Annotated in this window: 397 protein-coding genes, 3 tRNA genes, 3 pseudogenes and 1 riboswitch (1 of these 404 cut by a window edge); of the genes and pseudogenes, 196 read left to right on the top strand and 207 right to left on the bottom strand. The window is 68.0% G+C overall.

What is annotated here, in order from left to right; genetic code table 11:
* Positions 1-657 precede the first annotated feature (657 nt).
* Together ACIG5A_RS06930 and ACIG5A_RS06925 are read left to right on the top strand one after the other, a co-directional pair.
* Positions 658-2,040: a bifunctional lysylphosphatidylglycerol flippase/synthetase MprF gene (locus ACIG5A_RS06930; RefSeq protein WP_397238571.1), complete on the top strand. Its 1,383-nt coding sequence runs from the start codon at positions 658-660 to the stop codon at positions 2,038-2,040.
* 161 nt (positions 2,041-2,201) lie between these two features.
* Positions 2,202-2,432: a hypothetical protein gene (locus ACIG5A_RS06925; protein WP_397238569.1), complete on the top strand. Its 231-nt coding sequence runs from the start codon at positions 2,202-2,204 to the stop codon at positions 2,430-2,432.
* Positions 2,433-2,451: 19 nt separating this feature from the next.
* On the opposite strand, the gene ACIG5A_RS06920 is transcribed toward ACIG5A_RS06925, so the two are convergent.
* A complete protein-coding gene (locus tag ACIG5A_RS06920; RefSeq protein WP_397238567.1) occupies positions 2,452-4,752 on the bottom strand; it encodes an MMPL family transporter in 2,301 nt (766 codons plus the stop codon).
* Positions 4,753-4,921: 169 nt separating this feature from the next.
* Positions 4,922-5,401 carry a MarR family winged helix-turn-helix transcriptional regulator gene (locus ACIG5A_RS06915; protein ID WP_397238565.1) on the bottom strand — a complete coding sequence of 160 codons (480 nt, stop codon included), beginning with the start codon at positions 5,399-5,401 and terminating at the stop codon, positions 4,922-4,924.
* Positions 5,402-5,489: 88 nt separating this feature from the next.
* On the opposite strand from ACIG5A_RS06915, the gene ACIG5A_RS06910 reads away from it, so the two are divergent.
* The 4 genes from ACIG5A_RS06910 (at position 5,490) to ACIG5A_RS06895 (ending at position 10,327) form a co-directional block, all read left to right on the top strand.
* Positions 5,490-5,819: a rhodanese-like domain-containing protein gene (locus ACIG5A_RS06910; protein WP_397238563.1), complete on the top strand. Its 330-nt coding sequence runs from the start codon at positions 5,490-5,492 to the stop codon at positions 5,817-5,819.
* A 96-nt stretch (positions 5,820-5,915) separates the two neighbouring features.
* Complete coding sequence (locus ACIG5A_RS06905) at positions 5,916-8,201, top strand: molybdopterin guanine dinucleotide-containing S/N-oxide reductase (RefSeq protein ID WP_397238561.1); 2,286 nt, start codon at positions 5,916-5,918, stop codon at positions 8,199-8,201.
* A gap of 219 nt (positions 8,202-8,420) precedes the next feature.
* Positions 8,421-9,425: a fatty acid desaturase family protein gene (locus tag ACIG5A_RS06900; protein ID WP_397238559.1), complete on the top strand. Its 1,005-nt coding sequence runs from the start codon at positions 8,421-8,423 to the stop codon at positions 9,423-9,425.
* Positions 9,422-10,327 (top strand): DMT family transporter, encoded by a 906-nt coding sequence (locus tag ACIG5A_RS06895; protein ID WP_397238557.1) that lies wholly within the window; start codon positions 9,422-9,424, stop codon positions 10,325-10,327. Before ACIG5A_RS06900 ends, ACIG5A_RS06895 begins: the two co-directional genes overlap by 4 nt.
* Positions 10,328-10,388: 61 nt before the next feature.
* On the opposite strand, the gene ACIG5A_RS06890 is transcribed toward ACIG5A_RS06895, so the two are convergent.
* Positions 10,389-11,621, bottom strand: a complete 1,233-nt coding sequence (locus tag ACIG5A_RS06890; protein WP_397238555.1) for a thioredoxin family protein — start codon at positions 11,619-11,621, stop codon at positions 10,389-10,391.
* A gap of 277 nt (positions 11,622-11,898) precedes the next feature.
* Between ACIG5A_RS06890 and ACIG5A_RS06885 the strand changes: the two genes are divergently transcribed.
* The gene (locus ACIG5A_RS06885; protein WP_397238553.1) at positions 11,899-12,375 is read left to right on the top strand and encodes a nitroreductase family deazaflavin-dependent oxidoreductase; all 477 of its coding nucleotides are present in this window, start codon (positions 11,899-11,901) and stop codon (positions 12,373-12,375) included.
* Positions 12,376-12,394: 19 nt separating this feature from the next.
* On the opposite strand, the gene ACIG5A_RS06880 is transcribed toward ACIG5A_RS06885, so the two are convergent.
* The gene (locus ACIG5A_RS06880) at positions 12,395-12,775 is read right to left on the bottom strand and encodes a hypothetical protein (protein WP_397238551.1); all 381 of its coding nucleotides are present in this window, start codon (positions 12,773-12,775) and stop codon (positions 12,395-12,397) included.
* Positions 12,776-12,873: 98 nt separating this feature from the next.
* Positions 12,874-14,196 carry a family 1 glycosylhydrolase gene (locus ACIG5A_RS06875; RefSeq protein WP_397238549.1) on the bottom strand — a complete coding sequence of 441 codons (1,323 nt, stop codon included), beginning with the start codon at positions 14,194-14,196 and terminating at the stop codon, positions 12,874-12,876.
* Positions 14,197-14,498: 302 nt separating this feature from the next.
* Between ACIG5A_RS06875 and ACIG5A_RS06870 the strand changes: the two genes are divergently transcribed.
* The 3 genes from ACIG5A_RS06870 (at position 14,499) to helR (ending at position 18,190) form a co-directional block, all read left to right on the top strand.
* Positions 14,499-14,891: a nuclear transport factor 2 family protein gene (locus ACIG5A_RS06870; RefSeq protein ID WP_397238547.1), complete on the top strand. Its 393-nt coding sequence runs from the start codon at positions 14,499-14,501 to the stop codon at positions 14,889-14,891.
* 1 nt (position 14,892) lies between these two features.
* The gene (locus tag ACIG5A_RS06865; protein WP_397238545.1) at positions 14,893-15,642 is read left to right on the top strand and encodes a class I SAM-dependent methyltransferase; all 750 of its coding nucleotides are present in this window, start codon (positions 14,893-14,895) and stop codon (positions 15,640-15,642) included.
* Between the two features lie 337 nt (positions 15,643-15,979).
* Positions 15,980-18,190, top strand: coding sequence for an RNA polymerase recycling motor ATPase HelR (helR, locus tag ACIG5A_RS06860; RefSeq protein WP_397238543.1), 2,211 nt, complete (start codon positions 15,980-15,982; stop codon positions 18,188-18,190).
* 49 nt (positions 18,191-18,239) lie between these two features.
* On the opposite strand, the gene ACIG5A_RS06855 is transcribed toward helR, so the two are convergent.
* From ACIG5A_RS06855 to ACIG5A_RS06845, 3 genes are all read right to left on the bottom strand, one after another.
* Positions 18,240-20,153, bottom strand: a complete 1,914-nt coding sequence (locus ACIG5A_RS06855) for a M61 family metallopeptidase (RefSeq protein ID WP_397238845.1) — start codon at positions 20,151-20,153, stop codon at positions 18,240-18,242.
* Between the two features lie 235 nt (positions 20,154-20,388).
* A complete protein-coding gene (locus ACIG5A_RS06850) occupies positions 20,389-20,928 on the bottom strand; it encodes a DinB family protein (protein ID WP_397238540.1) in 540 nt (179 codons plus the stop codon).
* 12 nt (positions 20,929-20,940) lie between these two features.
* A complete protein-coding gene (locus ACIG5A_RS06845; protein WP_397238538.1) occupies positions 20,941-22,137 on the bottom strand; it encodes a site-specific integrase in 1,197 nt (398 codons plus the stop codon).
* 97 nt (positions 22,138-22,234) lie between these two features.
* Here ACIG5A_RS06845 and proS point away from each other — a divergent pair, with 97 nt between their 5' ends.
* On the top strand, positions 22,235-23,674 hold the full coding sequence (gene proS, locus ACIG5A_RS06840; RefSeq protein ID WP_397238536.1) for a proline--tRNA ligase: 1,440 nt from the start codon (positions 22,235-22,237) through the stop codon (positions 23,672-23,674).
* 173 nt (positions 23,675-23,847) lie between these two features.
* Complete coding sequence (locus ACIG5A_RS06835) at positions 23,848-24,927, top strand: fused (3R)-hydroxyacyl-ACP dehydratase subunits HadA/HadB (RefSeq protein WP_397238534.1); 1,080 nt, start codon at positions 23,848-23,850, stop codon at positions 24,925-24,927.
* A 62-nt stretch (positions 24,928-24,989) separates the two neighbouring features.
* Here the strand turns inward: ACIG5A_RS06835 and ACIG5A_RS06830 are convergent, their stop codons facing one another.
* Both ACIG5A_RS06830 and ACIG5A_RS06825 read right to left on the bottom strand, forming a co-directional pair.
* Entirely contained in the window at positions 24,990-26,528 is a 1,539-nt protein-coding gene (locus ACIG5A_RS06830) for a M28 family metallopeptidase (protein ID WP_397238532.1), read from the bottom strand.
* Positions 26,529-26,593: 65 nt separating this feature from the next.
* Positions 26,594-27,064 (bottom strand): MarR family winged helix-turn-helix transcriptional regulator, encoded by a 471-nt coding sequence (locus ACIG5A_RS06825; protein ID WP_397238530.1) that lies wholly within the window; start codon positions 27,062-27,064, stop codon positions 26,594-26,596.
* Positions 27,065-27,140: 76 nt separating this feature from the next.
* Here ACIG5A_RS06825 and wrbA point away from each other — a divergent pair, with 76 nt between their 5' ends.
* The 3 genes from wrbA to ACIG5A_RS06810 all read left to right on the top strand — a co-directional run bounded on the left by wrbA (position 27,141) and on the right by ACIG5A_RS06810 (position 30,833).
* On the top strand, positions 27,141-27,764 hold the full coding sequence (wrbA, locus tag ACIG5A_RS06820) for an NAD(P)H:quinone oxidoreductase (protein WP_397238528.1): 624 nt from the start codon (positions 27,141-27,143) through the stop codon (positions 27,762-27,764).
* Entirely contained in the window at positions 27,761-29,131 is a 1,371-nt protein-coding gene (locus ACIG5A_RS06815) for an MFS transporter (RefSeq protein WP_397238526.1), read from the top strand. The genes wrbA and ACIG5A_RS06815 overlap by 4 nt, the downstream gene beginning before the upstream one ends.
* Before the next feature lie 166 nt (positions 29,132-29,297).
* Positions 29,298-30,833 (top strand): FAD-dependent monooxygenase, encoded by a 1,536-nt coding sequence (locus tag ACIG5A_RS06810; protein WP_397238524.1) that lies wholly within the window; start codon positions 29,298-29,300, stop codon positions 30,831-30,833.
* Between the two features lie 65 nt (positions 30,834-30,898).
* On the opposite strand, the gene ACIG5A_RS06805 is transcribed toward ACIG5A_RS06810, so the two are convergent.
* Positions 30,899-31,501, bottom strand: coding sequence for a nuclear transport factor 2 family protein (locus tag ACIG5A_RS06805; protein WP_397238522.1), 603 nt, complete (start codon positions 31,499-31,501; stop codon positions 30,899-30,901).
* Positions 31,502-31,861: 360 nt separating this feature from the next.
* On the opposite strand from ACIG5A_RS06805, the gene ACIG5A_RS06800 reads away from it, so the two are divergent.
* The gene (locus ACIG5A_RS06800) at positions 31,862-32,581 is read left to right on the top strand and encodes a dienelactone hydrolase family protein (RefSeq protein WP_397238520.1); all 720 of its coding nucleotides are present in this window, start codon (positions 31,862-31,864) and stop codon (positions 32,579-32,581) included.
* Positions 32,582-32,776: 195 nt separating this feature from the next.
* Here ACIG5A_RS06800 and ACIG5A_RS06795 read toward each other — a convergent pair whose 3' ends face one another.
* Genes ACIG5A_RS06795 through ACIG5A_RS06785 form a run of 3 tightly spaced genes read right to left on the bottom strand, consistent with a single transcriptional unit; the run spans position 32,777 to position 35,567 of the window.
* Positions 32,777-34,270, bottom strand: a complete 1,494-nt coding sequence (locus ACIG5A_RS06795) for a carboxylesterase/lipase family protein (protein WP_397238518.1) — start codon at positions 34,268-34,270, stop codon at positions 32,777-32,779.
* A gap of 4 nt (positions 34,271-34,274) precedes the next feature.
* Positions 34,275-34,625 carry a hypothetical protein gene (locus ACIG5A_RS06790; protein WP_397238516.1) on the bottom strand — a complete coding sequence of 117 codons (351 nt, stop codon included), beginning with the start codon at positions 34,623-34,625 and terminating at the stop codon, positions 34,275-34,277.
* A gap of 33 nt (positions 34,626-34,658) precedes the next feature.
* Positions 34,659-35,567, bottom strand: coding sequence for a LysR family transcriptional regulator (locus tag ACIG5A_RS06785; protein WP_397238514.1), 909 nt, complete (start codon positions 35,565-35,567; stop codon positions 34,659-34,661).
* Positions 35,568-35,633: 66 nt separating this feature from the next.
* On the opposite strand from ACIG5A_RS06785, the gene mqo reads away from it, so the two are divergent.
* The 5 genes from mqo (at position 35,634) to ACIG5A_RS06760 (ending at position 39,711) form a co-directional block, all read left to right on the top strand.
* Positions 35,634-37,049, top strand: coding sequence for a malate dehydrogenase (quinone) (gene mqo / locus ACIG5A_RS06780; protein ID WP_397238512.1), 1,416 nt, complete (start codon positions 35,634-35,636; stop codon positions 37,047-37,049).
* A gap of 56 nt (positions 37,050-37,105) precedes the next feature.
* The gene (locus ACIG5A_RS06775) at positions 37,106-37,438 is read left to right on the top strand and encodes an ArsR/SmtB family transcription factor (RefSeq protein WP_397238510.1); all 333 of its coding nucleotides are present in this window, start codon (positions 37,106-37,108) and stop codon (positions 37,436-37,438) included.
* A gap of 120 nt (positions 37,439-37,558) precedes the next feature.
* Positions 37,559-38,437 carry a TIGR03620 family F420-dependent LLM class oxidoreductase gene (locus ACIG5A_RS06770; RefSeq protein ID WP_397238508.1) on the top strand — a complete coding sequence of 293 codons (879 nt, stop codon included), beginning with the start codon at positions 37,559-37,561 and terminating at the stop codon, positions 38,435-38,437.
* A 203-nt stretch (positions 38,438-38,640) separates the two neighbouring features.
* A complete protein-coding gene (locus ACIG5A_RS06765) occupies positions 38,641-39,228 on the top strand; it encodes a ferredoxin (RefSeq protein WP_397238506.1) in 588 nt (195 codons plus the stop codon).
* A 45-nt stretch (positions 39,229-39,273) separates the two neighbouring features.
* On the top strand, positions 39,274-39,711 hold the full coding sequence (locus ACIG5A_RS06760; protein WP_397238504.1) for a VOC family protein: 438 nt from the start codon (positions 39,274-39,276) through the stop codon (positions 39,709-39,711).
* A gap of 50 nt (positions 39,712-39,761) precedes the next feature.
* On the opposite strand, the gene ACIG5A_RS06755 is transcribed toward ACIG5A_RS06760, so the two are convergent.
* From ACIG5A_RS06755 to ACIG5A_RS06730, 6 genes are all read right to left on the bottom strand, one after another.
* Positions 39,762-40,112 (bottom strand): hypothetical protein, encoded by a 351-nt coding sequence (locus ACIG5A_RS06755; protein ID WP_397238502.1) that lies wholly within the window; start codon positions 40,110-40,112, stop codon positions 39,762-39,764.
* Between the two features lie 53 nt (positions 40,113-40,165).
* On the bottom strand, positions 40,166-40,966 hold the full coding sequence (locus ACIG5A_RS06750; protein WP_397238500.1) for a MerR family transcriptional regulator: 801 nt from the start codon (positions 40,964-40,966) through the stop codon (positions 40,166-40,168).
* 12 nt (positions 40,967-40,978) lie between these two features.
* A complete protein-coding gene (locus ACIG5A_RS06745) occupies positions 40,979-41,842 on the bottom strand; it encodes an alpha/beta fold hydrolase (protein WP_397238497.1) in 864 nt (287 codons plus the stop codon).
* Positions 41,843-41,887: 45 nt separating this feature from the next.
* Positions 41,888-42,424, bottom strand: coding sequence for a DinB family protein (locus tag ACIG5A_RS06740; RefSeq protein WP_397238495.1), 537 nt, complete (start codon positions 42,422-42,424; stop codon positions 41,888-41,890).
* 79 nt (positions 42,425-42,503) lie between these two features.
* Positions 42,504-43,175: an aquaporin gene (locus ACIG5A_RS06735; protein WP_397238493.1), complete on the bottom strand. Its 672-nt coding sequence runs from the start codon at positions 43,173-43,175 to the stop codon at positions 42,504-42,506.
* The gene (locus ACIG5A_RS06730) at positions 43,172-43,510 is read right to left on the bottom strand and encodes an ArsR/SmtB family transcription factor (protein WP_397238843.1); all 339 of its coding nucleotides are present in this window, start codon (positions 43,508-43,510) and stop codon (positions 43,172-43,174) included. The genes ACIG5A_RS06735 and ACIG5A_RS06730 overlap by 4 nt, the downstream gene beginning before the upstream one ends.
* Positions 43,511-43,650: 140 nt before the next feature.
* Between ACIG5A_RS06730 and arsM the strand changes: the two genes are divergently transcribed.
* The gene (arsM, locus tag ACIG5A_RS06725; protein ID WP_397238491.1) at positions 43,651-44,463 is read left to right on the top strand and encodes an arsenite methyltransferase; all 813 of its coding nucleotides are present in this window, start codon (positions 43,651-43,653) and stop codon (positions 44,461-44,463) included.
* Between the two features lie 88 nt (positions 44,464-44,551).
* Here the strand turns inward: arsM and ACIG5A_RS06720 are convergent, their stop codons facing one another.
* Positions 44,552-45,385 carry a helix-turn-helix transcriptional regulator gene (locus tag ACIG5A_RS06720; RefSeq protein WP_397238489.1) on the bottom strand — a complete coding sequence of 278 codons (834 nt, stop codon included), beginning with the start codon at positions 45,383-45,385 and terminating at the stop codon, positions 44,552-44,554.
* Positions 45,386-45,497: 112 nt separating this feature from the next.
* On the opposite strand from ACIG5A_RS06720, the gene ACIG5A_RS06715 reads away from it, so the two are divergent.
* Together ACIG5A_RS06715 and ACIG5A_RS06710 are read left to right on the top strand one after the other, a co-directional pair.
* Positions 45,498-46,721 carry a CynX/NimT family MFS transporter gene (locus ACIG5A_RS06715; RefSeq protein WP_397238487.1) on the top strand — a complete coding sequence of 408 codons (1,224 nt, stop codon included), beginning with the start codon at positions 45,498-45,500 and terminating at the stop codon, positions 46,719-46,721.
* Between the two features lie 485 nt (positions 46,722-47,206).
* Entirely contained in the window at positions 47,207-48,136 is a 930-nt protein-coding gene (locus ACIG5A_RS06710) for a hypothetical protein (RefSeq protein WP_397238485.1), read from the top strand.
* A 99-nt stretch (positions 48,137-48,235) separates the two neighbouring features.
* Here ACIG5A_RS06710 and ACIG5A_RS06705 read toward each other — a convergent pair whose 3' ends face one another.
* The 8 genes from ACIG5A_RS06705 to ACIG5A_RS06670 all read right to left on the bottom strand — a co-directional run bounded on the left by ACIG5A_RS06705 (position 48,236) and on the right by ACIG5A_RS06670 (position 52,760).
* Positions 48,236-48,649: a hypothetical protein gene (locus ACIG5A_RS06705; protein WP_397238483.1), complete on the bottom strand. Its 414-nt coding sequence runs from the start codon at positions 48,647-48,649 to the stop codon at positions 48,236-48,238.
* Positions 48,646-48,963, bottom strand: coding sequence for a hypothetical protein (locus tag ACIG5A_RS06700; RefSeq protein WP_397238481.1), 318 nt, complete (start codon positions 48,961-48,963; stop codon positions 48,646-48,648). The genes ACIG5A_RS06705 and ACIG5A_RS06700 overlap by 4 nt, the downstream gene beginning before the upstream one ends.
* A 38-nt stretch (positions 48,964-49,001) precedes the next feature.
* A complete protein-coding gene (locus ACIG5A_RS06695) occupies positions 49,002-49,259 on the bottom strand; it encodes a hypothetical protein (protein ID WP_397238479.1) in 258 nt (85 codons plus the stop codon).
* Between the two features lie 138 nt (positions 49,260-49,397).
* Entirely contained in the window at positions 49,398-49,682 is a 285-nt protein-coding gene (locus tag ACIG5A_RS06690; protein ID WP_397238477.1) for a hypothetical protein, read from the bottom strand.
* A 21-nt stretch (positions 49,683-49,703) separates the two neighbouring features.
* Entirely contained in the window at positions 49,704-50,132 is a 429-nt protein-coding gene (locus ACIG5A_RS06685) for a hypothetical protein (RefSeq protein ID WP_397238475.1), read from the bottom strand.
* 722 nt (positions 50,133-50,854) lie between these two features.
* Positions 50,855-51,997, bottom strand: coding sequence for a hypothetical protein (locus tag ACIG5A_RS06680; RefSeq protein WP_397238473.1), 1,143 nt, complete (start codon positions 51,995-51,997; stop codon positions 50,855-50,857).
* Positions 51,994-52,533 carry an RNA polymerase sigma factor gene (locus ACIG5A_RS06675; protein WP_397238471.1) on the bottom strand — a complete coding sequence of 180 codons (540 nt, stop codon included), beginning with the start codon at positions 52,531-52,533 and terminating at the stop codon, positions 51,994-51,996. Before ACIG5A_RS06675 ends, ACIG5A_RS06680 begins: the two co-directional genes overlap by 4 nt.
* Positions 52,533-52,760 carry a hypothetical protein gene (locus ACIG5A_RS06670; protein ID WP_397238469.1) on the bottom strand — a complete coding sequence of 76 codons (228 nt, stop codon included), beginning with the start codon at positions 52,758-52,760 and terminating at the stop codon, positions 52,533-52,535. Before ACIG5A_RS06670 ends, ACIG5A_RS06675 begins: the two co-directional genes overlap by 1 nt.
* A gap of 56 nt (positions 52,761-52,816) precedes the next feature.
* Between ACIG5A_RS06670 and ACIG5A_RS06665 the strand changes: the two genes are divergently transcribed.
* The gene (locus tag ACIG5A_RS06665; RefSeq protein WP_397238467.1) at positions 52,817-53,083 is read left to right on the top strand and encodes a hypothetical protein; all 267 of its coding nucleotides are present in this window, start codon (positions 52,817-52,819) and stop codon (positions 53,081-53,083) included.
* Here ACIG5A_RS06665 and ACIG5A_RS06660 read toward each other — a convergent pair.
* The gene (locus ACIG5A_RS06660) at positions 53,080-54,771 is read right to left on the bottom strand and encodes a hypothetical protein (RefSeq protein ID WP_397238465.1); all 1,692 of its coding nucleotides are present in this window, start codon (positions 54,769-54,771) and stop codon (positions 53,080-53,082) included. The genes ACIG5A_RS06665 and ACIG5A_RS06660 overlap by 4 nt on opposite strands.
* A 52-nt stretch (positions 54,772-54,823) precedes the next feature.
* Complete coding sequence (locus ACIG5A_RS06655; protein WP_397238463.1) at positions 54,824-55,798, bottom strand: helix-turn-helix transcriptional regulator; 975 nt, start codon at positions 55,796-55,798, stop codon at positions 54,824-54,826.
* A 62-nt stretch (positions 55,799-55,860) separates the two neighbouring features.
* On the opposite strand from ACIG5A_RS06655, the gene ACIG5A_RS06650 reads away from it, so the two are divergent.
* Both ACIG5A_RS06650 and ACIG5A_RS06645 read left to right on the top strand, forming a co-directional pair.
* The gene (locus tag ACIG5A_RS06650) at positions 55,861-56,214 is read left to right on the top strand and encodes a YybH family protein (protein ID WP_397238461.1); all 354 of its coding nucleotides are present in this window, start codon (positions 55,861-55,863) and stop codon (positions 56,212-56,214) included.
* Positions 56,214-56,741 carry a DUF488 domain-containing protein gene (locus tag ACIG5A_RS06645; protein ID WP_397238459.1) on the top strand — a complete coding sequence of 176 codons (528 nt, stop codon included), beginning with the start codon at positions 56,214-56,216 and terminating at the stop codon, positions 56,739-56,741. The genes ACIG5A_RS06650 and ACIG5A_RS06645 overlap by 1 nt, the downstream gene beginning before the upstream one ends.
* Before the next feature lie 384 nt (positions 56,742-57,125).
* On the opposite strand, the gene ACIG5A_RS06640 is transcribed toward ACIG5A_RS06645, so the two are convergent.
* Positions 57,126-57,713 (bottom strand): dihydrofolate reductase family protein, encoded by a 588-nt coding sequence (locus ACIG5A_RS06640; RefSeq protein WP_397238457.1) that lies wholly within the window; start codon positions 57,711-57,713, stop codon positions 57,126-57,128.
* Positions 57,710-58,528: a metalloregulator ArsR/SmtB family transcription factor gene (locus ACIG5A_RS06635; protein WP_397238455.1), complete on the bottom strand. Its 819-nt coding sequence runs from the start codon at positions 58,526-58,528 to the stop codon at positions 57,710-57,712. Before ACIG5A_RS06635 ends, ACIG5A_RS06640 begins: the two co-directional genes overlap by 4 nt.
* Positions 58,529-58,662: 134 nt before the next feature.
* Between ACIG5A_RS06635 and ACIG5A_RS06630 the strand changes: the two genes are divergently transcribed.
* The gene (locus ACIG5A_RS06630; protein ID WP_397238453.1) at positions 58,663-59,697 is read left to right on the top strand and encodes a fused (3R)-hydroxyacyl-ACP dehydratase subunits HadA/HadB; all 1,035 of its coding nucleotides are present in this window, start codon (positions 58,663-58,665) and stop codon (positions 59,695-59,697) included.
* Positions 59,698-59,751: 54 nt separating this feature from the next.
* Here ACIG5A_RS06630 and ACIG5A_RS06625 read toward each other — a convergent pair whose 3' ends face one another.
* On the bottom strand, positions 59,752-60,039 hold the full coding sequence (locus ACIG5A_RS06625; protein WP_397238451.1) for a hypothetical protein: 288 nt from the start codon (positions 60,037-60,039) through the stop codon (positions 59,752-59,754).
* 108 nt (positions 60,040-60,147) lie between these two features.
* Between ACIG5A_RS06625 and ACIG5A_RS06620 the strand changes: the two genes are divergently transcribed.
* The 4 genes from ACIG5A_RS06620 (at position 60,148) to ACIG5A_RS06605 (ending at position 63,816) form a co-directional block, all read left to right on the top strand.
* Positions 60,148-60,768 (top strand): 1,4-alpha-glucan branching protein, encoded by a 621-nt coding sequence (locus ACIG5A_RS06620; RefSeq protein ID WP_397238449.1) that lies wholly within the window; start codon positions 60,148-60,150, stop codon positions 60,766-60,768.
* Positions 60,769-61,033: 265 nt separating this feature from the next.
* On the top strand, positions 61,034-61,639 hold the full coding sequence (locus ACIG5A_RS06615; protein ID WP_397238447.1) for an HdeD family acid-resistance protein: 606 nt from the start codon (positions 61,034-61,036) through the stop codon (positions 61,637-61,639).
* 121 nt (positions 61,640-61,760) lie between these two features.
* Entirely contained in the window at positions 61,761-62,522 is a 762-nt protein-coding gene (locus tag ACIG5A_RS06610; RefSeq protein ID WP_397238445.1) for a hypothetical protein, read from the top strand.
* A 100-nt stretch (positions 62,523-62,622) separates the two neighbouring features.
* On the top strand, positions 62,623-63,816 hold the full coding sequence (locus ACIG5A_RS06605) for a DUF418 domain-containing protein (RefSeq protein WP_397238443.1): 1,194 nt from the start codon (positions 62,623-62,625) through the stop codon (positions 63,814-63,816).
* On the opposite strand, the gene ACIG5A_RS06600 is transcribed toward ACIG5A_RS06605, so the two are convergent.
* Entirely contained in the window at positions 63,817-64,803 is a 987-nt protein-coding gene (locus tag ACIG5A_RS06600) for a hypothetical protein (protein ID WP_397238440.1), read from the bottom strand.
* 90 nt (positions 64,804-64,893) lie between these two features.
* Positions 64,894-65,721 carry an alpha/beta fold hydrolase gene (locus tag ACIG5A_RS06595; RefSeq protein WP_397238438.1) on the bottom strand — a complete coding sequence of 276 codons (828 nt, stop codon included), beginning with the start codon at positions 65,719-65,721 and terminating at the stop codon, positions 64,894-64,896.
* 146 nt (positions 65,722-65,867) lie between these two features.
* Between ACIG5A_RS06595 and ACIG5A_RS06590 the strand changes: the two genes are divergently transcribed.
* Complete coding sequence (locus ACIG5A_RS06590; protein WP_397238436.1) at positions 65,868-66,698, top strand: alpha/beta fold hydrolase; 831 nt, start codon at positions 65,868-65,870, stop codon at positions 66,696-66,698.
* Positions 66,699-66,745: 47 nt separating this feature from the next.
* Here ACIG5A_RS06590 and ACIG5A_RS06585 read toward each other — a convergent pair whose 3' ends face one another.
* Positions 66,746-68,524 (bottom strand): hypothetical protein, encoded by a 1,779-nt coding sequence (locus ACIG5A_RS06585; RefSeq protein WP_397238434.1) that lies wholly within the window; start codon positions 68,522-68,524, stop codon positions 66,746-66,748.
* A gap of 279 nt (positions 68,525-68,803) precedes the next feature.
* Between ACIG5A_RS06585 and ACIG5A_RS06580 the strand changes: the two genes are divergently transcribed.
* The 4 genes from ACIG5A_RS06580 to ACIG5A_RS06565 all read left to right on the top strand — a co-directional run bounded on the left by ACIG5A_RS06580 (position 68,804) and on the right by ACIG5A_RS06565 (position 73,154).
* On the top strand, positions 68,804-70,273 hold the full coding sequence (locus ACIG5A_RS06580; protein ID WP_397238432.1) for a prolyl oligopeptidase family serine peptidase: 1,470 nt from the start codon (positions 68,804-68,806) through the stop codon (positions 70,271-70,273).
* Between the two features lie 174 nt (positions 70,274-70,447).
* Positions 70,448-71,206: an SDR family NAD(P)-dependent oxidoreductase gene (locus ACIG5A_RS06575; protein ID WP_397238430.1), complete on the top strand. Its 759-nt coding sequence runs from the start codon at positions 70,448-70,450 to the stop codon at positions 71,204-71,206.
* 224 nt (positions 71,207-71,430) lie between these two features.
* Positions 71,431-72,672 carry an alpha/beta hydrolase gene (locus ACIG5A_RS06570; RefSeq protein WP_397238428.1) on the top strand — a complete coding sequence of 414 codons (1,242 nt, stop codon included), beginning with the start codon at positions 71,431-71,433 and terminating at the stop codon, positions 72,670-72,672.
* A 56-nt stretch (positions 72,673-72,728) separates the two neighbouring features.
* Entirely contained in the window at positions 72,729-73,154 is a 426-nt protein-coding gene (locus ACIG5A_RS06565; protein WP_397238426.1) for a nuclear transport factor 2 family protein, read from the top strand.
* On the opposite strand, the gene ACIG5A_RS06560 is transcribed toward ACIG5A_RS06565, so the two are convergent.
* Positions 73,151-74,023: an NAD(P)-dependent oxidoreductase gene (locus ACIG5A_RS06560; RefSeq protein WP_397238424.1), complete on the bottom strand. Its 873-nt coding sequence runs from the start codon at positions 74,021-74,023 to the stop codon at positions 73,151-73,153. The two genes, ACIG5A_RS06565 and ACIG5A_RS06560, sit on opposite strands and share 4 nt — an antisense overlap.
* A 109-nt stretch (positions 74,024-74,132) precedes the next feature.
* A complete protein-coding gene (locus tag ACIG5A_RS06555) occupies positions 74,133-74,807 on the bottom strand; it encodes a TetR/AcrR family transcriptional regulator (protein WP_397238422.1) in 675 nt (224 codons plus the stop codon).
* Positions 74,808-74,849: 42 nt separating this feature from the next.
* On the opposite strand from ACIG5A_RS06555, the gene ACIG5A_RS06550 reads away from it, so the two are divergent.
* The 3 genes from ACIG5A_RS06550 to ACIG5A_RS06540 all read left to right on the top strand — a co-directional run bounded on the left by ACIG5A_RS06550 (position 74,850) and on the right by ACIG5A_RS06540 (position 79,021).
* Positions 74,850-75,737 carry an alpha/beta fold hydrolase gene (locus ACIG5A_RS06550; protein WP_397238420.1) on the top strand — a complete coding sequence of 296 codons (888 nt, stop codon included), beginning with the start codon at positions 74,850-74,852 and terminating at the stop codon, positions 75,735-75,737.
* Between the two features lie 71 nt (positions 75,738-75,808).
* The gene (locus tag ACIG5A_RS06545) at positions 75,809-78,061 is read left to right on the top strand and encodes a hypothetical protein (RefSeq protein WP_397238418.1); all 2,253 of its coding nucleotides are present in this window, start codon (positions 75,809-75,811) and stop codon (positions 78,059-78,061) included.
* Positions 78,062-78,271: 210 nt separating this feature from the next.
* Positions 78,272-79,021 (top strand): SDR family NAD(P)-dependent oxidoreductase, encoded by a 750-nt coding sequence (locus ACIG5A_RS06540; protein WP_397238415.1) that lies wholly within the window; start codon positions 78,272-78,274, stop codon positions 79,019-79,021.
* A 228-nt stretch (positions 79,022-79,249) separates the two neighbouring features.
* On the opposite strand, the gene nuoN is transcribed toward ACIG5A_RS06540, so the two are convergent.
* The 15 genes and pseudogenes from nuoN to ACIG5A_RS06465 all read right to left on the bottom strand — a co-directional run bounded on the left by nuoN (position 79,250) and on the right by ACIG5A_RS06465 (position 95,580).
* Positions 79,250-80,854: an NADH-quinone oxidoreductase subunit NuoN gene (gene nuoN, locus ACIG5A_RS06535; protein WP_397238413.1), complete on the bottom strand. Its 1,605-nt coding sequence runs from the start codon at positions 80,852-80,854 to the stop codon at positions 79,250-79,252.
* Positions 80,851-82,473 (bottom strand): NADH-quinone oxidoreductase subunit M, encoded by a 1,623-nt coding sequence (locus ACIG5A_RS06530; RefSeq protein ID WP_397238411.1) that lies wholly within the window; start codon positions 82,471-82,473, stop codon positions 80,851-80,853. The genes nuoN and ACIG5A_RS06530 overlap by 4 nt, the downstream gene beginning before the upstream one ends.
* Positions 82,470-84,341 (bottom strand): NADH-quinone oxidoreductase subunit L, encoded by a 1,872-nt coding sequence (gene nuoL, locus ACIG5A_RS06525; protein ID WP_397238841.1) that lies wholly within the window; start codon positions 84,339-84,341, stop codon positions 82,470-82,472. Before nuoL ends, ACIG5A_RS06530 begins: the two co-directional genes overlap by 4 nt.
* Before the next feature lie 16 nt (positions 84,342-84,357).
* On the bottom strand, positions 84,358-84,657 hold the full coding sequence (gene nuoK, locus ACIG5A_RS06520; RefSeq protein ID WP_218468988.1) for an NADH-quinone oxidoreductase subunit NuoK: 300 nt from the start codon (positions 84,655-84,657) through the stop codon (positions 84,358-84,360).
* The gene (locus ACIG5A_RS06515) at positions 84,654-85,463 is read right to left on the bottom strand and encodes an NADH-quinone oxidoreductase subunit J (protein WP_397238409.1); all 810 of its coding nucleotides are present in this window, start codon (positions 85,461-85,463) and stop codon (positions 84,654-84,656) included. The genes nuoK and ACIG5A_RS06515 overlap by 4 nt, the downstream gene beginning before the upstream one ends.
* Positions 85,460-85,936, bottom strand: coding sequence for an NADH-quinone oxidoreductase subunit NuoI (gene nuoI, locus ACIG5A_RS06510; RefSeq protein WP_397238839.1), 477 nt, complete (start codon positions 85,934-85,936; stop codon positions 85,460-85,462). The genes ACIG5A_RS06515 and nuoI overlap by 4 nt, the downstream gene beginning before the upstream one ends.
* Before the next feature lie 3 nt (positions 85,937-85,939).
* Positions 85,940-87,220: pseudogene (gene nuoH, locus ACIG5A_RS06505) on the bottom strand (NADH-quinone oxidoreductase subunit NuoH); the annotation flags it as partial.
* Positions 87,213-89,696, bottom strand: coding sequence for an NADH-quinone oxidoreductase subunit G (locus tag ACIG5A_RS06500; protein WP_397238837.1), 2,484 nt, complete (start codon positions 89,694-89,696; stop codon positions 87,213-87,215). The pseudogene nuoH and the gene ACIG5A_RS06500, both read right to left, overlap by 8 nt.
* A gap of 23 nt (positions 89,697-89,719) precedes the next feature.
* Complete coding sequence (gene nuoF / locus ACIG5A_RS06495) at positions 89,720-91,033, bottom strand: NADH-quinone oxidoreductase subunit NuoF (RefSeq protein WP_397238835.1); 1,314 nt, start codon at positions 91,031-91,033, stop codon at positions 89,720-89,722.
* A gap of 2 nt (positions 91,034-91,035) precedes the next feature.
* On the bottom strand, positions 91,036-91,794 hold the full coding sequence (gene nuoE / locus ACIG5A_RS06490; protein WP_397238407.1) for an NADH-quinone oxidoreductase subunit NuoE: 759 nt from the start codon (positions 91,792-91,794) through the stop codon (positions 91,036-91,038).
* Positions 91,791-93,080: an NADH dehydrogenase (quinone) subunit D gene (gene nuoD, locus ACIG5A_RS06485; protein WP_397238405.1), complete on the bottom strand. Its 1,290-nt coding sequence runs from the start codon at positions 93,078-93,080 to the stop codon at positions 91,791-91,793. The genes nuoE and nuoD overlap by 4 nt, the downstream gene beginning before the upstream one ends.
* Complete coding sequence (locus ACIG5A_RS06480) at positions 93,080-93,934, bottom strand: NADH-quinone oxidoreductase subunit C (RefSeq protein WP_397238403.1); 855 nt, start codon at positions 93,932-93,934, stop codon at positions 93,080-93,082. The genes nuoD and ACIG5A_RS06480 overlap by 1 nt, the downstream gene beginning before the upstream one ends.
* Positions 93,931-94,485, bottom strand: coding sequence for a NuoB/complex I 20 kDa subunit family protein (locus tag ACIG5A_RS06475; protein WP_397238401.1), 555 nt, complete (start codon positions 94,483-94,485; stop codon positions 93,931-93,933). The genes ACIG5A_RS06480 and ACIG5A_RS06475 overlap by 4 nt, the downstream gene beginning before the upstream one ends.
* Before the next feature lie 115 nt (positions 94,486-94,600).
* A complete protein-coding gene (locus tag ACIG5A_RS06470) occupies positions 94,601-94,981 on the bottom strand; it encodes an NADH-quinone oxidoreductase subunit A (RefSeq protein WP_397238398.1) in 381 nt (126 codons plus the stop codon).
* 263 nt (positions 94,982-95,244) lie between these two features.
* Positions 95,245-95,580: a hypothetical protein gene (locus ACIG5A_RS06465; RefSeq protein ID WP_397238833.1), complete on the bottom strand. Its 336-nt coding sequence runs from the start codon at positions 95,578-95,580 to the stop codon at positions 95,245-95,247.
* Between the two features lie 216 nt (positions 95,581-95,796).
* On the opposite strand from ACIG5A_RS06465, the gene ACIG5A_RS06460 reads away from it, so the two are divergent.
* The 6 genes from ACIG5A_RS06460 (at position 95,797) to ACIG5A_RS06435 (ending at position 102,051) form a co-directional block, all read left to right on the top strand.
* Positions 95,797-97,335: a hypothetical protein gene (locus ACIG5A_RS06460; protein ID WP_397238396.1), complete on the top strand. Its 1,539-nt coding sequence runs from the start codon at positions 95,797-95,799 to the stop codon at positions 97,333-97,335.
* 1 nt (position 97,336) lies between these two features.
* Positions 97,337-97,780, top strand: a complete 444-nt coding sequence (locus tag ACIG5A_RS06455; protein ID WP_397238394.1) for a hypothetical protein — start codon at positions 97,337-97,339, stop codon at positions 97,778-97,780.
* On the top strand, positions 97,780-99,117 hold the full coding sequence (locus ACIG5A_RS06450) for an FHA domain-containing protein (protein ID WP_397238392.1): 1,338 nt from the start codon (positions 97,780-97,782) through the stop codon (positions 99,115-99,117). The genes ACIG5A_RS06455 and ACIG5A_RS06450 overlap by 1 nt, the downstream gene beginning before the upstream one ends.
* 178 nt (positions 99,118-99,295) lie before the next feature.
* Positions 99,296-100,789: a methionine--tRNA ligase gene (locus tag ACIG5A_RS06445; protein ID WP_397238390.1), complete on the top strand. Its 1,494-nt coding sequence runs from the start codon at positions 99,296-99,298 to the stop codon at positions 100,787-100,789.
* 85 nt (positions 100,790-100,874) lie between these two features.
* On the top strand, positions 100,875-101,735 hold the full coding sequence (locus ACIG5A_RS06440; RefSeq protein ID WP_397238387.1) for a haloalkane dehalogenase: 861 nt from the start codon (positions 100,875-100,877) through the stop codon (positions 101,733-101,735).
* 37 nt (positions 101,736-101,772) lie between these two features.
* Positions 101,773-102,051 (top strand): hypothetical protein, encoded by a 279-nt coding sequence (locus ACIG5A_RS06435; RefSeq protein ID WP_397238385.1) that lies wholly within the window; start codon positions 101,773-101,775, stop codon positions 102,049-102,051.
* Positions 102,052-102,225: 174 nt separating this feature from the next.
* Here the strand turns inward: ACIG5A_RS06435 and ACIG5A_RS06430 are convergent, their stop codons facing one another.
* The 3 genes from ACIG5A_RS06430 to ACIG5A_RS06420 all read right to left on the bottom strand — a co-directional run bounded on the left by ACIG5A_RS06430 (position 102,226) and on the right by ACIG5A_RS06420 (position 105,175).
* Entirely contained in the window at positions 102,226-102,972 is a 747-nt protein-coding gene (locus ACIG5A_RS06430; RefSeq protein ID WP_397238383.1) for a phosphotransferase family protein, read from the bottom strand.
* A 354-nt stretch (positions 102,973-103,326) separates the two neighbouring features.
* Positions 103,327-104,193 carry a LysR family transcriptional regulator gene (locus ACIG5A_RS06425; RefSeq protein ID WP_397238381.1) on the bottom strand — a complete coding sequence of 289 codons (867 nt, stop codon included), beginning with the start codon at positions 104,191-104,193 and terminating at the stop codon, positions 103,327-103,329.
* A 58-nt stretch (positions 104,194-104,251) separates the two neighbouring features.
* A complete protein-coding gene (locus tag ACIG5A_RS06420) occupies positions 104,252-105,175 on the bottom strand; it encodes a hypothetical protein (protein WP_397238379.1) in 924 nt (307 codons plus the stop codon).
* A gap of 309 nt (positions 105,176-105,484) precedes the next feature.
* On the opposite strand from ACIG5A_RS06420, the gene ACIG5A_RS06415 reads away from it, so the two are divergent.
* The 6 genes from ACIG5A_RS06415 to ACIG5A_RS06390 all read left to right on the top strand — a co-directional run bounded on the left by ACIG5A_RS06415 (position 105,485) and on the right by ACIG5A_RS06390 (position 111,552).
* Complete coding sequence (locus ACIG5A_RS06415; protein ID WP_397238377.1) at positions 105,485-106,927, top strand: form I ribulose bisphosphate carboxylase large subunit; 1,443 nt, start codon at positions 105,485-105,487, stop codon at positions 106,925-106,927.
* Between the two features lie 11 nt (positions 106,928-106,938).
* Positions 106,939-107,361: a ribulose bisphosphate carboxylase small subunit gene (locus ACIG5A_RS06410; protein ID WP_397238375.1), complete on the top strand. Its 423-nt coding sequence runs from the start codon at positions 106,939-106,941 to the stop codon at positions 107,359-107,361.
* Positions 107,351-108,343: an AAA family ATPase gene (locus tag ACIG5A_RS06405; protein WP_397238373.1), complete on the top strand. Its 993-nt coding sequence runs from the start codon at positions 107,351-107,353 to the stop codon at positions 108,341-108,343. Before ACIG5A_RS06410 ends, ACIG5A_RS06405 begins: the two co-directional genes overlap by 11 nt.
* A 15-nt stretch (positions 108,344-108,358) precedes the next feature.
* A complete protein-coding gene (locus tag ACIG5A_RS06400) occupies positions 108,359-109,429 on the top strand; it encodes a class 1 fructose-bisphosphatase (RefSeq protein ID WP_397238371.1) in 1,071 nt (356 codons plus the stop codon).
* Positions 109,430-109,439: 10 nt separating this feature from the next.
* Positions 109,440-110,318 carry a phosphoribulokinase gene (locus tag ACIG5A_RS06395; RefSeq protein ID WP_397238369.1) on the top strand — a complete coding sequence of 293 codons (879 nt, stop codon included), beginning with the start codon at positions 109,440-109,442 and terminating at the stop codon, positions 110,316-110,318.
* 64 nt (positions 110,319-110,382) lie between these two features.
* Complete coding sequence (locus ACIG5A_RS06390; RefSeq protein ID WP_397238367.1) at positions 110,383-111,552, top strand: thiolase family protein; 1,170 nt, start codon at positions 110,383-110,385, stop codon at positions 111,550-111,552.
* A 233-nt stretch (positions 111,553-111,785) separates the two neighbouring features.
* Here ACIG5A_RS06390 and ACIG5A_RS06385 read toward each other — a convergent pair whose 3' ends face one another.
* Both ACIG5A_RS06385 and ACIG5A_RS06380 read right to left on the bottom strand, forming a co-directional pair.
* Entirely contained in the window at positions 111,786-112,583 is a 798-nt protein-coding gene (locus ACIG5A_RS06385) for an ABC transporter permease (RefSeq protein WP_397238365.1), read from the bottom strand.
* A complete protein-coding gene (locus ACIG5A_RS06380; RefSeq protein WP_397238363.1) occupies positions 112,583-113,545 on the bottom strand; it encodes an ATP-binding cassette domain-containing protein in 963 nt (320 codons plus the stop codon). Before ACIG5A_RS06380 ends, ACIG5A_RS06385 begins: the two co-directional genes overlap by 1 nt.
* Positions 113,546-113,626: 81 nt before the next feature.
* Here ACIG5A_RS06380 and ACIG5A_RS06375 point away from each other — a divergent pair, with 81 nt between their 5' ends.
* Positions 113,627-114,376, top strand: a complete 750-nt coding sequence (locus ACIG5A_RS06375; RefSeq protein ID WP_397238361.1) for a TetR/AcrR family transcriptional regulator — start codon at positions 113,627-113,629, stop codon at positions 114,374-114,376.
* A 19-nt stretch (positions 114,377-114,395) separates the two neighbouring features.
* On the opposite strand, the gene ACIG5A_RS06370 is transcribed toward ACIG5A_RS06375, so the two are convergent.
* Genes ACIG5A_RS06370 through ACIG5A_RS06360 form a run of 3 tightly spaced genes read right to left on the bottom strand, consistent with a single transcriptional unit; the run spans position 114,396 to position 116,851 of the window.
* Complete coding sequence (locus ACIG5A_RS06370; protein ID WP_397238359.1) at positions 114,396-115,508, bottom strand: winged helix DNA-binding domain-containing protein; 1,113 nt, start codon at positions 115,506-115,508, stop codon at positions 114,396-114,398.
* 18 nt (positions 115,509-115,526) lie between these two features.
* Positions 115,527-116,477, bottom strand: coding sequence for a M56 family metallopeptidase (locus tag ACIG5A_RS06365; RefSeq protein ID WP_397238356.1), 951 nt, complete (start codon positions 116,475-116,477; stop codon positions 115,527-115,529).
* Positions 116,474-116,851 (bottom strand): BlaI/MecI/CopY family transcriptional regulator, encoded by a 378-nt coding sequence (locus tag ACIG5A_RS06360; RefSeq protein ID WP_397238354.1) that lies wholly within the window; start codon positions 116,849-116,851, stop codon positions 116,474-116,476. Before ACIG5A_RS06360 ends, ACIG5A_RS06365 begins: the two co-directional genes overlap by 4 nt.
* A 123-nt stretch (positions 116,852-116,974) precedes the next feature.
* Between ACIG5A_RS06360 and dinB the strand changes: the two genes are divergently transcribed.
* Entirely contained in the window at positions 116,975-118,210 is a 1,236-nt protein-coding gene (dinB, locus tag ACIG5A_RS06355) for a DNA polymerase IV (RefSeq protein WP_397238352.1), read from the top strand.
* Here dinB and ACIG5A_RS06350 read toward each other — a convergent pair whose 3' ends face one another.
* A complete protein-coding gene (locus ACIG5A_RS06350) occupies positions 118,211-119,086 on the bottom strand; it encodes a family 16 glycosylhydrolase (RefSeq protein ID WP_397238350.1) in 876 nt (291 codons plus the stop codon).
* A gap of 93 nt (positions 119,087-119,179) precedes the next feature.
* Complete coding sequence (locus tag ACIG5A_RS06345) at positions 119,180-119,983, bottom strand: MBL fold metallo-hydrolase (RefSeq protein WP_397238347.1); 804 nt, start codon at positions 119,981-119,983, stop codon at positions 119,180-119,182.
* 274 nt (positions 119,984-120,257) lie between these two features.
* On the opposite strand from ACIG5A_RS06345, the gene ACIG5A_RS06340 reads away from it, so the two are divergent.
* Positions 120,258-120,635, top strand: coding sequence for a PLD nuclease N-terminal domain-containing protein (locus ACIG5A_RS06340; RefSeq protein ID WP_397238345.1), 378 nt, complete (start codon positions 120,258-120,260; stop codon positions 120,633-120,635).
* Positions 120,636-120,648: 13 nt separating this feature from the next.
* On the opposite strand, the gene ACIG5A_RS06335 is transcribed toward ACIG5A_RS06340, so the two are convergent.
* The 4 genes from ACIG5A_RS06335 to ACIG5A_RS06320 all read right to left on the bottom strand — a co-directional run bounded on the left by ACIG5A_RS06335 (position 120,649) and on the right by ACIG5A_RS06320 (position 124,235).
* A complete protein-coding gene (locus ACIG5A_RS06335) occupies positions 120,649-122,208 on the bottom strand; it encodes an alpha/beta hydrolase (protein ID WP_397238343.1) in 1,560 nt (519 codons plus the stop codon).
* Positions 122,209-122,309: 101 nt separating this feature from the next.
* Positions 122,310-123,530: an RNA polymerase sigma factor gene (locus ACIG5A_RS06330; protein WP_397238341.1), complete on the bottom strand. Its 1,221-nt coding sequence runs from the start codon at positions 123,528-123,530 to the stop codon at positions 122,310-122,312.
* Positions 123,527-123,865, bottom strand: coding sequence for a YciI family protein (locus ACIG5A_RS06325; protein WP_397238339.1), 339 nt, complete (start codon positions 123,863-123,865; stop codon positions 123,527-123,529). Before ACIG5A_RS06325 ends, ACIG5A_RS06330 begins: the two co-directional genes overlap by 4 nt.
* 7 nt (positions 123,866-123,872) lie before the next feature.
* On the bottom strand, positions 123,873-124,235 hold the full coding sequence (locus ACIG5A_RS06320; protein ID WP_397238337.1) for a YciI family protein: 363 nt from the start codon (positions 124,233-124,235) through the stop codon (positions 123,873-123,875).
* On the opposite strand from ACIG5A_RS06320, the gene ACIG5A_RS06315 reads away from it, so the two are divergent.
* Complete coding sequence (locus ACIG5A_RS06315) at positions 124,216-125,316, top strand: LLM class flavin-dependent oxidoreductase (protein ID WP_397238335.1); 1,101 nt, start codon at positions 124,216-124,218, stop codon at positions 125,314-125,316. The two genes, ACIG5A_RS06320 and ACIG5A_RS06315, sit on opposite strands and share 20 nt — an antisense overlap.
* Here ACIG5A_RS06315 and ACIG5A_RS06310 read toward each other — a convergent pair whose 3' ends face one another.
* A complete protein-coding gene (locus ACIG5A_RS06310; protein ID WP_397238330.1) occupies positions 125,317-125,898 on the bottom strand; it encodes a Uma2 family endonuclease in 582 nt (193 codons plus the stop codon).
* A gap of 164 nt (positions 125,899-126,062) precedes the next feature.
* The gene (locus ACIG5A_RS06305; RefSeq protein WP_397238328.1) at positions 126,063-127,478 is read right to left on the bottom strand and encodes an MFS transporter; all 1,416 of its coding nucleotides are present in this window, start codon (positions 127,476-127,478) and stop codon (positions 126,063-126,065) included.
* 124 nt (positions 127,479-127,602) lie between these two features.
* Between ACIG5A_RS06305 and ACIG5A_RS06300 the strand changes: the two genes are divergently transcribed.
* The 3 genes from ACIG5A_RS06300 to ACIG5A_RS06290 are packed head-to-tail and all read left to right on the top strand — an operon-like array spanning position 127,603 to position 128,995.
* Complete coding sequence (locus tag ACIG5A_RS06300) at positions 127,603-128,073, top strand: winged helix-turn-helix transcriptional regulator (RefSeq protein WP_397238326.1); 471 nt, start codon at positions 127,603-127,605, stop codon at positions 128,071-128,073.
* 9 nt (positions 128,074-128,082) lie between these two features.
* Positions 128,083-128,466, top strand: a complete 384-nt coding sequence (locus tag ACIG5A_RS06295; protein ID WP_397238324.1) for an NUDIX domain-containing protein — start codon at positions 128,083-128,085, stop codon at positions 128,464-128,466.
* Positions 128,467-128,497: 31 nt separating this feature from the next.
* Positions 128,498-128,995 carry a sensor domain-containing protein gene (locus tag ACIG5A_RS06290; RefSeq protein ID WP_397238322.1) on the top strand — a complete coding sequence of 166 codons (498 nt, stop codon included), beginning with the start codon at positions 128,498-128,500 and terminating at the stop codon, positions 128,993-128,995.
* A gap of 17 nt (positions 128,996-129,012) precedes the next feature.
* Here the strand turns inward: ACIG5A_RS06290 and ACIG5A_RS06285 are convergent, their stop codons facing one another.
* The 4 genes from ACIG5A_RS06285 to ACIG5A_RS06270 are packed head-to-tail and all read right to left on the bottom strand — an operon-like array spanning position 129,013 to position 132,660.
* The gene (locus tag ACIG5A_RS06285) at positions 129,013-129,627 is read right to left on the bottom strand and encodes a GTP-binding protein (protein ID WP_397238320.1); all 615 of its coding nucleotides are present in this window, start codon (positions 129,625-129,627) and stop codon (positions 129,013-129,015) included.
* On the bottom strand, positions 129,608-129,985 hold the full coding sequence (locus tag ACIG5A_RS06280) for a DUF742 domain-containing protein (RefSeq protein ID WP_397238318.1): 378 nt from the start codon (positions 129,983-129,985) through the stop codon (positions 129,608-129,610). The genes ACIG5A_RS06285 and ACIG5A_RS06280 overlap by 20 nt, the downstream gene beginning before the upstream one ends.
* A 9-nt stretch (positions 129,986-129,994) precedes the next feature.
* The gene (locus tag ACIG5A_RS06275) at positions 129,995-130,396 is read right to left on the bottom strand and encodes a roadblock/LC7 domain-containing protein (RefSeq protein WP_397238316.1); all 402 of its coding nucleotides are present in this window, start codon (positions 130,394-130,396) and stop codon (positions 129,995-129,997) included.
* Complete coding sequence (locus ACIG5A_RS06270) at positions 130,393-132,660, bottom strand: nitrate- and nitrite sensing domain-containing protein (RefSeq protein ID WP_397238314.1); 2,268 nt, start codon at positions 132,658-132,660, stop codon at positions 130,393-130,395. Before ACIG5A_RS06270 ends, ACIG5A_RS06275 begins: the two co-directional genes overlap by 4 nt.
* A gap of 383 nt (positions 132,661-133,043) precedes the next feature.
* Between ACIG5A_RS06270 and ACIG5A_RS06265 the strand changes: the two genes are divergently transcribed.
* Positions 133,044-134,597: a succinic semialdehyde dehydrogenase gene (locus ACIG5A_RS06265; RefSeq protein WP_397238312.1), complete on the top strand. Its 1,554-nt coding sequence runs from the start codon at positions 133,044-133,046 to the stop codon at positions 134,595-134,597.
* Positions 134,598-134,737: 140 nt separating this feature from the next.
* Here ACIG5A_RS06265 and ACIG5A_RS06260 read toward each other — a convergent pair whose 3' ends face one another.
* From ACIG5A_RS06260 to ACIG5A_RS06235, 6 genes are all read right to left on the bottom strand, one after another.
* Positions 134,738-135,142 carry a DUF779 domain-containing protein gene (locus ACIG5A_RS06260; protein WP_397238310.1) on the bottom strand — a complete coding sequence of 135 codons (405 nt, stop codon included), beginning with the start codon at positions 135,140-135,142 and terminating at the stop codon, positions 134,738-134,740.
* Positions 135,142-136,659 carry an aldehyde dehydrogenase family protein gene (locus ACIG5A_RS06255; RefSeq protein ID WP_397238308.1) on the bottom strand — a complete coding sequence of 506 codons (1,518 nt, stop codon included), beginning with the start codon at positions 136,657-136,659 and terminating at the stop codon, positions 135,142-135,144. The genes ACIG5A_RS06260 and ACIG5A_RS06255 overlap by 1 nt, the downstream gene beginning before the upstream one ends.
* 91 nt (positions 136,660-136,750) lie before the next feature.
* Positions 136,751-137,968, bottom strand: a complete 1,218-nt coding sequence (locus ACIG5A_RS06250) for a transcriptional regulator (RefSeq protein ID WP_397238306.1) — start codon at positions 137,966-137,968, stop codon at positions 136,751-136,753.
* 150 nt (positions 137,969-138,118) lie between these two features.
* The gene (locus ACIG5A_RS06245; protein WP_397238304.1) at positions 138,119-138,481 is read right to left on the bottom strand and encodes a hypothetical protein; all 363 of its coding nucleotides are present in this window, start codon (positions 138,479-138,481) and stop codon (positions 138,119-138,121) included.
* Between the two features lie 57 nt (positions 138,482-138,538).
* Positions 138,539-139,690, bottom strand: coding sequence for an alkaline phosphatase family protein (locus ACIG5A_RS06240; RefSeq protein WP_397238302.1), 1,152 nt, complete (start codon positions 139,688-139,690; stop codon positions 138,539-138,541).
* A gap of 26 nt (positions 139,691-139,716) precedes the next feature.
* On the bottom strand, positions 139,717-140,028 hold the full coding sequence (locus ACIG5A_RS06235) for a nuclear transport factor 2 family protein (RefSeq protein WP_397238300.1): 312 nt from the start codon (positions 140,026-140,028) through the stop codon (positions 139,717-139,719).
* Between the two features lie 146 nt (positions 140,029-140,174).
* Between ACIG5A_RS06235 and ACIG5A_RS06230 the strand changes: the two genes are divergently transcribed.
* On the top strand, positions 140,175-141,059 hold the full coding sequence (locus ACIG5A_RS06230) for an LLM class F420-dependent oxidoreductase (RefSeq protein ID WP_397238298.1): 885 nt from the start codon (positions 140,175-140,177) through the stop codon (positions 141,057-141,059).
* 18 nt (positions 141,060-141,077) lie between these two features.
* Here the strand turns inward: ACIG5A_RS06230 and ACIG5A_RS06225 are convergent, their stop codons facing one another.
* Both ACIG5A_RS06225 and ACIG5A_RS06220 read right to left on the bottom strand, forming a co-directional pair.
* Entirely contained in the window at positions 141,078-141,485 is a 408-nt protein-coding gene (locus ACIG5A_RS06225) for a hypothetical protein (protein WP_397238296.1), read from the bottom strand.
* Between the two features lie 74 nt (positions 141,486-141,559).
* Positions 141,560-141,847 carry a hypothetical protein gene (locus ACIG5A_RS06220; RefSeq protein ID WP_397238294.1) on the bottom strand — a complete coding sequence of 96 codons (288 nt, stop codon included), beginning with the start codon at positions 141,845-141,847 and terminating at the stop codon, positions 141,560-141,562.
* A gap of 78 nt (positions 141,848-141,925) precedes the next feature.
* Between ACIG5A_RS06220 and ACIG5A_RS06215 the strand changes: the two genes are divergently transcribed.
* Positions 141,926-144,199, top strand: coding sequence for an ATP-binding cassette domain-containing protein (locus ACIG5A_RS06215; protein WP_397238292.1), 2,274 nt, complete (start codon positions 141,926-141,928; stop codon positions 144,197-144,199).
* Between the two features lie 81 nt (positions 144,200-144,280).
* On the opposite strand, the gene acpP is transcribed toward ACIG5A_RS06215, so the two are convergent.
* Positions 144,281-144,523: an acyl carrier protein gene (gene acpP / locus ACIG5A_RS06210; RefSeq protein WP_397238290.1), complete on the bottom strand. Its 243-nt coding sequence runs from the start codon at positions 144,521-144,523 to the stop codon at positions 144,281-144,283.
* Positions 144,524-144,759: 236 nt separating this feature from the next.
* On the opposite strand from acpP, the gene ACIG5A_RS06205 reads away from it, so the two are divergent.
* On the top strand, positions 144,760-145,098 hold the full coding sequence (locus ACIG5A_RS06205) for a hypothetical protein (protein ID WP_397238288.1): 339 nt from the start codon (positions 144,760-144,762) through the stop codon (positions 145,096-145,098).
* Here the strand turns inward: ACIG5A_RS06205 and ACIG5A_RS06200 are convergent.
* A complete protein-coding gene (locus ACIG5A_RS06200; RefSeq protein WP_397238286.1) occupies positions 145,095-146,006 on the bottom strand; it encodes a TIGR03619 family F420-dependent LLM class oxidoreductase in 912 nt (303 codons plus the stop codon). The genes ACIG5A_RS06205 and ACIG5A_RS06200 overlap by 4 nt on opposite strands.
* A gap of 152 nt (positions 146,007-146,158) precedes the next feature.
* On the opposite strand from ACIG5A_RS06200, the gene ACIG5A_RS06195 reads away from it, so the two are divergent.
* The gene (locus tag ACIG5A_RS06195; protein ID WP_397238284.1) at positions 146,159-146,671 is read left to right on the top strand and encodes a DUF664 domain-containing protein; all 513 of its coding nucleotides are present in this window, start codon (positions 146,159-146,161) and stop codon (positions 146,669-146,671) included.
* Positions 146,672-146,681: 10 nt separating this feature from the next.
* Here the strand turns inward: ACIG5A_RS06195 and ACIG5A_RS06190 are convergent, their stop codons facing one another.
* On the bottom strand, positions 146,682-147,299 hold the full coding sequence (locus ACIG5A_RS06190; RefSeq protein ID WP_397238282.1) for an HAD family hydrolase: 618 nt from the start codon (positions 147,297-147,299) through the stop codon (positions 146,682-146,684).
* Between the two features lie 71 nt (positions 147,300-147,370).
* Here ACIG5A_RS06190 and ACIG5A_RS06185 point away from each other — a divergent pair, with 71 nt between their 5' ends.
* Both ACIG5A_RS06185 and ACIG5A_RS06180 read left to right on the top strand, forming a co-directional pair.
* Positions 147,371-147,850 (top strand): RrF2 family transcriptional regulator, encoded by a 480-nt coding sequence (locus tag ACIG5A_RS06185; protein WP_397238280.1) that lies wholly within the window; start codon positions 147,371-147,373, stop codon positions 147,848-147,850.
* 132 nt (positions 147,851-147,982) lie between these two features.
* Entirely contained in the window at positions 147,983-149,128 is a 1,146-nt protein-coding gene (locus ACIG5A_RS06180) for an MFS transporter (protein WP_397238278.1), read from the top strand.
* A gap of 14 nt (positions 149,129-149,142) precedes the next feature.
* Here the strand turns inward: ACIG5A_RS06180 and ACIG5A_RS06175 are convergent, their stop codons facing one another.
* From ACIG5A_RS06175 to ACIG5A_RS06165, 3 genes are all read right to left on the bottom strand, one after another.
* Positions 149,143-149,484, bottom strand: coding sequence for a hypothetical protein (locus ACIG5A_RS06175; RefSeq protein ID WP_397238276.1), 342 nt, complete (start codon positions 149,482-149,484; stop codon positions 149,143-149,145).
* A 310-nt stretch (positions 149,485-149,794) separates the two neighbouring features.
* The gene (locus ACIG5A_RS06170) at positions 149,795-151,354 is read right to left on the bottom strand and encodes an alpha/beta hydrolase (RefSeq protein WP_397238274.1); all 1,560 of its coding nucleotides are present in this window, start codon (positions 151,352-151,354) and stop codon (positions 149,795-149,797) included.
* Between the two features lie 66 nt (positions 151,355-151,420).
* On the bottom strand, positions 151,421-155,845 hold the full coding sequence (locus ACIG5A_RS06165; protein ID WP_397238272.1) for a hypothetical protein: 4,425 nt from the start codon (positions 155,843-155,845) through the stop codon (positions 151,421-151,423).
* A 195-nt stretch (positions 155,846-156,040) separates the two neighbouring features.
* Between ACIG5A_RS06165 and ACIG5A_RS06160 the strand changes: the two genes are divergently transcribed.
* The gene (locus ACIG5A_RS06160; RefSeq protein WP_397238270.1) at positions 156,041-157,408 is read left to right on the top strand and encodes a phenylacetate--CoA ligase family protein; all 1,368 of its coding nucleotides are present in this window, start codon (positions 156,041-156,043) and stop codon (positions 157,406-157,408) included.
* On the opposite strand, the gene ACIG5A_RS06155 is transcribed toward ACIG5A_RS06160, so the two are convergent.
* Both ACIG5A_RS06155 and ACIG5A_RS06150 read right to left on the bottom strand, forming a co-directional pair.
* On the bottom strand, positions 157,405-158,436 hold the full coding sequence (locus tag ACIG5A_RS06155) for a crotonase/enoyl-CoA hydratase family protein (RefSeq protein ID WP_397238268.1): 1,032 nt from the start codon (positions 158,434-158,436) through the stop codon (positions 157,405-157,407). The two genes, ACIG5A_RS06160 and ACIG5A_RS06155, sit on opposite strands and share 4 nt — an antisense overlap.
* Positions 158,437-158,623: 187 nt before the next feature.
* Complete coding sequence (locus ACIG5A_RS06150; protein ID WP_397238266.1) at positions 158,624-160,009, bottom strand: amino acid permease; 1,386 nt, start codon at positions 160,007-160,009, stop codon at positions 158,624-158,626.
* A 166-nt stretch (positions 160,010-160,175) separates the two neighbouring features.
* On the opposite strand from ACIG5A_RS06150, the gene ACIG5A_RS06145 reads away from it, so the two are divergent.
* A complete protein-coding gene (locus ACIG5A_RS06145; RefSeq protein ID WP_397238831.1) occupies positions 160,176-163,508 on the top strand; it encodes a carboxyl transferase domain-containing protein in 3,333 nt (1,110 codons plus the stop codon).
* 278 nt (positions 163,509-163,786) lie between these two features.
* Complete coding sequence (locus tag ACIG5A_RS06140; RefSeq protein ID WP_397238264.1) at positions 163,787-164,173, top strand: hypothetical protein; 387 nt, start codon at positions 163,787-163,789, stop codon at positions 164,171-164,173.
* A gap of 47 nt (positions 164,174-164,220) precedes the next feature.
* Here the strand turns inward: ACIG5A_RS06140 and ACIG5A_RS06135 are convergent.
* The 3 genes from ACIG5A_RS06135 to ACIG5A_RS06125 form a co-directional block, all read right to left on the bottom strand.
* Positions 164,221-164,293 (bottom strand) — tRNA-Lys (locus tag ACIG5A_RS06135).
* Between the two features lie 48 nt (positions 164,294-164,341).
* Positions 164,342-164,417, bottom strand: a tRNA-Glu gene (locus ACIG5A_RS06130).
* Positions 164,418-164,692: 275 nt separating this feature from the next.
* On the bottom strand, positions 164,693-165,922 hold the full coding sequence (locus ACIG5A_RS06125) for a serine hydrolase domain-containing protein (protein ID WP_397238262.1): 1,230 nt from the start codon (positions 165,920-165,922) through the stop codon (positions 164,693-164,695).
* Between the two features lie 198 nt (positions 165,923-166,120).
* On the opposite strand from ACIG5A_RS06125, the gene ACIG5A_RS06120 reads away from it, so the two are divergent.
* Positions 166,121-166,759 (top strand): pentapeptide repeat-containing protein, encoded by a 639-nt coding sequence (locus ACIG5A_RS06120; RefSeq protein ID WP_397238260.1) that lies wholly within the window; start codon positions 166,121-166,123, stop codon positions 166,757-166,759.
* A 98-nt stretch (positions 166,760-166,857) separates the two neighbouring features.
* Here the strand turns inward: ACIG5A_RS06120 and ACIG5A_RS06115 are convergent, their stop codons facing one another.
* On the bottom strand, positions 166,858-167,607 hold the full coding sequence (locus ACIG5A_RS06115) for a TetR/AcrR family transcriptional regulator (protein ID WP_397238258.1): 750 nt from the start codon (positions 167,605-167,607) through the stop codon (positions 166,858-166,860).
* A 100-nt stretch (positions 167,608-167,707) separates the two neighbouring features.
* Here ACIG5A_RS06115 and ACIG5A_RS06110 point away from each other — a divergent pair, with 100 nt between their 5' ends.
* Positions 167,708-168,352 (top strand): hypothetical protein, encoded by a 645-nt coding sequence (locus ACIG5A_RS06110; protein ID WP_397238256.1) that lies wholly within the window; start codon positions 167,708-167,710, stop codon positions 168,350-168,352.
* Here the strand turns inward: ACIG5A_RS06110 and ACIG5A_RS06105 are convergent.
* The 9 genes from ACIG5A_RS06105 to ACIG5A_RS06065 are packed head-to-tail and all read right to left on the bottom strand — an operon-like array spanning position 168,345 to position 176,974.
* Positions 168,345-168,986, bottom strand: coding sequence for a hypothetical protein (locus ACIG5A_RS06105; protein WP_397238254.1), 642 nt, complete (start codon positions 168,984-168,986; stop codon positions 168,345-168,347). The two genes, ACIG5A_RS06110 and ACIG5A_RS06105, sit on opposite strands and share 8 nt — an antisense overlap.
* 11 nt (positions 168,987-168,997) lie before the next feature.
* The gene (locus ACIG5A_RS06100) at positions 168,998-169,969 is read right to left on the bottom strand and encodes an MlaD family protein (protein ID WP_397238252.1); all 972 of its coding nucleotides are present in this window, start codon (positions 169,967-169,969) and stop codon (positions 168,998-169,000) included.
* A complete protein-coding gene (locus tag ACIG5A_RS06095; RefSeq protein WP_397238250.1) occupies positions 169,966-171,048 on the bottom strand; it encodes an MlaD family protein in 1,083 nt (360 codons plus the stop codon). The genes ACIG5A_RS06100 and ACIG5A_RS06095 overlap by 4 nt, the downstream gene beginning before the upstream one ends.
* Complete coding sequence (locus ACIG5A_RS06090) at positions 171,045-172,145, bottom strand: MlaD family protein (protein WP_397238248.1); 1,101 nt, start codon at positions 172,143-172,145, stop codon at positions 171,045-171,047. The genes ACIG5A_RS06095 and ACIG5A_RS06090 overlap by 4 nt, the downstream gene beginning before the upstream one ends.
* A 4-nt stretch (positions 172,146-172,149) precedes the next feature.
* The gene (locus ACIG5A_RS06085; protein WP_397238246.1) at positions 172,150-173,190 is read right to left on the bottom strand and encodes an MlaD family protein; all 1,041 of its coding nucleotides are present in this window, start codon (positions 173,188-173,190) and stop codon (positions 172,150-172,152) included.
* Positions 173,178-174,200: an MCE family protein gene (locus tag ACIG5A_RS06080; RefSeq protein WP_397238244.1), complete on the bottom strand. Its 1,023-nt coding sequence runs from the start codon at positions 174,198-174,200 to the stop codon at positions 173,178-173,180. The genes ACIG5A_RS06085 and ACIG5A_RS06080 overlap by 13 nt, the downstream gene beginning before the upstream one ends.
* Positions 174,197-175,249 (bottom strand): MlaD family protein, encoded by a 1,053-nt coding sequence (locus tag ACIG5A_RS06075; RefSeq protein WP_397238242.1) that lies wholly within the window; start codon positions 175,247-175,249, stop codon positions 174,197-174,199. The genes ACIG5A_RS06080 and ACIG5A_RS06075 overlap by 4 nt, the downstream gene beginning before the upstream one ends.
* 4 nt (positions 175,250-175,253) lie before the next feature.
* On the bottom strand, positions 175,254-176,120 hold the full coding sequence (locus ACIG5A_RS06070) for an ABC transporter permease (protein ID WP_397238240.1): 867 nt from the start codon (positions 176,118-176,120) through the stop codon (positions 175,254-175,256).
* On the bottom strand, positions 176,120-176,974 hold the full coding sequence (locus tag ACIG5A_RS06065; protein ID WP_397238829.1) for an ABC transporter permease: 855 nt from the start codon (positions 176,972-176,974) through the stop codon (positions 176,120-176,122). The genes ACIG5A_RS06070 and ACIG5A_RS06065 overlap by 1 nt, the downstream gene beginning before the upstream one ends.
* Before the next feature lie 399 nt (positions 176,975-177,373).
* Here ACIG5A_RS06065 and ACIG5A_RS06060 point away from each other — a divergent pair, with 399 nt between their 5' ends.
* From ACIG5A_RS06060 to ACIG5A_RS06045, 4 genes are all read left to right on the top strand, one after another.
* A complete protein-coding gene (locus ACIG5A_RS06060; protein ID WP_397238238.1) occupies positions 177,374-178,726 on the top strand; it encodes a carboxymuconolactone decarboxylase family protein in 1,353 nt (450 codons plus the stop codon).
* A gap of 1 nt (position 178,727) precedes the next feature.
* Positions 178,728-179,177 carry an SRPBCC family protein gene (locus tag ACIG5A_RS06055; RefSeq protein ID WP_397238236.1) on the top strand — a complete coding sequence of 150 codons (450 nt, stop codon included), beginning with the start codon at positions 178,728-178,730 and terminating at the stop codon, positions 179,175-179,177.
* 99 nt (positions 179,178-179,276) lie between these two features.
* Positions 179,277-179,882, top strand: coding sequence for a TetR/AcrR family transcriptional regulator (locus tag ACIG5A_RS06050; protein ID WP_397238234.1), 606 nt, complete (start codon positions 179,277-179,279; stop codon positions 179,880-179,882).
* 10 nt (positions 179,883-179,892) lie between these two features.
* Complete coding sequence (locus ACIG5A_RS06045; protein ID WP_397238231.1) at positions 179,893-180,540, top strand: TetR/AcrR family transcriptional regulator; 648 nt, start codon at positions 179,893-179,895, stop codon at positions 180,538-180,540.
* A gap of 3 nt (positions 180,541-180,543) precedes the next feature.
* Here ACIG5A_RS06045 and ACIG5A_RS06040 read toward each other — a convergent pair whose 3' ends face one another.
* Together ACIG5A_RS06040 and ACIG5A_RS06035 are read right to left on the bottom strand one after the other, a co-directional pair.
* A complete protein-coding gene (locus ACIG5A_RS06040) occupies positions 180,544-182,208 on the bottom strand; it encodes a hypothetical protein (protein WP_397238229.1) in 1,665 nt (554 codons plus the stop codon).
* A 512-nt stretch (positions 182,209-182,720) separates the two neighbouring features.
* Positions 182,721-183,752: a hypothetical protein gene (locus ACIG5A_RS06035; RefSeq protein WP_397238227.1), complete on the bottom strand. Its 1,032-nt coding sequence runs from the start codon at positions 183,750-183,752 to the stop codon at positions 182,721-182,723.
* A gap of 189 nt (positions 183,753-183,941) precedes the next feature.
* On the opposite strand from ACIG5A_RS06035, the gene ACIG5A_RS06030 reads away from it, so the two are divergent.
* Complete coding sequence (locus ACIG5A_RS06030) at positions 183,942-185,012, top strand: AraC family transcriptional regulator (protein ID WP_397238225.1); 1,071 nt, start codon at positions 183,942-183,944, stop codon at positions 185,010-185,012.
* Between the two features lie 135 nt (positions 185,013-185,147).
* Here ACIG5A_RS06030 and ACIG5A_RS06025 read toward each other — a convergent pair whose 3' ends face one another.
* Positions 185,148-186,236, bottom strand: coding sequence for a hypothetical protein (locus tag ACIG5A_RS06025; protein ID WP_397238223.1), 1,089 nt, complete (start codon positions 186,234-186,236; stop codon positions 185,148-185,150).
* A gap of 207 nt (positions 186,237-186,443) precedes the next feature.
* On the opposite strand from ACIG5A_RS06025, the gene ACIG5A_RS06020 reads away from it, so the two are divergent.
* Positions 186,444-188,045: a GMC oxidoreductase gene (locus ACIG5A_RS06020; RefSeq protein WP_397238221.1), complete on the top strand. Its 1,602-nt coding sequence runs from the start codon at positions 186,444-186,446 to the stop codon at positions 188,043-188,045.
* Positions 188,038-189,750, top strand: a complete 1,713-nt coding sequence (locus tag ACIG5A_RS06015) for a hypothetical protein (protein WP_397238218.1) — start codon at positions 188,038-188,040, stop codon at positions 189,748-189,750. The genes ACIG5A_RS06020 and ACIG5A_RS06015 overlap by 8 nt, the downstream gene beginning before the upstream one ends.
* On the opposite strand, the gene ACIG5A_RS06010 is transcribed toward ACIG5A_RS06015, so the two are convergent.
* The gene (locus ACIG5A_RS06010; protein WP_397238216.1) at positions 189,751-189,978 is read right to left on the bottom strand and encodes a hypothetical protein; all 228 of its coding nucleotides are present in this window, start codon (positions 189,976-189,978) and stop codon (positions 189,751-189,753) included.
* 122 nt (positions 189,979-190,100) lie between these two features.
* Here ACIG5A_RS06010 and ACIG5A_RS06005 point away from each other — a divergent pair, with 122 nt between their 5' ends.
* The 3 genes from ACIG5A_RS06005 to ACIG5A_RS05995 all read left to right on the top strand — a co-directional run bounded on the left by ACIG5A_RS06005 (position 190,101) and on the right by ACIG5A_RS05995 (position 191,063).
* Positions 190,101-190,295, top strand: coding sequence for a hypothetical protein (locus ACIG5A_RS06005; protein ID WP_397237871.1), 195 nt, complete (start codon positions 190,101-190,103; stop codon positions 190,293-190,295).
* A gap of 241 nt (positions 190,296-190,536) precedes the next feature.
* Positions 190,537-190,911 (top strand): hypothetical protein, encoded by a 375-nt coding sequence (locus ACIG5A_RS06000; protein ID WP_397238214.1) that lies wholly within the window; start codon positions 190,537-190,539, stop codon positions 190,909-190,911.
* Positions 190,908-191,063, top strand: a complete 156-nt coding sequence (locus tag ACIG5A_RS05995; protein ID WP_397238212.1) for a hypothetical protein — start codon at positions 190,908-190,910, stop codon at positions 191,061-191,063. Before ACIG5A_RS06000 ends, ACIG5A_RS05995 begins: the two co-directional genes overlap by 4 nt.
* Positions 191,064-191,081: 18 nt before the next feature.
* On the opposite strand, the gene ACIG5A_RS05990 is transcribed toward ACIG5A_RS05995, so the two are convergent.
* The 9 genes from ACIG5A_RS05990 to ACIG5A_RS05950 form a co-directional block, all read right to left on the bottom strand.
* The gene (locus ACIG5A_RS05990) at positions 191,082-192,680 is read right to left on the bottom strand and encodes a hypothetical protein (RefSeq protein ID WP_397238210.1); all 1,599 of its coding nucleotides are present in this window, start codon (positions 192,678-192,680) and stop codon (positions 191,082-191,084) included.
* A 20-nt stretch (positions 192,681-192,700) separates the two neighbouring features.
* A complete protein-coding gene (locus ACIG5A_RS05985) occupies positions 192,701-193,528 on the bottom strand; it encodes an alpha/beta fold hydrolase (protein WP_397238208.1) in 828 nt (275 codons plus the stop codon).
* Positions 193,525-193,947, bottom strand: a complete 423-nt coding sequence (locus ACIG5A_RS05980) for a hypothetical protein (RefSeq protein WP_397238206.1) — start codon at positions 193,945-193,947, stop codon at positions 193,525-193,527. The genes ACIG5A_RS05985 and ACIG5A_RS05980 overlap by 4 nt, the downstream gene beginning before the upstream one ends.
* Entirely contained in the window at positions 193,944-194,933 is a 990-nt protein-coding gene (locus ACIG5A_RS05975; RefSeq protein ID WP_397238204.1) for a phosphotransferase family protein, read from the bottom strand. The genes ACIG5A_RS05980 and ACIG5A_RS05975 overlap by 4 nt, the downstream gene beginning before the upstream one ends.
* The gene (locus ACIG5A_RS05970; protein WP_397238202.1) at positions 194,926-196,140 is read right to left on the bottom strand and encodes an acyl-CoA dehydrogenase family protein; all 1,215 of its coding nucleotides are present in this window, start codon (positions 196,138-196,140) and stop codon (positions 194,926-194,928) included. Before ACIG5A_RS05970 ends, ACIG5A_RS05975 begins: the two co-directional genes overlap by 8 nt.
* Positions 196,137-197,714: a flavin-containing monooxygenase gene (locus ACIG5A_RS05965; protein ID WP_397238200.1), complete on the bottom strand. Its 1,578-nt coding sequence runs from the start codon at positions 197,712-197,714 to the stop codon at positions 196,137-196,139. The genes ACIG5A_RS05970 and ACIG5A_RS05965 overlap by 4 nt, the downstream gene beginning before the upstream one ends.
* The gene (locus ACIG5A_RS05960) at positions 197,711-199,294 is read right to left on the bottom strand and encodes a flavin-containing monooxygenase (RefSeq protein WP_397238198.1); all 1,584 of its coding nucleotides are present in this window, start codon (positions 199,292-199,294) and stop codon (positions 197,711-197,713) included. Before ACIG5A_RS05960 ends, ACIG5A_RS05965 begins: the two co-directional genes overlap by 4 nt.
* Before the next feature lie 6 nt (positions 199,295-199,300).
* A complete protein-coding gene (locus ACIG5A_RS05955; protein WP_397238196.1) occupies positions 199,301-200,152 on the bottom strand; it encodes an alpha/beta fold hydrolase in 852 nt (283 codons plus the stop codon).
* 93 nt (positions 200,153-200,245) lie between these two features.
* Positions 200,246-201,586, bottom strand: a complete 1,341-nt coding sequence (locus tag ACIG5A_RS05950; RefSeq protein WP_397238194.1) for an alpha/beta hydrolase-fold protein — start codon at positions 201,584-201,586, stop codon at positions 200,246-200,248.
* A gap of 200 nt (positions 201,587-201,786) precedes the next feature.
* On the opposite strand from ACIG5A_RS05950, the gene ACIG5A_RS05945 reads away from it, so the two are divergent.
* From ACIG5A_RS05945 to ACIG5A_RS05925, 5 genes are all read left to right on the top strand, one after another.
* Complete coding sequence (locus ACIG5A_RS05945; protein ID WP_397238192.1) at positions 201,787-202,458, top strand: class I SAM-dependent methyltransferase; 672 nt, start codon at positions 201,787-201,789, stop codon at positions 202,456-202,458.
* Positions 202,459-202,512: 54 nt separating this feature from the next.
* Positions 202,513-203,697, top strand: coding sequence for an NAD(P)/FAD-dependent oxidoreductase (locus tag ACIG5A_RS05940; RefSeq protein ID WP_397238190.1), 1,185 nt, complete (start codon positions 202,513-202,515; stop codon positions 203,695-203,697).
* The gene (gene sigJ / locus ACIG5A_RS05935; RefSeq protein WP_397238188.1) at positions 203,694-204,590 is read left to right on the top strand and encodes an RNA polymerase sigma factor SigJ; all 897 of its coding nucleotides are present in this window, start codon (positions 203,694-203,696) and stop codon (positions 204,588-204,590) included. Before ACIG5A_RS05940 ends, sigJ begins: the two co-directional genes overlap by 4 nt.
* A 165-nt stretch (positions 204,591-204,755) precedes the next feature.
* Entirely contained in the window at positions 204,756-205,604 is an 849-nt protein-coding gene (locus tag ACIG5A_RS05930; protein ID WP_397238186.1) for an alpha/beta fold hydrolase, read from the top strand.
* Positions 205,601-207,142 (top strand): flavin-containing monooxygenase, encoded by a 1,542-nt coding sequence (locus ACIG5A_RS05925; protein ID WP_397238184.1) that lies wholly within the window; start codon positions 205,601-205,603, stop codon positions 207,140-207,142. Before ACIG5A_RS05930 ends, ACIG5A_RS05925 begins: the two co-directional genes overlap by 4 nt.
* 109 nt (positions 207,143-207,251) lie before the next feature.
* Here the strand turns inward: ACIG5A_RS05925 and ACIG5A_RS05920 are convergent, their stop codons facing one another.
* A complete protein-coding gene (locus ACIG5A_RS05920) occupies positions 207,252-207,515 on the bottom strand; it encodes a hypothetical protein (RefSeq protein WP_397238182.1) in 264 nt (87 codons plus the stop codon).
* Between the two features lie 188 nt (positions 207,516-207,703).
* Here ACIG5A_RS05920 and ACIG5A_RS05915 point away from each other — a divergent pair, with 188 nt between their 5' ends.
* The 5 genes from ACIG5A_RS05915 to ACIG5A_RS05895 all read left to right on the top strand — a co-directional run bounded on the left by ACIG5A_RS05915 (position 207,704) and on the right by ACIG5A_RS05895 (position 211,892).
* A complete protein-coding gene (locus ACIG5A_RS05915; RefSeq protein ID WP_397238180.1) occupies positions 207,704-208,030 on the top strand; it encodes a hypothetical protein in 327 nt (108 codons plus the stop codon).
* Entirely contained in the window at positions 208,008-208,544 is a 537-nt protein-coding gene (locus ACIG5A_RS05910) for a DUF6879 family protein (protein ID WP_397238178.1), read from the top strand. The genes ACIG5A_RS05915 and ACIG5A_RS05910 overlap by 23 nt, the downstream gene beginning before the upstream one ends.
* Complete coding sequence (locus tag ACIG5A_RS05905; RefSeq protein ID WP_397238176.1) at positions 208,532-209,386, top strand: helix-turn-helix domain-containing protein; 855 nt, start codon at positions 208,532-208,534, stop codon at positions 209,384-209,386. Before ACIG5A_RS05910 ends, ACIG5A_RS05905 begins: the two co-directional genes overlap by 13 nt.
* A gap of 161 nt (positions 209,387-209,547) precedes the next feature.
* Positions 209,548-210,330: a methyltransferase domain-containing protein gene (locus tag ACIG5A_RS05900; RefSeq protein WP_397238174.1), complete on the top strand. Its 783-nt coding sequence runs from the start codon at positions 209,548-209,550 to the stop codon at positions 210,328-210,330.
* Between the two features lie 65 nt (positions 210,331-210,395).
* Positions 210,396-211,892 (top strand): MFS transporter, encoded by a 1,497-nt coding sequence (locus ACIG5A_RS05895; protein WP_397238172.1) that lies wholly within the window; start codon positions 210,396-210,398, stop codon positions 211,890-211,892.
* On the opposite strand, the gene ACIG5A_RS05890 is transcribed toward ACIG5A_RS05895, so the two are convergent.
* Positions 211,893-213,611: a hypothetical protein gene (locus ACIG5A_RS05890; protein WP_397238170.1), complete on the bottom strand. Its 1,719-nt coding sequence runs from the start codon at positions 213,609-213,611 to the stop codon at positions 211,893-211,895.
* Positions 213,608-214,645 carry a nitroreductase family deazaflavin-dependent oxidoreductase gene (locus ACIG5A_RS05885; RefSeq protein WP_397238168.1) on the bottom strand — a complete coding sequence of 346 codons (1,038 nt, stop codon included), beginning with the start codon at positions 214,643-214,645 and terminating at the stop codon, positions 213,608-213,610. The genes ACIG5A_RS05890 and ACIG5A_RS05885 overlap by 4 nt, the downstream gene beginning before the upstream one ends.
* Before the next feature lie 238 nt (positions 214,646-214,883).
* On the opposite strand from ACIG5A_RS05885, the gene ACIG5A_RS05880 reads away from it, so the two are divergent.
* The 3 genes from ACIG5A_RS05880 to ACIG5A_RS05870 all read left to right on the top strand — a co-directional run bounded on the left by ACIG5A_RS05880 (position 214,884) and on the right by ACIG5A_RS05870 (position 218,348).
* Positions 214,884-215,888 carry an alpha/beta hydrolase gene (locus tag ACIG5A_RS05880; RefSeq protein WP_397238166.1) on the top strand — a complete coding sequence of 335 codons (1,005 nt, stop codon included), beginning with the start codon at positions 214,884-214,886 and terminating at the stop codon, positions 215,886-215,888.
* Entirely contained in the window at positions 215,885-217,597 is a 1,713-nt protein-coding gene (locus tag ACIG5A_RS05875; protein ID WP_397238164.1) for a hypothetical protein, read from the top strand. The genes ACIG5A_RS05880 and ACIG5A_RS05875 overlap by 4 nt, the downstream gene beginning before the upstream one ends.
* Before the next feature lie 124 nt (positions 217,598-217,721).
* Complete coding sequence (locus tag ACIG5A_RS05870) at positions 217,722-218,348, top strand: hypothetical protein (RefSeq protein WP_397238162.1); 627 nt, start codon at positions 217,722-217,724, stop codon at positions 218,346-218,348.
* Here the strand turns inward: ACIG5A_RS05870 and ACIG5A_RS05865 are convergent.
* Genes ACIG5A_RS05865 through ACIG5A_RS05845 form a run of 5 tightly spaced genes read right to left on the bottom strand, consistent with a single transcriptional unit; the run spans position 218,335 to position 223,892 of the window.
* Positions 218,335-219,990: an FAD-dependent oxidoreductase gene (locus tag ACIG5A_RS05865; RefSeq protein WP_397238160.1), complete on the bottom strand. Its 1,656-nt coding sequence runs from the start codon at positions 219,988-219,990 to the stop codon at positions 218,335-218,337. The two genes, ACIG5A_RS05870 and ACIG5A_RS05865, sit on opposite strands and share 14 nt — an antisense overlap.
* Positions 219,983-220,498, bottom strand: a complete 516-nt coding sequence (locus tag ACIG5A_RS05860) for a hypothetical protein (RefSeq protein ID WP_397238158.1) — start codon at positions 220,496-220,498, stop codon at positions 219,983-219,985. Before ACIG5A_RS05860 ends, ACIG5A_RS05865 begins: the two co-directional genes overlap by 8 nt.
* A 15-nt stretch (positions 220,499-220,513) precedes the next feature.
* Positions 220,514-220,960: a hypothetical protein gene (locus ACIG5A_RS05855; RefSeq protein WP_397238156.1), complete on the bottom strand. Its 447-nt coding sequence runs from the start codon at positions 220,958-220,960 to the stop codon at positions 220,514-220,516.
* Positions 220,957-222,171, bottom strand: a complete 1,215-nt coding sequence (locus ACIG5A_RS05850) for an FG-GAP repeat domain-containing protein (RefSeq protein WP_397238154.1) — start codon at positions 222,169-222,171, stop codon at positions 220,957-220,959. The genes ACIG5A_RS05855 and ACIG5A_RS05850 overlap by 4 nt, the downstream gene beginning before the upstream one ends.
* A 2-nt stretch (positions 222,172-222,173) precedes the next feature.
* Positions 222,174-223,892: a hypothetical protein gene (locus ACIG5A_RS05845; protein WP_397238152.1), complete on the bottom strand. Its 1,719-nt coding sequence runs from the start codon at positions 223,890-223,892 to the stop codon at positions 222,174-222,176.
* Between the two features lie 171 nt (positions 223,893-224,063).
* Here ACIG5A_RS05845 and ACIG5A_RS05840 point away from each other — a divergent pair, with 171 nt between their 5' ends.
* From ACIG5A_RS05840 to ACIG5A_RS05800, 9 genes are all read left to right on the top strand, one after another.
* The gene (locus ACIG5A_RS05840) at positions 224,064-225,335 is read left to right on the top strand and encodes a hypothetical protein (RefSeq protein WP_397238150.1); all 1,272 of its coding nucleotides are present in this window, start codon (positions 224,064-224,066) and stop codon (positions 225,333-225,335) included.
* On the top strand, positions 225,332-226,300 hold the full coding sequence (locus tag ACIG5A_RS05835) for a glutamate ABC transporter substrate-binding protein (protein ID WP_397238148.1): 969 nt from the start codon (positions 225,332-225,334) through the stop codon (positions 226,298-226,300). Before ACIG5A_RS05840 ends, ACIG5A_RS05835 begins: the two co-directional genes overlap by 4 nt.
* Positions 226,297-227,481, top strand: coding sequence for a hypothetical protein (locus tag ACIG5A_RS05830; protein ID WP_397238146.1), 1,185 nt, complete (start codon positions 226,297-226,299; stop codon positions 227,479-227,481). Before ACIG5A_RS05835 ends, ACIG5A_RS05830 begins: the two co-directional genes overlap by 4 nt.
* Complete coding sequence (locus ACIG5A_RS05825) at positions 227,478-229,796, top strand: tetratricopeptide repeat protein (protein WP_397238144.1); 2,319 nt, start codon at positions 227,478-227,480, stop codon at positions 229,794-229,796. The genes ACIG5A_RS05830 and ACIG5A_RS05825 overlap by 4 nt, the downstream gene beginning before the upstream one ends.
* Positions 229,793-230,806 (top strand): PP2C family protein-serine/threonine phosphatase, encoded by a 1,014-nt coding sequence (locus tag ACIG5A_RS05820; protein WP_397238142.1) that lies wholly within the window; start codon positions 229,793-229,795, stop codon positions 230,804-230,806. Before ACIG5A_RS05825 ends, ACIG5A_RS05820 begins: the two co-directional genes overlap by 4 nt.
* Entirely contained in the window at positions 230,803-232,089 is a 1,287-nt protein-coding gene (locus ACIG5A_RS05815; RefSeq protein WP_397238140.1) for a VWA domain-containing protein, read from the top strand. Before ACIG5A_RS05820 ends, ACIG5A_RS05815 begins: the two co-directional genes overlap by 4 nt.
* Positions 232,089-232,742: an FHA domain-containing protein gene (locus ACIG5A_RS05810; protein ID WP_397238138.1), complete on the top strand. Its 654-nt coding sequence runs from the start codon at positions 232,089-232,091 to the stop codon at positions 232,740-232,742. Before ACIG5A_RS05815 ends, ACIG5A_RS05810 begins: the two co-directional genes overlap by 1 nt.
* A gap of 61 nt (positions 232,743-232,803) precedes the next feature.
* Positions 232,804-233,655 (top strand): SDR family oxidoreductase, encoded by an 852-nt coding sequence (locus ACIG5A_RS05805; protein ID WP_397238136.1) that lies wholly within the window; start codon positions 232,804-232,806, stop codon positions 233,653-233,655.
* Between the two features lie 97 nt (positions 233,656-233,752).
* Entirely contained in the window at positions 233,753-233,905 is a 153-nt protein-coding gene (locus ACIG5A_RS05800; RefSeq protein ID WP_397238134.1) for a hypothetical protein, read from the top strand.
* A 112-nt stretch (positions 233,906-234,017) separates the two neighbouring features.
* Here ACIG5A_RS05800 and ACIG5A_RS05795 read toward each other — a convergent pair whose 3' ends face one another.
* Positions 234,018-234,422, bottom strand: coding sequence for a histone-like nucleoid-structuring protein Lsr2 (locus ACIG5A_RS05795; protein ID WP_397238132.1), 405 nt, complete (start codon positions 234,420-234,422; stop codon positions 234,018-234,020).
* Positions 234,423-234,645: 223 nt separating this feature from the next.
* Here ACIG5A_RS05795 and ACIG5A_RS05790 point away from each other — a divergent pair, with 223 nt between their 5' ends.
* Together ACIG5A_RS05790 and ACIG5A_RS05785 are read left to right on the top strand one after the other, a co-directional pair.
* Positions 234,646-234,825: a low affinity iron permease family protein gene (locus ACIG5A_RS05790; protein ID WP_397238130.1), complete on the top strand. Its 180-nt coding sequence runs from the start codon at positions 234,646-234,648 to the stop codon at positions 234,823-234,825.
* A 220-nt stretch (positions 234,826-235,045) separates the two neighbouring features.
* Complete coding sequence (locus ACIG5A_RS05785) at positions 235,046-235,297, top strand: CsbD family protein (RefSeq protein ID WP_397238826.1); 252 nt, start codon at positions 235,046-235,048, stop codon at positions 235,295-235,297.
* A 68-nt stretch (positions 235,298-235,365) separates the two neighbouring features.
* Here the strand turns inward: ACIG5A_RS05785 and ACIG5A_RS05780 are convergent, their stop codons facing one another.
* Genes ACIG5A_RS05780 through ACIG5A_RS05765 form a run of 4 tightly spaced genes read right to left on the bottom strand, consistent with a single transcriptional unit; the run spans position 235,366 to position 237,468 of the window.
* Positions 235,366-236,304, bottom strand: coding sequence for a glycosyltransferase family 9 protein (locus ACIG5A_RS05780; RefSeq protein ID WP_397238128.1), 939 nt, complete (start codon positions 236,302-236,304; stop codon positions 235,366-235,368).
* A 13-nt stretch (positions 236,305-236,317) separates the two neighbouring features.
* Positions 236,318-236,629, bottom strand: a complete 312-nt coding sequence (locus tag ACIG5A_RS05775; RefSeq protein WP_397238126.1) for a hypothetical protein — start codon at positions 236,627-236,629, stop codon at positions 236,318-236,320.
* 19 nt (positions 236,630-236,648) lie between these two features.
* A complete protein-coding gene (locus ACIG5A_RS05770; protein WP_397238124.1) occupies positions 236,649-237,095 on the bottom strand; it encodes a hypothetical protein in 447 nt (148 codons plus the stop codon).
* Positions 237,096-237,135: 40 nt separating this feature from the next.
* Positions 237,136-237,468 (bottom strand): hypothetical protein, encoded by a 333-nt coding sequence (locus ACIG5A_RS05765; protein WP_397238122.1) that lies wholly within the window; start codon positions 237,466-237,468, stop codon positions 237,136-237,138.
* A 105-nt stretch (positions 237,469-237,573) separates the two neighbouring features.
* Here ACIG5A_RS05765 and ACIG5A_RS05760 point away from each other — a divergent pair, with 105 nt between their 5' ends.
* Entirely contained in the window at positions 237,574-238,071 is a 498-nt protein-coding gene (locus ACIG5A_RS05760) for a DUF6328 family protein (protein WP_397238120.1), read from the top strand.
* Between the two features lie 15 nt (positions 238,072-238,086).
* Here ACIG5A_RS05760 and ACIG5A_RS05755 read toward each other — a convergent pair whose 3' ends face one another.
* A complete protein-coding gene (locus ACIG5A_RS05755) occupies positions 238,087-239,301 on the bottom strand; it encodes a glycosyltransferase (RefSeq protein WP_397238118.1) in 1,215 nt (404 codons plus the stop codon).
* Between the two features lie 127 nt (positions 239,302-239,428).
* On the opposite strand from ACIG5A_RS05755, the gene ACIG5A_RS05750 reads away from it, so the two are divergent.
* The 7 genes from ACIG5A_RS05750 (at position 239,429) to ACIG5A_RS05720 (ending at position 246,921) form a co-directional block, all read left to right on the top strand.
* Positions 239,429-241,540 carry a catalase gene (locus ACIG5A_RS05750; protein ID WP_397238116.1) on the top strand — a complete coding sequence of 704 codons (2,112 nt, stop codon included), beginning with the start codon at positions 239,429-239,431 and terminating at the stop codon, positions 241,538-241,540.
* A gap of 196 nt (positions 241,541-241,736) precedes the next feature.
* Positions 241,737-242,144: an STAS domain-containing protein gene (locus tag ACIG5A_RS05745; protein WP_397238114.1), complete on the top strand. Its 408-nt coding sequence runs from the start codon at positions 241,737-241,739 to the stop codon at positions 242,142-242,144.
* A gap of 68 nt (positions 242,145-242,212) precedes the next feature.
* Positions 242,213-242,899, top strand: a complete 687-nt coding sequence (locus ACIG5A_RS05740; RefSeq protein WP_397238112.1) for a PAS and ANTAR domain-containing protein — start codon at positions 242,213-242,215, stop codon at positions 242,897-242,899.
* Positions 242,900-243,025: 126 nt separating this feature from the next.
* Positions 243,026-243,460, top strand: a complete 435-nt coding sequence (locus ACIG5A_RS05735) for an anti-sigma factor (protein ID WP_397238824.1) — start codon at positions 243,026-243,028, stop codon at positions 243,458-243,460.
* A complete protein-coding gene (locus ACIG5A_RS05730) occupies positions 243,450-244,241 on the top strand; it encodes an RNA polymerase sigma factor SigF (protein ID WP_397238110.1) in 792 nt (263 codons plus the stop codon). Before ACIG5A_RS05735 ends, ACIG5A_RS05730 begins: the two co-directional genes overlap by 11 nt.
* Before the next feature lie 124 nt (positions 244,242-244,365).
* Positions 244,366-244,671: a hypothetical protein gene (locus tag ACIG5A_RS05725; RefSeq protein WP_397238108.1), complete on the top strand. Its 306-nt coding sequence runs from the start codon at positions 244,366-244,368 to the stop codon at positions 244,669-244,671.
* 201 nt (positions 244,672-244,872) lie between these two features.
* Entirely contained in the window at positions 244,873-246,921 is a 2,049-nt protein-coding gene (locus ACIG5A_RS05720) for an AMP-binding protein (RefSeq protein ID WP_397238106.1), read from the top strand.
* Here ACIG5A_RS05720 and ACIG5A_RS05715 read toward each other — a convergent pair.
* Positions 246,905-249,154, bottom strand: coding sequence for a serine/threonine-protein kinase (locus ACIG5A_RS05715; protein ID WP_397238104.1), 2,250 nt, complete (start codon positions 249,152-249,154; stop codon positions 246,905-246,907). The genes ACIG5A_RS05720 and ACIG5A_RS05715 overlap by 17 nt on opposite strands.
* 113 nt (positions 249,155-249,267) lie before the next feature.
* Between ACIG5A_RS05715 and ACIG5A_RS05710 the strand changes: the two genes are divergently transcribed.
* Positions 249,268-249,819 carry an NADAR family protein gene (locus tag ACIG5A_RS05710; RefSeq protein WP_397238102.1) on the top strand — a complete coding sequence of 184 codons (552 nt, stop codon included), beginning with the start codon at positions 249,268-249,270 and terminating at the stop codon, positions 249,817-249,819.
* Positions 249,820-249,838: 19 nt separating this feature from the next.
* Here ACIG5A_RS05710 and ACIG5A_RS05705 read toward each other — a convergent pair whose 3' ends face one another.
* Together ACIG5A_RS05705 and ACIG5A_RS05700 are read right to left on the bottom strand one after the other, a co-directional pair.
* Positions 249,839-250,594 carry a hypothetical protein gene (locus ACIG5A_RS05705; RefSeq protein ID WP_397238100.1) on the bottom strand — a complete coding sequence of 252 codons (756 nt, stop codon included), beginning with the start codon at positions 250,592-250,594 and terminating at the stop codon, positions 249,839-249,841.
* A gap of 186 nt (positions 250,595-250,780) precedes the next feature.
* Positions 250,781-251,284: a hemerythrin domain-containing protein gene (locus tag ACIG5A_RS05700; protein ID WP_397238098.1), complete on the bottom strand. Its 504-nt coding sequence runs from the start codon at positions 251,282-251,284 to the stop codon at positions 250,781-250,783.
* A 484-nt stretch (positions 251,285-251,768) separates the two neighbouring features.
* Between ACIG5A_RS05700 and ACIG5A_RS05695 the strand changes: the two genes are divergently transcribed.
* The 4 genes from ACIG5A_RS05695 to ACIG5A_RS05680 all read left to right on the top strand — a co-directional run bounded on the left by ACIG5A_RS05695 (position 251,769) and on the right by ACIG5A_RS05680 (position 255,402).
* Positions 251,769-252,848: a dihydrodipicolinate reductase gene (locus ACIG5A_RS05695; RefSeq protein WP_397238096.1), complete on the top strand. Its 1,080-nt coding sequence runs from the start codon at positions 251,769-251,771 to the stop codon at positions 252,846-252,848.
* Positions 252,845-253,336: a carboxymuconolactone decarboxylase family protein gene (locus ACIG5A_RS05690; RefSeq protein ID WP_397238094.1), complete on the top strand. Its 492-nt coding sequence runs from the start codon at positions 252,845-252,847 to the stop codon at positions 253,334-253,336. Before ACIG5A_RS05695 ends, ACIG5A_RS05690 begins: the two co-directional genes overlap by 4 nt.
* A gap of 60 nt (positions 253,337-253,396) precedes the next feature.
* A complete protein-coding gene (locus tag ACIG5A_RS05685) occupies positions 253,397-254,944 on the top strand; it encodes an FAD-dependent monooxygenase (protein ID WP_397238092.1) in 1,548 nt (515 codons plus the stop codon).
* A 101-nt stretch (positions 254,945-255,045) separates the two neighbouring features.
* Positions 255,046-255,402, top strand: coding sequence for a hypothetical protein (locus ACIG5A_RS05680; protein ID WP_397238090.1), 357 nt, complete (start codon positions 255,046-255,048; stop codon positions 255,400-255,402).
* A gap of 324 nt (positions 255,403-255,726) precedes the next feature.
* Here the strand turns inward: ACIG5A_RS05680 and ACIG5A_RS05675 are convergent, their stop codons facing one another.
* Positions 255,727-257,277 carry an amino acid permease gene (locus ACIG5A_RS05675; protein ID WP_397238088.1) on the bottom strand — a complete coding sequence of 517 codons (1,551 nt, stop codon included), beginning with the start codon at positions 257,275-257,277 and terminating at the stop codon, positions 255,727-255,729.
* A gap of 127 nt (positions 257,278-257,404) precedes the next feature.
* Between ACIG5A_RS05675 and ACIG5A_RS05670 the strand changes: the two genes are divergently transcribed.
* On the top strand, positions 257,405-258,778 hold the full coding sequence (locus ACIG5A_RS05670; RefSeq protein ID WP_397238086.1) for an FAD-dependent oxidoreductase: 1,374 nt from the start codon (positions 257,405-257,407) through the stop codon (positions 258,776-258,778).
* Between the two features lie 89 nt (positions 258,779-258,867).
* On the opposite strand, the gene ACIG5A_RS05665 is transcribed toward ACIG5A_RS05670, so the two are convergent.
* The 4 genes from ACIG5A_RS05665 to ACIG5A_RS05650 form a co-directional block, all read right to left on the bottom strand.
* Positions 258,868-259,278: a nitroreductase family deazaflavin-dependent oxidoreductase gene (locus tag ACIG5A_RS05665; protein WP_397238084.1), complete on the bottom strand. Its 411-nt coding sequence runs from the start codon at positions 259,276-259,278 to the stop codon at positions 258,868-258,870.
* Positions 259,279-259,343: 65 nt separating this feature from the next.
* Positions 259,344-259,730, bottom strand: coding sequence for an ankyrin repeat domain-containing protein (locus ACIG5A_RS05660; RefSeq protein WP_397238082.1), 387 nt, complete (start codon positions 259,728-259,730; stop codon positions 259,344-259,346).
* A gap of 22 nt (positions 259,731-259,752) precedes the next feature.
* A complete protein-coding gene (locus ACIG5A_RS05655; protein ID WP_397238080.1) occupies positions 259,753-260,037 on the bottom strand; it encodes an antibiotic biosynthesis monooxygenase family protein in 285 nt (94 codons plus the stop codon).
* 69 nt (positions 260,038-260,106) lie between these two features.
* On the bottom strand, positions 260,107-261,492 hold the full coding sequence (locus tag ACIG5A_RS05650; protein WP_397238078.1) for an APC family permease: 1,386 nt from the start codon (positions 261,490-261,492) through the stop codon (positions 260,107-260,109).
* Between the two features lie 108 nt (positions 261,493-261,600).
* Between ACIG5A_RS05650 and ACIG5A_RS05645 the strand changes: the two genes are divergently transcribed.
* On the top strand, positions 261,601-262,227 hold the full coding sequence (locus ACIG5A_RS05645; protein WP_397238076.1) for a TetR/AcrR family transcriptional regulator: 627 nt from the start codon (positions 261,601-261,603) through the stop codon (positions 262,225-262,227).
* On the top strand, positions 262,224-263,369 hold the full coding sequence (locus ACIG5A_RS05640; protein ID WP_397238074.1) for a P1 family peptidase: 1,146 nt from the start codon (positions 262,224-262,226) through the stop codon (positions 263,367-263,369). Before ACIG5A_RS05645 ends, ACIG5A_RS05640 begins: the two co-directional genes overlap by 4 nt.
* Here the strand turns inward: ACIG5A_RS05640 and ACIG5A_RS05635 are convergent, their stop codons facing one another.
* The 4 genes from ACIG5A_RS05635 to ACIG5A_RS05620 form a co-directional block, all read right to left on the bottom strand.
* Positions 263,370-263,807: a nuclear transport factor 2 family protein gene (locus ACIG5A_RS05635; protein WP_397238072.1), complete on the bottom strand. Its 438-nt coding sequence runs from the start codon at positions 263,805-263,807 to the stop codon at positions 263,370-263,372.
* A 117-nt stretch (positions 263,808-263,924) separates the two neighbouring features.
* Positions 263,925-264,503 carry a hypothetical protein gene (locus ACIG5A_RS05630; protein WP_397238070.1) on the bottom strand — a complete coding sequence of 193 codons (579 nt, stop codon included), beginning with the start codon at positions 264,501-264,503 and terminating at the stop codon, positions 263,925-263,927.
* A gap of 106 nt (positions 264,504-264,609) precedes the next feature.
* The gene (locus ACIG5A_RS05625; RefSeq protein WP_397238068.1) at positions 264,610-266,118 is read right to left on the bottom strand and encodes an ABC transporter substrate-binding protein; all 1,509 of its coding nucleotides are present in this window, start codon (positions 266,116-266,118) and stop codon (positions 264,610-264,612) included.
* A 229-nt stretch (positions 266,119-266,347) separates the two neighbouring features.
* A complete protein-coding gene (locus ACIG5A_RS05620) occupies positions 266,348-270,145 on the bottom strand; it encodes a BTAD domain-containing putative transcriptional regulator (protein ID WP_397238066.1) in 3,798 nt (1,265 codons plus the stop codon).
* A 146-nt stretch (positions 270,146-270,291) separates the two neighbouring features.
* On the opposite strand from ACIG5A_RS05620, the gene ACIG5A_RS05615 reads away from it, so the two are divergent.
* Positions 270,292-271,194, top strand: coding sequence for an alpha/beta fold hydrolase (locus ACIG5A_RS05615; protein ID WP_397238064.1), 903 nt, complete (start codon positions 270,292-270,294; stop codon positions 271,192-271,194).
* Here the strand turns inward: ACIG5A_RS05615 and ACIG5A_RS05610 are convergent.
* Positions 271,179-271,643, bottom strand: a complete 465-nt coding sequence (locus ACIG5A_RS05610; protein ID WP_397238062.1) for a universal stress protein — start codon at positions 271,641-271,643, stop codon at positions 271,179-271,181. The two genes, ACIG5A_RS05615 and ACIG5A_RS05610, sit on opposite strands and share 16 nt — an antisense overlap.
* Positions 271,644-271,825: 182 nt before the next feature.
* Here ACIG5A_RS05610 and ACIG5A_RS05605 point away from each other — a divergent pair, with 182 nt between their 5' ends.
* The 3 genes from ACIG5A_RS05605 to ACIG5A_RS05595 all read left to right on the top strand — a co-directional run bounded on the left by ACIG5A_RS05605 (position 271,826) and on the right by ACIG5A_RS05595 (position 275,331).
* Positions 271,826-273,286 (top strand): carotenoid oxygenase family protein, encoded by a 1,461-nt coding sequence (locus ACIG5A_RS05605; protein ID WP_397238060.1) that lies wholly within the window; start codon positions 271,826-271,828, stop codon positions 273,284-273,286.
* A 41-nt stretch (positions 273,287-273,327) separates the two neighbouring features.
* Positions 273,328-273,594, top strand: a complete 267-nt coding sequence (locus ACIG5A_RS05600) for a hypothetical protein (RefSeq protein WP_397238058.1) — start codon at positions 273,328-273,330, stop codon at positions 273,592-273,594.
* Positions 273,595-273,729: 135 nt separating this feature from the next.
* Positions 273,730-275,331, top strand: coding sequence for an SMI1/KNR4 family protein (locus tag ACIG5A_RS05595; protein WP_397238056.1), 1,602 nt, complete (start codon positions 273,730-273,732; stop codon positions 275,329-275,331).
* Here the strand turns inward: ACIG5A_RS05595 and ACIG5A_RS05590 are convergent.
* The 4 genes from ACIG5A_RS05590 to ACIG5A_RS05575 all read right to left on the bottom strand — a co-directional run bounded on the left by ACIG5A_RS05590 (position 275,328) and on the right by ACIG5A_RS05575 (position 278,742).
* Positions 275,328-276,569: a lipase family protein gene (locus tag ACIG5A_RS05590; RefSeq protein ID WP_397238054.1), complete on the bottom strand. Its 1,242-nt coding sequence runs from the start codon at positions 276,567-276,569 to the stop codon at positions 275,328-275,330. The genes ACIG5A_RS05595 and ACIG5A_RS05590 overlap by 4 nt on opposite strands.
* Positions 276,570-276,638: 69 nt before the next feature.
* Positions 276,639-277,421 carry a crotonase/enoyl-CoA hydratase family protein gene (locus tag ACIG5A_RS05585; RefSeq protein ID WP_397238052.1) on the bottom strand — a complete coding sequence of 261 codons (783 nt, stop codon included), beginning with the start codon at positions 277,419-277,421 and terminating at the stop codon, positions 276,639-276,641.
* 51 nt (positions 277,422-277,472) lie between these two features.
* Complete coding sequence (locus ACIG5A_RS05580) at positions 277,473-278,123, bottom strand: enoyl-CoA hydratase-related protein (RefSeq protein ID WP_397238050.1); 651 nt, start codon at positions 278,121-278,123, stop codon at positions 277,473-277,475.
* A gap of 10 nt (positions 278,124-278,133) precedes the next feature.
* Complete coding sequence (locus ACIG5A_RS05575; protein ID WP_397238048.1) at positions 278,134-278,742, bottom strand: TetR/AcrR family transcriptional regulator; 609 nt, start codon at positions 278,740-278,742, stop codon at positions 278,134-278,136.
* A gap of 184 nt (positions 278,743-278,926) precedes the next feature.
* Here ACIG5A_RS05575 and ACIG5A_RS05570 point away from each other — a divergent pair, with 184 nt between their 5' ends.
* The gene (locus ACIG5A_RS05570) at positions 278,927-279,493 is read left to right on the top strand and encodes a TetR/AcrR family transcriptional regulator (RefSeq protein WP_397238046.1); all 567 of its coding nucleotides are present in this window, start codon (positions 278,927-278,929) and stop codon (positions 279,491-279,493) included.
* Here ACIG5A_RS05570 and ACIG5A_RS05565 read toward each other — a convergent pair.
* Positions 279,469-281,334 (bottom strand): Na+/H+ antiporter, encoded by a 1,866-nt coding sequence (locus ACIG5A_RS05565; protein WP_397238044.1) that lies wholly within the window; start codon positions 281,332-281,334, stop codon positions 279,469-279,471. The two genes, ACIG5A_RS05570 and ACIG5A_RS05565, sit on opposite strands and share 25 nt — an antisense overlap.
* A 110-nt stretch (positions 281,335-281,444) precedes the next feature.
* Here ACIG5A_RS05565 and ACIG5A_RS05560 point away from each other — a divergent pair, with 110 nt between their 5' ends.
* The 5 genes from ACIG5A_RS05560 (at position 281,445) to ACIG5A_RS05540 (ending at position 284,862) form a co-directional block, all read left to right on the top strand.
* Positions 281,445-282,377 carry an alpha/beta fold hydrolase gene (locus ACIG5A_RS05560; RefSeq protein WP_397238042.1) on the top strand — a complete coding sequence of 311 codons (933 nt, stop codon included), beginning with the start codon at positions 281,445-281,447 and terminating at the stop codon, positions 282,375-282,377.
* 47 nt (positions 282,378-282,424) lie between these two features.
* Positions 282,425-283,036 carry a TetR/AcrR family transcriptional regulator gene (locus ACIG5A_RS05555; protein ID WP_397238040.1) on the top strand — a complete coding sequence of 204 codons (612 nt, stop codon included), beginning with the start codon at positions 282,425-282,427 and terminating at the stop codon, positions 283,034-283,036.
* A gap of 181 nt (positions 283,037-283,217) precedes the next feature.
* Positions 283,218-284,192, top strand: a complete 975-nt coding sequence (locus tag ACIG5A_RS05550) for an enoyl-CoA hydratase/isomerase family protein (protein ID WP_397238038.1) — start codon at positions 283,218-283,220, stop codon at positions 284,190-284,192.
* Between the two features lie 47 nt (positions 284,193-284,239).
* Positions 284,240-284,476 carry a ribbon-helix-helix domain-containing protein gene (locus ACIG5A_RS05545; RefSeq protein ID WP_397238036.1) on the top strand — a complete coding sequence of 79 codons (237 nt, stop codon included), beginning with the start codon at positions 284,240-284,242 and terminating at the stop codon, positions 284,474-284,476.
* Positions 284,473-284,862: a hypothetical protein gene (locus ACIG5A_RS05540; protein WP_397238034.1), complete on the top strand. Its 390-nt coding sequence runs from the start codon at positions 284,473-284,475 to the stop codon at positions 284,860-284,862. Before ACIG5A_RS05545 ends, ACIG5A_RS05540 begins: the two co-directional genes overlap by 4 nt.
* A gap of 156 nt (positions 284,863-285,018) precedes the next feature.
* Here the strand turns inward: ACIG5A_RS05540 and ACIG5A_RS05535 are convergent, their stop codons facing one another.
* A complete protein-coding gene (locus ACIG5A_RS05535; protein WP_397238032.1) occupies positions 285,019-286,185 on the bottom strand; it encodes an MFS transporter in 1,167 nt (388 codons plus the stop codon).
* Positions 286,186-286,262: 77 nt separating this feature from the next.
* Here ACIG5A_RS05535 and ACIG5A_RS05530 point away from each other — a divergent pair, with 77 nt between their 5' ends.
* Entirely contained in the window at positions 286,263-287,000 is a 738-nt protein-coding gene (locus ACIG5A_RS05530) for an AraC family transcriptional regulator (RefSeq protein ID WP_397238030.1), read from the top strand.
* Here the strand turns inward: ACIG5A_RS05530 and ACIG5A_RS05525 are convergent.
* The 10 genes from ACIG5A_RS05525 to ACIG5A_RS05480 all read right to left on the bottom strand — a co-directional run bounded on the left by ACIG5A_RS05525 (position 286,995) and on the right by ACIG5A_RS05480 (position 300,315).
* Positions 286,995-289,160, bottom strand: coding sequence for a molybdopterin oxidoreductase family protein (locus tag ACIG5A_RS05525; RefSeq protein ID WP_397238028.1), 2,166 nt, complete (start codon positions 289,158-289,160; stop codon positions 286,995-286,997). The genes ACIG5A_RS05530 and ACIG5A_RS05525 overlap by 6 nt on opposite strands.
* Positions 289,161-289,265: 105 nt before the next feature.
* A complete protein-coding gene (locus tag ACIG5A_RS05520) occupies positions 289,266-290,228 on the bottom strand; it encodes an EamA family transporter (RefSeq protein WP_397238026.1) in 963 nt (320 codons plus the stop codon).
* Entirely contained in the window at positions 290,225-291,112 is an 888-nt protein-coding gene (locus ACIG5A_RS05515) for a dihydrodipicolinate synthase family protein (protein WP_397238024.1), read from the bottom strand. Before ACIG5A_RS05515 ends, ACIG5A_RS05520 begins: the two co-directional genes overlap by 4 nt.
* A 271-nt stretch (positions 291,113-291,383) precedes the next feature.
* The gene (locus ACIG5A_RS05510) at positions 291,384-292,406 is read right to left on the bottom strand and encodes a C45 family autoproteolytic acyltransferase/hydolase (protein WP_397238022.1); all 1,023 of its coding nucleotides are present in this window, start codon (positions 292,404-292,406) and stop codon (positions 291,384-291,386) included.
* A complete protein-coding gene (locus ACIG5A_RS05505; protein ID WP_397238020.1) occupies positions 292,403-293,278 on the bottom strand; it encodes a GNAT family N-acetyltransferase in 876 nt (291 codons plus the stop codon). The genes ACIG5A_RS05510 and ACIG5A_RS05505 overlap by 4 nt, the downstream gene beginning before the upstream one ends.
* Complete coding sequence (locus tag ACIG5A_RS05500; protein ID WP_397238018.1) at positions 293,223-294,803, bottom strand: AMP-binding protein; 1,581 nt, start codon at positions 294,801-294,803, stop codon at positions 293,223-293,225. The genes ACIG5A_RS05505 and ACIG5A_RS05500 overlap by 56 nt, the downstream gene beginning before the upstream one ends.
* Positions 294,800-296,809, bottom strand: a complete 2,010-nt coding sequence (locus tag ACIG5A_RS05495; protein ID WP_397238016.1) for a class I tRNA ligase family protein — start codon at positions 296,807-296,809, stop codon at positions 294,800-294,802. The genes ACIG5A_RS05500 and ACIG5A_RS05495 overlap by 4 nt, the downstream gene beginning before the upstream one ends.
* Positions 296,806-297,852, bottom strand: a complete 1,047-nt coding sequence (locus ACIG5A_RS05490; protein ID WP_397238014.1) for an NAD(P)/FAD-dependent oxidoreductase — start codon at positions 297,850-297,852, stop codon at positions 296,806-296,808. The genes ACIG5A_RS05495 and ACIG5A_RS05490 overlap by 4 nt, the downstream gene beginning before the upstream one ends.
* On the bottom strand, positions 297,849-299,135 hold the full coding sequence (locus tag ACIG5A_RS05485; protein ID WP_397238012.1) for a lysine N(6)-hydroxylase/L-ornithine N(5)-oxygenase family protein: 1,287 nt from the start codon (positions 299,133-299,135) through the stop codon (positions 297,849-297,851). The genes ACIG5A_RS05490 and ACIG5A_RS05485 overlap by 4 nt, the downstream gene beginning before the upstream one ends.
* Before the next feature lie 28 nt (positions 299,136-299,163).
* Complete coding sequence (locus tag ACIG5A_RS05480; RefSeq protein WP_397238010.1) at positions 299,164-300,315, bottom strand: acyl-CoA dehydrogenase family protein; 1,152 nt, start codon at positions 300,313-300,315, stop codon at positions 299,164-299,166.
* An 811-nt stretch (positions 300,316-301,126) separates the two neighbouring features.
* Between ACIG5A_RS05480 and ACIG5A_RS05475 the strand changes: the two genes are divergently transcribed.
* Genes ACIG5A_RS05475 through ACIG5A_RS05455 form a run of 5 tightly spaced genes read left to right on the top strand, consistent with a single transcriptional unit; the run spans position 301,127 to position 306,236 of the window.
* Positions 301,127-302,485, top strand: a complete 1,359-nt coding sequence (locus tag ACIG5A_RS05475; RefSeq protein ID WP_397238008.1) for a TrpB-like pyridoxal phosphate-dependent enzyme — start codon at positions 301,127-301,129, stop codon at positions 302,483-302,485.
* Positions 302,485-302,781, top strand: a complete 297-nt coding sequence (locus tag ACIG5A_RS05470) for an acyl carrier protein (RefSeq protein WP_397238006.1) — start codon at positions 302,485-302,487, stop codon at positions 302,779-302,781. Before ACIG5A_RS05475 ends, ACIG5A_RS05470 begins: the two co-directional genes overlap by 1 nt.
* A complete protein-coding gene (locus ACIG5A_RS05465; protein ID WP_397238004.1) occupies positions 302,778-303,458 on the top strand; it encodes an alpha/beta hydrolase in 681 nt (226 codons plus the stop codon). Before ACIG5A_RS05470 ends, ACIG5A_RS05465 begins: the two co-directional genes overlap by 4 nt.
* Positions 303,455-304,456 (top strand): hypothetical protein, encoded by a 1,002-nt coding sequence (locus ACIG5A_RS05460; RefSeq protein ID WP_397238002.1) that lies wholly within the window; start codon positions 303,455-303,457, stop codon positions 304,454-304,456. Before ACIG5A_RS05465 ends, ACIG5A_RS05460 begins: the two co-directional genes overlap by 4 nt.
* On the top strand, positions 304,431-306,236 hold the full coding sequence (locus ACIG5A_RS05455; protein WP_397238000.1) for an amino acid adenylation domain-containing protein: 1,806 nt from the start codon (positions 304,431-304,433) through the stop codon (positions 306,234-306,236). The genes ACIG5A_RS05460 and ACIG5A_RS05455 overlap by 26 nt, the downstream gene beginning before the upstream one ends.
* Before the next feature lie 4 nt (positions 306,237-306,240).
* On the opposite strand, the gene ACIG5A_RS05450 is transcribed toward ACIG5A_RS05455, so the two are convergent.
* Complete coding sequence (locus ACIG5A_RS05450) at positions 306,241-307,125, bottom strand: SGNH/GDSL hydrolase family protein (RefSeq protein ID WP_397237998.1); 885 nt, start codon at positions 307,123-307,125, stop codon at positions 306,241-306,243.
* A gap of 153 nt (positions 307,126-307,278) precedes the next feature.
* On the opposite strand from ACIG5A_RS05450, the gene ACIG5A_RS05445 reads away from it, so the two are divergent.
* The 4 genes from ACIG5A_RS05445 (at position 307,279) to katG (ending at position 312,140) form a co-directional block, all read left to right on the top strand.
* The gene (locus ACIG5A_RS05445) at positions 307,279-308,418 is read left to right on the top strand and encodes an FAD-dependent monooxygenase (RefSeq protein WP_397237996.1); all 1,140 of its coding nucleotides are present in this window, start codon (positions 307,279-307,281) and stop codon (positions 308,416-308,418) included.
* 386 nt (positions 308,419-308,804) lie between these two features.
* Positions 308,805-309,305: an endonuclease VII domain-containing protein gene (locus tag ACIG5A_RS05440; RefSeq protein WP_397237994.1), complete on the top strand. Its 501-nt coding sequence runs from the start codon at positions 308,805-308,807 to the stop codon at positions 309,303-309,305.
* 127 nt (positions 309,306-309,432) lie between these two features.
* Entirely contained in the window at positions 309,433-309,876 is a 444-nt protein-coding gene (locus tag ACIG5A_RS05435; RefSeq protein WP_397237992.1) for a Fur family transcriptional regulator, read from the top strand.
* 38 nt (positions 309,877-309,914) lie between these two features.
* Complete coding sequence (gene katG, locus ACIG5A_RS05430) at positions 309,915-312,140, top strand: catalase/peroxidase HPI (protein ID WP_397237990.1); 2,226 nt, start codon at positions 309,915-309,917, stop codon at positions 312,138-312,140.
* Positions 312,141-312,253: 113 nt separating this feature from the next.
* On the opposite strand, the gene ACIG5A_RS05425 is transcribed toward katG, so the two are convergent.
* On the bottom strand, positions 312,254-312,454 hold the full coding sequence (locus ACIG5A_RS05425) for a hypothetical protein (protein ID WP_397237988.1): 201 nt from the start codon (positions 312,452-312,454) through the stop codon (positions 312,254-312,256).
* Positions 312,455-312,780: 326 nt separating this feature from the next.
* Between ACIG5A_RS05425 and ACIG5A_RS05420 the strand changes: the two genes are divergently transcribed.
* The 4 genes from ACIG5A_RS05420 to ACIG5A_RS05405 all read left to right on the top strand — a co-directional run bounded on the left by ACIG5A_RS05420 (position 312,781) and on the right by ACIG5A_RS05405 (position 320,413).
* Positions 312,781-315,033, top strand: a complete 2,253-nt coding sequence (locus ACIG5A_RS05420; protein ID WP_397237986.1) for a protein kinase — start codon at positions 312,781-312,783, stop codon at positions 315,031-315,033.
* Between the two features lie 67 nt (positions 315,034-315,100).
* The gene (locus ACIG5A_RS05415) at positions 315,101-315,817 is read left to right on the top strand and encodes a metal-dependent hydrolase (protein WP_397237984.1); all 717 of its coding nucleotides are present in this window, start codon (positions 315,101-315,103) and stop codon (positions 315,815-315,817) included.
* A 225-nt stretch (positions 315,818-316,042) separates the two neighbouring features.
* Positions 316,043-317,053, top strand: coding sequence for an SMP-30/gluconolactonase/LRE family protein (locus ACIG5A_RS05410; RefSeq protein WP_397237982.1), 1,011 nt, complete (start codon positions 316,043-316,045; stop codon positions 317,051-317,053).
* 393 nt (positions 317,054-317,446) lie between these two features.
* Positions 317,447-320,413, top strand: coding sequence for a WD40 repeat domain-containing protein (locus ACIG5A_RS05405; protein WP_397237980.1), 2,967 nt, complete (start codon positions 317,447-317,449; stop codon positions 320,411-320,413).
* On the opposite strand, the gene ACIG5A_RS05400 is transcribed toward ACIG5A_RS05405, so the two are convergent.
* Positions 320,397-321,440: a GlxA family transcriptional regulator gene (locus ACIG5A_RS05400; RefSeq protein ID WP_397237978.1), complete on the bottom strand. Its 1,044-nt coding sequence runs from the start codon at positions 321,438-321,440 to the stop codon at positions 320,397-320,399. The two genes, ACIG5A_RS05405 and ACIG5A_RS05400, sit on opposite strands and share 17 nt — an antisense overlap.
* Before the next feature lie 71 nt (positions 321,441-321,511).
* Here ACIG5A_RS05400 and ACIG5A_RS05395 point away from each other — a divergent pair, with 71 nt between their 5' ends.
* Positions 321,512-321,847, top strand: a complete 336-nt coding sequence (locus ACIG5A_RS05395; protein ID WP_397237976.1) for a cupin domain-containing protein — start codon at positions 321,512-321,514, stop codon at positions 321,845-321,847.
* 219 nt (positions 321,848-322,066) lie between these two features.
* On the opposite strand, the gene ACIG5A_RS05390 is transcribed toward ACIG5A_RS05395, so the two are convergent.
* A complete protein-coding gene (locus ACIG5A_RS05390; RefSeq protein ID WP_397237974.1) occupies positions 322,067-322,927 on the bottom strand; it encodes an NmrA family NAD(P)-binding protein in 861 nt (286 codons plus the stop codon).
* A gap of 208 nt (positions 322,928-323,135) precedes the next feature.
* Complete coding sequence (locus tag ACIG5A_RS05385; RefSeq protein ID WP_397237972.1) at positions 323,136-324,227, bottom strand: hypothetical protein; 1,092 nt, start codon at positions 324,225-324,227, stop codon at positions 323,136-323,138.
* A 95-nt stretch (positions 324,228-324,322) separates the two neighbouring features.
* On the opposite strand from ACIG5A_RS05385, the gene ACIG5A_RS05380 reads away from it, so the two are divergent.
* The gene (locus tag ACIG5A_RS05380; RefSeq protein ID WP_397237970.1) at positions 324,323-325,120 is read left to right on the top strand and encodes a HugZ family protein; all 798 of its coding nucleotides are present in this window, start codon (positions 324,323-324,325) and stop codon (positions 325,118-325,120) included.
* 12 nt (positions 325,121-325,132) lie between these two features.
* Here the strand turns inward: ACIG5A_RS05380 and ACIG5A_RS05375 are convergent, their stop codons facing one another.
* On the bottom strand, positions 325,133-325,747 hold the full coding sequence (locus ACIG5A_RS05375; protein WP_397237968.1) for a TetR family transcriptional regulator: 615 nt from the start codon (positions 325,745-325,747) through the stop codon (positions 325,133-325,135).
* 94 nt (positions 325,748-325,841) lie between these two features.
* Between ACIG5A_RS05375 and ACIG5A_RS05370 the strand changes: the two genes are divergently transcribed.
* Genes ACIG5A_RS05370 through ACIG5A_RS05355 form a run of 4 tightly spaced genes read left to right on the top strand, consistent with a single transcriptional unit; the run spans position 325,842 to position 329,229 of the window.
* Positions 325,842-326,348, top strand: coding sequence for a VOC family protein (locus ACIG5A_RS05370; protein WP_397237966.1), 507 nt, complete (start codon positions 325,842-325,844; stop codon positions 326,346-326,348).
* The gene (locus ACIG5A_RS05365; protein ID WP_397237964.1) at positions 326,339-327,853 is read left to right on the top strand and encodes an FAD-binding protein; all 1,515 of its coding nucleotides are present in this window, start codon (positions 326,339-326,341) and stop codon (positions 327,851-327,853) included. Before ACIG5A_RS05370 ends, ACIG5A_RS05365 begins: the two co-directional genes overlap by 10 nt.
* Positions 327,854-328,726, top strand: coding sequence for a TIGR03619 family F420-dependent LLM class oxidoreductase (locus ACIG5A_RS05360; protein WP_397237962.1), 873 nt, complete (start codon positions 327,854-327,856; stop codon positions 328,724-328,726).
* A gap of 14 nt (positions 328,727-328,740) precedes the next feature.
* Positions 328,741-329,229 carry a nuclear transport factor 2 family protein gene (locus ACIG5A_RS05355; RefSeq protein WP_397237960.1) on the top strand — a complete coding sequence of 163 codons (489 nt, stop codon included), beginning with the start codon at positions 328,741-328,743 and terminating at the stop codon, positions 329,227-329,229.
* A 43-nt stretch (positions 329,230-329,272) separates the two neighbouring features.
* On the opposite strand, the gene ACIG5A_RS05350 is transcribed toward ACIG5A_RS05355, so the two are convergent.
* Together ACIG5A_RS05350 and ACIG5A_RS05345 are read right to left on the bottom strand one after the other, a co-directional pair.
* On the bottom strand, positions 329,273-330,277 hold the full coding sequence (locus ACIG5A_RS05350) for a fructosamine kinase family protein (protein WP_397237958.1): 1,005 nt from the start codon (positions 330,275-330,277) through the stop codon (positions 329,273-329,275).
* The gene (locus ACIG5A_RS05345; protein ID WP_397237956.1) at positions 330,274-331,053 is read right to left on the bottom strand and encodes a helix-turn-helix domain-containing protein; all 780 of its coding nucleotides are present in this window, start codon (positions 331,051-331,053) and stop codon (positions 330,274-330,276) included. Before ACIG5A_RS05345 ends, ACIG5A_RS05350 begins: the two co-directional genes overlap by 4 nt.
* Positions 331,054-331,157: 104 nt before the next feature.
* Between ACIG5A_RS05345 and ACIG5A_RS05340 the strand changes: the two genes are divergently transcribed.
* Positions 331,158-331,961, top strand: a complete 804-nt coding sequence (locus ACIG5A_RS05340) for a thioesterase family protein (RefSeq protein ID WP_397237954.1) — start codon at positions 331,158-331,160, stop codon at positions 331,959-331,961.
* A gap of 41 nt (positions 331,962-332,002) precedes the next feature.
* Here the strand turns inward: ACIG5A_RS05340 and ACIG5A_RS05335 are convergent, their stop codons facing one another.
* Entirely contained in the window at positions 332,003-332,863 is an 861-nt protein-coding gene (locus ACIG5A_RS05335) for a LysR family transcriptional regulator (protein WP_397237952.1), read from the bottom strand.
* Between the two features lie 68 nt (positions 332,864-332,931).
* Here ACIG5A_RS05335 and ACIG5A_RS05330 point away from each other — a divergent pair, with 68 nt between their 5' ends.
* The 4 genes from ACIG5A_RS05330 to ACIG5A_RS05315 all read left to right on the top strand — a co-directional run bounded on the left by ACIG5A_RS05330 (position 332,932) and on the right by ACIG5A_RS05315 (position 337,651).
* The gene (locus ACIG5A_RS05330; RefSeq protein WP_397237950.1) at positions 332,932-333,828 is read left to right on the top strand and encodes an NAD(P)H-binding protein; all 897 of its coding nucleotides are present in this window, start codon (positions 332,932-332,934) and stop codon (positions 333,826-333,828) included.
* 247 nt (positions 333,829-334,075) lie between these two features.
* A complete protein-coding gene (locus tag ACIG5A_RS05325; protein ID WP_397237948.1) occupies positions 334,076-335,509 on the top strand; it encodes an alpha/beta fold hydrolase in 1,434 nt (477 codons plus the stop codon).
* Between the two features lie 86 nt (positions 335,510-335,595).
* Positions 335,596-336,447 carry a hypothetical protein gene (locus ACIG5A_RS05320; RefSeq protein ID WP_397237946.1) on the top strand — a complete coding sequence of 284 codons (852 nt, stop codon included), beginning with the start codon at positions 335,596-335,598 and terminating at the stop codon, positions 336,445-336,447.
* A 121-nt stretch (positions 336,448-336,568) separates the two neighbouring features.
* Positions 336,569-337,651: an MAB_1171c family putative transporter gene (locus ACIG5A_RS05315; RefSeq protein ID WP_397237944.1), complete on the top strand. Its 1,083-nt coding sequence runs from the start codon at positions 336,569-336,571 to the stop codon at positions 337,649-337,651.
* A gap of 114 nt (positions 337,652-337,765) precedes the next feature.
* Here ACIG5A_RS05315 and ACIG5A_RS05310 read toward each other — a convergent pair whose 3' ends face one another.
* The gene (locus ACIG5A_RS05310) at positions 337,766-340,678 is read right to left on the bottom strand and encodes a heavy metal translocating P-type ATPase (RefSeq protein WP_397237942.1); all 2,913 of its coding nucleotides are present in this window, start codon (positions 340,676-340,678) and stop codon (positions 337,766-337,768) included.
* A gap of 266 nt (positions 340,679-340,944) precedes the next feature.
* On the opposite strand from ACIG5A_RS05310, the gene fadD11 reads away from it, so the two are divergent.
* From fadD11 to ACIG5A_RS05295, 3 genes are all read left to right on the top strand, one after another.
* Positions 340,945-342,765, top strand: coding sequence for a fatty acid--CoA ligase FadD11 (gene fadD11 / locus ACIG5A_RS05305; RefSeq protein ID WP_397237940.1), 1,821 nt, complete (start codon positions 340,945-340,947; stop codon positions 342,763-342,765).
* A 149-nt stretch (positions 342,766-342,914) separates the two neighbouring features.
* Positions 342,915-343,967, top strand: coding sequence for a multicopper oxidase domain-containing protein (locus tag ACIG5A_RS05300; protein ID WP_397237938.1), 1,053 nt, complete (start codon positions 342,915-342,917; stop codon positions 343,965-343,967).
* On the top strand, positions 343,964-345,253 hold the full coding sequence (locus ACIG5A_RS05295) for a ZIP family metal transporter (RefSeq protein WP_397237936.1): 1,290 nt from the start codon (positions 343,964-343,966) through the stop codon (positions 345,251-345,253). Before ACIG5A_RS05300 ends, ACIG5A_RS05295 begins: the two co-directional genes overlap by 4 nt.
* A gap of 226 nt (positions 345,254-345,479) precedes the next feature.
* Here ACIG5A_RS05295 and ACIG5A_RS05290 read toward each other — a convergent pair whose 3' ends face one another.
* The 3 genes from ACIG5A_RS05290 to mshC all read right to left on the bottom strand — a co-directional run bounded on the left by ACIG5A_RS05290 (position 345,480) and on the right by mshC (position 349,244).
* Positions 345,480-346,439, bottom strand: a complete 960-nt coding sequence (locus tag ACIG5A_RS05290) for a GlxA family transcriptional regulator (protein WP_397237933.1) — start codon at positions 346,437-346,439, stop codon at positions 345,480-345,482.
* 280 nt (positions 346,440-346,719) lie between these two features.
* On the bottom strand, positions 346,720-347,814 hold the full coding sequence (locus tag ACIG5A_RS05285; protein ID WP_397237931.1) for an MBL fold metallo-hydrolase: 1,095 nt from the start codon (positions 347,812-347,814) through the stop codon (positions 346,720-346,722).
* Positions 347,815-348,005: 191 nt separating this feature from the next.
* Positions 348,006-349,244, bottom strand: coding sequence for a cysteine--1-D-myo-inosityl 2-amino-2-deoxy-alpha-D-glucopyranoside ligase (gene mshC / locus ACIG5A_RS05280; RefSeq protein WP_397237929.1), 1,239 nt, complete (start codon positions 349,242-349,244; stop codon positions 348,006-348,008).
* Positions 349,245-349,466: 222 nt separating this feature from the next.
* Here mshC and ACIG5A_RS05275 point away from each other — a divergent pair, with 222 nt between their 5' ends.
* Positions 349,467-350,333, top strand: a complete 867-nt coding sequence (locus ACIG5A_RS05275) for an LLM class flavin-dependent oxidoreductase (RefSeq protein ID WP_397237927.1) — start codon at positions 349,467-349,469, stop codon at positions 350,331-350,333.
* Between the two features lie 31 nt (positions 350,334-350,364).
* On the opposite strand, the gene ACIG5A_RS05270 is transcribed toward ACIG5A_RS05275, so the two are convergent.
* The 5 genes from ACIG5A_RS05270 to ACIG5A_RS05250 form a co-directional block, all read right to left on the bottom strand.
* Positions 350,365-350,781: a hypothetical protein gene (locus ACIG5A_RS05270; protein ID WP_397237925.1), complete on the bottom strand. Its 417-nt coding sequence runs from the start codon at positions 350,779-350,781 to the stop codon at positions 350,365-350,367.
* A 28-nt stretch (positions 350,782-350,809) separates the two neighbouring features.
* Entirely contained in the window at positions 350,810-351,610 is an 801-nt protein-coding gene (locus ACIG5A_RS05265) for an SCO1664 family protein (protein WP_397238822.1), read from the bottom strand.
* A 64-nt stretch (positions 351,611-351,674) separates the two neighbouring features.
* Entirely contained in the window at positions 351,675-352,259 is a 585-nt protein-coding gene (locus ACIG5A_RS05260) for a DUF3090 domain-containing protein (protein WP_397237923.1), read from the bottom strand.
* A 69-nt stretch (positions 352,260-352,328) separates the two neighbouring features.
* On the bottom strand, positions 352,329-353,099 hold the full coding sequence (locus ACIG5A_RS05255; RefSeq protein WP_397237921.1) for a histidine phosphatase family protein: 771 nt from the start codon (positions 353,097-353,099) through the stop codon (positions 352,329-352,331).
* Positions 353,100-353,115: 16 nt separating this feature from the next.
* Entirely contained in the window at positions 353,116-354,063 is a 948-nt protein-coding gene (locus ACIG5A_RS05250) for an undecaprenyl-diphosphate phosphatase (RefSeq protein WP_397237919.1), read from the bottom strand.
* A gap of 223 nt (positions 354,064-354,286) precedes the next feature.
* Here ACIG5A_RS05250 and ACIG5A_RS05245 point away from each other — a divergent pair, with 223 nt between their 5' ends.
* The 4 genes from ACIG5A_RS05245 (at position 354,287) to ACIG5A_RS05230 (ending at position 358,343) form a co-directional block, all read left to right on the top strand.
* On the top strand, positions 354,287-355,249 hold the full coding sequence (locus ACIG5A_RS05245) for an aldo/keto reductase (protein WP_397237917.1): 963 nt from the start codon (positions 354,287-354,289) through the stop codon (positions 355,247-355,249).
* A 78-nt stretch (positions 355,250-355,327) separates the two neighbouring features.
* Positions 355,328-356,383, top strand: coding sequence for a hemin ABC transporter substrate-binding protein (locus tag ACIG5A_RS05240; protein ID WP_397237915.1), 1,056 nt, complete (start codon positions 355,328-355,330; stop codon positions 356,381-356,383).
* On the top strand, positions 356,380-357,513 hold the full coding sequence (locus ACIG5A_RS05235) for a FecCD family ABC transporter permease (protein ID WP_397237913.1): 1,134 nt from the start codon (positions 356,380-356,382) through the stop codon (positions 357,511-357,513). Before ACIG5A_RS05240 ends, ACIG5A_RS05235 begins: the two co-directional genes overlap by 4 nt.
* Complete coding sequence (locus tag ACIG5A_RS05230) at positions 357,468-358,343, top strand: heme ABC transporter ATP-binding protein (protein ID WP_397238820.1); 876 nt, start codon at positions 357,468-357,470, stop codon at positions 358,341-358,343. The genes ACIG5A_RS05235 and ACIG5A_RS05230 overlap by 46 nt, the downstream gene beginning before the upstream one ends.
* 47 nt (positions 358,344-358,390) lie before the next feature.
* On the opposite strand, the gene ACIG5A_RS05225 is transcribed toward ACIG5A_RS05230, so the two are convergent.
* From ACIG5A_RS05225 to ACIG5A_RS05215, 3 genes are read right to left on the bottom strand one after another with little or no spacing between them, the layout of a single operon-like run.
* Positions 358,391-360,487: an MMPL family transporter gene (locus tag ACIG5A_RS05225; protein ID WP_397237911.1), complete on the bottom strand. Its 2,097-nt coding sequence runs from the start codon at positions 360,485-360,487 to the stop codon at positions 358,391-358,393.
* An 8-nt stretch (positions 360,488-360,495) separates the two neighbouring features.
* Positions 360,496-361,029 carry a hypothetical protein gene (locus ACIG5A_RS05220; protein ID WP_397237909.1) on the bottom strand — a complete coding sequence of 178 codons (534 nt, stop codon included), beginning with the start codon at positions 361,027-361,029 and terminating at the stop codon, positions 360,496-360,498.
* 26 nt (positions 361,030-361,055) lie between these two features.
* On the bottom strand, positions 361,056-361,412 hold the full coding sequence (locus ACIG5A_RS05215; protein ID WP_397237907.1) for a hypothetical protein: 357 nt from the start codon (positions 361,410-361,412) through the stop codon (positions 361,056-361,058).
* Between the two features lie 155 nt (positions 361,413-361,567).
* Here ACIG5A_RS05215 and ACIG5A_RS05210 point away from each other — a divergent pair, with 155 nt between their 5' ends.
* The 3 genes from ACIG5A_RS05210 to ACIG5A_RS05200 are packed head-to-tail and all read left to right on the top strand — an operon-like array spanning position 361,568 to position 363,950.
* The gene (locus ACIG5A_RS05210; RefSeq protein ID WP_397237905.1) at positions 361,568-362,590 is read left to right on the top strand and encodes a YncE family protein; all 1,023 of its coding nucleotides are present in this window, start codon (positions 361,568-361,570) and stop codon (positions 362,588-362,590) included.
* Positions 362,590-362,865, top strand: a complete 276-nt coding sequence (locus tag ACIG5A_RS05205; RefSeq protein ID WP_397238818.1) for a DUF5703 family protein — start codon at positions 362,590-362,592, stop codon at positions 362,863-362,865. Before ACIG5A_RS05210 ends, ACIG5A_RS05205 begins: the two co-directional genes overlap by 1 nt.
* Before the next feature lie 5 nt (positions 362,866-362,870).
* On the top strand, positions 362,871-363,950 hold the full coding sequence (locus ACIG5A_RS05200) for a quinone-dependent dihydroorotate dehydrogenase (RefSeq protein WP_397237903.1): 1,080 nt from the start codon (positions 362,871-362,873) through the stop codon (positions 363,948-363,950).
* A gap of 78 nt (positions 363,951-364,028) precedes the next feature.
* Here the strand turns inward: ACIG5A_RS05200 and ACIG5A_RS05195 are convergent, their stop codons facing one another.
* Positions 364,029-364,415: a hypothetical protein gene (locus ACIG5A_RS05195; RefSeq protein WP_397237901.1), complete on the bottom strand. Its 387-nt coding sequence runs from the start codon at positions 364,413-364,415 to the stop codon at positions 364,029-364,031.
* Positions 364,412-364,699 (bottom strand): hypothetical protein, encoded by a 288-nt coding sequence (locus tag ACIG5A_RS05190; protein WP_397237899.1) that lies wholly within the window; start codon positions 364,697-364,699, stop codon positions 364,412-364,414. Before ACIG5A_RS05190 ends, ACIG5A_RS05195 begins: the two co-directional genes overlap by 4 nt.
* A 534-nt stretch (positions 364,700-365,233) precedes the next feature.
* On the opposite strand from ACIG5A_RS05190, the gene ACIG5A_RS05185 reads away from it, so the two are divergent.
* Both ACIG5A_RS05185 and ACIG5A_RS05180 read left to right on the top strand, forming a co-directional pair.
* Positions 365,234-366,679 (top strand): PfkB family carbohydrate kinase, encoded by a 1,446-nt coding sequence (locus tag ACIG5A_RS05185; protein WP_397237897.1) that lies wholly within the window; start codon positions 365,234-365,236, stop codon positions 366,677-366,679.
* Between the two features lie 242 nt (positions 366,680-366,921).
* Complete coding sequence (locus ACIG5A_RS05180) at positions 366,922-367,551, top strand: GTP cyclohydrolase II (RefSeq protein WP_397237895.1); 630 nt, start codon at positions 366,922-366,924, stop codon at positions 367,549-367,551.
* Between the two features lie 6 nt (positions 367,552-367,557).
* Here ACIG5A_RS05180 and ACIG5A_RS05175 read toward each other — a convergent pair whose 3' ends face one another.
* The gene (locus ACIG5A_RS05175) at positions 367,558-370,956 is read right to left on the bottom strand and encodes an alpha/beta fold hydrolase (protein WP_397237893.1); all 3,399 of its coding nucleotides are present in this window, start codon (positions 370,954-370,956) and stop codon (positions 367,558-367,560) included.
* A gap of 274 nt (positions 370,957-371,230) precedes the next feature.
* On the opposite strand from ACIG5A_RS05175, the gene ACIG5A_RS05170 reads away from it, so the two are divergent.
* Positions 371,231-373,060 carry an AMP-dependent synthetase/ligase gene (locus ACIG5A_RS05170; protein WP_397237891.1) on the top strand — a complete coding sequence of 610 codons (1,830 nt, stop codon included), beginning with the start codon at positions 371,231-371,233 and terminating at the stop codon, positions 373,058-373,060.
* Between the two features lie 58 nt (positions 373,061-373,118).
* On the opposite strand, the gene ACIG5A_RS05165 is transcribed toward ACIG5A_RS05170, so the two are convergent.
* Together ACIG5A_RS05165 and ACIG5A_RS05160 are read right to left on the bottom strand one after the other, a co-directional pair.
* Entirely contained in the window at positions 373,119-373,646 is a 528-nt protein-coding gene (locus ACIG5A_RS05165) for a YbhB/YbcL family Raf kinase inhibitor-like protein (RefSeq protein WP_397237889.1), read from the bottom strand.
* 21 nt (positions 373,647-373,667) lie between these two features.
* Positions 373,668-375,023 (bottom strand): M20/M25/M40 family metallo-hydrolase, encoded by a 1,356-nt coding sequence (locus ACIG5A_RS05160; RefSeq protein ID WP_397237887.1) that lies wholly within the window; start codon positions 375,021-375,023, stop codon positions 373,668-373,670.
* Positions 375,024-375,242: 219 nt separating this feature from the next.
* Between ACIG5A_RS05160 and ACIG5A_RS05155 the strand changes: the two genes are divergently transcribed.
* On the top strand, positions 375,243-375,572 hold the full coding sequence (locus tag ACIG5A_RS05155; RefSeq protein WP_397237885.1) for a trypco2 family protein: 330 nt from the start codon (positions 375,243-375,245) through the stop codon (positions 375,570-375,572).
* Between the two features lie 41 nt (positions 375,573-375,613).
* Positions 375,614-379,582 carry a trypsin-like peptidase domain-containing protein gene (locus ACIG5A_RS05150; RefSeq protein ID WP_397237883.1) on the top strand — a complete coding sequence of 1,323 codons (3,969 nt, stop codon included), beginning with the start codon at positions 375,614-375,616 and terminating at the stop codon, positions 379,580-379,582.
* A gap of 18 nt (positions 379,583-379,600) precedes the next feature.
* On the opposite strand, the gene ACIG5A_RS05145 is transcribed toward ACIG5A_RS05150, so the two are convergent.
* On the bottom strand, positions 379,601-379,957 hold the full coding sequence (locus tag ACIG5A_RS05145) for a winged helix-turn-helix transcriptional regulator (RefSeq protein WP_397237881.1): 357 nt from the start codon (positions 379,955-379,957) through the stop codon (positions 379,601-379,603).
* 143 nt (positions 379,958-380,100) lie between these two features.
* On the opposite strand from ACIG5A_RS05145, the gene ACIG5A_RS05140 reads away from it, so the two are divergent.
* Both ACIG5A_RS05140 and ACIG5A_RS05135 read left to right on the top strand, forming a co-directional pair.
* The gene (locus ACIG5A_RS05140; protein WP_397237879.1) at positions 380,101-380,973 is read left to right on the top strand and encodes an NAD(P)-dependent oxidoreductase; all 873 of its coding nucleotides are present in this window, start codon (positions 380,101-380,103) and stop codon (positions 380,971-380,973) included.
* Positions 380,974-381,106: 133 nt separating this feature from the next.
* Positions 381,107-381,191, top strand: a tRNA-Leu gene (locus ACIG5A_RS05135).
* Here the strand turns inward: ACIG5A_RS05135 and ACIG5A_RS05130 are convergent.
* Together ACIG5A_RS05130 and ACIG5A_RS05125 are read right to left on the bottom strand one after the other, a co-directional pair.
* The gene (locus tag ACIG5A_RS05130) at positions 381,173-381,460 is read right to left on the bottom strand and encodes a hypothetical protein (RefSeq protein ID WP_397237877.1); all 288 of its coding nucleotides are present in this window, start codon (positions 381,458-381,460) and stop codon (positions 381,173-381,175) included. The genes ACIG5A_RS05135 and ACIG5A_RS05130 overlap by 19 nt on opposite strands.
* Positions 381,448-382,008: a recombinase family protein gene (locus ACIG5A_RS05125; protein WP_397237875.1), complete on the bottom strand. Its 561-nt coding sequence runs from the start codon at positions 382,006-382,008 to the stop codon at positions 381,448-381,450. The genes ACIG5A_RS05130 and ACIG5A_RS05125 overlap by 13 nt, the downstream gene beginning before the upstream one ends.
* A gap of 101 nt (positions 382,009-382,109) precedes the next feature.
* On the opposite strand from ACIG5A_RS05125, the gene ACIG5A_RS05120 reads away from it, so the two are divergent.
* Positions 382,110-382,568: a hypothetical protein gene (locus ACIG5A_RS05120; RefSeq protein WP_397237873.1), complete on the top strand. Its 459-nt coding sequence runs from the start codon at positions 382,110-382,112 to the stop codon at positions 382,566-382,568.
* Between the two features lie 176 nt (positions 382,569-382,744).
* On the opposite strand, the gene ACIG5A_RS05115 is transcribed toward ACIG5A_RS05120, so the two are convergent.
* The 3 genes from ACIG5A_RS05115 to ACIG5A_RS05105 all read right to left on the bottom strand — a co-directional run bounded on the left by ACIG5A_RS05115 (position 382,745) and on the right by ACIG5A_RS05105 (position 385,108).
* Positions 382,745-382,939 (bottom strand): hypothetical protein, encoded by a 195-nt coding sequence (locus ACIG5A_RS05115; protein ID WP_397237871.1) that lies wholly within the window; start codon positions 382,937-382,939, stop codon positions 382,745-382,747.
* A 251-nt stretch (positions 382,940-383,190) separates the two neighbouring features.
* Positions 383,191-383,751 carry a 2'-5' RNA ligase family protein gene (locus tag ACIG5A_RS05110; RefSeq protein ID WP_397237869.1) on the bottom strand — a complete coding sequence of 187 codons (561 nt, stop codon included), beginning with the start codon at positions 383,749-383,751 and terminating at the stop codon, positions 383,191-383,193.
* Between the two features lie 37 nt (positions 383,752-383,788).
* Positions 383,789-385,108, bottom strand: a complete 1,320-nt coding sequence (locus ACIG5A_RS05105) for a hypothetical protein (protein WP_397237867.1) — start codon at positions 385,106-385,108, stop codon at positions 383,789-383,791.
* Positions 385,109-385,349: 241 nt separating this feature from the next.
* On the opposite strand from ACIG5A_RS05105, the gene ACIG5A_RS05100 reads away from it, so the two are divergent.
* The 4 genes from ACIG5A_RS05100 (at position 385,350) to ACIG5A_RS05085 (ending at position 388,445) form a co-directional block, all read left to right on the top strand.
* Entirely contained in the window at positions 385,350-385,874 is a 525-nt protein-coding gene (locus ACIG5A_RS05100) for a hypothetical protein (RefSeq protein WP_397237865.1), read from the top strand.
* Positions 385,875-386,029: 155 nt separating this feature from the next.
* Positions 386,030-387,214 carry a radical SAM protein gene (locus ACIG5A_RS05095; RefSeq protein WP_397237863.1) on the top strand — a complete coding sequence of 395 codons (1,185 nt, stop codon included), beginning with the start codon at positions 386,030-386,032 and terminating at the stop codon, positions 387,212-387,214.
* Positions 387,211-387,828 carry an exonuclease domain-containing protein gene (locus ACIG5A_RS05090; protein WP_397237861.1) on the top strand — a complete coding sequence of 206 codons (618 nt, stop codon included), beginning with the start codon at positions 387,211-387,213 and terminating at the stop codon, positions 387,826-387,828. Before ACIG5A_RS05095 ends, ACIG5A_RS05090 begins: the two co-directional genes overlap by 4 nt.
* Positions 387,829-387,857: 29 nt before the next feature.
* Positions 387,858-388,445, top strand: coding sequence for an AAA family ATPase (locus ACIG5A_RS05085; protein ID WP_397237859.1), 588 nt, complete (start codon positions 387,858-387,860; stop codon positions 388,443-388,445).
* A gap of 22 nt (positions 388,446-388,467) precedes the next feature.
* Here the strand turns inward: ACIG5A_RS05085 and mobF are convergent, their stop codons facing one another.
* The gene (mobF, locus tag ACIG5A_RS05080; protein ID WP_397237857.1) at positions 388,468-392,853 is read right to left on the bottom strand and encodes a MobF family relaxase; all 4,386 of its coding nucleotides are present in this window, start codon (positions 392,851-392,853) and stop codon (positions 388,468-388,470) included.
* A gap of 551 nt (positions 392,854-393,404) precedes the next feature.
* Between mobF and ACIG5A_RS05075 the strand changes: the two genes are divergently transcribed.
* The 7 genes and pseudogenes from ACIG5A_RS05075 to ACIG5A_RS05045 all read left to right on the top strand — a co-directional run bounded on the left by ACIG5A_RS05075 (position 393,405) and on the right by ACIG5A_RS05045 (position 403,800).
* The gene (locus tag ACIG5A_RS05075; RefSeq protein ID WP_397237855.1) at positions 393,405-393,839 is read left to right on the top strand and encodes a group II intron maturase-specific domain-containing protein; all 435 of its coding nucleotides are present in this window, start codon (positions 393,405-393,407) and stop codon (positions 393,837-393,839) included.
* A gap of 105 nt (positions 393,840-393,944) precedes the next feature.
* A pseudogene (locus tag ACIG5A_RS05070) lies at positions 393,945-394,170 on the top strand (transposase); the annotation flags it as partial.
* A gap of 269 nt (positions 394,171-394,439) precedes the next feature.
* Positions 394,440-396,506 (top strand): helicase HerA domain-containing protein, encoded by a 2,067-nt coding sequence (locus ACIG5A_RS05065; protein WP_397237853.1) that lies wholly within the window; start codon positions 394,440-394,442, stop codon positions 396,504-396,506.
* Positions 396,506-397,900, top strand: a complete 1,395-nt coding sequence (locus ACIG5A_RS05060) for a hypothetical protein (RefSeq protein ID WP_397237851.1) — start codon at positions 396,506-396,508, stop codon at positions 397,898-397,900. The genes ACIG5A_RS05065 and ACIG5A_RS05060 overlap by 1 nt, the downstream gene beginning before the upstream one ends.
* Before the next feature lie 134 nt (positions 397,901-398,034).
* Positions 398,035-399,258, top strand: a complete 1,224-nt coding sequence (locus tag ACIG5A_RS05055; protein ID WP_397237849.1) for a DNA adenine methylase — start codon at positions 398,035-398,037, stop codon at positions 399,256-399,258.
* A 508-nt stretch (positions 399,259-399,766) separates the two neighbouring features.
* On the top strand, positions 399,767-401,536 hold the full coding sequence (locus ACIG5A_RS05050; RefSeq protein WP_397237847.1) for a DUF6119 family protein: 1,770 nt from the start codon (positions 399,767-399,769) through the stop codon (positions 401,534-401,536).
* Positions 401,537-402,474: 938 nt separating this feature from the next.
* Positions 402,475-403,800, top strand: a complete 1,326-nt coding sequence (locus ACIG5A_RS05045) for a pentapeptide repeat-containing protein (RefSeq protein WP_397237845.1) — start codon at positions 402,475-402,477, stop codon at positions 403,798-403,800.
* A 438-nt stretch (positions 403,801-404,238) separates the two neighbouring features.
* Here ACIG5A_RS05045 and ACIG5A_RS05040 read toward each other — a convergent pair whose 3' ends face one another.
* Complete coding sequence (locus tag ACIG5A_RS05040; protein WP_397237843.1) at positions 404,239-404,769, bottom strand: GNAT family N-acetyltransferase; 531 nt, start codon at positions 404,767-404,769, stop codon at positions 404,239-404,241.
* A 237-nt stretch (positions 404,770-405,006) separates the two neighbouring features.
* Between ACIG5A_RS05040 and ACIG5A_RS05035 the strand changes: the two genes are divergently transcribed.
* Positions 405,007-405,750, top strand: a complete 744-nt coding sequence (locus ACIG5A_RS05035) for a class I SAM-dependent methyltransferase (protein WP_397237841.1) — start codon at positions 405,007-405,009, stop codon at positions 405,748-405,750.
* A gap of 239 nt (positions 405,751-405,989) precedes the next feature.
* On the opposite strand, the gene ACIG5A_RS05030 is transcribed toward ACIG5A_RS05035, so the two are convergent.
* Both ACIG5A_RS05030 and ACIG5A_RS05025 read right to left on the bottom strand, forming a co-directional pair.
* The gene (locus ACIG5A_RS05030) at positions 405,990-406,955 is read right to left on the bottom strand and encodes a hypothetical protein (RefSeq protein ID WP_397237839.1); all 966 of its coding nucleotides are present in this window, start codon (positions 406,953-406,955) and stop codon (positions 405,990-405,992) included.
* Positions 406,952-409,414, bottom strand: coding sequence for a hypothetical protein (locus ACIG5A_RS05025; RefSeq protein WP_397237837.1), 2,463 nt, complete (start codon positions 409,412-409,414; stop codon positions 406,952-406,954). Before ACIG5A_RS05025 ends, ACIG5A_RS05030 begins: the two co-directional genes overlap by 4 nt.
* Positions 409,415-409,969: 555 nt before the next feature.
* On the opposite strand from ACIG5A_RS05025, the gene ACIG5A_RS05020 reads away from it, so the two are divergent.
* Complete coding sequence (locus tag ACIG5A_RS05020) at positions 409,970-410,815, top strand: class I SAM-dependent methyltransferase (RefSeq protein ID WP_397237835.1); 846 nt, start codon at positions 409,970-409,972, stop codon at positions 410,813-410,815.
* Between the two features lie 290 nt (positions 410,816-411,105).
* On the opposite strand, the gene ACIG5A_RS05015 is transcribed toward ACIG5A_RS05020, so the two are convergent.
* A complete protein-coding gene (locus ACIG5A_RS05015; protein WP_397238816.1) occupies positions 411,106-411,657 on the bottom strand; it encodes a hypothetical protein in 552 nt (183 codons plus the stop codon).
* Here ACIG5A_RS05015 and ACIG5A_RS05010 point away from each other — a divergent pair.
* The 5 genes from ACIG5A_RS05010 (at position 411,616) to ACIG5A_RS04990 (ending at position 418,372) form a co-directional block, all read left to right on the top strand.
* Positions 411,616-411,798, top strand: coding sequence for a hypothetical protein (locus ACIG5A_RS05010; RefSeq protein WP_397238851.1), 183 nt, complete (start codon positions 411,616-411,618; stop codon positions 411,796-411,798). The two genes, ACIG5A_RS05015 and ACIG5A_RS05010, sit on opposite strands and share 42 nt — an antisense overlap.
* Positions 411,799-412,194: 396 nt before the next feature.
* Positions 412,195-413,979 (top strand): FAD-dependent oxidoreductase, encoded by a 1,785-nt coding sequence (locus tag ACIG5A_RS05005; RefSeq protein WP_397237832.1) that lies wholly within the window; start codon positions 412,195-412,197, stop codon positions 413,977-413,979.
* Positions 413,980-414,120: 141 nt separating this feature from the next.
* A riboswitch (M-box (ykoK) riboswitch) is annotated at positions 414,121-414,292 on the top strand.
* 385 nt (positions 414,293-414,677) lie between these two features.
* Positions 414,678-415,343, top strand: coding sequence for a hypothetical protein (locus ACIG5A_RS05000; RefSeq protein ID WP_397237830.1), 666 nt, complete (start codon positions 414,678-414,680; stop codon positions 415,341-415,343).
* A gap of 8 nt (positions 415,344-415,351) precedes the next feature.
* Positions 415,352-417,070, top strand: a complete 1,719-nt coding sequence (locus tag ACIG5A_RS04995; RefSeq protein WP_397237828.1) for an ABC transporter permease — start codon at positions 415,352-415,354, stop codon at positions 417,068-417,070.
* A 27-nt stretch (positions 417,071-417,097) separates the two neighbouring features.
* Entirely contained in the window at positions 417,098-418,372 is a 1,275-nt protein-coding gene (locus ACIG5A_RS04990; RefSeq protein WP_397237826.1) for a nitrate/sulfonate/bicarbonate ABC transporter ATP-binding protein, read from the top strand.
* On the opposite strand, the gene ACIG5A_RS04985 is transcribed toward ACIG5A_RS04990, so the two are convergent.
* The 7 genes and pseudogenes from ACIG5A_RS04985 to ACIG5A_RS04955 form a co-directional block, all read right to left on the bottom strand.
* Positions 418,369-419,736 carry an NAD(P)/FAD-dependent oxidoreductase gene (locus tag ACIG5A_RS04985; RefSeq protein WP_397238814.1) on the bottom strand — a complete coding sequence of 456 codons (1,368 nt, stop codon included), beginning with the start codon at positions 419,734-419,736 and terminating at the stop codon, positions 418,369-418,371. The two genes, ACIG5A_RS04990 and ACIG5A_RS04985, sit on opposite strands and share 4 nt — an antisense overlap.
* Positions 419,737-419,766: 30 nt before the next feature.
* Positions 419,767-420,003 (bottom strand): annotated as a pseudogene (locus ACIG5A_RS04980) (acyl-ACP desaturase); the annotation flags it as partial.
* A gap of 541 nt (positions 420,004-420,544) precedes the next feature.
* A complete protein-coding gene (locus tag ACIG5A_RS04975) occupies positions 420,545-420,940 on the bottom strand; it encodes a hypothetical protein (RefSeq protein WP_397237824.1) in 396 nt (131 codons plus the stop codon).
* A 63-nt stretch (positions 420,941-421,003) separates the two neighbouring features.
* Complete coding sequence (locus tag ACIG5A_RS04970) at positions 421,004-421,450, bottom strand: hypothetical protein (protein WP_397237822.1); 447 nt, start codon at positions 421,448-421,450, stop codon at positions 421,004-421,006.
* Between the two features lie 151 nt (positions 421,451-421,601).
* A complete protein-coding gene (locus tag ACIG5A_RS04965) occupies positions 421,602-422,780 on the bottom strand; it encodes a serine hydrolase domain-containing protein (protein ID WP_397237820.1) in 1,179 nt (392 codons plus the stop codon).
* A gap of 142 nt (positions 422,781-422,922) precedes the next feature.
* On the bottom strand, positions 422,923-423,606 hold the full coding sequence (locus tag ACIG5A_RS04960) for a response regulator (RefSeq protein ID WP_397237817.1): 684 nt from the start codon (positions 423,604-423,606) through the stop codon (positions 422,923-422,925).
* On the bottom strand, positions 423,603-424,706 hold the full coding sequence (locus tag ACIG5A_RS04955; RefSeq protein ID WP_397237815.1) for a sensor histidine kinase: 1,104 nt from the start codon (positions 424,704-424,706) through the stop codon (positions 423,603-423,605). Before ACIG5A_RS04955 ends, ACIG5A_RS04960 begins: the two co-directional genes overlap by 4 nt.
* 494 nt (positions 424,707-425,200) lie before the next feature.
* Between ACIG5A_RS04955 and ACIG5A_RS04950 the strand changes: the two genes are divergently transcribed.
* The 3 genes from ACIG5A_RS04950 to ACIG5A_RS04940 all read left to right on the top strand — a co-directional run bounded on the left by ACIG5A_RS04950 (position 425,201) and on the right by ACIG5A_RS04940 (position 427,285).
* A complete protein-coding gene (locus tag ACIG5A_RS04950) occupies positions 425,201-425,767 on the top strand; it encodes a GNAT family N-acetyltransferase (protein WP_397237813.1) in 567 nt (188 codons plus the stop codon).
* Between the two features lie 139 nt (positions 425,768-425,906).
* Positions 425,907-426,764, top strand: coding sequence for a hypothetical protein (locus ACIG5A_RS04945; RefSeq protein WP_397237811.1), 858 nt, complete (start codon positions 425,907-425,909; stop codon positions 426,762-426,764).
* A gap of 26 nt (positions 426,765-426,790) precedes the next feature.
* Positions 426,791-427,285, top strand: coding sequence for a hypothetical protein (locus ACIG5A_RS04940; protein ID WP_397237809.1), 495 nt, complete (start codon positions 426,791-426,793; stop codon positions 427,283-427,285).
* A 69-nt stretch (positions 427,286-427,354) separates the two neighbouring features.
* Here the strand turns inward: ACIG5A_RS04940 and ACIG5A_RS04935 are convergent, their stop codons facing one another.
* The 4 genes in view from ACIG5A_RS04935 to ACIG5A_RS04920 are tightly spaced (at most 53 nt apart) and all read right to left on the bottom strand, a layout consistent with a single transcriptional unit that may run on beyond the window.
* On the bottom strand, positions 427,355-428,794 hold the full coding sequence (locus ACIG5A_RS04935; protein WP_397238812.1) for a WS/DGAT domain-containing protein: 1,440 nt from the start codon (positions 428,792-428,794) through the stop codon (positions 427,355-427,357).
* Positions 428,795-428,847: 53 nt separating this feature from the next.
* Entirely contained in the window at positions 428,848-434,484 is a 5,637-nt protein-coding gene (locus ACIG5A_RS04930; RefSeq protein WP_397237807.1) for an SDR family NAD(P)-dependent oxidoreductase, read from the bottom strand.
* A 14-nt stretch (positions 434,485-434,498) separates the two neighbouring features.
* Positions 434,499-452,564 carry an SDR family NAD(P)-dependent oxidoreductase gene (locus tag ACIG5A_RS04925; protein WP_397237805.1) on the bottom strand — a complete coding sequence of 6,022 codons (18,066 nt, stop codon included), beginning with the start codon at positions 452,562-452,564 and terminating at the stop codon, positions 434,499-434,501.
* Positions 452,565-452,578: 14 nt separating this feature from the next.
* A protein-coding gene (locus tag ACIG5A_RS04920; protein ID WP_397237802.1) for an SDR family NAD(P)-dependent oxidoreductase crosses the window boundary here: on the bottom strand, positions 452,579-461,373 show its 3' portion. Its footprint extends 6,637 nt past the window's final position; only the last 8,795 of its 15,432 coding nucleotides appear in the window; the start codon falls outside the window, past its right edge; it ends in the stop codon at positions 452,579-452,581.

Genomic DNA, 461,373 nt, shown 5'->3' with positions numbered 1-461,373 from the left:
GCGGCCATTCGACTGCGTTCGATGAAAGGCGCCCGCTCGAGGTGGGCGGGGGGAGTGCTGTGGTGCCGGGATTTTGTCGAGGGTAGTCAGATGGCGGCACCTCATGGGCGTGTCGACCGCCATCCGACTGCGCGCGGCGAAGGCTGTCGGGGGCGGCGCATGGATGGGGAAGCGTGGCCATCGAATTCGGGTTGTGGCGGGGGAGGGCGACGGCAGCCCGGGCGGGCATGCCAGGGCGGGGGAGCGGTGAGAGATGTTGTGGAGGTGGAGAAGTGGGCGAGGTTGCCGCGCTGGGGGTGCTGAGGTCGTGAACCGGGCGGGGCCCGTCTTGGCGATGCTTTAATAGATAGAAAACATCATCCTACGTAGATATGCGCATCTACGCATGTCAGCTCATCATAGAAATAACTCGACCGACAGGGTGCGTTCACGATGAGGTAGATCTTCGTCAGTACTCGCCAGCCAGGAAGAGAAGAGGGTCGGCGGGGCGTAGTGGGCGGGTGGTTGGTGTGGGTTCGTCGCGATGGGATCGCCGGGTCGTTGTGTGGCGCGGTGCTGGGCTTTCGTCTGTGCGGTGGCGCATAGTGAGTGGTGGGAATGGGAGATACGGGAGGATCACCGTGACGAGTGAGCGTCAGGGCGACGGCGGGGGGCGCCGTGGGTGAGCAGCGGGGGATCGTCCAGCGGAATTCGACGCTGACGGCCTATCGGGAGACCTCGTTCACGACCGCGCCCCTGTTGCGTGCGGTGCTCACCGCGGTGCTGCTGGTGCTGAGCCTGGTGCTGGTGTATTCGGCGGTACGCGGGATGCACGAGGGCGTGAACCACAGCTGGTTCGTCGCGGTGTCGCTTGCCGGGGTCTTCGTGGCGCGCGGGTTGCATCTGCGCCGCCCGATCACGTTGCCGCACTTGACGATCGCGGTGTTCGTGCTCGCGGCGGCGAATGTGGCCTACCGGGCGCAGCATCCCGGGGTCGGGTTCTTCTTCCTGGCCTCGAGCGGTTTCATTCTGGTGCTGCCGCAGTCGAGCAGGCCGCAGCCGCAGCAGCTGCATCGGGTGGCGGCGCTGGTCGCCAGGACGACGGAGGATCCGCTCGCGCCGTTCGCGATGCATTCGTCGAAGAGCTACTACTTCAACGGGAACGCGACGGCGGCGATCGCCTACCGTGCCCGGTTCGGTATCGCGGTGGTGGCCGGCGATCCGATCGGGGATCGGGCGGCGTTCGCCGAATTGGTCACGGAGTTCTCGGAATTCGCGATGAGCCACGGGTGGCGGATCGCGGTGCTCGGCGCGAGTCCGGAGCTGGCCGAGGTGTGGCGCTACCGCGCGCTGGAACATCGCGGGCTGCATCCGGTGCCGATCGGGCGCGACGTTGTGATCGACGTGGACACCTTCGCGATGGTCGGGCGGCGCTTCCGCAATCTGCGCCAGGCGGTGAGCCGGACGAAGAATTTCGGTGTCAGCACCGAGATCGTCCGGGAGGGTGAACTACCCGGGCCACTGCGCGCGGAGCTGCTCGGCATTGTCGACGAATGGCATGCGGGCAGGCAGAGCCGCGGTTTTTCGATGATCCTGGATCATCTGCTCGACGGGCGTAATCCGGAGATGCTGATCGTGCTTGCGCGTGATGCGGATGGTCGGGTGGTCGGCTTCCAGCGCTACGGTATCGCCGGTGGCGGGCGTGAGCTGAGCCTGGATGTGCCGTGGCGGCGCAAGGACGCGCCGAACGGGCTCGACGAGCGCATGGTGATCGATCTCATCGCTTATGCGAAGGGCAATGGCGTGCAGCGGATCTCGTTGGCGTTCGCGGCGTTTCCCGAGCTGTTCGCGGACAAGCGGCGCTCGCGGACGGCGAAGCTGATCTATGTCGCGGTGCATCTGGGCGACCCCCTGATCCGGCTGGAGTCGCTGTACCGGTATCTGCGGAAGTTCCAGGCGCTGGCCGATCAGCGGTACGCGCTGATCCGCTGGCGCGAGGTGCTGATCGCGGCCGCCGCGATGCTCACGCTGGAGTTCGTGCCGCATCGCAAGCAGTACTGAAGCGCGACAAGGAGATTGGGCGCGGATGCGCCATCGGTTCACTGAGTGATCCGGTGGGATGCATCCGGGTGTTCCGCGGCGAATGATTGATGTTGATCGATTGTGTTCCAGAGGGCAGGGGGCCTCGCACATCGATCCGCTGGCGAACACGGGGGGTTCGAATGACGATCGCGCGCTGGGAATGGCTGGGTACGACCGCGGTGGTCGCGCTGCTCGGATCGGGGATCGCGGTGGGCGCGGCGATGGCGGAACCGCAGGACGCACCCACGTCGCGGTTGACGTGCCACCACGCGTACGGCGACAAGTTCTACTCGGACGTATTCGATTGCCCGAGTGTGATTTCTGGTGTCGCCGGTACGGTGACCGCCTATCCACCGGACGCTCGTAGGTGAGCGTGGCCAGGTGAACTGATCAGCGGCGCGGGTCCGGCAGGGATTGGGCGAAAGTGCCCACCTCCTGCCGTGCGTGGTTGAGCTTGGGCAGCGTCACGGTGGGCGGATCGGTGATCGGTGTGGTCTCCACCAGGTCGACCAGCTCGGTGCCCGGACGCAGCTCGCTCGGCAGGATCGGCTCGCCGAGACCGAATTTCGCGTGGATACGCTTCATCCAGGCCGGCGCCCACCAGCAGTCGTCGCCGAGCAGCTTCATGATCGCGGGGACGAGCAGCATGCGCAGGATGGTCGCGTCGATGATCAGCGCCGCGATCATGCCGTAGGCGATGTACTGCATGAGTACCAGGTCGGAGAAGGCGAACGCGCCGGTCACCACGAGCAGGATCAGCGCGGCGGCGGTGATGATGCGCCCGGTGTGCGCGGTGCCGACGTTGACGGCCTGGGTGGTGCTCGCGCCGTGTGCGCGTGCCTCGACCATGCGGGAGAGCAGGAATACCTCGTAGTCGGTGGACAGGCCGTAGATGATCGCGATGATCAGCACGAGTACCGGCGCCATGATGGGCTGCGGGGTGAAATTCAGCAGCCCCGAGCCGTGTCCGTTGATGAAGATCCAGGTGAGAATGCCGAGGGTGGAACCCAATCCGAGCGCGCTCATGAGCGCGGCCTTGATGGGCAGCACCAGGGAGCCGAAGGTGAGGAACATCAGCAGCGTGGTGATGAACAGTACGACGGCGATCATCACCGGGATGCGGTAGAGCAGTGCGTCGATGCTGTCCTTCTCGAGCGCGGGTTTGCCGCCGACGAGCATGGTGACGCCGTCGGGCATGTCCATGGCGCGCAGGTATTCGATGGTGGTGCCGCCCTTGGCGGAGTCGATGAGTTTGGCCGTCGAGCGGTAGACGTCGCGGCGCGGCGGGTTGTGTGATGGCGCGCTGAACTTTTCGGCGAGTCCGGGCGCCTGGTTGGCCTCCTGCCAGGCCTCGGCGATCTTATTGGTATCCGTGCCGAGGAAGACGATTTGGATCGGGTCGGTGGGCCGTAACGGGAAGGCCTTGTCGAAGTTCTGCTGCGCCAGTCGCGTCGGATTGTCCGGCGGCAGATACGTTTCGCTCATGCCGCCGAAGACGAGGTTGCGCATGGGAACGATGAGCAGGAACAGGCCGATGCACAGCGGGATCGCGACGCGCAGTGGGCGTTTCATCACCCAGCGGGTGGCGCGGCCCCAGGCGCCGTTCTCGACTTCTTCGGCGGAGCGGGTGGTGCGGAAGCGCTTGAGGCCGAGCATGTCCACGCGCGGGCCGAGGATGCTCAGCATGGCGGGCAGGATGGTGATGGCGGTGAGCGCGGCCAGGCTGACGGTGGCGATCGCGCCGTAAGCCATGGATTTCAGGAAGCCCTGCGGAAACAGCAGCAGGCCACCGAGACTGGCGACGATCATGGTGGCGGAGAACACGACCGTGCGGCCCGCGGTCATCAGTGATCGCCTGACGGCGGTGCGGGTGTCGTAGCCCTCGGCGAGTTCTTCGCGGAATCGGCTGACGATGAACAGTCCGTAGTCGATGGCCAACCCGAGTCCGATCATCGAGACCACGCCGACGACAAAGGAATTGACCTCGGTGAAGGTGGTGAGGACGCGGACGATGCCGAGTGCGCCGAGCACGGTGAGCCCGCCGACGATCAGTGGCAGCGCGGCGGCGACGAGGCCGCCGAAGATGAAGAACAGCAGCACCGCGACGGCCGGGATGGCGAGCAGTTCCATGCGGTGCTGGTCGTCGCTCATGGTGTCGGTGAGTGTGCCCGCGATGGCCTGCAGTCCGGCGACTTGGACGTCGACGCCGGGAATGTAGAAGGCGTCCTTGACCTTTCGGAAGTTGCGCACCATGGTGGTGTCGTCGTCGCCGCGGATGGCGATGGCGGCGAAGGCGTATTTCTTGTCGTCGGTGGCGGCGCGGCCGCTGCTGAGTTTGCCGGTTTCGGTGCGCCAGTAGGAGCCGTTGATGCCGAGGATCTCGTTGGGGTAGTCGCGGGGCAGGCTGTTGAGGTTGTCGACGATCTTGCGTGCGAAGTCGGGGTCGTCGACGGTTTTGTCCTTGGGCGCGGTGTAGAGGACGACGACGTCGCCTTCGTGGTTGCGGCCGAATACCTCGTCGGAGATGCGTGCCGCGCGTGCCGATTCCGAGGTGTCGTCGTAGAGGCCGCTGGAGCTGAGATGGTCGTCGAGGCCGATGCTGTAGGCGCCGAGCGCGAGTAGCCCGGCGGCGACGATCGCGAGTACCGCGAAGCGCAGGCGATGAACCAGGTTGCCCCAGCGCGCGAACATCTAGAGAACTCCTTGCGGGCGGCGGGCGAGGGACTGTGCCGGGAGCGTCCAGTGCTCCGCTGCGCCGATCAGCAAGGGCCGCATCCTTTCCGAGGGTGCACCCGTGTGGTGCCCGGCATCAACGGTACAGGCGGTTTTGGATCGACCATGTTTGAGAATTCTCCGCAAACTACTCGCGCGTTACGTTCCGTCCGGGGAGGGGGAGTTCGGCGGGGCCGAGGATCTTGGTGAGTGTTGTTGCGAGACCTGCGAGTTCGTCGTCGTCGAGGCGGTCGGCGAAGCGCTCGGCGATGCCTGCGTGATAGCGGGGCGCGGCTTCGCGTAACCGGGTGCGGCCGGTCTCGGTGATGGCGACGAACGCGGATCTGCCGTCGTCGGGGTTGGATTCGCGCGTGACCAGTCCGGCGGCCGCCATTTCGGTGACCAATCGGCTGACTCGGGTTCGGCTGAGCACCACGCGTTCGCCGAGGTCGGTCATGCGGAGCGGGTCGACGCCGTCGAGTTCGAGCAGCACGTCGTACCAGGCGAGGGGAAGCCCGTGGGCGCGCCGCAGGTCGGCGTCGAGTCGGGGAACGAGCCGCGCGTGGACGCGCAGCAGGGCCGACCACGCATGGGCGGCCGCGCGACGGTGATTGTCCGAGTGCACCACGGAGCCGATCTTACCCACTTGCGTGCGTGCACACGCATGTAATAGCGTGTGCACGCACATAAATTGTGCTTTGGAGGAAGGAACGCTCATGACCACAGTCATCGAACGCGCGGAACTGGCCGCGGCGATCGAGGCGGGCGCGGTGACGGTGCTCGATACGCTCGGCGCGGGCTACTACGAGAAGGCGCACCTGCCGGGCGCCGTGCCGCTGGTCGAGGCCGAGGTGACCGCGCGCGCGGCGCAACTGCTGCCGGATCGGGGCGCGGCGATCGTCACCTACTGCTCGAACCTGGCGTGCCACAACAGCGAGCAGGTCGCCGCCAAGCTGCGCAACCTCGGGTACACGAACGTGCGGGCTTACCGTGCGGGCATTCAGGATTGGACCGAGGCGGGCCTGCCGGTCGAATCCGGCGCCTGAGCCGCCTCGAGGCGCCCGCTCGCCGCGGCGGGCGCCTGCCGCGGCGAGCGGAAACTGCTATAGGGGTTGTCGTAGGCGCGGTCTACCGTGGGTTGAATGACCACGCATCTGACGCATTGGGGAGCATTCGAGGCCGCCAGCGATGGGGAGCGCCTCACCTCGGTGCGGCCGTGGCACGGGGATCCGGAACCGATGCCACTGATCGGCAATATCGCCTCGGCGCAGCATCACCCGACCCGGATCGACCAGCCCTACGTGCGCAAGAGCTGGCTGGAGCGCGGGCCGGGCGGTGCGGGCCGGGGTGACGAGCCGTTCGTCGCGGTCTCCTGGGAGCGGGCGCTGGACCTGCTGGCGGGCGAATTGGGCCGGGTCTACGGCGAATTCGGCGCGGACGCGGTGTACGGCGGGTCCTACGGGTGGGCGAGCGCGGGCCGGTTCCATCACGCGCAGAGCCAGCTGCATCGGTTCCTGAACTGCCTCGGCGGCTATGTGCGCCACGTGAACAGCTACAGCCTCGGCGCGTCGACGGTGCTGCTGCCGTACGTGATCGGTGATGTCGGCTGGGTGATGTCGCGTGCCACCTCGAAATCGTCGGTGGCCCGACATTCGGAGCTGGTGGTCGCGTTCGGCGGGCTGTCGCCGAAGAACGCCGCGGTCACCCCGGGCGGAGTGTCCCGGCACAACACTCGTGGCTGGATCGGTGCGGCGCGGGCGCGGGGCTGCAAGTTCGTCTCGATCAGCCCGCTGCGCGACGACACCCCCGCCGAGGCCGAGGCGGAGTGGCTCGCGCCCAGGCCGGGCAGCGACGCCGCGCTGATGCTCGCGCTGGCCCAGGTGCTGGACGCGGAAGCGTTGGCGGACAAGGCATTTCTGGAGAAGTACACGGTCGGCTACGACCGGTTCGCCGGCTATCTGCGTGGGACGGCCGACGGGGTGGTGAAGGATCCGGAGTGGGCCGCGCCGATCACGGGCTTGCCCGCCGCGCGGATCCGTGCGCTGGCGCGCGAGATGGCCGCCGCCCGCACGCTCGTCACCACCAGTTGGTCGTTGCAGCGGGCCCAGTACGGTGAGCAATCGCTGTGGCTCGGTGTCGTGCTCGCGGCCATGCTCGGCCAGATCGGCCTGCCCGGTGGCGGTTACGGCCACGGCTACGGTTCGACCCAGTTCGTCGGTGAGCCCGCGCGCGGCATGTCGGTGCCGCGGTTCCCGCAGGGCGTCAACCCGGTGCAGACCTACATCCCGGTCGCGCGGATCGCCGACATGCTGCTCGGGCCAGGGCAGGAATACGAGTACAACGGTCAGCACCTGACCTATCCCGATATCCGGTTGGTGTACTGGTGCGGTGGGAATCCGTTCCACCATCACCAGGATCTGGCGCGGTTGCGCACCGCGTTCACCCGTCCGGACACGGTGGTCGTGCACGACGCGTTCTGGACCGCCACCGCCCGCCACGCCGATATCGTGCTCCCTTCGACCATGTCCATCGAGCGCGACGATTTCGGCGCGGGGGAGAACGACCGGAACTTCTTCCCGATGCGTACACTCACCGAACCGCACGGCCAGGCACGCGACGACTACTCGATCCTGTCCGCACTGTCCGAAAGGCTCGGTACCGGAAAGGAATTCACCGAGGGCCGCTCGGCGGGCGAATGGTTGCGCCACCTCTACGGCGAATGGCACGACCGGCTCACCGAGGCGGGTAACCAGCTACCCGATTTCGACACCTTCCTCGCGGGTGACCCGATCGAGCTCCCGGTACCCGATCCGGATCAGATCCTCGGCGCCGACTTCCGCGCCGATCCGGACCGCAACCCGCTCGGCACCCCGACCGGCAAGATCGAGATCTACTCCGAGACCATCGCGGGCTACGGCTACGACGACTGCCCCGGTCACCCGGTCTGGCTCGAACCACAGGAATGGCTCGGCTCCCCACTGGCGGCGCGATTCCCGTTGCAACTGGTGGCCAACCAGCCGAAATCCAAACTGCACAGCCAGCTCGACATCGGCGCCCACAGCCAATCCACCAAGGTCGCCGGGCGCGAACCGGTTCGCCTGCACCCAGATGACGCCGCGACGCGCGGGCTCGCCGATGGCGACCTGGTGCGTATCTTCAACGATCGTGGCAGTTGCCTTGCGGGGCTGGTCGTTTCGGATGCGGTGCGCCCTGGCGTAGCTCAACTCGCCACCGGCGCCTGGTACGACCCCGACCCGAGCGATCCGACGTTCTGCCGCCACGGCAACCCGAATGTTCTCACCGCCGACCGCCCCGCGTCCCGCCTCAGCCAGGGTTCCTCGGGCCAGCTGTCACTGGTCCAAATCGAGCAATTCACCGGCCCCGCACCGGATTTGAGCGTCAACCGGCCCCCGGCAACCACCGAGTGACGTTCCGACCGGCCGGGTTTCAGAAGCCCGGCATAGCGTATGCCCGGTAAGGCGGCCGAGAGGTCAATGGGGACAGCGTAGTTCGCGGAACCTCTAGCCCCTCGGTCGTGGTGTTCGACCGGGGGATACGCGGTAATGCCACAGGAAGACAGAGTTCAGCGCCGGTGCCGAGCTTCGCGGGCGGCGAGCGGTGGATTCAAACGGGAGCTCTCTCCCGAAGTGAAAGAAGTCATCAAAGATATTCACAACGACCGGGACAACTGGCACGGGCCGCTCGGCCTCTGCGTCGACTGGTCGGTCATTCTCGGTGTGGCCGTCGCCGTCCTGGTCACCCACTATCAGCCGCTGGTGTATCTGGCCGGGGTGGTCGTCATCGCGGGCAGGCAGCGCGCGCTGCGCAGTCTCATGCACGAGGCGAGCCATTTGAAGCTGACCCGGAACGGCCCGGCGAACACCTGGCTCGGCCGGATCTTCATCGCCTGGCCGCTGTTCTCCGGCCTGTCGGCCTATACCTGCTCGCACTGTGAACATCACCGCCACCTCTGGGACGACCGCCGTGACCCGAAGTTGCTCGGCTATCTGCGCCTCGGGCTGGTGAACCCCCGCGACATGAAACAGTTCGTCCGCAAACACCTGCTGAAACCTCTACTGCTGGCCCATGTTCCGTATCAGGTGAGTGCGGATCTGCTCGGGCGCGACGAAGACCGCAGGGAGACGCGCCTTCGTGTGCTGTTCCTGGTGGCCGTGTCCGCGAGCTTCGTCCTGGCGGGCGCCGGTCTCGACTTCCTACTGCTGTGGGTGGTGCCGTACGCCACGGTGTACCAGGTGCTGCGGTACTGGAGCGATATCGCCGACCACGCCGGGCTGCGCTCGGACGATCCCTGGCAGGCGACGCGGAGCTGGGACGCATCCTGGCCGGTCCGCCAGTTCCTCGCGCCACACCATTCGAATTGGCATCTGGCACACCACCTGTACCTGGTGGTGCCGCACTATCGGATCGGCCGCCTGCATCGCAGCTTGCAGGCGGTGCCGTCCTACCAGCGGGCGCACCACTGCGACGGGTTCGTGTTCGCCCGCCGCCAGTGCCGCCCCTCGGTCATCCAGGACGTCCTGCGGCCAGAGCGGCTGGCGGAGCTGCGATCCCGTCATCCGCAACCATGTGAGCACAGCGGCGCCTGCCCGGTGCGCGCTCTGTGCCAGACGGATCCGAGCGAAATCGCATGAGCCTCGGTGTGTCCCGGGCCGCCGAACAACGTTCCGGAGCCTGGCTCGGGACCGTGCTCGCCCTGGGTTCGAGTGTCGCGGTGGGTTCCGCGATCGCCGCGACAACGGCGCTGACCACGTTTCCCATCATGACCGGCCAGGCCATCAGGTACGGCATCGCCGCCGCGCTACTCGCGGCCTGTTTCCGAAGGCAACTGCCCAGAGTCGACCTGTCGCAGCTCGCCAGGATCATCGTGCTGGGCGCGACCGGCCTGGCAGGCTTCAACATCTGCCTGGTACTTGCGCTACGACGGGTCGACGCGGGCGTCGCGGGCGCCGTCATCGGCGCGGTCCCGGTCGTCCTCGCTCTCTTCGGCCCTCTCGTCGCGGGGAGATCACCGTCGGTGCGCGCACTGGCGGCCGCCGCGATAGTGACCACGGGTGCGGTCGTCGTCCAGTGGTCCGGCTCCGCCGACGACCCGATCGGGTTGCTCCTCGCGGCAGGCGCCCTCGCGGGAGAATGCGCCTTCTCCCTCGTCGCGATCCCTCTGGTGCGCGATATCGGCGCCAAGGCCACCGCCACCTACGCCGCGACGGCAGGAGCGGTGCTGTGTGGGATCGTCGCACTGGCCAGCGAACTTCCCACCCTGCGCCTGCCCACGGCCGCGGAATCGATGGCGATCGGCTACCTGGCCGTCGCGGCATCGGCCGGCGCCTTCACCCTGTGGTATGCCGCGCTGGACCGAATTCCGGTAGAAACGGCCGGCGCCTTCGCCGGGGTAGTGCCCGTCTGCGCCCTGCTCACCGGAGTGCTCCTCGGCGTCTCGGAGAGCTCACCACTACGGTTCGCGGGCGCCGCGATAGTCGGCGCCGGGGTGGTTTTCGCCGCCCGGGGAGCTCGCCGACCGCGTCCGCCCGACTGAACGGGCGCTGCTCCAGCCTTGTCGACACTGATTGGCGACCGACTTGCCTGGATGCCGATTGTCAGCGGGGTGTGACTGCGCAGTGGGCGGTGTGGGTGGTCGGAGTGAAGCAGGTGTCGTCGCGGCAGGCTTGCAGGCGGATGTTCAGGGTGAGATCCGCGGCGGCACCGGTCAGGTCGACGGCGATGAGCGTGGTGCCGGTGAGGTGGGCGTCTTCGGTTGCGGGGTAGGTGGATTCGTCGATGTGCCAGCCGGTGTCGGGGGCGGTGTCGATGGTGATCGGCAGGCCGTTGTCGGTGCCGGGGGCGTTGAGGTGGTAGCCGTCGGCGATGTGCAGGGTGAGGTAGGCGGTGGCCCGGTCGGGGGTGTGGCGGCGGGCGCGCAGCGCCACGGTGACCGGTGGGGTTTCCTCGGGGGCTACTTCCGGTGCCGCGGGTTCGTCGTCGGTGCCGGGCTGGGGCAGTAGGGCGATCAGGTCGGGGCGGGCCCAGGTGCCGTTGATGGTGGTGTGCGGCAGGGCGAGTCGCAGGGTGGTGAGGGCGGCGGGGTCGGCGGGCTCGCCTGTTTGCGGGTTGTTTCTGATCTCGAGGTGGCGCAGGGCGGTCAATCCGGTGAGGCGGGCTATCCCTTCGGCGTCGATCCCGGTGTCGAACAGGTAGAGGGCGCCGAGGCCGGTCAGGTGCAGGAGCTTGTCGATCTCGTTGGCGCGCATGGGAGTTCGCGCGATCATCAGGGTGTTCACCGCGTCCGGGGCGAGGTCGGTGAGTGCGTCGAGGTTCGCGTCCTGTCCGCGCAGAATGAGCCGCGCTCCGGCGGGCAGGTCGAGCACGGTGGTGGTCTCGGCGGTCGCGGACTTCTCGCGGGCGAGCAGATCGACGGTGACGTCCGGTGCGCCAGGCAAGCGGATCGTGCGCGCGGCCGGTTCTGGTGCGCGCGGTTTGGGTGCGGTGTCCGGTGCGGCGAGGACCGCGTCGAGGATGGCGGTGAGCGGTTCGAGGGTGGACGGGCCCGCCCACTCCAGTACCGGCGCGCCGTGCTGGATCAGGATCAGCGTCGGCATGGCGTGCACCGAATACCGTTCGGCGATGGTGGGGTTCTCGTCGACGTCGACGGAGACCACCCGGATGCGGTCGCGTTCGGCGTCGGCGAAGCGGTCGAGGTGCGGGGCCAGCGCGTGGCACGGCGGACACCAGGAGGCGGTGAAGTCGACGAGCAGTGGTGTGCTGTCGTCGGCGAGCGCTTTGTCGAACTCGTCGGCGTCGACCGCTCGGACGGCGGAGGTAGGTGTGGGCATGGTAGGTGTCGTCCTTCGTTCGGGTGCGTGCGGTGGCCGATCGACTGGTCGAGATCCCCTCGAATCCATTGAATCCAGCTGTGACAGCCCCGGCAACCGGATATTCCGGGCATCCACGCGCCGCGGCGCGCCGAACGGTACGGTCCATCCCCGGTGTCGACGCGAGTTATCCAGTGGCACTGAATATTTGGCTGCCACGCCGGGGCGGCGAGTGACGGTGCTCTCACCATCGCCGCTCGATTGCTCGCCGACCGACATTTTCTGCCAGGATTCGTGCATGGTGTCGAATCCGCTGCCCGCGTTTGCTCGCCGGCTCGCGCAGCAGCCGTGGGTGATGGGGATGTCGCCGGTCGTGGTGCCGGTGGAGCGGGTCATCCGGCGCGTCACCAAGGGGCGTAAGGGTGTGCTCGATCTGGCGGGGCTGCCGTCGATCGAGATCACGGTGGCGGGGCGTAAGACCGGTATCGCGCGCACCACCTCGTTGCTGTATGTGCCGTACGGCGAGGCGTTCCTGATCATCGGGTCGAATTGGGGTGACCCGAAACATCCGGTGTGGTCGGCCAATCTGCGCGCCGCGAGCACGGCGAGCGTGCGCCATCGCGGTGAGCGGTTCGAGGTGACCGTCACCGAGATCACCGGTGTCGAGCGCAAACGCCTGTGGGATCTGGCCGTCGAATTCTGGCCCGGTTACGAGATGGAGCACGCGCTGTCGGGCTATCGCGAATTCCGCATCTTCGAACTGCGCCGCGACTGAGGCGTCAAGACGCCGCAGCTCAGAACTCCACGGCGTCGGCCTGCCCGGCGACCGGAACGGCCTGATACGACTCGACCGCACCCTGGACCAGGTCTGGACCACCGATCGTGGTCGCGGACCGGATGCGGACCGCCAGCCCGGCGAACTCCACCGCGCCGTCGTGGACGTTGACCCGCGGCAGCAGCAGCCGCAGGTATTCGACGAAGAGGTCGGGCTTGGCGTCGATGATGCCGGTGATCTCGAGGCCGATCTCGGTGTCGAGCAGTTCCACCTCGGCGACTTCGTTCCCGCCGACGCGCAGGGTGATGTTCGGTTTGCCGTGGAGGCTCGACGTGTCGACGATGCCGTCGACACCGCCGCTGAGTACGTAGTGGTTGGCTGGGTTTCCTCGTATCGCCATGCTGCCCGTCCTTGTTCGGCTCGCCGCCGTCCCCCGCGGACCGGCGGTCCCCGCTCAGTGTAGTGCGCGTAATGGAACCTGTTGGGGGACAGTGAATATCAACTCGCGACGCCGATCGGCTCCGCGCAGCTCTCGGGCGGGTCGACCTCGCCGCACGGTGCGGGGGCGCGGGTGGGCCGGTAGTCGGCGGGGACACCGCCGTCGGCGATGATGCGCCGGTAGGCCTCGACCGCGTCGGTGGGGTTGCGCGCCAGCGTCGCATCGGTCGCGACGTCCACCGTGTAGAGGCCGAAACGTGGTGTGTAGGAACCCCATTCGTAGTTGTCGGTGAGGCTCCAGTAGTTGTATCCGATGAGGTTCATGCCCTCGGCCCTGGCGCGCTGCAACCAGTAGACGGTGTCGCGCAGGTGATCGGCGCGTGCGTAGCCGTCGGGGCGCGGCTGCCCGTTCTCGGTGGGGATCCCGTTCTCCACGACATACAGCGGGCGATCCGGGTAGAGCCGATGGTAGTGGCGCAGCGCGTAGTAGATGCCCTCGGGGTGCACCGGCAGCTCCCACATCGGCGGCCCGCCCGCCGTGCCGCCCTGCACCGCCTGGTTGGTCTCCGGCAGCGGCGCGAAATAGTAGTCGACGCCGAGGAAGTCGAGTTTGGCCGAGATCTTGTCCATCAGCGGCCCGTTCACCTCGGTCTCCGCGCCCGCGACGTAGCCGACATTGCTCGTGACCTGGGCGTCGGGCCGGTAGCGGTGGATGACATCGTAGATCTCGTTGTGCGCCTGCGCGATTCGGTCCAGCATCGCGGGCGCCTCGGCCGGGCTGATGGCGCCGATGCGCAATTCGGTGCCGATGTAGGCAACCGGTTCGTTGAAGGTGACCCACAGCGGATTGCGGGAGGCGTAGCGGTTGACCACGGTGCGCGCGTTCACCAGCCAGTCCTCGACCATGCCCTGGTTGCGCCAGCCGCCGCGCTGATGCGCCCAGCCCGGATACACCCAGTGGTCCAGGGTGAGCATCGGGCGCATGCCCGCGGCGTAGATGTTGGCGATCACGTCGTCGTAGAACTGGAATGCGGTGTCGTCCCAGCCTTCCGGCTGTGGCTGGAGTCTGGCCCATTCGATGCCGATGCGATAGACGCGGGCGCCGAGGCGGGCGGCCAGGTCGATATCGGAGCGGTAGCGGGTGAAGAAGTCGACCGAGTCGCGGTACTCCTCGACGGCGCCGGAGGCGATGTAGCGGGTCCAGTTGCTGTCGGGCGCGTGGCCCTCGGACTGGAATCCGGACGCGGCAACGCCCCACAGGAATTCGTCACCCAGCGGCGGCCGGATCCGGGCGGCGGCGCGGGGCGCACCGACACCGGGGATCAGCAACGCGGCAGCAGCCCCCAGTGTGGCCATGGCCCGTCGGCGATTCAGTGGTCGCATCGAACTCCTGTTCCGAAACGGCGCTGTTGACGCAGCGCAAAGCGCGCAGGACCTCGACGGTCGGCCATCGATAGCGGTTGATCAGAAGCGTAACTAGAGAATTGCCGAAACTGGGGTAGGTGCGCGCGTGTCGCAGCTGTGCGCCGTCCGCCGTCGAGCGCGGGCCCGGGTCGGTGGTATCGGCTACGGCCTTGCCTGCCAAGGCATTTGCGATCGCTGCTATTGATGACGGCGGACCGCTCGGGCAGGATCGACACCGTGCGCGGCGGCAGGCGCCTGCGACCAGCAGAAGGGTGCTCGCGATGGGTGGATACGACAGTCCGCAGACCGTTCTGCGCACCTACCTGTCGAGTGTGCAGGCCGGGAAGTGGGCCGAACTGCCCGAGCTGTACGCCGAGGACGCGGTGGTGCGCCACCCCTTCGCCCGTGGCGCGTCGGCGCTGCTGCGCGGGCGCGACGCGCTGTGTCAGCACTTCGCCGAGCTGGCCGGATTCGGGATGAAGCTGTCCGCGCGCGATCTGGTCGTGCACGAGGGCGCCGACCCGGAGCGGGTGATCGGCGAATTCGTCTACGACGGAATCGGCAGCGACGGTGAGTCGTTCGAGATGGCGGCCTGCTTCGTCTGGCGGGTGCGCGACGGCCTCATCGTCGAGTCGCACGACTATCTCGACCAGCCGCGCCCGATCGTGGAGTGACATGACCGCCATCTACGACCGCACCGGCCGCACCTACGCGCGCACCAGGCAACCCGATCCGCGGATCGCCGCGACGATCGCCGACGCACTGCGCGGCATGGATTCGGTCGCCAATATCGGTGCGGGCACGGGTTCCTACGAGCCGGACCGGACCGTGCTCGCCGTGGAGCCGAGCCGGGTGATGATCGAGCAGCGCCCGGCGGGCCGCGCACCGGCGGTGCGCGCGGTCGCCGAGGATCTGCCGATCGGCAGCGACGCCGTCGATGCCGCGCTGGCGGTGCTCACCATCCACCACTGGCGTGATCTCGCGCGCGGTATCGCCGAGTTGCGGCGCATCGCCCGCCGCCGCGTGGTCGTTCTCACCTGGGATCACCTGGTGTGCCGCGAATTCTGGCTGCTGCGCGACTATTTCCCGGCCGCGGCCGACACCGACGCGAAAATCGCGGTCCCCCTGCCGGATCTGACCGCGTTGCTCGGGGAGTCGACGACCGTGCCGGTGCCGGTGCCGCACGACTGCGTCGACGGGTTCGGCGGCGCGTTCTGGCGCCGCCCGCACGCCTACCTCGACGGCACTGTCCGCGCGGGCATGTCGATGTTCGCCCTCACCCCCGAACCGCTGCTGCGCGAGGGCCTGTCCCGCCTGCGCACCGACCTCGACACCGGCGCCTGGCACACCCGCTACGCCGATCTGCTCGACGAGCCCGCCCTCGATCTCGGCTATCGCCTCGTCATCGCCGACCTGTCGTCGTGAGCCCGCGACGGGAGCGACCATCGAGCGGCCGACGGTGTCCGGCGCAAGCGGCAGGTGCGGTCGCGGCCGGAAGGTCGAGGGTGGACTGCGGTGTTCGTCATAGTGCCGCCCGCGCGGGGATGGCGTCGTGAACTCGACGACGAATCGAACTCGAGCGGCTGAACTGGGCAGACAAGGTAGGGGACGGGAGTACTCACCATTTTCCCCTTCCAACTTATAACGCACCCGGGGACTTGCGGCAAGGCCCCGGTCGTACCGCACAATCATCGGCCTGGACCGAATCCCGTGGAGGCGGGCGGTTCGACGCGGTGGCCGAGGGATGTGAAGGAGTGTGGGTATGACCGAGCATGCGGGTGCTGTGTCGCAGGGGTACGACGACGAATTGCGGTCCGAGCGTGACTATGTGGCCGGGCTGTACGAGCGCCTCGACGCCGAGCGTGCGCGGGTGAAGGGCAACTACAGCGCGGCGCTGCGCAGTACCGGCGGCACGCTCGTCGACCGGGACGTCGAGGTGCGTGCGCTGGCCAAGGAGGCCAAGCGGCTGGATATCGCCGACAGCGGGCTGTGCTTCGGCCGGTTGGACACCCTGACCGGCGAGCGGTCCTACATCGGCCGCATCGGCATTTTCGACGAGGACGACGAGTACGAGCCGCTGCTGCTGGACTGGCGGGCGCCCGCGGCGCGCCCGTTCTACGTGGCCACCGCCGCGAACCCGGAGAACATGAGTCGGCGCCGCCAGTTCCATTCGCGCGGGCGGCAGGTGGTCGATTTCACCGATGAGGTGCTCGGGCGTCCCGGTGCCGCCGACCGCGGGGACGCGGCGCTGCTCGCGGCGGTCAACGCGCCGCGCGGTGCAGGCATGCGCGACATCGTGGCGACGATCCAGGCCGAACAGGACGAGATCATCCGCCACGAGCACGCCGGGGTGATGGTGATCGAGGGCGGTCCCGGCACCGGCAAGACGGTGGTGGCGCTGCATCGGGTCGCCTACCTGCTCTACACCCAGCGCGAGCGGATGGAACGCCACGGTGTGCTCGTGGTCGGGCCGAATCCGGCGTTCCTGAACCACATCGCGCGGGTGCTGCCGTCGCTGGGCGAGTCGAACGTGGTGTTCATGACGACGGGCGATTTCGTGCCGGGGCTGCGCGTCACCGCCGAGGACGGCGAAGAGGCCGCGCGGCTGAAGGGTTCGCTGAAGATCCTGGAGGTGCTCGCGGCGGCGGTCGCCGATCGGCAGCGGTTGCCGCAGCGACCGGTGGAGATCGAACTGGCGGATGTGACGGTGCGCATCGATGCCGAGACCGCCGAATGGGCCAGGGAGGAGGCGCGGGCGAGCGGGCAGCCGCACAACGCGGCGCGGTCGGTGTTCCGCGAGATCATCACCTACGTACTGACCGAGCGGGCGATCGCGCGGATCGGGAAGGGCTGGCTGACCAGGTCGGACCGTGAGGCGTGGGAGCAGATGCGCGCCGACCTGATCGAAGAGCTCGCCGAGAACGCGACGTTCACCGCCGTGCTCGATGAGCTCTGGCCGATTCTGACGCCGGAAACGGTACTGGCGCAGCTGTATTCGTCACCGGAGCGGTTGCGTGCCGCGGGTGCGGGCGCGGCGCTGTCGCGCACCGACGGTGCGGCATGGACGGTGTCGGATCTGCCGCTGCTCGACGAGCTCGTCGATCTGCTCGGCCGCGACAAGGACGCGGACCGTGCCGCCGAGCAGGCCGCCGCGCGGGAACGGCGGGCCGAGGTCGAGTACGCCGCGGGTGCGATGGACACCCTCGTCAAGCGCGAGGACCTGATGGACGACGAGGATCACCTGATCGCCTCGGACTTGCTCTACGCCGAGGATCTCGCCGACCGTTTCGTCGAGCGCGACACCCGCGAACTCGCCGAACGCGCTGCCGCGGACCGGGATTGGACCTACCGGCACATCGTGGTCGACGAGGCGCAGGAACTGTCGGAAATGGATTGGCGGGTGCTGATGCGGCGCTGCCCGAGCCGGTCGTTCACGGTGGTCGGCGATCTGGCCCAGCGCCGGTCCGCGGGCGGCGCCCGGTCGTGGGACACCATGTTCGACCCGTATGTCCCCGGCCGCTGGATATATCGGTCGCTGACTGTGAACTACCGCACCCCGGCGGAGATCATGTCCGTCGCCGCCGCGGTCCTGGCCGATTTCGCCCCCACCGTCACGCCGCCGGAATCGGTGCGTTCATGCGGCGTGCAGCCGTGGTCGCGACACATCACCGACGACGAATTGTCCACTGTCATCGACGAATTCGTCCGCAACGAAGCTGGCCGCGAAGGAACGAGCGTGGTCATCGGGCCCCCGGACGTGCCCGGTGCGGTAGCCGCCTCGGAAACCAAGGGCCTGGAATACGATGCCGTCCTGGTCGTCGATCCGGATCGGATCCTCGCCGACGGTCCGCGCGGCGCGGCCGAGCTGTATGTCGCTCTCACCCGCGCCACCCAGCGCCTCGGCGTCGTCCACCGGAGCCCACTGCCGCCGTCGCTGAGTGGTCTCGCGGAGATCGAGGCGCCGGTGCACTGACGGATGCTGCTCTGCCTGGCGTCCACGGACGCCAGGCAGAGCAGTGGCGCTAGTTCCGCGCGGCCAGGATCTGGGTGAGGTAGTCCGGGGTGCCGTCGATGCGCTGCAGGTGCGGGTAACGGAGGCCGTCGTGATAGTCCAGTTCGATGGTCCGTGTCTGATCGAAGTCTTTGACCTGCAAGCGGATCGGTGCGGGGTCTGTCTTGGCCGCCTCGATCGCGGCTTCCATCGTGGCTTGGGAATAGGGGGCGTCGTTGACCGAAACCACCGTCATCCCGGAGCCGACCTTTGCCTTGAACGCGGGTCCGTCCCAGCGCACGTCGGTGACCTTGCCTTCACCGGAGAGGTTGAGACCGATCGAGTAGGTGTAGTTGACGGCGCCCTCGGCGTCTTTCCGCTGCGCGGTGAGCAAGGCGCCCGGGTTGTTGTCGTAGACCAACTTCCACCCCGTCTTCTCGACACTCGAGGCGAACGGTACCTTTCCGTCGATGCGATCGCGCAGGTACTTCGCCCAATCGTCGGGGACAACGCCGTTCAGTGTCGAGACGACGTCGTCGAAGTCGTAGGTGTTCTGCGACATCCACTTACTGTCGTCGACACCGAAGAACGCGCGCGCGAAATCATCGAGTGACTTCGTATTCCCCGACAGTTCGCGGATACGCGCGTCCACCCCGAGCCACACCAGTTGCCCGCCCTGGTAGTAGTCCTCGCTGAGCTGCCACGACCGATACGGCTTCGGACGCCGCTGAGCGATGATGGGATCGTTGGTGGTGTCCTGCACACTGCGCCAGGTGAGTCCGAGCCGGTTATCGGTGTAGGTGGCGACTACCGAAGCCAGCGCATCACGAGAGATTTCCGCGGATCGCAAGCCGGACCGGCCGGTGAGCACGTTGCCCCAATACTGCGTCTGTCCCTCGTAGACCCACAACAGGCTGTCTTGCATCGGGACGTTGTAGTTGGGTGTCCACAGGTCTGCCGGGCGTCGGAACTTGCCGTTCCAGGAATGGGTGTACTCGTGCCCGAGCAGATCGGCGCTGCCGACCTCGGGGTTCCACCCGGTGAAATAGTCCGTGGGCTGGCCGTTCTCGCTGGATCGCTGGTGTTCCAATCCGTTGGAGCTGAGCTGCTTCGACAACGACAGCAGGAAGTCGTAGTGGTCGTAGTGCTGTGAACCGTACAGTTTCACGGCCTGTTGCACGAGAGCCCGGTGCAGCTCGATGTGCTCGGGCTTGGCTTCGAGCTGCTCCGGCGCGTCCGCGAACACTTGCAGCCGCACCGGGGTTTTCGCGCCGGGAGCCAGGTCGAACTCCTTGTGATAGCGCCCCGCGTACACGGGCGAATCGACGAGGATGTCCAACGGAACAGGCTTGTAATTCACGGTGTCGCCGTTCTTGCCCGCGACCTCCAGCGCGGTTCCGGCCTCGAATCCCGGCGGGTAGGTAACGCTCGCGACGAAGGGAATGTCACTGGCGGGAACACCGGCCGGATAGAGGACCACGGCATTCCACTGCAAATTCAGCATATTCGGCGTCATCACCACGCGCCCTTGCGTGGCATCGGTGGGGGTGAGGTACTGGAAGCTCGCGTCGATTGATTCCACGCCGTCGGGCACGGTAACCGTGAACGCATACACGTTCAGCGGATCACGCTTCCACTCCAGCTTGTTCTCGCTGCTGGAGAAGGTGATGCCCGCGATCTTGTCGATCGGACCGGACGGAGAGTGGTTGCCCGGCAACCACTGCGGAAAAAGTAACTTCACCTCGCCCGGCTGAACGGGGATCGTCTGTTTCACCTGAATCACGCGCTGCGGCAGATCGGTCACGTCGACCGCCACCGAGATCGGTTTCTGATTCGCCCGCGCTTCATCGGGCTTGTCGCGGAAGCCGAAGTAGAGCGAGCCTGCCAGGAGAAGAAGAACGACAACGCCAACCGCGCCGATGATACGAATTTTGGACAACGACACTCCCCGAGTCACCCAGACGATCCTGTCGACACCACGAATACCCGTAATGCCCGCCCTCGGCTGGTGTTCATCGGCCAAGGACGTCCCTTAGTTGCTGAACTGAAGGTCGATACTACGAGGGTTGGTACCGTCGCGTGCGAGGAGCGAGTGTGGGCTGCGTCATACCTGCGTCATACCTGCGTCATCGACGCGGATCGGTCGCCGATGACGCTGTCGATGCCACACTTCGGGCAGGTCACTCATCGCCGCGGTGATCGGTGGTCGATCCGTCGGTGAAGGAGCGGGTGCTTTCGATCTGTTCGCGGAGGATGTCGGCATGGCCGGCGTGGCGGGCGAACTCTTCGATGGCGTGCAGCAGGATGAATCGGACGGTGACGGGGCCGGCTTGGGGGTGGTGCTTGATGTATTCGAGGTTGTAGTCGGCGGCGATTTCATCGGAGCGTCGGCTGGCTCGTTCGAATTCGGCGATCACGTCGTCGACGGTTTCGTCGTCGGCGACAGTGAAGCTCGGGTCGCCGGGGGTGGCGGGGCCGTCGCAGTCGGATTCGTCGAGTCCGGCGAGGAAGTGCTGGAACCAGAATCGTTCGGCGGCCGCCGCGTGTTTGATGAGGCCGATAGGGGTGGTCAGCGAAGGGACCAGCCGTCGCCGCGCATCCTGCTCGGAGAGTCCGGACACCGCGTCGATGAGGGCGGTGCGGTTGTCGGCGAGCATGCTCTCGATGAGGACCCGCTCCGATCCGGTCCTGATGCGTTGTCGTTGTGCGGCCATCATCATCCAAAATACCTGTTACAGGCCGAGTTTGGTAACGGCGTTGTCTTCGAGGGGGTTCGCGGTGCGGATGTAGTTGTGGACGGTGCGCGGGTTGGACCAGCGGCCCTGGCGCATGATTTCGCGGTCGCTGGCGCCGCCGAGTGCGGCTTGGGTGGCGAAACCCGCGCGCAGGGAGTGGCCGGAGAACAGGGTGGGGTCGAGGCCGGCGCGGGCGGCGTAGCGTTTGACCAGTTCGGCGACGGCGCGGCCGGACATGGGGTCGGCGCCGATGGCGCCGTGGCGGGTGATGGTCGGGAACAGCGGCAGGTCGGGGTTGTCGGCGAGTGCGGTGCCGCCGAATCCGTGGCAGCGGTGGATATCCGGTGTGGTGACGGTATGGGTGAGCCAGGTGCGCAGGTCGGTGTCGCCGGTGTGGATCTCGAGCAGGCGCACCCAGTCGGCGAAGGCGCAGACCGGACAGGTGTGCGGGCGTTGGCCGCGGGGCAGCGCGACCCGCTGTTCGGCGACACCGGTCGGGTCGGTTTTGGTGGTCGGCAGGTGGACGAGCAGTACCGGTTCGCCGGTGGCGTGGTCGACGTGCACGCGCACGTCGGCGATGCGCAGGCCCGCGAGTTCGCTGCGCCGCAGCGCGCCCGCGAAACCGATCAGCAGTACGAGAGTGTCACGGCGGCGGGCGGATTCGCGCGGCCAGCCCGGTTCGGGTAGCCCGGCCAGCAGTTGATCGAGGGTGTGCAGCAGGACGGGGCGTTTGCGGGTCGGCGGGGTGCGCCGGGTGCGCCGGATGCCGCGCAACGTCAGCCGCACCACATCGGAGCGGGTGGGTGCGGCCAGTCCGTTGGCGGCGTGGACCGCCGCGACGGCCGCCGACTTCCGTTCGAGGGTCGCCGCGCTGAACGCCCATTCGCCCGAATCCTTGCGCGCGTCGGCGGCCGCCGCGAGATACACCGCGACATCGAGCGCGTCCGCGGGCAGCGCCTGGCGCCCTTCCGCCGCGCACCACGCCGACCACGCGATCCAGTCGGTGCGGTAGGCGCGCAACGTATTCGCCGACTGCGAGGCCTCCAGATAGCGTCGCAGCGATCCGGCCTGCTCGTCGTCGAAGCGTTCCCGCACCAGCCGCAGCGCCGCCGCGTCCACCAGCACACTGCGTACCCCGCGCCGCAATTCGGTGCGCACCGTCTCCGGCACGGCCACCGTCGCACGCTCATCCATGGTTCGGAATCCCGCAGGTACCCATGGGATTCGACCCTACGGCAGGTGCGGGCCACCCTGGCTCCGCGACGCGGCGCCAGGCCAGTAATCTGCGTGCATGGCAAGGGATGAGCGCGGTGTCACCGCCCAGAGCGAAGATTTCGCTGCCTGGTACAACGAGGTGGTCTTCAAGGCCGGACTCGTGGACCGAGGCCCGGCCAAGGGCACCATGGTCATCCGACCGTACGGGTATCGGATGTGGGAGCTGTTGCAGGCCGAACTCGACCGCCGGATCAAGGATACCGGCCACGAGAACGCCTACTTTCCGTTGCTGATCCCGGAAAGCTATCTGAGTCGCGAAGCCGAACACGTCGAAGGGTTCTCCCCGGAGCTGGCGGTGGTCACCCACGCGGGCGGTAAGGAACTCGAGGAGTCGCTGGTCGTGCGGCCGACCTCGGAGACCATCATCGGCGAGATGATGGCGAAATGGGTGAGCTCGCATCGGGATCTGCCGCTGCTGCTCAACCAGTGGGCGAATGTGGTGCGCTGGGAGCTGCGGCCCCGAATGTTCTTGCGCACCACCGAATTCCTGTGGCAGGAGGGCCACACCGCGCACGCCGACGAGGCCGGCGCGCGCCGGGAGACCATGCTCGCCCTCGACATCTATCAGGAGGTCGCGCGGGATTTGGCCGCGATGCCGGTGATCGCGGGGGAGAAGACGCCCGGCGAACGGTTCGCGGGCGCGGTGGCGACCTACACCATCGAGGCCATGATGCGCGACGGCCGTGCGCTGCAATCGGGCACCTCGCACTACCTCGGCACCAACTTCGCGACCGCGTTCGATATCCGCTACACCGGCGAAGCGGGCCGAGACGAGTTGTGCCACACCACATCCTGGGGTATGACGACCCGGATGATCGGCGCGATCGTGATGACGCACGGCGACGACAAGGGCCTGGTGTTCCCGCCGCGGCTCGCACCCCATCAGGTGGTGATCGTGCCGATCACCCGCGGCGGCAACACCGAGGTCGAACAGGCCGCCGACGAGCTGGCGCGGCGGTTGCGCGGCGCCGGTGTGCGCACCCATGTCGATGCCCGTCCGCAGCTCAGTCCCGGGTTCAAATACAACGAGTGGGAGATGCGCGGCGTCCCGATCCGGCTCGAACTGGGTCCGCGCGACCTCGAGGCGGGCACCGTCATGCTGGTGAAACGCCTTGGCGAGGAAGGCAAACGGGCCGTATCCATCGACGAGCTGCCACAGCTCATGCCCGCGATCCTGGACGAGTTCCAGCAGCAACTGCTCACCCGTGCAACGGAATTCCGCGACAGCAACACCCGAACCGTGGACAGCTGGGCGGATTTCGCCGACGCGGTCGCCACCGGATGGGCGCTCGCCCTGCACTGCGGCACCCCCGCCTGCGAGGAGGACATCAAATCCGGCACCGCCGCCACCCCGCGCTGCATCCCCCTCGACGGCGCACCCGCGTCGGGGATGTGCGTGCGCTGCGGCGCGGCCTCGGCCTACGGCAAGCGAGTGATCTTCGGCCGCGCCTATTGAGTTGGGCAGAGGCCGGCGTGAACAGGTCCAGCCGGTGATCCGGTCAGGAGTGGCTTGCCGTCAACGGGCCTCGCGGGTGAGAAACGCCGTCGGTACCCCGGGCGGTGCGACGATGGCCCGTGTCAGGTCGATGATTCTTGATCGGCATCGCATCCGGGCAATCCGCCGATGCGATGGCTGCGACTACTGCACGAACAGCTACGGCACAGCGGAGGAGGAAAACTGAGTTGGCACTCCTATCGGAAGTGGATTCATCGCCACGAATACGCGCGATCGTCGGGCGTCACTATCGAATGAACGACCACTACGAGGTCGGCCGGGAGAAGATCCGCGAGTACGCGGGCGCGGTGCAGGACTATCACCCGGTCCACTGGGACGATACGGCCGCGGCCGAGTTCGGTTACGGCGGGCTGGTGGCGTCGCCGACGTTCATCGGCCTGCTCGGCGCGGCCGCGCAGCGGGCGCTCATCGATCTGCTCGACGGCTACAACCTGACCACCGCGGTGCAGACCGATCAGGTGATCGATTTCCATCGGCCCGCGATCGCGGGCGATCGGCTGACCAGCAATCTGGCGCTGGTGTCGTTCCGTCAGGCCTTCGGCGGTGATCTGATCGTCGTCCGCAACACCGTCACCGACGATCTGGACGATCCGGTGTTCACCGCGCACACCAGTCTCATCGCGCGCTCGGAACCGCCGGAGAACAGCGACCAGCTCACCGAGTACATGTCCGGTGTGATCCGGCGCGACCTCGACGCCGTCCCGAAGGGCAGGGTGGAGCTGTGGCCCGAGGATCCGCGTGAACCGGCGGGGCCACCGCGGATCAGCGCGCGGGTCAGGGCACGGACCTCGGTCGCGGCCGGTGACGAATTGCCGACGCGGGTGGTCGAACTCACCGTCGGCGATCTGGTGCACTACGCGGGTGTGGCGGGCGATCCGAATCCGATCCATTGGCACAGCGGCGCCGCCGAGGCGGTCGGTCTCGAGCATGGCATCGTGGCGCACGGCATGCTGACCATGGCCTACGGCGCCGGTTTCGTCACCTCGTGGCTGGGTGATCCCGGCGCGCTGCGCCAGTACAGCGTGCGGATGACCAGCCCGGTGCACGTGCCCCTCGATCGGCCCGCCAGCATCGAGTACACCGGTCGCGTCAAGTCGGTCGACGAATCGGGCGCCGCGACCGTCGCGCTGACGGCACTGCACCAGGGCCGCAAGATCTTCGGCCGCGCCACCGCGGTGGTGCAGCTGTCCTGAACCGCACACGAACCCGCCGCCCGGCGAAAGCTGGTGCCGGGCGGCGGGATTCGGTGCCGGTACTACTTGGCGAGATCGCCGTGGTAGGTGAAGTCCTCGACGGTCTTCGTGGCGCCCGCCTTGGTCGCCGCGCGGGCGGGCGGGTCGATGCTGTAGGCGTAGGTCGCGATCGAGTAGGCGATCGCGCCGGTGTTCACCTGCATTGCTTTGTCGTTGATGTTGTCCTTGGTGTCGCAGGCCGAGTGGTAGCAGGCGTCATACGGTTTGCCCGCTTCGCCGCCGAACATCTGCTGCTCCTCGGGCGTCTTGATGCCCTCGGCGCCGGTGAACAGGCCACCGGAGGGGATGCCGACCGCGATGAACGGACCGTAGTCGGAGCGGCCGTCCAGCGGTGTGCTGACGTGCGGGATGCGCAGGAAGTCGAAGTAGCGGGCGAAGGTCTTCTCGATCTCGACCGATCCGGCCGGTCCCGCGCTGCCGTCATAGATCTTGTACGCGAAGTTGGGCGAACCGATCATGTCGAAGTTGAGGTAGAGCGCGATCTTGGCGCGGTCCGCCTCGGACAGGGCGGTCACGTAGTGCTGCGAGCCGAGCAGGCCGAGTTCCTCGGCGCCCCACCAGGCGAAGCGGACCTTGTTCTTGGTGGGCAGCTGGGCCATTCGCAGCGCGACCTCGAGCTGTCCGGCGCTGCCGGAGCCGTTGTCGTTGATGCCGGGGCCTGCGAGCACGGAGTCGAGGTGCGCTCCCGACATCACGACCTTGTCCGCGTTGCCGGTCCTGGATTCGGCGATCACGTTGCTGGTCTTGCGAGTGGTGCTCTCGGTGTCGGTCTTGAGCTTGACGACCGTGTTCGCCGGGGAGTTGAGGTCCTCGCCGATGGCGAAGCTGGTGCCGACCACCGGAATGGTGAACCCGGGGCCGCCGAGTGTGCCGGAGAAGGCGTCGGTGCGGCCGGGCTGTCCCTCGTTGAAGATGATCACTCCGACCGCGCCCGCGTCCTGGGCATTCTTCGCCTTGACGGCGAAAGTACAGGTGCCGCGCTGGATCAGGGCGATATTGCCCTTGGTGAAGGAGGCGAAGTCGGCGGTCTCACAGCCGGAGGTCGACGAGCTCGGTTCCGGTCCTGGCGGCAGCATCAGATCCACGCCCTGGACCGTCGCCTGCACATCGCCGGAGCCGGAGTAGGTCAGGGTGGCGAAGTCGCCGATTTCGGCGGCGCCGGGCGGGGTCGGCTTGTAGGTCTTGGCGTCGGGGGAGACCTGGTTCATGACCGCTGTCGACTTCTCCCGGAAGAACGGGAAGTCGAAGTCCTGCACCGTCACCTGGTAGCCGGCGCCGCGCAGTTTGCCTGCCACATAGTCGCGGGAGGCGTCGAAGCCGGGCGTGCCCGAGGCGCGGGTGCCGCCGTTGGCCGTGGCGATGGTCTGCAGCTGCTGTAGGTGCCGGTTGATGTTGGACGTCTGAACCGATTCGGCCAGTTGCCGTTCGGGGGGTGCGCCGGGGTCGGCGTGTACCGACCCCATGAGCGCGAGTGAGAACGCGAGCGGCAGAGCACCGGCCGCGGCGATGACGCGACCTGTCTGACGGAAAGTGCGGGGCATGTCAGCTCCTCCCATGGGAATGAAGAATCCCGATGGCCGGAGGTTAAGCCGGTAGGACGCTTGGTTTAAACCCCAGTTGAAGTGGGGAAGGGTTTGGGGCGGGTACGCCTGGTGTCGACATTGGCGGTCAATGTCCCGAGCACGCCGGGCAGTTCCGCGACGGTCCGATCAGGCAGGCCCGCAACGGTTTCCGCGGCCAGCTCGCACCACAGCCGTTTGACCTGCTCGGCCAGTGCGGCGCCGCTGTCGGTGAGTTCGACGATGCTCGCGCGCTTGTCGGTGGGGGCGGGGGTGCGGCGGATGTGGCCGGAGGCTTCGAGTTTGCGTGTCATCAGTGTGACGCTCGGCGGTTCGCAGCCCAGTGCCTCGCTCAGCTGTGCCTGGATCCTCGGGCCGGTCCTGGCGAGCTCCAGCAGCAGCGCCTCCTGGCCAGGATGCAGGCCGAGTGGCGCCAAAAGCGTTGCGGCCCTGGCCCTATGGCGCAAGCTGAGCAGGCGGATGGCCTGGTTGATGGCGTCGGCGCTTGCGAAGTCCACTGGCTCTCCTTGAGAGGGTTTAGTTACGTGCATAACAGTTATGTGCGTAACTAATTCTAACTCGAGGGAGTCGGACATGACCGTGCGGGTCGCCGTCATCTACTACAGCGCGACGGGCAGCGTGCACGCGCTCGCGCGGGCCGTCGCCGAGGGAGCCACCGCGACAGGAGCCGACGTGCGGCTGCGGCGGGTCGCCGAACTGGCCCCCGACGCCGCGATCGACCAGAACCCGTTGTGGCGGCGGCACATCGACGCCACCGCCACGGTCGCCGAGGCTACGGTCGACGACCTGGCGTGGGCCGACGCGTTCGCCTTCGGTACGCCGACACGGTTCGGTGCCCCGGCCGCGCAGCTCAAGCAGTTCATCGATCAGACGGGCGGGCTGTGGCGCGAGGGCGGGCTGGCGGGCAAGCCCGTGACGGCCTTCACCTCGGCGTTCCATCGGCACGGCGGTAGCGAGGCCACGATCCTGTCGCTGGCCAACGTGTTCTACCACTGGGGTGCGCTGATCGTGCCGCCCGGATTCACCGATCCGGTCGTCTCCGCCGCGGGCGGCAACCCGTATGGGACGTCGTTCGTGAGCGGTCCGGACGGTGGCGGCCCGGACGCGGCGGCGCTGGCGGCGGCCGAATATCAGGGGCGCAGGCTGGCCGAGATCGCGACCCGGCTGCATGGCGCGCTGGCCGCGAGTCGGTCATGAGCAGCACTACGGCACAGCGGACCAGCGAATCCTCATGGCTGGTCCTGGCTTTGGCGTGTGCGTGCCAGTTCGTGGTGATCCTCGACTCGTCCATCGTGAACGTCGCACTGCCCTCGATCCAGCGTGACCTCGGCTTCACGGCCACCGGCCTGGCCTGGGTGGTGAACGGCTACCTGCTCACCTTCGCCGGGTTCATGCTGCTGGGTGGGCGTGCCGCCGACCTGTTCGGCAGGCGGCGGATGTTGATCGCCGGGCTGTCGCTCTTCGCCGCCGCGAGCCTGGTCGCCGGGCTCGCGACCACGCCGCAGATCCTGGTGGCGGCTCGCCTCGCGCAGGGTATCGGCGCCGCCGTGCTCGCCCCGGCCACACTCGCCGTGATCAACACCGGATTCGTCGAAGAGCGTTCGCGGGCAAGGGCATTCGGCGCGTGGTCCGCGGCGGGCGGCGTCGGCGGCATGGCGGGCGCGCTCGCGGGCGGCGCCATCACCACCGGGCTGTCGTGGCGGTGGGTGTTCCTGATCAATGTGCCGATCGGCGCGGTGCTGATCGCGGTGGCCGTGTGGTCGCTGGCGGGCACGGTGACCGGTCGGCGGGAATCACTCGATCTGGCAGGCGCGCTCACCGGGACGGCGGGGCTCGGCGGGCTGATCTACGGGGTCATGCACGGCGCCGACCACGGCTGGTCCTCGGTGCAGGTCCTCGGACCGGTCGCGGCGGGCGTACTGCTGCTCGCCGGGTTCGTCGCGGTGCAGGCGCGCACCGTCCGGCCGATGATGCCGTTGCGGCTGTTCGGCATTCGGCGGGTCGCCGTCGGCAACCTCATGCTGGTGCTGTTCGGCGGGATCGCCATCGCGATGTGGTACTTCACGTCGCTGTTCCTGCAAAACGTCCTGGGCTACAGCGCCTTCGGCGCCGGGCTCGGGCAGACACCCGCCGCCGTGGTGTTCCTGCTCATCGCCCGATGGGCCGCGGCGCTGCTGCCGCGCACCGGCGTGCGGCCGCTGATCCTGACCGGAAGTGCTTGCTTCCTGGCCGGTTTCGGCTGGCTCGCCCAGGCGGGCGCGCACACCGAGTACGCCACCGGCGTACTCGGGCCGACACTGCTCATCGCGATCGGCATCGGACTCACCTTCCCCACCCTCATGGCCGCCGCGACCGCCGACGCACCCGAGCGTGACGCGGGCATCATCGGCGGCATGGCCGCCACCGCAAACCAAGTGGGCGGCTCGGTCGGCCTCGCGGTCCTCGCGACGGTGGCCGGAACCGCGAACGCCTACGACCACGTGTTCGCGGTGGCCGCCGGGCTCGGTGTGATCATCGCCGCGGTCGGCATGCTGCTCCCGCGACGCGGCGGACCGGTGGCCTGAGCCGGAAAACGACGATCGGCGCGGTAGCCCATCGTTCGATGGATCACCGCGCCGATTGTTTTTCCCTCTTCACTGTATAGCGCACCGGGGGCCTTGCGGCAAGGCCAGGGTGATGCTGCACAATCGCTGACCTAAGTAAGAACGTGCGACATGGGAGTAGCGAATAGTGCGTGTGGATACCGACGTGATCATCGTGGGCGCAGGTCCGGCCGGACTGATGCTGGCCAGCGAGTTGCAGCTGGCGGGGGTGCGCCCGGTGGTGCTGGAGCGGGCGCCGCAGCCACGCAACGTCCCCAAGGCGCACGGCCTCAGCGGCCAGATCCTGCAACTGCTGAGCTACCGCGGCCTGCTGGAGCGGGTCACCGGGGCCACCACCGACCCGATCCCGGCCCCCCAATTCCCGTACGGCGGTGTGCAGGTGAGCCTGACGCATCTGGCCGATCCGCCGCTGGACGCGCTGCCGCTGCCGCAGGCGCGACTCGAGCACCTGCTCGCCGAGCACGCCGGTGACCTCGGCGCCGAGATCCGCCGCGGCCACGAGGTGACCGGGATCGGCCAGGACGACTCCACGGTCACCGTGGACGTACAGGGACCGGACGGGGCATACCAGCTGACCGCCCGCTATGTGATCGGCTGCGACGGTGCGCGCAGCCGGGTCCGCGACCTGGCGGGAATTCCGTTCCCCGGCACCACCTATCCGGAGGTCAACCGGGTGGCGCAGGTCACCGTGCCGGATTCGGTGACCATGCTCGACAACGGCGACCTCGAGGTCCCCGGGCTCGGCCGGGTCGCCGCCGGATTCACCCGGACCGAGCGCGGCGTATTCGCGGTCGGCTCGCTCACCCCCGGCGTGCTGTTCCTGCAGACCACCGAGGACGAATCCGTCGAATACGACGACGACAAGCCGATGACCATGGACGAGCTGCACGCCAGCATCCGCCGCATCCTGGGCGGCGATATTCCCCTCGGCGAACCACAGCGGCTGTCGCGCTACACCTTTCAAGCGCGGCAGGCCGAACGCTACCGGGACGGGCGGATCCTGCTCGCCGGCGACGCGGCCCACCTGTTCCCCGCCACCGGCATCGCGATGAACGTCGGCATGCTCGACACCGTCAACCTCGCCTGGAAGCTCGCCGCCGTCCTCGACGGCGGAGCGCCGGACTCGCTGCTCGACACCTACCACACCGAACGCCACTACGCCGGCGCGCGGATGATGCAGCAGACCCAGGCCCAGGTGGCGCTGCGCCGCAGCTACGACCCTGCCGCGGAAGCACTTCGGGCGGTGTTGCAGGAACTGCTCGCCGACGAGCAGCCCGCTCATCGCCTGGCGTCCATGGTCGCGGGCACCGACGTCCGCTACCCGATGCCCGGCGCCGAGCACGCGCTGGCCGGAACCTTCGCACCCGACCTCACCCTGCGCACCGGCGAAAGCGTCACCAGCGTCGCGGAACTCATGCACACCGCACGTCCGGTCTTCCTCGACCTCGCCGACCGATCCGACCTGCGCGAGATCGTCCGCGAGTGGGACTCTCGCGTCGAGATCGTCACCGCCGATGCCGACGACCGCCCGGCCGACGCGCTGCTGATCCGTCCCGACGCCCATATCGCCTGGGCCGCAACCGGAGACGGATCAGCGGAAGGGCTGCGGGAGGCACTGCTGTCCTGGTTCGGTGCGCCGGAACCTGCGGCCACCGCGGTCTGAATCCGGGGCTGCCCGAGTTCGGTTGCACGGTAAGCGAACTCGGGCAGCGGTTCGGTTCGGCGAGACTATCGAGCGATGAGTTCCGATTCCGGAACCGCCAGCCAGCCGAACAACTCCCGATAGAACCCGGCGGTCACCTCAGGACGATCGTCGCCGTACAGATCCGGATCGAGCGGATAACCCATCGTTTCGACGAGGTAGGCGAGCATTCGATACGACGGCCGGAACCTCGCGAAAGCCGTTGCGGCGCCGGGCCACACCGTGCCGGGCACCGTCGGGACCATGGTGTCGCGCTCGTAAACCGCGTCGAGCGAAACGATCAGCCACCGCCCACCACGCCGCTCGACCCGATACACCAGCCGCGCATACGACGTGAGATCCACCTCCACCCCATCGATCTCGGTCCGGATCTCGATGGCCGTCGGCAACTCCACCACCGCCCGGTCCCCGCGCACCTCGGCAACCGGCGGACTGTTCCGATGCCGCGATGCCGTCCCACCTGCCGCCATGCGCCGAGACCCCGTCACGAAATCCGCGCCGCTCCCGTCGAACCAGCTCAACCGCACCCTCGAGTCCACCGCGAAGCACTCACCCATCCGGTCCCACCACCCCCGATCCCGCGCCTGCCGCTCCCGCAACACCACCTGCTCCACCTCGATCGTCGCCACCTCCCCACCTTGGCTTCGCGAACCCGCCCGATCCAATACACAGCTCTGCTACCTGCCATAACCACTACTTATCGCGAGTGGTTCCAGGCAGACGGGTACCGGTGCGTCGCCGTGAGCGAATCGAAATGGGCGGGCGCACGAGGCACCGGATGAAGCCGGACAGCTCACGCGCACCCCGGCCCGTAGCGCATGTCCTTGCGGGGATGTCGGCTATGCTGGCGGCGATGACTACCGGGACGGCTTTGCGCCACACACGGATTGGTGACCCGGTGCTCTGCTGAGCGCCGGATGGGCCGCGCGGGCCCCGCCTCCGTCGTCGTTGATCACGAGCTCGACACATCGACGACGACAGGAGAATTCATGCTGATCAAGGATCTACAGATCCCTACTTCCGATGGTGAGGCCGATGGTTTCGCCGCCTTCCCCGACGATGGTCGGCGGCATCCGGGGGTGCTGATGTATCCGGACGGGCTCGGGATTCGGCCCGTGCTGCGGGAGATGGCACTCGAATTGGCGGGGCGCGGGTATTACGTGCTGGTCCCCAACTTCCTCTACCGGCACGGCCCTTCACCGGTGCTCGACCTTCCCGAGTACATCGGCGAGGAGGCCAGGCCGGCGGTTTTCGCACAGCTGATGCCCATGATCGAGGCACACACCGCCGATCGGGTGCTGCGCGACGCCGACGCCTTCCTCGAGTTCCTCACCACGCAGCCCGAGGTCGGTGCGGGACCGGTCGCGGTGACCGGCTACTGCATCGGCGGGCTGCTGGCGATGCGCACCGCCGCGGCCCACCCCGGCCAGGTGGCGGCCGTCGCCGGGTTCCACAGCCCGGTGACGGGCGACATCCAGCTCTCCGAGATCACCGCGCGGGTTCACCTCGGCCACGCCGAAACCGACCTGACGCCAGAGGGTCTCGCCGAGCTCAACCGGGCACTGGACGCCGCCGGTGTCGACTACACCTCCGAGATCTACCCCGGCACCATCCACGGCTTCACCATGTCCGACACCGACGCCTTCGATGCCGGTGCGCTGCAGCATCATTGGGACCGCCTACTCGCCCTCCTCGCACGCACCCTCTGACCCGTCGCCGAGTGTGCACTCGCGCAGGATTCGCTGGCGCTCAGTGCACGCTCGGCGATGTTTGATGGACTGCTCACGAAGCCGCCTTCGACAAGGCCACCAAGCCTCGGCGACCCGTGCCGCGCCGGTATGGCGGATTACGGGGTTCCGTCGGCGAGTGCGTGGTGGATGATGTCGCGCACGGTGTGGGTGAGCCTATTGCTGGTCCGTGCAATGACACGATTGGTGGAGGTCGAGGGTGTCGAATCGATGGGAGTGCCAGATCAGGCGGGAGCGGTCCTCGGGGTAGGGGGCGGTGACCGGCTCGGTGCCGTAGATACGGGTGGTCCGGTTGTTCGGATCATAGGGTGCCCAACCGGGATCGCCGGTGGTCGCGAAGTTGAGCCAGTCGCTGCGCATGTAGTGGGCGACCCGGTCGACCTCGGACGCGGCGTTCGGGAAGGCCAGAGGATGGTCGCGCACCTCGTCGGCGGTGAGCGTACCGAAGACGAGCAGCAGGTCGAGGCTGTGCGAGGCGCCCTGGTCCTGGCGGTAGCCCCAGCACAGTTCGTAGTTCCATACTCGGCCGCCGCCACGGTGTTTCGCGTCGGCGAGATGCAGGCTCGGCATCCGGAACAGCCAGTCGGCGTGGACGAGCTCGTACAGTTCCCCGGCAGTGGCCTCGGTGTAGACGGCGCGATAGCCACTGCCGGAGGGCGGTGCGAGACGGTCGAGTGCAGCGCTCAATTGCTCCTCGGTGACCTCCCGGCCGAACAGCGGATTGAAAAGCCGGAATTCGTCACGGGTGTGGCCGACGAGCACGTCGATATCCCGCGCAGCGCCGCCCGCCAGCGCCTGCCACGGTGCGTGCGGCAGGGCGTCGCCGTCGACGACGGGGGAGAACGGTGTCGGCGTCAGCGCCATCGGCCCCCAGGAATCGACGAATCCCGGCATCCGCCGGATGATTTCGGAGGTCGCGCCGATCAGCGCATGCGGTGGGATACGGGCCAGCTCGTCGACAGTGGCTCGCGCACCGAGCTCCGCGGCGATCGTCGTCGAGATCGCGGCGGCGAGCCCGGTCGCGAAGTAGGTACCCGGGACGCTCTGGGCAATCGCCCGATGAAACAGTCCCGCGGCCAACGGTGTACTCAGCAGTGCCGCAACAGAACCCGCGCCTGCGGACTGCCCGAAGACGGTGACATTGCCCGGATCCCCGCCGAAGGCGGCAATAGTGTCCTGCACCCAGCGCAACGCGGCAGCCTGGTCGAGAACGCCACGATTGTCCGGCGCACCGGCGATATGGGCCCAACCTTCGAAACCGGTCCGATAGTTCATGCTGACCAGCACCACCCCGGCCCGGGCCAGCGTAGTTCCGTCATGATGCGGGTTGGCCGAGGTGCCATCGAGGTAGGCGCCCCCATGGATCCACACCAGTACCGGCAGCCCGGCGGCGCCGAGGTCGGGCGACCAGACATTGAGGGTCAACCAGTTATCGGAGGCAGGGGTCGGGCAGCCTGTCTGGGGAACCGGCGGGCCGAACTCCAGCGCGTCGCGGATGCCGTCCCATGGCCGCGCCGCCACGGGGGCCGCGAATCGACGCGCGCCGACCGGTGATTCGGCGTAGGGGATGCCGCGGAAGACTGCGACGCCATCCGCCCACCTGCCACGAACGATCCCGGCACCCGTGCGAATTTCAGGTTCGACGCTCACCCCACTAACCGCGGGCGGCCAATTTCGCGCGGGCGGCGTCGAACCAGGCCTGGGTCTCGATCAGTCCCGACTCGATGTCCTTGCGGGCGCCCTGGAATCCGTACAGATCTCCGGCGAACCGGGTCAGTACCGAGCCCTCGTGCTCGTCCAGGGCCTCCAGGAGGTCCGTGTCGCCCAGGAGGTAGGCGACGGCGGCGATGTCTCCGCTCGACCAGACCTCGCGGTACTCGCCCCATCCGTGCTGCCGGACCGCCAGGGCTCGCTCGACCAACTCCGCTTGCAGGGCCTCACGTTCGGCGTCGCTGGGGCGTCGCGATTTGAGATGATCCCAGCTGACCGGTGCTGAATCGGACATGCTGTGATCGTAACCAGCCCGTCGGGGCAGCCGTCATCCCCCGGCGAGGCGCGCCGCCGCGTGGCCGGCGATGTAGCTGTGCAGGCGCGCGACCGCCGGGGTGGGGCGGTGGCGGCCGCGGACGAGGCCGATCGTCCGGTCGCGCGCAGCGGTGAGAGCGATCCGACGTAGGTCCGGGTGGGGCGTTTCGGGTTCGGGGAGCAGGGAGATGCCGAGGCCGTGGGCGACGAGGGAGCGCAGGGTTTCGAATTCGGTGATCTCGAAGGTGACGTTCGGCGTGAATCCTGCCTCGGCGCACCAGGAGTCGAGCAGGTGACGCAGATGATAGGTGGGCGGGTTGGCGATGAAGACTTCGTCGGAGAGCTCGGCGAGGTCGACGGCGTCGCGGGTGGCGAGACGATGGTCGTGCGCGACGTAGAGGTGAATGCGCTGGTGTCCCAACGGTATTGACGGCAGGTCGACGGGGGAGGGGATCATCACGGCGAGGTCGAGCCGACCGTCGCGGATCAGATCGGCGAGTGCTTCGCCGTGTGCCTGGACGAGATGCAGCCGGATTCGCGGTGCGACGGTGTGGAAGTCGGTCAGCAGCGCCGGCACGCTGATCGGGCCGAGGGTGAGCGGGAAGCCGAACCGGACGAGTCCGCTGTCGGGGTCGGCATTGCCGCGCACCACGGTGACGGCGTCGTCGAGTGCGCGGACGAGTCCATGTGTGCGTTCGAAGAGTTCGCGTCCGGCGGGTGTGAGCGCGATGCCTCGCCCGACCGGCTGGAACAGCTGCACTCCGAGAGTCTTCTCGACGGCTTTCAACCGTCGGCTCAGCGAGGATTGCGGAACTCCCAGCGCCTGCGCGGCGCGGGTGATGTGCCCCTCATCGGCGGTGATATCGAAGGCCGCGAGCAGCGGTATCAGTGCTGCTATCCGCGCCGACGAGGACTCATCCATATGTGGATGATAACCGTCCGATCTTGGTTGTAGACGGATGAATTCGGCGCGCGCGACGATGTGCGCATGGCAACAGCGCACACAACGATCGTGAAACCGCCTGCCTCGGAGGACATTCTCGACGTCGCGTTGATCGGCGGCGGCATCATGTCCGCGACGCTCGGCGCGATGATCGCAAAGCTGCAACCGGACTGGTCGATGGTCATGTTCGAACGGCTCGGCGAGGTCGCGGCCGAGAGTTCGAACGCGTGGAACAACTCGGGAACCGGGCATGCCGGATTGTGCGAGCTGAATTACATGCCGGACCCGGATGATCCGGTGAAAGCCGATCAGATCGCCGGACTGTTCCAGCTGTCAAGGCAGTTCTGGGATCGGCTGGTCGAGGACGGCCTGCCCGCCCGGTTCCGCACTCCCGCACCACATATGGATGTTGTCTTCGGCGACCGCGATGTGGACTACCTGCGTCGGCGCTACGCCACGTTGCGCACCCTGCCGCTGTTCGCCGCGATGCGATACACCGAGGATCCCGAGGTGATCGCCGAATGGGCGCCGCTGCTGATGGCCGGGCGCGACCACGGCGAACCGATGGCCGCCACCCGGTACGAGGCGGGCACCGATATCGACTTCGGTGCTCTCACAAGCGGGTTGGTCGAGCTGATGACCGCCGCCGGTGCACAGGTGCGGCTCGGGCACGAGGTGGCCGGGCTACGCCGCGGCCGGGATGGGATCTGGACGATCAGGGTGCGCGATCGTGATGGTAAGCGGCGCAGCATCATCCGCGCCAGATTCGTATTCGTCGGTGCGGGCGGCCATGCGCTGAAGCTGTTGCAGAAAGCCCGCATTCCGGAGGTTCGCGGTTATGCGGTCTTTCCCTTCGGCGCACAGTTCCTGCGAACAGACAACCCCGAGGTGGTCGGGCGGCACACGGCGAAGGTCTACAGCCAGGCCGGGCTCGGTGCACCCCCGATGTCGGTGCCGCACTTGGACAAACGCGTGGTCGACGGCCGCGAATCGCTGCTGTTCGGCCCCTACGCCACCTTCAGCACTCGCTTGCTCAAACACGGCAGGCTCACCGATCTCTTCACGACTCTGCGCCTCGGTAACCTCGCGGTGCTGGCGGCAGCCGGCATCCGGAATCTCGGACTGGTCAAATATCTGATCGGGCAACTACTTTCCACGCGTCGCCGGAAATTCGCTCAGCTACAACGCTTCTACCCGGACGCCGACCCCGCCGACTGGTACCCGGTCCAGGCCGGGCAACGCGCGCAGCTGGTCAAGCCGGACCCGCGCGAGATCGGCGTCCTTACCTTCGGTACCGAACTGGTGACGGGCGCGGACGGCACGATCGCCGGGCTGCTCGGCGCTTCGCCGGGTGCGTCGACCGCCCCGGCGATCATGGTCGACCTGCTGGCGCGATGCTTCCCGGACGAGCTCCCGCGGTGGGAGCCCATGCTGCGCAAGATGATGCCGGCTCCGGAGTGACGCTCATCGTATCGACATTCCTCGAATTGTCGGTTCTAGGGACCTATACTGCGGATATGGCGAAGACTCCAGCCGAACCGGACCCCCGCCTGGTGCAGGCCATGCGCGCGCTCGCGAACCCGATGCGATTGCAGCTGCTGCAATGGCTGCGCGATCCGGAGCGCAACTTCGTGCTGGACGGGGCGATCGCGGATCCGCACGAGGTCGGCGTCTGCCTGACCCACATCCAGGCCAAGGTGGGGCTCGCGCAGTCGACGGTGTCCGCGTACATGACCGAGCTGGAGCGTGCCGGTCTGGTGCGCTCGACCCGGATCGGCAAGTGGACCCACTATCAGCGCGACGAAGACCGCATCGCCGCGCTGGTCACCGAGCTCGGCCAAAGCCTCTGAGGCGCTAGCGAACTGGAGGTGTGAGCCGGGCGCCACTTGACATCATATCGATAATTCGCGATGCTACGATACATCGAGAAAATCCGATATAACGATGCGTCACGCTCGAGGAGTCACCTGATGAACACCATCGACGGCCGGGATCTGGGCACGTTCGGGATCTACACCTGGGATTTCGAGCACCGCTCGGCCGCACAGATCCGCGCCGACGTCCAGGAACTGGAAGACCTTGGCTGGCAGAGCCTCTGGTTCCCCGAGGTCGGCGGCCGCGAAGCCTTCACCCACGCCGGGCTGCTACTCGCCGCCACCGAGCGCATGCGCATCGTCAACGGGATCGCCAAGATCGGCCAGCGCACCGCCCTCGCCACTCACGGCGCCGCCGAGCTACTCACCGACGCCTACCCCGGCCGATACGTCCTCGGGCTCGGCATCAGCGACGGGCTACCGGGCGTCAAGCCGCTCGCGGCGATCACCGGTTACCTCGACGAACTGGACGCACTCGCCGCCGACGCCCCGCCGATCCCTCGCGTACTGGCCGCCTACGGCCCCAAGATGCTCGAACAGGCCCGCGACCGCGCGGCAGGCGCGCACACCTACAAGGTCACCGTCGAGCACACGGCCCAGGCGCGAGAAATACTGGGCCCCAACGCATTCCTCGGCGTCGAACACGCGGTCCTCTTCGAATCCGACCCCGCTACCGCCCGCAGCATCGCCCGCAAACACCTGCACGTCTACCTCAACACCCCCTTCAACGTCGCCAAATACCGCCGCCTCGGCTACTCCGAAGACGACATCACCGGCGGCGGCAGCGACCGCATAGTCGACGACCTGGTCTTCTGGGGCAACCCCGACACCGTCGCCGACAAACTCCGCACCCACATCGACGCAGGCGCCGACCACGTCGCCGCCCAGGTAATCGGCATCACCCCGGGCGAATCCGCCATGCCCCAGTGGCGCCTGCTCGCCGAAGCCCTACTCCCCGAACCCATCTCGGCCTGAGCCCACCCCGCTCGGACCGCGAGCACCGTGCCCAGCGGACGGACTCCTACCGGCGGCGGCCTTGCGACGGGTCGGCGGAGATGAACAGATTGCCCACCTCGGCCAGCCAGTGCTGTCTCAACTGTTCCGGCGATCGCATCCACCGAGCTTAGACGCCGCGGCGAGTTCCGCTGTGCGCCTTGGCTTGCGCTACTGTCGCGCAGGTGTACTGGGATCCGCTTGCGACCATCGGGATGTCGGCAGAATGGCCGCTGGTCATCTACCCGCAGAGTCGACTCGGACCGTCGGCGGACTATCTGCGTGGAGCGTGGGCCGACAAGGACTGGCGCAACGTGCCCGGGCCGTTCTATGGGGCGGGAACCGACAACTGTGGTACGGGTCGGTTGAACGCGCCGGGGCACGTGATCTATGAGGACTGTTTCGCGGAGGTCGTCTACCGTCAGCCGCGCACTCCGCACGAGGTGCATCTGCTGTTGAGTGCGGCCTACAGCGATCCGTTCTGCCATTACGCCTGCGACGGCGACGACCACTGGACTCTGTCGCTGGTGCGGGACTGGTGGGCCGACCGCGACCGTCTGCTCGCTTGGATCCACACGATGGGGGAGGAATGGTCGGTCAGCGCCAGCGCGGATGATCGCGAAGCCGCTGCCGGACTGCGCGACTACGCGGCATACGTATCCGGTGCCTTGGAAACCCATCTGCGCGAGTACGGATTCTGGCTCGAATACCGCCGTCCAGCGACACCCGGCGAAGCTTTGCCCGACCTCGGCCCAGCCCTGACCGAGCAGTGATGCTGGGACGCGCCACGACAGGCATCGCTGGGTAGCATGCAGCGCATGGCCATCAAACTCGAGAACGTCGGCGTCACTGTTCGCGACCTCGAAGCGGCGATCGCGTTTTTCACCGACCTCGGTCTCACGGTCGTCGGCCGCGCGACAGTGAGCGGCGAGTGGACCGACATCGCCGTCGGCCTCGATGGCAACCACGCGAACATCGCGATGCTCCAGACGCCGGACGGTCATGGTCGCCTCGAGCTGTTCGAGTACATCCATCCCGAAGCGATCGAGTCGAATCCCACGCGTCCCAACGAGATCGGCATGCATCGCGTCGCGTTCTCGGTCGATGACATCGACAAAGCCCTCGAGATAGCCGCGAAGCACGGCTGCCATCCGCTTCGTGGTGTGGCGACCTATGAGGACGTCTACAAACTCACCTACGTCCGCGGTCCGAGTGGCATCCTCGTGATGCTCGCCGAGGAGCTGAAGCAGGGCTGATTGTCCTCGAACGCCGGATCGCCTGAACCTGCGCAGTGTCAGGACATGGCCTAGCCGCGGGCAGCCAACTTCGCGCGGGCGGCGGCGAACCAGGCCTGGGTTTCGAGCAGTCCCGACTCGATTTCCTTACGCGCGCCCTGGAATCCGTACAGGTCACCGGCGAACCGGGTCAGGATCGAACCCTCGTGTTCGTCGAGGCTCTCCATGAGGCCGGTATCGCCCAGCAGGTAGGCGACGGCAGCGACCTCCCCGCTCGACCAGACGTCGCGGTACTCGTCCCACCCGTGCAGCCTGACCGCGAGCGCCCGCTCGACCAGCTCCGCTTGCCGGGCCGCACGTTCGGCGTCGCTGGGACGACGCGGTTTGAGGTGATCCCAGCTGATCGATGCTGAATCGGACACGCTGTGATCGTAACCAGTCGTTGTCCGCTGGCCGGGCTCCGGATCGTGCCCGCTCACCCGTCGACGAGGTTCGCTGTGCGCGTCGGACGCGGATCTGTGCGTTGCAGCTCGGTCCACCCCGTCCAGCCGCGTTCGCCCAACAGCTCGACCAGTCGGCGGATCGGTGGCGCGGTGTCGGATGCCAATGTGTCGAGCAGGTCGGCCAACGGTGGCTCGATGGTGCCGCTGATGTAATCCTCGCCGTGCTGGTCGGCCAGTTGTGTCAGGTAGGCGGCCATCGCGTCGACCAGTCTGATCAGTGTCGGGTCGCTGTCGGTCTGGTCGAGGGACTGGCTCAGGGTGAGGTAGAAGTCGATCAGTGGTGGGTGGGTGAGTTGTTCTCGCTTGCGTGCCATCAACGTGGGGACTTTCTCGGGGGAGTGGGCGGCGAGCGGGATCCAGCCGTCGCGTTCGACCTCGACGATGCGCTCGTCGACCCCGAGTGCCCGCAGGTGGTCGAGGAATTCGACCACTTCCGGTGGCAGGGACAGGTTGTCTCCGGCGGCGAGGTGGGCGATCCGCTCGCGGTGCCGTTGCCGCTGCTCGATCTCCGCCCGCAGGCGCTCGTCGATTTCCGCTGTCGCGGTGGCGAACTCGTCCGCGTCGGCGTGGAGCAGCTCGCGCACGCGCGCGAGCGGGACACCGGCCTCGGCGAGGGTGCGGATCCTGATCAGTTCGACCACTGCGCCCGCGCTGTATCGGCGATAGCCGGAGTGGTCGCGTTCCGGTTCCGGCAGTAGACCTTTCGCGTGATAGTGCCGCACCGCGCGCACCGTCACCCCGGCATACGCGGCCAGCTGGCCGATCGTCAGCATCGGACCAGTCTCCTATCGATTCAGCGAATCACGCTGGCCGACCGGGGTTTGCGTCTTCCGGATCAGCTGGGCGACCTCCGGGGCGTGGGTGACGACCAGCGCGTGGGTGGCATCGAGCCGGGACACAGTGATATCCGGCCGTTCGCGGACGAGGCGCTCGATCCCGGCCCGCCACAGCCGATTGTGCCGTGGCGCACGCCCTTCGGCGCTGTCGCCTGCCATCGAGGTCGACATGATCAGGTGGATCGGGCACTCGATCGTGCGATACCGGTCGAGGATGCCGGGCCCGACCACGTCGATGTCGAGATCGATACCGGAACGGAGCACGTCCAGTTCGAGGTTGAGGTCGAGGATTTCCCGTGCGGTGAGCGACATTTGGCGCGCGGTGCCCGCGAGGCTCTGGTGCCACGTCGCGACGTTCTCCCACATCGCGCGCAACTCCGGCAGGTCGATCGCGGTGATGAACGGTGCGGGAATCGGATTCGCACCGTCGATGAGGACGAGTCCGGCGACGGTGTCAGGGTACGCGGCGGCGTAGTGCGCGATCAGGTCCGCGCCGTAGGAGTGGCCCGCGAGCACGGGCGCCGAGGGCAGGCCGAGTCGTCCGACCTCCGCCAGCACGGCGGCGAAATCGCCGAGAAACGCGTCGAAGGAGTACCGGTCGGCGGCCGAGGAGAGGCCGTGGCCGCGCAGGTCGAAGCTCAGCACATCGAAATCCCGGCGCAACAGCGCGAGGAGTTCGTGCAATTCGGCCTGTGTCGACGTCAGGCCGGGGCAGAAGACCAGCGGGCGTCCCGCACCGCCGCGCGACACCGGAATCGTGACACCCTCGTGCTGAACCATGAACCCCTGCACCGCACCAGTTTTCGTAGTCATGCCGACCATGCTGCGGGGTTGACGCTGCGTCAGGGTCAACCCCGCCTACTGCGTCGCGGCGAGGGTCAGCTGCCTGCGGTGGTGGTTGTAGTGCTCGCCGGGGAAGCGATAGATGTCGGCGAGGGTCATGTAGTCGTGGAAGTAGGGGTCCCAGCGGGTCGGGTAGTGCATGCCGCGGGTGAGGCTTCGAGCGGTCTCGCGGGCGAGGGAGCGCTGCAGGGCGTCGAGGACGCGATCGAGTTTGCCGCCCATGCGGTAGCGGTTGAAGACGCGGGCGGCATGGCAGGAGCCGTAGTAGTTGAAAGTGTGGAACGGGCCGGTGGCGGCGTTGAGCCCGGCGGCGAACGCGCGGCCGACCGGATGCGGGAGCCTGCCGAAGAATCTGGCGATGATGAGGAGCTTCTGGGTGATCATGTAGCCGAAGGCCATGTGGAACAGCAGCTGTTCGTTGGTCCAGCGGGTGCCGGATGTGGGTGCGGCCCACTCGGTTTCGCGAGCGTTGTCCAGCAGGTGGTGGAAGTCCGCACGGACCCGTTCGAGGTCGGCGGCCAGTGCGTCGCGGTCGATAGGCGAATCGGTCATCCAGGCCCCGCGGATTCGACGGTGTGGTCAGGGCTGCCGATTCATCGTCTCACCGCTGAGACCGCGACGGTACTGGTCATCACTCCGCGGTACGGGAGTGTGGGAGGACGACAGCGTCGGCGGCCGCGGGGGACGCCGGATAGCAGACGGTGACCAGTCCGAGGCCGAGGAACACGCCGAGTAGTTGGGCGGCAATGAATCCGGGCGCGGAGGTGGGCGCGATGCCGGCGAAGGTGTCGGTGAAGATCCGGCCGATGGTGACCGCGGGGTTGGCGAAGGAGGTCGAGCTGGTGAACCAGTAGGCCGCGCCGATCCAGGCGGCGACCGCGGCTGGTGCCAAGGCGGCACGGCCGGTGCGGGCCAGGGCGAAGATCAGCGCGATCAGGCCTGTGGTGGCGACGATTTCACCGACGAGGCGGCCGCTGTCGACGCGGTGCTGGGTCGAGATCTGCGCGGCCGAATAGGCCGCGGCTTCGGCGCCGCTCAACCCGGCGTGGGTTCGCCGCCCAGCGAGCCAATCAGCAAGGGAGACAGCAGGATTGAAGTGCGCGCCGGACACAGGGCCGAACAGTAGGATCAGCGCCGCCAAGCCGAAGACGGTGGCGGTCGAGTTCTCCAGCAACTGCAACCCGACATTGTCGGGGGAAAGGTGCTGAGCGGCGATGCCGGAGCCGACGACGACAGCGACCAGGGCGGCGGTGCCGATGGCCTCGGCCACCAGTCGCCGCGCCAGGGTGGGTGCCGCGTTCACGCGGGCGCGGCGGCGGGCAGCAGGACGTCGGAAAGTCGTTGCAGGGCTTCGGGAACGACCCGGTAGTAGACCCAGGTGCCGCGCCGTTGCGAGGTCAGCAATCCGGCCTCCCGCAGCACCTTCAGATGGTGGGAGATGGTCGGCTGGGACAGGTCGAACGCCGGGGTCAGCTCGCAGACGCACACCTCCTCGCCGCCCGCGGCGGCGATCAGCGACAGCAACCGCAGCCGGACCGGGTCACCGAGCGCCTTGAAGGTGGCGGCCAGTGCGGCCGCGGGCTCGGCGTCCAGTGGCGCGGACAGCGTGGTGGTGCAGCAGTTCGTCGACGCGATCACCGGAAGCCCTTGTTTCGACACACGTCAATATTGACAGATATCTATTCAGCGCGCCACACTTGCATCGATAGTCATCAATACAACCCGGTCAACGGAGTATCACCCTCCGGTTTCGGGTGTTTCGAGAGGGAGTGATTCCCATGTCAGAGCAGAATCTCGAGCTGCGGGAGACCGTGCGGGCGCGCTATGCGGCCGCCGCGACCGTCGTCGCCGGGGGCGGGGTGGCCGAGGATTGTTGCGGCAGCGACTGCGGTGCGACCGGAGCGGTGAAGATCGAGGAGGGTTTCGGCGCGAGCCTGTACGGATCCGCCGACCGGGACGCGCTGCCGATCCAGGCGGTGGCCGCGTCGCTGGGGTGCGGAAATCCGACCGCGGTCGCCGACCTGCGCGAGGGAGAGACGGTGCTGGATCTCGGCTCGGGCGGCGGGATCGACGTACTGCTGTCCGCGCGCCGGGTCGGCGCGTCCGGCAAGGCGTTCGGCGTCGACATGACCGACGAGATGCTCTCGCTCGCCCGGGACAACGCCGCCGAAGCAGGCATCACCAATGTCGAGTTCCTGAAGGGCACGATCGAATCGATTCCGCTGCCCGGCAACAGTGTCGACGTGGTGATCTCCAACTGTGTGATCAACTTGTCGACCGACAAACCCGCGGTGTTCGCCGAGATGGCGCGGGTGCTGGTGCCCGGCGGGCGGATCGGGATCGCCGACGTGGTCGCCGACGACGCGCTGACCCCGGCGCAGCGGGGCGAGCGCGGGGATTACGTCGGCTGCATAGCGGGTGCGCTGTCGTTCTCCGAATATCGAAACCGCCTGGAAGCGGCCGGGTTCGGCGAGATAGAGATCACCGCGACCCACGCGGTCGCCGACGGGATGCACTCGGCCGTCGTGAAAGCCGTCAAACCCGCCGTCGAGCGCGGTTGCTGCGCCGGTGATTGCTGCTCGGCGCAGTAGCCGGGTTCGAGCTCGGCTCCGGTCGCCGCGCGCGGCTCAGCAGCGTCGGCCGGGCCGGGCTTCGGCGCGGGTGTGGGTGCGGCCGTCGTTACGAGATGGACCTGAGCTGGCCGCGAGGTCGGCGGAGGTCGTCGATGGCCGCCGTCGTTTGCTCGTCCGCGGGGTGGAAGACCACGAGTTGCTGTGCGTCGGTGAGGAGTTCGAGCGATTGGCGTTCGAGCCGAAGCTCGTGCCCGGCCGGGTGATGGAGCCGAAGCAGCCCTCGGCGCGGCACCACGTGATGGTTCAGGCGGCCGGTGAAGTCGGGGCCCGCGATCGGGGTGAGTTCGGCGGTGAACCACTCGAGGTTCTCGACCGAGGGCGCGAGCCACAGGTCGAACGCGTGCTCGTCCGCGATGTCGTCCCAGTCGGCGAAGAAGGTCCTGGCGCGGGGATCGGTGAACACATAGCGGGTCAGGTTCGGTGGGGTGGTGTCGAACAGTCCGGTTCCGGCAGTGAGTGTTTCGAAGCCGCTGGTGTGCGCGAGGACGTCGCCGAGCCGGTTGGTCACGATGGCGATGCCCGGCTCGAGGAGGTCGAGAGTCTTGCGCACCGCCGCGCGCACCTGACGCGGCGGTGGTGTGGGCCGGAACCGTGGGGAACAGACATCGCCGGTGATCTTCGCGAGATAGCGCAGATGGGTGCGTTCGGAGGGGTCCAGGCGCAGCGCATCGGCGAGTGCGTCGACCATCACCGGTGAGGGATTGCGATCGCGACCTTGCTCTATGCGAGTGAGGTATTCGACGCTGATGCCGGCCGACACGGCGAGATCCTGCCGGCGCAGCCCCGGTGATCGGCGGCGGTCGCGGTGCGGCAGGCCGAGGGATTCCGGTTGGATGCTGTCGCGTTTGGCGCGGATGAAATTTCCCAACGGCGTTCCCATAGCGCGAGCCTACGGCGCTGCCCGCTGATCGAGGAGGGCTCAGGGTGGCCTTTCGGGGGCCAGCCTGAGCATGGTCTGGCTACCCGCGTCGCGCGGCCCGATCGTGAGTGGCATGGAGAAGTCGAGAGTGCATTCCGGGCACGCGCTGCTGGTGTGGGGATTGCTGGTAGTCGCCGCGAACCTACGGGCGAGTTTGACCGGTGTCGGGCCGTTGCTGGATCGGATACAGGCGGATTTGCATCTGGCTCCGGCGGTAGTCGGCCTGCTGAACACGGTGCCGCTGTTGGGTTTCGCGATCCTGTCGCCGATGGTTCCGCGCCAGGCGGCGCGATGGGGTTCCGAGAGACTGCTCGGGGGTGCGCTTGTCGTCCTGACGCTGGGGATCGCGGTTCGGTGGCTGCCGGGCGCACTCGGCCTGTTCACGGGGACCGTGCTCATCGGCGCGGGGATCGCCGTGGGCAACGTGCTCTTGCCGAGCCTGATCAAGCGCGATTTCCCGGACAGGGTTGGGCTACTGACGAGTGCGTACGCCACGGTGATGGGCGGCGTTGCCGCCGTGGCCTCGGGGGTGGCGGTACCGATCGCTGATGTCGCGCCCGGTGGTTGGTACACCGCACTGGGGTGCTGGGTCGTTCTCGCGCTGGTGGCCATGGTGCTGTGGGTGCCGCGGATGCGGGGTCCACGGTCCGCCGCGGGACCGATTCACCGGCACCGGCTTCCGTGGGGATCGCCCCTTGCGTGGGCGGTCACGGCGTTCATGGGGTTGCAGTCGCTGGGCTTCTATGTCGTCGTCACGTGGTTGCCGCAGGTGTTCCAGGACAACGGAGTTGGTGCCGCCACGGCGGGATGGCTGCTGTTCGTGTTCCAAGCGGTCGCGGTGGGGACAAGCCTGGCGGTACCTGCCTTGCTGCGACGAGCGCCTGACCAGCGTGCGCTGGCGGCCATCGGCTCGGCGGTCCTGCTCTTCGGCTATGTCGGCCTGTTGATGGCGCCGGGATGGGCGTTGCTGTGGAGCGTAGTTCTCGGAGCGGGCGGTGGCGCTTGCCTGGTGCTGGCGTTGGCTTTTCTCAGCCTGCGCGCCCAGGACGCGGCCGTGGCGAGTGCGCTGTCGGCGATGGCCCAATCGATCGGCTACCTGCTCGCCGCGATCGGACCGGTGATCTTCGGGCTGCTGCACGGTGTCAGTTCGGGTTGGCGGGCACCGATTCTGCTGCTGTGTGTCGCCGCGGCAGGTCAGACAGTCGTCGCGATGGTGGCGGGCCGGGGCACGGTGCGCCCGGCGTTCGGTCGTGTGCCTTCGCCGGCATCGGAGAAGGTCCCGGCGCCCGGGCGTTGATCATCGTGCGCTGCTCCATGTTTCGGATGCGCCGGGTATCGGGCCGGTATCCCCCTGAGGGGCGAGAACTGGGACGGGCGTACAGGGGAGCCTAGTTTTCGAAGGCTTTCGTAGCGGTTTCGTTTCGTCAGCTGCAACCAAACGTAAACGAAATAACGCCAACGAGATTCGATCGATCAGCAGAGTCTGACCGCCGATAATGTTCACTTATCGGGGGTCAGACTCGAGTGGTGGGGTGATGGGTTCCTCTGGGGTGACACGGGTTTCGTTTCGTGTGAATACGTTGGAAATGACGTAAGTGACGCTACGATTTCCGGGTGTCCAACGTATGCAACTACCCGGGGTGTGTCCGTCCGATTCCTCGCGGCGGTGGGCCGGGGCGGCCGTCGGAATATTGTGATCATCCGGACCACACGCGATGGCGGGCGTGGCGCGAACGTCAACGGCAGCAACAGGACTCAGAGGGGCCCGCCGCTTCCGTCACTGTGACGCCACAGGGTCCGGCTACCGTCGCTCGGCTGCGCGCGGATGAGCTGCTTACTCAGTTCCGTGGACTGGCCGAGCAATTGAGCAATACGGTGAACGCCGCGGTCGCCGAGCTGTCCACCCTGGCGGACCCGTCGGTGGCCGAGGCGCAGGTCCAGGCGGTGCAGGCGGATGCGGCGCGGCGGATCGCGGAGGCCGAGGTCGCCACCGTCGCCGCCGAGCAGTCGCGCCGCGAAGCGGAGGAGGCCCGCGCACTCGCCGAATCCGCCGCCGACGATGCCGCGAGCGCCGCCGAGCACGCGGAAAGCCTGGTCGCCGCGGCGAATACCGCCCGCGACGACGCACTGCGCGAGATCCAGCTGGTCAGCAAGCGCGCCGCGGACGATGTGTTCGCCGCGCGCAGCGAAGCCGAGGCCGAGGTGCGCACCGCGCGCCGCGAGGCCGCCGAAGAGATCGAGCGGATCCGTGCGGAGGCCGCCACCCGGATCGAGCAGGCCGAGCGCCGGGCCGCCCAGGAGATCGCCCACGCCAAGCGGGAGGCCGCCGCGCAGGTCTCGGCGGTGCAATCCGAACGCGATCTCGCCATCCAGCGCGCCGCCGACGCCGAGCGCGTCACCGAACGCGCGGAACAGGCCGCGCTCGAACGCATCGAAGCCGCCACCGAGGCACGCGAGGAATGGCGAAGGGCGCGCACCGAATTGGAGACAACCCGCACCGAACTCGCCGAAACCCGCCGTACCGCCGCCGCCGACCTCGCCGCCGCCCGCGCCGAATCCGCCGCCGCCATCGACAAGGCCCGAGCCGAATCCGCCCAACGCATCGAAGCACTCGACGAAGCCCGCGCCCAAACCCTCGCCCGCGCCGCCCGCGCCGAACACCAACTCGACGAACTCCTCGCGGACGCACGCAAGAGTCCAGCCCGCCCCTAGCGCTATCTGCATGGGATTACCAGGGAAGGATGCCTTCGGTAATTACGGCTGGCGTCCCGAGCTCCGTCGGTCCTCGGACGATGACGTGCGCTGGTCAGGTCAGGGCAAAGTGTCGAACAGTAGTTCAGGATCGAGCGCGACCAGCAGCTCGGCGCGGTCGGTGAGCACGTACCAGCCACGAGCTGTCGCTTCGGCGACCGCGTGTGCTGCGCTGATCAGCGTGTCCGCGTCGGTCTGGTGGCCACGTACGCGCAGCAGCGCCCCCAGCTCGGCGGCGGCGGACCGGTCCAGCACCGGCACCACGGTGTGCGGGGCGTCCAGCAGCGCGGCCAGCGCATCACGATCACGATCGAGGGACTCGGCCGCGGCCAGCACTGCGGCCGGGATGATCACGGTGCCACCGTGTTCCACGAACGACCAGTAGATACCTTGCGGGTACGGGTGATTGTGGCTCCAGCCCAGCACCGCGGCGGTGTCGAACACGATCCCCGACACCGCGGGAATATCGCTCACGCGGCGCCGGAGTGGCCCGGCGCGGTCGCCCAGGCCTCCGCGCTGATCGCGTCGGCTTCGGCCTCGGTCAATGGTGGGAGTCCTTGTAGCGCTCGGCCGCGGTTGATGGCGTCCAGTGGTGGGCGCTTCGGGCCGGCCGCGCCACCGTGAACGGTCTCTGCCATGCGCAGCGACGTCGCGCGGTCCATCCCGGCCTGGACCTGGCTGGCCACGTACTCGCTCACGGACTTGATGCGCCCGGCCGCTCGCCACTGCTCCAAGGTCGCCGCGACATCCTCGGGCACGGTGACGGTAACCTTCCGCGTCTTCGCCATACCGGAATCCTAACCGGTATGGCCTCGGTGGTGAAGTGTCACAGCAGAATCGCCAGCACGACCACGATCGCCACGATGACCACACAGAACGTCAACAGCGGGTAGGTGGGCCGCACCGGCCGGTTGTCGAAGACCCGAGTCGAGAGCCGGATCCGGGGAAGTGTGCGCCTGGGCGCGAACGCACCTTGCCCCTCGCGATGGAGTCGATTGATCAGCCTTGCGGGTTTGCGGCTTTCGCGAGCAGGGCAGCGCGCTCGTCGTCGGTCAACCAGCAGATGGCCAGCGCCTGACGTCATGGGTACTCATGACGTCATGGTGCGCCGGGGTACCGACACGGCCGGGTGCCGAGAATTGTTGTGGTAGTAGAACCCTGGGCGTGGGTCGTCGAGGGATTCGCGCCTCGAGCTGCACCGTCGGCAGGATTACCCAGGCCGTCAGCGATCGGTGGTGAACAGCGGAAGTTGTTGCGCAGCAGAGCTTTGCCCGCCGATCCGGCGTAGGCATCGTGCGCAGGTGACCGCAGCGCGAGTCGGCGCGAGCGCAGTAGGGGACCATCCGGCGACACCGGTATGGCACAGCAGCTCCGGTACCTGCTCCTCGCCGATCCACTGCCCGAGGCTGACCGCGTGCACCGTGCGCCCGGCCCGGACGACGGCGTGCACGCCCGGGTCGCCGAACGCCGCCCGTGTGGACGCAGCGAGAGGGGCGATGTCGGTCATGCGCCCATCGGTACGGATGCCCTACGACATTGGTGCACCACTGCGCGGGCTGAGCCGGGCACGAAGCTCGGCGTTTTCTCGTCTCAGGGCCTGGTTTTCCTTCGCGATCTCCAAGGTTGTCTCGCACAAAGACGGCCAATCGCATTGGTCGCAGTTGGGATAGCGAGCCAAGCTCGCCCAGATGTCGAGCACTTTTTCAAAGAGGCGGTCACTGACCCTACAGCCGCGCAGGAAGGCGACGACCTGCTCGCGCCTACGGGGCAGGCTGGTGTTTCGCGGCGAGACGAGCCAATAGACCGTACTGCGAGGAAGCCCGCCGAAGGCGGCGATCTGACCGCCTGTGTGCCCCGACCACGCCCGGATGGTGCGCAGCAGGGCGAGGAACTCATCTTCCGTTCGAGCGACGACCGGATGCTCCGTGCCGGAATCGTCGATGAGTTTGATGCCCATCACCCTTGTTCTCTCTTGTCAGCGAAAGTGCTTATTGCTCGGACCAGGCGGGGCACGGCGGAACCGCCGGCGCCGGGCGCAACACTGGCCACGATCCCGGCGACCACGGCCAGCGTGATCACCGTCGCGACCGCTGGTGCCATCCCGCGCGCGATCAGCACTGAATCGGTGTGCAAACCAGCGACCACCAGCACACACGTCAAGGTCACCGCAGGCCACGTCCACCGCGAACGGGGTGACTCAGGCGCGCCGCCGAACGAGTGCAGCGAATCAGGCACGAAACCTCCTCCAAGGACCAGGAACAGTCGTTTGATCCCCCTGTCCATAGCGGGGATCGCATCCGCATCCTGCCCTGAACTCAGGAGAAATCCATGAGTTTTTCAGTGGCGCTTCGCAATTCGTGTCCAGAGAACTACGACGAAACTATGGCGAACAGCGGGAAAGCCCACTACAAGGTGTCCAATGATCGTCCCTGTCGCCCCGTTCGAAAACGATCGATTTCCGAACGGTGAGTTTGTCGCCCATGGGCAACAAACCGCCTGCACGAAACTCCCGCTCCAGGCTCGGCAGGCGGTTTGGTTGTACCGTCAGACCATTCTCGAGCAGGGACAACCACGCCGTCGCCGAACCGCTCACGCTCGACGGCGGCCGACCCGGGTGTTGATCGCGCGCATCGTGCGGCTCAGCTGATTGTTCGCGCCACTGGCGTCGTCGTAGTTCTGTCAGACCATCGTGTTGCGGCCTCGTGTGTGGGTCCCGTAATGGATTTCGTACACGTCGTCGTCGATACGGACGGAGTCCTGCCTGATCTGTTCGCGCCAGAGATCGGGCCATTGAGTGGTCTGCTCCGACCACCGCAGCCCTTCGAGCGGCACGCCCGCGAGATCGACTTTCCGCAGGTCAGCACCGATGAAGTCGTTGAGCATCTGTTCGAGGCAGACCAGATAGCTGGCCAGCTGATTCAGCGGCTCGGCGAGGTAGGGGGCCCAGTCGATCGACAGGTTGTCATCCATCGACACATCGGGAACCTGGTTCCTGTGATGAGTAGACATCCCTTGGAATATCGAGCGGAAGGAATCACGCACATAGTCAGCGACCGCGCCCGTCCATCGATGCATGGACGAGATCGCCGCGAAGTCGGTGACCGGGACGACTTCTAGTTCGGTGCTCTCGCCCGCCTTCCGAGAACCGAAGCCGATGACGTTGTCCACCCCGTGCTGCGGCGTCTCGTCCTCGATGTTGTCTGTGATGTCGGAAACAGCTTTCCGGACGCCGTCGAGCACTTCGTAGATGGCATGTGCATCGAGAAACGCCTGCCTGCCTTCGTCTTTGAGAGCGCGAAGTAGTGCGTGCTTCTGGTCCTTGGACAGACCGTCGTCGGCACGGATCTCCTCGTCGGTAGCGATGCGCCACCGTGCTGCGGCCGATCCGGGCAGCAGAGTTTGGACATGGATGACGAGTGTTTCGAGCTGGTCCAGTTCGATCGTTGGCTGGCTGAGCAGCGTGGTGACTTCTCGCGCGGCGAACCCACATTTGGCGGCGTAGTCGCCGCGCAGCGCCAACCGGATCGGCAGGGGCATGCGCGCCAGTTCATCCGATGCCCATTCCAGCGTGCCGGGTGCGTGTGGCTGCTGCGCGGCGTCGGGAAGGGGAAGGAGTGGTGTCGGCAGGATGGCGGCGAGGCCGGCCTCGATGTCGAGCTTGTCGTGGACTTCTTCGATGAGGCTGCGGTGGCGTTCGGCGAGCAACACTTCTTCCAGGCCGGCCTCGATGTCGAGGTGTTCGACGAGTTCGGCGTAGAACTGATCACGGTGGGTGCCCAGCCAGTGGATCACCGCCGAAGGGTCGTGCAGGAAGTCGGTCATTGCTGTGCCCCCTTTGCCAGGGATAGCGCCACGGCGCATCGAGCTTTTCGTAGGTTCGACCGCACTGTGGCGGCATTGAGTTGCAGTTCACGGGCGATCTCGGCGGGTTTGTAGCCCTCCATCGTCCAGACCAGGATCTGCCGCTGTCGTGGCGGCAATGCGGTGAGCGCTTCCTGGTACGCAGTGGATTGGAGCCAGTCCTCGACATCGGTGGAGCAACCCAGCAGCGCTGAGTGCTCGGCTTCGTCGATGCGGTCCGGCTCGAGCGCGGCATAGCGCCGAACGAACTCACGGCCGGCCACGACTCGGGCCCAGGCCATGGGCGAGTCGACCTTGGACCACGATTGCCAGAGCTGAGTCATCGTGTCCTGGGCGATATCGGCGGCGTCCGCGAAGCGCGCGCCCTGCGTCACCAGGAACCCCACCAGGTTAGAGATGTTCGTGCGATAGAAGGCGCTGAACTGCTGCTCCAGATGCTGTTCGAGGTTGGGGGACAGTGGGGCTCGCAGGCCCGTCTGGTCGTATTCCTCGGTCATCAGTCACGCTCCACACGCCGCTTGCCCACGGTCACGCGGGTGTGCAGGCCTCCGGGGCCGTCCTGCGACTCGGCGCAGCTGTGGTCGGGCAACGCCTGTACGAGCTCGACCATCTGCATTCGATGTTCCCTGTGCCGCATAGCCTTCCATCGAAGCCGCAGGCCCAGGGCCACCAATGATGCGTTTCCCGCGATGCCTGCTGCCAGGCCGATAAGGGTCGGATTCATCCGGCTCCCCTCCTTGTGCTGTTCGTTGCTGGGTAGAGGGAATTTGGGGGCAGATCGTGCACTCGGGAGATCAAAAAGGTTCTCCGCTCGCTACGCGCGGGTTCTCGAACTACTTCGCCGAGCAGACCTGGATTACCGACCCGGCTGCTGTCCTCGGCCGCGAGCACCAGCCCAAACCCGTTGGCGGGCTGCGGGTGCGGTCCCGGGAGGCGATCGACCGGCTCGTCGGCGACAAGCGCCAGCCCCTGGAGGATCGGATGCTGTGGTCGATGCTCTATGCCACCGCCACTGACCGACACTCGATCTCAGAACCAGCTCACTAGATCGGTAGTGCGCCGCGGCGGGGGCGGTGGCGGAGGTGTGTGGGTACGGCGAGTACACCCGTGCCGTGGATGCGGGTGTGGGGGCCGAGGGTTTCGAGGTCGACGGAGAGTTGGCGGGATGCGGCTCGGGCGCCGAAGACGAGGTCTTGGATTGGGGTTGCCGAGTCGAGGTCGTCTTCGTCGTCGGGCAGGTGGCGGGGGTGCTCGCGCAGCATGGCCACGTATGCCTGGATGCGAGCGTCGTCCGCGGGTGTGGCGCGTATTCCGTTGGTTTGCAGCCAGGCGTGCAGTTGGTCGAGCGGTGCGGTGGGGGCGATTTCGTCGGATCGGTGGATTCGGACGGTGCCGGAGGATACGCAGTGCATGCGGATGTCACCGTCCTGTGCGAGACACCATTGGCTCCAGGACGCTTCCGGTGCGTAGCTGTCGGGTAGTTGTTCGAACCACTGTGCGGTGCCGAACCGTAGGCTCAGTTCCGCCATGCGCAGGTACATGTCGAGCCGCCGCTGTTCGGGAGGTGTGTCCAATGCGGCGGGCAGCGCTTTGTCCTTGTGGAACACCAGCGTCCAGCCGTCGAGTGCCGGAGTGACGAACACCTGGTGGTAGTAGTCCTGGTTGTAGGCCCGCACGGTGGCCTCGGCGTTCCAGTCGTCGAAGCCGTGCAGGCGTGCCCAGGTGTCGAGGTACATTCGCATGGGGTGCCGACGCTGCCATGGCGTGAATCGCAAGGGGGCGAAGCCCATTCGCAGGGTCGCGGGAACAGGGTCGCAGAGGTCGAGTGCGTCCAGGACGGCATGCTGATCGGTGGTCGGCAGCGCGTACCACGATCCGGAAAAGCACGCGAAATCCAGCGGTTCGGGTACCTCGGCGCGCTGTTTGACGCGGATCAACCGCTCCAGCGTCCGCAGGTCGCGGGGAGGCAGCAGGTGCCAGCCGAATTCGGCCAGCATGGTCAGTGCGCCGCCCCGCACCTTCCGATGCGCTCGAGGTATCGATCGCAACGTATCGACCGCGCCGAGCCCGAACACCAGCAGTGACTCCATCGCGTCCTGGCGGATCTCGTCGCGCGAACTCCCCAGCAGTGTCACGACGATGGGCAGATGCCGGCACTCGTGGATGGCGACGTCGTCATCGTCGCCAGGGCAGAAGGTGCACGAGACGAGCGTCGCAGCCGACAACTCCGGCGCCCGGGTGTCGGGCGGGAGTCCGAGCGCGACCCAGAGCCGTTCGCGCAAACCAGCTTCCGGCCCTGCCGCGAGGGCGAGCACGAGATCGTCGAACGGTGCTGGCTCGCGCAGCAATTCGATGCAGTCCGGCCAGGCGTAATCGAAATCGTCATCCGCCAGCAGTTGTAGCACGACGTCGGTGAACCGGCCGCGGACCGTGCGCGGCCGCCATAATCGGCGGCGGATCCGCGGATCGGTGTCGGTGAGCACTCTCCGGAATTGTTCGGCGTCGAACCGCGTGATCACGAGGGCGAGGAGGTCGTCTCGATGCCGTTCGTCGACAACCCGTTCCAGGCCGTCCCAGATCTGTTGTCGCACAATCGGATCTTCGGCAGCGGCCTGTTCCCGCACGTCATCGAGCAACGCTGCCACCTCACCCTTGTCGAGGCGCCACCACCCGTCGGGGCTCAGCGAGTGTCCGGCCAGCAATGTCCGCAACCTGTCCAGGCCTGTCGTCTCCACTGCCGCAACCTAGCAGCGCGTGTCGGCGGCGGCCCGCGGCAGGCGACGACTGTCAGGACGACGCCGCGTAGCGGGTGACGAGCGCGGTGGCGCGGTCGCGCAATGAGTCGCGTAACCACTGTGGGGCAAGGGCTTCGGCATTCATCGCGAACTGCCACAGCGCCCATTCGGCGTGCCGTGCGTCTTGGAACGTCGCCTCGAGCCGTAGCCAGCCGTCCGCGTCGGGCTCTTCGACGAGGACGGCGAGCGCGGTGCGCAGCAGTTCCTCGCGCTGGGCCGGGTGCAGCCGCAGCAGCACGGTGACTTGGTCGCCGCCGGTGCGAAATCGGGCGCTGCGTTCCTGCCAGGCACGGTCCAGGTCGACCCGGTCGGGTCGCTGTGCGGGTTCGGGGAGTTGCTCGGCGGCCAGGATCCGCGACAGCCGGTAGGTGCGGTCGGCGCCGGACCTCGTCGCCAGCAGATAGACCTGGTCGCGGACGGTGACCAGGCCGATCGGGTCGACGGTGCGCCACTTCGGGTTCTGGTCCACGGCCGCGTAGTGGATGCGCAGTTTGCGCCCGGCGAACACCGCGCGACGCACCTCGGCCACCACGGAGTCGGGCGCCTCGTCGGCGACCACCCGTCGGGCGAGCAGATCGGTCTCCGGGTCGATGAGTAGTCGCTGGGCCGCGCCGGTGGCGGTGGCTCGGTGGCCCTCGGGTAGCGCGTCGACCATCTTGCGCATGGCCGAGGTGAGCGCCGAGCCGAGGCCGAAAGCCTGTGCGCCGCGCCGTGATCCGGCGACGAGCAGGGCGAGAGCCTCGTCGTGATTCAGTCCGGTGAGCTCGGTCCGGAATCCGGGCAGCAAGGCGAAACCGCCGTGCCTGCCGCGTTCGGCGTAGACCGGGACGCCCGCGGTGGACAGCGCCTCGATATCGCGCAGCACCGTGCGGGTGGATACCTCCAGCTCGCGGGCCAGTTCGGGCGCGGACAGCCGACCGTGCCTGCGCAACAGCAGTACCAGCGAGACCAACCGGTCGGCGCGCATGCGGAAAACTGTACCGGAATACACGACACAAGATGTCGTGATTAGTTGGCAGGCTTACCGGCATGACAAACGAGCAAGTGGCCACCGACCCCAACGACCTGGGCAAGTTCTTCATCGAGCGCGCCAATGCGGGCGACGTCGACGGGCTGGTGGCGTTGTACGAGCCGGACGCCGTGCTGGCGTTCCCGCCGGGCAACATCGCGACCGGGCATGCGGAGATCCGCAAGGTATACGAGCAGTTCGTCGCGGCCGCGCCGGTGCTCATGCCCGGCAGGCAGCATCCGGTGCTGGCGAGCAGCGACTTGGCGCTGACCGCGTCGACACTGACCACCGGCGAGATCACCGTCGAGATCGCCCGCCGCCAGCCGGACGAATCGTGGCTGTGGGCCGTCGACCAGCCGGTACTCGAGCCGTAGTGGGACGGCGGCGGGCAGGCACGACCGAGCCCGCCGCCGCCCGGCGGCGCATCGCGACCATCGGCGTCTACGGTTTCACCGCCGAGTCCTTCCTCGAGCGGCTCACCGGCGAGGGCGTCGCGCTGCTGCTCGACCTGCGCCAGCGCCGCGGCGTGCGCGGCCCGGACTACTCGTGGGCGAATTCGGTACGCCTGCAACGTGCGCTGGCCATGGCCGACATCGGTTACCGGCACGTGAAGGGGCTGGCGCCGACGACCGAACTGCGCCAACTCCAATACCGCGAGGACGACCGGCAGGGTGTCGGCAAACGCAACCGCGTCGCGCTGGCGCCCGCGTATACCGACCGCTACACCCGAGAGATCCTCGCTCCGTTCGACTTCGGCGCGCTCGTTGCCGAACTTCCGGGCGATGCGACGGTCGCCCTCTTCTGTGTCGAAGGCGATGCGGAGGCATGCCACCGCTCCCTCGTCGCGGCGCGCCTGCACGCCGAACACGGTCTGCCGGTGACGAACCTGCGTCCGCGCTGAAGCGGGGGCGGGGGCAGTTCGGTCTGGGGATACGTACTCCGGCGGAGCGGAGCTTGTGCTCGAAAAGCGTGGCCGCACGCGTTGTGGCCTGCTGTTCGCCGTGATGGGCGATCAGGGTGTATCTGGTCGCGGTGTCGGTGCGGGCTTGCAGGGCGGTCACGACTTCCAGGTGGGCCGGGTTGGCGAGGTAGTGGTCGGCCATGGCGGTGGCGAGCTCCTCGACGCTGGGGTCGTCGGGCGGCCAGGCCGGCGCCTCGGCGGCGCGCTTGATTCGGCCATGGTTGCTCCTCGAAATCTGTTCTCTCCGTGCCGGCGTCGTGCCGCTGCGACGAGCCTGCCCCCTGACCCGAGGTCAACCTCAACGAGGATCTAGATCACCGCGGTTCAGCGGGTGCGGTCGTAGACGGCGGCGATCTCGCCGAGTTCGCCGCGTTCCTGGTGGGTGAGTTGCCAAGTCGTGTTGGGCAGGCCGTCCTCGAACAGGCGCTGGCCGCCGCCGGCGATCTCGGGGGTGATCAGCAGATACAGCCGGTCGATGAGGTTCGCGGCGAGGAGCGGTTTGATGACGCTCGGGCTGGTGTTGACCAGGATCTCGCCTTCGCCGGTGACCTTCAGCTCGGTGACGATATCGGCGGGGGAGGCGTTCACGACGCGGGTGCCGGCCCACGGCAGTTCGTTCGAAGTCCGTGACAGGACTACCTTTTCGGTGTCGAGCAGCCACTTCGCGTAGCCGCGGTCGCGCGGGTCGGCGTTGTCGTCGGTGGCGACGGTCGACCAATAGCCGAGGAAGCCTTCGGCGCTGCCGCGGCCGAGTACCGCCGTTGTCGCGTGTTCCCAGATGCGGTTCATGTGGTTGCGGGCGATCTCGGTGCTCGCGTAGCGGACGATCGCGCCCAGGTCGGCCGGCCCGCCGGGGCCGTGGTAGCGCCCGTCGAGGGTGAGGGCGATGTTGGCGGTGACGGTGCGTGTCATGACTGTGCTTCCTTCTCTGTGTTGTGTCGTGCGATGTCGGTGAGGTTGTCGAGGACCTGGCCCCAGCCGGTTTCGATGCCGGCGATATAGGGGACGGCGTCGACGGTCGTTTCGGTGATGGTCAGATCGAGGTGCAGCCGCGTCCCCTCCGGGACCGCGGTCAAGGTCAGGTCGTAGTGGCCGGTGAACGAGATCGCGCCCGCCGTGTCGAGCACCGAAAGGTCGAATACGAGGTGCCCGGGCGCCTTCGCGGTGTGGACTCGTCCTTCGGAGCGGTACTGCTGCCCCTCGGCGTCGCGATAGTCGAGCACGGCACGGCCACCGCGTTTCGGTTCGATGACGCACGCGGTCACCGTCATCGGCGTCGGGGCCAGCCACGACGCGAGCAGGTCGGCGTCGACCCAGTATCGCCAGGCGAGATCCCGCGGCACGGCCAGCACTCGCTCGAACGAGAACGCCCGCCCGTCGGCCCACCGTTCCCGGTCCGCGACAACGGATTCCGCCTCGATCGCGGCACGGTAGCGCGCGACGACGGCACGCTCACCGGCATGCGCCTCGATCGTCTCGACCAACTCCCGAAGTCGGCGCTCCAGCGCCGACAACGGCTCCGCGTCGACCGCGTACACGCGACGCTGCCCGAGCGGAAACACCGTCACGAGCCCGGCCCGCGCCAACGTCTGCAGATGTTTGGTGGTCTGCGGCTGCCGCAATCCGGTCAACTCGGCCAGCTCACCCACCGACCGTGGCCGCTCGGCGAGCAACTCGACAATGCGCCACCGCGCCCCGTCCCCGAGTGCTGATGCGATCCCTTCCATGCCCAAAGTATTCACTACAGAGAATATTCCTGTCAAGGAATACTTCTGCCGACCCTCGCGCGATGTGAGAGGGTGGGGTTTCACTCGTGAATTCGGTTCTGCCGAGGCAGTTTTCGAGTGCGGAAGAAATCCGGATGGAGGAGGGCTCGGTGGAAGCGGCGTTCGATGTGGCCGACCTGGTGGGGCATCGCTATCGCGTGGACGACTTCTACGAGGTGGGACGGGAGAAGATCCGCGAGTACGCGCGAGCGGTGCAGGACTTCCACCCGGCGCACTGGAGTGAGGGCGCCGCCGAGGAGCTCGGGTACACCGGCCTGATCGCGCCGACCACCTTCCTCTCGACCGTCGCGATGCTGGCCAACCGCAGGCTGCTCGGGACCGTGATGTCCGGTTACGACATGTTCGTGCAGACCGATCAGGTCTTCGAGATGTACCAGCCGGTGCGCACCGGCGATCGGCTGGTCAGCGATGTCGAGCTGTCCGCGGTGCGCCGGGTCGCGGGCAAGGATCTGCTCACGATTACCAATACCTTCAGCGACCGGAGCGGCGCGGTCGTGCAGATCATGCACACCACCGTGGTCGGTATCACGGGCGACGACGTCGACGCCGATATCGGCGACATGGTCGAGCGCGTGATCATGAGTGGACTCGACGCGACAACGCCGGCCACCAGCGCGCCCGCGGATGATACGGATTCAGTTGCTGCCGTGCATCTTTCGTCGATCGCACGCGCGCGTGCGCCACGTACCGCGCTCCGATTCGAGGACATCGCCGTCGGTGACGAGCTGCCCGCTCGCACCGCTCGCCTGACGCGCGGAGATCTGGTGAATTATGCCGGGGTCTCCGGGGACGCGAACCCGATCCACTGGCATGCGGAGGTCGCCGCGCTCGCGGGGCTTCCGGATGTGATCGCGCACGGCATGCTCACCATGGGGCTCGGCGCCGGATTCGTCACCGGGTGGCTCGGTGATCCGGGCGCGCTGATCAGGTACGGCGTGCGGTTGTCGAACTACACGGTCATCGAAGCCGCCGCCACCGGAAGCGTCGAGTTCACCGGGCGGGTCAAATCGGTTGATCCCGAGGGTAGGAGCGCGGTGGTCGTCATCGTGGCGAAGTCCGCTGGGCGCAAGGTGTTCGGGCTCGCCACCGCGGATGTCCGCCTTGCGTGACCTCGGTGATCGCATCGGGGGCGAACCTCGCGAAGGTCGGTGCGCCGGACGGTGCTACTGCTTGCGGCGGGGGCGTAGGGCTGCGTAGAGGCCGAGGGCGGCGGTGACGACCAGCCAGACCGCTGCGCCGAGGCCCGCGGTGACGGCCGTACCCCAGAGCATGATGAACGGACCGTATTCGGCCACGCGGGCCCAGTATCCGCAGGGGCCCACATCTCCCGGGATGGTCGCGCATTCGGGGTGGCGGCCGGACGCGAAGACCAGGGTCGCGAGCATCGGAAGCGCCACGGCCACAGCGAGGATGATCGCCAGGCTGCGGAGGGGGCGGAAGGAGACGGCCATGCGGTCAGACCATAGCCGGTGGGCGCCGGTCGGCGCCGACCGCGATTAGACTCGCTGAGGTCGGCGCAGGCAGGAGGTTCTCGGGTGGCCGAAATTCACCAGACCACAATGGTTCCCACGAAACAGGAGTTGCTGACCGCCTGGTTGCCGACACGGTCCTGGTATCGCGGCGACGGCGCGCCGGTGCTGCGGAAGGCGGGCGGATTCCGGCTGGACGACCCGGCGGGTGCGGTCGGTATCGAGCTCATGGTGATCACCGACAACGCGGGGGAGCGGCCGGTCGGGTACCTGGTGCCGTTCGGGTATCGAGGCGCGCCGCTCGACGGCGCGGCGGACGCGTTGATCGGCACCTCCGAACACGGCGTGCTCGGCACACGCTGGATCTACGACGGCACGCGTGACCCGGTCGTGGTCGGTCAGCTGATCGCGCTGCTGGCCGGTGCGGCGCAGCCGCAAGACCAGAACACCAGCGATGCGCCCGACACCTCCGTCGAGGTGAGCATCGCCGACATCACCCTCCTGCCAACAGAATTCGACGCGCTCTCGGCCGAGGACACCGCCTCGGACACCATCGTCACCGTGACGATCGGCGAATCGGACAGACGTGTGGTGCACATCAATCGCGCGCTGCTGCCGGTCGACGAGCGCCCCGTCGCCGGATCGGTCACCGCCCCATGGCGTCTCGCCGACACCGTGACCCGCAGCGTATTCGTCACGGTCGACGTCTGAGCGTCACTGCGCTGAGCGCGACTCCCCGCCGCTGAGGTCGGCAATGACCGGGCACTATCTGCTGCGGTGAGCGGTGGTTGCGCCCGAGAGCAGGCCGCCGGTCATCGTTCGGCTCGCGGCGCAGCAATACGACACTCCCGCAGCGCTGCGCACCCGGCTGGATCGCGCGGTCGTGGCGGTCGCCGACCGGCAGGGGCTCGGCGACCGGGACAGATCACAGGCAAACAATCCGCTAACCATGGGGTGCGGCCATATCATGGATGCCATGCCCGCAAACGAGGATGGCGAGCGTGTGCATGTGCTGGGCCGCGGGGTTCGGCAGACGGTTCTGCTGGCCGGGATCTGCTCCGTGGTCCTCGGCGTGGTGATCGCGGTGTGGCCGGACAAGACCATCGCGATCGCGCAACTGCTGATCGGGCTATCGCTGGTGCTGAGCGGCGCGCTGCAGATGGTCCTCGGTTTGACCGCGCGCATCGCGCCCGCCCTGCGCGTGATGGCGTTCTTCAGCGGCATGGTCTCGGTGACGCTCGGCGTGCTGTGCCTCAACGGCAACAACTCGATACTGCTGCTCGAGGTGTGGATCGGACTGGGCTGGGTGTTCCGCGGTATCACCCAGGCGACGGTCGCGGTGTGGACCGACGATCTGCCCGAGGCGGGGAGGCAGGAACTGTTCGGGCTGTGCACGCTGGTGGTCGGTGTCGCCATCATCCTCGTCGAGATCAACTCGCTCACCCTGCTCGGTGTCGTCGTCGGCTTGACCACGATCGCGCTCGGTGCGACGGAGCTGCTCACGGTCGCCTCGGTGCGGCAGGACGGCATTCACCTGCCAGGCTCGGCCCGGATCCGCTGGCCCGCAGCCGGTACCCGCTAGCCCTGGTCTGATGACCAGGTAGTCCGGCGACACGAAACGAGTAGCGCGACACTCGGGGCTCCCCTTCGAAACAGGAGCATGCTGGGTTTCGAAGGGGAGGAACGGAGGGAAGGAGCCTCCTATGTACGGGGTCGACATTCATCGGCGCAGGCGGGCCTGCGCGACCGAGACCGGCGTCGCGGTCGGCACGCACGGCATGACGGTCTTCGGGACCGGCATCGACTGCTATCTTTCGCACCGCGCGAGTTTCCAAGCGCCCGACAACTTTCAGATCCTGCTCTCGATCGAACTCGACGAGCGCGGTCAGCGGGCACTCGGCACGGATCGGCGCATCGGCTATGACGGCGTGCACACCTTCGAGCCGGTCGGCTTCCCGCTGGCCGAACTCGATCCGCGCGGCGACCGTCCGCGCACCGAATTCGACGGCACCCTGGTGCGCGGGCGACCGGAGCGCGGCGGCATCCCGATCGCCAGGGATGTGCGGGCCACCGTGCGCTCGGTGGTGTATTTCGCCGAACTCGATCCGGTCAGGCCCGGTGAGGTGTTGACCCATCTGTGCTTCGGGCGGCCGGGGCGGTTGTATCTCGCGCACCGGATCGCGCGGCGGCCCAGCTTCGATCAGATCGTCTCGGCGCGCCTGATTCCCGGCACTGTCGCCGATCTGGCGGGGATTCCGCTGCGCGACGACGCGGCGCGGTTGGGCTTCCCGCACGCGCAGCCGATCATCCTCGGCCAGCGCGAGTTCAGCGGTAATCGGTTGCGGGTCGGCGAGATCGCGGTCGCGGCGTTCAACGCCACCGCACCGTTCAGCGGTGAGGAAGGATTCCTGGTCGAGGTCGCCATCGACCGCCAGATCTACCTGGAGGTCGCGGACCTCGTCTGAGCGGCGTATGTCAATACACCGCAGGTCGCGGCCGGGGTCTCGGGGGAAATCGGTCAGCGGAGGGACGCCGTGACCGGCGGCGGCTGGAAGCATTTCCGGTATGTCCGGCGAAATCGTGCGCGCCGCACCGGCTTCCGTGCGGCGGATCGCGGAGGTCGACGCGCTGCGCGGGTTCGCGCTGTTCGGCATCCTCATCACCAATGTCGTCGTCGCCACCTCCCTCTGGTCCTTCGGCGGCGCCGAGGACGCGCCGCGGCCGACCTTCGACGGTGCCGCCGACCACGCGGTGACCGCGGTGGTCGACGCGTTGTTCGCCGGACGGTTCTATCTGCTGTTCGCGTTCCTGTTCGGCTACTCGTTCACCTTGCAGATCGCCGCGGCCGAACGCGCGGGCGTCTCGGCCAACCGGCGGCTGATGCGCCGATGCGCGGCGCTGCTGGCGATCGGCCTCGCGCATGTGTTCCTCCTGTGGATCGGCGACATTCTCACCCTGTACGCCGGGTTGTGCCTGATCCTGATCCTGCTGCGCAAGCTGCGGCCGCGTACCGCGGTGATCGTCGGCGCGGTGCTGTACGTGGTGTGGTCGGGCTGGGCGTTCCTCGGTGACGGCGCGGGACTCACCGGCCTGGTCGGCATCCTCGACTTCGGCGAAATCCACGCGGGCTATACCGGCGGTTTCGCCGATACGTTCGCTATCCAGTTGCGGACCGCTCCGGTGTTCCTGATCCTCATCTGGTTCACCCAGAGCGTGACCAGCCTCGGATTGTTCCTCCTGGGGATGGCCGCGGGGAAGCGCGGCTTGCTCGAGGACCGGGAGGCGTTGCGGCAGTGGGCGCCTCGCGTGCTCATCGGTGGACTGGCGGTCGGCCTGCCGATCTCGGCGGTCACCTACCTCGGTGCGGCGACCGGCTGGCGCCCGCCCTGGTTCTGGTACGGCCTGCAGGAGCTGATCAACCCGCTGATGACCTTCGCCTACATGGCAGGGATCATCATGCTCGGCCAGCGGGCGAACACCGCACGGCTGGTGGCCTGGCTGGCCCCCGCGGGCCGTATGGCCGCGTCGAACTACATCGCCCAGTCGGTGGTGTTGATGGTGATCTACACCGGATACGGCTTCGCCCTCGCCGACAAGGTGCCCCCGGCCGCGGTCATCGCGATCGCACTCGTCACCTACGCCGCACAGCTCGTCCTGAGCCGCCGGTGGCTGCGCACCCATCAATACGGCCCCGTCGAATGGGTACTCCGCTCCGCCACGTACCTCGCCATCCCCGCCTGGCGGCGCGAGAATTCATGATCATCGCGTGATGAGGGCGCGATAGGTGTGGAACGCGGGCTTCGGGGCGTAGGTGTCGGTGGTGAGGCCGAGCTGGGCGGTGGGTTCTGGTGCGCTGGAGTCGGCATCGCGCAGGCCGACCAGTTCGTAGTGGGTGATCTGGTACTTCGGAGCGAGGTCGATGATCGTCCGGATCATCTGGTCCAGGCTGGCGGCCTGGCGCTCTGGCGTGCGCTCCGGTCCGGCCGGGCTGCCGTTTTCGGCGATGTGGATCGGCACGTTGCCGAGATGTGCTGCGGGGAGACTGTTTTCGCGCAGGTGGCGAAGCGCGTGCGCGGTGAGGTCGACGATATTGCCCGGCTCGCCCGGCGGCGCGACCGGCGAGAACGCGTCGGGGTACAGCCCGAGCCCGACGTAGTCGACGAGATCGGCGAATCCGGGCACCCCCGCCAGGTGCTGCCAGAATGCCGAATCGCCGCCGAGCCATTCCGGCGGTTCGGCCACCGAGAAGCCGAGTTCGATTGCGGTGTGGCCGAGTTCGTCGAGCCGCGCGCGAGCGTGCGCCATCCCCTGGGTGAGCGCGTCGAGCACGCCGGGCGAGCTGCCATCGATCCACGGGATCGGGAAGTTCGGTTCCAGCGTGATCTGCAGATAGCGCACGATCGGCCCGTAGCGCTCGAGCACCCGATCGATGAATGCCAGCCAGCCCGGGATATCGGCGGCGGCGGGCAGGTAGCACAGCACGAGATCGAGCTGCCTACCCTCGCTGGTGTACCACGCATCGGGCATGGTGAGCGCCCGCAGCTCGCGCTCCGGATCGACGACCGCGAGGCGCTCGGGCTCCGGCGTCGCGCCGAGGTAGTGCACGTACTCGCGCACCACAAGCGGCTTCCCGCCACGCAATTCGTCGACCAGCCGCTCGATCGCCGCCGGATCGTCCTGCGCCGTACCGATACTCGTTCCCACCTGACTCGCGACATACAGCCCGAACATCATCTCCGCACCCATCCCACCACCCTACGATTTGTCACGCCTGTTGCGGGATCGTCCCTGGACGACGGCCGGGAGCGGGCGGGCTACGGCGTCGGCTCATGGGTGTCAGCCGACCAGTACCTCGATGAGGCGGTCGGCGAATTCGGTGGGGGCGTCGGTGAAACCACTGTGGCCGCCGGGAAATTCGGTGAGTGGGATGCCGAGTTGCTCGGCCAGGGTGGCGGCCGGGCGGTAGGGGAGGTGGCCGCGGGTTTCGACGCCCGCGGCCAGTACCAGGCGGTCGGCATGCGGGGTGAGGGCGGTGACATCGGGGAGGTAGGAGGTGATCGGGCGTAGTTCGTGCGCCATCATCAAGGGGCCGTTCGCTATCAGCCGATCGATCATGGCGGCGAGACGGGGTGGCAGCGTTGCCGGGTCGGGCATGCCTTTCATGGTTCCGCCGATGCCCTCGACGAAACGGGCCGAGGCCGCCGCGATGCCCTCGGTGTGGAACAGCGTCGACACCTCCTCTATCCAGACCCGATGCTGTTCGGCGTCGGGCAGCATCGCGAAACAGGGCGGCTCGTGGGCGACTACACGCCGGACCTGCTCGGGATGGTGTGCCAGCAGGTCGATGCCGACGATCGCGCCGCCGCTGCCACCGAAGAGATACGCGGAATCGCCTGCGGGCAACAGATGTTCGAGCAGACGGTGCACATCGTCGCGGAACACCTCGACGCGCTGGTCGACGGGTTCGGGGGAGTCGAGCACGCTGTGCGAATAACCGCGCGGGTCGATGGCGGCGACGGTGAAGTGCTCGGCGAGCGGGTCGGCGATGAAGTCGAAGACGACCGCGTCGCCACCGCTGCCCGGCAGCAGTAGAAGCAGTGGGCCGCTACCGCGCACCTCGTAGTGCAGCGTGGCGCCAGGGACCTTCAGTGTCTCGGTTCGCATCTTCCACTTCCTCATCGCAGGAAACCTAATCATCATAGTTTATAAACTATGCCTATTAGGTTTTGCAATGTCGGCACCGACCGATGAGTTCGCGGACCGGCCCCGGTCTACACAACCGAACACTTCGGACCCTGCAAGGAGGCTTTATGAACCCCACCTCGACCACGCCCGTGACCGCGCGGACGCTCGAGGTCCCCGGCGCACGGCTGCACTTCGAGGTGCGCGGCGCGGGATCCCTCGTGGTACTCGTCGGTGCGCCGATGGTCGCCGCGGCCTTCGCGCCGCTGGCCGACCTCCTCGCCGCCGGGCACACCGTGCTCACCACCGACCCGCGCGGCGTCGGCGCCAGCGTGCTCGACGACCCGGCGCAGGACTCGACCCCCGAACTGCGCGCCGACGATCTGGCCAGGCTGATCACCCACCTCGACGCGGGCCCGGCCGTGGTGTTCGGCTCCAGCGGTGGCGCGGTGACCGCGCTGGCGCTGGCACAGGCCAGACCCGATCTGGTCACCAAGGTGATCGCGCACGAACCCCCGCTGGTCGAACTGCTCGACGACCGTGCCGAAATGCGTAAGCAGACAGAGGATCTCGTCGCCATCTATCAGAGCGGTGACGTGCTCGGCGCCTGGCGGAAGTTCTTCGGCGACGCCGGTATCGAGCTGCCGGAACAGGCGCTCGAGCAGATGTTCGGCGGCGACCGCGATCCCGCGCAGGTCGCCGACGAGAGCTTCTGGTTCAACCACGAAATCCGTGGCTCCACCTTCTGGCAGCCCGATCTCGAGCGGCTGCGTGCGGTGTCGGCGCGCCTGGTGATCGGTATCGGTGAGACCTCGACGGGCCAGACCTGCGACCGCACCTCCCGCGCGCTCGCGGACCTGCTCGGCCTCACCCCGACGATGTTCCCCGGCGATCACACCGGATTCGTCGGCGAGCCCGACATCTTCGACCACCGTCTTCGGGCGGTCCTCGGGGATTGAACGAGCGAAGGGACCTGGGCGCGCGGGGCACGCCCAGGTCCTCGTCGTTACGTGAGGCCCCGGATGAACTCGGCGAGATACTGGCCGCTGTAATCGGGTTTGCCGTTGTTCTGCACCGCCGCGGCGCCGATCGAATCGACATGGGTGTAGCCGGGCAGCGTTTCGATCTGCGCGGTCGGCGGCGCGGGCAGCCAGTTGCCGACACCGTACTGCACGACGCTGTCGCCGGCGTAGACCACGAAGTACGGCTTGGTGCGACTCATGTTGTGGTAGCGCAGGTTCACCATGTCACCCCCGCGCGCGCCACCGAGCGCCGCCGCGATATCGACGACAACGCGCAGCGGAAAATAGGTCTCCCAGTAGGCGAACGGCGCACCGGTGCCCAATTGGCGTGCCACCTCGCGGATATCGGCGACCTCCCGATTCGGCGCGGTCCACGGCACGCCGACCACGTCGTTGTAGTTGCGCCAGGTGTAGAGCACACTGCGATCGGTCGGCGCGACCCTGACCTGCGGGCCCGCCGACATCCGCATGTAGTTGCCGATCACCGGAACCTGGGTCACCACAGCGGGATTCGGGAAGGTCTTCTCCTGCACCGGACCACCCGACAGCGCGCCGACACCCTGCTGCAGCAGCGCGAAGTTGCCGGAATTGTTGTCGATGAACGTGCCGAGCAGCGCGGTGTTGGTGAAGCGGTAGTCGCGGATGGTGCCCTCACCGTTGGCGCCGCCGGTGGCGACCGCGGCCCAGCTCTGGCCGAACATGGTCGTCAGCGTGGCCTCGACCTCGGGATCGTGGATATGGGCCAGCAGTTGGCTTTCCGCATCCGGCTCGAGATGCGCCGCCAGTCCGGCCAGCCGGTACAGCATCATCGCCTTGGTGCCGATCACCGGCGTCGGGCCGAGGGTGCGCAGCGGCAGCAGGCCGGAGTCGAAACCGGCCTTCAGCGCGCCGTTGGCGGGTCCGACGATCGCGTCGGTGATATCGCGGAAGAACGGAGTGTTCTGGATCGCCGCGGGATCGGAGGACACCATGGTGTCCTGGGCGGCGAACGCCGCGCACTGGTTGAAGCCCGCGTCGGACTGGGTGGCGGGGTTGCCGTCGAAATCCCAGTCCGAGAACATCCCGGTGACCATGCCGCCCATGGAGATTCCGGTGCAGATGTACTTGCGTTGCCGCGCGGCCTGATCCGGCATCTCGTGCAGCATCATCTCGTACTGGTCGCGCAGCACTCGCTCCGCGCCCATCACATCGAGCAGGTGCAGATCGGCGGAGGTCTTGAAACCGGGGAAGATTCGGCCGTCGATCGGCTTGCCGCCGAAGTAGTAGTCGACGGCGTCGAGGTAGTTGCCGGTGCGCAGCGCCTCGTCGAACCCGGTGGTCTCGTCCAGGCAGGAGCTGCGCCGGCCGAGCGCCCAGAATTCGATGCTGCGGCCGAGCGATTTCGCTGAGCGCACCGTATTGGCCGCCACCCCATCGGAATTCACGGCACCACCGCCGAATCCCTGCTGCTGCACCACGACCGCGTCGGCATCGCGCGACTGCTCGGGCCCGCCCGCGGGACGGTAGCGCAGATACCCGGCGCGGTCGCAGGATTCGGGGTGCGCGGGGGCGTTGGCGGGCAGCGGCAGCCGGAAGCTGACGTAGGACACCGCGATGCCGTCGCGGGTCGCCAGCTGCTGCTCTTGCCGGTCGGTTGCCACCGTCACCGGCGGCTCCTCGGCCGTCGCGGTGGCGGGCTGCAATGCCGCCGCCGCCACCACCGCAAGCGCGGCGGTGACCGCCCAACCATTCCGTCGGCCCCGATGCCGCACTCCATATTTCACGCACAGTGACGTTTCCAGGGAAAACGGGCCGCATCACTGTGCGATTTGTCAGGAATGGCGGCGGCCGGTCATGCACTTCGACCAATGGCCACCGCCGGTGCATGGCTCGTTGGTGCCGAGCCATGGTGTGGCACGGCCGGGATTGTTACCGCGCACAAAGCTCCTCGATTGCGCGTCGGCTGCTGTCGGGCAGCGGATCCATCCCAGGGGTGAGGTGGGCGCCGGCCACTAGCCCCGTGGTCGGATGTCGCGAAAGCCCGGCGTCGATACGTTTTTCGCATGTATCTGGCACGCATGCTCCACCGGCCGATCCGCCGCACCGCGACGACGATCGCCGCGCTGCTGTTCACCTTCGCGGTCGTGGCCGGTACGGCACATGCGGCACCGGATGAACAGGATCCGGCGCGCGAAGACGTCAGCTTCACCAGTCACGGAGTGACGCTGCACGGCACAGTGTTCACGCCCCGCTCCGGTGCGGGGCCAGCCCCCGCCGTCGTGCTCGTGCACGGTTCGGGACCGGGACCGCGCGCCGAATATGTACCGGAGGCCGAGGCATTCGCGCGCGCGGGCATCGTCACCCTCGCCTTCGACAAGCGGACCGACGGCTACTCCGACTTCGAGCGCGACTATTCGCTGCTCGCCGATGACGCCATCGCCGGTGTGCGGCTGCTCCGCTCGCGCCCCGACGTCGACCCGGCACATGTCGGACTGTGGGGCTTGAGCGAGGGCGGCTGGGTCGCACCGCTGGCCGCCTCGAAGACCCCCGACATAGGTTTTGTCGTCACCATCGGCGGTTCCGGCCACAATCCGCTGCGAACCCAGACCTGGAACCTCGGAAACAAGCTGCGCCACCAGGGTATTCGCGGATCCGAGCTGGACGCGATCACCATGCCCGCCGCCCATTCCCTCGCGGGTACCGGCCTTTTCGCCGAGCACGACCACGATCCGGTACCGGTGCTCGAGCGCCTTCAGGTGCCGATCCTCGGCCTGTGGGGCGAGCACGACACCCTGGTCCCCGGTCCGGAGAGCGCGCGAATCTTCCAGGAGGCGGGGGCCAGGGCCGGAAACCGCTCTGTCACCACACGATTCGTGCCCGGCGCCGGGCACAACGGGCACCTCAGCGCCGACGGGTTCACCTATCAGGGCGGATCGTCCCGCGACGGCGAACCGCGCGGCGCGCTCGGTCCCGGCTACGCCGACGTGATCACCGCATGGATCGGCGAGGTCGCCGCGGGCCGCCCACCACTGTCGAGCGCCGAACCGGCACCGCCGCAGGCCTTCGCCAGCCGCGAGGCGGCCGACGACGCGTGGTACGAAGCGCTTTCGCTGCAGTACACCGTGCTGGTGGCGCTGCTGTTGATCTTCGCCGGATATCCGGCGGCGGCGATCGCACGAGCCACCCGCTTCCCTGCCGACGGCACCAGTCGGACCCGCTCGGTGCGCCGACTGGCCCGCTGGCTGTCCGCGACCGGTTTCCTCGCCGTCTTCGGCACGGTGACATACCTGCTGTGGACCATGGCCGCGGGCGCCAAGGTCGCGGTACCGATCCTGGCCGACCGCAGCATCTACTGGCTCGCAGTGCAGCTCATCGCGCTCGCGGCCGTCGCGCTGACGGTAGTCACCGCCGCGGCATGGTGGCGGGTCCGCGACGAGCTGGTCGGCGCGGTCCGCATCAGGTTGACGCTGTTGCTCCTGGGCGCGGCGGTATTCGTACCGTGGGCCCTGTACTGGCGCGTGCTGCTGCCGTGAACCTCCATGGTATCCGTCGCGGCCGTCGAAACCGCTGCGCTGCAAGGTGATCGGCTCCGCAGAGCGACGACTGCCGCGACCCGTGCGCGTCCGGCGGTCACCCACGGCGAGTTCGGTGCACACTGGCAATCCACGCGGGGCCCATCTCGCGGGACCCGAAAAGGTGTGACAGGCTTGGCCGATGGTGATCATCGGATGAATCGTGGCGTATTGGTGACGGGTGGCTCGTCGGGGATCGGGCGGGCGATCGCCACGGCGTTCGCGCGGTCGGGGGACAGGGTGGCTGTCCACTACTCCTCCCGGCGCGACAACGCGGAGAAGACACTCGCCGGTCTGCCCGGCGAGGGACATGTGCTCGTCGAGGGCGATCTCGTCACCCCGGAGGGGGCCGAAGCCGTTGTCGCGCGGGCGATCGAGGCGCTCGGCACGGTGCACGTGCTGGTAAACAACGCCGCGGTGGTGCTGCCGAGCCCGCTGGCGGAAACCTCGTACGAGGACTGGCAGGAGCAGTGGCGCAAGACCATGGACGTGAACGTCTTCGGCATCGCCAACACGACCTACTGCGTGGCGCGCCACATGATCGACAACGGCATCGCCGGCCGGATCGTGAACATCGGCTCGCGCGGCGCCTTCCGCGGCGAACCCGACCACCCGGCCTACGGTGCGAGCAAAGCCGCCGTGCACGCGCTCGGCCAATCGCTGGCCGCCTCGCTCGCACCGCACGGTATCGCGGTCGCCTCGGTCGCCCCCGGTTTCGTCGCCACCGAGCGCGTTGCCGACAGGGTCACCGACGAAGTGCGGGCCCAGAGCCCGTTCAACCGCGTCGGCAGACCCGAGGAAATCGCCTCGGCGGTGCACTATCTCGCGTCCGCGGAGGCAACCTGGACCTCGGGCGCGGTGCTCGACGTGAACGGTGCTTCCTACCTGCACTGACCGCAGGTCGGCACGCACTGCTGTGCCGACCTCGACACACACGAGCCGCTGATCGCGCCGATACCCTGCACCGGCGGCGGGTCGACGGCACCGAGATCGGACCGAGCAAGCGCGGCAGCAGATCACTCGCCGCGCACGAATCGAGTCGCCGCGCACGAATCCAACCTCGGGTAGCTTGGCGAGGGCAGGACGAGTTGGCCCGGTGGCAAACCCATGGAGTGGTGATGTCCGATCTCGAACAGCATGCGTCGGCCGAGCGTCCAGCGGTGACGAAGTGGTGGGTGCGTCCGGTCCGGTGGGTACTGCTGGCCGTGGCGCTGGTGCTCGGCGTCTACATCGTGCTCGGTCAGCTGCTCGCCATCGTGCCGGTGTCGTGGACATCGCCACTGCTGCACAAGGCGTCGATGCAATCGGCGCTGCTGCAATTCGACTGGGTGCGCGACGTACTCGGGTCATGGAACCTGGTGCTCGCGGCCATCGCGACGGCGGCAGCGCTCGCCGCGGTCCGGCTGCGCCGCACCCGGGTCGCGCGCACGACGACCGCGTTCACCGGCGCCGGATTCGCGGTGAGCCTGATCACCGCGACGATCCTGGTGTTCTCGGTGCATTCGGCGACGGGCTCCTGGTTCCTCTTCGCGCCGACCACACTCGGCGCGGTCGGCGACGCGCCCGACGCCACCGTCACCTATGCGGTCCTCGACGGTCGCGACATGAAGGCCGACATCTACTACCCGACGAACACCACCTCCGCCCCGGCGCCGCTGGTCGTGATGATCCACGGCGGCGGCTTCGTCGCGGGCAACCGCGGCACCAACCCGTACACCAGCTGGCTGGCCGAGCAGGGCTACGCGGTCTTCGACGTCGACTACCGCCTCGCCTCCGATACCGAACACCGGTGGGACACCGAGGACGCCGACGTCGGGTGCGCGATGACCTGGGCGAATGCCCATGCCAAGCAATACAACTGGGATCCCGACCGGGTGGCGACGATCGGCGGTTCGGCGGGCGGTGGCCTTTCGGTGACCACCGCCTACAAAATCAACAACCACGCACTGAAGCCGAGCTGCGGCACCGCCGCCGAACTGCCCCGGGTCAAGACGGTCGTCGGCATCTACCCCGCCGTCGATCTCACCGCCTCCGAGGGCGATACCGGCATCGGCGCCATCCTCGGCCGCCAATACGTCGGCGGTCCGCCCGCGGAGTTCCCGGACCGCTACCGCGCGGTGGACTCCGCCAACCAGATCAGCGCCGACAGCCCGCCGACCCTGCTGGTCACCGGCGGCCGCGATCATCTCGTCTTCGCGAGCAACACCGAACGTTTCGCGCGCAAGCTCGCCGACGCGGGCGTGGTGCACCGCTACGTCGAACTGCCCTTCTACGACCACGGCTACGACGGTTCGCGCCTGACCACCGGCGCGAAGGCGGGCCGCGCACTCATACTGTCGTGGCTGCGCGAGCATCTGTAGAACGTGGCGTCCGATAGCCGCCGGTGCCTGCGCGCCGGGTTGGTGAGACTGGCCGCATGACAACCGATCCGATGTCCGTTCTCACCGGAATGTATGCCGCCGAAGCCGAATACCTCGCCGCGGGCGGACCGGGCAAGGCCTCCTTCGACCTGCTCGCCCCGTACTTCTCCCCGGACATGGTGCTGCACCAAGCCGAGGCGCTGCCCTACGGCGGCACCTGGCGCGGACACGACGGCATGGAACGCTTCTTCCTGGCCATGAGCGAATGCTGGGCCGCCTTCGACCTGCTTGACCAGGACATCCTCGCCACCGGCGATGCCATCGTGGTCCGCACCGTCGTGCGCGCCCGCTCTCGCGCGACCGGCCGCGAACTGACCTTCCCGATCCTGCAGACCATCACCGTCACCGACGGCCGCATCACCGAGGTCTACCCGTTCTACTGGGATACCGCCGCCATCGCCGACATCTGCACCAACCCCTAGTTACGCAGCAGTTCGAACAGCGCGGTAATGCTCTGTCCGCCACGGCCTTCGGCGACGGCGCGGCGCAGCAGCTCGTGCATCGGTGCATGCCAGGACATATCGACACCGGATTCCGTGCCCAGCTGCTCGTCGTTGCCGATCCCCGCGTGGAACACCCCGACCGAGGAGCCGAGCCGGGTGTAGTCACCGGTGGCGATCTCCTCGGCCATGAGCGGCAGCAGCGATTCGATCATCTGGAACCACTTGGTCGTGTAGGGCACCATCGTCCGCACGTCGAGACCACGGGCCGTCAGCACGGCCGCGCCCTCGAAGAATCCGAGCAGCGCGGGCAGCAGCGTCGCGCCGACGGCCGCCTCGTAGAGAGCGGCCAGATCCGGCTCGGCCCCCAGGTACACCACATCGCCGCCGAGCACCCGCAGCGTGTCCGCGTACTCGTCGAAAACCGATCGCGCACCGCCGAAGTACAGCAGCGTATCCGGCAGGCCGACCGCGGCGGGCACGTTCTTGATCGCGCCGCCGAGGAACGCGGCGCCGCGTTCGGTGACCCAGTCCGCGAACTCGCGTGCGTCGGTGGGTGTTCCACTGTTCAGCGTGATCAGGGTGCGCCCGCGCAGCGCCTCGCCCGCATCCGCCAGGCTCGCGCGCGTCGCCGCGAAACTGGTCTGGCAGGCGATGATCAGCCTGCTCGCCGTGATCGCGTCCCCGATGTCATCGGGCCGGACGGCGCCCGCGGCCACCAATGCCTGTGCCCGTTCCGGGCTGCGGTTCCACACCGTCGTCGGATGTCCCGCCGCGAGAAAGGCTTCGGCGAGCGCGTGCCCCATCGAGCCCGTTCCGAGCACGGTCACCGGTGTTCGTTGTTCGGTCATGCGGATTCCCTCCTGAGCGGTTACGAGGGCCAAGTCTGCGTTCGCGCCGAATAACGCCACAAGTACGCACTTTTCGCGGGAATTACCTACGTCGAGGTAAGCAACCAGGTCAGCGCCGCGCGTGCGCCTTGCGCTGTGACGTACTCGGGGCCGGGCCGAGCACCCGGATGAGAAGGTGATCGACGAATCCGAGCGCCGACTCGCGAGTGTGCATGCCCGCGAGAATCGACTGCGTCAGCGCGGCGACGGCGAGGGCGATCAGCTCGGCGTCGAGCTCGGTATCCGGTGCGCCGGGTCGCTCATGGCGCAGCTGCTCGGCCACGATGGTCATCAGCGCCCTTGTCGCGTCGGCGGTGTTGTCCGGTGCGACATCGGATCCGGTGAGCGCGGCCGTGTGAAAGGCATCGAGGACAATCGAATCCTCGCGGCGCGCGTCATCGAGCGGTAGCAGCTCGATCAGTATCGCCCGCAGCGCCGCGCGGCCCGAGGGCTCGGCCCCGAGCGTCGCCATCCGATGCCCGAACCTGGCGCCCGCGTCCTCGATCACGGCGCGCCGCGTGGCGAGCAGCAGCTCCCTTTTGTTGCCGAAGTAGTACTGCACAGTGCGCACCGAGATCCGGGCCGCGGCCGCGACCGATTGGAAGGTGGCGGCGTCGAGCCCGCCGCCCGCGATGACAGTCCGTGCGGCGCCGGTGATTTCCCGTCGCCTCTGCTCGTGATCGGCCAACCGCGGCACATCATCGCCTTTCGCCTCGTCGAGGTTTTGATGGTACGCCCATATCACTTATATGGTACGTTCATACCATCAAAAAGAGAAGGGGAGAGTATGGCGAAGATCGGACGCTTCAAGAGCGACCAGGCACGTGAGACATACGAGGCCGCCTACGCGGCACTGGCGGCCTCCTGGCCGCTGCCTGCGACAGAGCTCGACATTCCGACATCCTTCGGGTCGACGCATGTGCGCCGGTCCGGCTCGGGTTCCGGGACGCCGATCGTGCTGCTGCCCTCGTTCGGCGGCAACGGCTTGTACTGGGACTTCATCGTCGAAGACCTAGCCCGTGATCGCATCGTCTACGCGCCGGACACGATCGGCGTGGCGGGCAAGAGTGTGCAGACCGCGCCGATCGTCGGCGAGGCCGACTTCGCGACTTGGTTCAACGAGGTGATGGCAGGCCTCGGGGTCGGCGACGTCCATCTGCTCGGTCTGTCGCAGGGTGCTTGGCACGCGTCGCTGGTCGCGCTGCACGGCCCGGAGCGCTTGGCGAGTGTCACGCTGATCGAACCGAACGGCATCATCACCAAAATGCGGTGGACCGTCCTGGCGAAGATCCTGCGCTTCGGGATGAACCCCACGGACGAGAAGTGGCGGAAGATGACCGCGTGGCTGACCCCCGGCGTCACCATGAGCGATGCCGAATTCGCGTGTGCGCGGGCCGCACTCGGCTACCAAACCGGACTCGGCTGGTCCAGGGTGCTCGACGATGTCGAACTGCGGTCCATCGCCACGCCGCTGCTGGCGATCTTCGGCGGCGAGTCGGTGGTCTGCGACCCCGAGGCCGCGGTGCGGCGTATCGCCGATCGTGTCCCGAACGCCGACACCGAGATCTATCCCGGCATGGGACACGGTGTGCTCGACCAGATTCCCGAGCAGGTCGTGCCCCGAGTGCTGCACTTCCTGCGACAGCACGATCGTTTGGCCGCGCCTGCCGAGTAGCGCCCTGAATCCTGGCGGCACCACGGCGAGGGGATCGCCAAGATGATCATCTTCAGGCAACGATGGGCAGCATGACGTTGCGCAGGACCGTGGTGCTGCTGATCGGAATCGTGCTGGCGCTGTCGTTGACGCCCGGTGTGACGATGGCCGAGGTCGGCGGGCCCGAGGGGTGGTCGGCGACGTCGGAGGTGTTCGCGCCCGGCGATTTCCGGGCGGCGCCGTATCTGGGCAACGGCAGGATCGGGACCATGGTGCCGCCGAGTGGCGGCGGGTTCCAGGACTACGGGCCGGATGTGCGCACCTCGTTCCCGCTGGAACAGCCCCGCTACACCGGCACGTACCTGGCGGGCTTCTACGCGCGGGCGGCGCTGTCTTGGAACAACACCCAGGTGATCGCCGCGCTGCCGTCCTGGTCCGGGCTGACCATCGGCGTCGCGGGCAAGGAATACCGGCCCGATGTCGATCCGGCGACGGTCCAGGACTATCGGCAGACGATGAACTTCCGGACCGCGACGGTGACCACACAGGCGAGTTGGCAACCGGAGCAGGGACATCGGGTCGATCTGCGCTTCGATACCTTCCTGTCGCGGGCCAGGCCGGATCTCGCGGTGCAGCAGGTGACGATCACGCCGCGCCACACCGGCGAGGTCGCGGTGACCGACGCGTTCGACGCGGCCACCGCGCGCCGGGTCATTCCGGTGGAGGCGTACGCGGATCCGGCGCGGAACCAGAACACGATCGGCGTGCGGGCGGAGGGGACCGAGGATGTCGCGTATCTGGTGTCCACGGTCACCGCGCCGGAGGGCGCCCGCACCGAATCCGTGCCGGGCGGCTTGCGGTACAGCACCGCGATGACCGATGGCCGCGCCTATCGGTTCGTCAAATACGTGGGCATCTCCTCGACCGACTACGGCGCCGACCCGAAGGGGCAGGCCGTTCGCGCCTCGGAAGCCGGTCCGGTGGGTGGCGTCGACGCCCGCTCGGCCGAGCATGTCGCGGCATGGGATGCATTGTGGCAGCCGATGGTCGAGATCGCGGGCCGCGACGACTACGGCCGATGGATTCGCACCGCGCTGTACACCGTGCTGGCCAGCGTCCGGGAGGGGGAGCGATGGTCGGTGCAGCCGACGGGGCTGTCCTCCGACGACTACGGCGGGCTCACCTTCTGGGATGCCGAAACCTGGATCTTCCCGACATTGCTCGCCCTGCATCCGACACTGGCGCGTACCGTGGTCGACTTCCGTGCGGCGGCACTGCCGACGGCCCGCGCCAACGCACGCGGCTACGGTATGCCCGGCGCGCTGTACCCGTGGGACGAGGGCCCGGGGCAGCGGTGTGCGAGCCCGGGCGTGTGCGGGCTGGTCGAGGAGCATCTGCACAACGAGATCGCGCTGGCCCAGTGGCAGTACTTCGTGGCGACCGGCGACGAGCAGTGGCTGCGCGAGCGGGGTGCTCCGGTGATCACCGGTATTGCCGAGTACCTATCGGCCAGGGTCGGCCCGAAACTGCCCGACGGCAAATACCATTTCGCGCCCGCCGCGGGCGCGGACGAGTACGTCAGCCTCACCATCGACAACGCGCTCACCAACGGCGGCGTCATGCACACCATGCGGATCGCGGCCGCGGCCGCACAGCGCGCCGGACTGCCCGCGGATCCACGCTGGGCCGATATCCAGGCCAATATGGCGATGCCGCCCGACATTGCTCCCGGCGTCCCCGCCGAATATCTCGGCTACCGCGGCGCGCCGATCAAACAGGCCGATACGGTTCTGCTGAGCTACCCGTTCTCCTATGCGGCGCAAGGCTATTCACCCGCCGACACGCTGCGCTACTACTTCGACCGCACCGACCCCGACGGCCCCAACATGAGCAACGCCGTCGGCGCGATCCTCAGCGCCCGCTACGACCCGTGCCGCACCCAGGAATACCTGGACCGCTCGGTACAGCCGTACGTCCGCGCCCCCTTCGGCTTCCAATCCGAGGCACGCGGTGACCGGGCGGGCGCGAACGCCATCGGCCAGTCCGCCTGGGTCTTCGTCACCGGCGCCGGCGGCTTCCTCCAGGGACTTCTCTACGGCCCGGCGGGCCTACGCTGGACAGACACCGGCGCCGCACTGGATCCCATGCTGCCCAACGGCTTTCCCGACGGTATGACCATCAGGGGCCTGTCTGTCGGCGATACCAGGCTGACCGTCCACATCGGACCCGAACAGACCGAGGTGACGGTCACGTCAGGCCCTGCGGTGACCCTCGATACGCCGCTGGGCCAACGGCACATCACCTCCGGAGCGCCATTGCACCTGCCGACCCGCCCAGGCTGCTGAGGCGGCGTCCGGACAGCCTCTGAGGTAATCGAAGGAGAGGGGCCACGGCGGGGCGGTGTCACTCGCGCGAGCTGCCGCCTGTGCACGGTGATGTGGCTGCGGCGAGGGCGGCAGAGGGGGCGCCGTCGCCGGGCTGCGCGCACTGCAGTGGGCTGAACGTTGTTGTGGGGCAGGGGGATCCGGGTGGGTAGGGCATGGGACAATCGGGGTATGGCCGAGTTGTGCAGAGTCGCACTGGTAACCGGGAGCTCACGGGGGCTGGGGAGCGCGATCGCGCGACGGCTCGGGCGGGACGGGTACGCGGTGGCGGTCAATGGTCTGCACGATGACGGTAAGGCCGCCGAGGTTGTCGAGCAGATCCGTGCCGTGGGTGGGGTCGCCGAGGCGGTGGCCGCCGATGTCACCGACGAGCGGCAGGTCGGTACGCTCGTTGCCGAGGTCGCCGAGCGGTTGGGTCCCATCGATGTGCTTGTGCTGAATGCGACAGGGCCGCAGCCGGAAGGGCTGCTCACCGATATCGGGTGGGCGGAGCATCTCGCCCAGCTCGACTTCTTCGTGAAGAGCCCGATGCTGTTGGGGCGGGCGGTGATTCCCGGGATGCAGGAGCGCGGATTCGGCCGGGTCGTCAATATCGACTCCGAGGTGGTGGACCGGCCGCCGCCGGGGCGCTCCGCATACGCGACGGCCAAGAGCGCCCAGATCGGCCTGACCCGCAGCTGGGCAAGGGAACTCGCGCCGTTCGGCATCACCGTCAACACCGTCGCCCCCGGCTTCGTCCCGGTGGAACGTCACGCGGACGTCCCCACCGAGGAGCGCGACGCCTACCTTGCCTCGGTCCCGCTCGGCCGCCTCGGCACCCCCGACGACGTCGCCCACGCTGTCAGCTTCTTCGCCTCGGCGACAGCCGGTTTCATCACCGGCCAGCGCATCGTCGTCGACGGCGGCCGCGGCGTCAGCTGAATTCAGGCCGCGTACCCGCTCGCCTTCTCGACCGTGACGCGAACGGCCACTCGAACCTGACCGGGTTCGGGTGCGTCGTGGTCCTTCGTCGATTCGCTGAGCATGAATCCCATGCCGATGACAATAGGTCCGTATCAGGACACCCCGGGACCGCAGCCTGACCAAAGCTCGACGAAAAACGATGCCGCCGCAACCTTTCGGGTACGGCGGCATCGGTGGTGAGGGGACTCAGCGGGTGAAGGTGGCTGCCTGCTTGGCCAAATCCAGCAGGGGTTGGGGGAGGATGCCGAGGACCAGGGTGGCCGCCGAGGTGACGGCGATGAGGGTGGTGGTCATGGCCGGGGTGACGATGATCGGTGCGTCGGCCGGTGGGTCGGTGAAGAACATGAGGACGATGACCCGGATGTAGAAGAAGGCGGCGATCGCGCTGGCGATGACGCCGACGATCACCAGATAGGTGACGCCGCCGGCGGCCGCCGCGGAGAACACGGCGAACTTGCTGACGAAGCCGCTGGTGAGCGGCAGGCCGGCGAAGGAGAGCAGGAACAGCGCGAACACGGTGGCCAGCCACGGCGAGCGGCGGCCGAGGCCCGCCCACTGCGACAGTGCCGTTGCCTCATCACCGTTGGCGTCGCGGACCAGGCTGACCGCGGCGAACGCGCCGAGCGTGCCGATGCCGTAGGCGAGCAGGTAGAACAGGATCGCCGCGACACCGGCCTCATTCGCGGCGACCAGGCCGGTGAGGATGAATCCGGCATGCGCCACCGACGAATACGCGAGCATCCGCTTGACGTCGGTCTGGGTGATCGCCATGACCGCGCCGACGAGCATGGTGGCGATGGCGACCGCGGCGAGCACCGGCCGCCAGTCGTCGCGCAGGCCGGGCACCGCGATCTGCAGCACGCGCACCATCGCACCGACCGCCGCGATCTTGGTGGCGGCCGCCATGAAACCCGTAATCGCCGTCGGCGCACCCTGATACACATCGGGCACCCACGACTGGAACGGCACCGCGCCGATCTTGAACAGCAGCCCGACCGCGAGCATGCCGACGCCGAGCAGCGCGAGCGTGGTGTTCTCCGGGTGGGTGGCGATCGCGTCCGCGATCCCGCCGAGCCGCACGGTCGCCGCCTGCCCGTACAGCAGCGCGACACCGTAGAGGAAGAACGCCGAGGAGAACGCGCCGAGCAGGAAGTACTTCAGCGCCGCCTCCTGGGAGAGCAGCCGCTTGCGCCGCGCCAGCCCGCACAGCAGATACAGCGGCAGCGACAGCACCTCGAGCGCGACGAACATGGTGAGCAGATCGTTGGACGCCGGGAACAGCAGCAGTCCGCCGACCGCGAGCACCGTCAGCGGGAACACCTCGGTGGTCGCGATTCCCGCACGCACGGCGGCCTTTTCGTCGGCGCTGCCCGGCACCGAGGCGGCCTGTGGAGTGAACGCGTCGATACCGCCGCGCGCGGCGGTCAGGCTCCAGGTGCCCGGCCCGGAGCGCGCCTGCGCCCGCGATTCGGCGCCGCGCTCGGCGATGAACACGATGCCGAGGATGGACACCACCAGGATGGTGCCCTGCAGGAACAGCGTGACCCCGTCGACGGCCACCGCGCCGACCATCGCGGTCGCGTTGGTGCCCGACAACCACACCACCGCGACCAGCGCGGCGGCGAGCCCGATGATGGCCAGCGGCAGATGGATGCCGTAGCGCGACCGGCGCGGCGCGAACGCCTCGACGAGCACACCGATCACCGCGGTACCGAAGACGATCAGCATGGGGGAGAGCAGGCTGTATTCGATACTCGGCGCGGGCACTGTCGCCGCGAGCAGTGCTGTCATTTGTGCGCACCTCCAGTTCGATCCGCCGGGCCCGCCTCGGAGGTGGCCGGGGTGTTGGGCACCGGGTCGTGCACTCCGATGGTGGTGAGGGTCTGGCTCACCGCGGGATTGATGAAGTCCAGCACCGGCTTCGGGTAGATGCCGAGGAACAGCAGCGCCACGATCAGCGGTCCGACCACCGCGAGCTCGCGCGGGACCAGATCATAGAGCCGCTCGTTGCCCTCCTTGACCGGGCCGGTCATCATCCGCTGGTACATCCACAGCACGTACAGCGCGGCGAGCACCAGCGCGCCGGTCGCGATGACGGCGGCACCCCAGTACCGGCCGAATGTGCCGATCAGCACCAGGAATTCGCTGATGAACGGCGCGAGACCGGGCAGCGACAGCGTCGCGAGACCGGCGATGAAGAAGGTGCCGGCCAGGATCGGCGCCACCTTCTGCACCCCGCCGTATTCGGCGATGACCCTGCTGCCCCTGCGCGACACCAGGAATCCGGCGACCAGGAACAGCGCGGCGGTGGAGATGCCGTGGTTCACCATGTAGAGCGTGGCGCCCGCCTGTCCCTGGCTGGTCATCGCGAAGATGCCGAGGATGATGAAGCCGAAGTGCGAGATCGAGGTGTAGGCGATCAGGCGCATCACGTCGGTCTGCCCGATGGCGAGCAGCGCGCCGTAGATGATGCCGATCACGGCGAGCGTGATGATCAGCGGCGCATAGGTTTTCGATGCGTCGGGGAACAGCAGCAGGCAGTAGCGCAGCATGCCGAAGGTGCCGACCTTGTCGACCACCGCCATCATCAGCACCGCGCTGGCCGGGGTGGCCGAGACCGCCGCGTCGGGCAGCCAGGTGTGCAGCGGCCACAGCGGTGCCTTCACCGCGAACGCGAACATGAACCCGAGGAACAGCGCGTTCAGCACGATGGGCGCCGCGCCGAGCTGGCCGGAGTTGGCGGCCGCGACCACGGTGCGGAAGTCGAAGGTGCCGTTGGCGCCGCCGAGTCCGTCGCGCGCGGTGACGACGTACAGCCCGATCACCGCGGCCAGCATGATCAGCCCGCCGAACAGGTTGTACAGCAGGAACTTCACCGCGGCCCGCGAGCGCTGCCTGCGCAGCTGCTGGTCGATATCGCGCGGTCCGAAGCCGCCGATGAGGAAGTACATCGGGATGAGCATCGCTTCGAAGAACACGTAGAACAGCAGGATGTCGAGTGCGACGAAGGAAATCAGCACCATCGCCTCGACGAGCAGGATCAGCGCGACGTAGATGTGCGCCACCCGCTTGCCCGTGCCGACCTCGCGTTCGTCGTGCCAGCCCGCCAGGATCAGCAGCGGCACCAGCGCGGCGGTGAGCAGCACGAGCACCAGCCCGATGCCGTCGAGCCCGAGGGTGTACCCAGCGCCGAACGCCGGTATCCACTCGTGGGATTCGACGAACTGATACTGCGCGCCGCCGGGGTCGAAGCGCACCGCGAGCACCACACCGAACACCAGCACGCCGAGCGAGATGACCAGCGCGAGCGAGCGGGCCAGCGTGCGCCGGGACGCGGGCAGCGCGAGCACGATCACCGCGCCGATCACCGGCGCCAGCCACAGAGTCGTCAACCAGGGATAGTTCGTCACCAGATCCTCACCGCCAGCAGGGCAGCGGCCAGCAGGGCCGCGCCGGTGAACATGGACAGGGCATAGGTGCGCACGAATCCGGACTGCACCCGCCGGATCCGCGCGGACAGTCCGCCGATCAGTGCGGCCGTGCCGTTGACGATCCCGTCGATGCCGCGGTTGTCGAGGAACACCAGCGACCGGGTCACGTGCTGGCCCGGCCGCATGAACGCGGCCTCGTTGAGTGCGTCACCGTAGAGGTCCTTGCGGGCGGCCACGGTGAGCGCGGTGACGGCTTCCGGTGCGGTATCCGGGATTTCGCGCTGCGCGTACTGGAAGTAGGCGAACCCGACGCCGATCGCGACCACCATCAGCGCCAGCGCGGTGACCACGCCGGCGGGCACCGCCTCCTCGCCGTGGTGCGCGCCGACCACCGGTTCGAGCCAGTTCTGCAGCGCCGAACCCCAGACCAGCAGCAGGCCGGAGGCCACCGAGCCGATGGCGAGCAGGATCATCGGGCCGGTCATCACCGCGGGCGATTCGTGCGGATGAGTTTCTTCCTTCCACCGGCGTTCGCCGAAGAAGGTCAGCAGCATCACCCGGGTCATGTAGAACGCGGTGAGCCCCGCACCCAGCAGCGTGACGATGCCGAGGGCGAGCCCGTTGAATCCGCCCGCGCCGAAGGCGGCTTCGATGATCTTGTCCTTGGAGAAGAATCCGGCGAACGGCGGCACCCCGATGATCGCGAGGTAGCCGAGCCCGAAGGTGACGTAGGTGATCGGCAGCAGCTTGCGCAGGCCGCCGTAGCGCCGCATATCGGTTTCGTCGTTCATCGCGTGCATCACCGAGCCCGCGCCGAGGAACAGCCCGGCCTTGAAGAAGCCGTGGGTGAGCAGGTGCAGGATGGCGAAGGCGTATCCGGCCGGGCCGAGTCCGGCGGCGAGCACCATGTAGCCGATCTGGCTCATGGTCGATGCGGCGAGCGCCTTCTTGATGTCGTCCTTGGCGCAGCCGATGATCGCGCCGAACAGCAGCGTCACCGCGCCGACCAGGATCACCCCGAGCCTGGCGTGTGGCGCGAGATCGAAGATCGGGTTGGACCTGGCGATCAGGTACACACCGGCGGTGACCATGGTGGCCGCGTGGATGAGCGCCGACACCGGGGTCGGGCCCTCCATCGCGTCACCGAGCCAGGACTGCAGCGGCACCTGCGCGGACTTACCGCACGCCGCGAGCAACAGCAGCAACCCGATCGCGGTGTTGGCACCCTCGCTGGCCTGGCCCGCCGCCCCGAACACCGCGCCGAAGTCGACCGAGCCGAAGGTAGCGAACATGACGAACATCGCGATCGCCAGCCCCATGTCGCCGACGCGGTTGACCACGAACGCCTTCTTGGCGGCCGTTGCCGCCGAGGGCTTTTCGTGCCAGAACCCGATGAGCAGGTAGGACGCCAGGCCGACGCCCTCCCAGCCGAGGTAGAGCACCAGGTAGTTGTTCGCCAGCACCAGCAGCAGCATGGCCGCGAGGAACAGGTTGAGGTAGGCGAAGAACCGCCTGCGCGCCGGATCGTGGCTCATGTAGCCGATCGAATAGATGTGGATCAGCGATCCGACACCGGTGATCAGCAGCGCGAAACACACCGAAAGCTGGTCCAATTGGAGGCTGAAATCGACCGAGAGCCCGGCGACCGGCACCCAGCTGAACAGGTCCTGAGTGATGGCCCGCTCGGCGTCCGAGCGGCCGACCATGTCGAAGAACGCGATCACCGCGATGACGAACGAGGCGAGCGCGGCGACGCAGCCGAGCAGGTGACCCCACGTATCGGCGAATCGCCCTGTCAGCAGCAGTATTACGGCCCCGGCGAGCGGCAGCAGTGGCAGCAGCCACATCGATGCGGTACCCACGTCAGAACTTCAGCAGGTTGGCGTCGTCGACCGAGGTCGAGCGGCGGGCGCGGAAGATGGTCATGATGATGGCGAGCCCGACGACGACCTCGGCCGCGGCGACCACCATGGTGAAGAACGCGAAGACCTGACCGTCCAGGTTGGCGTGCAGCCTGGCGAAGGTGACGAACGCGAGGTTCACCGCGTTGAGCATCAGCTCCACGCACATGAACACCACGATGGCGTTGCGCCGCAGCAGCACACCGGCCGCGCCGATCGTGAACAGCAGGGCGGACAAGAACAGGTAGTTCTGTGGATTCACCGGGTGCCTTCCTCGTCGCTCTGAGTCTCGTTCCCGCGCACCGAGATCACGGCGGCCTCGGTCAGCGCCCTGGTGCGGCGGTGTCGCAGGATGGTGCTGACCGACAGCTCCTCGAACGAGCCGTCCGGCAGCCTGGCGGGGATGTCGACGGCGTTGTGCCTGGCGTAGACGCCGGGGGTGGGCAGCGGGGTGGCGCGGCCGGTGCCGTCGCGGAAGCGGCGGCGCGAGAGCTCCCGCTGATCCAGGCGCGGGCCGAACCGCTCGCGGTGCGCGAGCACCATGGCGCCGATGGTGGCGGCGATGAGCAGTGCGCCGGTGAGCTCGAAGGCCCACACGTACCGCACGAAGATCAGCTCGGCCAGCGCGCCGATCACGTCCCGGCCCGGAAATCCGGTGGCGGGGAAGGTGATTCCGGAGTTCCGTATGCCGTTGGCGATACCGCTGATCAGCAGGATGCCGAAGCCGACGCCCACCGAGGCCGCCGCGAGCCGCTGCCCGCGCAGCGTCTCCTTCAGCGATTCGGGGGAGTCGACGCCGACCAGCATCAGCACGAACAGGAACAGCATCATCACCGCGCCGGTGTAGACCACGATCTGCACCACGCCGAGGAACAGCGCGTCCTGGGCGATGTAGAAGCAGGCCAGCGCGATCATGGTCGCGGCGAGGCACAGCGCGGAATGCACTGCCTTACCGGCGAATACCATGCCGAGCGCGCCGAGGACGGCGAGCGGGGCGAGTATCCAGAACTGCACCGTCTCCCCGGTGCCCGCGTTGGTGAGCGGCGTCGCCGCGAGCAGGGTCATCATCGGGTGCCTCCTTCGACCAGGCCCGGCACGTTGCCGAGGTAGTAGTCGGCCTCGGTGCTGTCCGGCGCCATGGCGTGCGGCGGCGCCTGCATCCCCGCCTGCAGCGGCGCGAGCAGCTTGTCCTTCTCGTAGATCAGGTCAGCCCGGTTGTCGTCGGTGAGCTCGTAATCGTTGGTCATGGTGAGCGCACGGGTCGGGCACGCCTCGATGCACAGGCCGCAGCCGATGCAGCGCAGGTAGTTGATCTGGTAGACCCGCCCGTAGCGCTCACCGGGCGAAAAGCGTTCGGCCTCGGTGTTGTCCGCGCCCTCGACGAAGATCGCGTCGGCGGGGCAGGCCCAGGCACACAGCTCGCAGCCGATGCACTTCTCCAGCCCGTCCGGATGCCGGTTGAGCTGGTGACGCCCGTGGTAGCGCGGCGCGGTCGGCACCTTCTGTTCCGGGTAGTACTCGGTGTTGGGCTTCTTGAACATGGTGGCCGCGGTGACCGCGAAACCGGCGAGCGGATCGAACAGCCCGGACTTGGCGGCATCGCGCGGCCGGTCGGGCAGCGGCGGCGTCGGGAACCCGAGGAAGACCGCGGTCGACGAATCCGGCTGCACCGGTTCGTCTTCCAGCGGCGCCAAGCCCTGTTTGCGCCCGGCGCGCAGGAACATGTACACCATCAGCCCGGTGATCACCAGCCCGCCGATGACCAGCGCGGGCGTCTCGATGTGATAGCCCTCGGCCTGCGCGACGCGCGCGGCGGCCACCAGCATCACCCACAGCAGCGAGGTCGGAATCAGCAGCTTCCAGCCCAGATTCATGAACTGGTCGTAGCGCAGGCGCGGCAGCGTGCCGCGCAGCCAGATGAAGACGAACAGGAACGTCCACACCTTGGCGGTGAACCACAGCAGCGGCCACCAGCCGGAGTTGGCGCCCGCCCACAGGCTGAGCGGGAACGGTGCGTGCCAGCCGCCGAGGAACAGGGTGGTGGCGAGCGCGGAAACCGTTGCCATGTTGACGTATTCGGCGAGCATGAACATGGCGAACTTGAGCGAGGAGTACTCGGTGTGGAAGCCGCCGACCAGCTCGCCCTCGGCTTCGGGGAGGTCGAACGGGGCCCGGTTGGTCTCGCCGACCATGGATACGCAGTAGATCAGGAACGAGGGCAGCAGCAGGAAGACGAACCAGGTGCCGTACTGCGCGTCCACGATGCCCGAGGTGGCCATGGTGCCCGCGTGCAGGAACACCGCGGCGAAGCACAGCGCCATCGCGATCTCGTAGGAGATCACCTGCGCCGTCGAGCGCAGGCCGCCGAGCAGCGGATACGTCGAGCCGGATGCCCAGCCCGCGAGCACGATGCCGTACACGCCGATCGAGGTGATGGCCAGGATGTAGAGCACGGCCACCGGCATATCGGTGAGCTGCAGCGCGGTACGGGTACCGAGGATCGACACCTCGGGCCCGAACGGGATCACCGCGAACGCCATGAACGCCGGGATCACCGAGATGATCGGCGCCATGATGTAGATCGGCTTGTCCACGATGGCCGGAATGATGTCTTCCTTCAGCGCCATCTTGACGCCGTCGGCGATGCTCTGCAGCGTGCCTTTCGGGCCGACCCGGTTGGGGCCGATGCGCATCTGCATGCGCGCCACGATCTTCCGCTCCGCGTACACCGCGATCATCGGGGTGAGCAGCAGGAACACGAAGATGGCCACGGACTTGCCGATGACAAGCCACATCGGGTCGTGGCCGAAGAGGGAATCATTCATGCCTGTGCTCCTGGTTCCTCTCGTCGGCGCGGTGCAGGTGCACGACGCCGCCCGCCGGGACGGCGAGCTGTTCGTACACCGTGGATCCGGGGGAGTTCAGTGGCAGCCAGGCCACCCGGTCCGGGATGTCCTCGATCACCAGCGGCAGCGTCACGGCGCCCCGTTCGGTCGAGACGGTGACCGGATCATCGTGTGCCGCACCGATTTCGGCGGCGGTGGCGGCGGAGAGCCGGACCACCGGCGGCCGGGCGATACCGGCGAGGTTGGGTTCACCGTCCTGCATGCGGCCGAGGTCGAGCAGCATCCGCCAGGTGGCGAGCACCGCGGTGCCCGGTCCCGGCTGGGTGATCGGATGCGCCATATGTGCGGGCGCGGGCACGGCCGGGCCGTCCCAGGCGCCGAGTTCGGCGAGTTCGGCGCGCGCCGCGGCCACATCGGGCAGCCCGAGACCCACCTTCATCTCGTCCGCGATCGCCTGCAGCACACGCTGATCCGCGAGCTGGGCGGCCTGGCGGCGGGTGGTGTCCTCGCCCATCGCGGCCTCGAACCGGCGCGGCCTGCCCTCCCAGGTGCGGAAGGTGCCCGCCTTCTCCATGGCCGAGGCGACCGGGAACACCACGTCGGCGCGCTCGGTGACCGCGCTGTGCCGCATCTCCAGGCTGACCACGAACCGGGCGGCATCGACCGCCGCCAGCGCGGCGGCCGGATCGGGCAGGTCGGCGAGATCGACGCCGCCGATCACCAGTGCGCCGAGTCCGGGTGCGGCCTCCAGGATGGCCGCGGTATCGCGGCCGACGGTGACCGGCAGATCCGGCACATTCCAGATGGCCCGAACCTGTTGGCGGGCACGGGGATCCACCACGGGACGGCCGCCGGGCAGCAGGCCGGGCAGCGCGCCCGCCTCCACCGCGCCGCGTTCGCCTGCGCGCCGCGGCACCCACGCCAGCGCGGCGCCGGTCTCGTCCGCGAGCCGCACCACCGCCGACAGCGCGCCGGGGATACCGGCCATTCGCTCGCCGACCAGGATCACCGCGCCGGGCTCGCGCAACATCCGGCCGACCGCCACATCGCTTTCGCCGGTCCGGATGGCATCGAGCACATGCGGTTCGGCGCCGGGCGCGGTGGACACCAGCGTGCCCGACATCCGGTCCAGACCGCGCGAGGCGAACGGGGCGAGCGAGTAGATGGGCAGCCGCTTCCTGCGCGCCGTCTTGCGCAGCCGCAGGTAGATGATCGGCGATTCCTCTTCGGGCTCGAAGCCGACGAGCAGCACGCCCGGTGCGGCCTCGAGCGTGTCGTAGCCGACGGTCACGCCCTGTCCGGCGACACGGGCGGCCAGGAAGTCCGCCTCCTCCACCGAGTGCACCCGTGCGCGGAAGTCGATGTCGTTGGTGCCAAGCGCGATCCGGGCGAACTTGGCGTAGGCGTAGGCATCCTCCTCGGTGACGCGGCCACCGACGAGCAGGCCCGCGTTACCGAAGGCGGCGGCGAGCCCCTCGGCGGCGCGGGCCAGCGCCTCCGACCAGGAGGCCGGGGCGAGGGTTCCGTCCCAGCCACGCACCAGCGGCGTGGTGAGCCGGTCGCGCTCGGTGGCGTAGGCGAAGGCCCAGCGCCCCTTGTCGCAGTTCCATTCCTCGTTGACCTGCGGATCGTCACCGGCCAAGCGGCGCAGTACTTTTCCGCGCCGGTGGTCGGTGCGCTGGGCGCAGCCGGCGGAGCAGTGCTCGCAGATGTTCGGGCTGGAGACCAGGTCGAACGGGCGGGCACGGAACCGGTAGCTAGTGCCGGTGAGCGCGCCGACCGGGCAGATCTGCACGGTGTTGCCCGAGAAGTAGGAGTCGAGCGGTTCGGCCTGTGCGGTGCCGACCTGTTGCAGCGCACCGCGTTCCAGCAGTTCGATGAACGGGTCGCCGGCCACCTGCTGGGAGAAGCGGGTGCAGCGCGCGCACAGCACGCAGCGCTCCCGGTCGAGCAGCACCGCCGAGGACAGCGGAATCGGCTTGGGGTAGGTGCGCTTCTCGCCGTCGAACCTGGTCTCCACCCGTCCGGTGGACATGGCCTGGTTCTGCAGCGGGCATTCGCCGCCCTTGTCGCAGACCGGGCAGTCCAGCGGGTGGTTGATCAGCAGCAGTTCCATCACACCCTCCTGCGCCTTGTCGGCGGAGGCGGAGGTGAGCTGGGTGCGGCAGACCATGCCGTCGGTGACGGTCATCGTGCACGAGGCAACGGGTTTGCGCTGACCCTCGACCTCGACCAGGCACTGGCGGCAGGCGCCGACCGGGTCGAGCAGCGGATGGTCGCAGAAGCGCGGGATCTGCACGCCGATGAGTTCGGCGGCGCGGATCAGCAGGGTGCCCGCGGGCACGCTGATGGTGACGTCGTCGATGGTGACGGTCACCAGGTCGGCCGGAACCACCCCGCTGGTACTGGAATTCACCGTGGCCGGCCCACCCGTCGCCCGGCCACCACCCCCCATGGAATCGCTGCGCGATGCTGTACTCACTGGACTCCTTCCGCCCACGCGGTGGAACGTGCCGGGTCGAACGGACAGCCGTCGAGCCGCAGATGATCCAGGTATTCCTCGCGGAAGTACTTCAGCGAGGAGATGATCGGGCTCGCCGCGCCGTCTCCGAGGGCGCAGAACGACTTGCCGTTGATGGTGTCGCTGATATCGAGCAGCTTGTCCAGGTCCGCCTCGGTGCCGCGCCCGGCCTCCAGACGGGTGAGCAGCTGGACCAGCCAGTAGGTGCCCTCGCGGCACGGCGTGCACTTGCCGCAGGATTCGTGGGCGTAGAACTCGGTCCAGCGCAGTACGGCGCGCACCACGCAGGTGGTGTCGTCGAATATCTGTAATGCCTTGGTGCCCAACATGGATCCGGCGCTCGCCACACCCTCGTAGTCGAGCGGCACGTCCAAGTGCTCGTCGGTGAACAGCGGTGTCGAGGATCCGCCGGGCGTCCAGAACTTCACCCGGTGCCCGGCGCGCACGCCACCGGCGTAATTCAGCAGCTCGCGCAGCGTGATGCCCAGTGGGGCCTCGTACTGCCCCGGCCGGTTCACGTGACCGGACAGCGAGTACAGCGTGAAGCCCGGGGACTTCTCCGACCCCATCGACCGGAACCAGGCCGTGCCCTTCAGCAGGATCGGCGGCACGCTCGCAATGGATTCCACGTTGTTCACCACGGTCGGGCAGGCGTAGAGCCCGGCGACGGCCGGGAACGGCGGGCGCAGTCTCGGCTGGCCGCGCCTGCCCTCGAGCGAATCGAGCAGCGCGGTTTCCTCACCGCAGATGTAGGCGCCCGCGCCCGCGTGCACGATCAACTCCAGGTCGTAGCCCGAGCCGAGGATATTGCGGCCGAGCAGTCCCGCCGTGTACGCCTCGGCCACCGCGGCTTGCAGGCGGCGCAGCACCGGCACCACTTCGCCGCGCACGTAGATGAACGCGTGCGCGGCGCGGATGGCGTACGCCGCGATGATCACGCCCTCGATGAGGGTGTGCGGTGTGGCCAGCATGAGCGGAATGTCCTTGCAGGTACCTGGTTCCGACTCGTCGGCGTTGACCACCAGGTAGTGCGGTTTGATGGTGCCGTCGGGTGCGGGGCCCTGCGGGATGAAGCTCCACTTCATGCCGGTGGGGAAGCCCGCGCCGCCGCGGCCGCGCAGTCCGGAGTCCTTGATCGTCTGGATGACGTTGTCCGGTTCCATCCGCAGCGCCGTGCGCAGGGCCTGGTAACCGTCGTGCCGACGGTAGGTGTCCAGGGTCCAGGACTGCGGCTCATCCCAGTAGCGGGTGAGTACGGGAGTGAGGGTCATACTCACGCGCCCTCCGAATCGTAGTGCGGCGCAGGGGCTCGCATGTTGTTCTCGTTGGCGACCTCGAGGCCGACCAGCGTCGCCGCGCCCGCCGGATGGTCGAGCACGCCGGGCCGTTCGTCCGGGAAACCGGCGAGGATGCGCGCCGTCTCCTTGAACTTGCACAGCGGCGCGCCGCGGGTCGGGGTCACCGATTCACCCGCGCGCAGCGAATCGACAAGCGCCTGAGCCGATTCCGGCGTCTGGTTGTCGAAGAACTCCCAGTTGACCATCACCACCGGCGCGTAATCGCATGCGGCGTTGCACTCGACGTGCTCGAGCGTGATCGCGCCGTCGGCGGTGGTCTCGCCGTGGTGCACCCCGAGGTGCCGCTCCAGCGCGGCCATGATCGCGTCGCCGCCCATCACCGCGCACAGCGTGTTCGTGCACACCCCGACGTGGTAGTCGCCGGTCGGCGTGCGCCGGTACATCGAGTAGAAGGTGGCGACCGCGGTCACCTCGGCGCCGGTCAAACCCAGCTGCTCGGCACAGAATTCGATGCCGGTGCCGGTGACGTAGCCCTCCTCGGCCTGCACCAGATGCAGCAGCGGCAGCAGCGCCGAACGCTTGTATTTACCCGCCCCGTCGGCTTCGCCTCCTGCCATCCCCGGGTGCGGGTACCGGTCGATGATCTCCTTGGCGTCGCGCTCGAGCCGTTCCCGCACGAACGGCCGGTACGGTTCCGGCCGCTTGCTGAGCTGCAACATTATTTGCGTTGTCATCGGTCCACTCCGCCCATAACCGGGTCGATGCTGGCGACGGAGGCGATGACGTCGGCGACCATGCCGCCCTCGCACATCGCCGCCACCGCTTGCAGATTGGTGAACGAGGGGTCGCGGTAGTGCACACGGAAGGGCCGGGTGCCGCCATCGCTGACCATGTGCACGCCGAGCTCGCCGCGCGGCGATTCCACGGCCGTGTACACCTGGCCCGCGGGCACCCTGATGCCCTCGGTGACCAGTTTGAAGTGGTGGATCAGGCCCTCCATGGATTTGCCCATGATCTTGCCGATGTGCTTGGGGGAGTTGCCGAGTCCGTCCGGGCCGAGCGCGAGATCGGCGGGCCAGGCGATCTTCTTGTCGTCCACCATCACCGGGCCGGGCCGCAGCCTGTCCAGGCACTGCTCGACGATCTTGATCGACTCCTTCATCTCCTCCACCCGGATCACGTAGCGGCCGTAGCAGTCGCAGCCGGTGGTGGTGGGAATGTCGAATTCGTAGTTCTCGTACCCGCAGTAGGGCTGCGACTTGCGCAGATCGTGCGGCAGACCGGTGGCCCGCAGTACCGGACCGGTGATGCCCAGTGCCATGCAGCCGGTCAGGTCCAGGTAGCCGATGTCCTGGGTGCGCGCCTTCCAGATCGGATTCTGGGTGAGCAGTTTCTCCATGTCGCGCAACCGCTTCGGCAGCAGATCCAGCAGTTCGCGCACCTTGGCGACGCCGTCGTCCGGCAGGTCCTGCGCAAGGCCGCCCGGCCGGACGTAGGCGTGGTTCATCCGCAGCCCGGTGATCGTCTCGAACACGTCGAGGATCAGCTCGCGCTCACGGAAACCGAACAGCATCGGGGTGAGCGCGCCAAGCTCCATGCCGCCGGTCGCCAGCGCGACCAGATGCGAGGAGATCCGGTTGAGCTCCATCAGCAGCACGCGAATCACGCTGGCGCGCTCGGGAATCTGCTCGGTGATATCGAGCAGCTTCTCCACGCCGAGGCAGTACGCGGTCTCGTTGAAGAACGGCGACAGGTAGTCCATCCGGGTGACGAACGTGGTGCCCTGGGTCCAGTTGCGGAACTCCAGGTTCTTCTCGATCCCGGTGTGCAGGTAGCCGATGCCGCAGCGTGCCTCGGTGACGGTCTCGCCCTCGATCTCCAGGATCAGCCGCAGCACGCCGTGTGTCGACGGATGCTGCGGGCCCATATTGACGACGATGCGTTCCTCGCCCGCGCCGGCGAGCGAGTCGGCGACCTGCTCCCAATCCTGGCCGCCGACGGTAACCATGGTCTCTGTCATCAGCTGTATGCCCTCCGCTCGTCGGGCGGGGGTATCCGCGCGCCCTTGTACTCGACCGGGATCCCGCCGAGCGGGTAGTCCTTGCGCTGGGGGTGGCCTCGCCAGTCGTCTGGCATCATGATTCGGGTCAGCGAGGGGTGACCGTCGAACAGGATGCCGAAGAAGTCGTAGGTCTCGCGCTCGTGCCAGTCCGTCGTCGGATACACCGCGTACAGCGACGGAATGTGCGGATCGGCGTCCGGCGCCGACACCTCGATGCGCAGCCTGCGATTGTGCGTGATGGACATGAGTGGGTAGACCGCGTGCAGTTCGCGGCCCGCGTCCTCGGGATAGTGCACACCGCTCACGCCGAGGCAGAGTTCGAAACGCAGTGCGGCGTCGTCGCGCAGCACCCGCGCGACGGCGATCAGGTGCTCGCGGCGCACGTGCAGGGTGAGCTCGCCGCGAAAGACCACCACCTTCTCGATGGCCGCCTCGAACACGGTCGCGGCGGCTGTATCTGATTCGCGGCGCTCCCTGGGCCCTGCGTGGTCACGCTGCGCTACCGCCTCCGGGCCCTGAGCTCGCGCCGCCGCGAGCGCCGTGCGCAGCGAGGTGACCAGCTCGTCGAAGTAGCCGCCGTAGGGAGTGGGCGTGCTGCCGGGCAGGCTCACCGGCCGGACCAGGCGGCCGTAGCCGGAGGTGTCGCCGGTGCCGGTGATGCCGAACATGCCGTGCCGCACGCCGATCACCTCGGCGCCCTGCTGGGCCGCGGTGTCCTCGGGCTGTGTTGCCTCCGGGCCCGCCGTCTCGGCGCCGATCGAATCCGCGTGTGTCACAGTGCCTTCGGTGCGCTCTGGCGCGTCGAATGTCATCGGAGCAGGCCCTCCATCCGGATGGTCGGCGTCGATGCCAGCGCGGCCTGTTCGGCGGCGCGGACCGCTTCCTCGCGGTTGACGCCGAGCGGCATCTCCTGAATCTTTGCGTGCAGTGCCAGAATCGCGTTGAGCAGCATCTCCGGGCGCGGCGGGCAGCCGGGCAGGTAGATGTCCACCGGCACGATGTGGTCGACGCCCTGCACGATGGCGTAGTTGTTGAACATGCCGCCGGAGGAGGCGCAAACCCCCATGGCCAGTACCCATTTCGGCTCGGTCATCTGGTCGTAGACCTGGCGCAGCACCGGCGCCATCTTCTGGCTGACCCGCCCGGCCACGATCATCAGGTCGGCCTGGCGCGGCGAGGCGCGGAACGCCTCCATGCCGAAGCGGGCGATATCGAAACGCCCTGCGCCGGTGGCCATCATCTCGATCGCGCAGCAGGCGAGGCCGAAGGTGGCGGGCCACAGCGAGCCCTTGCGCAGATACCCGGCGAAATCCTCCACCGTGCTCAGCAGGAACCCGCTCGGCAGTTTCTCTTCGAGACCCATGTCGGACTCAACTCACTTCCACTCGAGACGATATGCGGTGCTCTCGGGGCACTTCGTGGTTACGCAGGCTGCCTCCTCCGTGCCCGTCGTTCGCACCGCGGGGTGCGTGCGGGGTTCAGTCCCAACTGAGACCGCCGCGGCGCCACTCGTAGGCGTAGGCGACGGAGACGTTGAAGATGAACAACGCCATCGCGGCGAGACCGAAGAACCCGAGGGAATCGAAATGCACAGCCCACGGGTAGAGGAACACGATCTCGATGTCGAAGATGATGAACAGCATGGCGGTGAGGTAGTACTTCACCGGAAAGCGCTGTCCGGTAGGGCTTCCGGGCCCACCGGCGACCGCGTGGGGCGTCGGCTCGATACCGCATTCGTAGGCTTCGAGCTTCGCCCGGTTGTAGCGTTTCGGGCCGATGATGGCCGCCATGATGATGGAGAACACCGCGAACGCGGCCGCGACCGCGCCGAGGACGAGAGTCGGCATCTCGATGTTCACGACTGCACTTACCCTCCTCGAGACGGGCAGCACGAAACACTCATTCCATGGCCCTAGCTCATGTGAGCTAGGGCACAGAGTACAACTGGCGTGCCTGGGTGAACCCCTTTTCCCGGGCGACTTTGATCGAAGTTGCGTCGCCGATTCATGAGCGATCCGGGGGTAATCGAAGGACGGCTCAGGTGGGGGACGATTCCGGCAATCCGGACATATGAAAAGTCCCCTGGCCCTTGCGGATCCAGGGGACCTGAGCTGAGGGGAGGCTAAGCCGCCGGACGGTTGCGTAGCAGCGAGACGACCGTGTCGGTCAACCGGATCGGATCGATCGGATGCGCCACCGAACCCTCGGCGCGCGACCAGTTGGCCAGCCACGCGTCATCGGGACGCCCGGTGAGCACGAGAATCGGTGGGCAGTGCTCGATTTCGTCCTTGAGCTGCTTGGCGATGCCCAACCCGCCCGCGGGCGCGGCCTCGCCGTCCAGGATCGCCAGATCGACGCCGCCCGCGTCCATCTGCTCGATGACCACGGGGGCGGTCGCCACCTCGAGGTAGTCGAACGGCGGCAGCTCCGGATGTGGACGCTTGCCCAGTGCCAGCATCACCTGGCTCCTGGTATCGGCGTCATTGCTGTACACGAGGACCCGCAGAGGGGTGGAACGAATCGAGTCGGCCACGGTGGGGATGGTACGACGCGAGACCGCCCGCCCGTGGCAGGTTGGCGAGATCGATGCGCGCGTCGTATCACTGCCGGAAGTGCTTGCGCTGGAAAGATGATCGCAAGCGGTTGATAAGAAATTGCCGGTAGAGTCCCCGAAATGCGGGGAGATATCACGCAGGCCCTCGTCGATACCGACGTGTGGACCGACGAAATGCTGAACCACTCGGGGATCCCGGTGATCGACGTGCCGTTCGTGACGATCGGCAGCGGCATCGGATCGTTCGTTACCTACGACACGCTGCGCATATACGGCGTACCTGCCCAATCCATGGCCGTTCTCGGGCCGCAGGACATTCCGTGGGCGTCCTATGAGTACCTGACCCGGTGCTCGCAGATCCCTCGCACCGAGCGACTGCGCAGCGACTCCGCCTCGGAGCCGGACAACATGTGGGGGTTCCCGTCCTACGCGGTGCGGGAGGCGTTCGCCGACAAGTCGATCAAGCCACTGTGGAACGTATTCGCCGAACCGATCTTCGCCAACTACTACACCCCGCGCGCGGGACAGGCGTTCGTCGGCATGGAACGGGAGTTCCATCGCATCGGGTACGCGGGATCGTTGCACAAGGGGCATGTCCGCATGGTGCGCAAGCGCCACGGCGGCGGCTACTTCACCATCCTCACCCCACCCGACGGCACGGCGCCGACCAAGCGGATCGCGTTCCGCAGCAACTACGTCCACGTCGGCATCGGCTATCCGGGCCTGAAGCTGCTGCCCGATCTGCAGGAGTATCGGGAGAAGTATCGCGACCCCACCCGGGTGGTGAACGCGTACGAACCGCACGAGCACGTCTACCAGGCGCTGCAGCGCAAACCGGGCACCGTGCTGATCCGCGGCAGCGGCATCGTCGCGAGCCGGGTGCTGCAGCGGCTCATCGACGACCGCGACAAGTACAAGCTGAACACCCAGATCCTGCATCTGTTCCGCACCTACATCGCCAAGGCGCACGGCCCCAACGTCTTCAGCCGCCGCAAGGGGAGCGATGGCTGGGCCTACCAGGGCTTCAACTACCCCAAGTCGGTGTGGGGCGGCCAGTTGAAGGCGAAAGTGCGCGCGCTGCAAGGCGAGGAGCGGGCCGCCGCGTACAAGGCGATGGGTGGCACCAACACCCCCATCCGGTACAACTGGCAGGAACAGTTGCGCCGGGGACGTAAGCAGGGGTGGTATCAGGTGATGGCGGGCAGCGCCAGGGATCTGCGGCCCGCGCCGCAGGGCGGGGTGATCAGTACGATCGTGCCGGATCCCGGTGCGCCACTGCCGTATTCGCCGCCGACCCAGCCCTTCGAGTCGACGGCCGACTACATCATCGACTGCACCGGCCTCGAGGCCGATGTCCGCGAACACCGGCTGCTCGCCGATCTGCTCGACCATGTCGGCGCCGGGCGCAATCCGGTGGGCCGCATGGATGTGGACACCACCTTCGAACTGATCGGCACCCGCAGCGGCACCGGCCGCATCTACGCCTCGGGCAGCGCGACGCTCGGCGGTCCGTTCCCCGGCGTCGATACCTTCCTCGGGCTGCAGATCGCGGCGCAGGAGATCGCGGACGACCTGGCCGCGCTGGGGTTCGTGAATCGGCTGGGGCCGTTGCGGTCGACGCATCAATGGTGGCTGTGGATGAAGAACAAGAGAATCTGAGATGCTGACAACTCTGAACGGCCGGATCCAGACCAGGATCCTCGCACTGGGCGTGATCGGATTCATTGTCGCCCTGATCATCACGCCGGTACTGCCGACCGGGTCGCTGACCATCGGCCAGGCCTACCGGGTAACGCTTTCGGTACTGCTTGCCACGATCATCGTGGGCGTGCTGTGGGAACTGCTCTACCATTTCTTGCAGCAGTTCCGATGGGAGAAGGACTGGCCGACCATGTTCGGCCTGCTCACCATCATCAACGAGGGGGCGCTCATGTGGGTCCTCGTGCACAACACGACGATCGTGCTGCCCCGTGCGCTGCATCCGTCACTGACGGCGTTCCTCATCCAATTCATCGTCACCTGGATCGTGTTCTGGGTCATCGTGAACGGGCCGCTGCGGCTGATGTTCCACCGGTGGCGTTTCCAGGGCGGCAGGTTCTTGTGATGGAACGACAGGTCGAGGTACTCGCGGGCACCCATCTGGTCGCGGGTGCGGCGGGCGCGGTCGTGGTGGTCGCGCACCGCTACGACGAGCCCGCCACCGCGGACTCGCATGCCTGGTCGGCGCTGATGGCGCTGGTCGGGCTGGTGCGCGAGGCCGCGGCCAAGGACGCGCGGCGCAGCGGGCGGATCTTCGCCCGTCTCGCCACCAGCTGGCTGATGACCCTCGACTGGGAGGAGGAGGTCGAGTTCGGGGTGCTGACCCCGGCCGACTCCGGCCTCGCGGTGTTCCTGCACGGCGGGGTGACCGCCGTGCTGGCATGGCCCGAACGCGCGGAGGTGCTGCGCGGGCGCGACGCCGGATTCACCGTGGACCGCGTGGTGATTCCGGCGCCGGGCGTCGGCGCCGGACTGTTCGTCGACGAGGCCGACTGGAGCGCGGAGAGGTTGCCGGTCCGGGGGATTCACGCGATGGAGGCGGGCACCGCGCCCGGCTCCGGCGCGGTGATGTGGACCGGTGAGCGGCCCGCCGGGGTGACGCCCGCCAAGCCGATGATGGTCAAGCGGGTCGAAACCGTCGCGCCGGCGCCGGCGCCTGTCGCGCCGAGTGTCGCGCCGGTGGTACCGCAACCCGCTGTGCCGACGCCACCCAAGGCTGTTGCGCCGAAACCTGTTGCGCCGGAACCGGAACCGGTGCTGATGCCGACGGTCGCCGAGCCGGTTCCGGTGTTCGATCAGACCGAACCGGTGCCCGAGCACGATCATGCGCACGACGATCACATGCACCACGAACCCACCCGCGTCGAGCCCGTCGCGGCGAGTGCGAGCACGGTACTCGCGCAGACACCCGCCGACGTCCAAATCGGTACCGTCGTCAAGGGTTTCAAGTGCGCGCGGCACCACCTGAACGATCCGCGGGTGTCGTTCTGCGCCGTCTGCGGTATCCGGATGGATCAGCTGACCTGCGTGCTCACCGACGGCGTCCGCCCACCGCTCGGCCTGCTGCTGCTCGACGACGGCAACCAGTTCGTGCTCGATACCGATTGCGTGCTCGGCCGCGAACCAGAGCACGCCGAAGCCGTGGTGAAGCGCGGCGCCAGGCCGGTCCGGCTGGAGGACCGCTCCGGCGGAATGTCGCGGGCGCACGCGGAGATTCGGCTCATCGACTGGGATGTCACCGTCGTCGATGGCGGTTCGACCAATGGCACGCATGTGCGTCAGCCGGGACATCAGGAATGGACCCGGGCGATTCCGGGTCATCCGGTGAAGCTGTCGCCGGGCGCCCAGGTGCTGCTCGGTGGGCGGGTGGTCACCTTCGACTCCCAGCACGGGCAGATCTGAGATATTCGCTTCGGTGCCGTGGTGGTCGTTGGATAGCATGGTCGGCATGAGTACCTTCGCGCTGGAGATGATGCCCCGCTCACGGGGCTGCTGACGCTGCGCGAACTCTCGCTCGAGGCCCTGTCACCGGGGCCTCGATTCGTTTGCCGGGTGCCCCTTCATTCGCTGGAGGTATCCGATGACCACCTACATCACCACCACGATTCCCTACGTGAATGCCAAGCCGCACTTGGGATTTGCCCTGGAACTGGTCGAGGCGGACGTGCTGGCCCGCTATCGGCGCGGTGCAGGCGAGCCGGTGCGCTGGCAGACCGGAACCGATGACAACTCGCTGAAGAACGTGCTGGCCGCCGCGGCCGCCGGGATGGACGTGCAGGAGTTCGTCGACGCCAATGCCGCCGCCTTCACCGGGCTTGCCGGGCCGCTGTCACTTTCCGTCGACGATGTGATCCGTACCAGCCGTGATCCTCGGCATCGGATCGGCGTCGAACGGTTCTGGCGTGCGTGCGCGGACGACCTGTATCGCAAGCATTACGACGGGCTGTATTGCGTTGGCTGCGAACAGTTCTACGCGCCCGGCGATCTCGACGACGGGCGCTGTCGCGAGCACGGTACCGAGCCGCAGCGGGTGTCGGAGGTGAACTGGTTCTTCCGGCTGTCCCGCTACACCGACCGGCTACTCGAACTCATCACCTCTGATGTCGTGCGGATCGAGCCCGTCGAGCGGCGCAACGAGGTGCTCGCGTTCCTCGCGGGCGGGCTCCAGGACTTCTCCGTCTCCCGCTCCACCGAGCGCGCCCGCGGCTGGGGCATCCCGGTACCGGACGACCCGAGCCAGGTGATCTACGTCTGGTGGGACGCGCTGGGCAACTACCTCACCGCCCTCGGCTACGGCACCGACAACCCCGACCTGCGCCGGTGGTGGACCGACGCCGACCGCCGCATCCACCTGGTCGGCAAGGGCGTGCTCCGATTCCACGCCGTCTACTGGCCCGCCATGCTGCTGTCCGCCGGATTACCTTTGCCCACAGATGTTTTCGTGCACGACTATCTCACCGTCGACGGTCGCAAGATCAGCAAGTCGACCGGGAACAGCGTCGACCCCGTCGAACTGGTGCGGCGCTACGGAACCGACGCTGTCCGCTGGTGGCTGCTGCGCGAGCCCGCGCGCGTCGGCGATACCGATTTCACCATCGACCGCCTGGTCCGGCGTGCCGACGACGAACTGGCCAACGGTATCGGCAACCTCGTCAACCGGACCGTCGGGATGATCCACCGCTACCGTGACGGGCGTCCGCCACTTGCTGAAGCGCCTGCGATACAGGGTGATTCCTTGCGAGATGCCATGCGCGAAGCGCCCGTTCATATCGAATCGGCGTTGGCCGACTTCGATTTCCGTCGGGCCACTACAGCACTGTGGAACAGCGTCGACGGGGCCAACCGCTACATCAATCAGGTCCGCCCATGGGAATTGGCTGCCACCGGCAACGCAGGGGAACTCGATGCCGTCCTCGCCCTGCTACTGCACTCCTGCCGCGAGATCGGGCGGCATCTCGCGCCATTCCTGCCCGATCTCGCGGCCCGCATCACCGGCCAATGTGCCACCGACGGTGGGGCGCTACCACTTCCGACGCCACTCCAACCACGGCTTGGTTCGTCCCGGACATCCTGACCGGTCCGGCTGCGGCCGATTCGGGAGCGGCTGGCGCGCACCCGGTTGCACTACACGTGTAGTCTTGCGGCAAAGGGAGGGTTCAATGCTGATCGATTTCGTTCCCGACGGGAATCTGTATCCATTCGAGTCTCGCTGGTTCGACTCGTCCGTCGGCCGGATGCACTACATCGACGAGGGAACCGGGCCGACGATCCTGTTCTGCCACGGCGCTCCGGCGTGGAGTTTCCTCTATCGCCACATCGTGAAACAGCTCCGCGACCGGTACCGGTGTATCGCCGTGGACTACCTGGGTTTCGGATTGTCCGAGCGCCCTGCGGGTTTCGGCTACACCGTCGCCGAGCACACCGCGGTCCTCGGTGAGCTGATCGATCACCTGCGGCTCGACGAGTTCGTCGTGATGGGACACGATTGGGGCGGACCCATCGGTCTGGGCGCGGCGACCGCGCGTGCGGATCGGGTGCGGGGGATCGTGCTGGGCAACACCGTGTTCTGGCCGCTCGAGGCACTGGCAAACCGGGCCTTCAGCGCGATCATGAGCAGTCGCCCGATGCAGCGGCGAATCCTCGAACAGAATTTCCTCATCGAGCGTGTGCTGCTCGCGGAATTGGGAGGTCGGCTCACCGCGGCCGATGCCGACCACTACCGCGCGGTGCAGCCGACCGCATCGGCCCGGCGCGGACTCTGCGTGCCGCCCAGGGAAATTCGTGCCGCGCGCCCGCTGCTGGAACGGCTCGCCCGCGATGTCCCCGCCCTGCTCGGCGACAAGCCGGCCCTGGCCGTATGGGGCATGCGAGACATGGTGTTCCGCCCCAACGCCTGCCTCCCGCGCCTGCGCGCCACCTTCACCGATCTCGAGATCGTCGAACTGCCACACGCACGCCACTTCATCCAGGAATACGCGCCGGACACGATCGCGACGGCGATCGCGAAGCGATTCCCGTGAGGCGGAATCACGTATTCGCGTGTGCGACAATGAATCTGTGGGACCGGGCGAGATCGAGGACAATCTGCGATACCTGCTCAACCAGTGGGATCCGATCGGTGTGGCCGACCTGGTGGATGACGAGTACGAATGCCTGGTAGCGCCATTACTTTCGAAGCTGGACGCGGGGGCGAACAAGGTGGAGATCAGCGAATTCCTCTGGCATGAACTGGAGGATCACTTCGGCCTGAGCCCCTATCACCACCGGGACCATTACGGAGTGGATTCCCTCGCCGACGGCCTCGTCGTATGGTGGGTCGCCGTCAATTCGGCATGAATGTGGGACCTGCGCTCGGCCTGGCCGGAAGTATCGAGCGCAGTCAAATGGCCCTCAATTCCGGTGTGCCGCAAGGCTATTCCACTGAGCTCGGCGATCGCTCGTATCTCGAAGCGGTACCCGAGCGCGGTGTGCGTCTGTCCCGTCGCGTGGCTTCGACTTGTTCGTGCGGCCTCACACCTGGGATCTCAGCACGTCGATCTCGCAGCCCGGTGTGGATGGGTCGTAGCCGTGCTCGATGAGCCAGCGGACTCCCAGCAGGCTGCGCAGTGACCACCATGCGCGGATCATGTCGCGGTCGACGTCGGTGCCGTAGCCTGCGATGACGTCGTCGAGGCGATCATGGTGGCCGAGGGTCAGGGTGGCGAGGTCGAACAGGGGATCGCCGGGGGCCGCCTCGGACCAGTCGATGATGCCGGTGATCTCGTCGCCGTCGGTGAATACGTGGCAGAGCTGTAGGTCGCTGTGGGTGAACACCGGTGTCCACGGCCGCAGTGCGGGCTCGGCGAACCGGCGGTTGCGTGTGACGATGTCGACGGGAAGGACGCTGTTGGTGACGAGCCAGTCGCATTCGTAGTCGAGTTGCGCGGCGAACTCGTCGGGGCCGCGGCCGGGCCATGGCGGTAACGGCGCGTCGTGCAGTCTCCGTACGGCGGCACCCGCCGCGCCCCATGCCGCCGCCGAAGCGGTCGACGGCTCACCGAGGCGGCCCAGCGCCTTCCCGGGCAGGGCAGCGAGTGCGAGCACGGACGGCTTGCGCCATAGAACCTTCGGCGTCGGAACCGGCGCCATAGCCATCGCCTCGACCTCGCGGTCGGCGCGCGTCTGATCGGCGTCGATCTTCAGGAAGACATCGCCGACGCGCAGTGTCGCGCGCTCGTGATGGGCGACGACGAGCTCGACCTGTTCCACGGCGGCCATTATCGCGGGACGACCACCGACGTCGCCACGGATTTATCACGTGCGACCGCAGGCCGAAACGCTGGCCTGCCACTGAATTCACGGTCGGCCATCCAGCATCGCCAAGAATGCCTCCGGATCGTCGTTGTGCACATTGTGACCCGCATCCGCCACAACGCCCACCCGGTAACCCTCGCAACGCAATTGAGCGGACAGCGCCGTATCAATCGGGAATTTCGGGCGCCACGGCGCGTGGCCCGGGTACTCGCGCACTTCCCAGGAGCCTGCACAGCGCTCGGCGAGATCCGGATATCGAGCGCAGTCATATGGCCCCCATCACGGCGTGTCGCAGGGCCATTCGACGGCGCTCGGCGGTCAGCCGGGGCGGAAGGCGTCCGCGCCTACCTCGGCCGGGTCGGTGATGTGGGTGAGGAAGAGGCGGGTGGTGGGGGTGGGGGTGCGGGTGGTGATGGCGTGCCAGGGGCGGTCCAGGGGTGTGCCCGCGACCGAGAGTACTTGTAGCGCACCGGATTCGAGATCCTGTTCGATGGCGTCGCTGTGGATCAGCGTGACGCCGAGACCGGCGCGGGCCGCGGCGAGGACGGCGCCGTGACTGCCGAGGGTCAGGGTGGGCGGGCTGATCTGGAGCTGATCGAGTAGTGCGAGGGTGGCGTCGCGGGTGCCGGAGCCACGGCCGCGCAGCAGCCAGGTGGCGCGCAGCGGATCCTGTGGTGCGCCGACGACGACAAGGCGGCTCGGGCGGCGCGCACGGGTGACCAGCCCGGTGCCGCGCGGCGGCCTGCCCGCGATGACGAGATCGGTTTCGTGGTGCTGTAATTCGAGGAACAGGATGTCGCGGGGGTGGATGGACAGGCTGAGTTCGATATCCGGATACCGGTTGCGGAAGGACACGAGCGGACGCAGCAGCACATACTCACCCGCGGTGGCCACGACCCCGATGCGCAGCCTGCCGGTTTCGGCACGGCGCACCGCGGCCTGCGCCTCCTTCATCAGCCCGAGGATGCTGCGGCAGTAGTCGGCGTAGATCCGCCCCGCCTCGGTGAGCGCGATACCGCGCCCCGATTTGGCGATCAATTTGGCGCCGAGCTGCTTCTCGATGTGCGCGACCGCCGCGGAAACCGCGGCCTCGGTGATGTGCAGGTGGGTCGCCGCGCGCCGGATACTGCCCTGGCGGGCGACGGCCAGGAAGGTTTCCATCCGGGCGGCGCTCACCATCCCCATCCGCCAACGGTAACCGGGTGCCACCCCGGCTGCCACGGCTGTGCTGCTCGGCGCCGGCCTACCGGCAGCCGCCGAACTCCGCGCGCATCCTGCGCTGGACGGTGAGGGCGGGCCCGCTGAGTGTGTCGTCGGAGACGGTGGCGAGGGAGTAATCGCAGCCGGCGGCGTGGACGGAGCCGATGTTACGTTTCCCGTCGGAGTAGTAGAAGAACCCTGTCCAGTCCAGGCGCAGGGGATAGTCGGTGGTCGGACCCAACTTCCTTACGGCGTCGGCGAGTTGGTCGTAGGTGAGGTCGGCGTCGAAGGGCGCGGGCTCGGTGTTCTTAACCGACAGCTGGATGATGTGGCTGTTCTTGATGACGACGAAGTCGGCGGCCCAGGGTGTTTCGGGCAGCTGACGGCGAAACTCCGCTTCCCGCTCCGCGGAGAGCGGTAGATCGACGCTCCACCGTTCGAACCGGGTCGTTTCGATCGAGACCTCGGCGGCGGTCCTGGCGCCGATCATCGTCCGGATCGCGGTGAGCGGTTCGGCCGTGCTCGTTTTCACGTCCATGACGGAGATCTTCGGTGTGGGGCGCACACCCCACACGATCCGCCCGTCGGGCATCGACGCGGTGTACTGGCGGACGTTTCGGACCGCGTCGAGGAGAGCATCGGCATCGAGCTCTTTGACGGCGCCGACCTTCGCTCTGTCGCCGACGACGAAGCCGAATTCTCGTTCCCGCAACCCGCCGAATGTGCCTGTGCGCCCTGCGATCCGGGTGACGACGTCACGGATCTGGGGCTCGGTCGCACCGGGCAGGTCGGCGGTGAGCCGGAAGTAGCTGTCCCCGCGGACGAAATCGTCGGCGATGGACACCTTGACGTGCTGCACGCCCGGCATGGCCGAGATCTCCTGTTCGAGCTTGTCGGCCTCGGCGCGGTAGTCGGTCAGCACCGAGGAGCAGGCGGTGAGAACGAGCACGGCGACTCCGGTGAGCACGGCACACAGTAGGGTCCGGAAAACTGCTGTCGGTGCGCGAATTGTGCTGACTCCTCTTTCGTTTCGTCCAACGTCGGTGAGTCCGATCCGCCTCCGCGCCGACTCCGATGGCTCGAGGAGTGTGTCGCGGGCGGGGGCGATGGCGTTACCGGCCGATCGCACCAGGAAGGTTTCCGTCGCACCGTAATCGCCATACCCAATTCTGCCGCCGCGAAACCTGACTTTTCCCTTGACTATTCGATGGAACAATCAAATTGTTTGTCGTTAACGGCCCCGTCATCCTGGAACTCCCGAGGCACAGGAGGAGCGATGGCGGAAGAAACGGAACGGGATCGGTGGGATCCGGGCGTCCATTCGTATGCGTCGATGGGATATTACGCGCCGGACTACGAGCCGTCCGATACCGATGTGCTCGCCGTGTTCCGGGTGACCCCGCAGCCCGGTGTCGACCCGATCGAGGCATCGGCCGCGGTGGCGGGCGAATCCTCAACGGCCACCTGGACGGTGGTGTGGACCGACCGGCTCACCGCGCACTCGCGCTACCAGGCCAAATGCTATCGGATCGATGAGGTGCCCGGTCGGCCGGGGGAGTATTTCGCCTATGTCGCTTACGATCTGGATCTGTTCGAGGAGGGCTCGATCACCAACCTGACGTCCTCGGTGATCGGCAATGTGTTCGGTTTCAAGCCGTTGCTCGCGCTGCGCCTGGAGGATATGCGGATTCCGATCGCGTATGTGAAGACATTCCAGGGGCCGCCGCACGGCACGGTGATGGAACGCGAGTATCTGAACAAGTACGGCAGGCCGCTGCTCGGCGCCACCGTGAAGCCGAAACTCGGTCTGTCGGCCCGCAATTACGGCCGCGTGGTGTACGAGGCGTGCAAGGGCGGACTGGATTTCACCAAGGACGACGAGAACATCAACTCCCAGCCGTTCATGCGCTGGCGCGACCGGTATCTGTTCGCCATGGAGGGCGTCAACCGGGCGATGTGCGAGACCGGCGAGGTCAAGGGGCACTACCTCAACGTCACCGCCGCGACCATGGAGGACATGTACGAAAGGGCCGAATTCGCCAAGGAGCTCGGCAGCGTCGTCATCATGATGGACCTCACCGTCGGTTTCACCGCCATGCAGTCGATGTCGCACTGGGCGCGGCGCAACGGCCTGCTGCTGCATCTGCACCGGGCCGGGCATTCGACCTACACCAGGCAGAAGACGCACGGGGTGAGCTTCCGGGTATTGGCCAAGTGGTGCAGGTTGATCGGCGTCGACCATCTGCACGCGGGCACCGTGGTCGGCAAGCTGGAGGGCGACCCGGCCACCACGCGTGGCTTCTATGACACGTTGCGGGAGAACCATATTCCCGCCAACCTCGGCAACGGCATCTTCTTCGACCAGCACTGGGCGAGCCTGCCCGGCGTGATGCCGGTGGCATCGGGCGGAATCCACGCGGGCCAGATGCATCAGCTGCTCGATCTGTTCGGCGACGATGTGGTGCTGCAGTTCGGTGGCGGCACCATCGGTCATCCGCTCGGTATCGCCGCGGGCGCGGAGGCGAACCGGGTGGCGCTGGAGGCGGTCGTGAAGGCGCGCAACGAAGGTCGCGATCTGCTGAAGGAAGGACCCGAGGTGCTGCGCAAGGCGGCCGATATCTGCCGCCCGCTCGATGTCGCGCTGTCCACCTGGGGCGATGTCACCTTCGATTACACCTCCACCGACGCGCCCGATGCGGTGCCGACCGCGACCCGCTGAAAGGCATAGCGATGTATCTGCGTCACGGAACCTTCTCGTACCTGCCGGAACTCACCGATGCCGAGATCGCGGCCCAGGTGCGCTACGCACTGCTGAACAACTGGCCGGTGTCGATCGAATACACCGACGATCCGCATCCCCGCAACGCCTACTGGGAGATGTGGGGCCTGCCGCTGTTCGATCTCGACGAGCCCGACGGTGTGCTCGCCGAGATCGACGCGTGCCGGGCCACGTTCCCGCGGCACTACATTCGGGTCCTCGCCTATGACGCCAGTTACGGTCGGCAGACGACGGCGCTGAGCTTCCTCGTGCAGCGCCCCGCCGACGAGCCCGGATTCCTGCTGACCAGAACCGAGGGACCGGACCGCAGGCAGAAGTACGGCCTGCACGCCTACGCCACCGACACGCGCCAGGGCCAGAGGTATGGCGGCTGAGAACGGATTCCGGTTGCACCGGCCGAGTGCCGACGACCCTCGGCCGGTGCGCGCGGGCGTGCCGGAGCCGCCGCCGATCCTGGACGACGATGCGGTACTGGACCTTTCGACCGATATCGCGGGCAACGACGTCGAAGACACGCTGAGCAGGCTCGATGCCGAGCTCGTCGGCCTGGCCAATGTCAAAGGGCGGGTGCGGGAGATCGCGGCATTGCTGCTGATCGACCGGGCGCGGCAGCGCTTCGGCCTCGCCGCCTCCCGGCCCACCATGCATATGAGCTTCACCGGCGGGCCCGGCACCGGCAAGACCACCGTCGCGCTGCGGATGGCCGAGATGCTGCACGCGCTGGGCTACATCCGTAAACCCAAGGTGCACACCGTGACCCGCGACGACCTGGTCGGCCAGTTCATCGGGCACACCGCGCCGAAAACGAAGGAGGCCCTGGCCAAAGCGGCGGGCGGGGTGCTGTTCATCGACGAGGCCTACTACCTGTTCCGCCCGGAGAACGAACGCGACTACGGCCAGGAGGTCATCGAAATCCTGCTCCAGGAAATGGAATCCGAGCGGACCAGCCTGGTGGTGATCTTCGCGGGCTATCCGGACCGGATGGAGCGCTTCTTCTCCGCCAATCCCGGCCTGTCCTCGCGGGTGGCCCATCACCTGGAGTTCGCCGACTACAGCCACGGCGAACTCGTCGCCATCGCCGAACTCATGGTGGCGGGGGAGAACTTCCGCTTCGACGACGCGGGCCGCGCGGCCTTCGCCGAATACCTGGCCCGCCGGATGAGCAGGCCGCGATTCGCCAACGCGCGCAGCGTACGCAACGCGCTCGACCGCTGCCGGTTGCGGCAGGCGAAACGGCTCGTCGAGCTGCGCAGACCGCTCACCAAGACCGACCTGATCACGCTGACCGACCGGGATGTCTACGGCAGCAGCGTGTTCACGGAGCCGGAGGGGCCGAGCGCGCGAGCCCCCGCGTGACGAGACAGAGGCGCCATGCCAGAAGGATTGAAGACCCTCACCCGCTACACGATCGAGCAGGAGCACCGGCATCCCGGATCCTCCGGTGAATTCTCCGCACTGGTGAATGTCGTGGCGACCGCGACGAAAATCATCGCCAACCAGGTGACCAGGGGTGCGATCGTCGGCTCGCTCGGCGCCGCGGAACCGGACAACCTGCCACCGACGGTGCACCGCAAGCTCGACGCCATCGCCAACGACATCATGGTGTCGGAAACCCAATGGACGGGCCATCTTTCGGCGCTGCTGTCGGAGCAGATGACCGATATCCATCCGGTCCCCGACGCGCACCGGCGCGGAAAGTATCTGCTCGCCTTCGATCCGCTGGACGGTTCGTCGAATATCGACGTGAACCTGCCGGTCGGCACGATATTCAGCGTGCTGCGCGCGCCCGACGGGCCCGATGGGGAGCCGACTGCCGCGGACTTCCTGCAGGCGGGGGTGCAGCAGGTGTGCGCGGGCTTCACCCTGTACGGTCCGGCGACCATGCTGGTGATCACCACTGGCAGCGGCGTCGACGGATTCACCCTCGACCGCGAGATCGGCGCGTTCGTGCTCACCCATCCGCGCATGCGAATCCCGGAGGACACTTCGGGTTTCGCGATCAACGCGGCCAACGAGCGGTTCTGGGAGCGGCCGGTGCGCCGGTATGTGCACGAATGCCTGGACGGCGTGGACGGTCCGCGCGGCCGCGATTTCAACATGCGCTGGGTCGCCTCGCTGGTCGCCGACACCTTCCACATCCTGACCCGCGGCGGGGTCTACCTGTATCCGCACGACAACCGCCCGCCGCTGCGCGCGGGCCGAGTCTCGTTGCTGTACGGCGCGAATCCGATCGGCTACATCGTCGAGCAGGCCGGGGGATGGGCGACCACCGGCGGCGAGCGGGTGCTCGAGGTGCCGCCGGAACACGTGCACCACCGGGTGCCGCTGATCTTCGGCTCACGCAACGAGGTGGCGCGGATCGAGCGCTATCACAGTGAGCCCGAGGCGGGGCCTGCCTTCGACAGTTCGTTGTTCGGCTCCCGGTCGCTCTTCCGGCAGTAAGTGAGGTGCCATGTCGGTCAAACATCCCGTCGTCGCGATCACCGGATCCTCCGGTGCGGGCACGACCAGCGTCACGCGGACCTTCCAGGAGATTTTCCGCCGTGAGGGCGTCAATGCGGTGATCGTGGAAGGGGATTCGTTCCATCGATACGATCGCAACGAGATGAAGCTCGCGATGGCCGAGGCCGAGCAGCACCGCAACCTCACCTTCTCGCATTTCGGGGAGGAGGCGAATCTGCTGAAGGAGCTGGAGACGCTGTTCCGCGACTACGGCGAGACCGGTGTCGGCTCGGTGCGCAAATACCTGCACGACGAGGTGGAGGCCAAACCGTACGGCCAGCCCGCGGGCACCTTCACGCCGTGGGAGGATCTCGCACCGGGCAGCGATCTGCTGTTCTACGAGGGGCTGCACGGTGCCGCCGTCACCGAGACGGTGAACGTCGCGCGCTACGCCGATCTGCTGGTCGGGGTGGTGCCGATCGTCAACCTCGAATGGATCCAGAAGGTGATCCGCGACAAGACCGAACGCGGCTACTCCAGCGAGGCGGTGATCGATACGATCCTGCGCCGCATGCCCGACTACGTGAAGTACATCTGCCCGCAGTTCTCGCATACCTACGTCAACTTCCAGCGCGTCCCCACCGTCGATACCTCCAATCCCTTTATCGCACGGACGATTCCGACCGCCGACGAGAGCTTCGTCGTCATCCGTTTCGCCGACCCGAAGGTGATCGACTTCCCCTACCTCCTCTCGATGCTGCACGACTCCTTCATGTCCCGCCCCAACTGCATCGTGGTCCCCGGCGGAAAAATGGAACTCGCCATGCAACTGATCTTCACCCCCCTGATCCTGCGCCTGATGGACAAGCGCCCCAAGCGGAGCCGATGACGTATGGTGGGTTAAGTTAATCGGCATTCACATGCCGTCACTGTTTGAGCGTTAGGGAGCCGCTATGACCTCCGCTGTCATCGTCGATGTCGTCCGCACGCCGTCCGGGAAGGGGAAACCCGGTGGTGGGCTGTCGGGAGTGCATCCGGCTACGCTGCTGGCGGGGGTGCTGCGGGCGCTGGTCGAGCGCAACGATCTCGATCCGGGGCTGATCGATGATGTGATCGGCGGTTGTGTGACGCAGAGCGGTGAGCAGACGTTCAATATCTCGCGCACCGCGGCGCTGGCGGCCGGGTTCCCGGATTCGGTGCCCGCAACCACGGTGGACCGGCAGTGCGGGTCGAGCCAGCAGGCCGCGCATTTCGCCGCGCAGGGAGTGCTCGCCGGGGCGTACGACATCGCGATCGCATGCGGTGTGGAGTCGATGAGCAGGGCGCCGATGTTCTCCAGCGCGCAGGGCAAGGATCCGAACGGCGCGCCGCTGGCCCACCGGTTCCCGGAGGGCCTGATCCAGCAGGGCACCGCGGCCGAGATCATCACCCGGCGCTGGAAATTGGATCGGGAGGCCATCGACGCCTTCGCGGCCCGCTCGCATCGGCTCGCCGCCGAGACCGCGGCCGCGGGTGGCTTCGACAACGAACTGGTCCCGGCGGGCACACTCACCGCCGACGAGACCATCCGTCCGGGCACCACCGCCGAAGGCCTGGCCGGGCTGAAACCCGCGTTCGTCGACGAGGCGATGAAACAGCGCTTCCCGGAGATCGAATGGTCCATCACGCCGGGGAATTCGTCGCCGCTGACCGATGGCGCGTCCGCCGCGCTGATCATGAGCGAGGAGAAGGCGAACGCGCTCGGATTGCGCCCGCGCGCCCGGTTCCACTCCTTCGCCGTCGTCGGTGACGATCCGCTGCTGATGCTGACCGCGATCATCCCCGCGACCCGCAAGGCGCTGGCCCGCGCCGGGCTGACCATCGATGACATCGACGCCTACGAAGTGAACGAGGCGTTCGCTCCGGTGCCGCTCGTCTGGCAGCACGATCTCGGCGCCGATCCGGCGAAACTGAACCCGCGCGGCGGAGCCATCGCCCTCGGCCATCCGCTCGGCGCCTCCGGCACCCGCATTCTCGCCACGATGGTGAATCACCTCGAGCAGACCGGCGGCCGCTACGCACTCCAAACCATGTGCGAGGCGGGCGGTCTGGCCAACGCCACCATCATCGAGCGGCTGGATTAGCGGCTTAGGGGAGCCCGGCTGATCCGGGCTCCCCTCGGACTCGGCCCGGCTTGAACGGGCTGCCACCCTCTCCATTGCGGGCGCGCTCATCCGGAGCCTGCGCGCCTTGGGCGAGGACGTTCCGGAACGTTAGCGACAAGTCGGACCGGCGGCAACCGAGATCCGTCGAACGCAGTCATATGGCCCTCAATTGCGGCGTGTCGCAGGGCCATTCGACTGCGCTCGGCGAACGGTTATCTGCTGAGGTTCTGGAAGCGGCGCACGGCCAGTGGCAGGAAGATCAGCGTCAGGATCAGTGGCCACACGACCGCCATCAGGGTTGCGTGGGATTCGATCCAGGAGTCGCCTGCGCCGACCGGTGTGCCGAACAATTCGCGGGACGCGGCGACGGTGGAGGACAACGGGTTCCATGCTGCGAGGAACCCCAGCCAGCTCGGCATCAGCTGCGGCGCGACGAAGATGCTCGAGATCATCGTGAGCGGGAATGCGACGCCGAACAGCCCGCCCGCCGCCTCCGGGTTGGGCACCATCAACCCCAGCCACACGCCTACCCAGATCAGCGCGAACCGCAGCCACAGCAGCAGCGCGAAAGCCGCCAACCCGCCGAGGATTCCGCCGGTCGGCCGCCAGCCGATGGCGAACGCGGTGAGCATCAGAATGGTGAGCTCGGCGCACGCCATGATCAGATCGGTGACCCCGCGCCCGGACACCACCGCCGAGGACGCCATCGGCATCGAGCGGAACCGGTCGATCACGCCCTTGGTGGCATCGTTGACCACCAGTGTCGCGGTGTTGATGAACCCGAACGCCATCGTCATGGCGAACATGCCCGGCATCAGGAACGATTTGTAGTCCCCGCCGCCGGGCACCGTCATCGCGCTGCCGAAGACGTACCCGTAGAGCAGTACCGACAGAATCGGGAACCCGAGCGCCCACAAGATATTGACGGGCTGGCGCTGATAGTGAGTCAGCCCGCGCCGCACCACATTCCAGCAGTCGGCCAGTGCCCAGTAGATCCGTGTGTTGTTCATCAGGCGGCCACTTCCTCGGTGCTGGTGCGGTGTCCGGTCAGGTACAGGAAGACGTCGTCGAGGCTCGGTCTGCGTAATCCGATGTCCTCCACCGCGATTCCCTCGTCTTGCAGGGTGCGCGCCACCTCGGTGAGCGCCGCGACGCGATCGGACACCGTCGCGTAGACCCGCCGTTCGATGTCGTCGGTCTCCGGTTCGCCCTCGCTGACCCTGGCCAGCACCTTGGCGACCACGGGCAGATCGGCTGGTTGGGAAGCGACCACCTCGATGAGATCGCCGCCGACGGTGTTCTTCAGCCCGTCCGGTGTGTCGTCCGCGATCGCCCTGCCCTGGTCGATGACGGTGATCCGCGACGCGAGTTTGTCGGCCTCTTCGAGGTATTGGGTGGTGAGCAGCACCGTGGTGCCGTCGGCGACCAGCCCGCGCACCGATTCCCACACCTCGTTGCGGCTGCGCGGATCGAGCCCGGTCGTCGGCTCGTCGAGGAAAAGCACCTCCGGCGAAAGGATCATCGACGCCGCGAGATCCAGGCGCCTGCGCATGCCGCCGCTGTACTTGCCCGCGCCGCGATCCGCGGCGTCGGTGAGCGAGAACTGTTCCAGCAGTTCGGTCGCCCGCCGCTTGGCCTGCCTGCCACCGAGGTGGAAGAGCCTGCCGAACATCTCGAGGTTCTGCCGTCCGGTGAGCACCTCGTCGACCGCCGCGTACTGGCCGGTGAGGCCGATGCGTGCGCGAACCGCGCGCGGCTCGCGCACCACATCGAGCCCGGCGACCTGTGCGAAACCGCCGTCGAGCCGGATCAGCGTGGACAGGATCCGCACCGCGGTGGTCTTGCCCGCGCCGTTGGGCCCGAGCAGGCCGTGCACCGTGCCGCGCCGCACCGTGAGGTCGAAACCGTTGAGCGCGTACTTGTCCGCGTATTTCTTCTCGATCCCCTCGGCGAGGACCGCGTAGTCGTTCACTGAACCTCCAAACTGGGTACAACGTACCCGAATTAAGGTACAACGTACCCAGTTTCTCGGCAAGCGGTTAAGCTTGCGACCATGAGCAGCGCGGAAACCAGTGGCAGCGGCGATCTCGCCAGGACGCTCGACCTGCTCTGGAACACCGGCCCCCGGCCGAGCCGCGGCCCGAAACCCGCACTGACGCTTGATCGCATCGTCGACGCCGCGGTGCGGGTCGCCGATGCCGAAGGGTTGGACGCGGTGACGATGCGCCGGGTCGCCACCGAGCTCGGCACCGGAACGATGTCGCTGTACCGCTACGTGCCGGGCAAGGCCGAGCTGCTGGACGTGATGCTCGACCGGGTGCAGCGCCCGATCGAAAGCCAGCTGGCGGCGCAGGGTTGGCGCGAAGCGCTGGAGGGGCTGGCGCGCGAATCCCTCGTGCTGTTCCGCGCGCATCCCTGGCTGTTGCAGGTCAACCAGTCCCGCCCGGTGATGGGTCCCGGCGCGGTCGAGAGTATGGAGCTGGTGCTGTCCCGGATCCGGCCGATGGGACTGCCGGATCCGGAGCTGATCTCGGTGGTCATCATGGTCAGCGGATACGTCGCCGGCGTCGCGCGCGGGCAGCTGTATCAGGAAGAGGCCGAAAGCAAATCGGCCATGACCGATATCGAGTTCTGGCAGGCCCAGCATCCGGTGCTGGAGCGGGCCATGGCCAGCGGCGACTATCCCGTGCTCGCCTCGCTGTCCAGCGACACGTTCGACCCGAAGTTCGACCACTTCGAGTTCGGCCTGCAGCGCATCCTGGACGGTCTGGCGGTGCTGGTCGACCGGCACGCCGGGCGATGAGATCGCCTGGCGCGGGGCACTATCCGGTGCGCACCGTCAGCTTCGGCCGCCCGGCCACCGCGGCCAGATGATCCACCGCGGCGTCGATGCCGTGCTCCGGCAACGGTTTCGCGTCGTCGAACATGCTCAGCAGCACCGTGTCCTCGGTGAGCTCCCAGGTCCCGGTGATCCGCCCGCCCGCGACGACCAAGGGGGAGATCCAGCCCGCGGCCCGGCTCACCTTGGCGCGATGCGCGGCGGGCAGCAGCTCCGCATCGTTGGTGCCAGGCCCGAGTATGTACTGGTCGAAAGCGCCGAGCAGGTAGACGTTCTCGTCGGGTGTGCTCGCGGCCAGTTCGTCGGCGTGCTCGGTGAGCAGGTAGCCGGTCCGGCCCGCGACGTCGACCTCGGTGATGGCGTCGCCGAGCTCGGAAAACCAGCCGCGCACCTGCGTTTTCCGCAGGCTGTTGCGGGTGAGCCAGGCGTTGAAGGTCTCCGGGGTCGCCGGGCCGTATGTCCCGAGGTAGGCGCGGATCGCGGTCGCGGCGGCCGCGTCGAGCTCGGGCAGCCCGCGCCAGCCGCGCACCAGATGCGCCGGGCTGGTGAAGGTCACCTTGCTGCCCTGCGCCGGGCCGTGGCACAGCGCGCCTTGCCAGGCAAGGGGTTTGAGCAGCGCGCCCCAGCCGGAGCGCAGCTCCTCGCCGAGCCCGCGGAACGCGGTGTCGGCGACCAGCGCGCCGACCAGCTCCTCACGGGTCAGCACCACGCCGTCGAGTATCCGGGCCACCGCCTCGGTGAGCGCGGCGACCTCGGCGGGCGACGCGCCGAAATTGCGCTGCCAGATCGGCTTCTCCCAGGTGCGCGCCGAGGCCATCACGGCGAGGCAGGCCGCACCGAGATCCGGGGTGAGCGCGTGCAGCGTGCCGCGCATCGCCCACGTCTTCATCAGTGTGCCCGCCGCGAGCTCGGTGACGACGGCATCGGATTTCGGTGTCGCGCTGCGCAGCGCGACCGCCAGCTCGGCGGCGGAGGTGACCTGCGCCTGTACCCCGCACAACCGTGCGACGATCTCCGGCACGCTGCCCGTGCCCCGTTCGGCGACGTACTGCCGCCGCAACCGCCATGCCCAGACCTGTTCCCAGGTGACCCGCACTGGCCCCCTCCTGTCGTCTCAGCCGAATACCGTGCTGCAGAAGAATATTCCGATGGCGACTTCCAGAAGGCCGATCACGGTCAGTGCGATCACTCCGGTCAGCGCGGTGCGGTTGGTGGCGCGCCGGATCGCGCTCACCGGCGCGAGTAGACGCTCGGTGCGGGCGAGCACCGCGGTCCCGGCCGCGTGCATCGCGCCGGCCGGCGCGGGATCGGCGACGCCGACGATGGCGAGCAGGGCGCCGAGCAGCGGCTCCCTGCCGTGCGCGCGGGTCGCGGTGTCGTCGGCGCACATCTCGAGCAGCCTGGCGATCTCGGCCGCGCCCTCGGTGACCAGCCTGATCCCGGGCAGCGTCGTGGCGAGGCCGCGCAGCGCGGCGAGTACCGCGGCGTGCCTGCCGCTGAGGTGGGCCCGCTCGTGCGCGAGCACCGCATCGAGTTGATCGGGGGTCAGCGCGTCGAGCGCCGCGCTGGTGACCACGATGGTGTCCGGCCTGCCCGCCACGCAATAGGCTTGGCGCTCCGTCGAATCCAGGACGACCGCGCCGACGCCGGGCACCTCGCGCCCGACCATCCGTACCGCGCGCCCGTGCGCATGGGTGTGCCTGCGCATGCGCAGCATCAGCCCGCCGGTGCGCAGCAGCAACGCGGCGAGGCCCGCGGCCATCACCCCGGACACCACGAATGCGGCCACCTCCACGGCCATCCCGCGATGGACACGCGCGGGGGCCCAGATCAAGCCGACGATATCGCGCACCGTATCGGCGGGATGCTGCCAGAACGTCGCGAATTCGACGATGAGCAGCGTGCCCGCCGCGGTCCACGCGCCGAGCGCGCCCGCGATCGCGACGAGCCAGGCCAGCACGCCGAGCCGCGGCGCGCTGCCCTTGCGGGTCAGACGCCGCAGCACCGGTGGCCCGAAAAAGGCCACCGCGCCGCCGTAGCACATCAACGCGAACGCTAGGGTCACGGCGCCTCGGGAGTTTTGCGAGTGGTCAGCCTGCGCAGCGCGGCGCGCAGGCCCGCCGATTCCTCTTCGGTGATGCGATCGACGAAGTGGCTCAGCACCAGATCCGAACGCCCGCCGGCGCCGAGCGCCTCGAGCATGAGCCGGGCGCTGTGTTCCTCGCGGGTCAGCGTCGGCCAGTAGCGGTAGGCCTTACCGGCGCGCTGCCTGGCCAGCCAGCCCTTGCGATGCAGGTTGTCCATGGTGGACATGACCGTCGTATACGCGATGTCGCGTTCGGCGGCGAGCTCGTCGAACAGTTCGCGGACCGTCGTCTCCGCGTCCCGATCCCAGATGCGGTCCATGATCACCGCCTCCAGATCTCCGAATCCACGCACCGTGCCGCTCCCTCATCGCGATCGTCCAACTTGATCGGCCCACCATAGCGGCCCGCGGGACTTCCTACGTAGTGAAAGCGTAGATTGCGTCTCCGCCGGAGTGTCACCCGGGTATGCGAACATATGTTCGTGTCCGACTCCGACGCGCGAACCAGGCCGCGAATCACCGCGCGCGCCGAGGCGTCGATTCTGCACGCCGACCTCGATTCCTTCTACGCCTCGGTCGAGCAGCGCGACGATCCGCGGCTGCGCGGTAAGCCCGTCATCGTCGGCGGCGGTGTGGTGCTCGCGGCCAGCTACGAGGCGAAGGCATTCGGCGTGCGCACGCCGATGAACGGCGGGCAGGCGCGGCGGCTGTGCCCGCAGGCGATCGTGGTGCCGCCGCGGATGGCCGCCTATGCCGAGGCGAGCCGCGCGGTGTTCGAGGTGTTCCGCGACACCACACCGCTGGTGGAGGGCGTCTCCATCGACGAGGCGTTCCTCGATGTGCAGGGGCTGCGCAAGATCGCGGGCGAGCCGCTCGGTATCGCGCAGCGGCTGCGCGCCCAGGTGCGCGAGCAGGTCGGCCTGCCGATCTCGGTGGGGATCGCGCGCACCAAATTCCTGGCGAAGGTGGCCAGCGCGGTCGCCAAACCGGATGGGCTGCGGCTGGTGCCGCCGGACGGCGAACTCGCCTTCCTGCATCCGCTGCCCGTCGAAAGACTATGGGGTGTCGGCGATGTCACCGCGCGCACGTTGCACGAGCACGGCATCACCACGGTCGGGCAACTGGCCGATCTCGGCGAGTCGCCGCTGCGCGCCATCCTCGGTGCGGGCGCCGCGCGGCATCTGTACGCGCTGTCGCTCGCGCGTGATCCGCGCCGGGTGGAGACCGGGAAACGCCGTCGCTCGATCGGTGCGCAGCGCGCGCTCGGTGCCAGGTACCGCCCGCCCGACGAGATCGAGGCCTACCTGCACGGGCTGACCGATCGCCTCGGCCGCCGCCTGCGCGCCGCCGACCGGGTGTGCCGAACGGTGGTGCTGCGCTTGCGTTTCGACGATTTCACCCGGGCTACCCGCTCGCACACGCTGCCCGAGGCCACCGAGCACACCGCGACGATTCTGCGCGCCGCGCGCATCCTGCTGCACGACGCGATGCCGCTCATCCAGGAGCGCGGGCTCACCCTGATCGGACTGGCGCTGACCAACCTCGACGACGCCGGCACGCTGCAGCTGACGCTGCCGTTCGAGCACCGTGCCGCCAACACCCTCGATGCCACGCTCGACGAGCTGCGCGAGCGGTTCGGTTCGGCCGCGGTCACCCGTGCCGCGTTACTCGGTCGCGGCGAAGGGCTTTCGGTGCCGCTGCTGCCGGACTGATCAGCTCACTCGCGCGTACACCCGGACGTAGTCGACGAGCAGTTCGGCCGGGAACCGCGTGGACTGATCCGGCGGGCCCGGCCAGCCGCCACCCACCGCGAGATTCAGCAGGAGGTAGAAGCGGTGGTCGAACACCCACTTCTGATCCGCGGTGAGCTGGTCCTTCGACAGGGAGAAGTAGCGGGTGTCGTCCAGCAGCCAGTCGATCCGGTGCGGACTCCACTCGACGGCGTAGGTGTGGAAGGCGTCGGCCAGCCGTTGCCCGTCGGGCAGTTGATAACTGTCGGTGAAGCCGGGGTCGACGAAACCGGGGCCGTGCGCCGAACCGTGCACCAGGCCCGGATCGTCGCCGACGGTCTCCATGACGTCGATTTCTCCGTTCGCCGGCCACGGATGCTGATCGATGTCGGCGCCCATCATCCAGAACGCGGGCCACAGGCCTTTTCCGTCCGGGATCTTCATCGATGCCTCGTACCGGCCGTAGGCGCGCGAGAGCTTGTCGCGGGTGGTGATTCGGCCCGAGGTGATATCGCAGGGGCCGTGCGGGCATGGCGTCATCCCCGGTAGTCGCTCACGCCGGGCGGTGATCGCCAGATGTCCCTGGCCGTCGAGCGAGACGTTCTCGGGGCGGTCGGTGTAGTACTGCCACTCGGCATTGCCCCACTGCGGCTCGCCGCCTCGGTCGTAGACCCATTTGCCGGGGTCGGGCCGCTCACCGGCCCGGCCGGTGAACTCGTCGGACCACACCAGCTTCCACTGCGTCGGTCGCGAATCCTGTTCGGCGGCAGCCGTTTCGGAGGCACACGCCGTGACGACGGCCAGCAGTACCGCGGCGGCGACCGCTCCCATCGCCCGGCCGAACCTGCCTGTCTCCACGTCTCGCCTCCATTGGTGGTGTCACTGCGCCGCCTGCCGGTCGACGCGGGCACGATCCTTCCGATCCATGGCTGAAGAATTCGTGAAGACGGATCAGGAGGCGGGCTGCTTGGCCTTTTTCGCGCCGCCCCACAGAGATCCGGGATTCGCGCGGTCCGGGTAGAGCTCGAGCATGGCGGCGTAGAGCTCCTCGGCGGTATCGGTGGCGGCATCGAGTCGATTGAAATCGGCCAGGTATTGCTTGGTCTCGGCGAGGATCTTCGGATCGTCCGTATGCTCGGGAATCTTGTGGCCCGCGACTACATAGCTCGGATCGAGTGCCGCGAGCTTGTCCGTGGCGCGCATCCAGTTCTCGCGGGACGCGGTGGTGGTCTCGGGCATGTACTGGTGAATCCCGTTGTAGGCCACATCCCCCGCGACCACCAGCCGCAGCTCGGGCACCCAGAGCGCGGTGGTGCCCGCGGTGTCGGTGAATCCGGTGTCGATCACCTCGAAGACGTGGCCGTTCATGTCGAACCGGTCGCCATCGAGCGCTTCCGGGAACTCGCGTGGATCCGGAATCCGGCCGGGGAAGAGCTTGCCCCAGAAGGCGGCAACGCCCTCCGGGCTACCGTCCTTCGCGGCAGCCGCGGCGGCACCCGCGGAGGCGATGGCGCGGGCTTCGGGGAACACCTCTCTCAGCTGCCCGATCCCGAAGGAGTGATCGCCGTGCCCATGGGTGATGTAGATGTATCGCAAGTTCCGGTCGTGCGCCCGCACCCAGTCGACGAGCTCGCGATTCTGGTCGATGGTGGCGAAGGTGTCCACCAGCACCGCGTCGCGGTCGTCGGAGATCAGGGTGGCCGTGTTGACCACCCACTGCAGGTCTTCTTTGCCCGGCGGCAGATCCCGGGTCACACCCGGTCTCTTGGCGCACATCACGTCGTACCGCAGTGGGGATGAATCGGTTCCGGGCATCTCATGAGTCCCTTCGTCGGTCGCGCCAACGCCTGATTGCTGAACGGTAGCCCACGTCTGGATGTGCAGCGAGGGGGGACCGATTCGGTGGTGCCGGTGCGGTAGCCAGCGGGTATTCTTCCTAGAGGCCGGTTCGGCGGGGGGATTCAGCGGCATATCGAAGACCACGGGGCGGGCAGGCCGCACAACACCGTGTTCTGCGAGGAGTGAATTCATGCCATATGCCGTAATCGGGCTCATCACGCTGGCCCTGTGGGTCTACTGCCTGGTCGACATCATCACCTGTCCCGATGTGGGCATTCGCCACCTGCCGAAGATGGGCTGGCTGATCGTCGTCATCCTGATCCCGACCGTCGGCGCACTGCTATGGCTGTTCGCGGGCCGCCCACTGCACGAATCGTCGACCCGCTCCAACACCCGATACTCCGAATACGACCGACCCGGCCGCTACGTCGCCCAGAGCCCGGAAGACGACGAAGCCTTCCTCCGCGGCCTGCGCGAACGTGCCGAAGAACAGCGCCGCGAGGCCCGCCGCCAGCAAATGGAACACGAACGCGACCTCGACCGTCGCCGCGAACAGGGCGAGCTCTGACGAGCCGCGACAATCAGTCGGCGTGACAGATGAGATCGGTCGCGGGCAGTCCACCGTCGCGAAGATAGGTTTCGACGGCCTGGCTCACACAGCTACTCGGGACGGTGAACGCTCCGTGCACGATGACATTTCGCAGTGTCACCAGCCGTGACGCGGTCATGGTTCGGTGCAGACCGACGCCTTCTCCGTATGCCGCGACCGGATCACCGGTGGCCTGCACGATGAGCACGGGCGTGGCATTGCGCACGTCGACGCGTGGTTCGACGGGCGCGGGCCAGAACGCGCACGGGGAGATGTTGTTGACCAGCGGCCCGAACACCGGCTGGCCGGCACGACTGGATTCGACATTGCGCCGATACCACGCTGGGTCGCGCGGCGCGCTGACATCACCGCACACCACGGCGGTCGAGGATTCCACGGATGCGATGGCGTCATCCGCCGTCGCGTCGAGCAGCCCGCTCAGCGTCTGCGCCAAGTCGGCGCTGGGCTCGGTCAGCTGTCCCGCGGCGGCGTCCGCGAGCTGCCGAACAGCGTTGGCCGCGTCGTCGAACCGGCGGGAGTCGTGCAGGTAGCCGAACAACACCGACGGTAGCCAGTGATCGTCCACCTCGTAGGCGCCGACCCGGATCGGTTGCCGGGCGGCCTGTTCGATCAGGCCGGACACCACCGCACGAACCTCGGAACGAGTGGTTCCCAGCCGATACCGATCGGCTCGGGCGGCGGTCCAGTCCGCCAACGCGTCGAGGGCTTCCTCGAGCGGCGCTCCCTGATCCTGGATCATCACGTCGCTGCCGTAGCGTGCCGGATCGACTGCGCTGTCGAGCACCATCCGTTCGGTGCGATCCGGAAACATCTGTGTGTAGACGGCCCCCAGATAGGTGCCGTAGGACATCCCGAAATAGTTGATCCGGTCTTCGCCGAGCAATGTGCGGATGAGGTCGATATCCCGCGCCGTATTGCGAGTCGTGATGTGGGACAACATACCGTCGTCGGCGGCCAGGCACCGTGCCGCCAAATCGGCTTGGGTGGCAACGGATTCCCCGAATCCGGCCGGATCGGCTCCGGCCGACTGGAACGAGTCCCCGATCGTCCATCCGCAGTGGACCGGCGTCGATCGACCCACTCCGCGCGGGTCCATACCGATGAGGTCATAAAGCCCCCACGGATACGACGGCGCCGCTCGACCGAGTCGCACCGGCAAGTCCAGACCGCGGCCGCCGGGGCCGCCCGGATTCGACAGCAGGATCCCTCGCCGGTGTGCCTGATCGGTCGCGCGCACTCGTGAGATCGCCACGGAAATGGTGCGTCCCCGTGGTTCCGCATAGTTCAGCGGCACAGTCACATTCGCGCATTGCGCGCCGGCGCGATCCAAGAGATCGCTGTCGCACGAACCCCACTCCAACTGTTGATGGGTGAAGCGATCCAGTGCGGCGGCGGGCGGATCTGCCGGTACTGTTCTGGCGATACCGATTCCGGCCACGGTCCCGATCAGAACTACCGCGGCGGCGAGCACCAGCACACCGTTGCGCGTGCGGGGAGTCGCCGCACTCGATCGTGCGGACTTCTTTGCCAACAATATGCTTCCCTGTGTCGTTGCTGGATCGAGTTGCCTTGGCGGTCAAGGTAGTCGGATAGCCGCATCCTCGCCTATCCGGAAAAACCCCGATTTCCCCGCTATCGGTCCAGGTTGCGTGCCCGGTCTCGCAAGTAGCGTTGTTCGGGGAGGCTCGTGGTGTGCCGGGCGGCCAGCTGGTAGTTCGTGCGGGCGGCAGCGTTGTCGCCGGCCAGTTCCTGCAGGTGGGCACGGACGGCGTAGAGGCGGTGGTGGCGGGCCATCCGAGGATCGCCGTCGAGTCCCTCCAGCAGCTCGAGTCCGGTCCGCGGGCCGCTGGTCATCGCTACGGCGACGGCGTAATTGAGGGTGACCACGGGGTTCGGTGCGATCCGGCCGAGGATTTCGTACAGGATGCGGATCTGCCCCCAGTCGGTGTCCTCGGCCCGCGGCGCCTGGACGTGCAGCGCGGCGGTCGCCGCCTGAAGCTGGTAGGGGCCGAGGGGTGAAGTGGCCATTGCGGCAGTGATCAGCGCGGCGCCCTCTTCGATCAAGGTGGCGTCCCACCGGTTCCGGTCCTGCTCGGCCAGCGGTATCAGGGTGCCGTCCGGCCCGGTGCGGGCCGCGCGGCGGGCGTCGGTCAGCAGCATCAGCGCCAGCAACCCGGCGACCTCACCGTCAGCGGGCAGGGACCGGCGCAGCATCCGAGTGAGCCGGATCGCCTCCGTGGTGAGCTCGGCGCGGTGCAGATCGGGTCCGGAACTGGCGGTGTAGCCTTCGTTGAAGATCAGGTAGAGCACCTGCAGGACAGCGTCGAGCCGCGCCGCCCATTCCTGGGCGCTCGGCATCGCGAACGTCGCTCCGGCGGCGCGTATCCGCTGCTTGGCCCGGCTGATCCGGGGCGCCATGGTCGCCTCCGGCACCAGGAAGGCCCGCGCCACCTCCGCGGTGCTGAGCCCGCCGACGGCACGCAGCGTGAGTGCGACCTGAGCGGCGGGCGTCAGCGCCGGATGGCAGCACAGGAACAGCAGCGCGAGCGTGTCGTCCTGGTCGCGGGGGCCTTCGTCGCCCGGCGCCGTCAGCAGCGCCGCGGTGGCCTCCCGGCGGCGGCGTGCCTGCTCGCTGCGTACCTGGTCGACCACGCGGCGTGCGGCGACGGTGACCAGCCAGGACCGCGGGCTGTCCGGGATCCCGTCCGCGGGCCACTGCGTCGCCGCGGCGAGCAAGGCCTCCTGGACCGCGTCCTCGCACTCCTCGAACCCGCCGTAGCGGCGCAGGAGCACGCCGAGGACCTGCGGCGCCAGTTCGCGCAGCAGGTCCTCGAGTCGTGCGGGCGTGCTCACATCTCCATCCCGGCCGAGTCCATCAGCGGTCGCACCTCGACGCCGCCACTGTGACCGTTCGATATCAGCGCGGCCAATTCCAGTGCCCGCTCTCGGCTTTCGCAGTCGACCAGGTACTGGCCCGCGACGTAATCCAGGGCCCGCGAATACGGCCCCTCGGTCACCGTCACCACGCCGTCGGAAACCGAGACGACGGCGCTGATGGACGGATCGGCGAACACGTGACCGCTGATCAGTTCCCCTGCCTGCCCGGAAGCCGCCAGGAACCGCTCACGGTCGCACCCGTCCCCGGGGAGAGCCGCGGTGCTGAGGTAGAGATTCAGCAGGAACTTCACGGTGCGCTCAGTGATCGGCCGCGAAGACCACCGGCCGCACCTCGATGCCGAGGCCCTCGACGCCGGCGTCCGGGATGAGCGCGGCCAGCTCCAGTGCCCGCTCCCGGCTTTCGCATTCCACCAGGTAGTAGCCGCCGAGGTACTCCTTGGCCTCGAGGTATGGCCCGTCGGTCACCGCCGGGACGCCGGCCCGCACCCGGACCACGGCACTCTGCGACGGGTCGGCCAGCGCGGCGGTGCTGATCAGCTCCCCGGACTTGGTGGTGGTCTCGATAAACGCGCCGTGGCCACTCATCACCGCGGTGCGCTCCTCGTCCGTGAGCGCATCCCAGATCCGCGGGTTGCTGTGCATGATCAGCAAGAACTTCACGTTGTCTCCTCAGATGGTCGGACGGCGCCATCGAGCGCCGTTCACCATCAAGTCGGAGCCGGTGGCGCGTTCTTGCGCACCGGCCCGCAAGAATCTGATACCCGTTCCGACTATCTCCCAAGGGACGCCTCACCTGGGCGTTCCGCACCCAACGGCTACCACGGGGAGTATAGGAATGAATCTGCCACGCATCGGCGTCAGCCTGCCGTACATCGAGCCCTACGCCGACCCCGACGCCGTCGTCACCGTGGCCAAGACCGTCGAAAGGCTCGGATTCCACGCCGTATCCGCCAGCGACCGGATGCTGATCCCGGCCGGACCGCACTGGAGCAATGACGCGGGCCTGCCCGAGGCGCACGCCTGGGACTCGCTGGAGGTGCTGACCTGGGCGGCCGCGCACACCCGGCGGATCCGCGTGACCACCGACATCGTGAACTCGATCTTCCAGCCGCCCGTCATCCTGGCTCGCCGGCTTGCCACGCTCGACCGGCTGTCCCGGGGGCGGTTGGATGTCGGTGTCGGCCAGGGCGGCGGCACGCGGCTGCCACCGTTCTATATTCCCGAAGAGTTCGTCGCGGCGGGAGTGCCCGTCGGCCGCAGAGGCGCCGGATTCGTCGAGCACATCGCCGCGATGCGGGCATGCTGGGCCCCCGACCCTGTCGAGTTCCCTGGCGAGCACTATCAGATCCCGCCGTCGATGGTCGGCCCGAAGCCGCACGGAACCACCATCCCCGTGTTCATCGGGGCGATCAATCGCCGCACCATCGAACGCGCCGCCCGCATCGGCGACGGCTTCATCACCACCGCGATCGACTGGAACGACACCGGTACCAACATCGGCTGGTACCGAGCGGCGGGCGGCACCGGCACCGTCGTAGTGAACGTGATTCCGGCGCGTCATCGACTCGCTCCCGGCGCCTTCACCGCGGCTGTACTTCACGACCTCGAACGCGCCATGGCCGTCGGTGCCGACGAGGTGCACATTGCGCTGCATCTCCTGTCGTCGCATCCGGAGCAGCAGGTCGAGCTGCTGGCAGCGCTCGCGCGCGAGCTCGACCTGCCCGGACCGGCAGAGGCGTAGTCAGCCGTCGAGCTGCGTGAACGGGATCGTCACGGGGAACGGGCTTTCCAGCACCAAGGCTTCCTGGTGCGGCTCCACGGGCCGGTAGGCGCGAGTGGCCCAGTCGAGCCGGTATTCCTGGATCATCTTGACGTAGAGGCCCGCGTCCAGATGCACGATCAGATAGACCGGGATGCCTTCGTATGCGTATTCGGCCAGTTTGTCGACGGTATCTGTGTAGCCGGATCCCGGGGAAACCACTTCGACGACGAGCAACGCGTCCTCGGTCGTCAGCTTCGCGCCACGCTCGACGCAGCGGTAGACGGTGACATCGGGGCGGCGAAACGAGAAAGAGTCATCCCGGTTTCGGCGCCGAACGAAGCGGACATCGACATCGGTGGATACGCGTGTGCACGGGTCGGCGGGCTTGGCGGCCTCCAGTCCATTGGCGAGCCGTCGCGCCACGTCGCTGTGCTCGGTGGACCCGCTTTGACAGCGAATGACATTGCCATCGATGACCTCGATCAACTTGCGCAGATCATCGGGCAGGCGGTCATAGTCCGCCTCCGTCATCTCCAGGGCGCCCGGATCGTCGGCCCACACGGGTAGCACGGTCACTGGTTGCCTCGCTCGGAGTAGGGCCTCGGGTCACCGGTCATGCTACGCCGCAGGTAGTCGGCCGAGCGTGACCGTTGCCCCGGACGAGCACTCGGCCGTTCACCCACTCGCGCCCGGCATCAGCGAGGTATGCCGGGCGCGAGTGGGTGCTATGCCGGTTGATGCTGGGGTGGGGCAACGGGTTCGGGCATTTTGGCGGCCAGGCCGATCAGGCCTGCGATCACGGCCAGGGCGGCGGTGACGTACCAGGCTCGGTGGAAGGCGTCGAGGGTTGCCGTGGGGGAGGTGGGAGTGCCGATGATGGCGACCAGGATGGCGACGCCGACGGCGAGGCCGATTTGGCGGGACATGCTCAGCACCGCCGAGCCGGTGGCGAAACGTTGCGGTGGCAGGCCGCTGGTGCCCGCGGCGAAGGAGGTGGGCAGGGTGAGGCCGACGCCGATGCCGCTGACGATCATGCCGCCGAGTAGACCGCCGATGTAATCCGGTGCGAGGGTGATGGATTGGGCCCACCAGATCATGCCGAGCGCGAACACGACACCGCCCGCGGCGATCACCCGGCCCGCGCCGAGCTTGCCGATGAACCGGCCCGCCAGCACCGCGACGAACGGCACCACCAGCGGGCCGGGTGCGATCGCCAGACCGGTGCGCAGCGCCGACCAGTCCCAGACGTCCTGTGCCCAGAGCACCGAGGACAGCAGCATCGCGCCGAAGGCGATATTGAAGAACACCGAATTGGCCGCCATCAGTGCGAAATTGGGGGCGCGCAGCAATGCCGGATCGACGATCGGGCTGTGATGCTGGGACGAGGACACCACGAAGGCGGCGCCGAGGATCACCGTCGCCACGAACGCGGCGAGCACACCGGCGGAGTTCCAGCCCCACTCCTGGCCCTTGACCAGTGCGAGCACGAACGAGGCGATGGTGCCGACCAGCAGCAGCGCGCCGAGCAGATCGGGCAGCCTGCCGCCGTCGCCGGGCGGGTTCGGCAGCAGCCGCAGGCCGATGACCACCGCGACCAGGCCGATCGGCACATTCACCAGAAACACCCAGCGCCAGCCGAATTCGACCAGGATGCCGCCGAGCACCGGGCCGAGGGCCGCGCCGAGACCGCCGAAGGCCACCCACAGCCGCACCGCCATGGGCCGCTTAGCCGCGGGCGTCGCGGCAAGCACCAGCGCGAGTGAGGTCGGGGTGAGCATTGCGCCGCCGACCGCCTGCAACGCGCGGAAGGCGATGAGCGCGCCCACGTTCCACGCGACGGCGCACAGCGCGGAGCCGAGGACGAACGTACCGAGCCCGAGCAGGAAGGTGGTGCGGTTGCTGCGCCGATCACCCAGCCGCCCGGCGGGCACCAGGAGTGCGGCGAAGACGATCGCGTAGGCGTTGAGCACCCAGGACAGTCCCGAGATATTCGCGCCGGCGAAATCGCTCGCCATATCCGGCAGCGCGACATTGACGATGAACAGGTCCAGGCTGGACAGCAGTACGCCCACCGACACGATGGCCAGCACGATCCGCGAATCGACGGCGGGCCGATCCGGCGGGGCGACAACGGTATTCACGAATTCACTCCAGTTCAGCCGAGTGCGCGGCAGGTTCGGCGGGTCGACCACCGGTTGGTCAGTTGCTTCATGCAACGAACCATAGGGCAGTGAGTTCTGTGAAGCAACTGACTATGCTGGTGTCATGCGCAGAACGAGCTTCGAGGACATGAACTGTTCGCTGGCCCAATGCCTGGAGGTGGTCGGCGAATGGTGGACGCTGCTGATCGTGCGCGACGCGCTGCTCGGCGTCACCCGCTTCGACGACTTCCAGCACCGCCTCGGCATCGCGCGCAACGTGCTCACCCAGCGCCTGGAACACCTGCTCTTCCACGACATCCTGGTCAAGGAGCCGTATCAGGAGAACCCGGTGCGCTACGACTACCGGCTCACTCCGAAGGGGCGGTCGCTGTGGCAGGTGGTCACCGCGATGCGGCAGTGGGGCGACGAGTGGGCCGCGCCCGACGGTCCGCCACTGCAGGTGGTGCACGAGGCGTGCGGCCACACGATGACCGTCGAACCGGTCTGCTCGCACTGCGGCGAGCATGTGACGCTCGGCGATCAGCGGCCGATCCTCGGCCCAGGCGCGCGGGATTCGTCGCTCATCCCGCGATAGGCTGCGCTGATGCTGATCGATACGGTGGCGTGGGTGCGCATCGAGCAGGGGCGCATCCTGTGCGCGCGGCCGCGCGGCAAGGACGTCTTCTACATCCCCGGCGGTAAGCGCGAGGGCGCGGAGACCGATCTGCAGACGCTGCTGCGCGAGATCGAGGAGGAGCTCACCGTCGCGCTGCTGCCCGAGACCGTCGCGCACGTCGGCACCTACGAGGCGAACCACGGCCCGTCGGTGGTCCGGATGAGCTGCTACACCGCCGACTATCACGGAACGCTGGCCGCAAGCAGCGAAATCGAAGAGGTCGCCTGGTTCACCTACGCCGATCGCGCCCAGGTGCCGCCGGTCGACCAACTACTGTTCGACGACCTCGTCGACGCGGGGCAGCTGCACTGAGCAACCGTCCCGGCGCGCTACCGTCGGCGGCATGAGCTCGCTACGAAAGCTGCTGCGGTCGGCCGCCTACGCGCTGTGGGCGCTGCCGCTGGCCGCCACGCCCGTCGCGGTCCGCCTGCGGGTGCCGCGCCGGATGTTCGGCGAATCCTTCGCTCTCGGAGAGCGATTGGCAGTCCGTGCGGCTGTGCACGCGGTGCTCAGCGGTGTCGTCGGGCTGCTGACCTGGTTCCTCGCTTTTCTCGCGGGCCTCGCGGCAGTGCGCGGTGCGTTCTATCCGCTGCTGGCGTCGGGCAACTACGAGAACTCTTGGGGCGGGCCCACACTCGCGGGCGCGTGGGCCGTGCACGCCCTGCTCGGCATCGGGCTGCTGCCCGCGTGGCTGGCTGTCCTCGCCGCACTGGGCGTGTTCCAGCGCCGCCTCGCCCGGGCGCTACTCGGCCGTGCGGCGCCGCGCTGGCCGATCCCGCTCGCCGTGGCACTCACCGCGGGCGGGATCGTGTTGTTCATCGCCTGGTTGCACCAGATCTGAGCTGAGCTGGTCTGAAATCAGCTGGCGACCGGTGCGCGACCTGCCCGTTCGATCAGATGCTCGACCAGAGTCAGCAGCACGTTCTTACAGGATTCGCGGCTGCGGGCATCGCAGAGCAGTACCGGCGTGCCGGGGTCGAGGTCGAGCGCGTCGCGTACCTCGTCGGTGGTGTACTGCGGCGCGCCGTCGAAACAGTTGACCGCGACTATGAAGGCCAGGCCACGCCGTTCGAAGAAGTCGACGGCGGCGAAGGAGTTGCCGAGCCTGCGGGTGTCGGCGAGCACCACCGCGCCGAGCGCGCCCCTGGCCAGCTCGTCCCAGAGGAACCAGAACCGGTCCTGGCCAGGTGTGCCGAACAGATATAGCACCAGGTCGCGATCGATGGTGATGCGGCCGAAGTCCAGTGCCACCGTGGTCGTCGACTTCTGCTCGACCCCGGACAGGTCGTCGACGCCGGTGCTGACCTCGGTGATCAGCTCCTCGGTGCGCAGCGGCGCGATCTCGCTGATCGAGGAAACCATGGTCGTCTTACCGACACCGAATCCGCCCGCGATGAGGATCTTCACCGAGGCGGCGAGGTGCGGGACCGGGCTCGGGTCGAGCTTGGCCGGGTCAAATTTTTCGGATGCCATCCAGTACCGCTCGCAATACGTTGAGGTCGCCGGGGCCGGCATCGGGTTGCACCGGCGCCCGGAAGATCAGATGTCCCTCGCCGATCAGGTCACCGACGAGGATCTTGGTCACCACCAAGGGGAGTTTCAAGGCCGCCGCGACCTCGGCCACCGATTGCGGATCCCGGCAGAGCCGGATGATGTCCGCGTATTCGGGTTCGGTACGGCGCAGGGTGGGCGCGGGCCGTGCCGCGACCACCACCGTCAGCATGTCGAGGTCGTGTCCGGCCCCGATGGTGCGTCCCTTGGTCACGGCGTAGGGCCGGACCAGTGGGCCCGCCGCCTCGTCGAAAAACGGCTCACCCAAACGACGCGTCATGACTGTTCCTTATTCGGGGCCGCGCCGCGGTGTTGTCGACAGATAGCTGCCGACCCGCTGCACGGTCAGGTTCATCTCGTAGGCAACCATCCCCAGGTTGGCCGACTCGTTGGCCTGTAATGCCAGGCAGGCGTTGTCGCCCGCCGAGGTGACGAACAGGACCGCACGGTCGAGTTCGATCACCGCCTGCCGCACGCCGCCGCCGTCGAAGCGGCTGCCCGCGCTGCGCGCCAGCCCGTACAGGGTGGAGGACATCGCGGCGAAATGTTCGGCGTCCTCGCGGGTCATCGCGGCGGAGCGGCCGAGTAACAAACCATCGGTGGACAGCACCACCGCCTGACGCACGCCGGCCAGTCGATCGACCAGATCATCGAGCAGCCAGTTGAGATCACCTGTATGGGAAGTGGTCACTTACCTTCCTGTTCGTCCGTAGAGCTGGACAGCGGCTTACGGCCCTGCCTGGTGCCGTTTTCGATGGCGGACATGAGGTCTCGGGCCTGCTCGGCGGAGCGCGCGCGTTCCGGGGCGGGTTCCGGGATCGCCGGTTCCGCCAATTCGGGTGCGAGACTAGCCTGCCGGTTGCGGCGCGGCAATGCCGGACGGCCGTCCGGTGTCGTGCGCGCCTCTTCAGCGTGCTGTAATCCGTTGGCGGACACCGCCTTCGGCGGTTCTACCACCATGGTAGCGGTCGGCGTTGCCAGCGGTTCCGGCGCGGCGGCCGCGGCGGACTCCAGCGCGGCGGGTGGCGGGAAATGTTGGTGGCGTGCGGGATCGGCCAATTCCGGCGTCGGCGCGAGCGCGGCGGTCTCGCCGGCGATGAGCGCGGTGGGGATCAGCACGATGGCGCGGATCCCGCCGTAGTCGGACTCGGTGAGCCGCACCGAGACACCGTGGCGCGCGGCGAGCTGGGCGACGACGAACAGGCCGAGGCGTGAATCGGAGGACAGCGCGGCGACACCGAAATCCGGTGGGTGGCGCAGCATTTCGTTGACCCTGGTGAGCTCGGCCTCGGGCATGCCCATGCCCTGGTCGATGATCTCGGTGACCACGCCCTTGCCGACGATATTCCCCGACACCTCGACCCGCGACTGCGGCGGGGAGAACGCGGTGGCGTTGTCGACGAGTTCGGCGAGCAGGTGGATGAGGTCGGCGACAACGGTGCCGGCGATCTGCACCTCGGGCTGCCTGGCTACGCGCACCCTGGCGTAGTCGAGTGTCTCGCCGATGGCGCTGCGCACCAGGTCGATCAGCGGCACCGGATTGCGCCACTGCCGTCCCGGCTGGCCGCCGCCGAGGATGATCAGGTTCTCGGCATTGCGCCGCTCCCGGGTGGCCAGGTGATCGAGGCGGAACAGCGTGTCGAGCAGGGCCGGATCCTCCTGGCGCCGTTCGGCGTCGTCCAGGATCTCCAGCTGCCGGTGCACCACGATCTGGCTGCGGTGCGCGATATTGAGGAAGACCGCCTTCACACCCTCGCGGGTGCGCGCTTCGGCGATGGCGCCTGCGACGGCCGCCGCGTGCGCGTGCTGGAATGCCTTGGCCACCTGGCCGATCTCGTCGCGGCCGTAGTCGAGCACCGGCGATTCGGCGGCCGGGTAGACCGTCTCACCCTCGCGCAGTTTGCGCATCATCTCCGGTAGTCGCTCGTCGGCGAGCAGCAGGGTCTGTCCGCGCAATCGCTTGAGCCTGCGGATGATCCGGTTCGCCAGCACCAGCGCGATGAGGAAGGCGGTCAGGCTGATCGCCACGACCGCGATGCCGCCGAGCAGCGAGTTCCGCTCGTCGCGCGCCGCCTTCTCCTCGGCGAGTTCCTGGGTGTGCTTGTTCTGCACCATCCACAGGTCGACCAGCTGCTTGTTGACCTCGGCCGCGGTGCTCTGCCATTCGGTCATGGTCAGCGGAAGCGGCGGCGTGGTGGCCTGTTTGGACGAGCTGCTGCTGGAGCTGGAGCTGTTCGGCACCGTGGCCGGGGTGGTATTGCGCTGCGCGATGGCGCTTTCCATCTCGCTGAGCCGCTGCCACGACGCACTGTGGGTGATCTTGTTGCCGAGTTCCTTCTGGTAGCCATCGATTTCGGTGGTCAGGGTGACGATCTCGGTGTGGTAGTAGCCGATCTGCCGCAGGAACTCGTCCATCGGGACCGGGCCCGGCCGATTCTCGGTGACCATCGCGAAGGCAAGCGCGTTGCTGCGCGACATCGCCTCCGTCGCGTAGAGCGTCCGCATGCCCTCGGCGATCTCCACGCCGATCTCGGCGTCGGGCGCGGACTGCTGGGCCACCTGCGAGCCGACCGAGACCACGTCCAGCAGATGGTTGTAGAAGACGTAGGCGTCGCCCGGCGGAATCTGTCCCGCGTCGACGCCCGAACGCACCGCGGCCATCTGGGTGAACAGGGTGTTGAACCCGGCCAGGTCGTCACCGATCTTGGAATCGTCGACCTTGCGTATCCCGGTCGAGATGGCGATGAGCCCGCGGAACGCGCTGTCCATTCGCGGGCGGGCGGCGGCGAGCGCGGGGCCCGCGGTCTCGTCCCCGGCGAGCAAGGCCAGCGACAGGTGCCGTTCCTGCTGGACGGCCTCGACCAGTTCCCTGGTCGGCGCCTGGGCCTTCTGCATTTCGATGGCCCAGTTCTTCGCCTTGTTGCCCTCGGCTACCAGGTATCCCGCTGCGCCCACGCCGACCACAAACAGAGTCAGGCTCGGAATGAGCGCGATTGCCAATATCCGCGTTCGGACACCGAGCCTCGCTCTGAACATCGGCACAACTTAACAGAACGGACGCAACATACCGACTCGTCCTTTGCTCGATTCCCGTTGAGCGAGACTGCAATTGACATTGTGAGCTATACCTGTATGCGGTTGATCATGAACGGTCGGGCCCTGTCGAGGTGACAACTGATCTCGTGAGGACATGGGTAACTCCCGGGGGACCGGCTGACCCAGCCACTGTCTTACCGCCGGCCGCCAACGCGGCGGATCTGTCACCTGGGTCTGGCCTGAGTACGCGGAGAGGCGGATAAGCTTATGTAATTCGGGGTTACTGACAAGTAGGAGGCACAATGCCGGCGCCGGAAGCCGCCGTTTTCGACCGTCTGAGCGCGCTCGCCGCGATCGACGACCCGAAAGCGCGCCCTAGCAAGTCGATCGCCGAGACCTTCACCGGTAAGGCACTCGGTACCGTGCCCGTCGGCACCGCCGAGGACGTGGCGGTCGCATTCGATAAAGCACGCGCGGCGCAGGTGCGCTGGGCCGCCAGGCGGGTCAAGGAGCGCGCAGGCGTGCTCGAGCGCTACCGGGCGCTGGTGGTCGAGCACCGCGAATTCCTGATGGACGTGGTGCAGGCCGAAACCGGTAAGGCGCGCTGGGCGGCCCAGGAAGAGATCATGGGGCTGATGTTCGCGGCCCGCTACTTCGCCAGGGTCGCACCGAATCTGCTCGCACCGCACTCGGCACAGGGCGCGTTCCCCGTACTCAACCGGACCTCGGTGCAGGCACAGCCCAAGGGCGTGGTCGGCGTCGTCGCGCCGTGGAACTACCCGATGCTGCTGTCCATCGGCGATTCGATTCCGGCGCTGCTCGCCGGCAACGCGGTGGTGGTCAAACCGGACAGTCAGACCCCGTTCTCCTCGCTGGCCAATGCCGAACTGCTGTACCAGGCGGGCCTGCCGCGCGATCTGCTCGCGGTGGTGCCTGGTCCGGGCACCGTGGTCGGCACGGCGATCGTGGACAGCTGCGACTACCTGATGTTCACCGGCTCCTCGGCGACCGGGCGCACCCTGGCCGAACAGTGCGGGCGCAGGCTGATCGGCTTCTCCGCGGAACTCGGCGGCAAGAATCCGATGATCGTCACCCGCGGCGCCGATCTGGACAAGGTGGCCAAGGCGGCGGTGCGCGCCTGCTTCTCCAACGCCGGGCAGCTGTGTATCTCCATCGAGCGGCTCTATGTCGAGCGCGCGGTGGCCGCGGAATTCACCGAGAAGTTCGTCGCCGCGGTCGACGCCGCGAAAGTCGGTGCCGCGTACGACTATTCGACCGATATCGGCAGCCTGATCTCCGAGGCACAGCTGGAGACGGTGAGCAAGCACGTCGCCGACGCCACCTCCAAGGGCGCGAAAGTGCTCGCGGGCGGTAAGGCGCGGCCGGATCTGGGCCCGCTGTTCTACGAGCCGACCGTGCTGTCGGAGGTGACCGACCAGATGGAGTGCGGCCGCGAGGAGACCTTCGGCCCGCTGGTGTCGATCTATCCGGTCGACGATGTGGAGGAGGCCGTCAAGCTGGCCAACGATACGGAATACGGTCTGAACGCCAGTGTTTGGGCCGCGAGCAAGAGCGAGGGCGAGCGCATCGCGGCCCGGCTGCACGCGGGCACGGTCTGCGTCGACGAGGGTTACGCACCGGCCTGGGGCAGCACCGGCGCACCGATGGGCGGGATGGGGATCTCCGGCGTCGGGCGCAGGCACGGCCCCGACGGGTTGTTGAAGTTCACCGAACCGCAGACCGTCGTGGTCACCCGGTTCATGAACCTCGATGCGCCGCCGCTGTTCTCACAGGACAAGTGGCAGCGCTTCCTGATGACCGTCGCGCGCGCCATCCGGTTCCTGCCCGGTCGCTGATACCGAACCAGCGCCCGCCAGGTGGGTCTGCGGACCACCTGGCGGACGCCGCCGCCGGTTCGCTTGTGTGTACCTAGACGTCCCAGTCGCAGCGGACGGAGTCCGCTTCGCGCATGGCCGGAGCGAATGCGGAGGTACGCCTAGGTCATCCTGTCCGCGCCTGTGCGTGGCGGCGGTCCCGCCGCCAGCGCCGCCGTCTCCGCGTCGGTGAGCAGACGCGAGCGGATGATGAAACGCACACCGTCGGGCGCTTCGAGGGAGAAGCCGCTGCCCCGGCCGTTCACCACATCCACGGTCAGATGCGTGTGCTTCCAGAGCTCGTACTGGTCACCGCTCATCCAGAATTCGGTGTGCCACGCCAGGTGACCGAGCAGCACGTCGGCCGCTCCCACACGGAACTCCCTGGCGGGGAAGCACATGGGTGAGCTGCCGTCGCAGCAGCCGCCGGATTGATGGAACAGCACAGGGCCGTGCTGCTCGATCAGCCTGCGCAGCACGTTGCGTGCGGCGTCGGTGATCTCGACGCGATGGATTCGGCTCTGCATCAGAAGAATCCGAGCTTGCTCGCGGAATAACTGACCAGTAGGTTCTTCGTCTGCTGGTAGTGATCCAGCATCATCTTGTGGTTCTCGCGCCCGATGCCGGACTTCTTGTACCCGCCGAACGCGGCGTGCGCCGGGTAGGCGTGGAAGCAGTTGGTCCAGACCCGGCCCGCCTTGATGGACCGGCCCAATCGGTACGCGGTGTTGATATCGCGGGTCCATACGCCCGCGCCGAGACCGTAGAGGGTGTCGTTGGCGATGCGCACCGCTTCCTCGACGGTGTCGAACTTGGTCACCGAGACGACCGGTCCGAAAATCTCCTCCTGGAAGATCCGCATGGTGTTGTCTCCCTCGAAGATCGTCGGCTGGATGTAGTACCCGCCGGGCAGGCCGTCCACCTTGCGTGCTTCCCCTCCGGTGAGCACGCGGGCGCCCTCACGCCTGCCGATGTCGATGTAGGACAGGATCTTCTCGTACTGATCGTTGCTGGCTTGCGCACCGATCATGGTGGTGTCGTCGAGTGGGTTGCCTCCCTTGATCGCTCGGGTCCGCTCGATGCAGCGGGCCAGGAATTCGTCGTAGATCGACGAGTGGATCAGCGCGCGCGACGGGCAGGTGCACACCTCGCCCTGGTTGAGCGCGAACATGACGAATCCCTCGACGGCCTTGTCAAGGAATTCGTCCTCTGCCGACATGACGTCCGGCAGAAAGATATTCGGGCTCTTGCCGCCGAGTTCCAGGCTGACCGGAATGATGTTCTCGCTCGCGTACTGCAGGATCAGCCTGCCGGTGGTCGTCTCGCCGGTGAAGGCGACTTTCGCCACCCGCGGGCTGCTGGCCAGCGGTTTGCCCGCCTCCACGCCGAATCCGTTGACCACGTTGAGCACACCGGGCGGCAACAGGTCGGCGATGAGCTCGATGACGAGCAGGATCGAGGCAGGGGTCTGCTCGGCGGGTTTGAGCACCACGCAGTTGCCCGCGGCCAGCGCGGGCGCCAGCTTCCAGGTGGCCATCAAGATCGGGAAGTTCCACGGGATGATCTGCCCGACAACGCCGAGCGGCTCGTGGAAGTGGTAGGCGATGGTGTCGGCATCGATCTCGGAGATGCCGCCCTCCTGCGCGCGGATCGCGCCGGCGAAGTAGCGGAAGTGGTCGACCGCGAGCGGTAGATCGGCGGCGAGCGTCTCGCGGACCGGTTTGCCGTTGTCCCAGGTCTCGGCGACGGCCAGCGGCTCGAGGCTGTTCTCGATCCGGTCGGCGATCTTGTTGAGGATATTCGCGCGCTCGGTCGGTGAGGTCGCGGCCCAGCCCTCGGCGGCGCGATGGGCGGCCTCCAGCGCCATGTCGACATCGGCGGCGGTGGAACGCGGCACGGCGCAGAAGGTTTCGCCGTCGACGGGGGAGGGATTGTCGAAGTACCTGCCCTCGATCGGCGCCGCCCAATCCCCGCCGATGAAGTTGTCATAGCGGGTGGCGTAGCTGACGATGCCGGTGTCCGACCCGGGTTTGGCGTAGATCATGGCCCTCGCTCCTCGCGGAAACTTCGCTGACGGGGCCACTATTGCGTGCCGAGGTTGGCGAGAGGTTGGTGCCGGAAACCCGCGCTGGTAGCTAGGGCCGCAAGGCGGTGTGCAGCCGGGCCGACACCGTCGCACGGCGCACGTCGCCCTGCGGCAGCAACCGCAAGGCGTGCTCGTGCACCTCGATATCGCCCGGTGCGCGCTCGCCGAATTGCACGGCGTGCTCGGCCCGGTCGCTGGCCAGCACCGCGCTGCGCACGCCGACATCCAGGAACGCACGCCAGTCGAGAATCCCGGGCGTATCCGAACCGGGCATCAACGGGCCCTTGTAGAGCCAGACGGCGGAACTGGTGTCGCCCGCCGAGATGGCGGCCACCAGATCCACGGCGTCACAGGACACCGGCGCGGTGAGCATGTAGCGGCGCGGGGTGATCTCGCCGCCGGTGGCCCGGCGCAGATGGGAGACATCGGCTTTGAGCGTGCTCGCCGAGACCGGACGGTCGCCGTAGATGGCGGCCTGCAACTGCTCGGGCGTGAAGCCCTCCGGCTCCAGCGCGAGCAGCGCCAGGATCTCCAGCTGCCGTGGCGGCAGCGGCAGCGGCCTGCCGTCGCGCATCAGCCGGGACGCGCCGAGACATTCCAGCCGCACGCCGGGCACGGGCGCCGGCGCCGAGACGCGCAGCATGGATTCGATCGCGGTGACCAGCGCGCGCACCGACGGCATCACCATCGAATGCGAGCGGTTCCACGCGCTGGACAGATCGAGCACGCCGAGCTTCCTGCCGTCGGGCCCGTGGATCGGCACCGAATAGCAGACCCAGCCGTGCAGCGCGGCCACCAGATGTTCGGCGGAGAACACCGTCTCCGGCCGGTCGGTATGCAGCGCGAGCGATAAACCGTTGGTGCCCATATGGCTTTCGCCCCAGCAGCCGCCCGGCGCGAAGTTCACCTGCTCGGCCTGCCTGCGCAGCGTGCGATCACCGCGTGTCCACATGATGGTGCCGTCGGCGTCGGTCACTACGGCCAGGTAGCCCGCGTCCTCGGAGATGTCACGCAGCTGATCGCCGAGCTGGGTGATCGGCGCGCGCAGCGCGGATTCGGCCCAGCGGGCATCGACATCGTCGAGGCTCGGCGCCACGGTCGCACTCGGATCGACGGTGTGTAGCGAACGCTGCCAGGACTGTACGACCTCGGTGCGCAGGGCAGGGCCGCGCTGGATCTGCCCCGCCGGTGTCGGCGTGGTCGCCCAGCGCTCCCATTCCCTTTCGAGTTCGGCCCGCTGCTGGGTGAGGGTGCGCAAATGTGCCACCTCGCAAAACCCCATCGTCGATTGAACGACCGCATCCAGCTTCACCCGGCCCGGCGCGAAGCGGACGCCGTCCGCTGCTCACAAATTCGCTCTCTCATCATGGCGTACGCAGCAGCCGTGCGGGAGTGTTCGGCGGGAACCACCGGCGTTTCATTTCTTGATGAAAATGCCTGCCACGTCGGCGTTCTTGATCGGTGTCTCGCCGTTGAGCTGTGCGCCGCACAGCAGATCCACCGAGACCATCGTCGCGTCGACGACGGTGCCCGCGGGCTCGTGCTCGTCACCGGTCTGCTGCTTGACGAATTTGGTGATCGTCATGCGCTTGGTGTCCTGGTCCTGCTTGACGTACTCGTTGCACGGCGTATCGCCGCCCCGGTTGAGCGCGCGCTGAATATCGGTGCAGCCCGCGAGTAGCAACGCGACCACCGCCACTCCGAGGACTGTGTTGAATTGGCGCCGCCGCGAACAGGTGCTCGTAAGACTCGCACCGTGCGGGGTCGGGTCCGCATTCATTGTGTACTTCCTCCCAGGGGGCATGGTGTGCGACGAATGCCGCGTTCGCCAACCACCCTATGCGGCGTTCGCTCCATATATACGGAGCGGAACGTTCATCTCGGCGGCCGTCAGCGAACCGTGGTGGCCGACAAGGGCGGACTGGAGCGGTTCGACACCGGTGCGGACGATGCCGCGCGGGGCGCGTGCGACGACCACCAGATCGCCGATGCGGTCGATGACGTGGGCGGCGACCGTCGGCCCGAACCAGCCGCGGGCGATCGCGTCGTCGCGCACCAGTACCTCGAAGTCGGGACCGAGGAGCGCGCGCCAGGTGTCGGCGACATCGGGGGCGGATCCGTCGACGGTGTAGACGTGCCGTGCTCGTGGCTCGCCGCCGAGCTGCGCGACGCCGGTGGAGAGTTCAGCGCTGCTGTCGAAGTCGACGCGATCGTCGATCTCGACCATGCCGTGGTCGGCGGTGACGAGCAGCACCGCACCCGGCGGCAGGTTCTCGGCGATGGCCGCCGCCATGCGGTCGACGTGCGCGAGTTCGAGGCGCCATGCCCGCGAGGACGGTCCGCGCACGTGACCGGTGGTGTCGAGATCGCCGTGGTAGGCGTAGACCAGCGAGCGCGAACCCGCACGCAGTGCCTCCCCGACACCGGAGATCAGGTCACCGGTGGATACCGAGGGACGGAATTCGCAGCCGCGCAACACCGCCCTGGTCAGCCCGGAGCCCGCCTGATAGCGCGGCGCCACCTGGGTCACCGCGACGCCGTCGGCCGCGGCTCGCTCGAAAACCGTTGTGGCGGGCTGGAACCGCTCCGGTACCAGCTGGGTGCGCAGATCCGCTTTCGATCCGTCGCCGTGCAGCCGCCAGGCCAGCGGGTTCAGCAGTTTGCCGTAGCCGGGCACGTTCAGCAGATAGCCGACGATGCCGTGTTCGCCCGGTGGCACGCCGACGCCGAGCGAGCTGAGGCTGGTCGCCGTCGTGCTCGGGAAGCCCGCGGTCAGCACCGCGGGCGCGAGGCCGGACAGGAACGGCGCCGCGGTCGCGTGTGCCGCGAGCGCGTCCGCGCCGAGTCCGTCGATCAGCAGTACGCAGATGCGGTCGGCCGCGATGCCGAGTCCGAGCCGGTCGACCTCGCCGGGCACGCCGAGTCCGGCGAGCAGCGAGGGAAACAGATCGGCGAGCGAGCCCGAACCATAGCGAGGTGCGACGAACACGTGCGCAACATATCAGGCGTGCGGTCTCACGCCTGGCCGGTCTCGAATCGGCTGATCTTGCCGTCGCGCACGGTGAACCGCCATGCGGTGCGCATCGAACCCCAGCGGGAATTGGTGTAGTCGGCAACGAGATCGGTGCCGTCGTCGCCAACGGTGACCACCTGCATCCGGCCGTTGCTGCCGAAGATCTCCGAATCGGTCCACTGCGCGATATTGCGCTCGACGCCGTCGTCGGACATCGACGCATCGTCGGTGAGCATCGCGAAGAAGCGGTCCTGGTCGTTGTCGTTGAGCGCGTCGACGAATTCCTGGACAGCGGGATCTAGCTGTGTGGTCATACGGTTAACCCTCTCGTGTCAGGTAAAACTGCATGAGTTGTGCTTCAGCAAATATCTGGCGCCCACTCTAGGGCAGAGGCGGCCGAGTCGGTCCGACCACCGGCACACGGCTGGCCTGGCGTGGCGGCCGCTGGTAGACAGGAAAGATGGCTGTGCAGCGTCCATTCCGGTTCGGTGTCAATATGCTCTCTTCGGCGCCGCGCCGCCAATGGATCGAAAAGTGCCGCAGGGCAGAACAACTCGGTTTCGACGTGATCAGCGTGTGCGACCATCTCGGGCTCTACGCTCCCTTTCCCGCCATGGTCTCCGCCGCGGAGGCGACTGAGCGGGTGCGGATCAACACCTTCGTGCTGAATACCCCGTTCTACAACCCGGTTCTGCTGGCCCGTGAGGTGGCGGGCACCGATCTGCTCATCGACGGCCGGATGGAGCTCGGCCTCGGCATCGGCTATGTGAAAGAGGAGTTCGAGGCGGCGGGGCTGCCCTTTCCCACGCCGGGCAAGCGCATCGCGCACCTCACCAAGACGATCGAGACGCTGCGCAAACTGTTCGCCGACCCGGACTACAAGCCGAGTGCCGCGCAGCCGGGCGGGCCGCCGCTGATGATCGCGGGCTGGGGCGATCGGTTGCTGCGGCTGGCCGCCGAGCAGGCCGACATCATCGCGCTGCCCGGTGGCGCGGCCGCCCATGACGGCGGGCCGCTGCTGTTCTCGTCGGCGGAGAAGTACGACGAGCGCGTCGCGTACGTGAACGGGCTGCTCGGTGCGCGAGCCGGCCAGGTCGAGCTGAATGTGCTGTATCAGCAGGTGATTCTGCCGGAGGAGCGGGATGCGGCCATCGATCGATTCCGCGGGCATCTCACACCGGAGATGATCGAGCGTTTCGACGAGCTGCCCGTCCTGCTGGTCGGCACACCCGAGGAGATCGCGCAGCGGCTGCAAGAACGCAGAGAGCGCTACGGGATCAGTTTCATCAGCGTGCACGACCACAGCATGGAGAAGTTCGCGCCGGTCATCGAGTTGCTGCGCTGAGGTTTACGGGAGCGGTTCTTACGGCAGCGGATCGATGATCACCCTCGGGTCGAGCTGGCGTAGGCGGTCGGCTCGGCCGGTGAGGCACGGCCAGTCACGCGCGATCGCCTCGATCACCGCGTGACCCGGTGGTAGGAGCGCTTCGATATCGGCCTGACTGGCCAGGGTGGCGCCGAGGCGTTCCGCGGTCGGGCGGTCCAGCGCGGTGACGATGGTGTGCGGCAGCGCGAGCAGTACCGCGAGCACATCGAGCCGATCGGCGCGGATGACCGCGCGCGACGCGGCGAGTACGGCGCTCGGCACGACGATGGTGTTGCCCGCGTTGACCGTTGCCCAGGTGACCGCTTGCACGTAGGGGACCTGATTCACCCAACCGACCACGGCGGCGGTGTCGAAGACCACGCCGCCGAGTGCCGCCGCGTTCACGGCTCCACCTCGCTGGCGCTCGGCTCCGCCGTGCCCGCTGTGCGGCTGTGTCGATGGTCGCTCGCTGCGCTCGCTCACGCGGCACCGGCGTGCGGTCCGCCCGCCTCCTTATCGGGTAGCGGGGGTAAGCCCTGCATGGCGCGGGCACGATTGATCAGATCCAAAGGTGGCCTGCCGCCGGTGATTTCCTCGATCTTCGCCAGTGACTCCGCGCGGTCGATCCTGGCGCGCACCGATTCGGCGACGAATCCGGACACCGATTCGATCCGGCCCGCGGCCTTCCACTGGTCCAATGTCGCGGCGACCTCCTCGGGCACCGTGATGGTGACCTTGCGAGTGCCACGTTCCCGGGAAGACGGCATATCGATACTTTACCGTGACCTTCGGCGGGCGCCATGACCTACGGGCAAAATGTCGGTTCTTCCTGGCATGGTGTTCGCATGCTCTCTTCCGATTCCATCGATGTCATCCGGGTGCTCGGCGCCAGCGAGCACAACCTGCGCGACATCTCGCTGGAGATTCCCAAGAACAAGATCACCGTGTTCACCGGCGTCTCCGGATCCGGCAAGTCGTCCATCGTCTTCGACACCATCGCCGTGGAATCCCAGCGTCAGCTCTACGCCACCTTCCCCGCGTTCATCCTCAACTTCCTGCCGCGCTACGAGCGCCCGCACGCCGAGGCCATCGAGAACCTGACCGCGCCGGTGATCATCGATCAGCAGCCGGTCGGCGGCGGGCCGCGCTCCACCGTCGGCACCATGACCGATATCTATTCGATGGTGCGGGCCATGTTCGCCCGATTCGGTGCGCCCTCGGCCGGATTCGTCTACAACTACTCGTTCAACGTGCCGCAGGGCATGTGCCCGGACTGCGACGGGCTCGGAGTCAGCGTGCGGGCCGATCCGGATCGGCTGGTCGATCGGTCCAAGTCGCTGAACGAGGGCGCGATCCTGATTCCCGGGTACGCACCCGGCAGTGGTGACTGGCAGCTGTACGGCAATTCGGGGCGCTTCGACCTGGACAAACCGCTGGTCGACTACACGGCCGGCGAGTTCGACGACCTGATGTACGGCAGCGGCGGCAAGGTCGAGGTCACCTTCGCCAAGGGCACCTGGAAGGCGAATTACGAAGGACTGGCGGCGAAATTCACCCGCACCCGGGTGCAGCGCGACACCTCCGCGCTGAGTGCGAAGACGCGGGAGAAGACGCAGCGGTTCCTCGCCGAAGGGATCTGCCCGACCTGCCGCGGCGCCCGGCTCAACGCCGCCGCGCTGGCCACCCTGATCGGCGGCCGCAATATCGCGGACTGGTCCGGCATGCAGATCACCGATCTGATCGCGGTGCTCGACGAGATCACCGATCCGGCGGCGCTCGGGCTGGCCGGGGCGATTCGCACGGCGTTGCAGCGGGTGGCGGATATCGGGCTCGGATATCTGAGCCTGGATCGCGCGACCTCGTCACTGTCCGGTGGCGAAGGGCAGCGGCTGAAGATGATCAAACATCTGTCCAGCACGCTGATCGGGATGACCTACATCTTCGACGAGCCCAGCGTCGGGCTGCATCCGCGCGATGTCGGCAGGCTCAACAACCTGCTGCGGGCGTTGCGGGACAAGGGCAATACGGTGCTTGTCGTCGAACACGATCCGGATGTCATCCAGATCGCCGATCACATCGTCGATGTCGGGCCGCGGGCCGGTGTGCACGGCGGGAAGGTGGTCTTCCAGGGCAGCTTCGCCGAACTGCGCACCGCCGACACCCCGACCGGTGCCGGACTGCGCAGGCCGTTCACGGTGAAGGAGACCTTCCGTGCGGCTGACGGGGAATTGCTGATCGAGCATGCGAACGTGCACAACTTGAAGGATGTGACCGTCGCGATCCCGACCGGCATTCTCACCTCGATCACCGGTGTCGCCGGGTCCGGCAAGAGCAGCCTCATCCGTGACGTGTTCATCAAGGCGCATCCGGAGGCGATCTTCGTCGACCAGTCCGCCATCGGCGCGTCGTCGCGGTCGACGCCCGCCACCTATCTCGGGCTGATGGATCCGATCCGGAAGTTGTTCGCCAAGGCCACCGGCGAATCGGCGGCGCTGTTCAGCTTCAACTCGGCGGGCGCGTGCAAACAGTGCGAGGGGCGCGGGGTGATCATCACCGAGGTCGCCTACATGGATCCGGTGACAACGCACTGCGACGCCTGCGACGGCCGCCGCTTCTCCGACGAGGTGCTCGCGCATACGTTGCGCGGCAAGTCGATCGCCGACGTGCTCGAGTTGTCGGCCGAGGAGGCGCTGGAGTTCTTCACGGAGAAGGCACTCAACGCCAAGTTGCGCACCATGAACGAGGTCGGCCTGAACTATCTCAGCCTCGGCCAGGCGATGAGCACCCTGTCCGGTGGTGAGCGCCAGCGCATCAAACTCGCCACCCAACTCCAGAACACCGGCACCGTCTACGTCCTCGACGAGCCGACCACCGGCCTGCACATGGCGGACGTCGACACCCTCCTCGCCCTGATGGACGGACTCGTCGAACGCGGCAACACGGTGGTGGTGATCGAACACAACCTGGACGTCGTCGCCCACTCCGACTGGGTGATCGACCTCGGCCCCGACGGCGGAAAAGCCGGCGGCGAGATCGTCTTCACCGGTACCCCACAGGAGCTACTGGCCCACCCGACCTCGCTAACCGGCGAATACCTGCGCAGGTACAAGGCGGCCTGAGCGGGTTCATGGCCGCGTGGCGGTACCTCGTCATCGGTCAACGGCAATAGCGGGGCATCCAGCTCGGGGATCAGTGATCTACTACGGCCCATGTTGGGCGCGCTTGATGTAGTCGATGATGTCGTGAACCGAGCGGAGGTTGTCTGTCTCGTCATCTGGGATGTCGACACCGTACTTGTCCTGCAAAAGCGCGAGCAGCTCTACTTTGGACAGTTCGTCTCCGCCGAGATCCTCATAGAACCTCGAGCTGGTGGTTACCAGCGACTCATTGACGGTGAAGACTTCGGCGACGATCTTTACTACGTGTTGCTCAATGGTGTCCATCGAGGCTCCTCCGTCGTCGGGACATACAGTCGCACAGTCGATCTTCTCACCGGAGCCAGTCCGCCACACCGAGATCCAGAGAGCACAGCCGAAAAGCTGATCAACGAGCTTCGGACCGGACGCGTCCTATGGATTTCGGGGCTCGCCGGGTCGGCGGCGGTGATGAGAAAATTATGGTCGCGTGGGTAGCCTGGGGGTCACTGGGTGGTGGGGTTCTTCGAGTCAGGTGGTGGGATATGAGTGGCTTCAGGGGAGAACTCGACCGGATGATCGAGGATGTGTTCGGGCTGGATGTGAAATCGGCGGTGATCGAGTTTCCCTCGGGCGCAATGGATCTCGAACTTCGCTGGCTGGAGCGCTGGGTGGTGATCCAGGGCAGGGGCGAGGAATGGGGTGTGTCGGTCGATATTCCGGAGGGGGAGGAGTTCGCGGGGCATGACCATGTATTCCAGTCGCTCGAAGATGCCTTGCGTTTTGCGAAGCTCATGATGATGACCCCGAAAACATCCGACGACACCGCCGGTGACGCGGAAGGCTACCTCCGGAACCGGCTCACCGAAACAACCGACAATTAAAGGTGTTCGCGGATAACGCTGTTCAGTTCGGCGGCGAGTTCCAGTAGCTCCTCGATACCGCCCGCCCGCTGCTGGAGATCGAGGACGACCTCGGTCGCGCCGACGGCGGCGGTGTCGGCGAGGTAGCTCGCGATCTGGGTGACCGTGCCGTGGCGTGGTACCTGAGCCGCGTCGGCGTTCCCGTGCTGCTCCTTCGGGTTCACCCGGACCACCAGGCGAAGTGCGGCGGGATCGCGGTTGGCCTTTTCGGCGGTGCGCCGCACGGTGTTCCACATCGATGCCAGTGCGGGGGCGGGCACCGGTCCGGCGAGCCAGCCGTCGGCTCGGCGTCCGACGCGCTCCAGTGTCGCGGGGACGAACCCGCCCAGCAGGATCGGCGGGCGCGGGTGCTGCGCGGGCTTCAGATCGATCCTGGCGCGCGGCACCGTCCACAGTGCGCCGCGATGCTCGATGGCCTCGTCTGTCCAGGCCGACTCCAGAATGTCCAAGGTCTCCTCGAGCCGGGCGCCGCGTCCGCGCCACGGCACGCCGACGGCCTCGTATTCGTCGGGGGACCAGCCGAGCCCGAGCCCGACATCGAGGCGGCCCGCGCTCACCTGATCCAGCGAGGCGAGCGTCCTGGCCAGCAGCATCGGCGGCTGCAACGGGGCGTTCAACGTGTTGGTGCCCAACCGAACCCGCTCGGTGACACCGGCCGCGACGGTCAGCACGGTCAGCGGATCGAGGAACCGTTCGGCGCCTTTCATCGCTCCGCCCGGAGACTCCACCCGCGGCTGCGTCGGCACCAGCAGCCGATCACCCACCCACAGACTGTCGAGCCCCTCCTCCTCGGCGAACATCGCCGCGGCGATGATCGCCTGTGTGCTGGCGAAAACGCCGTACTGGGGCAGAGCGAGACCGATACGCATCCGCCCGATGCTAGTCACGGATCCCGGGGCGGCGCCGCCGCGATGATCTCGCGCTGACCGATCGATGACGCGCGGAGAACGACATACATCGAACTCCGCCGGTATCACGGGTAGTCGGAATATCGGAGGGGCCGAAGTGCTTGGATGACTTCGTGACTAGCGCTGAGTTGTTGGTGGATGCCTTCGGGCGGGTTCAGGAGAACGTGCACGGTGCGGTGGCCGGGCTCGGTCAGGAGGAGCTCGCGGCCAGGATCGATCCGGGCGCGAATTCGATCGCGTGGCTGATCTGGCATCTCACGCGGGTGCAGGACGACCACATCGCCGAAGTGGCGGGCCTGGAGCAGGTGTGGACGGCGGCGGGCTGGGCCAAGCGTTTCGAGTTGCCGTTCGACGACGCGGCCACCGGATACGGGCACGATTCCGCCGAGGTGGACGGGCTCGGCGCGGTGCAGGCGGAACTGCTGCTCGGCTACTACGACGCGGTGCACGCGCAGACGATCGACTACGTCGCCGGACTCACCGACGCCGATCTGCCGCGCATCGTCGACACCCGCTGGGATCCGCCGGTCACCCTCGGTGTGCGGCTGATCAGCGTCGTCGACGACGATATCCAGCATTCCGGCCAGGCCGCGTTCATCCGCGGAATCCTGTTGCGCCGCAGATAGTTCCGTACGGTCAGGCGGTGGCGGCGCGATCGAAATCGGCGAACCAGTCCGGGAATTCGGTCAGATCCGCGAGGACGACGTCCGCCCCCGCCGACCGCAACTCCGCGGCGTCGCACGGCCCGGTCGTCACGCCAACGGCAACCACACCGGCCGCCCGCGCGCCACGCATATCGCCGATGTGGTCGCCGACGTAGACACTCGCCCCTTGCTCACGCAAAGCGCCCGCCTTGCCTGCCGCCCACAGATCACCCGCGAGATGATCCACCCGCCAACCGAGTTCGTCGATATGCAGCCGCGCCAGCGGCGCATGCTTCCCGGTCACCACCAGTACCCGGCCACCGCGCCCCGCGACCGCGTCCAACGCCGCACCCGCCCCGGGCATTGCCGGAACCTCCGCGACGATCGACGGATAGAACGCCCGGTACCACCCGATCAACTCCGGAATCATCTCGACGTCCACCCCCGCCTCGGCCAGCAGATCCGCCAGTGGCGGCCCGAGCTTCACGGCCAGCTCATCCCCATTCACCGCAAGCCCGAACTCCTCGGCAAGCCTATCGATCGCCCGAGCCACCCCGGGCCGCGAATCGATCAACGTCAAATCCAGATCGAACCCGACAACCCAACTCATGGGACGACCCTAGCCGGTCGGGGGGTAGCCCCGCTTTGCCGATTGATTCGGGATATGTACTATCCCTATTCATGATGATGAGCGAGGGCGTCGAGTGGGGGCTGCACTGCTGCCTGGTGCTTGGCTGGCTCGATGAGCGGGCGCCGATCGCCACCGCTCGGTTGGCGGAGATCTTCGAGTTGCCGCCGGAGTACCTGAAGAAGCGCCTGCAACCGCTGGTGCGCGAGGGAATCCTCGAGTCGACGCCTGGTGTGCGTGGGGGGTACCGGCTGGCCAAGGGACCCGAGCGCATCACCGTGATGGATGTCGTTGCCGCGGTCGAGGGCCGCACGGGTGCGTTCCAATGCACCGAGATCCGCCGCCGCGGAGCCGGTGAAACCGCGGGCAAGTCGGAGTTCGCGAAGCCGTGCGGAATCGCCACGGTCATGCGACGCGCCGAGATGGCGTGGCGGCGTGAGCTGTCGAGCCAGACGATCGCGGATCTGCTGGCCGACGCGCCCGCGAACGCCGCGACACGAGCGCGGCGATTCTACGAACAGCGCACTGCCTGAGCGGGCGCGGTCAAAGATCGGAAAAAGCTACCCGGCCACCGGCCGGGTTTTCTCGAAAGGAAAACCGGGATGTCTAATGTCCTGATTTCACAGGGCCCGGCCGCTGGCGGGAGCAGTGATGCATCGAATGGGTTGCGACGCACTCTGATTCTGGCGTTGGGCACCTTCGCCGTAGGTACCGATGCGTTCATCCTGGCCGGGTTCCTGCCGGATCTGGCGGCCGGGCTCGAGGTGTCGGTCGCGACCGCGGGGCTGGCGGTGACGGTCTTCGCGGCCGCCTACGCGCTGGGCTCGCCGGTGCTGGCCACCGTGACCGCGCGGGTGCCTCGCCGGGTGCTGCTGGTCTCCGCGCTGCTCGTGCTCGCGCTCGCCAACCTCGGATCCGCTCTCGCGCCGACGTTCTCGCTGCTGCTGGCCACCCGCATCGTGGCAGCGGTCGGGGCGGCGGCGTTCACCCCGAACGCGGGCGCGGTGGCCTCGGCGCTGGTGCGTCCCGAGGCCAGGGCGCGGGCACTGGCGGTGGTTGTGGGCGGGCTGACCATCGCGACCGCGCTCGGGGTGCCGCTGGGCGACGTGCTCGGTCAGTGGTTGGGCTGGCGCGCGGCGCTGGTCGGGGTCGCGGTGTTGTGTGTGCTGGCGGCGGCCGGCGTGGCGGCATGGGTGCCGTTTGTGCCCGGTAGCCCTCGGGTGCCGCTGGCCACGCGCATGTCGGTGCTCGGTAACCGCACCGTGGCGTTGGTGCTGCCGTTGACGGTGCTCGGCATGGGCGCGGCCTACGTCGTCTATGCCTACGCTGTGCCTGCCCTGGGCGCCCTGGGGATCAGTGCCGCGACGACGGCGTGGATGCTGTGCCTCTACGGTGTCGGCGCTGTCGCGGGCAACCTGTGCTCGGGCTATGCCACCGACCGGTGGGGCGCCACGCGTGTGCTCACCATCGGCTATCTGGCCATGGCCGCCGCACTGGGCATCATGGGCGTTCTTGCTGCGACCGGCACCCATGCGCCGCTGCTGGTGGGAGTGCTCGCCGTGGTGTGGGGTGCGGCGAGCTGGTGCCAGACCCCCGCTCAGCAGCATCGGCTCATCGATGCGGCCCCGCAGGAATCGGGATTGGTGGTGGCGCTCAACGCCTCCTGCATCTACCTCGGCATCGGTGCCGGCACCGTGCTCGGCGGCTTCGCGAGCGGCCACGGCACGACTGTCATGTTCGCCACCGGCGCCGCCGTGGCCGTCCTGGCCCTGTTCTACCTGCGCGTGACCGCGGCAGCGACCCGGGCCTGATCCCGGACAGCAGTTCAGTCGAGGAAGTCGTACCAGACCGCCGTTACGGTGTCCCCGGGGTTGCAGTAGGCAAATGAGCCCGAGAGCAGCCAGACGGGGTCGCCGTAATCAGCGGGGGTTCCCGACAGGTCGTAGTTGCCCAAGCCGAAGGAAAATGGTGGCCCGCAATGGATTATGACGTAGTAGCGGCCGCTCTCGGGGGTATGCGGACATTGCACCCAGCCGCCGACACCGAAATTTATCGTGATGCATCGAGCGGGCCGCGCGTGGGCTGTCGGTGCGATGGCAGCCGTGGTGCCTCCGGCAATGGCGAGCGCCGCCAGTCCCATCGCGGCGCGTCGCATGATCGTGTTCATCCTGCCTCCCCGTCTGTCCTCGGCCCTTCATGAGATCACATGCGCAGGAAGGGATTCGATGGGACCGCGCCGATAGTCGGATCGAGGTTGCCGGACCGTCCGCACAGCGGCGAGGTCGTGGTCAGTATGCGCGCGACCGGCATCGACGCCAAGGGGGCAGTCGCCGGGCGCAGGACGATTCCCGTGTGTCCGTCAACGCGAACAACCACGTGTCGGTCCTGCCGCGTCAGTGCGGTGCGCGATCGTCCGGGACCGGGAGATCTGGGCATACGCATGTGACTCGGCCTGCCGGGTAAAGACCGCTGCGATCTCAGCGGTGGCAGCGGGTGCCTCGGGGTGGGATTGCTCCGTCGAGGAGGAAGTCGGTGGCTATGGTGTCGATGCAAGAGGAGCCGGAGTCGTAGGCGATGTGGCCGTCGTGTTCGTTGATGACCAGGACGGCGTCGGCGAGGTGGCGGGCGACGGATTGGGCTTCGTCCAGCGGAGTGGCGGGGTCGTTGGTGTTGTTGAGCAGCACGATGGTCGGTGCGCCCGTGGCGCGTGCGGCATGCGATTTCTCCGACGGTGGCACCGGCCAGAACAGGCACAGCGGGGAGCTGTAGGTGCGGTTCTCGCCGAACAGCGGCGAATAGATCTTGGCGCGCTGGGCTTTTCGAGCGAGAAAGGCCAGGATCTCGTCCTCGGACTTGGATCGGTACTTCGCCGGATCGTCGTTGGCGCATTGAACCGCCCAGAAGGCCGGATCCGAGGAGGTGTAGCGGCCCGAGCGCCGGCCTACGTAGGTGTCGGCGAGTTCGGCGAGGCCGGTGCCGTCACCGTCGAACGCATCGGCGAGCGCCTGTTCGAAATCCCGCCAGTACCTTTCGCCGTAGGTGGCCTGGAATGCGCCGAGGGTGGCCAGATTCGAGCCGAGGCGGCGGCCGTCGGCGACCGGGATCGGGGTGACGTCGACGCGATCGATGAGCTCGCGCAGCTTGCGCATCGCGGCATCGGCATCATTGCCTACCGGACAGTCCGTCCTGGCCGCGCACTTCTCGAAGATGGTGTGCACCAACTGATCCCGTAGCGACATCCCGGACGGCGCCGAGTCGTGGTCGAGGTCCCAGCGCGCCGTCTCCTCACTCGGATCATCCACGGAGTCCAGCAGCATCCGGCCGACCCGGTGCGGATACTGATCGGCGTACTCCTGGCCGAGCCGAGTGCCGTACGAGAAGCCGAAGTAGTTCAGCTTCTGCTCACCGAGCGCCGAGCGCATGATTTCCATGTCCTTGGCCACGAATTCGGTGCCGACGAAACCGAGCAACTTGCCCGCATTGCGCAAACAGGCTGTGGCATAACGCTTGTGCGCGTCGGCGACCTTACGCATCCCCGCGGCATCGGCCGGCGTGAAATCGGTGGCCAGGTAGGCGTCCATCTCCTTGTCGTCGAGGCACGAGATACCCGCGGTGCGCCCGACCCCGCGCGGATCGAACCCGACCAGGTCGTAGCGGGCCCGGAACCGGCCGAGCACAGTATCGTTCGGATCGAGCGCGGCGAGCACCTGCTCGTACCCGGATTCACCGGGCCCGCCCGGATTGGTGGTCAGCACCCCGATCCGGGCCTGCCGGTCGGTCGCCCGCAACCGGACCAGCGGCATGCTGAGCGCGAGTGCCTCCGGGTGCGAATAGTCGACCGGAACCCGGATCGCCCCGCACTCGGCGTCGCGCTGGTCCGGGCACGGTGTCCACGAGACCCGCTGGGCCAGATAGGCATCGAGCGTCGGCAGCGGCGCGGGCGAGGGTACGGCGGTCCCGCGGATCCCGCGCAGCTGCGCACACCCCGACAGCATCAGCACGGCAACACCGAGCACGAGCAGTATTCGATAGCGCATCCGTGCCGACCCCCGTCGTAGAACATCCTCCGCTGTCGAGAGTAACGCCGCGACCTCCGAACGACCTCAGCCGATGATCGGTGGATGCTTGACCGTGACCGTATTGGACAGGGCGGCACCGAATTTGCGATTTCCCGCGAACCGCGCCACCGCGTCGACGCTGTAGCTGTCGTTGGGCGCATGCCCGGTCCAGGAGAACGTGCCCGCGCTGGTGAGCGCGATCGATACCCACTGGGCCTGGTGGTTCTGGAAGTCGACCCGGATGTTGATCGTGCCGCCGCCGGGATTGGGGGTGACGGTGCCGTCGAGCCGGACATTGTTGCTGTAGTCCCACTGACCACCCAGCTTCACCACGGTTTTGACGCGCGGCTTGATCTCGTATTCGACACCGCCCCAGCGCACGGTGCTTTCGGGATCGCGGCGCCAGGCGTGCAGCTGGAATCGCTGGTCGTTCTCGCAGCCGGTGTGGATGATCTGATCGTCGAGTCGCAGCGTGCAGTGGAACAGGACGGTGCCGCGCGCCGGAATCGTCTGCTCCGGTGGCGTCACCGTGAGCGTCATCCCGTACGGCAGCCCGTCGGGCTCGAGGTAGGCGAGTTCCGGTGTGACACCGTCGTTGTGCACGCTGAAGTCGAACTCGATGGGCTGGAACGGGCTGGCGCTCAACGCCTCGTACTTGTCGACGTTCTTCTGGGCGTGGTTGTTCACCTGCCACACGTCGTCGGACCCGAGTGCCGCACCGTGCGAGTCGCGCGGGATCTTGTAGTCCTCGATCTGCACCAGCAGGCAGGTGTGCCCGCCGAATCCGGCCGGAACATCCCAGCGGCCGAGAGCTTTCACGGGATCGTTGACGCCGGGTGTCGCGGGCACTCCCGGCAGCGTGGCGGAGCCGATGAGTTTGTAGTGCGACGCGTCCTTCACGTCCAGCGGCTTGTTTCCGTCGCCGCCCCCTGGCGGCTCGTAGTAGAAGAAATTCAGCTTCACGTCCTGCGCCTGGACCTGTCCGCGATTGCGCACTCGTGCGACGACCCAGTGCAATTCGGGATGCGAGGGGTGTACGCGGATGGCCTCGCCCTGATCGGTCGGTTGTCCTACCGGATAGTCCGGCGTGAGCGATTCCGGCGTCGGAGTGTTGTTGCCCGCCCAGTCGACCCAGAGGTCCGGATTCTTGTAGTAGATGGGGGGATTGTCGAAATACAGGTCGACGAATTCGGCGTTCTGGCGGGAAACCTTGACGCGGTACACCATTGCGTCACCCTCGACGGTCTTGCGGTCGACCACCTGTACGGACATCCCCTTGACCGGAAGCTCCGCGGCCAGCGCGAGATCGAACGTGTCACCCGCGGCGGTCAGCACATTGCTCGGATTCAGCAGTTGCAGCGAGCGCCGATACCAGCCGTTGGTGGCGAACCGGTCGTCGAGTGTCCAGGTGATCGCGTTGGTGATCAGCACGCCGCCGTTGTGAATCGGCAGGCTCTGGCTGAACGCGGCGCCGGGTTGGCGTGCCTCGATCAAGCCGAAAGTCGCACCGTCCCCGCCGAAGTCGATGTAGGCCAGCTGGACGACGGGAATGTCGCCACCGACACCGAAGGCGGTGCGCGCGCTGGCGACCAGGCTGTCGCGCCACAGCTCGACCGGCACCAGCAGCAGTTCCCAGGTGCGTGTGACCGCGGCGTCCGGCAGTCCGAGCGGATAGACCCGCCCGTAATCGGTTTCGGTACCCGAGCCGTCCGGGATCCAGCCCGCCTGCATCTTGTGATAGCCGCAGTGGTGCGGCAGGTCCCAGTGCGAGTCCATCATGGCCCAGCCGCCGAGGTAGGCGAGCTCGTCGCGGTATCCGGTCTGGTGGTACAGATCCCCGAATCCCAAGGCGTGCCCCATTTCGTGGCAGATCAGCGGGACATCGGGCGCACCGTTCGCCATGAAGTCCAGCGCCCAGTTGGTCTGCAGCTGCACTTTCGGGTCGACGCGGTCGATGATGGTGGCCATGGCGTCCGCTCCGCGGAAGCCGAACGGCCGCGAAAGCGGTGTCACAGTCCAGATTTCGGATGCGCGCGGGGCGTTGGGGTCGGCCGGGTTCGTCATGGTCGGCTCCAGCGGCATGACGATGACGGCGCCGAACCCCTCCAGTGCGTTCGTGGGCTTGCTGTTGTCGCGGAGCCGTTTGATGGCGGCGCTGAACGCGTCGGTGAGGATGTCACCCCAGTCGCGGATCGCCTCCGCGTTGTTCGCGGTCGAGGCGCTGTTGGGTGTGGAGTTGTGCGCGTCGAACAGCGTCGACAGCCCCGAGGACGAGACGAAGGTGACCTCCGCGCCAGGGCCGCCGTACCGGCTGGCGATCGAGACGACGGTCTTCAGTGTGCCCGCCGTCGCGTCGAAAGTGGTTGTCGGTGGCTCGATCCGCCGATCGTTGTAGCCGAAATTCGCGGCCTCCTGGGCAAGGAGCCCCGCGTTCTCCAGGTATCGGTTGATCCGCGCCGTGTTGGATACCGGCATGGTGCCGATGATGGTGTCCGACAGCCCGAGTGGGTCGCCGCCGGGCACGGTGGCCGTCGATGCGGTGACCCGCAGCTTGGTGCCGGTGGTGGTCGCGGCGGCGAAGGTGATGAGCAGCCGCCCGAAATCGGTGCCGATCTGCGGGATGCGCCGGGCCTTCGGTTTGGCGAACAGCCGGGTGGCGATGCCCGCGGCCGTCTCCGCGGCCTGCATGACGGCATCGAGGTAGGTCTCGAGCTCACCCAGTTTGCCTGGTATCGAGGCGGTATCGGGCATGTCGAGCGTCTTGGCCGTAAAGGCGAGCGCCAGCACCTTGTTCGTGCCATCGGCCAATGTGACGTTCACACTGAGCTTTTCGGTGCCGAGGAACTTCACCTGGACCGGGAAGAAATCCACGTCACGGGTCAGCGCGAGCGCGAAGAACGGGAAGGTCAACTCACCGGCCGCCGGTCCGCCGGTGAGCGGTGCCGGCCGGATCTTCAGCGATTCACGCCCGTCGAAGACGACCTCCGAGGCCGACGTCACCGAACTCTTGGTGAGTACCAGCTGAGCGGGTTGATAGGCGGGGAAGAAATAGTCGGCGACGTGGGCGCGCGGCAATGTCAATGGCCCGGCCTTCGGTCCGACGTCGACGCCGAATACGGAGATATTCAGGTCTTTGAGGATGCCGAAGCTGTTCTCGTCGTAGTAGTCCTTCACCTGTGCGAGGGTCACCCGGTTCACGAAGGCGCCGAAGCCGTCGAGGTTGGCGCCGGTGAAGGATTGGGCGCCCTCGATGACCGGAAGCAGCAGCGCCTTCACCGATGTCGGCGAGGGCTGCTGGCCGTGTGAGAGGGCGTAGGTCTGCTGACCGATGAAGGTCTTCGTCTCCAGTGCGACGGGTGGGTAGAAGGTGAGATCGGGGCGGTAGTCGGCGGCGAAGCGCGCCTCGTCGCGCCAGGCCCAGCGGCCGGTGGAACGGGTGTGCATCAGCAGGGTCGAGGTGCCGGTTCCAGGCAGCAGCAGCGCGCCGCCACGCCCGAATTGCCATTCGTCGATCACGTTCATATCGGCGCTGAGTACGGCGGCATGACGTCCACGCTGGTCCGTGGCAAGGATGTATCGACCGAGGCGATGCAGGTCGGCGACGCCGAAGAACAGGTCTCGGCCGCACGGGCGCTTGCCGGTACCGGGCGGCGGGTGGTGGTCTACTCGGCCGCCGTCGCCGACGACCGTGCCGCCACCGTCCGAGGGGATGGCCGCGCCGCCGCCGGGTGTCCTGCCGTCATCCGGTCGGTCCTCGCCCGGTCGGTCGTTGCCGGGGTGCTCAGTGCCGGGGCGTTCGGGCGTCGTCGCGTCGTCGCAGCCGCAGCGGGGCACACAACAGGCGCCGCAGCAGTCCGTCGGGTGCGCGTACTTCGGCGGTCGCGCGGCCGCCGGCGTGGGGATCGGCGTCCAGCGCAGGTCGCCGTCGGCCGACCGCACGGTGCGTTCGCGCGTATCGGTCACCACGACATGTCCACCGGCGGAGTTGATCGCGACCTTCATCTCGCCGTGCGCGAGCGGCTGTTCCGCGACCACCGCCCGCTGCCGCACGCCGATTCGCATCAGCGCCGCGTGACCGTCCGCCTTGCTGACGACGGCATACGCGTTCGCTCCCGCGCTGGCGAATGCCGTGATCGCGCCGGATATGTCGAGCACCGGTGCGAGTGTCTGGTCCTGCAACCGCATGATCGCCGAGCGACCGCCGCAGCGGGTGGCGATCAGTAGGCCGAGCGCCGATTCCGCCATGGCCGTGACGGTGCCGTCGACCTCCATCGCGCACAGCGGTTTCGCCTTCACACCGGTGCGCTTGCGGGTCAGCCGGTAGACGATCACCTGGTCGCCACTGGCCAAAGCCAGGTTCTCGTCGTGTGCGTACAGCAGGCCGACCGTGTCGGCAGAGAGTGTGGCCGGGAGTCCGCTGATTTCCTCGGTGGCCGAGGCCGGGACGGTGGGCGCGTGTTCTTTGTTCATTGCCATGCCTCTTGCCGGGTCTTGATTCGCGTCGGCGGGCAGCCGGGGCGATGGCAGGAGCTTGCCCACCGGCGCGCCCGCTGTCGTGAGTACCGTCTACTCGTTTTCGCAGGTGAGAGGCGATCGGCCGGTGGCGGGCGCATTCGGCGGTAACTTGGACGGCGACGCAGGTACGCCGCGCGGAAGGGCACGCCGATGGATGTTCTGACCTTGTTCCAGCGCACCGCGGCGACGGTGCCCGCGTATCGGAAATTCCTGGGCGACAACGGTATCGATCCGGGAGATATCACGGATATGGCCGGGTTCGGGCGGCTGCCGTTGACCACCAAGGCCAACTATCACCAGCGGTATCCACTACCGGAACGCTGCCGGGACGGGGAGCTGTCCGGCTGCGATGTGATCGCGGTGTCGTCGGGGTCCACCGGGACGCCGACGTTCTGGCCGCGGGCGATCGCCGACGAGGCGGCGGCGGTGCGCAGATTCCGGCAGGTGCTGGTGGACGGGTTCGGGGCGGACAAGCGCAGGACGCTCGCGGTGGTCTGCTTCCCGCTCGGTACCTGGGTCGGCGGGGTGTACACGCTGTCGTGCCTGCGCGCGCTGGCGCCGGAGCTGCCGCTGACCATCGTCGCGCCGGGCAACAACAAGGCCGAGATTCTGCGGGTGACACCGGAATTGGGTGCGTACGCGGATCAGGTGGTGCTGCTCGGGTATCCGCCGTTCCTCAAGGATGTCGTCGACACCGGCATCCGCGCCGGCATCGACTGGTCGCGCTACGGGGTGAAACTGGTGCTGGCCGGTGAGGTGGTCAGCGAACAGTGGCGGACGCTGCTGGGGGAGCGGGCCGCGCTCGATCCGGTGCACGATGTCGCCGCGCTGTACGGCACCGCCGACGGCGGCGTACTCGGCAACGAGACGCCGCTGAGCGTGCGGATCCGGCGATTTCTCGCCGAACGTCCCGCGGTGGCGGGGGAGCTGTTCGGCGAACTGCGGCTGCCGACGCTGCTGCAATACGACCCGGCCGACCGGTACTTCGAATCCGCGGGCGGCACACTGGCATTCACCGCCGACGCGGGCGTGCCGCTGATCCGCTATCACATCGACGACCACGGCGGCATCGTCCCGTTCGAGCGGATGATCGGGTTCTGCCGCGAGCACGGGCTCGACCTCGACGACGGGCCGCAGCTGCCGTTTGTCTACGTGTTCGGCCGTGACGTGCACGCGGTCTCGGTATTCGGTGCCAACGTCTATCCGGAGAACATCTCGATCGGACTGGAACAGCCCGAGATCTGCGAGTGGGTGACCGGCAAATTCGTGCTGGAGGCATGGGAGGACGCGGACCGGGACCGGCGGCTGCGGGTCACCGTGGAACTGGCTCCCGGCGAGGCGAATACGGCCGCGCGCACCCAGCTGGCCGGGGCATCGCTGCGCACCCAGCTGATCGCGCTCAACAGCGAATACGCGAACTTCGTGCCCGCCGAGCGGCAGCTACCGCACGTCGAACTACTGCCCGCGGGCGACCCCGACTACTTCCCGATCGGGGTCAAGCACCGGTACACGCGCTAGTCCTCCGTGCGGAACTGGGCGCGCTTGTAGTCGCCGAACGGTTCGTCGCGCTCACGCACCGCCTCGCGGAAACCCGCGGTGGCCGAACGCAGTTGGAAGGCGTATCCCTCGCGGGTGTGCCGGGAGATGCCGTCGAAGACGGTGCTGATCATCGCCGAGTTGGCCACGCCCTGGGATTGCAGCGCGGAATTCAGCGCCAGCTTGGCCATCATCAGCTGATTGACCGGCATCCGCGCGATGCGGCCGACGAAATCCTCGGTGCGCGCGTCGAGTTCGCCGGCGGGGCAGGATTCGACCGCGAGCCCCCATTCGGCGGCCTGCTTTCCGCTGAGGCAGTCGCCGGTGAACAGCAGCCGCTTGGCCCGCTGATCGCCGAGCCGGTGCGCCCACATGCCCGCCGCCGGAATGCCCCACACCCTGGTGGGCGGATATCCGATCTTCGTATCGTCGGCGCAGATGATCTGATCGGCGTAGAGCGCGATATCGGTGCCGCCCGCGATGGCGAAGCCGTGCAGCTTGGCCACCGTCGGCTTGTTCGCGTGCATGAGGCTGGCGAAGCCGCGGTTGAACCGGCTCATCATGGCGTAGTCGATCATCGGATCCCAAGTGCCCCAGGGATTGTGGTTGATCGCCTGGACCACCGGATCGGTGACGGTGCCGGTGGCATCGACCGCGCCCTCGGCGGGGGATATGCCCTGTTCGGCGAATATGTCCAGGTCGTAGCCGCCGCAGAAACCCTTGCCGCGCCCCGACACCAGGATGACGTGCACCCGTGGATCCAGATCGGCGCGCTCGACCGCGTGTGCCAGATCGATCGGGGTGTCCGGCGTGATGGCGTTGCCCTTGTCCGGACGGTTGAAGGTGATGCGGGCGATCCGGCCGTCGCGCTCGTAGGTGAGGGTCCGGTACTCCCTGCCGTCCTCGGGCTCCGGTCGTCGCTGCCACGGCGAATCCGGTGCCTCGGTCCAGTTCTCGTACCAGGCGGCGGGGCGGGTACCCGAATGATTCTGGTAGTCAGGCTGATTCACGTGGAACCCCTAGTGCACTCGATGCCGACTCACGGTGCGCACGTCAGGACCGGTGCGCTCGGCATCGGTGCAGTGCGTGCACGGTGACACTACATGCAGGGCACTCGGCTGAACGGACACCGATCACCGGAGGGGCGCGAAATCGGCCCAGTCGGATCGAAAGGTGTCCGCTGGGCCGAGTCCGGCATCAAGCCAACGTGGATTTCTTACGCCCGTAGCCGTAGTAGACGGCCGAGCCGACCGCGACCCACACCGCGAACCGCACCCAGGTGAGCTTGTCCAGTGTCGTCGCCATCAAGAGGCAGCCGATCAGGGCGAGGATCGGGACCAGTGGCACCAGCGGGGTGCGGAACGGCCGCTCACGCAGCGGCTCCAGCTTGCGCAGCACCAGCACGCCGACACACACCACCGCGAATGCCGACAGCGCGCCGATGTTCACCAGCTCGACCACGATATCGATGGGCACGAGCCCGGCGATCACCGCGCAGAGGACACCGAGCAGCACGGTCAGCCGCGCCGGGGTGGCGCGCTTGCCGGTGGCCGCCAGGCCGGGCGGCAGCAGCCGGTCGCGCGACATCGCGAAGGCCAGCCGCACGGGCGCGTAGATGATCAGCAGCAGGCCCTTGGTCAGCGCGATGATCGAGGCGACCACGATGACATTGCCGATCCAGCCGATGTTCAGCGCGCCGAACGCGGTCGCGATGGGCGCGCTGTTGTTGAGCGAGGCGAACGGCGCGATACCGGTGAGCACCGCGCTCACCAGCGCGTAGAGCAGTGTCGCGATGAGCACCGTGCCGATGATCGCGAACGGCACGTCCCGGCGCGGATTCTTCGCCTCCTCCGCGGAGGCGGCGACCACGTCGAAGCCGAGGAACGCGAAGAAGGCGATGGCCGCGCCGCCGATGATGCCGCCGGCACCGAAGGGCGCGAACGGCGTCCAGTTGTTCACGTCGATATGCGGTGCGCCGACCGCGACGACCAGCACGAGCACGCCGATGGTCACGCCGACGAGCACCTTGGTGATGCGCGCGGTCAGCGACACCTCGCCGACGAGCACCGCGACCACCACGGCGATGATCAGCACGGCGGGCAGGTTCACGATGCCGCCCTCGGTGGGACCGGCGGTGATCGCCGTCGGCAGTTCGATGCCGAATATCGACTTCAACGCCGACACCGTGGTGCCGGACCAGCCGATGGCCACCGCGGCGCCCGCGATGACGAATTCCAGCAGCAGATTCCAGCCGACCAGGAACGCGGGCGCCTCGCCGAGGGTCGCGTAGGTGTAGGTATAGGCGCTGCCCGATACGGGCGTCATCGCCGCGAGTTCGCTGTAGCAGAGCGCGACGAGCACGCACACCGTGCCGGCCAGCACGAACGACAGCACGATCGACGGACCGGCCTTCTCGGCCGCGGCGACACCGGTGATCACGAAGATGCCCGCGCCGACGATCGTGCCGACGCCCATCGCGGTGAGGTCGAGCCTGCCGAGGCTGCGGCGCAGCGTCGACGCGCCCTCGGTGGCCGAAGCATCGGGCATGCGGCGGCGCCATTGCCGGGCTGGTGCGCTGGTCATCGACTCCCTCAACGTGTCAACGATCGGCCGGGCTGGACCTGATCGACCGTCCATTCTCGTCGGTGCCCGCGCCGCGCCGAAGACCGGGGGTGTTGCACCGCACGCCGACTCGCATCCGATGCCCGGTGTTGTCGACGTCACCGCCGCGGTCGGCGAGACTGGCCGGATGCACGTTGTGGTGGTGAACAGAGGCGAGATCGCGGTCCGGGTATTGCGGACCGCGCGCGAGCGCGGCGACCGGACGCTGGCGGTGTACACCGAGGACGAGCGCGAGGCCGCGCACGTCCGCCTGGCCGACGACGCGGTCCAGTTGCCCGGCGCGGGAGCGGCCGCCTATCTGGATGTCGCCGCGCTGGTCGCCGCCGCGCGCAAGGCCGGGCCGGGCGCGGTGGTCCACCCCGGTTACGGCTTCCTGAGTGAGAGCGCGGAGCTTGCGGCGGCGTGCGCGGCGGCCGGACTGGTGTTCGCCGGACCGTCACCGGAGGTGTTGCGGGTGTTCGGCGACAAGCTCGCGGCGCGGGCGGCGGCCGCGCGCGCCGGTGTCGCGGTACCGGCGGCGACCGCTTCCGGCGCGGCGCGCGACGACATCGCCGCGCTGCTCACCGCTCATCCCGGCGGCGTCATGATCAAGGCGATCGCCGGCGGCGGTGGCCGCGGTATGCGGGTCGTGCACGACCCCGTCGAGGTCGCCGAGGCGTATGAACGCTGCCGTGCCGAAGCGCTGGCCGGATTCGGCGACGACACCGTGTACGCGGAGGCGTTGGTGCCGGGCGCCAGGCATATCGAGGTGCAGGTTGTCGCCGACGGTGTCCGCGCGCTCGCGCTCGGCGACCGCGATTGCAGCGTGCAGCGGCGGCGGCAGAAGCTGATCGAGATCGCGCCCGCGCCGGATCTCGATGTGCCGCTGCGCGAACGGTTGCATCGCGACGCGATAGCGATCACCGAATCGGTGGGCGCGCGCGGCGTGCTCACCGTCGAGTTCCTCGTGGCGGGCGCGGACGCGTGGTTCCTCGAGGTGAACCCGCGCCTGCAGGTCGAGCACACCGTCACCGAGGAGGTGACAGGTGTCGATCTGGTCGCGGTGCAATTAGATCTGGCACAGGGGTTGGATCCGGCGCAAGGGTTGGATCCGGCGGAGGGGTCGAATCGGGCGGAGAGGTTGAATCGGGCGGAGAGGTTGAATCGGGCGGAGAGGTTGAATCGGGCGGAGAGGTTGAATCGGGCGGAGAGGTTGAATCGGGCACAGGGGCGCACGCTGGCCGAGCTCGGGCTGCCGGATCCGGCGCCGCGCGGGTTCGCCGTGCAGGCCAGGGTGAACGCCGAGTTGGTCGGCGCGGGCGGTGAGGTGCTGCCGAGTACCGGTGTGCTGACGCAGTTCTCGGCGCCGACCGGCACCGGGGTGCGCGTCGATACGGCCGCCTTTCCGGGGATGCGGCAGAGCGCGCACTTCGATTCGCTGCTGGCCAAGGTCGTCGCGCGCGGGCCGTCCTATCCGGCCGCGCTGCGGCGCGCGGCGGATGCGCTGGCGGAGACGGTGATCGGCGGGATCGACACGAACGCGGGCCTGTTGCGTGTCGTGCTCGACGAACTGGCCACCGGCAACACCGTGTCCACCACCTGGTTCGAGGAGCATGCCGACGAATTGGTCACGCGCGCGGGCGAATACGCGATAGCGGCGGGCACCGATGTCGCCTCGGCGCCCGGTGGCACGGCGGTCACCGATCTCGGCCTGCGCGCCGAGGAACAGGCCATGCGCTCACCGATCGGCGGCACCGTGGTCAGCCTGGCCGCGCCGGGGACCGTGCTGGCCGCCGGTGCGGAGGTCGCGGTGCTGGAGGCGATGAAGATGCAGCATGTACTGCGGGCCGAGCAGGCGATGCTGGTCGAACGTCACGTGGTTGCGGCGGGTGCGGTCGTCGATCCGCATGCGCCGCTGCTGGTTTGGGTCGAGGCTGAACACAACGGCACGGAGGCCGAGGGTGCGGCGGTGGATCTGGACGCGGTGCGGGGCGATCTCGCCGAGGTGCGGGAGCGGCACCATCTCGGATCGGACGATGCCCGTCCCGACGCGGTCGCCAAACGGCATCGGCTCGGCCGCCGCACGGCGCGGGCCAATATCGCCGATCTCGTCGACGCGGACAGCTTCGTCGAATACGGCGCGCTCGCGGTGGCCGCCCAGCGGCTGCGCCGCAGCCAGGAGGATCTGATCGCGAATACGCCCGCCGACGGTTTGATCGCGGGCGTGGCCACGGTCAATGCCGGGACCTTCGGCGCCGAGCGGGCGCGGGCCGCGGTGCTGTCCTACGACTACACGGTGCTGGCGGGTACCCAGGGCATGCGCAACCACGCAAAGACCGATCGCCTGTTGGAACTCGCACGCGCACAGGGACTTCCGGTGGTGTTCTTCACCGAGGGCGGCGGCGGGCGGCCCGGCGACACCGACTATCCCGGCATCTCCGGACTCGACGTGACGACGTTCCGCGCCATGGGCGCGCTGTCCGGCCACGTCCCGCTGATCGGCATCGTGTCCGGGCGGTGCTTCGCGGGTAATGCGGCGCTGCTCGGCATCTGCGATGTCGTCATCGCGACCCCGGACGCGAATATCGGGATGGGCGGGCCCGCGATGATCGAGGGCGGCGGGCTCGGCGTGTACGCGCCGGAGGATATCGGGCCCATCGAGGTGCAGCGGCGCAACGGTGTCGTCCACATCGTCGCCGAGGACGAGGCGGACGCGGTCGCCATCGCCCGCCGCTACCTCGGGTACTTCCAAGGCGGCGTGGACGAGTGGACCGCGCCCGATCCGCGCCTGACCCGGCATGTGGTGCCGGAGAACCGGTTACGCGCCTTCGCGGTGCGTGACGCCATCGAGGCCGTCGCCGATGTCGGCTCCGTGCTGGAGCTGCGCCGCGACTGGGGTGTCGGCATCGTCACCGCGCTGATCCGGATCGAAGGGCGTCCGTTCGGGCTCATCGCCAACGACTGCCACCATCTCGGCGGCGCCATCGACGCCGCCGCGGCCGACAAGCTCAGCATGTTCCTGCGGCTGTGCGACAGCCACGGCCTGCCGATCGTCTCGCTGTGCGACACCCCCGGCTTCATGGTCGGTCCCGACGCCGAAAAGGAAGCCACCGTAACCAAATTCAGCCGGCTGTTCATCGACGCGGCGGCGCTGTCGGTTCCGTGGGGCACGGTCATCCTGCGCAAGGGGTACGGGCTCGGCGCCCAGGCCATGGCCGCGGGATCGTTCCGTGCGCCCCGTTTCGTCATCGCCTGGCCCACCGGCGAAATCGGCGGCATGGGCCTCGAGGGCGCGGTCCGCCTCGGCTTCGCCAAAGAACTCGCCGCCATCGAGGATCCGGAGAAACAACGCGAAGCCTTCGACAATCTGGTGCAACTCGCCTACGCGAATGGCAAAGCACTCACGGCCGCCACCGTATTCGAACTCGACGCGGTCATCGATCCCGCCGATACCCGCCGCTGGCTCACGACGCTGCGGTGATAGCGCGCCGGAATTTCGTCGTCGGGCAGGCCCGACGCGCGCAGGCCTGCAACAGGCGTCGGCAAAGGGCCGGTGACCGTTGTGTGACCGAGAGCACGGTAGGCGGCACGGGTTCGGCGCCCGCGTTTTTGTTCGCGGGCACACCGGGCGCGACCGGCCGATGTTGTGGAAAAGTAACCGCGGCACACCCGATTCGACTCCGGAATTACAGCGTGCTCTTCGCCAATTGCTGCCTTTTCTCTCAGCCTCGGAGCCCATTCCAGGCATAGCTTTTCGATATGACCAACATGCGGAGCTACATCAAGAATCACCGCGCCATGGTGGCGATCGGAGCTTCGATCACCGCAGCATTTGTCGCCGTCGGCGCTGTCGTCCCGGCCATCGCCTCGGCGGACGCGCCTGCGCAACCCGGTCCCGTTGTCACCGCTGTCGGCTGGGTGACCGGCGACAGCGGATCCACGCTGACCGTCCTGCCCACCGCTGGTCCGCAGCCCCTGATGCTGACCGGCGTGAACGTCACCCCGACCACCGCTATCACCTTCAAAGACCAGCCCGGCGTGGAGATGTCGTCGATCATCCCCGGCGACAAGGTCGACGTGGTCGGCTATCAGATGCCCGGCAATTCGATTCAGGCAACATCGGTCAACGTCGCATTCCAGCCCTGAGAGCCTGGAAGCATTGTGGAGCGCCTGCGATCGGAGGCGCTCCGCAGTGCTCCCAGTAGGATTCGAACCCACGACCCGCCGATTAAAAGTCGGCTGCTCTACCAGCTGAGCTATAGGAGCGTGACCCCGGCGGGAATTCAACCCGCGGAGGTCGAGCACGAGACCGTGTGACGCAGATCGGAATCGAACCGACGGAGTACCTGAATGAAAGTCAGGGTGCCCATGCCAGCAGAGCAACTGCGCCAGGTGGGGCGATCGAACCCCTCAGCGGCGTTTATGTTCACTTTCCCGGGCGGCATCGAACGCGCGTGATCGCGGCGTGGATGCGGTGAACCCGGTCATCGTGAAAACCCTTTCGCTGGTGTCGATGTCGTCGACGGTAGCATCGGGTGGCGAGGCAGCGACAGTGAATTATCCCGCCGAGCGCAGTCGAATGGCCCTGCGACACGCCGTAATAAGGGGCCATTCGACTGCGCTCGGCGAATCTCGCTCACCTGTGCGGCATTCGGGGCGGGGGTGCTACGCGAGGGAATTCTGTACGGCCGCAACCAGGTTGCGGGCGCGCAGGTCCGGTGCGCCTTCGATGATGTAGTTGGTGACGTAGCCGAAGGCGAGGCCGGTGGCCGGGTCGGCGTAGGCGAGCGAGCCACCGCGGCCGGGGTGACCGAAGGAACCGGCGGGCAGCGCGAATGTGTCGGCGGGAAGCATGTAGCCGGTGGCGTAGCGGTCCTGCAGCATCATCACCCGGTCGAGTCCCGCGGCCTGTTCGGCGGTGGCGTCGGCCAGCGTTTCCGGTGTGAGCAAACGGTTTCCGTCGACCTCGCCGATCAGGGCGGCGTAGAGGCGGGCCAGTCCGCGTGCGGTGCCGATGCCGTTGCTGGAGGGGATTTCCGCCGCGTGGACGGCGGGGGAGTTGAAGTCGATATCCGGCGGATCGGTGACCTCGAAGGCGCGGTTGGCCAGCGACTCCGGATCGCGCAGCGCGGCCGCCATGTCGCGGTACTGCTCGGGAACGAATTCCTCGGGCACCGCGGCCAGGTCGACGGCGGGCGCGAAAATCAAGCGGCTCACCCGATCTCGCTCGGCATCGGGCAACCCGATGTAGAAGTCGACGCCGAACGGTTCGGCGATCTCCTGCGCCAGGATCTGTCCGACGGTGCGGCCGGTGGCCCGGTGGATGACCTCGCCGACCAGCCAGCCGAAGGTGCGGCCGTGGTAGCCGTGCGCGGTGCCCGGCGTCCAATTCGGGGCCTGCGCGGCCAGCGCGTCGACCATCGGGTGCCAGGCCAGCGCATCCGCCAGCGGTATCGGCTTGTCCAGCGCGGCGACGCCCGCCTGATGGGTCAGCAGCCAGCGGACCGGAATCTCCGCCTTGCCCGCGGCCGCGAACTCCGGCCAGTACCGGGCGACCGGTGCGTCCAGATCGAGCTCGCCACGCTGCGCGAGCAGATGCGCGACCGTCGCGGTCACGCCCTTGGTCGCCGAGTAGACGAGCTGCACAGTGTCACGTTCCCAAGGCTTTTCGGCCTCCGGATCGGCGACACCACCCCAGAGGTCGACCACCGGCCGCCCGTTCAGGTACACCGCTACCGCCGCACCGACATCACCCTGTTCGGCGAAATTCGCGGCGAACGCCGTACGGACCGCCTCGAATCCGGCGGCGACACTTCCCTCGATCTGCATACGGGCAAGCATCGCACGGGCGACGATCGAGATCCGCGGCCGAAGGACGAGACGGGTGACCGCCATCGAACTCGGCGCCGTCGCGGCGGGTGCCGAACTCCTGTCGCGAAACGATGTCCGGGGGTGATCAGCCGCGCCATCGTCACCGAACATCCCAGCCAGCCGTCTCGCCGAGGACAGGGCACCGAAATGACCGCTCATGACCGGGGGCCGTATTGGGTAGGGTTTTCGGAGGTCCAATGATTCGACGTGGAAGGGGTTGGCATGCCGAACAAGCTCGAGGATCTGCCCTATGCGCGTTATCTCACGCCGTTCGAGGGTGAGCTCGAGCCCGAAGGCGAGTACGAGTGCGCGCAGATCAGCGGTGTGTTCGAGGACGCGCACATCGGCTACGCCAGGTTCAGCGAGTCGGCGTTCACCGGGGTGGTGGCGACGAGGGGCAGCATGCGCTTCGCCCAGTTCGCCGATGTCTGGCTGCGCGATGTGCGCTGGGTGGGCACCGACGTCTCCGACACCGCATGGCGGGACTCGGAGATGATCGCCGGCGCGCTGTCCGGCGTCGACCTGGCCGGATCGCAACTGCGTCGCCTGCGTTTCGAGGGCTGCAAATTCGATTCGGTCAACTTCCGCAAGTCGAACCTGCGCGATGTGGAGTTCGTCGATTGCGTGTTGCGGCACGCCGATTTCGCTGACGCGTCGCTGACGAACGTGCGCTTCCCCGGGTCCATCCTGGACGAGATCACGCTCAGCAGGGCAGAGCTGACGAAGGTCGATCTACGCGGCGCCCATGCCATCGGCATCGCCGAAGGCATGGAGGCGTTGCGCGGCGCCACTATCACCCCCGGACAGCTCATGGATCTCGCGCCGGCTTTCGCCCGGCATTTCGGCATCGTCGTCCGTTAGGTTTCGCGATAGCGGAATCGGAATGCGTTCGATCGCGGCTGTCACGATCGCGGCTGTCACGATCGCGGCTGTCACGGTCGCGGAAGGATCGCCGCGGACTAGCGTGTGCCGTCGGCGATGCCGTCCACAGTCGCCGCGACACCGTCCAGCACCAGGTCGAGGCCGAAGCCGAAGTCGTCGGCCGGTTCGGTGGCGGGTGGTGCGAAGGCATCCGAGGCGAAAAGTGCCGCGGCGTCAGGGAATCGGTCTGGATCGATCAGGCGCGCCATCTGTCGCGCGTAGTCGAGGTTGGTCTGCGATTCGTCGCGGCCGGTGCCGCCGCGACCCTGTTCCAGCTGTTGCAGGAGTATGTCGGTATGGCGCACGTAGCCGCTCACCACGGTGATCACGCCGACCTTCACGCCGGGATCGAGGCCGGTCTCGCGTAGTGCCCGCAGGCCCGCGTCCATCCAGGCGATGGCGTTGGGGCCGCGCGGCGGGCCCGCGATGGGCAAGTGCGGCAGCCATGGATGGGCGAGGTAGGTCGCGCGCAGCGCCACGGCCCAATCGCGCAGTGCGGCACGCCAATTCGTCACCTCCGCGGGCGGCGGGGGACCGGTCGCCGCGTCGGCCATCAGCACCAGCAATTCGTCCTTGGAGCCGATGTGCCGATACAGCGACATCGGTGTGACGCCGAGGGTTTCGGCGATCTTGGGCAGTGTCGCGCCGGAGAGGCCCGCGCGATCGGCCGATTCGATGGCGGTGCGCACCACCCGGTCGACATCGAGCGCCGCGGGACGGCCGAGCCTGGATCCGGCGGGCAGGCGCCAGAGGCGTGCGAGGTCCGCGGGCGTGGTGTCCTCGGTCATGCGAGCTCCGGATCCCTTCCTGTTGCCTACCGTCGGTTCGAAGGTTAGCATACGTCTTATAGTTTATCTCTTATACTAATGGTGGACATACCCACCAGGAATGCGAGAATCCATGGACGGCAATCCCATTCAGCGCATCACCGGGGCGACCGGCGTGCTCGCGACGCTGCTGATGCTGGTCGAGCTGCCCCTCTACTTCGTCTACGGCGGTGCGCCGCCGGACGGGAACATCTTCACGCGCAGCCTGCTCGGCATCGTCGGCGCCACGCTGATGATCGTGTTCATGGCCGGGCTGCCTCAGCTGGTGAAGACCGCGCCGCCCGAGCGCGCGTGGGCGGGCACGGTGTCGGCGGTCGCCGGGCTGCTCTGGACGACGATCGCGCTGGTCTCGATGGGGCTGGAGGTCGGCGCGGCGATCCAGGCGCCGGAGCCGATCGACCCGACCGTCGCCGTCAGCGGCACCTACATCCTGTACGGATCGATCTCCAAACTGCTGATGGCGCTGTTCCTCGGTGCGTTCGCCTACGCCTTCGCCGACCGGCTGCCACGCTGGACGGTCCGGTCCGCGGCCGTGCTCGCGGTCGTCCAGCTCGCGTTCGTGCCCTCGCTGTACTTCGGGAACGACCCGGCGAACTTCTACGCCGCCAACGGCTGGGGTACCACCGCGACCATGGGCGGGTTCATCATCCTGTGGATACTCGCCGCGAGCATCGCGATCCTGCGCACCCGCCGGGTGACTACTTGAGCGGGATGGTCCGGTCGGGCGAGCCGGCCTCGGTGATCTTCCAGCCCAGGTTCTTGTCGACGGTGACCGGATAGCTCACCATCGCCCGCGCACCCTGCGGATTCTGCACATTGGTGGAGTTGATGGTGAGGAAGACCGTGACGCTGTACACGCCGTCCTTGCTGGACAGCACCTTCGCGGTGATCGGCGTCGCGGTGGCGGTGAACTTCAGCGGGGTCAGCATCTCCTGCAATGTCGCTCCTGACCCGTCGTACTTGCCCGCCAGCTGGGGTGCCGCGTTCGACTTGAGCCGCGCGAGCCAGGTGGTGATCTCGGCAAAGTTCACCGTGGACGCGCCGACCGCGTAGTCGGTGGCCACCTGTTCGGCGTGCTGTTGGTCGGCCGCCGCGGTGTCGCGATCGGCGACGTCGCCGCGGCTGGCGAACCAGCCCATCGATACGAGGGCCAAGGCCACGACGAGCACCGCGATCGCCGCGCCCGCAACGAGATTCGAGACGGACACCGATATCGAGGCGCCGTCGGGGCGGCGGGCGGCCACGGGCGCCGCGCTGCCGATCAGGGCCACCCCGTTCGGGGCACTGTCCGTTGGAGTGCCGTCGGTCGCGGCGGCCTCGTCGAGGGTGTCGTCGTTCATGATTCCTCCGGTCATTTGACGGTGATCTGCAGGTTCACCGTGCCGTCGGGACTGGTGCCGTGCAGTGCCTGGGAGATGAGCGCGCTGAGGTCCACCCGCCCCGCGACCCGATTCGTCGTGGCGATCAGCGGCTCGAATACCGGAAGCAGGGCGCGTGCGTCCGGCCCGAGTATCTTCAGCTTCTCGGTGATCTGATTCACCAGGGGCACAAGGCCGATCACCTCGTCGGTCGCGGTGAGATAGTCGCCGGGGGTGTCCCCGATCCTGATGACGCGCGCGATGGCCGCGGCGACGTCCGAGACCCGCGGCCCGAACGCCGCCCACGGCACGGATGCCTTGTCGAGTTCCGGTCCGGCCCACCACATGTCGTCGGCCCTGGACTGCATGGCCACGAGCATCCGCCGGATCAGATCGGTGCGGCTGAGCAGCGTGGCAGCGAGCAGGTCTGTGCTGCGGGACAATTCGGGGATCATCGCCTGGGTTCCGGCGAACGCCTGGCCGAAGTTGTCGATGATGGCGCCGACAGCTTTCGGATCGACCTGTTCCAGCATGCGGGTGACGGTGCGCGCCACTTCGGGAATGGAGACGGGCGCCGCGACGGTGCGCGCGTCCACCCGCTGGCCGTCGCGCAGATACGGCCCGTCGCCGCTGGTCGGCCGGAATTCCAGATACGGTTCGCCCAGGCCGGAAAGCGTCTCTATCCGTGCGCTGCTCGCGGTCGGGATGTGATAGTCGGCGGAGTAGCGGAAGGCCACCTCGACCGCCGAGCCCGCATGCGACACCGAGGTGACGCGGCCGATCTCGATGCCGTGCAGCAGCACCTTCGAGCGGTCGATCAGGCCACCCGAGTCGGGCAGCAGCATGGTCGCGGTGATGTCCTCCTTGAGCCAGTTCACCTTGACCACACCGAAGGTCAGATAGGAGCTGCCGACCACGAGGATGGTGGCGATGGCGCCGAGCGAGGCGGCCGGTGCGAGCTTCATCGGACGATTCCAATCATGCGCAGGGTGTCGATGACCCGGGTGACCTGTTCGTCGGTGCCGAGCGATGGCGCGCCCTCGATATCGACCCGGGTGACAGCCGCTTTCGGCCCGCGCTCGACGAACGGGATGATCTTGTCGCGGATCAGCGCGACCAGCTTGTTCAGATTCGACGGCGCGGTCAGATCCAGTGGCTGATCGGTGAACAGCAGCGGCACAAGGGCTTTCGCCGCCGCATCACCGGATTCCAGCAGCGGCGCCAGCCACTGCACCGCATGGCCGATCACGCCGAGCCCGCCGATCACGCCGAGGGTGAGCACCAGCGAACGCGCGTCGGCCGGAATCTCCACCGCGCCACGCGCACTCAGCAGCGCGGCCAGCTGTTCCGGATTGTCGAGCACCGCGCCCAGATCCTTCTGCACGGCCGCGAGCGCGCGGTCGACGCTGTCCAGGTTCGCCGCCACATCCTGGGCGTCGCGGCCGAGTACCTGGAAGATCCGCGCGGTGTCGACGGGTTGCCGCGGCAGCACCGCGTTCACCCGGTTGATGATGTCCTGTGCCTGCTGCACCGCGCCGCCGCCGACGAAGGTCGACATGCCTGCCAGCAGATCCTCGACCTGCAGTGCGGGCCTGGTCTGGGTGAGCGGGATGGTGCCGCCGTCCTGGATGGTCTCGGTGAAACCCGCTGCCGGCGTGGTCAATCCGATGAAGATGTCGCCGAGGATGGTGTTCTGGCGCAGCTGCACCGTGGTGTTCTTGGGCAGCCGCACCGCGGTCGAGATGTCGACGACGGCCTCGACCCGGCCCGCGCTGCCCGCCGTCGGATCGATGACCGATACCGACCGCAGCGTGCCGATGTGCGCGCCGTTGGCCACCACCTTGGCCCTGGCGGGCAGGTTCAGTGCGTTGGCGAGCTCGATATGGACCTCGTAGGTGGGGCCGGATACGGTCGCGCCGGGCACCGGAACGGCGGCCGGGTCGAAGCCGCAGCCCGCGGCGAGCAGGACCGAGGCCATCCCGATGCCGACGCCCGAGGCGACCCTGGCGCGCGTGGTGCGTCGCATCGGTCTGTCCGCGGTCATCGGGCACCAACCATCCCCAGCACCAACGGCACCAGATTCACTCCGGCCAAACCGTTTTCCGCGGAAGGGCAACGACCCGGCGTCACGGCGTTGATGGCCGCGCACACCTGCTCGGCCTGGTCCTGTGGCAGGGCCACCCGCGGCGCCGCGTAGGTCACCCTCGGCCAGCCGGTCGCGGGATCGATGACCGTCTCGAACGCGTCGACGATCGGCGGGATCATCTCGACGAGCTCTTTGAGCGTGCCGACGTTGGCCGCGATGAGCCGCAGCCCCGGCACCGCGCCGTCGAGTGCGCCGAGCAGCGGCCTGCCGTAGTCGCGTGCGAGCCGATTGAGCCAGGGCAGGATCACCAGCAGCGAGTTGACGAGGGTCACCACCCGTTCCCAGAGCATGTTGATGAAGTCGATGCCGGTATTGGCCAGCGTCACCATCGTTTTGATGTCGTCCCAGTTCACCGCCATGCTGTCGGCGATCGAGGCGACCGCGTCGATCAGCGCGCCGATATTGCCGATGGCGGCGTCGGGTTTGCGCAACGCGGTCGCCAGATCCCTGATCAGCGCGTTGAGTTTCGGCCCAGTCCCCGAGGTGGCGGTCTGGAAGGCGTTGACGCTGTCGCGAATGCGGGTCTGTTCCTTGGCGTTGTCGCGCCCGCTGAGCTGTGCGGCCAGCTCCGAAAAGCCCTGCAGGCTTTCGCTGATGCTCTTCGGCGTGAAGGTCTTGGTGAGGCACCGGCCGCGATCCCAGGTGGTGCTCGCCTTCGGTTCACCGAGTACGGCCAGGTTGCGGTCGGCGACCAGGGTGTCGGACACGGTGGTCGCGGTCGGCTGACCGCGCAGTGGATGGTCGGCGTCCACCTCGAAATCGACACGGACACCGGCCCCTTCCGGCTTTATCGCGGTCACCGTGCCGACGGTGACGCCGAGCATGGTGACGTGATTGCCCGGATACAAACCGACGGCGTCCGGCATCATCGCGCAATAGCTCAGCGTCGGCTTCATCGGGTTGTACACCACGAGATAGCCCGCCACCGCGGCCACCGCGAGCAGCAGCGCACCGACGACGGTGACGAAACCCGGTGAGGCGAGTACACGTTTCATCGCTTCAGCACCTCCGTCCGGGAACCGGTACGCAGACGGTGAGTGCCGACTGGTCGATGGTGACGCCGTCCCGGTCCGCCGTCGCCGCGACCAGCCGCTCGCGCAGCTCACGCCACTGCGGCAGCGCCACATCGAGCTGTGCGCCCAATTCCCGCAGCTGCGGCAGTGTTTCGCGCAGCTTGGCGCCGAGCGGCTCGAGCACCTCGCGCGAGACCGGCTCCAGTGCGGCGATCCGCGCGAGCAACTGGGGGACGATGGTGAGCGCCACGTCGATTTCGGCGCGCTTGTTCAGGCCCTCGACCTCGAGCACACCGGTCTGCCGGATGAACTGTCCGATAATGGATTTGCTCTGCTCGATGGTGCCGAGGAACTCCCGCGCCACGGTCAGTGCCTGCGATACCTCGGCATTCTGCCGGTTGAGGATCTGGACGAAGCTCTGCATCGCCTGGCCCATCTGACGCAGTCCGTCCGGACTGGTCTCCAAGGAGTTCTGGAGTGCCGCGAGATTGTCGCGCAGTGTGTCACCGCTGACCTTCCCGACCGGTACGGCCGCGTCCTGGAGCGTGCGAATCAGGCTGTAGGGCAGTCGAACGCGATCGGGCGGGATGGTCTTGCCGCCGAGCGGGGCCGTGCCGGCGGGGAACACCGCGACGTAGTGCCCGCCGACGGCGGTGAGCATGCGGATCTCCAATGAGGTCGCGTCACCGAGGAATACATCCCGTTCGGCGGTGAAGCGCATCCGGACCCGGTCCGAGCCCAAGGTCAGCTCGGTGACCGAGCCGACGGTGATACCGGCGACCCGCACCTGATCGCCGACCTTGACCGATTGCGCCTCGGACAGTTCCGCGGTGTAGGTCGATTTGCCGATCGGCAGGAGGTAGAGCAGCCCGGTCGCCGTGAGGACGACCACGAGGCAGGCCGCGCCGATCAGGCCGAGCCGGAACTCCCGCCGGTTCTTCGCCGCCTCGTGCCGGTCGGTCGCCGGGTCGTCCCGGAACAGCCAGGCCAGCACCGCGCGCGGGTGCGGTGGTCTCATCCGTTGCATATCGCGATCCTTTGCCCCGCGACCAGTACCGCCAGCGCGGGCGGCAGTTCGGCATTGCCTTTCGTGCAGGTGAGATCCACCTGCCCCACCGCAGGGTGCGCGGGCGGTAGGAGGGCGCTGAGCGCCTGCAGCAGGCCGGGCAGCCTGCCGAGCAGATCCATCGCCGCCTGCGGATCCGGGAACAGCAGGCGGATATCGGTCATCAGGTCGGGGTTGGCGCCCTCGGTGAAGCCGAGTGCACCGAGCAGGCTGTTCAGCGGGCCGAGCGCCGAGGGCGCCACCTGCGCGAAATCGATGAGGCCGTACAGCTTTTCGCGGAACGCGGTGAACACGTCGGCGATACCGCGCAGCAGCGTGACCAGATGCGGTGAGCGCCCGCCGATCTGGCTGGAGATGGCCTGCAGGTTGGACACGATGGTGCTGAGCACGGTCTGCCGGTCGACGGCGTAGGCGCTGAGTTTGTCGAGCGCGTCGAGCGCGGGGCCGATACCGGAGCCGTTGCCCTCGATCACCGCGAGCACGCTTTCGGTGAACTGATTCAGTGCCGCGGGGGAGAATTCGGCGATCACCGGCTGTAATCCGTTGAACAACTGGGTGATATCGAAGGATGCGATGGTGTTGGCGGGCGCGATGGCGGTGCCCGGCTTCAGCTGTAGCCCTGGCCGATCGGGCTGTTTGATGTCCATATACCGCTGCCCGGTGAGTGTCTGGTAGCGGATGGCGAGCACGCTCGAGTCGTAGACGGGCCGATCCCGCTGAACGGTGAAGCCGACCCTGGCCCGATCACCGTCGAGGTCGATCGCGGTGACCTTGCCGACCTGCACGCCGAACATGCGCACGTCGTCGCCGGTCTTCAAACCGCTCACATCGGTGAATGTCGCGGTGAACGATGCCGTATCGCCGCCGACCGGCCGGGTGATGGCCTGGACGATCACCCCGAGCAGCATGATCATCGCCACCGCGAAGACGCTGAGCCGCACGATCACCGAGCGGATGGACAGCTCTCTCATCGCCCGCCTCCCAGCGTGTCGTAGCCCTGCTGGCCGAGCAGCGGGACGGCCAGACCGGGCAGCCCGCGCAGGGTGACCGCGACATTCACCGCGGGCCCGGCCGGTGTATCGGTGAACATCCGGTTCCATCGATCGATCAGCTCGGTCACCTCGGCGGCGGAGGCGCCCGGCGTCGGCACGGTGGCCGCCAGCGTGGCGATGAGCGGCGTCAAAGCCTCGGTGTAGCCACGCAATTCGCCGCGTGCCGCGTCACCGACCTTGCCGATGGCGGGGAACAGGGTGTTGACGATCATGTCGATGGTCTGGTCGTAGCGCGGCCGGTCGCTGACGAAGATCTCGATATCCATCACCGCGGCGAGCAGTTTGAAGGTGGACGAGACGAAGCTGCCGAGGCCGCCGAAGAACGACGAGTACTGATCGACCAGGAACGGCACCGGATACCGCTGTGTCTCGGCGACGGCGCGGCTGAGCATCACCACCGATTCCAGCAGCGGTGTGAACGCTCGCAGATCGGAATCGAATCGGCGGATCAGCTCGACGAGCTTCGGCGTGAGCACCTCGGTGGAGGTCTCCGACAGCGTGCGCAGCAGGCTGCCCATGGTCACATCGGTCACCTTGTTCGCCTGTGCCCCGGCGAGATCGACGAGCGAACCCGCGCGCAACGGGTTGCCGCCCGCGGACCGGCGCAGCGTGAGCGCGCTGATGCCGAAGAGGTTCTCCGGTGCGTAGTCGACCGCGAAACTGTCGGTGAGCCCGGCGGTTTCGGCGCTATCGAGGTCGAGGGTGATGAGCTGGCGACCCTGTTCGATGGCGGTGATCTCGGAGATGGTGCCGATCGTCACCCCGTCCATGCGCACCTTGGTGCCGGGGATGATGCCCTCGCCGATGTTCTCGGTGCGCAAGGTGATGCTGAGCCGGGTGTCGTCGGGGGAGTCCATATCGGCCCGCAGGCCGATGCCTGCGACGGCGGCGAGCACGATCGCGCACGCACCCGCCACCCGCGCACCGCGCCTGCCCATGCTCACCCCGGGCATTCCATAGTTCGGCACGGCCTCACCCCGGGAATTCGATAGCGGAGTTGATGCCCCACAACAGGATCGACAGCACCATGTCGAGGGCGATGATGGCGACGAAGCTGGCGCGCACGGCGCGGCCCGAGGCGATGCCGACGCCCTCCGGTCCGCCGCTGGCGAAAAAGCCGTAGTAGCAGTGGATCAGGATGACGGTCACGCCGAACACGAGGATCTTGATCACCGCGGCGAAGACGTCGTAGCCGCTGGTGAATTGGAAGAAGTAATGGTCGTAGACGCCACCCGCCTGCCCGTGCAACAGCACGATCACCGTCGAGCAGGCCAGGTAGCTCAGGATCAGTGCGATGAGGAACGTCGGCACGATCGCCACCGCGCCCGCGATCACCCTGGTGGTCACCACGAACGGCACCGAACGCAGCCCGAGTGATTCGATCGCGTCGATCTCCTCGGAGATCCGCATGGAACCGATCTCCGCGGTCATCCGGCAGCCCGCCTGGGCGGCGAAGCCGATCGCCGCGGCGATCGGCGCCAGCTCACGGGTGTTCGCGAACGCCGAGATCACCCCGGCCACCGGGCCGAGGCCGAGCAGGTCGAGCGCGGCGAACGATTGGATGCCGACTCCGGCACCCATCGCGATGCCGAGGACAACGAGCATCGGCACCGTCCCGCCGCCGACGATGACCGAGCCGCGGCCCCAGGTCATATCGGTGATGGTGCGCATCGTCTGGGCGCGATAACGCCTGAGCGTCAACGGAATCGCCCACAGTGCCTGGAAGACGAACCCGAGCAGGAACCCGGTGTTCTCGATCGGCGCGAATAGTCGATGACGCTGGCGCACCGCGCGATAGGCCCAGCCCAGGCCCCTCGGGTGATAGGGAGTCGCGGTCATCACGCCACCCGCAGCGGTAAGAACATCGCTACCACCTGGGTGATCACCAGATTGACCAGGATGATCGCGGCCACCGAGACGACGACCGCGGCATTGACCCCGTCGGCGACGCCGCGCGGTCCGCCCCTGGCCTCCAGCCCGCGCTGGCAGGCGACGATCACCACGATGAATCCGAACAGCATGGCCTTGGCCAGCGAGATCCACACGTCGGCCAGCACGGCGAAGGATCCGAAAGTCGCCCAGTAACTTCCGGGCGTCACGTTCTGCGCGCTGATCGCCACGGCGTACCCGGACACCACACCGACGAAGATGATCAGCACGTTCAACAGCGGCGCGATCAGCATCATGGCGCACACCCGGGGGATCACCAGGCGATGCACCGGGCTGATGCCCATCGTGCGCAACGCGTCGATCTCCTCGCGCACCGTTCGCGCACCGAGGTCGGCCGCGATCGCCGACGCGCCGGCGCCGCCGAGCAGCAGGCCGGTCGCGATCGGCGCGCCCTGCTGGATCACCCCGAGCCCGCCCGCCGCGCCGATCATCGAATCGGCGCCCAGCTGATGGATGAGATTGCCGACCTGCACCGAGACGACCACACCGAACGGAACGGCCATCAGCACCGCCGGAATCGCGGTGACCGTCACCAGATACCAAGCCTGGCGCAGCATCTCGTGCCACTGGAAGCGCATGCCGAGCAGATCGGTGACCGTGCCGCGTACGGACTCGATACCTAGATCCACCGCGCGACCGAAGGTGCGAATACTGGAAATCACTGTGTCGGACAGGTTCTCGCGCACAATTCGCGCTGCCGTCGGTGATGGCGCCCGCTCCTCGGCGGGTGGCGCACCCTTCATCTGTTCTCCCTTGCCCCCTGCAACCCTCCCCGCACGGTATGCCGCGTCGGTGGGGTTCTCCGTGGCGCTGCGTGCCACGGTATTGACATATTTCGACACACGCGTGGCGACGACTGTGCGGTCATGATCACGCGCGATCGCATCGGCGAGTTCGGGGTCGGCCGACTCGCCGTGTCGCCAAATTACCGTGACCCGCCCCGCCACACGGGGCAAACGCCAGCATCGGCGAAAGGTGGAAACAACGACGTCAATTTGAACGCGAAATCCGTAGCGGCATCGTAGAATCCGACGCTCGCGCATGGTCCGGCCGACAAGATCGCCGATGCCGGCGAATCGGCGCGACACCTTAAACAACAATGTAAAATTCAAGCGCTGCCGTGTCGAAGAGGAGACAGCATCATGACGGACACTCTCGCGGGCCGGGTCGGCCCGCACCGCTGGCGCCGATCCGGTTCGGAGCGTGCCACTTTCGGACGGCTCCGCGACATCGGACCGCTCGCCTGGACGCTGTCGCGTGCGGGCGGTGCGATCACCGGCGGGCGGCGGGTGCACGCGATCGAGGCCATCGGGCTCGTGCCGGGGATGCTGAAGTTCTACGGCCTGTACTTCGGCTACGTGAACTCGCTCAGCCGGCTGACCCGCACCGACAGCGAACTGGTGATCCTGCGCACCGCGTGGAACTGCGGCGCGTATTACGAGTGGTATCACCACGTTTTCGTCTCCCGGCTCGGCGGGCTGTCGGTCGAGGATGTGGCCAGGGTGGGCGCCGGGCCGAGCGCGGACGGCTGGTCGCCACGGCAGCGGGCCGTGCTCACCGCGGTGGACGACCTCACCGCGCACCGGTTGATCTCCGATGACACCTGGACGGTGCTGCGCGGGCACTACGACCATCGTCAACTCACCGATCTGTGCCTGCTGGTCGGCAATTACGCGATGCTGGCAATGCTGTTGAACAGCCTCGGTATTCGCGCCGAGGCCGATGCCTGGCGGACCGGGCCGCTCGGGCGGTTGCGGCGCGGTGCGGATGTGGGCGGCGTCCTGATCGGAGGAGCGGAAGCGTCGTCTCCCGGCGGCGCCGCCGTGGTGCACGCCAGAACGAAACCCCGCTTACCAGAGCCGAATTCGACCGACGGTGTGCTCAGCCGCCTGCGCACCGCCCCGCATTTCGCGGCAGCCGGCGTCGACCGCATCGCGCTCGGTGCCTTCCGTGACGTCGGACCACTGACCTGGACACTGTCGCGGCTCGGCGGATTCTGCACCGGGACAGGCCGAGTCGAGGCGGGCGACGCGATCGGGATGGATCCCCGGATGATGCGGCACTACCTGCCGTTCGCTCTGAAGCTGGTGCTCGGCTCACACCTGTCGCGGCGCGATACCGAACTCGCCACGCTGCGGATCACCTGGAATTCCGGCATCCGCTACGAATGGCTGTACCACGCGCACTTTTCCAGGATCAGCGGCGTGGATGTGCCGACGGTCGAGCGGGTGGCGATCGGACCCGCTGCACCCGAATGGCGCGATCGCGAACGCGCGCTGCTCACCGCCGTCGACGAATTGCACGCCGATCGATTCATCACCGACGGCACCTGGGCGCGATTGCGCGAGCACTACACCGACCGGAAGCTGGCCGCGTTGTGCCTACTGGTCGGGCATTACGACATGATCGGCATGCTGTTTCGCAGCTACGGCGTCGAACCGGAGCCAGGCATCTTCGAACGCGGCCCGCTGCGCTGGCTGCGTGGCGGTGCCTGACATGGCCACGACAACGCTGACTACAACCGTTCCCGCACCGCCCGCGGTAGTGTTCGAGGTGCTCACCGACCATCGCGGCTACGCGGATATCACCCCGTTGCGTGCGGTGGATATGGAGCGCGACGGTACGCCGGAACCCAACGGGCTCGGGGCTGTTCGGGTCATCTACGTGCTCGGGCGGCGTTTTCCCGCGGTGCGCGAACAGGTCACCGAATACCGGGCGCCGCACCGGTTCTCCTATCGCATTGTGTCCGGATTGCCCGCTCGCGATATCCACGGCACGGTGGAGTTGACCGGCGGGCCGCACGGGACTCGGCTCGAGTACACCCACGAGGTGCGGCTGTCGTTCCCGATGCCCGCCGCGGTGGTCCGCGCGGGCAGCCGGTTCGTCATCGGCTTCCTCGTCCGTGGCGTCGCCCGGGAGGCCGTGCGCCGCGTGGCTCGACCATAAGGCGGTCAATGGGTCTCATGCGGACTGCGTACACTGTCGCAACCGGGCCACCTGGTCAGACGACTTGGTGGCCGCCCATCGAGCACATCCGGAGGAGCAGTGTCAGCGCGACGTGAGCGCATCCTCGACGCGGCGCGGGGTTTGATCGTCCGTGAGGGATATGTGAGCGTCAGCATGCACGCGATCGCCAGGGCCGCAGGCGTCACCCGCCCCGCGCTGTACGCCGAATTCGGCGACCGCGACGACCTTTTCGCGGCACTGCTCGACCGCGAGGAGGCACGGGTACTGGAGATGGCCGCCGCGTCGACGCCGGTCATCGAACCGGGCACCGATCCCGCCGGCCTGGTGGCCGAGATCGGTGAGGCGGCCGTCGACATCTACCTGGATCTGGTGCTGTCCGCACCGGAGACGTGGCAGCTGGTGCTGATGCCGGGCGACGGCCTGCCCGCCTCCGCGCACGAGCGGGTCGAGCGGGGGCGCACCGAGATCCGGCAGCGCACCGAGTCGATGATCGCGATGGCGGCCGGGTTGCGCGATGTGGAAGTGGATGCGGAGCTGCTGAGCCACGCCGTCATCAGCGTCAGCGAGACCGCGGCGCGACTGGTACTCGCCGAGGGCGGCGTCGAACGGCGCGAGGCGCTTTCGCAGTCCCTGCGCTGGCTTTCGCGACGGGTGTTCAGCGCGGCCACCGCTTCAGGAAAGTAGAGGAAGCCTCATGCCGAGGACGAAAACCGAACGCGGCGATACCCGGGTCAGGCGGCGCTACGCCAAGCGGCTGCAACCGGCGGACCGCAGGGAACAGCTGCTCGACGCGGCGCTCGAGCTGGTCGCCGAGCGCGGATTCACCGCGGTGAGCATCGCGGCGGTGGCCGAGCGGGGCGGCGTCACCCGTCCCGTGGTGTACGACTCGTTCGGCAGCAGGGACGAACTGCTGCGAGAGCTCATCGATCGGGAGACCCGTCGGATGGGCGAGGCGGTCCACCGTTCGCTGGCAAGTATCGGGTCGGCGCCGACCGAGGATGTGCCCGAGGCGCTTTCGGCCGGGCTGGTCCGGTTCCTCGACGAGGTGCGCGCGATGCCGCGGACGTGGCGGCTGGTCTACTTCCCGATCGACGGTGTGCCGCCGGTGCTGCGGGAGCGGGTCGAACGGGCACGCACCGAGTTGCGTGCGCCGCTGCGGCTTGCGGTGGGGGCGTGGCTGGCCGGGACCGATGAAGCGGATCAGGTGGATGTGGACGTGATGGTGCGGCTCGTCCAGGGGCTCATTCAAACCTTCTCACGGCTGGTGCTCGACGATCCCGAGCACTTCGATGTCGACCGGATCGTCGGGCTGCTCGGCGAGCTGTTGTTCCGGGAACCCTGACCGTCACGACGCGATCCGCTGTGCGGGCAGGTTGGCCACGACGAACTCCGAGAGCGCGGCGGCGACCGGTTCCGGTGTTCCGTCCGCGCGCGGATCCGCGCCGAGTGCCAGATCGCAGTGCAGGTACCCGGGGAGCCACCGTGTGTTCTCCGGGTAGACGCCGAGGCCCGCAATGACATTGGTGAAACTGGAGGCGCCCATCAGGTTCAGGTGCGGTAGCCGGGCCGCGCCCGCCTCGTGCCGGATCGGCGCCAGTGATCCGGTGCGGCAGCCGCCGAACACGGCGGCCGCGTCGATACTCTGCCTGGCGGGGAAGTAGTCCTCGAAGACGTTCAGGCGTCCGCCTGCCAGCACCTTCGCGAGTTCGGTGATGTCGACGACCTCGCCCGCGGCGGTGGAGGCGGGTACACCGCTCTTGCTGAACTGCGCCGGCGCGTCCTGGGCGCCGCAGCGATCGAAGCCGCGCCAGTGGTACAGCTCGTCGAAAGAGGTTGGGCTGTAGCGGGGTTGGGTGCCGAGACCGGCCTGATAGAGCCCGCGTAGGCCGGGGAGCCCACTCGCCTCGAACGGCAGCGGGAAGCTGCGTGGCGCCACCGCGGCGCTGTCCAGGGTGCCGCAGCTCATCGAAAGGATGGCCAGGTTGACCGAGGTGTGCGCGCTGCCGAGCAGGCCGAGCAGCGCCAGATTGGTCAGCCGGAGGTTGCGGTAATCAGGTCTGCCGGTGAGGAATTCGCGCCAGGTGCGCGCGGTGGACGCGCGGATCGCGATGCGCGTGGTGGCGTTCTCGGGCAGGCGGTGCAGGATGTCGGACTCTTCCTCGGGCGCCATGGTCGCCGCGGCGGCGATGCCCGCGAGCACCGCGAACATCTCGGCGTTGCCCCACCCGCCCTTCATGACGGCGGTGCTGCGCGGTATCAGGTTGCGCCGCATTGCGATCGGGGCTCGCTCCAGCACGCGGACCGCGCGCCGCGCTCCCTTACCGATCAGCCCGCGCTCGCGCAGCCGCAGCGGATCGAGATGGGTGACGGTGTCGAGCGCGATGAGACCGGCGATCTGTTCATGCCCGGGTCTGCCGTCGAAATCCCATGCGGCATAGGCGCCCGCCTGTATTCCACCCAGCGAATGCCCACCGAGGAATACCCGATCGGCGCGTATATCGGCATCCGGCAGCTCCGCGCTGAGTATCGCGTGCAGATCCCCGACAGTGCGCGCCATCCCGAATTCGGCCAGGAACCCCAACTCTCGGTCGCGGTAGAAACCACCGAACCGTCGTCCACCAACCTTTGCGCCGCGATAGTAGTAGTCGAACGGCAGCCGATAATCCCCCTCGGCCAGGGCGATCTCGATCGGACTGTGGTCCTCGAGCGCATTGGCCCTGCGGTCGATCGCCCAGAACTCGGCTCGAATACCGGCGGCCCGCAAACTACGAATGGTGTTGCGCCCCACCGGTTGCAGCGACCGTGCCCCGGCAATCGCCCCGGGTAGGAAAACGATCACCGCATCGGCCGACGCCGGATCATCCGATTCGTCGTCGAGCCTGATCCGCAAATGCCGCAGCTCATCACAATCCACCGGATACTCGAGATGCCCCGCCGGCAGCGGAACGTGGTGCGTGACCATGCTGAACCGCAGTCCGTCGACAACCTCCAGCAGGTCTTCCGTCCGCACCCCATCCTCCAAACCGCTACTGTCCCAGACGATGTCAGCGTATCGGCGACCTGGACGGCGTGACGACACAGACTGTTCGGTTGGCTGAAAATGCGCAGATCATGGCCGGTATTGCCACTACACGCAAAGCCGCCCGAGATGTCGGTTGGTCACAGTAGGGTTACGGCACCTCCTTTCTCGGGGGCGGTGGCATGGTCGACGCCGCGCCCGGAGAGGAGGTGTGGGTTATGGGTAAACACCGAAAGGAAAGCGCCCCGGTCAACTGGGCTGCTGTTGCGATCAGCATTGCCGCAGTTGCCGGGGCGTCGTACTGCCTGGTCCGGTTGATTCGGGCTAGGTAAACCCACAGATGGGGCGTCGGGTCATCGGCGCTCCATCCTCACAACCATCACAAAGTGACGGGATCATCATAACGCGCTCGCCTTCATCCTGGGAGCGAACGTGCCGCTACAGCACCTCGACCCTGATGTTTGTGAAGTCGAACAGCGGCGACTGCCTCGATGTGGGGTCTGTCAGTAATCCCGGTGTCCGTCGAGCAGTCGCAGACGGCGTCGGGTGAGGTTGCGGAGTGCGACGACGCCGCTGGACTCCTCGGTGGAGCTGCCGCGGGCTTCCATCAGCAAGCTGGGTTTCGACGGCCCTACGAATTTGGCGCAGATGTGTTCGTGGGTGGCGAACAGGTGTTGGGTGGCCGCGCGAAATTCGCGGTAGGGCAGCTGGGTTCGGTTCATCGTCCCGAAGACGGGGCGTAGGTCGCGCAGGAGGCCCACCAGGACCTGGTGGTCACGGCCCTGGATGCCGCTCACTCCCGGGATGGTATTGGGTGGCCGCATGACGTGCTCGCGTACGTCGTGGGTGTAGAGCGAGGCGGGAAAGTCGGAGGTGAACAGCAACGACGCCGCCGAGGCGCGCATCAACGCCGTCGCCACGCGCAGCGCTTCCTCCGCCGCCGCGGTGTTCGCGCGCGCCGTCGCGGCGGCGAAGCACGACAGGGTGACGGTGAGGGACTGGATGAGGGCATAGAACAGGCGATGGCCGAGTCGCCACCGCTGGCGCGGGTCGAACTCGGCGCGCCGAGCGCCCGTGCCGCGACGGTCCGGCACCGCCGGCGCGGAGGTGCCGCCGGCATCCGCGACAAGGAATTCCAGAGTCGCTGCTACTCCCCGCAGCAGATCCCGCCACGCTGCATCGTCGACGTCCGAGCCTGCCGTCCACGCGTCGGCGAGGACCTCGGCGGACGAAAGCATCAGCGCGCCGACCAGGATGGTGGCACTGTCGCCCCGTACGCGGGCAACGCCGAACAGGCGATCCTGTTCGTTCTCGTCCGAACCCCAGCCCGGTCCGGCGGGCCGGTCGACGATCATGGTCACACCTGCCAGGCAGAGTGCGCGCATGTCCTCGACGAAGACCGAAAAGCCCTGGCTCGCAACATTCAAGTCGGCGATACCCCGGCCGCGAGCGGTCATCTCGGTGGCGGCCGCGGCGAACTCGGCACGGTCATGCGGTAGCAGTTCTGGTAGCGGCAAGAAGAATTGATCCTGCATCAACAGACCGTAAAGCGCCGACCGCGGCGCACAGTGCGGTTTGTGAAGTTGGACAGCGACGGCGGCCGTCGGATAAGTACATGTAACAGCCAGTGTCGGAAGTTTGTCATTTCGCCCATAAGGGCGCGGCGCCATTGATAAGTTTCGCCAACCACATGGGTGGCAGCTTTCGATGAGGATGGCGGGGACGTGTTCGACTGGGACCTTATGCGCAGTACCTCCAGTGTGCATGTGCTGATGAAATTGGCCGAGGAACGCGGGATGGGGGCGACGGCCTGCCTGGAGGGGACGACATTGCTGCCCGAGGCGGTGATCGATCCGGAGGCCGAGATCACGGCGCGGCAGGAGCTGCGGGTGGCGCGAAATCTGTTGGCGCGCTTCGGTGATGAGCCTGGACTGGGAGTCGAGGCGGGCAGCAGGTATCACATTTCGCTCTACGGCCCGTGGGGGCTGGCGCTGCTGAGCAGCCGCACGCTGCGCGAGGTCATCGATGTGGCGCTGCGCTACCTCGATCTCGCCTTCGTCTTCGGGCAGCTCACCTTCGAGACGCGGGGCGACGACGCGCGCCTGCGGTTCGACGATTCCGAGATTCCGGAGGATCTGCGCGCCTTCCTCACCGAACGGATTTTGGCGGGTATTCAGACGATCGGCCGCGAGCTGTTCTCCGCGGGCGTACCGGTGCACGCCGTGCGGTTCCGGCATGCCGCGCCGGCGGACACCGCCCGCTATCGCGAGGTATTCGGTGGGGTGGAGCCGGTTTTCGACGCGCTCACCAATGAGGTGGTGTTCGACAAAGCCTACCTGGACCTGCCGCTGCCGCAGGCGAACGAATGGGCGCGCGGCACCTGCGAGCAGCTCTGCCGCGATCTGCTGACCCGCCGCCGGGCCAGGACCGGGATCGCGGGTGCGGTGCGCGATCTGCTGGTGCGCAATCCGGGGGAGATCCCCGACCAGATCGCCGTCGCCACCGCGCTTTTCATGAGCCCACGCACCCTGTCGCGGCGGCTCAACGAAGAAGGCACCTCGTTCCGTGCGCTGCTCGACGAGGTGCGGCAGACGCTGTCGGAAGAACTGCTCGCGCACACCGATATGACGACCGAGCAGGTCGCCGCGCGCCTCGGTTACGCCGAGGCGGCCTCGTTCATCCGCGCCTTCCGCCGCTGGAAAGGCTGTCCGCCACAGGAGTTCCGGTTGCGCAAAGGGCGCAAGCCGCTGGCGGCCCGCTCGCAGCGCGCGCCGGTATCGGTCGGCGCGCGCTGACGAGACGTCAGGGTGCTCGCCACCCGTTCGCGGCCGATCCGGTGGACAGGATCAGGCCGGGCAGCGCGGCGAGCTGGGCGAATTGGTAACTGAACCAACCGAAGATGTCGGCCATGGTGGTTCCTTTCTCGGCAATCAGTTCGGCGCGGGGGAGCGGACGGTGGCGCAGGTGCGCCCGGGGACGGCGCCGTCGGGCGGGGTGACCCGGGCGATCCATCCGAAAAGGTGTGAGGTGACCCAGATATTGCCGTCCGGTCCGGTGTTGAGGTACCCGGGGAAGGAGCCGACGGTGAACGGTGCCGCGCCGCCGAGCGCTCGCATCGGATACTCGGTGAACGCGCCGGTGGCCGGATCGAGCCTGCCGACCCTTCCGGTCGCGATCTCGGCGAACCACAGCGCGCAATCCGGTCCCGTGGTGAGTCCGGCGGGCCCGGCGGCGAAACCGACCTCGAACTTCCGCACGATGCGCATGGTGTCCGGATCGATCGAAATGAGCTGTCCGCGACCGTAATCGCCCGCGCCGAGGGTGGCCCACATTGTGCCGTCGGGTCCGTTGGTCAACCCGAACGGCACGCTCTGCACGGGCACGTTCATCTCCGTGACGCGGCCGGTCGGCGTGATCTTCACGATCCGGGTCGGCGGGGTAGCGGCGGTGACCCACAGCTGCCCGTCCGGTCCGGCGGCCATGATCGGATTCTGGGTGGGAAAGGTGTAGGGCAGCGCGAATTCCTGCTGCGCACCGGTTTCCGGGTCGTAGCGGCCGACCCGGTTGGTGACGAATTCCGGATACCAGAACGCGCCGTCGGAACCGACCACCAGTTCGTGCCCGCCCGCGAGCGGATGCGGCAGGGTGACACGGGTGATTTCCCTTGTCCGCGGGTCGATCCGGCCGAGGTAACCGCCGAGCAGTGTGCTGAACCAGATGGCCTGATCAGGTCCCACCGTGATGCCGGTGGTGCCGGGCAGCAGTCCGCCCGCCCAAAAGGTCTCCAGCCGTAGCTTTTCCGTATCGAAGCGGGCCACCTCGGCGGGCGGCAGGGTGAACCACAGGCCACCGTCGGGGCCCGCGGTGAACCGCTCGGCGAAGCGGAAGGCGCCGACCGGGATCTGGGTGACGCTCGCCTCCGGTGACGGTGGTCCGGCACTCGCGGTCGCCGCGAAAGTGGTTGCGGTCAACGTGATCACCGTGGCCAGCACGGCCGATCGCGAACGTTTCGATGCCATCGCACACACCTCGTCGTCGACTGGATCGAAGAAACCTAACGCCGTGGGGATCTCGCGGACCCCATCCGAACCGCCAGCACCTTGACTGCCGCCGCCAGGTTCGGCACGGCGGCGGAAAACATCAATCGAACGTCTGACACAGCTCTGGTCACGTGTCCGACTCGCCCATACCGTCCTCGAATAGCGCGACGGCATGGAGGATGCGACGTGGACGATCCCGGGACCGAGGAGTTCGACTACGACTGGATCGTGGTCGGCAGTGGGTTCGGCGCGAGCGTGTGCGCACTGCGCCTGTCGGAGAAGGGATATCGGGTCGCGGTACTGGAGCAGGGGCGGCGCTTCGCGGACGACGAGTTCGCCGATCGCGCGAGCCAGCTCCGCAAATACCTGTGGCTGCCCGCGCTCGGGTTGCACGGGATCATGCGGCTGGCGCCGTACAAGCACGCCGCGGTGCTGTCCGGTGTCGGGGTCGGCGGCGGCAGCCTGGTGTACGCGAACACGATGTACCAGCCGCAGGGTGACGACTTCTATCGGCATCCGCAGTGGGCGGGTCTAGCCGACTGGCGGGCCGAGCTGGCGCCGCACTACGGCACCGCCCTGCGGATGTTCGGCGTCGAAACCTATCGGGGCGGGCGGCCGGTGGACACCATGATGCGCGGGCTGGCCCGGGATCTCGGTGTGCCGCACGGGTATCGGCGTACACCGGTCGCGGTGCACTTCGGCGAGCCGGGCAAGACCGTCCCCGACCCGTACTTCGGTGGGGATGGCCCCGATCGCACCGGCTGCGTCCGCTGCGGGCAGTGCATGCTCGGCTGCCGCTACGGCGCGAAGAACACGCTGCCGAAGAACTACCTCTGGTTCGCCGAAAAGGCAGGCGCCGTCATCGAATCCGAGCGCAAGGTGTTCGACATCAGCCCGCTCGGCGGCGGTAGCGGCGAGCAGGGCTATCGCGTCCGCGCGCGCAAACCCGGCCCGTTGCGCCGGGGCGCCCGCGGCTACACCGCCCGCGGTGTGGTGGTCGCGGCGGGCACGCTCGGCACCAACGAACTGCTCAGCGCCTGCAAGCGCAACGGGTCGCTGCCCGCGCTGTCGGACCGGCTCGGCGAGGTGGTGCGCACCAACGACGAATCCATCCCCGCCGCGATGACGCTGGCGCGCGACGCGGACTTCCGCGGCGATGTCGCCATCACCTCGAGCATCTTCCTCGACGAGCACACCCACGTCACGAACAACACCTATGGTGACGGCGGCGGGCTGCTCGCGCTGTTCTACGGCCCCGTCGCCGTGGCCGATTCGGCGCTGCGCCGCTGGTTCCGGTTCGCCGCGGAGTATCCGGTGTACCTGGCGCACTTGCTGATCCGGCGGCGCTGGTCGCGGCGCACGATCATCTTCACCGTGATGCGCAGCACCGATGTGTCGCTGAAGCTGCGCCCCGGATTCGGTCCTGGCCGGTTGCAGACCGAGCAGACGACCACCGGCGCGGACGGCGAGTCGGCGGTGTCGATCGCCCGCAGGGTGGCGCGAGCGGCCGCGGACCGGATGCACGGGCGGCCGCTCGCCGCGCTCGGCGAAACCCTCGGTTCCGCGCCGATGACCGCGCATTTCCTCGGCGGCGCGGTGATCGGCGCCGACCGTGCGCACGGTGTCGTCGACCATCGGCACCGCGTCTTCGGCTATTCGAATCTGCTGGTCTGCGACGGCGCCGCGGTGCCGGCCAATGTCGGGGTCAACCCGAGCCTCACCATCACCGCGCTCGCCGAGGCCGCGATGTCCCATATTCCCTTCGCCGGCAGGAGCTCTCGTGACTAGACAGCGTCGTCGTATTCGCGGTGCACTCGCGGCCGCCGCACTGATCACCGTGTCGGTGCTCGTCGGCACGCAGGCGCCCGCCTCCGCGCAAGCGCCGCAACCGCCTGATCCGATGTACCCGTTCACCGAGGTGCTGCAGCTATTCAGCGGCCCGGCAAGGGATCTCGGCACACCAGGGATGCTCGACTACATCGTCCGGGCCGGGCTGTCGCAGAATCTCGGCAACCTCGCGCGGCCGTTCGAGGAACTGGCGAACCCGGAAACCTTCACCGCACCGGACGCGCGGCAGCGCCAGCTCGTCATCGCGCAGCAGGTGATCGACGCGCTCGCGCACAACGCGCCGTTCGGGCTGAGCCTGCCGTCGCATCCGGACTACCTGCCCGACTGGAACCACGACGGCAACTACACCAACGATGTCGGCGACGCCACGCTCGACGACGACTACCGCACGCCCGCCGCGCGGGAGGCGACGTTCCGCTATCCCTGTCTTCAGCCGGACGGCGGCGTGCTCTTCGAAAACGCTTCGGGGGTTTGCGTTCCCGGTACCGCGCCGGAGGCGTTCAAGCTCGGCACCGTCGAGAAGTTCACCATCGTCAACAATCGCGGCATCCCGCTGCCTGCGAAGGTGTGGCTGCCGGAGGGCGCGCGGACCTCGGGGGAGAAGTACCCGGTCACCGTGATGGCGCCGGGCGCCACCGAAAAGCAGGCCGACGTCGCGATGTACACGCTCGCGGCGGTGCGTAAAGGCTTCATCGGCATCACCTTCGAGGAAACCGGCAACGGCACCGGCGCGGGCACCATCGCCGATATGTACCTGCCGTTCCTGACGGTGCCGCACTGCCAGGCCCCCGGGGCCTGCCGCGATATCCAGGATGTGACGCGCTGGCTCACCCGCGCCCCGATCACGCCGATCGCGGATCCGAACAACGAGATCGCCAACGCGCTCAACGGCATCGTTCCCCGGCTGGTGCGGCGGAATCCCGGATACGCGCCGGCGGGCGACAATTCGGTGAACCCGTGGTTCGACCTGATGGATACCGAGCACATCAATCTGTGGGGCCAGTCCTACGGTTCGGTCGGTATCACTTCGTATCCCTATTGGCAGGACAGGGGTTTCGGCATCGATGGACAACCGCTGCCGAAAATCAGCGCGGTGGTCGGGCTCTCCGGATTCTCCAACGCACCGGCCTCCGTACCGACCCAGCTGCAAACGGCCGACTTCGACATCCCGGCACTGGGCGCCTATTCGTTCACCTCGGAGCCGAACGGCCTCGTCGATACCACCGACGGCCCGATCGGGACCAAGGAGTACTACGACAACACCCGCCGCGGTGAGAACGGCCCGGGCAACAGCCCGCTGATGTTCATCACGTACGAGGGTGGCAGCCACGGCGATTCGATCAACTGGCCCGGCGTGCCGCGCAATGTGATCTCGCCGTGGCTCTCGACCACCTACGCAGTCGACTGGTTCCAGTGCTACGGCCGCGCCGACACCGATCAATCGGCCTGTGACGCACTGCGCCAACCCCTTCCGGGCCTGTCCCGCGCCTTCGCGACCGAATACTCCCCGCAGGGCCCGGCCGGACCCAGCCTGTGCGTGACCATCCCAGACCGCGCGACCCTCATCCAGGCGGTACTCCGGCCTGCGGACTATGTCCAAAACAACTGGGGCCCAGCCAAATACGACTGCACGCCGCAGGGCTGATCAGCGCGCTGCCAGGAAAGCGGCGCGCGCTGCGGATCCGTCGACGACGAAACCGGCCGCGGTGATGGCGAGTGCGCAGGCGCCTTGCGCCATGGCGAACCATGACGGGCAGATGCCAAGGATCAGCTCGACCCTGACGCCCTGGTGGCGCAGTGGAGCCTGTTTCGGCACACCTCGGTCGGCCTTGAAAGAGATTGTGGCCGTTCCGAACCGCGCGATCTGCGGCATTATCGTGCCTTGTTGGACCGACCTGACGGTTGCAGCTGGGCTGGTTCCGCGCGGCGCGGTGGCGATCGAAAAGGAGGCTGCGCAGGTCTCTGCTGTCCTGTAGAACCGATTTCATGTCAGCAATGGATGATGAGCTCGCCTACCTGCGTCGGGTCGAGCTGCTTGCTCACGCAGTGTGCGACAGTGCGTTGGATGAGGGGTGGCTCAGTTATGCACCTGATTCGGAGGATGCGACCCCATTGCAGCGCGCAACCAACGAGCTTGCTCGCAATCTGCGGCACGTCCACTTCGAAGGCGACGGGTGTCTGTCCGACTGAGCTGATTCCCCCAGTCTGCGCCCGAAACTCGGCATGAGTGTGCGTTCGGGCGACGCCAGGGTGGCGCGGTCAGCGCGATAGCTGTGCGGTCACTGGCGGGTGTACCGTCGGCCGTGTGGATCTGCGGCCCGTTGTCGATTCGTCCGAGTGGCTTACACGTCGGGGCGTGTCGTTCATTTCGGCACACTGTGTTCGTGGCGAATGCCCCCGACTCGAGGAGTATCGGGACCGGTGGCTCGGCATGGGTATTTCCGCGGTGCAGGTCGAGCGGGTCATCGAGTTTCAGCGGCGGTGGGGCGGGCTGGTCCTGCCGCCGTCTCCGGGCTATGAGGGCGGGCCCAAGATGCTGTGCACCGATATGCCGAGCGAGGCGCTCGAGCGGGACGGATGGTTCGAGGCGGGGGTGCAGCGAGCGTCGATGGCCTACTCCTTCATGATCGGTCCCGCAGGCGAATTCGGTATCGACGGCGATCGCTGGGTGGCACTGCACGCGAGCATCGAAGGCTGGATCGAATCGGTCGCGCTGGCTCACCATGCCTCCTACTGGGCCCAGCAGATCAGCACACTTCGCGGTGATGCGGTCGACGGCTGGCGTTGCGTCATCTCGAACCGGTGACCGAGGTTCGCGGGGTGGCCGACACCTGGTGGCGGGGCACGGATTCGCTGATCGCGATCTACACGGGAGAGGCCGAATGCTACGGCGCACCGAGGCTCCGTGTCGCTCGCATCTACGCCGGTCTCGACGAATGGGGACTGAGCGGCGGATGACGAGCGATCCGCAGACCCTTATGCGGGTTGTTCACCGGCGACCGGTGTTGCGGTGGGGGTGACGTGGCGGAGGAGGTAGTCGGTGAAGGCGGCGGTGACCGGCTCGTCGGGGTGGTCGGTGCCGATGACCATGTCGATGTGGCCGTAGCCGGGGGCGTGGAAGGCGTCCGGGCGGGACAAGCCGGTGAGGCGCAAGGCTTGGGGTACGAAGCGGTCCGGGCCCGACAGGGCGTGCAGTGTGGGCAGGGAGCGGACACCATCGGCGTGGGCCAGGCCGCTGAGGTCGCTGCTGCGTGCGCCGGCGAGTGCGGTCCACAGGTCGTAGTGCACGCGCATCGGGAAGTATGTCTCGAAGGTGTTGAGCGGGCCGCCCGCCAGCAGACCGGCGAGCGCGCGGAGATCGGCGCTGCCGCCGTAGCGCCAGCCGTACAGCACCGACGGGTCGGCGGGCACCGAGGTCGGCGCGCCGAAGACGGCGCGGATCGCGGTGCGCAGGCCGGGGATTCGCCTCGTGGCCCGCGGCACCGGGAAGGAGGTGCGCGCCACGGTCGGACCGTCGAAGCTGCCCATGGCTGCCTGCAGTGGATCGATCGGCATGCTCGTATCGCTGCCGACCACGCCGAACAGCGCTTCACCGGTCAGCCGCAACCGTCGAATGCTTGCCGTATCACCGAACAGATCGCGATAGCGGCGCGCGCCGAGTATCCGCAGGAAGATCTCCCACCCCGCGGTCTCCGGCAGGCGGTGGTGCACCGTGGTTTCCCGCGTGCCGTCGCAGACGGCGGCCACACCCAGGATGTGCAGGAGGACAAAGAATTTCGCGACATTGGTCGGGCCGAGCGGTGTCACCCGCGGCAACAGCCCGCGCCGCAGCCCCGCGGTGACCGCGTTGTGCAGGACACCGGCCAGCGCGCCGAGCGGCCTGCTCGCGCCGCGGCCGACGAGCTCGAGCGGATCGGGGCTGACCAGGGTATCGATGGCGATGAGACCGGCGCACTGGTCATGTCCCGGTGCGCCGTCCAGGTCCCAGCCCGCGTAGGCCGCGGCCAGCAGTCCGCCGAGCGAATGCCCGCCGATATGCACCTTGGCCTTGCGCAGCGCGGGATCCGGCAGCTCGCGAACCAGCACCTCGTGCTGATCGAGCACCGCTCGCGCCATGCCGAGTTCGGCGAGGTAGCGCAGCCGCGCGCCGCGGCGGAAGCCTTCGAAGACCTTGTCACCCACCGGTTTACCGCCGAAGTAGTAGTCGACGGCGATGGCCGGATCGTCCGCCGCATAGGCGGCGTCGATACCGGTGCGGTCGGACGCGCCCTCGCTGCGCCGCGACAGCGACCACCATTCGATAGACCTGCCATGAACGGCCGCGCGCCGAACGACATTGCGGGCCAGCACATCCAGTGATTGCGCGGCCGCCCAGGTGCCGGGGTGCATGACCAGGATCGCGTCGGCCGCGGCGGCGGCCTTCGGGCCGTGCTGTGACCGATAGCGCAGGTAGTGCAGATATTCCAAGCCGTCGGGATGTTCCGGGAAGTCCCGGGGGAGCGGTGAATGCAGCCGCACCAGGCTCACCTCGACACCGTTCTCGGTGTCGACGACGGTTTCGGTTCGTGCGTCCACGGTGACGCCTCCTGTCTGTTTCACGCGTCGGCGCCCCAGCATCGGTGCAGGAACGCGACGACCTCGTCGAGTACGCGGTGCGGGCCGGTGTGCAGCTCGTACATCGACGCCAGCCGCAGGTAGCGGGCGGCGGGCAGTTCGGCGAGCAGGGTGCGCACCTCGGAGTCGCGGTGCAGTGGGTCCTTCGGGTAGCCGATGACGAGGGTCTCGGCCTCGATGGCGGCCCGTTCCGTCGACGGTGGCGCGGTGCGGCCGAACATGATGCCGCGCAGCAGCGCGGCGCGGGCTTTCGGGTCGCCGCCGAGCGCGTCGAGCACGATGTCGCGAATCAGGTTGCGGCCGCGCGGCATACGGGCGGCGCCCGCCGCGATCAGTCGCAGCACCGGTGCCGCGAATACACCTGCCACGAGGAACGGCCCGAACGCGGCCATGGCGACCGGTTGCGCGCCTTCGAGTATCGGGCCCTCGGTGATCAGCCCGCGCACTCGGTGCGGTGCGAGCAGCGCCAGCTCCAACGCGGTGTTGGCGCCGAGCGAGCGCCCTGCGACGATGGCCTGGTCGATGCCGAGCTCATCGAGGATCGCAAGGACGTAGCCCGCGAACTGCTGCACCGAGTACGCCCGAGGATCGACCGGACGAGCGGACCCGCCGTGGCCGAGCTGGTCGATACTGAGGACGCGAAACCCGTGCTCGCACAGTGCGACCGCCAGCCGTTCGTCCATACCGCGGTGGAACAGCAGCCCGTGTAGCAGCACCACCACCCGGTCACCCGACCCGAAATCGGTGTACTCCCAGTGATATCCGTGCAGCGAGACGCGACCGATCCGGCCGCCGTGCCCGGTCGTCATCGTGGACCGATCCGGTCATAGCCGGGATGGACGATCGCGACTTGCCGTCGCACATCCTCGCGCAATGCCACTGCCCGCTCGATCAGCTGCGTGTCATGCTCACCCGCGCGGATCGCACGGGCCAACTCGCCCTCGGCCGGTTCCGGCGATGGCGAGCGCAGTTCGCGCGCACCGACACTCAGTGCATGGGTGAGCACGAGTAGCCGCTTACGAGCGACGCCGTCCGTCGTCTCCGCCACCGCGCCTGCTACTTCCCCCGCCGAGGCGATGGCATCGGCCGAACCGTGGTCCGCGCCGCTGACCTCGATGGCCGCCGCCAGCATGAGCAGTGCGCCTCGCGGGTCGTCGTCGAGCGAGGGTGCGAGCAGTCGCGCTTCCGCGGCGGCGGCCGCGAGCAGTTCCGTGGTCCGCGTGCTCACGCTGCCTCCTCCAGCAGGTCGATCAGGTCCCATTCGACCTCGGCGATGCGGCGACCGACGGCGTAGCGTTCCAGATTGCGGTGCCCGCCTTGGCGATACGTCCATTCCTGGAGCAGGCAGTACAGGCCCCAGCGGAGTTGGCCGACGATTTCCCAGTACCGGGCGGTGGCGGCGGCGAGAGGTTCCGGCGCGGTTTCGGCGTAGCCGTCCAGGAGTTCGTCCAGAGAGCCGAGGCCGCCCGCGCGTTGGTCGTCGTTGTCGAATCGCCAGGGGCGCAGGCAGAAGAAGCCGAGGTCCTGCCCTGGGCAGCCGACCGAGGTGAACTCCCAGTCGATGACGCCGGTGAGGCCGGTCTCGCCGACCATGATGTTGCCCAATCGGAAGTCGCCGTGCACGAGCACGGGGCTCACGGAGAGCGGCCGGTTGAGCTCCAGCCACCGCAGACCCGCCGCGACGACGGGACGGTCGGCGGCCAGGAAGTCCACTCCGCCACGGATTTCCGTGAGCACGGCGGCCGCCGGATCAGCGGACGGTTGTCCTTGCTCCGGTATCTCGGCGCGCGCGAGAGTGCCCGCGGCCCGCCCGATCTCGCGGACGAGATCCTTGCGTGCGGCGCTCGCCGGATCGAGCGACAGGATCCGGCGCGGGCTCGAGGTGCCGTCCACGAACGCCGAAATCAGCCCGGCGGTGCCGAATCGGCCGCCCGCGTGCTCGAAGCACACGGGCCGGGGGACCGGCATGCCCGCGGCCTGGGCGGCACGCGCCGCCGCGAATTCACGGGCGCGCGAGGTCGCCGGGTTCCGCTCGTGGAGCGGATCGCGTTTGAGCACATAGCGGCGCGCGCCCGCGGTCACCAGCCAGGAATCGCGGGAAGCGCCGCCGGGCAGCGGGTCGAGCCACGGGACGGCGGTCGTCGGCTCGCCTGCCTCGGCGAGCGCGTCGGCGATCAGCAGCGGATCCGGTGGCGCGGTGGGTTTCTCAGCCACGATCGTGGCCCCGGCGCCGGAGTTCGTGTTTGGCGATGGTCATCAGGTGTACCTCGTCGGCGCCGTCGCCGATGCGCAGCGCCCTGCTCATCGCCCACATCTTGGTGAGCGGCAGATCATCGGAAAGGCCGAGCGCGCCGTGGATCTGCATCGCCCGATCGACCACGTCCTGGGTGGCCCGCGCCGCGTGCACCTTCGCGATCGAGATGTCCCGGTATGCCGCCTGTTTCCCGTGCCGGTCGATGGTCGATGCGGCGCGCAGCACCAGCATGCGCGCCGCGTCGATATCGATCCTGTTCCGCGCCAGCATCTCCCGGACCAGCTGGGCTTTCGACAGTGTCCCGCCCTGGTGCGCGCGGGTGGCGGCGCGGTCGACGGCCAGTTCCTGTGCGCGTTCGGCCCAGCCGATGGAGCGCATGCAGTGGTGGATCCGGCCGGGGCCGAGCCGATCCTGGGCGATGAGAAAGCCCGCGCCGGGCTGCCCGAGGACCGCGTCGGCCGATACTCGCACGTCGTGGAAGCGCAGCTCGGCGTGGCCGGGTCCGCCCGCGTGCCCGAAGATCGGTATCCGGCGCACGATCTCCAGTCCCGGTGTGTCCATAGGCACCAGGAACATGGTCCCCCGCAGATGCGGGTCGGCGCCTGGATCGCTGCACGCCAGCACGACGCACAGCTGGGCGCCGGCCGCGTTGCTGATGAACCACTTGTGCCCGTTGATGATCCAGTCGTCACCGGCGCGGCGGGCCATGGTCTGGATGCCGGTCGGATCCGAGCTCGCGACCTCGGGTTCGGTCATCGCGAAACACGAACGGATGCTGCCCTCGAACAGCGGCGTCAGCCAGCGTGCGCGCTGCTCCGGTGTGGCGTGGTCGTGCAGGATCTCCATGTTCCCGGTATCGGGGAAGTTGCCGTTGGTCACCATCGGCGCCCACATGCCGCGGCCGAGGAGCTCGCACAGGTGGCCGTAGTCGACATTCGACAGACCGTGGCCCAGCGCGGGATCGGCAAGGAAGAGATTCCACAGTCCGGCATCGCGTGCGCGCTTGCGGAGTTCGGACATCAACGGCCCGAACGGTTCCGGGCCATCCAACGCGTCCATCTCCGCGTCGAGTTCGGCCTCGACGGGGAAGAAATGCTCGTCGAGGAATGCCGAAAGCCGTTCGCGCAGCGCCGTACCCTGCGGCGACAGCGACAGATCCGTGTTCACCTCAGTCCTCCGAGCAGGCTCGCGATCGGGGTGAACCTGCGGCTGCGACGAGCGCCGTCCAGGTCGGCGCCCGCGCTCTCCACCGAGCGGAATCGGTAGTGCTCGAGCGGGAAATGCCTGGCCCGCCACCACATTTCCGGTCCGGTGGCCGGGCGCAGCATCGGCGCGTCGCCGTGGTGGTCGAAGTAGTAGCTGTTGGAGCCGCCGCAGTCGGCGGCCATGAACACCGTGTTCTGCTGGCGCCGCAGGATGTCGCGGAAGTAGGCGTCGTGCGGTTCCCTGCGCACCTCGACGTAGGTCGCCCAGCGCTGGTCGGCCTCCCGCAGCAGCCGCAGGATGTGCGTGGTGGCCGCCTCGATCATCGCGAAATACGACGCGCCGGTGAGCGAGTACGGCGCGAGGATGGCGAACAGATTGGGGAAACCGGGGACGGTCACCCCCTCGTAGGCCTGGTACCGCTGGTCGTGCCAGAACCGGCCCAGCTCCAGGCCGCCGGTGCCGTACACCGGGAACGGCGGGGTGTTGCCGAGCTCGAACACCTTGAATCCGGTGGCCAGGATCAGTGCGTCGATCTTGTGCAAACGACCGTCGGCCGTGCATATCCCGGTCTTGGTGATCCGCTCGATGCCCTCGGTCACCAGGTCGACATCCGGGCGGGTGAACGAGCGCAGGTAGTGGTTCGAGTAGGTCGGGCGCTTGCAGAGGAAGCTGTACTTCGGGGTCAGCTTCGCGCGCAAGCGCGGATCGGGCACCTGCCTGCGCAGGTGCGCCAGGCACAGCTGCTCGATTCCTGTACGCAGCCAAGGGAATTGGCGCTCATAGGTGGCACCGAGCACCATCACCGCCTCGGTGATCGCACCGGTCGTCAGCCGCACCGAGCGCTGTGATCGCGGCAGCCGCTGGAACATGCGCCGCACGGGCGCGGCGATCGGGGCGTCGAGCTTGGGCGCCACCCAGATCGGGGTGCGCTGGAACACCTCCAGATGTTCGACCCGGTCGGCGATGGCGGGGACCAGCTGGACCGCGGTGGCGCCGGTGCCGATGACAGCGACCCGTTTGCCGGTGAGGTCGTAGTCGTGGTCCCATCGCGCGGTGTGCATGGTCTTGCCCGCGAAGGTGTCGAGCCCGGAAATGTTCGGGGGCTTCGGCTGGGTCAGGCCGCCGACCGCGGAGACCGCGAACCGCGCGGTGACCCGGCGGCCGTCGGCGGCGTCGAGCCGCCACAGGTGCGCGTCCTCGTCGAAGCGCGCCTGAGTGATCTCGGTATCGAAGACTAGATGCGCACGCAGGCCGTACTTCTCGACCAGGTGGTCGGCGTAGGCCTTCAGCTCCCGGCCCGGTGCGTACACCCGGGACCAGTTCGGATTCTGTTCCCAGGAGAACGAATAGTTGAACGACGTGATGTCCACCGCGACACCGGGATAGGTGTTGTCGCGCCACGTCCCGCCGACATCGCCGGTCTGCTCGACGATCAGGAAGTCGTGATACCCGGCCTCTTTCAGCTTGACACCGAGGCCGAGCCCGGAGAATCCGGCGCCGACCACGACGATGTGGGTATCCAGATCCTCGGTCACGACACGCGCTCCTTTGCGACGAGTGGATGGGCGGCGGCCTTCGTTCCCGCGCCGCGGAATTCGTAGTCGCGCAGGCTGAATGTCCGGCTGTCCCACCAGGCTTCGACGGCCGACGACGGGCGCAGGATCGGTGTATCGCCGTGCTTGTCGAAGTAGTAGCTGTGCGCGGCGCCGCAGTGGTTGTTGTAGAAGACGCCGTCACGGACCCGGCGCAGCGCCCAGTCGAAATACCGTTGGTGGGCAGCCTGTTTCACCTCGAGGAAGGTGGCCCCGGTGCTGCGTGCCTGTTCGAGGCAGCGGATCACATGCCGGGACTGGTTCTCGATCAACTGGAAATACGAGCCGCCGGTGAATCCGTAGGGCCCGGCGATCGTGAAGGCGTTCGGGAACTTCGGCATGGTGATGCCCTGGTAGGCCTGATACCGCTGCTCGTCCCACCATGCACCGAGCTCGATGCCGTCGCGGCCGTGGATCGGGAACGGGGGCGTGTTGCCGAACTCGAAGACCTTGAAACCGGTGGCGAGGATCAGCGTATCGATCTCGCGATGGACGCCGTCGCGGGTCACGATGCCGTTCTCGGTGACCCGCTCGATGCCCTCGGTGATCAGGTCGACATGTGCGCGGGTGAAGGTGCGGAAGTAGTCGTTGGAGAACGACGGCCGCTTACAGCCGAAGCCGTACTGCGGCGTGAGCTTCGCCCGCAGTACGGGATCGGGCACCTGGCGGTGCAGATGCCGCAGGCAGATCTGCTCGATTCCCTTGACCAGCAGCGGCAACTGCTTGTTGTGCACGATGCCGAGCGTCATCACGGTTTCGGTCAGCGCGGTGGTCATCATCCTGGTGCCCAGCTGCGCCGCGGGCACTCTGCGGAACAGCGACCGCACCGCTGCGGGAATGGTGGCGTCGGGCTTGGGGGCCACCCAGATCGGTGTGCGCTGGTACACGTCGAGATGCTCGACCCGATCCGCGATCGCGGGCACCAGTTGCACCGAGGTGGCCCCGGTGCCGATCACCGCGACCCGCTTGCCGGTGAGATCGTAGTCGTGCGCCCAGCGCGCGGTGTGGATCGTCTTGCCCGCGAAATCGCCGACACCAGGTATGTCCGGGGGCTTCGGCTGGGTCAGCACGCCGACCGCAGCGACCACGAACCGCGCCGTGAACACCCGGCCGTCGGCGAGGGTGACACGCCAAAGGTGCGCCTTCTCATCGAATTCCGCCGCCGCGACCTCGGTATTGAGCACGATGTGCGCGCGCAGGCCGTACTTGTCGACACAGTGGTCGGCGTATGCCTTGAGCTCCCGGCCGGGCGCGTAGGCGCGCGACCAGTCCGGGTTGGGTTCGAAGGAGAACGAATAGGTGAACGAGCTGACGTCGACGGCGACACCCGGATAGGTGTTGTCGCGCCAGGTGCCGCCGATATCGGCCGCCTGCTCGATCATGACGAAGTCGTGGAAACCGGCTTCCTTCAGCTTGATTCCCATGCCGATGCCGCCGAATCCGGCTCCGACGACGGCGACCTGGTAGTCGGGCAGGCCGTCGGATCGTGGCACGAGCCGGTTCGGATCGATAACTGCGGTCATTGCGGTCTATCCCTTTGCTGAGGTGGCCGTCGCCACGGGCGAGGAGGGCACCGAGGTCCAGCACTCGGCGAGGAACTCGGCGATGGCGGGCGCCAACCGCGGTGGGTTCCTGCGCAATTCGGTGATCGAGCGCGCCCGCAGGAACCGGCCGTCGACCAACTCCGCGGCCAGCGCGCGATCGTCGGCGATCGGATGCACCGGATCGAACCGGTGCCCGATCACGAGAGCCTTGGTATCGATGGCGCGCCGGACATCGCGCGGCACCAGCACACCGCCGAGGACGATGCCGCGCACGGCCTCGGCCGAGCGCCGCTGATCCTGGCCGATCCAGGACAGGAGGAGGTCCGGAATCGATCCCCGCGTGCGCGGAATCCGCTGGGCGGCAACGCTGATCGCGCGAGCCGCGGGCGCACCGTAGGTCGCCAGTGCCAGCCACGGCCCGGCCAGTGCCGCGCACGTCGGCATCGCCCGCTCCAGCACCGGCGACTCGACGACCATGCCGCACAACCGCTCCGGCGCATACGTGGCGGTGGCGAGGGCGATGTTCGCACCGGCCGAGGTGCCGAACAGGACGGTACGGTCCAGCTCGAGTTCGTCGAGCAGCGCCACCACCTGACGTGCGTAGATCGGCATCGAGTAGTGCCGGTCACCCGCCGGGCGATCGGATTCGCCGAAGCCGAGCGGCTCCATGGCGATCACCCGGAAACCACTGTCGGCCAGCGCATCGGCCAATCGCGCGTGCATGCGCCGCGGCATGAGCAAACCGGGGATCAGGACAGCGGTGCGATCACCGTTTCCGCGTACGTCATAGGCGATTCGGTGGTGGCCGACTGCCGCGTACAAGGCGGGAGGTTCCATCTGTACTCCTCATCGAGTAGCACGAATATTACACTGTTGTATCGAGATTTCGGAAGGGGCACACGGGCACTGGCCCAGACGCAAGCGCCGACCTCAGTTACCGCTGATTCGAACGGTGCGAGTCGCGAAATAACCTGGCGCGCTGTCGATTGGGCTGTCCCAGCGGTACTGCTGGACGATATGGGCGGTGCCGAGATCCACGGTGAAGTTCAGTCGTCCCGCTTCATCGGCGACCACCGCACGGATCTGGATTCCGTCGTCGACGCGCATCGTCGCGCCCGGCGGGTAGTACCGCGCGGTGGTTACCTGTTGGGCGCCCGAGCCGGTGAGCGTCAAGCCCGTCGAATCAGCGGTGCGGATGTCGAGGAATTCGGGTGCGCGCGCCGGGTCGGCGCGAAAGGTCCAGTCCCACACCGAGAATTCGGGATCGACGCGACGGTAGTCGAAGGTTCGCGGTTTCGCTGTGCCGAAGGCATCGGCCAGCTGCGGCCAGAACTCGTACAGGAATTGCTCCCAGTACCGCCAGGTGTGCATGCCGCACCGGTCGGTGCCACCGCGATACGGCACCCGCGCCTGATCGAGTCCGTGCAGCAGGCCGCGCGATCCCTGCGCAACCACCGGCTCGGTCAGCTGGAACGGTTGCGTGAACGGACCTTCCTGCGGCTGCGCGAGATCCGCGACATCCCTCGCGTCGCAGGGCACGCCGTTCCCGGTGGTCACAAACAGCGACATGCCACGGAAGTTCGGGGCGAGGTCGGGCGGGTTGGCATTGCGCCACCACACCTCGTCACTGGGCAGTGGGCCGAACAGGCCGGGGCCCAGCGGGTTTCCGTGGCAGGAAAGGACCGCGACGCGCTCGATGCCGCTGTAGGCGATGGCGCCCGCGCGGCCGAGGCCCAGGAATACATCGGGCTCGCCACTGAGGCTGGCCGCCGCGGTGAACATGTCGGGATATCTGGCCGCCAGGTACATGGCCGAGAGGCCGCCGGGGGCGATACCGGCCAGCGCCCGGTGCCTGCCGTCCGCGATGGTGCGGAAGGTGCTGTCCACGTAGGGGATCACGCCCTGCATGAGCTGGGATTCGCCGCGGCACGAACCGTCGCGCGCGTTCAGGTAGAACGACAGCTCGGGCTGCGTCGGGAGCACGACGATGGTGTCCTTGTCCCTGGTGAATTGTTCCAGCTCGGTGCGCTGGAGCCACGCACTGCCCTCGCTGTGCCGGGCGGTGATGCCGTTGCCCGGGTAGAACAGGTACAGCACCGGGTAGCGCTTACCGGAATTCTCGTAGTCCGGCGGCAGCAGGACGGTGAACGGCATTCCGTCGACAGTTGCTGTCCGCGTGCGGTTCTCCTGGTCCGCGGCGGCCTTCGGCGCCACCGCGGCGACCACCACCAGCAGCGCGCCGAACAGCGCCGCGACGATGCGCGTCCTCATAGCCGACCTCCTGTGTCGAGTGCCAGCCTAGGAATCGGAACATCGCCGTCCGCAGCCTCCGACCGGGGTCTGGCGGGAAAAGTCAACAGTCTGACGACCACTGTCGGCCGTGCGCGGCGAGATGTCCGACGCGTTGACAGCGGTGTGGCCGGTCGGGAAACTACGCTGCGTAGCAGACGAATTCGCCGTAAGGAGTCACCATGCCAAGTGTCAGCAGTGTGTGGCAGAGCCGCACGTTCAATGCGATCGGGGCGCGCGCCTATGATTACGCGCTCGACCATCCCGGGGTCGCCCGCGTGGCCGGAATCGCGCTGTGGGGCACCGATACCCGGCGGATGTACGCCGCGATGGACGTGATCAACGAAGTCCGCGACGGTGCGAGCATTCTCGACCTGCCCGTGGGCGGTGGTGTCGCTTTGCGCCGGCTCGACCCCGCCAAACAGGTGCGCTACGTCGCGGCCGATATCTCGGAGGATCAACTCGACGCCTCTCGCCGGGCCGCCAACTCCGCCGGTTTGACCGGCATCGACTACATCCACGCCGACGTCTACGAACTCCCGTTCGCCGACAACGAATTCGATCTCGTCGTCACCTTCGCCGGTCTGCACTGCATGCCGGACCCGGCGGCGGCCATCGCCGCACTCGCCCGCGTACTCGCCACCGGCGGCACCCTCGCGGGCAGCTGCGTGCTCGCGGGCGAAGGCCTGCGCCAAAACGCCGTCCGCGCCACCCTGCAGACCCTCTCGATCTTCGGCCCGCCGATCACCGCCGAAAACCTCACGGCCTGGCTCACTTCCGCGGGCCTCGACGATATCCGACTCACTCGCAACGGCGCACTCGCCCAATTCACCGCCCGCAAGAAGCCGGAGTAGCGCACGTCACACTGGTTCATGTCATGTTTCGATGCCCGGCGGTGTCTAGAGGGCATGACCCACCAAGAAATCCGCCACAAGGTCGTTGTCATCGGCGGCGGTTACGCAGGCACACTCGCGGCCAACCATCTGCGCATGCGCACCGATATCGACATCACACTGGTCAATCCCCGCTCGGAGTTCGTCGATCGAGTCCGGCTGCATCAGTTCGTCGCCGGAACCAGCGACGCGACGGTCGAATACGGCACGCTGCTCGGCGAGGGCATCCGATTGGTTGTCGACAGCGCGACGCGCATCGATACCGCCGCTCGTACGGTGCGGCTGGCGTCGGGTCGCGCCCTGGACTATGAGCACGTCATCTACGCGGTCGGCAGCACCGCGGCACTACCGTCGGTGCCCGGCGCGGCTGAATTCGCTCTGCCCATCGCCGAATTCGAGCCCGCGCGGCGGCTGCGCGCCAGGCTGGCCGAGCTGCCCCTCGACGCTCCGGTCACCGTGGTCGGCGGCGGGCCGACCGGCATCGAAACCGCCGCCGAACTGGCCGAACAAGGACGTACCGTCACCCTGGTGTGCGGCGGCACCCTGAATCCGTCACTGAGCGCGAAGGGGCGCCGGTACGTCGCCAGGTGGCTGTCCCGGCACGGTGTCGCCGTGCTCGAAACCGATCGGGTGAACGAGGTCCGGCCGGAGGCGGTCGTCTTGACCGGCGGTGCGGTGCGTGCGAGCGCACTCACCATCTGGACCGCGGGTTTCGGCGTGCCGGAGTTGGCCGCCGCGAGCGGGCTGCGGACCGACGCACTCGGCCGGCTACTCACCGATGAGACGCTGACCAGCATCGACGACATCCGCATCGTGGCAACCGGCGATGCCGCCGCACCGTCGGGCCGGCCGCTGCGGATGAGCGGCCAGGGCGCCGGACCGCTCGGGGCGCGGGCCGCCGATACCGTGCTGAGCCACATCGCGGGAACCGAACCCGCGGTGATCGATCTGGCCCTCACCGGGACGTGCATCAGCCTCGGCCGTCGCGTCGGCATCCGGCAGCTCGCCCGCAAGGACGACACCGCGGTGAACCTCTACATCGGCGGCCGCGCCGGCGCCAGGATCAAGGAGTTGACCTGCAAGATCGGGGTCGGGAAGATCCGTCGTGAGGCCCGCAGGCCGGGTTCGCTGATCTGGCCCAAGGGTGGCCCGCGTCCCGCGCAGTCCGACTGCGCCGCACCGGCGGTCACGTCCGCGTGACGACCGACGAGCATGCCGATCGGTTCACGCTACTGCGACCGCTGCTGTTCACGATCGCCTACGAAATCCTGGGCTCGGCAACCGAATCCGACGACGTGCTGCAGGACAGCTATCTGCGATGGGCCGCGATAGATCTGGCGACCGTGCGCGACACCAGGTCGTATCTGGCACGACTGGTAACCCGTCAGGCGCTCAACGCGGTGCGGGCCGGCGCGCGCCGGCGCGAGGACTACATCGGCCCGTGGCTGCCCGAACCGCTGCTCCTCGACGAGCAGGACGCCTCCGCGGATCTGGTGCTCGCCGAATCGGTGTCGATGGCGATGCTCGTGGTGCTGGAAACACTGAGTCCGGACGAACGCGCGGTCTTCGTGCTGCGGGAGGTATTCGGTTTCGAGTACGGCGAAATCGCCGCGGCGTTGGGCAAATCCGTGATGACGGTACGTCAGGTGGCGCACCGTGCTCGCTCACACGTGCAAGCGCGGCGCAAACGTTTCGCGCCCGCCGACGCGGCCGAGATCGCGCGGATCACCGAGCAGTTCACCACGGCGGCGACCACCGGAGACACACAGGGCCTGCTCGCGCTGCTCGCTCCCGACGTCACCTGGACAGCCGACAGCGGCGGCAAAGCCACCGCGGCGCGCCGACCGGTAGTGGGTGCCGAGAAGGTGGCCGCGGTCGTTGTGAACATCTTTCACACGAGGCGGCGGACATCGGGCATACGGATCGAAATGGTCGACTACAACAACACGCCCGCGGTGGTCGCGTACAGCGGCGACCAGCTGGAAGGCGTATTCCTGATCGAGGTCCGCGACAGCAAGATCGCCGATGTCTACGCCGTCCGCAACCCGGACAAGCTCGCCACCGCAGCGGTTCCGCGCCGGATCAGCCGGTGAGGAGCAGGCGACCCGACCAGATGCGGTGAATTCGCTCCGGGGCAACGCATTACGTACGCTCGCTGCCCCGGCCGATTCGGGCATTGACAGCCGGGGGAGCGGGATCGCAGACTGGCGTTGGATACAACAGTGTCAATTTGCGGCGCGCTCGATGAGGAGCATGCGATGGGTGATGTTCATGGAGCGCGGACGCGCACCTGCACGACCGACGGTCATCGGCTGGCGTATGACGTTCGGGGGGAAGGGGATCGGGTTGTTGTGCTGGTGCCGGGACTGCTGATGTCGCGGCGGATGCAGTGGCCGCTGGCGGATGCGCTCGCCGCGGCGGGGCTGCGGGTTGTGACGATGGATCCGCTCGGGACCGGCGAATCGGATCGGCCGACGGACTACTGGCGGTATTCGATGCCGATCGCCGCGCGGCAGTTGGTCGCGCTGCTCGACGAGCTCGAGGTGCGGCGTGCCGTTGTCCTCGGCACGTCCGCGGGGGCCGCGATGACGTTGGCGGCAGCGGATTTCGCGCCGGAGCGGTTGCACGGCATCGTGGTAGAGGGGCCGGTGCTCGATCGCGCGATGGCCTTCGCCGCCGCATGCTGCGCGCCGCTGCTTGCCGGATGGACGTACGGGAAGCCGCTGGCCCGTGGGCTGTCTCGGGTGGCGCGGGCGCTGCCGCGGCGGTTCGGCCTGGTGCCCGACCTGACCCTGGATTGGCTGGCGCAGGACTCGGCGGCGAGTGCCGCTGCGCTACAAGGGTTCATCTACGGTGGGCCCAGGCTGGCCAAAGATGTGCGCGAAGGGCTGCGGCCACGCGCGCTCGTCATCGGATACCGGCTCTTCGATCCGATCCATCGGCCCGCGGATGCGCGCCGACTGGCCGAGGAGATGTCCGACGCGCGGCTGGTGTGGGCCCGCACCTGGTTGGAATTGCGCTATCGGCCGGATCGGTTGGCTCCGTTGATCGCCGAGTTCGTGAGGGACTGCTATGCGAGCGCCGCCGGGTCCGCGGTGCCGGCATGACCGATCACGAGGTGGTCGTCGTCGGCGCCGGATTCTGTGGTATCGGCGCGGGGATCCGGCTGCGGGACAACGGCATCGACGACTTCGTCATCCTGGAGCAGGCCGACGATGTCGGCGGCACCTGGCGCGACAACACCTATCCCGGGGTGGCGGTGGACATCGCGTCGTCGGTGTATTCGTTCTCCTTCGAGATGAACCCGGGGTGGTCGCGGACCTACGCGCCGGGGCACGAACTGAAGGCCTACGCCGATCACTGCGTCGCGAAATATGGCCTGCGCCCGCATCTTCGACTGCGCAGACGGGTGCTGGACACCTGCTTCGACGAGGATGCGCACCACTGGGTGCTGCGCGTCGAAGAACTCGATACCGGCAGGCGATATGAGCTCACCGCGCGGTTCGTGATCGCGGCGGTCGGCGGTCTGACCCAGCCGAAATCACCGGATATTCCCGGCCTGAACGGGTTCGGGGGGACGACGATGCACACCGCCCGCTGGGATCATGCGGTGGATCTCACCGGAAAGCGCGTCGCGGTGATCGGCACGGGCGCGACGGCGGTGCAGGTGGTGCCCGCGATCGCCGCCGAGGTCGCGCACCTTTCGGTCTTCCAGCGCACGCCCATCTGGATCGTCCCCAAACCCGACCGCACCATTTCCCCGGTGGAGCAGCGGATCTACCGCTACCTGCCGCCGAGTCAGAAGGCGATGCGCTATCTGCAGTCGAGCCTCACCGAGACGATCATGGTGGGCATCCGCCTGTACTACAAGCGGCTACCGTGGGCGAATCATGCGGTGGAGCGCCTCAGCCTCGCGCATCTGCGGCGGCAGGTGCCCGATCCGGAACTGCGCGCGAAACTCACACCGCACTACGGCTTCTGGTGCAAGCGCCCCACCTACTCCAACGAGTACTGGCGAGCGTTCAACCGGGACAACGTCACCCTGGTCACCGACGCCATCCAGCGGATCACCAAGACCGGAATCCGCACCGCCGACGGCCGCCTGCACAAGGTCGACGCATTGATCCTGGCCACCGGATTCAAGGTGTTCGAAATCGGCAACACCCCGCCGTTCCCGGTATACGGCAGCGGCGGTGTCGAACTCGGCCGGTACTGGCAGGACAAGCGCTGCCAGGCCTACCTCGGCGTCTCGGTCCCCCGCTTCCCGAACGCTTTCCTCATGCTAGGCCCCTACGGGCTCACCGGCGGATCCTGGTTCCAGCTGGTGGAAAACCAATCGCTGCATGCGATCCGGGTCATCAAGGAGGCCCGCCGCCGCGCCGCCACCCGCGTCGAGGTGCGCCAGGACGTGCACGACCGCTACTTCGACCAGGTCCAGCGGCGCCAGCGCGGCACCGTCTTCTTCAACCACAACTGCGGCGGCGCCAACAGCTACTTCTTCGACCACCACGGCGACGCCCCTTTCCTACGCCCCGGCCTCGCCGTCGAGGCCTGGTGGGACGCCCACACCTTCGACCTGGACAACTACGACTACCGCAACTTCAGCTCCTCTGTCGTGCATCGGATTTCACCGACGCGAAGATGAGCGCGGTCGATGACCGCGAAAGGAACTGGGCGGATGAGTCGTTCGCCGATGGCGGAGAGGGTGGTCGTGCCGCCGAGGAGGTGTTGGGGGCGCGGTGAGCGAATGATGGTCAGCTCCAATGGATTCGTAGCAGCGAGGCGGCGCGGAGGCCGTCGGTGGTGATCACCCAGCGGGCGGGGCGGGCCGAGCGGATGTAGCCGCGGGCGACTAGGGAGGGGATGGCGGCGCGCACTTGGGCGCGTTCCCTGCCGGTGCAGCCCGCGATATCGCCGACGGTGCGCGAGACGCCGTCTACCAGGCAGTGCAGCACCGCCCGCTGATTCGGTCCCAACCGGTACACGCTCGCCACCGCTCGTTCCCAATTACCGTTCACCGCACCAGCGCATTCATCACAGCCCCATGCTCCCTGTCCTGTCGTATACCCCTCATGACGCTACGAGCAGGGCGGCCGCGCACGCCATCCAAGTGCGGGAAAGTGCGACACCCCTTGAACGTTGACGCTGTATACCGCGACTATGAGGTGCACCGATTGCACTGACACGCGACAAGGGGGCTTTCACAATGAAGATTCGACTTCTCGGTGGCCCGTCCGGCAGTCAAGGATCGCCACGTTTGTACGCCACCGACCGCGAAACCTTCGCGGTGCAAGGGTGGAAGACCGCGCGAGCGGACCGCATCGAGATCCCGCACCGCCTGATCGCGTACGCCGAGCCCGGAACCTGCCTGGCCGGCCTCGTCGACACCGGCCACGGCACCTTCCTCCTGTCCGGTATCCCGGTCACCGACCCGGAACTGTTGCAGGACATGAATATTCCGAGTCATGAAGCCGTTCTCGAACTACCTCTCGGGCGGGAGGTGATACCGGATGCGCCTGATCTCCGCCGGTGAGCCGTTCGACCAACTCATCGACGAAACGCAACGCAAGGCATTTCACTTGGAAACGCACGACGATTACCGCGCGGCCAACGAAACCGTCGCACTGCACGCCTGGCTCGCCGACGAAACCAGCGACCCGGCAGGTGACTGGTTCGCCCCGTGGGCAGAACAGGTGCGCGCCACCGTCGCCCGCGGCGTGGTGATGCAACGGGCCCGCATCGTGAGCGAACCGCACACCGCCTACACCCGCTATCTGCTGGCGCTGTCGGAGTACAACGTCGCGGCCGGGGAGGATGTCCGCTATCTCCCGCGGTCGGACGCCGACCCGGCCGACGTGGGTGCGGAGGACTTCTGGCTACTGGACGACCGGACCGTGGCCTACAGCGTTTTCGATGCCGACGGATTCTGGGTCGGCGCCGCCGTCACCGCCGATCCGGAACTCGTGCGCTATGCCACGAGCATCAGGGACCGGGTGTGGGCGGCCGCGATTCCCTTCGCCCACTACATTTCTCGATGCCGGGCGTGAGGGCCGCCGACCAGGCCAGACAAGCGCTGGGGGCCCGGCTGCGCGAGCTCCGCAAGGATGCGCGCTTGGATGGCAGGCAGTTCAGCACCGCGGCGGGCTGGCACTGGTCCAAGACCAGCCGCATCGAGCACGGCAAGCAGGCGCCGAGCGAGGACGACGTCGCGGTCTGGTGCCGGGTCTGCGAGGCCGAACTCGCGTTTCCCGACCTGGTCGCCACCCTGCGCAACGTGGAAGCCCAATGGGCCGAATGGAAACGGGTCGCGGCCACCGGGCACGCGCGCAGGCAGCGCCGCGGCATCGAGCTCGAGGGCAGGACGCGGCTGCTGCGCACCTACAGCGTGCTGCTCATCCCCGGCCTGCTGCAAACCGAGGCCTACGCGAGAGCTGTTCTCGCGCAATGCATCCGATTCCTCGGCACCCGCGACGACCTGGAGGACGCGGTCGCGGCGCGGATGGAACGCCAGCAGATACTGCATCGCGGCAACCACCGCGTGGTCACCCTCGTCGACGAGGCGGCACTGCACACCGCCGTCGGCGAGACCGCGACCATGGCCGCGCAGCTGCGCCACCTGCTCACGGTCGGCTTCGACAATCCCCGCCTGATCTTCGGCGTCGTCCCCCTCGACGCGCCGTTCATCTACACCACCACCACGTTCGATCTGCTCGATCAGCGCCTCGCCCTGGTCGAAACCATCAGCGCCGAACTCACCATCACCACGCCCTCGGAACTGCGCTACTACGAACACGCTTGGGCCGCACTGCATCACCAGGCCCGCTACGGCGACCAGGCCCAGGAGATGATCGAGTCCGCCCTGCGCCGCTGGAACGCTCCCGGCCGTTAGCCGCCCGGCGGGAGCGGTCTTTGCGTTGCGGCGCTTAATATTACATCGTTGTTTTAATTGTCTGGGACAATATAGAGTCGGTGGCGAACAGCCAACGCCGTGTTGCGAACAGTTTGGTGTGAACGCACTTTCGCGCACTTCTGGTCGAGGAGGACCACCCCATGACAGCAGGTACCGCGAGGGGAATATCCCTCGATCGGGTGACGGCACTGTTCGATCCGGCTAGGGTGCCCGATCTGGTCGATGTGTCGGCGGGCTACCTCGATCTGCTCGGGCGTGACGCGCCACGGTCGCGGGCACTCGGGCAGAGCGTGATGGAAGGCAGGCTGTATCCGAAGGTGTACAACGCGTGGCGGCCGGTGGCGGGCAGGCTGGCGGCGGGGCCGCGCGGGCTGTTCGAGCCCAAGCCCGAGCGTGCCAGGCTGATGCGGCGGTTCGATCCGCGGGTCGGCGCCACCGTGCTCGATATCGGCTGTGGGCCTGGTAATTTCACCACCGCGATCGCCGACCGGGTCGGACCGGCGGGTCTTGTTGTCGGGCTGGATATTTCGCCGACGATGCTGGGGCGTGCGGTGCGGGTCGGCGCGCGGGAGAACATCGGGTACGTGCGTGCCGACGCGCAGGCGCTGCCGTTCCCGGAGGGGCGCTTCGATGCGGTCAGTTGTTTCACCGCGCTGTTTCTCATGCCCGATCCCTTTCGCGCGCTCGACGAGATGGTGCGGGTGCTCGCACCCGGCGGGCGGCTCGCCGTCCTGACCAGCTGCGCCAATGCCGTGGCGGCGCTGCGGCCCGCCGAGCGGTTCGCGGCATCGCTGGCCGGTGTCACGATCTTCGGCAGGCACGAGATCACCGACGCGCTGCGCCGCCGCGGGGTCGGCGGGCTGGTGCAGGATTTCGCCGGGGCCGCGCAGGTGGTCGCGGGCGCCAAGCCGATATCTGGATAGCCGATAGGTCGGGACACAACCGTCGGCTACCGGGCAAATGCGTCGAATGCTGCAAGGATGCTGGCGTGCCATCCACTGTGCGTGCCAAGTCCGGCGAGCTGACAAGCCGTCGACGACTCGTGATCCTCGCCATCTGCTGCACGGCAGTGGTGATGGCGAATCTAGACACCACCGCACTCAATGTCGCGCTCCCGGCTATCAGTCGTGAGCTGCACACTTCGGTAGCGGGAGCGCAATGGACGATCGACGCGTACACCGTGGTGCTCGCGTGCCTGCTGACCTTTTCCGGTTCGCTGGCCGACCGGATCGGCAGGAAGCCCGTCTTCCAACTCGGTCTCGCGGTATTCGCTGTCGGATCGCTGGCATGCAGTCTCGCGCCCTCGCTCGGCGTGCTGGTCGGCTTCCGCATGGTGCAGGCGGTCGGCGGTTCGATGATGAACCCGGTGGCGATGGCGATCATCGCGACGGCCTTCACCGATCCAGGGCAGCGGGTCAGGGCCATCGGCGTATGGAGCGGCGCGATCGGCATCAGCATGGCGGCGGGGCCCGTCGTCGGCGGTTTTCTCGTCGATGCCGTCGGCTGGGAGGCGGTGTTCTGGATCAATGTGCCGATCGCGCTCGTGGCGCTCGCGCTCACCGCGCTGCTGGTACCGGATTCGAAATCGCGGACACCGCGCGCGTTCGACCCCGTCGGGCAGCTGCTCGTGGCCGGCGTGCTCGGTCTGCTGGTGTTCGCGATTATCGAAGGGCCGCACCGCGGTTGGGATTCGCCGGTAACCGTCGGCTGTTTTGCCGGTGCGGCGCTGAGCCTGGCCGCGCTGCTGTGGTACGAACCGCGGCATGCGCAACCGCTCATCGATGTGCGCGCCTTTCGATCCCCGCTGTTCAGTGGCGCGCTGGCCATCTCGGTCCTCGCGTACGCCGCGATGGGCGGGTTCCTGTTCCTGAATACCTTTTACCTGCAGGAGATTCGGGGAGACCGGCCGCTGCATGCCGGTCTCGAGCTGCTGCCGATGGCGGCCGCGCTGTGCGTCTTCGGGCCGCTGTCGGGCCGAATGGTCGCGGCGCGCGGCGCGCGGACGGCGCTCACCACCGGTGCGCTGCTGGCCACCGTTGCTGCGGTGATCCTCGGTGTCACCTTCGACAGCAGCGGCACCCTCACCCTGCTGATCGGCTATGCCCTCTTCGGTGCGGGGATCGGCCTGATCAATACCCCCATCACCGCGACGGCGGTGGCCGGATTGCCGCAGGCGCAGGCCGGGGTCGCCGCGAGCTTGGCGACCACCTCACGACAGGTCGGTCAGTCGCTGGGCGTCGCGGTGATCGGTTCGATCATCGCCAGCCAGCACGATGCGTTGCGCTCGGCGGCCGCCTTCCACGCCCCCGCCACCCACAGCTGGATGACCATCGCGGGCATGACGATCGCGGCCTTCGTCGTCGCCCGCGTCTGCACCGGCCGATGGGCGCGGGAGGTGCTCGCCGTCCCGGTCGGGCCGCGCGGACCGCGCCCCGAGGTGCCGCCGCCGGTCTCGCGGCCGATGGCGTTCGCCCCTGCCAGGTGATCAGCGAATGGTGCGCGTGGTGAAGTCGGCGATGGACACACCGACCTGATCCGGTCTGCCGTCGTTCTGTGTCGCGGCGCCGAGGATCATGTCGAGGTGGGTGTAGTTCGGGATCATCACCCGCTCGATATTCGGTGCTCCGGTAAAGACTTTCGCGGCGATCTCGCGGATGTCGAGCATGTCCTTCACCACGCTCTTGTCACCGTTGAGGGTGAGCATCGGCTTGCGCATCACCTCGGCCTCGTACCGGATCGGCGCCAGATCGTCGCTGCGGGTGCCCGCCAGTGCGAAGAAGGTGTCGTAGACGAACCGGGTCGGGAAATAGGTTTCGGTGAACGGTAGCCCGCTGCTCAGGATCCGCGCGAGGTCGGCGATGTCGACGACCTCGCGAGATCTGCTGGTGTAGAAGGTGTCCGGCGTCCGGCGATAGTCCGCCCAGTCGTAGAGCGCGCCGTGGTCGGTGGGCGCGACGCGCTTGCCGTGGCCGAGTTCGAAACCGATCAGCGGTCCGAGCGGCGACGTGTCGGCGGTATCGCCCGGCACCGGGAAGACGCGCTCGGTCACCGGTCCGCCGTCGAGGGTGCCGACGCTGAACTGGTACAGGCCCGCGGTCATCGAGTTGTCGTCGATGATCTCGCCGAGTAGTGCCTGATTCGTATACCGGTAGCTCAGCGGGCCGTTCTGGCCGGTGAGGAAGTCCTGATAATTGGTGGCCATCCCGCGAAAGGTGCTGCCCAGCTGCCAATCCAAGGGCAGTTGCCTGGTCAGTTCCGTCTCGTCCCGCGGCGCGAAGTTCGCGGCGAGTCCCGCGATGGACAGCGACTGCACCGATTTCGGATTGAAGAACGGCAGCAGCGCGGCATCGTTCGGCGCTAGACCGGCCTTCAGCAGTGCGGTGGTGGCGGCATAGGGGAGTGGTCCCGCCGCCGCGGCAAGGGATTTGAGGATCGGATCGACCTCGAGCCCGACCGGGTCGGCGGTGACGAGGGTATCGATGGCGACCCAGCCCGCGCACTGGTTGTAGCCCGCGTCGGCCGGATCGCCGGTGAAATCCCATGCGCCGAAGACGCCGACCATCAGTCCGCCGTGGGAATGCCCGCCGCACAGCGTCTTCGAGGCACGGAACTCGCGGTCCGGCAGTTCCCGTGTCATCAGCTCGTACTGGTCGCGCACCGTTTGGGCGAGGCCGAAGTCGGCGCTGCGCCTGTCGCCGAGCAGGCCGCGCCAGCCGCCGAAGCGGCGGCCGTCGATGTCCCTGTTGTTGTAGTAGTAGTCGAGCGCGATCCGGTAGTCACCGGCCGCCGCGGCGGCGGCCAGGCCGGTATCGTCCTGCTGGCAGACCCCGCGCCGGTTGATCGACCACCACTCGGCCTTCTTGCCCTGTGTCGCCAACTGTCCCAGGGTGTTCCTGGCGACCCGATCCAGCGAGTAGGCCGCGCCGACCGCGCCGGGCTGCATCACCAGCACCGCGTCGGCCCGCTGCGGATCCTCCGGGCCGTCGGTCATCCGATAGCGCAAATAGCTGAGCCGCTGACACTCCGGTGGTTGTGGTCCCGCGGCGGGCAGCATCGGGCTGTCGAGCACGATCTCCCTGACCTCGATGCCGCCCCAGTTCTCGACGACGCGCTCGGTGCGGCCCGGTTCGGCGTGCGCAACGGCCGCGACGGCCGAGGTGAAGGTGAATGTCGCCGCCACAGCGACCAATACGCGCTGTCTCACGCGGGCGTTCCTCCGTTGTCTTCGGCGATATCCAGCACGAGCACCTTGACCAGCCTGGTGAGCAGCCGTGCCACACCGGGCAGGTGCTCGGCGCCCGCCGCGTCGACGATCCGCGGATTGATCGCCTTCCTGGTCCGCCTGCGGTATGTGGCCTCGGCGCCGCCCGCGGCGAGCACATTGCGCACCCAATCGGCCCTGTCGCCATAGGCCAGCGGGATCATCAGCATCCCCGCGGTGTGGACACCGACCACCGGAACGCGGTAGCTCCGCCCGGATCGACGGCCGACGTGGTGAATCACCGTGTACGGCGGCACCTTTCCCGCGGTGACGCCCGCCACCCGATTGGTGACCACCTTGTTGAACGCGGGCACCCAGCCCGGCATGATGCCGTCGCCGGTCTCCGCGTCGCGCACCCAGCGGAACGGGCCGCGCCGCCACATCGCCGGTTCCGGTTCCACCCCATGGCTTTTCAGCAGCATGGCCAGCATCTCGTAGTGGCCGACCAGCATGCACAGATCCGCGCGCTGGGCATCGGACAGGCATTCCGACAGGCCGTCCCAGGTTTCGTCACCGATCATCCGATCGGCGTGCAGTTCGTCGACTGCGCGCAGCAGCCACCGCTGATGCGGCGTCCACCCCTGCGCCTCGGGTCCCTCGGCCACCCGCTGCACCGTCTCCAGTGAAAGCCCGCTGAAGCGTGCGGCATACACGTGATGATGCCATTCGTAGCGGGCACCCACGTCCCACGCGGTGCGCAGGGTCGCCAGCTCGCAATCGACCCGCGACAGCGCGCTGCCGGGGACGACGCGCAGCCCGAGCGGCGCGTAACCCCAGAACAGTCCGCCGCTGCGGCCCATCACCTCGAGCACCTTGATCCGGCGCCCGCCGCCGAGGAAGCCGCCGAACCTGGCCACCAGCCAGGTGCCGGTCTCGGTGCGCCGGAACGCGCCGAGTGCGGTGATCCGCTCGGTATCCGCGGCCCGCCAGTGCGGTGCGGCGTCCGTGCCTGCCGCGACATCAGGCTTGAGTTTCATCGTCGTCCTTCGCTCAGGCGGGCGCGGCCGACCACGCCGTCCGGATCAGACAGACGTTAGTGAGCACGTCGACCCTGCGACCAGGCCGATTCCGGTCTGAACATTGACCGATTCCGCCACGGCACGGCCGTGAGGTGGCGGATCGGGTCAATCAGTCGGCGGCTCGGGACGTGGTCTCGCCGACCGTCCGGGACATACCGTCATCGAGTCGAGGTCGCCTGTGTCCGAGGGGGATTCCATGCCGCTGCACCGCATTTCGCGCACCGCCGTAGTCGTCGGTGCGGTAGCGATGTCGCTGGCCGCCGGCACACCCATGTCGTCGGGGGACACCGGCGCCTCGATCGCCGCACACGGTCCGCGGGTACGGGCCGAGCTGCTGGCCGATGTGCCCGCGACCGTGTTGCTGCCCACCGGCTACGACAGCTCGGCCGAACGCCGCTATCCCGTTCTCTACCTGCTGCATCCGTATCGCGGCACCGAGACCTCCTGGCTGGACGACGCCCACGTCGCGGAGCTGGCCGGCACGGAGGACACCATCGTGGTGATGCCGCGCATGCCTACCTCGGGACTGGTCGTCGATTCCGCCAACGGCCGCTGCCGGGACGAATCGCGCATGATCGACGGGCTCGTCCCCGCGGTGGACGCGAAATACCGGACTGTCGCCGATCGCCGCGATCGCGCGGTGGCCGGGGTGAATTCGTCGGGCATCTCCGCGATGTACCTCGCGGCCCGGCATCCCGAGGTGCTCGGCATCGCGGGTGCGATGTCGGCGCCGCTCGACCTGTCGTTAGGGCTGGGGACGGCAGGTCGAGTGGGCGCCACCGCATTTCTGGCCGCCATCGCGGGGGAGTGCGGTAATCCGCTGGGGCAAGGGTTGTTCGGCGCGCCGACCGACGAAACGGCCTGGGCACGGCGCAATCCCGCGGATCTGGCGGCGCAGCTCGGTGATTCGGCGGTCTACGTGTCCGCCGGAAACGGCATCCCGTGTCAGATCGGCGATCTGGTCGCGCCGCTGCCGGTCGAGCCCGGCGAGGCGCTCGTCGACGTGGCCAGCCGGATCTTCCCGTCCGAACCATTCCCCGCCTACTCCGCGCAGAGCTTCGCGCAGGCACTGAACCGCGCTCAGGTGCGCCACACCGCGGACTTCGGTGGTTGCGGCCAGCACACCTGGCTCGACTACCGTAGACAGCTGGCGAAATTCCTGCCGTGGATGTCGGCGGCGTTCGGCAAAGCCACCTCATGATTCGACGCCTGCGCTGGTGCTGTGCGGTGCTGCTCGGCGTGACCGCGCTACCCGTTGCCGCGCACGCAGAGCACCCGGCGGCGCGCACCGAGACGGTGATCGCCACCGACGGCGATATCGTCGTGAGCCGGGTGCGGCTCGCGGACCAGCTGCCCCCGGGAAGCCCACCGCATCCACCGGCCTGCGACGAGATCGAATACCTGCGCTACCGGTCGGCCGGCGGCGCGGACGATCCACAATCCGCCGACGGCGTGCTGCTCGCGCAGACCGCGGCCTTCTTCGGCGCCACCTCGATGGAACCGCTGGCGCGCAACACCATTCACCAGCTGGCCGCGCGCGGCACCCATGTCGAATGGTGGACCCAGCCGCGCCGGAGCACCTGCGCGTTCGACTATTCCGGCATCGCGGCCGCCGATCGGGCACGCGACGGCCGGGTGGCTTTCGACTACTACTTCGGCGACAAGGAGATCGAAGGCCGCCGGTTCGGCGGCTTCCGGCCGAATTCCGAACTGCGCTACCTCGCCGAGATCGGGTTGGCCCGCAATGTCGCCGACATCCACACGGTGTTGCTGCGCGAACTGCCCGATCCCGAATTCCGCGCACGGAAGACGTTCTGCGGTGGACCCTCCGACGGTGGGCTCATCGTCGGTGCCTTCGCCGCATGGGATTTCGGCGGCGGACCGCAGCGGGCCGGTTATCGGCAGTGCGCGGGATTCTTCGCGCTGGAGTCGCTGATCAACGCGGATGTGCTCGGCCTGCAGTCGGTTCCGGCGCTCGCGGCCACGGCGCCGATCCTCGGCGGGCTGCCCTACGAGCTCGCCGTGGCCGGATTGCGTTCCGGCGGCGTACCGGTGAGCTTCAGCGGCATTCCCTTCGTCGAACCACAGTTCATGGCGTTGCTCGCCGTGCTCGGTTCCGCCGCATGGCACCGGCCCGACGAGGAATCCGGCCTGGCCGCACGTATCGTCGCGACCTGGCAGAACGAGATCGCCACCCGGGGCGCGTTCGCGGCCACCTACGACGAGTTCCTCACCGGCGCAGACGCATTGCGTGAGTACCGCTTCACCGATGAGGGGCTGCTCGGCATGCTGACCAGCGAGCACACCTTCAGTTTCAGCCCGCTGCAATTCAGTATCGGCGCACCGGCGGGTGGGCCGGTCGCGGAGAAGGAATTCCCGTGGCGCGATTCCGCGGTCGCGAACACACCGCTCGGGCCGCTGGCGCGGATCGTCACGGGCCCCGGCCCCCGGGTCGCGCCGACCGACAAGCACGCGGTCTACGGCTGGCACGACTACGACGATCTCGCCGACGTCCCGTACGCCCCAGCGGATTCCGCGGTGGTGAGCATTCGCGATCTGGCGCGGGCGATGGCTGCCGCCCCGGGTGACGGTATGGGTTTCGTCGACCCGTACTTCACCGCCCGGCTGAGCATCGATCTGCAGGCCGCGCACACCGGGGTCAGGACCGGCGACCTCGCGCCGCTGCGCTACGACGCCGAAGCGCGTAATCGCCCCATTCTCACCGTGTTCGGCACCGAGAGCTGGCCGCTGCTACCCGCGGGCGCGGTAGGCGCACTACCGGCCGACACCGTCTACATCCACGGCTATACCCACGCGGACTCCACGCTGGGCGCCGAGCGGCAGAACAACGGCAAACCGGAGCCCATGGCCGCCGCCCTCACCGAATTCGTGACGCGGCACCTGTCCTAGGCACCGCCTGTGCCCGCGCGCGGGTGTCCTGTGAGTGGACCGGCAGCTGTCGCTCTCGTGCGCAGGCACGTATCGTTGCGCTGCGCCCGCGCTGTGGGCAGGCCGGTAACGAGGGGGCTCCACCATGCACCAACCACCCTTCCCGCCTGCGTCGTACCCGCCGGGCCGGGTTCCGCCGCAACGCGTCAAGCCCTCGGGCTGGTGGTACGGGTTCGGCGCGCTGTTGATCGCGTTCGGCCTCGTCGGCGGCGTGGCGCTCGGCGTGCTGAGCGCGTTCCAGGCGGTGAACGAAATCTTCGACCTGCAACGGACACCGGTGCCGAGCCAGCGCACGATGCGGTTCGATCGCGCGGGCGCCTACACCCTCTACTACGAATATCCAGGGGCTGCCGAGGGTGCGCCGCCACCGTCGACCGTCGTCGTGCGGATCACCACGTGGGACGGGACGGTCCTGCCGCTTGCACCGGTCGACGAGCACGACAGCTACCACAGCGGCGGCTACGAGGGCCGCGCCGAACGGACCATCCAGGTGACTCAGCCGGGCAACCACATCGTCACCGTCGAGGGCCGCGCCGGCGTCACCCTCGCCGTCGGGCGCGGTGATATGCGCGGGGAATTCCGCTGGTTCGTCATCGCGATCTGTCTGGGCATCGCCGGACCGATCCTCGGTATCGTCGTCCTCGTGGTGGTGGGGCTGTGGCGGCGGGCGAACCGCGCAAAGCTGCACCGCTATTCGTTCAGCCCGCGCTGAACGCGATCGGTGTCGCCACGCGCGCACCGGGTTTCGGATCGATGAAGCTCATCGCGCGTTCGGCCATCGCGGTGATGGTCAGGCTCGGGTTGACGCCGACATTGGCCGGGATGGCCGCGCCGTCGCAGACCAGCAGGCCGGTGTAGCCGAACACCTCGTGCCTGGCGTTCACGACACCGGCCGCTGGCGTGCCGCCGATCGACGCGCCACCGAGGAGGTGCGCGGTGGTCGGAATCGCGAATACCGCTTCGGGTACGGCGGCTTGCACGACACCGCCGATCTGTCCCGCTATCCACTCGGCCGCAGCATAGCCCGCCGGAATGAGGTGTGGGATAGGGTGATCCGGGTCCTGACGGGTGGTCAGGACCGGATAGCCGGTCGGCAGGCGGAATTTCACGTGCAGTGCGATCGCGTTGTCGACGGTCTGCATGGTGGTCAGCAGCATGGAACGCCGCGACGCGTGCCGGATTCGGCTCGCCCTGCCGAAGCGCAACGGATGCCGGATGGCATGGGCGGCAAAGAAGAATGGGCGGGTGCGGCGGCCGCCGCGCGGGGTGGCCAGCGTCGTCAACAGCGACATCAGATCGCCGTTGGTTCCATAGGTGACCGGCTGAATATGGGTGTCGGCGGCAGGTTCGGCGCCGGAGGTCAGCGCCAGGCCGCTGGCGAAATCGTAGCTGTCGTCGGGTGCGGTGACGGCCAGAATGGATTCGCTGTTGGTGCGCACCGATTCGCCGAGGCGCCCGGACAGCGCGGGCAGTGAACCGGCGAGCTTGCAGCGCAACAGGAGCCGGTTGGTGCCGAGCGCGCCACCGGCGACCACGACGGCGCGCGCGGTCAGCGTCTGGCGTTCGCGGCGCACCCAGCGGCCGGTACGGACGGTCGTGACGCGGTAGCCGTCGCGGCCGTCGCTCGCGCCCAGCGGCCTGATGTCGGTGACGGTGCGTTCCGGCATGATTCGCGCACCCTGGCGTTCGGCGAACCACAGGTAGTTCTTGACGAGGGTGTTCTTCGCGTTGTGCCTGCACCCGAGCAGGCAACTGCCGCAGCGGATACAGCCCGCGCGATCGGGTCCGGCGCCGCCGAAGTACGGGTCGGGCACCGTCTTTCCCGGTTCGCCGAGGAAGACCCCGACCCGGCTACGGGCGTAGGTATCGGCGAAGCCGTGTTCGAAGGCGTACTCGTGCAAGAGAGAATCGGCGGCGCCGTCCTCGTCGTAGGTGGTGACGCCGAGCATCCGCTCGGCGGTGTCGTAGTGCGGTGCCAGTTCGGCGGCCCAGTCGCCGAGCTCGGCCCACTGCGGGTTGGCCGCGAATTCCGGCCTGGCCCGATACAGCGTGTTCGCGTAGGTGAGCGATCCGCCACCGACGCCCGCGCCGGTCACCACGAAGACATCCTTGAACAGCGTCGGCCGGAAGATCCCCTTCATGCCGAGCCCCGGCAGGAAGTAGTACCTGCGCACCTGCGATGCGCGCTCGGCGAAATCGGTGTCGGCGAAGCGCCGGCCCGCCTCGAGTACGCCGACCCGATACCCCTTCTCGCTCAACCGCAGTGCGGCGACGCTGCCGCCGAAGCCGGACCCGACGACGAGCCAGTCGAAGTCGAACGCGGGCTCGGCCGTGGGTGATTCGCCATCACCCATCGATACCCCCGCTGGCCGTGCCCGGCTCCTCGGTCCGCGGCGTTGGCGGGCGCTGGTTGATGAACCGGAAACAGGACCGCTGACCGCCATCGCCCTGCATCGCGGTGCTCGCACATACCTGGCGGTATTCCCTGGCGGGCAACTCGGAAAGGAAACCGTAGATGTAGCCGTTGGCGCACTGCCCGGCCAGCTGATGCACTTCCGCCGCGCCGTCGACGGTGTCGAAGACGATGGCGCCGGTCGCGCACGCGGTGTCGAGCAGCCCGAGATCGGCCAGCCAGCCGATGGTGAGAATGCGCCACTCCGGGTTCACATTCCAGAACGCGCCGTCGAAGGTGACACCGGCCGGTTGCAGGTTGGTGTGTTTGAAGTCGATACCGCCGAGGCCGAGGGTGAAGGTGATCGGCGGCAGGATCGGCGGTGCGGTCGGCTGCGCGGAAACCGGTGCGGCACCGGCGATGCCGAGGAACGCCAAGCCGACGAGGCCGGTCAGGAAGCGGTGATTCATAGCTCGCGCCGTTCGTCAGTCGTTGGGAAAGCGGAAGCAGGTGGTTGTCTTGTGCGGGGCCACGTCGACCTCGCCGCAGACCTCCGCGTAGTCACCGGCCTGCCTGCGTGCGGTCACGAAATAGATCGACGGCGCGCCGCACGCGGTGCCGACCGGCACGATCTCGGGCGCGCCGCCGTCCTTCGGATAGAACAGGAAACGTGCGGTGGCGCAGGTGTTGTCGAACGGGATGGCATCGCCGAGCACGCCGATTACCCCGGGTTGGAGGGCGGGCTGGACGGTCACGATGTCGCCGTCGAAGAGCGCGCCCGCAGGCACTGCGGTGAAGTGGGTGAGGCTGGTTCCGCCGAAGCTGGTGGCCCAGCTCAGCACCGGCTCGACGGCATGGGCGGGCGTCGCCGCGCAGGTCGTCGCCGCGAACGAACCACCGAGGGCGAGCGCTCCGAGGATCGGCTTGATCATTGGTCTCCCTTGGGTACGCGATTGACCAGCACGGCGACGTCCTGGGAGAGACTGCTCATGCTCACCAGCGACGGCTGGCGATCCCGTCGCAGTTCGGCGACTTCCGCCGCCTGCGGGCCGAGCCCGATGGTGTGCTGTTCGAGGTAGGTGAAGGTGCGGTCGCCGTTGTTGCGGTAGATCATCGCGGTCGACGGCAGGTATTGCAGTGCGGCGATATCCTTGCGGCCGTCGCCGTCGAAATCGGCGACGGCGACCGCACACGGCGCGATCGCGCCGAAGGTGATCTGTGGCGCCCCGAAGTTGCCCCGCCCGTTGCCATATTGGACCGAGAAGCTGAATGCGGCGATATTGGCCGACACCACGTCGAGGTTGCCGTCGCCGTCGACATCGTCGAGTTTCAGGTCTTCGTCGGGCAGTGGTAGCAGATTCCAGCGCGGCACCTCGAAGCCACCGCGGCGGTCGTTGAGCACCGCCCAGAAGCCGAGGGTGCCGAGATCACCGGTGACCAGGTCCGGCCAGCCGTCACCGTTGAGATCGCCTGCCAGCACGGTCGATCGGCCGATACCCGCCGGAATCCAGCGCGGCGCGGCGAAATGCCCCGCACCGTCGTTGTCCATGATGGCGATGGCGCCCGGAATCGGAACCAGGTTGTTGAATGCCAGGTCGGGCCGTCCGTCGTGGTTGTAGTCGGCCAGCGCCGCGCCGAACGGTATGCCGCCGGTGCGGCGGGTGACGTTGGGGTTGAAGTCCATCGAGTAGGTGCGATCGACGGTGAAGTTGCCGTGCCCGTCGTTGAACAGCACCGTCACGCTCAGGAAATTCGTCACCACCAGGTCGAGGGATCCGGTGCCGCGCAGGTCGGCGGCGGCGACCGCGTTCGCCCCGACCTCGGTGTGGTAGAACGCGATTCGATCGAGCCGACCTGTTCCGTCACCGCGCAGGATGGCCACGCCGTCGACCAGCCCGGTCGAGGCGACATCGACATTCCCGTCGCCGTCGAGATCGCCCACCGCCATGGTCTGCGACCCGACGCCGGGACCGAGTCCGCCGGAAGGATATTGGACCGATTCCTCGAACAGGGGGTTCGGTCCCGCCGAACCGGAACCCGAACCCGTTGGGGGAGCGGCGGATACATTTCCGACACCGCCGATCGCCAAGCCCGCCACCAGCACGGCTGCCGCACCCGCGGCGCGCCATTGTTCAGTTGTCATCCTCACCCCTGCGGTGTGCAGTCGTAGAACGCGGGACCCCAGTTGTTCTGGATGAAGATCTGCGGCCGCAGAATGGCCTGCTCCAGCGTCGCCCGGTCCGGGATGGTCACGCACAGGCTCGGTCCACCCGGGCCGTCGGGTGAGTACTCGGTCGGGACGGCTCGCGACAAGCCGTCCATCGGCCGCGCCAGCGCGTCGCAGGCGCCTTGATCGGCGTCGGCGCGCCCGTAGCACTTGAACCAGTTCATCGCGTAGTACACCGACAGATTCGCCGTCTTGGCGTTGCGCGGCACACCGAGCCAGTTGATCGAATCGCCGTGGCTGCCACCCTCATACGTGATGAACTGCGCCGGGCTGGTGCTGCGCGGATCGCGGCGGATCTTGTCGTAGAGCTCCTTGGTGCCGATCGGCCCGTCGGTGGCGTCGATGATCGGGTTCTCCGTCGGCCAGAATCCGGTGGCCCAGATGCCGGGAATGTCGAAGTCCGCCGTCTGCACCTGTAGCGGCGCCGACGCGGGCACCTGGGTGAACCCCGACATACCCACCACCGAGCTCACCCGTGGCAGCGGCCGCCCATCGATGCCGTGGCCCTTGGCCTGCCAGTTCAGATATGAGGTCATGCCGATGGAGCCGACCGACTGACCCCACAGGTTGAGGTGCGCCAGGTCGAGCCGGTCCAGCCACGGGTTGCGCATATTCGCGCCGACGGGGGCGTAGAGCGGATTGGCGCGCACCAGACGGGGATTGCCGAGTTGCAGTACGGTGGCGACCTCGTTGGCCAGATCGAACACCGGGAGCACGTCCTCACCCGCGACCCAGCGCACCACATCCTGAGCGTCGCGGCAGGAACCCGGCGCGAAACAGTGCTCGACGCTGAACAGCGGTGAGATCAGGTCCAGCGCATTGCCTTCCGATCCCGGCTGGCCCGCCTGGGCGAAGGTGAACGCCACGAAACCGTTGCGCACGCTGGACTGCGCGTACATGGCGACATCGTTCTGGGATTCGGAGGCGCCGGGCATCCCGATCGTCACCGGATACTTCTCGGTGGCCTCCTCGGCGCCCTCCGGGAAGTAGACCTTGCCCGACAGGCGGATGCCGCGGGAATTGACCACGCGGAACTTGCGCACCGTGCCGAGTTTGAACGTGGCCGCCGAATCGCCTGCGGCACAACCGCCGTCGGCCGTCTCGTACAGCACCGTCGCGCTCGGGGTCAGGCACGGATAGCGGAATTTTCCCTCCTGCACCGCGGGATCGTCGTAGTCGTCGTCGACCATCGCGTCGTCGAGATCGGCGATGCCGAAGCGGCCGTTGTTGTTCCAATCCGGCGTGTAATACGGGTGCGGCGGAAATCCGGCGCCGAACGGCGCGACATGGGTGATCGCATCCCAGATCTTCTGTGCCGCTTCGAGTTGCCTGCGCTGGGCGTCGGGGGCGTTGTAGGTCTCCGGTTTCGTCAAGTCCTCGAACGGCTTGGTCAGTTTGCCCAGGTTGGTCAGAATGCCCGCCCGGACAAAGTAATCCAGCATGCCCGGCGTCATGGCCTCTTGCATCGGCCCGGTCAGCACCTGCAGTATCTCGGTGAACGGATAGGCGGGATCGGGCGGCTGCGGCGCGGGTAGTGGTTGCGCGCCCGCGGGTGCGACACTCGCGCCCGCGGCGCCGAGCGCCATGGCGAGCCCCACCGCGATAACACCACGGGCAAATCGACGCCGATCTGTCACTGAATCCTCCTGTGACACCGCAGAAACCCCCGTGATCAGCGACGCTACGGATGCGGCACGCGCGCGGTAATGACCGCGCCCGTCACCTCATTGACAGTTGGCGACAAGCTCGCACCGGCTGACGTACTATCGCGATCGGAGACGCCGGCCGGTTGGACGAAGGGGGGCGGCGTGGGATTTCGCCTACCGGCAACCATCCGTCAAGCGGCGGAATGGATGCGGCGGTTCGCCAGGACCACACCGGGTGTGCTCAGCGGGCTCGTCGTGGCCACGGTCGCGCTGTGCCTGCTCGCCGGGTTCGTCGGTGCGAATCAGCTGAGCGACAAGCAACATCGGCGCGACGCGCTGCTCGAGCGCACCGAACCGCTCGCCGATGCCGCGCAGAGCCTGTACGTCGCGCTGTCCGCGGCCGATGCCTCGGCCGCGACCGCGTTCCTGTCCGGCGGTATCGAAACACCGCAGGTGCGGATGCGCTACCAGCAGGCGCTCGCCGACGCGGCCAGCGCGCTGGCCACCGCGACGGCGGGCGCGGGCGACGAGCAGACGCGCAAGATCGTCGCGCGCATCGCCGCCGATCTGCCCGCCTACACCGGGCTGGTGGAGACGGCGCGCGCCAACAACCGGCAGGGTTTCCCGGTCGGCTCGGCGTACCTGCGCGAGGCGTCGACGCTGATGCAGCAGTCGCTGCTGGTCAACGCCGAGGCGCTGACCAAGGCCAGGTTCGCCGCGGTGCGCGAGGAACAGCGCGCGATCGGCGAGCCGCCACGGCTCACCTACCTCCTGCTCGGCCTGGTCCTGGCCGCCTGCGCGGTGGGCTCGTATCAGCTACGGCAGCGCACAAACCGGCGGGTGAACATCGGTATCGCCGCCGCGGCGGGCGCGACCGGGCTCGCGCTGCTGTGGATACTCACCGCGACACTCGCGGCGAACGCGGCCGTGCCCACCGGTGCGTCCGGGGCGAGCACCCGCTTCGAAACGATGGCCCGCAGCCGGATCCTGGCCCAGCAGGCCCGCGCCGACGAAACGCTCGCGCTGATCACCCGCGGCGATATCACCAACGCCGAGAACCAGTTCAACGACCACACCAACGAGCTGCGGGTGCGCCTGCAAGCCGGTTTCGCCGCCAATTCGACCGCGGTGGAGACGTATTCGGCCTGGGTGGCGGGGCACAAGCGCCAGGTCGAGCTGTACCAGGCGTCGAAGGTCCCCGAGGCCGTCGCACAGGCCACCGGCACCGGGCAGGACGGTTCGGCGGGCCGATTCGCCAAACTCGACGAGCAGCTGCGCGCCGGAATCACCCAGACCCGTGGCGAATTGCGGGCCGGGGCCGAGACCGCGGGCCACGCGCTGCTCCTGAGCCCGGCAGGCACGCTTGCGCTGCTCGTCTTCGCGGCGGCGGCCGTCGTCGCCGGTGTGTGGCCGCGGCTGAAGGAGTTCCTGTGACCAAGCGACTCCTCGCCGCGCTGGTGATCGGCACGGCCGCCATGCTGTCCGCGTGCGGTTCCACCCAGGTGCCGGGCACCGAGCCGATGGCGCCGGTGAATCCGCAGCCGCCGGACTTCCGGGAGATCACCACGGCGCCGCAGGCCGAAGGCGGCGGCACCTGCGATGTCGAGGGCAGCCTGCGGCCCGGCGCGCAGCCGAAACCCGGTGCGATGCCGCCGGGTTCGACGATGGCGGCGATCGTGGCCAACGGCAGGGTGCGCGTCGGCGTCGACCAGAACACCTACCTGTTCGGCTTCCGCAATCCGTCGACCGGTGAATTGGAGGGCTTCGACATCGATGTCGCGCGCGAGATCGCCCGCGACCTGTTCGGCGACCCCAACAAGGTCGAATTGCGCTCGGTCACCGCGAGCGAACGCATTCCCGCGCTGCAGAACAAGCAGGTCGATATGATCGTGCGCACCTTCTCCGCGACCTGTGAGCGGCGCAAGAGCGTCGACTTCTCCAGCGTGTACTACGAAGCGACACAACAGATTCTGGCCGTGCGCAACTCCGGCATCGCCAGCGGCGCCGATCTGGCAGGCAAACGGGTGTGCGTGGTGCACGGCACCACCTCACCGGCGCCGCTGTTCACGCTGCCGCAGCGCCCCAAGGTGCTCGGCGTGTCGAACTGGACCGATTGCCTTGCCGCACTGCAGCAGGGACATGTCGACGCGATCAGCGCCGACTACCCGATCCTGGTCGGGCTGGTCGCTCAGGACCGCAATCTGGAGATCGTCGGCGAGACCATCGGCACCGGCGCCTACGCGGTCGGCGTGCCGAAGGGCACCGACGATCTGGTCCGCTTCGTCAACGGCGTGCTCGACCGGATGCGCGCGGACGGCACCTGGCGCGCCATCTACACCAAACGGCTCGCCGATCTCGGCCCGCCGCCGAATCCGCCCGTCCCGAAATACACCGGGTGAGCACGGCCATGCAGGTGCTCACCCTCATCGAGATCGATCGCGAATTGGCCGCACGCGCGGTCGAAATCGACCGCGTCACCGCGACTCTGCTCGAGCTGGACAAACATCCCGGCCTGACGCTGATGCGCCGGTTCCCGCCGCAGGGCAGCACCGAGGTCCGCTGGCTGCCCGTGCGCGACGCGCTGGCGCTGATGTGGGAGGACTTCGGCCGCATGCGGTCGATCCTGGATTCCGCGCACGCGTTGCGCGGCACCAGATCCCGGCTCGACGACGCCGAGCGCACCGAGCTGACCCGGCTGCTGCGCGGGCGCCCCTACGAGGCGTCGCGCACGCCGATCCCGATGGCGCAGCGCTCGCTGACCGGTCCCAGCGAGATGGTGCTGTTCGTCGGTCTCGCCGACACCCTCGACCGGATGCGCGACACCTTCCCGAAGATCGCCGAATTCCTCGACGCGGTCGACGCGGTCAACACCAGGGTCACCTCGGGACTCGCGCCGCTGCAGGACAAGGTGGACCGCGCGGGCGGCGGTATCACCCCGGAACTGCGCGTGATCGGCGCGGGCATCGCGGATCTGCTGAGCCGCTCGGCCACCGACCCGCTCGCATTGAGCGCCACCGAGATCGACGCCAGGATCGCCGCACTCACCGAACAGCTGCGCCGCGAATCGGCGCTGCTCGCCGAACTCGGTGCCATGGCGGCGAATTGGCCCGCCGCCATCGCCGAGGCCAGGACCGCCGTCGACGTATTGCGTGCCACCTGGCAGCGCGCGGCGCAGGCGAAGGCCGAAGCCGAACGCACCATCCATTCCGGCCCGCTGCCCAGCCACGCCGACGAAAGCGGCGAACTGCTCCAGCAGGTGGAGACGGTGGCGGCCACGCCAGGCTCCGCCGCCGAGCTGCGCACGCTGCGCAGGCGCGTCGCCGAGGCCACCGCGGTGGCGGCCGCCGACGAACAGCTGGCCCAGGGACTGCTGGATCGGCGCACCGAATTGCGCGGCAGGCTCCGCGCATACCGGGCCAAGGCGGCCAGGCTCGGCATCGTGGAGGACCGCGAGGTGGCGGCCGCCGAGCAGATCGCCAGCGGCCTGCTCTCGCGCGTGCCGTGCGATCTGGCCGCGGTGACCCGAGCGGTGGCGGACTATCAGCAGCTGATCGGGGAGAAGTCGGGGAGGAGACCATGATCTGCAACGAACCGGGCTGCGGCGGGCAGATCGAGGACGGCTACTGCACGGTCTGCGGCACCGCGCCCGCCGAGGCGACGACGGTCGAGGCCACCGCGATCGAGGCGCGGCCGACCGCGCCGGAGCCGCAGCGGTGTACCGAACTCGACTGCGGCGGAACGGTGGTCGACGGCTACTGCGACACCTGCGGTACCGCGCCAGGCCCGCTGACGGCGGCGAGCGCACGCACCGGCCGCGCGTCGAGCCGCTCGGTGCGCACCGGGCGCTCGTCGTCGCGGTCGAGCAGGCGCGGCAGGCTCGGCGCGGGCATGGTGGACATCCCGAGCCTGCCGAGCATCAACCCGCTCACCGCGATCATGGCGAATCCCGAAGTCGCCGAGGGCAAACGCTTCTGCGGTAAATGCGAGAAGCCGGTCGGGCGCGGCCGCGACGGCGCACCGGGGCGCACCGAGGGGTTCTGCCCGAACTGCGGCACGCGCTTCTCCTTCACGCCCAAGCTGGTCGAGGGCGACCTGGTCGGCGGGCAGTACGAGGTCGTCGGCTGCCTGGCGCACGGCGGGCTCGGCTGGATCTACCTGGCCACCGACCGCAACCTCGGCAATCGCTGGGTGGTGCTCAAGGGCCTGCTGAACTCCGGCGACGCCGACGCCATGCTGGCCGCGATGGCGGAGAAGCGCTTCCTCACCGAGGTCAAACATCCCAGCATCGTCAACATCCACAACTTCGTCGAGCACGCGGGCGCCGACGGCGTGCCGGTCGGCTACATCGTCATGGAGTACGTCGGCGGCACCTCGCTCAAGCAGATCCTGCGCACCCGCCGCGACGCGGGCGGCGGGTATCTGCCCGTGGCCCAGGGCATCGCGTATGTGCTGGAGATGCTGCCCGCGCTCGGCTATCTACATTCGCTCGGCCTCGCCTACTGTGATTTCAAGCCCGACAACGTGATGCAGACCGAGGAGCAGCTCAAGCTCATCGATCTCGGCGCGGTCATCCATATGGCCGACGAGGACAGCCCCATCTACGGCACGATCGGCTATCAGGCGCCGGAGATCGCCGAGACCGGGCCGACGGTGGCCACCGAGGTGTACACGGTGGGGCGCACGCTCGCGGTGCTGCTGATGAACGTGCCGCAGGACGGCGGGCATTTCGGCGCGCTGCCGACACCGAACACCGAACCGCTGCTCGCGGTCCATGATTCGCTGCACCGGTTCCTGCGGCGCGCCACCGACGCCGATCCGGAGGCGCGGTTCGGGTCGATGGAGGAGATGCACGACCAGCTGACCGGGGTGCTGCGCGAGGTACTCGCCGCCGACGACGGCACACCGCGGCCGGGCATGTCGGTCTACTTCGGGCCGCCGCGCGCGGTGTTCGGCGTCGGCATCGCCGCCACCGTCGAACCGCTGGATATCGTTGCCGCACTGCCGGTTCCGCTGATCGATCCGAGCGACAGCGGCGCCGCGCTGCTGGCAACGACGAACGGAAGGACGCCGGCCGAACTGGAGAGCGCGTTCGAGGCCGGGTTGCGTTCGGTGGTCACCGGGCGTGGCGCCTCGACCGAGATCCCGCTGCGGCTGGTCCGCGCGGCGCTCGAGATCGGCGACGCCGAGGACGCCGACCGCAGGCTCGACGAGCTCGCCGGCACGCTGCCAGGCGACTGGCGGCTGGCCTGGTATCGCGGCCAGGCCCGGTTGCTCGGCGCGGATTTCGTGGCGGCGCACGACCACTTCGACGCGGTCTACAGCGCACTGCCCGGTGAGTCGGCGCCCAAGCTGGTGCTGGCCGCCGTCGCCGAGCTCGCGGCCGAGAACGGGCTCGCCACCCGCTATTTCGACACCGTGTGGCGCACCGATCACACCTTCCTCGCCGCCGCGTTCGGCGTGGCCAGGCTGCGCCTGGGCGGCGGCGATCGCGAGGGGGCGGTCACGGTGCTCGATCAGGTCGACCCGTCCTCGGCGCTGTACACCGAGGCCGCCGTCGCGGCGGTGGAAACCCAACTGGCCGACCGCTTGCCGGCCGAGCTCACCGAGGCGGTGCTGCGCGATACCGGCGGCCGGGTCGAGCGGTTGCGGCTGGACTCCAAACGCCGCGACGCCGCGGTGCGCATGCGGGTACTCGACGCCGCGCTGGAATGGTTACGCACCGGGCGTATCCCGGAGGACGACGCGCCGTTGCTCGGCGCGAACCTGGATCAAGAAGGAGTGCGGTTCGGCTTGGAACGGTGCTATCGCGAGCTCGCTCGTGAAACCGACGATATGTGGACCCGATTCGCGCTGGTGGACCAGGCGAACGCGATTCGGCCGAGGACTACGCTATGACTGCCCGCTGTTCGGGCTGCGCGGAACCGGTGGGGGTCGCCGACCGGTTCTGCGAGGCCTGTGGCCACGAGCTCGCTGCCACGCGCATCGCGTTGCCGCACAACGACTCCGGGCCGACCCACCCGTGTGACAACTGTGGCGGGTCGCGCTACGACGCGGACGGGTACTGCGTGGGCTGCGGGCAGTTGCGCGCGGCGCCGGACCGCTTCGCCGCCGACCTCGGCGCGGTCGCGGTGGTCACCGATCGCGGGATCTCGCACGCGCGCAACGAGGATTCGGTGGCCGCCATCGTGCTGGAGGGCGCGACGGTGATCGCGGTCTGCGACGGGGTGTCCACCTCGGAGGATCCCCAGGCGGCCTCCGGCGCGGCGGCGCGGGCCGGTGTCGAGGCGAGCCGTGGCGCGCTCGCCGAGGGGATGTCCGCCGACGAGGCGGCGATGGCCGGGCTCGCGGCGGCGGCGCAGGCGGTGCGCGAGACCGCGGGCCCCGACGGGCAGGCGCCGTCGTGCACCTACGTCGGCGCCATCGTGCGCGGCGACGGTGACGCGGTGCAGATCACCGTCGCCAATGTCGGCGACAGCAGGGCCTATTGGCTGCAAACGGGACCGGATCACGCGGGTAACGCACCGTCGCAACGGCTTTCGGTGGACGACTCGTGGGCGCAGGCGCTGGTCGACGCGGGCGCCATGGACGAGCAGGCCGCGATGAACGATCCGCGCGCGCATACGCTGATCCGCTGGCTCGGTGCGGATTCCGGGCCCACACCGTGGTCGGACACCTGCGTGCGCACCCTGCGCACCGCAGGGCCCGGCCTGTTGCTGCTGTGCAGCGACGGCCTGTGGAACTACCAGCCCGACGCCGCCGCGCTGGCCGCCATGGCGGCCGCGCCGACACCGCTGCTCGGCGCGCACGAGCTCGTCGAATTCGCCATCCGCTCCGGGGGCAGCGACAACATCACCGTCGCATTGGCCCCCGTGCCATGGTTTACCGAGCCAGGAGAAGTGCAATGAACTCTGCGACAGACAAAGGCATCACCGTCGCGGTCGACCAGAACGAGTATCTGGCCGAGGGCGCGGGCACGGTCGACGCCGTGGTGACCATCGAGACCGACGCCGAGCTGGTGCCGATCGCGAAACCGCAAGAGCGCCTGGAGATCCTGATCCTGGACTGCTCGGGGTCGATGGGCACCGGCCACAAGTTCCCCGAGGCGCGCAAGGCGGTGCTCGCCGCGCTCGACGTGCTGCCCGACGGCACCAGGTTCGCGATCGTCGAGGGTACGGCCATGGCGCGGTTGATCTTTCCCACCGATGTGCCCTCGCTGCCCGCCAACCGCGATTCGCGGGCGGCGGCCAGGCGCAAACTGGAGAAGTTGCGCGCCACCGGCGGCACCGCGATGGGCACCTGGCTCGGCCAGGCCAGGCAGCTGGCGCAGAAGCATCCCGGCGCCATGGTGCACGCCATCCTGCTCACCGACGGCAAGAACGAGCACGAGGAACCCGAGGCGCTTGCCGCCGAAATCGCGCAATCCCAGGGCTTTTTCACCTGTGACTGCCGCGGCGTCGGCACCGACTGGCGGGTCGACGAGCTGCGCGCCATCGCCTCGGCGCTGCACGGCACCGTGGATATCGTCGCCGATCCGGCACTGCTCGCCGCCGATTTCACCGCGATGATGCAGGGCTCGATGGCCAAGGCCATTCCGGAGCTGACGCTGCGGGTGTGGACGCCAGCGGGCGCGACCGTCCGGTTCGTCAAACAGGTCGCGCCGACCATCGTGGATCTGACCGCGCGGCGCACCGATACCGGGCCGCAGGTGGGGGAGTACCCGCTCGGCGCGTGGGGTGCCGAGGACCGCGACTACCATGTGGAGGTCGCCGTCGAACCGGCGCCGCCGGGCCGGGAGAAGCTGGCCGCCCGGATCAGTGTGGTCGCAGGCGAGGAAGTGCTCGGCCAGGGGTTGGTGAAGGCGGTGTGGACCAACGACACCGCGCTGTCGGCCCGGATCAGCAGGCGCGTGGCGCACTACACCGGACAGGCCGAGCTGGCCCAGGCCGTGCAGGAGGGCCTGGCCGCGCGCAAGAACGGTGATGTCGACACCGCGACCGCCAAACTGCGCCGCGCGGTGGAACTGGCCGCGTCCTCCGGGAACGAGAGCACCGCGAAATTGCTGCGCGGCGTGGTCGAGGTGGACGAGCGGCACGGCACCGTGCGGTTGCGTACTCAGGTGCAGGCCGCCGACGAGATGGCGCTCGACGCCAGATCGACCAAAACGGCGCGGGTCCGCAAGGAGGGGTGATGGTTATCTGCCCGGACGGTCATGAATCGGGCACGCCCGACTACTGCGACGTGTGCGGCGCCTCGATCGGGCTCGCCTCCGCCGCCGCGGTGCCGGTGGCCACCTCGCCGATCGCGCTGTGCCCCTCGTGCGGTTCGCCGAGCGCGGGCCGGTTCTGTGAGGTGTGCGGCCACGATTCGGCGCTGCCCGCACCACAGGAGGGACCGGCGACGATCGTGGAATCGGTACCGCTGCCGCCCGCCGCGGCCGGCTGGGTCGCCGTCATCACCGCCGATCGCGAGTTCTTCGAGCGCGTGCAGGCGCGCAAGGGGCCCGACGCCGATCAGGTCGAATTCCCCGCCTTCTACCCGGAACGGCGAATCGCGTTGCACGGCAGCGAGATCCTCATCGGCAAGCGCAGCGTGTCGCAGGGGCTGACACCCGATATCGATCTCGGCATCGCCCCGGCGGACGCCGGTGTCTCGCGCGCGCACGCGATGCTCCGGGTGACCTCGGAGGGGCTCACCATCACCGATCTCGGATCGACCAACGGCACCAGCCTCAACGGCAGCGACGAACTCATTCCCGCCGAGTCCGCGGTGCCGCTGCGGCACGGCGACCGTATCCATCTCGGCGGCTGGACCACCATCGTGGTGTCCACCGAATCCGCGTGAGGCCGCACGCTCGGACCGTTCCGACTTTTATAGACAACGTTGTTCGTCTATGGTCGGTCGCATGACGAAGTTCGGCGGTAAGCGCGTTCTGATCACCGGAGCGGCCAGTGGGCTCGGCCGCAGTACCGCGCTCGCGGTCGCCGCCAAGGGCGCCTCGGTGGTGCTCACCGATATCGCCGAGGCCGGGCTCGGCGAGACCGCCGACCTGGTCCAGGCAGCCGGTGCGACAGTGCATCTCGCGCAAGCCGCCGACATCAGCGATCACGACGCGGTGGTCGACCTGGCCGCCAAGGCGCACGCGGAAGTCGGCAGCGTCGATATCGTCATGAACGTCGCGGGCATCGCCACCTGGGGCACCGTCGAGCGGCTCACGCACAGCCAGTGGCGCCGCACCATCGATATCGATCTGATGGGCCCGATCCATGTGATCGAGGAATTCCTGCCGCCGATGATCGAGGCGGGCCGCGGCGGGCATCTGGTGAACGTGTCCTCGGCGGCCGGACTGTTCGGCCTGCCGTGGCACGCGCCCTATAGCGCGGGCAAATTCGGCCTGCGCGGTGTGTCGGAGGTGCTGCGCTTCGATCTGCGCAGGCACCGCATCGGGGTCAGCCTGGTCTGTCCCGGTGCGATGGCGACACCGATGGTGGACAGCGTCGATATCGCGGGCGTCGATCGGTCCGCGGTGGCGGTGCAGCGGGCGATGGCGCTGTTCATGCGCCACGCGGTGACACCGGACGCGGCGGCGGCCTCGATCGTGCGCGGTGTCGAACGCAACCGCTACCTCGTCTACACCTCACCCGACATCCGCGTCGGCCACTGGGCCCAGCGCTACTTCCCGCCGTCCTACAACCTGGCCATGCGCACCATGAACTGGGCGATGCACCGCTACATCGACAAGGCCCCCAAGGACTGAGCGGCCACCCGCTCCGGCGCGACCCCTCGCAGCACGGGCCGAAACAGGTGGCCACCGCGCATTATTCGATGGCGCGCCCCCGCCTCGGCTTGCGAACATGCTCTACCGGCTCGCCGCGAACACCGCCGCCCCCGGATTCACCGCGGAACTGCGCGCCACCCCGCGCCTCGGAACCTGGCTCGACACTTCGGATCTCACGGTGCAGCAAACCGTCGACGCCATCCTCTCCGATGCGCGGCCGCTGTGCTGATCAGTCCGGCCGAGTTCCCTGGATCAACGCTAGCGAAGGTCGGGCGAATCGGTCCTGGTACCGATAGTGCCAGGCTCCGCGCAGACATACGCGACCTACGCCTGTGGCGGGACTACTTTCCGCCCGCTGACCGGTAGGCCTCTACGATGTGGCTGGGAATCCGCCCGCGCTCGGCAAGTTCATGGCCCTGTTCCCGTGCCCACGCGCGGATTCTTTTTGCCAACTGCGGATCAGTACTCGACCTCGTCACATGACCCCTGCGACGTACGACCCGGCGGTGGACCTCCGGCAGCCCCTTATGTGCGCCATGCTTGGTGTCCCGCGTGATCACGGGGTCTCCGATATGTAGGACCTGGTTGAAGTTCATCGGGACGTACGCCAGGATCGGCACCGCCTCGCCCGTGCGGTCGGCCGGGGCGAGGGAAACAACCCGGGGCATCGAGAGCCCCTTCGCGTTGCCCGTGGACAACGGCTCGTGCGGGACGCCGGTCACGACCAGGTTGTTCCCGCCGGTCACGGTGCCACCGCGAGACTTCTGACCACCATGCCTCATTGCCTCCGCCTTTCCGCTGATTCGTCGATACGAACGGGATCCGAAACGGTGCTGAACGATTGAGCAGAATGTCACTACGCCCAGAATGCCACCCGGATCGACCGGTCGGGTGGCCAACTCGGTAGATCCACCGCCTCCGGACGCCTGATTCGCCTGCCCGGAGCGGGGGTATCCGCCCCGCAGAGGAATGGTTTCCCCATGTTCTCGGGGAAGGTCGGAATATGTCCGATACGTACTGCTCTGGTTACCGACCGGATTGATATTGCCGACCGTCGACACGTGGCAGCTCGTCATCGACACGGTGACGACGATTATCACGTTTCTACTGGTAGCGCTGCCGCCACAATACCGAGACCGGGGCCGATGAAGCGGTACAGCAAAAACTCAACGCCATCGCCGACGCACTGTGGGTGATGATGGGCGAAATGGCGGAGGACGATTCTCCGTTACCGGGCGCACGCGACGAATTGGCGGCGGCGGTCGGACTCGAGAATCGGGAAGGTTCCGGATGAGCGCTGATTGAGTTCGATTCGGGCGGGTAAGCGGTGAATGTCCAACTGAACACCGATATTTCGGAGGTCATTATCGTGTCCGATCACAAGAGCGGCCCGCGCGAAGGCCTGGAAGGCGTCGTCGAGGACGCCAAGGGAAGGGTCAAGGAAGCCGCAGGCACCGTCTTCGGAAACGACGATTTGCGGGACGAGGGTCGAGCGCAGCAGGACAAGGCGAGCGATCAGCGCGAAGCCGCGAAGAAGGAGGCCCAGGCCGAGAAGGAGCGGGCCGAGGCCGCCATGGATGAGCAACGACAGCGCGCTTACCAGCGCGGTCAGCATCCGTAACTCGCATCCCCTACCCAGCGAAATGGGCTGCCCCACAAGGGCAGCCCATTTCCTTTATCGCCCCCTTCCTATCGGATCGGGGCGGCCTGGAGTAATCGCTGCGCCGCGTCCACCACCTCGGCGACGCTGACGACCAGCAGGCCGGGATCGGGTGTTTCGCCCTCCGGATCACCGACGTGCCCGGCCCACAACGCGATATGACGCGACCGGGTCGGCGGCGGGCCGCACCATGCGGGCGAATTCGGACCGAAGACCAGCACCGACGGCGTACCGAACGCGGTCGCCAGATGGCCGACTCCGGTATCGCCGCTGACGACCAGCGCCGCGCCCGCCACCGTGGCCGCGAGCTGACGCAGCGTGAGTTCGCCTGCGACGGTGGCGGTTTCGGGCAGCCCGGCGCGCTCGGCGACCTCGCGCGCCAGCGGCAGTTCGGTGGCGGTCCCGGTGACAACGACCGGGCGCCCGCTCTCCCACAGTGCGGCCGCGACGGCGGCGAAACGCTCCGGCGGCCACTGCCGGGCGGGCGCACCCGCGCCCGGATGGATGACCACGTGCGTGCGTTCGCCGGCCGCCTCGGGCGGCGCCGCGATATCCACGCGCGTCGGATCCGCCGGGATACCGGCGGATTCGAGCAGCGCGCACCAGCGCCGGGTCTCGTGCACCTCGTGCGGCCACACCGGTCCGTGGATCAGCGGGAATTCGGGGTGCCGGTGGGTGATCAGCTGCTCGGGATCGGTGGCGAGCAGATCGGCGATACTGTCCGGGCCGCTGCCGTGCAGGTTCACCGCGAGCGTCGGCGGCTCCGCGTTCCAGCGCAGCGCGCCCGCCATCGGCGTCGCGTGCAATTCGTCGGCGCAGCCGGATAATTCGACGATGGGCCGCAGCCAGCCCGGTGCGGCGAGGACGAGCTGGTGATAGGGCCGCGCCACCCGCAGCGCGCGCAACGCCGGGACCGCGGTGAGCAGTCCGCCCAAACCGCGTGCGGTCAGCACGAGTGCTACCGACATGCCTTGCTCCTGTTTACTTGGGCACCAGAATGCCGGTGAGATCGGCCTTCTTGATCGGGGTTTCGGGATTGGCCTGCGCGGAGCACATCAGCTGAATGGAGGCGACGGCCGCGTCGACGGTCCTGGCATCCGGCGTCGGGCGGTCACCGCTTTCCTGCTCCAGGAATTTGGCGACGGTCACCCGCTGCTTGTCGGCGTCCTGGCGCACGAAATCGGTGCACTTGGTGTCACCGCCGGGGTTGACGGCCTTCTCGGCCTCGCTGCATCCGCCGAGCCACAGCGCGGCGGCGGCGAGGGCGAGCACCGCGATCTTGGTGGGTTTCATCGCATTCTCCGTTGCTGGACTACCGGCCGAAACCGGCCAGGCCCGAGGCGAGATCGTCGATCCGCAGTGCGTCGAGCACCTGCTGGCGGACGTCGGGGCAGTGCTGGGTGGTGAGGGTGTCGACGATGCCGCGGTCCTTGACGATCAGGTCGTTGAGACCGCCGCTGCGCGCCGCCCATTCGTGCACGCTGGCGTTGAACGCGAGCTTGCCGACGCCGGGCGCCTCACCGCGCCACTTGCCGACCTCGGGACGCAGCATGTCGCACAGCTTCTGCGCGGCCTGCGGTGTCACCTGGTCCGGATCGGGCACGTCCTTGGCGGTCGGCGCCGAGGTGAAGGTGAGGGTGATATCCGGGCGCTCGGAGGTCGGGGTGGTCGGCAGCAGCGGATTGTCGTCACCGGCACAGCCGGTGAGCAGCAGCGCACCGGCCGCCATCGCGGCCAGTGCGGCGACACGCCGAGTCATGGTGTCCTCCTGCGAGATTCGGGTCGACGGCGGTAGCGGCTCAGTGGCCGCGCAGTTCCTCGCCCTCGCGTGCGCGCAGCCTGCGGTGTTCGAGCACGACGAACGCGGTGCCCGCGCCGATCAGCAGCACGCTCGCGATCACGCCGACCACCGCCCAGCCCGCGAAGCCGTAGCCCGCGGCGGTGAGGGTGAGCGCGACCGCGACGAGGCCGAGCAGCAGCACCACCACACCTGGGAACTGGCGGCTGTCCTCGAGCGCCTCACCCGCGTTGTTGCGGGTGGTCCGCGCACTGTCCGGGATCTCGGGGACGTTGTCCGGAATCTCGGGGCGTGGGGCGTAGCGTCCTGGCTGTTCGTTCGGTCCTGGCATCATGTCCGAGCTCCTTTCGGATCTGCTCCCGCAGTGCCCCGCGACGGCGGCTCGAAACGCGGACGACGCCGCCTGATTGATCCACACCGGCACGGGTACGCGACGCGCATGCCGAACGGACGCGCCGACCAGGGGTGGGATACCGCGCGGCGCCAGGAAACGGGCATCGAACGGCTGGACCGCAATTGGATCAGCCTGATTCAGGAACTGCGCGTTGTTCAGACCGGTGTACAGTTCCTCACCGGCTTCCTGCTCGTGCTGCCGTTCCAGTCGGGTTTCGCCGCGCTGTCGCCGCCGATGCGCGTGCTGTATCTGGTGACGGTCGGCGCCTCGATCGGCGCGACGGTCTTCCTGGTCGCCCCGGTCGCGTGGCATCGGATCCTGTTCCGGCGGCACCGGCTGGCGAATGTCGTCGGCGCGGCCCATCGGTGCGCGATGGCGGGGGTCGCGCTGCTCGGGGTCGCGCTGCTCGGGGTCGCGCTCACCGGCGTTGTGCTGCTGGTATTCGTGACGGTCGCCGGGACGGGCGCGGGGGTGATCGCGGGAACCGTCGCGGCACTGCTGTTCGCGGTCGCGTGGCTGCTCATGCCGTGGCGCTGGCGGTGAGCGCCGAAGCCGAAATCACCAGCCGGAGGACGAGATTCGCTCCGCACACTCGGGCACCGCACGCCGGTACGCGGCGACGGTGTCGATGGCCGCGCGCTCCCAGGTGTAGCGCGTGCAGGCCCGCTGATATCCGGCCACGCCCCAGGTTTCGCGCAACGTCGCGTCGTCGAGCAGTGGCCGCACCGCGCGTGCCACCGCGATCGGCTCCGGCGGCGCGACCAGACGGCCGGTCACGCCGTCGACCACCGTGTCGAGCAGCCCGCCGACCGCGGTGGCGACCACCGGTTTACGACAGGCCATGGCCTCCAGGGCAACCCGGCCGAACGGCGCGTACCACGGCGTGCACAGCACCACATCGGCCGAGCGCAGCAGCTGGGGCAGCCGGGCACGGGATACCGTGCCGAGCAGGCGAACTCGGTCGGCGACGCCATATTCATCGGCGACGCGGCGCAGGCGGCGCGCCTCGCTGCCCTCCTCCACATCATCGCCGACCGGCCCACCCGCGACCAGCAGTTCGGTCGAGGGCAATTCTTGTAACGCTTTGATCGCCGTTTCGAATCCCTTGCGGCGCACGAGTTTGCCGACCGACACCACGCGACGGCGCGCGGAACGCTCCAGCGCGGGGCCGTCCGGGTCGAACCGGGTGGCGTCGACTCCGGCGGGCACTACCGAGGTACGGAAGCGCGGCACACCCATCCTGGCCAGCTCCACCGCCTCATCGGCGCAGGTGGCCAGCACCTGGGCAGCGCGGGTGGCGATCATCCGCTCGAACCGGATCCGCGAGCGCGGGCTGGTATCGGCCAGCCCCTCGTGGCGGCGCTTCACCACACCGAGCGTGTGGAACGACACGACCACGGGCAGGTTGTGCACGCGCGCGGCGAGTTCGGCGGCGAGCCCGGACATCCAATGGTGCGCGTGCACCAGATCCGGTGTGTCCCTTGCCCAGTGGCGTTGCAGATAGGTGCCGAACTCGCCCAGGTGGCTCAGCGTCTGCTCGACCGGCAGCGGCACCGGCGGGCCCGCGGGCACGTGGATGACGCGATAGCCCGCGCCGGTCACCACCTGTGCCCGCGCCCGCGGATCGGTGCGCCGGGTGTAGACGGTGACCTCGTGCCCGCGGCGCACCATCGCCGCGGACAACTCCGCGACGTGACCGCTCTGACCGCCGAACGCGAGCACGCCCGGAGCGGCGAGCGGGCTCGCATGTTCGGAAACCACGGCGATCCTCATAGCCGGGTGGTGCCCACCGGGGCGGCATCGAAACCCCTGCGGTTCTGGCGTGTGAGGTCCCGGGGGCAGGGTACGCGCGGGGGTGAGAGGCCAACCAGGACTTTCGTCCCCGAGAGAAGAGGTTGCCATGGCCATTGACCAGAACGGCGCATCCGATGACAAGCAGCGGCAGCTCGCCGCCTACCGAGTCGACCGGCAGCAGGGGTATCTGAGCACCCAGCAGGGTGTCCGAGTGGACAGCACCGATGACGCACTGTCGGTGGGTACCCGCGGACCGACCCTGCTCGACGACTTCCACGCCAGGGAGAAGATCACCCATTTCGACCACGAGCGCATCCCGGAACGGGTGGTGCACGCGCGCGGCGCGGGCGCCTACGGCCGGTTCCAGCCCTACGACGACGCGCTTGCCGAGTTCACCACCGCGCGGTTCCTCACCGATCCCACCGTGGAAACGCCGGTGTTCGTGCGCTTTTCGACGGTGGCCGGTTCCCGCGGCTCCGCGGACACGGTGCGCGACGTACGCGGTTTCGCCACCAAGTTCTATACCGCGCAGGGCAATTACGATCTGGTCGGTAACAACTTCCCGGTGTTCTTCATCCAGGACGGGATCAAGTTCCCCGATTTCGTGCACGCGGTGAAACCCGAGCCGCACAACGAGATTCCGCAGTCCGCCTCCGCGCACGACACGCTGTGGGATTTCGTGTCGCTGCAACCGGAGACGCTGCACGCGATCCTGTGGCTGATGTCGGATCGGGCGCTGCCGCGCAGCTACCGGATGATGCAGGGCTTCGGCGTGCACACCTTCCGTTTCCTCGATGCCGACGGCCGAAGCACTTTCGTAAAGTTCCATTGGAAGCCGCGGCTCGGCGTGCATTCGCTGCTGTGGGACGAATGCCAGCAGATCGCCGGGTGCGACCCGGATTTCCACCGCCGCGACCTGTGGAACAGCATCGAGACGGGCCGGTACCCGGAGTGGGAGCTCGGCGTGCAGCTTGTGCCGCAGGATCGGGAGTTCGAATTCGACTTCGATCTGCTCGACGCCACCAAACTCGTTCCCGAGGAACAGGTTCCGGTGCGCCCGGTGGGGGTCATGCTGCTCGACCGCAACCCGGACAACTTCTTCGCCGAAACCGAGCAGGTAGCCTTCCATACCGCGAATCTGGTGCCCGGCATCGACTTCACCGACGATCCGCTGCTGCAGCTGCGCAACCTCTCCTACCTCGACACCCAGCTGATCCGGCTCGGCGGCCCCAATTTCGCTCAGCTGCCGATCAATCGGCCCGTTGCCGAGGTGCACAACCATCAGCAGGACGGCTACGGCCAGCACGTCATCCCGCAGGGGGAGGCGAGCTACAGCGACAACAGCATCGGCGGCTGTCCCGCGCTGGCCGACGCGGGCGCCTTCCGGCATTACCCGCAGCGGCTCGACGGCGAGGTGCTGCGGCGGCGTGCGAACAGCTTTCGCGAGTACTACCGTCAGCCGCGGATGTTCTGGCGCAGCATGTCCCCGCCCGAGGCCGAACATATCGTGGAGGCGTTCGCCTTCGAACTCGGCAAGCTCACCCGCCCGGCCATCAGGACCAGAGTGGTCGATCATCTCGCGCGCATCGATGCCGACCTGGCGGTGCGGGTCGCGGTCCGGCTCGGCATAGGGGCGCCCGCGCCGGTATCGGGCGCCGACGACGCGGTCACCTCCGCCGCACTGTCACAACTGAATTCACCCGCGGACAGCATCGTCACCCGCAAGATCGCGATCCTGGTCGCCGACGGCGTCGACGCGACGGGCGTGCGCCGGGTGCGTTCCTGGCTGGCCGGGCGCGGCGCGGTCGTCGAGGTGCTTGCCGCGCACGGCGGCATGGTGCGCGGCGACAACGGGGAGACCCTCGCGGTGGATCACGCGCTGCTGACCGTGGCCTCGGTGCTCTATGACGCGATGCTCGTCGCGGGTGGGCCGAAGGCCGCCGATACCCTCGCGGCCAACGGCGGCGCCGTGCATTTCGTGCTCGAGGCGTTCAAGCACGCCAAGCCGATCGCCGCGTTCGGCGGCGGGGTGACGATGCTGCGCGCGGCCGGCGTCGCGACGAGCATTCCGCCCGATACCACCATCGGCATCGATCACGGCGTGATCACCACCGCGGCCGCGGGCACGGCGGTGCCCGAGCGATTCCTCGAGCTGTTCGCGGAGACGCTGCTGCGCCATCGCATCTGGCGCCGGGCCACCATGGCGGTGCCCGCCTAGCGGGAGCCGGTGTACACGGCCGGGCGGGCATGACACACTGGATCGAGGTTGAGAACTTACAGCCGACCCCGGTTCGACGCAGTGACTTTCGCACTGACCGGTCGATGGGACGGGCAGTCACAGCCGACTCGCGATTCCCTCGCCGCTGGTCACTGCCGCGTAGGACTGGACGCCCCTCCGTATCGGGAGGTCTGTCATGTCTGCCATCGCCGTTCTCCGGCATCGTAACGACGCGGCGCCGCCGCACGCCGTGCGCGCGGGCCGCCGCCAGCTGTGGGCCCACCGCATCGATCGCCGTCACCACTGCATCGTGGTGCGGATCGAGGGTGAACTCGACGCCGCGGTGTATCCCGAGTTCCGGACTCTGCTCGACCGTGCCTTGAATACACCGTGCCACGCGGTCGTGATCGATCTGCGTGCCGCGACTTTCGTCAGCATCCGTGCCGCGGCCACCCTCGCGCCCGCACGCGACTACGCACTCAACCGCGGTGTCGATCTGCGCGTCGTCACCGGACGCAGGGAGGTCGAGCGAGCACTCGAGGTCACCGGAGTGCGCAGCGCTTTCTGCCACTACCCGACAATGCGGGCCGCGCTCGACGCCTAGCCGCGACACGCGGGAATCGAATACCGCTCCAGTCGCTGTGGATATCCTGCCCAGCGGATACTTGGACTGTGACGATAGACGGTGGGTCGATACCTCCCGAGGACGCGTTCGCGCTGAATCGAGTGATCGGCCAGGGAACGCCGCAGAGTGTCGGTACCTTCCGCTACTGGTACGACGAGCAGCGGTGGGAATGGTCGGACGAGGTGGCACAGATGCACGGCTACTCACCGGGATCGGTGACGCCGACCACCGAGCTGCTGCTGACACACAAGCACCCGGAGGATCGGGCGTGGGTGGCGACGGCGCTGGCCAAGACCACCGAGGACGGCCAGCCGTTCTCCAGCCGCCACCGCATCGTCGACACCGTCGGCCAGGTGCGCCACGTCATCGTGGTCGCCGATTCGATGTTCGACGACGAGGGCGCGGTCATCGGCACCAACGGCTACTACATCGACGTCACCGACACACTCGAGGAGCAGCGGCAGGAAACCCTCGACGACACCCTGCCCGAGCTCTACGCCGCGCGCGCGGTGATCGAACAGGCCAAGGGCGCGCTGATGCTGGTCTACGGCATCAGCGCCGAGCAGGCGTTCCGGGTGCTGAGCTGGCGCTCGCAGGAGACCAACACCAAATTGCGGGCGCTGGCAACGCAATTGGTGCTCGATATCGGCACCATGATGCAGACCACCTCCAACCTGCGCACCGAATTCGATCACCTGCTGCTCACCGCGCACGAACGGATCGAACAGCGCTGATCCGCCCGCGAGCGGATGTTTGGTGAACAAACGACCGGGTACGCGGACGTTGATTCCGCGCGAGACAAGGCGATGGCCCGCGAGGGGCGGGCCGAGGCAAACCGTAAGGAGCAGGTGGTGGTCAGTATGGGCGACAGGGTTTCCGAGCCCGCTACAGAGACGGCGACGACGGTCGGCATTCGCGTACCCGCGGTCCTGGAGCAACTGCTCATGTTGCGCGCTCTTGCCGAAACCGTAGCGCTGATCGCGGATTTCGCGGTCGACGAGGTGACCGATATCCGCCTCGCGCTCGACGAGGTGGCGACCGCGCTGATTCTGGACGCGGTGCCGGGTTCGACGATCGCCTGCGATTTCAGCTACGACGACCGGCAGATGTTCGTGCACGTCTCCTCGATGGCGACCTCGCAGGATGTGGTCGAAAAACAGAGCTTCGGGTGGCATATCGTCCGCACGCTCACCGCGTCGCTCTCGGCGATGCAGGCGCCCTTCGACGAGATCATCGGCGGATACCCCACGGTGGTGGATTTCAGCTGGGTCCGGGGTGAAACGAATGGCGGCTGAGCGGCGTTCACATTCGAGCGGCGACAGCTATGACAATATCGAGCCGCTCTTCGAGAAGCTGGCCGCGCTCGGCGCGGACGAGCGGGCGCGGGCGGCACTGCGCGAGGAGCTGATCGGCCGGTGCCTGCCGCTGGCCGAGCACATCGCGCGCAAGTTCGCCGGGCGCGGCGAGAATTTCGACGATCTGCTCCAGGTGGCCAGGGTCGGGCTGTTGCACGCGGTGGACCGCTTCGATGTGACGCGCGGTTCGTCGTTCCTGTCCTTCGCGGTGCCGACGATCATGGGCGAGGTGCGCAGACATTTCCGCGACACCACCTGGGCGGTGCGAGTTCCACGGCGCACCAAGGAGATTCAGCTCACCATCGGTCCCGCGATCGAACGGCTGTCGCAGCGGCTGGGCCGGATGCCGCGCGCCAGGGAGATCGCTGCGGAGCTCGATGTCGACCTGGTCGAGGTCACCCAGGCGCTGATCGCGGGCAACGCCTACCAGTCGTCCTCGATCGACGCGGTGTCCGGCGACGACCCCGACAGCGGGCCGCTGCCGCTGCTGGAGAGCCTGGGCGCCGAGGAGCCCGCCTACACCGCGGTCGAGGACCACCTCGTGGTCAAGCCGCTACTCGCCGAACTGCCTGACGGGGAGAAGCGCGTGCTGATCATGCGGTTCTTCGAGAACAAGACCCAGAACCAGATCGCCGAGGTGCTCGGCGTCTCCCAGATGCAGGTCTCACGCATCCTGGCAAGGACACTGAACGCCTTGCGGGAACAAGCTTTACGCGACTGAGCCGCTGCTCACACGTTTGCCGCGCGCCGGCATCGGGTATCAGGGAGTTAGCCGCCCCGGTCAGGGAGGAATGTCCGGGGGCGGTTTGGCCGCCGGATCACCCCGCCAGCCCGAGGAGGTCGTCATGACAGATCATGCCGACGCGCCCCATCGCACGGGACGCACACTGGTCACCACCAATCACGACGTCATCCGCCGCTGGGCGGAGCAGCGCGGAGCCCATCCCGCGACCATGCCGGGCAGCCGGTACAAGGGCAGAATGGGCGTGCTGCGCTTCGATTTCCCGGGATACGGGGGCGCGGTACTGCAGCCGGTGGACTGGGACGAATGGTTGTCCACCTTCGACGACCGCCAGCTGCGGTTCCGTTATCAGGACGGCGGCCGGACCAACTTCTTCCGGCTGGAGCGCGCGGCCCGCGACGACTGGTGATGTGCATCTGACGATAAAACGTAGCGCGGCTCCTCTCTATTCGGGGCGCAAGGTGCGCTGACACGAGCTCGGGCGTCCATACCACGGCAAGTGAACAGAACAGCGAACGAACTCTTGACCTCACTGTTACCGGTGGGTACAAATACGTAACGATGCCGAACCGCTCGGTACGGAGTTCGGCCGACGAAGAAATGTACGCCGTTGGTAACTGATGTCGTCACTGTCGATGCGGAGTTCACTGTCGCGCGTAAGGCGATGTGGGATCTGCTGATGGAACCGCAGACCTACTCACGCATGTTCCAAGGTGTCGGCGTCTGCGAACGCGCCGAGACCTCCGCACCCGAACCGGTGCTGCTGATCCGCGCGGGCAGCGCCGCCGAAATCGCCCTGCCCCCGGTGCATCTGCTGGTGGTCAAGGACGGTGAGACGTTCGAATTGCAGTGTCCCTCGCACGGCGGGTTCGCCTCGGTGCGGTTGCGCGGCGACGAGCAGCAGACCAGGGTCACCGTCACCTTCATCGGTGCGGGCCGGGTGCATCCGGCCATCGCCGAGCGGGACAAGCCCGCCATCGTCGAATGGACGCGGCGCGGCCTGGGCCGCGTCGCCGACGCGGTCCAGGGCGCGCCGACCTCGACGCTGATCAACGGCGAGGATTCGGCCGCCAAGTTGCAGGTCGGCATCGCCAAACAGCTGGTGACCACCGGTGTGGTGCGCAGCCTGCGCCCCGATCGCGGGCTCAAACAGCTCGGCGGGCTTGCCCGTTGGGGTTTCACGCTGGCGGGCGGCTACGCGGCCGCCGCGGCCTACACCCCGAAGCGGGCCGCGCTCATCGACGGCCCGATCGCCTACAGCTTCACCGAGGTGCACGAACGCACCCACCGGCTCGCGGCCGCGCTCGCCGCGCTGGGTTTCGGGCCGGGCCACGCGGTGGGCCTGCTCGCGCGCAACCGCGCCGCGATGGTCGAAACCATGGTCGCCGCGGGCAAATTGGGTGTCGACACGGTACTGCTCAATACCGGGCTCTCCGCGCTGCAGATCGAGGAGGTGGCCGAGCGGCACCAGCTGGCTGCGATCTTCCTCGACGACGAATTCGCGCCGCTGGTCCGGTATCTGGCGCCGCAGATGCACCGGTTCTCCACCTCGCCGCCGAGCCAGGACGGGCCGACGACGGTCGAGGATCTGATCGCCATGCAGTCCCCGCCGTTCGCCAGGCCCGCCCATCCCGGCAGGCTGATCGTGCTCACCTCCGGCACCAGTGGCACGCCCAAGAGCGCGCGCCGCCCGCAGCCCAAGGGTTTCGGCACCATCGCGGCGCTGTTGTCGCGCATCCCGTTCCGGATGGACGAGACGATGCTGGTGCCCGCGCCGCTGTTCCACACCTGGGGGCTGGCCGCGCTGCAGATCAGCACCCCGATCCGGGCGAGCGTGGTGCTCACTGAGCGCTTCGACGCGGAGGAATGCCTGCGGCTGGTGGCCGAGCACCGGGTGACCGCGATGATCGTGGTGCCGGTGATGGTGAACCGGATCCTGGACCTGCCCATCCACGTCCGCGCCCGCTACGACACCTCCAGCCTGCGGGTGGTCGCCAGTTGCGGTGCGCCGCTGGCCGGTCCGATCGTGGAGCGGTTCATGGACACCTACGGCGATATCCTCTACAACGTCTACGGCTCCACCGAGGTGTCCTGGGCCACCATCGCCGATCCGGCCGATCTGCGCGCCGCGCCCACCACCGCGGGGCGCCCGCCGCTGGGCACCAAACTCGCTGTGCTCGACCAGGACATGCGTCCGGTGGCGCGCGGGGTGACCGGGCGCATCTTCGTCAGCAACCACATGCTGTTCGACGGCTACACCGATGCCACGCCGCCCGCCGAATCCGCGGGCATGCTCGACACCGGCGATCTGGGCTATCTCGATGTCGACGATCTGCTGTTCGTGGCGGGCCGCGACGACGAGATGATCATCTCCGGTGGCGAGAACGTCTTCCCGCGGCCGGTGGAGGAGGCGTTGTCGTATCTGCCGCAGGTCAGCGAGGTGGCCGTGGTCGGGGTGCCGGATAAGGAATTCGGCCAGCGGCTGGCCGCTTTCGTGGTGACCCGCGAGGGTTTCGGGCTCGATCGGGAGATGGTGTGCAACTACATCCGGCATCGGCTGAGCCGGTTCTCGGTGCCGCGCGATGTCACCTTCGTGGACGCGCTGCCGCGCAACGCGACCGGAAAGATCCTCAAGCGCACGCTCATTCAACCCGGTTGACGATCCGTTGCAGCGCGGCGAGGTCCTGCTCCAGCATCCGGAACAGCCAGTAGACGCCGATGAACGCGACCGCGCTGCCGACGCACAGCACCCGCAGCGGCACGATCACCGCCGGAATGTCCTCGGGCGGAATGAAGGTCGCGCCGGCGACACCCAGCAGCGGCACCGCGGCGGCGACGACGAGGAAATAGGTGCTGGCGCGGTCCAGTGCGCGCAACTGGCGCGCGTCGCCGGCGACTGAACCGCCGTGCGGCAGGAACATCGGATACAGCGAGCGCACCGCGTAAAAGCTCACCAGGAAGTACGGGTAGGCCATCGCGATGGCGCCGCACACGATCTGGGTGAGGAAGAAGTGCACATAGGATTCGGCGGTGATGTGGCTGCCCGAGGCCTGCACCGACACCGGGACCACCACACCGGCGAGCACCCACAGCGCGAAGCAGGTCAGCACATTGCGCCTGCCGAGCCGCAGCGTGTCGGCGCGTGCGCGGGCCAGTGCCGCGGCGTCGTAGGAGGCGCCGCGGCGCAGGCCGCGCGCGATCGACCACAGGTGGGCCAGTAGCACATTGGTGACGACGAAGCCGAGGAAGAAGCAGGCGCCGTAGGTGGTGATCGCGATCTGATCGAAGCGGTGCTGGGCGTGCGCGTCGAGTTTGGCGATGATCAGCGTGCGATTGTGGTTGTAGCTGTACAGGATCGCCAGCGCGTTCGGAATGGCGATGGCAAGCGCCATGATCGGATGCATCAGCATGCGTGCCCGCAGCCGTCCGCTGCGCGGCGCGGGATCGACCAGATCGCGGGCGCGTGCGTCCAGGCACACCTCGAGTTGCTGGGCCATCTCCGCGCCGCAGGCCCAGCGCCGGTCCGGCGCCGGGTCGAGGGCACGGACGAGCGCGCGGCGCAGCGCCGCCGGGCAGTCGGGCGGAAGATCCTGGTACGGCAACGATTCCGGGCTGGCGTCGCGCCGGTCGAGCATGCCGTCGAGTGCGGTGCGGTCACCGCCGATCACCGTTTCCTCGCCGAAGGGTTTGCGGCCGGTGAGCAGCTCCCACAGCACGACCGCGAGGGCGAACAGGTCGCTGCGCACGTCGAGATCGGCCGCGGTCGTCTCCCGGTCCGGGTGCACCGCGGCCAGTTGCTCCGGTGACATGTAGGCCAGCGATCCGCCGAAATAGGCCACCGGGCTGTCGCCGGAGACGTTGCCGCTGAAGCTGATATTGAAGTCGGCGAGTTTCGGGATGCCGTCGGCGGTGAGCAGGACGTTGGCCGGTTTCACGTCGCGATGCAGCACACCGCAGCGCCCGGCGTAATCGAGTGCCTCGGCCACGCGCCTGCCGAGCCAGGCGATGGTCTCCGGCCAGGACAGCGCGGCCAGTTCCGCGCGGGTCGCCGATTCGCTCGGCCTGATCTCACCCTTGTCCGCGAGCACCTCGTCGATCACCGCGAGCAGCAGTGCGCCGTCGCGTTCGTGCGCCGGTGTCACGCGGACCTTTTCGAGCACGGTGAACAGGGTGCCGCCCGGCACGTACTGCATGTACAGCAGCCGCAGCCGCCGGTCCGCCAGCACCCGCTGGTCGAAGACGCGCACGATGTAGTCGTGGTCGAGCTGGGCGAGGGTCTGTGGTTCGGCGCCCCTGTCCTGGGAGATCTTCACCGCGACCAGGCGCTGCATCGAGCGCTGTCTGGCCAGGAACACCCGCGCGAACGCGCCGCGCCCCAGGCCGGTCATCAGGTCGAAGTCGTCGATGCGCTGACCGGCGTCCAGATCGTCGAGGCGGACCGGGTCGGCGGCGCCGAGCAGCGTGCTGTGGTAGTCGTCGGTGGCCAGCAGCTCCGAAAGCTGTTCGGCCTGTTCGGGATAGGCGGCGGTGTATTCGGCGACATCGACCGCGCTGCCCGCGCGCCTGCGCACGTGGAACTCTTCGTAGATCAGATCCGGGGGCAGCGGCCAGCTGCTGAGCTCGGGCAGCTCGACCACGTAGTCGGCCAGGCGCTTGGGCGCGGTGCCGCGCATCCACCGGTTGGCCAGATCGATCTTGATCAACTCGATCAGCGACACCCGGCGGATGGCGGGGGAGTCCGGCAGATAGTCGGGCAGCGGCGGCGGTGTCGGCGCCGCACGCCACGCGTCGGCGAACCGCTCGACCACCTCGGCGACCCCGCCGCGCGCACCGCCCGGCGACGGGGTGGATGCGACCGTTGCCCCGCCTCCCGGGCTGCCGGGCTGCGCCATTTTCGCATCGTATCCCCGCCGCCCGACACCGGGCGAACGTACCGCAGCGGGGTTTGCTGGCGGCGACTCATATTCCGGGGCGCGGGTTCGGGGGGATCGGGCACACTCGTGGGATGCGTGTGCGTTCAGTGGGGGAGTTGGTGGATGTCGTGGCGTCCGGCCGACCTGTGGAGTATCTGCCGTTCTGGGGACATCAGCCGCAGCGGGACGGACGTATCGGGCAGGGCTGTTTGAGCCAGTGGTGGCCCGCGGAGTTCGTGGTCGACGGGGTCCGCTTCGCCACGGCGGAGCATTACATGATGTGGCGCAAGGCGATGCTGTTCGACGACGCGGCGACCGCGGCGCTGGTGCTGGCGGCGGCGGAGCCCAAGCAGGCGAAGGAACTCGGGCGCCAGGTCGCCCGGTTCGACGGACAGGTATGGGAGGCAGCGCGTTTCGACATCGTGGTGGCCGGTAACACCGCGAAGTTCGGGCAGCACGAACCGTTGAAGGAGTATCTGCTCGGCACCGGGGAGCGGGTGCTGGTCGAGGCGAGCCCGGTCGACCGGGTCTGGGGTATCGGGCTGGCCGCGGACAATCCGCGCGCGGTGGACCCGGCACGCTGGCGCGGGCTCAACCTGCTCGGCTTCGCGCTGATGCAGGCGCGCGCCGCGTTGGCCGGATGAGCGTGCGGGCCGGGGTGGTTCAACTGGAGTTGCAGGACGGGTCGAAGCCGCGTTCCTCGGCGGCGCAGGCCCGCCACACCCTGGCCTCGGCGTGATTGCCCTGCCGGTCGAGCAATTCGGCGAGGCCGGACATGGCGCGGGATTCGCGGCGATCGGCGGCGGTGCGCCACCAGCGTTCGGCCTCACCGAGATCGCCGCGCCGGAAACGGACGACGCCCAGGTCGTAGGCGGCCCCGGCATGGCCGGCCTCGGCGGCCTGGGCCCACAGCCCGCAGGCCTGTTCTTCCTCGCCCCGGCTGTACATGGCGACGCCCAGGTCGTAGAGGGCGCTGCGATAGCCGGGATCACCGCCCGCGTCGTCGTTTTCGGCGGTGTCGGGATGTCCCGCCACGGTGCTGAGCTCGAGTACCAGATTGGCGAAGTTGGGCGGGCCCTCGCCGACGCTGCACCACAGCACGATCGCGCCCGACGGTGTCGGTTCGACGAGGATTCCGTAGTTGCCGGTCCAGGATTTCTGTTCACCGAGCGCGTCCACCCAGACCGGCGTGACGGTGAACATGCCGCCCGGCGCGGTGGCGGTGACCTCGAAGGTGACGCCCGAGGCCAGCGCGTCGCTCCACACATCGACCCCGGCCAGCCTGCGGCCGTCGAGCACGACATGGCCGTCGACCACCGACATGCCGATGCCGAGTCCGCGCACCCCCAGCGGTGGGGCCGCCGATAGCAGCGTCATGGTGACCAGCGCGGTCGTGTCCCCGAGTTGTTCGGTGTACATCGGGTAGATCATGCTGCCGTGCCACCGGATAGGGTCGGCGCTGCGGTATCGGGCGGCCAACGGTAGGTGTGAATCCGGCTCGTTCACGTGTCGCGCCCCGCCTTCCCCGATACTCGTCACCCATGCTTGCGCGGCCCCCCGCCGCCTTGCCGCCATACCGTACTAGGCAACCTCGCGCGCGGCGCCTCATTCCCGGCGCGTTGGGCGAACTGTTATGCCGAAGAGCTGTTCCGTTGTTCGACTTCCCGATTCGAATGCGTCGAGCGCTTGCACGAGCCGGCGCTCCTCCCACTGGAAATGCGATTCGAGGATGGCGGTCAGGCCGTCGAGTTCGCGCAGCGCTGCCCCGGCATTGTCGGGGTTCACCGAGGTCAGCAGCTGTTCGAGGCGGCGAAGGATATCGGCGACCAACCGATGATCATCGCGGAGTTCCGCCAAAACCGGGGCCAGTTCCGGGAATTGCGCGGCCAGCGCGGGAAAGGTGGTGGTGTCCTCGCTGACGTGGTGCCGCGTCAACGCCTGACAGAATGCGGTGCAGTGGCTGCGCAATTGCGTGGGGCGCACGAGTTCGCCCGTCGGATACCGGTTCAGTTCGGCGCGTACTCGGCGCAGTTCGGTGCGCAGCCATTGATGGATTTCGACGAGTTCGCGGCCGAGCGCACGCGCGCGGGCCACCGAGAATTCGGACATGGATTCAGCTTTCGATCGAGGAGAGCGCCGGTCACCCGACCGGCGGTGCGTGCGTGTTCGGACCGCAGCGGCCCCGAAGCGCGGGACGACCTATCGGGCCGTCAACAGATCCGCGGATGTGGACGCATGGTGGTCTCCTCGATCGGTGCCTCCATGCCGACGCCGTCCACCTGGCGCGTACACGCGACGAGATCATGATTTACCCTGCCGGGGGCACCCGCGCAACAGCGCAGATCAGTGGTGGTTTCTCCGGCACCGAAGTTAATGTAACCGCCGGTTACACATACTTCTACTCTCGCGGAATGGGAGAGGAATGGGTGCCGAACGGCGAAGCGACGAGCGCTCGATATGTAGAGGGTACTCGCTGCGGCGCCGGGGCGCGACACAGGGGTCATATCGGCGGGCGGTGGACCGAATTCCTCAGGCGCGCTGAGGGATTGGCGGTATCGCGAACGCCCGACCAAGCGCTTGCTACCATCGCGGGATGATCCCCACGATCGTCTGGGGCACGGGCAACGTCGGCCGTGCGGCCATTCGTGCCGTCGCCGCCCATCCCGAACTCGAACTCACCGGCGTGCTGGTACACAACCCGGACAAGGTCGGCCGTGACGCGGGCGAACTCGCCGGGCTCGACCACGGACTCGGGGTCGCGGCCAGCGATGACATCGCCGCGATGCTGGCCGCGCGGCCACGCGCCGTCGTGTACGCCGCCTCCGGCGATATCCGCCCCGATGCCGCGCTCGCCGATATCGTGCGTGCCATCGAGGCGGGCGCGGTGGTGGTGACGCCCGCGCTCTACGCCTTCTACGACCAGCGCAGCGCGCCACCGTCGCTGCGCGATCCGGTGGTGGCCGCGATCGCGGCGGGCGGTGGTTCGCTGTTCGTCTCCGGCGTCGATCCGGGCTGGGGCAACGATGTGCTGCCGCTGCTGGTGAGCGGGCTCGGCAGCACCGTCGAGGCGATCCGCTGCCAGGAGATCTTCGACTACACCACCTACGACCAGCCCGATGCGGTGCGCTACCTGGTCGGCATGGGGCAGCCGATGGAGTACGCGCCACCGATGCTGGCGCCGACGGTGCCGACCATGGTGTGGGGCGGGCAGATTCGGCTGATGGCCAGGGCGCTCGGCGTCGAACTCGACGACATCCGCGAAACGGTGGCACGGCAGGCATTGACGCACACGGTGCACACCGAGCGGATGGGGGAGTTCGAGGCGGGGACCCAGGGCGCGGTGCGCTTCGAGGTGCAGGGCATCGTCGAGGGCGAACCACGCATCGTGATCGAGCACGTCACCCGCATCCATCCGGCGTGCGCACCGGACTGGCCGGCACCGCCGGACGGCGAGGGCGCGCACCGGGTGATCATCGAGGGCCATCCGCACATCGAGGTCACCGTCGAGGCGCGCGACGAGGACGGCAACCGCTCGGCGGGCGGAAACGCCACGGCCGTCGGCCGATTGGTGAACGCCATCGACTGGCTCGCCGCCGCCGAGCCCGGACTCTACGACGCGCTCGACGTTCCGCTGCGTCCCGCGGTCGGCAAACTCGGAAGGAAGCAACCATGAGGATCGATGTCCCCGAGGGCAAGGACCCGATCGGCTACGTGTGGGGCGAAATGGTGCCCGGCATCGGCATTCCCGCCTCCAACTTCTCGCTGGCGGTGTATTCCGAGAGCACGCTGGGCCTGCGCGAATTCGAGGCGGCCCGGTTGCGCATCGCCCAGATCAACGGCTGCCTGTTCTGCCTGGACTGGCGCACCGAACGCGACGGGCAGAAGGTGGACGAGGGCTTCGCCGACGCGGTCACGCACTGGCGCACCACCGCCGCGTTCGACGAGCGCACCCGCCTGGCCGCCGAATACGCCGAACGCTATGCGCTCGACCACCACAATCTCGACGACGAATTCTGGGCCAGGATGACCGCGCACTACAGCCAGCGCGAAATCGTCGAGCTGAGTATGGGTATCGGCTCGTGGCTCGCCTTCGGCAGGCTCAATCACGTGCTCGGCCTGGACGCGGTGTGCGTGCTGCCGAGCCAGTTGCCCACGCATTGACACGACCGATGTAAGCCGCGCGCAAGGCCGGTGCAATCCTGGCCCGTCACAGTCGGAGTCATGAACGAGACATTCGATGTGGTGATCGCCGGCGCCGGACCGGTCGGGCTGATGCTCGCCTGCGAGCTGCGGCTCGCCGGAGTGGATGTGCTGGTCGTCGAGCGACTCACCGAGATAGATCCGACCGTCAAGGCCGGCGGGATCAATGTGCCTACGGTACAGGCGTTCTACCGGCGTGGCCTGCTGCCCGAGCTGCGCGAACAGCAGGAGTCCGCACTCAACTTCATGCGCGGATTCCTACCGGGCGACAACGCGGGGCCCGATAAGGCGAAACTCGACGCCGCGGCGCCGTCGACGCCGCGGGTCGCCGGACATTTCGCGGGCATCATGCTCGACAGCGATCGCATCGATTTCGACGATCCCGCATTCGCCGATCTCGGGCCGGTCACCGGCATCTGGCTGGTGCCGCAGCAGGGGATCGAAACCGTCCTCGGCCGCCGTGCCGCGGAACTCGGGGTGCCGGTGTGGCGCGGGCTCGAGGTCGCCGATTTCACCGATGACGGCGACGGCGTCGATATCCGGCTCGGCGACAACGTTGTTCGCGCGGGCTGGCTGGTCGGCTGCGACGGCGGTCGCAGCACAGTGCGCAAGCGCGCCGGTTTCGACTTCCCCGGCATCGGGCCCGAGATCACCGGGCACCAGGCCATCGTCGAGATGACCGGCGCCGAGGGCCTGCGCGTCGGCTGGAACACGACCGACACCGGGATCTACGTGCACGGCGCGGCGGCAGGCCGGATCCTGACCGTCGAGCTGGATGGACCACCCGCCGAACGGGATACACCGATCACCGCGGCCGAGCTGCAGGCGAGTCTGCGGGCGGTGTCGGGTGTGCCGGTGCGGATCACCGCGGTCAAGTCCGCGACCCGGTTCACCGACAACACTCGCCAGGTCCCCGAGTATCGCAGGGGCCGGGTGCTGCTGGCCGGCGATGCGGCGCACGTGCATTCACCGTTCGGCGGGCAGGGGCTCAACCTCGGGATCGGTGACGCGGTCAACCTCGGCTGGAAGCTGGCCGCGGTGGTCGACGGCTCGGCGGGTGAGGAACTGCTCGACACCTACACCGCCGAACGCCATCCTGTCGGCGCCTGGGTGCTCGAATGGACCCGCGCCCAAGTGGCTTTGATGCGGTTGGATCCCCGCAGCCGGGCGCTGCGCAGGGTGATGACCGACATGCTGGCCACGACCGACGGCACCACCGAGACCTTCAAGAAGATCTCCGGTGTGCTGCATCGCTACGATCTCGGCTCCGGCCATCCGCTGATCGGCGCGACCGCGCCGGATCTGGAACTGTCCGACGACACCCGCCTCGGCGATCATCACACCGCGGGCGGCGCGGTCCTGGTCGACCTCGCCGATTCCGCCGAGCTGCGCGCGCTGGCCGCACGCTGGGCCACGCGCGTGCACACCGTGACCGCGAAATCGCCTGGGGCGGGCGAGCTCACCGGTCTGCTGGTGCGTCCCGACGGCTTCGTCGCGTGGGCCCGCGACACCGGCGCCGTCGACGGGCTCGAGGCGGCGCTGACCCGCTGGTTCGGTACGCCCGCCTGAGTTGAACCCGTTGTGCCCGAAGGTTTTACGAATTCACAAGATCGTTGCTTGACACGTTGTAGCGTGTGCTGATCGACCCTGAGTGACTGAAAGGGGCCTTCGTGACCAGCACCGACAGGGATAACACCGTCACAACCATCAAGGGCGCGGCGCCGGGGGTGATCGTCGCGCTGCGGCGCGCCGCGGCGATCGCCGCCGAGCACGGGCACAACTACATCAGCGTCGAGGATCTGCTGTCCGCGATCCTCGGCGCCGAACCGATGTCGCTGCTCGAGGTGCACTGGCAACTGCGCGGCGGCGGTGCGCTGACCTTCCCGGAAGTACGCCAGCTGGTGGATTCGATCATTCCGGGACCGGTGATCGGCAATCACGGCCCGCCGGAACCGGCCACGGTGACCTTCGAATGGACCGGCCCGCACGCCGCGGAGTTCACCGAGGCGATCAACCGCCAGTCCTAGGCGTACCTCCGCATTCGCTCCGGCCATGCGCGAAGCGGACTCCGTCCGCTGCGTACCTCCCTGCATTCGCTCCGGCCATGCGCGAAGCGGACTCCGTCCGCTGCGTACCTCCCCGCATTCGCTCCGGCCGTGCGCGAAGCGGACTCCGTCCGCTGCGTACCTCCCTGCATTCGCTCCGGCCGTGCGCGGAGCGGACTCCGTCCGCTGCGTACCTCCCTGCATTCGCTCCGGCCGTGCGCGAAGCGGACTCCGTCCGCTCGCAGCGCCTGGTTCCGGTCGCGCCGACCGGGACCGGGCGCTCGCATGTCACGCGGGCCTCGAATGTCACGCGGGCACAGAGGGTTCGATGGTGGGTGGTTCCTCGACGGTGCGTTTGGGTCCGGTGAACCAGGTGCGGGCCGAGGCGAACCACCAGATGGCGATGGCGCCGACGACGGCGACCAGGGTGATGGGAGCGTAATTGACCGAGTTCCAGGTGAATTCGGCGTTCCACGGGTAGCCGCGGTCGTCGGTGGGCAGGATGAACAGCAGGCTGATCGCCACGATCCAGGCCAGCGCGACGACGCCGATCGGGCGATACCAGCGGCCGAGTCGCCACGGGCCGGTGTGGAATCGGGCGCCGTGCAGCTGCCGCAGCAGGATCGGGATGCCGTAGGCGATGTAGAGGCCGATGGTGGCGACCGAGGTGGCCGCCGCGTAGGCGGTCGGCGCGTTCTCGGCGGGCACCAGCATCGACGGGATCAGCAGCACGAAGGCGAAGAACGAGATGAACACCACCGCGAGCACCGGCACCTTGCGCGCCGAAAGTTTCGCCCACAGCGCCGATCCCGGCACCGCGCCGTCGCGGGAGAACGCGAACAACATCCGCGAGGCCGAGGTCACCGAGGCGTAGCCGCAGAACAGCTGGGCGACCGCGGCGATGACCAGCAGCAGGCCCGACCAGAACGAATTCAGCGAGTTCTGCAGGATGTAGATCACCGGGTAGCCGCTGTTCTTGGCAGGGTCGAGCGCGTCGTCGAGGTTCGGGATGGCGAAGGTGACCGCCATGATCAGCAGATAGCCGGCGACCGCCGAGACGATGATGGTGTTGATGATCCCCTTGGCCGCGGTGCGCGCCGCGTCGTGGGTCTCCTCCGACATATGCGCCGAGGCGTCGTAACCGGTGAAAGTGTATTGGGCGTGCAGCAATCCGAGCAGGAAGCTGAATGCCACGCCGCCGAATCCGACGGCGCTGTTGTCCACCGTTTCGGTGAACACGAATCCGGCGCTCTGATGGTGGCTCGCCCCGAATCCGAGCACCACGACAAAGATCACCACGCCGCCGACATGCCACCACGCCGAAATATTGTTGATCACCGCCGACAGGTGCGGGCCGATCGCGTTGAGCACCGCGTGCAGAATCAGGATGACGGTGAACACCGCAAATATCGCGGTGCGGTCGGTGCCGATGTCGATACCGATCACGTTGAGCACCACGGTGGTGAAAATGGCGGCGCCGTAATCGATGGCCGCGGTCACCGCGATCTGCCCGATCAGGTTGAACCAGCCGGTGAACCAGCCCCAGATCGGCCCGCCGAGCTCCGAGGCCCACCAGTACAGCCCGCCGGAGGTCGGGTAGGCCGAGGCCAGTTCGGCCATCGCCAAGCCGACGAACAACACCATCACCGACACCAGCGGCCAGCCCCACGCCATGGTGATGGGCCCGCCGTTGGCCAAACCGATCCCGTAACTGGCCAATCCGCCCGTCAGGATGGAAACGATGGTGAAACTGATGGCGAAATTGGAAAATCCCGACCACGATCGGGCGAGTTCTTGTTTGTAGCCGAGTTCGGCGAGGCGCCGTTCGTCATCGGATGGCATCGGTTTGTCGATCATTGTTGCTCCCGCGTGAAAACACTGCCAGCACACAGTGTTTGCCAGAAGATCAGTGTGCGGTAAGCGCTGGTCCGGCGCAGGGCAACTCGAAAACTGACGGATAGCCGACACCGGTACCGTTGGCGGTATGAGTGAACGTCTGGTGATCATCGGCGGCGACGCGGCGGGAATGTCGGCGGCCTCGCAGGCCCGCAGGTTGCGCACGGCGGGCGAGCTGGAGATCGTCGTGTTCGAGCGCAGCGGGTTCACCTCGTTCTCCGCCTGTGGCATCCCGTACTGGGTGGGCGGGGATGTGCTCGAGCGTGACGCGCTGATCGCCCGCACACCGCAGGAGCATCGCGCCCGCGAGATCGACCTGCGCATGCGCACCGAGGTCGTCGAGATCGACATCCCCGGCGCCCGGGTGCGCGCACGGGATCTGGCGTCCGGCGCGGAATCCTGGACGAGCTACGACAAGCTGGTGATCGCGACCGGCGCCCGCCCGATCCGCCCCGAGATGCCCGGTATCGACGCGCCGGGGGTGCATGGTGTGCAGACACTCGACGACGGCCAGGCACTGCTGGAAACCCTCGACCGCACCGAGGGCAAGCGCGCGGTGGTGGTCGGGGCGGGCTATATCGGGGTGGAGATGGCCGAGGCGCTGATCCAGCGCGGCTATGACGTCACGATGGTCAACCGCGGGCCGGAGCCGATGTCGACCCTGGATCCGGATATGGGTGCGCTGGTTCGAGAGGCCATGTCCGGCATGGGAATTCGGGTGATCGGCGATGCGCCGGTGACCGAGCTGCGCACCGGGGCCGACGGCCGGGTGCGCGCGGTGGTGACCGCGGCGGCCGAGTACGAGGCCGATGTGGTCGTGCTCGGGATCGGTGTGCACCCGGAAACCGCGCTGGCGCGCGCCGCGGGATTACCACTGGGGACGCACGGCGGGCTGCTCACGGATCTGGCGATGCGGGTGCGCGGGCACGACAACATCTGGGCCGGTGGCGATTGCGTCGAGGTGCTCGATCTGGTGTCGGGGCGCGAGCGCTACATCCCGCTTGGCACCCACGCCAACAAGCACGGCCAGATCATCGGTTCGGGCGTCGGCGGGGGATATGCGACCTTCCCCGGTGTGGTCGGCACCGCGGTCAGCAAGGTCTGCGATGTGGAGGTCGCGCGAACGGGGTTGCGCGAGAAGGACGCTCAGGCCGTCGGGCTCCAATACGTCACGGTCACCATCGAGTCGACGAGCCGCTCGGGCTACTACCCGGGCGCCGCGCCGATGACGGTGAAGATGCTCGCCGAACGCCGCACCGGGCGCCTGCTCGGCGTGCAGATCGTCGGCCGCGAGGGCGCGGGCAAGCGGGTCGATATCGCTGCCGTCGCCCTCACCGCCCGGATGACGGTCGAGCAGATGACCGCACTGGACCTCGGGTACGCCCCGCCGTTCTCCCCGGTCTGGGACCCGGTCCTGGTCGCCGCCCGCAAAGCGGTGACCGCGGTCCACCGGCGCGGCTAGCCGCACCCGTCGAGCGCAGTCGAATGGCCGTGCGACACGTCATATGTGACGGTCATTCGACTGCGCTCGACGGATCCTCGGAGACAGGCTCAGGCGGGCTCGCGGTAGGCCGCGAGGACCGGGATGCGGCGGCTCGTCTTGGCCTCGTACTCGGCGAAGCCCGGCATGATGGCGACCATGCGCGCGTAGAGCTCGTCGCGCTCGGCGCCGGTGATCTCCTCGGCCTTGGCCTGGTAGGCCTCGGTGCCGATCTCGATGGTGAACTCGGGGTTGGCGCGCAGGTTGTGGTACCAGGCCGGATGCTTGTCGGCGCCGCCGTTGGAGGCGATCAGCACGATGCGGTCGCCGTCGGGCAGATACACCAGCGGGTTGGTGACCGCGTTGCCGGATTTGGCGCCGGTGGTGGTCATCACCATCATGTTGGCGCCCTCGAACATGCCGCCGACCTTGCCGCCGTTGGCGCGGAACTCCTCGATCACCTGCGTGTTGAAATCGCTCATGTCATCCCTTTCGGTTGCTATGTCCACCATCGCCAACTCCGGGGACCGCACGGGCATTCCCGGGCTCAGGAATCGCCGAACAGATCGCCCTTGCCGAACATGGCGGCCGCCTCGCGCGCCGAGGGCGTGCCCGCGTCCGGATCGGCGCCCGCCGCGAGCAGCGCGCGCACGATCTCGGTCTCGCCCTTGAACACCGCACCCGCCAGCGGGGTCTGGCCCTTGTCGTTGGGCCGGTTCGGGTCGGCGCCGCGGGCGAGCAGCGCCGCGACCGCATCCGGATGCCCGTGGTAGGCCGCGAGCATGAGCAGCGTGTCGCCGTTGTCGTTGGTGAGGTTCACCGGGACACCGGCATCCAGGTAGGCGACCAGCGCCTCGGCATCGCCCTGCCTGGCGAAGTCGTAGACCTTGGTGGCCAGTTCGAGCAGTTCGGGATCGAACTCGTCAGCACTCATCTGCTTTTACTACCACCCGCGCCTAGACGAGCGTGCCGAGCTCGTCGCTGACCAGCTCGCCCAGTGTGGCGAAGAAGGCGGCGATACCGGGCAGGTTGGGGCCTTTGGCGCGCGAGGCCGCGAAGTCCGCGTCGGTGCGCCACTCGACGATGTCGAGCCATTGATCGCCGGGCAGCCGTACCAGTCGCGCACCGAGGAAGCCCGCGCGATCGGATTCGAAATCGGCCACCATGGCGGGCCGGGCCGCCAGCATCTGTTCGACCTTGTCCGGTGCCACCGTGAACCTGGTCAGCTCTACCGTTGTCATGACTGCCTCCTGAAGCGATCAGCTGTGTCACGCTGCTCAACCGCGCTGGTGGCCAAAGTGTTCCGCGCGTCAACTTTCCTCGAGCGGATCGGGCAGTGACCAGCGGTCGCCGCGGCGCGGGTGCAGGTAGGCGGCGTAGTAGGCGGCGCCGAGTCCCATGGTGGCGGCGGCGATGGCGAGCTGGGTCCAGGTGTCGCGCAGGACCTGGTAGCTGACGTAGCCGACGATGCCGATGACGATCAGCGGCGGCGCGGGCCACAGCGGCATGCGGTAGCCGCGGCTGGTGCGCGCGCCGCGGCGGCGCAGGCGCAGCGCCGACAGCGCGACCATCAGGTAGACGACGATGACGGCCGATCCGGTGGCGGTGATCAGCCAGCGGATCGGCACGAAACTCGCGGCCAGCGCGGCGAATACCCCGACAACCACGGTGGCCGCCACCGGCGTGTGCAGCCCGGGATGCACGTAGCCGAGCACCCGATCGATGGGGTCGGGCCAGGAGCGGTCGCGGGCGGAGGCGAACAGCAGGCGCGCGATCTGCAGGATGATCGCGATCACCGCGTTGATGATGGCGATCGCGATGCCCGCGCTGACCACCTCGTCGACGAGCTCGCCGCCGCGGCTGGTGAGCAGGTAGTTCATCGGCGCGTCGCTGCTCAGCAGCGCCTGCATCGAGGGCGCGCCGAGCACGACCGCCGCGAGCGGGACGACCTCCACCGCCACGGTGACCGCGAGGGAGATCATGATGATGCGCCCGATCGTGCGCGCGGCGTTCTTGGTCTCCTCGACGTAGTAGACGGCCGCGCCGTACCCGTTGTAGGCGAACAGCGCGACCGGTACCAGCGCGGCCAGTGCGCCCGCGCCGACGTCGGCCAGCTGTCCCGCGTGCACGGTCTGCGCACGCAGGAATTCGGCGGGTCCGCGTTCGGCGTGCAGGAAGCCGAGTGTCGCGAGCACCAGGACCGCGACGATCTCGACGCTCAACGCGATTCCGGTGATCCAGGCGTTGGCGCGGATGTTCAGCAGTGCGATCACGGTGGTGACCGCGATGACCGCGACCCCGATCCACTTGCCGCTCAGCGCATCCCACACCACGCCCAGATACGCGCCGGTGCCGAGGGCGATGACGGCGATGATCAGCACCCCGGTGACGAGGGTGAGCAGGAAGGTGGCGAATCCGGCGGGTTTGCCGAGTAGTCGTGCGGCCCATGAGTATTCGCCGCCGGTGATCGGATAGGTCGCCGACAGCTCCGCGTAGCAGAGCCCGACGAACAGTGCCGCGACCGCCGCGATGAGCAGCGCGGCCACCGAGGCGCCGCCCGCACCGAGCAGTACCGCGGGCACGATGATGAACACGCTGGAGGCGGGGGTCACCGCGGACAGGGTGATGAGGATGTTCTCGCGCATGGACAGCGAACGCGACAGCTGTTGCCGGTAGACGGGCAGTGGCTCGGCCATGAGCCGCCCCTTTCTTTGACTATCAGTCAAAGAATGACCGAAATCCCTTGCAGGTAGGGCGAAAACCGGTTAATTTTCTTTCAACTCGGAGTCAGTGTCAGGAGTCGGGTGGGCAGGCGTAAGGATCAGTCGGCGGCACGGGCGGCCATCATCGAGGCGACACTGACCGCCATGCGCCGGCGCGGTGTCAACGGGCTGCGGGTGCGCGATGTCGCCGAGCTCGCCGGTGTCTCCACCGCGACCGTCCACTACTACTTCGACGACCTCGAGACGCTGCTGCGCGAGGTGCATCGCCAGGGCAGCGACCGGTTCTTCACCGACCGGATGGCCATGGTGGCCGCCATTCCCGACGCCCGCGCGAAACTGCGGGCGATGATCGCCGCGGGCATCCCGAGCTCGGTGGACGATCCGCTGGTGATCGCGCTGTATCAGCTCAACGCCCACCTCGGCTTCCACGACGAGCATTCGCTGCTGCTCACCGCGCTGTACGAGAAACAGGTCGCACTGTATCTGGCCGTGCTCGAAGTCGGGGTGGCACAGGGACATTTCACGCTGACCGAACCCGCGCTCGATATCGCCAGCAATCTCGTCGCGCTCGAGGACGCCTACGGGCTGCACATCGTGACACCCAACCGCGCGGTGCCGCCGGCCCGCGCGGCCGAGCTGATCTGCTCCTACGCCAGAACCGCGACGCACTGTCCGGAGATCACCGCACCATGTCAGGAGGGTCGATGACCGCGACCGATACCACCGCCCGCCGCGCCCGCGATCTCGGGCTCGAATTGCCCGGCACGCCAGGGCCGTTCAACGCGATCACCGATGTGCCCGGCGTCGAGGTCGGCTATCGGACGTTGATCGAGGGCGACGGCGCGCTGGAGGTGGGCAGGGGTCCGGTGCGCACCGGGGTCACCGCGATCCTGCCGCGCGGGCGCGACGGGGTCGGGCGACCCTGTGCGGCGGGCTGGTATTCGCTCAACGGCAACGGCGAGATGACCGGCACCACCTGGATCGAGGAGGTGGGCGAATTCTCCACGCCCATCGTCATTTCCAATACCCAGGCGATCGGCGCCTGTCACACCGGTGTGGTCGAGTGGATCAACCGGGTACATCCGCGGGTGGGCAGGCAGTGGCTGCTTCCGGTGTGCGCGGAGACCTGGGACGGCTATCTCAACGACATCAACGGCGGCCACGTCACCCCGGCGATGGTGGGCGCCGCGCTGGACGCCGCGCGCTCGGGACCGGTGGCCGAGGGGTCGGTCGGCGGCGGCACCGGCATGAACTGTTACGCGTTCAAGGGCGGCAACGGCACCTCCTCGCGCCGGATCACGCTGGGCGGCACCACCTACACCCTCGCGACCTTCGTGCAGGCGAATTTCGGTGCGCGCAAGGAGTTGACCGTCACCGGCCACGCGGTCGGGCGCCGCCTCGACGTGCCGAATCCGATGGAGACCGACGACTGGTTCGACCGCGATCTGACCGTTCCGGCGGGGTCCGGCTCGGTCATCGCGATCGTCGCCACCGACGCACCGCTGGACGCGGCCCAGTGCAAGGCGCTCGCCCGCCGCGTTCCGCTGGGCCTGGCCCGCACCGGCACCACCGGCAGCTTCTTCTCCGGCGATATCTTCCTGGCCTTCTCCACCGCCAACGACCGGGCGGGCTCGACCTCGTTCGGCCCGGAATCGCTGCCGGACAACGAGATCGAGACCCGCGCCGTGCTGCCGTGGTACCGGATGAATCTGTTCTACGAGGCGGTGGTGCACTCGATCGAGGAGTCGGTGCTCAACGCGCTGCTGGTGAACCAGGACATGACCGGTCGCGACGGGCACGTATCCCCGGCGCTGCCGCACGAAGCGCTGCTGAACCTGTTGCGCGGCTGATCATCCCGCGGACGGAGCGAGGAACAGATAGCTCTTCTCCTCGACCCGCCGGGTGATCCGCCACGCGCCGTCGACGCGGGCGAAGGTGTCGTGATACCACAGCCCGCACAGCATCAGGCTCTGCCGCCCGTCCGCGCCGGGCACCAGCATCGGGTTGTGGCACATGGTGCGCGCGGTCGCGGTATCGCCGTCGACGGTGATCGTGGAGTTGGCGATCAGGTGTTGGAAGGCAAGGAAATTCGGCATCACCTCGGCGAGGAACTTCTTCGTCGCCGCCAGGTCACCGACCGCGCCGCCCATCGCCGAATAGTCGATGTGGGCGTCGGCGGTGAAGACCTCGTCGAGCAGATCCCACTGGTGGGTGTCGACCGCGTGCGAATACCGGACCATCAGGTCCTCGATCTCCATGCGATCCGAAATCTCCTGCAGTGACAGCACGAGCGCCTCCGATCCGTGGTCCCCGCGCCTCACGGTAGCGCGCCGCGCGGCCCCGCACGCGGGTATCGCCCACCGGCGCGGCGTGATCCGCCGCCGATACCCGCTGTCGCTCAGGCGTTATCCGGCGCTGCCGGTGCCCGGACGTGGCGCGCGCTGCCGCGCGCAGGCGTTGTGGTCGGCGTCGGGGCGGTCCAGATCCGCGGTGCGCCCGCAGCCCTTGCTGTTGATGCCGTCGCGGTTGAAACCGGAGCGGTCATAGCCCCACCGGTCGTAGCCGTTCTTGTCGTAACCCGTACGGTCGTAACCGAATTGGTCGTAGCCGTTGCGGTCGTTACCCCAGGTGTCGCGGCCGTCCCTGTCGAAACCGTTGCGGTCGCGGCCGTTACGGTCGTAGCCATCCCTGTTGTAGCCGTTGCGGTCGTAACCGTCGCGGTCACGGCCCAGCCGATCACGGCCGTCGCGGTCATAACCCGACCGGTCGTAACCGGACCTGTCGTAGCCCTGCCGATCCCGGCCGAACGCGTCGAAGCCGTCCTGGCCGTAGTCGCCGGCCTTGCAGGTGACATCCCCCGGGGCGCAGGGCAGCGCGAACGCGGGGGCGGCGACCGCGACGGGTGCGAGCACGACCGCCCCGACCAGGGCGGTGCGCACCACCGCCTGCCGCACCGCGTGTGCACCTGTCGTCCACTGCAACATGATTCAACCTCCGATAACAACGAAACCGGGGCACGGTTCCCGTGCCCCGGCTCGCCTATCGGTCAGCCGACCAGTCTTGCTACATGGTCGGCCGGAAACCGCCGATCTACTTCTCGATACCCTCGAAGTCGAACAGGCCGTTCCAGGTCAGCTCCGCCTTCTTCACCTTGTCCGAGCGCCCCGCCGCGGCCTGGTAGTCGAACAGCGGAATGTCGGCCATATCCTTCAGCAGCAGTGCCTGCGCCTTGGCGACGATCTTGTACGACTCCTCCAGCGTCGGCGCCGCGAGCGCCGCGTTGAGCAGGCCGTCGAACTCGGGGCTGTTGTAGTTGACGTTGTTGGTCTCGGAGAAGCTGTAGTACTGCGAGGTCAGGAACTGCAGCATGGTGGGGTAGTCACCCTGCCAGCCGTAACGGAACGCCTTGTTGATGGTCTTGGCGTTGATCTCGTCACGGATGTTCTTGAACGTCGGGTACGGGTAGCCGACCGCCTCGATGCCGAGGGTGTTCTTCACACTGTTCGCGACGGCCTCGACCCACGCCTGATGCCCGCCGTCGGAGTTGTAGGCGATCTCGTAGCGGCCCGACCACGGCGAGATGGCGTCGGCCTGCGCCCACAGCTTCTTGGCCTCGGCCGGGTTGTAACTCAGCGCCTCGACACCGGGCAGATTCGGGTTGAATCCTGGCAGCGTCGCCGCGGTGAAGTCCTTGGCGGGTTTACGGGTGCCACGGAAGATGTTCTCGCAGATCTGCTCCCGGTTGACCGCCATCGAAATCGCCTTGCGGCGCAGCACGCCTTCCTCGCCGCCGAAGTGCGGCACCGAGGTCTGGATGCCGACGGCCGCCTTGTACGCGATCGGCTTGAGGATCGCACGGTCGCCGAGATCCTTCTTGTAGGTGGCAAGCGCGCTGTCCGGCAGGATATCGAGCGCATCGAGGTTGCCCGCCTGCAGATCCGCGTACGCGGTGTCGTAGGACTGGTAGTGCACGAACCGCAGACCCTTGTTCTTGGCCGGGCGCCCGCCCTTGTAGTCCGGGTTCGGGATCAGGTCGATCTTGACGTTGTGCTCCCACGCGCCGGTCTTGGCGAACTTGTAGGGGCCGTTGCCGATCGGGTTCTCACCGAAGGCCTTCATATCCTTGAACGCCGCATCGGGCAGCGGATAGAACGGCGCGTAACCCATTTCGGTTTCGAAGTCGATCGATGGCTGTTTGAGCTCGACGGTGAAGGTGCGTTCATCGATCACCTTCAGACCCGACATCGTCTGCGCCTTGGGGGTCTTCTCGTTCACCTCGTCGAAGCCGACGATCAGGCTGAACACGTAGCTCTGCAGTTGAGCATTGGTGCCGAGCGCGCCGTAGTTCCACGCGTCCACGAAGTTCTTGGCCTTGACGGTGGTGCCGTCGTTGAACTTCCAGTCCGGCTTGATGACGATCTTGTAGTTCTTGCGGTCGTTCGTCGTGATCGACTCGGCCATCTCGTCGTGCGCGACACCGTTGCGGTCGTAGAACTTCAGGCCCGCATACAACCGGTCGACGACGCGTCCGCCCATGTTCTCGTTGGTGTTGGTCGGAATCAGCGGGTTCTGCGGCTCACCGCCGTTCACGGTGACCATGCCGCCATCGTCACCACTGTCCGACGAACAGGCGGTCAACCCCAGGCTGGTGGACAATAAAACTGCCGCGGTCAACGCTGCCGCTCTTGTGAATCTCACGCGTTCTCCCGTATCGAGCTCGGTCCGAGGCGGCCTCCGATCGGACCCGCCTTGGAATCTCTTCGGACAGTAACTATTTCGGCGATCGTTGTCTTCGTAATGACGAACGACGTTCGCGCGGCCCGCCGCGTCAGCCTCCTTCGGTCGGTGGTCGGTCTCGCCGGGGCGCCGCGCCGGCGCGTCCGGCGAGCGCGCGTGCGTCGCGATGATGTGCCGCCGCGGTCTCGGGCTCGCCGAGCAGGGCGGCGAGGTCACCGAGGTAGTACGCGACCGGTTCGAGGGTGATCAGCCCGCTGCCCGCACCCGCCAGTTCGGCTGCGGCGGGCAGCAATCGGATGTAGGCGCGGCGGGCGATCTCGGTGTCGCCGAGTGCGAGGGCGGCGCGGGCCAGCAGGGCGGTGCGCAATTCGACGAGCAGATCCGGTGGGGAATCCGGGACGGCGGCCAGTGCGGTGCGCGCGGCGGCGTGATCGCCGGTGTCCAGCAGCGCGAGTGGTCGGATCCACGGTTCGTAGGGGCCGTAGTCGCCGGGCGGGACAGGTCTGCCGTGTCGCAGGCGCACACAGCACAGGGCCAGTGCGGGCAGGCCGTGTTCGACACCGGGCATTCCGGTACCGGCCAGCTGGGTGGCCGCACTACGGTAGGCGGCCTCGGCGGTGTCGGCATCGTCCGAGACGGCGTGGCGCAGTGCGCGATACCACTGGGTGAACACAGCGGTCAGCGGTAGGTCGTACTGCTCGCCGAGCCGGTCGACAGCGGCGGCATGGCGATCGGCTGCGGTGAAATCGGCGAGGGCGCACTGCGATTGCAGGCCGATCAGGTGACCGAGCACTTCGAAGGTCACCAAGTGTGGTGTGTCGGCGAGGGCGATCAGTTCGCCGGCGATCGCGGCGCGCTCGCCGGCCAGGCCCGCGTGCTGGAAGGTGTGCAGGTAACGGCCGTTGAGCGCGAAGGCGAGCACGGCGGGATCACCGAGCTCACGCGCGATGGCCTCGGCCTCGGCGGCGGCGCGCCTGCCGCGCTCGCTGTCGATGCCGCGCAGCTCGATCGCCATCGTGGTCAGCAGGCGGCTGCGCAGCTCGCGCTGGTCGGCGGGCAACGCGGGGAGTGCGTGCGCGCTCGCTGCGATCGCCTGTGCGGCGAGGGCGGGATCGTCGGTATCGGTCCACAGTGCGGGCACGTCGAAAGCCGCGACGACGCGGGCCAGCTGTTCGGGATCACCCAGCTGTTCGGCGGTGCGGATCGCCTCGCCGCGGTAGCGGCGCGCGGCGTCGAGATCACCGGTGACGGCCAGCGCGCGAACCAGGCCCATGGTGGCGTCGAGACGGGTCTCGGGTTCCGCGGTCGCGCTGCGGTCGAGCGCGTGAATCACCGTGCGCCACACCCGCGCTGCCTCGTGCGGGGCGAAGGCACGCTCGGCCGCATGGGCGGCGTGACGACCGTAATAGGCAGCGCGCGCGGCGGTTTCCGGACTGTCGGCGAGCAGGAAGTGATGAGCCAGCGCCGCGAGATCGCCCCGGCCGGTGCGCTCCATCAGTTCGGCGATTTCGCCGTGCCATCGCGCGCGCCGCGGCCGGGCGATCTCCTCGTACACGGTGTCGCGAATCAGGTCGTGCGCGAAACGGATTCGCCCAATCGGCGCCGCGGTCGACCGGGCGGCACGTCGGACGGTTCCGACCGGAGGACCGGTCGACGATCCAGCGCGTTGCCCGAAGTCGTTCGAAGGCTCGGCCGACTGTCCGGCGCGTTGCGCGGTGCCGATCGAGGATTCGGCCGGCGGGCCGGGGCGTTGCACGGTCTCGCACGGGGCACCGGTCAGCCGTCCGCCGCGTTGCGCTATGTCGTTCGGTGTGTCGATCAGCAGTCCGGCGCGTACCGCTGTTTCCATCGCGTCGAAGGTGCGCTCCGCGTCCCCGATCAGTGTCACGAGCAGCGTCGGGTCGATCTCGTTGCCCAGCACCGCCGCACGCCGCAGCACAGTCACGGTCGGCTCGGGCAGCACCGACAGCCGATAGCGGATGACCTCACGCACGCCCGGCGGGACGCCGTCCAGCGCCTCGACACCTTCGTCGCGCAGCAACCGGGCCAGTTCCCGCACGAAGAACGGATTACCACCGCTGCGCTGATGGATCCGCCGGATCACCCTCGGCTCGGGCACGGCACCGGTGATGTCCGCGACGATCGCACCGACCTCCGATTCGGCGAGCCCACCGAGGTACACCCGCGCCGGTTCGGCGCGCGCGATCCGGGCCAGCGCCCGCGAAAGCGCGGGCCCGCTCTCGGTGGTCCGATACGTCCCGACGACCAGCATCGAACCCGTAAAGCGTTCCACCACAAGCATTGTCAGTAGGTCCAGGGTTTCCTCACCGGCGTCGTGCAGATCGTCGAGCACGAGCAGCAACGGACCACCCGCGGCGACCCGGGCGAGGTAGGCGACCGCCGCACGATGCGCACGAAACCGGGCCGCGGGATCGACATCGCCGGTGGCCGAAGACAGCTGCGGCACCGGCCCGGCACCCGCTGCCGACAACTCGTCGAGTATCCGCGTCCACGGCCAGCCGGGTGGCGCACTCTGATCGGCCGGATTCTCACCCCAAGCCGTCGTCCAGCCCCTGGCACCCAGCTCACCCGCGAATACCGAAGCGAGCGTGGACTTCCCAGCACCCGCCGCGCCGGAGATCAGCACAACGCCCAGCCCATCACGCACGTGCGCGTCGGCAACGTCCAGCAGTCGCGCGAGTTCACCATCACGCCCGACGAACACCGATCCTTGCGGTGCCGCTCCGCGCGCACCGCCGACGCGGTAGTCGGCGACGCCGCGTGGCCGCGCACGTTCGCCACCGCGCCCGATGATCACCGGATCTCGTCCGCCGCCGCGGTCGTCGGCGACGCCGGATGGCCGCACGAGCCCGCCATCGTCATCGACGGATGCATGACCCTGCGGTCTCACACCGGGTCCACCGCTGGGGAGCGCGTCGGCGAGATCGAGCCGCCGCGCCGGTTCGGCATCGCGCCCTGCCAATGCTGATCCGTGTGACGCCACTCCCGGTTCATCGCTGACGATGGACACCTCATGCGATGCGACATCTGATCCACTGCTGTCGCGAGCGTCGGTGATGTCGAGCCGCGCGGCATCCCGTGCGCCGTTGTCAGCGGAGCGGGCTGTGAGATGTGGTGCGTGGGAAAGGATGTCGGCTTCGAGGCGGGTCAGGTCGGGGCTCGGGTCGACGCCGAGATCGGTGCGCAGGGTGGTGCGGATGGTGCGTAGGGCGGTGAGGGCGTCGGCTTGGCGGCCTGCGCGGTAGAGGGCGAGGGCGAGCATGTGCCAGGACTGTTCGCGCAAAGGGTGTTCGGCCACTTCGGTTTCCAGCGCGAGGACGGCTTCGGGGGCGCGGCCGAGGTCGGTGAGTGCGCGGGCGCGGTGTTCGACGGCGAGTTGGTGCAGGCCGTCGAGGCGGGTGATCTCGGCGCGGGCCCAGCCCTGGTCGGCGAATTCGGCGTAGGCGGGGCCGTGCCACAGGGCCAGTGCGGTGTCGATGTCGGCGAGCGCTTCGGTGGTGCGGTGCGCGGCGAGCAGGGCGTCGACTCGGCCGACGGCCGTTTCGAAGCGCCACGCGTCGACCGCGTCCGGCGCTGCGGCGAGAGCGTAGCCGGGGGCGGCGGTGACGAGCAGGGTGGCGGGGGCGCGCGGCGGGCGATGGGGTTCGAGGATGCGGCGCAGGGCGGCGACGAAGGTCTGGAGTGCACCGGTCGCGTTGTCGGGCGGTGTTTCCCACAGGTCGTCGATGAGGGTCGCGACCGGGACCACGCGGCCGCGGGCGATCAGCAGCCGGGCCAGCACCGCGTGGTGGCGTGGTCCCTTCAGCGCGAGGCGGCCGCGATCGTCTTCGGCCCGGAGCGAGCCGAGGACGCCGAAGGTCACCGCCACGGTGTCGCGTTCCCGGTCACGTCGGTGATGGTAGTCGGCGGGCGCGGGGCCGCTCGAGGGTTGCTCAGTCGTCGATGATCGGTTGCTCAGTGGGTGCGGGCACGCTCGTCGAGGTCATCACCACAGCGAAGTAGAAGGCAGGACCCATGCGAGCGAGCATTCCCGGATTCGATTATCAGCGTGTCACCGTCGCCGACGGTGTCGCGCTGAATGTGGCGGTGGGCGGTGCGGGCAGCCCGATCGTGCTGCTGCACGGCTTCCCGCAGACGCATCTGATGTGGCGTCATGTCGCCGCCGATCTCGCCGCCGACCACACCGTGCTCGTCCCGGACCTGCGCGGCTACGGCGACAGCGACAAGCCCGCCGACACCGGCGGGCACACCTATTCCAAGCGGACCATGGCCGCCGATATCGTCGCGCTCGCCAGCGCTTTCGGCCACGAGCGGTTCGCGCTGGCCGGGCACGATCGTGGCTCGCTGGTGGCCTTCCGCGCCGGGCTCGAGCATCCGCGGGCGATCAGCCATCTCGCGCTGCTCGACACGTTCCCGACGGTGAACATGTGGGAGGTGCTGCACGGCAGGGCGGCGGCGGTCGGATTCCACCTCTACCTCACCGCACAGCCCCCGGGGTTGCCGGAGCAGATGATCGGCGCCAGCGCCGACGCGTTCTTCGGGCACTTCCTCGATATCTGGACCAACGATCCCGCCGCGATTCCCGCCGAGATCCGCGCCGCCTATCTGGCGGCGAGCCGCCGGGCAGTGCCGTCGATCGTGGCCGATCTGCGGGCCTCGGCGAATATCGACCTCGAACACGATCAGGCCGATCGAGCCGCCGGGGCCCGCCTGTCCATGCCGGTCACCACGATTCAGCAGGATTGGGGTGCGGCGCTCGGCTTCGACGCCGAAAGCCTGTGGCGCGCTTGGGCGCCCGATCTGGAGAACCTGACGGTGCGCTGCGGGCATTTCATGGCCGAGGAGGCGCCCGCCGAGATCATCGGCGCGCTGCGGGGGCTGCTCGCCCGGGAACCGGTGGGTCAGCCGGTGGTGTGATCGTCGGCGTGCTCGCCCGGTTGTTCCTGGTTGGCGATCAGCACTGAGCAGCGGGCGTGGCGGGCCGCCTTCTCGGCGGTGGAGCCGATGAAGCGGCCCCAGATCGCCGAATGCCCGCTGCGCCCGAGGATCAGCAGATCGGCGTCGTGTTCGGTGGCGGCGGTCGCGAGTGCCTGCGCGGCATGTCCGGCGCGCAGGTCCGCGCTCGCCGCGATCCCGCGCTTGCCCGCCTCGGCCAGTGCGACGGTCAGCCAGCCGCGGCAATCCAGCTCACCGACCGAGCGCTCCTCCTCGAGCTCACCGACCACCGGCCCGTAGTGGGGCAGATGCTCCTCCACGGCGACGATGGTCAGCGCGGCGTGGTCGGCGGCGGCCATCTCGAAGGCCATCCGCAACGCCACCCGCGCCCCGGCCGATCCGTCGTAACCAACCACGATGCGCTGGAACACCCGTCCAGTGTGCGTCCTCACCGGTAACCGATCCAGTACCTGAACGTTTGCCCGCGTCACCAGGCGCGCCGCCCCACCCGGCTCACCGATCGGAGCACCGGCGCGGTCGGCATCGCACGGTTCGCGAAATGCCGCCTTGACCGGGGCACTTCAGTAGGGTGATGCGTGGGAGGCGCTGTGTTATGACGCTCAGGGAAGAACTTGTCGCACCCGCTGCCGAGGCATTGACGAATCCGTATCTGGAAGGGCCGTATGCGCCGCAGGCGCAGGAGATCACCGCGGCCGATCTGCCGGTGCTCTCGGGTGAGGTGCCCCGCGATCTGGACGGGGTCTACGTGCGCAATGGGCCCAATCCACAGTTCGCGCCGCTGGGCCGCTATCACTGGTTCGACGGTGACGGGATGTTGCACGCGGTGCATTTCGACAGCGGACGCGCCACGTATCGCAACCGGTATGTGCGCACCGACGAGTTCACCACCGAGCGCGCGGCCGGAACCGCCCTGTGGCGCGGGGTGATCGAGCCGTGGGACACCAATCCGCCGGGTGATCGCCGCGAACGCAATGCCGCCAACACCGATGTCGTCTTCCATCACGGCAACCTGCTCGCCCTGTGGTACCGCGCGGGCAAACCGTATGCGCTGGACCCGATCACCCTCGAGACCCGCGGCGCCGACACCTTCGGCGCGACGCTGCCGTGCGAGGTTTCGGCACACGCCAAGGTGGACGAGCACACCGAGGAGCTGATGTTCTTCGACTACGGCATCCACGCACCGTATCTGCGCTACGGCGTCGCCGATCCGTCCGGAAAGGTCGTGCACCACACCGGTATCGAGCTGCCCGGCCCGCGGCTGCCGCACGATATGGCGATCACCGAGAACTATTCGATCCTGATGGATCTGCCGCTGTACAACGATCCGCGCGCCGCGGCGGCGGGCCGGTTCAAACTGTTCTTCGACCGCGAATTGCCCAGCCGCTTCGCGGTATTGCCGCGCCGCGGGACCGCGGCACAGGTGCGCTGGTTCGAGGCGAAGCCCGGCTACATCTATCACTCGGTCAACGCGTGGGAAGAGGGCGAGGAGATCGTCATGATCGCCTGCCGGGTCGCACGGCCGAGCCCGGTCACCGATCGCGCGCATCCGCTGGCGCAGCTGCTCGCCTACCTGCGCCCGGAGGCGACGCTGTACCGGTATCGGTTCAACCTGCGCACCGGCACGACCGCCGAAACGCCGTTGGACGAGGTGAACACCGAATTCCCGGCCATCGATCAAACCCGCACCGGGCGGCGCGGGCGCTGGTCGTATCAGATGCGGCTGTCGGTGGATCGCACCATGCTCTTCGACGCGGTCGTCAAATACGACGTGCGCACCGGCGACAAGCAGACCCAGCCGTTCGGCGACGGGATCTTCGGCAGCGAACTCACCGTGGTGCCGCGCCCGCACGCGCGCGACGAGGACGACGCGTGGCTGACGATGTTCGCGCACAACAACCACACCGGGCGCTCGGAGGTGTGGATCTACGACGCCGCCGACGTGACCGCCGGGCCGATCTGCCGGATCGGCCTGCCCGCCCGGGTTCCGCTCGGTTTCCACGCCACCTGGGTCAGCGGTGCGCGCATGCGCGCGGCCGCACAGCCGCTGGGCTGAACCTCGCCCGTGCGCCGGGTCCCGCGTGGTATGAGTGTGCCGTGGCAGACGCAGGGCCGCAGGGCAATCCGGGGGACGGCAACGACCCGGTGTGGAAACCATTGTCGGCAGCGAGAATACGGCCTGGCTCGCCGACCAACGCCCGCAGCTCGATCCCGGCTGATTCCCGCACCGGCCTCGACACAATCGGCCTGGAACTGACCGCCATCAGCCTGCTGGCCGCCGACGAACGCGCCGCCCACCTGGTCCGCGCCGACCCGCATCATTGCACCGTCGCCGCTACCGCGACCTGTGCCGCTCCTTGCTGACCGCGCTGGGTTGGGGCTGTGCGGTCCGGTCACGAAAGGTAGTGTGTGTGAACCGGATTCCTCGCACAGGGATCCGTCCCTGTCGGTGTGGGTGGTTAGGGTGGGCCGCGACGCGATAGGGCACGGGTGAATGACATGACTGAGTTGACCGAAGAGGTCGAGAAGCTGGCACGCGAGTTCGCGGTGGGCGGCATGACAGCGGGAACGGTGGAGCTGTACCACGGGAGGGGTGGCAACTTCGGCATCCATCCTCGCGACGTGGTCGGCACGCTGGCGCCGCCGCTGCCGGACATCTCGGCCATCGCGGCGGCGGTGCGAGCCGAGCTGGGTGCGGGCGCCGACGACATGGCATGGATGCGGCTGCGGTTGTCGGGCGAGCGCTACGAGTTCCACTACCGCTGCGGCGACCACGCATTCGAGTGGGAGTCCGCCCGCCGGGTGATCCGCGACCCCGCATATCGCTATCCCGGTCACGCGGTACCGATCCTGCGCACCGAGGCAGCCCCGGGCGACCGGCCCACCGATCCGGCATCGGTCGAGGCCGTGGCCGAGCTGGTCCGCGAGTACGTGGCGCTGCGCACCGAGCAGGACGGCAGCGCTCCGCACTGGGGCGCCGGGAACACCGAGGCGGAGATCGCCGCCGCCGAGGCGCGGATCGGTATACGGCTGCCGGAGGACCTGCGGGCGCTGTATCGGGTGGTGGGCTCCGAGCTCGACGAGGGCGGTCTGCTGGCGTTCACCACGCTGTTGCCGTTGGCGACCGTCGCCGCGGCCCACCTGAACGACGACACCGCCACCGCGGGCCTGGAATACGGTCACGGCACCGTAGGGGCCTGGCGGGATTCGCTGTTCGCCGGCAGCGATCGCACCGTCTTCGAATCCTGGCCCCACGGTGTGGTGCGGCGCGTGTCGCGCAGCCCGAAGTGGGTGATCATCGGCGTCGGCGACCGCGCGGTGACGGCCGTCGACCTCGACCCCGGCCCGCTCGGGGTATCCGGGCAGGTGATCGAGTTCGAACCCGACGGGTGGTACGCCGCCTTCCGGCACGACGACTCCGTCCTGGCGGTACTGCGGCGGACGGTCGAGTCGCTGCGCAGGGGCGAGTCGGCGCACGAGTACTACTTCGCCAAGTACACCGGCTATCGGCGGCATCAGGCGATGCTGCGCGGTGCGAGCGATGTGGCGGGGCTCCCCGATGCGATCGCCGTGCAGGAGCTCACGATCCACGGCGCGGACTCGTTCGACGCCACCGAACTGGCGTCGCTGCCCGCGCTGCGGAGTCTGCGGCTGCACGGTGTCGCCGCGGCGCGGTTGGCCGTGCCGCACACGGTCGCGCTGGAACTGCTACAGCTCGCCGTACCGCGCATCGAGCTGGCGCCACTGGCGGGCCACCCGACCCTGTGGGACCTCACCCTCGCCGGAGCGACCGAGCCGGTGCGCATCGCCCCGCTGGCCACACTGCCGTCACTGCAACGCCTGGACATCTCGGAGGTCGAGGTCGCGGACCTCGAGGCGGTCGCCACGATGCGGTCCTTGCGGATGTTGGTGGCGACCCTGCCGCAGTGGCAGCTACTGCGCGACCGTGGCGCGGTCCCCGCCGGACTGGCCGCCGCGGAGCTGGTGGGCGATGCCGCCTTCGACGACGAAATCGTCTGGGCCGCAGGGTTCGGTATCGACTCCGTCACCGTGTCGCTGCCGGTCCTGCGTGGCACGCTGACGAATGGGCGGCGCGGCTAGCCGGTAGCGCGGCCCATCCAGCGGTCGATCTGGTCGACGCCCGCGGGGAAGAAGGCGCAGGTGATGTGGTCGCAGGGGAAGACGCTCATGGTGACCGACGCGCCGCCCGCCTGCCAATCCCGTTGCAGCTGTTGGGCTCCGGCGAGGGGGATCCACTGGTCGAGCAGGCCGTGCCACAGGTAGATCGGCATGGTCGGGATGGCGCCGCCCGCTTTGGTGTCGCGGTAGATCTGGCGCACCAGCGGGGTCTTGTAGGGGTCGACCCTGGTCATGGAGGCCAGTGACACCGGGACGACACCGTAGGCGGCGGAGGCTGCGCAGAGGTTCTTGGCCAGCTGTGCCGCCGCCGCCCCTTTGGCGTTGAGCAGATCGAAGGCGCCGGGGTAGACGCGCGCGATGCCGATCACCGCCATCAGATACAGCACCGACGCGGGCGGTTGACCGTCCATGGTTTTGCGCAGCAGGCTCAGGTCGGCGGGTGTGCCGCCCGCCGCGGCGCCGCGCATGACCAGTTCCGGTGCGTACCAGGGCTGCATCTGCGCGGCCCATACCGTGGCGATGGCGCCGCCGCTGTAACCGATCATCGCGATCGGGCTGCCTGCCAGTCCCGCGTCCGGGAAGGCGAGGGCGGCGCGGATGCCGTCGAGGACTTCGCGGCCCTGGGTTGGTCCGTGCGCGTAGGCCATCTTCGGGCCCTGATAGTCGGTGAGCACCACCGCGTAGCCACGCCACAGCAGCTGGCGGGTGATGTCGGGGACCTCGAGGGACGTCTCGTGGGTCAGCTGATAGGACGGATTGCATTTGAGTCCGACGCTGTCGATGGCGTAGTTGTTGCTGACCGTATGCCCGTTCCAGTCGACGGGTTTGAGGATGGTGGTCACCGAGCTGATCGGCGCGCCGGTGGCGTCGGTGGTCTTGAACCACAGCTGCCATGCCTCGAAGTCGGCGGTGAAGCCGAGCGGCGCCCGCACGCGCACGGCACGGTTGGCCAGGATCGTCCCGTTGGGCAGTGCGTCCAGCGGCCCGGGATCGGCCGGTTCGTCCGCGTCGAGTGCCCCGGGGTGGGTGGGTGCGGTGCTGTGGAATCGCATGTCCAGGAACGGGTCCCCGGTGGGGTCCGGGTCGAGATCGCCCGCCCGCACCGGCTGCGCCGCGGCCGTCGCGGCGGTCAGCACGAGCACCAGCAGGACAGCGATGGCCGACCACGCGCACCACGGCCTTCGGGGCAGGAGGGTCACGCCGCCGAGGTTAGCCCACCGATAGCCCCGGGTCGGGGATCTCGCCTCGGGTCGGGGAGTCGGTCGGCGCTACTGCCCGCGCCACTGCGGTGCGCGCTTCTCGGCGAAGGCGCGCGGCCCCTCCTTGGCATCCGCGCTGACGAAGACCGGGGTCGCCTCCTCGACGCTCATCTGCCAGATCGGGCGATCCCAATCGGAGCCGAAGTCATTGACGCGGTGGATGATTCGCTTGGAGGCGCGCACCGACAGCGGCGCGTTGGCCGCGATGGTCTCGGCCAGTTCCAGCGCGGTGTCGAGCACCTGCCCGGCGGGGACGACACGGTTGACCAGACCCCAGTGCGCGGCGGCCGCGGCATCGATCGGGGTACCGGTGAGCGCCATCTCCAGCGCGATCTTGGGTGGGATCTGGCGCGGCAGCCGCAGCACACCGCCCGCCGCGGCGATGAGCCCCCGCTTGACCTCGGGCAAGCCCAGCTGCGCGTCCTGGCTCATCACCGCGAGGTCGCTGGCGAGCACGATCTCGGTGCCGCCGCCGAGGGCGAACCCGTTCACCGCCGCGATCAGCGGCTTATCGATGAAGTGCTGGACCAGTCCGGCGAATCCCCATTCCGGATGCTCCGGATCGTGAATCCCGTTGCCGCGCGCCAACTCCTCGAGGTCGGCGCCCGCGCAGAACGCGCGCCCGGCACCGGTGATCACTCCGGCCCGCAGCTCCGGATCGGCGGCGAGTTCCTCGAGCGCGGCGCCGACCGCGGCCGAGAGCGCGGCGTTGACCGCGTTCATCGCCTCGGGCCGGTTCAGCGTGATGACGGCGACGTGGCCGTGGCGGGCGAGGCTGGCGGCTGCGGTCAAGACGGGCTCCCTTGTTCGTTGCTGTTTCGGAACCTACCGTCGCACAGGCGCTTACGCAGTCAACGCGGCGACGGCCCCGGCGTACATGGTGTGCTTGATGGCAGCCAGTGTCCCGCGATCCTTGCCGCCGAGCGGCGCGAGGAATTCCAGCGCGGCGGCGGTGAGCTGGTCCAGGTCGGCGGCGCGGTCGACGATGTCGTAGGCCTGCGCGTCGACGCCGCCGAAGCGGCGCCCGGTGGTCATCGACGCGACCGCGGCGCGCGGGGTCAGCTTGGCCTGGATCAGCGCGGCCATTCCCTCGGTGAACGGGATGCGGATATCGACCTCGGGAAAGCAGAAGTAGCCGCGGTCGGCGCGCATCACCCGGTAGTCGTGGGCGATGGCGAGCATGGCGCCGGCACCGAACGCGTGCCCCGGCAGCGCGGCGACGGTCGGGACGGGCAGGGTGAGCACCCGCGCCAGCAATGCCTGCACCCGCCCGACGTACCAGGCGCTGCGGTCGCCGTTGGCCAGCAGCCAGTCCAGGTCGAGCCCGTTGGAGTAGAACTTGCCGCTCGCGGTGGTGATCAGGCCGTGCGCGTCGTCGGCGAGCACCGTGTCCAGGTGCGCGTTCACCTCGTCGAGAAAGGCCGCGGAGAAACGGTTCTCGTCGTCGCCGAGGTCGAGGACGGCGATCTTGTCGTGGTAGTGCAGGGTCGGCATGCGGTGTTCCTTACCTCGTGGTGGACGGCGGGGGTGGGCCCACCGCCAGGACGGCGCGCACGGCGGCGCGCAGTTGATCGCGGGCGATCGGTCCGGTGAGCCGGTCGCGGCGCAGCAGGATCGCGGTCGGCAGGTCGACCACGCACAGGGTGAGCACGTCGACGGCGGCGCGGTCGCCGCGGCCCCACAGCCGCCGCGACAGGCCGACCATCAACCGCACCAGGGTCTCGTCGACGGCGGACAGTTCGGTCGCGAGTTCGGCGGGGAGGTCGTCGCCGAGCAGCGCGTCGCGGTCGAGCACGAGCAGCAGCCGCGACGACTCGGGGTGCCGTTCGGCGAAAACCGCGGGTGTCTCGGCGGCGGCGAGGACGGCGTCGGTGGCGTTCTCGCGCGCGTCGACCTGCTCGGTCTGCAACGCGAGGAAGCGGCGGGCGGCACGTAACCACATGCGGCCCAGCAGTTCCGCGCGGGAGCCGAAGGTGTGGTAGATCGCGCCGTTGGAGGCGCCGGTGGCGCTGGCGACGGCGCGGATGGTGACCGCGGCGGGCCCGGCGCGCACGGCGAGGGTTTCCGCGGCGTCGAGCACGGTGTCCGGATCGTGCGTACGGGGCCGTGGCATGCCGTAGACGATAACAGAGCACACGCTCTGTTATACAAACATGCAGGTATTGTCCACCGGCAGTGCGTATTTCACTTCACCGGTGCCACAACATAAACTTCGTTACGCTGAAGCGCCCCGGCACTACGATGCGGTACTGTTCGGGCCCTCTCCGACTGTCCGAACGAACAGAACGGCTTCCCCGATGTCACGTGTGGTCACCAAGGAGCAGTACTTCGATACGGCGTTGGAGGTGCTCGCCGAACTCGGCTTCAAAGGCCTCAACATCGGGGTGCTGTGCCGTCGGCTCGGCGTGACCAGCGGCTCGTTCTACCACCACTTCGGCAGCTGGCAGGGTTTCGTCGACGCGCTGCTCGAGCACTGGGAGAACCGGCAGGTGCGCATCCTGCGCACGCTGAACTTCAACCAGGGCAATCCCGACGACGACATCCGCGCCATGTCCGACCTCGCCGCGGGCCTGCACCACGCCGCCGAGGCCGCGATCCGCGCCTGGGCCGCCAACGACGAATCGGTCAACGTCGCGGTCAAACGCGTCGACGACTCCCGCAGGCGCACCGTGCACAAGGCAATCAAAGGCGTTGTCGGCGACGAGGACACGGCCACCGCGGTGACCTCGCTCGGCATGGCGATGCTGATCGGCTACCAGCAGATCGCCGCGGGCGGGGAGGAACTATCGCTGGACCGGCTGCTCACCGAGTACGCCAGGCTCATCTACTCCTACAAGCGTCAGCCCAGCAGCTCGTCGACGTAGCACCAGCGCCACGCCTCACCCGGCTCCACGCTGCGCATCACCGGATGCTGGGTGCTCGCGTAATGCTTGCTCGCGTGATTGCCCACCGAGGAGTCACAGCAGGCGACATGCCCGCAGGACAGGCACATGCGCAGATGCACCCACGTCATCCCCTCGGCGAGGCATTCGGCGCATTCGTCGGGTTCGGTGGGCTCGCGCACCAGCGGCGCGGCCCGCAGATGCGCGCAGCTGTCGTCACCGGCGCCTGCGGGCAGCACGAGGGTTTCGATCGGTTCGTCGTCACTGTCGTTGTAGCGGCCGATGATCGACTCCTCGAGATCCAGCTGGGCCAGCACATGCTGCAGGATCTCGTAGTCCAGCGTGCCCGAATCACGCACGCGCAGCACGGTTTCCCGCTCGGCCTGCAACATCGCCAGGCGTAGCCGCCGGTACTCCGCGGTCGGCGTGGCCTGTTCGGCCTCGGAGCGGCCGAGCCGTTCCCATGCCGCGTTGGTCTTCCAGGTGACCCGGTCGCGCAACGTCTCGGCCACCCCCGCCGGCGTCTCCGGGGTGATCCGGCGCTCGAGCTCGGCCAGCCCGGCCGCGGTCGACTGCTGCAGCAGATTCGCCTTCTGCAACGCCACCTCCGCCCGGCTCGGACCGCGCAGATGCAGCAGCCGCACCAGCCACGGCAGCGAAGTCCCTTGCAGCAGCAGCGTTCCCGCGACCACGATCAGCGCGAGCAGTTTCAGCACCGGCAGCTGCGGTGTGTCCTCGGGCAGCAGCAGCACCGCGGCCAGGGTGACCACACCGCGCATGCCCGCCCACGACACCACCACCGCGTGGGTCAGGTCCGCATCCGTCGGCGTCCCGCGCAGCTTCCAGAACAGCGCCGTGAACGGGAACACCCACACCGCCCGCGCCAGCATCACCGCGGCAAGCACCGCGACACCGGCCACCACCAGCGTGGTGTGGTCCAGGCCGCTGGCCCACGCGCCCTCGATGATCGCGCGCATCTGCAACCCGATGATCAGGAACACCGAGCTCTCCAGAATGAATTGCACGGTGCGCCAATTGGTTCGCTCGGCCACCCGCGAGGCCGCGCTCTGCCACACCGGCGCGCCGTGGCCGAGGATCATCCCGCACGTCACCACCGCGATCACCCCGGAGGCGCCGATCGCCTCGGCAGGCAGATACGCCACGAACGGCGCCAGGAACGACAGCGTCGTATCGAGCACCGGATCGGTGATGCGGCGGCGCAACATCGCCAGCGCGTAGGCGACCACGATGCCCACCGCCGCACCGCCACCGGCGGCGAGCAGGAAATCACCGCCCGCCTTCCACACCGACACCGTGCCCGCCGCCGCCGCGATCGCGGTACGCAACGCCACCAGCGCGGTCGCGTCGTTGAACAGCGATTCGTCCTCCAGGATCGTCACGATCCGCCGCGGCATCCCGATCCGCCGCGCCACCGCGGTCGCGGCCACCGCATCCGGCGGCGCGACCACCGCACCCAGCGCCACCGCCACCGCGAACGGCACCGGAAGCAACCACCACACCACCGCCGCCACCGTGAACGTGCTGAACAGCACCAAACCCACCGAAAGCAGCGCGATGGTGCGCACATTCGCCCGGAAATCCACCAGCGAGGTCCGGATCGCCGCCGTGTACAGCAGCGGCGGCAGCAACCCGAGCAGGATGATCTCCGGATCGGGATGGATCTGCGGCACGAACGGCAGATACGACGCCGCGACCCCGGCCAGGGTGAGCACCAGTGGCTCGGACACCCCGAACCGGCGCGCCAGCGCCGCCAGCGCCGCGGCGGAGGCGACAAGAACAACTAGGCCGACAGCGACATGCACCGTGGCATTCTCGCAGAGCCGGTACCGCACACCGTGCCGCGCGGTACTTGACACGTGCAATGCCGCCGGAATCGCTGTGCCGGTGCGGTTCACCGGCAATGCTGGTGGCCATGGAGGAGTTTGCCGAATGGCGGGCGCTCGGGCGCAGGCACACCCATCGAGGACATCAGATCTTCTGGCGCGACGGCGGCGGCGGGCCCGCGGACACGCTGCTGTGCGTGCACGGATTCCCGACCGCGTCCTGGGACTGGCATCTACTCTGGCCGGGTCTGTGCGCGCGGTTCGCCCGCGTCATCGCCCCGGACATGATCGGATTCGGCTTCTCCGCCAAACCACGCGACTACGACTACAGCATCGCCGATCAGGCCGACATCCACGAAAACCTGTTGCGCGCACAGGGAATCGGCCGCGTGCACCTGCTCGCCCACGACTACGGCGACACCGTCGCCCAGGAACTGCTCGCCCGCGACGCCGACCGCCGCGCGGCAGGGGATTCCTCGCTGGTCATCGAATCGGTGTGCCTGCTCAACGGGGGCCTGTTCCCGGAAACCCATCGCGCGCGCCTGGTCCAGCGGTTGCTGGCGAGTCCGGTCGGTCCGTTGCTCAGCACGCTGACCACCGAGGGCTCGTTCGGGCGCAGCCTGGCCGCGGTGTTCGGTCCCGACACCCGCCCCGACGCCGACGCGCAACGCCAGTTCTGGCTGCTGTGGTGCACCAGGCACGGACATCGCAACGCGCACAAGCTACTCGGATACATGGCCGAGCGGCGCAGGCACCGTGAGCGCTGGGTGGGGGCGCTGCGCGAGGCCGTGGTGCCGCTGCGGTTGATCGACGGGGTGCTCGATCCGGTCTCGGGCGGGCATATGGCCCAGCGCTACCGCGAGCTCATCCCGAATCCGGATGTGGTCGAACTGCCGGTCGGGCACTACCCGCAGCTCGAGGCGCCCAAGGAGACCCTTGCCGCGTTCCTCGAGTTCCACAGCGCGCGGGTCGCGCCGAACGGCATCCCGAGCGGTGACGGCGTGGCGGGAGGCGAATCCTGAGCAGGGCTCGACCACCGCCACTATGGCACACCCCATAAGATGGTGACGTGGCAAGTTCGAAGCGAGCACGCAGCGACGCGACTCCCCGCCCGCGTCTACCCGACGCGCGGCGGCGGATGATCGAGGGCACCATCGACTCCCTGCGCGTGCACGGCGCCAGCGCCACCAGCGTGGACCGGGTACTCGCCAGCACCGGCGCGCCGCGCGGGTCGGTGTATCACCATTTCCCCGGCGGGCGCACGCAGATGATCACCGACGCGGTCACCATCGCGGGGGAGTTGATGACCCAGTTCATCGAACAGTTGACCCGTGAGGGCGATTCGGCCGGGGCGCTCGAGCAGTTCGGCGCGCTGTGGCGCCGGACCCTCACCGACAGCGATTTCCGGGCGGGCTGCCCCATTTTCGCGGTCGCCGTCGAAACCAACGACGACACACCGGAATTCGCGGCGTCGGCGGCGGCGATCTTCGAACGCTGGCACCTGTTGATGACCGGCATGCTCGTGCGCGAGGGCATCGCCGAGGAACGCGCCCAACGTCTGGCCACCCTGACCGTCGCGTCGATCGAGGGCGCGGTCGCGCTGTGCCGGGTCCAACGCTCCACCTCTCCGCTGGACGACACCTTGAGCGAGCTGCGGATACTGCTCGACGCTGCCCGCTGAGCACGACGGATGTCCGCCCCGGGGCGGTCGCCGATATCCACCCAAGGGTGGTAGCCGTGACGGAGTGACACACGTATTATGGTGTGGACCATAATCTGATCGCGTCGCCGTGCCCGGCCGAATCGTCATATGCCACAACGACTTCCGGGTATCGCCCACGTGCGCACCGAAGGAGTCGCCGATGACCAGCGCAGCCGAACTTCAGCTCGAAACACTCGAACTGAGCCAGGACGGCCGGGTGCTCACCGCGAGCATCGTCGCACCGCCACTGAACTTCGTCACCCCCGCCGTCGTCCGCGATCTGGACCTGCTCACCGCCGCCGCCGACACCGACGACAGCATCGGCGCGATCGTGCTCACCGGCGGCCTGCCCGGCCGCTTCCTCACCCACGCCGACCCGCGGGCACTGATCGACATGGTGGCACTGCCGCACCCGTTCATCCCCGCCCGCGCCGTCGCACCGCTCATCCCGCTGCTCAACACCTCACTGCGGGTGCCGGGCACCGTGCGCGCACTGGAACGCTTCGGCGGCGGCCTCGGCGTCGGCATGGTGTGGGGCTACCGGTGGAAGCGAACCACCATGCGGATGAACCGATCTCGCCTCGTCTACCTCGCCGCCATCAACGGCCCCGCACTCGGCGGCGGCCACGAGATCGCGCTCGCCTGCGATCTGCGCTACGCCGCCGACGCCGACCACGTCAAGCTCGGCCAGATCGAATCGCTGGCCAACCTCATCCCCGGCGGCGGCGGAACCCAGCGCCTGCCGCGACTCATCGGCGCCGCCAAAGCGATCGAGCTGACACTCGAGGGCGCACCGGTCAGCGCGCAGGATGGCCTGCGCCTCGGCCTGGTCCACCGGCTCACCACCCCCGACGAACTACTCGCCGAAACCAAGGCCACCGCCGCACGCCTGGCCACCCGAAATCCGGTGGTGATCAAGGAACTCAAGCGCGCCATCTACTTCGGCACCGACAACACCCTGTCCCGCGGCCTCAACCACGAACTCGCCGCCTTCCTGTCCACCGGCACCAGCAAAGCCGCCACCCGCACCACCGCCGCGTTCCTGGCCGACCTCGACCGCCTCGGCGACACCCCCTTCCTCGCCGAACCGAAAGCCTGGATCAACGGCACCCGCGTCGACCAAACCACCAACTGACCGGCGCTATACACACTGCCTCGATCAAAAGTGTGTATCGTGAGGAGATGGCGCGGATCAACATCACCATCCCCGACGACCTGCACGAGGAGATCAAGAAGCTCGCCGCGGCCGGTGCTGCCGACTCGGTGTCGGGGTTCCTCGCCGACGCCGCGCGCCGCAGCCTCGACTACGCGCGGGCCGCGCGCGCGCTGGACGAGTTGTTCGGCCCGGCCTCACCCGAGGAGCAAGCCCTGATCGCTCGGATGCGTAAGCCCCGGCGTGCCGGGACGTCGGCGGCGTGATCGACGGGATCGTTCTCGACACCACAGCATTGATCGACTTCGCCTCGGGTAAGAGCCTCTACATCCGTGCCAGGGTCCGCGCGGCGATCGCCGACTTCTCCACCGTCGTCGTGCCCGCCGCGGCGTTGAGCGCCGCATGGCGCGACGCGCCTGATCATGCGCATCCCGCACTCGAACGCGTCCCCACCCTGGAAAACGTGTTCTACGTCGATGAGCTCGACGAAGTGATCGCGCGTCAGGCCGGGCGCCTGTGCGCGGGATCGGAACTCGGTGTCGACGAGATACACGCGGCATGGTCGGCATCGTGGCGGCAGTGGCCGTTGCTGACCACCACCGGTGAACGCTACGCACGCATACCCCGGCTGCACATCGAGCAACTGCCGTGATCGCCCCCGTGGCGGCCACTCGCAGACGAGTCATGGCCCGAGTTGTTCGCGCCCGCAGACACGAAGCCGACAATCCGGTGGGCCGAACGTGAGAGTGGCGAACGCCTGCGGTGCCGGGGCCCACGTGCGCCCGTTGCCCGTTCGGGTTCGGCGGGGCTATTCGGCCGAGGGGTCGGCGAGGAGCAGGCCGAGGGCGACGGCGGCGAGGGGGACGAAGCACAGGGCAGTAAGGACGGCTTGGGGGCCGGAGTGGTCGGCGAGGATACCCAAGATCGGGACGAAGGCGCCGCCCGCGCTGACGGCGAGGCCCAGGGTGACGCCCGCGGCGGTGCCGGGTCTGTTCGGAAGGTAGTCCTGGCCGAGTTTCACCAGGACGGCGAAGGGGATGTTCATCGCGACGCCCACCGCGGCGGCGGCGAGCAGGCCCAGCCATGGATCGGGGGTCGCACGCAGCGCCACCAGCGCGGGAATGGCTGCGACGGAACCGATTTGGATGGTACGCAGGACGCCGAGCCGGTCGGCGAGACGCCCGCCCGTCAATGTCCCCGCCACGCCGCCGACGAAGAACACCGTCAGTGCCGCACCGCCGAGGGCCTGCGAGGCGCCGAGGTGGTTGATCCAGTACAGCGCCAGGAAGGTGGCGATGCCGCCGGAGATCACCGAGCGCACCACCGCCACCGCGGTCAGCACCAGGAACGGCACCCAGCGATCACGACCGCCGGAATGCTTCGCCGCCACCGGGTTCCGCGACTGCCGCTGCTGGAAGCGCCACAGCACGAAGCCCATCAGCACCGCGGGCGGAATGAACAGCGCCGTCGCACCGACACCGAGGGACACCAGCGCCGGTGTCGCCACCGCGGGCGCGAGGAAGAATCCGACGCTGCCGCCCGCCGCGAACAGGCTCATCGCGGTGGCGCTGTCACCCGCGGCCCGGCGCGCGTCACGCCCGGCCGCCGGATGGAACGCCGCGATACCGATACCCGACAGCAGCAGCAACAGCCACACCAGCGGATAACTCGGCGCCAGCCCGGCCAGCCCCGCGCCGATCCCGGCGACCGCGAGACCCGCGGGCGCCAGCCACAGCATCCGCCACCGATCCGCGATCACCCCCAGAATCGGTTGCGGTAGCGAACTTCCCAGCGTCGCCGCCAACGCCAGACCCGACGCGGCGACATAGCTGTAGTCGCGTTCCAGTACGAAGAACGGGATGCTCGCCGGCACCAGACCCTGATAGAAGTCGTCGACCGCGTGCGCGAACGCCCAGTGGCGCATCCGCTGCCACGCCGAACGCGAATCCAGCTGTACCGCTTGACCTGTCACCATCGCCGCCTCCTTCACCCGGTCCGCAGCTCAGCGTAGGAACCGGCGGCATAGGCAGGCTTCCGATAAAATGCCGGAATATGTCGATAACCCGCCAACACTCGCACGCCGCGACCTTGGCGCGCGACCAGCCCGCGGGCTCACATATCGATCGGCACCGCCACGACGTACACCAGATCGTCTACCCGAGTTCCGGTGTGGCCGAGGTCCGCACCGACGCCGGGCACTGGATCGCCCCCGCCGATCGCGCCATCTGGATCCCCGCAGGCCACTGGCACGAACACCACTTCTACGGACCGACCCGCTTCCACTGCGTCGCCTTCCCCCTCGACATGGCCCGCCCGGGCCCGTCGGTGATCGCCGCCCACCCGCTGCTGCGCGAACTGCTCATCGCCTGCTCACAACCCGGCACTCTGCCCGCCGACGAATACGACCGCCTGCGCCAGGTCCTGTTCGACCGCATCCGCCGCAGCCCCGAACAACCACTGCGCCTACCCGCCGCCCGCGACGACCGGCTGCGCGCCGCCTGCGCCCTCGTCGCCGCCGACCTCGCCGAACCATGGACCCTCGACCGGCTCGGCACCCGCGTCGGCGCGGGCGAACGCACCCTGTCCCGCCTGTTCCGCACCGAATTCGCCATGACCTACCCCCAATGGCGCACCCAGCTCCGCCTGCACACCGCGGTGCAACTCCTCGCCGACGGCCTGCCCGTCTCCGTCATCGCCCACCGCTGCGGCTGGGCCACCACCAGCGCCTTCATCGACGTCTACCGCCGCACCCTCGGCCACACCCCGGGTGCTACCCGGGGGCAATCATGATCGTGCCGCGCCCGCCACGCTGACCCAGGTGCTGTTGACGGCGGCAGTGCCGGAGAGGGTGTCCATCAGGGCGGGGTCGTGGAGGAGGTTCACGTTCGCGCCAGGCAGCGCGGCGGCGACCTGCCAGCCGACGCCGGGTTCGCGGTGGCCCCAGCCATGGGGGATAGCCACCGTGCCCGGGCGGATATCGTCGCTGACCTCGAGGGTGACCTCGATCGAGCCGACACGCGAGCGCACCGCGACGGATTCGCCGTCCACCAGCCCGCGATCGGCGGCATCGGCCGGATGCATCAGCGCGGTACAGCGATCACGGCCCTTCACCATCGCCGGGACATTGTGCAGCCAGGAGTTGTTGCTGCGCAGATGACGACGGCCGATCAACTTCAGGTCGAAGCCATCCGGCGCGGCGGTCGCCGCGCCACCACGACGCGCCTCATCGATCAAAGCCCGTGCCGCGGTGAGGAAATCACTCGGCGCGAGCTGAACCCTGCGGTCCTTCGTGCCGATCAGCGCACGCAACCGCGGACGCAACGGACCGAGATCGACACCGCCCGCCGACGCACGCACCTTCCCGACCGTCAAACCCTTCCACCCGTTGCGCAGCACCCCATACGGACCGGTGAGCACACCCAGCGACGTCAACCGCATCGGGCTGAACTGCTCGAACACACCGTTGAGCAGCCGGCCGGTCATCCCGCGCACCGGCAACGGCACCAGCTCGGTCACCAACCGCGCCATGATCTGCCAATCCTCGAGACCATCAGCGGGCGGATCGAACACCCGCGCGTTGTAGCGCAGGTTGTTGCGCACACTGAACACCGGAAGCAGCACATCCACGTCCTCGCGCTCGAGCAGCGAGATCGGCGGCAGGATGAAATCCGCGTGCCGGGTCGTCTCCGTGACATACATGTCAACGGCCACATAGCAATCCAGCGAATCCAGCGCCGCACCCAGCCTGCCCCGCTGCGGCGTCGACAGCACCGGATTACCCGCGTAGGTGATCATCGCCCGGATCTGCCCCGGCCCCTCGGTCAGGATCTCGTCGGCGAGCACCCCCACCGGCAACTCCGTACGGAACGCCTTGTGCGCCCCCGACCGATCCGTCCACGCCCCGTACCCCATCGGCAGATACTTCGCGAACCGCGCCGCATCGATCGGCGGCGACGCGAACATCTGCCCGCCGGGCCGATCCAGATTCCCGGTGACCGCGTTGATCGCATTCACCAGCCAATGCGTCAGCGTGCCGGTCACCTGCTGGCACACCCCGATCCGCGCGTACAGCACCGCCGACTCCGCCGCGGCGTGCTCGCGCGCCAGCCGCCGGATCGTCTGCGCGTCCACCCCCGCGTGCGGCGCCGCCACCTCGGGGGAGAAGTCCGCGACCAGCGCACGCAACTCACCCCACCCATTGCACTCCGCGCGAATCAGCCGCTCGTCACACAACTTCTCGGTGACAAGCACATGCAGCATCCCCAGCAGCAGATACGGATCACCGCCCGCCGCCACCGCCACATGCTCATCGGCCAGCCGCGCCGTCTCCGTGCGCCGCGGATCGATGACCACCACCGTGCCGCCACGCTCGCGCACCGCCCGGATACGGTCCCGCGCACCCGGCATCGTGGTGATCGACCCGTTGGACACCGCCGGATTCGCCCCGAGGATCACCAACCGAGCCGTCCGATCGATATCGGTGATCGGCATCAGCACATTCGACCCGAACATCCGCCACGCCACGAACTCCTGCGGCAGCTGATCGATCGACGACGCCGAGAAGAAGTTCCGCGTCAGCAACACCGCACGCAGCAACGCCCCATAGATCACCGAAGAACTGTGCGCCGCCGGATTCCCCAGATACATCCCGATCGCACTGGGCCCGTGCTCGCGACGCACCCGCCGCAACCGCTGCCCGATCTCGCGGAACGCCTCGTCCCACCCGACCGGCTCGAACCGCTCACCCACCCGCCGCATCGGCGTCCGCAGCCGATCCGGATCATGATGCAGCCCGCCCATCGCCGTCGCCTTGGGACAGATGTATCCCTTGGACAGCACATCCGCGGGATTCCCCTCGATCCTGGTGACCCGCTCGTCCTCGACGGTCACCAGAATCCCGCAATGCGCCTCGCACAGGGTGCACTGCCTGGCAATGGTGGTAGCGCCCATGGAATTCCCCGATCCTGCCGCGTCGCCTTCGGGTCAGGCTACCGCGCGGTCAGGTCCATCCGCCTCCACCCGTGGTAGGTGAACAGCCGCGGCGTATGCCGCAACTCATGGAATCCTCCCTTCCACTGTCGACGGCGCCGGTTCGGCTGTCGCGCCGCTGCCGGAATCGACAGCGGGGGAGCGCGGCCGACGGAGGTTGACCGATCGGGGTTGCGCGAGAAGTGCGGCACCGATGATCACCAGGATGCCGACCAGTTGCAGAATCGACAACGTCTGGTGCAGAAAAAGATATCCGAGGAGAGTGGCGACGATCGGGCTGCCGAGGGAAAGGAAGGAGACCGACAGTGCCGGTAATCTCTCGATCCCGTGGAACCAGATCGCGTAGCTGATGACCGCACCCATGGAAATAAAATAGGCGAACCCCACGATATTGATTCCGGTAATGCTGTTCGGCAGGCCTTCGACGAACAGCAGAAAAGGAAGCAACACGAGTCCGCCCGCAACGAGCTGCCAGCCGGTGAAGGGAAGCAATCCCACGCCGTCCGGACGCCCCCACCGTTTGGTCAGCGTTATTCCGGCGGCCATACACACCGCTCCACTCAACGCCGCGACAACACCGACGGAATCCAGTACCACCGCCCCCTTGAATACCAGCAATATGGCGCCTCCGGCGCCGAGCACGCAGGCCACCATATGCTCGAGCCGAATTTCGTCCCCGATGAGAAGCGCCGCCAGCACCAGGACGAACATCGGTTGCATCGACATGATCACCGCTATTATGCCGCCCGGCAGGTGAAAGGTTGCGACGAACAACAAGAAGAAGAACGCACCGATATTGAGCGTGCCGAGCACCAGGGACCGCCACAGCCAGATCCCCCGCGGCACCGTGCGAGCGAAGGCCAGCAGAATCAGCCCCGCGGGCAGCGCCCGCACGGTGGCGGCCAGCAGCGGGCGGTCCGGCGGCAACCACTCGGTCGCCACCAGATAGGTGGTTCCCCAGGTCGCCGGCGCCAGCGCCGTCACACCCGTGGTGAACAATCGCTGGTCGCGGTGCACGCCGTGTGTCATACGCGGATGTCGAGCGCGTCGAGTGCGGCGGCAACCTCGTGCCGGGCGGCCTCGGGAATTCCGCGCAGCGGCCGGGGCAGGTTCGGCGAGCCGATGAGTCCGAGCTGTTCGGCGGCGGCGGTGACGACGCGCAGGCTGCCGTAGCGGCGGAACAGATCCCACCACGGTGCCATGCGCGCGGACAGTGCCGTGGCCCGCTCGTTGTCGCCGTTCGCCAGTGCTCTGGTGATCGTCACGCATTCCTCGGGCAGCAGGCCGCCGATGACACTGAGCCACACGTCCGCCCCCGCGATGACGCCACCGACACCGAACTCGTCGAGGCTGAAGCCGATCGCCACGTCGTCGGGCAGCGCGCCGCGCAGCTCGGCGATTCTGGCGGGTGCCAGCTCAGCGGATACACCGGGGGTCTTCACCGCGCCGACGTTGGGCAGCGCGGCGACTCGCCCGTGCAGTTCGTCGCTGAAGGTGAACTTCGTGGTGCGCGGATTCTCGTACACGCACAGCGGAACCGACAATTCCTTGGTGACGTCCTCGTAGAGCCCGAAGACCTCCTCATCGGTGAGCGGCTGGTAGGAGACCGGCGAGAGCAGAACCGCGGCGGCGCCCGCATTCTGGGCGTCCTCGGCCGCGGCGAGGACATCGCTGGTGCGCAGGGCGCCGATGCCGACCATGACGGGAACCTCACCCGCGGCATCGACGGCGATCGTGGCCACGCGATCGCGTTGCGCACGATCGAGGTAGGCGTAATTGCCGGTCGAGCCGAGTGTGCCGATCAAATCCACACCCGCCGTGACCAGCCGGGTGACGAGGTGCGCGAGCCGCTTCTCGTCGATATCGGCATCGTCGGTGGGCGTGAGATGAAAGGCGCTGAGACCGGTGAACATGGAGTTCCTTCCAACGGACGGGCAAGCGATCGAACCCGAAACGCGAAATCATCATGAATCGCGGTCGGTGCCCCGAGATTCGCACACCGAGTACCCCGCCACAAGATCCAATTCGCGCCGAAACCGAGATGCCACTTGACCCGAGATTTATTATTGCGGACGTCGAAACCACGACCGAATACCATTATCGGAGCGCCGGTCGTGCCGAATAATCCTCACTTTCCGCGGTCCCCGTCGATCGATCCCGGCGGAGCCGACACGGTACGACAGATCAGCTGATCGAGAATACGTGCTCATTCGCGGCCGACGGGTCGCCGGGCCACAGCCGCAACTCTCGGAGATCCGGGCGCAGTATTACGGCCGCCACGGTCCGCTCCCGGCGAATATCTCCGTTGTCCGGCACGCATATCGGCGCCGTCGACAGCACGCGATGGTGTCCCGCGATGTCATCGGCATCCGGTATACCGATCGCTCGAACCGATTCCAGGCGCCGACGGGACGAATTCCGGGCGAAAACATTCATCTCGTCGCGTGCCTCGAAATCCGGATGCAGGAAATGGTTGGTGTGGAACAGTTCTTCTCCTTCCAGGACTCGTCGCTCGGCCCCCAGAGTCTCGACACACACAGTCCGGTCCGCATCGCAGAGCAGGAAGGCTCTCGAACTCGACAGCGTGAGGTCGTTCAGGATCGCGACGGCGTGCTCGACGCTCTCGGCGGTGTCGAGCAGGTGCCGGATCGCGAGGTAGACCGGTATCCCGCGCCCCCACGTGCCACCGAGCACGAGATTGAGCCCGACGGCGACCCCGGCGTCGTTGACACCCAGATAGCCGAGGAGCCCCGCGAAGCTCACCAGCACCGAGCGGTGACGCGGGCCCGAGACGGCCAGCACCGCGATCTGGTCGTCGAGGTTCCCGTTCAGGTCGATCGTCTGGGCCAGCACCGGCGCACCGCGAGCCGTGGCGTAGCCGGTGCAGTCACCGGCGGTAACCCGGCTGTATCCGAGTATCTCGCGGCGCAGTTGCAGCAACCAGGCCTCGTCACGGCTGATCCGCGCGCCGAGCCCCAGACCGTCGACCTCGTCGGCCAGATCCGGTAGCGCGGCGACTACCGCGTCGCGGTGCGCCGCGATGACAGCATGCGCCGAGCCGAGATCGACAGGCCGGTCGGTCAGATACCCGAGCCGCGCCAGCGAGTCACCGAGGAAGCCACGCAGCCGCCCGGCCAGGGCGTGCCCGTGGCCGAGCCCACGGGCACGGGCGGGGCCGGCAAGGTCGAGCAGCGGTACCTCGATCACGACGGGTCGACCACCCGGCCTCGGGTGCGCAACTGCCGCTTCACCGACGGCCATTCACCGGCGAGGATCGAGTAATAGACCGCGTCCCTGCGCCGCCCTGACGGCATGTAGTTGTAGCTGCGAAATACGCCTTCCTCACCGGCGCCGATCTTGCGGAGTCCGGCCCGGGCCTGGGTGTTGAGGACATCGGTCTTGAACTCGACACGCATGGCGTGCATCGTTTCGAACGCGTGCTCGAGCAGGAGATACTTCGCCCAACGGTTGACGTCGCGGCCCTGGAAGTCCGTGCCCAGCCACGACCATCCGATCTCCAGCCGCCGGTCGGCCTCGGCCAGATTGCCGTAGCTGGAGCTACCGGCCACCCGGCCGGTGTGCTTGTCGACGATGACATAGACGGCGCGCTTGCTCGCGGCCTGGTCGGCGAGCATGGTGTCGAAGAACGCGTCGAAGTCGGCGTCGTTGTCGACACGGGCGACGAAGTAGGTCCAGATGCGCGCATCGAATGCGATCTTGCGCAACGGCTCCCGGTCGGTCTCCGCGACCGGATGCAGCGACACATGGTCGTTGGCGAGCACAGCGGATGCGATCTCGCTCCAGGCGCCTGTCGATACCGCATCACCTCGCACCATCGATCGCAGCACCTCGACGACGTCGCCGAGGGTGCGCATCCGGGCGAGGTCGTCTTCGGTGAGCCGGTCCAGGCCGACATCGGCGGCCTTGCACAGGGAGGTCAGGAACATGACCTTGTTGAGCGAGGTGAGTCCGTAGGTTTCGACAAGGTCGCGACCGGGGTCGAGCGCGGCGGGTGCAGGCCCGTCACGCAGTACCTTCGCAAGCTGATCGCGGGCCAGGGCGTCGAGGTCGGCCGGCATGAATGCCCTCCTTCGGGTCGTCGAGGTGATGGCGGTACCGTTCCCGGATCCGGTTCCGGATCGGCTTGAACTGCGCGGTGCTGAGCCCGTTGTCGACGGTGAAAGGCTCCTCGGCGACGACGACCCTCGCGATGTGCTCGTCGGGTTCGCCCGCGGCGTTGACCGCATCCAGCGCTGCGGCGATGGCCGCGGTGTCCACCGGGCCGGGGCCGGGCGCGACCACGGCGACCAGTTCCGTCTGATTCGGGCAGAACACGACGCATTCGGTGACCACGCCCGTACCGCGGAAACGGGTCTCGACGGGCCGGACCACGATCTTCTGACCGTTGTCGAGGACGATGACGTCATCGGTGCGGCCGAGGATGTACAGGAAGCCGTCCTCGTCGATTCGTCCGAGATCACCGGTGCGAACCACGCCACCGGGTCGGAACATCCGCGCACTGTCGCCGGGCGCGGCGAAGGTGTAGGCAGTGTTGACGGGGTGATCGCTGCGGACGCAGACCACGCCGTCGTCATCGACGATCACCTGCTTACCGGGCAACGATTGGCCGACGCTGCCCGCGCGGTGCGCGCCGGGATGGTTCTTGGTGGCAATGCAGGTTTCGTTGAGGCCGTAGCCTTCGAATATCGGCAGGCCGGCGTCGTCGAAGAACCGGAGCACGCCCGGATCGGCGGGCGCCGACCCGGTCCACAGGTAGCGGATGCGACCACCGAACAACTCCTCGGCGGCCGCGGCCGTATCGAGCCCGTCGCCCCGACGGCTCTCGATGTGCCGCTTGGCGGTGTCGAAGAACCCGGGCACACCCATGACGACGGTCGGACGCACGACCGCCATCACCGCGAACACCGACTGGTAGCTGGTGATGGTGATGTCATGACCCCAGCGCAGCGCCGAATAGAGCCAATAGCGCTGCTGCAGCAGCGAGAGCGGGAGAAAGACGAGGAGGTTGTCACCGGGACGATGGTCGAACAGCAGCTGCACGGCGGTGAGGGAGGAGTCGATGCTGCCGACACTGGCCTCCAGCCCCTTGGGAACTCCGGTGGAGCCCGACGTGAACTTCACCGTGCTGCAGTCGGTGGGGCTGTACCCGACCGGGTCGAATTCGCCTGGTGGCTCGTCGGCGTAGGAGGAAATCTCCGTCATCGGCAGCACGCCCGACGCCGCGTCGGCGCCGATCGCCCCGTCGCAGTACAGCAGGCTCAGACCGTAGCGGTCGACCAAGTCGGCATCCGCGGTGAATTTGCCCGGCTCGAAGCCGGCCGTCTGCACCCCGAGCATCAGCGCGGCCAGGTCGAGCAGCACCCATTCGAGGCAGTTACCGGCACACACCCCGACCCGATCTCCCGCGCCGATCCCCTTGCGCCGCAGGACACCCGCGACGGCCCTGGCACGGTCGTAGAACTCGGCCAACGGCATCGTCCGGATTCCGCCGAAACCGGCCACGGTGAGCACGCCCGCGTGATCGGGCCGGTCGGCGACGATGCGGTTGATGACCGATTCCGGCACCACCGCTCCCGCACTCATCGCGCGCCCGCGGTCAACGCTCCGACAATCGCGGCGGCGTCGAAGTAGTGGGTCCCGGCCGGCGCGCACCGGCTGCCCGGGGGAACGAGTTCGACCGTCTCCGGCCAGGTCGTGATCTCGGAGATGCCGATGGCGGCGGCCAGGCGGCCGGAGAAGCGCGGCATCAGCGGCGCCGACACGGCGGCGAGGAGCCGCGCGGCGGCCAGTTCCAGCGCCGTCGCGGTACGGCCCTCCGAACCCCAGCGATCGAGCCCGGCGAGGCGAGACTGCTGGCAGGCGAAGGCGCGGGCATCGGTGACGATGCCGTCCAAGCCGGCCGCCGCCCGGCGTAACGAGAACCCCTCGGGATTGAGGGCGGCGGTGATCTCGTCGAGGTGCACCGACAGGCGGCTGAGGAAGGCGGTGTGCTCGCTGGTCCAGGTGCCGGCATCGGGAACGATGCCACCGTGGTCGCGGCCGACGCGCTCGGCGAGATCGGTCAGCCAGCCCTCCCACTGCCCGACCAGGGTGTCGGTCACGGCGCGGTCGAATTCGGTCCGGCGAAAGTCGGTGCGCTCGCCCTCGGGGCGGGTCCGGCACAGGTAGTAGCGAACCGCGTCGACCGTGCCGGGCGTGAGGATCTCCTTGCCCCAGACGGCATGGCGGCGGCTGGTGGAGAACTTGGCGCCGTCGAGGAGGTAGAACTCGTTGGGGTGGTAGTCGATGTCGGGGTTCCACCCGGGGAAGGCGAGCCGGTAGAGGACCGGGTAGAGAATCGCGTGATAGAAGCTGTTGTCGTAGCCGAAGAAATGGACGATCTTCCAGTCCGGGTCGGGCACATCGCGGGACCAGCCGGTCACCAGTTCGGCACCGAGCCGCTCGATACCGTGCAGGAACCCGTAGGCCATTTCGGGCCACGCCCAGATCACCTGCCCGGCGGCCGCGGATTCGGCGGGGCGCACACCCCAAACGGCGGGGTGCGAGAGCGGCAGGTCGATCGCGCCACCGGCGAATACCCGGTGCGCGAGTTCGCGCAGCCGGGCCGGAGCGCGTCCACGCCGGTGGTGGTCGGCCACGAAGTCGGCGAACTCGTGCAGCGCCAGCGTGTAGCGCTCGATATCGGTGCGGTGCGGGACGGCGTCGCTCAGCCGTGAGCGCGGCGCGCCGAGGTCGCTGACGAGATTGGGCCGACCGCACTCCTCACAGATGTTGCCGCTGGTGGCGCTCGCGCAGCCGGGGCAGGCCCCGGAAACGTTGACCTCGTAGAGGTATTCGCCGGTGGCGCCGTCGACGAGCCCCGGCGTCGCCTGCGGCCGCACCCGGCCGGAGTCGACCAACCGCGTGAAGTATCGCCGCAGTCCCTCGGCGTACCCCTCGTCGGCGCTCGTGACGTAATACTGGTCGACCGCGATGTCCATCGCGTCGAGCGTCGCGGCGATCTCGGCCGAGTAGTGGCGGGCGACATCGGCGGGATCCATGTTCTCGCGACCGGCCAGGGCCTCGACGTAACTCTGGAAGTCGTCGCTCCCGGTGATGTGCCACGCCTGATTGCCGTTGAGTCTCTGGTACCGCACATACACGTCAGCGCCCAGGTAGGGCCCGGAAAGGTGGCCGAGGTGCAGATCACCGTTGGGGGTCGGCGGTGTGGAGAACACGAACTGGGGCCGGTCGGTCGCGTGCGGGCGGATTCGCGAGCGTGCCGAGAACTGGGCGCGGGCCGCGTCGCGCCAGTACTGGGTGAAAAAGACCAGGTCCACCGCGCCGGTGTTGGCGATGACATGGGATTCGAACGGCTCGAACAGGGCCACCGTACCCGGCCGTGCGTGGTGATGGTGGCCGTCGACGACCAGCTCACCCTCGCCGGCCACGATCACGAAGAACTCGGTCTCGTCGTGCCGATCGGTCCTCGAGCTGGCGCCGGGGGAGACGCGCCCCCAACCGGCACCGACCCCGAGCCCGGCAACCTCGGACATGTCGATGCCGAATTCTTCGGTCAGCTCGGATTCACTGTAGTAGTTCAAGATCATGGCTGCTTCTCCTTGGTGCGATGCAGCGAGCGGGTGGCCGCGGGGTCGAGACAGGCGATCGCGTCGCGGGCGATCGCGGGAGCGAGCCGGTAACCCGAGCCGCCGGCCGCTCCGGCGAAGACCAGTCCGGGGCCGAGCTCGGCGACGACCGGTTCGCGCCGAGGGCTGTAGGCGTCACAGAACACCCGGCCTGATCGGCAGCGCCGCACCAACTCGGGCGCATAGCGCTCGAGAACAGCGCGGGCATCGTCGAGCTCGGCTCGACTCACACCGAGCGCGACCGTATCGGGAGAGACGTCCCAGACCTCACAGGTGTAGCTGAACAGGAAATGCCCGCGGTGGCGGACGGGGAGCAGGAAGGCATCCTCGTCATCGAAGACGATGAGCGGGGTATCCGGGCCGGGCGCCGCGTCGATGTGCGCGGCCACGATCTTCTTGACCCGCAGGCCAAGCGGCGCGACCAGATCGGCCCACGCCGGGTGCGCGATCCACGGGCCGGGACAGAGCACGACCCGCCGGGCCCGCAGCTCGCCACCGTGCCGCAGGACGAGTCGGTGGTCGTCGCCGGGCTCGACGGCGACCACTTCGCTGCCCTCCCAGATGATCACCCGGCCACACAGCGCGCTGAGGATCCGCTGGGTGACAGCCAGGACATCGGCGTAGTGGCAGCCGTGCAACGTCCAGGCCAGCGTGCCGGCCGGGGCGGCTGCCGTTGTCGTCGCACCGAGGTCGAGGTAGGCGGCCCGGACCGCGCCGGCACGGTCGGCCGAGGCAACCACGGTCGCGTCGACGGCGCACAGTGGCAGATCCAGTTCGACGGCCAGGTCCCGCCAGTACCGATGGCTGTAACCGGTCATGGACCTGACCCGCGCTGTCGCGCCGCGCGGGAAGTGCACACCCGCGGAGCGGCTGGATGCCCCCAGGCCGATGAGTCCCTGTTCCAGCACCACGATGTCCGCACCGGGATAGGCCATCGCGAACTCACGGGTGACGACGGCGCCAACGATGCCGCCCCCGACAACGGCGATGTCCACCGTGTTCATTGCGTGCCCCGCACGTTCTTGGCCGACCATTCGATGAACGACGTCATCGGCTCCGCCCCTCGCCGGTTGTGCAGCCGGTCGGTGATGCGTCCTGCTCGCCAGGCGTTGAGGCTCAGGTTGACATCCGGAAGCCCGCGCTGACCACGGGCGGCGTTCTGCATGTAGATGTTGCGGTCCGGTGGGCCGTCCCAGATGGCGGCGAAGTCCTCATCGAGGCGGAATTCGCCGTTCTCGGTTTCGATGCGGTCCAGCAAAGGGTCGAGGAACTCTTTGCCGGCCGGACGGAACCCGGTCGCCCACACCACCGCGTCGACCGCGACGCACTGGGTTTGGTCGGGTTCGTCGTTGTGCCGGACCGTGAGTTCCCAGCCGCCGCCGATGCGATCGACGGCGGTGACCGTCCGACTGGGCAGCAGCCCGAACCGGTGTGCTGCCCCCTCGATGAACTGCACCCGGTACAGCTCCTGGTAAATCGCCCGGAGCGTGGACTCGGAGATGCCGTCGGCGGTCAGCAGGTGAGCCGAATTGATCTCGGTGCGCTTGCTTTCGGGGAGCTGATAGAAGTAGTCGGAGTAGCCCGGCATGTAGAAGTCGTTGGTGAAGGTCGAGTCATCGATCGGAAAGTAGCTGCGCCGCTTGGAGATCCACAGCACCCGGGCCAGCCCCTCGGACTCACGCCGCGAGATCAGATCCAGGAACGCCTCGGCCCCGGACTGACCGCCACCGACGACGGCGACTCGCTTGCCGCGCAATCCCTTCGACCGCGACAGGTAATCGCAGACATGGAACTGTGTGGCACCCAGATACGGCTCGGCGACCTCGGGTACCCACGGCACGGTGCCCACTCCCACGGCGATGTTGTCGGCGGTGACCTCGCGGCGGTCGGTGACGACGCGGAAGACCCCGTCGAATTCGACTCGCTCGACCGTCTCCGAGAAGACGATGTTCTCGTTCCTCTCCGCCGCCCAGGCCAGGTAGTTGCGGAACTCACTGCGCGGCACGCTCGCGAACTGCGCGTTGATGTAGTGGTACATCCGCCCGTGGTCGTGCAGATAGGACAGGAACGAGAACCGGTTGGTCGGATCGGACAGGCTCACCAGATCCTTGAAGATCGACACCTGCAAGGTCGAGCCGGTGATGAGCTGGTCGTCGTGCCAGATGAAATGCGGCTTGCGGTCGAAAAACACGTTCGGCAGCTCGGGATCGTCGTACAACAGGGCCGCCAGGCTCAAATTGGCAGGCCCGGCGCCGATTCCGGCCAGCCGCAGGTGTTCAGCTGTCATCATTCTCCTCCCCGTCGGTCGCGGTCGTTCACAAGGCGTCGGCGATGACCATCTCGAGCACCTCGGAGGGCCCCTCATAGATGCGCAGTGAACGGACCTGGCGGTAGAGCCGTTCGGTCGGGCTGTCCTCGACCAGCCCGGCGGCGCCGAAGATCTGCACGGCGGCGTCGACGATCTCGCCCGCTGCCTCGGTGGCATAGAGCTTGGCGACGGCCGCGAATCTGCCGAATTCCCCGCCGTGGTCGGCGGACCAGGCGGCACGAGCGGTCAACAGCGAAGCGGCCGCCACTTTGACGTCCATGGCCGAGAGCGCGGACTTGACCAGTTGAAGGTCGACGAGGCGGCCGGAGTAGGCCCGTCGTCCGCGCGCCCGTTCGAGTGCGTACCGGTAGGCGCGCCGGGCAAATCCGATGGCGGCGGCGGCGACCGTGACGCGCGCCCGTTCGAGCACGTCCAGAGCGACCACGTAGCCGCGGCCACGCTCGCCGAGTATCGCGTCCCGGCCGACGCGGCAGTCGGTGAAGGTCAGTGCGGCCCACGAGCGCGGCGCGATCGCGCGGATCGGCGCGGTCCGCAGCCCCGGAGCGTGCCCGTCCACGAGGAACGCGGTGAGCCCCAACGGGCCTGGCCCGTCACCGGTCCGAGCCAGCACGACACAGACGTCGGCGATATCCCCCTGCGCGATCCAGGTCTTGCTGCCGTTGAGGACGAATCCGTCTCCGTCCTCGGCCGCGACGAGTGCTATGGCGCCGAGGTCGGAGCCGGCTCCCGGTTCGGACAGGGCCACCGCCCCGGCGCTGGTCCCCGCGGCCAGGCCGGGAAGGTGTCTGCGGCGCTGATCGACCGTGCCGTGGCGGATGATGGCGGCGGCGCTGAGTTCCTGAATGGAGTAGACGAAATCCGCGAGGTCCTCGTGGAAGCTCAGGGCCTGGCGTCTGACGCACACCGAGCGGAGGTCGGAGTCGTCGCGGCATTCGGGGTGCAGATGGCTGAGCCAACCGGACCGGCCGAGGTCCGCGAGCAGGGTATGGCAGCGCTCGACGGGTCCGGCGCCGGGATGTGCCCAGGCGTCGTGCCGATCGGCGCACCAGCGCTCGATCCGCTGGGCCAGGATTCGATGCGCGTCGTCGAACAGGGGAAGCTCGAGTATGCCCGGCTCGAACGTGGTCGGAAGGGTCATCGCGGTCTGCTCACATGATCGTTCGTGCGTGGTGCGTTTCATCGCTGATGGAGGTGGCCCCACCGGCACAACTTCTGGATTTCGACTCAGACCATTTCCGATCCTTCAGCGGAATGTCACCTGTCCGGAAAATATTCCACGACCACAGGAAGTGCGGTCGCCGAATACGCTTATGCAAACTCCATTTGACGATCTCGACGGGCACTCATAATCGCGGCGTCGACAACCGGGATGCACTCGACAACTTCCGAGCGAGTCCCGGAAACATTCGGCCGTGCACGCAGATTTCAATGACAGAAGCGCTATCGAATCTCGCCGCGGCCGCCCCACTGAGCAATGAACTCAACCTACCATGGGATGCATCCATCTGGAAAGGAACAAACGAGAAATGTAGCCCCCAAAACAAGGGGCTCACGACTGGCGTGCGCCACCGGAAATACATTTGCGCGATACGATGCCGCCGTGCCGATCGTGCGTCACAGGCACCGGCCGAAGATCGGTACACGCACCGTCATTGGCTCGAATCATCAAGCAGCCCAATCGAGTTCGGCTTGTTCGAGCCGCAACGGCAACCCTCTCGACCGATCCGCCACGACTCCGCCACGACTCCGCCATCGCCGCCATCGCACGAGCCATCCAAATGTGATCTTGATATTGCGAGAGCGGCCGGAGTCCTTACCGTCACAGGATTGAAGACGTCGACATGATGTGCTTCACTGAGATAGTGTGCCGCACCCGAGTCACGCGACGATCGGCAGGCACACGAATATAAGGTTCCGCAAGAATCAATACCAATCCTGTGAAGGCGCAGATGACGAGACCTTCCGCAAACACGGGCTGCGCGCCGAAAAACTGGTACAACATTCTCGCCGACATTCCGTTCGAACTACCACCCGATATTCCCCCCGCACGTTCCGATAAGCGGGAGGCACTGAAACTCCAGCTTCCGCTGGCACTTGTCCGGCAGAGCATGACCCGCGAGCGGCTCATCCCGATTCCGGACCCGGTGTCGGAGAAGTATCTGTCCTGGCGTCCGACACCGCTGCGGCGAGCGCGGGCGCTGGAGCGGCACATCGGCACCCGGGCGCGCATCTACTACAAATACGAGGGCGAGAACGCGAGCGGCAGCCATAAGCTCTGCACGGCGATGGCGCAGGCTCACTATTACGCGGCCGCGGGCGCCGAGCGCCTGGTGACCGGCACGGGCGCCGGCCAGTGGGGCACAGCACTGGCGATCGCATGCCAGGAGTTCGGTCTGGCATGCAAGGTGTACATGGTCGCGAAGAGCTTCGACGAAAAGCCCTACCGCCAGACGGTCATGCGGCTCTACAACGCCGAGGTCGTCCCCAGCCCGGGCCGGGACGCCGAGCCCGCCGGGCCGTCATCCGGACAGGGCGCGATCCATCCCGGAAACATCGCCTACGCGGTGACCGAGGCCTTCGAGGACGCACTGGCACACGACGGAACGCAACTGAGCGTGGGCAGCGGGGAGGCGTACTCCATCCTGCATTCCACGGTGATCGGCCTGGAGGCACTCGAACAGCTCGGTCCGGCCGAGCAACCCGACATCGTGATCGGCTCACTCGGCGCCGGAAGCAATTTCGGCGGTATCGCCATGCCGTTCATCGGCCGGAAACTGCGCGGGAGCTCCGACGTGCGCTGCATCGCGGTAGAGGCACAGCGGTGCCCGAAACTCACGCGCGGCCGATACTGCTACGACTACACCGACGGATCCGGTGTATCGCCGCTGCAGAAGATGTACACGCTCGGATCGCGATTCACCACGGCGGGCGGGCATGTCGGCGGCCTCCGCTATCACGCCTGCTCGAAGATCATCAGCGCGCTCTACCACCACCGCGTCGTGGAAGCGGTTGCCTATCCCCAGTCCGACGTCTTCGCCAGCGGAGTCCTCTTCAGCAGAACCGAGGGCATCCTCCCCGCGCCCGAGTCGGCCCACGCCATCCACGGCGCGATCGACATGGCGAAACGAGCGGATGCGCAGGGCACCGCCCCGGTGATCCTGTTCTGCCTCAGCGGCCACGGCCTGTTCGACCTCGCCTCCTACGAGGCGTACCTGAACGGAACCATGCAGGACATGCCGTTGTCCGACGAAGACATTCGCCGGTCCCTGGCCCAGCTTCCACAACTGAACGAACAGGCGGTGCCGTAATGGAACCGCGAACGCGGCATCCGAACAGGGCAGAGATCCGCTCCACAGTGATCACGGCACTGCTCGCGACCAAACCCGAACAGCACGCCGCCGCGGCGCTGCTCATCGACGACGAGACGGCCATCGGTGGCGCCGGACTGGGCATCAGCTCGCTGAACCTGCTGCAGGCGCTCGTACGGATCGAAGACGAACTCGGCATCGTCTTCGACGACCGAGCCGTCGCCGACGCCGCGCTGCAATCGGTCGGCGCAGTAGCGGATCTCGTCGAACACGTGCTGGCGGAGCAGAAGCAATGACAATGCCCGCTGTCCGGCGGCTGGACACCGGACTCGCCATCGCCGAGCGCGCCGACGACCACGCGGCGAGCGACAGCGCCGCGGCCCTCGTACTCCTGCACGGCTTCGGCAGATATCACGGCCATCTTCTCGATCTATGGCCCAGGACCGGGATCGACTGGTCGGTGGTGGCCGTCCGAGCCGCCTTCCGGATGGGACCGTCGGTCTACCGGTGGTTCGCCTACGAGGATCGTCCGGACGGCACCGTCGCGATAGCCAGAGAAGAGGAACAGCGCAGCCGGTACGCGCTGATCGCGTACCTGGACCAACGCCACCGGGACGAACCCGACCGGCCCCTATTCCTGTTCGGTCATAGCCAGGGCGGAATGATGGCGTTGAGCATCGCGCTGCTGCGCCCCGACCTGATCCATGGCTGCGCGGTGATCAACGGGCGCATCCTGCCCGAGACCCTGGCCCTGCTGCCGAACCGCCCCGACCTGGCCCGCCTGCCCGTCTTCGTGGGCCACGGCATTTCGGACGCCACCATCACGATCGACAGGGGCAGGAACGCGCGTGACGCGCTCGAAAGCATGGGCGCGCGCCTGACCTACCGCGAATATCGCGGTGGGCACGACGTCACACCCGACATGGCGGCCGACGTCATGGCATGGCTCCGCACGACCCTGGAGGCGTCGTGAACGTCCAGGTCTCGCTGTCGGGAGCGTCCTACGAACTCGGCGAACACGAGGTCGGCTACCGCGAGGCATACCGGTTCGCGGAGAAGATCGCCCGGTACGAGATGCTCGACGACGCCGAAATATGGGGCTGGGGCCGGTTCTTCGCATCGGCACGTGACCGTACGGAACTCGCGGTGGCATCGGCGCGCCGCACGCTGTCGCTGACGGGATGCGCGGGCACCGACGTCGACGCGGTCATCCTCTGCGCCACGGAATTCCCCTCGGGCGTCGATCACCATGCCCGCTACTGCCGGGTGATTCTCGAAGCGCTGGACCTGGAGAACGCGTTCGTCATCGGCGTCACCCTGGGGCGGTGCAACACGCTACTGTCCGCGGTGCACCTGGCCGATCGGTTCGTCGCCTCCCAGACCTACGACCGCGTTCTCGTCATCGTGAGCGACCGAGTCGCCGACGAGGAGCAACGATTTCAGCAGTTCGCACTCTTCAGCGACGGCGCGGCCAGCTGCCTCGTCACCTCACAACCTGGTGATCTCGGCATCATCGCGACGGCATCGGCGCTCGACACCGCTGCCCTCGACGCGAGCGGACGGTTCAGCGGACGGCTGGGCCGTACCGCGGCCGACACGATCACCCGCCGCTCCGGTGTGCGACCGGACGAGGTCTCGGCGGTTCTGCCACCGAATGTGTTCATGCCGATCGTCAGGATGAGCGAGGGCCGATCAGGGTTCCGGCCCGATCAGCTCTACCTGCGCAACATCGCCGATCGAGGACATTGCTTCAGCGCGGACCCGCTCGTGAACCTCGTCGACCGGCAGCACGCGCACGGCGCACGACCCGGCGAGTACATTCTCCTGACTTCCAGCGTGCCCGGATCACGCATGAGCATCCTGGCCGAGGTACTCGATCCGGCGCCGCCGAAAACCCCACCGCCGAAACAGGATACGAAAAATCGACCCACAGGAAGGGGATGCCATGACACAGAACATCGACGTGGCTGACGGCGCGGCCACCCTCGCCGAACTCTGGGAACGGACGGTTCGAGCACATCCCGGCAATATCGCGATCGTCTCGGACGAGGAAACACTCACCTATACCGAAACGAACGAACGAGCAAACCGGCTCGCCCGCTTGCTGATCGACCGCGGCGCCGGTCCCGAACACCTGGTCGCGCTGGCGCTGCCCCGCTCGGTCCACATGGTCGTCGGCGTCCTCGCCGTCGCGAAGGCCGACGCCGCCTTCCTGCCGATCGATGTCCGGTATCCGGCCCAACGCGTGCACGCGATGCTCGCCGATGCCGCACCGACCCTGCTGTGCACCACATCCACCGCCGCCGCCACGCTGCCCGACGACTCCGCGACCCCCCGGATCCTGCTGGACTCCACCGAACTCGACGCACTGGATGGCACCGACATCACCGACCGCCGGTCCTCGACGGCCAACCTCGCGTACGTGATCTACACCTCCGGGTCCACCGGACGGCCGAAAGGCGTCGCCGTCACACACGCCGGACTGCACGGGCTCGCCGCGGTGAAGGTCGCGTCGTTGCAGGTCGCGCCGGACAGCCGGGTACTGCAGTTCATGTCGCCGAGCTTCGATGCCTTCCTCACCGAGCTACTCGGGACCTTCGCCGCCGGGGCGGCCCTCGTGGTGCCGTCCGGCGGCACCCTTGTCGGCGAACAGTTGACCGAAGTCTTGCGGCACAACACCATCAGCCACGCGGTGCTGCCACCGGCCGCGGCCGCGACGATAACCCCCTCGGACGTCCCCGGACTGCGAACACTGGTGCTCGCCGGCGAGGCGTGCCCACCCGACCTACTCGCCCGCTGGGCGCAGGGACGCAGGGTGATCAACTCGTACGGCCCGACCGAAGCCACAGTATGCGCGTCGACCAGCGAACCGCTCGACGGCAAGGACGAAGTCACCATCGGCCGTCCCATACCGGGTGTCTCGATCCACATACTCGACGACGAACTGCGCCCGATACCGCGCGGTGAGGCCGGCGAACTCTACATCAGCGCCGTCGGATTGGCGCGCGGCTACCTCGGACTGCCCGGCCGTACCGCGGAACGGTTCGTCGCGAACCCCTTCGACGACGACGGCACCAGAATGTACCGGACCGGCGACCTCGCCGCATGGCGGCCGGACGGCACGATCCGGTTCCACGGCCGACTCGACAACCAGGTCAAACTGCGCGGGTACCGGATCGAGCTCGGCGAGGTGGAGGCCGTGCTCGGCTCGCATCCGGACGTCGGCCACGCAGTCGCCGTCGTGCGCCCGCCGCACGACACCGACGCACACCTGATGGCCTATGTGGTACCGGCGAACGGCGCGACACCGACACCGAACCAGTTGCGCGAGCACGCCGTTCGTCACCTGCCCGGATTCATGGTTCCCTCGACCTACACCCTGATCGACGCCGTCCCGCTGACCCCGAACGGAAAGGTCGACCGCGCCGCCCTGCCTGATCCGACGGTGTCCGCACCACGGTCGGTTCGACCGCCGCGCACACCCGCCGAAGAATGGTTGTGCGTGATATTCCGCGAGTTGTTCGACGACCCCACCATCACCGTGGAGAGCAACTTCTACGAACTCGGCGGAACCAGTATCCGCGCCATGGATCTCATTCAGCGCGCACAGGAACAAGCCGGCCTGAAGATATTGCCGTGCGCGGTGGTCAACCACCCGACCATCGAGACGCTCGCCGCAGCCGCAACGCCGATCGTGGACGGGGTGAAACCGGCACTGCCGAGGCAGAGGTCCGCGACCACGGCGAGCTGACCACTCAACGACCCAGGACACCCAGCACGCTACGGGCCTGGTGATCGGCGCCGAGCTGATTCGGATGGAAGGGGACGGCCAGGCCAACCGGGTTGCTGGAGAACGGGATCAGGCCCTCGACCCAGCGGACGCCCGCGGGCTGGCAGGCGTCGTGGCCGCCGCTCGTGCTGTAGGTGTCGACGAACTCGACGTTGCTCGCCCGTGCTACCCGGGCCAGCATCTGGTTCAACTCGAGCAGCTTGCTGCCCAGCCACACCGCGTCCGCGTCGGAGATCGGGATGGTCGGGAAGCAACCGCCGACGGTGCCGATGCCCTCGAGGTAGTCGAGCAACAGGATCCGCGCGTGCGGGGCGCGCTCCCGGATGCCATCGATCGTCGCGCGGACCTTCGCCTCGGACTCCGCGATCTTCACCGACATCCGATCGCCGCCGTCGACGGCGTTGGCCGCCTTGCACACCGACAGCGCCGGATCCGAGGTCAGGCAGGCCTGCACCGTGGCGGCCAGACCGGCGTCGTTGCCGCCGATCTCGAGGGTCACCAGATCCGTCGTCGCGCTCAGGCTGTCGAACTGCGGCGCGTTGGCCGGGCCGACCGGGAACTGCTGCGGCTCGGTCATATTCTTCGTCACCGCGCCACCGCACGTCGCATCGCGGAACACCGGGACACGCAGGGTCGCCGCGACCTGCTTGGCATAGTTGTTGCGGCTCTGCGCGCACATCCCTGGCACGAACTCGGCGGTGCCCTGGCTCAGGGTCGCGTCCGCCGCCCACGAATCGCCCAGCGCGACATACTCGGTGACCGCAGGAGCGGCCGACGCCTGCACCCCGCCCACCGGCAGCGCGACCCCGAGGGCGGCACCAGCGATCAGCACCCGCGCCGTCGTATTCATTCATCCTCCAAGACTTGGACGTTCGTACAGCTGCACGAACGTAGCACGGTATAACGCCGCCTTCTCATAGGCAGAAGCAATGACTCTTGGACGTACCGACCGCTCCGGATCCACCGTGGAGTACACGGACCCAACAGAATTCGAGGTGTGCGCATGCGAGTACTCATCGCGGGCGGCGGTATCGGCGGACTCAGCGCGGCACTCGCGCTGCACGCGGCAGGCATCGAAGCGACAGTGCTCGAGTCGGCGCGCGAACTCCGCCCGCTCGGCGTGGGCATCAACCTGCTGCCCGACGCGGTGGCGGAACTGATCGCGCTCGGCCTCGGCGACCGGCTCGCCGAGATCGGCATCGCCACCGCCGAACACGTGTACGTCGACCGATTCGGCGGCGAATTGTTCACCGAGCCACGCGGACTCGCCGCCGGACAGCACGCACCGCAGTATTCGGTCCACCGCGGCCGCCTGCAGATGATGCTGCTCGACGCGGTGCGCGACCGGCTGGGCGACGCAGCGATACACACCGGCGCCCGGGTGACGACATTCGAACAGGCCGGGGGAGAAGTACGCGTCGACGCCGGGGAATCAACCCTGACCGCCGATATCCTCGTCGGCGCGGACGGAATCCATTCCACGATCCGCGCTCAGCTGCATCCGATCAATGATCCACTGCGCTGGTCGGGTGTTCAGATGTGGCGCGGCGTCACACCGGGCGCACCGTTCCTGACCGGCCGATCGGCGGTGCTCGCCCGCGGACCCGAACACGCCGAGATCATCGTGTACCCGATCGGCGCCGACGAAATCAACTGGGTGGCAATGCTTCCCGTCGGTGCGCCCGGCTTGCTGCCCGGCAGCGCCAACTGGAACACCCCGGGCCGTGTCGACGACATCCTGCCGCATCTCGACTGGGATCTCGGCTGGCTGAATATCGGTAACCTGCTGCGCGACAGCACATCCCTGTTCGAATATCCGATGACCGACAAGGATCCGCTGCCGTTCTGGGGCGCCGGACACGTCACGCTGCTCGGCGACGCCGCCCACCCGATGTACCCGGTCGGCGCGAACGGCGGCACCCAAGCCATCCTGGACGCGACAGCGCTCGCGGCCGCGATCCGCGCCGACGGCGTCGCCGGACTCGCTGTCTACGAACGCATTCGCCGCACGGCAACCACACAGGTCGTCCGCGCCAATCGCGCAATGCAGCGCACGAGCAACGAGTTCCGCCCGACCGAACTGGCCCGCATCACCACCACCTACCGCGAACAGACCACCCAGCACGCCGGAACCACCCACTGAAACCGCATATCGCCCAACCACTTTCCCCACCCCAAAACGTCACTGTGACGTTTTGGGGTGGGGTGAGCGGACATAGGGGAGCAGCCCTCAAATGCCAATCCGGCCCCAACCCAAGCCGTTTCGAGCCAACACTCAGCAAACAGGAATATTTACACCGACAGAAACTAAGCGACCGGGGACAACCAACACATCACCACAAGCCGAGCCCCACAAGGGCGACGCCGAGGCGCGAGGGGATGGCCAGGGACCGCCGGAGCCGGACCGCACACAGCAGTACGACAAACATCCAGCAAGATCGCCGCCGTTCCACCACTCCTTTGCTACGCCGATAATCAACACTATGTAAACCTACGGGCTTGTCGGTGTCCTCCGGCAGGATCTTCGTCATGACATCGCCGTCCCCTACCGACCTGGTCCGGTGCTCGCCAACAAAGGGATGCGGCGAGCTGAAGCCCAGAAGCCTGATGGCTCAACCTGGTCCGCGAGCACCATTGTGCTGGGCTTGCTATCAACGGATGCGACGGGCACACCAGGGTCCCGCTGTCGCCCGGCGGGCCAACCTCTGGGCCAAGTATCGGATCACGCCGGAGCAATACGATGTCCTGCGCGAGGATCAGCAATGCCGCTGCGCCATCTGCGGCATCCATGAGACCGAGATCGATGTCTCGCGAGTCGGTGGGCGTCCCCGCAAAGATGGCACGCAGCTCGTCAAGGTCCCCTTGGCAGTGGATCACGACCATGCCACCGGTGCTGTCCGCGGTCTGCTGTGCCCTACGTGCAACGTGGGGCTGGGGTCATTCGGCGATGATCCCGCTCGCCTACTCAGGGCTGTCGCATACCTCGAACGCTGCTCCCAGCAGCGAGATTCTGACGCAACTCCCCTGTAGCCAGACTTCCCTCCCACTGTCAGTTCCCACAGAGTTCTGGTTGGGACACGGGGTGTGGATTGTCGGGCTTGCCAAGGTTTCTCCGAAGCGCTCCCCTGCGATACTTGAATGAGTCATACTTCGGAATGTGTCCAACACTGCGGAATTCGAGCGCTTGCTGCGTGGGGCTTCGCTGCGCGTGACGGCGCCTCGGGTCGCGGTGCTGGCCGCGGTGCACGACCATCCGCACTCCGATACCGACTCGATTCTGGGCATGGTGCGCCAGACGCTCGGAGCGGTATCCCATCAGGCCGTCTACGACGTATTGCGCGCGCTGACCAGCGCCGGACTGCTCCGGCGCATACAGCCCATGGGGTCGGTCGCGCGCTACGAAACCCGGGTCGGCGACAACCATCACCACGTCGTCTGCCGATCGTGCGGCGTCATCGCCGACGTCGAATGCGCCGTCGGCGAAGCACCGTGCCTGACCGCATCGGACGACAACGGCTTCCTCCTCGACGAGGCCGAGGTCATCTACTGGGGCCTCTGCCCCACCTGCACCACCGCGGAACAGTCGCGATCGCACGCATAACTACAGCCCGAATCACCCACTTCCCGAAAGGAATTGCCGTGCCACAGGAACACCCGCCCATCGGAGAGGCCAGTACGGAACCCGCCGCCGGCGGCTGCCCCGTCGCCCACGGTCGCCTCAAGTACCCCACCGAGGGCGGAGGTAACCGTGACTGGTGGCCGAACCAGCTCAACCTGAAGATCCTGCAGAAGAACCCGGCCGTGGCGAACCCGCTCGGCGAGGACTTCGACTACGCCGCCGCGTTCAAGACGCTCGACCTGGCCGCGGTGAAGCAGGACATCATCGGGGTCATGACCACCTCGCAGGACTGGTGGCCCGCCGACTTCGGCCACTACGGCCCGTTCTTCATCCGCATGTCCTGGCATGCCGCGGGCACCTACCGCATCAACGACGGCCGCGGTGGAGCGGGCGCGGGCATGCAGCGCTTCGCCCCGCTCAACAGCTGGCCCGACAACGCCAGCCTGGACAAGGCCCGTCGCCTGCTGTGGCCGGTCAAGCAGAAGTACGGCAACAAGCTGTCCTGGGCCGACCTCATCGTGTACGCGGGCAATGTCGCGCTGGAGGACATGGGTTTCCAGACCTTCGGCTTCGGCGGCGGCCGCGTCGACCAGTGGGAGCCCGAAGAGGACGTGTACTGGGGCCCCGAGCAGACCTGGCTCGGCGGCGATGAGCGCTACACCGGTCAGCGCGATCTCGAAAACCCGCTCGCCGCAGTGCAGATGGGCCTGATCTACGTGAATCCGGAAGGCCCCAACGGCAATCCGGATCCGCTGAAGGCCGCGGTCGACATCCGCGAGACCTTCCGCCGCATGGCCATGAACGATGTGGAGACCGCGGCGCTCATCGTCGGCGGCCACACCTTCGGCAAGACCCACGGCGCGGGCCCGGCCGATCATGTCGGACCGGAACCGGAAGCCGCGCCGCTCGAGGAGCAGGGCCTCGGCTGGAAGTCCAGCTTCGGCACCGGCGTCGGCAAGGACGCCATCACCTCCGGCCTCGAGGTCACCTGGACCACCACCCCGACCACGTGGGACAACTCCTTCCTGGAGATCCTCTACGGCTACGAGTGGGAGCTGTCCTCGTCCCCCGCCGGCGCACACCAGTACGTCGCCAAGAACGCCGAGGCCATCGTGCCCGACGCGTTCGATGCGGCGAAGAAGCACCTGCCGACCATGCTCACCACCGACCTGTCGATGCGCATCGATCCGATCTACGAGCAGATCACCCGGCGCTGGCTCGACCACCCGGAGGAGCTGGCCGAGGAGTTCGCCAAGGCCTGGTACAAGCTCACCCACCGTGACATGGGCCCCAAGGTCCGCTACCTCGGCCCGCTGGTCCCCGAGGAGACCCTGCTCTGGCAGGATCCGGTCCCCCCGGTGGCCAACGAGCTCGTCGACGCGGCCGATATCGCCGCACTGAAGAGCCAGATCCTCGCGGCGGGTCTGTCCATCTCCCAGCTTGTTTCGACCGCGTGGGCGGCGGCCTCGTCGTTCCGTGGCAGCGACAAGCGCGGCGGCGCCAACGGCGGCCGCGTGCGTCTGCAGCCGCAGGCGGGCTGGGACGTCAACAACCCGGACGAGCTCGCACAGGTGACGCGTGCGCTCGAGTCGATCCAGGAGTCCTTCAACTCGGCGCAGTCCGGGAACAAGAAGGTGTCCTTCGCCGATCTCGTGGTGCTCGGCGGCTCGGCGGCGGTCGAGCAGGCCGCCAAGGCCGCGGGCTTCGAGCTCGAGGTGCCGTTCACGCCGGGCCGCACGGATGCCACGCAGGAGCAGACCGACGTGGAGTCCTTCTCCGCGCTCGAGCCGAATGCCGACGGCTTCCGCAACTACCTCGCGAAGGGTAACCGGCTCTCCGCCGAGTACCTGCTGATCGACAAGGCGAACCTGCTGACCCTGAGCACTCCCGAGACGACCGTTCTGGTCGGTGGCCTGCGCGTGCTCGGCGCGAACCACAACCAGTCGTCGCACGGTGTGTTCACCTCGACCCCCGGGTCGCTCACCAACGACTTCTTCGTGAACCTGCTCGATATGGGCACGAAGTGGGAGCCGACGGGCGACGAGGGCACCTACGAGGGCAAGGACCGCGCCACCGGCGCGACCAAGTGGACCGGCACCCGGGTCGACCTGGTCTTCGGCTCCAACTCGCAGCTGCGGGCCGTGGCCGAGGTGTACGCACAGGACGACGCGAAGGAGAAGTTCGCCAAGGACTTCATCGCCGCGTGGACCAAGGTGATGAACCTGGACCGGTTCGACCTGGTCTGATCACCTCAGCCTGATCACCTCGACCGCCGCACCCCGTGAACCGATCCGGTTCGCGGGGTGCGGCGCGTTCGGGGCCGTCACGAACGTCGCACTCCCCCCGCCGGATTCCCTGCTCACGCCGATGCGGAGCGTGCCGTCGCCAGATCGAGCACCAGATCCTGAAGCACCCTGCGGGTGGCGTGGGCGTGCAGGATCAGCGGCTCCGAGGATTCCGCTTCGGCCAGTTCCACCAGCCGGTTCACTAGATGGCATAGCGCGACCAGTCTTCGTACCGCGTGCCTGCGCTCTGCGAGATCCAAGATGTCCGTAGCCATATCCGGCAAATCGCGGCGACTCGCACGACTGTTTCCGGCGACACGCCGCCCTTCTCCTCCTGAGCAAATCCTTTGACCTGTTTGCTTTCTCAACTGGCGAATGAGGAGTTATATAGATCAATACGCATATGTTCGTACCTGAATGTAAATAGTGTGGAACACACGGAACCGTGGATTCTCGTTCGCGCGACCCGCTGAGGTGGGCCGTTGACCGGACCATCATCCCCTGCCCGGGAAAGAAGGGGATCCGCGAAGGCTCCTCTCCCCCAGGGGTGATCGCTTATCCTCAGGTGGGGCCGGGAATCTTCCACTCGAGCGAGTCGACGATGGATGTTTACCTCGACGCGGCCGCACCTGATCCGGGTGCGGACCATGTGACGGCGACCCAGACCGCGCTGGCGCGGCTGGTCGCCGGATTCGCGGGTGCCTGGCAGGGGGCGAACGAACCGCCGGATCTGTCCGCGCATCTGCCCGCCGAGGGCGGGCTGCGGCGGTCGGCGCTGATCGAGATGATCAAGGTCGACCTGCACGAGCGGTGGGGGCGCGCCAAGCTGGGCAAACGACTTGCCGAGTACCGGGCGCAGTTCCCCGAACTCGACGTCGCTCCCCTACCCCCGGATCTGATCTACGAGGAGATCAGCGCCCGCAGCAGCGGCGGCGACGAACCCGATCTCGGCGAGTACACCCGGGAGTATCCGCTGCAACTGGCCACCATCGCCTCGCAGCTGCACTCGGAGAACGCCCGATCGACGCTGCTCGCCGACCCGGCCGCACTGCACGCGCTCGACCGGATCGCGGCCGGGACCGCCGTCGACGATTTCGATCTGCTGATTCCGCTGGGGCAGGGCGCTTTCGCGCGTGTCTTCCTGGCGCGACAGCGCTCGATGCAGCGGTTGGTTGCGGTGAAGGTCTCCCGTGATCGCGGGCGCGAACCGCAGACGCTGGCCCAGCTCGATCACGAGCACATCGTGCGCGTCTTCGATCAGCGTCAGGTCAGCGAACAGCAGCTGAAACTCATGTACATGCAGTACGTTCCGGGCGGCACACTGCTCGATGTGCTGCGGCTGCTACATCGCACACCGGTCGCCGCGAGAACCGGGCAGCTGCTGCTCGACGCGGTCGACGCCGCCGTCCGCGCGGGCGGGGTGCTCGAGCCGCATCCCTCCGGTACGCGCGCCGAGCTGGCCGAGCTCAGCTGGCCCGAGACCGTCGCGTGGCTCGGCTCCCGGCTGGCCATGGCATTGGACTACGCGAATCACGCCGGCGTGCTGCATCGCGACATCAAACCGGCGAACGTCCTGCTGACCGTGGACGGACAACCGAAGCTCGCCGACTTCAATATCAGCTTCAGCCGCCATATTCCGGGTGCGAGCCCGGCCGCCTACTTCGGCGGATCGCTGGCGTACATGTCGCCCGAGCAGCTGGAGGCCTGCCACCCCGTCATGGGCACCACCGCGGCCGACCTCGACACCCGCAGCGATCTCTACGCGCTCGCGGTCATGCTCTGGGAGCTGCTCACCGGGCGGCTGCCCTTCGCCGACGAGCTCGGCGCGGGTGAATCCGACAGCTCACTGGACCGGATGATCGCGCTGCGCAGGCAACCCGTCGGCGCCCGCATCGAGGCGACGGCGCCGCCGGACTGCCCGCCGGTGCTGCGCCACGCGCTGCTCACCTGTCTCGCACCGGATCCCGCCGATCGCTTCGCCTCCGGCGCCCAACTCGCCAATCAGCTCGACCTGACGCTGGACCGCGCGGCGCGCAACCTCGTCGATCCGCCGTCGCACAGCATCCGCGCCCGGCTGCGGATGCGGCCGACCCCGGTGGTCATCCCGGCCACCATGCTCGGCCAGCTGCTCGCCGGGCTGTACCTCTTCGGGCACAACTCCCGCCTGCTCGAACACGCGCTCCCGCCCGACGCCGTGCTGCAGGTCGCGCATCTCGGGTATGTGCTCGCCGCCGTCGAATATCCGCTCGGCGCGGCACTGCTGCTCTACTGGTGCCGTCTGGTGTTCCTGGTGCCCGATCGCCTCCGTCGCGGTAAACCGGTGGACGCGGCGACACTGGCCCGAGCCCGCGCCGACACCCTCGCCTGCGGCGGTCGCATCGCGGCCGTCGCGTTCACCGGTTGGGCGGTGGCGCTGGTGTTCTTCCTGGTCCAGCTGTACAACATCGCCGACCTGTCCGCCGCGTTGTTCACCAACCTGCTCATCTCGCATCTGATCGCCGCGGCGGTGGCGGTGGTCTACACCTACTTCCCGGTGACGTTCTTCGTCTTGCGTTGGTACTACCCCGGTCTGCTCGCCGCGGGGCATGCCTCGCCGAGGGATTCGGTGCTGCTGCGTCGCCTGGCCCTGCGCAGCCGCGTCTACCTCGCCATCGCGGCGTCGGTGCCCCTGGTCGGCGTCGCCGCCGGCCTCGCCTTCCTCACACCGGCACAGCAGCAGACCGTGGTCGGCGCGATCGTCGCCCTATGTGTGGGTGGGGTGTTCGCGTTCGTCATCGCGCTGTGGATCTTCCTGGCGATCGATTGCGATATCCAAGCACTGAACCGAATCGCGAACCCGCACAGGCACTCCTGATCCACAGAAGCACAGAGCAGACTGGACGTTTGATTGAAAGGCGTTGTAGTCAACTAACGTTCATGCGGTGTTAGGACATTCTCATGCCACCAGCGGCGCTCTTGCCTGGTCGGCCGCGGCGGTGGCGCTGCCCGTTTCTATGCTCACCTATCCCGTATTGGCCCCCGCCGGTGCCCATCTCGGCACAGTAGACCTGCTGCTCGGCACCTTCCTGACGGCAGGCGCGGCGCTGCTGCCCGACGCGGACCATCCGAACGGAACCATCGCGCACTTCCTCGGGCCGGTGTCCTACTTCCTCTGCAAGATCATCTCCAAGGTCTCCGGCGGGCACCGCCACGCCACGCATTCCCTCGCCTTCGTCGCCGCCGTCGGCTACGGCACCTGGGCCGGGGAACACTGGCTCGGACGGCCTTTCACCCTCGGACTCGTTTTCTTCCTGCTCGCGCTCGCGGTGAAAGCACTCCATCTCGGTCCGTCCGGCGACGGTTTCCACGCCTACGCCACCGTCATCGTGCTCGCCGCCGCGGGCACCTTCGCGATGGACCACTGGATCAGCGACAAACCCGCCTGGCTCCCGTTCTCCGTCGGCCTCGGCGCACTCGTGCACCTGGCCGGCGACTGCCTCACCGACCGCGGCTGCCGCCTGTTCTGGCCGTTCGACTGGCGCACCGCCATCCCGATCATCGAACGCACCGGGAACAAGCTCGAAACCTGGGTCATCGCTCCCCTTTTCGTCGCGGGCACCCTCGCCCTGCTGTGGTTCGCGATCACCAAACAACCGTGAGCGTCGTGCGGACGGCCGTCACCGTACGGCCGTCAACCACACTGCCCTGCCACAAGATTCCCTCCCCGTCCTTGCTGCGCTCGGCGTAGCCGGGCGTGTGTCTTGGATTGAACAGCGCATACATGTGTAGATGCGCATATCTACGTATGGAGATGTTTTTCTCGCCTGGTGGGCGTTCATGTGTTTCCACCGAACTCACCGACGGCCCGTGGATACGCTGAGGCAATGGTCGCCCCACCTCAGCCCCGGCGGATGCAACCGCAGCGCTGGACGCCTCCCCCGGCTCCCGCCCGCGCACGTCGAACCGCCAGTGCCCCACCACTTCCCGCCGTCACCCGATTCGAGCTGCCCGCGATCGGGCCGGAGGATGTGGTCTTGACCGCCGAGGGACGGGTCATCGCGGGCACGAAGGAGGGATCGGTCTTCGGCATCGAGCCCGGCACCGGCGCGGTGACCTTGCTCGGGAATACCGGCGGGCGGCCGCTCGGGCTGCACACCGACGCCGACGGGTCGGTACTGATCTGCGATTTCGTCCGTGGTCTGCTGCGGATGGACCGGGACGGCACTATCGAAGTGCTCGTCGATACGGTCGACGGCGAACCACTCCCCTTCCCCAGCAACGTGGTTCGCGCCGACGACGGCACGATCTACTTCTCCTCCTCCAGTCGCCACTACGCACTCGACGAATGGATGGGTGACCTGCTCGAGCACTCCGGCACCGGCCGCCTGTTCCGTCGCGATCCCTCGGGCCACATCGAAACACTCCTCGACGGTTTACAGTTCGCGAACGGAGTGGTCCTCTCCCCCGACCGATCCTGTGTGGTCGTCGCCGAAACCGGCGCCTACCGGGTCACCCGCTACTGGCTGACCGGCCCCAAGGCGGGCACCCACGACCGCCTCATCGAGAACCTCCCGGGCTTCCCGGACAATATGGGCCTCGGCAGCGACGGCCTGATCTGGATCACCCTCCCCAGCCCCCGAAACCCCTTGCTGGACCGCCTCCTTCCGCTACCGGGAATCCTGCGCCGCCTCACCTGGGCGCTCCCCGACCAACTCCGCCCCAAGCCCCCGCGCACCATCTGGGTCATGGCGGTCGACTTCGACGGCAACGTCGTCCACGACCTCCAAACCCGAGGCACCAACTACTCCATGGTCACCGGCGTAGCCGAACACAACGGCACCCTCTACCTCGGCAGCCTCACCGAATCCGCCGTAGCCACAACCCACATCCCCTGACCGGCACTCGCCACCGGTCCCGCCGAGCGTAGTCAGATGGTCGTCGATAGCGACGTGTCGTACGCAATCTGACTACGCTCGGCGGAACTGCGTCCGCCGGGGGCAGGTCGTACCGCAGCCGGTGTCGCATCAGCCTGTCTAGCGCAGTCGAATGGCCCCACCGCCCGGCGTGTCGTGCGGCCATTCGACTGCGCTCGACGCGGGCCTGACCTTTGGGGTTGTCAGGGGGCTGGACCGGGCGGTTGTGTGCCGGTGTTGTTGGGGCGCAGGTGGAGTCGGTGCCGTTGACCCGGGTTGGCCAGCGCCATACGATCGACCGGATGTTCGAGTCGCCCGAGGTCGGGTGACGGGTGGCGCGTCGCGGCGCGCGGGAGGTTTGTGGTGCCTGCTTCCGTGGACGAGTTGCTGGGGCGTGCGGTGGAGACCGGTGGGTGGGCGGAGGTCGCCGGTTCGCCGCTGTTGGATCAGCTGGATCCGGACGATGTGGTGGCGGCGGTGCTGCGGTCGGGGGTGCGGTGGGCCGATCTGCCCGTCGAAGTCGCCGCGATCTTGGGGGTGCGGCATCAGCTGGGCGATCTCGGGGAGGGCGAACGGGCGCTGGTCCGGCAGGTGGCGGGCGCACGATTCGTGGGGACGTATCCGCGGCGGAGCCCCCAGCAGGAGTGGCATCTGCGATGGTCGCGGCAGCGGCGCGATCCGCTGCATATCGTGCTCGGACGGTACGACGATATGTTCCGGCTGATCGCACTCGTGCCGGCCGACGGTCGAACCATGCTCGCGGGCAACGGATTCGAGAGTCGCGAGGTGTGGCTACGCGATCCCGTCGACGGCGGCGAATACACGGTCCGCCACAGTGCGAAGGTGGTCGGGCTCGCCGCGGTGCCGTGGTCGGACGGCCGGACGCTGCTGGCGACGGCGGGCGGTAAGACCATCCGTTTCTGGGATCCTTCGACGGGTGATCCGGTGGGCGCGCCGAGGAAGCTTCCGGCGGCGGCGACGGCGATGACCGCGGTGCGGCTGCCGGACGACCGCACCGTGCTCGCTGTCTCGAGCGACGACGTGGTGCGGATGATGGAACCGGAGACCGGAGCCCCCTACGGCAGCCCGATCCATCGCCACTCGAAGATCCACGCGCTCGGCGCGATCGAGCTGGACGGGCAGGCGCTGCTCGTCGTCGCCGAGAGCTACAGTGGCGTCAACCTTTTCGACCCGGTCACGGGTCATGCCGTGCAAGCACCGTTCGACCTACCCTACGGCGCGTCCGTGGCCACCGTGCCCGGCCCGGACGGCCGCGGCGCGCTCGCGACGGGCAACTCGGAGGTGATCCTGTTGCTCGATACGAAGACCGGCGAGCACCTCGGATCACTCACCGGGCACGGCAATTCGGTGCGGGCGGTGGCCGCGGTGCCGATGCCCGGCGGTCGTACCCTCCTCGCCTCGGCGAGCTTCGACGACACGCTGCGGTTGTGGGATCCGTCCGGTCCGTTGTCGTCGGAGACCTCGCATTCCTGGCCGATGACCAATCCGTGGGCCACCAACGTCGCGTCGGCGCGTCTCGGGAACCGCCCGCACCTGGCGAGCGTGTCCGGTGACGAACGCGCGGTGCGTTTCTGGGATCTGGACACCAGCCTTCCGGTCGGCACGCCGCTGCCCGGCGGGTATGGGCGGATGTTCCTCGGCCCGCCGGTGCCACTGCCCGATGGCCGCACGCTGGTCACGACGAGCGATGACGATCGCGTGATCACTTTCCGGGATCCGGAGACCGCGCAGGTGGTCAGCAGCACGCCGCCGGGTCACGGGTCCGATGTGGCGCTGGCGCCGGTGCCGCTGCCGGACGGGCGGACGCTGCTGGCGAGCGGCGCGTACGAACCGTTCCTGTGGGATTCGATCGAGGGCACGGCGCGGCGTCTGCCGATGAACAGGGGCAGCATCGCCGCGATGGTGGCGGTACCGGTTCCCGGCGGCACCGTGCTCGCGGCGGCCCGTGCGGAGTCGTACCGGCAGTTCGACATCATCCGCTGGGATCTGGGCACCGGTGAGCTGATCACACATCAGCTGATCAAGCAGCCGCTGTCGTCGCTGAATCGTGTGCGCGCGCTGGCCGCGCTGCCCGCCTCGGACGGCCGCACGTTGCTGGCCTACGGCGATGACAACGGTGTACTCGGGTTGGCCGATCCGCTGACGGGCGCGCCCGAATGCCCGTCGTTCACCGACGGTGCCAGCGCGGTGGTGGCGTTGGCCGCGGTGCCACTGCCGACCGGGCGTTATCTGCTGGCCTGCGCCAGCGAGACACGGATGATCCGGTTGTGGGACGAGACAGGGACTTTGGTGGCCAAGCTGTCGGGTCATCGCGGCCGGGTGCGCGCGCTCGCGGTGCTGCCGGACGGCAAGTTGGTCAGCGCGGGCGATGATGCGACCGTGCGGGTGTGGGATCCGGTGGCCGCGGCTCAGGTCGGGCCGTCGCTGCCGACCGGGCCCGCGAAGGTGCTCGCCCTCGCGGCCGTGGACGGCGCCAGGATCGCGACCGGGGACGAGAACGGGGCGCTGCGGCTGTGGGATCTGGCGCAGGCCACCGCGATCGGTGCGCCGATGCTCGGTCACTCGGGTCAGATCTGTGCGCTGATCACGGTCGAGGAGGAAGGTCACCCGCGGCTGGTGAGCGGTGACGGTCACGGGTCGATCATGGTGTGGGATCCGGACACGGGCGTGAGCAGGCAGCTGACCGGTCACGCGGATCCGGTGTTCGACGAGATGGCCGCGGTGACGATGCCGGACGGGTCGACGGCGGTGGCCGCGGCCGGGCGCGGCATCGGGCTGTGGGATCCGTTGACCGGCAGGCTCATCGGCACGCCGTTTCCCGGTCAGCGGCCGATCGTGGCGCTGCCCGGCGCCGATGGCCTGCCGCTGGTCGCGAGCCGCAACGGTCGTGGTGACGTCGTGCTCCACGATCCGATCACCGGCGATCAGGTCGGCAGGCCGATGCGCGGTCATGGCGGCGCGATTACCGCTGTGGCCGCGATCGTCGCACCGAACGGGCGCGCGCTGCTGGTCACCGGCGGTGACGACGGCACCGTGCGCCTGTGGGATCCGGTGCGCGGCATCGCGATCGGCGAACCACTCGCCGGGCACAAGAGGTCGGTCTGGCATCTGGTGGTCATCCCGATCCCCGGCAGTGTGCTGCTGGCATCGGCCACGTTGCAGGGTGATGCCATCAAGTTCTGGGACGTCGCCACCGGCGCCTGCCGCACGACCCTGCCACTCGACAGCCCGATCCACTCGATGGCCGTCTGCGCCGACCGCTTGGCGGTCGGCTGCGACAACGGCATCCTGATGCTGGAGCGTGTCACCCACCGCGAGTGAGACTCCCGGCATCGAGCACAGTCAGATGGCGGCCGATATCGGCGTGTCGTACCGCCATTCGACTGCGCTCGATGCCGGGATCGGCCACTGCGGGGGCGATGTCGCGGAAGGCTCGCCGGTAGGCGCCGGGTGTGGTGCCTACCCGGGTGCGGAAGCGGCGGCGCAGGTTGACCGCGGTGCTCAGGCCGACGCGGGTGGCGATGGCTTCCACCGGGAGATCCGTCTGCTCCAGCAGGGTTCGCGCCGCGGCCACCCGGGTCGACAGTAGCCACGCGCCCGGACTGGTGCCGAGTTGGCCGGCGAAGCGGCGGGCGAGCGTGCGTGGCGAGATGTTCAGGTGCGCGGCCAGATCGTCCACCGACAGCGGTGTATCCAGGCGTGCGCCCGCCCATTCGAGGAGTTCGTCCAGCGCGTCCGCGGGCGGCGGGGGTGCGCATTGCGGCTGGCTGCCCGCGCGGTGCGGCGGCATCACCATGTGCCGGGCGATGCGCGCGGCGTGCGCCACGCCGTGGTCTTCGCCGACCAGGTGCAGGCACAGGTCCATGCCCGCGCCCGCACCCGCGCTCGTGGCGACATCACCGTGGTCCACATAGAGTTTGTCCGGTTCCACGCGCACACTGGGGAACTCGCGTTGCAGTTGCGCGGCGCGCGCCCAGTGCGTGGTGGCCGAGCGGCCGTCGAGCAGCCCCGTGCGGGCGAGTGCGAACACGCCGGAGCAGATCGTGACGAGCCGCGCTCCTCTGGCGTGTGCGCGGAGCAGCGCGCGGTGCACGCGGGCCGACAGCGGTGTCTCCACCGGCGCCCAGCCCGGGATGAGCACGGTGTCGGCGGAGTCGAGCGCCGAAAGACCGTGTGGCACGGACATCGCGTACCCGGCCGACGTCGGTACCTCGCCCGGCGTCTCCGTACATACGTCGAACTCGTAGTGCTGGGGCACCCCCGCCCGCTGCGTACCGAATACCTCGACGGCACAGCCGAGCTCGAATGTCGACTGCACCGGCCGTACCAGAGCCACCACGCGATGCATGGCAAGAATGTACCCCTGGGTGTCGTTCCGGACTCTCGTCCGCCGTCGCCGCGCACGGCACCGTGAGAGGTATGCATCCCGAGATACTCGCCCAGGAGGGCTACACCTCCGTCGCGGTCACCGAATCCCCTGTCCGCGAAGTCTTTCCCGGCATCCGGTCGCGCCCACTGTGGACAGGCGCCAACGGTGCGAGCGCCCACCTCCTCGAGATGGACCCCGGCACCTCGTGGCCGCACCGCGATGTCCACGAACCAGGCCCGGAGGAGGTCTACGTCGTCGCGGGCATCTTCAACGACGGCGCCCGCGACTACCCCGCCGGAACGTTTCTGCACGCCCCCGCCGGTTCATGGCACGTCCCCGCTACGACAACCGGCTGCACCCTGTTCGTCTTCTATCCCGAAGGTTAGTTCAGGTTGCACAGGCTGGCCGAGCATCGGCCGCTCCGGTACCGCCAGCAGTAGCCGATGCTCGGGCACTCACCAGGAAAACGGCGCGCTGATCCGACGACAGCGTCGAGCGCACTATCCACCGGGCGATCCACTGCGTCCGGCCGTCTGCGGGAACTCGGGTGTCATGACTGCGAGGTAGGCGTCGGCCGGGTCCACGGCGGAGCCGCCTCCGGCGAATTATCCTGGGGCGGCGGCGAATTCGGCGAGGGTTGTCGGCGGGTGGCCGCCGTGGCGGTGGATGGTGTCGGTGACGTGGTAGAGGCCGGTGCCTTCGCCGAGGAGTCGGAAGATCTCCCAGAGTTTGGACAGGTGTTCGGCGGGGTGGGCGGAGCCGTAGAAGTCCAGGGCCCAGCGGTGCCATGCGTCGGGAGGTACGTCGCGGTAGGTGACACCGAGCGTGTCGGCGACCGCCGCGATGGACATGACCTCGCCGGTGAGCAGGACTACCGGGTCGACGGGCCGGGCCGGGTCGGCGAGTATGCCCGCGGCGACACGGGCTACGTCCTGTCCCGCGATGAGCGGGAGAACGGTTTCCGGTGGGCCCATCGGCATGGCGAGTTCGGCCGGGTCGCCGGTGCGGGCGAGCAGGGCGATGTTCTCGAAGAACACCGCGGCGCGCAGGTGGACGGCGCCGATACCCGCCCAGTCCAGGATCTGTTCGGCGACCCAGTGCTGGCGCATGCGCGGGGTGAGTGCCTGTGGGCCGGACGCGAGCTGGGAGACGGCGACCACTCGCTCGACCCCCGCTTCCTTGGCGGCGGCCGCGAACGCCCCTGTCGCCTCGATGAATCCGTCGACGACCGGATAGGTGAAGTAAGCGGAGCGCACACCTTGCAGCGCGGGCCGGGTATCGGCGATCTCGCGCAGATCCCCGGCCACCACCTCCGCGCCGAGCCCGCGCAGCGCGTCGGCGCGTGCGTCGTCGGCGTGCACCATGGCGCGCACCGAAAGCCCGCGCCCGAGCAGCAGCTCCACCACGCGCCGCCCGGTCGATCCCTGCTGTCCCCCAGCCGCCCCCGTGACCAGTATCGGTTCCATGTGCCCACGCTACGCGCGCCCACCGACAAACCCGCCCCGATGATCAACTGCCGCAACGCGTTACGTCACCACACACAACGCAGGCGTCGAACTCCGGCCAGTCGAGCGCAGCCGAATGGCCCCCACAACGGCGTGTCGTACGGCCATTCGACCGCGCTCGACGGGAGCCGGTGCGGGCGGGCCCGGTTCTACCGAAGAGCTCACGTCGCTACAGCAACCGCTCCCGGTGCGAATCCGCCTCCAGGCGCACGTCGGCGGCGAACTGCTCTTCGATGTTGTCGTCGTCTCCCCCGTGCGCGACGTAGAGCAGCAGGCAGCCGCGGATGCCGTCGAGGAGGTCTTCGAGGAGGTCCAAGGCGGGGCGGACCGGGTCGAGGCGGCTGATCCGGAATTCGGCGAGCAGTGCGGCGCGGGTGGCGTTGTCGAAATCGAGTTTGCGTGCCTGCTCCTCGATTTCGGCGACCCTGGCGACCACGCCCCACGGCGCCGGCACGTGCCCCTCGGCGACGGCCATGGCCTCGGCGATGAGGTCGACGACGACCTCGATGACGGTCTCGCCCGCCTCCAGCCGTTCCAGCACCATGGTCGGGGTTTCGACCTGCAGCGCCTCGATATCGTCGGCCTCGACCACCACGTCGGCGGTCGGCACCCCGGCCACGTAGCCCGCGACCTCGGCGGCGGCGTGCAGCCAGTGCGCGGCGGCGACCGACGCCGAGGCGGGGTCGAGTTCGGTGAACAGTTCGATGCTGCCGAGCGGGTCGGCGCTGAGCAGGTCGTCGGCGGCCTGGACCTGGGCGGGTGACACGTCGGGCCGCGACATTTCGACCGCCTGGCGTGCCCGCCCGGACAGGTCGCCGAGTTCGGCGGCTTCGATGGCGGCCTGCTCGCGGCGGACCTCGCCGACGATGGCGTCGCGCAGGGCGTCGTCGTCGATGGCGTGCAAGGTGCGTCCGACACGGTGCGCGGATTCGACGACGCCGCTGTAGGACACGACCAGCCCGTGATCGGTGGGCAGGTTCGGGGTGCGGATGCCCACCTCGACCTCTTTGAAGTTCCTGCGCTCCTCGGCGCGGCGCCATGCCTCGCTGTTGGGGATGTCGGGATCGCCCGCCGCGCTGGCGGGGTGGGTGTAGGTGCGCCACTGGAACCGCGACAGCGTGGTCAGATTGGACGCGAGATCCGTTGCCTGGTCGGGGCGCACCGGTGGCAGCGCGGCCACGGTCTCGGCGAAGTCGCCGCGGCCGGTAGCCCAGGTCGCGACGAGTTCGTTGCGGGCGGTATCGAAGGCGTATCGGGTCACGGGCCAAGTCTGGCCGATGCGCGCGTGTTCCGCGCGGGCAATCCGGTCGTTTCGGTACACACGCTCCGGCGTTTCGTCATGGCACGCTGGACGGCATGACTCTCGATCACGGCGATCCCGGCGACGCGCCCTCGATCCCGCCGCCGACCGCGCCACTGGCGAATCCGGCACGGCCGTCGGCCGCGGAGGAGGCGAGAACCGTTGCGGCGGCGACGAATACGGCCACTCTGGCCAGTCTCAGCGCGGACGGCACGCCGTGGGCGTCGCTGGTCACCTACGGACTGCTGGACGGTCAGCCGGTGCTGTGCGTGTCGCGGCTGGCCGAGCACGGACGCAATCTCGCGGCGGATCCGCGGGCGAGTGTGGCGATCGTCGCGCCCGATCCGCCCGCGGATCCGTTGGCGGGCACCAGGATCACCCTCGCGGGGGTGATGGAGCGCCCGGACGGCGACGAGGCCGATGCCGCGCGCGCCGTGCACCTGGCGGCGGTCCCCGCGGCCGCGTACTACATCGATTACAGCGATTTCACGGTGTGGGTATTGCGGGTGCACCGGATTCGATGGGTCGGCGGGTACGGGCGGATGGATTCGGCGACGGCCGAGCAGTACGCGGCGGCGGCGCCCGACCCGATCGTGCCCGGCGCGGCGCGCGCGATCACCCATCTCAACGACGACCACGCCGACGCGCTGCTGGCGATGGCGCAGGCGCTCGGCGGCTACCCGGACGCGACCACCGCCACATGTGAACGCGCGGACCGCTACGGCCTCGACCTGCGGGTCACCACCCCGCGCGGGGTGGCGCGCACCAGGGTGGGTTACGCGACGCCACTGGATTCGCCCGACCAACTGCGTGCGGCGACAGTCGCATTGACCCGCCGCGCCCGCGAGGGCTGAGGCAGGCGACCGTCACCGAGCGGGAACGGTGAGCATGGCGACGATCATGGCGACGATTTCGGCGGCATCGGATTCCGGTGCGGGGGTGCGGAGCCGGGTTTCGAGGGCGCGTTCGTAGTCGGCGATGAGGGCGAACATGACAGTGGCCATGGTTTCCAGCCGTTGACGGCGGCGCGGTGGCGGCAGGTGCGCGAGGGCGGCGGCGAGGCGGGTGGTGATGATGCGGACGGCGGCGCGGTCGGCGCCCGCGAGGCGGCCGATGTCGGCGATCACCGGGTGCGCGCGAACCACTTCCAGGAACCGCCCGTAGTGCGTCACCCGGCGCTGTCCGGTGAGTTCGAGGATCGGTAGCACCAGCATGGCGACGAGCGTGCGGAGGTCGTGTGCGGTGCCGTCGGATTCGTGGGTGGCGAGCAAGTGCATCCTGCGGTCCTCGAGCCAGTTCATCCGGCGTTCGACGATCGCTTCGACCAGGCCGGCGCGCGAGTCGAAGTAGTAGTGCACCGCGGAGTTGTTGCGCTGGCCCGCGGCGGCGGCGATATCGCGCAGCGGCACCTCGACGCCGCGTTCGGCGATCAGGCGTTCGCCCGCGTCCAGCAGCGCGGTTCGCGAATCGTCGATGGCCATCTCCGGACTGTACTAAAGCGGGCTCTTGACGATGTTAAGCATCAATGCTTACCGTGCTGGCACGCCCCGATTCGGGGCAGAGCTGAGGTAGTCGATGACCATCACGACCGGACCGATCTTCCAATTGTGCTGGGTGGTACGGGATTCGGCCGCGGCGCGGCAGGCGTTCACCGAGCGCTACGGCGTCGCCGAATGGTTCACCGTTCCGGATGTGCGGTTCGGGCCCGAATCGTGTGAATTGCGTGGCGCGCCCGCCGATTACACGATCACGGTGGCGCTCGGCTACGCGGGCGGGCAGCAGGTCGAGCTGATCGAGCCGCGCGCGGGGGTGAGCCTGTACTCCGAACATCTCGAGCGGGTCGGGCCCGGGCTGCACCACGTGGGCTGGGTGCCCGACGACTTCGATGCCGCGCTGGCGGCGGCGCGCGCGTCCGGTGCGGAGATCGTCGCGCGTGGCGCGTTCGAGGGTGCCGGAATGGAATTCGCCTATCTCGACGGTGGTCCGCTCGGTGGCTATACCGAGCTGATGCGGCTCTCGCCCGAGATGAAGGCGATGTTCGATCGGCTGATTCCGGAAGGTCACGCGAATCCATGGGTGTAGAGGTGCCGCCGCTGCTTCCGGCGGACTTCGAGTGGTGGCGCGAGACGGCGGACGTGATCGTCGTCGGGTTCGGTATCGCGGGTGCGTGCGCGGCGATCGGCGCGGCCGAGGCGGGCGCGAAAGTACTACTGCTGGAACGCACCAGCGCACCCGGCGGTGCGTCGGCGCTGTCGGCCGGGCATTTCTATCTCGGCGGCGGTACGCCGGTCCAGCGCGTCACCGGACACGACGACAGCATCGAGGCGATGGCCGCCTACCTCGAGGCGGTCACCCCGGCGCCGGACGTGACCAAGATCCGCGCCTACTGCGCCGACAGCGTCGCCCACTTCGAGTGGCTCGAAGCCCAGGGGCTGGTGTTCGAGCGGTCGTTCTATCCAGGCAAGGCGGTGGTGCAGCCCGGCACCGAGGGCCTGATGTGGACGGGGAACGAAAAGGTCTGGCCCTACCGGGAACAGGTGCGGCCCGCGCCGCGCGGGCACAAGGTGAACGCGCCCGCCGGGCGCGGCGGCAGCGAGGTGATGCGCGCGCTCGCCGCGCGGGTGGCGGTGCTCGGTATCGACGTGCGGTACGAGGCGATGGTCGATCATCTGGTCGCCGACGAGACCGGGCGGGTGGTCGGGGTGCACTGGGCGGGCGGCAGCGCGGCGGGTGCGGTGGTGCTCGCGGCGGGCGGGTACGTGATGAACAAGGAGATGGTCGCCGCCTACACACCGAAGCCGGCCCGGCACTTCCTGCCACTCGGTGTACCCTCCGACGACGGACTCGGTATCCGGCTCGGGCAGTCGGCGGGCGGGGCGACCGCGCATATGGACGGCGCGTTCCTCACCGCCTCGTTCTATCCGCCCGCCGAGCTGTTGCACGGAGTGATCGTCAACAAGGCGGGCCAGCGGTTCGTGGCCGAGGATTCCTATCATGGGCGCACGGCGGGCGCCGTTGTCGCGCAACCCGATTCGACCGCCTACCTGATCGTCGACAGCGCGCACATGGTGTGGCCCGAGCTGCCGATGGTGAAGTTCGTCGACGGGTGGGAGACCGTGGCGGCGATGGAATCCGGGCTCGGCATCCCGGTGGGCGCGCTGCAGGAGACGCTGGCCAACTACAACGCCGCCGCGGCCGACGAGCACGATCCCGAGCTGGGCAAGCATCCGGACTGGATCACGCCACTGACCGAGGGACCGTGGGGCGCCTTCGATCTCACGCCCGGCGCGGCCACGTATGTCGGATTCACCCTCGGTGGGCTTGCCACCACCGAGGACGGCGCGGTGCGGCGCGCCGACGGCACCATCATCGCGGGCCTGTACGCGGCGGGCGCGTGCGCGTCGACTATCGCGCAGGACTGTGACGGCTATTCCAGTGGCACCTGTCTCGGCGAGGGCTCGTATTTCGGGCGCCGTGCCGGGATCCACGCGGCGCGAGCTCATGGCACGGAGGCGGTAGCGCAGCGTGACCACGCGGGGCCCATGCAGCGCCGCCAGCCGGATACAGCACATACGAAAGGCGAATAGATGCGCTTCACCTATGCCGAGACCATGACCGACCCCTCGTACTACCTACCGCTGGCGCGGGCCGCGGAGGCGGCCGGGTACACCAGCATGGCGGTCGCGGACAGCGTCGCCTATCCGCGGGATTCCGACGCCACCTATCCGTACACCCCCGACGGTAGCCGGGAGTTCCTGGAGGACAAGCCGTTCATCGAGGCGTTCGTGCTGTCCGCGGCGATGGCGGCGGCCACGACGACGTTGCGGTTCACTCCCTTCGTGCTGAAATTGCCGATCCGGCCGCCGGTGCTGGTGGCCAAGCAGGCCGCGTCGGTGGCGGCGTTGAGCGGCAACAGGTTCGGGCTCGGCGTCGGGATCAGCCCGTGGCCCGACGATTTCGAGATCATGGGGGTGCCGTTCGAGCATCGCGGCGCGCGCATGGACGAGTGCATCGATATCGTGCGCGGGCTGATGGCGGGCGGCTACTTCGAATTCCACGGAAAGTTCTACGATCTGCCGCCGATCAAGATCAGTCCGGTGCCGACCGCGCCGGTGCCGATCCTCATCGGCGGGCACAGCGAACCGGCGTTGCGGCGCGCCGCGCGGCGCGGTGACGGCTGGATACACGCGGGCGGCGATCCGGCCGAGTTGGACCGGCTGCTGCGGCGACTCGATACGCTGCGAACCGAATACGGAACCCGCGCGGATTTCGAGGTGCACGTCATCTCGGTCGACGGCTTCACCGTCGACGGGGTCAAACGCCTCGAGGACAAGGGCGTCACCGATGTGATCGTCGGGTTCCGCAACCCGTACACCACCGAGCACGACACCCAGCTGCTCGACACCAAGATCGCGAACCTCGAGCGGTTCGCCGAGCACGTCATCGCACGCACCGGCTAGCGAAGGAGTACACGATGGGCAAGTTCGACCGCGCCGAGCTGGAGCAGGGACTGGCCCACTACGAGCAGGTCGTCGAGCGGTGTTCGGCCAGCGGGGACTGGTCGCCGTTCGCCGACCTGTTCACCGAGGACGTCGAGTACATCGAACACGCCTACGGCACCTTTCGCGGGCGCGAAGCGGTGCGGCGCTGGATCGTCAACGTGACGGCGCCGTTCCCGCATATGCGCTTCCCGCACTACTGGGTGGCCTTCGACGAGGTCAACGACGCGATCGTGCTCGGCATCAAGAACCTGCTGCCCGACCTGGCCGGCGACGACACCGAATACTGGTTCCCCAACATCACCCGCCTCGTCTACGCGGGCAACGGCCTGTTCTCCTCCGAGGAGGACATCTACAACCCCGCGCGCGACGCGAGCCGCGTGGTCGGCGAATGGGTCCGGGCGGGCGGCCGAATGCAAAGCGCCCCTCGGGAACACATGAAACACATCGTCACCGGGGGCTGATCGCCGCCAGGAAAAGCGTCTTCCGCGATCGCAAACGCTGCGGCTAGGTGAGCAGAGTCGTTGCGGCGGTGAGGGTTTGGTTGGCGTAGCCGCCGCCGAAGAGGACGACGTGGACCAGGAGCGGGTGGAGCTGGTGCAGGGGGACGCGGGCGCGCCAGCCATCGGCCAGTGGGTGGGTTTCGTGGTAGGCGGCGAGGATGCGGTCCAGGTGCGGTGCACCGAAGAGGGACAGCATGGCGAGGTCGGTTTCGCGGTGACCGCCGTGGGCGGCGGGGTCGATCAGCATGACGCGGTCGGGGGTCCAGCGCAGGTTGCCCGACCACAGGTCGCCGTGCAGGCGGGCGGGTGGTTCCGGTGGGCCCGCGAGCGCATCGATGCGGTCGATGACGCGCTCCAGCAACCGGATTCCGTCGCGACCGAGGACGGCGGCGGCCCCCGGCAGGTAGGGCGCGAGGCGGCGCTCGGCATACCACTGAGCCCACGGGCCGGGGCGCACGGTGTTGTCCAGCGGCAACTCGGCGATCCAGCCCGGCCACGGCGCACCGAACCTCGCGGGCGAATGTGCGTGCAGTGCCGCGAGTTCGCGCCCGAACCGTTCGGCGGCAGCGGGCGTGGGAGTGGCCTCCGGCAGCCACGGCAGGACAAGCAATCCCTGCTCGGCAGCCACGACCGCGGGCACCAGCCCTCCGCGATCGACCGCCGGCGCTTGCGGCAGCAACCCGGCGGATCCTGCCGACTCACTCGCTCCCCGTGACGATTCCTCGGCGCCCACCGTTCCTCGGTGGCCTTCTGTCGCTTCGCGCCGCGCTCCGTTCTCCGTCGCTCCCAGGGCAGTTCGATCGTTGTCCGCGGTACCGTCCGCGAGCCAGCGCAGGCCCGCGGCTTCCGCGGCGAGCACTGGGGCGTGCTCAGTGGCCGCCTTCACGAAAACAGTGCGGCCGTCGGACAGTTCGGCGCGGTGCAGGGTCCAGGCGTGGCTGGGGCCGAGGTCGGTGACGGTGCGGACCGGGGTGCCGAGCAGGGCGGCCAGGCGCGCGGCGAGGGTCATGCGAGGGCCGCGGTGAGGCGTTTCTGGGTGTCCTGGTCGGCGGGGAGGAACGATTCGATGGCCAGTTCGGCGACGGTGACGTTCATCGGGGTGCCGAAAACCGTTGTCACACTGAGGAACGACAGGTCCGCGCCGTCGTGGCGCAGGCGCAGCGGCACCACCGACTGATCGGGTTCGGGCAGCACCAGGTCGGTTTCGCCGCCCGGGTAGGCGCGCAGTTCCTCGCGCAGTTCGACCAGTTCGGCGGCGCCGGTGACCTCGATCTGGCGGGTCAGCCGGGCGAACAGGTGGGCCCGCCATTCGGCCAGGTTCAGGATGCGGCTCGCCAACCCGTCGGGGTGCAGGCTCAATCGCAGGGTGTTCACCGGTGCGGTGAGCAGCGTCGGGTCGATGCCGGTGAGCAGCAGCGCGACACCACGATTCGCGTCGACCATCCGCCAGCCCTGATCGATGGCCAGCGCGGGATACGGTTCGTGCCCGGTCAGGATCAGCCGCATCGCGCCGCGCACCGCGTCCATCGCGGGGGTGTCCAGGGCGGGTTCGGCGTAGGCGGGGGCGTATCCGGCGGCCAGCAGCAGCCGGTTGCGTTCGCGCAGCGGGATCTCGAGCTGCTCACACAGGTGCGCGAGCATGGCCCGGCTCGGGGTGGAGCGGCCGGTCTCGATGAAGCTGAGGTGGCGCGCGGAGGTGTCGGCCCGGCCTGCCAGCTCGAGCTGGCTCAGCCTGCGTTCCTGGCGCCAATGCCGCAGCAGGTCACCGGCGGTTTGCGTAGTCACTCCCCCGATCCTACGAATCGCGCGGCGGCTCGACCATTACCTCGTGGGTAATAGACACCGGCCATCCGGCGCGTGATCGTTGAGGCGAAGGAAAGGACCCACCGATGACGACCACCGCGCGCTACGCCTTCGACGCGGACACCGCGAGCACTCGGCTCGGCGAGCACCAGTACGGGCTCGAACTCTCGCAACGCTGGCGGGCGCTCGGCGGCCACGTCAACGGCGGCTACCTGATCGCGGCCTGCCTGCAAGCGTTGCACCAGGAGATTCCGCATCCGGATCTGCTGGCGGCCTCCGCACACTATTTGCGTCCCGCCATGCCGGGACCCGCGCGGATACACACCGATATCGCGCGCATCGGCAGGCGCACCGCCACCGGTCAGGCCAGGCTCACCCGCGACGATCGCGAAATCCTGCGCGTGCTCGCCACGTTCACCGACCTCGCGACCGCCGACGGCCCGACGGTGCTGCGCGACGATCCACCCGTCCTGCCGCCGCCGGAGCGCTGCTTCGATCCGATGGCGGTGCTGCGCCCGCCCGAGGCGTCGATCGCCGATCAGGTCGAGTTCCGGATGCCGCAGATCCCCGGCTTCTGGCACGGCACACCCACCGGCGCCAGCTTCGACGAGTTCTGGATGCGGTTCACCGACGGCCGCCCCGCCGACCCGATCGCGCTCGCGCTGCTCGTCGACGCCGCCGCACCGGTGGTCCTCGATCTCGGCGTCGTACCCGCCTCCGCCACGGTCGAACTCACCGTCCACATCCGCAACCGTCCCGCTCCCGGCTGGCTCGCGTGCCGCGTCGCCACCCGCTTCCTGATCGACGGCTTCCATGAGGAAGATTTCGAGATCTGGGACAGCATGGGCACTCTCGTCGCCCAATCCCGTCAGCTGTCGGTCATCCCGTAGGCACTCGGATAGCAGCGGACGCACCACTGCACCAGCCGCATTCACGCAGTCGGCGCACCGTTCGCTTCCCCGCCAAGCGATCCGGCCGCCGACGTGGCTTGGCGCAGTGTCGCGGTGGCGATGTCGAGGAAGTCGCGCAGGAGTTTCTCGCGCCGATCCGCGACCACGGCCAGGCAGGTCTCGACTCCCGGAGCATCGGTGACGGGGAGGTGTACCAGGTCGGGGCGGGCGTAGGAGTGCGCGACGCTCAGCGGGACCAGCACGATGCCGTGCCCGGCGGCGATGCGCTCGAACTTCTCCTCGAGTGACGACGTGCGCCGCGCCGGTGTGTCGAGCATCCGCTCGCCGTCGAGGTCCGCGCGGGTGAGCTCGGGCCGGTCGGCCAGCCGGTGGGCCGCGGGCAGGCAGGCCACCCTCGGCTCGTGGCCGACCGGGATGGTCCGCAATCCCGAGTCGTCGAACGGCCTTCGCAGATAGCCGATCTGGGCGCGGCCGTCCCGCAGCGGCGCGTCCGGCTCCCACCAGCGCACCGGGACGACGTCGGTCTCGACGTCCGGGTGGCGCGCGGTGAACGCCAGGATCGCCTCCGACACATGCAGTCCCGCGGAGAACGCGACGACGAGCCGTCGCACGCCGTGATCGGCGTCGTGTACCCGCCGCACCGCCGCGTCGACGGCGGCGAGGATCCCCTGCGCCTCCTCGTAGAGCTGCTTGCCCGCGGCGGTCAGCTCCACGCTGCGGGTGGACCGCACGAGCAGCTCGCAGTCCAATTCCCGCTCGAACACCTTGATCTGACGGCTCAGCACCGGTTGCGCGATGTAGAGCTGCCGCGCCGCGCGGCCGAAGTGCCGCTGCTCTGCCACCGCGACGAAGTAGCGGAGCTTGCGCAGATCCAGATCCATACCTTCACGGTATCAATGTCCGGCAAGGGTATTGGACGGGCGCCGTTGAGCGGCACGAGACTCGAACCATGATCGTCATCACCGCCCCCACCGGCCACATCGGCGGCCAACTCCTCGACCTGTTGCTCGACGAAACCTCCACTCGCAGTGAAGAATTGCGCGTCATCGTGCGCGACCCCGGCAAGCTTCCCGACGCGGTCCGCGACCGCGTCGAGGTCGTTGCCGGCTCACACGGCGATGCCGAGGTCGTCGAGCGGGCCTGCACCGGCGCGGACGCCGTCTTCTGGCTGGCCCCACCGAATCCGACGGCGCCGAGCCTGGACGCGGTGTACTCCGGGTTCGCCCGCGCCGCCGCGAAGGCATTCACCGCGCACGGAATCGGGCACGTCGTCGGCGTCTCGGCGCTCGGTCGCGGCACCCCCGTCGAGGCCGACGCCGGGTATGTAACCGCCTCGCTGGCCATGGACGATCTCATCGCCGGGACCGGCGTCGCCTTCCGAGCACTCGCGAACCCGACCTTCATGGACAACCTGCTGTGGCAACTGGCTTCGATCCGCGACGAGGGAGTCTTCACCGACACCGTCGCGGCCGACCACGCGGCGCCGGTCGTGGCCACGCGCGACATCGCCGCGGCCGCCGCCGCGCTGCTGCTCGACCGATCGTGGACCGGAACGGGCGAGGTCCCGATCCTGGGCCCGGCGGACCTGTCGCCGAACGATATGGCGCACATCATGTCCGAGGAACTCGGCCGCCCGGTGCGCTACGAGCGGCACTCGCTCGATGACCTCCGAGCGGCACTGGCCGCCCGCGGCTTCAGTGACCCGATCGCACAGGCCCACGTCGACATGATGCGCGCGAAGGACAACGGCCTCGACGCCGGCAGGCCGCGCGCCCCGCGGTCTGCCGGCGCGACGACCTTCCGGCAGTGGTGCGCAACGGTTCTCGCACCGGCAGTCCACGCCTGAACCAGGACCGTCCGCGCCATCGGCGTCCCGCTCCCTCGATCACGAATCGAATCCTCGGCCCCTCGGGATGCCGCGCGATCTGCTTCCGATCGCCGGGACGGGGCACCGCCGCCGCTGTTCATCGCCCAGATCTCGGCGCCGCCGGACCACCGGCTCCTGTCGGGACCGCCGCGAAGCATGGTGCGGCGCCAAACTTTCCGATCACGCAATCTTGCGTGGCGCGCAAGATTGGCGGAGAGTGGGTGGCGTGGCATTCGTGTTGGGGCTGCGAGAACGCAAGAAGCTCGCCACCCGGGAAGCGCTGGGGTTCGCGGCATTACGGCTCGCGGTCGAGCGCGGGCTGGACGCGGTACTGGTCGAGGACATCGCCGGTGCCGCGGGGGTGTCGCCGCGCACCTTCAACAACTACTTCGCCAGCAAGTACGAGGCGATCTGCGCGCTCGCGGTCGATCGGGCCAGGCGCATCGCGGACGCGGTGCGGGAACGACCGGCGGCGGAACCCCTGTGGCCCGCGGTCATCCACTCCGTGCTCGCCGAATTCCGCGACGACGAGCGACCCGATTCGGCCTGGGTCGACGGCGTCCGGCTGATCATCGCCGAACCCGCGCTGCAGGGCGAATACCTCAAGGCGCAGGCGGTGATCCAGGCCGCGCTGGCCGAGGCCATCGCCGCACGCACCGGACGCGATCTCGACGCCGACATGTTTCCGAGCATCATGGCCGGCTCGGTCGCGGCGGCGCTGCACGTTGCCATCACCCGGTGGGTCGACTCCGATCCACCCGTCGCGGTGCTGCCCGTCATCCGGGACGCGCTGCGGCAGTTGACCTTTCTGCCAGGAGAATTCCCCATGGACGTGCCGACCAACCACCAGCTCCCCGTCCCCGGCGCGACGCTGTACTACGAAATCCGCGGCGCCGGACCGCTGCTGCTGCTCATCCCCGGCGGCAACGGCGACGCCGGATCCTTCGACGCGATCGCCGAGCTGCTGGCCGCCCGCTACACGGTGGTGTCCTACGATCGGCGCGGCTTCACCCGCAGCCCCGCCGACGAACCGGCCGACCACCGCGTCGACCTCGACGCCGCCGACGCGGCCGCCCTGCTCACCCATCTCACCGATGCGCCCGCCGCGGTACTCGGCAGCAGCTCCGGCGCCATCGTCGCGCTCCAATTGCTCACCGCGCGACCGGAGCTCGTGCACACCCTCATCGCACACGAACCGCCGATCGCCACGGTGCTGCCCGACGCCGAGCGCTGGCTGGCCTTCGTCGACGATGTCCACCGCATCGACGCCACCGAAGGCTTCCTCGCCGCCATGACCACATTCGCCACCGGCGTCGGACTGGCCAGGCTGGCGCCCGGCCTCGACGCGGAACAGCCGCCCGAGGCGCAGGCCGTCTTCGCGCGCATCCAGCAGAACATGCGGTTCTGGATGGAATATGAACTGCGGCAATACCCTCGGTACATCCCCGATATCGACGCCTTGCGCACCTCGGCCGCGAAACTGGTCCTCGGCGTCGGGCACGACTCCAAGGACTACTTCCCCGCCCTGCCCAACGCGGTCCTCGCCGACCGACTCGGCCTGGACGTCATCGAATTCCCGGGTGACCACGTCGGCTACCGCAGCGACCCCGCCGAGTTCGCTGAACAACTCGACACGGTGCTCACCAAACGCAGCCAGTGACATCCCCGTCGGCGGCGGCGCGGGCGGCCTGCCGGAAACGTCCGGTTACGATCACCCGGCACGGCAAGACTTTCGAGGAGTAGCCCATGTCCGAGTCGGATTCGACGACAGCAACGCCCGAACCCGGCTCTTCGTACACTCCGCCGCCGAATACGCCTGGCCAGGAGCGCATTCCGGCACCGGGGCATGCGCACAGTGCCGGACAGTCACCGCTGCCCGGTCAGTCACCACCGGGCTACGGGCCCGCGGCGAACGTCCCGGCATCCGCGGCCTGGCCCGGTAGTCCGGGTTACGTATCGACGCCGAATGCGGGCGGATTCGGGCAGGCACCGGGAATCGGCGCGCCGGGATATGGACAGGTGCCAGGTTACGGACAGATGCCGGGCTACGGCCCGATCCCCGTGCCGCGTGCCGGACAGCGCGGCATCGGCTGGATCATCGGGACCGTGGCCGCGGCCGTCATCGCGGTCGTGGCGATCGTCGTCGCGGTGCTCGCCTTCGCGGGGTCATCGGACCAGCGCGACACCATCGCACGCCAACGGCAGACGATCACCGATCGAGACGCCGCACGCACGGCGGCGTGCGACTTCGCCTCCACCGTATCCAACTACGACTACAACTCACTCGACGCCTACTTCACCGCCGTCCGCACCGGCGCGACCGGCTCGCTCCTCCAGGAATTCAGCTCCGCCGAAACCGCCCTGCGCGGCACCATGACGCAGACACAGACCCACAGCAAGTCGGAATCGATCCGCTGCGGCGTCGCCTCGGCGGACAACGCCAAGGCCGAGGTACTGGTCGCCCTGTCCCAGTCGATCTCCAACCTCACCAAACCCCAACCGACCACCACCCAGATCACCCTCGTGATGACCATGGAGCGCCAACCCGACGGCCGCTGGCTGGCAAGCAAACTCGACGGCCAAGGCCTGCCCAAGTGAGGGATCGCCGCCGGACGAGAACACCTCCGGCCGCGTCGAGCTACGCCCGGCGCATGGCAGTCCGGATCCGCTCCCTGGACTCGGCTTGTCGTCGTTGATTCCCGGGTTCGTCGCATGGCCGGTGACCGTCGTACTCATGGCGTTCGTGGCCGGCCGGTTCGCGCTCTTCCGCGTCACGGTTGTCGATCGGCTCGTCAATCGGATGTTCGCGTGGGGTGCGGCGAGCCTGCTGCTCTTCCGGTTCGCGTCCACCGCAGGGTCTTCCGCTCCGTTGACAGAGCTGGCGTTGGGCTGCGCCCTGATGCAGACGACATTCCTGTACGCCATCGGGTCCGCTCACCGCGGCGATGCCGGACCCGATGCCCTGTGGCGTCGTCAGCGCCGGTGCGGGCTGCTCACGCTGTCGGCGACGGTCGCGATGCTGATCGCGGGCGCGGCGGCACGCGGCGAAGGTCGACCGGTCGAAGCGGGGCACACGTGGGACGGGCTCGTCGTCGCGATCGCGATCGGGATGCCGGTCGCGATCAATTCGACGGTCTTCACCCGTATGGTCGTGCGCCAGTACCGCACCGGCGAGCTCAGCTCGGCTGAGCGGCGCGCCGGTGCGGGCGTGATCGCCGGTAGTCTGTTCGTCTGGGTCAATCTCCTGCTGTCCGGATGTCAATTGACCACCGGATGGCCGGAACTCGGACCGCACCTGCCGCGAGTGGAGCTCGTGTTCACCGTGTGCCTCGTGATCAACGCCATCGCGCCCGCGTTCACGTTGTCGGCGGCGCTGCTGCGTGCGGTGAGCCTGGATCGCGAGGGGCGGGCGTGCCGCCGTCTCGATCCACTGTGGCGCGATCTCACCGCGGCGGTCCCGGAAATCGTCATGCACTCCCCGAGCACCGCGCGCGACCCGTCCACCCGAGTGTTCCGGATGACCGTCGAAATACGCGACGCGCTCATGCATCTCGCGCCCTATATGCCCGGCGGACCTCCGACGATCGCCGAAAGCACCAGGGGCACCGAGGAATACGCGAAGCAGGTGGCACACGCGGCGAACGCGAGGATGGCGGGCCTCGCCCCCACGCACACCGCCGTCGGCTCACCCGCGCCCCTCGGCAGTGGCGATTTCGATACCGACCTCGGACAACTGCTCGAACTGGCGCGGGCGTGGTGGCGCCTGCGCGGGCGATCAGCACCGGTGGGCGCGAGCCACTGAACCGCGTCGTGACGCGTCTCTTCGAGCATGAGCTCTCGGCTGCGCCCGCGGAGTCTTGATGGCCCGCGCGGGCCGCTCTGGCGGGAGAAGCCGCCGGGCGATGGCGGCCGAGGTCTACTGGACGAAGTGGGCGCCCGGGTGGTCGGCGGCGCGGCGTTCGCGATCGCGTTGCGCCGGTGGGGTTTTCGGGGTCGCGCCGGGGAGGCGGAGGCGTTTGAGCGACAGGGCGTTGAGGGCGACGATGACGCTGGAGCCCGACATCGACATGGCCGCGATCTCGGGGCGCAGGGTGAAACCGAAGGCGGGAACGAACACGCCCGCGGCGATCGGCAGGGCGATGGTGTTGTAACCCACGGCCCAGGCGAGGTTCTGGCGCATCTTGCGCAGGGTGCCGCGGCCGATGCGCAGGGCGGTCGGGACATCGAGCGGGTCGGAGCGCATGAGCACCAGGTCGGCGGTTTCGATGGCGACGTCGGTACCCGCGCCGATCGCGATCCCCAGATCCGCCCGCGCCAGCGCGGGCGCGTCGTTCACGCCGTCGCCGACCATCGCGACCTTGCGGCCCCTGTCTTGCAGCTCGGCGATTTTCGCGGCCTTGTCGCCGGGCAGCACCTCGGCGATCACCGTATCGATCCCGAGATCGGCGGCGATCCGCTCCGCCGTGGCCCGGTTGTCGCCGGTGAGCATGACGACCTCGACGCCGAGCGCGTGCAGCTCGGCCACCGCCGCCTTCGAGGTGTCGCGCGGCGCGTCCGCCAAAGCGATGACGGCGGCGGCCTTTCCGTCGATCGCGGCCAGCACCGCGGTGTGCCCGGTCCCGGCGAGGCGGTCGCGCTCCGCCGCGAGCGCACCGAGGTCGATCCCTTCCCGCTCGAACAGCCGCCGATTGCCGACCACCACCCGGCGCCCGTCCACCTCCGCGATCGCCCCGTGCCCGGGCACATTCTCGAACTTGCGCGCGACCGGAATCCCACGCCGATCAGCCGCTGCCGCATCGTCGGCAGCAATCTTCGTTGCCTGAGCGTCATTCGACGCGCCTGATGCGGCCGCTGCTCCGTGCCCGCCGGACTCGTGCGCCGCATCCGCGCCGATTCGCTCGGCGTGGCGGACGATCGCGGCGGCGAGCGGGTGTTCGGATTCGCGTTCGACGGCGGCGACGAGGCGCAGCGCGGTGTCGGACGAGAAGCCTTGGGCGGTAACGACATCGGTGACTTCGGGGGCGCCCTTGGTGAGGGTGCCGGTCTTGTCCATGACGACGGTCTGGATGCGGGCCGAGGATTCCAGGGCGAGCGCGTTCTTGAACAGCACACCGCGTTTCGCGCCGAGTCCGGTGCCGACCATGATCGCGGTCGGGGTGGCAAGGCCGAGCGCGTCGGGGCAGGTGATCACCACGACGGTGATCGCGAACAGCATCGCCTCGGCGAACGACGCCCCCGCAAGCAGCCACACCGCGAGGGTGAGCGCGCCGCCGATGAGCGCGACGAGCACCAGCCAGAACGCGGCACGGTCGGCGAGTCGCTGGCCCGGCGCCTTCGAATTCTGGGCCTGCTGAACGAGTTCCACGATCTGCGCGAGCGCGGTGTCGGCGCCGACCTTGGTGGCGCGCACCCGCAGCGTGCCGTTGGTGTTGAGCGAGGCGCCGATCACCGAGGAGCCAGGCGCCTTGTGCACCGGCAGGCTCTCGCCGGTCACCATCGACTCGTCGGCCTCGCTGTCACCGTCCTCGACCACGCCGTCGGCGGCGATCTTCGCGCCCGGCCGCACCAGCAGCAGATCGCCGACCACCACCTCGGCGGTGGGGATCTCGACGGGTGCGCCGTCGCGGATCACCTCGGCCTTCGGTGGCGCGAGATCGAGCAGGGTGCGGATGGCGTCGTTGGCGCCGCCGCGGGCGCGCATCTCGAACCAGTGCCCGAGCAGCACGAAAGTGGCCAGCATGGTGGACGCCTCGTAGAACACCTCACCGCCGCCGGTCAGCGTGATCGCCAGCGAATACAGCCAGCCCGCGCCGATACCGACCGCGACGAGCACCATCATGTCCAGCGTGCGGGCGCGCAATGCCTGCACCGCGCCGGTGAAGAAGATCGCCGACGAGTAGAAGATCACCGGCAGGCTCAGCACCAGCGCCCAAATATCTTGCCGCAGACCGAACGGCACCGGCAGATGAATCCCGAACATGTCCGTGGCCATCGGCGACCACAGCATCACGGCCACCGAGAACACCAGCGCCACCAGGAACCGATTCCGCATATCGGCGGCCATATCCGCCATGGACATCCCCGCATGCCCACCGTGCCCGTGATGCGACCCGGCACTCATCTCGTGACCGGCGCCGCCATGCCCCCGCGCGGCCTCCGCCATAACCGCATGATCGTGCTCCACCGGGTGCCCGGCAGCACTGTCCGAGTCCGCCTCGCCCGACATGGGGGCGTCGGCGAAGGCCGTTGGGTGCGTGCCTCTTTGGTGATCGTGCGGTACGCCGTGATCGTGATCCACGGCGGCGGTCGCGCCACTCGTGCGGTCGTGCGGCGCGGCGGCGTCGGTCCGCGCCGCCGCCCGGCCGGCAGCATGCGACGTATCCAGCTGCGGCGCCGCATGTTCGGTGTCCGTGCCGGGGTCGTGCGCTGCACGATCGGTGGTATCCCCGGAGCTCGCGCCCTCATGGGTAGGCCGCGCCGCATCCTCGGCCGTTGTCGACGACGGGCTCGGGTGGGGTTCATGCGGGACGGTCGGCGGTGTTGCCGGTGCAGCGGGGTCCAGGAGCGGGTCGCAGAGGTGGGTGGGGACCGAGCGGCCTGCGCAGTGGTAGCCGCAGTCGATGACCCAGTCGCGGAGTTGGGTGACCGAGGTGCGGGCGGGATCGAAGACGACGGTGGCGGTCTGCGCGACCGGGTTCGCCGAGACATCGAGGACGCCGGGGCGGCGGCGCAGCACGGCGGTGATCACGTTCTGCTGGCTGGCGCGCAGCATGCCGCTGACGTCGAGCACGGCGGTGCGGGTGTGCGCAGGGGTGCCGTGTTCGTTCATCTGCCCAACTCCTCGACGGTGCTCGCGGTGCCGACCCGGTCGGTCAACGAACTTATACCCCCTATGGGTACTAAGCAAGCAATGCGGGCTGACCAGTGATTCGTGCCGATTCTCGCCGGACGAACCGAGCCGTCCATAGCGGTCTGCGCAGCACCGGAAACGGCCCAACGCACCGGATCGGCGACAAATCACGCCAAACGTCCACTCGCGCGCCATGACGCCCCCTACCGTCGGTGCAAAGCCAGGCGACATGAATGAGATATGCGATGACCGAACCGAACACCACCTGTGCCGCCTTCCAACGGGTCGCGGCGATCGATCCGGACGCGGTCGCCGTCCGCTCGATCGGCGGGGCGCAGTCACTCACCTGGCGTGCCTACGCCGGACAAGCCCGCGAGGTCGCCGCCGGACTGGCGGCGCTCGGCATCGGCCGCGGCGACACCGTCGCGCTGATGATGGCCAACCGGGTCGAGTTCTATCCGCTGGAGGTGGGCATCCAGCACACCGGCGCCACCTCGTTCTCGGTGTACAACACCCTCGCGCCCGAACAGCTGCACTACGTCTTCGACAATGCGGGCAACCGGGTGGTGATCTGCGAGGCGCAATACGTCGAGCGGATCAGGTCCTGCGGCATACCGATCGAGTTCATCGTCTGCGTCGACGGCAACCCGCCGGACACCCTCGGTGTGCCCGAGCTGAAAGCCATGGCACGCGCCGACTTCGACTTCGACGCCACCTGGCGGGCGGTACGCCCCGACGACGTGCTCACCCTCTGCTACACCTCGGGCACCACCGGCAATCCGAAGGGTGTCGAACTCACCCACGCCAACCTGCTCTTCGACGCCCATGCGATGGCCACCGTGCTGCCGGTCGAGTTCGGCGACCGGCAGATCTCCTACCTGCCCACGGCCCATATGGCCGACCGGTTCACCGCGCTCTACCTGCAGGAGGTGTTCGGCACCCAGATCACCGTGGTGCCCGATCGCGCCCAGTTGCCCGCCGCGCTGCTCGACGCGCGCCCCACCATCTGGGGCGCGGTGCCGCGCGTCTGGGAAAAGTTCAAGGCCGCACTCGAATTCGCGATCGCCAACGAACCCGACGAAACAACCCGCGCCGGTCTGGATTGGGCGATGGGGGTGGCGAAACGCAAGGCCGACGCGCAACTGCGCGATGAACCGATCGATGCCGGGCTCGCAGCGGAGTGGGCGCGCGCCGATGAACTGGTGTTGAGCAAGTTGCGCGCGAAACTCGGTCTGGAACAGGTGAAGTGGGCCATGTCGGGCGCCGCGCCGATCCCGCCGCAGACGCTCGGGTTCTTCTTCGGTCTCGGCATCCCGATCTGCGAACTGTGGGGCATGTCGGAGATCACCTGCGTCGGCAGCGTCGCCTCGCCCGCGCAGTCACGCCTCGGCGCGGTCGGAAAGCTGTTGCCCGGCTTCGAATCCCGCATCGCCGAGGACGGGGAATTCCTGGTGCGCAGCGGCTCGGTGATGCGCGGCTACCGCAAGGAACCGCAGAAGACCGCCGAGGCGCTCGACGCGGACGGCTGGCTGTACACCGGCGACATCCTCACCCAGGACGCCGACGGCTACCTGCGGGTGGTCGACCGCAAGAAGGAACTCATCATCAACTCCGCGGGAAAGAACATGTCCCCGGCCAATATCGAGAACGCGATCAAGGCCGCGACACCGCTCATCGGCACCATCGCCGCGATCGGCGACAACCGCCCGTACACCACCGCCCTGATCGTCATCGACGCCGAATCCGCCGGACCCTATGCGGCACAACACGGTTTGACCGACGCCACCCCCGCGGCGCTGGCCGCCGATCCGGTGGTGATCGCCGAGATCGCCCGCGGTGTCGCGGCGGGCAACAGCGCGCTGTCGCGGATCGAGCAGGTCAAACGATTCACCGTGCTGCCAACCTTCTGGGAGCCCGGCGGTGACGAGATCACCCTCACCATGAAGCTGCGCCGCAAGCCGATCGCGGGCAAATACGCGGTGGAGATCGAACGCCTCTACGCCACCGAACCTGTCGACGCCGTCCACGAGCCCGCCGCGGGCGCCGACGCGCCGGTCGTCGGCTGACATCAAAGATCATCAGGAACTCAGGTAAGTCCATCGCGAGAGCAGACTTACGTGAGTTCCTGATGGTTACAACAACTAACGTTCATTGTTTTCGCATTCCCAGAGTAATAAGTTAGGGAATCCGAAACCAGCGCGGAACGAGGTGTGCGGTGGGCGATCCAGCGACGGGGGCCACGCGACGGGGGTTTCTGGCCGGGGGCGCGCTACTCGGGATCGGCGGGGCCGCGGTGGCCGCGCGCAGCGTGTCGAGTGCCGCGCCGACCCAGCTCGACGGGCATCGTGACGGCCATGCCGCCGCCGCGCACGGCGGCGGGGTGACCGGGCCGACCTTCCGCAAAGGCAAGGTGGTCGATCACCGCGCCAACGGGTTTCACCCCACCGAGATACTGCGCGACTTCGACTACGGCACCGTCGGCAGCGCGGGCGGGCGCACCGTGCGCAGCTGGGAGGTGGTCGCCACCGACCGGGAGATCGAGGTGGCGCCCGGAGTCCGTTTTCCCGCATGGCTTTTCAACGGGCGGGTGCCCGGTCCGACCTTGCGCTGCACCGAGGGTGAGCTGCTGCGGATCAGTTTCACCAACGGCTCCCGGCATCCGCACACCATGCACTTCCACGGCATCCATCCCGCCGAGATGGACGGCATGCCCGGCATCGGCGCGGGACTCATCCAGCCCGGCCAGACCACCGTCTACGAATTCGACGCCAGCCCGTTCGGGCTGCATCTGTACCACTGCCACGTCGGGCCGCTCGCCGAGCACATCGCGCGCGGCATGTACGGCACCTTCATCGTCGACCCGCCCCAACCCCGGCCGCCCGCCGACGAACTGGTGATGGTCCAGCACGGCTACAACACCACCTTCGACGCCGAAGGCAATCAGCTCTACGCGGTCAACGGCATCCCGTTCCACTACATGCACGAGCCGATCCGCGTGAAACGCGGTGCGCTGGTTCGCATCTACCTCGTCAATGTGCTCGAGTACGACCCGGTCAACAGCTTTCACATCCACGGCAACTTCTTCGACTACTACCCCACCGGAACCCGCACGCAGCCCGCCGATTACACCGACACCATCGTGCAGGGCCAAGGGCAGCGCGGCATCTGCGAACTCCGCTTCCCCCATCCGGGCCGATACATGTTCCACGCCCACAAATCCGAATTCGCCGAACTCGGCTGGATGGGATTCTTCGAGGTGATCGCATGAGCGGCGATGGCGGGCATGGGCATGACACCCCGCCCGCCGACGACTCGGCGACCGCGGACGCCGCCGATACCCAGCGGTCGAGCGGTTCGCCGCCGTTGCTCCCGGCGTGGACACCGATGCTCGCGGTCATCCTGTTGCTCGGCGCGACACTGGCCGCGCTCGCGGTGCTGGGTGGTCGATCGCTGCCGGAGCGGCTCGGGCCACCCGTGGAAGAGCTTGCGGTGGAGCATGTTCGGATGGCACCGGGCACCATCGAGCTCACCGTGCGCAACGCAGGCCCCGATCCGGTGCAGGTGGCGCAGGTGTTCGTCAACGACGCGTTCGTCGACCTGCGGGGCGGCGAGGAGCCGATCGCGCCGCGGCGCAGTGTTGTCCTGGCACTGGACTATCCGTGGCAGAGCGGGCAGCCGTATCTGATCTCCATGCTGACCTCCAGCGGACTCGTGATCGAGCACGACATCCCCGCGGCGGTCGAAACACCCACCGGTGGGCGGGATCTCGTCGGCGTGATGGCGCTGCTCGGCACCTACGTCGGCATCATTCCCGTGGTGCTCGGCATGCTGCTGCTGCCGATGCTGCGCCGAGTCGGCGCGCGCGGCATGCGCTTCCTGCTCGCGGTAACCGTCGGCCTGCTCGTATTCCTCGCCGTGGACGCCGGTTTCGAGGGATTCGAGCTCGGCGACCGCACCGGCGGGGCCTTCGGCGGCGTCTCACTGCTCGCCCTCGGCGCCATCCTCGCCTTCCTCGCCCTGACCGTCATCGACCGCTACCTCGCCCACCGCCGAGCCGCCGCGGGGCCCGGCGAATCGGCGCAACGCGGCCTGCGGCTCTCGCTGATGATCGCCATCGGCATCGGGCTGCACAACCTCGGCGAAGGCCTCGCCATCGGATCCGCTTACGCGCTGGGCGAACTCGCACTCGGCGCCGGGCTCGTCATCGGCTTCGCACTGCACAACACCACCGAGGGCTTGGCCATCGTCAGCCCGCTGATCGCCCAGACCCGCCCCTCGTTCACTCGATTGGCCTGTCTCGGCCTGCTGGCCGGTGGACCCGCCATCGTCGGCGCCGTCGTCGGCGCGGGCATCAACAACGCCGAATTGTCCATCCTGCTACTGGGTCTCGGCATCGGCGCCATCCTCCAGGTGATCGTCCAGATCGCCCCCGCCTTGCGCGGCACCGCCCGTCCGGACCAAGGCACCATCGCGTCGATGGACATCCCCGCCCTCACCGGCATCGCGGTCGGCGTCGCCGCCATGTACCTCACGGGCCTCTTCGTCCTCGCCTGACGAGCCCCGGCACAGGCTCGATGAACACTGCGCCCTGCCACCCGTCGCGGTCGGTGTCGCGGCACCGAGCACCACCGGCCACATCCCTACTCGCCGACGACACCTGGCAGCACCCGCCGGGATTCGCGTCGCACGGCCGAGATCACCCAGCCGACTCGGGGTCCCGGCAGGAGCGGTAGACGGTTGCGGTCGACGCACCGGTCCGTAGCGGCAGATCCGGGCGCGGTCAGGAGGTCGTGACGCGGAAGGTGTTGCGGTAGGCGGTCGGCGTGGTGCCGGTGGCACGGGTGAATTGGTAGCGCAGGGTTTCGGGGGCGGCGAAACCGGTTCGGGCGCCGACCTGTTCGACCGAAAGGTCGGTGGTCTCCAGGAGTTGTTTGGCGCGGTCGACGCGGGCGTGCAGCAGCCAGCGCAGCGGTGCGGTGCCGACCTGATCGTGGAAACGGCGGTTCAGGGTGCGGACGCTGACGCCGGTGTGCTCGGCGATCTCGCGCAGGCTCAGCGGGCGGTGCAGGTTCACGGCCAGCCAGTCGAGCGTCGGGGCCAGCGAGCTCTCCCGGTCCGGCATGACCTGCGGAATGAACTGAGCCTGGCCGCCCGCGCGGTGCAACGGCACGATGGTGCGGCGCGCGGCGTCGGCCGCCACCGCCGCGCCGAAGTCGCGACCGACCAGGTGCAGGCACATGTCCAGGCCCGCGGCGACGCCCGCGGCCGTCAGCACCGATCCCTCGTCGATGAACAGCGCCGCCGGGTCGACGGTGATCGCCGGAAAGCGTTGCGCCAGTTCGCTCGCGTGCGCCCAGTGGGTGGTCGCGCGACGGCCGTCGAGCAGTCCGGCGGCGGCGAGCACGAAGGCGCCCGCGCAGATCGAGGCGATGGTCGCGCCGCGTGCGGCGGCCGTGCGCAACGCGTCGAGCACCGCGGGCGGCGGTGTGGCGGTGCGCAGTTCGGCGTAGGCGGGCACGACGACGATATCGGCGGCGGCCACCGTCCGCAGCGGATGCGGTACGACGATGTCGCATGCGCCGAACTCGCCGTCGGTGCGCACCCGCGGGCGCGGCCCGCAGATCCTGATCTCGTACAACGGCTCGTCGTCGGCGGTCCGCGCCGCGCCGAAGACCTGGCCCGGGATCATCAGCTCGAAGCCGAGGACACCGTCGAGTGCGATCACCGCGACCATGGGCATGGCCACATCTTACCGAACCATGGCAATCAGGCCACTGGCAGGCGGGTGCGTCCCAGCGCACGATCGATGCACAACCGACCTATCCCTGGCGGGCAACCGTGCCCCGACTTCGGATCGAGCCGAATGCGGGATTCAGCCCGGGCGCGATGGACACCGGATCGCCAACGGTGTCACGCCGGCGAAGATCAGCGGCGTCATCAGGTGCGCGACCGCGCTCATCGCATGGCGGAACGAGGACGGCGCCGCGGTTCCCGGCAATTGTGTTGCGGGCGGGCAGAATTCAGAGGGCAAAGGTGAGGTGGTGCGGGGCGATGTAGTCGGTGGGGTCGTGCAGTGAGCGGAGTTCGGGGCGGCGGGCGGCGGGGATGCGGGCGAGTTCGTCGCGCAGCGGCGGGTCGTAGGTGGCGGCGCTCGCGGTGATGCCGGGTAGCCAGTTGTCGTGGTGGCTGGGGACGAACACGGTGGGGGCGACGGCTTCGATGTAGCGGCGGGGATCGCGCAGGCCGTTGGTGAACTGGTTGAAACCCTGGACCGCGCCGAGGTGCAGGTCGGTGTGCGGTAGCCCGCCGAGGATGTCGAACACCTGCGGCGCCTTCTCGGTGAGCGGGCCCGCGGAATCGTGCCACAGCAGCGCGAAACCGGGGACGCGGAACTGGTAGAGCACCGAGCCGCCCTCCGGATCGTTCAGCCGCGGCACGTTCTGCAGCAGCCCGGCCAGCGACGGCGGGTACTGCACGAGCGGGCACAGCTCCGGCATCGGGAAGAACGGGCCCGACCCGCCCGGGCGTTCCGGCGCGGTGGGCCCCGAGTGCACGTGCCGGATCGCGGTCACCTCGACCGCGCCGACGGTGAAGTCGTGCCGCTCACCCGGCTGGGTGCCCGCGTCACCGAGCGCGACCGTCCGGAAACCCGGATCAGCAACCTGGGCAAGGATATTCGTGCCGTGCTCGGCCGTACCGTAGACGACCGCACCGCTGGCCTGCGCGATCCGGCCCGCGTCACCGGCGTGGTCGAAATGCCCGTGCCCGATGAAGAGGGCCTCGGGCGCCAGATCCGCGAGATCCTGCGGTGTCGCCGGAACGTATCCGGTGCTGGTCAGCCGCGGCACCCACGCGTCGAGCAGGAATACCGACCCGCCCATGGCCAGCGCGTACGTGGTGCACCCCACCCACGACAGCACCACCCGATCCGCCCGTACCGCACCGGTTTCCGCATCGACGGCCTCCTGGCCGAAGAACCGCTGCCGCGCCGCGACGGTCCGCGGCGCGGCGACCTCGGCCGCCGCCTCCAACCGTCCGGCCGCGAGCAGCGTCACCGCGCCGAGCGCCCCCAGCACCGACCGCCGCCCGACCAACCGCCCATGGATCTTGCACACGCATGCACCACACCACGGAATCACACCCCCGGCAAGGAAACCGCCCGATTCTGTCACCGTGCACCCGACGCACGGCACGCATTGGTGCACCGCAACGGCGGCGACCGGGCGGGCCTGCGCGGACACTTTTCGCGCGGTGGTGGCAATTTCTGCCACGAGGAGGCGAATTGTGTCCGCGCAGGCCCGTTCGGCTAGAGCTCGATACCCAGGAGCGCGTCGACCGCCGTGCGGATCGCCGCGGGGGCGTCGCTGTCCGCACCGCCGTAGTCGACCGCGGTGCGTGCCCAGTTGTCCACCGCGTCAAGGGCTTTCGGAGTGTCCAGATCGTCGGCCAGGTGCTGGCGGAGCCGGGCGATGGTGTCGGTGGCGTCGGGACCCGAGGCGAGGTTCGTGGCGCGCCGCCACAGGTCCAGCCGGCCCTTGGCGGTTTCCAATACCGCGTCGGTCCACATGCGGTCCTGGCGGTAGTGGCCGGCGAGCAGGCCGAGGCGGATGGCGCCGGGGTCGACGCCCGCCTGCCGCAGTTTGGAGACCAGCACCAGGTTGCCCCTGGATTTGGACATCTTCTCGCCGTCGAGGCCGATGAGGCCCGCGTGCACGTAGTGGCGGGCGAAGCGGCGGCCGGGCAGCAGCGCCTCGGCGTGCGCGGCGGAGTATTCGTGGTGCGGGTAGATGAGATCGCTGCCGCCGCCCTGGATGTCGAACTCCGAGCCGATGCGGTTGAGCGCGATCGCCGCACACTCGATATGCCAGCCCGGACGGCCCGCGCCGAACGGTGCGGGCCAGGACGGCTCGCCCGGGCGGGCGGCGCGCCACAGCAGTGCGTCGATGGTGTCGCGCTTGCCGGGCCGGTCCGGGTCGCCGCCGCGTTCGGCGAAGAAGCGTTCCATGGTGGCGCGGTCGTACCCGGATTCGTAGCCGAACTGCTCGGTGGCGTCGGCGCGGAAGTACACGTCCGGATACTCGGCGTCGTCGACGACATAGGCCGCACCCGAGGCAAGCAGCTTCTCCACGATCTCGACGACCTCGTCGACCGATTCGATGGCACCGATGTATTCGCGCGGCGGCACGATGCGCAGCGCGGTCATATCCTCGCGGAACAGGTTGATCTCGCGGGTGCCGAGCTCACGCCAGTCGATGCCGTCGCGGTCGGCACGCTCGAACAGCGGATCGTCCACGTCGGTCACGTTCTGCACGTAGTGCACATCGTGCCCCGCGTCGCGCCACAACCGGTTGACCAGATCGAAGGTCAGGTAGGTCGCGGCGTGCCCGAGGTGGGTGGCGTCGTAGGGGGTGATCCCGCAGACGTACATGGTGGCGGTGGGCCCCGGGGTCACCGGGCGCACCTGACGGTCGGCGGTGTCATACAACCGCAACGGCGGCCCTGCTCCGGCGACGGTTGGTAGGGCGATTTCGGACCAGGACTGCATGATTCGAGGGTAAAGGTGTGGTCGAGATCATTGCGCCCCGCCCCATGTGGCACGATGCCCCCTGCACCCCCTGGCCGGGTGCCGACCTGGGCATATGGACCGATGATGGGATGTCAACGGTTTCGCGCACACGGAATCGAACGATCCGCGGCCACCACCGCGGATCGCCGCGGCCCGGAAAATGCTCTGACAGCGCGGCCCGCACGGCGATACGTTGGCACCGTGACTGTTCTCGGCGCGGTGTCGCTACCCCAGATCCCACCCGAACAACTCGCCGCGGTCGCCGCGGCGGCCGACGGCAGCGGGCTCGACGAGCTCTGGCTGTGGGAGGACTGCTTCTGGGGCGGTGGCGTGGCATCGGCGGCGACCGTGCTCGCGCGCACCGAGCGGGTCCGGGTCGGCATCGGCGTGTTCCCGGTGCCGCTGCGCGCGGTGGCATTGACCGCGATGGAAATCGCGGTGCTTGCCCGGCTCCATCCCGGGCGGGTACTCCCCGGTTTCGGGCACGGCGCGCAGGACTGGATGGCACAGGCGGGCGTGCGGGTCGATTCGCCGATGACGTTGCTGCGCGAGCAATTCGGCGCGCTGCGTGCGCTGCTCGACGGCGAGAAGGTCACCGCGCACGGCCGCTACGTCGACCTGGACGAGGTCGCGCTGGTCTTTCCACCCACCACCCCGCTGCCGCTCATCTCGGCCGCGACCGGACCCAAGACGCTGCGCCTGTCCGGCGAACTCGCCGACGGCACCATCCTCGTCTCCCGCACGCCACTCGACGGCATCCGCGACGCACGCGCGCTCATCGACGAGGGACGCGCGAAAGCCGGTCGCACAGACCAGCATCGGCTGATCTCCTACCTGCGCGCCGCCACCGGCCCGGACGCCGCCGAACGCCTCGCCGCGTCCCAGGCGCGCGACGCCTTCGCCACACCCGTCGGTGTCGCGGGCAGTGCCGAGGAGATCGCCGACGCGGTGCGCGTCCGCGCGGCCGCGGGCGCCGATACCGTCGTCCTGGAGCCCACCGACGACGACCCCGATCTCGTCGGATTCGTCCGCTTCGTCGGCGAGCAGGTCCGCCCGCTCATCTCCTGAAAGGCGAACCCCGTAGCCGTCGCCCGGCCGGTCAGCCCGGCTGCCTGCCGGGCGCGCGGGTGGGATCGGCGACGGTGTTCGGTTCGAGCACGAAGGTGCCGTCCTGCGCCGGGATGTCCGGATCGGTCGCCGAGTACGCCAGCTGCGTGAATTCCCCACGTGCGGAGTCGAATTCGAGTTCGTGATAGGCGACCGTGTCACCCCAGTCCGGTGAGGGCAGCGAGATGAAACGGAGGGTGTAGCGCGCGGCGCCGATCGCACCGTCGGTCACCACGTAGACGCCGTAGTGGTCCTCACCGTCGGAGGTGATCCAGTAGGTGCCGTTGTCGTACAGGTACAGATCGGTGTCCAGGAACGGCTTCTCGGCGTAGAAGTGCACGTAGTGCAGCGCGAACTTATCCGTCGGTGCACCGAATCCCACACGCACGCTCGGTGTTTCGCCTGTCATCGGTATCCTCCGTACGTACGGCCCCAGCTCAGAATGCGGGCCATGGAATCGGGCGGGCGGTGCGCGGGACCGGCATGACCGGGTGGTCGAGCAGTTCCTGGGTGCGTTCGGCGAGCGCATCGATCTCGGCGTCGGTGATGTGCCGGGCGAGGGTGTCCGCGATCGGGCCTGGCAGTGCCTTGGCGAAGGCGGTGACATCGGCCATCAGCCCGTCGCAGATCGGCTGACCCGCCCAGCCCCACAGCACCGTGCGTAGTTTGTGCTCGGTGTGCAGACAGATGCCGTGGTCGACGCCGTACACCTGACCGTCGACGCCCTCCAGCGCGTGCCCGCCTTTGCGGTCGGCATTGTTGAGCAGCACATCCAGCACCGCCATCCGCTGCAGCCGCGGATCGTCGGCATGGATCAGCGACACCTCGTTACCCGACGGATCGAGCGCGCGCAGCACCTCGCGGAAGCCGTCGGGCACCGCGCCGGGCGGGCACAGGTCGACCAGATCGAGCCGGTCGCCCTGGTCGGTGTGGTTGTCCACCGCCTCGACCCAGCGCTGCACCATGCCGGGCCCGTACGGCCCGTCGCGCAGGATGGTCTCCGGGATCACGCCCCAGCCGAGCGCGTCGGAGACCAGATAGGAGGCCACCTCGCGGCCCGCGAGGGTGCCGTCCGGGAAGTCCCACAGCGGCCGTTCGCCGCGCACCGGTTTGTACACCACCCGCAGCGGCGTCTCCGCCGCACCGTCGACGTCGCACACCAGGGTCACATTGCTCGCGGTGCTGATCCGCCCGATGACGGTCAGTTCACCGCCGTGGAACCCGTCCTGCCCACCGATGCCGTCCTGCGCGCCACGTCCGCCGCTGCCCGTGTCACTTCGCTCCTGCCCGGTGGCCAACCCATCACTCCTCTAGTTCGGCAGAGCCGAAGATGTCACCGCGTTTGTAGCCGTTGGTGCGCACACACATGTGCCCGCGCGCCGACAGCGGTTCCCCGCACAGCGGGCACGGCGGGCGCCCCGCGGCGATCACCCGCGCCGAGCGCAACGCGAACTCCCGCGCCTGCACCGGTGTCAGGAACACCCGCACCGCGTCCGGCCCCTCCTCGGTGTCGTCGAGCACCACGGACTCGTCGACCTCGGTCTCGGTGATCGCCAGCAGCTCGACCACCACCGCGCCCGCGTCCGCGTCCCAGCCCAACCCCATTGTGCCGACCCGGAATTCGGCGTCGATCGGGGTCACCAGCGGCGCGCTGTCGCTGATGTCGTCGGCGGGCGGCGGCACATGCGCGCTGAACCGCCGCGCGACCTCGTCCAGCAGCAGACCCATCCGGTCGGCGAGCACCTTCACCTGCTGCTTCTCCAGCAGCACGCTCACCACCCTCGGCTCCTGCACGGCCTGTAAGTAGAAGGATCGATCGCCCGGCTCACCGACGGTCCCGGCGACGAAACGATCGGGGGTGCGAAATACATGGATTGCTCGTGCCATCTGCACCTCCTGATACGTGACCCTGATCGACTACCCGCGGCGCCCGGGTTCTACGACGCCACTACTTCATTACAAGGATTCGGAACGCTCCGCATTCCCATTATCCGCACCCGCGGCCGGTCCGAGTTCCCCACCGGGAACGGGCCCCGAGGTATCGGCCTCGGCGGGCGACGGGCGGGCACGGGAATCGGCGTCGGCGCGTTGCGGTTTGCTTGCGGCGAGGCCGGAAAGATCACCGCCGGTATCGTTCACGCGCAGCACATACGGGGCGGTCGGGGTGTAGCGGATGACGCTCAGCGAGGCCGGTTCCACCACGATGCGCTGGAATCCGTCGAGGTGGATGCCGAGTGCGTCCGCGACAACGGATTTGATCACGTCGCCGTGTGTGCACGCCACCCACAGCACATCGCCGTCGTGTTGCTCGGCGAGCCTGCGATCGATCTCGCGGACCGCGGCGACGGCGCGAGTCTGCACCTGCGCCAAGCCTTCCCCGCCCGGGAACACCGCGCCGGAGGCGTGCCGCTGTACCACCTTCCACAGCGGCTCGTTCAGCAGCTCCGCGATCGGGCGCCCGGTCCACTGGCCGTAGTCGACCTCGATCAATCGGTCGTCGTATTCCGGTTCGATGCCGAGTTTTTCCGCGAGCGGTGCCACGGTGCGCTGACAGCGAAGTAGCGGCGAGTGCACGATGTGCTCGATCGGCAGCCCCGCGAGCCGGTCGGCGACGCCGAAGGCTTGGTCCGCGCCGCGCTCCGTCAGGTCGACACCGGCGCTGCGCCCGGCGAGGGTGCGGGCGGTGTTCGAGGTGGACACACCGTGCCGCAGCAGGATCACCGTCATTACGTAAGCCTAGCGATCATGTCGGGGTTACCACCCCGCCGGCGAGCAGACCCATCACGGTCAACCCGAGGATGATGCGATAGCCGACGAACCAGTCGAGTGAATGCTGTGCCACGAATCGCAGCAGCCAGGCGATGGAGGCGAAGCCGACGGCGAACGCGACGATCGTCGCGACGATCAGCTGCGGTCCGCTCGCGTTGAGCCCCTCACCGGCGGGCGCGAACGCGTCGGGCAGGCTGAACAGGCCGGACGCGGTCACCGCCGGGATCGCGAGCAGGAACGAGAAACGCACGGCCGCTTCGCGTCGCAGCCCGAGGAACAGGCCCGCCGAAGAGGTGGCGCCGGAGCGGGATACGCCGGGAATCAGCGCGAGGCACTGCGCGAAACCCATGACCAGGCCGTCGCGCGTGGTCAGCTGCTCGATCGGGCGCTGTTTGCGGCCGAGGTATTCGGCCGTCGCGATCACCAGCGCGAACACGATCAACATCATCGACACCAGCCACAGGTTGCGCGCCCCGGTGCGGATCTGGTCCTTGAACAGGAAGCCCAGCACGCCGATCGGGATGGTGGCGATGATCACATACCAGCCCATCCGGTAGTCGAGTTCGCGCTGGGCCTCCGCGTCGAGGTGGTCCTGATACGAGCCGCCCGCGGCCATCACCGGCAGCTTGGTGGTGACCTGATCGGTGATCGGGACGGTCTGGCGCGACCGGTTGGTCAGCCGCTGCCACAGCGTGGAGAACCAGGCGACGAGGATGCGCCAGATGTCCTTGGCGAAGTAGACGAGCACCGCGGCCTCGGTGCCGAGCTGGGTGACCGCGGTGAACGACGCGCCCGCGTCGTCGCCGAAGAACACCGCCGACACGATGCGCAGGTGCGCCGAGGACGAGATCGGCAGGAACTCGGTGAGCCCCTGCACCAGACCGAGTACCAGCGCCTGCACCCAGGTCATCGATTCGCCCACACACCCTCCTCTGTCCGCACGCCCGAAATCTCCGTTCCGACCGGGCAATTGACTCGAGGCGGGCACATCGATCGATGCACTCGCCGCAATCCCGCAGCGACAGTACAGTGTCGGGCGCGCACTCGACAGCCGTACCCGGCCGCTGCGCCGCGCCGCGCCGTGGGCGCCGCCACACGGTGCGGCCAATTACGCTTGGCGCCGTGACGATTGCGCGGACACGGTGATGGAACAGCGGACGGTCGGCCGCAGCGGCCTACGGGTGTCCCGTATGGGATTGGCGACCCACACGTGGGGCGCGCAGACCGATCCCGACGAGGCGGCCGTGCAGCTCGTCGCCTTCGCCGAGGCGGGCGGCACCCTGGTCGAGACCTCCCCCGCCTACGCGGGCGGCGCCGCCCAGCGGATACTGGCCGACCTGCTCGGTGATCTGGTGCCGCGCGACGAACTGGTGCTCAGCGGTTCGGCGGGCGTCGTACCGGTGATCGATACCGATCCGCTGACCGCACCGCAACCCGCGCGCCCGACCATCGACACCTCGCGCCGCACGCTGCTGCACCAGCTCGACCGCACCCTGCTCGAGCTCGGCACCGATTACCTCGACATCTGGAATGTCGCGTCCTGGGATGCCCGCACCCCGCTCGACGAGGTCGCCGCCACCCTCGAGCACGCGGTGCGCTCCGGCAAGGTCCGCTACGCGGGCGTGCGCGGATTCAACGCATGGCAGCTGGCGAGCCTGGCCGCGATCGCGCCGATCACCGCGGCCCAGACCCCGTATTCGCTACTGGCGCGCGGCGCCGAGGCCGAATTCGTGCCCGCCGCACAGCACCACGGCATCGGCGTGATCGCCTCGACCTCGCTGGCAGGCGGCATCCTGACCGGCAAGTACCGCGACGGCGTCCCCGCGGATTCGCGCGGCGCCGACGAGGCCACCGCCGCCGAGATCCGCCATCGGCTCGACGACCGTGCGACCCGGGTGGTCGAGGCGCTCGTCACCGCCGCCGACGGGCTCGCCACCTCGCCGCTGGCGGTGGCGCTGGCCTGGATCCGCGACCGGCCCGGCATCGCGAGCATGATCGTCGGCGCGCGCGATATCGGCCAGCTCACCGGGGTGATGGCCGCCGAGACCCTGGAACTGCCGCGGGCCATCGCGGCCGCATTGGATGACGTCAGCGCACGCGCGGAGTGACGGAGATTAGTCCGAGGTTCGGCCGGTCGCTATCGTTCGACCGGTGGCAACTTTCGTTCGGGAAGGCGTGGTGTCGGTATGACTTCGGTGCGGAACGGGCGGCGAGGCGGAATACGGTCCGGCGGCGCGCGTGGCCTGTTCGCGCTGCTGGCGCTGATCCTGCTCGTCGCGGCGACCGCGTGCAGCACCGGTAGCGGCGCGGCGAACGACGACCAGCGCGGGCATTCGACCGCGAAGCTCACCGACCTCGACCCGGTGCCGATCGGCCCCGAGCCGACGCCGACGCTGCCCGCGACCGTGCGGTCCTTCGACGGCACCGACGTCACCGTCACCGATGCCGGTCGCATCGTCGCCGTCGACCGGTACGGCACCCTCGCGCAGATCGTGTACGCGCTCGGGCTCGGGCCGAAGTTGGTCGGCCGCAGCACCGCCGCCGCCTTTCCCGCCGTCAAGGATGTGCCGAACGTCGCGGCGGGCAACGGCACCCTGAGCGTGGAAGGCCTGCTCTCGCACCGGCCTTCGGTCTTCCTCACCGATACCACCACCGCGACACCGCAGATCCGCGACCAGCTACGCGCGACCGGCGTGACCACCGTCTACTTCGACCCGCAGCGCACCATGGACAACGTCGGCCCGCAGATCGAGGCGGTCGCCAACGCGCTGGGCGTCCCCGAGCGCGGAAAAGCCTTGGCGCAGCGCACCCGTGACGAGATCGCCGCCGCGCAGGCCGCCATGCCCGGACACGAGCCGCCGCTGTCGATCGCATTCCTCTACCTGCGCAGCACCGCGATCACCATGATCGCCGGACCCGGTTCCGGCGCGGACGCGCTGATCGCCGCGCTCGGCGCCAAAGACGCGGGCACCGCGGCCGGTTTGCAGGAACCCTTCACCACCATCACCAGCGAAGGCATGATCAGCGCCGCCCCCGACGTGCTGCTCGTCATGACCGATGGGCTCCAATCCATCGGCGGACCGGACGGTTTGGCCAAAGTGCCCGGCATTGCGCAAACTCCCGCCGGCCGCAACAAACGCGTCGTCGACATGGCCGACTCGGTGCTGCTGAGCTTCGGCCCCAACACCGGCCGGGTGATCGCGGCCCTGGGCCAGGCCGTGTACGGCGCCAAGCCCGCATGAGCGATCCCGAATCCGTTACGGCACGGACCGGCTCGTCGTCGCCCGCGGACCGGGCAGCCGAACCTGTCGATCCTGGGCCGCTGCTGGCCTCGCGCGGCCGTTCGCGTATCGCGCTCGTGTTCGCGGTGGCGGTTGTCGCGCTGGTCGTGCTCGCGCTCGCGTCCGCGGCGATCGGGCAGGTGCCGACCACGCCCGCCGAGGTGGCGGGCAGCGTGCTGCATCGGATCGGGCTGGATTGGGGGCCGATGCCCGCGCATCCGGCCGGTGAGGTGACGCTGTGGGAGGTGCGCTTCCCTCGGGTGGTGCTGGCCATGCTGGTCGGCGCGGCGCTCGCGACAGCGGGTGCATTGTTGCAGGGTGTGTTCGCGAATCCGCTTGCCGAGCCCGGTGTTATCGGTGTGTCGGCCGGTGCGGCGGTCGGTGCGGGCACGGTGATCGTGGTCGGTGGCGCGTTCGTCGCGACCTGGTCGGTGGCGGCCGCGGCGTTCGCGGCGGGCTTGGTCACGACCGCGCTGGTGTATCTGCTCGCCCGCGCCAACGGGCGCACCGAGGTGGTGACGCTGGTGCTCACCGGTGTCGCCATCAACGCGTTCGCCGGTGGCCTGATCGCGTTCCTGTTGTTCATCGCCTCCCCCGCCGCCCGCGACCAGATCGTGTTCTGGCAGTTGGGCAGTCTGAACGGCGCGAGCTGGAACGCCGTCGGGGTGGTGGCCGTGCTGGCCGCGGTCGGCATCGCCGCCGCGGTGCTGATCGCGCCGCGGCTCGACCTGCTCGCGCTCGGCGAATCCGCCGCCCGCCATCTCGGCGTCGACGTGGAACGCTTGCGCCGCACCGTGATCCTGGTCGTCGCCGTGCTCACCGCCGCCGGTGTCGCGTTCACCGGCATCATCCTGTTCGTCGGCCTGATCGTGCCGCACCTGGTGCGCATGCTCATCGGCCCGGCGCATCGCACGCTGATCCCGTTGAGCGCCATCATCGGCGCGGTGGTGCTGCTTGTCGCCGACGTGTGCGCCCGTTCGCTGGTGCACAACGCCGATCTGCCCCTCGGCATGCTCACCTCGCTGATCGGCGGCCCGTTCTTCTTCTGGCTGCTGCGCCGCACCCGCGCCCGCGCGGGAGGCTGGGCGTGAAGCGGCTCGGCGCGGTCTTCGCGCGCACCCACGATGTGCCCGCCACACCGGCGCGCGGCACCGTCACCATGCGCACCCGCGGGCTGAGCGTCGAGCGCGGCACCCGCCGCGTGCTCACCGATATCGACTTCGATGTCGTCGCAGGCGAAGTCGTCGCACTGGTCGGGCCGAACGGCGCGGGCAAGTCGACGCTGCTCGCGGCGCTGGCCGGTGAGCTCACCCCGAGCGCGGGCGTCGTCGAACTCGAGGGACAGGCCCTCACGCACTGGTCTCACCTGGACATGGCCCGCCGCCGCGCGGTCCTGCCGCAGAGCCACGCCGTCGGATTCCCGTTCACCGCACGAGAAGTCGTCGCCATGGGCCGCGCCCCCTGGCTACGCACCGAACTGCGCGAACACGACGACGAGCACATCGCCGCCGCACTGGCCGCCGCCGACGTGGCACATCTTGCCGCACGGTCCTTCCCGACCCTGTCCGGCGGCGAACGCGCCCGCGTCGCCCTCGCCCGCGTCCTGGCCCAGCACACCGGCACCCTGCTGCTCGACGAACCCACCGCCGCACTCGATCTGGGCCACCAGGAGGCGGTCCTCACCCTCGCCGCCGCCCGCGCCACCGCGGGCGCCGCCGTCGTGGTCGTCCTGCACGACCTCGGCCTCGCCGCCGCCTACGCCGACCGCATCGCCGTCCTCGAATCCGGCCACATCGCCGCCGACGGCCCGCCCCGCAAAATCCTCACCACCGAACTGCTCACCCGCGTCTACCAACACCCCGTGGAAGTCCTCGACCACCCCGCCACCGGCGCCCAACTCGTCCTGCCCATCCGCCGCTGACCACCGCGGGCGCCGACGTCGGACTGCGCGTCAGGTACACGAATTCCTCAGCGCCAGACCAGTTTCAGGACGGCGGGGGTGAGCAGGAGGCGGATTACGGTGGCGTCGATGAGCAGGGCGGCGATCATGCCGTAGGCGATGTACTTCATCAAGACGAGGTCGGAAAAGCCGAAGGCGCCGGTGACGACGATGAGAATGGCCGCGGCGGAGGTGATCACGCCGCCGGTGTGGGCGATGCCGTAGCGGATGGCCTCGGGCGGGTCGGCGCCGTCGGCGCGCGCCTCCGAGACACGGGATAGCAGGAACACCTCGTAGTCGGTGGATAGGCCGAACACGACGGTGACGATCAGGGCGAGCACCGCGAACATCAGTGGCCCCGGCGTGAAGTGGAACAGTTCGGCGCCGTGCCCCTCGACGAAGATCCAGGTGAGGATGCCGAGGGTGGAGGCGAGGCTCAGCGCGCTCATCAGTACGGCCTTGAGCGCCAGCACGATCGAGCGGAACGCGGCATACATCAGCGCCAGCGCGGTGCAGGCCAGGATCGCGGCCAGCAGCGGCAGGCCATCGAGTAGCCCGTTGATGCTGTCGCGTTCCAGCGCGGGCACTCCGGCGACCATGATGTCGACGCCCGGTGGTTCCGGGATGGCGCGCAGCGCGCCGATCACCGAATCCGCGTCGCGTTTGTCGGCCAATCCGGCGGCGAGCACATTGAGGCCGTCCTTGGTCGGCGCGGCGGGTTCGAAGCGCCCGGTGAGTCCGGGAATCTGGTTGGCCAGGAAGCGGATATCGCTGAGCTGCTGCGGATCGGCGCCCACCACAACGAGTTTCAGCGGTTCGGTGCGGAAGCTCGGGAACAGCCGGTCGAAGTCCTCCTGCGCCACCCTGGCCGGATTCTCCCGCGCCAGATACCGTTCGCTGATCCCGCCGAATTCGATGTGCCGGAACGGAATGCTGAGCGCGAGCAACGCGAGCACGATCGGCACCACCACCGCCCACGGCCGCCGCATCGCCCACTGCGCGAGCCGGGAGAAGAATCCCATGTCGATCTGGGCCTCGGTCTTGGTGCGGGAGAACCGTTTCCAGCCGAGGAAGTCGATGCGCCGCCCGACGATGCTCAGCGCCGCGGGCAACGCGGTCACCGACAGCAAGGCCGCCAGTAGCACCGCGCTGATACCGCCGTAGGGCACCGAACGCAGCACACCGTTGGGGTAGATGAACAACGCGCCCAAGCTGATCGCGATGATGCCCGCCGAGAACAGCACGGTCCGGCCCGCCGTCGCGACGGTGCGCGCGGTCGCCTCCTCCACGCTGCGGCCGGAGGCCAGCTCCTCCCGGAATCTGGTCACGGTGAACAACCCGTAGTCGATGGCGAGCCCGAGACTCACCAAAGTGACCACGGCACTGGCGAATACGTTCACCTCGATGAACCCGGTGAGCATCCGCATCATGCCCTGGGTGCCGAGCACCGTCATCCCGCCGATGATCACCGGCAGCAGCGCGCCGACCACCCCGCCGAACACGAAGTACAGCAGGACGGCCACGATCGGCAGCGCGATCAGCTCCGCCCGGTGAATGTCTTGCTGCATACCGGTATTGATGCCCTCGACGATGGGCTGCAGCCCGGCCAGCTGGACGGTGGTACCGCCTGGTCCCCCACCCGGCTTACCCGCGCCGAACGCATTCTTGACCGCCAGGTAGTTCTCCACCGTCGCGGTGCCGCCACCGCCTTTCAACCCGACGCTGGCGAACGCGTGCCGTTTGGAGGCATCGGCGGCGTTGCCCGCGAACGGACTGTCCCAATAGCTGTCGACCTTGAGTATCCGGTCCGGATGTTCGGCGAGCAGCTGATGCAACGCACCGGTGACCGCGGCGCGGACCGGCGGATCGTCGACGGTCGCGCCCTCGGGCGCGGTGTAGAGCACGATGATGTCGCTGTCGGTGTCCCGGCCGAAGGTGGCGTCGGCCAGCTTCGACGCGGCGACCGATTCGCTGCTCTCGTCGAACCAGCCCTCCTGCGTGTAGCGTCCCGCCAGATCCCGCCCGTACCACCCGGAGGCGAGCACGGCCAGCACGAAGGCGCCCAGGATGAGGTAGCGGTTGCGGTGGATGAACCGTCCCCACCGCAGCGAACCGGACTCGCGCATCGATCCGGCTAGCCGCAGGCGGCGGTGCGGTAGTCGGCGGAGCGCAGGATGCCGCACAGGTCGGTGCGCGAGATCTTCCAGCGGCCGTCCAGGAATACGAAGTGCACGATCGTGGTGCGCACCGCGGCGCCGCTGCCGTCCTTGTCCAGGCGCATGGTGGCGGTGAGGGTGCCGTCGTGGTTGTCGAAGACCGGGTCGGTGACGCCGTAGATGGCGCGCGGATTGTCCTGCAGCGCTTTGTACATGTCCGGGATGGCGTCCTTGAACGCCTCACCGTCCTCGATCAGCGCGGTGCGTTCACTGTCGGGCAGGTTCGGATCGAGCGCGCGCTTGATCTGATTGTCCAGTTCGGCGGCGGTCGGCAGCGGTCTGCGCGCGGCGCTGGTCACCGCGGCGGCCGAGGACGACAGCGAGGCATTGGCCGACGAGCGCGCCGCGTCGACGGCCGCCTCGTCCGGGCCCGTGCTGCACGCCGCCGCCGAGGCCACGGCCAGCACGGCGGCGGTTGTCAGCGCGGTTCGGGCGAGTCGTATGTCAATCATCGCGTTACTACATACCATCCGTGCCGCTACATACCATCGATGACCGCGCTGATCCGGCCGAGCAGGGCGCGCACGGCGGTCATGTCACGGTCCGCGGCGGCCGTGACCGGCACCGCGTCGGGCACCATATCGCGCACCAGCGCCGCGACGCTGCGCTCGTCGTCGAGGTCGATATCGGTGACCGGCGCCTGCGCGATCGCGACGATGTCTTCCGGGCCGGGCACCTCGGTGTCGAGGTCGGCGCGGTAGAGCTCGAGCACCAGGGTGGCGCGGACCGTGCGGAACGTGAACGGCCTGCCGTCGGCGGCGGTGCCGAACCCGTGCGCAAAGGGACCAACGGTTATGTCATCGATGGCAAACCCCGATGGATGGTCGGCTTTCAACCGGATCTCCCTGAATTGGACACTGATTCAACTCAAAGGTAACCCCGATCACTGACATTGAACCCTCGCCGCGACCCCGGTCGGGACCGGTTCTGGGCCATCATGGTCAGATGGAGGAGTTGCGGTTGTTTCGTCGGTAGTGAGGAGTTCGGTGGATGCGCCCTCGCGGGGTCCCCTCAGCGCTCGTGGGCGTGGTGACGCTGGTGCTGCTCACCGGCTGCTCTACCAAGTCCGATAGCCAGAACCTGGAGACCCGGCCACCGGCCACCGCGGCCACCGCGCCCGCCGAGGGCGCGCGCCCCGCGGGCGATGTCCGGCCGGGCAAGCAGATCGCCGCGCTGGTCACCGAGGCGAGCACCGGACAGCTGGCCGCGCTCGACCCGGCCGGCACCACGCTGACCCTCCTCGATCCCGCCACCTTCGCCGATGCGGCCGAGCCGCGCACGATCACGCTGCCCGCCCGCGCGGCGGGACTCGGCCAGGGCAAGCCGGGCGAGCTGCTCGTCCCCGCACCCCAGCGGGTGCTCCGCATCGCCGTCGCCACCGGCGCGATCACCGAGGTCCCCGTCGACGGCGACGCCAGGTCGGCGCTGGCCCGCGACGACGGCTCGCTGCTGGTCGGCACCGCGGACGGCAAGATCCGCACGCTCTCGCCCGAGGGCAGGGTCGTCGCGACCATCTCCGGGCTCGCCTCGGCCGACGCGCTGGTGCGCGCCGAGGATCGGGTGGTCGTCCTCGACCGCCGCCAGACCTCGATCACTCAGCTCGACACGTCGAAGGACCGGCTCGGGCTGTCGCTGCGCGCGGGCGAGGGCGCCACATCGATGATCGGCGACCACTTCGGCCGGGTGCTCGTCACCGACACCGCGGGCGAGGAACTGCTGGTCTACACGGCAGGACCGCTCGTCCTGCGTCAGCGGTTCCCGGTAAGATCGTCGCCTTACGCGCTCGCCTACGATGAGCGGTCCGAGACCGCGTGGGTGACGTGCACGCAGAGCAACGAGGTCGTCGGATTCGATCTGTCGACGGGTATACCGAAGGAAGTCGGACGCTATCCAACCGTCCGCCAACCCGATTCGGTGACCATCGATCAGCGCACCGGAGACCTTTTCGTCGGATCCGCGACCGGTGACGGCCTGCAACGGATCCGTGCGGAACAGCGGAAGAAAGGGCAATGATGGCGGCGCAGAAGACCCGGAACCCGCGCTCGGTGCTACCGAAGAGTTGGGAAACCACCAGCGACGACTATGAATACGTGCCGCTACGACTACCCCCGGAGGTAACGCGGGTGACCGCATCGATGCGGCTGGCGATCCAGGCCGAATTCGGCGGCTGGGAACTGTCGCGGGTGCGCGCCTACACCGACGGCAGCCGCCGCGTGCTCCTGCGTCGCCGAAAAACCGCGCTCTCCCCGTCCAATTCGGCGCTGCCCCAGCAAGAAACGGGGATGTGAGCCGAATGTACGCACTGCTCCTCCGAATGATGTTCCTGCTCTCGCCGGAACGCATCCATCACCTCGCCTTCGCCGCGATGAAGCTGGCGGACCGGGTGGCGCCCGCACGCTGGGTGATGCGCAAGGTCCTCGTCGTCGACGAGCCGATCCTGCGCAACACCGCGTTCGGCGTCGAGTTCCCGGCACCGCTGGGCCTGGCCGCCGGTTTCGACAAGGACGCGGGCGGTGTGGATGTCTGGGCGCCACTGGGTTTCGGCTTCGCCGAAATCGGGACGGTCACCGCGCAGGCGCAGCCGGGCAATCCGGCCCCCCGCCTGTTCCGGCTGCCCGCCGACCGCGCGCTGATCAATCGGATGGGCTTCAACAACCACGGTGCGGCCGCCGCGGCCGAACGGCTGCGCGGCCGCCGCACCGGCGCCGTGCCGATCGGCGCCAATATCGGTAAGACGAAGATCGTCGAACCGGCCGACGCCGCAGGCGATTACGCGACCAGCGCCTCGCTGCTCGGTCCGCTGTCGGACTTCGTCGTCGTGAATGTCAGCTCCCCCAACACCCCGGGGTTACGCGATCTGCAGGCGGTGGAATCGTTACGGCCGCTGCTGCAGGCGGTGCTCGACAGCGTGCAGGTCCCGGTGCTGGTGAAGATCGCCCCCGACCTGTCCGACGACGATATCGACGCGGTCGCCGACCTCGCCGTCGAACTCGGCCTGGCCGGAATCGTGGCCACCAACACCACCATTCGCCGCGACGGCCTGCGCACCGACGCCGCCGAGGTGGCGGCCATGGGCGCGGGCGGGCTGTCCGGTCCGCCGGTGGCCGATCGCTCGCTGGAGGTGCTGCGCCGCCTGTACCGCCGCGTCGGCGACCGGCTGGTGCTCATCTCGGTGGGCGGCATCGAAACCGCCGATCAGGCCTGGGAGCGCATCCTCGCGGGCGCCACCCTGCTGCAGGGTTTCACCGGCTTCATCTACGGCGGCCCCTTCTGGACCCGCCGGATCCATCGCGGCCTCGCGGATCGGCTGCGCGCCAACGGATATCGCAGCATCACCGACGCGATCGGCGCCGAGCACGCCGCCAACGCCTGAGCAACACCCCCCGAACACGGCGAAAGCCGGGCCGGGCGCCCCCCCTCGGTTCGCGCCCGGCCCGGCTCATCCGGATGGCTACTGGTGTGCGTACGGCGGCTCGATGATGCGCTTGGCCATCCGCAGCGAGTCGAAGGCTCGGTCCGCCGCCTGTTCCTCGCCCTGCGCATCGTCCTCCAGCCGCGCCGCGATTCGCTTGGCCAGCAGGATGATCGCCTGTTCGCGCATCAACCCGAGCCGGTCGGCGCAGTCGTCGATCTCGGCCAGGTGCCTGCGATCGTTCACCTGCGCCGGATCGCTGAGCCGTTCGTCCAACTGCATGCCAGCGGTCGCCTGCTCGCGCGTCAGCGGGCGATCCTTCAGCCAGCTCAAACGCCACACCAGGGTGCCGTGTTCGGCGACGCGCGACGCCCACTCCGGGGTGACGTCGCTGGTGATCGCCCAGTCGGTGAAATAGAGAGTCATAGCGACCTCCGGTATTCGAGCGCGATTCTTGCCTGTTCCACGACCAGGTGGAGCTGGCCCGCACAGCGGCTCGCTCGGGCCAGCGCCACCTCGTCCTGGTCGAGATTCGGTGTGCTGTGGATGATTTCGGCGAGCTCGAGGCCCGCCCTCGCTTGCTGCTCGGTGAGCAGCCGCTCTGGCAACCAGCTGAGCCGCCACGCGGCAGCGAACTGATCGGTGAGCCGGTCGGCGCGCTCTCGGGTGCGATCGCTCGACATGGATTCGTCGGTGACGATGAGGGTCATGGCCGGGCTCCTCTCGCGGTGGACCTGCCGGGTCGCCGCCGAGAGCCCAGCCGGTGCCATGGCTGTGCCTGGTGGATGTCGCTGCCATGGAAATGGAGCGGGCGACGACAAGAGTGGTTCGAAATGTGTTAGGTTCGACCGCGATTCACTCGCGGCGTGCCGCAGTGTTCGGCACCGTCTCGGTATCGAGCTCGGCTCGCTGCCGTAGCCTGCGCCACCGCATCCTCCGGAGCAGGATCACTCTCATCACCAGGCCCTCCGCGTCGTCTGGTGGGGCGATGAGATCGCCAAACCTAGTGTGGCATTTGTCATTCGGGTAGGGGAAGGGCAAATGCCATTACAGTTTCGGGAATTGCCCGTCAGTTCCCCCACTAAACCTGCCAAATGCGGATTATTGTTGGGCTAGACACAAAAGTAGCAACGACGACCAGACGGAGGGCGGGTTCGGCCATGGCCCCGCAAGACCCGGGAACGGTTGCCATCCGCAATATCCTGACCCGACTGTGCAAGCGCTCAGGGTTGAGCGCAGATCGCTTGCGTACCACCGAGATCGACGTCGCGCCGCTGCTGGAGCTACCGAGCGTCCGCGAGTACGCCGACCGGCACGACGTACCGCCCGAGGAGGCGGTCCTGCCGATGCTGCGGGAGCTGGCGGTACTGCTCGCGTCCTCGGACCGATTGATCGTCGACGCGGCGCTGTCGCTCGAACTGCTGCGCGCAACCCCACTCGACGGTGTCGATCTCGACAGCTTCTACGCGGCCGACCTCGGTGAGCGGCGCGAATACCTCACCAAACGCTGGCCGCAGCTGCACGAACCCCTCAGCTCCCGGCCGGATCCGCCCGCGTTGACCGTCCGGACATTGCGCGGCAGCCGGGAGCGCCGCGCCTTCGCCGCGCTGGCCGACCTCATCGTCACCGGGCGCGTGCCGGGCGAGGACGAGGTGTACGGCGGCAGTGAGGCGACCGAACCGATTGTGCTGGAAATGGATTCGCGGCCCGAGCGGGCGCGGGTCCTCGTCGTCGGCGACGCCGTGATCGATCACATATGGCGCACCGACCGCATGCCGTCCGAGGGCCTCGCGGTCCGCGGCCGCTTCCAGGAGCACATCGGCGGCAAGGCGCTCAATCGCGCCGTCGCCGCCGCGCGCCTCGGCCTCGAGGTCAGCCTGCTCACCGCGATCGGCAACGACGAGGCGGGCAGCCGCATCCGCGCGACCCTGCGCAGGGAGCGCGTCGCGTCCCAGCTGCTGAAGGTCATGCGCGCGCCGACACCGGTCGCCGGTGTCATCATCACGAAAAGCGGCGGCACCAGCATGATCGGCCGCGACGACGAACAGGTGCGCTTGACACCCGACGATCTGGCCGCCCCCGAGGTGAAGAAGGCGCTCACCGAGGCCGACGTCGTCATGCTCACCTTCGAGCAACCCTTGGAAGTGATCGAGCAGTCCCTCAACATGATTCGTGAGTTGCCGCAGCGCCCGCTGCTGCTGGTGCAGCCCGCGCCGCCGCTGAGCTGGCCGCAGCGCCTGATCCCGCATCTGGACATCATCGACTTCATGATCGGCACCCGGGTCGAGCTGGCCGGACTGCTTCGCCCCTTCTCGGTGGCGAAACCCTCGGTCACCGAGGAAGAGTTCGACCACGACGTCGTGCCGCAGCTGCTCGCGCTCAATGTCACCACCATCTGCGCCATCGAGGGATTCACCTGCAGCGTCCGCTCCGACCGGCTCACCCAGGACATCCCGCGCTCGCCGTCGGTGGTGCTCGACGATTCGCCGGGCACCCAGGCGGCATTTGTCGCCGCGCTGGCCTATCGGCTGGTCACCCGCAGCCGAACCCCCGATCACACGGACTTCGAATGGGCGACTGCCGCCATGGCCGCCACCCAATCCTTCGGCGGCGTACCGGGCGCGATGCCGGACAAAGCCGCCATCGATCGGATCGCCAAACTCACCAGTAGCAATGGTGACAAGCAATGAACCAGACCGGGCGCGCAGCCGTAGCCCCCTACGGACAGGGGATGACAATTGCCGCGCCGCAGGTAGCCACACCTTCGCGGCGCAGTCAATTGTCATGCGATGGCGGCGGACCTGGATTACAGTTCCCTCGGATCGTGTCGGATCCGCGGCGAATCATGTTCCTCATCGGGTGCCCGCGAGAACTGACTCTATGGTCCTGACCAGGTCTTTTCCGCCGAACCGATACTAGGGAAGAGGAAGTTGTGACAGCTCCTGAGTGGAGTCTCGCCGACACCGAGCATCACATCATTCGCAAGGGCAAAGAACTGCGGGTGCAGGTGCGCGAACTCCGCGACGACCCCGATGTCGGGCAGCTACTGGTATTCGGTGAGGTCGAGCAGGACTGTTTGGTGCGGATCCATTCCCGGTGCCTGTACGGCGACGCGCTGGGTGTCGAAGACTGCGACTGCGGGCCGGAGCTGGAAAAGGCGATGGACCAGATCCAGGCCGAGGGTAGGGGCGTCCTGGTCTACCTCGAACAAGAGGGTCGCGGCGCGGGTCTGATCGCCAAGGCGCGCGGGATGGGCCACAGCCAGCGGTGCGGCATCGATACATTCGCCAGCTATGAGGCGCTCGGCTACGAACCCGACTCTCGCGGATACAAATTGGCGGCCAAGAGCATCGCCGAGCTCGGGCTCAGCAAGGTGCGCCTGCTCACCAACAACCCCCTGAAGGCGAAAGCGTTGTGGGAGGAGGGCATCGAGGCGACCGTGCTGCCACTGCCGACCGAGGTCCGCAACGAAACCGCACGGCGCTATCTGGAAGCCAAGCGGCGGCGGCGCCAGCACTGGATCCCCACCGACCGCGTGCCGTGGGCCCCGGATCTGATGTAGGCCCGGTCAGAGCCACAACCGCAGCTGGGATAGATCGTTGACGATGAGTCGTTCGGAAAGGCCGGCGTTCACGAAGTCCGCGCGGCCTTCCAATCCCGTCGATACCGCGATGAACGGCACGCCATTGCCCGTCGCGACCTCGAGGTCCCGAACGCTGTCGCCGACCGACACCAGTTCGGATCGGTCGATGCCTCGCTCGGCGAGTTTGCGCAGCGGCTCCCGCAGCACCCGCGGATCCGGTTTGTGCGCCCTGGTCTGCTCATAGCCGAATATGTCGCCGGGAGCGAAGAATTCATCGAGGCCGACCTGTTTCAGATCGTTGCGGATCAGGCTGCGCTTACCGGACCCGACGATGAGCCGAGGTAGTCCCCTACGGTGTAGCGCTTTCACCAACTGAACCGCGCCGGTGGTGGCGACGGCGTGCACCACTTCCAATTTGCGGTGGTAGGCGGTGACGAACTCCTCGTGGTCGAGCGTGGGGACGATCGTGTCGAGCAGCACGTCGAATGGCTGCCCCCACGCCGATCGAATGGTCTCCACCGCCAATTCGACTCCGAAGTACGCCGCCGTCTCCCGCAGTACCGGCCAGCGTGATTTCGCGGTCGCTACGAGAGTGTCGTCGAGATCGAGGATTACCGCCCGGCATCGCGACAAGAGCCCGGCCAGGCACGGCCGTTCGTCGCCGCCCGCGAGGCTGGACAGGTTGTCGATGATGAGATCGATATCGGCCATCATGTCGGGAACGCCGAGCCGGGCGAACGCCTCCCCCGCGGCTTGCGCGTGCCGCATCCCCTGAGCGTATCGGCGGTCGAGCACACTGATCTTGGCCAAGCCCAGATGGCACCGCCCGAGACTCGACGGCCGGTGCACCTCGTCCGCGAACTCCAGTCCCTGCTCGAACAGCAGTCTGGCTTGCTCGTTCTCGCCGGTTTCGAAGTACGCGTCGCCGAGGTGGCTGAGCGAAACAGCCACTCCCTCGGTGGCGCCGAGTTGCACATCGAGTCGCCGCGCTTCGTCGAATCGTGCTCGCGCGACACCGAATTCGCCCTCCCGCATCGCGCAGACGCCGAGTTCGACGAGAGTGGCCGGTCGGCCCTCGTTGTCGGCGGTGAGTGGCGCGCTGTCCAGAATGCGCTGGAACAGCGACCGCGCGACCGCCAATTCACCTCGGCGCGAGGCGATATGGCCTTCCAGCCGTAAGGTTTCCCGGCAGTCCTCGTCGGTGACCTCATCCGGCAACGCCGCCGCGCTGTGCTCGAGATACTCTCCGGCCTCGGCCATTCTGCCGAGCGAGACCTGCACCCTGCCGATGAAGGCGAACTGGCGCGCCCGCACCAGCGGCTCGCCCGCCACCTCGGCCGCGTCGGCGGCATTGCGGCACAATCGAATTTGATCGAGCCAATAGCCGCGGCCGGACAGAAACCCGACCATGGACTCGGCGAACTCGATGACGTCGAGGCAGTGCGGGCGCGCGCCGCTGACGCCGGCTCGATCGAACGCCGTGGCCGCGAAACGGAGAATGTTGTCCCGTTCCGCTTCCAGCAAGCCGACCCGTCGCGTGTCGGTATAGATGTCGGAATGTTTGGTGGCGTACACGCGGTAATAGTCGATCAGCCGTTCCTCGATCCGCGTCCGGTGCTCGGGCTGATCCAGCAGCTTGCGCAGCACATAGGCGCGCGTCAGTGGATGCAACCGTAGTCGCGGCCGCTCCCCCGGCTCCTCGATGTCGACCAGGAAAGTCCTTACCAGCGTGGGGATCTGCCGGGACAGCTCCTCGACGCGTAGCCCGAGCACCGCGGCGATCGCCTCGTTGGAGGCGTTCGCCGGATGCAGCGCGATGGCCATGATGATCGTGCGGGCCAGCTCGTGCGAGGCGAGCAGCTCGTTCCAGGAGCGATCGAAGATCGGACCGAAGATGTCGCTGTCGGCCGCGTTGCGCAGCCGGTTGATCGATGAGCGCAAATCGTCTCCGCCGTAGCGCATTTGCGCGGCGGTCAGCTGGATCGCCAGCGGATTCCCACTCGTCGCGTCCAGATATTCGCGCAGCAGGTCGTCGTCGCCGGCGATGATGGCCGAGATGCCCAGCCTCCGCCCCTCCGCGCCCGCCAGTTCGGCCCGCGCGCTGTCGTCGAGTCCGCCGATGTCGACCAGCCAGGCGTCGGGCAGATGCGGGACACGCGAGGTGACGAGCACTTTGGTTCTCGCGGGGTCGATCCGCAGCAGAAAGGCGCGGATGTCGCGATAGTCCCGATCCGCGGGATCGACCGGCGGCGCGAAGTCGTCGATGATGATCAGGCAGCTCTCCCGGTTCACCAGCGCGACAGCCTGATCCGCCTTGCCCGGCATCGGCAGGGTGCGTAGATAGCGATGGTTCGTCACATCGGCGATGGCATCGATCAATGCGTCGAGCGACGCGGGCTCGGTCGTCATATCGCACCACACCACGGCGCTGAAACGCGGTGCACCCGAAGTGCCTTGCGCCTCCAGGAAAGTGCGCGCGACCACCTTCGCCAGCGTCGATTTCCCGATCCCGCCCAGCCCGGAAATCGACACGATCAGATGCGGCGAGGCGAGGCCCTCCAGTGTGCGGCGCAGTTCCGACTGCCGATCGATCACCACGGTCGGCAGCGCGGTCACGTTGTGCCGCACGACGGGCCGGTCGGTGATCTCACTGCGCAGTTCGAGCACCGCGAGCAGATGACCGCGCAGCGCACGGAACACCAGCGCATCGGCCGTACCTGCCTCGAGTATCGAAAAATGGTCCCCCGGTAGCGCTTTCACCTCGGGGAACATGCCGGACGCCGAAGCGGGCTTGACGATGTTGTCGCTCATCCCCGCATACAGATGCATGTCGATGTGGCAGTTCTGGGCGTCGAGCCCGCGGGCGAAGCGGATGTGCTCGAGCACGATCTGCTGGGTGTCGTTGACCTTCCGGTTGATCGGCCGCAGTTCCTCCTCCTGCGGGTGCTGCCAGAACTTCGCGAAGCGGCGCAACAGGATCGCGATCTCCGAGCCGGAGTTCGGGCAGGCCAGCATGACCACCGCCTTGATCCGATGCAGTTGCAGCCCATGGCCTTTCTGGATCATCCGCGCGAGGTAGCGCTGCACGATCAGGCCGCCCTGGCTGTGGCTGATCAGCACCACCTTCTGATGGGCGGCCACCTGGGTGTCGAGATAGGTGCGCATGAAGTCGGCGACCGTGTCGTAGTCCGGGATCTCGCGCAGCGGGCTCAGCCGCGCCTTCGGACTGTCGTACTCCATCGTGAAGACATTGCAGCGAGTACGCAGCTCGGGATCCTCACCGATCCTGGCGACGATGTCACCCCAGGTCTGCGCCGAGGAGAACAGCCCGTGCACCAGCACGACGGCCGCTTCCTTCACGGCGCTGTCGGCCCGCGCAGTCATCGATCGACCCGCCCCCTTGCTCGTCGAGTACCAGGTTAGCCCGGGGGCACGGCCGAAACGGGCAGGATCGCGACCTCCGCTGCCGATTACCTGGCCGGTAATACCCATCACTATCGGGCGCGGCTTGCTACGGTGAGTGAGCCGCGCCACTCGGTGCCGGACTTCCCTGTGAGATGATGAGAGAGGCTGCACCAATTTCTATCATCGGAGCAGGTGGTGATGCCGCGTCCGCACACCTAGGTTCGGGTCACGTCAGCTATTCGGGAACAGGGATATGACAACAGAAATCGGTTATGCGCACGAGTCCGGTAAGACGGTCTACACCGTGCCAGCGGCGTTCCAGGAGACCATCAAGCAGCGTCCGAACCAGGTCGGCCTGCGCAAGGCGGGCGGCACGCAGGACATCACCTGGCAGGAGTACGGCGAGCGGGTGAAGGTCATCGCGGCGGGTCTGGCCGCACTCGGCGTCGGCCGCGGCGACACCGTGGGCATCATGCTCACCAACCGCCCCGAGTTCAACCTGATCGACACCGCGGCGCTGCACCTGGGCGCCACCCCGTTCTCGGTCTACAACACCAGCTCCCCCGAGCAGATCAACCACCTGTTCACCGATGCGGGCAACAAAGTGGTGATCACCGAGCAGATGTTCCTCGACGTGATCCGCGCCGCCGGCGTGGCGGTGGAGCACACCGTCATCGTCGACGGCACCGCGGAGGGCGCCGTCACCCTGGCCGAGGTCGAGGCGAATCCGTTGCCCGACTTCGATTTCGACGCCTCCTGGCAGGCCGTGCAGGCCGATGACCTGGCCACACTGATCTACACCTCGGGCACCACCGGACCGTCCAAGGGTGTCGAGATCACCCACCGCAATGTGGTCGCCCAGATCATCGCGCTGGTCAACGGCCCGCTGCCGGTCGGCTTCGACGACCGCACCGTGTCCTACCTGCCCGCCGCGCACGTGGCCGACCGGATCTCCGGGCACGCCATCAACCTGTTCACCGGCATCACCATCACCACCGTCGCCGATCCGCGCGAGATCGCCGCGGCGCTGCCGGATGCGCGCCCGACCATCTTCTTCGGTGTGCCGCGCGTCTGGCAGAAGATCAAGGCAGGCATCGAGGCCAAGCTCGCCGTCGAGCCGAGCGGGGTGAAGAAGGCACTGGCCACGTGGGCGATCGACACCGGAATCGCCGCGGCCCGAGCCGATCTCGCCGGCACCGGACGCAGTCCCCTGCTCGCCGTGCAGCACAAGCTGGCCGAGGCGCTGGTCCTGTCGAAGCTGCGCCACACGATGGGTCTGGACAAGCTGTGGGTGGCCGCCTCCGGCGCCGCGCCCGCCCCCGTCGAAATCCTGGAGTACCTCATCGGTCTCGGTTTCACCGTCTCCGAGGTGTGGGGCATGTCCGAGACCACCGGTGTCGGCACCTACACCGAACGCGACAAGCCGCGCCCCGGCTCGGTCGGCCGCACCGTCGACGGGATCGAACTGCGGCTCGACGCCGACGGCGAACTGCTGGTGCGCGGGCCGATCGTCACCCGCGGCTACCGCAATATGCCCGAGAAGACCGCCCAGGACATCGATTCCGACGGCTGGTTCCACACCGGCGACGTCGGCGCCTTCGACTCCGACGGATACCTGCGGATCATCGACCGCAAGAAGGAGATGATCATCAACGAGGCGGGCAAGAACATCGCCCCCACCAATATCGAGAACGCGGCGAAGGCGGGCTCCTCACTGGTCGCCCAGGTGGTCGCGCTCGGCGACGCCAAGGCGTACATCACCGCGCTGATCACCCTCGATCCGGATATCGCCGCGCTGCGCGCCAAGGACCTCGGCATCACCGACGCCGACATCGCCACCCTCGCCAAACGCACGGAGATCGTCGACGAGGTGCTCGCGGCCATCCAGACCGGTAACGCGAAACTGTCACGGGTGGAACAGATCAAGCGCTTCACCATCATCGGCGCCATCTGGGAGCCGGGCGGTGACGAGCTGACCCCGAAGATGTCGCTCAAGCGCACGCCGATCGCGAACAAGTACGCGAGCGAGATCGAAGCGCTCTACGCCAAGGAGGCGCCGGAGGGCATCGTCAACGTCAAGTAGGTCATTCGGAAACGACCGTGGCCCCGGGCATTTCGCCCGGGGCCACGGTCGTACGCGGCTACTTCTGCTCGTAGGTGGCCACGATGGTCGCGCGGGCGATGGCGTGGGTGAACAGGTTGAAGCCGAGGTAGGCCGGGGTCGCGTTCCCGTCGATGCCGAGCGTGTCGACATCGACGGCATGCACCACGATGAAGTAGCGGTGCGGACCGTGACCGGCGGGCGGTGCGGCGCCGACGAATCCGGCGAACCCACCGTCGTTGCGCAGGGTGATCGCACCGGCGGGCAGCGATTCGGCGGCGCCCGAGGTCAGCGCTGTGGTGTCCACCGGGATATCGGCGACGGCCCAGTGCCAGAAACCCGACGCGGTCGGGGCGTCCGGGTCGTACACGGTGACGACGAAACTCTTTGTCTCGGCCGGAAATCCGGACCAGGACAGCTGCGGGGAGACATCCTTGCCACCCGCGCCGAAGACGCCGCTCACCTGGTCGTTGCCGAACGGCTGACCATCGGTGACGTCCGCGGAGGTCAGGGTGAAACTCGGCAGCTCGGGCAGCGCCGCGTACGGGTTGTATGAGTAGTCGGGCACGGAAGTCCTTTCGTATTCGCGTCAGCTGTGCAACAAAAAGTGTTCCAGCACCTGGGTGCCGAATTCGAGCGCCGACACCGGGACTCGTTCATCCACCCCGTGGAACAGCGCGCTGAAGTCCAGCTCGGGCGGCAGCTGCAACGGCGCGAACCCGAAGCAGCGAATACCCAAGCGCGCGAACGCTTTCGCGTCCGTACCACCGGAGAGCATGTACGGGACGGTGCGCCCCTGCGGATCATAGGCCAGGATCGCGTCGTTCATCGCGTCCACCAGGTGGCCGTCGAAAGTCGTTTCGTACGAATCGAGTTTGGTGATCCACTCGCGCTCGACGTCGGGGCCGATCAGCTCGTCCACCTCACGCTCGAACGCCGCCTGACGGCCGGGCACCACGCGGCAGTCCACCACCGCCTCGGCCGTCTGCGGAATCACGTTGGCCTTGTACCCGGCCGAGAGCATCGTCGGATTGGCGGTATCGCGCAGTGTCGCACCGATGATGCGGGCAATGGTGCCGAGTTTGGCCAGCTGGCCCTCGATATCCGGGCTCGACGGATCGAACTCCAGGCCGGTCTCCTCGGCCACGGCGGCGAGGAATTCGGCCACCGAATCCGAAATCACCAGCGGGAAGGTGTGTTTGCCGAGCCGGGCGACCGCCGCGGCCAAGATGGTGACCGCGTTGTCCTCGTGCAGGAACGAGCCGTGACCGGCACGGGCCTTGGCGCGCAAGCGCATCCAGCCCAGCCCCTTCTCGGCGGTCTCCACCAGATACAACCTGCGCTCGGTGCCGTCCGGGCGCGGCACGGTCAGCGAGAAGCCGCCGACCTCGCCCACCGCCTCGGTGATCCCCTCGAACAGGTCCGGCCGGTTGTCCACCAGCCACTGTGAACCCCACTTGCCGCCGTTCTCCTCGTCGGCGAGGAAGGCGAACACGATATCGCGCGGCGGCACCGTGCCCTCGATCTTGAACTGGCGGGCCACCGCCAGCATCATCCCGACCATATCCTTCATATCGATCGCGCCGCGGCCCCACACGTACCCGTCACGGACGGCACCGGAGAACGGATGCACGCTCCAGTCCGCGGCCTGGGCGGGCACCACATCCAGGTGCCCGTGCATCATCAGCGCGCCACGGCTCGAATCGGCGCCCTTCAGCCGCGCGAACACATTCCCGCGCCCGGGCGCACCGGACTCCACGTACTCGGTGGTGTACCCCGCCTGATGCAGTTGATCGGCCACCCACTGCGCGCACTCGCGCTCCCCCTTGGTGGTGGCCAACTCGCCGGTATTGGAGGTATCGAACCGGATCAGCGCGCTGACCAGATCCACGACCTCCGACACCGCACGGGACTTGCTGCTCGAATCTTCGCCAGTTGCGGACACGTAACCTTTCCTACCACCTGCCGGGCGTGTCCCCGTGCGGTGCCCGCCATCGGCGCGCGCCGGGGCGGCCCTGTAATGGGATATCACCGCGGTACCGGTCAGCATCACGGTGAGCACAACCCGGAACAGCACAGCACCGAGGTCGGTGAATCCCCCTGAAAACCCTACGGTGCATCGGGTTTCGGTGTGTCACCATGTCGACTCTGCTATTACTGCGGAATGAGCCACAGTATCGGACTGGCCGACGCCATCGAGGCGTTGCGCGCCGAGTTGCAGGGGGCGATCGAGCGGGGCCGCAATGAGCAACTGCGATTCACCCTCAGCCCGATCGAGCTGACGCTCGAGGTCGAGGTGCACAAGGACGTCGAAGGAAAGATCGGCTGGCATGTCGTCGAAATCGGCGCGGGCGCGGACAAGAGCCGGACCCAGACGTTGACCCTGACGCTCGAGCCCGGCTGGCTGGTGGACGGCCAGTACCTGCCGTCGAGCCAGTGGACCATCGCCGACAGCACCGTCGGTGACGGCGGAGTCAAGACGCGGCAGCGGTGACCTGATCGACGGAATACCGTCGGCCGGGGAGGAGGCGCGAAGTGCCGCAGACGCGCATTCGCAACGACCGGGTCGTCGCCGTGTTCGCGCACTTCGACCGTGGGCGTACACAGATCGGTTCCGGATTCGTGGTGGCGCCGGGCCTGGTACTCACCGCATGGCACTGCACCGTCGATCGTGAATCGAACGCCGAACCGTCGAAGGTGACCGTCGCGCGGCTGACCGACGGAGCAACGGTGCGCGCGATCCGCGGCGCGGCGAGCCCGAGCCTCGATCTCGCGGTGCTCACCCTCCCCGCCGACTGCGATTGGGCCGCGGTGCTCGCCCCCGTTCGATTCGGACGGACCGACATCACGTTCGGCGAGGTACTGACGGGCTGCGCGGCCGTCGGATTCCCGCTGTGGCAGCGCGAATCCGCGGACCGCTGCTCCGGGACGGTGCGCGGTGACATCCGGACCTCGGACGGCGTCAACACCGGCCTCTGGCAGCTCCGCGATCCGGAGACCAGGACCGTTGCCCTGCCACCGGAATGGGAGGCCGAACATCCACGCGAGCCGCCCAGCGGGAATCGGCCATCGCCGTGGGCCGGGCTGTCCGGCGCACTACTGTTCCACGGCAGCTTGGCCATCGGTGTCGTGGTGCTGCACAAACCGTGGCAGGGCGACGCCATCGTCGTACGCCCGATCAGCGAGCTGTTCACCGGGACCGGCGGCGATTCCGTCGCACGCGCACTCGGACTGCGCGGCATCCAGCAGCTGGCCATGGTCGACGCCGAGACCGGACGGGAATCGGTCGCGCGCGACCCGGTGCCGCAGTGGGCGCGCACGCCGGAGCGCAGGGCCGCGATGCTCGAGATTCGCGAGCAGACACTGATCAGATGCAACCAGGAAGTGGCCGTCCTGGGGTTGGCCCGCCCGCGCCCCATGCCGGTGCGGTGGAAATTGGCCGAGGGCGATGTGTCCGATCATTCCGGAAACGTCTTCGGCGACACCGTGCCACACAGTCTCGACGTGCGCAGCGACGAAGTCGACCAGCTGATGACCCAGTTCCTCGCGTTGCCGCGCAGGCGATTGGTCATCGTCGGCCAGCCAGGATCCGGGAAAACCGTTCTGGCTCAGCTCTTGTCGCAGGCGCTGTTGCTCGCGCCCGACCCGGACGAACCGGTGCCCATCTGGCTGACGGCCGGCAGTTGGGATATCGATACCTTTCCGGAATTCCGGGACTGGCTCGTCGCCTCGCTCGGTAGCGGCTTTCCCAACCTGGCGCGCCGGTACGGGGCGCAGATCATGCGCGGACTCGTCGACAACAGGCTGATCCTGCCGATACTCGACGGACTCGACGAGATCGAAGAGACCACTCAGGCGAAAGTACTCGAAGCGCTCGACAAGCATCTGATCGGGCATGATCCGCTGATCGTCACCTGCCGAGTCGGCGATTACCGCACCCTGGTGCAGCGCGCCACGGCGCTCACCGGCGCCGCCGTCATCGAGGCACAGCCGCTCACCTCGCCCGAGGTGGTCGACTATCTGCGCTCCAGCATCGCGAAAAGCGCACGGGGGCAATGGGAGCCGATCCTCACCGACATCGCCGCCCACCAGGATGGGCCACTCGCTCAGGCGTGCGCCACGCCATTGGGCCTGTGGCTGCTGCGTACCGTCTACCACGATGATCGCGAGGCGTCGAACGATCCCGCATCGCTGCTCGACCGCGCTCGGCTGCCGGATTCGACCGCGATCAAAGCCGAGCTACTCGACGAACTGATTCCCGCGGTGATCAAGGCGCGCGGGCCATCCGGCGCCGATCCCGCCGACCTGCTCCGGCCACGGCGGCAGTGGGATCCCGCCGCCGCCAAGAAGTGGCTGACCTATCTGTCGCAGGAACTGCACGGCGTGCGGGACCTGCGCTGGTGGCAGCTCCGCAGACCCTATACGCCCAAGTTCGTGCACGACCCCCGCGCCGTATCACGCCGACTGTGGTCGGCGATGTTCATCGCCGGAGCCCTCACGGTCGGCGGACTGGTGTGGCTCGGAATCCACCACCCCGACGGGCTTTTGCTCGCCTCCATCATCGCCGCGTATCCGGCCGCGCTCAGCTGGCGCGTCAGACGACCGAAAGAACCGATCGGGGCTCGATATCGCGGCTTCGGTGCGCATATGGCGGCGCGCCTCTTCACGCGAGACCAGTTGGCGCTCAACTCCATCGGCGGACTCATATTGGGTCCGCTCTTCGGGCTCGCTATCGGGATACCAGTCGGCGACTCCCGCGCGAAGGCGGTCTATGGGCTGATCCTCGGTGTGCCGGGTGCGTTCGGTATCGCGCTGCTCAGCGGCCTCTATCAGTGGCTATGGCCGTCGGGCGAATGTTCCTGCGCGGCATGCGAGACACGGCTGAGCAGCAGATCACGGACACCCGCTTCGACTTTCAAGGATTCGCGTAGCCGCACACTGTCGATGATCGTCTACGGAATACTGCTGATCGGACTGCCCGGCGGCTTGGCACTCGATATCTGGGGCATCATCGCGACCGGACGCCCGCCGCTCTACGTGCTCAGCCTCTGGCGATGGGATCTCTTCGCACTTGCCGTGCTCGCGATCACCTGCTTGCTGGCGGCGATCATCGGCCTCGCGGTCGGCCTTTTCAGCGAACCGGCATGGATCGGATTCCGGGTGTCGACAGGCATTCTCGCGATGCGCGGCGAACTACCCCGCCGCACCATGACGTTCCTCGACGACGCTCATCGGCTCGGGCTGTTACGCACCGCTGGGACGGTCTATCAGTTCCGCCACGCGGAGCTCCAGGACCGCTTGGCGCCTCGCGAGTCCTGGCCCGACCAAAAGCTCGCTCGTGAGCACGCCCTGCACGAGGAATTCGAACAGCGCGAGCAAGAGCACGAACGGCACCAGCGGGAGAGCAATCAGCGAGTCCTCACCGAACGTCTCGACGCGGTCGCGCTGTTCCGGCCGCTCGCCGCCGTAGATCCCGATCGGCATGCCAAAGCGCTTGCCGAGGCGCTGTCGCGGCTGGCCGATCAGCACTCGGAGATGGGTGCCGAGGCCGCGGCGATCACCGTCATGCAGGAAGCGGTCGATCTCTGGCGGAGCATCGCGGAAACCGGCACGTCCGAAAGATACGATCTCGTCAAAGCTTTGCAGCATCTGGCGGAGTTCAGCGACACCGCCGGCGACCATACCCGCGCTGTCGCAGCGGCTTCCGAAGCGGTGACGGTCCAGTGCGCGGAGACGGTGAACTACCCGCTCGGCAATGTCACAATGCTGGGCCGGAGCCTCGAGAAGTTGACGGACTACAGCACACCGATCAAGCGGGGGCCCATCGATATCGCGCCGTGGTCCGCGGCAATAGATGCGATGACAACGCCGGTCGCTGCCGCGGTGATCCAGGCACATTTGGCTGTCGCCGCGGCCAAACACCGACAGTTCGACATCAGCGACGAATACTTGACGTCGGCGATCCGCGCGGTCTCGAGCGATCCGAACACCGCCGATCTCCGCGCCGTCCGACTGCTCGAGGAAGCTCGCGGATGGGTCAGGTTCTGCGCCGGAATCGTGCGGTCCAGGTACACCCGTGGGCGGCGCCGTCGGCGACTGTTCGCCGATCACCCTGACTGGGTGTGCCGCCGGATCGACAGCGAGAGTGCGCATTTCGCACTCACAAAGGCCTTCGTCACGGCTGTCGGCTGGCCGGCGATCAAGGCCGTACTGTCGAGCGTCCCCGATCCGCACGCCGACGGCGGCGACGTTCGCACGCAGCAAGATTTCGCCGAGTTCAGCGCCGACCAGCGGGTGCTCGCGATCCTGTACCCGACCGTGCCGCGCCTTCGGGCGCTGCCGGAGCTGCTGACGGAAATCGCGCATGCCGGGCTCGGCAACACAATTCAGCGATATCAGCGGTTGCACGACGCGGGCAGACTCGATGCCGCATGGGCAACCACCCCGACCTGGGACGAGTCGACGAGCTTCCTCCGCGACGCGCGCCGTAGACGCTTCCTGTGAACGACCTCCGCGACTCGGCTACGCGGACAGATGTACGCGGTCCGCGCCGATGCGCTCGATGCGATCCTTACCCCAGGCGCCGAGCGGCTCGAGTGCCTTGTTCAGCGCCACACCCTGATCCGTCAGCCGGTACTCCACACGGGGTGGGACCTCCCGGTAGATCTCGCGGCTGACGATGCCGTCCTCCTCCAACTCACGCAGCTGCTGGATGAGCATCTTCTCCGACACACCGGGCAGCCCACGGCGCAGCTCGCCGAAACGGCGGACGCCGAACTCGGCCAGCTCCCACAGGATCAGCGACTTCCACTTGCCGCCGACGACGTCCATGGCCGCGTCGATGCCGCAGAAGTATGGTCCGGATCTCTTTTCGCCCATCGCCCGACCTCGCTACCTGTTCACACACCATCCAGTAAGTACCCGACCAAATAGTAGGTACTTGTCGCAGGTGCGGGCAAAGAGCAACCTTGGTTCCAGCGCGCTGAACACCACCGGAAACCACGTCAAGGAGTTGACCCGCAATGGCGGATAGCAAGAACACCACGGTGACCGTCCTCGGACTCGGCGCAATGGGCCAGGCGCTGGCCACGGCTTTCGTCAAGGGCGACCGGCCGACCACCGTCTGGAACCGGACGCCGGGCAAGGACGCCGATCTGGTCGCGGCCGGTGCCACCGGTGCGGCGACGGTGCGCGAGGCGGTGCTGGCGAGCGAGGTGATCGTCGCGGTCCTGCTCGATCACGCCTCGGTGCACCAAACCCTCGATCCGGTGGCCGCCGAGCTCACCGATCGCCGACTGATCAACCTCACCACCACCTCCCCCGAGGAATCCCGCGAACTGGCCGCCTGGGCGGCCGGTCACGGCATCGACTACCTCGACGGCGGCATCATGGCGGTACCGCCCATGATCGGCCAGCCGGGTGCGTCGATCCTCTACAGCGGATCGCAGCAGGTCTTCGAGGACAGCCGCGAAATACTCGAATTGGCTGCCGCCGCAGACTATTTCGGCGCCGACGCGGGCCTGGCCTCGACCTACGACTTCGCCCTGCTGACCAACATGTACGCCATGTTCGGCGGCTTCTTCCAGGGCGCGGCGCTGCTCAGCAAGTCCGGCGTCTCCGCCAGCGACTTCGCGCCCCGAGCGGTGGCCTGGGTCACCGCGATGGCCCAGCTGATCCCGGCCTACGCCGGCGTCATCGACGCGGGCACCTACACCACCGACGTCCTCCAGGACCTCGACTTCCACAAGTCCGCCATCGACGCCATCGTCCGCGCCAACCGGGACGCCGCCGTCTCCCCCGAGTTCATCGCCCCCATCAAGAACCTCCTCGACCGCCAGATCGCCGACGGCAACGGCAAGGCCGCCTTCGAACGCACCATCGAGGAACTCCGCTGACCCTCGGGCCCCCGCCCCCACCCCACCCCCATCGGGGTGGGGCCAAGCCCGGTCACGACACACCCCGAAACACCCGGTGAGGCCGCGATTTGGTCAACGCCGACACATCCGATAACCTTGCTGAGCACCACCGGTCCGGGTGGCGGAATGGCAGACGCGCTAGCTTGAGGTGCTAGTGCCCTTTATCGGGCGTGGGGGTTCAAGTCCCCCTCCGGACACACGTGTTAACCACCGGAATACCGGCACTGACCACAGCAAGCTGTTGGCGGTGCCGGTATTTTATTTCCAGGTGCAGGGCCTCGTAGAGGGTCGCTTGATCTTCAGGGGCGCCAGCTGTCAGCACTGCTCTGATGTCGCCTAGTGAGTCGATGAGCTTGTCGAGTTCACCGGCAGTGAACCTTCTGACGGTTGGGATCGTGTCCAGCTCCGCTTGGGCTATCGCTCGTTCAGCCTGAGCCTGGTTCATCGGTTCGATCAGTGCTTGCACGTCGACTCCGGCTTCGATCGCAGCCTGGTATCTGCGCAACTTCGTCTCCGCGGCGGTGAGTCGCTGACGAACGAGCTGACGCTGGAGTTGTCTTTCGTTCCGCCTTCCATCTTGCGATCGCAGTCTGCGCACCGGATTCGACTGCGGAACAGATACAGGTGGCTGGCGGTCACTCTTGTTCGCTCAAGTTTGGCGCGTTGCTGCAGACCGCCACCGCCCCGGGCCCTGCGCGCGAGTTGCACCTGCGTGTAGGTGTCGACGCTGATGATCGCGGGATGGGCCGGTCGACGGGAGCGGACCACTCGGTCGTTGCTCGACTTGCGGAATCTCACGACCTTCCCGGCCGCGACATCGTCGCGGTCGAGCAGTTCCTCGTACTTGGTCCAGCGACCGAAGAAGGCATACCCGGTGTAGCGCGGGTTCTCCAGGATGGCCCGTACTGCGCTGGCCTGCCATCCATCGCCTGAGCGGTGACGGTTCTGGTGCGGGGTGTGCGCCGTCCATGGCAGCTCGTGTGCGCTTCTGAACGTGCTGACGCTCGGACTCACTCATCCCGCCGAGCATGCTCATGAGCATGTTGTGCGACGGATTCTGTGGGTCGTACCGGCCACCGAGCTCCGGAATCCAAAGATCGACACCGTGGGTCTCCGTGGACGAGCAGGGTAACGCGGTGTCGGTGTTCGTCGTGCTCCAGATCAGCCCGGATGATCCGCTGCGAGTAAAGGACCGCGTGCTGTACACCGTTCCGTCGCGACGCGGAAGAAAGCTGGCCAGACGCCTGTTCGATCACGCCTGCGACGTCCTCGCCGCAGAGTCGGTGGTGCTGGAATGGAGCGGCATCGCCACACCAGAGGGATACCCGATGGTCGAGTCGTCGGGGTTCAGCATCAGCCCCGACAAGTCCCAGGAGCTGGGTGCGGTCCTCGACGCGAAGCTCGCCGAAAAACCTGACGACGAATATCTTCGATCGCTCGCGGCGCTGCGTGTGGAATACGGCGGCCAACTGCCCTACAACCCGTGCAAGCCCGACAAGGCGGAGAAGTACGGCCGGGAAACGCTCCTCGCTGCGGCCGAGAAGGTGCATGCGAGGGAGATCGAGGGAGGCTAGCGCAGACGGCCCGGCGCTGGACCAGGGCGTCGCGCCCCAACGCACTAATCTGCGGCATCCCGCGCGGTCCGCGGCGACCACCGCGACCTATCTGAAGATCAACGGCCCCAGGGTATCTCGGGGCCGTCGCGGTGCGCGCTCATGCCGAGTTTCGGGCGCAGACTGGGGGAATCAGCTCAGTCGGACAGACACCCGTCGCCTTCGAAGTGGACGTGCCGCAGATTGCGAGCAAGCTCGTTGGTTGCGCGCTGCAATGGGGTCGCATCCTCCGAATCAGGTGCATAACTGAGCCACCCCTCATCCAACGCACTGTCGCACACTGCGTGAGCAAGCAGCTCGACCCGACGCAGGTAGGCGAGCTCATCATCCATTGCTGACATGAAATCGGTTCTACAGGACAGCAGAGACCTGCGCAGCCTCCTTTTCGATCGCCACCGCGCCGCGCGGAACCAGCCCAGCTGCAACCGTCAGGTCGGTCCAACAAGGCACGATAATGCCGCTGGGCGCGCATTCGCCAGAGCCGCCAGGCGGTGCCGTCGGCGTTCGTGAACGACACGTCCGCAGATTGACGGCGCCGTCAAGATTCGTGGACAAGCGCCGCCACAGATGACGGACAGAGCCATTAGCCGCTCAGCCGGATCCGAGAGACCACATCCCACTGATAGGAACGCGAATGACGTTCGAGCGCAACCATCACCACTTCCGTGACAGTCACATCCACCCGCTCGAGCGTTGAACCGGCCTTCTCCGCTGTCGCGGCAGCCTTCTCGGCCAGGCCCTCGAATACGGGATAGGCAACTGTCACATGGGGATTCGATGCGGAACCTTTCACCGGAGCATCCGGGTAGATGGAACGTGTTGCTGCCCTGAGCCTGTCGCGGAGGGCATGCACCATCTCATGCGGCGAGGCGATGAAACCAATCGCCCCACGAAGATTGGTGAGATGCCCGATCGTGAGGGTGAACGATGGCTGCCGTCGACAAGCGTCTCGGGCTGCCGCGCCGATCGAGTCGAGCAGATCGTGCGATGCCTCGCCATCGTGCGCGATCCGATCCAGTGTGAGATGGAGTCCATCGGCGGTGGTCAGGTCGAAGTAGGTTGGGTCTATCGACTGCTGACAACCTTTCACCAGAGCGTGCAGCTCCACGGCGTGTTCGAAGGTGAGGAGCCAGTAGTAGCCCAATGGCCCGATTCGGCCGTCGCGTGGGCGAAGTACTGAGCTACTCATGCTGGTTAGAACTGTTCACGCTTACCAGCCTGTCCCGGATTGCCTGAAGCTGTGCGGTTGTCCCCCATCGTGCAACAGCATCACGAACAAACTCCGAACCTCGCCGTCGAACTTGCGTCATAAGGTTACCTCGGGGCGGGTCGAGGGCGTCGAGCATAATGTGCGTGGCTGCGTCCAAATCACCGACCGGAGATACGACATGTGAACGTGCCCAGTCGATTAGGACCAGTGAACGCCCCCATGGGGAGTTCGATTCATTCATCTCCGGGAGTGCCTGCTGCACATACTCTTCGACCCGATCCGGCATCCCCAAGGACAGGTATGCGGTGGCTGCATTGCCCGCGACCTGGGCCGCACTGTAGCTGTCCAGCGAAATGCTCGACGGCACCCCGGTCGGCGCGCCGTCTCGCGACAGCATCATGTACGCCTCGTCGACGGCCCGATGGACACCTTCTGCGTCTCCGAGCTTGCCCCTGGCGCGTGCGACACCGTTGATGGCTAGGCGCACGCTTTGCGGCCCCGCCGCAGCGTGTGTCAAGCCGTCCTCGGCGTAGGAAAGCGCCTGAACAAATTGCCCGGCATAGTATTCGCAGAAGCTCTGCATGCCGCGCGCCCATGCCATGAGGTTGCCGTCCTGGGCGTGATCGCCGAGGTGGTACGACTCGAGGCAATAGGCTCTAGCGGTTGAAAAGTTGCCAGTGCCCACTGCGATGTATCCGAGCAAGCCAGATGTGGCACTCGCAGTCTCGAAGAGTTGGTGGCGTTGATGTGGATTGCCGCACTCGCAAACGAGTTCGTCGAGCCAGTCGCGTTGCTTCCTCAGCGCCGGAACGAGCGCGGCCGGATCAATCGTTTCGTACTGAGCGATGCTCAGGAGCGTGCTCGTTTGCAGCTGCCGAATGATCTCCGGGTCGATCGAGCGACTCAGTCTCTCGACGCGAGCCAGTACCGAGATGAGCTCTTCCGTAGTCCCCCGGTCGGCCGGGGACGGCGGCACATCGACGTCGCTTGTGTGCACACTGGTGATCGCCGACTGCGACAAGGGGCGGTGCCGCTCCCTCCAGGCAACCTCCCCCTCCGCGACGATTTGCTCGAAGCGGGCTCGGTCTTCGGATGTGGCTCGGTGCTGGTAGGTCGTATCGAGAATCGCTTGGGTAGCCGAGCGCGGCGTTACTGAACCCAGCCCGGTGCGCCAGTTGTTGATCGTGGTGGTTTCGACGCCGAGTTCAGCCGCGAACTCACGGATCGAGCGGCGCATCGCCTCTTGCAGAGCAGCAGCCTCGAAACCGGTCCACTGTCGCGCTCGTAGCATGGCGTACACCTAATTTCTAGGGCATGACCTGGGGAAATACCTACGCTACGCCCACACTACCCCACCGGTGCGCGGTTACGGCCGGAACTGCTTCTGGACGAAAGTCGAAGGCGGTACCCGGTACCACGCCGACGTCGTAACCCCTTGCGGCGCACCGGCACTCAACGAGTAGGGCCAGTGGCGAGAGCCCCCGGTGCCGGGTACCGCCCGCTGCTGCCAGTCCGGCCGATTGGAGACCGTCGTGATCGTCACGAGCACGCCCGATGTGGTGGCCGATCAAGCGCAACGCGACGCGACAGTTGTCGAGACCAGCCCGGATCGACACCTGTTGCCCGATTGGCATCAGCTCGCAGCGGCGTTTCGCGGCGAGCTCGGCCGGTCACCGGGTGACCATCTCGTCACCCGCTGGGCCGGCGACTTCGCGAATCTGCATCGTGCCCGGCATCTCACTCCGAAGCGGGCACCCGAAATCGACTGTCGCCGAGCGCAGATTGTCGGTCTCGTGGACGGCTGGACCGAAACGCATGTCACCACCACACGTCACGGCAGTTCGCCGACACAGTCGGTCGGGGCAGTTGTTGATGAAGTCGCGGCCGCATACGTCGCAGCCGAGTACTGCCTGATGACCGCCGACGACGTAGCGGCCTTCGCCGTCCATGCGGCCTGGGTACGGGCGGCCGAATTGGCGTGTCGCTGGAGCGACCTGGTCGCCCAGAACCCTGGCCGTTGGCGCTCCAGCCGCGTAGTCGGCCAGGAGTTGCGATGACGTATGCGCTGTTGGTTGGCCTTTGCAGCGTCACGCGCAGCCACAAAATGCGCGGGATCAACCGAGCGCTCGCCGCACAGCGGCGGGCAGCACAACCGGATTCAGCGCTCCGCGCACCTCGGACGGATATATCCCCGATTTGAAAGGTGGCCGAAATGGCCGATCAGGAGAAGTTCGCGCCCGTGCAACTCGCAAGTCGACGGGTGCCGATCATCACTACCGCGCAGCGGAACACATTGCGTCCCGAGCTGCTGGAGGTGATCGAGTACCGCAAATCCGGTCTGAGCGTGAACCACATCGTTGGTTGCCCGCTCGACTGTGGTTACTGCATCCGGCACGTGTTCGACAATTTTCAGATGAAGGTGCCCCGCGCGCTGATGACCGATACGGATGCGGCCACGATGCTGTTCGAGCATCCTTACTTTCAGCCGCATCTCACTCCTATTCAGCTTTTGAACCGGGCAACCGACCCGATGCTGCCGCCGGTCAAGCCGCACACCTTCGAGATGCTGCGCCTACTCGACCAACGGAGGTTGACCAACCACGTTCTGGTCATCACCCGGTGGCGTATCGAGCCCGAAGATTGCGCGATCCTCAACAGCTTCAACAACATTCGACTCACCGTGTTGGTTACGCATTCCGGAATCGACGACGACCGCATCGAGCCGGTCGACTCGAACATTGCCGCCGCCTCACTACGTACCGCCTTCGCGCACGCGAAGCGGTACCGCGTCATCTTGTACTGGCGGCCGATAGTCCCGGTGCTCAACGACACCGATGAACACTTCCAGCGAGCGTTCGAGCTCAGCCACCACGCGCATGCGACGGTGTTCACCGGCCTGTTCTACAAGGACCAGATCCGCGACTACTACCAAGCGCATGGCCTTCCCGAGCCATACCTGGAGGGTGCGCGACGGAAGGTGTTCCCTGAAGATCTCGAAACCCGCATCCTCGCCGCGGCAGCCGAATACGGAACTGGTTCGCCACTGTTCCGCAAGACGAGTTGCGCGGTGACCTACGCCCATGGTGTCGCCGATTACAACGGCCACTACGGTATCCGCGAACTGTGCGACATCTGCCCGGTCGCGCAGATCAACCGCTGCGCGAAAGCCTGGGTACGCCCCGACGCCGCCCGAGTCGCCGCGCTCGCCGAGCAACTCGGCGGCAGCTTGGTCGAGATCAATGACCGCGCGGTCGTGGTCGCCGACCTGAGCGAGCAGCCGCGATACCTGATGCAACACAGCCTGGGCTACCAGGTGCACGACGTGAACAAACCACATCACCGCAACCGGCACGGCCGCGCCGACCTGGGCTGGCCCACTATCAAGGAGACGCTGTGAGCTCGATTCCGAACACGCTGCGCGGCAAAGACGTCGTCGTCGTCGACGTCGAAGGCAATGGCCAGACACCGCCGGAAATCATCGAGATCGCCATCTTGACCATCTCTGGTGAGGCCGCCAGCATCGACGACATGCGCTCGTGGCTGATCAAGCCGCAGCAACCGATCACATCGATCGTGACCCGAAAAGTGCACGGCATCACGAACTCCGACGTCGAGACCTGTCCGGCGTGGAGCGAGATCGCGCAAGATATCAACGCGGCCTTGGCCGGGCGAACGCTCGTCGCCCATAACGCGGGAGTCGAACAGCGCGTACTCGCCTCGCACTTGCCGTACTGGAGTCCGCCGATGGTCTTGGACACCTTGCGCCTGACGAAAGTGGTGTGGCCAGGTCTGCCCAGCTACAGCCTCGACAAGCTCATCGCGCATGCCCAACTCGACACCTCAACGGTCACTGACCAGGGATACCACCGTGCAGGCTATGACGCGTGGGCCGCATGGCAGTTGCTGTGCAGGCTCGTCGAGGACAGCGGCTTGGATTGGACAGGGCTGGTGAGCGCTGCGGCGCCGAAGGAGTTCGTGCCCAAGCCGGAACCGGAATGCGGTCTGTGGTGAGTCCGTCCCGTCCGGAGGTCGTACGGCCGGTGACGATTGCCCTGACCGGCACCCATTCGACCGGCAAGACAACGTGGATAAAGCGCCTCGCAAATGAACTGCGCCGCAACAGGATCGACGTCGAGATGGTCGCCGATCTGGGCCTCCAAGCTCAACAGATCGGGCTGCCGATATTGTCTGATCACACCTGGGCGTCGACGTTGTGGATCATCACCCGCGGCATCAGCAATGAAATCGAAGCATGGACCAAAGCCGATGTCGTCCTGATCGATCGCAGCGTGCCGGATGCCCTCGCCTACTACGAAGCGGCACTGGAGTACCGCGGCCAATCGGCAGACCCGCATCGGATCGAGCACTTCGAAGACCTGGTCGCAAACCACTGCTTCAACTACGACCTGACGCTGCGGACCGTTCTCGACCCACGGCTTCCCTTGGGCGTATCCAAGGCGCGTGACACCGACATCGAGTTCCGTGCGCTCGCTAACCTGCATGTAAAGAAAGTGCTGAACCGGTTGGACATCGAACATGACACGCTCCCCGCCGACGGACACGAGCGAGCCCTGGTCGAAACGATGGCATTCGTCAAAGGGTGCCTGTCCGGTCCAACGATGACATGACGCATCTCTTCAGAACGCGCGGTCACAGCTCCAAGTCGATATCCGGCTGGGGCGCGGCCGAAGCCTGGTCGATCTCGAATGCGTTGTCTTCCTTAGCATTCAAGGACGCCCGCAGCTGTAGCTCGGCTGCTTGTTGGGCGTCGGTGAGTGCAGCGCGGCGCCGTTGTTCGGTGCGTAGTTCCTCGATCTGCTGATATTCGGCGACGAGTGACCGATCGCCAACATCCTTGGCGGATTCGTATGGCTCGGCGTTGCATCCGGGGCCATCAGTTTCCTGGGCGAAACCGTTTTCGTCAGGTCGCATTTCGGCTGGGCCATAGAGGATTTCGTCACTGTCTGCCAGGGCGATACACAGTTCGAGATCTGTGATGTGTTGGCGGAGTTGGGCGTCGGTAAGAACGATCAACGGATTCTGGGTGACCAGATCAGTCGCTGTATTCGCGGCGATGTCGCGGAGCCTTCGGGCCTCGACCAAGGAGCTGTTGGTGTGCTCGATGTCCAGGACCGACGGGTCGAGTTCCAGCCGCGACCAGAGTGCAGCGGCTGGCATCTCATCGGGTAGCGGCCCGGAGTGGGCTGCGTGGGCGAGGTGGGTTTCGATGTGGATTCCGGCATGGTGCGCGGCCTCGATCCGGTCGGCGATGATCGGCCACCACGGGTCGGTGACGACCCGTGGTGCAATCTCTTGCCCCACATGTGCCCACCTGTTAGCCGGGAGACCGGCGTCGCCGAGGGCCTCGGTGACGCGGATGTCGAGCAGTTTCTGGTGTTCTCGTTCGAGCGCTGTGCGCTGCGGCGGCCCGGTGGGTCGCGGGTCTCGGTCATCGATATGCAGCGAAGCGCGCCACACTGCGAGGTCTTGAACGACATCGAGATTGAGGCCGTAGAGCGGGCGTGCCCACGGCGGAACCGACGCTGGCGTCCATGTTGCGACGTCGGCGAGGATCTGGTGCGCGAGGTCGGTGACGATGCGGGCGCGGACGGCGAGTTGCGTGCTGTCGTGCTCGGCGCGCACGCCGTCGGGGATTCCGGCGACCCACGGCAGTGGTCCGTGTCCAGTGGAGTGGGCGCCGGTGGGGTCCAGGCGCCAGTCGAGCACGGCGGCTGCGTCGTCGGCGGTGTCGAGTTCGCGTGCGTTCTTCGCGGTGCGTAGCGCGGCGATCGGGTCACGTCCCGACAGCGCGATGATGGCCAGGTGCTGGCGCAGGACGGGGTAGGCGGAGCAGTCGGTGAGGTGCGCGCGGACGGTCTCGACGTCGGCGTCGAGACGATCCAGACCTTCTGTGCCGAGTGAGTTTTCGGCGGCGACGCCGATCGAGTCGAGGTAGATATCGAGCGCGCGACCGATGCGCCGGTGCGGATCGAGCGCGTCGCGCATCGTGGTGTGCGCGGACTTTTGTGCACCGTCGCGGGCGAGAACGCGCACCAGAACCTCCACGGCGGTGCGCGGATTGGCTGCTGGTTCGGACCAGAACGAGCTCTCCGAGCCGTCCAACGCGGTCGGCACGTAGACGTGGTTGGCGAAGATTCCGCGGGTGAGCGCGACATAAAGTTGCGGCCGAGATTCGCTGCCGGTGAGCGCGACGTGACAGGTTTCGGCGGTGATTCCTTGCGCGGAATCGATCGTTGTCGCATATCCCAAGCGCACATGCTCGCTGACGTAGTCGGCGGGCAGCCGCACAGTTTGGGACGGGTTTCTGCCAGTGCTGCGGTGGGTCGCGGTAAGACTGCCGTCGTCGTGGACTGCGATGATGGTCCAGGTGTAGCCGTTGCGGACCCAGTCCTGCTCGCCTAAGCGCAGTTTCGGATTGTTGCGGCGGGTGCGGATGATGTCACCGGCCGACGCCGCAAGTCCGTCGCACAGCCTGGACTCAGCGCCAACGCTAGCGCCGGTGCGAGCGAGGCGATCGGCGCGTGCACGCGCGTTGAGCTCTGTCACTACGTCGTGGGTTGCCGCCAGCATGATGGTGTCGCGGCCAGCGAGATGATCAGCGGTCCACGCGACGAACGCGTCATCGTGCACAGCGCCTTCGTGGCCACCGTGGATGCGGCCGTTGTCCAGATACCAGCCCAGCGCAGCCGGGTCTCCTTCGCGCAGTTGCAAACTCGCGGCCGCTTCACCGCTGGAATCGAACCGGACGACGTGGGTCAGAGTCAGCGTGGCGTCGGGAGCGGTGGCGTCCATGTCGACATCGGCACCGCCGGCCTCGATGGCCGCGAGTTGGCGTGGGTCGCCGATGCAGCGGACCGTCGCGCCGCGATCGACCAGAAATCGCAGGAGGCGAAGACGTTTGAGGTTGCCGATTTTGACGTGTTCGTCGACGATCACCAATGTGTCGGGGTCGATATCGAGGACCCATTGCGGCAGTGATGGCGGATATTCGCGGTCGGCGTTCGGGTTGCTCGGTGCGGGTGTGTGCCGGTTCAGGACGTCGAGAAGCTTGTCGACGGTCTCGACTCGTTGGTTGATCGATTCACTCAGCACTGCTGCCGCGGACGCGGTCGGGGCGAGCCCGAGGACCTGACCGCCGCTGGCGGTCCACGCATCGGCGAGTACTGCCATCGCCGTGGTTTTACCCGAGCCCGCGGGGGCGTTGGTCGTACGGACCTGCAGATTCGACGTGGCGAAGCCTTCGATCACGCTGACTTGTCCTGGATTGAGCGGCCGATGAGGATGCGCGGCGTTGTAGTCACGGACTGCGGCGGCGATGGTTTCCGCGGGAAGTTGGCGGGCGCCGGGTCGGATCGAGAGCTCGATCAGCTGTTGCTCGATCGATAGGGTGCGCGCCGAGGTGTAGAGCTGGCGGGCCGCCGAGGTGTAGACGCTGGTGCCGTCGCGACGCCGCAAGACAACCGGGACCGTGCGGAGTCCGGGTTCGTCGATCAGATCCGGATCCTGTTGGGCGACTGTGTGTGTCGGGGCGATGGTCTCCGCCAACACCGCCTCCGCGACGCGTCCCCAGTCCCCACCGCTCACGCGGCCACGTAGTTGGCGTTCGATTTCGGCACGAAGGTTGGTGGTCCGCCAGGTCGAGCGGTGCTCGGCCACGACCTCGATGACTCGCTCGGCGGTTCGGGTGATCCACTGCCGGGTGATCTGGGGGCGGGCCGGTCGGAGCGGATTCAGCGCCGCGCTGACCATGTGTGTCAATGCTTCTCGGCCTCCGAGGAGTTGCACGGCCTCAGCGTGCCAGGTGCTCCGCTGCTCGGCCAGTGAGCGCAGTGAATGTTTGGCGGGGCGGGTTTCGAGGGTGGCACGCTCGGCCAGGTCGAACATCTCCCCTGGTGCCGGTTCGCGCCCGTGCTGGGCTTGGAACTGTGCGGCCAGCTGCCCGAGGCGGGTGGTGATCGCGGTATCGCGGCGCGACCAGGCGGTGATCAATTGCGCTGGGACGCCGACGATTTCCCGAATCTGGCGCTTCGATGGGTCTCGGCCGGGGCGCTCGGCGAACTCCACGCCGATCAACCGTTCGAGATGGTGCTCGAGGCGGGTGTTGTAGATCTCGGAAACCGTCACCAACGCGCGGTAGATCGCTGTGCCATCGAGGGTGCGCCACTTGCCATCCAGCGTGCGCACGCGGTTGGCTATCAACACGTGAGTGTGCAGATCCGGATCACCTGCGCGACTGTCGCGGTGCGAAAAGACGGCCGCGACTACCCCTTCGACGTCGACCTGCCGAATCCCGTTGCGGCCCAACCTGGTGAAGATCGCGTTCCGCTCGAGCCACCGCAGCGCGTCCTCGATCGCGGCATGGTGCGCGGCCTCGATCTGCTCCGATACCGCGTGTGGCGCCACCGCCCACAGCACGGACACAGACTTGACCGCCGAGAAAGTGATGTCGAACCCGGCCACCGCGGTGGCGTTCGGGCGCGAGTTCTTGGCTACCCACCCCGACAGTTCCCGGGCATCAATCGGTGGCCGGTCGTAGATTTCGGTGAACATATCGGACGCGACCTGGGTACGAATCCGTGCCCGATCCACATCAGAAATAGCATCGCCAGCGGGTAAACCGAACGCGCTATTATGCTGCTCGAACGCCTTCGTACACCGTTGCCGAAATTCGGAGACCTCGGCGGAGAACCGAAACGGGATACCCAAACGACTCGCCTTATCCGCGGCTCGGGTGGCGTCCTTATGCTTCGCGCCCAAGCGGATCTGCTCGTCGTAGACGCAGTCTTCGATCACCTGGGCGTTCGGATGCCGCCCCAACCCGAACAGAGACTTCATCTGCTCCTCGGCGACCTCACCACCAGGTCGGATGCCCAAGGCTGCCAGCCCGGAGCCGTGCCAACGCCCCGGAGCCTCCCCTTGCACGGAGTAGTAGTCAGCGAGGCTGGAACGCCCCCGGGAAGACACATCGTTCGCGGCGACATTGCGCAGATAATATTGATATCCATTGCCTGCCACGACTTTATGGATCGTCGCGGTCACACCTCCAGGAAGCACTATCGCGGCCACAAAGTCGAGGGGTTCTGTTCACCGAAATAGTGTCAAATCCAGCAAACTCCCTGGTCGTTACCGAATCGCAACCCCTCGGTGCAAGAGGTCTGCTTGCGAGAAAGGTGGGATACGGAGGCGGACATGATGGTGACGAGGAGATGCGTAGGCATGAGGAGAAGCGGCGCGGAAGGTGAAGGAATGTAGCTGGCCTGGTGCGCAGTAGTTAGGTGCGCTGGTCTCCCAGATTCACGAGGGTGGAAGAAGCGGCAAGAGAGTGGGCGTCCGGCGGACGATACAGAGCAGTCGAACATGCGCGGTCTGGGACGGCAACGCTGGCAATGATATTGCTAGTAGGTCGACATTCGACGAGCCGGACCAGATTTCGTCGTGATGGTCAACGGCAGCGCCGAGTACGCCGAGGCGCTGCACGGTGAGATGGCCGAAGCGTCGGTCCACTGGGTCTTCGCTTGTCGCAGAACACGACTCGGGTCTCGCAGGTCGACAACAGGTTCGACTTCTTGGGGTTCCGCATCCAGTGCAGTAGCAAGCGAAGGACCTCGAACAAGTGGTATGTCTATACCTTTCCGTCGAAGAAGGTGCTGGCCGCGATCGTCGGCAAGGTCCGTGACGCCACCCGCAAGAACCAGGCCCGAAGCCTGGCCAACCTGTTGCGCAAACTCAATCCGATGATCCGGGGATGGTGCACCTACTTCTGGCATGTGGCATCGTCGGCCACGTTCGACTACCTGACCGCCTTCACGTGGCGGCGGGTCCGGACATGGACACGCAAACGCCACCCGAAGACCTCCGTGAGAAGGCTACGACAGCAGTACTTTCCCGACTGGAGGCCCACTGACGGGAGCGCGGCGCTGTTCTACGCCGGACAGACGTGGTCAGCCGCTATCGCTACCGAGACGCACGAATCCCCACCCAACGAGACCGCAGCAGCATAGCCCGCTGATTCGTGGAGAGCCGGTGCTCAGGAATGACACGCTGAATTCGGAGGGTCGCCACGAGAAACAAACCGGGACAACACATCCCGGCATCGACCCCACCATGAAGGGCTGAATAGAGAGACCCACCGCCGCACCGACCTCGCGGGCATCTTCCCCGACCGCGGCGCCACCATCCGCGTCGTCGGGCAGTACTCGCCGATCAACACGACGAATGGATCGAGAACGCCGCTACCTCGGACTCGACGTCCTAGCCTGCTCACGTTGCCTCGCAACCGAATCCGACCCCAACGAACACGAGAAGACCACACCAACCGCACTCACCGCCTGACCGAACAGAGGATCACGCGACAACCAACCCGAAACACCACCCGCTTGGACTTGACCCATTGCCCGGATGCTCGCGCTACCGTCCAGCGCTGCATGGTTGGCACTCTCGTACAGACGCACGGCATGTCGGGCAATACAGTCGAAAGACAGCCCAGCAGAACGGCAGTCGGAGTTGGCGAGCATGACCACCGCAGTCGATTCCCCTCCTCGCTGTCGGTGAGCTATGGCACTCTCATTATCGTCACCGTTCACCCCGTTCCGTGAGGACACATGACCGAGCTGATCCCTGGCGTTGGCGCTGGCTCACTTCTACAGTCCCAGTTGCTGGCTGATGATCGATCAATCAGAATTGGGGCCATTTACCGCCTCGACTACAGCGAGGCGATCGTGCTGACCCACGACCGCTGGAAGTTCAATGCGGGCGGCATCCCGCAGTTTTCCTATCTCCTCGCGACTGCCCAGGACATCAACACGCCGCAGGTCGATGACGACGAGGTGCTACTACTTCGAGTCGAAGGTACCGCCCGGCTCAGCATGGAGGCTGACCTCCATGCGGTCCGCGAAGAGTCTCTCCGTACGGCGTTGTCCAGCAAACAAGATCCGTCGCCCTCTGCAATCCTTGATGTCGAGATGGATCCGTTCACTCGTAACCGAGTCTCCTTCACCGGCCTGAGATGCAAGATTCTGGGCACCTTCTACGAGGACGACGTCGACGGGCAGAAGGTCCTGGAGTTCGGTGCAGACGTAGATAACTTCTATGCCACCTCGACCTACCGAGTCCTCAAGCCTGTAGGCGAGGGGCTATCAACGATTGCCTCCTACCTCAAGCCGACCGGTCGTGATGTTAAACGGGTCCGAGTCGGTGCTGTTCGGTACTCTGCAACCAGAAGGCGTGCAAAGGCTTCGAAGCAGGCGGATGCCGCGGTCGAGGTCAACATCCACGATTTCATCGGGAATAAGACCGCCCTCCTTGGCATGACCCGCATGGGTAAATCGAACACGGCGAAGACCATCATCGCGCGAACGTTCATGGTGTCCGAGAACCGCCGCGCCGCCGGCGAGGCCCCCATCGGCCAAGTCATCTTCGACCCACAAGGTGAGTACGCAAATCCGAACTCCCAGGACGGCACCGAGATCGCCGCGATCGGGGAACAACACGTCCGCATCTTCAAGTTCGGCGCTGACAATGCTCACGCCCATGTCCGTCCGCTCGGCATCAACTTCTTCGACCCCGCGCAGATCGACGCTGTACAAGGTCTTATCGCCGACAAGCTCCGGTCCGATGGATCCTCCGGGTACGTCAAAGACTTCGCTTCAACTCAGTTCGGCGATGTCAAAAACGACTACTCACAAACTGCACGTGCTCAGCGCGGGCGACTGTTACTTTATGGATGCCTGCTCCGCGCCGCCTTCCCGTCACCGAAGTTCAACGCTGGAACCAACTTCCCGTACTCTGCCGTCATCAGCATGGATAAGGACCTGCGTGCTGACGTCACCGGTCGCGTCGGGCATGATCCCTTCAAGCCCGCTGGAAAAAACTGGAGCATCAGGACCGACAACATCCGACCGGTGATCGACGCCATCATCACCCTGCGAGAAGCCGGAAATACGAAAGCCGACGAGTTCTGCGACGACATCCGCTGGCAGTCAACGGAGCCCATCTACACCGGCGCGACATCGGGATCAACGGGCCGTGTCCGCGGTTGGCGTAACCTGATCGAGCTCAAGGACTTTCACAACCCAGACACTCAGCGCGACCCGGCGGAGGAGATCCATACCGAGCTCGTCCAGGGCCGCATCGTCATCGTGGACCTTCATGTCGGCACTCCGGTTATCACCCGCGTTTTGAGCGAGAACATTGTTCGCCGCATTCTTGCGAAACAAACAGAGATATTCACCTCGGGCTCCAACATCAAGCCGCCACCAATCCAGGTGATGCTCGAGGAAGCGCACAATCTATTCGCGAGTGACCGCTACAAGGACGACGCAGATGTGTGGGTCAAGCTCGCGAAGGAAGCGAGCAAACTCAACCTCGGTATGACGTATGCCACGCAGGAGGTTTCAGGCGTGGCCCACCAGGTCAAGGCCAACACCGCCAACTGGGTCGTAGCCCACCTCAACAACACCAAGGAACTGCGCGAGCTCGGGCAGTTCTACGACTTTGGGTCGTTCGCTGACGCGATCCTTTCCGCCGAGGATCGGGGCTACGTACGCCTCAAGACGCTCTCCTCGCCCTACATTGTTCCGGTTCAGATCGATCGATACGACACCGAGCTCGTCAACCAGGCGCGCGCGGCCGCGGGCGATATGCCGCTGTCTACAGGGGTGCTCTTCTGATGCCGTATGAGACCATCGTAGGTACCCACGAGATCGCTTCGCGGCTGAGCCATTCCACGGCGGCGGTCCGTGCAATCGCCGACCAGCGCACGTTCCACGTCCCTGCGGAGACGCTCCGTGACCTTGACACGGTGACGAAGCGGATCCGACCACGAACGAATTTCGCCTCTCCGTCGTCAGAGATCAAGCTCACGGCGGCGATCGCAGTCGATGGATCGTACGTTGTCGAGCAGATCAGGGATGGTCTCCCGTCCGTGTACTACGGATTCACCCAAGCCGCTGCCGCGTACGTCGACCTGCGGATTATGGAGACCCAGAAAGCCGAGCGCTTTGTGGATCCCTACGAGATCAACCGGGCGGTGAACTCCGCGCTCGTCACCCTGGATCTGCCTGTCGCAGGTGCCTACACACGTGAGGGCGTGGACATCGCCACATCGTGGCGTGAGGCAATCGACCAGCTTTTTCGACTGAAGAAGATCGAGGTGAACCGACTAAATCAGACTCTCCTCGACCTGCTGTTCTTGCTTCACGGAAAGCCAGGAGATCCAGCGGCGCGAGTGCCGGTCAACTGCCCGACACCAAATTGCAAAGAGGATGTCCCCGTCCCTACCGCTGGGATCGAGTGTGACGGGTGCGGTCGGCACCTGTACCCGACCGATGTGCTGCGCATCCACGAGGAGGTGGGGGAAGAGGGAACAAACCAGTCCGCTCTCGGTCGGCTGATGTCTGTGGTGGAGCTTCTGGTATTGGTGGGACTCGCGACGCTGCTTTGGGCACAGTCTCGCCGAGAGATCCTGCCGCAAACACTCTTCATCGTCGACGGTCCACTCGCGATGCACGGGCCTCCAGCAAAACTACGTGGCTGGGCGCTTGAGTACTTCCAGGAGATGGCCAAGACTTCACCCGGCAGTGCTCCGTACATCTGTGGGCTGGAGAAGACTGGCGCCATGGTCGACTACGCCCGCCAGCTCGCTCGACACGATGTCCTTGCTCCCGGCGATCTCCTCTTATGTGACACCGACATCATTGGCCGCGTTACCAACACTTCCAATGCCCTTGGATATGGGAAGGAAACGTACTGGGGACGGAAGTTCATCTACCGAACGCTGGACGGCCGGGTCGTGGTACCTACTGTCATGCCACCAACCGGATCTCCCTACGACACCAACGGTGGGCTCAGCGAGCCAGAGAGCTACCCCACGTTGCCGGCGATCCTTGATGTCATCGACCGGACAGGTTCCTCGATGTACACCGATGGGATCATTCCTGTCGCCGCCGCACACGGAAAAGCTGCCTTCCCAATCGGAGTCGGTACGGATGTCCTTCGCCTCGTTGCAACCAAGCGACTTGGCCTTGACGCTCCGACTGGCAACTCGAATCCTTGCTCCAGATGAACCTAACGGTTAGCACGAGTGCAGCATGGCGTCACCGGGACCGAAGTCCGACCTTCAGGCGGTGACCCCGACATCCTTCAACAGATAGGCGGTACCGTGGCCCTGACCGTTCAATCGTCCGGCAAAATACCACTATGCCGTCGTTGATCTTGCCGCCAGCCGACCTCACCGCTCGCGGACTCGCCAGCGGTGCACACCTTTTCGGCTCCGGCGAAGCGATCAACACTGAGGTGCGGCCGCTGGTCGCAGAGTTGAAACCCGTCGCGCACGGCCTCGCTCGTGGCCGTTATCAGTCACCTTTGCGCTACCCCGGAGCCAAGTCCTCGCTCGCGCCCATCATCGGACGAGTGATTACATCAGCGAAACAATCGCGGGAAGTTCCCGAAATCAACCTTCTTGTAGAGCCTTTCGCGGGTGGCGCATCAGCTTCACTGCGCATGATCGGTGATGGCACTGTCGAGCGCATCCTTCTCGCTGATGCCGATCCCCTGGTTACCGCCTTCTGGCAGACCGCGGCCGATGACACCGAACGTCTCGTTGACCGCATGCGCGACGAGTGGAAACGCTATGTCCGGGGCGGTGGTCAGAAGGCCGTTGAGCGGTGGGACTACTGGCGCACCTGGGTTCCCCAGTCCAGGATGACCCCGCTCAACCGTCGGCTTGCAACCGCGACGCAGTGTTTGTTCCTCAATCGCACGACCTTCTCGGGCATCTTGCATGGCAAAGCTGGGCCTATCGGGGGCCGGGCGCAGACAAGCGCGTATCCGATCGGCTGCCGGTGGAATCCAGATGCACTCGAAGACCGGCTCCGGTACGTCGGCCACCTGTACAACACAGGACGCCTGGTCGACGTATGGTGCAAGGACTGGCGTCAGACTTTGGACGACGTTCCCGAGTATTACCCGCAGCTCATTCCCTCGCGGGTGGTCGCCTACCTTGATCCGCCCTACGTCGAAAAGGCATCGCATCTGTACCGGGCCTCGTTCGATCCCCTTGGAGGCTACGGCGGCGACGGGCTTGGTTCAGCCCGGCCTAGCGACTACACCCTGCACCTCAGCCTCGCCAGCTACTTGAGGTCGAAGGCGCAGTTCAGATGGTTGCTGAGTTACGACAACCATCCAACTCTTACCGAGAGCGGGTGGTTATACGCCCCCGACCAGATGACACCATCACGGTCTGACCGCGACGGTCTCGGCGTCCGTTGCTGGCGGATCAGCAAACGTCTAGTCAGCACTCGCTACTCGGCGGCGGGGCGAGTCGGAAAACGACCTGCCGAGGAGTTGCTGATCACAACCCTCCCTCCGGCAACCGTTCCGATCGATGAAGATCTGCGTGTACTAGAGAACGTCCGCACGTAGTGAGCTGGTCCCGCTCCCTTACTGGTGGGCCCGAGGAGGGCCATTGGTAACCGAGGGATCGCATTCTCGCCGTTCGGCATCAGGATGAGTCGGTTCGCCGGCGCTTGAGCTCATTGAGAGATCGACTGGACTGGCTGGTCCTGCGGGTCCACCCGTTGCCTTCGGCGTAGCAGTAGACGCAGAGCAGTGCGCTGATGACGTTCTGTACTGCGCTGGTGCCGCACGCGTCGGGCCCGGCTGACGCGTCTTGCCACGGAGGAAAACGCAGTCTCGGGAGGGAGTTCAGCGGCGCTCTGCGTCAGATGGTCGGGTCACCATCGAGACCGCGCAGAAATACTTCATTGCCAACTCCCCGAGAGCAGGCAACAACTGCTCGCGTACTGGGCAATTTTTGATAACGAATTAGCGGAGTTGAAACATCCGGCAACATCGCAGCGATTAACTGTGCACGGATCGATCGGCTTTCGGTTATGAGCATTGTGCGGGTTGAAGTGAGCAGGTGATGTCGATGAGTTCCAAGCGGTCCAACAATTCTGTCTGGAAGCTCTTGCTTCCGGCTGACACTCTGCCGTCGACTCTGGTCGACGCCGTAGTGACGGCTTACGGCGCACAAGTCGACCACGAATCGGGCAAGCAGGAACTGATTCCAGTACCTCTGGATCAGCCGATTCCAGGCGTACGGCTCGACCTTTATGTGCGGAACTCTTACAGCACTGGCCTGCTACCCCTGGTGCGAGCATACCTGTGCCGGAAAGATGACGCGGCGATACTTCACGTCAAAGGCGCGGATGCGCTGCTCTTCTTGTCGACAGAATCCAACGTGTTCGTGGTGACCTCCGGCGCCGCCTATCGAATCATTGCTGATTTCGTGGACTATCATTTCCCCTTTGAGACGGCAAAGAAGCTGATCTCCAACAACTTCACGGCCGCAGACGTTCGCGACATGACAGGCTCCACGTTGACCCGATCAGCAACATATCGGCGAGTGTACTCGATCGAGAAAAGTGAAGCCATGGACACCATCTGGAAGAAGTTGGTCGGTCGTCTCGATACCGAACGAATCAATGGCGACAACATTCTGTCGGAGATCGTCAACCTGGACCGTCCACCTGCTGTAGAGATAAAGTCGGCTTTTGTGCTTCGCCAGAGGATGGATCTCGCGGGTATCTGCAAGTTGATTCAGTGCCTGGAGAGCTTGCCGGAGCCGAGCGAGGAGTATCGGCGGGAACTAGCCTTCCTGGACAACCTGTATCCAATCAGGAACGAAAAGGAGCTGGCGAAAAACCTGACGCGAGAGTTCATCGACAGTATCCGGCGGGAGTTACTCGGTGCCGAAACCCCGGACTTAGACGTGCTGGATCCGTATGAAGTAACAACGTTCACAGCGGGGGTAGACTTCAGGCTCGGCGGTACAGCGTTGGGCGACTACGCGCCCGGCATCGATGATCTCACTCCGTTGCTCATGGCCGATCTAGGGGCCTACCTGGAGGATCCGCAACGTTTCTGTAACGAGTTCTTGAAACTGACCCTCAGCTACCAGATCGATCCGGACGACACGTCGAAACGAATTCGGCACAAGTTGCTGGATTTTCTGCACGGGCAAGTCGATCTGGCCGACGCAACCTATTTTCGCATAGATAAGGTCTGGTATCGCAGCCTGGGCGATTTCCTGGAGAATCTCAGGAACGACTTCATCGATGATGTATTCAAATCCGGCAACCCTATATCACTCGGATCCGAGGTGGAGTTCCTCAGGTGGACCGACGGTGATGAGCATAGTTTCAACGAGCTTCAGGCGACAGAAGCCGACTTCTACTTCGGTGACGAGGTATTTGCCAAGGCGCGCGGTGGCAAGGTGGAACTCTTCGATCTTCTGAAGGTGGACGAAGCCGGTGGAAAAGTGTACGTCATACACACCAAAAAGGGCTTCGGCGTTAAAATGCGCGACGCTTGTTCTCAGATCCGGATCTCCGCCGATACCATAGAAGGCGATCTCGACAACGGAAAGAAGGTGCTATCGAAGTATTATCAGGAAGAATGGAGTAAGGTGACTTCGAATTCGAGCACGGATGAGGCGACATTTTTGTCATGGTTCGACCTCAGAAGGGTTTATGTAGTTCTGTGCTCGACAGGATACACTTTCGATGCCCCGGATTTTGTACGCAACAGATTGCGATCCCACATTGCTCGCAGGGAAGTGTTGGCCACCAGGAACGAATTGAAAGGTAGGGGCCGGCAGTTCCGGCTGGCGCATACCAGGAACGGTTCCGACCTGTGAGTGCCGCGGTCCGCATGTACTTCGATTCGGCTCCCGAGCGATCCGTCAGCGTGAACCGGCCGGTAGCCGGAGCTGAGACTACGTTCGACTTACCTTGACTGCCTTCCGTTGATCGTCCAGCGCATCAGGTGTACATCAGCGAAGTCGTCGATGACGATTTGCATACGGGCAGGACGTCGGGAGCTCATGATGCGATCCGCGGTTGTTGTCGGCCGTGTGGCGGCCACTCTCGGCACTGCGCTGTCCTTGAAGCAGTGCCGACTGGGATAGAGAAGGGGCCCAACATGGCATTCCGCTTCGAGTTACGTCAACGATCTCTTCAAGAGCAGCGCGCGACCTGGAAGAACATCCTCTGCGCCACAAGAAAGCTCTCCCCAGTTGCCTCCACGGCGCTCGGCGCGTTCTGCAGATTCGGCGCTACAACCGCATATGTCCGCGCGAACCTACGGATGTCAATGACGAGAGCACCGAGTTGATCGGACAGTGTTTGTGCCACCGCGGCGGCTCCGATCGGCAGCCTGGGCTGGTCAACGAATCCGAGCCAGACTGGCTTGCATGAGATCGAGTGCCGCCAGCACCGGTAGGCATACGAAAGTTTTTCGCACAGTATGGTATTCGATGCCGAGACCAACCCTGGGGACTATTGCTGGTTGAGACCGAGGAGACCTACAGTGATCGACTGTTGCGCGCGCTGCGCCGCTGGATCGAGGTGCAGGCTTGCTCGATCTGCCAGGGGTGTACACGAAGAGCTACAGGCTGATGAATGTCAACCGCCGTGACCGGCACTGTCCGCGGTATCTTGTCCAGTTCCGCCCGGGAGATCGCCTTCTCGGCCCGCGCGGTTCGCGCTGGGTAGGAATCTACTCGGCGGTTACGAACTTTCCGGAATCCCACGCAAACGTGGCCGCTTCGACGACAATCATGCGATGCACGGGTGGGTGAACACGATCGGTACAACGGTACGTACGAAGGCAATCGCGCTGCGTGCCCGCGTGACCAAGCACAACAAAGCGATTAGGCATCGCGCGCGTCGTATCGGGTTATTTCCTGCAGTCGGACTAGCGCTCGTGGTTGGTCTGCTCGTCGCCATCGTGGCCTACGGGTCTCTCCGCTTTATTACGCCGACGAGCGACGTGAAGGCCGCGCCTATCGACATCACCCGAGTCGCGCTGACTGTTGTCGCTGGGGTCGGCGGCGTGGTGGCATTGGTCATCGCTTACCGACGACAACGCGATATCGAGCAAAGTCGCTTCGTAGAACGCTTCGGTGCTGCGGCAGCCCAACTGGGCGCCCCTGACGTCGCGGTACGTATCGCTGGTGTGTACGCCATGGCCGGTGTCGCCGACGAATCCGACGAGAATCGACGCCAACAATGTATTGACGTACTCTGCGGGTACCTTCGGTTGCCCTACAGCCCCGAACTAGGCGCCAATCATCAGAGCAAACTAGTTGTCAAGCATCACCGCAGCACAGCTGATAGCACCCGGGGAGATGATGAGGAACGACATCTCGACTATCGACAAAACGACCGTGAAGTTCGCACGGCGATTGTTCGCGTTATCGTTGCTCGGCTCCGTTCCGGTTCCGAATACAGCTGGGCGTCATCTGATTTCGATTTCCGCACCGCCTGTCTCGAGGAGGCAGACTTCTCGGAAGCTGATTTTGGAGGCAGAGTATGGTTTGACCATGCCACCTTTTTCGAAGCCACATCATTTAGGAAAGCCGTCTTCAGACGTGAGGCCTCCTTCCGGGCGACAACTTTTAAAGCCGAAGCGATATTCAGTGAGGGGGAATTCTTTGAGCGCACATGGTTCGATTATGTCAGATTCGAGGGGTTGGCCGTCTTTTCTGACACTCAATTCTACGGTGACGCCTGGTTCAGCAATGTTAAGTTCTCAGCCGTTTATGACTGCATTTTTATTCATTCCGAATTTTCTGGAAGTGCATTATTTGCCGAGACGGACTTCGCAGGTCCAACCCTATATACCGATGCAAAATTTTCAGGAAGGGCGCTGTTTCGTTCGGCAATATTTTCTGACAACACACATTTCGGGTCGGCCATCTTTGAGGGAGGTGTCGACTTCTCTCGCGCTTCGTTTGTTGGATCAACCTCGTTCGAAAGGACGAACTTTGGCTCGAATGAGGTCCTATTTCATCGACCCACTCGGTGGGGCCCTCCTTCGCCAAAGTTCGACTGGGACGGAGAGCCCGCAGCGAAACCTACCAATGTCTCACCTCGCACATGGCCCCCAGCGGCCTCGTAGGCATCGCCGATAGCCGACCATCCCACGCACCCTCTTCGCCTGTGGAATCACTCGGGTTGTCCGACCAGCCTCACTATCCCAACTGCCCGCACGGCAGGCAGCGCCTCGAAAAACCACTGATCGGAGAGATAAACAGGGTGAACCTGACGCAAACTACAATTCGACCCGAGCTCCCGCGAAGAGTCTCCACATCGACGTCACCCGCAGCCTCGTACAGCGGTCATTTCCGCAGGTCAAGGCGTGTGGTTAGCGCGTGTGTCCCCCCTCCGGACACACGTGTTAACCACCGGGATACCGGCACCGACCACAGCAAGCTGTTGGCGGTGCCGGTATTTTATTTCCAGGTGCAGGGCCGCGTAGAGAGCTGCTTGATCCTCAGGGGCGCCCGCTGTAAGCACCGCTCTGATGTCGCCTGGTGAGTCGATGAGCTTCTCCAGTTCACCGGCAGTCAACTGTCTGACGGTCGGGATCGTGTGCAAGGTCAAGTGCCATGAAGATGTCGTCGACGTAGCGATTCTGGATGAGGAACTGGCCGACGAGTCGGCCTTCGATGCGGTAGCCGTGTGCGAGATAGAGCGCCTGAGCGCGGGTGTTGGTTCCGAGGACGCGGAGGGTGATGCGACGGGCTCGGCGTCGAATCGCTTCGTGCCGCGCGGCATCGAGGAGTGTATGGCCGATCCCGCGTCCCTGGTGGTCCGGGTCGACGGCGAATCCGTTGATCTCCTGGACGTGTCCGCTCGATGCTGGCATCGGGTGAGGCCGGAGCTTCACGTATCCAAGGATGTAGTTGTCGTCGCGCGCGAGCAGCACGTTCTCTGGGGATGTCCGTTCGTCGAAGAAGGGTGTTTCCAGTGGCCAAAGTGGAACCGGACTCACCCGTGTGGACCAGGTGGCGTGGTCGATCGCGGCCAGTGCTCCTTCGTCGTTCTCGGTCCCGGTTCGGATCCTGATATCAGGCAGGCGTTCCATGCGTAGCGATCCTCGTCGCGAACTTGATTGGGCGACAAGCGATTTTGGCGCAGCCCGGCGGCCGAGCCCCATGCCGTCATCACCCGGCTCTGCCACCCGCTTTCTCGGAGAGCGGGGGTCGGGGGCTGTCCAGTTTCCTTCAATCCGGCTGGGGCGCGGCCAAAGCATGGTCGATCTCGAATGCGTTGTCTTCCTTAGCATTCGAGGACGCCCGCAGCGCGCTGCTAGCTTCGAAGTATGGATACTCCGACTCATACGGACGGCTCTGGCCGTGCTGCGGCGTACGACCCGATCGCGGACGCTTACGCTGAGCTGAACGCGACCAGTCTGCTCAATGAGTACTACAACAGGCCTGCGATCCGTAACCTGCTTGGTGACGTGTCGGGTAAGCACGTGCTGGACGTTGGTTGTGGTTCCGGCCCAACGCTTGTCGACTTGCTCGAGGGCGGAGCTACCGTTGTCGGAGTCGACGGCAGCAAGGCATTGATCGACATCGCCCGGGACCGTGTCGGAAGCGGCCCGGAGCTGTACGTCGCGGATCTAGCTGACCCGTTGCCATTCGACGACTCCACCTTCGACGACGTTGTTTGCTCTCTGACGCTGCACTACCTAGAGGACTGGCACTCCCCACTGACGGAGATCCGACGAGTTCTGAAGCCGGGAGGCCGCCTGATCCTGTCCGTGGAGCATCCGCTCGTCATGTGGTTCACCGCCCTGCAAGCGGGCAACACGACGAACTACTTCGCCACACGGCCTCGTCATGTGGCGGACCTGGCAGGACAGGACGCCGACCTGACGTTTTGGGACCGGTCACTGTCGACAATGTTCAAAACCTTCTTCGACACCGGATTTCGAGTGACTCACCTCGACGAACCCGGCCCCGCCCCGGCGGCGCTGGAGCAGTTCCCAGAGTTCTTCGAAGATAAGGATGACCCCCGCTTTCTGGCCTTCCTGTTCCTGGTCCTCGTCTCCGAAGGTTGACGTCCCGCAGGTCGGCGTCCACTGCTGGGCGCGAGAGTGCTTGCCCTGCACCGATACCAGACGGCGTTGGCTTTTCGTTCCGCCTGCCATCGTCCGATCGCCTGACCAAACCTCCGTCGGTGTCGGTGGCCACTTTGAGATTTCGGCGGCTCGATCAGGAGGGGCGCCTGGTGGCTGGTGACACGGTTCCGGATCTAGCGCTGTCTCCGCATGCACCTCACCGCACCCGATGTTCGGCGTTACGAGAATTCTTCGGATGCGTGGGCGACACCGACTACACGTACCGCACCGGCGCGCCACGGCGGTTCCCAGTGCGAGGGTCGCTGTACCGGTAACTCGGGCGCAGGACGAACCGTGATCTCGATCTGATGGCGTTCGCCGCCGAGCTGTAGCGACACGGTGTGCTCGCCGGCGCTGAGGCAGGCAACGTGTGCGACCGGCCCGTGCCCGACGGTTTCGTTGTCGATCAGCCATCGCAACGCGGCGGGGTCGGCGTCGCCGTTGATCCGTCCTTCCAGCACAAGGAGCTCGTCGTCATATCGGACCGTGCGTGTATCGGGGACCGAGATCTCTGGCGAAGCCGGTCGTTGCTCGACCTGCAGGGCGGGGCTGGTCACAGTCACGGTACGAACACCGTCGCTGTAGCTCACCGTCAGCCGATAACGGTCCGCGGAAGGGAGTTCAGCGAGATCGAACCTCACCACCGGAGGCTCGCCCGCGCCGACGTCGACAAGTGGCAGCGGCATGGCCGGACAACCAGAATCAGGTGCCTCCAACCGAGCAATCAGATGTGCACCAGGTGGAGGTTCGGCGCGGTCGATCTGCACCGGGATCTCGATAAGGCTGCGACGCGACGTCTTCCCACGCACAGCGGTGAGATCCAGGCTTACCGTCGCAGGCGGGGGGACCTCGCGACGGAACACCTCGACATCATCGTGCACCACCGCGATCGATGCTGTCTCCTCCACCAATGGCAGCATCGCCGTCAAGCGGGCGGTGGAATCGCCGTCGCGTCTGCAGACCGGAACAGTCTCGAGTGTGGCCGGGGCGAATTCGAGGACTCGCCCGGTGCTATCTACCGCAATGGCCGCCCAGCCGGTATCCGGTTCGCTGATCGCCTCGACGATGTCGCTTGTGGTGTGCCACCAGCCGGCGATGAAGCGGCCGTCCTGGTGGACGGTGCCTGTAATGCGCACAGTGCTCATTTTCGACCAACCTTCAAGAAAACTCGGCGCCAGCGTTCCGGGCTGGGCCAGGTGGGTTCTGGGCAATAGGTGCGGACCATGATGTCGAGGGCGTTCTGCACAAAACCGTTGTTCCACATATCGAAACCGGGCACACCCACATTGCCGCGGTTCGGGAATGACGCGGGGTCATCGCCGACGATTCCACAGAGTGCCAGATGGTTTTGACCGAACAGGTGGGACATTTCGTGCGCGAGGGTCCGGGCGGTGGCGTCCGAGGAACCCACCCAGGGGCCTGGGGCGAACCCTCCTGTAGGGGAGAGCGGGCCGACAACCAGCCAGATCTCATCCCGCCATGCTGGGGTTTCAGTGCCGCCGCGTTCGGCGATCAGGTCTTCGATGAGGTGACCATTGTTCTGGGTCGGCGAGCCAGGCAGAGTGACGATCTCCGGGTCAGGTATGGGAAGGATGCTGGCGGCGGCGCGCAGTCCTGCTCGGCACACCTCGTCGGTGGGCGCAGGTACCGCGGCCGCGTCGGCGGTGGCGGGCAATCCAAAAGCACGGTAGCGAATCCGCACTCGTCTGCGGGGATGGAACGTGACATTGTTCCCGGGGCTCAGGGTCCAGGTCGGCCCATCCTGGCTACTGACCTCCACCGTGGCCTCGAGTAGCGTCCAGCCCTGGACACCCGGTCCCACGATTACCCCGCCCTGGCAGACCTGAGGAGGTAGGACCACGTTGAAAGTGTGCGGATCGTTACCCGCAGCGAGCCATTGGCGATAGGCGGTCAATGACGAGAACCCCGGCCCCGACTGAAGTTCGAGCGTTTTGTCCAGCGGCGCGGGGTCGGCAGTCGACACACTGGGACGCAGTGTCACCCCGGGAAAAGCGATCAGCGGACCACTGACTTTGAGAGTGGCGCGCGCGGTCAGTGTCTCCCCGGGCGGCATTTGGGGCAACGCGGGCCACCAGTCGATCACCGCCACACTGCGCTTGTCCGCGACCAGGGGAATCGAGGGGCCGGATGATGGATTCAATACTTCGGTTGTTCCCTGAAGGCCAACCTCTACATCGCCACCGGCAACTGCCTGATACACAGTCACCGACGCGGGCTGAAGTGCTGGACCGGTGACCATCACCCCCACGGTCGCACGAACAGTGGCGCAGCGATTTTCGGCGTCGACACCGAAAGTGCCACGAATCGGGTTGGTGGCGGTTGCCAGGATGATTTGTCCGGTTGAATCGAGCACAACGGACTCGGTATGGCCCGCGGCGGCGAGGATCGTTGCGGCGCCGGAGTCAAGCGCGCGAAGCACGACAGTTTCGGCGCCATAAGACTGCCAGCTCACCTTGAATTCCTGGCCGGTCTGTAGGTGCAGGGTGCGGGCGTTCCACTGCACAGGAGTACCGATCGTAGGGGCTACGTCGGCGGTGATATGCGGCGAGCCGGCGGTGTAACTTGTCGCGGGGGTAGCGGAAGGTGTTGCCGAGTAGGGTATTTCGGCCTGCCATCGGCCCGGGCAACCTGCACCGTGCATCGCTGCCGCGACTCGACGATTGCGGCCGTCAACCCACTCGTTGTACTTACCGATGAATGCTGGATCCGCGAATGCCACCGCGCCGGAGACGAGGTTCGCGGGAAGCGACGCGACGACCACCGTAGTATCCGACCAGCTCGACACAGCTACAGGTCGGTACACCGCGCGCAAAACCGGGTCCCAGGTTGCGACCAGCACCCGGATACCGCCTGCAGGTGCGGTGCCGAACCCATGTCCGTGAATCGTCATGATCGCAGCAGCGCCGCACGGCGGCTCCAGCGTCACACTCTGGATACCGGCAATGGACGGAGCCGGTCCCTGTGGCGGCGGGTTTCTGACAAGGTCGTCATCGTCCACCTTCAAGAACAAACGGCTGCATTGACTCGGCGCAGCCCGAACGAGACCGACAATGTCGCCAAACTCGTTCATAGACAAGCCCTTTGAATCCGCGACACCAGTCGCGGGCGAATCCGCTTCCCGATCCTTCTCCATCCTCGCAGAGTCGAGCAGTATCGATGCGGTCGACTCCAGGTCTTGATGGGAACCGAGGTTCGGCAGTTGGCATTCGGCGAAGGTCGCGGCGTCCGAAAGCTGCCGGATCACGTTTGCGCCCGCACGTCCCGCAAACCGAAATGCGAGATCTACCAGGATGTTCACACCGTCGTGATCGATAAGAGTGTCCGGGGTCGCCGAGTCGGGGGTCGGAGGCAACGGGTCGCCCAGCGGCAGCGAGTCGTCGTCGGGTGCGCTTGGAGCCGAATCCGTTACCACCCTGCACAACTCGGTGACAGCTTCAGCGAAGGCGGCGGGCGCTCCGGACACCCCATCCGCGGCGTCGAACGCCATCGCTGCGAGGCGATCCAAAACGCGATGAACAGCTAGTAGCGGGTAATCTGCGAGCTCGGCGGGTTCGTGATCTATCGCCGCAGCCAGCGTTGCCACGGCATCCCATCGAACAGGCCAAGCGAGGCGTGACCGTGCCTCGGCGACATGGACTGGGCGGGGTGCTGAATCGGCCATGAGGACAGTATCTTCGCGAAAGCGGTCGAGAACCTGAGTATGCGAGTACTCGAAAAGAGCGCCTATCGCTGGCTGGCCAGCCCTCAGGCGGCACAGCAGAATCGCGGCGCGGGGAGCATTCCGTATGCGACCATACGTTAGATCGCATTCGGAGCCATTCGTTCTCAGGATGAATCACGCGGCGTTTCTCGATAGCCCGGCATCCAACGACACCATCTCCACCGACACCGCAGGAACCAGGAACGGCACCACAAGGCCGGGCTCTGTCCGCGCATGCCGGATGTTCGTCCACTCTAATCCGTTGCCGCACTACGGCATTCGTCCTGCGATACGCTGAGAGATCCAGCAATGGTCAGCTGCGTTGACGGCCAGGCGATCTGGCTATGGCCGTCAGGGCGCTTCAGGCGCGTCCTGTGAAGTGCGCAGAGTGGGCGAGCGTGGTCGGCATGCTGGGTTCTGGCCCGCGAGGAGGAATGCATGGAAAGCGCGCCGAGCAGGACGGCGATGTTTGCGGCCGTGTCGCGTGGATTGTTTCGCCTGGAGACGGCGTCGCCGTGGGTACTCGACGATGTGCTGGCCCTGGTGCTTGTCGGCCCGGTATGGCGACAGCTGCGAGACCAGTTCGATCCGCTGTTCCCCGTCCCGGTCCGTCGCGAATCCCGCGCGGCTGTCTGCACCCGCAGCCGGTACGCCGAGGACCGGCTGGCTGCCGGCGCCTTCACGCAGTACGTGATTCTTGGCGCGGGGCTCGACTCGTTCGCGTGGCGGCGGCCGGATCTGCTCGGCTCGCTGACGGTGTTCGAGGTTGATCACCCCGCCTCCCAGGCATGGAAGCTCGAGCGGGTCAGGCAGCTCGGCCTGCCGCTCAGCGACTCGCAGGTATTCGTGCCGGCTGATTTCGAGGCCGGACCGGTTCAGGATGCTCTGGGCCAGGCCGGGTTCGACTGGGCGCAGCCGGCGATCTTCTGCTGGACGGGCGTCGCCCCCTATCTGACGGCACAGGCGATCGAGTCGGGGTTGCGCATGATCGCGGCGGCTGCTCCCGGGTCTGAGGTGGTGTTCTCCTACCGGGCCGAGGACTGCGCGCTCGACGACGTGGGGACGGAATTCGCCCGTATCTACACGCCGATCGCGGCTTCTGTCGGCGAACCTCTTCAGCCAGGCTGGCCCGTATCCGAGATCGAGAGGCTGATCAGCCGGTGCGGGCTGAAGGTCGTGGACCATCCCACACGTGCAGACCTCCAGCAGCGATACTTCGCCAGCCGTACCGATGGCCTGCGGCCCTATACCTTCGAGACCTTAGTGGCCGCACGGGTCACCTGAGCGAGCAGGCCACGTCCGGCAACTTTCACCCCACTGGCCTGGACGGCACGGCGACCCAAGGGATGTGCTTCGATTCCCGCAGACGTAGGGCCGTGCGATTACTGGGGGCGGCTGGTCTGGCTGCTCGGCACTCGACTGGCCTTGGCGGATGTCGCGCTCGCGGTCGCCGTCGTCGTAGTCCTTGTGGCCTTTGTCGTGCGGCGGTCGCGGCGCAAGCGAACCGCGGCCCGTGCGGACACCGCGGCCCAGGCGTGAGCCGAGTTGTCCCGCCTCGGTGCCGAGTCCTGCGTTCAGTCGCGGCCTCGGCGCCGGATACGCAGTACCGGCAGGGCCGGATCGTCGTTGCCGATCACGATGTCCGCCGCCTCGGCCGGTCGAACCTGGTCGAGATACATCCGGCTCGCTGCGTGATATCGGGTATCGAAGGCCGCGGCGGCTTTGTCGATCCCGCCGAGAAGCTCTGCGTCCCGGCGCGATCCGCGATCGCGGGCGAGTTCGAAGCTGGTGTCCACGAAGACGACAACATCCCACAGACCACGAATATCGCGTTGCAGAAAGCTACCGTCCACGACCACGATGGCGTCGCGTTCCGCTCGCTCGTAGTCATCGTCCACCGGTAGGTCGCTAGCCAGGTCCATCACCTGTGTCCGGTAGCAGCGGTCTCCGCCCGGCCCCAGTGGAACCAGGACATGGCGGGCGAAAGAGTCGAAATCGTAAGCGTCCTCGTAGTAGCCGACCGCGGACCCGCGTCCTTGCCGGTATCGGTGGGCACGGCGATGGTGGTATCCATCCATACTCAGATGGACACCATGGCGACCGCGGGCACGGACCGCATCGACCAGTTCTCGTGCCCATGTCGTCTTTCCCGCGGCGGTGATCCCGTCGACCGCTACCCGCAGCGGATGCGGCGGCCGCCGCGAAATAAGAAGATCGGCTACCTGCTCAACGATTCGTTCACGCATCGCCTACCCCCAGCACACTGATGGACGCGTTCGGTCTCCGCCAATTCACCATGCTCGACGGCGTCGCGGCAAGTCCCTCGATGGGCTTGTGGGGCATAGCCGGTCCGGAGGCGGCTGCGGGCCGCTGAGGTGCGGTCAGAGCAGGCGTAATTGCTCGGTGGGGAGCTGCTGCGGGGTGCTGCGCTGGTCGATGTAGTCGTGCCAGGTAGGTAATCCGTGGTCCAGGTCCTGCTGGTTCGATGTCGGCGGTCATCGGGTCGGCCGTGCCCGGGAGCGCGGCCGGGAGCGCGGCGGGACCATGACCACGTAGAGTGATCGCGGTTCGCGGCACGTTCCTCAGCGCTCGTTTCGGGTGGCAGCGACAGGACGGGAGCAGAGCGGCTCGATGACATCGAACTCGGAATATTCGACAACCTGATGCTGTCGCGACGGAGTGCGCTCGGGATCTCTGTTGCCGCGGTCACCGGGCTCGGCGCCGCTGTTCTCGGAGCGCCCGCGCAGGCGGTGCCGCGCCGCGGCGGCGGCCGGGATGTCGCCGTATTCGGCGGCGGCATGGCGGGGCTCGCGGCGGCTCACGAACTGATCGAGCGCGGCTACCGGGTTACCGTCTACGAACCCGCTTTCCTCGGCGGGAAGGCTCGGAGTTTGCCGGTACCCGGCACGGGGTCCGGCGGACGACTGGATCTTCCCGGCGAGCACGGGTTTCGTTTCTTTCCCGGGTGCTACCAACACGTTCCGGACACGATGGCGCGAATTCCGTTGGCCGACCGCGGGAATGTGAAGGATTCGCATCTGGTCGCGATCGACAGCCTGATGGTGGCATTCGACAGTCCCGACTACGCGCCGGTCTTACTTCCCGGCGGCATCCAGAACCTGGTGGAGCATCCCGACATGCTCGCAACGGCGCAGAATTTCCAGAATGCCGTGGCCACGGTTTTTCACGGTATGCGCGACATCCCCACCGCCGAGGTCACCTACTTCGCCTCGCGCATCGCGGTCATGGCTACCAGCTGCCGAGAACGCCGTCTCGGCCAATGGGAGAACCAGTCCTGGATGGAGTTCGTCGGGGCCGAGGGGAAATCGGAGCGCTACCGACTCCTCAGTCACGCCGCCACCAGGACCACCATCGCCGCCAAAGCCGACACAGTGTCGGCACGAACCGTCGGACAGATCGGGGTGGCATTGCTGACCGCGTCCACCGGGCTCATCCCGCAGTATTCCGGAAACCCGATCACCGGTGGCGCAGACCGCGTGCTGAACCTACCGACGAACGAAGCCTGGATAGATCCCTGGGTGACCTATCTTCGCAGCCGCGGCGTCTCGTTCGTCATGGGCTGTGGGCTGCGTGCGCTGCACGTGCGCGATGGGCTCATCGCCTCGGCATCGATGACCGCCGCAGGGGACGCGACCAGCGAGGTGACCGCCGACTGGTACGTCGTGGCGATTCCCCTCGATCGGCTGAAACTCCTGCTCGACGCGGCGCTCCTCGACGCCGCGCCCAGCCTCGAAGGCATCCGGCACCTCGACGACGACTGGATGGCAGGGATGCAGTTCTTCCTCGGGCGAGAACCGGAGTTGCCGTCCGGGCACATCGCGATCCTCGGATCACCGTGGGCACTCACCGCGATCTTCCAATCCTCTTCTTGGCAAGTCGATTTCGCGGCGCGCTACGGCGACGGCTCAGTGCGGGAATGCCTTTCGGTCGACATCTCCGCATGGGACGCGCCCGGCATCCTGTTCGGCAGAACAGCCAAGGAATGCAGCCGAGAGGAGATCGCGAAGGAGGTATGGGAGCAGCTGAGGCGAGGCTTGAATCGCGGTGGCGCCCAGATCATTCGCGATGCGGATCTGCTCCGTTGGCATCTGGATCCCGGCATCACCTGGACCAGCGACGGCATCGGCAACGCGACTCCCCTGCTGGTCAACCACGCGGGTTCCTACCGACACCGCCCGGACGCAGCCACCGAGATTCCCAATCTCTTCCTCGGCGGCGATCACGTGCGGACGAACATCGACCTGGCGACCATGGAGGGGGCGAACGAATCAGGCCGGCGCGCGGCGAACGCCGTCCTCGACGCCGCGGGCGATCCATCGCCCCGCGTCCCGATCTACCCCCTCTGGGAAGCACCCGCATTAGAACCACTCCAGCAGCTCGACCGCGACCGCTACCGCGCAGGCCTGCCCCACATCCTGGATCGGTGACCGACCGGCGCATCGACGAACGTGTCTCGGTTGCGCGGAATTACGATTGTGCGGCAAAGGCTTTCGCGGAACAGATGGACGGTCTCACATCGCAACGGGGACGGCGGGTTGACTTTTGCGGACACGGTCCCTAGCGTGGGCAGCGCACCTCGATAGGCGAGGCTCCTGCACGAACATAGGCCACTGATCTGACGACGTCGAGAGACGCCCAAGGTTAGGACAGATATCTCCGGATCAAGGGGTTATCCAAAGTGGCTTTCCGATTTCCGGAACACGTCGTGCAGTGCCAAAACTCTGACGAGAGGGGTGTTTTCCGGTTCCCCGCGTGGGCCGGGTCGCCCCGTGTGCACGGTCGGCATTCGCGTTCGCACAGTGTGAGGAGGTCGGGGCAGCTAGATGGATCCCCATGACAGTCCGGGCTCCCCGGACCGGCCTCCGCACCGCCGGACCGGCCGATAGACGCCATCGAATTCACCTCGCACCGCACGGTCGCCGCCTGAGCTACCTTCGGCGCGTGGCGTTTTCGCGTGGGCGAATACCGGAGTCCGAGTAGTCGTTCACGCAATCATTCCCGGCGAGTTCTGACGCGCCGCGAAACTGACACATCACTATTCGACGTACCGCCGTGCCGATCGCACACCGGCGGTAATCAATGCTGCCCGGAACTACGGGAAAGCATGATGAGGAGACGTAATTCCATGAGAATTCGATCGATCACCGCTGCCGTCGCGCTCACCGTCGCGGCCGTCATCGGCGGTTCCGCCGCCGCGCCCGCGGAACCACAGGACGCGCAGCACCTCCGCACCGAGTTGCGGCCCGTCGAGCACGCGCTGCAACTGCGCACCGACCGCGGCGCCCTGCGGGTGACCGACCACCAGCTGCAGATCGTCGACCCGCGCGGCACCGTCGTCGGCGGCGTCCCATTGACGATCACCTACCAGAACACCGCCTATCCGATCGATGCGGCCATCGACGGCAACACCGCCACCCTGACACCGCGACCCGAACGCGCACAGCATGTTTCGGCACCGGCCGACAGCTTCGAGGACCGGCTCAACACCGCGATGGGCAACGCCAACAACGAACTCACCGTCGCATTGGCGGCGGGCACGTTGCTGGGCGCCATCATCGGGCTGCCGGTGGGTTGCCTGCTCGGCGCCCTCTTCGGTGGCGGCGCGGGCGCCGTGACCACCTTCGGCGCGCTCTCGGTCCCGCTCGCCATCGGCGGCTGCATCGCCACCGGCACCGCGGGCGCCGCACTCGGCGTGCTGGTGTTCAACCTGATCATCGGGGTGCCCGCGGTGATCGCCGCCGCCATCCACTTCTACAACACCATGACCGCCCCGCCGGCCACCGAGAAGTAGTCGCCACCATGACCTTCGCGATTCATCGTGCCGAAAGACGGCTGCGCCCAGCGGATTACCTGTTGATCGGTGCCGCGGTGCCGCTGATCGCACTGGTACTGAAGCTCTTCCACGATATGGCGGTGCCGTGGACGCCGGATTCCGGCGGCGAGGCGATATCCACCGACCCCGCGAATCTGCCCTACTACGCGGCCCGCACCACGCTGCGCATGTTCCTCGGGCTCGCCGCCTCCATCGCCTTCACCTTCGTCGTCGGCCAGTGGGCCGCCCGTTCACGGCGCGCGGAGAAGGTGCTGGTGCCGATGGTCGACGTCTTACAGTCGGTGCCGGTGCTCGCCCTGGTATCGATCACGGTGGCACTGTTCGTCGGCCTCTTCCCTGGTTCGTATCTGGGCGCCGAGGCCGCGTGTATCTTCGCCATCTTCACCGCGCAGGCGTGGAATATGACGTTCGCGTACTACCAGTCCCTGCGCAATATGCCGCGCGAGTTCGACGAGGCGGCCCGGCTGATGCGGCTCACCCGCTGGCAGCGGTTCTGGCAGCTCGAGGTGCCGACCGCGATGGTGCCGATGATCTGGAACGGGATGATGAGCTTCGGCGGCGCCTGGTTCATGCTCGCCTCCTCCGAGGTCATCACGATCGCGGGTGGCGAGCACGCGCTACCGGGGATGGGCAGCTTCATCGCGGCCGCCACCGCCGACGCGCAGGTCGGCAGGCTGCTGCTGGGCGCGCTGGTGATGATCGCGACCATCGTGGCGGTCAATGTGCTGTTCTGGCGGCCACTGACCGCGTGGTCGCAGCGATTCCGGGTGGAGCAATGCGAAAGTGCGGTCGCACCACGCAGTCTCGTGCTCGACCTACTACGGCGCAGCACGGTGCCTGCCAGGGCCGCCGGCCTCCTGCGGCCGGTCGCCGACCGAATCGACCGCGCCATGCGGATTCTCGGCCGCAGCACCCGCGACGCCTACCGGGAGCGCAGCGCCACGCTCGGCGACGTGGTGTTCTTCGCGACGTTGTTTGCCGCGCTCGGCTGGCTGATCTGGACGCTGGCAACGTATTTCGACCGCACCGTCGGCTTCGCCGAGTTCGGGCCGGCGACGCTGATGGGGCTGGTCAGCCTGAGCCGGGTGATCGTGCTGCTGATCGTATCGACGATCGTGTGGGTGCCGGTCGGCGTGTGGATCGGGATGAATCCGCGGATCTGCCGGTTCGCCCAACCCGTCGTCCAGGTGATGGCGAGCTTCCCCGCCCAGTTCCTGTACATCTTCGTGATCGCGGCGCTGACCTTCACCGGGATCACGCTCAACGTCGGCGGCGTCGTGTTGATGGCGCTCGGCGCCCAGTGGTACATCCTGTTCAACGTGATCGCCGCGGCCGAGCAGATACCGACCGATCTGCGAGAAGCCGCGAGCGACTTGGGTATTCGCGGATGGCTGCGCTGGCGGACACTGATCCTGCCCGCCATCGTGCCCGGCTACGTGACCGGCGCGATCACCGCGTTCGGCGGCGCGTGGAACGCGACGCTGGTCGGCGAGGTGGTCGACTCCGGCGGCACCCACCTGGAGGCCTATGGCCTCGGCGCGTACATCACCACTGCCACCTCGGACGGCGTCTTCGCGAAGGTGCTGCTCGGCACGGTGGTGATGAGCGTGGTGACGGTGGCCATCAACCGGCTCGTCTGGCGGCGGCTGCAACGGCACGCCGAGCGCCGCTATGCCCTCCTGTAATCAACTCTGCGAAAAGGATATTCGCTGATGACATCCCCGATCATCACGGTCGATCGTGTGACCAAGAACTTCACCAACCCGGCGGGCGAGCAGCTGCCCGTGCTCGCCGACGTCTCCTTGGAACTGCGCGAAGGTGAAATCGTCGCGCTGCTGGGCAAATCCGGCTCGGGCAAGTCGACCCTGCTGCGGGTCATCGCCGGTCTGGTCGAGCCGTCGGCGGGCACCGTGCACTACCGCGGCGCGGTCGTCGCCGAGCCGAATCCCGGTACCGCCATGGTGTTTCAGAGCTTCGCACTGCTGCCATGGCTGACCGTCCGCCAGAACGTGGAACTCGGTCTGCGCGCCGACGGCGTCGCGGCGGCGGCCCGTGCCGAACGCGCGCTGCGGGCCATCGACATGATCGGACTCGACGGATTCGAAAACGCCTATCCGAAGGAGCTTTCCGGCGGTATGCGCCAGCGCGTCGGCTTCGCCCGCGCCCTCGTGGTGCAACCGGAGGTGCTGCTGATGGACGAACCGTTCTCGGCGCTGGACGTACTCACCGCCGACAATCTGCGCGGCGAACTGATCCGGCTGTGGGATCTCCCCGGCTTCCCGACCAAATCGGTGCTCATGGTGACCCACAACATCGAGGAGGCTGTGCAGCTCGCCGACCGGATCCTGGTCCTCGATGCCAACCCCGGCCGGATCAAGGGCGAGATCCTCGTCGACATCGAGCGCCCGCGCGACCCGCGCGGCCGCCAGGTGCAACAGCTGGTGGACAAGGCATACCGGCTGCTCACCGACGCGCCGAGCACCCCAACCGTGACCGGCCCGACCACCGAACCGCTGCCGCGGGCGAGCGTGGACGGCATCGCGGGCATGCTCGAACTCCTCGCGGTCCATGGCGGCAGCGCCGATCTGGCGCACCTGGCCACCGAACTGCGATTCGAGGTCGACGATCTGCTGCCGCTCGTCGACGCCGCCGCCATGCTGAACCTGGCGTCCGTGCATGGCGGCGACATCGCACTGACCCCGGAGGGCCACGCCTTCGTCGACGCCGATATCGACAAGGCCAAGGAGATCTTCGCCCGCGCGGCGTGCTCGAGCGCACCACTGGTCGCGGCGATCGATCGAGCGCTGGCCGGTTCCCCGAAACAGCAACTGCGCGACGGCTTCTTCCTCGACGTGCTGCGCCGCGGTTTCACCGAGGACGAGGCGCGGCGGCAATTGCGCACCGCGATCGACTGGGGACGCTACGGCGAGCTCTTCGACTACGACGCCGACGAGCGAACACTGACCCGGCACACGTTCGGTGGTTAGCTCGAGCCGGCAAAGAATGATTTCTGGTAGTCGAGAAAGGCCTCGATGACGGCGGTTTCGGTGGTGTATCGATCACCGAAGCGGTTGGGGCTCCATTCGTCCGCGGGCGTCAGGTCGCTGGCACCGTGCAGAAGTAGGTCGGTCAGCACCTTGGCGTAGCCGGGGCCGTGGGTGAACCCGGCTTCGTTGTCTCCCGTCAGGGCGAACAGGCCCTCGACCGCGGCGACCGGCCCGACCAGTGCGCGCCAGTCAGGGGTGTAGCAGGGTGCGCCGTGTTCGACCGTGATGCTCGATTGCCGAGCCAGGACCGGCATGACGGTGGCGGCGCGTGCGGCCACGCGCAGGAGTTCACGCACACCGTCGTCGGGGATCTCGTCGAGGCGCTCCGGCATCGGGGCGTCCAGGAGCATGTTGCGCGGGTAGGTGTCGTAAGTGCCGCCCCACAGCAAGCCACCGTCGTGCCAACGTACCCAGAGGAGTGTTCCGCCGTCGGGATCCTCGGGTATCAGACCCGAGAGGAACAAGGCGGGCAAGGTGCTGGGCAGGTCGAGGTTCTCGGTGATTATCCGTGAGGTGATCTGCGGTGCGCTGGGCAGGAATACGCCGAGGGGAGCGAGCAATTCGTTGCTCCAGGCGCCCGCGGCCACCACGACGGCAGCACAATCAATGGTCCCGGTGGCGGTGTCGACACCGACGATTCGACCGCCGCGGGTGCGCAGCGCGGTAACCGGCCGCCGCGAATCGACCACTCCCGGGTGACGGTGCAGCCGCTCGGCAAGGGCTGCCCCCACCTTCGGCGCGAAGATCTGCGCACCGCCTGGTTCGAAACGGCCGCCGGGTATTCCACCGCCGGTGACCAGGCCATGGGTCAGCGCCTCGACTTCGGCGGCGGCCACAGCCGTGGCTTGCTCGCCGTACTCCCGAGCACCGCCGCTGATCTCCTGCGATGCGGACCCGCGGACATCCAGCGACAGGATTCCGTTGCGGCGCAGGTCGATATCGTGGCCTTCGGCTTGCAACCGGGTGTAGTAGTCCAGGCCGTATTCGGTCACGGCTTGCTCCGCCGCGAAGGGCGTCCAGCTCGCCAGAAACCCGGCACCGGCGGCACTGGTGCCCTGAAAGAGCCCGTCCCGATCCAGCAGCCGGACACTTCCCGCCCCGGCTTCGATCAGGTGCAAAGCCATCGTGCATCCCAATATTCCGCCACCGATGACGACGACGTCGGAATGGTCAGACAATGTTCCTCCACTAAGAGTTCGAGCGATATTTCGAACCCCGGGGCCCTGGGATGAATCCGACCCTAGCCGACTCCGAAAGTTTTCGCCTATCCCAATTTTTCGACCAAATGGCCAGCTCACAGCCATCATTCGGTCAGGAGGCGCCACCAGTGGTCTTCAGGCACGTGAACGTTCCCGGACCAGCGCCCGATCGCGTTGCTCCTCGAAACGGGGAATCCGAATCCGCTCCAGATCCTCGAGGAAGGCGGCCAGCCGCATGCCGGCACCGGGCATCCGGAAGTTCCGCACGATGGTATCGATCGCCTCGATCGCCTGATCCGGCCCCAGAGCCAGCGCCGCGCCGCAGACGGTGCGGTAGAAGATCATGCGCAGGTTCTCGTCGGCCGCTGTACGCAGCCAGCTGCACGCCATCGGGATACCCACCGCCCGAGTACATTTCGAACTGTTCGCCCCGAACGACCGGCTGCTCGACCAATAAACGACTGCCCCCTTGGCGAGCACTCAACGGACAGCCGCGCAGATGACCCGTCAGTTCCGCGACACTCGAGGATCCTGCTGGTTCGAATCAGGCAATGCCTGGCAACCGCCACAACAGATTTCGCAGACAGCGCCGAAACGGCTGTTCCGATGCCCTGCGGTAACCTCTCGGCGTTCTGCGGTCTCGGTTCTACTCAACGAAGTGGGTGGCGTAATGGGACATGGATCGGCAACCTGACCGGAGCCGACGAAGTCCGTGCGATTGTCGACGAGATTTCGAGGGCGACGAACACCCTGTACATCTCGGTGGGCGCCAGACAGCCACTCGACCGTGCGGTGGTCACCCAAATCCTCGACTTGGAGGCAAAATTCAGCCTCGCCGCCCGGGCAGATCTCGCCAAGAACCGATAAGCACCTACCACGGTCGGGCAGGCCGCGAACGCGACCGCGCGATCGGTTAGCCGCCGCCGTAGCAGGAACTTCCGGAGCCGGGTATGCCGAAGCGCTGGACGTGGACCGGGATCGAGTCGTGCAGGTCGGGCTCGCCCGGGCGGGACTGGGTGACGGAGAGGGTGTGCCAGCCCAGGCTCGGGGGCGTCCACCATGCGGCCCAGGTGTAGCCGTTGTGGATGAAGGCGGGGCCGAGCGGAGCGTCGTCGGCGAAAAACTGCGGTGGGGGGCTCGGCGGATAGTCGCCGCCCAGCACCTCATAGGTGCACGCGACGGCCGGGCCTCCGGAACCCGTGTTGTACACCAGCATATGTCCGGCGTCGGCGTCGGACGCCGCGACCGACATGGTGGTAGCGGCCGCGGCAACTATCGCAATGGTCAACCTGCCCTTGGGAATATTCATGCCGATCAACTCCTTTGTCGTCGACCGAGAACTGCGGCATCGAGCCCCGCGAATCGGCATCGCTCAGCGCGTAGTCGGATCGGTGCGCTGTTGGCTGCTTCCCGTCGCGGACAAGAAGTCGTCGAGGGCGTCGAGCGTCGGATCCGCCGGGCTCACCACGACCGGTCCGTCGAAGACGGCGACATCGAGGGTGTCCTCGTTCCAGGAGCCGGGACCGCAGCGGGCGACGACCTTCACCCAGGGGGTGCCTACGGGCGCCGGGAGGATCTGACCTCGGCCGAACCGCTGGTGGATGGAGTCGGTCAGCACGACCTGGCCGTTGATACTCACCACCGTTTCGGTATTGCAGCGCGCGGATGCGTTGACATAGAACCGTATTCGCTCACGTCCACCGACAACCGATCCCCACGCCCTGCCCTCATCCGCCGCCGCCGTACCGGCCCCGGCGATCAGGACGGTCGGTACGACCACTGCCACGATCGCGACAACTCGAGCGCCTTTGATTCCCATGACCCAGCCTTTCAATGCCTTGAACAGCCTGTCGAGAAGAATCCGTAATCGTCGAAGTCTACGGTCGGATGATCACGTCACAGCTACAAATCAGCAAACTATCAGCGGCCGCGCCCGCTTGCATGGTCGGTGATCAGTCACATTTGCCTGGTCAGGCGACTGCGCAGAAGACGGTTGTGAACGCGGCGCCGTACTGCTCGTTGGTCTGCTCGGTGTTCACGCTCATGGTCGCCGCGGTTCCCGTGCGCGTGGCGATCGCCATCGTGCTGAAGCCGGGAATCCCGCCCGAGTGCCCCCATGCTTCCTTCACCTCGTTCCCGCACGGCACCCGGAATCGGACCAACCCGAGTCCATACGTCATCTCGGTGAAGGGCGGCATCGGCATGGTGTCTTCCATTTGCGCGAGCTGTGCTGCCGGAAGCAGCTTTCCGGTAATCAGCGCGATGAGGAACCGGTTCACGTCGGCGCCGGTGGAGATGATCGCACCGGCAGCGCCCGTCCACGCCGCCTCGGTATCGGTGGCATCGCTCCACTTACCGTCGACCATCCGGTAGCCGAGCGGGTGCGGATCACGCAGGCGGGTGTCACCGCGCGACGGGATGTAGCTGTCGTGCATTGCGAGCGGTTCGAAGATGCGGCTGCTGACCTCGGCGGCGAAGGAACGTCCGGTGACGCGTTCGATGAGCATGGCCAACAGCGTGTAGTTGGTGTTGGTGTACCGGAATTGCGTTCCGGGCGCGAACTGCGGCGGCATGCTTGTCGCGATGCGGACCAGGTCGGCCGGTGTGTAGTCGCGGTACGCCTTGCCGTCCGTCGTCTGATCGAGTTGCTGGGGCAGCTTCTCCGAGTTGCCCTCGGGGGCGAAATCCGCGAGGCCGCTGGTGTGCTGGAGCAGTTGGCGCACCGTGATCCGGTCGCCGTCGTTGCCGTTGCCGCGCACCGATCCCGGCAGGTAGCGCTCGATCGGGGCCCCGAGATCGACGGAGCCCTCACCGACGAGCTGCATGACGACCGTGGCGGTGAAGGTCTTGGTGACGCTGCCGATTCGAAAGTGCGCCCCGTCGGCGTAGGGCGTTCCGGTGGCGAGGTCGCCCGACCCGGCGTTGATCGTGCGCTGCCCGTCCGGTCCGCTGACCACGACCTGCGCGCCGGGCATTCCGGAGCGGGCCAGGTCGGCCAGTGCGCCGGAGACTCGAGCCGAAATCGGCACTTCCGCGCTCCGGTCCGGTGTGCTGTCACCGGCCGCGCTCTCATCGCAGCCTGCCGTGGCCAGCATCGCCGCGGCGATGACGAGGTACCGGCCGCGCCCCCGAAATATACCCCTACCCACGCTGTTACCTCTCTCTCCGTCATCCGACCAAGATCATTTCGATCTGACTCCGACGGTAGAGAAAAGTCCCGCCCGCGCCCATCCGGCAACACCCGGAATTCGCCGTACCCCCAGCGTGGTACCTCCAGCAGTCGCCGACCGCTTAAGCGTGCCGATGGTCGACTGGCAGGGAAGGTGTGATCAAGCCGCTCTCGTAGGCCGCGACGACGGCTTGCGCACGACTGGACAGGCCGAGTTTGCCCATGATGCGTTTGACATGGGTTTTGGCGGTGGCTTCGCTCATCACCAGATGTTGCGCGATCTGCGCATTGGTCAAGCCGTTGCCGATCAGCCGCAACACCTCGGTCTCGCGGGGAGTGAGGTCGGCCATCCGTGGCCCGGCGATGGCCCTGGTCCGGTGCTGGTGCGCATAAGCTTCGATCAGTCTGCGCGTGACCGTGGGTGAGAGGAGCATGTCACCGGCGACAACGGCCTGTACGGCGGTGATTATCCGTTGCGCCGGAGTGCTTTTCAGCAGAAATCCGGAAGCTCCGGCGGCGAGCGCGGCGTAGACGTATTCGTCGAGATCGAAAGTGGTGAAGACGATCACCTGCGGTCGGTTGCCGTGCGGTGCCGCCAAAAGCTCTCGGGTGGCGGCGATCCCGTCGAGTATGGGCATTCGGATATCCATCAGGATCACGTCCGGGGCGGTGTGCGTCGCGAGTTCGACGGCCTGGCGGCCGTCGGCGGCTTCGCCGGTGATCTCGAACCCGGGCGCGGCGGTGAACAGGGTGACCAGACCGGCCCGGATCAGTGATTGGTCATCCGCGACGAGTACGCGGATCATCCTCGGATCCGGTCTGTCGGCAGCCGCAACTCGACCGCGAATCCACCGCCGGTGCGCGGGCCTGCGGTCAGGACACCGCCGTACAGCTCGGCGCGCTCACGCATGCCAGCAATACCGTGCGGCACAGTGGAATTCGTCGGCTGTCCGCTCGCACGACCGTCGTCGATCACCCGCACCGTCAGCGCGTGTTCGCCATAGTCGAGATGGATACGGGCCGTTGCGGGCCCGGCGTGTTTGAGGACGTTCGTGAGCGCTTCCTGAGTAATTCGGTAGGCGCACAGGTCCACACCCGGTGGTAGCGGCCTGGCTCGTCCGGTGCGGATGAGTTCGATCGGCAGACCGGCCGCGCTGGTGCGATCGGCCAGTTCACTCAGCTGAGCCAGGCCCGGTTGCGGGTGGTAGTCCGCGGTGTCGCCGCGGTCGGTCCGCAGCACGTCGAGCATCCGCCGCATCTCCCCCAGCGCCTGACCACCGGAATCAGCGATCGCGGTGAGCGCCGTCCGTGCGGCCCGCGGATCGGAGTCAAGCACGTACTCGGCCACACCGGCTTGCAGGGAGATGACCGACATGTGATGGGCGACAACATCGTGCAGATCCCGGGCGATCCGCGCCCGCTCCTCGGCGGCGGCCCGCTCGGCGAGGCGGTCGGCCCGCTCGGCCCACCTTCGGGACGCGTCGCCCAACGCCCACGCACCCACCGTCTGCAGCGCCGCGTTCACCACATCCGGCCAGCTCAATCCCGCCGCCGTGGGCAAGTACGCGAAAATCGCCGCGGCCAGCGCCAGCACCCAGATGCTCGCCGCGACCCGGGTGGGCCGACGCTGTGCCACGCTGAACATCCCGACCAGCAGGCCGATCCCGTAGAGCGGGAAGTCGCCACCGTAGCCCAGCACGAGATAGGCCACCACCGCGCCGCTGATGATCAGCATGCATGCCACCGGCGCGACGCGGCGCGCCACGATCGGCGCTGTCGACATCGTCGCCAATGCCACTGCCTGCCAACTCATCCGATCCGCTACCGGCATGCTGACCACCGTCAAGGCCGTCAGCGTCGCGGCAAGCAGCGCGTCGATCAGCAGCGGTCGATGATGTGCCCACACTCGCCACACGATAGCTAGCCGAATCGGACGCGCCGCCAGCCGTGGTATCGGTCAGTGAAAATCTGTTGGCGGATATGCGCACGGGCTTGACCTGACCGCCTGCGGAGTGTCCGCATCGATCGGGGTGCGGGCCTCCGATCCGTCCGATGGCCGTGGCAGCTCCCGGACGTCGAGATCGAAATCTTCTGCTGGTGCCGACATGTCGTTCCTTCCTTCTCGAATGACGACGAGGTTCTTCTACCGTGCCGGACCGGTGCACCTGGGCGACAGGGAGATGACGGCACACTGCCTGGGATCTTTTCCTGAATCTTCCCGCGCACGGCCTCGGCCGGCCGGGAATGGGCGTGACGCGGGAACATTGTCGGCGCCGGGCTCTCCCGCTCCGAGGGGACGTGGCCGACCTGGACGGTATCGGCCGCTGAACATCAGTCAATGGATGTGATCATGGGTGTGGGAGCGGACGCGCGAAACGCACAATGCGAGAAGGAGTATCGATGGTGTCCATCGAGATGGTGCCTGCGGAGGCGGCGGGCGATACCGCGCTTGTCGCGGAGATCACCGAGCTGGTGAATCGGGTGTACGAGGTGGCCGAGGAGGGCCTGTGGCGTGACGAGGCAAGCCGTACAACGACATCCGAGCTGGCGGGGTTGATCACCGCAGGTCAGGTCGCGGTGGGGCGCGAGGAGGATGGCCGAATCGTTGGTGCCGTTCGCATTCAGCGATTGGACGACGGCATCGGCGAATTCGGGATGCTGGTGTGCGCGCCCGAGCTGCGCGGCACCGGAATCGGCCGTGCCATGGTCGATTTCGCCGAGCGCCACTGTGCCGATCGGGGCGCGCGGACGATGCAGCTGGAGCTGCTGGTGCCCCGCGGCTGGGCGCATCCGGTGAAGGAGTTCTTGCGCGGCTGGTATCTGCGGCTCGGGTACATCCTCGAGCGTAAAGGTGAGCTGGAGGAGGACTACCCGCACCTCGTGCCGCTGCTCGCCACCCCGTGCGATTTCCTCATCTTCCACAAGCCGATGCGCGAAAGTACTCGATGGGCGCCTGGCCGTACATAGTTCTCCCGGAGTTAGGGCGAGTCGAACGGCACGGAAAGGCGGCTGATCCCGGTCACGCCCGCGCATGTGGTGAAAATGTTCCATCCGGCTGGCGCGCTCGTTCAAGCGTGCCCCGTGGCCGATTTTCTACGGTGTTTTCATGGATTCGATCAGCATGGATTCGGTCAGCGCCGCCTCGTTTCCGGCACAATGCGACATTCGAGTGCGGCACGGTGATCTCGGCCGCGACGGCACCGTGAGCACGATCGGGATGGCCCGCTGGCTGGAGGACGCTCGGATTCGGTTGCGAATGCCCCGATTCGAACGGCACGCCGGGGACGGCGAATTCGGGCCCCACCAGATCATCTTCGTGAGCCAGAGTGTCGAACGGCTGGCCCGCGTCGATCACACCGCCGCCGATGTCCAGGTGCACACCGGGATTCGGCGCATCGGGCGATCATCGTTCACCTACGAACAAGCGGTGTTCGCCGGCGGCAGGCGGGTAGGCGGCGGCAGTGCCACGGTGCTGCATCTCGGTCCCGAGGGGCCGCTCGCGCTCCCGGGCGAGTTGATCGCGGACCTCAACGACTTGGCCATGCCGGATTCGAGCGAGACGGCGGCGCCCCGTTCAGGTGCCGAGCGCAGGCAACGGGACCGCTACCCGTTCTTCGTGCCGCTGCGTGCCCGGATCGGCGATGTCGATGCCAATCAGCATGTCAACTATCTCGCCCAGGCCACCTGGTACGACGAGGCGGTCGCGGCGTTCACGGCGGCGGCCCTCGGCGTGGACGGGCCTGCGCCGGACCTGTCACCGTCCTCGTATCGCATCGACTACCTCGGCGAAGTCACCTATCCCGGCGACTACGAGATCGGTGTGCTCGTCCGCGCTTTCGACGGCGACCGCGTGGATTATGAACTCGGCATTTTCCGCGGCCGCACCTGCCTGGGCGTCGCCGACGCCACCGGAGCACGAGGCACGTTGTCCGCCAGGTCCTTTGGTCTCGGTGGTCCCCGTTGAGCAATCACCTGCGACATGAACCCATCGTGCTGGACACCAGCGGCGCCGATATCCGGGCCGAGTCGGCGCGGATCCGGCGGAACGGGCCGATCACCCGGGTCGTGCTGCCCGGCGGTGTCGCGGCGCGGTCGGTGACCGACACCGCCGTGCTGCGCCGCCTGCTGACCGACTCCCGGGTGTCGAAGGACGCCCGCAGGCACTGGACGGCATTCGCGAACGGGGAGATCGCCGCGGAGTGGCCGCTGCGCTCATGGGTCGCCGTCGACAATATGTTCACCGCCTATGGGCCCGAGCATCGGCGACTGCGAAAGCTCGTGTCCCCCGCGTTCACTCATCGCAGGACGACGGCGATGGGGCCACGGATCGAAGCGATCAGCGCCGACCTGCTCGACCGGTTGTCGGCGATCTCGCCCGGCGCCGTGGGAAGAGTGAGCTGGGCCGCCGAGCCGAGTGCGATGCGGCCACTGCGCAGTTTCATCTCCAACGGACACGCTCGGCTACCGGTCCGCCTCACCGCCTGAAGGGTGGCCCCAGGTGCGGACACCGGATGCGGTGATCCGGGTGGGCGAGTTCCGGTCGTTGCCCCGGCACTACTTCAAGGCCCGCGCGACCTCGTGCACAGCGGCGCGGAGCAAGTCGGCGTAGCGGTCGATATCAGGGAATACCGCGGTGTCGGCGTGTACGGAGAGCGTGACGGTGTCGCCGAGGCCGTGGATGCCGTGGGTCAGGCGCGTCGCGGCGTCCATGGCGGGAAAGCCGCCGGTGAAGCGGACCTGACCGCCGCCGAAGGTGAGGTCCGCGCGGCCGCGGTCGACGCTGGAGACGGCGGTGTGGCCTGCGATGACGTCCGGGACGGCGTCGATGGGGTAATTGGCGATAGCGCGGTGCAGCAGTGGAGCAGGCATGGCCGCGGTGACCCGATCCTGAGCTGCCACCAAGGGGTGCGTGGCCCGGCGTTTGCGATCGGCCAACGCGGCTGCGATGGTGTCGGCGCGGCGACGGAGGTCGGGCTCGTCGACGCACAGGTCGACGCTGAGGTGGCGGTAGTTGTTGCGCGCGTTGACCATTGCGGCATCCGGTGGGGCAATGGAGACCTGGGCGCCGAGCCGGTCCACCCGATCGCCGCATTGTTCGAGGTAGCGGCCGAGGGCGAGGGATACGGTGGTCAACGCGACGACGGTGACGGTGTGGTCGGGTGCGCGCAGGGAGGTCGCGGCGCACACGATCATCCGCACCTTATGAGCCGACGTTCCCACTGTCGCACCACCATTCACCCGGATCGGCGGAAAGCCCGAGGCAGCAGGCGGAAGTTGCCCGGCGGCGGTGAGTTCGGCGAGCCGTTGCTTGGCCCGGATGGCCCGGCGGCGGCGAACCGCGGTCTTGGCCAATCGAATCGGGATCCACGGCACCGCGAGTACCGCATCCCCTAACGCAGACAGCCTGCGCACACACGGAATTCGGTCGATCGCGGAGGTGCCGAAACCGACGTCGATCGCAGGATCATCAGCGGCGAACAACGCCCGCGCGATCACCGCGGCACGACGTCCATCGGCCAGCGCATGCGACAGCTGGAGAACCACGACGAGTGCGAGCTCCGCGTCGGGACGCTCGGGCACAGGTGTCGGCCGCGGTGAACTCGCCTGTGCCGCAACCCATCCGTCGGCTACTGGCACCGGCGCATCGACGATGCCGCGAAACACGGTCAGGCGCCAAGGTCGCACCGCGGCATCGAGCCCCGTGCCAACCAGGTCACCGAGCGCCGCGTGCAGATGCGCCCAATCCGGTTCCGGCAATACGTGTTCGACGAACTGATCAGCGGCGAAATCGCAGGGCACCCAGGACGGATAGTCCAGATCGCCGGGCACGTCACGCACCCGGACACACAGATCGGCGATCCGCGCGCTGCGTTCGGCGACGAATGCGCGCAATTCCTCGGTCGGGCGGCCGTTGTCGGCGAAGCAGTACACGAGGAACAGGTCGGTGCGCATCCGCCTCGACAGCCAGTACATCGCCGCGTCCTGCGCCGCCATCCGCCCCACGCACCCGACCGTATCGAATCTTCTCTGCGGCACCAAGGTTCGGTTCACTCCAACGCCGCGCGCCCTCGCACCGCGGCGGCGACAGCGGCGGCGTACCGGGTCATCATCGAGAAATGGTCGCCGGGGATCTCGCCTCGTTCATGGGGATACGGCCAGGCGTGGCGCCACTCGTCATCGGCAAGCGGTGGGCCGTCGGGTGGGTTCGGCGGCGCCTCGCGCGCGGTCAATGCGAGCACCGGCACGGTTGTGGCGGTGGGACGCCACTCCGTGTTGTGCTGGGCGATGTACACCGAGGACGCGGTGATCTTCTCGTAGGTCACGCTTTCCGGCGCGGCGATGCCCCGGTAGGCGTGCCGGAAGCTCGCTTGCAGGCGGGGCGAGAGCTGGTCCGGGGTGTAGGTGTCGACCAGTACCACGGCAGCGGGCGCGGACTCCACGGGCAGGTTCTCGACGACCGTATCGGCCAGCCCGCCGCCCGAGGAATAGCCGATGAGCAGATACCGCTGCCCGGCTGCCTCGCGCACCACCGCGTCTGCCATCGCCCGCGCGAGCGCGGACCACGAAGCGGCCAGCGGCTTCTCGTCCTCATAACCCGGCGGCACCAGCACAATCACCTCGGCCTCGCCGCGGAACTGGTCCGCGAACGCCCCGAAATTGAGTGCGGGCTCCCAGGTCGAGATCGACGGCAGACAGATCAACCGCGGCAAGGCCGATCCCTCGGCGAGCCTGGTCGCGGTGACCACCAGCCCGTCCTCGCCCCTGGCACGAAGCCGCGCGGCCGCCTCGGCGACGGCAACTGTCGGCAGGCCCTGGTTGTCCAGCTCGCGATAGATCTCGGCAAAACCGCGGCCGGCACCGGCGGTACGGCGTTCCGGCGACGCGTCGGCGAGGTGCCGGGCCAGACCCCGCGGAGTGCGGTGGTCGAACACCAAGGTGGCCGACAACCGCAGCCCGGTCGCCGCGGCCAGGCGATTCCGCAATTCCACCGCGGTCAGGGAATCGAAACCCGCGTCACGGAAGTCGCGGTCGGCATCGATATCCACCGCGCCGAGTACGGTCGCGGCCGTTGTGCGAACCAGCTTCAGCAGCGAATCCTCGTCGCCGGACCGATCCGGTCGCGGGGCGGGTTGAGCACCGAACGCGCGCAACAGCGGCGGAACCGGCGCCAGTTCCCGCAGCGCCCCACGATCGGGCAGCGCACCGATCACCACGGGCCGGGCGCAAGCCAGCGCGGCGTCGAACAATCGCAGCCCCTGCTCGGCGGACAACACACCGAGCCCGGAGCGCGCGGACCACTGAACTTCCCGTGCGCGGCGTTCGCCATCGGGTGCGGGGTGTGCCCATAAGCCCCACGCGATCGATACGGCGGTCTCGCCCTCGGCGCGGCGGCGGACGGCGATCGCGTCGAGTGCCGCGTTCGCCGCGGCGTACGCGCCCTGACCGGCGTTGGCGAAAAGCCCGGCCACCGAGGAGAACAGCACGAACGCCGCCAGACCGCGACCGCGGGTCAGCTCGTCGAGGTGGGCGGCCACCTCCGCCTTTGCCCGGATCGTTTCGGTGAGTCGCGCCTCGTCGATATTCGCGAGCAGCGCATCGCCGAATACCGCGGTCGCCTGGACCACGGCGGTCAACCGCGGGCAGGCATCCACCACACGGGCCACCTCGGTCCGGTCGGTGAGATCGGCCGCGATCACATCCACCCGCGCCATCGATGCCAAGCGTTCCCGGAGGGCCGCGGCGCCGGGTGCGGCCGGACCGCGACGCGATACCAGCACGAGGCGCCGGACACCGTGCACGCGCACGAGATGTTCGGCCACCAGCGCCCCCAGTGTGCCGGTGCCGCCCGCAATCAGGACGGTGCCTTCGAACACCGGCGAGACGCCGTCGGCGACGATGCGGCCGATCCGGGGCACGGACACCACACCGTCCCGCACCCGGAACTCCGTTTCCCCCGCGGCGACGACCCGCGGCACCACGGCGCCCAATGCCCGCTCGTCGTCGATATCGGCGAGCAGGAACAGGCCGGGCCGCTCCGCCTGGGCCGCGCGGACCAGCCCGCAGACGGCCGCGGCGGCCGGATCGGTGTCGGCCCCGCTGGTGCACACGACCAGCGGCCGCGGCCCGGGATGACACCGCAGCGCCGACAACGCCGCTGCCACGCTGCCGGGGCGGACCGAGCTCCATTCGAGCTCCGGGGTGAGAGCCGGGGGCAGCGTGATCCAGTCCAGGGCCAGCAGCGGCGCGGCCGCGGACGCCGCCACCGGGCGGGTCGTCAGGGAACCGACTGTGAGCACCGGGTTCCCCGCGGCATCGGCCACCACGAGCTGCGGCACGGCGGCACGGAGCCGGACCTGTCCCGCGCTCGCGCCCGGCCGGTACACCCGCACATCGCGCCAGGCGAACGGCAGACCGAGTTCGCCCGCGCCGAGCAGGCCCACCTGCATGGCGGCGTCCAAAAGCGCCGGATGCGCGGCGAATCCGGCGGCCTCGCCCTGCACTGCCACGTCGGCGTACCACTCGCCGCCGTGCCGCCAAGCCCGCCGCAATCCCTGGAACGCGGGTCCGTAACCGTAACCGAGATCCGCGAGTTCGGCGTAGAACTCGGTCAGCGCAACGGGTTTCGCGGCGGGCGGCGGCCAGTGACCCGCCTCGGCGACATGCCCTGCCGCGGCGAGCGTTCCGGACGCATGCCGGACCCACGAGCCGTCCGTGCGCGCGAACAATTCCACCGCACGGCTGCCATCGATGGGGGCCGCCACGACAACGCGCAGATCGGCGTCGGCGTCCAGCACCAGCGGTTCGGTGATGACCAGTTCCTCGACCACCGGGAGGTCGGCGTACCGGCCTGCCTGTAGCGCCAGCTCCACGAACAGCGCACCGGGTGCGAGCGGACGGCCACCGATGACGTGCTCGGTCAGCCACGGATGCGCGGCGCGCCTCAGGCGCCCGGCAAGCGAGAATCCCGACCCTGCCGGATGGTCCACGACCGCGCTCAGCACCGGATGCGCCATGTCGGTCAACCCGAAGCCCCGGGCACTACCCGCGCGTGCCGCGTCCAGCCAGTAGCGACCGTGCTCGAAAACCGTGACCGGCACCGGGGCGGGGGCGACATCCGGCAGCCCGGCGGTCCAGTCGACCCGACCGCCACGCACCCAGAATTCCCCCATGGCACGCAGGAACCGGGCACCGTCGCCCTCGCCGCGGCGCAACGTGCCGGTCACCACGGCCTCCGGCACGGTCTCCTCGACCGCGGTCATCAGGACGGGATGCGGACTCACCTCGACGAATCGGGTGTATCCCGCCGCGGCGAGCTTGGCGACCGCATCGCGGAAGCGGACCGGCAACCGCAGGTTCCGCACCCAGTACGCGGCGTCCACCGGGCCGGTCACCCACTCCGCGTCCACGGTGGACATCCAGGCGATCCCCGGGCTCGCGGACGCGGTACCGGCCAGCCGCCGGGACAGCTCACCGGCGATCGTATCGACGTGCGCGGTATGTGAGGCGTAGTCCACGGGTAGCAGATGGACCGGCACACCTCGTTCACGGAATTCCCGCTCCAGCTCGGCGAGCGCGTCCCGGTCACCCGCGAGCACCGACGAACGCGGACTGTTCACCGCCGCGACCTCGACCCCCGGCGGCAGCACGATCTCATCGGCGGCCGATCCCGCCGACAGCATGCCGCCGTGCCCGGCCAGCTCGTCGGCGATCATCCGGCTGCGCAACGCCACGATGCGGGCCGCATCGGCGAGCGACACCGCGCCCGCCACGCACGCCGCGGCCAGCTCGCCCTGCGAATGCCCGATCACGGCCGCCGGGCGAACCCCGTGCGATTCCCACAGCGCGGCCAGCGACACCAGCACCGCGAACGACACCGGCTGCAGCACATCGGTGCGTTCGAGCGGGTCGGTCGCCAGCACGTCGAGCAACTGCCACCCGGTGACCGGCGCGAGCGCCGCGGCGCATTCGGCCATCCGGTCGGCGAACACCGGCTCGGCAAGCAGGTCCGCGGCCATTCCCGCCCATTGCGCGCCCTGCCCGGGAAAGACGAACACCACTTGCCCGGCATCCTGCGCGGTGCCGGTCACCACCTCCGGCGTGCTCGTCCCGGCAGCCAGCCTGCGCAACGATGTCTCGGGATCGGCCGCGACCACGACGGCACGGTGGTCCCATCGGGCACGAGCGGTGGCGAGTGTGCGGGCGGCGCCCGCCGGATCCGGCATCGCTTCGGCCAGCCGCGCGGCCTGCGCGGCCAGCGCGGTACCGGTCCGCGCGGAAATCACCAGCGGAATCAGGCCACGTTCGCCCGCCGGGCGGGCAGGCACGGCGGCGGCCTCTTCGACCACCACGTGCGCATTGGTCCCCGACACTCCGAACGACGAGACGCCTGCCCGCCGCGGCCGCTCCCCCGCGGGCCACGGCACCGCCTCGGTGAGCAGCGACACCGCACCCACCGACCAATCCACGACCGCGGTCGGGCGATCCACGTGCAGCGTGCGCGGCAGCAGTCCGTGCCGCAACGCGAGCAGCATCTTCAACAGGCCGACCACACCGGCGGCCGCCTGTGTGTGGCCGAAGTTCGACTTCGCCGAGCCGAGCCACAGCGGGCGCTCCCGCCCCTGTCCGTAGATCTCCAACAGGGCTCGTGCCTCGATCGGATCGCCCAGTGTGGTGCCGGTGCCGTGTGCCTCGACGGCATCCACCTGCGCGGGCTCCAGACCGGCGTCGGCCAGCGCGAGCCGGATCACCGCGCGTTGCGCCGGACCGCTCGGCGCGGTGAGACCGTTGGACGCGCCATCGGAGTTCACCGCGGAACCCCGCAGGAGACCGAGGATTTCAGCGCCGTCGGATATCGCGTCGGACAGCCGGCGCAGCACAAGCACCACCGCGCCCTCGGCCCAGCCGGTACCGTCGGCGGCCGCGGCGAAGGATTTGCACCGACCGTCCGGGGCCAGACCGTCCTGGCGGGAGAACTCGGCGAAGATCGCCGGAGTCGACATCACCGTGATGCCTGCCGCGAGGGCGGTGGCGCAATCGCCTGCCCGCAGGGCACGGATTGCCTGATGCACCGCGACCAGCGACGACGAGCACGCGGTGTCGACGGTGACCACGGGCCCGTGCACACCGAGCACATACGCCAGACGGCCGGACAGCACGCTCGGCGCGGTGCCGGTCAGCAGATGCCCGCCGCCCGGCTCGATGCCCGAGCCGTAGCCCTGTGGCGAGGCGCCGACGAACACACCGACATCCCGGCCGCGCAGCGCGGTCGGATCGATGACCGCGCGTTCCAGCGCCTCCCACGCCGTCTCCAGCAGAATCCGCTGCTGCGGGTCCATCGATTCGGCTTCGCGCGGGGAAATGCCGAAGAAGTCGGCGTCGAATCCGGCGACGTCGTCGAGGAATCCGCCGCGGCGGGTCCGCGATGTTCCCGGCAGGTTCGGGTCCCCGAACAGCGCCTCCAGGTCCCAGCCCCGATCGGCCGGGAAATCCCCGGTGACCGCGCGGCCCTCGGCGAGTGCCGCCCACAGCGCCTCCGGGGAGCTGATCCCGCCGGGCAGCCGCACCGCGGCGCCGGTCACCGCGATCGGCTCGGTGCGCGCGGCCTCCAGTTCGGCGACCCGCTCCCGGGCTTGGCGCAGCCGTGTGGTCAGCCGCTTGAAGTACTCGAGTTCGCGCTCATCCATGTGTCGTGCCCCTCTCAGTCCAGTTCGTGGTCGAGGAACTCGAACAGGTTGTCCTCGGTCAGGTCGGCGAGGTCGTCATCGATACCGCCCGGCAAGCCGGCCAGCAGGGCCCGGAGCCGTTGCGCGACCACGCCCGCCGCCGCGGCGGTGAGCTCGGGCACCGCGGCGGCCAATGCGTCGACGAGCTGCCCCGCCCCGCTCTCCGCCGACACCGACACCGACGCCGCGAGCGGCGGGAAGAGCAGCGTCTCGACGTGCGCGGCCAAGTCCGCGGCGGTCGGATAGTCGAAGACGACGGTGGCCGCGAGCGGGACGCCGATGCGCGCGCCCAGGCGGTTGCGCAGTTCCACGGAGGTCAGCGAATCCAGTCCTGCGTCACGGAATGCCTTGTCGGGCAGCAGAATTCGATCCATTCCGAGTACCGCCGTCGCCTCGGCGCGCACCAGGGCGAGCAACCGTTCACTCCGCTCCCGCGCAGGCACGCCCGACCAGTCCTGGACTTCCGGCGCGCGCCGCGACCGTACCGAGACCGGACCTGCGAGCTCGGACAGCAGCGGCGGCACCGCCGCACCCCGCAGCGCCGAGACGTCGAGCGCCAGCGGGATCGACCGGACCCGCTCGGCGCCCAGCGCCGCGTCGAACAGCCGCATACCCTCCGCCGCCGTCAGCGCCGAAAGGCCGCCGCTGGTGAGCCTGCGCACCTCGGCCGCGCCGAGGCCTGCGGTCATCCCGCCCACCGCGGGATCCCACGGTCCCCAGGCCAGCGATACCGCCGGGTATCCCGCCGCGCGGCGGCGCGCGGCAATCGCGTCGGCGCAGGCATTGGCAGCGCCGTAGGCGGCCTGCCCCGCGTTGCCGAAAACCCCTGCCGCCGAAGAGAACACGACAAACGCCGCCAGATCCAGCCGACGGGTCAGCTCGTCGAGATGCACGAGGGCGTCGGCCTTGGGCCGCAGCACCCGATCCAGCGCGGTCTCGTCCACCGTGGCCAGCGTGCCGTCGGCGAGCACCCCGGCGGTGTGCACCACCGCGGTCAACGGCGTCGGGGCCGCGGCGAGCAGAGCGGCCACCTGGTCGCGGTCGGCGACGTCGCAGGCCGCGAACGTCACCCGCGCTCCGTGCCCTTCCAGCCGGGCGCGCAACGCGTCCGCGCCGGGCGCCCGATCCCCCCGCCGCGCGGCCAGCAGCACCGACCGCACACCGTGCGCCCCCACCAGATGTTCGGCCGTCAACGCGCCGAGGCCGCCCGTACCGCCGGTGATCAGGACGGTGCCCGCCGGATCCAGCGCAGCGGGCAGCACGAGCACGTTCTTGCCGACGTGCTGCGCGCGGGCCATGGCACGGAACGCCGCTGGCGCACGGTCCGCGGTCCAGCGGGTAATGGGCGGCAGACTCAGCTCGCCCGTCTCGAGCAGCACCACGATCCGGGCCAGCAGCTCACCGATCCGTTCGGGGCCCGCCTCGACCAGATCGAAGGCCCGATAGCCGGGCACGCCCGAGCGGATATCGGTCTTGCCCATGTCGAGGAAGCGGCCACCGGCGGCGAGCAGGCCGAGGGAGGCGTCGGTGAATTCGCCCGCGAGCGAGTGCAGCACCACGTCGACCTTCGGGAAGCGCTCGGCGAATTCGAGGGTCCGCGAATCCGCGACGTGGTCGGCGGGCAGCCCGCGCTCGAGCAGGAGATGCTGTTTGGCCGTGCTCGCGGTGGCGTACACCTCGGCGCCGAAATAACGAGCCAACTGCACCGCGGCGGTGCCGACGCCACCGGCCGCCGCGTGCACCAGTACCTTCTCCCCGGCCCGCAGACCACCCAGATCGGACAGTCCGTACCAGGCCGTGAGATAGGTGACCGGCACCGCGGCGGCCTCGGCGAACGTCCAGCCGTCCGGGATCGGCACGATCGTGCGCGCGTCGGCGACGGCGTGCGTCGCCAGCGCGTCCGGGATCAGGCCGAAGACCCGGTCGCCGGGCCGGAATCCCGGCACGTCCGCGGCCACTTCGAGGACGACCCCGGCCGCTTCACTGCCCATATCCGGCGCGCCCGGATAGACGCCGAGCGCCATCAGGACGTCGCGGAAGTTCACCCCGGCCGCGCGCACCGCGATCCGAACCTCGCCCGGGCCTAGAGGCCGCGACTTCAGCCGGGTACGGGTGATGCCGTCGGCCGTACCGCTTCCCGTGACCGTGAGGAGCCACGGCTCGCGATCCTCCGCCGTCGGCCGGCGCACCAATCGGGGCGCCCGGAACTGTCCGTCCACTAGGGATACGTGCGGTTCGCCGGTCGCGGGAAGCACGGCCGCCGGATCGTCGGTCTCGGCGAGGAGGTATCGGCCGGGGTGCTCGGCCTGGGCGGCCCGCACGAGCCCGCCGACCGCGGCCGCGACCGGATCGGTTTCCGCGGGCGCGGTGACCACCGTAAGAGGCGCCGACCAGGGCTTTTCGGCAACGTCCCGCAGTGCGGCGAGTACCTCGGCCAGGACCTCGCGCACCGGCCTGTCGTCCGCGGGTATCCGCAACACCGGGCCGTGCGTGCCGCCACTCGGCGGTACCGGGATCCATTCGACCGCGAACAGATGCTCTTGCGGGGCAAGGCTTCCGGTCGGCACGGGCTTGCTCACCAGGGATCCGAGCGTGAAGACCGGGACGCCGGAGCGGTCCGTCGCGCTGAGTTCGATGCCGTCGCCCACGACCGCGAGACGGACGCGGAGCTCACGGGCGCCCTCGCGGTGCACGGCGAGCCGCGTCCACACGAACGGCAGGTGGATCGCACCCGGCGCGGCCGCGAGAATGCCGGGATGTAATGCGGCGTCGAGCAGCGCCGGATGCAGCGCGAACCCGGTCGGGTCGACCGTTTCGGGCAGGGCGATCTCGGCGAACCATTCGCCGCCGCGTCGCCACACCGACCGGACACCCTGGAACGCCGGACCGTAATCGAGTCCGCGGGCTGCCAGCTCGGCGTAGGACAGGGTGACCGGTTCGGCACCCGCGGGCGGCCACTCCCCGGCGGGCGCGGTTTCCGTGGAAACCGTTGCGGTATCGAGGTATCCCGACGCGTGCCGAGTCCACTCCGCACCGCCCGCCCTGGCGTACACGGTCACCGGGCGCCGGCCGTTGTCGTCGGCGGCCCCCACCGCGACGCGCACGTCCCGATCACCGTCGACGGCCAGGGGCGTCTCGAGGACCAATTCCGCCAGGATCGGGCAACCCGTAGCCTTCCCGGCCTGCAACGCCAGCTCCGCGATCGCGGCCCCCGGCGCCAGCGCGGTGCCCGACACCACGTGATCGGCCAGCCAGGATTGCCCGGCCAGGCGCCCGGTGAGAACGGCGCCGCCGGTCTCCGGGCTCTCGATGACCGCGCGCAGCACCGGATGCGGCCAGGTGGTCTGCCCGAGCCCGTCCGCGTGACCGGCCGAGGTGTCGGCGGGAAGCCAGTAGGAACGGTGCCGGAACGCGGTGGTGGGGATCGCGGTACGCGGCGCCTGCGGGGTGAGGGTGGTCCAGTCGACGGCGACACCGTGGGTGAACAGTTCACCGAGTGCGCCGAGGGCAGTACGGATTTCATCACGATCACGACGGATCAAAGCAACCCCGCCCGGAACCAACGGCGCCAGCGCACCACCCGGACCCAGCTCCAGAACAACCGAAACATCCAAACCAGCAACAGCATCAGCAAAACGCACCGGACACCGCACCTGCCGCACCCAATACTCCGGCGAACACGCCAGCTCATCGGACAACAACTCACCCGTCACCGTCGACACAATCGGAATCGACGGAACACCGAAACTCAACCCAGCTGCCACACAACGGAACTCATCGAGCATCGGCTCCACCAACGGCGAATGAAACGCATGACCGACCCTGAGCCAACGCACCCGCACACCGAGGGGCGCACGACGCCCGTCGCGGACGTCACCCTCGTGACCTCGGGTGAGATCCAGTACAGCCGTGGACAATTCGTCTCGATGCCCGGAGAGCACGACCGAGGTCGGACCGTTCACCGCCGCGATCAAATGCGCATACTCGGCAAGATCCCCCTCAGCGGCCTCCACAGCCACCATCGCCCCACCCTCGGGCAACGCCTCCATCAAACGACCACGCGCCGCAACCAACGCCGCAGCATCGGCCAAGGTCAATACCCCGGCGACGTGCGCCGCCGCAATCTCACCCACCGAATGACCCACCAGCACCCGAGGACGCACACCCCACGACCGCACCAACGCGAACATCGCCACCTCGACAGCAAACAAAGCCGCCTGCGTATACATCGTCCGATCGAGCAGACCCTCGGTACCAGGGGTGCCGAACACCACGTCCTGGACCCGATGCTCGGCGTATCCGGCCAGCGCGCAATCCAATTCGGCACAGACCGCGCCGAAAGCATTCGCGTAGACCGGAAATGCCTCGAACAATCCGGCACCCATGCGCACCCGCTGCGCGCCTTGCCCGGCGAACATCAGCCCCACCTGGTCGGCACCGGCGGCCCGTCCGGGCTCCAATTCACGCAGCGCAGAGATGGCTTCGCCGGTTTCCTCGGCGACGACCACCGCACGGTGCTCCCACACCGTTCGATCGGTGACCAGCGCTCGCGCGGTACCCGCGAGGTCGGCGCCCGCGGCCAGATGATCGGCCAATCGAGCGGCTTGGACGCTCAGCGCCTCGGCCGACCGCGCCGTCACGACAAGCGGCACCGGCCCGTGCACCCCGGTCACCTCCGGTTCCGCGACGGCGGGCGGCTCCTCGAGGATCACGTGGGCGTTCGTGCCGGAGACGCCGAACGACGACACTCCGGCACGGCGCGGGCGGCCGTTCCGCGGCCACGCGGCCGGTTCGGTCAGCAGTTCGACCGCGCCGGATCGCCAGTCGACCTCCCGGCTCGGCGCGTCGATGTGCAAGGTGCGCGGCAGCAGGTCGTGCCGCATGGCGAGGATCATCTTGATCACCCCGGTGACGCCCGCCGCCGCCTGGTTGTGCCCCAGATTCGATTTGACCGAGCCGAGCTTCAGCGGCTGTTGCCGGTCCTGCCCATAGGTCGCCAGCAGGGCCTGCGCCTCGATCGGATCACCGAGCACTGTGCCCGTGCCATGGCCCTCCACCACATCCACCTCGGACGGCGTCACCCCGGCCGCCGCCAACGCCCGCCGGATCACCTGTTCCTGAGCCGGGCCGTTGGGCGCGGTGAGCCCGTTGGACGCGCCGTCCTGGTTCACCGCGGAGCCCTTCAGCAGCGCCAGCACCTCCCGGCCCTCGGCCAAGGCATCCGAAAGCCGTTGCAGGACAAGGACTCCAACACCTTCGGCCCAGCCGGTGCCGTCCGCACCGGCGGCGTAGGACCGGCACCGGCCATCGGGCGCGAGGCCACGCTGGCGCGCGAACTCGACGAAGACGGCGGGGGTCGCCATCACGGTCGCCCCGCCCGCCATGGCCAGCGTGCACTCCCCCGTCCGCAGCGCCTGCGCCGCGAGGTGCAGTGCGACCAGCGAGGAGGAGCACGCGGTATCGACGGTCACCGCCGGGCCGCGCGCTCCGAGCACATAGGCCACCCGCCCCGCCGCGACGCTCCCCGCGGTGCCGATGCCGCGCAAACCCTCGAGCTGCTCGGCGCGGGCGCCCTGGCCGTAGTCGTGGTACATCAATCCGGTGAATACGCCGATATCCTTGCCCCGCAATGACATCGGGTCGTATCCGGCACGTTCCAACGCCTCCCAGGAGGTTTCCAGCAGCAACCGCTGCTGCGGGTCCATGGCCAGCGCCTCGCGCGGGGAGATACCGAAGAATTCGGCGTCGAACGCGCTCGCGTCGGCGAGGAACCCACCGGACCGGGTGTAGGTGGTACCTGGCACGGCGGGATCCGGGTGGTACAGCCCCCGCAGATCCCAGCCCCGGTCGGTCGGGAAGTCGCCGACCAGATCGAGTCCGGCGTCCAGCGCGGACCAGAATCGTTCGGGCGTGTCTATCCCACCGGGTAGTCGCAGGCCGAGGCCGACGATCGCGATCGGCTCGGCCGCGGCCACCAGCGTGGCGGACGGTTCGGCCGCGGCGGATCCGGACAGCAGTCCGGCCAGGTGGGCGGTCAGCGCATCGGCGTCGGGCCGATCGAAGACCAGGGTCGCCGGGAGCCGCAGGCCCGTCGCGGCGGCCAGCCGGTTGCGCAGATCCACCGCGGTGAGCGAGTCGAAGCCGAGATCGCGGAAGGCCCTGCGCGATTCGACCGCGTGTTCCGGCAGGCCGAGGACGTCCGCCGTCTCCCGCCGGACGAGATCGGCGAGCGCCGCGATATCCGTCGTGGCGGCGGGCACGAACGCGGACACCGCGCGCCGCACCGGACCCGCGAGTCCGCGCAGTAGCGCGGGCAGCGTGCCCGCCCGTGCCGCATCCCTGAGCGCGGGCAGGCTCACCGACAACGGCACCAGCAGCCCCGGCGACGAGCGGAGGGCGTCGTCGAACAACCGCAGCGCATCGGCGGTGGCGAGGGGGCCGACGCCGTGGCGGGCGAGCCGCCCGAGATCGGCGCCCGACAGCCCGGCGGTCATCGCGCTCCGATCCGCCCACAGGCCCCAGGCCAGCGAGATTCCCGGCGCGCCCGCGGCACGACGGCGCGCGATGAGCGCGTCGGCGAAGGCGTTCGCGGCGGCGTAATTGGCCTGCCCCGCGTTGCCGAAAACCCCTGCGGCGCCGGAGAACACGATTAGCGGCACCGCGTCGGGCCTGGTCAGGTCATCGAGATGGCTCAGCGCGTCGACCTTGGGGCGGAACACCGCGTCGAGTCCCGCCGCGTCCTGCCCGGTCAGTGTCGCGTCGGCGAGCACACCGGCCGCGTGCACCACCGCGGCGACCGGCGCCGCCGCGCCGAGCAGCTCCGCCAGCGCGGTCCGGTCGGCGACATCGCAGGCCACCAAGCGCACCTCGGCACCGAGCGCACCCAACCGGTCACGCAACTCCGTCGCGCGGTCCGCGGTGCGTGCGGCCAGCACCAGCCGCCGCGTGCCGTACACGGTCACCAGATGCTCGGCCAGCGCCGCGCCCAGCGTGCCGGTGCCACCGGTCAGCACCACCGTGCCGGTGAGGTCGACGGCGCACGCCTGCGCTGCCTCGTCGGCGGACACGGGGACCAGGCGCGGAACGAGGACCCGCCCGTCCCGTACCGCGATCTCCCATTCCCCCGCGTCGGCGGCCGCCGACGCGACCGTCGCGGGGTCGCCTTCGGCGAGCAGGATGCGACCCGGGTGTTCGGCCTGCGCGGAGCGCACCAGCCCGCGAACCGCCGCGGCGACCGGATCGTCCGCTGTCTCGGTCCGGACCACCAGACGTACCCCCGTCGCGTCCTCCTCCTCGAGGAATGCGCGCAGGACATCGAGGGTCGCACCGCACGCCGCCCTCGGGTCATCACCCGCGGGAACCAGGTGGTATCGCCAGTCCGTCCGGTCCCGGTGCGCCGAAGTGCTTGTGCCGCTCGAATTCTCGGATACCGGACGATCCGCTGCGAACCCGGCGTCGACCCAGTCGACGGTGTACAGCCGCCCGGCGCCGACCACCCGGCCGGATGCCGCCAGCGGCCGGGTGGCCAGACCAGCGGAGGTGAGCACCGGCGCACCCGACGGATCGGTGACCGTCAGCGCATTGCCCGCACCGAGACGCACCCGCACCGACCGCGCGCCCGAGGCGTGCACGGCCAGGCCGGTCCACGCGAACGGCACTTCGACCGGGTCGTCGGCGGTCCGCTCCCACGCCGCGATATGGAGCGCGGCGTCGAGCAGGGCGGGGTGCACGGCGAATCCGTCGACCGGGGTGTCGTCCGGAAGGGTGATCTCCGCGAACAGGTCGGCGCCGCGCCGCCAGGCCGTGCGCACGCCACGGAATACCGGCCCGTACTCGTATCCGGCCGCGGCCAGGCGCGGATACAGGTCGGTGACGTCGAGCGGTTCCGCGCCGGCGGGCGGCCACTGCGCCTCGGCGGTAGGCACCGGCCCGGCCGCGCCCAGCGTGCCGGTGGCGTGCCGGAGCCACGGTCCGTCCTCGGCCCGCGCGTGCACGGCGACCGGCCTGCGCCCGTCCGCCGCCGCCGCGCCGACAACGATCTGCACGACGACAGCGCCGGACAGTGTCAGCGGCGCCGCGATCACCAGTTCGTCCAGTACCGGCAGGCCGACGTGGTCGCCGCCGCGCACCGCCAACTCGGCCAGCGCGGCGCCGGGGACGATGCGCGCGCCGCCGACGACGTGGTCGGCCAGCCACGGTTGCGCCTCGGCCGAGAGCCGCCCGGTCAGCACGACTCCGCCCGACTCCGGTGTCTCGACCACCGCGCCGAGGATCGGATGCTCGGCGGGTGTGAGTCCGGCGCCCGTCACATCGCCGCGCCGGGCGCCGGCGGTCAGCCAGTACCGCCGGGATTCGAAAACCGTGGTGGGCACCGGAATTCGTGGCACGTCCGGGAGCACGCGCGCCCAGTCGATCGGGCCGCCACATACGAAGACCTCGGCGAGCGAGCGCGCAAACCGTCGCGATCCGCCGTCGTCGCGGCGCAGGGTGCCGACGACCGCCGCGTCATGATGCGTCCGGGTGATCGCGGACGCGAGTACCGGATGCGCGCTCACCTCGACGAACAACCCGTATCCGGCCTCGGCCAGCGCGGCGACCGCGTCGCCGAACCGTACCTGCGACCGGAGGTTGCGAACCCAGTAGTCCGGACCGGTCGCATCGGACATCCACGAAACGTCCACGGTGGACAGCCACGGGATGCGCGGTGCGCGCAGCGGAATTCCGGCCAGCAGCCCGGCGACGCGCGGCACGATCGGTTCGACGTGCGCGGTGTGGATGGCGTAGTCCCCTGGCAGCCTGCGCACCCGCACACCGCGGGCGCGGTAGTGGCGCTCCCGCTCGTCCAGCGCGGCAGGCGCACCTGCGAGAACGACCGCGTCGGCGCTGTTGACCACGGCGATCGCACATCCGTCGCCGGTCTCCACCTCGGCGGCCCCGAGATCGACGGCGAGCATGCCGCCGCGGCCCGCGAGCTCCTCGGCGAGCACCCGGCCGCGCAGAGCGACGACCTTCGCCGCATCCGCGAGCGACAATGCGCCCGCGACGCAGGCCGCGGCGATCTCGCCCTGCGAATGACCCACCACCGCGTCCGGGCGCACCCCACGCGACTCCCACAGGGCGGCAAGCGAAACCATCACCGCGAAAAGCACCGGCTGAACCACGTCCAGCCGATCGATCTCGTCGAGCATCTCGAACAGATCCCACTCGACCCACGGCGCGAGCGCCGCCGCGCAGTCCGCCATCCGGGCGGCGAACACCGGTTCGGTCGCGAGAAGTTCCCGGCCCATACCCGCCCACTGCGTGCCGAGACCGGGAAACACCAGCACCGTCCGCCCGGGCTCCCCGGCGCGTCCGGTCACCGCGCCGGGACGGCCCGCCGCCAGCGCGCGCAGCCGGTCCACGGCGTCGGCGGTGTCCTCGGCGAGCACGACGGCCCGATACGGGTGCGGGGTCCGCGCGGTCGCGAGGGTGCGCGCGACCCCGGCCAGCAGCGTGCCAGCACCAGCCGTCGGCGGTTCAGCGGCAGCCATCGGAATCCCGGCCGCGGCGACCGGCGGCCCGGCGGCCAGGTGGTCGGCCAGCCGCGCGGCCTGTGCGGCGAGCGCGGTCGCGGTACGGCCGGTGACGACGAGCGGCACCGGCCCGGGTACCTCCGCCGCGGAACTCGCCGCGGCGACCGCGGGCGCCTCCTCGATGATCACATGGGCGTTGGTGCCGGACATACCGAACGACGACACCCCGGCCCGGCGTGGTCGCTCCGCGCGCGGCCAGTCCACGGCCTCGGTCAGCAACCGGACCGATCCGGTTGTCCAGTCGACCCGGGTGCTCGGCGCCGTCGCGTGCAGGGTGCGCGGCAGCAGGCCGTGCCGCAGGGCCAGCGCCACTTTCGCGATCCCGGTGACCCCGGCCGCGGCCTGGGTGTGGCCCAGGTTCGACTTCACCGAGCCGAGCCACAGCGGCTGCGCCCGGTCCTGGCCGTACGTGGCGAGCACGGCCTGCGCCTCGATCGGGTCACCGAGCGTGGTGCCGGTGCCGTGCGCCTCGACGACGTCCACCTCGGCCGGACGCAGGCCGGCGTCCGCCAGTGCCCGCCGGATCACCGCGCGCTGGGCCGGACCGTTCGGGGCGGTCAGGCCGTTGGAGGCGCCGTCGGAGTTCACCGCCGAGCCCCGCACCACGGCCAGCACCTCGCGGCCCTGTCCGAGGGCCTCCGAAAGCCGTTGCAGCACAAGCACACCCGCACCTTCGGACCAGCCGGTGCCGTTCGCGTCGGCCGCGAAGGAACGGCACCGGCCATCGGGGGACAACCCGCCCTGCCGGGAGAATTCGACGAATCCGATCGGGGTCGCCATCACCGTGACACCTGCCGCGAGCGCCATCGAACACTCCCCCGACCGCAGCGCCCGGACGGCCAGATGGGTCGCGACGAGCGAGGACGAACACGCGGTGTCGACGGTCACCGCGGGACCGCGCAGACCCAGTACGTAGGCGAGGCGACCGGAAAGGACGCTCAATGACGTACCGGTCAGCAGATACCCCTCCGCGCCCGGTACCGCGCCGTTCGCGTCCATACCGTACGGCTGCATGGCGCCCCCGACGAAGACACCGACCTGTTCGCCGCGCAGTCCGGCCGGGTCGACACCGGCGCGCTCCAGCGCCTCCCAGGCGGTTTCCAGCAGCACACGCTGCTGCGGCTCCATCGCGAGTGCCTCGCGGGGCGAGATGCCGAAGAAGGCCGCGTCGAAATCCGCGGCGCCGTCGAGGAATCCGCCATGGCGGGTATCGGTGTCGAGATCGGCGGGCCAGCCGCGATCGGTGGGAAACGGGCCGATCACCTCGTCGCCTTGCTGGAGCAGGCGCCAGAATTCCTCGGGGCTGCCGATACCGCCGGGCAGCCGCAAACCCAGCCCGACAATGGCGATCGGGTCGTCGGCCGGGTCCGCCGTGGCATGTGCGGAGGCCGCGAGATCGCCGACCGTGCCGGTCAGCGTCGCGTGCAGAAATGCGGCGACTGCCATCGCGTCCGGCTCGTCGAAGGCGAGCGTGGCGGGCAGGGTCAGCCCGGTCGCGGCGGTCAGCCGATCCCGCAACTCGATCGCGGTGAGCGAATCGAACCCGATATCGCGAAAGGCGCGGCCGGGATCGATATCCGCGGGGCTCGCGAGACCGAGCACCCAGGCGGCCTCCGCGCGTACCAGCCTGGTGAGCTCGGCGATCCCGCGTTCCGCGTCCATCGCGAGCCACTCCGCGGCGGGGCTCGTCCCCGCCCCGGTGGATTCGGGTTCGGTGGCCAGTCCGGACAGCAGCGGGCTGGGGCGCATGGCGGTGAACAGCCGCAGGAATCGGGGCCAGTCCATCCGCGCGACCACGGCCGTCGGCGTGCCGTCGCGCAGCACCTCGGCCAGCGCCGCGAGGGCGGCGTCCGGTGCCATGCTCAGCACCGCGCGGCGACGCAATTGCGCTGCCGCGCCCTCGATCTCGGCCATGCCGCCGCCGCTCCAGGCACCCCAGGCCACGGCGGTGGCCGCACGACCTCGGGAACGCCGGTACTCGGCCAGGCCGTCGAGGTAGGCGTTGGCCGCCGCGTAGGGTCCCTGCCCCGCCGAACCCCAGACACCGGAGACCGAGGAGAACAAGACGAACGCGTCGAGCGGCCGGTCGCCGAGCAGGTCGTCCAACAGCGCCGCACCCGTCACCTTGGCCGCGAGCACCCGCGCGAACGACTCGTCGTCGAATTCGGCGATCGGACGCAGCCCGCCCGGATCACCGGCCGCGTGCACCACGGCGTCCGGGCGATATTCGGCCAGCACGCCCGCGAGGGCTTCCCGATCGGTGACGTCACACGCGACCGCGACCGCCCGGTCGTCGAATTCGGCGGCCCGGCCACCGCCGCGGCTGAGCAGCACCACGCGATCGGCGCCGCGCGCCAGCGCCCAGCGCGCGACATGGGTGCCGAGCGCACCCGAACCACCGGTGATCAGGACGGTGCCGCGCGGCCGCCAGCCCGCACCGCCGCTCGCGCGCGTCACCGGCACGAGCCGGCGGGCGAAGGTTCCGGTCGCCCGCACCGCAACCTGATCCTCCGGCCCGGCGAGTACGGCGAGCAATCGCCGCACGGTGTCCGGAGCCGGTTCGGCAGGCAGGCCTGCCAGCCCGCCCCACGACGACCGCTCCAGCGCGGCGACGCGACCGAGACCCCAGACCGCGGCGGCGGCGGGATTCGCGAGCGGGTCCGTGGTGACGACCCAGATCCGCGTCCGCTCCGGGACCTCACGCAGCAGCCGCAGTAGTCCGTGCGCGTCCGCGACGACGGCGAGCAGGTGATCGTATTCGCCGGTGGTCACGGACAGCCCGTGCTCGGCCAGCGCCGCGGCCAGCACGTCGTCCCCGGCGACCCGCCAGCGTCCCGCCGGAACCGCGGCGGGCAGGGACAGCGGTTCCCAGACGATCTCGTGCACCGTCTCGGGTTCGACGGGGCGGTTCGCGGAGATCCAGAATCGCTCGTGCTGGAATGTGGTGGCGGGCAGGGTGATTCCGGGGGTCTCGGGTACGACCGTGGTCCAGTCGACGGATGCGCCACAGGTGAACAGACGACCGAGTGCGCCCAGGGCAGTACGGATTTCATCACGATCACGACGGATCAGAGCAACCCCGCCCGGAACCAACGGCGCCAGCGCACCCCCCGGACCCAGCTCCAGAACAACCGAAACATCCAAACCAGCAACAGCATCAGCAAAACGCACCGGACACCGCACCTGCCGCACCCAATACTCCGGCGAACACGCCAGCTCATCGGACAACAACTCACCCGTCACCGTCGACACAATCGGAATCGACGGAACACCGAAAGCCAACCCCGCAGTGACCGCACGGAATTGGTCGAGCATCGGCTCCATAAGCGGCGAATGAAACGCATGACCGACACTCAGCCAACGCACCCGCACACCGAGCGTGGTGGTGAGATATTCCACGGTCGTAGACAATTCGTCACGCGAGCCCGAAAGCACCACCGACGTCGGACCATTCACCGCTCCGATCAAATGCCCATACTCGGCAAGATCCGCCTCAGCGGCCTCCACAGCCACCATCGCCCCACCCTCGGGCAACGCCTCCATCAAACAACCACGCGCCGCAACCAACGTCGCAGCATCGGCCAAGGTCAATACCCCGGCGACGTGCGCCGCCGCAATCTCACCCACCGAATGACCCACCAGCACCCGAGGACGCACACCCCACGACCGCACCAACGCGAACATCGCCACCTCGACAGCAAACAAAGCCGCCTGCGTATACATCGTCCGATCGAGCAGCCCCTCCGTGCCTGCGGCGCCGCGGACGACATCGCGTAGCGAATACTCGGCATGTCCGGCCAGTGCGCGGTCCACTTCCAGACAGACCGCGTCGAAAGCATTCGCGTAGACCCGAAACGCCTCGTACAGTTCGACCCCCATGCGCACCCGCTGCGCGCCTTGCCCCGCGAAGACGAACCCCACCCGATCGGCGCCGGCCGATCGGGTGGGCCCGAGGTCCCGCAGCGCCGAGATCGCTTCGCCGGTCTCCTCGGCGACGACGACCGCGCGGTACTCCCATACCGCCCGTGACGTCACCAATGACCGCGCGACCAGCGCCGGGCCGACGCCGGTGCGCTCCATATGGTCCGCGAGCCGATGTGCCTGCGCGATCAGCCCCTTCTCGCTGCGCGCGGAAAGCACAAGTGGTACAACACTGTCCGGAATCACTGACGGTTCGTCGGCGCTCGGGGGCTCCTCCAGGATCACGTGGGCGTTCGTGCCCGACACGCCGAACGAGGAGATTCCCGCCCGGCGCGGTCGCTCGCCTCGCGGCCAGGCCACCGGTTCGGTGAGCAGTGACACCGCGCCCGCGGACCAGTCGACATTCGCCGAGGGGTGTTCGGCGTGCAGGGTGCGCGGCAGCAGGCCGTGCCGCATGGCGAGCACCATCTTGATCACCCCGGTGACGCCCGCCGCGGCGGCGGTATGCCCCACATTGGATTTCACCGAACCCAGCCACAGTGGCTGTTCCCGGTCCTGCCCGTAGGTGGCCAGCAGGGCCTGCGCCTCGATCGGATCACCGAGCACCGTGCCCGTGCCGTGGCCCTCCACCGCATCCACCTCGGACGGCGCCAATCCGGCCGCCGCCAGCGCCGCGCGGATCACCCGCTGCTGGGCCGGGCCGTTGGGCGCGGTGAGCCCGTTGGACGCGCCGTCCTGGTTCACCGCCGAGCCGCGGACCACGGCCAGTACCCGGCGACCCGACCGCAGTGCCGTCGAAAGCCTTTGCACCACAAGCACACCCGCGCCCTCACTCCAGCCGGTGCCGTCGGCGTCGCGGCCGAACGAGCGGCAGCGTCCGTCCGCGGACAACCCGCGCTGCCGGGAGAACTCCAGGAAGGCGTCCGGTTCGGCCATCACGGTGACCCCGCCGACCAGCACCGTCGAGCATTCGCCCGATCGCAGCGCCTGCCCGGCCAAGTGCAGGGCGACCAGCGACGACGAACACGCGGTGTCCACCGTGACGGCAGGCCCGGACAGCCCGAGCACGTAGGCGATCCGCCCGGACAGCACGCTCGCGGAGGTCCCGGTCAGCGCATAGCCTTCGGCATCGCGGGCACCGAGACCGTAGTGCTGGGCCGAGGCGCCGACGAAGACGCCGACCGGCTGACCGTCGAGTGCGGTCGGCGCGATCCCGGCGTGTTCCAGCGCCTCCCAGGCGGTTTCCAGCAGTACCCGCTGTTGCGGATCCATCGCCAGCGCCTCGCGCGGGGAGATGCCGAAGAAGCTCGCGTCGAATCCGGCGGCGTCGGTGAGGAAGCCGCCGCTGCGGGTGTAGGTCCGCCCCGGGGTGCCCGGCTCGGGGTCGTAGAGGCTGTCGATATCCCAGCCGCGATCGGCGGGGAATTCGCCGACGGTCTCACCGCCCTGGTCGAGCAGTTCCCAGAACCGGTCCGGATCTTCGACGCCGCCGGGCAGCCGGATCGCCATCCCCACGATGGCCAGCGGTTCTTCGGCCGGTACGGTCGCCGGACCTGGTGTGGCCGAAGCAGATTCGCCGGTGATCACGCCGTGCAGGTACCGCGCGAGCGCGAGCGGTGTCGGGTGGTCGAACGCGGAGGTCGGCGGCAACGCGATACCGGTCGCCGCGCGCAGCCGGTCGCGCAGTTCGACGGCGGTGAGCGAATCGAGCCCGCTGTCGCGGAACGCCCGTCCGGCCGCGACCGGTTGGTCCGCGTCCAATCGCAGCACGGCGGCGACCTGCGTCCGCACCAACTCGACCAGCTCATCCAGTTCGGTGATCCCGGCGAGGCCGCTGGGGACCGGAGCGATATCGATCTCCGGCCGCGGCGCCGGGCGGGCGGCGCCGATGGTCGCGGGCAGCCAGTAGGTGCGGTGTTCGAACACCGTGGTCGGCACCGGCTCCAGGTGACCGGTGGGCAGCAGCGTGGTCCAGTCCACGGCGCCACCGGATACGAACAGCTCGGCGAACGAGCGGACGAGCCGGTCGCGGCCGCCCGCACCACGGTGCAGCGTTCCGACCACCGATGCGCTGGGCACGGTGTCGGCGATGGCGGCGGTGAGCACGGGATGGGTACTCGCCTCCGTGAACAGCCCGAAGCCCTCGGCGGCCAGCACGGTGACCGCCTCCGCGAAGCGGACCCGCGAACGCAGGTTGCGGGACCAGTAGTCCGGCCCCAGCGGGCCGTCCACCCAGGCCGCGTCGACCGTCGACATCCATGGCACCCGGGGCGCGGTCGTCGTGACCTCCGCCAGCAGCGCGGCGATCTCGCCGGTGACCGCGTCGACGTGGCTGGAATGCCCCGCGACATCGGACGGCACCCGCCGCACCCGTATCTCCTGCGACCGGTACAGACGCTCCAGGACATCGATGCTGTCCGGTGTCCCGGCCAGGATCGTGGCACGGGGGCTGTTGACCGCGGCGATCTCGACACCGGTGGGCAGGTCGAGCTCCTCCGGTCCGAGCGCGACCGACAGCATCGCGCCGCTGCCGGACAGCCGGGATCCCAGTACCCGGCTGCGCAGGGCCACCACCTTCGCCGCGTCCTCCAGTGACAGGGCACCCGCGACACAGGCGGCGGCGACCTCGCCCTGCGAGTGACCGATCACCGCGTCGGGCCGGAATCCGGCCGCCTCCCACACCGCCGCCAGCGACACCATCACCGCGAAGGACACCGGCTGCACCACATCGATCCGGTCGTGGTCGTCCAGCGCCGCCTCCAGCGACCAGTCGATCCACGGCGCCAGAGCCGCCGCGCAGTCGGCCATCCTCCGGGCGAAGACCGGATCCTCGGCCAGCAGCGCACGCCCCATCCCGGCCCACTGCGCGCCCTGCCCGGGGAAGACCAGTACCGAGCGGCTCGATTCGGCCGCCTCACCGACGACGACATCCGGATGCGGCTCGGCCGCGGCCAGTGCGCGCAGACCCGCGATCGGCTCGCCGAGCACCACGGCCCGCCGCTCCCGCAATGCCCGAGCCCGCACCAGCGTCCGCGCCGCCCCCGGCACGCTCGCCAGGCCCGCCGCGAGATGGTCGGCCAGCGCGGCGGCCTGCGCGGCCAGACCGGTCGCGGTCCTGGCGGATACCACCAGCGGCGCGTATTCATCGGTGGCGGGCGCCGGTGCCGGCGCCACGGGTGCTTCCTCGACGATGACGTGCGCGTTGGTGCCGGACACACCGAATGACGACACGCCTGCTCGCCGCGGTCGGTCACCGTGCGGCCACGGCTGGGCCTCGGTGAGCAGCCGGACCGCCCCCGCGGTCCAATCGATCCGGCTGCTCGGGGCGTCGACGTGCAGGGTGCGCGGCAATGTGCCGTGCCGCAGCGCGAGGATCATCTTCATCACGCCGGTGACCCCGGCGGCGGCCTGGGTGTGCCCGAGGTTCGATTTGGCCGAACCCAGCCACAGCGGGGTGGCGCGGCCCTGGCCGTAGGCGGCCAGCAGCGCCTCGGCCTCGATGGGATCGCCCAGTGTCGTTCCGGTGCCGTGTGCTTCGACCGCGTCGACCTCGGCGGGAGCCAGTCCGGCGGCGGCGAGTGCGCGCCGGATGACATCCTGCTGTGCGGGCCCGTTGGGCGCGGTCAAGCCGTTCGACGCGCCGTCCTGATTGACCGCCGACCCGGAAAGTACGGCCAACACCTCCCGCCCCTCGGCCAAGGCATCCGAAAGACGTTGCAACACAAGCACTCCGACGCCCTCGGCCCAGCCGGTGCCGTCGGCGGCCTCGGCGAAGGATTTGCAGCGCCCGTTCGGAGCGAGCCCGAGCTGTCGCGAGAACTCCACGAAAACCGTCGGGGTCGACAGCACCGTCGCGCCACCCGCGAGCGCGAGGGAACACTCGCCCGCCCGCAGCGCCTGCGCGGCCATATGCAGACTGACCAGCGACGACGAGCACGCGGTATCGATGGTGACCGCTGGTCCGCGCAGGCCGAGCACATAGGACACGCGCCCCGACGCGACACTGCCCGAGGTGCCGATGCCGAGAAAACCTTCCAGATCCTCGGACTGCGGGCCCGACGCGTAGTCGTGGTACATCAGACCGGTGAACACGCCGACGTCGCGCCCCCGCAGCGATGTCGGCGCGATGCCCGCGCGCTCGAGCGCCTCCCACGAGGTCTCCAGCAGCAGCCGCTGCTGCGGATCGGTGGCGAGCGCCTCGCGCGGTGAGATGCCGAAGAATCCGGCGTCGAAAGCGCCTGCGTCACGGAGGAATCCGCCGTACCGCGTATGTGTGGCGCCATGGGTCGCCGGGTCCGGATCGTAGAGGCGGTCGAGGTCCCAGCCACGATCGGCGGGGAACTCCGACATCGCGTCGCCGCCCGCGTCGAGCAGCTGCCAGAACTGTTCCGGTGTGCTGATCCCGCCGGGCAGGCGCAGGCCCATCCCGATCACGGCGATCGGCTCGGTCACCCGCGCGCCGAGGCGCGCGTTCTCCCGCTCCAGCCGTTCCTGTTCCAGCAGTGCGGCACGCAGCGCCGCGACCATCCGGTCTTCCTGGGTGGCCATGGGTTCTCCTCCAGTCAGGCTTGTTCGCCGAGTGCTCGTCTGATCAGGTCCTCGACGTCCATCTCGGTGATCGCCGTTGGTTCGTCGGTGTGGCCGGGCGGCGCCGGGTCCGGTGGCGGGGCCGGGAACAGCTCGGTGTGCAGCCGATGCGCCAGCGCCGTCGCGTCCGGATGGTCGAAGACGGCCGTGACCGGCAGCCGCACGCCGATCGCGGTGGTCAGCCGGTTGCGCAATTCGACCGAGGTGAGCGAGTCGAATCCGAGATCCCGGAACGCCTTCGCCGGGCCGACACCCCCGGTCCCGCTCCGGCTGAGCACCACGGCGGCCTCGCGGCGAACCAGGTCGACCAGCACTCCGAGCCGCCGGTCCGGGTCGGTCGCGGCGAGCCGGTCCAGTACGGCCCGCCCCGCGGGCGCGGGTTTCGGCCGGATCAGTTCTCGCCAGATCGCGGGGACGACGGCATCGAACGCCGCGCGGTCCACCGCGACGGGCACGGTGACCGGCCGACCGGCGGCCAGCGCCGCGTCGAACATCCGCAAACCCTGCTCGGTGGTGATCCCGGTGACGCCCGCACGGGCCATCCGGCCGGTGCCGGCCGCGTCCAGTCCGCGGGTGAGGCCGCTCGCTTCGGCCCACAACCCCCAGGCCAGCGCGAATACGGGTGCGCCAGCGGCCGCGCGGCGCCGGGCCACGGCGTCGAGGAACGCGTTGGCCGCCGCGTACGCGCCCTGTCCCGGGTTGCCGAGCACACCGGCGGCGGAGGAGTAGAACACGAGGGTGGTGCCGGTGCCGCGGGTCAACTCGTCGAGCAGCAGCGCGACGTCGGCCTTGGGCCGGAAGACCGTTTCCACCGTGTCCGGGCCGATACTTCCCACCGTGGCGTCGGCGAGCGCGCCCGCGGCGTGGACGACGACGGCGGGTGGGTCGGCCAGCAGATCGCGCAGTGTCGCGGGATCGGTGATGTCGGCCGCGAGCACCCGCACCGCGGCGCCCTCGGCGATCAGCTCGGCGCGCAGGTTCTCGGCGCCCGCGGCGGCCGGTCCGCGCCGGGATACCAGTTTCAGATCGCGCACGCCGTATTCGCGCACCAGGTGCCGCGCGGTGAGCGCACCCAGCGTGCCGGTGCCGCCGGTGACGAGGACGGTGCCGTGCCACGGTTTCGGTTCCGCACCCCCGGTCGCACGGACCAGCCGGGGCACGCGTGCGGCGCCGTCACGCAGTACCACGTGCCCCTCACCGGCGGCCAGCAGCGCCTCGGCGGTGCGCGCCGCCGGGATATCGCCTTCGGCGAGCAGGATCCGGCCGGGATGCTCGGCCTGCGCGCACCGGACCAGCCCCTGCACGGCGGCGACGGCCGGATCCGCCGCATCCGATGTCTGCACGACGAGCTTGGTCGCGTCGTCACCCAGCGCGGCGGCCAGCGCCTCCGCGACGGCCGAGACGGCGCGACGAGCCCGCTCGGCATCGGTCCCGTCGCCGGGTTCGGCGCGCAGCAACCGCCATGGTTCGGTCAACGGGTCTCCGGAAGCAGGTATCGACTCGTGCACCGGGAAGGCAACGGTGTCGAGTACGAACACCTCCGCGGCGGCCGCGGCGACCGGGCGGCTCACCAGCCCGCGCACGGCGCACACGGTCGCGCCCGTGCGATCGGTGGCGTGGACGCGTATCCCGTCCGGCCCCGGCGTGAGGTGAACGCGCAGCACACCGGACGCCGGCGTGCACACCGTTACGCCACGCCATGCGAACGGCAGTTCCGCGGTGTCCCGTACCCGCAACGCGGCGGGGTGCAGCAAGGCGTCGAACAGGGCGGGATGCAGCAGGAAATTCCCCGGATCGACGCCGTCGGGCAGTGCGACCTCGGCGAAGAATTCGTCGTCGCGCCGCCGGACCCAGCGGACCCCCTGGAACATCGGCCCGTACTCGTAGCCGGCCGCCGCGACCGTGGCGTACAGGTCGGGCCCGGCGAGATACGTTGCCTCCCCAGGGCATTCAGCGCCATCCAGCGGCAGCGGCAGCTCGGCGGTGAGGCGGCCCGCGGCGTGCCGGGTCCACGGTCCACCGTCGCGTGAGTGGACCGATACCGGGCGGGCGCCGTCCGGAGTGAGCGCACCGACGACGACCTGTACTTCGCGCGTCTCGGTCGCGCCGAGTGCCAGCGGTGTTTCGACGACCAGTTCGTCCAGCACCGGTCGCCCGGTGCGCAGGCCGCCTTGCAGCGCCAACTCCACCAGGGCGGTCCCGGGCACCAGCAGGGCGCCCGACACTGCGTGATCGGCAAGCCATGGCTGATCGGTCACCGAGATCCGACCGGTGAGCAGACAGCCGCCGTCGTCCGGAATCTCATGGGCCGCAACAAGTATCGGATGTCCCACGACCTCCGATCCGACCCCGGCCCCGCCGGTGCGGACGGGCAGTCGCCAGAAATGCCGTGGTTCGAACACCGTCGGCGGCACCGGCGCCTGCGGTACCTGAGGCAGTACCGCGGCCCAGTCGACGCGACCGCCACCGACGTACAGCTCGGCGAGCGAACGCAGCAGTCGTGCCCGGCCGCCGTCGTCGCGGCGCAGGGTGCCGCACACCAGCGGTTCGGCGTCGTCCAGTGTTCCGGTGATCGCGGCGGTGAGCACCGGATGCGGTCCCGCCTCGACGAACGTCCCGTGGCCGAGGCGGTGGAGTTCGGCGACGGCGGCGGCGAACCGGACCGGCCTGCGCAGGTTGCGCACCCAATAGCCCGGCTCGACGGGTTCGGTCACCCAGGAGACGTCCACCGTCGACATCCACGGGATCACCGGCACGGCCGCCGAAATCCCCGCCAGATCGTCCACGATCCGCTCGGCGACCACGTCGACGTGCGCGCTGTGCGAGGCGTAGTCCACCGGCAGCCGCCGCACCCGCACCCCGCGGGCGCGGTAGCCGGACTCCAGTAGCTCCAGCGCAGCGGGATCCCCGGCGAGCACGGTCGCGCCGGGACCGTTCACCACGGCCACTTCGACCCCATCGGGCAGCTCGAGCGCAGCGGGATCGAGGGCAACCGAGAGCATGCCGCCGCGGCCCGCGAGCTCCTCGGCGATCACCCTGCTCCGCACCGCAACCACGCGTGCCGCGTCGGCAAGCGACAACGCACCCGCCACACAGGCCGCCGCGATCTCCCCCTGCGAATGCCCGAGGACCGCATCGGGAACGAATCCCGACGATTCCCATACCGCCGCGAGCGACACCATGACCGCGAACGTCACGGGTTGCACCACATCCACCCGATCCAGGTCGTCCAGCCGATCGAGCAGCGACCACCCGGTCACCGGTTCCAGTGCGGCGGCGCAGTCGGCCATCCTGGCAGCGAAGACCGGATTCGCCAGCAATTGCCGCCCCATGCCGGCCCACTGCGCACCCTGGCCCGGAAACACCAGCACCGACCGGCCGATATCGCGCGCAGTCCCGGTCACCGTGTCGGGCGTCGATCGCCCCGCCGCGAGATCACGGAGCGCGGCCATCGCGCCGTCCCGGTCACCGGCCAGCACGACGGCGCGGTATTCGCGCGCGGACCGGCTCGTCACGAGCGCGCGGGCCACCGCGGGGAGCCCGCTGTCCGGGAAGTGCTCGACGAGCCGGGCGGCCTGGGCCGCCAGTGCCGTCGCGGTCCGGCCCGACAGCACGAGCGGCACCACCTCCGTGTCCGCCTGCTCGGTGCCGGTAACGGGGTCGCGGACCGGCGCCTGCTCGATCACCACGTGCGCGTTGGTCCCGGAGACCCCGAACGCCGAGACCGCCGCGCGGCGCGGGCGGTCGGCCTCGGGCCAGGTCAGCGGTTCGGTGACCAGCCGGACCGCACCCGTCGTCCAGTCGACCTGGTCGGTGGGCCGGTCGACATGCAGGGTGCGCGGCAGCCTGCCGTTGCGCAGCGCGAGGATCATCTTGATCAACCCGGCCATCCCGGCGGCGGCCTGGGTATGACCGATATTCGATTTCACCGAGCCGAGCCACAGCGGCGTCGCGCGATCCTGCCCGTAGGTCGCCAGCAGCGCCTGGGCCTCGATCGGATCACCGAGCCGGGTGCCGGTGCCGTGCGCCTCCACCGCGTCCACCTCGGCGGGACGCAGACCGGCGTCGGCAAGGGCCTGCCGGATCACCCGTTCCTGGGCCGGGCCGTTCGGGGCGGTCAGGCCGTTGGACGCACCGTCGGAGTTCACCGCCGTGCCGCGCACCACCGCGAGTATCTCCCGCCCCTGCGCCACGGCGTCCGAAAGGCGTTGCAGCACAACAACACCGACACCCTCGGCCCAGGCGGTGCCATCGGCGGCCGCGGCGAACGGTTTACAGCGCCCGTCCTGCGCCAGACCGCGCTGGCGGGAGAACTCGACGAATACGTCCGGGGTCGACAGTACGGTCACCGCGGCGGCGAGCGCGGTCGAGCATTCCCCCGCGCGCAGCGACCGCACCGCGAGATGCAGGGCGACCAGCGACGAGGAGCACGCGGTGTCCACCGTGACCGCCGGTCCGTGCGTGCCGAGCACATAGGCGATCCGCCCGGACAGCACGCTGGACGCCGTGCCCGTGAGCTGGTACCCGTCGGCCGGACCGCCGACACCGTAGGGCTGGGCCGACGCGCCGGCGAAGACGCCGAGTTCGTGCCCGCGCAGCGACGCCGGATCGATACCGGCGCGTTCCAAGGCCTCCCAGGAGGTTTCCAGCAGTAATCGCTGCTGGGGATCCATCGCCAGCGCCTCGCGCGGCGAGATCCCGAAGAAGTCGGCGTCGAACAGCGCGGCATCGTGCAGGAAGCCACCGTGACGGGTGACCGAGCGGCCCGGCGTCCCGGGCCGCGGATCGTAGAGTCCGGCCACATCCCAGCCACGATCGCGGGGAAATTCGGAGATGGCGTCCACGCCGTCATCGAGTAGCCGCCAGTACTCCTCAGGGGTGCGCACCCCGCCGGGCAGGCGCACGGCCAGGCCGACAACGGCGATCGGTTCGGTGTCGGCGACCGCGGCGCGGCACGGCATCTGGTCACCCGTCGCACCGGTGGCCAGATCGATGAGGTGAGCGGCGAGTTCGTCCGGGTTCGGCCGGTCGAAGACCGCGGTGGCGGGCAGCGGCAGCCCCGTCGCGGCCGACAGGCGATTGCGCAATTCGATCGCGGTCAGCGAATCGAATCCGGCGTCACGGAACGCCCGCGCGGCGGCGATGCCCGCGGAGGGCAGCCCCAGCACCGCGGCCGCTTCGCGCCGCACCAGATCCGTCACCGCGGCGAGGCGGCGCACCGGATCGACGTCGGCGAACGGACCCGCGGTGTTCACCTCGGCGACGGCCGCCCGGCGGCGCACCGGACGACCTGGTCCGCGCAGCACGGCGGAACCCGTGCGCACCGCGGCGGGATCGAAATCGGCGGCCACGACCGCCGGTGCCGCCGAGCCCGCCGCGCTGTCGAGCAGCCCGAGCCCGCGATCGGCGGTCAGCGGGGTGAATCCGAGCCGGACCAGCCGCCGCTTGTCCACCTCCGACAGCTGCGCGGTCATGCCCCCGGTCGGCTCCCAAGGTCCCCACGCCACGGAAACAGCGGGATATCCCGCGGCTCCACGGCGCGCGGCCAGCGCGTCCATGGCGGCGTTGGCGGCGGCGTACGCGGCTTGGCCCGCGCTGCCGAGCACCCCGCTGACCGAGGAGAACAGCACGAAAGCGTCCAGAGCGCGATCGCGGGTCAGCTCGTCGAGATGCACGGCCGCCTCGATCTTGGGGCCGAATACGGTGGCGAGCCGCGAGCGGTCCAGCGCGGAGATCACTCCGTCGTCGACGACGCCCGCGGTGTGCACGACGGCCCGCAGGTCGTCGATGCCCGACAGGAGGGTGCGCACCTGATCACGATCGGCCAGATCCACCGCGACGAAGGTGGCGTCCGCACCGGCCGCGGCCAGCTCCGCGCCGAGTCGCTCGGCCGCACCACCGGGCCGCAGCGCCGCCCGGCGGGATGCGAGCACCAGCTTGCGCACACCGTGGACGGTCACCAGGTGGCGGGCGACGAGCGACCCGAGCGCACCGGTGCCGCCGGTGACGAGCACCGTCCCGGTGGCACGCCACGGCTGTCCCGGATCGATCCGGCCCAGCCGCGGTACCAGTACCTCGCCGTCGGTGAGAATCAGCTCGTACTCCTCCGCGTCCACCGCGGCGTCGAGCACGGCGTGCAGCGGTGCGTGGCCTTCGTCGGCGGTCGACGCGAGGACGATCCGGCCCGGATTCTCCGTGATGGCGGTGCGGACGAGTCCGCCGACCGCCGCCGCGACCGGGTCCTGCGCCGTCGGCGGCGTGAGTATCAGCAGACGCGCGGCCGTTCGCCCGGGATCGGCGAGGAACCGTTGCATCGCGGTGAGCACGGCCGCCACCTGGTCCAGGAGCGCGCCTGATTCGGACCGCAGCACGTACCACGGCGCATCCTGCGCCGTGGACAACCCGACCGGGGACACCTGAGTGCCGGGCACGAGCAGGCTCGGCATGTGGACGCGCCGGTACAGGACCGGTGCGGGCCGCTCGGCCGGGGCGACTGGCCGGGTGCGTACCCGCGCCGCGGTCAGTACCGGCCGGTCGGCGGCGTCGGTGAGGGTCAGCCGGAAACCGTCGTCGCACGGAACGCGGCGGATGCGGACCGCCGTCGCGTCAACGGCGTGCAGCCGCACATCCTGCCAGGAATAGGCGGACTCACCGGGTGCGATGCCGTCGAGCAGCGCGGGGTGGATGGTGTATCCGGACGCCGTGTCCTCGACGCTCAGCTCGTCGAACGGTCCGGTGCACAGGGCCGGGACGGCGTCGGAGGCGGCGACCGATCCGGTCGCGACCTCGAGCCAACCGCCGGCGGCGCGGGTGTGCACGACCAGTGTGCGGTCGTCCGCACGGACCGTGACCCGCACCGGTCCGGGCGCGGGCAGGATCGCGACGGACAGTTCGGCCAGTCCCGGCTGCCCGGCCTCGTCGGCGGCCCGCAGCGCCAGCTCGACCAGCGCACCCGAGGTCACCGGCCCGGACAGCGTCCCGGACAGGACGACGCCCCCGGTGGCCGGAGTCTCCACGACGGTGTCGACCACCGGGTGACCGGTGCCCGCCGAGAGCCAGAACCGCCGTCGCTCGAACACCGTCGTCGGCAGTTCCGCGGTTGGTGCGGGCGGCACCAGCTCGGTCCAGCGCACCGGATGCCCTGTCACGTACAACCGGCCGAGCCCGTCGAGCAGCCCGCGCACCTCGGGCCGCCCGCGGCGCAGCGGCGCGACGGTTTCGACCCCCGGGGCGACGCCGCGGGCGAATCCGGTCAGTGTGCCGCCGGGACCCACTTCGACGATGGCCGAGACCGGTCGCCGGTCGTCCCCGGTCATGGCGGTCACGACATCGGCGAAGCGGACCGTGCGGCGCGCCTGATCCACCCAGTACTGCGGGTCGCGGACGGTGCCCGCGTCGAGCACGGCCCCGGTGACACCGGACACCAGAGGTAGTCGCGGCGCCCGGAACTCCAGTCCCGCAAGGACTTCCCGCAAGGGCTCCAGCATGGGATCAAGCAGCGGCGAGTGGAACGCGTGGCGCACCCGCAGCGCCCGCCCGTCGACCCCGAGCGCTCGGATCGTCGCGGCGACGCCCTCGGCGGCGCCGGACAGCACGACGGCCTCCGGGCCGTTCACCGCGGCGATCGCGACGCCGTCCGCCAGAACCGCGCGCGCTCGATCCTCGGCGACCGGCACCGCGGTCATCATCCCGCCCGGCGGCAGCTCCTGCATGAGCCTGCCGCGGGCGGCGACCAGGGTGGCGGCGTCGGCCAGCGACAGCACGCCCGCGACGTGGGCCGCGCCGATCTCGCCGAGGGAGTGTCCGGCGACAACGCGCGGGGCCACCCCGAGCGATGCCAGGAGTTCCACCGTGGCGACCTCGACCGCGAACAACGCGGCCTGGGCATACACCGTGTCGCTCAGTCCCGTGCCCTCGAAAACGGCCTGCCGCACCGGATGCGGCACGTATCCCGCCAACTGCCGGTCCAGTTCGGCGCATGCGGCGTCGAATGCGCGCGCGAATACCGGGAATGCCGCGTACAGTTCGCGGCCCATCCCGGCGTGCTGCGCACCCTGACCCGCGAAGACGAAGCCGAGGCCGCCGGTGGTCGCGGTGCCGCTGATCGCGGGTTCACGCAGACCGGCGATCGCCTCGTCCACCGTCTCGGCGAGTACGACGGCACGGTGTTCCCAGGTGATGGTGCGGGTGGTGACCAGCGGCCCGGCGATCTCCGCCGGTGTCGTTCCGGTTCGCGTGAGGTGTTCGGCCAGTCGCGCGGTCTGGGCGCTCAGCGCGCGGGCGGTGCGGGCGCTCACCACGAGCGGGACGAGCCTGGCATCCGGCAACGGTGCGGTCCGCGATGCCGGCGCTTCCTCGAGCACCAGGTGGGCGTTGGTTCCCGACACGCCGAAAGCCGATATGCCCGCGCGGCGCGGGTGGCCGTCGACGGGCCACGGCACCGCCTCGTTCAGCAGTTCGATCGCACCGGCGGACCAGTCGACGAGTTCGCTGCGCCGCTCGGCGTGCAGTGTGCGCGGCAACAGCCCGTTGCGCAGCGCGAGGATCATCTTGATCACTCCGGTGACACCCGCCGCGGCCTGCGTATGGCCCACATTCGATTTGACCGATCCCAGCCACAGCGGGGTCCGGCGGTCCTGCCCGTAGGTCGCCAGCAGCGCTTCGGCCTCGATCGGATCACCGAGTCGAGTGCCGGTGCCGTGTGCTTCCACCGCGTCCACCTCGGACGGTCGCAGACCGGCGTTGGCCAGCGCCTGCCGGATGACGCGCC

It is taken from the genome of Nocardia sp. NPDC052566, from assembly GCF_044547285.1.
Taxonomy (GTDB): domain Bacteria; phylum Actinomycetota; class Actinomycetes; order Mycobacteriales; family Mycobacteriaceae; genus Nocardia.
This window is presented reverse-complemented; position numbering and strand designations above follow the sequence as displayed.

What these genes read in the sequence shown, in the direction of transcription:
- ACIG5A_RS06925 (WP_397238569.1), top strand. Translation starts at nt 2,202, where the DNA reads ATGACGATCGCGCGCTGGGAATGGCTGGGTACGACCGCGGTGGTCGCG.
- ACIG5A_RS06920 (WP_397238567.1), bottom strand. Translation starts at nt 4,752, where the DNA reads ATGTTCGCGCGCTGGGGCAACCTGGTTCATCGCCTGCGCTTCGCGGTA.
- ACIG5A_RS06910 (WP_397238563.1), top strand. Translation starts at nt 5,490, where the DNA reads ATGACCACAGTCATCGAACGCGCGGAACTGGCCGCGGCGATCGAGGCG.
- ACIG5A_RS06905 (WP_397238561.1), top strand. Translation starts at nt 5,916, where the DNA reads ATGACCACGCATCTGACGCATTGGGGAGCATTCGAGGCCGCCAGCGAT.
- ACIG5A_RS06895 (WP_397238557.1), top strand. Translation starts at nt 9,422, where the DNA reads ATGAGCCTCGGTGTGTCCCGGGCCGCCGAACAACGTTCCGGAGCCTGG.
- ACIG5A_RS06890 (WP_397238555.1), bottom strand. Translation starts at nt 11,621, where the DNA reads ATGCCCACACCTACCTCCGCCGTCCGAGCGGTCGACGCCGACGAGTTC.
- ACIG5A_RS06885 (WP_397238553.1), top strand. Translation starts at nt 11,899, where the DNA reads ATGGTGTCGAATCCGCTGCCCGCGTTTGCTCGCCGGCTCGCGCAGCAG.
- ACIG5A_RS06880 (WP_397238551.1), bottom strand. Translation starts at nt 12,775, where the DNA reads ATGGCGATACGAGGAAACCCAGCCAACCACTACGTACTCAGCGGCGGT.
- ACIG5A_RS06875 (WP_397238549.1), bottom strand. Translation starts at nt 14,196, where the DNA reads ATGCGACCACTGAATCGCCGACGGGCCATGGCCACACTGGGGGCTGCT.
- ACIG5A_RS06870 (WP_397238547.1), top strand. Translation starts at nt 14,499, where the DNA reads ATGGGTGGATACGACAGTCCGCAGACCGTTCTGCGCACCTACCTGTCG.
- ACIG5A_RS06865 (WP_397238545.1), top strand. Translation starts at nt 14,893, where the DNA reads ATGACCGCCATCTACGACCGCACCGGCCGCACCTACGCGCGCACCAGG.
- helR (WP_397238543.1), top strand. Translation starts at nt 15,980, where the DNA reads ATGACCGAGCATGCGGGTGCTGTGTCGCAGGGGTACGACGACGAATTG.
- ACIG5A_RS06850 (WP_397238540.1), bottom strand. Translation starts at nt 20,928, where the DNA reads ATGATGATGGCCGCACAACGACAACGCATCAGGACCGGATCGGAGCGG.
- ACIG5A_RS06845 (WP_397238538.1), bottom strand. Translation starts at nt 22,137, where the DNA reads ATGGATGAGCGTGCGACGGTGGCCGTGCCGGAGACGGTGCGCACCGAA.
- proS (WP_397238536.1), top strand. Translation starts at nt 22,235, where the DNA reads ATGGCAAGGGATGAGCGCGGTGTCACCGCCCAGAGCGAAGATTTCGCT.
- ACIG5A_RS06835 (WP_397238534.1), top strand. Translation starts at nt 23,848, where the DNA reads ATGGCTGCGACTACTGCACGAACAGCTACGGCACAGCGGAGGAGGAAA.
- ACIG5A_RS06830 (WP_397238532.1), bottom strand. Translation starts at nt 26,528, where the DNA reads ATGCCCCGCACTTTCCGTCAGACAGGTCGCGTCATCGCCGCGGCCGGT.
- wrbA (WP_397238528.1), top strand. Translation starts at nt 27,141, where the DNA reads ATGACCGTGCGGGTCGCCGTCATCTACTACAGCGCGACGGGCAGCGTG.
- ACIG5A_RS06815 (WP_397238526.1), top strand. Translation starts at nt 27,761, where the DNA reads ATGAGCAGCACTACGGCACAGCGGACCAGCGAATCCTCATGGCTGGTC.
- ACIG5A_RS06800 (WP_397238520.1), top strand. Translation starts at nt 31,862, where the DNA reads ATGCTGATCAAGGATCTACAGATCCCTACTTCCGATGGTGAGGCCGAT.
- ACIG5A_RS06790 (WP_397238516.1), bottom strand. Translation starts at nt 34,625, where the DNA reads ATGTCCGATTCAGCACCGGTCAGCTGGGATCATCTCAAATCGCGACGC.
- ACIG5A_RS06785 (WP_397238514.1), bottom strand. Translation starts at nt 35,567, where the DNA reads ATGGATGAGTCCTCGTCGGCGCGGATAGCAGCACTGATACCGCTGCTC.
- mqo (WP_397238512.1), top strand. Translation starts at nt 35,634, where the DNA reads ATGGCAACAGCGCACACAACGATCGTGAAACCGCCTGCCTCGGAGGAC.
- ACIG5A_RS06775 (WP_397238510.1), top strand. Translation starts at nt 37,106, where the DNA reads ATGGCGAAGACTCCAGCCGAACCGGACCCCCGCCTGGTGCAGGCCATG.
- ACIG5A_RS06770 (WP_397238508.1), top strand. Translation starts at nt 37,559, where the DNA reads ATGAACACCATCGACGGCCGGGATCTGGGCACGTTCGGGATCTACACC.
- ACIG5A_RS06760 (WP_397238504.1), top strand. Translation starts at nt 39,274, where the DNA reads ATGGCCATCAAACTCGAGAACGTCGGCGTCACTGTTCGCGACCTCGAA.
- ACIG5A_RS06750 (WP_397238500.1), bottom strand. Translation starts at nt 40,966, where the DNA reads ATGCTGACGATCGGCCAGCTGGCCGCGTATGCCGGGGTGACGGTGCGC.
- ACIG5A_RS06745 (WP_397238497.1), bottom strand. Translation starts at nt 41,842, where the DNA reads ATGACTACGAAAACTGGTGCGGTGCAGGGGTTCATGGTTCAGCACGAG.
- ACIG5A_RS06740 (WP_397238495.1), bottom strand. Translation starts at nt 42,424, where the DNA reads ATGACCGATTCGCCTATCGACCGCGACGCACTGGCCGCCGACCTCGAA.
- arsM (WP_397238491.1), top strand. Translation starts at nt 43,651, where the DNA reads ATGTCAGAGCAGAATCTCGAGCTGCGGGAGACCGTGCGGGCGCGCTAT.
- ACIG5A_RS06720 (WP_397238489.1), bottom strand. Translation starts at nt 45,385, where the DNA reads ATGGGAACGCCGTTGGGAAATTTCATCCGCGCCAAACGCGACAGCATC.
- ACIG5A_RS06715 (WP_397238487.1), top strand. Translation starts at nt 45,498, where the DNA reads ATGGAGAAGTCGAGAGTGCATTCCGGGCACGCGCTGCTGGTGTGGGGA.
- ACIG5A_RS06700 (WP_397238481.1), bottom strand. Translation starts at nt 48,963, where the DNA reads ATGGCGAAGACGCGGAAGGTTACCGTCACCGTGCCCGAGGATGTCGCG.
- ACIG5A_RS06695 (WP_397238479.1), bottom strand. Translation starts at nt 49,259, where the DNA reads ATGACGTCAGGCGCTGGCCATCTGCTGGTTGACCGACGACGAGCGCGC.
- ACIG5A_RS06690 (WP_397238477.1), bottom strand. Translation starts at nt 49,682, where the DNA reads ATGACCGACATCGCCCCTCTCGCTGCGTCCACACGGGCGGCGTTCGGC.
- ACIG5A_RS06685 (WP_397238475.1), bottom strand. Translation starts at nt 50,132, where the DNA reads ATGGGCATCAAACTCATCGACGATTCCGGCACGGAGCATCCGGTCGTC.
- ACIG5A_RS06680 (WP_397238473.1), bottom strand. Translation starts at nt 51,997, where the DNA reads ATGACCGACTTCCTGCACGACCCTTCGGCGGTGATCCACTGGCTGGGC.
- ACIG5A_RS06675 (WP_397238471.1), bottom strand. Translation starts at nt 52,533, where the DNA reads ATGACCGAGGAATACGACCAGACGGGCCTGCGAGCCCCACTGTCCCCC.
- ACIG5A_RS06670 (WP_397238469.1), bottom strand. Translation starts at nt 52,760, where the DNA reads ATGAATCCGACCCTTATCGGCCTGGCAGCAGGCATCGCGGGAAACGCA.
- ACIG5A_RS06655 (WP_397238463.1), bottom strand. Translation starts at nt 55,798, where the DNA reads ATGCGCGCCGACCGGTTGGTCTCGCTGGTACTGCTGTTGCGCAGGCAC.
- ACIG5A_RS06650 (WP_397238461.1), top strand. Translation starts at nt 55,861, where the DNA reads ATGACAAACGAGCAAGTGGCCACCGACCCCAACGACCTGGGCAAGTTC.
- ACIG5A_RS06640 (WP_397238457.1), bottom strand. Translation starts at nt 57,713, where the DNA reads ATGACACGCACCGTCACCGCCAACATCGCCCTCACCCTCGACGGGCGC.
- ACIG5A_RS06635 (WP_397238455.1), bottom strand. Translation starts at nt 58,528, where the DNA reads ATGGAAGGGATCGCATCAGCACTCGGGGACGGGGCGCGGTGGCGCATT.
- ACIG5A_RS06630 (WP_397238453.1), top strand. Translation starts at nt 58,663, where the DNA reads ATGGAGGAGGGCTCGGTGGAAGCGGCGTTCGATGTGGCCGACCTGGTG.
- ACIG5A_RS06625 (WP_397238451.1), bottom strand. Translation starts at nt 60,039, where the DNA reads ATGGCCGTCTCCTTCCGCCCCCTCCGCAGCCTGGCGATCATCCTCGCT.
- ACIG5A_RS06620 (WP_397238449.1), top strand. Translation starts at nt 60,148, where the DNA reads ATGGTTCCCACGAAACAGGAGTTGCTGACCGCCTGGTTGCCGACACGG.
- ACIG5A_RS06615 (WP_397238447.1), top strand. Translation starts at nt 61,034, where the DNA reads ATGCCCGCAAACGAGGATGGCGAGCGTGTGCATGTGCTGGGCCGCGGG.
- ACIG5A_RS06610 (WP_397238445.1), top strand. Translation starts at nt 61,761, where the DNA reads ATGTACGGGGTCGACATTCATCGGCGCAGGCGGGCCTGCGCGACCGAG.
- ACIG5A_RS06605 (WP_397238443.1), top strand. Translation starts at nt 62,623, where the DNA reads ATGTCCGGCGAAATCGTGCGCGCCGCACCGGCTTCCGTGCGGCGGATC.
- ACIG5A_RS06600 (WP_397238440.1), bottom strand. Translation starts at nt 64,803, where the DNA reads ATGGGTGCGGAGATGATGTTCGGGCTGTATGTCGCGAGTCAGGTGGGA.
- ACIG5A_RS06595 (WP_397238438.1), bottom strand. Translation starts at nt 65,721, where the DNA reads ATGCGAACCGAGACACTGAAGGTCCCTGGCGCCACGCTGCACTACGAG.
- ACIG5A_RS06590 (WP_397238436.1), top strand. Translation starts at nt 65,868, where the DNA reads ATGAACCCCACCTCGACCACGCCCGTGACCGCGCGGACGCTCGAGGTC.
- ACIG5A_RS06580 (WP_397238432.1), top strand. Translation starts at nt 68,804, where the DNA reads ATGTATCTGGCACGCATGCTCCACCGGCCGATCCGCCGCACCGCGACG.
- ACIG5A_RS06570 (WP_397238428.1), top strand. Translation starts at nt 71,431, where the DNA reads ATGTCCGATCTCGAACAGCATGCGTCGGCCGAGCGTCCAGCGGTGACG.
- ACIG5A_RS06565 (WP_397238426.1), top strand. Translation starts at nt 72,729, where the DNA reads ATGACAACCGATCCGATGTCCGTTCTCACCGGAATGTATGCCGCCGAA.
- ACIG5A_RS06560 (WP_397238424.1), bottom strand. Translation starts at nt 74,023, where the DNA reads ATGACCGAACAACGAACACCGGTGACCGTGCTCGGAACGGGCTCGATG.
- ACIG5A_RS06550 (WP_397238420.1), top strand. Translation starts at nt 74,850, where the DNA reads ATGGCGAAGATCGGACGCTTCAAGAGCGACCAGGCACGTGAGACATAC.
- ACIG5A_RS06545 (WP_397238418.1), top strand. Translation starts at nt 75,809, where the DNA reads ATGACGTTGCGCAGGACCGTGGTGCTGCTGATCGGAATCGTGCTGGCG.
- ACIG5A_RS06540 (WP_397238415.1), top strand. Translation starts at nt 78,272, where the DNA reads ATGGCCGAGTTGTGCAGAGTCGCACTGGTAACCGGGAGCTCACGGGGG.
- nuoN (WP_397238413.1), bottom strand. Translation starts at nt 80,854, where the DNA reads ATGACAGCACTGCTCGCGGCGACAGTGCCCGCGCCGAGTATCGAATAC.
- nuoL (WP_397238841.1), bottom strand. Translation starts at nt 84,341, where the DNA reads ATGTGGCTGCTGCCACTGCTGCCGCTCGCCGGGGCCGTAATACTGCTG.
- ACIG5A_RS06515 (WP_397238409.1), bottom strand. Translation starts at nt 85,463, where the DNA reads ATGATGACCCTGCTCGCGGCGACGCCGCTCACCAACGCGGGCACCGGG.
- nuoI (WP_397238839.1), bottom strand. Translation starts at nt 85,936, where the DNA reads ATGTTCAAGAAGCCCAACACCGAGTACTACCCGGAACAGAAGGTGCCG.
- ACIG5A_RS06500 (WP_397238837.1), bottom strand. Translation starts at nt 89,696, where the DNA reads ATGGGGGGTGGTGGCCGGGCGACGGGTGGGCCGGCCACGGTGAATTCC.
- nuoF (WP_397238835.1), bottom strand. Translation starts at nt 91,033, where the DNA reads ATGACCCTCACTCCCGTACTCACCCGCTACTGGGATGAGCCGCAGTCC.
- nuoE (WP_397238407.1), bottom strand. Translation starts at nt 91,794, where the DNA reads ATGACAACGCAAATAATGTTGCAGCTCAGCAAGCGGCCGGAACCGTAC.
- nuoD (WP_397238405.1), bottom strand. Translation starts at nt 93,080, where the DNA reads ATGACAGAGACCATGGTTACCGTCGGCGGCCAGGATTGGGAGCAGGTC.
- ACIG5A_RS06480 (WP_397238403.1), bottom strand. Translation starts at nt 93,934, where the DNA reads ATGACATTCGACGCGCCAGAGCGCACCGAAGGCACTGTGACACACGCG.
- ACIG5A_RS06475 (WP_397238401.1), bottom strand. Translation starts at nt 94,485, where the DNA reads ATGGGTCTCGAAGAGAAACTGCCGAGCGGGTTCCTGCTGAGCACGGTG.
- ACIG5A_RS06465 (WP_397238833.1), bottom strand. Translation starts at nt 95,580, where the DNA reads ATGCTGGCACTGGGCAAGCGTCCACATCCGGAGCTGCCGCCGTTCGAC.
- ACIG5A_RS06460 (WP_397238396.1), top strand. Translation starts at nt 95,797, where the DNA reads ATGCGGGGAGATATCACGCAGGCCCTCGTCGATACCGACGTGTGGACC.
- ACIG5A_RS06455 (WP_397238394.1), top strand. Translation starts at nt 97,337, where the DNA reads ATGCTGACAACTCTGAACGGCCGGATCCAGACCAGGATCCTCGCACTG.
- ACIG5A_RS06450 (WP_397238392.1), top strand. Translation starts at nt 97,780, where the DNA reads ATGGAACGACAGGTCGAGGTACTCGCGGGCACCCATCTGGTCGCGGGT.
- ACIG5A_RS06445 (WP_397238390.1), top strand. Translation starts at nt 99,296, where the DNA reads ATGACCACCTACATCACCACCACGATTCCCTACGTGAATGCCAAGCCG.
- ACIG5A_RS06440 (WP_397238387.1), top strand. Translation starts at nt 100,875, where the DNA reads ATGCTGATCGATTTCGTTCCCGACGGGAATCTGTATCCATTCGAGTCT.
- ACIG5A_RS06430 (WP_397238383.1), bottom strand. Translation starts at nt 102,972, where the DNA reads ATGGCCGCCGTGGAACAGGTCGAGCTCGTCGTCGCCCATCACGAGCGC.
- ACIG5A_RS06425 (WP_397238381.1), bottom strand. Translation starts at nt 104,193, where the DNA reads ATGGGGATGGTGAGCGCCGCCCGGATGGAAACCTTCCTGGCCGTCGCC.
- ACIG5A_RS06415 (WP_397238377.1), top strand. Translation starts at nt 105,485, where the DNA reads ATGGCGGAAGAAACGGAACGGGATCGGTGGGATCCGGGCGTCCATTCG.
- ACIG5A_RS06410 (WP_397238375.1), top strand. Translation starts at nt 106,939, where the DNA reads ATGTATCTGCGTCACGGAACCTTCTCGTACCTGCCGGAACTCACCGAT.
- ACIG5A_RS06405 (WP_397238373.1), top strand. Translation starts at nt 107,351, where the DNA reads ATGGCGGCTGAGAACGGATTCCGGTTGCACCGGCCGAGTGCCGACGAC.
- ACIG5A_RS06400 (WP_397238371.1), top strand. Translation starts at nt 108,359, where the DNA reads ATGCCAGAAGGATTGAAGACCCTCACCCGCTACACGATCGAGCAGGAG.
- ACIG5A_RS06395 (WP_397238369.1), top strand. Translation starts at nt 109,440, where the DNA reads ATGTCGGTCAAACATCCCGTCGTCGCGATCACCGGATCCTCCGGTGCG.
- ACIG5A_RS06390 (WP_397238367.1), top strand. Translation starts at nt 110,383, where the DNA reads ATGACCTCCGCTGTCATCGTCGATGTCGTCCGCACGCCGTCCGGGAAG.
- ACIG5A_RS06385 (WP_397238365.1), bottom strand. Translation starts at nt 112,583, where the DNA reads ATGAACAACACACGGATCTACTGGGCACTGGCCGACTGCTGGAATGTG.
- ACIG5A_RS06375 (WP_397238361.1), top strand. Translation starts at nt 113,627, where the DNA reads ATGAGCAGCGCGGAAACCAGTGGCAGCGGCGATCTCGCCAGGACGCTC.
- dinB (WP_397238352.1), top strand. Translation starts at nt 116,975, where the DNA reads ATGTTCGTGTCCGACTCCGACGCGCGAACCAGGCCGCGAATCACCGCG.
- ACIG5A_RS06340 (WP_397238345.1), top strand. Translation starts at nt 120,258, where the DNA reads ATGCCATATGCCGTAATCGGGCTCATCACGCTGGCCCTGTGGGTCTAC.
- ACIG5A_RS06315 (WP_397238335.1), top strand. Translation starts at nt 124,216, where the DNA reads ATGATCAGCAAGAACTTCACGTTGTCTCCTCAGATGGTCGGACGGCGC.
- ACIG5A_RS06300 (WP_397238326.1), top strand. Translation starts at nt 127,603, where the DNA reads ATGCGCAGAACGAGCTTCGAGGACATGAACTGTTCGCTGGCCCAATGC.
- ACIG5A_RS06295 (WP_397238324.1), top strand. Translation starts at nt 128,083, where the DNA reads ATGCTGATCGATACGGTGGCGTGGGTGCGCATCGAGCAGGGGCGCATC.
- ACIG5A_RS06290 (WP_397238322.1), top strand. Translation starts at nt 128,498, where the DNA reads ATGAGCTCGCTACGAAAGCTGCTGCGGTCGGCCGCCTACGCGCTGTGG.
- ACIG5A_RS06285 (WP_397238320.1), bottom strand. Translation starts at nt 129,627, where the DNA reads ATGGCATCCGAAAAATTTGACCCGGCCAAGCTCGACCCGAGCCCGGTC.
- ACIG5A_RS06280 (WP_397238318.1), bottom strand. Translation starts at nt 129,985, where the DNA reads ATGACGCGTCGTTTGGGTGAGCCGTTTTTCGACGAGGCGGCGGGCCCA.
- ACIG5A_RS06265 (WP_397238312.1), top strand. Translation starts at nt 133,044, where the DNA reads ATGCCGGCGCCGGAAGCCGCCGTTTTCGACCGTCTGAGCGCGCTCGCC.
- ACIG5A_RS06260 (WP_397238310.1), bottom strand. Translation starts at nt 135,142, where the DNA reads ATGCAGAGCCGAATCCATCGCGTCGAGATCACCGACGCCGCACGCAAC.
- ACIG5A_RS06255 (WP_397238308.1), bottom strand. Translation starts at nt 136,659, where the DNA reads ATGATCTACGCCAAACCCGGGTCGGACACCGGCATCGTCAGCTACGCC.
- ACIG5A_RS06245 (WP_397238304.1), bottom strand. Translation starts at nt 138,481, where the DNA reads ATGAATGCGGACCCGACCCCGCACGGTGCGAGTCTTACGAGCACCTGT.
- ACIG5A_RS06235 (WP_397238300.1), bottom strand. Translation starts at nt 140,028, where the DNA reads ATGACCACACAGCTAGATCCCGCTGTCCAGGAATTCGTCGACGCGCTC.
- ACIG5A_RS06230 (WP_397238298.1), top strand. Translation starts at nt 140,175, where the DNA reads ATGGCTGTGCAGCGTCCATTCCGGTTCGGTGTCAATATGCTCTCTTCG.
- ACIG5A_RS06220 (WP_397238294.1), bottom strand. Translation starts at nt 141,847, where the DNA reads ATGCCGTCTTCCCGGGAACGTGGCACTCGCAAGGTCACCATCACGGTG.
- ACIG5A_RS06215 (WP_397238292.1), top strand. Translation starts at nt 141,926, where the DNA reads ATGCTCTCTTCCGATTCCATCGATGTCATCCGGGTGCTCGGCGCCAGC.
- acpP (WP_397238290.1), bottom strand. Translation starts at nt 144,523, where the DNA reads ATGGACACCATTGAGCAACACGTAGTAAAGATCGTCGCCGAAGTCTTC.
- ACIG5A_RS06205 (WP_397238288.1), top strand. Translation starts at nt 144,760, where the DNA reads ATGAGTGGCTTCAGGGGAGAACTCGACCGGATGATCGAGGATGTGTTC.
- ACIG5A_RS06200 (WP_397238286.1), bottom strand. Translation starts at nt 146,006, where the DNA reads ATGCGTATCGGTCTCGCTCTGCCCCAGTACGGCGTTTTCGCCAGCACA.
- ACIG5A_RS06190 (WP_397238282.1), bottom strand. Translation starts at nt 147,299, where the DNA reads ATGAGTTGGGTTGTCGGGTTCGATCTGGATTTGACGTTGATCGATTCG.
- ACIG5A_RS06185 (WP_397238280.1), top strand. Translation starts at nt 147,371, where the DNA reads ATGATGATGAGCGAGGGCGTCGAGTGGGGGCTGCACTGCTGCCTGGTG.
- ACIG5A_RS06175 (WP_397238276.1), bottom strand. Translation starts at nt 149,484, where the DNA reads ATGAACACGATCATGCGACGCGCCGCGATGGGACTGGCGGCGCTCGCC.
- ACIG5A_RS06170 (WP_397238274.1), bottom strand. Translation starts at nt 151,354, where the DNA reads ATGCGCTATCGAATACTGCTCGTGCTCGGTGTTGCCGTGCTGATGCTG.
- ACIG5A_RS06165 (WP_397238272.1), bottom strand. Translation starts at nt 155,845, where the DNA reads ATGAACAAAGAACACGCGCCCACCGTCCCGGCCTCGGCCACCGAGGAA.
- ACIG5A_RS06160 (WP_397238270.1), top strand. Translation starts at nt 156,041, where the DNA reads ATGGATGTTCTGACCTTGTTCCAGCGCACCGCGGCGACGGTGCCCGCG.
- ACIG5A_RS06150 (WP_397238266.1), bottom strand. Translation starts at nt 160,009, where the DNA reads ATGACCAGCGCACCAGCCCGGCAATGGCGCCGCCGCATGCCCGATGCT.
- ACIG5A_RS06145 (WP_397238831.1), top strand. Translation starts at nt 160,176, where the DNA reads ATGCACGTTGTGGTGGTGAACAGAGGCGAGATCGCGGTCCGGGTATTG.
- ACIG5A_RS06140 (WP_397238264.1), top strand. Translation starts at nt 163,787, where the DNA reads ATGACCAACATGCGGAGCTACATCAAGAATCACCGCGCCATGGTGGCG.
- ACIG5A_RS06125 (WP_397238262.1), bottom strand. Translation starts at nt 165,922, where the DNA reads ATGGCGGTCACCCGTCTCGTCCTTCGGCCGCGGATCTCGATCGTCGCC.
- ACIG5A_RS06120 (WP_397238260.1), top strand. Translation starts at nt 166,121, where the DNA reads ATGCCGAACAAGCTCGAGGATCTGCCCTATGCGCGTTATCTCACGCCG.
- ACIG5A_RS06115 (WP_397238258.1), bottom strand. Translation starts at nt 167,607, where the DNA reads ATGACCGAGGACACCACGCCCGCGGACCTCGCACGCCTCTGGCGCCTG.
- ACIG5A_RS06110 (WP_397238256.1), top strand. Translation starts at nt 167,708, where the DNA reads ATGCGAGAATCCATGGACGGCAATCCCATTCAGCGCATCACCGGGGCG.
- ACIG5A_RS06105 (WP_397238254.1), bottom strand. Translation starts at nt 168,986, where the DNA reads ATGAACGACGACACCCTCGACGAGGCCGCCGCGACCGACGGCACTCCA.
- ACIG5A_RS06100 (WP_397238252.1), bottom strand. Translation starts at nt 169,969, where the DNA reads ATGAAGCTCGCACCGGCCGCCTCGCTCGGCGCCATCGCCACCATCCTC.
- ACIG5A_RS06095 (WP_397238250.1), bottom strand. Translation starts at nt 171,048, where the DNA reads ATGACCGCGGACAGACCGATGCGACGCACCACGCGCGCCAGGGTCGCC.
- ACIG5A_RS06090 (WP_397238248.1), bottom strand. Translation starts at nt 172,145, where the DNA reads ATGAAACGTGTACTCGCCTCACCGGGTTTCGTCACCGTCGTCGGTGCG.
- ACIG5A_RS06085 (WP_397238246.1), bottom strand. Translation starts at nt 173,190, where the DNA reads ATGCAACGGATGAGACCACCGCACCCGCGCGCGGTGCTGGCCTGGCTG.
- ACIG5A_RS06080 (WP_397238244.1), bottom strand. Translation starts at nt 174,200, where the DNA reads ATGAGAGAGCTGTCCATCCGCTCGGTGATCGTGCGGCTCAGCGTCTTC.
- ACIG5A_RS06070 (WP_397238240.1), bottom strand. Translation starts at nt 176,120, where the DNA reads ATGACCGCGACTCCCTATCACCCGAGGGGCCTGGGCTGGGCCTATCGC.
- ACIG5A_RS06065 (WP_397238829.1), bottom strand. Translation starts at nt 176,974, where the DNA reads ATGAAGGGTGCGCCACCCGCCGAGGAGCGGGCGCCATCACCGACGGCA.
- ACIG5A_RS06060 (WP_397238238.1), top strand. Translation starts at nt 177,374, where the DNA reads ATGACGGACACTCTCGCGGGCCGGGTCGGCCCGCACCGCTGGCGCCGA.
- ACIG5A_RS06055 (WP_397238236.1), top strand. Translation starts at nt 178,728, where the DNA reads ATGGCCACGACAACGCTGACTACAACCGTTCCCGCACCGCCCGCGGTA.
- ACIG5A_RS06045 (WP_397238231.1), top strand. Translation starts at nt 179,893, where the DNA reads ATGCCGAGGACGAAAACCGAACGCGGCGATACCCGGGTCAGGCGGCGC.
- ACIG5A_RS06035 (WP_397238227.1), bottom strand. Translation starts at nt 183,752, where the DNA reads ATGCAGGATCAATTCTTCTTGCCGCTACCAGAACTGCTACCGCATGAC.
- ACIG5A_RS06025 (WP_397238223.1), bottom strand. Translation starts at nt 186,236, where the DNA reads ATGGCATCGAAACGTTCGCGATCGGCCGTGCTGGCCACGGTGATCACG.
- ACIG5A_RS06010 (WP_397238216.1), bottom strand. Translation starts at nt 189,978, where the DNA reads ATGCCGCAGATCGCGCGGTTCGGAACGGCCACAATCTCTTTCAAGGCC.
- ACIG5A_RS06005 (WP_397237871.1), top strand. Translation starts at nt 190,101, where the DNA reads ATGGATGATGAGCTCGCCTACCTGCGTCGGGTCGAGCTGCTTGCTCAC.
- ACIG5A_RS06000 (WP_397238214.1), top strand. Translation starts at nt 190,537, where the DNA reads ATGGGTATTTCCGCGGTGCAGGTCGAGCGGGTCATCGAGTTTCAGCGG.
- ACIG5A_RS05985 (WP_397238208.1), bottom strand. Translation starts at nt 193,528, where the DNA reads ATGACGACCGGGCACGGCGGCCGGATCGGTCGCGTCTCGCTGCACGGA.
- ACIG5A_RS05960 (WP_397238198.1), bottom strand. Translation starts at nt 199,294, where the DNA reads ATGACCGCAGTTATCGATCCGAACCGGCTCGTGCCACGATCCGACGGC.
- ACIG5A_RS05955 (WP_397238196.1), bottom strand. Translation starts at nt 200,152, where the DNA reads ATGGAACCTCCCGCCTTGTACGCGGCAGTCGGCCACCACCGAATCGCC.
- ACIG5A_RS05950 (WP_397238194.1), bottom strand. Translation starts at nt 201,586, where the DNA reads ATGAGGACGCGCATCGTCGCGGCGCTGTTCGGCGCGCTGCTGGTGGTG.
- ACIG5A_RS05945 (WP_397238192.1), top strand. Translation starts at nt 201,787, where the DNA reads ATGCCAAGTGTCAGCAGTGTGTGGCAGAGCCGCACGTTCAATGCGATC.
- ACIG5A_RS05940 (WP_397238190.1), top strand. Translation starts at nt 202,513, where the DNA reads ATGACCCACCAAGAAATCCGCCACAAGGTCGTTGTCATCGGCGGCGGT.
- ACIG5A_RS05930 (WP_397238186.1), top strand. Translation starts at nt 204,756, where the DNA reads ATGGGTGATGTTCATGGAGCGCGGACGCGCACCTGCACGACCGACGGT.
- ACIG5A_RS05925 (WP_397238184.1), top strand. Translation starts at nt 205,601, where the DNA reads ATGACCGATCACGAGGTGGTCGTCGTCGGCGCCGGATTCTGTGGTATC.
- ACIG5A_RS05915 (WP_397238180.1), top strand. Translation starts at nt 207,704, where the DNA reads ATGAAGATTCGACTTCTCGGTGGCCCGTCCGGCAGTCAAGGATCGCCA.
- ACIG5A_RS05910 (WP_397238178.1), top strand. Translation starts at nt 208,008, where the DNA reads ATGCGCCTGATCTCCGCCGGTGAGCCGTTCGACCAACTCATCGACGAA.
- ACIG5A_RS05905 (WP_397238176.1), top strand. Translation starts at nt 208,532, where the DNA reads ATGCCGGGCGTGAGGGCCGCCGACCAGGCCAGACAAGCGCTGGGGGCC.
- ACIG5A_RS05900 (WP_397238174.1), top strand. Translation starts at nt 209,548, where the DNA reads ATGACAGCAGGTACCGCGAGGGGAATATCCCTCGATCGGGTGACGGCA.
- ACIG5A_RS05885 (WP_397238168.1), bottom strand. Translation starts at nt 214,645, where the DNA reads ATGAAACTCAAGCCTGATGTCGCGGCAGGCACGGACGCCGCACCGCAC.
- ACIG5A_RS05880 (WP_397238166.1), top strand. Translation starts at nt 214,884, where the DNA reads ATGCCGCTGCACCGCATTTCGCGCACCGCCGTAGTCGTCGGTGCGGTA.
- ACIG5A_RS05875 (WP_397238164.1), top strand. Translation starts at nt 215,885, where the DNA reads ATGATTCGACGCCTGCGCTGGTGCTGTGCGGTGCTGCTCGGCGTGACC.
- ACIG5A_RS05870 (WP_397238162.1), top strand. Translation starts at nt 217,722, where the DNA reads ATGCACCAACCACCCTTCCCGCCTGCGTCGTACCCGCCGGGCCGGGTT.
- ACIG5A_RS05865 (WP_397238160.1), bottom strand. Translation starts at nt 219,990, where the DNA reads ATGGGTGATGGCGAATCACCCACGGCCGAGCCCGCGTTCGACTTCGAC.
- ACIG5A_RS05860 (WP_397238158.1), bottom strand. Translation starts at nt 220,498, where the DNA reads ATGAATCACCGCTTCCTGACCGGCCTCGTCGGCTTGGCGTTCCTCGGC.
- ACIG5A_RS05855 (WP_397238156.1), bottom strand. Translation starts at nt 220,960, where the DNA reads ATGATCAAGCCGATCCTCGGAGCGCTCGCCCTCGGTGGTTCGTTCGCG.
- ACIG5A_RS05850 (WP_397238154.1), bottom strand. Translation starts at nt 222,171, where the DNA reads ATGACAACTGAACAATGGCGCGCCGCGGGTGCGGCAGCCGTGCTGGTG.
- ACIG5A_RS05825 (WP_397238144.1), top strand. Translation starts at nt 227,478, where the DNA reads ATGATCTGCAACGAACCGGGCTGCGGCGGGCAGATCGAGGACGGCTAC.
- ACIG5A_RS05820 (WP_397238142.1), top strand. Translation starts at nt 229,793, where the DNA reads ATGACTGCCCGCTGTTCGGGCTGCGCGGAACCGGTGGGGGTCGCCGAC.
- ACIG5A_RS05815 (WP_397238140.1), top strand. Translation starts at nt 230,803, where the DNA reads ATGAACTCTGCGACAGACAAAGGCATCACCGTCGCGGTCGACCAGAAC.
- ACIG5A_RS05810 (WP_397238138.1), top strand. Translation starts at nt 232,089, where the DNA reads ATGGTTATCTGCCCGGACGGTCATGAATCGGGCACGCCCGACTACTGC.
- ACIG5A_RS05805 (WP_397238136.1), top strand. Translation starts at nt 232,804, where the DNA reads ATGACGAAGTTCGGCGGTAAGCGCGTTCTGATCACCGGAGCGGCCAGT.
- ACIG5A_RS05800 (WP_397238134.1), top strand. Translation starts at nt 233,753, where the DNA reads ATGCTCTACCGGCTCGCCGCGAACACCGCCGCCCCCGGATTCACCGCG.
- ACIG5A_RS05790 (WP_397238130.1), top strand. Translation starts at nt 234,646, where the DNA reads ATGGTTTCCCCATGTTCTCGGGGAAGGTCGGAATATGTCCGATACGTA.
- ACIG5A_RS05780 (WP_397238128.1), bottom strand. Translation starts at nt 236,304, where the DNA reads ATGTCGGTAGCACTCGTGCTGACCGCACGCGGTTTGGGCGGACTGCTC.
- ACIG5A_RS05775 (WP_397238126.1), bottom strand. Translation starts at nt 236,629, where the DNA reads ATGAAACCCACCAAGATCGCGGTGCTCGCCCTCGCCGCCGCCGCGCTG.
- ACIG5A_RS05770 (WP_397238124.1), bottom strand. Translation starts at nt 237,095, where the DNA reads ATGACTCGGCGTGTCGCCGCACTGGCCGCGATGGCGGCCGGTGCGCTG.
- ACIG5A_RS05765 (WP_397238122.1), bottom strand. Translation starts at nt 237,468, where the DNA reads ATGATGCCAGGACCGAACGAACAGCCAGGACGCTACGCCCCACGCCCC.
- ACIG5A_RS05760 (WP_397238120.1), top strand. Translation starts at nt 237,574, where the DNA reads ATGCCGAACGGACGCGCCGACCAGGGGTGGGATACCGCGCGGCGCCAG.
- ACIG5A_RS05755 (WP_397238118.1), bottom strand. Translation starts at nt 239,301, where the DNA reads ATGAGGATCGCCGTGGTTTCCGAACATGCGAGCCCGCTCGCCGCTCCG.
- ACIG5A_RS05750 (WP_397238116.1), top strand. Translation starts at nt 239,429, where the DNA reads ATGGCCATTGACCAGAACGGCGCATCCGATGACAAGCAGCGGCAGCTC.
- ACIG5A_RS05745 (WP_397238114.1), top strand. Translation starts at nt 241,737, where the DNA reads ATGTCTGCCATCGCCGTTCTCCGGCATCGTAACGACGCGGCGCCGCCG.
- ACIG5A_RS05735 (WP_397238824.1), top strand. Translation starts at nt 243,026, where the DNA reads ATGGGCGACAGGGTTTCCGAGCCCGCTACAGAGACGGCGACGACGGTC.
- ACIG5A_RS05730 (WP_397238110.1), top strand. Translation starts at nt 243,450, where the DNA reads ATGGCGGCTGAGCGGCGTTCACATTCGAGCGGCGACAGCTATGACAAT.
- ACIG5A_RS05725 (WP_397238108.1), top strand. Translation starts at nt 244,366, where the DNA reads ATGACAGATCATGCCGACGCGCCCCATCGCACGGGACGCACACTGGTC.
- ACIG5A_RS05715 (WP_397238104.1), bottom strand. Translation starts at nt 249,154, where the DNA reads ATGGCGCAGCCCGGCAGCCCGGGAGGCGGGGCAACGGTCGCATCCACC.
- ACIG5A_RS05710 (WP_397238102.1), top strand. Translation starts at nt 249,268, where the DNA reads ATGCGTGTGCGTTCAGTGGGGGAGTTGGTGGATGTCGTGGCGTCCGGC.
- ACIG5A_RS05705 (WP_397238100.1), bottom strand. Translation starts at nt 250,594, where the DNA reads ATGTACACCGAACAACTCGGGGACACGACCGCGCTGGTCACCATGACG.
- ACIG5A_RS05700 (WP_397238098.1), bottom strand. Translation starts at nt 251,284, where the DNA reads ATGTCCGAATTCTCGGTGGCCCGCGCGCGTGCGCTCGGCCGCGAACTC.
- ACIG5A_RS05695 (WP_397238096.1), top strand. Translation starts at nt 251,769, where the DNA reads ATGATCCCCACGATCGTCTGGGGCACGGGCAACGTCGGCCGTGCGGCC.
- ACIG5A_RS05690 (WP_397238094.1), top strand. Translation starts at nt 252,845, where the DNA reads ATGAGGATCGATGTCCCCGAGGGCAAGGACCCGATCGGCTACGTGTGG.
- ACIG5A_RS05685 (WP_397238092.1), top strand. Translation starts at nt 253,397, where the DNA reads ATGAACGAGACATTCGATGTGGTGATCGCCGGCGCCGGACCGGTCGGG.
- ACIG5A_RS05675 (WP_397238088.1), bottom strand. Translation starts at nt 257,277, where the DNA reads ATGATCGACAAACCGATGCCATCCGATGACGAACGGCGCCTCGCCGAA.
- ACIG5A_RS05670 (WP_397238086.1), top strand. Translation starts at nt 257,405, where the DNA reads ATGAGTGAACGTCTGGTGATCATCGGCGGCGACGCGGCGGGAATGTCG.
- ACIG5A_RS05665 (WP_397238084.1), bottom strand. Translation starts at nt 259,278, where the DNA reads ATGAGCGATTTCAACACGCAGGTGATCGAGGAGTTCCGCGCCAACGGC.
- ACIG5A_RS05660 (WP_397238082.1), bottom strand. Translation starts at nt 259,730, where the DNA reads ATGAGTGCTGACGAGTTCGATCCCGAACTGCTCGAACTGGCCACCAAG.
- ACIG5A_RS05655 (WP_397238080.1), bottom strand. Translation starts at nt 260,037, where the DNA reads ATGACAACGGTAGAGCTGACCAGGTTCACGGTGGCACCGGACAAGGTC.
- ACIG5A_RS05650 (WP_397238078.1), bottom strand. Translation starts at nt 261,492, where the DNA reads ATGGCCGAGCCACTGCCCGTCTACCGGCAACAGCTGTCGCGTTCGCTG.
- ACIG5A_RS05640 (WP_397238074.1), top strand. Translation starts at nt 262,224, where the DNA reads ATGACCGCGACCGATACCACCGCCCGCCGCGCCCGCGATCTCGGGCTC.
- ACIG5A_RS05630 (WP_397238070.1), bottom strand. Translation starts at nt 264,503, where the DNA reads ATGTTGCAGTGGACGACAGGTGCACACGCGGTGCGGCAGGCGGTGGTG.
- ACIG5A_RS05625 (WP_397238068.1), bottom strand. Translation starts at nt 266,118, where the DNA reads ATGGTCACCGTGAACGGCGGTGAGCCGCAGAACCCGCTGATTCCGACC.
- ACIG5A_RS05615 (WP_397238064.1), top strand. Translation starts at nt 270,292, where the DNA reads ATGCGAGCGAGCATTCCCGGATTCGATTATCAGCGTGTCACCGTCGCC.
- ACIG5A_RS05605 (WP_397238060.1), top strand. Translation starts at nt 271,826, where the DNA reads ATGACGCTCAGGGAAGAACTTGTCGCACCCGCTGCCGAGGCATTGACG.
- ACIG5A_RS05595 (WP_397238056.1), top strand. Translation starts at nt 273,730, where the DNA reads ATGACTGAGTTGACCGAAGAGGTCGAGAAGCTGGCACGCGAGTTCGCG.
- ACIG5A_RS05580 (WP_397238050.1), bottom strand. Translation starts at nt 278,123, where the DNA reads ATGCCGACCCTGCACTACCACGACAAGATCGCCGTCCTCGACCTCGGC.
- ACIG5A_RS05575 (WP_397238048.1), bottom strand. Translation starts at nt 278,742, where the DNA reads ATGCCACGGCCCCGTACGCACGATCCGGACACCGTGCTCGACGCCGCG.
- ACIG5A_RS05570 (WP_397238046.1), top strand. Translation starts at nt 278,927, where the DNA reads ATGTCACGTGTGGTCACCAAGGAGCAGTACTTCGATACGGCGTTGGAG.
- ACIG5A_RS05560 (WP_397238042.1), top strand. Translation starts at nt 281,445, where the DNA reads ATGGAGGAGTTTGCCGAATGGCGGGCGCTCGGGCGCAGGCACACCCAT.
- ACIG5A_RS05550 (WP_397238038.1), top strand. Translation starts at nt 283,218, where the DNA reads ATGACCAGCGCAGCCGAACTTCAGCTCGAAACACTCGAACTGAGCCAG.
- ACIG5A_RS05545 (WP_397238036.1), top strand. Translation starts at nt 284,240, where the DNA reads ATGGCGCGGATCAACATCACCATCCCCGACGACCTGCACGAGGAGATC.
- ACIG5A_RS05535 (WP_397238032.1), bottom strand. Translation starts at nt 286,185, where the DNA reads ATGGTGACAGGTCAAGCGGTACAGCTGGATTCGCGTTCGGCGTGGCAG.
- ACIG5A_RS05530 (WP_397238030.1), top strand. Translation starts at nt 286,263, where the DNA reads ATGTCGATAACCCGCCAACACTCGCACGCCGCGACCTTGGCGCGCGAC.
- ACIG5A_RS05525 (WP_397238028.1), bottom strand. Translation starts at nt 289,160, where the DNA reads ATGGGCGCTACCACCATTGCCAGGCAGTGCACCCTGTGCGAGGCGCAT.
- ACIG5A_RS05520 (WP_397238026.1), bottom strand. Translation starts at nt 290,228, where the DNA reads ATGACACACGGCGTGCACCGCGACCAGCGATTGTTCACCACGGGTGTG.
- ACIG5A_RS05515 (WP_397238024.1), bottom strand. Translation starts at nt 291,112, where the DNA reads ATGTTCACCGGTCTCAGCGCCTTTCATCTCACGCCCACCGACGATGCC.
- ACIG5A_RS05505 (WP_397238020.1), bottom strand. Translation starts at nt 293,278, where the DNA reads ATGCCGGCCGACCTCGACGCCCTGGCCCGCGATCAGCTTGCGAAGGTA.
- ACIG5A_RS05500 (WP_397238018.1), bottom strand. Translation starts at nt 294,803, where the DNA reads ATGAGTGCGGGAGCGGTGGTGCCGGAATCGGTCATCAACCGCATCGTC.
- ACIG5A_RS05495 (WP_397238016.1), bottom strand. Translation starts at nt 296,809, where the DNA reads ATGATCTTGAACTACTACAGTGAATCCGAGCTGACCGAAGAATTCGGC.
- ACIG5A_RS05490 (WP_397238014.1), bottom strand. Translation starts at nt 297,852, where the DNA reads ATGAACACGGTGGACATCGCCGTTGTCGGGGGCGGCATCGTTGGCGCC.
- ACIG5A_RS05485 (WP_397238012.1), bottom strand. Translation starts at nt 299,135, where the DNA reads ATGACAGCTGAACACCTGCGGCTGGCCGGAATCGGCGCCGGGCCTGCC.
- ACIG5A_RS05480 (WP_397238010.1), bottom strand. Translation starts at nt 300,315, where the DNA reads ATGACCCTTCCGACCACGTTCGAGCCGGGCATACTCGAGCTTCCCCTG.
- ACIG5A_RS05475 (WP_397238008.1), top strand. Translation starts at nt 301,127, where the DNA reads ATGACGAGACCTTCCGCAAACACGGGCTGCGCGCCGAAAAACTGGTAC.
- ACIG5A_RS05470 (WP_397238006.1), top strand. Translation starts at nt 302,485, where the DNA reads ATGGAACCGCGAACGCGGCATCCGAACAGGGCAGAGATCCGCTCCACA.
- ACIG5A_RS05465 (WP_397238004.1), top strand. Translation starts at nt 302,778, where the DNA reads ATGACAATGCCCGCTGTCCGGCGGCTGGACACCGGACTCGCCATCGCC.
- ACIG5A_RS05455 (WP_397238000.1), top strand. Translation starts at nt 304,431, where the DNA reads ATGACACAGAACATCGACGTGGCTGACGGCGCGGCCACCCTCGCCGAA.
- ACIG5A_RS05450 (WP_397237998.1), bottom strand. Translation starts at nt 307,125, where the DNA reads ATGAATACGACGGCGCGGGTGCTGATCGCTGGTGCCGCCCTCGGGGTC.
- ACIG5A_RS05445 (WP_397237996.1), top strand. Translation starts at nt 307,279, where the DNA reads ATGCGAGTACTCATCGCGGGCGGCGGTATCGGCGGACTCAGCGCGGCA.
- ACIG5A_RS05440 (WP_397237994.1), top strand. Translation starts at nt 308,805, where the DNA reads ATGACATCGCCGTCCCCTACCGACCTGGTCCGGTGCTCGCCAACAAAG.
- ACIG5A_RS05425 (WP_397237988.1), bottom strand. Translation starts at nt 312,454, where the DNA reads ATGGCTACGGACATCTTGGATCTCGCAGAGCGCAGGCACGCGGTACGA.
- ACIG5A_RS05420 (WP_397237986.1), top strand. Translation starts at nt 312,781, where the DNA reads ATGGATGTTTACCTCGACGCGGCCGCACCTGATCCGGGTGCGGACCAT.
- ACIG5A_RS05410 (WP_397237982.1), top strand. Translation starts at nt 316,043, where the DNA reads ATGGTCGCCCCACCTCAGCCCCGGCGGATGCAACCGCAGCGCTGGACG.
- ACIG5A_RS05400 (WP_397237978.1), bottom strand. Translation starts at nt 321,440, where the DNA reads ATGCATCGCGTGGTGGCTCTGGTACGGCCGGTGCAGTCGACATTCGAG.
- ACIG5A_RS05395 (WP_397237976.1), top strand. Translation starts at nt 321,512, where the DNA reads ATGCATCCCGAGATACTCGCCCAGGAGGGCTACACCTCCGTCGCGGTC.
- ACIG5A_RS05390 (WP_397237974.1), bottom strand. Translation starts at nt 322,927, where the DNA reads ATGGAACCGATACTGGTCACGGGGGCGGCTGGGGGACAGCAGGGATCG.
- ACIG5A_RS05380 (WP_397237970.1), top strand. Translation starts at nt 324,323, where the DNA reads ATGACTCTCGATCACGGCGATCCCGGCGACGCGCCCTCGATCCCGCCG.
- ACIG5A_RS05375 (WP_397237968.1), bottom strand. Translation starts at nt 325,747, where the DNA reads ATGGCCATCGACGATTCGCGAACCGCGCTGCTGGACGCGGGCGAACGC.
- ACIG5A_RS05370 (WP_397237966.1), top strand. Translation starts at nt 325,842, where the DNA reads ATGACCATCACGACCGGACCGATCTTCCAATTGTGCTGGGTGGTACGG.
- ACIG5A_RS05365 (WP_397237964.1), top strand. Translation starts at nt 326,339, where the DNA reads ATGGGTGTAGAGGTGCCGCCGCTGCTTCCGGCGGACTTCGAGTGGTGG.
- ACIG5A_RS05360 (WP_397237962.1), top strand. Translation starts at nt 327,854, where the DNA reads ATGCGCTTCACCTATGCCGAGACCATGACCGACCCCTCGTACTACCTA.
- ACIG5A_RS05355 (WP_397237960.1), top strand. Translation starts at nt 328,741, where the DNA reads ATGGGCAAGTTCGACCGCGCCGAGCTGGAGCAGGGACTGGCCCACTAC.
- ACIG5A_RS05350 (WP_397237958.1), bottom strand. Translation starts at nt 330,277, where the DNA reads ATGACCCTCGCCGCGCGCCTGGCCGCCCTGCTCGGCACCCCGGTCCGC.
- ACIG5A_RS05340 (WP_397237954.1), top strand. Translation starts at nt 331,158, where the DNA reads ATGACGACCACCGCGCGCTACGCCTTCGACGCGGACACCGCGAGCACT.
- ACIG5A_RS05335 (WP_397237952.1), bottom strand. Translation starts at nt 332,863, where the DNA reads ATGGATCTGGATCTGCGCAAGCTCCGCTACTTCGTCGCGGTGGCAGAG.
- ACIG5A_RS05330 (WP_397237950.1), top strand. Translation starts at nt 332,932, where the DNA reads ATGATCGTCATCACCGCCCCCACCGGCCACATCGGCGGCCAACTCCTC.
- ACIG5A_RS05320 (WP_397237946.1), top strand. Translation starts at nt 335,596, where the DNA reads ATGTCCGAGTCGGATTCGACGACAGCAACGCCCGAACCCGGCTCTTCG.
- ACIG5A_RS05310 (WP_397237942.1), bottom strand. Translation starts at nt 340,678, where the DNA reads ATGAACGAACACGGCACCCCTGCGCACACCCGCACCGCCGTGCTCGAC.
- fadD11 (WP_397237940.1), top strand. Translation starts at nt 340,945, where the DNA reads ATGACCGAACCGAACACCACCTGTGCCGCCTTCCAACGGGTCGCGGCG.
- ACIG5A_RS05295 (WP_397237936.1), top strand. Translation starts at nt 343,964, where the DNA reads ATGAGCGGCGATGGCGGGCATGGGCATGACACCCCGCCCGCCGACGAC.
- ACIG5A_RS05290 (WP_397237933.1), bottom strand. Translation starts at nt 346,439, where the DNA reads ATGCCCATGGTCGCGGTGATCGCACTCGACGGTGTCCTCGGCTTCGAG.
- mshC (WP_397237929.1), bottom strand. Translation starts at nt 349,244, where the DNA reads ATGCAGTCCTGGTCCGAAATCGCCCTACCAACCGTCGCCGGAGCAGGG.
- ACIG5A_RS05270 (WP_397237925.1), bottom strand. Translation starts at nt 350,781, where the DNA reads ATGACAGGCGAAACACCGAGCGTGCGTGTGGGATTCGGTGCACCGACG.
- ACIG5A_RS05260 (WP_397237923.1), bottom strand. Translation starts at nt 352,259, where the DNA reads ATGGCACGAGCAATCCATGTATTTCGCACCCCCGATCGTTTCGTCGCC.
- ACIG5A_RS05255 (WP_397237921.1), bottom strand. Translation starts at nt 353,099, where the DNA reads ATGACGGTGATCCTGCTGCGGCACGGTGTGTCCACCTCGAACACCGCC.
- ACIG5A_RS05245 (WP_397237917.1), top strand. Translation starts at nt 354,287, where the DNA reads ATGGAACAGCGGACGGTCGGCCGCAGCGGCCTACGGGTGTCCCGTATG.
- ACIG5A_RS05240 (WP_397237915.1), top strand. Translation starts at nt 355,328, where the DNA reads ATGACTTCGGTGCGGAACGGGCGGCGAGGCGGAATACGGTCCGGCGGC.
- ACIG5A_RS05235 (WP_397237913.1), top strand. Translation starts at nt 356,380, where the DNA reads ATGAGCGATCCCGAATCCGTTACGGCACGGACCGGCTCGTCGTCGCCC.
- ACIG5A_RS05225 (WP_397237911.1), bottom strand. Translation starts at nt 360,487, where the DNA reads ATGCGCGAGTCCGGTTCGCTGCGGTGGGGACGGTTCATCCACCGCAAC.
- ACIG5A_RS05220 (WP_397237909.1), bottom strand. Translation starts at nt 361,029, where the DNA reads ATGATTGACATACGACTCGCCCGAACCGCGCTGACAACCGCCGCCGTG.
- ACIG5A_RS05210 (WP_397237905.1), top strand. Translation starts at nt 361,568, where the DNA reads ATGCGCCCTCGCGGGGTCCCCTCAGCGCTCGTGGGCGTGGTGACGCTG.
- ACIG5A_RS05205 (WP_397238818.1), top strand. Translation starts at nt 362,590, where the DNA reads ATGGCGGCGCAGAAGACCCGGAACCCGCGCTCGGTGCTACCGAAGAGT.
- ACIG5A_RS05200 (WP_397237903.1), top strand. Translation starts at nt 362,871, where the DNA reads ATGTACGCACTGCTCCTCCGAATGATGTTCCTGCTCTCGCCGGAACGC.
- ACIG5A_RS05195 (WP_397237901.1), bottom strand. Translation starts at nt 364,415, where the DNA reads ATGACTCTCTATTTCACCGACTGGGCGATCACCAGCGACGTCACCCCG.
- ACIG5A_RS05190 (WP_397237899.1), bottom strand. Translation starts at nt 364,699, where the DNA reads ATGACCCTCATCGTCACCGACGAATCCATGTCGAGCGATCGCACCCGA.
- ACIG5A_RS05175 (WP_397237893.1), bottom strand. Translation starts at nt 370,956, where the DNA reads ATGACTGCGCGGGCCGACAGCGCCGTGAAGGAAGCGGCCGTCGTGCTG.
- ACIG5A_RS05170 (WP_397237891.1), top strand. Translation starts at nt 371,231, where the DNA reads ATGACAACAGAAATCGGTTATGCGCACGAGTCCGGTAAGACGGTCTAC.
- ACIG5A_RS05155 (WP_397237885.1), top strand. Translation starts at nt 375,243, where the DNA reads ATGAGCCACAGTATCGGACTGGCCGACGCCATCGAGGCGTTGCGCGCC.
- ACIG5A_RS05145 (WP_397237881.1), bottom strand. Translation starts at nt 379,957, where the DNA reads ATGGGCGAAAAGAGATCCGGACCATACTTCTGCGGCATCGACGCGGCC.
- ACIG5A_RS05140 (WP_397237879.1), top strand. Translation starts at nt 380,101, where the DNA reads ATGGCGGATAGCAAGAACACCACGGTGACCGTCCTCGGACTCGGCGCA.
- ACIG5A_RS05115 (WP_397237871.1), bottom strand. Translation starts at nt 382,939, where the DNA reads ATGGATGATGAGCTCGCCTACCTGCGTCGGGTCGAGCTGCTTGCTCAC.
- ACIG5A_RS05105 (WP_397237867.1), bottom strand. Translation starts at nt 385,108, where the DNA reads ATGCTACGAGCGCGACAGTGGACCGGTTTCGAGGCTGCTGCTCTGCAA.
- ACIG5A_RS05095 (WP_397237863.1), top strand. Translation starts at nt 386,030, where the DNA reads ATGGCCGATCAGGAGAAGTTCGCGCCCGTGCAACTCGCAAGTCGACGG.
- ACIG5A_RS05065 (WP_397237853.1), top strand. Translation starts at nt 394,440, where the DNA reads ATGACCGAGCTGATCCCTGGCGTTGGCGCTGGCTCACTTCTACAGTCC.
- ACIG5A_RS05060 (WP_397237851.1), top strand. Translation starts at nt 396,506, where the DNA reads ATGCCGTATGAGACCATCGTAGGTACCCACGAGATCGCTTCGCGGCTG.
- ACIG5A_RS05055 (WP_397237849.1), top strand. Translation starts at nt 398,035, where the DNA reads ATGCCGTCGTTGATCTTGCCGCCAGCCGACCTCACCGCTCGCGGACTC.
- ACIG5A_RS05050 (WP_397237847.1), top strand. Translation starts at nt 399,767, where the DNA reads ATGAGTTCCAAGCGGTCCAACAATTCTGTCTGGAAGCTCTTGCTTCCG.
- ACIG5A_RS05040 (WP_397237843.1), bottom strand. Translation starts at nt 404,769, where the DNA reads ATGGAACGCCTGCCTGATATCAGGATCCGAACCGGGACCGAGAACGAC.
- ACIG5A_RS05035 (WP_397237841.1), top strand. Translation starts at nt 405,007, where the DNA reads ATGGATACTCCGACTCATACGGACGGCTCTGGCCGTGCTGCGGCGTAC.
- ACIG5A_RS05030 (WP_397237839.1), bottom strand. Translation starts at nt 406,955, where the DNA reads ATGAGCACTGTGCGCATTACAGGCACCGTCCACCAGGACGGCCGCTTC.
- ACIG5A_RS05020 (WP_397237835.1), top strand. Translation starts at nt 409,970, where the DNA reads ATGGAAAGCGCGCCGAGCAGGACGGCGATGTTTGCGGCCGTGTCGCGT.
- ACIG5A_RS05010 (WP_397238851.1), top strand. Translation starts at nt 411,616, where the DNA reads ATGGACACCATGGCGACCGCGGGCACGGACCGCATCGACCAGTTCTCG.
- ACIG5A_RS05005 (WP_397237832.1), top strand. Translation starts at nt 412,195, where the DNA reads ATGCTGTCGCGACGGAGTGCGCTCGGGATCTCTGTTGCCGCGGTCACC.
- ACIG5A_RS05000 (WP_397237830.1), top strand. Translation starts at nt 414,678, where the DNA reads ATGAGAATTCGATCGATCACCGCTGCCGTCGCGCTCACCGTCGCGGCC.
- ACIG5A_RS04995 (WP_397237828.1), top strand. Translation starts at nt 415,352, where the DNA reads ATGACCTTCGCGATTCATCGTGCCGAAAGACGGCTGCGCCCAGCGGAT.
- ACIG5A_RS04990 (WP_397237826.1), top strand. Translation starts at nt 417,098, where the DNA reads ATGACATCCCCGATCATCACGGTCGATCGTGTGACCAAGAACTTCACC.
- ACIG5A_RS04985 (WP_397238814.1), bottom strand. Translation starts at nt 419,736, where the DNA reads ATGGCTGTGAGCTGGCCATTTGGTCGAAAAATTGGGATAGGCGAAAAC.
- ACIG5A_RS04975 (WP_397237824.1), bottom strand. Translation starts at nt 420,940, where the DNA reads ATGAATATTCCCAAGGGCAGGTTGACCATTGCGATAGTTGCCGCGGCC.
- ACIG5A_RS04970 (WP_397237822.1), bottom strand. Translation starts at nt 421,450, where the DNA reads ATGGGAATCAAAGGCGCTCGAGTTGTCGCGATCGTGGCAGTGGTCGTA.
- ACIG5A_RS04960 (WP_397237817.1), bottom strand. Translation starts at nt 423,606, where the DNA reads ATGATCCGCGTACTCGTCGCGGATGACCAATCACTGATCCGGGCCGGT.
- ACIG5A_RS04950 (WP_397237813.1), top strand. Translation starts at nt 425,201, where the DNA reads ATGGTGTCCATCGAGATGGTGCCTGCGGAGGCGGCGGGCGATACCGCG.
- ACIG5A_RS04945 (WP_397237811.1), top strand. Translation starts at nt 425,907, where the DNA reads ATGGATTCGATCAGCATGGATTCGGTCAGCGCCGCCTCGTTTCCGGCA.
- ACIG5A_RS04935 (WP_397238812.1), bottom strand. Translation starts at nt 428,794, where the DNA reads ATGGCGGCGCAGGACGCGGCGATGTACTGGCTGTCGAGGCGGATGCGC.
- ACIG5A_RS04930 (WP_397237807.1), bottom strand. Translation starts at nt 434,484, where the DNA reads ATGGATGAGCGCGAACTCGAGTACTTCAAGCGGCTGACCACACGGCTG.
- ACIG5A_RS04925 (WP_397237805.1), bottom strand. Translation starts at nt 452,564, where the DNA reads ATGGCCACCCAGGAAGACCGGATGGTCGCGGCGCTGCGTGCCGCACTG.